Annotated in this window: 442 protein-coding genes, 5 tRNA genes, 4 rRNA genes, 1 other RNA gene, 4 pseudogenes, 1 riboswitch and 1 other annotated feature (1 of these 458 cut by a window edge); of the genes and pseudogenes, 262 read left to right on the top strand and 194 right to left on the bottom strand. The window is 51.7% G+C overall.

Annotated features, from left to right (window positions below):
* The first annotated feature begins 8 nt into the window (after nt 1-8).
* From pstC to phoU, 4 genes are all read left to right on the top strand, one after another.
* A complete protein-coding gene (pstC, locus tag GFC06_RS04490) occupies nt 9-968 on the top strand; it encodes a phosphate ABC transporter permease PstC (protein ID WP_049282852.1) in 960 nt (319 codons plus the stop codon).
* Entirely contained in the window at nt 968-1,858 is an 891-nt protein-coding gene (pstA, locus tag GFC06_RS04495) for a phosphate ABC transporter permease PstA (protein WP_016155077.1), read from the top strand. The genes pstC and pstA overlap by 1 nt, the downstream gene beginning before the upstream one ends.
* 106 nt (nt 1,859-1,964) lie before the next feature.
* Nucleotides 1,965-2,738, top strand: a complete 774-nt coding sequence (pstB, locus tag GFC06_RS04500; RefSeq protein WP_003023821.1) for a phosphate ABC transporter ATP-binding protein PstB — start codon at nt 1,965-1,967, stop codon at nt 2,736-2,738.
* 14 nt (nt 2,739-2,752) lie between these two features.
* Complete coding sequence (gene phoU, locus GFC06_RS04505; RefSeq protein ID WP_047498806.1) at nt 2,753-3,478, top strand: phosphate signaling complex protein PhoU; 726 nt, start codon at nt 2,753-2,755, stop codon at nt 3,476-3,478.
* Between the two features lie 83 nt (nt 3,479-3,561).
* Here phoU and yieH read toward each other — a convergent pair whose 3' ends face one another.
* Nucleotides 3,562-4,227, bottom strand: coding sequence for a 6-phosphogluconate phosphatase (gene yieH, locus GFC06_RS04510; protein WP_016155076.1), 666 nt, complete (start codon nt 4,225-4,227; stop codon nt 3,562-3,564).
* A 167-nt stretch (nt 4,228-4,394) separates the two neighbouring features.
* Between yieH and adeP the strand changes: the two genes are divergently transcribed.
* Complete coding sequence (gene adeP / locus GFC06_RS04515) at nt 4,395-5,732, top strand: adenine permease AdeP (RefSeq protein WP_016155075.1); 1,338 nt, start codon at nt 4,395-4,397, stop codon at nt 5,730-5,732.
* 115 nt (nt 5,733-5,847) lie between these two features.
* Here adeP and GFC06_RS04520 read toward each other — a convergent pair whose 3' ends face one another.
* From GFC06_RS04520 to GFC06_RS23585, 10 genes are all read right to left on the bottom strand, one after another.
* A complete protein-coding gene (locus GFC06_RS04520; RefSeq protein ID WP_003827046.1) occupies nt 5,848-6,414 on the bottom strand; it encodes an NADPH-dependent FMN reductase in 567 nt (188 codons plus the stop codon).
* 30 nt (nt 6,415-6,444) lie between these two features.
* Nucleotides 6,445-7,191 carry a 4'-phosphopantetheinyl transferase family protein gene (locus GFC06_RS04525; protein WP_016157819.1) on the bottom strand — a complete coding sequence of 249 codons (747 nt, stop codon included), beginning with the start codon at nt 7,189-7,191 and terminating at the stop codon, nt 6,445-6,447.
* 166 nt (nt 7,192-7,357) lie between these two features.
* On the bottom strand, nt 7,358-8,317 hold the full coding sequence (gene yidZ / locus GFC06_RS04530) for an HTH-type transcriptional regulator YidZ (RefSeq protein ID WP_016155073.1): 960 nt from the start codon (nt 8,315-8,317) through the stop codon (nt 7,358-7,360).
* Nucleotides 8,286-9,467, bottom strand: coding sequence for an MFS transporter (locus tag GFC06_RS04535; protein ID WP_019078000.1), 1,182 nt, complete (start codon nt 9,465-9,467; stop codon nt 8,286-8,288). The genes yidZ and GFC06_RS04535 overlap by 32 nt, the downstream gene beginning before the upstream one ends.
* A gap of 180 nt (nt 9,468-9,647) precedes the next feature.
* Entirely contained in the window at nt 9,648-11,012 is a 1,365-nt protein-coding gene (gene mnmE / locus GFC06_RS04540) for a tRNA uridine-5-carboxymethylaminomethyl(34) synthesis GTPase MnmE (RefSeq protein WP_049282850.1), read from the bottom strand.
* Nucleotides 11,013-11,147: 135 nt separating this feature from the next.
* Entirely contained in the window at nt 11,148-12,794 is a 1,647-nt protein-coding gene (yidC, locus tag GFC06_RS04545; RefSeq protein WP_003023844.1) for a membrane protein insertase YidC, read from the bottom strand.
* A gap of 2 nt (nt 12,795-12,796) precedes the next feature.
* Nucleotides 12,797-13,054 (bottom strand): membrane protein insertion efficiency factor YidD, encoded by a 258-nt coding sequence (gene yidD, locus GFC06_RS04550; RefSeq protein WP_003023846.1) that lies wholly within the window; start codon nt 13,052-13,054, stop codon nt 12,797-12,799.
* Nucleotides 13,018-13,377: a ribonuclease P protein component gene (gene rnpA, locus GFC06_RS04555; RefSeq protein WP_003844432.1), complete on the bottom strand. Its 360-nt coding sequence runs from the start codon at nt 13,375-13,377 to the stop codon at nt 13,018-13,020. Before rnpA ends, yidD begins: the two co-directional genes overlap by 37 nt.
* A 17-nt stretch (nt 13,378-13,394) precedes the next feature.
* Nucleotides 13,395-13,535 carry a 50S ribosomal protein L34 gene (gene rpmH, locus GFC06_RS04560; protein WP_003023858.1) on the bottom strand — a complete coding sequence of 47 codons (141 nt, stop codon included), beginning with the start codon at nt 13,533-13,535 and terminating at the stop codon, nt 13,395-13,397.
* Nucleotides 13,536-13,763: 228 nt separating this feature from the next.
* A complete protein-coding gene (locus GFC06_RS23585; protein ID WP_418135004.1) occupies nt 13,764-13,919 on the bottom strand; it encodes a hypothetical protein in 156 nt (51 codons plus the stop codon).
* Nucleotides 13,920-14,141: 222 nt separating this feature from the next.
* On the opposite strand from GFC06_RS23585, the gene dnaA reads away from it, so the two are divergent.
* The 5 genes from dnaA (at nt 14,142) to yidA (ending at nt 21,109) form a co-directional block, all read left to right on the top strand.
* Nucleotides 14,142-15,545 carry a chromosomal replication initiator protein DnaA gene (gene dnaA, locus GFC06_RS04565; RefSeq protein ID WP_047498800.1) on the top strand — a complete coding sequence of 468 codons (1,404 nt, stop codon included), beginning with the start codon at nt 14,142-14,144 and terminating at the stop codon, nt 15,543-15,545.
* Nucleotides 15,546-15,549: 4 nt separating this feature from the next.
* Nucleotides 15,550-16,650, top strand: a complete 1,101-nt coding sequence (gene dnaN, locus GFC06_RS04570; protein ID WP_016155068.1) for a DNA polymerase III subunit beta — start codon at nt 15,550-15,552, stop codon at nt 16,648-16,650.
* On the top strand, nt 16,650-17,723 hold the full coding sequence (recF, locus tag GFC06_RS04575) for a DNA replication/repair protein RecF (RefSeq protein WP_016155067.1): 1,074 nt from the start codon (nt 16,650-16,652) through the stop codon (nt 17,721-17,723). The genes dnaN and recF overlap by 1 nt, the downstream gene beginning before the upstream one ends.
* A 28-nt stretch (nt 17,724-17,751) precedes the next feature.
* Nucleotides 17,752-20,166 carry a DNA topoisomerase (ATP-hydrolyzing) subunit B gene (gene gyrB, locus GFC06_RS04580; RefSeq protein ID WP_047498797.1) on the top strand — a complete coding sequence of 805 codons (2,415 nt, stop codon included), beginning with the start codon at nt 17,752-17,754 and terminating at the stop codon, nt 20,164-20,166.
* A gap of 130 nt (nt 20,167-20,296) precedes the next feature.
* Complete coding sequence (yidA, locus tag GFC06_RS04585; RefSeq protein ID WP_016155065.1) at nt 20,297-21,109, top strand: sugar-phosphatase; 813 nt, start codon at nt 20,297-20,299, stop codon at nt 21,107-21,109.
* Nucleotides 21,110-21,113: 4 nt separating this feature from the next.
* On the opposite strand, the gene cbrA is transcribed toward yidA, so the two are convergent.
* Nucleotides 21,114-22,232 carry a colicin M resistance lipid reductase CbrA gene (gene cbrA, locus GFC06_RS04590; RefSeq protein ID WP_153689866.1) on the bottom strand — a complete coding sequence of 373 codons (1,119 nt, stop codon included), beginning with the start codon at nt 22,230-22,232 and terminating at the stop codon, nt 21,114-21,116.
* A gap of 99 nt (nt 22,233-22,331) precedes the next feature.
* Between cbrA and GFC06_RS04595 the strand changes: the two genes are divergently transcribed.
* Nucleotides 22,332-23,558: a DUF3748 domain-containing protein gene (locus tag GFC06_RS04595; protein WP_153689867.1), complete on the top strand. Its 1,227-nt coding sequence runs from the start codon at nt 22,332-22,334 to the stop codon at nt 23,556-23,558.
* Nucleotide 23,559: 1 nt separating this feature from the next.
* Here the strand turns inward: GFC06_RS04595 and GFC06_RS04600 are convergent, their stop codons facing one another.
* Nucleotides 23,560-23,895, bottom strand: a complete 336-nt coding sequence (locus tag GFC06_RS04600; protein WP_016155062.1) for a YceK/YidQ family lipoprotein — start codon at nt 23,893-23,895, stop codon at nt 23,560-23,562.
* A gap of 236 nt (nt 23,896-24,131) precedes the next feature.
* Nucleotides 24,132-24,204: a sequence feature (ROSE (Repression Of Heat Shock gene Expression) occurs in the 5'-region of heat shock genes and acts as an RNA thermometer to modulate expression.), on the top strand.
* On the opposite strand from GFC06_RS04600, the gene ibpA reads away from it, so the two are divergent.
* From ibpA to GFC06_RS04615, 3 genes are all read left to right on the top strand, one after another.
* Entirely contained in the window at nt 24,198-24,611 is a 414-nt protein-coding gene (gene ibpA, locus GFC06_RS04605) for a small heat shock chaperone IbpA (RefSeq protein WP_003023882.1), read from the top strand. Its footprint overlaps the feature before it by 7 nt.
* A 92-nt stretch (nt 24,612-24,703) precedes the next feature.
* Nucleotides 24,704-25,132 (top strand): small heat shock chaperone IbpB, encoded by a 429-nt coding sequence (gene ibpB / locus GFC06_RS04610; RefSeq protein ID WP_003827096.1) that lies wholly within the window; start codon nt 24,704-24,706, stop codon nt 25,130-25,132.
* Nucleotides 25,133-25,413: 281 nt separating this feature from the next.
* Nucleotides 25,414-27,075 (top strand): putative transporter, encoded by a 1,662-nt coding sequence (locus tag GFC06_RS04615; protein WP_153689868.1) that lies wholly within the window; start codon nt 25,414-25,416, stop codon nt 27,073-27,075.
* Here GFC06_RS04615 and GFC06_RS04620 read toward each other — a convergent pair whose 3' ends face one another.
* Nucleotides 27,076-27,792 (bottom strand): GntR family transcriptional regulator, encoded by a 717-nt coding sequence (locus GFC06_RS04620; RefSeq protein ID WP_153689869.1) that lies wholly within the window; start codon nt 27,790-27,792, stop codon nt 27,076-27,078.
* Nucleotides 27,793-28,015: 223 nt separating this feature from the next.
* Here GFC06_RS04620 and GFC06_RS04625 point away from each other — a divergent pair, with 223 nt between their 5' ends.
* Entirely contained in the window at nt 28,016-29,635 is a 1,620-nt protein-coding gene (locus tag GFC06_RS04625) for an alpha-glucoside-specific PTS transporter subunit IIBC (RefSeq protein ID WP_153689870.1), read from the top strand.
* A complete protein-coding gene (locus tag GFC06_RS04630) occupies nt 29,632-30,954 on the top strand; it encodes a 6-phospho-alpha-glucosidase (RefSeq protein ID WP_019078008.1) in 1,323 nt (440 codons plus the stop codon). The genes GFC06_RS04625 and GFC06_RS04630 overlap by 4 nt, the downstream gene beginning before the upstream one ends.
* Here GFC06_RS04630 and GFC06_RS04635 read toward each other — a convergent pair.
* Nucleotides 30,951-31,844: an AraC family transcriptional regulator gene (locus tag GFC06_RS04635; protein WP_153689871.1), complete on the bottom strand. Its 894-nt coding sequence runs from the start codon at nt 31,842-31,844 to the stop codon at nt 30,951-30,953. The genes GFC06_RS04630 and GFC06_RS04635 overlap by 4 nt on opposite strands.
* A 167-nt stretch (nt 31,845-32,011) precedes the next feature.
* Between GFC06_RS04635 and GFC06_RS04640 the strand changes: the two genes are divergently transcribed.
* From GFC06_RS04640 to GFC06_RS04660, 5 genes are all read left to right on the top strand, one after another.
* A complete protein-coding gene (locus tag GFC06_RS04640) occupies nt 32,012-33,727 on the top strand; it encodes a solute:sodium symporter family transporter (protein ID WP_029139707.1) in 1,716 nt (571 codons plus the stop codon).
* Nucleotides 33,724-35,217 (top strand): sulfatase-like hydrolase/transferase, encoded by a 1,494-nt coding sequence (locus GFC06_RS04645; protein WP_153689872.1) that lies wholly within the window; start codon nt 33,724-33,726, stop codon nt 35,215-35,217. The genes GFC06_RS04640 and GFC06_RS04645 overlap by 4 nt, the downstream gene beginning before the upstream one ends.
* Before the next feature lie 98 nt (nt 35,218-35,315).
* Nucleotides 35,316-35,663, top strand: coding sequence for a YidH family protein (locus GFC06_RS04650; protein ID WP_047415689.1), 348 nt, complete (start codon nt 35,316-35,318; stop codon nt 35,661-35,663).
* Nucleotides 35,653-36,015, top strand: a complete 363-nt coding sequence (locus GFC06_RS04655; protein WP_016155058.1) for a DUF202 domain-containing protein — start codon at nt 35,653-35,655, stop codon at nt 36,013-36,015. The genes GFC06_RS04650 and GFC06_RS04655 overlap by 11 nt, the downstream gene beginning before the upstream one ends.
* Nucleotides 36,012-37,124: an anaerobic sulfatase maturase gene (locus GFC06_RS04660; RefSeq protein WP_194831211.1), complete on the top strand. Its 1,113-nt coding sequence runs from the start codon at nt 36,012-36,014 to the stop codon at nt 37,122-37,124. Before GFC06_RS04655 ends, GFC06_RS04660 begins: the two co-directional genes overlap by 4 nt.
* A gap of 12 nt (nt 37,125-37,136) precedes the next feature.
* On the opposite strand, the gene dsdA is transcribed toward GFC06_RS04660, so the two are convergent.
* Complete coding sequence (gene dsdA / locus GFC06_RS04665; protein ID WP_153689874.1) at nt 37,137-38,459, bottom strand: D-serine ammonia-lyase; 1,323 nt, start codon at nt 38,457-38,459, stop codon at nt 37,137-37,139.
* Between the two features lie 17 nt (nt 38,460-38,476).
* Entirely contained in the window at nt 38,477-39,814 is a 1,338-nt protein-coding gene (dsdX, locus tag GFC06_RS04670; protein WP_016157809.1) for a D-serine transporter DsdX, read from the bottom strand.
* Nucleotides 39,815-40,043: 229 nt separating this feature from the next.
* On the opposite strand from dsdX, the gene dsdC reads away from it, so the two are divergent.
* Both dsdC and GFC06_RS04680 read left to right on the top strand, forming a co-directional pair.
* Complete coding sequence (dsdC, locus tag GFC06_RS04675) at nt 40,044-40,970, top strand: DNA-binding transcriptional regulator DsdC (RefSeq protein ID WP_016155054.1); 927 nt, start codon at nt 40,044-40,046, stop codon at nt 40,968-40,970.
* A gap of 78 nt (nt 40,971-41,048) precedes the next feature.
* Entirely contained in the window at nt 41,049-42,131 is a 1,083-nt protein-coding gene (locus tag GFC06_RS04680) for a cellulase family glycosylhydrolase (protein ID WP_153689875.1), read from the top strand.
* Here GFC06_RS04680 and emrD read toward each other — a convergent pair.
* The 3 genes from emrD to tisB all read right to left on the bottom strand — a co-directional run bounded on the left by emrD (nt 42,058) and on the right by tisB (nt 44,482).
* Entirely contained in the window at nt 42,058-43,242 is a 1,185-nt protein-coding gene (gene emrD / locus GFC06_RS04685; RefSeq protein ID WP_046276195.1) for a multidrug efflux MFS transporter EmrD, read from the bottom strand. The genes GFC06_RS04680 and emrD overlap by 74 nt on opposite strands.
* A gap of 193 nt (nt 43,243-43,435) precedes the next feature.
* Nucleotides 43,436-44,269, bottom strand: a complete 834-nt coding sequence (locus tag GFC06_RS04690; protein ID WP_016157806.1) for a DMT family transporter — start codon at nt 44,267-44,269, stop codon at nt 43,436-43,438.
* A gap of 123 nt (nt 44,270-44,392) precedes the next feature.
* Nucleotides 44,393-44,482: a type I toxin-antitoxin system toxin TisB gene (gene tisB, locus GFC06_RS04695; RefSeq protein ID WP_003023909.1), complete on the bottom strand. Its 90-nt coding sequence runs from the start codon at nt 44,480-44,482 to the stop codon at nt 44,393-44,395.
* A gap of 522 nt (nt 44,483-45,004) precedes the next feature.
* On the opposite strand from tisB, the gene ivbL reads away from it, so the two are divergent.
* The 3 genes from ivbL (at nt 45,005) to ilvN (ending at nt 47,193) form a co-directional block, all read left to right on the top strand.
* A complete protein-coding gene (gene ivbL / locus GFC06_RS04700) occupies nt 45,005-45,103 on the top strand; it encodes an ilvB operon leader peptide IvbL (RefSeq protein ID WP_003827118.1) in 99 nt (32 codons plus the stop codon).
* A 107-nt stretch (nt 45,104-45,210) separates the two neighbouring features.
* Nucleotides 45,211-46,899: an acetolactate synthase large subunit gene (ilvB, locus tag GFC06_RS04705; protein WP_153689876.1), complete on the top strand. Its 1,689-nt coding sequence runs from the start codon at nt 45,211-45,213 to the stop codon at nt 46,897-46,899.
* Nucleotides 46,900-46,902: 3 nt separating this feature from the next.
* The gene (gene ilvN, locus GFC06_RS04710) at nt 46,903-47,193 is read left to right on the top strand and encodes an acetolactate synthase small subunit (RefSeq protein WP_003023914.1); all 291 of its coding nucleotides are present in this window, start codon (nt 46,903-46,905) and stop codon (nt 47,191-47,193) included.
* 1 nt (nt 47,194) lies between these two features.
* On the opposite strand, the gene GFC06_RS04715 is transcribed toward ilvN, so the two are convergent.
* Nucleotides 47,195-47,980: a DeoR family transcriptional regulator gene (locus GFC06_RS04715; protein ID WP_047415709.1), complete on the bottom strand. Its 786-nt coding sequence runs from the start codon at nt 47,978-47,980 to the stop codon at nt 47,195-47,197.
* A gap of 325 nt (nt 47,981-48,305) precedes the next feature.
* Between GFC06_RS04715 and rbsK the strand changes: the two genes are divergently transcribed.
* From rbsK to nepI, 11 genes are all read left to right on the top strand, one after another.
* A complete protein-coding gene (gene rbsK, locus GFC06_RS04720; protein ID WP_003827124.1) occupies nt 48,306-49,226 on the top strand; it encodes a ribokinase in 921 nt (306 codons plus the stop codon).
* A 27-nt stretch (nt 49,227-49,253) separates the two neighbouring features.
* Nucleotides 49,254-50,570, top strand: coding sequence for an L-fucose:H+ symporter permease (fucP, locus tag GFC06_RS04725; protein WP_003023919.1), 1,317 nt, complete (start codon nt 49,254-49,256; stop codon nt 50,568-50,570).
* A gap of 11 nt (nt 50,571-50,581) precedes the next feature.
* On the top strand, nt 50,582-51,595 hold the full coding sequence (locus GFC06_RS04730; RefSeq protein ID WP_137379365.1) for an aldose 1-epimerase family protein: 1,014 nt from the start codon (nt 50,582-50,584) through the stop codon (nt 51,593-51,595).
* Nucleotides 51,596-51,790: 195 nt separating this feature from the next.
* Nucleotides 51,791-52,384: a transcriptional regulator UhpA gene (gene uhpA / locus GFC06_RS04735; protein WP_016155044.1), complete on the top strand. Its 594-nt coding sequence runs from the start codon at nt 51,791-51,793 to the stop codon at nt 52,382-52,384.
* Nucleotides 52,381-53,883, top strand: a complete 1,503-nt coding sequence (gene uhpB / locus GFC06_RS04740; RefSeq protein WP_153689877.1) for a signal transduction histidine-protein kinase/phosphatase UhpB — start codon at nt 52,381-52,383, stop codon at nt 53,881-53,883. The genes uhpA and uhpB overlap by 4 nt, the downstream gene beginning before the upstream one ends.
* Nucleotides 53,884-53,892: 9 nt before the next feature.
* A complete protein-coding gene (gene uhpC, locus GFC06_RS04745) occupies nt 53,893-55,221 on the top strand; it encodes an MFS transporter (RefSeq protein ID WP_094168875.1) in 1,329 nt (442 codons plus the stop codon).
* A gap of 142 nt (nt 55,222-55,363) precedes the next feature.
* Nucleotides 55,364-56,755 carry a hexose-6-phosphate:phosphate antiporter gene (uhpT, locus tag GFC06_RS04750; RefSeq protein WP_003023929.1) on the top strand — a complete coding sequence of 464 codons (1,392 nt, stop codon included), beginning with the start codon at nt 55,364-55,366 and terminating at the stop codon, nt 56,753-56,755.
* Nucleotides 56,756-56,903: 148 nt separating this feature from the next.
* The gene (locus GFC06_RS04755) at nt 56,904-57,356 is read left to right on the top strand and encodes a DUF1198 family protein (RefSeq protein ID WP_016157801.1); all 453 of its coding nucleotides are present in this window, start codon (nt 56,904-56,906) and stop codon (nt 57,354-57,356) included.
* 100 nt (nt 57,357-57,456) lie between these two features.
* Nucleotides 57,457-57,798 carry a type II toxin-antitoxin system RelE/ParE family toxin gene (locus GFC06_RS04760; RefSeq protein ID WP_016157800.1) on the top strand — a complete coding sequence of 114 codons (342 nt, stop codon included), beginning with the start codon at nt 57,457-57,459 and terminating at the stop codon, nt 57,796-57,798.
* A gap of 8 nt (nt 57,799-57,806) precedes the next feature.
* Nucleotides 57,807-58,106, top strand: a complete 300-nt coding sequence (locus tag GFC06_RS04765; RefSeq protein WP_153689878.1) for a helix-turn-helix domain-containing protein — start codon at nt 57,807-57,809, stop codon at nt 58,104-58,106.
* 118 nt (nt 58,107-58,224) lie between these two features.
* Nucleotides 58,225-59,409: a purine ribonucleoside efflux pump NepI gene (gene nepI, locus GFC06_RS04770; RefSeq protein ID WP_016155040.1), complete on the top strand. Its 1,185-nt coding sequence runs from the start codon at nt 58,225-58,227 to the stop codon at nt 59,407-59,409.
* A 55-nt stretch (nt 59,410-59,464) separates the two neighbouring features.
* Here nepI and GFC06_RS04775 read toward each other — a convergent pair whose 3' ends face one another.
* Nucleotides 59,465-60,847, bottom strand: coding sequence for a glycoside hydrolase family 1 protein (locus GFC06_RS04775; protein ID WP_047415720.1), 1,383 nt, complete (start codon nt 60,845-60,847; stop codon nt 59,465-59,467).
* A gap of 92 nt (nt 60,848-60,939) precedes the next feature.
* On the bottom strand, nt 60,940-61,233 hold the full coding sequence (locus tag GFC06_RS04780) for a YicS family protein (protein ID WP_019078023.1): 294 nt from the start codon (nt 61,231-61,233) through the stop codon (nt 60,940-60,942).
* A 130-nt stretch (nt 61,234-61,363) separates the two neighbouring features.
* Between GFC06_RS04780 and GFC06_RS04785 the strand changes: the two genes are divergently transcribed.
* The 3 genes and pseudogenes from GFC06_RS04785 to nlpA all read left to right on the top strand — a co-directional run bounded on the left by GFC06_RS04785 (nt 61,364) and on the right by nlpA (nt 62,874).
* A complete protein-coding gene (locus GFC06_RS04785; RefSeq protein ID WP_016155037.1) occupies nt 61,364-61,780 on the top strand; it encodes a GNAT family N-acetyltransferase in 417 nt (138 codons plus the stop codon).
* A gap of 6 nt (nt 61,781-61,786) precedes the next feature.
* Nucleotides 61,787-61,933, top strand: a pseudogene (locus GFC06_RS23330) (ISNCY family transposase); the annotation flags it as partial.
* A 122-nt stretch (nt 61,934-62,055) separates the two neighbouring features.
* Nucleotides 62,056-62,874, top strand: a complete 819-nt coding sequence (nlpA, locus tag GFC06_RS04790; RefSeq protein ID WP_016157795.1) for a lipoprotein NlpA — start codon at nt 62,056-62,058, stop codon at nt 62,872-62,874.
* A gap of 28 nt (nt 62,875-62,902) precedes the next feature.
* On the opposite strand, the gene GFC06_RS04795 is transcribed toward nlpA, so the two are convergent.
* The 3 genes from GFC06_RS04795 to GFC06_RS04805 form a co-directional block, all read right to left on the bottom strand.
* The gene (locus GFC06_RS04795; RefSeq protein WP_153689879.1) at nt 62,903-63,805 is read right to left on the bottom strand and encodes a carboxylate/amino acid/amine transporter; all 903 of its coding nucleotides are present in this window, start codon (nt 63,803-63,805) and stop codon (nt 62,903-62,905) included.
* A 118-nt stretch (nt 63,806-63,923) separates the two neighbouring features.
* Nucleotides 63,924-64,229, bottom strand: coding sequence for a putative quinol monooxygenase (locus GFC06_RS04800; RefSeq protein ID WP_016157793.1), 306 nt, complete (start codon nt 64,227-64,229; stop codon nt 63,924-63,926).
* A gap of 1 nt (nt 64,230) precedes the next feature.
* The gene (locus tag GFC06_RS04805) at nt 64,231-65,238 is read right to left on the bottom strand and encodes a zinc-binding alcohol dehydrogenase family protein (RefSeq protein WP_153689880.1); all 1,008 of its coding nucleotides are present in this window, start codon (nt 65,236-65,238) and stop codon (nt 64,231-64,233) included.
* Nucleotides 65,239-65,348: 110 nt separating this feature from the next.
* Here GFC06_RS04805 and GFC06_RS04810 point away from each other — a divergent pair, with 110 nt between their 5' ends.
* Nucleotides 65,349-66,254, top strand: a complete 906-nt coding sequence (locus GFC06_RS04810; RefSeq protein ID WP_153689881.1) for a LysR family transcriptional regulator — start codon at nt 65,349-65,351, stop codon at nt 66,252-66,254.
* A 355-nt stretch (nt 66,255-66,609) separates the two neighbouring features.
* Nucleotides 66,610-67,446, top strand: coding sequence for a helix-turn-helix domain-containing protein (locus GFC06_RS04815; RefSeq protein ID WP_046275320.1), 837 nt, complete (start codon nt 66,610-66,612; stop codon nt 67,444-67,446).
* A 60-nt stretch (nt 67,447-67,506) separates the two neighbouring features.
* On the opposite strand, the gene GFC06_RS04820 is transcribed toward GFC06_RS04815, so the two are convergent.
* The 4 genes from GFC06_RS04820 to GFC06_RS04835 are packed head-to-tail and all read right to left on the bottom strand — an operon-like array spanning nt 67,507 to nt 72,274.
* Nucleotides 67,507-68,454, bottom strand: a complete 948-nt coding sequence (locus GFC06_RS04820; protein ID WP_153689882.1) for a fimbrial protein — start codon at nt 68,452-68,454, stop codon at nt 67,507-67,509.
* A complete protein-coding gene (locus tag GFC06_RS04825) occupies nt 68,445-70,907 on the bottom strand; it encodes a fimbria/pilus outer membrane usher protein (RefSeq protein WP_153689883.1) in 2,463 nt (820 codons plus the stop codon). The genes GFC06_RS04820 and GFC06_RS04825 overlap by 10 nt, the downstream gene beginning before the upstream one ends.
* Before the next feature lie 26 nt (nt 70,908-70,933).
* The gene (locus GFC06_RS04830; protein ID WP_153689884.1) at nt 70,934-71,638 is read right to left on the bottom strand and encodes a fimbrial biogenesis chaperone; all 705 of its coding nucleotides are present in this window, start codon (nt 71,636-71,638) and stop codon (nt 70,934-70,936) included.
* Between the two features lie 54 nt (nt 71,639-71,692).
* The gene (locus GFC06_RS04835; protein ID WP_046274747.1) at nt 71,693-72,274 is read right to left on the bottom strand and encodes a fimbrial protein; all 582 of its coding nucleotides are present in this window, start codon (nt 72,272-72,274) and stop codon (nt 71,693-71,695) included.
* Between the two features lie 481 nt (nt 72,275-72,755).
* On the opposite strand from GFC06_RS04835, the gene GFC06_RS04840 reads away from it, so the two are divergent.
* Nucleotides 72,756-73,418 (top strand): LuxR C-terminal-related transcriptional regulator, encoded by a 663-nt coding sequence (locus GFC06_RS04840; protein WP_047498727.1) that lies wholly within the window; start codon nt 72,756-72,758, stop codon nt 73,416-73,418.
* A 62-nt stretch (nt 73,419-73,480) separates the two neighbouring features.
* Here the strand turns inward: GFC06_RS04840 and GFC06_RS04845 are convergent, their stop codons facing one another.
* The 3 genes from GFC06_RS04845 to GFC06_RS04855 all read right to left on the bottom strand — a co-directional run bounded on the left by GFC06_RS04845 (nt 73,481) and on the right by GFC06_RS04855 (nt 76,555).
* On the bottom strand, nt 73,481-74,977 hold the full coding sequence (locus GFC06_RS04845) for a C69 family dipeptidase (RefSeq protein ID WP_047498724.1): 1,497 nt from the start codon (nt 74,975-74,977) through the stop codon (nt 73,481-73,483).
* A 343-nt stretch (nt 74,978-75,320) separates the two neighbouring features.
* Nucleotides 75,321-75,785, bottom strand: coding sequence for a hypothetical protein (locus GFC06_RS04850; protein ID WP_016155024.1), 465 nt, complete (start codon nt 75,783-75,785; stop codon nt 75,321-75,323).
* Nucleotides 75,782-76,555 carry a winged helix-turn-helix domain-containing protein gene (locus GFC06_RS04855; RefSeq protein WP_049282829.1) on the bottom strand — a complete coding sequence of 258 codons (774 nt, stop codon included), beginning with the start codon at nt 76,553-76,555 and terminating at the stop codon, nt 75,782-75,784. The genes GFC06_RS04850 and GFC06_RS04855 overlap by 4 nt, the downstream gene beginning before the upstream one ends.
* Nucleotides 76,556-77,132: 577 nt before the next feature.
* Between GFC06_RS04855 and GFC06_RS04860 the strand changes: the two genes are divergently transcribed.
* Together GFC06_RS04860 and misL are read left to right on the top strand one after the other, a co-directional pair.
* Nucleotides 77,133-77,750 carry a helix-turn-helix transcriptional regulator gene (locus tag GFC06_RS04860; protein ID WP_046276006.1) on the top strand — a complete coding sequence of 206 codons (618 nt, stop codon included), beginning with the start codon at nt 77,133-77,135 and terminating at the stop codon, nt 77,748-77,750.
* A 75-nt stretch (nt 77,751-77,825) separates the two neighbouring features.
* Entirely contained in the window at nt 77,826-80,666 is a 2,841-nt protein-coding gene (misL, locus tag GFC06_RS04865; RefSeq protein WP_153689885.1) for an intestinal colonization autotransporter adhesin MisL, read from the top strand.
* A gap of 185 nt (nt 80,667-80,851) precedes the next feature.
* Here misL and GFC06_RS04870 read toward each other — a convergent pair whose 3' ends face one another.
* Together GFC06_RS04870 and GFC06_RS04875 are read right to left on the bottom strand one after the other, a co-directional pair.
* Entirely contained in the window at nt 80,852-81,676 is an 825-nt protein-coding gene (locus GFC06_RS04870; RefSeq protein WP_103767033.1) for an AraC family transcriptional regulator, read from the bottom strand.
* Between the two features lie 922 nt (nt 81,677-82,598).
* On the bottom strand, nt 82,599-86,435 hold the full coding sequence (locus GFC06_RS04875) for a S6 family peptidase (RefSeq protein WP_153689886.1): 3,837 nt from the start codon (nt 86,433-86,435) through the stop codon (nt 82,599-82,601).
* A 345-nt stretch (nt 86,436-86,780) separates the two neighbouring features.
* Between GFC06_RS04875 and GFC06_RS04880 the strand changes: the two genes are divergently transcribed.
* From GFC06_RS04880 to GFC06_RS04905, 6 genes are all read left to right on the top strand, one after another.
* A complete protein-coding gene (locus tag GFC06_RS04880) occupies nt 86,781-87,320 on the top strand; it encodes a fimbrial protein (RefSeq protein ID WP_153689887.1) in 540 nt (179 codons plus the stop codon).
* Nucleotides 87,321-87,388: 68 nt separating this feature from the next.
* Nucleotides 87,389-89,746, top strand: coding sequence for a PefC/AfrB family outer membrane usher protein (gene pefC / locus GFC06_RS04885; protein ID WP_153689888.1), 2,358 nt, complete (start codon nt 87,389-87,391; stop codon nt 89,744-89,746).
* Nucleotides 89,739-90,440 carry a fimbrial chaperone gene (locus GFC06_RS04890; protein ID WP_153689889.1) on the top strand — a complete coding sequence of 234 codons (702 nt, stop codon included), beginning with the start codon at nt 89,739-89,741 and terminating at the stop codon, nt 90,438-90,440. The genes pefC and GFC06_RS04890 overlap by 8 nt, the downstream gene beginning before the upstream one ends.
* Nucleotides 90,441-90,459: 19 nt before the next feature.
* Nucleotides 90,460-91,464 (top strand): fimbrial protein, encoded by a 1,005-nt coding sequence (locus tag GFC06_RS04895; RefSeq protein ID WP_153689890.1) that lies wholly within the window; start codon nt 90,460-90,462, stop codon nt 91,462-91,464.
* A 12-nt stretch (nt 91,465-91,476) separates the two neighbouring features.
* Nucleotides 91,477-91,995, top strand: a complete 519-nt coding sequence (locus tag GFC06_RS04900; protein ID WP_153689891.1) for a fimbrial protein — start codon at nt 91,477-91,479, stop codon at nt 91,993-91,995.
* Nucleotides 91,988-92,506 (top strand): fimbrial protein, encoded by a 519-nt coding sequence (locus GFC06_RS04905; RefSeq protein ID WP_049282820.1) that lies wholly within the window; start codon nt 91,988-91,990, stop codon nt 92,504-92,506. Before GFC06_RS04900 ends, GFC06_RS04905 begins: the two co-directional genes overlap by 8 nt.
* A gap of 45 nt (nt 92,507-92,551) precedes the next feature.
* Here GFC06_RS04905 and GFC06_RS04910 read toward each other — a convergent pair whose 3' ends face one another.
* The 3 genes and pseudogenes from GFC06_RS04910 to GFC06_RS04920 form a co-directional block, all read right to left on the bottom strand.
* The gene (locus tag GFC06_RS04910) at nt 92,552-93,013 is read right to left on the bottom strand and encodes an anti-virulence regulator CigR family protein (protein WP_153690725.1); all 462 of its coding nucleotides are present in this window, start codon (nt 93,011-93,013) and stop codon (nt 92,552-92,554) included.
* A gap of 7 nt (nt 93,014-93,020) precedes the next feature.
* Nucleotides 93,021-93,249: pseudogene (locus GFC06_RS23335) on the bottom strand (hypothetical protein); the annotation flags it as partial.
* A 74-nt stretch (nt 93,250-93,323) separates the two neighbouring features.
* Nucleotides 93,324-93,418: transfer RNA gene (locus tag GFC06_RS04920), tRNA-Sec, on the bottom strand.
* 290 nt (nt 93,419-93,708) lie between these two features.
* Here GFC06_RS04920 and GFC06_RS04925 point away from each other — a divergent pair.
* The 9 genes from GFC06_RS04925 (at nt 93,709) to GFC06_RS04965 (ending at nt 103,913) form a co-directional block, all read left to right on the top strand.
* A complete protein-coding gene (locus GFC06_RS04925) occupies nt 93,709-95,091 on the top strand; it encodes a glycoside-pentoside-hexuronide family transporter (RefSeq protein ID WP_153689892.1) in 1,383 nt (460 codons plus the stop codon).
* Between the two features lie 10 nt (nt 95,092-95,101).
* Nucleotides 95,102-97,420, top strand: a complete 2,319-nt coding sequence (yicI, locus tag GFC06_RS04930) for an alpha-xylosidase (protein WP_153689893.1) — start codon at nt 95,102-95,104, stop codon at nt 97,418-97,420.
* A gap of 446 nt (nt 97,421-97,866) precedes the next feature.
* Nucleotides 97,867-99,420, top strand: a complete 1,554-nt coding sequence (locus tag GFC06_RS04935; protein ID WP_153689894.1) for a BglG family transcription antiterminator — start codon at nt 97,867-97,869, stop codon at nt 99,418-99,420.
* Between the two features lie 27 nt (nt 99,421-99,447).
* Entirely contained in the window at nt 99,448-99,918 is a 471-nt protein-coding gene (locus tag GFC06_RS04940; RefSeq protein WP_003842172.1) for a PTS sugar transporter subunit IIA, read from the top strand.
* Between the two features lie 19 nt (nt 99,919-99,937).
* A complete protein-coding gene (locus GFC06_RS04945; RefSeq protein ID WP_114681584.1) occupies nt 99,938-100,258 on the top strand; it encodes a PTS fructose transporter subunit IIB in 321 nt (106 codons plus the stop codon).
* 26 nt (nt 100,259-100,284) lie between these two features.
* Nucleotides 100,285-101,376 (top strand): PTS fructose transporter subunit IIC, encoded by a 1,092-nt coding sequence (locus GFC06_RS04950; protein ID WP_016157774.1) that lies wholly within the window; start codon nt 100,285-100,287, stop codon nt 101,374-101,376.
* A gap of 11 nt (nt 101,377-101,387) precedes the next feature.
* Nucleotides 101,388-102,239, top strand: a complete 852-nt coding sequence (locus GFC06_RS04955; RefSeq protein ID WP_047415757.1) for a class II fructose-bisphosphate aldolase — start codon at nt 101,388-101,390, stop codon at nt 102,237-102,239.
* A gap of 80 nt (nt 102,240-102,319) precedes the next feature.
* Nucleotides 102,320-103,180 carry a ketose-bisphosphate aldolase gene (locus GFC06_RS04960; RefSeq protein ID WP_153689895.1) on the top strand — a complete coding sequence of 287 codons (861 nt, stop codon included), beginning with the start codon at nt 102,320-102,322 and terminating at the stop codon, nt 103,178-103,180.
* Between the two features lie 49 nt (nt 103,181-103,229).
* Entirely contained in the window at nt 103,230-103,913 is a 684-nt protein-coding gene (locus tag GFC06_RS04965; RefSeq protein ID WP_016155011.1) for a D-lyxose/D-mannose family sugar isomerase, read from the top strand.
* A 41-nt stretch (nt 103,914-103,954) separates the two neighbouring features.
* Here GFC06_RS04965 and GFC06_RS04970 read toward each other — a convergent pair whose 3' ends face one another.
* Complete coding sequence (locus GFC06_RS04970; protein ID WP_153689896.1) at nt 103,955-105,664, bottom strand: AsmA family protein; 1,710 nt, start codon at nt 105,662-105,664, stop codon at nt 103,955-103,957.
* 121 nt (nt 105,665-105,785) lie between these two features.
* On the bottom strand, nt 105,786-107,177 hold the full coding sequence (gene xanP / locus GFC06_RS04975; RefSeq protein ID WP_003024026.1) for a xanthine/proton symporter XanP: 1,392 nt from the start codon (nt 107,175-107,177) through the stop codon (nt 105,786-105,788).
* Between the two features lie 225 nt (nt 107,178-107,402).
* Here xanP and gltS point away from each other — a divergent pair, with 225 nt between their 5' ends.
* Nucleotides 107,403-108,608: a sodium/glutamate symporter gene (gene gltS / locus GFC06_RS04980; protein WP_016155009.1), complete on the top strand. Its 1,206-nt coding sequence runs from the start codon at nt 107,403-107,405 to the stop codon at nt 108,606-108,608.
* Between the two features lie 42 nt (nt 108,609-108,650).
* Here the strand turns inward: gltS and recG are convergent, their stop codons facing one another.
* Genes recG through gmk form a run of 5 tightly spaced genes read right to left on the bottom strand, consistent with a single transcriptional unit; the run spans nt 108,651 to nt 114,524 of the window.
* Nucleotides 108,651-110,732, bottom strand: a complete 2,082-nt coding sequence (gene recG / locus GFC06_RS04985) for an ATP-dependent DNA helicase RecG (protein WP_153689897.1) — start codon at nt 110,730-110,732, stop codon at nt 108,651-108,653.
* A 5-nt stretch (nt 110,733-110,737) separates the two neighbouring features.
* The gene (gene trmH, locus GFC06_RS04990; RefSeq protein WP_016155007.1) at nt 110,738-111,427 is read right to left on the bottom strand and encodes a tRNA (guanosine(18)-2'-O)-methyltransferase TrmH; all 690 of its coding nucleotides are present in this window, start codon (nt 111,425-111,427) and stop codon (nt 110,738-110,740) included.
* Between the two features lie 10 nt (nt 111,428-111,437).
* Nucleotides 111,438-113,552, bottom strand: a complete 2,115-nt coding sequence (gene spoT / locus GFC06_RS04995) for a bifunctional GTP diphosphokinase/guanosine-3',5'-bis pyrophosphate 3'-pyrophosphohydrolase (RefSeq protein WP_003024038.1) — start codon at nt 113,550-113,552, stop codon at nt 111,438-111,440.
* Nucleotides 113,553-113,570: 18 nt separating this feature from the next.
* Nucleotides 113,571-113,846 (bottom strand): DNA-directed RNA polymerase subunit omega, encoded by a 276-nt coding sequence (gene rpoZ / locus GFC06_RS05000; protein WP_000135058.1) that lies wholly within the window; start codon nt 113,844-113,846, stop codon nt 113,571-113,573.
* Between the two features lie 54 nt (nt 113,847-113,900).
* Nucleotides 113,901-114,524: a guanylate kinase gene (gene gmk / locus GFC06_RS05005; RefSeq protein WP_103767020.1), complete on the bottom strand. Its 624-nt coding sequence runs from the start codon at nt 114,522-114,524 to the stop codon at nt 113,901-113,903.
* Nucleotides 114,525-114,785: 261 nt separating this feature from the next.
* On the opposite strand from gmk, the gene ligB reads away from it, so the two are divergent.
* Complete coding sequence (gene ligB, locus GFC06_RS05010; protein WP_153689898.1) at nt 114,786-116,465, top strand: NAD-dependent DNA ligase LigB; 1,680 nt, start codon at nt 114,786-114,788, stop codon at nt 116,463-116,465.
* Here ligB and GFC06_RS05015 read toward each other — a convergent pair.
* Both GFC06_RS05015 and GFC06_RS05020 read right to left on the bottom strand, forming a co-directional pair.
* Entirely contained in the window at nt 116,462-117,079 is a 618-nt protein-coding gene (locus tag GFC06_RS05015; protein ID WP_003024049.1) for a trimeric intracellular cation channel family protein, read from the bottom strand. The two genes, ligB and GFC06_RS05015, sit on opposite strands and share 4 nt — an antisense overlap.
* Before the next feature lie 256 nt (nt 117,080-117,335).
* Nucleotides 117,336-118,199: a YicC/YloC family endoribonuclease gene (locus tag GFC06_RS05020; RefSeq protein WP_019078038.1), complete on the bottom strand. Its 864-nt coding sequence runs from the start codon at nt 118,197-118,199 to the stop codon at nt 117,336-117,338.
* Nucleotides 118,200-118,324: 125 nt separating this feature from the next.
* Here GFC06_RS05020 and rph point away from each other — a divergent pair, with 125 nt between their 5' ends.
* Both rph and pyrE read left to right on the top strand, forming a co-directional pair.
* Nucleotides 118,325-119,041: a ribonuclease PH gene (gene rph / locus GFC06_RS05025; RefSeq protein WP_016154991.1), complete on the top strand. Its 717-nt coding sequence runs from the start codon at nt 118,325-118,327 to the stop codon at nt 119,039-119,041.
* Nucleotides 119,042-119,107: 66 nt separating this feature from the next.
* A complete protein-coding gene (gene pyrE, locus GFC06_RS05030; protein ID WP_016157763.1) occupies nt 119,108-119,749 on the top strand; it encodes an orotate phosphoribosyltransferase in 642 nt (213 codons plus the stop codon).
* A gap of 87 nt (nt 119,750-119,836) precedes the next feature.
* On the opposite strand, the gene slmA is transcribed toward pyrE, so the two are convergent.
* From slmA to coaBC, 3 genes are all read right to left on the bottom strand, one after another.
* Nucleotides 119,837-120,433, bottom strand: coding sequence for a nucleoid occlusion factor SlmA (gene slmA, locus GFC06_RS05035; RefSeq protein ID WP_016154989.1), 597 nt, complete (start codon nt 120,431-120,433; stop codon nt 119,837-119,839).
* Between the two features lie 116 nt (nt 120,434-120,549).
* The gene (gene dut / locus GFC06_RS05040) at nt 120,550-121,008 is read right to left on the bottom strand and encodes a dUTP diphosphatase (RefSeq protein WP_016154988.1); all 459 of its coding nucleotides are present in this window, start codon (nt 121,006-121,008) and stop codon (nt 120,550-120,552) included.
* Entirely contained in the window at nt 120,986-122,206 is a 1,221-nt protein-coding gene (coaBC, locus tag GFC06_RS05045; RefSeq protein ID WP_153690726.1) for a bifunctional phosphopantothenoylcysteine decarboxylase/phosphopantothenate--cysteine ligase CoaBC, read from the bottom strand. Before coaBC ends, dut begins: the two co-directional genes overlap by 23 nt.
* Nucleotides 122,207-122,378: 172 nt before the next feature.
* On the opposite strand from coaBC, the gene radC reads away from it, so the two are divergent.
* The 4 genes from radC to mutM all read left to right on the top strand — a co-directional run bounded on the left by radC (nt 122,379) and on the right by mutM (nt 124,653).
* Nucleotides 122,379-123,044, top strand: a complete 666-nt coding sequence (gene radC, locus GFC06_RS05050) for a RadC family protein (protein ID WP_016154986.1) — start codon at nt 122,379-122,381, stop codon at nt 123,042-123,044.
* A 276-nt stretch (nt 123,045-123,320) separates the two neighbouring features.
* The gene (rpmB, locus tag GFC06_RS05055) at nt 123,321-123,557 is read left to right on the top strand and encodes a 50S ribosomal protein L28 (protein WP_003024071.1); all 237 of its coding nucleotides are present in this window, start codon (nt 123,321-123,323) and stop codon (nt 123,555-123,557) included.
* 20 nt (nt 123,558-123,577) lie between these two features.
* On the top strand, nt 123,578-123,745 hold the full coding sequence (gene rpmG, locus GFC06_RS05060; protein ID WP_003024094.1) for a 50S ribosomal protein L33: 168 nt from the start codon (nt 123,578-123,580) through the stop codon (nt 123,743-123,745).
* 98 nt (nt 123,746-123,843) lie between these two features.
* Nucleotides 123,844-124,653: a bifunctional DNA-formamidopyrimidine glycosylase/DNA-(apurinic or apyrimidinic site) lyase gene (mutM, locus tag GFC06_RS05065; RefSeq protein ID WP_019078041.1), complete on the top strand. Its 810-nt coding sequence runs from the start codon at nt 123,844-123,846 to the stop codon at nt 124,651-124,653.
* 47 nt (nt 124,654-124,700) lie between these two features.
* Here mutM and coaD read toward each other — a convergent pair whose 3' ends face one another.
* Nucleotides 124,701-125,180 (bottom strand): pantetheine-phosphate adenylyltransferase, encoded by a 480-nt coding sequence (gene coaD, locus GFC06_RS05070; protein ID WP_016154984.1) that lies wholly within the window; start codon nt 125,178-125,180, stop codon nt 124,701-124,703.
* An 8-nt stretch (nt 125,181-125,188) separates the two neighbouring features.
* Nucleotides 125,189-126,466, bottom strand: a complete 1,278-nt coding sequence (gene waaA, locus GFC06_RS05075) for a lipid IV(A) 3-deoxy-D-manno-octulosonic acid transferase (RefSeq protein WP_016154983.1) — start codon at nt 126,464-126,466, stop codon at nt 125,189-125,191.
* Between the two features lie 397 nt (nt 126,467-126,863).
* Between waaA and rfaQ the strand changes: the two genes are divergently transcribed.
* The 6 genes from rfaQ to GFC06_RS05105 all read left to right on the top strand — a co-directional run bounded on the left by rfaQ (nt 126,864) and on the right by GFC06_RS05105 (nt 133,188).
* The gene (gene rfaQ / locus GFC06_RS05080) at nt 126,864-127,934 is read left to right on the top strand and encodes a lipopolysaccharide core heptosyltransferase RfaQ (protein WP_016157758.1); all 1,071 of its coding nucleotides are present in this window, start codon (nt 126,864-126,866) and stop codon (nt 127,932-127,934) included.
* Nucleotides 127,931-129,055 carry a glycosyltransferase family 4 protein gene (locus GFC06_RS05085; protein WP_153689899.1) on the top strand — a complete coding sequence of 375 codons (1,125 nt, stop codon included), beginning with the start codon at nt 127,931-127,933 and terminating at the stop codon, nt 129,053-129,055. The genes rfaQ and GFC06_RS05085 overlap by 4 nt, the downstream gene beginning before the upstream one ends.
* Entirely contained in the window at nt 129,048-129,845 is a 798-nt protein-coding gene (rfaP, locus tag GFC06_RS05090) for a lipopolysaccharide core heptose(I) kinase RfaP (RefSeq protein WP_049282810.1), read from the top strand. Before GFC06_RS05085 ends, rfaP begins: the two co-directional genes overlap by 8 nt.
* 74 nt (nt 129,846-129,919) lie before the next feature.
* Entirely contained in the window at nt 129,920-130,930 is a 1,011-nt protein-coding gene (gene waaO / locus GFC06_RS05095) for a lipopolysaccharide 3-alpha-galactosyltransferase (protein ID WP_153690727.1), read from the top strand.
* Nucleotides 130,931-131,020: 90 nt separating this feature from the next.
* Nucleotides 131,021-132,034 carry a glycosyltransferase family 8 protein gene (locus GFC06_RS05100; protein WP_153689900.1) on the top strand — a complete coding sequence of 338 codons (1,014 nt, stop codon included), beginning with the start codon at nt 131,021-131,023 and terminating at the stop codon, nt 132,032-132,034.
* An 11-nt stretch (nt 132,035-132,045) separates the two neighbouring features.
* Nucleotides 132,046-133,188: a lipopolysaccharide N-acetylglucosaminyltransferase gene (locus GFC06_RS05105; RefSeq protein WP_194831212.1), complete on the top strand. Its 1,143-nt coding sequence runs from the start codon at nt 132,046-132,048 to the stop codon at nt 133,186-133,188.
* A gap of 37 nt (nt 133,189-133,225) precedes the next feature.
* Here the strand turns inward: GFC06_RS05105 and rfaL are convergent, their stop codons facing one another.
* From rfaL to rfaD, 4 genes are read right to left on the bottom strand one after another with little or no spacing between them, the layout of a single operon-like run.
* Nucleotides 133,226-134,434 carry an O-antigen ligase RfaL gene (rfaL, locus tag GFC06_RS05110; RefSeq protein WP_153690728.1) on the bottom strand — a complete coding sequence of 403 codons (1,209 nt, stop codon included), beginning with the start codon at nt 134,432-134,434 and terminating at the stop codon, nt 133,226-133,228.
* Between the two features lie 14 nt (nt 134,435-134,448).
* Nucleotides 134,449-135,426 (bottom strand): lipopolysaccharide heptosyltransferase RfaC, encoded by a 978-nt coding sequence (gene rfaC, locus GFC06_RS05115; protein ID WP_153689902.1) that lies wholly within the window; start codon nt 135,424-135,426, stop codon nt 134,449-134,451.
* A gap of 3 nt (nt 135,427-135,429) precedes the next feature.
* On the bottom strand, nt 135,430-136,476 hold the full coding sequence (gene rfaF / locus GFC06_RS05120; RefSeq protein ID WP_046275755.1) for an ADP-heptose--LPS heptosyltransferase RfaF: 1,047 nt from the start codon (nt 136,474-136,476) through the stop codon (nt 135,430-135,432).
* 2 nt (nt 136,477-136,478) lie between these two features.
* Nucleotides 136,479-137,411, bottom strand: a complete 933-nt coding sequence (rfaD, locus tag GFC06_RS05125; RefSeq protein WP_153689903.1) for an ADP-glyceromanno-heptose 6-epimerase — start codon at nt 137,409-137,411, stop codon at nt 136,479-136,481.
* A gap of 278 nt (nt 137,412-137,689) precedes the next feature.
* Between rfaD and yibB the strand changes: the two genes are divergently transcribed.
* The 3 genes from yibB (at nt 137,690) to tdh (ending at nt 141,058) form a co-directional block, all read left to right on the top strand.
* Complete coding sequence (yibB, locus tag GFC06_RS05130) at nt 137,690-138,547, top strand: protein YibB (RefSeq protein WP_049282859.1); 858 nt, start codon at nt 137,690-137,692, stop codon at nt 138,545-138,547.
* A 279-nt stretch (nt 138,548-138,826) separates the two neighbouring features.
* Entirely contained in the window at nt 138,827-140,023 is a 1,197-nt protein-coding gene (gene kbl, locus GFC06_RS05135) for a glycine C-acetyltransferase (RefSeq protein WP_046275754.1), read from the top strand.
* A 9-nt stretch (nt 140,024-140,032) separates the two neighbouring features.
* Nucleotides 140,033-141,058: an L-threonine 3-dehydrogenase gene (tdh, locus tag GFC06_RS05140; RefSeq protein ID WP_046275753.1), complete on the top strand. Its 1,026-nt coding sequence runs from the start codon at nt 140,033-140,035 to the stop codon at nt 141,056-141,058.
* Nucleotides 141,059-141,125: 67 nt separating this feature from the next.
* On the opposite strand, the gene rfaY is transcribed toward tdh, so the two are convergent.
* On the bottom strand, nt 141,126-141,812 hold the full coding sequence (rfaY, locus tag GFC06_RS05145; RefSeq protein ID WP_137352462.1) for a lipopolysaccharide core heptose(II) kinase RfaY: 687 nt from the start codon (nt 141,810-141,812) through the stop codon (nt 141,126-141,128).
* A gap of 244 nt (nt 141,813-142,056) precedes the next feature.
* Here rfaY and GFC06_RS05150 point away from each other — a divergent pair, with 244 nt between their 5' ends.
* Nucleotides 142,057-143,091 (top strand): glycosyltransferase, encoded by a 1,035-nt coding sequence (locus tag GFC06_RS05150; RefSeq protein ID WP_153689904.1) that lies wholly within the window; start codon nt 142,057-142,059, stop codon nt 143,089-143,091.
* Here the strand turns inward: GFC06_RS05150 and GFC06_RS05155 are convergent.
* Genes GFC06_RS05155 through gpmM form a run of 3 tightly spaced genes read right to left on the bottom strand, consistent with a single transcriptional unit; the run spans nt 143,078 to nt 146,890 of the window.
* Nucleotides 143,078-144,049: a divergent polysaccharide deacetylase family protein gene (locus GFC06_RS05155; RefSeq protein WP_153689905.1), complete on the bottom strand. Its 972-nt coding sequence runs from the start codon at nt 144,047-144,049 to the stop codon at nt 143,078-143,080. The two genes, GFC06_RS05150 and GFC06_RS05155, sit on opposite strands and share 14 nt — an antisense overlap.
* 3 nt (nt 144,050-144,052) lie before the next feature.
* Nucleotides 144,053-145,312 (bottom strand): murein hydrolase activator EnvC, encoded by a 1,260-nt coding sequence (gene envC / locus GFC06_RS05160; RefSeq protein ID WP_230330234.1) that lies wholly within the window; start codon nt 145,310-145,312, stop codon nt 144,053-144,055.
* A gap of 33 nt (nt 145,313-145,345) precedes the next feature.
* Nucleotides 145,346-146,890 carry a 2,3-bisphosphoglycerate-independent phosphoglycerate mutase gene (gene gpmM, locus GFC06_RS05165; RefSeq protein WP_016154967.1) on the bottom strand — a complete coding sequence of 515 codons (1,545 nt, stop codon included), beginning with the start codon at nt 146,888-146,890 and terminating at the stop codon, nt 145,346-145,348.
* A gap of 247 nt (nt 146,891-147,137) precedes the next feature.
* Here gpmM and GFC06_RS05170 point away from each other — a divergent pair, with 247 nt between their 5' ends.
* The 5 genes from GFC06_RS05170 to cysE all read left to right on the top strand — a co-directional run bounded on the left by GFC06_RS05170 (nt 147,138) and on the right by cysE (nt 150,304).
* The gene (locus GFC06_RS05170) at nt 147,138-147,569 is read left to right on the top strand and encodes a rhodanese-like domain-containing protein (protein WP_005120473.1); all 432 of its coding nucleotides are present in this window, start codon (nt 147,138-147,140) and stop codon (nt 147,567-147,569) included.
* A 51-nt stretch (nt 147,570-147,620) separates the two neighbouring features.
* Nucleotides 147,621-147,872: a glutaredoxin 3 gene (grxC, locus tag GFC06_RS05175; protein WP_003024152.1), complete on the top strand. Its 252-nt coding sequence runs from the start codon at nt 147,621-147,623 to the stop codon at nt 147,870-147,872.
* Between the two features lie 46 nt (nt 147,873-147,918).
* A complete protein-coding gene (gene secB / locus GFC06_RS05180; protein ID WP_003024155.1) occupies nt 147,919-148,386 on the top strand; it encodes a protein-export chaperone SecB in 468 nt (155 codons plus the stop codon).
* Complete coding sequence (gene gpsA, locus GFC06_RS05185; RefSeq protein ID WP_016154966.1) at nt 148,386-149,405, top strand: NAD(P)H-dependent glycerol-3-phosphate dehydrogenase; 1,020 nt, start codon at nt 148,386-148,388, stop codon at nt 149,403-149,405. The genes secB and gpsA overlap by 1 nt, the downstream gene beginning before the upstream one ends.
* A gap of 77 nt (nt 149,406-149,482) precedes the next feature.
* Entirely contained in the window at nt 149,483-150,304 is an 822-nt protein-coding gene (gene cysE / locus GFC06_RS05190; protein WP_016154965.1) for a serine O-acetyltransferase, read from the top strand.
* Nucleotides 150,305-150,485: 181 nt separating this feature from the next.
* Here the strand turns inward: cysE and trmL are convergent, their stop codons facing one another.
* The 6 genes from trmL to GFC06_RS05220 form a co-directional block, all read right to left on the bottom strand.
* Nucleotides 150,486-150,959, bottom strand: coding sequence for a tRNA (uridine(34)/cytosine(34)/5-carboxymethylaminomethyluridine(34)-2'-O)-methyltransferase TrmL (trmL, locus tag GFC06_RS05195; protein WP_016157744.1), 474 nt, complete (start codon nt 150,957-150,959; stop codon nt 150,486-150,488).
* 46 nt (nt 150,960-151,005) lie between these two features.
* Entirely contained in the window at nt 151,006-152,346 is a 1,341-nt protein-coding gene (locus GFC06_RS05200; protein ID WP_016157743.1) for an MFS transporter, read from the bottom strand.
* A 195-nt stretch (nt 152,347-152,541) separates the two neighbouring features.
* Nucleotides 152,542-153,732 carry an FMN-dependent L-lactate dehydrogenase LldD gene (gene lldD / locus GFC06_RS05205; RefSeq protein WP_103767005.1) on the bottom strand — a complete coding sequence of 397 codons (1,191 nt, stop codon included), beginning with the start codon at nt 153,730-153,732 and terminating at the stop codon, nt 152,542-152,544.
* Nucleotides 153,729-154,505 (bottom strand): transcriptional regulator LldR, encoded by a 777-nt coding sequence (gene lldR, locus GFC06_RS05210; protein WP_003024170.1) that lies wholly within the window; start codon nt 154,503-154,505, stop codon nt 153,729-153,731. The genes lldD and lldR overlap by 4 nt, the downstream gene beginning before the upstream one ends.
* Nucleotides 154,502-156,157, bottom strand: coding sequence for an L-lactate permease (lldP, locus tag GFC06_RS05215; protein WP_016154960.1), 1,656 nt, complete (start codon nt 156,155-156,157; stop codon nt 154,502-154,504). The genes lldR and lldP overlap by 4 nt, the downstream gene beginning before the upstream one ends.
* Before the next feature lie 262 nt (nt 156,158-156,419).
* Nucleotides 156,420-156,782, bottom strand: coding sequence for a YibL family ribosome-associated protein (locus GFC06_RS05220; RefSeq protein ID WP_016154959.1), 363 nt, complete (start codon nt 156,780-156,782; stop codon nt 156,420-156,422).
* Nucleotides 156,783-157,074: 292 nt separating this feature from the next.
* Here GFC06_RS05220 and GFC06_RS05225 point away from each other — a divergent pair, with 292 nt between their 5' ends.
* Nucleotides 157,075-157,281, top strand: coding sequence for a hypothetical protein (locus GFC06_RS05225; protein WP_016154958.1), 207 nt, complete (start codon nt 157,075-157,077; stop codon nt 157,279-157,281).
* Between the two features lie 12 nt (nt 157,282-157,293).
* Here the strand turns inward: GFC06_RS05225 and mtlR are convergent, their stop codons facing one another.
* The 3 genes from mtlR to mtlA form a co-directional block, all read right to left on the bottom strand.
* Nucleotides 157,294-157,884: a mannitol operon repressor MtlR gene (gene mtlR, locus GFC06_RS05230; protein WP_005120486.1), complete on the bottom strand. Its 591-nt coding sequence runs from the start codon at nt 157,882-157,884 to the stop codon at nt 157,294-157,296.
* Nucleotides 157,881-159,029 carry a mannitol-1-phosphate 5-dehydrogenase gene (gene mtlD / locus GFC06_RS05235; protein WP_153689906.1) on the bottom strand — a complete coding sequence of 383 codons (1,149 nt, stop codon included), beginning with the start codon at nt 159,027-159,029 and terminating at the stop codon, nt 157,881-157,883. Before mtlD ends, mtlR begins: the two co-directional genes overlap by 4 nt.
* Nucleotides 159,030-159,248: 219 nt before the next feature.
* Nucleotides 159,249-161,165: a PTS mannitol transporter subunit IICBA gene (gene mtlA / locus GFC06_RS05240; protein WP_047501314.1), complete on the bottom strand. Its 1,917-nt coding sequence runs from the start codon at nt 161,163-161,165 to the stop codon at nt 159,249-159,251.
* A gap of 534 nt (nt 161,166-161,699) precedes the next feature.
* Between mtlA and GFC06_RS05245 the strand changes: the two genes are divergently transcribed.
* The 9 genes from GFC06_RS05245 to GFC06_RS05285 all read left to right on the top strand — a co-directional run bounded on the left by GFC06_RS05245 (nt 161,700) and on the right by GFC06_RS05285 (nt 171,832).
* Nucleotides 161,700-162,062, top strand: coding sequence for a DUF3302 domain-containing protein (locus GFC06_RS05245; RefSeq protein WP_103767001.1), 363 nt, complete (start codon nt 161,700-161,702; stop codon nt 162,060-162,062).
* Nucleotides 162,063-162,064: 2 nt separating this feature from the next.
* The gene (locus GFC06_RS05250) at nt 162,065-163,201 is read left to right on the top strand and encodes an HlyD family secretion protein (protein WP_016157740.1); all 1,137 of its coding nucleotides are present in this window, start codon (nt 162,065-162,067) and stop codon (nt 163,199-163,201) included.
* Nucleotides 163,202-163,271: 70 nt separating this feature from the next.
* Nucleotides 163,272-163,880 (top strand): glutathione S-transferase, encoded by a 609-nt coding sequence (locus tag GFC06_RS05255; RefSeq protein WP_047501319.1) that lies wholly within the window; start codon nt 163,272-163,274, stop codon nt 163,878-163,880.
* A 98-nt stretch (nt 163,881-163,978) separates the two neighbouring features.
* A complete protein-coding gene (gene selA, locus GFC06_RS05260) occupies nt 163,979-165,370 on the top strand; it encodes an L-seryl-tRNA(Sec) selenium transferase (RefSeq protein ID WP_103767000.1) in 1,392 nt (463 codons plus the stop codon).
* Entirely contained in the window at nt 165,367-167,211 is a 1,845-nt protein-coding gene (gene selB, locus GFC06_RS05265) for a selenocysteine-specific translation elongation factor (RefSeq protein ID WP_103766999.1), read from the top strand. Before selA ends, selB begins: the two co-directional genes overlap by 4 nt.
* A 188-nt stretch (nt 167,212-167,399) precedes the next feature.
* Nucleotides 167,400-168,551, top strand: coding sequence for an L-threonine dehydrogenase (yiaY, locus tag GFC06_RS05270; RefSeq protein ID WP_049042802.1), 1,152 nt, complete (start codon nt 167,400-167,402; stop codon nt 168,549-168,551).
* Between the two features lie 92 nt (nt 168,552-168,643).
* Complete coding sequence (gene aldB, locus GFC06_RS05275; RefSeq protein ID WP_019078065.1) at nt 168,644-170,182, top strand: aldehyde dehydrogenase AldB; 1,539 nt, start codon at nt 168,644-168,646, stop codon at nt 170,180-170,182.
* Between the two features lie 184 nt (nt 170,183-170,366).
* Nucleotides 170,367-170,690: a DUF3302 domain-containing protein gene (locus tag GFC06_RS05280; RefSeq protein WP_016154947.1), complete on the top strand. Its 324-nt coding sequence runs from the start codon at nt 170,367-170,369 to the stop codon at nt 170,688-170,690.
* 5 nt (nt 170,691-170,695) lie between these two features.
* The gene (locus tag GFC06_RS05285; protein ID WP_153689907.1) at nt 170,696-171,832 is read left to right on the top strand and encodes an HlyD family secretion protein; all 1,137 of its coding nucleotides are present in this window, start codon (nt 170,696-170,698) and stop codon (nt 171,830-171,832) included.
* Nucleotides 171,833-171,880: 48 nt separating this feature from the next.
* Here GFC06_RS05285 and GFC06_RS05290 read toward each other — a convergent pair whose 3' ends face one another.
* Nucleotides 171,881-172,834 (bottom strand): LysR family transcriptional regulator, encoded by a 954-nt coding sequence (locus GFC06_RS05290; protein ID WP_153689908.1) that lies wholly within the window; start codon nt 172,832-172,834, stop codon nt 171,881-171,883.
* A 121-nt stretch (nt 172,835-172,955) separates the two neighbouring features.
* Here GFC06_RS05290 and GFC06_RS05295 point away from each other — a divergent pair, with 121 nt between their 5' ends.
* Together GFC06_RS05295 and GFC06_RS05300 are read left to right on the top strand one after the other, a co-directional pair.
* Nucleotides 172,956-173,696: a MipA/OmpV family protein gene (locus tag GFC06_RS05295; RefSeq protein WP_153689909.1), complete on the top strand. Its 741-nt coding sequence runs from the start codon at nt 172,956-172,958 to the stop codon at nt 173,694-173,696.
* A gap of 236 nt (nt 173,697-173,932) precedes the next feature.
* A complete protein-coding gene (locus GFC06_RS05300) occupies nt 173,933-174,406 on the top strand; it encodes a 4Fe-4S dicluster domain-containing protein (protein ID WP_153689910.1) in 474 nt (157 codons plus the stop codon).
* A gap of 36 nt (nt 174,407-174,442) precedes the next feature.
* Here the strand turns inward: GFC06_RS05300 and avtA are convergent, their stop codons facing one another.
* Nucleotides 174,443-175,693 carry a valine--pyruvate transaminase gene (avtA, locus tag GFC06_RS05305; RefSeq protein ID WP_032931931.1) on the bottom strand — a complete coding sequence of 417 codons (1,251 nt, stop codon included), beginning with the start codon at nt 175,691-175,693 and terminating at the stop codon, nt 174,443-174,445.
* 176 nt (nt 175,694-175,869) lie between these two features.
* Nucleotides 175,870-177,900 carry an alpha-amylase gene (gene malS / locus GFC06_RS05310; protein WP_153689911.1) on the bottom strand — a complete coding sequence of 677 codons (2,031 nt, stop codon included), beginning with the start codon at nt 177,898-177,900 and terminating at the stop codon, nt 175,870-175,872.
* Between the two features lie 316 nt (nt 177,901-178,216).
* Here malS and GFC06_RS05315 point away from each other — a divergent pair, with 316 nt between their 5' ends.
* Nucleotides 178,217-179,041, top strand: a complete 825-nt coding sequence (locus tag GFC06_RS05315; protein WP_016154930.1) for a protein bax — start codon at nt 178,217-178,219, stop codon at nt 179,039-179,041.
* 41 nt (nt 179,042-179,082) lie between these two features.
* On the opposite strand, the gene xylR is transcribed toward GFC06_RS05315, so the two are convergent.
* Nucleotides 179,083-180,261, bottom strand: a complete 1,179-nt coding sequence (gene xylR / locus GFC06_RS05320; protein WP_047501327.1) for a D-xylose utilization transcriptional activator XylR — start codon at nt 180,259-180,261, stop codon at nt 179,083-179,085.
* Between the two features lie 361 nt (nt 180,262-180,622).
* Between xylR and xylA the strand changes: the two genes are divergently transcribed.
* From xylA to yiaA, 4 genes are all read left to right on the top strand, one after another.
* Nucleotides 180,623-181,945 (top strand): xylose isomerase, encoded by a 1,323-nt coding sequence (xylA, locus tag GFC06_RS05325; RefSeq protein WP_153689912.1) that lies wholly within the window; start codon nt 180,623-180,625, stop codon nt 181,943-181,945.
* 71 nt (nt 181,946-182,016) lie between these two features.
* On the top strand, nt 182,017-183,471 hold the full coding sequence (gene xylB / locus GFC06_RS05330) for a xylulokinase (protein ID WP_153689913.1): 1,455 nt from the start codon (nt 182,017-182,019) through the stop codon (nt 183,469-183,471).
* 166 nt (nt 183,472-183,637) lie between these two features.
* On the top strand, nt 183,638-184,006 hold the full coding sequence (gene yiaB, locus GFC06_RS05335) for an inner membrane protein YiaB (RefSeq protein ID WP_153689914.1): 369 nt from the start codon (nt 183,638-183,640) through the stop codon (nt 184,004-184,006).
* Nucleotides 184,007-184,444: an inner membrane protein YiaA gene (gene yiaA, locus GFC06_RS05340; RefSeq protein ID WP_016154922.1), complete on the top strand. Its 438-nt coding sequence runs from the start codon at nt 184,007-184,009 to the stop codon at nt 184,442-184,444. It abuts the gene before it with no gap.
* A gap of 40 nt (nt 184,445-184,484) precedes the next feature.
* Here yiaA and GFC06_RS05345 read toward each other — a convergent pair whose 3' ends face one another.
* Nucleotides 184,485-185,480 carry an acyltransferase gene (locus GFC06_RS05345; RefSeq protein WP_153689915.1) on the bottom strand — a complete coding sequence of 332 codons (996 nt, stop codon included), beginning with the start codon at nt 185,478-185,480 and terminating at the stop codon, nt 184,485-184,487.
* 173 nt (nt 185,481-185,653) lie between these two features.
* Here GFC06_RS05345 and GFC06_RS05350 point away from each other — a divergent pair, with 173 nt between their 5' ends.
* The 3 genes from GFC06_RS05350 (at nt 185,654) to glyS (ending at nt 189,048) form a co-directional block, all read left to right on the top strand.
* The gene (locus GFC06_RS05350; protein WP_016154920.1) at nt 185,654-185,962 is read left to right on the top strand and encodes a YsaB family lipoprotein; all 309 of its coding nucleotides are present in this window, start codon (nt 185,654-185,656) and stop codon (nt 185,960-185,962) included.
* A 95-nt stretch (nt 185,963-186,057) separates the two neighbouring features.
* Nucleotides 186,058-186,969, top strand: coding sequence for a glycine--tRNA ligase subunit alpha (glyQ, locus tag GFC06_RS05355; protein ID WP_001168552.1), 912 nt, complete (start codon nt 186,058-186,060; stop codon nt 186,967-186,969).
* Nucleotides 186,970-186,978: 9 nt separating this feature from the next.
* Entirely contained in the window at nt 186,979-189,048 is a 2,070-nt protein-coding gene (glyS, locus tag GFC06_RS05360; RefSeq protein WP_153689916.1) for a glycine--tRNA ligase subunit beta, read from the top strand.
* A gap of 63 nt (nt 189,049-189,111) precedes the next feature.
* On the opposite strand, the gene cueP is transcribed toward glyS, so the two are convergent.
* The 3 genes from cueP to GFC06_RS05375 all read right to left on the bottom strand — a co-directional run bounded on the left by cueP (nt 189,112) and on the right by GFC06_RS05375 (nt 190,621).
* Nucleotides 189,112-189,651: a copper-binding periplasmic metallochaperone CueP gene (gene cueP / locus GFC06_RS05365; protein WP_046275781.1), complete on the bottom strand. Its 540-nt coding sequence runs from the start codon at nt 189,649-189,651 to the stop codon at nt 189,112-189,114.
* Nucleotides 189,652-189,838: 187 nt separating this feature from the next.
* Nucleotides 189,839-190,051: a transcription antiterminator/RNA stability regulator CspE gene (gene cspE, locus GFC06_RS05370; protein ID WP_000014594.1), complete on the bottom strand. Its 213-nt coding sequence runs from the start codon at nt 190,049-190,051 to the stop codon at nt 189,839-189,841.
* 279 nt (nt 190,052-190,330) lie between these two features.
* The gene (locus GFC06_RS05375; protein WP_153689917.1) at nt 190,331-190,621 is read right to left on the bottom strand and encodes an HTH-type transcriptional regulator; all 291 of its coding nucleotides are present in this window, start codon (nt 190,619-190,621) and stop codon (nt 190,331-190,333) included.
* A 380-nt stretch (nt 190,622-191,001) separates the two neighbouring features.
* Here GFC06_RS05375 and GFC06_RS05380 point away from each other — a divergent pair, with 380 nt between their 5' ends.
* Nucleotides 191,002-191,712, top strand: coding sequence for a DUF3053 domain-containing protein (locus GFC06_RS05380; protein ID WP_016154915.1), 711 nt, complete (start codon nt 191,002-191,004; stop codon nt 191,710-191,712).
* Between the two features lie 58 nt (nt 191,713-191,770).
* Here GFC06_RS05380 and ghrB read toward each other — a convergent pair whose 3' ends face one another.
* The 6 genes from ghrB to GFC06_RS05410 form a co-directional block, all read right to left on the bottom strand.
* A complete protein-coding gene (gene ghrB / locus GFC06_RS05385; RefSeq protein ID WP_016154914.1) occupies nt 191,771-192,745 on the bottom strand; it encodes a glyoxylate/hydroxypyruvate reductase GhrB in 975 nt (324 codons plus the stop codon).
* 22 nt (nt 192,746-192,767) lie between these two features.
* Nucleotides 192,768-194,048 carry an MFS transporter gene (locus GFC06_RS05390; protein ID WP_003827389.1) on the bottom strand — a complete coding sequence of 427 codons (1,281 nt, stop codon included), beginning with the start codon at nt 194,046-194,048 and terminating at the stop codon, nt 192,768-192,770.
* Nucleotides 194,049-194,118: 70 nt separating this feature from the next.
* The gene (locus GFC06_RS05395) at nt 194,119-195,057 is read right to left on the bottom strand and encodes a sugar kinase (protein ID WP_153689918.1); all 939 of its coding nucleotides are present in this window, start codon (nt 195,055-195,057) and stop codon (nt 194,119-194,121) included.
* A 3-nt stretch (nt 195,058-195,060) separates the two neighbouring features.
* The gene (locus tag GFC06_RS05400; RefSeq protein WP_016154912.1) at nt 195,061-195,810 is read right to left on the bottom strand and encodes a sugar phosphate isomerase/epimerase family protein; all 750 of its coding nucleotides are present in this window, start codon (nt 195,808-195,810) and stop codon (nt 195,061-195,063) included.
* A gap of 99 nt (nt 195,811-195,909) precedes the next feature.
* Nucleotides 195,910-196,926, bottom strand: coding sequence for a LacI family DNA-binding transcriptional regulator (locus GFC06_RS05405; RefSeq protein ID WP_005133828.1), 1,017 nt, complete (start codon nt 196,924-196,926; stop codon nt 195,910-195,912).
* 101 nt (nt 196,927-197,027) lie between these two features.
* Nucleotides 197,028-197,690, bottom strand: coding sequence for an OmpA family lipoprotein (locus GFC06_RS05410; RefSeq protein WP_016157720.1), 663 nt, complete (start codon nt 197,688-197,690; stop codon nt 197,028-197,030).
* 159 nt (nt 197,691-197,849) lie between these two features.
* Between GFC06_RS05410 and GFC06_RS05415 the strand changes: the two genes are divergently transcribed.
* A complete protein-coding gene (locus GFC06_RS05415) occupies nt 197,850-200,183 on the top strand; it encodes a molybdopterin guanine dinucleotide-containing S/N-oxide reductase (RefSeq protein WP_153689919.1) in 2,334 nt (777 codons plus the stop codon).
* Here the strand turns inward: GFC06_RS05415 and GFC06_RS05420 are convergent.
* The gene (locus GFC06_RS05420; protein ID WP_153689920.1) at nt 200,152-200,592 is read right to left on the bottom strand and encodes an N-acetyltransferase; all 441 of its coding nucleotides are present in this window, start codon (nt 200,590-200,592) and stop codon (nt 200,152-200,154) included. The two genes, GFC06_RS05415 and GFC06_RS05420, sit on opposite strands and share 32 nt — an antisense overlap.
* The gene (gene tag / locus GFC06_RS05425; protein WP_047501346.1) at nt 200,582-201,151 is read right to left on the bottom strand and encodes a DNA-3-methyladenine glycosylase I; all 570 of its coding nucleotides are present in this window, start codon (nt 201,149-201,151) and stop codon (nt 200,582-200,584) included. The genes GFC06_RS05420 and tag overlap by 11 nt, the downstream gene beginning before the upstream one ends.
* Before the next feature lie 159 nt (nt 201,152-201,310).
* Between tag and GFC06_RS05430 the strand changes: the two genes are divergently transcribed.
* The 12 genes from GFC06_RS05430 (at nt 201,311) to GFC06_RS05485 (ending at nt 213,351) form a co-directional block, all read left to right on the top strand.
* Entirely contained in the window at nt 201,311-202,012 is a 702-nt protein-coding gene (locus tag GFC06_RS05430; protein ID WP_016157717.1) for an autotransporter outer membrane beta-barrel domain-containing protein, read from the top strand.
* Nucleotides 202,013-202,263: 251 nt separating this feature from the next.
* Nucleotides 202,264-203,466, top strand: a complete 1,203-nt coding sequence (locus GFC06_RS05435) for an L-lactate MFS transporter (RefSeq protein ID WP_016154906.1) — start codon at nt 202,264-202,266, stop codon at nt 203,464-203,466.
* Between the two features lie 210 nt (nt 203,467-203,676).
* A complete protein-coding gene (gene eptB, locus GFC06_RS05440; RefSeq protein ID WP_153689921.1) occupies nt 203,677-205,371 on the top strand; it encodes a kdo(2)-lipid A phosphoethanolamine 7''-transferase in 1,695 nt (564 codons plus the stop codon).
* A 91-nt stretch (nt 205,372-205,462) separates the two neighbouring features.
* Nucleotides 205,463-205,539, top strand: a tRNA-Pro gene (locus tag GFC06_RS05445).
* A 33-nt stretch (nt 205,540-205,572) separates the two neighbouring features.
* A non-coding RNA gene (locus tag GFC06_RS05450) (RtT sRNA) lies at nt 205,573-205,706 on the top strand.
* Between the two features lie 419 nt (nt 205,707-206,125).
* Nucleotides 206,126-206,362, top strand: coding sequence for a hypothetical protein (locus GFC06_RS05455; RefSeq protein ID WP_137398959.1), 237 nt, complete (start codon nt 206,126-206,128; stop codon nt 206,360-206,362).
* On the top strand, nt 206,277-207,884 hold the full coding sequence (gene dppA / locus GFC06_RS05460; RefSeq protein ID WP_016154904.1) for a dipeptide ABC transporter periplasmic-binding protein DppA: 1,608 nt from the start codon (nt 206,277-206,279) through the stop codon (nt 207,882-207,884). The genes GFC06_RS05455 and dppA overlap by 86 nt, the downstream gene beginning before the upstream one ends.
* Before the next feature lie 161 nt (nt 207,885-208,045).
* Nucleotides 208,046-209,065 carry a dipeptide ABC transporter permease DppB gene (dppB, locus tag GFC06_RS05465; RefSeq protein WP_016154903.1) on the top strand — a complete coding sequence of 340 codons (1,020 nt, stop codon included), beginning with the start codon at nt 208,046-208,048 and terminating at the stop codon, nt 209,063-209,065.
* Nucleotides 209,066-209,074: 9 nt separating this feature from the next.
* A complete protein-coding gene (dppC, locus tag GFC06_RS05470) occupies nt 209,075-209,977 on the top strand; it encodes a dipeptide ABC transporter permease DppC (RefSeq protein ID WP_153689922.1) in 903 nt (300 codons plus the stop codon).
* 10 nt (nt 209,978-209,987) lie between these two features.
* Entirely contained in the window at nt 209,988-210,971 is a 984-nt protein-coding gene (gene dppD / locus GFC06_RS05475) for a dipeptide ABC transporter ATP-binding protein (RefSeq protein ID WP_019078085.1), read from the top strand.
* Nucleotides 210,968-211,972 (top strand): dipeptide ABC transporter ATP-binding subunit DppF, encoded by a 1,005-nt coding sequence (dppF, locus tag GFC06_RS05480; RefSeq protein ID WP_003827418.1) that lies wholly within the window; start codon nt 210,968-210,970, stop codon nt 211,970-211,972. Before dppD ends, dppF begins: the two co-directional genes overlap by 4 nt.
* A 176-nt stretch (nt 211,973-212,148) precedes the next feature.
* The gene (locus tag GFC06_RS05485) at nt 212,149-213,351 is read left to right on the top strand and encodes a sigma-54 interaction domain-containing protein (protein WP_103283338.1); all 1,203 of its coding nucleotides are present in this window, start codon (nt 212,149-212,151) and stop codon (nt 213,349-213,351) included.
* A gap of 33 nt (nt 213,352-213,384) precedes the next feature.
* On the opposite strand, the gene GFC06_RS05490 is transcribed toward GFC06_RS05485, so the two are convergent.
* On the bottom strand, nt 213,385-214,683 hold the full coding sequence (locus tag GFC06_RS05490; RefSeq protein ID WP_153689923.1) for an aromatic amino acid transport family protein: 1,299 nt from the start codon (nt 214,681-214,683) through the stop codon (nt 213,385-213,387).
* 117 nt (nt 214,684-214,800) lie between these two features.
* A complete protein-coding gene (gene megL / locus GFC06_RS05495) occupies nt 214,801-215,997 on the bottom strand; it encodes a methionine gamma-lyase (RefSeq protein ID WP_003023295.1) in 1,197 nt (398 codons plus the stop codon).
* A gap of 425 nt (nt 215,998-216,422) precedes the next feature.
* On the opposite strand from megL, the gene GFC06_RS05500 reads away from it, so the two are divergent.
* The 4 genes from GFC06_RS05500 (at nt 216,423) to GFC06_RS05515 (ending at nt 221,923) form a co-directional block, all read left to right on the top strand.
* Nucleotides 216,423-216,530 (top strand): type I toxin-antitoxin system toxin Ldr family protein, encoded by a 108-nt coding sequence (locus GFC06_RS05500; protein ID WP_016154898.1) that lies wholly within the window; start codon nt 216,423-216,425, stop codon nt 216,528-216,530.
* 226 nt (nt 216,531-216,756) lie between these two features.
* A complete protein-coding gene (hmsP, locus tag GFC06_RS05505) occupies nt 216,757-218,763 on the top strand; it encodes a biofilm formation regulator HmsP (protein WP_032931922.1) in 2,007 nt (668 codons plus the stop codon).
* 157 nt (nt 218,764-218,920) lie between these two features.
* On the top strand, nt 218,921-220,207 hold the full coding sequence (gene dctA, locus GFC06_RS05510) for a C4-dicarboxylate transporter DctC (RefSeq protein WP_003023301.1): 1,287 nt from the start codon (nt 218,921-218,923) through the stop codon (nt 220,205-220,207).
* Nucleotides 220,208-220,429: 222 nt separating this feature from the next.
* Nucleotides 220,430-221,923 carry a M16 family metallopeptidase gene (locus GFC06_RS05515; protein WP_153689924.1) on the top strand — a complete coding sequence of 498 codons (1,494 nt, stop codon included), beginning with the start codon at nt 220,430-220,432 and terminating at the stop codon, nt 221,921-221,923.
* A gap of 64 nt (nt 221,924-221,987) precedes the next feature.
* Here GFC06_RS05515 and kdgK read toward each other — a convergent pair whose 3' ends face one another.
* Entirely contained in the window at nt 221,988-222,917 is a 930-nt protein-coding gene (gene kdgK / locus GFC06_RS05520) for a 2-dehydro-3-deoxygluconokinase (protein WP_049283136.1), read from the bottom strand.
* Between the two features lie 230 nt (nt 222,918-223,147).
* Between kdgK and pdeH the strand changes: the two genes are divergently transcribed.
* Both pdeH and GFC06_RS05530 read left to right on the top strand, forming a co-directional pair.
* Nucleotides 223,148-223,915, top strand: coding sequence for a cyclic-guanylate-specific phosphodiesterase (gene pdeH, locus GFC06_RS05525; protein WP_047415877.1), 768 nt, complete (start codon nt 223,148-223,150; stop codon nt 223,913-223,915).
* A 77-nt stretch (nt 223,916-223,992) separates the two neighbouring features.
* A complete protein-coding gene (locus GFC06_RS05530) occupies nt 223,993-226,053 on the top strand; it encodes an AsmA family protein (protein ID WP_019078089.1) in 2,061 nt (686 codons plus the stop codon).
* 93 nt (nt 226,054-226,146) lie between these two features.
* Here GFC06_RS05530 and GFC06_RS05535 read toward each other — a convergent pair whose 3' ends face one another.
* The 3 genes from GFC06_RS05535 to GFC06_RS05545 form a co-directional block, all read right to left on the bottom strand.
* A complete protein-coding gene (locus tag GFC06_RS05535) occupies nt 226,147-227,469 on the bottom strand; it encodes an MFS transporter (RefSeq protein ID WP_003023312.1) in 1,323 nt (440 codons plus the stop codon).
* A gap of 294 nt (nt 227,470-227,763) precedes the next feature.
* Nucleotides 227,764-228,792 (bottom strand): inner membrane protein YhjD, encoded by a 1,029-nt coding sequence (gene yhjD, locus GFC06_RS05540; protein ID WP_016154892.1) that lies wholly within the window; start codon nt 228,790-228,792, stop codon nt 227,764-227,766.
* 47 nt (nt 228,793-228,839) lie between these two features.
* Nucleotides 228,840-229,739, bottom strand: a complete 900-nt coding sequence (locus tag GFC06_RS05545; RefSeq protein WP_049283134.1) for a LysR family transcriptional regulator — start codon at nt 229,737-229,739, stop codon at nt 228,840-228,842.
* Between the two features lie 119 nt (nt 229,740-229,858).
* Between GFC06_RS05545 and GFC06_RS05550 the strand changes: the two genes are divergently transcribed.
* Nucleotides 229,859-230,617: an SDR family NAD(P)-dependent oxidoreductase gene (locus GFC06_RS05550; RefSeq protein ID WP_016157705.1), complete on the top strand. Its 759-nt coding sequence runs from the start codon at nt 229,859-229,861 to the stop codon at nt 230,615-230,617.
* Between the two features lie 536 nt (nt 230,618-231,153).
* Nucleotides 231,154-231,756, top strand: coding sequence for a helix-turn-helix transcriptional regulator (locus GFC06_RS05555; protein WP_047501367.1), 603 nt, complete (start codon nt 231,154-231,156; stop codon nt 231,754-231,756).
* Between the two features lie 18 nt (nt 231,757-231,774).
* On the opposite strand, the gene GFC06_RS05560 is transcribed toward GFC06_RS05555, so the two are convergent.
* Nucleotides 231,775-232,125, bottom strand: a complete 351-nt coding sequence (locus tag GFC06_RS05560; RefSeq protein WP_103766978.1) for a glycoside hydrolase family protein — start codon at nt 232,123-232,125, stop codon at nt 231,775-231,777.
* A gap of 71 nt (nt 232,126-232,196) precedes the next feature.
* Nucleotides 232,197-232,751 (bottom strand): GNAT family N-acetyltransferase, encoded by a 555-nt coding sequence (locus GFC06_RS05565; protein WP_103766977.1) that lies wholly within the window; start codon nt 232,749-232,751, stop codon nt 232,197-232,199.
* A gap of 167 nt (nt 232,752-232,918) precedes the next feature.
* Between GFC06_RS05565 and GFC06_RS05570 the strand changes: the two genes are divergently transcribed.
* Complete coding sequence (locus GFC06_RS05570) at nt 232,919-234,508, top strand: STY4199 family HEPN domain-containing protein (RefSeq protein WP_103766976.1); 1,590 nt, start codon at nt 232,919-232,921, stop codon at nt 234,506-234,508.
* A gap of 27 nt (nt 234,509-234,535) precedes the next feature.
* Here the strand turns inward: GFC06_RS05570 and GFC06_RS05575 are convergent, their stop codons facing one another.
* On the bottom strand, nt 234,536-236,185 hold the full coding sequence (locus GFC06_RS05575; protein WP_049283130.1) for an alpha,alpha-trehalase: 1,650 nt from the start codon (nt 236,183-236,185) through the stop codon (nt 234,536-234,538).
* A 425-nt stretch (nt 236,186-236,610) separates the two neighbouring features.
* Here GFC06_RS05575 and GFC06_RS05580 point away from each other — a divergent pair, with 425 nt between their 5' ends.
* Complete coding sequence (locus tag GFC06_RS05580; RefSeq protein WP_016157700.1) at nt 236,611-238,005, top strand: cytochrome-c peroxidase; 1,395 nt, start codon at nt 236,611-236,613, stop codon at nt 238,003-238,005.
* Between the two features lie 381 nt (nt 238,006-238,386).
* A complete protein-coding gene (gene dinQ, locus GFC06_RS05585) occupies nt 238,387-238,470 on the top strand; it encodes a damage-inducible type I toxin DinQ (RefSeq protein ID WP_003837776.1) in 84 nt (27 codons plus the stop codon).
* A 66-nt stretch (nt 238,471-238,536) separates the two neighbouring features.
* Here dinQ and gorA read toward each other — a convergent pair whose 3' ends face one another.
* Nucleotides 238,537-239,889 carry a glutathione-disulfide reductase gene (gene gorA / locus GFC06_RS05590; protein WP_046274489.1) on the bottom strand — a complete coding sequence of 451 codons (1,353 nt, stop codon included), beginning with the start codon at nt 239,887-239,889 and terminating at the stop codon, nt 238,537-238,539.
* A gap of 104 nt (nt 239,890-239,993) precedes the next feature.
* The gene (locus GFC06_RS05595; protein ID WP_016154881.1) at nt 239,994-240,836 is read right to left on the bottom strand and encodes a 23S rRNA (adenine(2030)-N(6))-methyltransferase RlmJ; all 843 of its coding nucleotides are present in this window, start codon (nt 240,834-240,836) and stop codon (nt 239,994-239,996) included.
* A gap of 214 nt (nt 240,837-241,050) precedes the next feature.
* Here GFC06_RS05595 and prlC point away from each other — a divergent pair, with 214 nt between their 5' ends.
* Both prlC and rsmJ read left to right on the top strand, forming a co-directional pair.
* On the top strand, nt 241,051-243,093 hold the full coding sequence (prlC, locus tag GFC06_RS05600) for an oligopeptidase A (RefSeq protein ID WP_153689925.1): 2,043 nt from the start codon (nt 241,051-241,053) through the stop codon (nt 243,091-243,093).
* An 8-nt stretch (nt 243,094-243,101) separates the two neighbouring features.
* On the top strand, nt 243,102-243,854 hold the full coding sequence (gene rsmJ / locus GFC06_RS05605; RefSeq protein WP_047501380.1) for a 16S rRNA (guanine(1516)-N(2))-methyltransferase RsmJ: 753 nt from the start codon (nt 243,102-243,104) through the stop codon (nt 243,852-243,854).
* Between the two features lie 98 nt (nt 243,855-243,952).
* On the opposite strand, the gene GFC06_RS05610 is transcribed toward rsmJ, so the two are convergent.
* From GFC06_RS05610 to GFC06_RS05640, 7 genes are all read right to left on the bottom strand, one after another.
* Nucleotides 243,953-244,240, bottom strand: coding sequence for an HPr family phosphocarrier protein (locus GFC06_RS05610; protein ID WP_029139725.1), 288 nt, complete (start codon nt 244,238-244,240; stop codon nt 243,953-243,955).
* Between the two features lie 2 nt (nt 244,241-244,242).
* A complete protein-coding gene (locus GFC06_RS05615; RefSeq protein WP_019078100.1) occupies nt 244,243-245,415 on the bottom strand; it encodes a mannitol dehydrogenase family protein in 1,173 nt (390 codons plus the stop codon).
* 17 nt (nt 245,416-245,432) lie between these two features.
* A complete protein-coding gene (locus GFC06_RS05620; protein ID WP_049283126.1) occupies nt 245,433-246,131 on the bottom strand; it encodes a DeoR/GlpR family DNA-binding transcription regulator in 699 nt (232 codons plus the stop codon).
* Nucleotides 246,132-246,170: 39 nt separating this feature from the next.
* Complete coding sequence (locus GFC06_RS05625) at nt 246,171-246,599, bottom strand: PTS sugar transporter subunit IIA (protein ID WP_047501384.1); 429 nt, start codon at nt 246,597-246,599, stop codon at nt 246,171-246,173.
* Nucleotides 246,596-248,044 carry a PTS mannitol transporter subunit IICB gene (locus tag GFC06_RS05630; protein ID WP_016157692.1) on the bottom strand — a complete coding sequence of 483 codons (1,449 nt, stop codon included), beginning with the start codon at nt 248,042-248,044 and terminating at the stop codon, nt 246,596-246,598. Before GFC06_RS05630 ends, GFC06_RS05625 begins: the two co-directional genes overlap by 4 nt.
* Nucleotides 248,045-248,074: 30 nt before the next feature.
* Nucleotides 248,075-248,884 carry a sorbitol-6-phosphate dehydrogenase subunit gene (locus tag GFC06_RS05635; RefSeq protein WP_016157691.1) on the bottom strand — a complete coding sequence of 270 codons (810 nt, stop codon included), beginning with the start codon at nt 248,882-248,884 and terminating at the stop codon, nt 248,075-248,077.
* 451 nt (nt 248,885-249,335) lie between these two features.
* A complete protein-coding gene (locus tag GFC06_RS05640) occupies nt 249,336-250,535 on the bottom strand; it encodes an NAD(P)/FAD-dependent oxidoreductase (RefSeq protein WP_153689926.1) in 1,200 nt (399 codons plus the stop codon).
* A gap of 232 nt (nt 250,536-250,767) precedes the next feature.
* On the opposite strand from GFC06_RS05640, the gene GFC06_RS05645 reads away from it, so the two are divergent.
* On the top strand, nt 250,768-251,271 hold the full coding sequence (locus tag GFC06_RS05645; protein WP_016154877.1) for an RrF2 family transcriptional regulator: 504 nt from the start codon (nt 250,768-250,770) through the stop codon (nt 251,269-251,271).
* 200 nt (nt 251,272-251,471) lie between these two features.
* On the opposite strand, the gene dtpB is transcribed toward GFC06_RS05645, so the two are convergent.
* Together dtpB and uspA are read right to left on the bottom strand one after the other, a co-directional pair.
* The gene (gene dtpB, locus GFC06_RS05650; protein ID WP_016157689.1) at nt 251,472-252,944 is read right to left on the bottom strand and encodes a dipeptide/tripeptide permease DtpB; all 1,473 of its coding nucleotides are present in this window, start codon (nt 252,942-252,944) and stop codon (nt 251,472-251,474) included.
* Nucleotides 252,945-253,225: 281 nt separating this feature from the next.
* Nucleotides 253,226-253,663 (bottom strand): universal stress protein UspA, encoded by a 438-nt coding sequence (gene uspA, locus GFC06_RS05655; RefSeq protein WP_003023368.1) that lies wholly within the window; start codon nt 253,661-253,663, stop codon nt 253,226-253,228.
* A gap of 393 nt (nt 253,664-254,056) precedes the next feature.
* Between uspA and uspB the strand changes: the two genes are divergently transcribed.
* On the top strand, nt 254,057-254,392 hold the full coding sequence (uspB, locus tag GFC06_RS05660) for a universal stress protein UspB (protein WP_003023371.1): 336 nt from the start codon (nt 254,057-254,059) through the stop codon (nt 254,390-254,392).
* 64 nt (nt 254,393-254,456) lie between these two features.
* On the opposite strand, the gene pitA is transcribed toward uspB, so the two are convergent.
* The gene (gene pitA / locus GFC06_RS05665) at nt 254,457-255,956 is read right to left on the bottom strand and encodes an inorganic phosphate transporter PitA (protein ID WP_153689927.1); all 1,500 of its coding nucleotides are present in this window, start codon (nt 255,954-255,956) and stop codon (nt 254,457-254,459) included.
* A 229-nt stretch (nt 255,957-256,185) separates the two neighbouring features.
* On the opposite strand from pitA, the gene GFC06_RS05670 reads away from it, so the two are divergent.
* Nucleotides 256,186-257,379, top strand: coding sequence for a BaiN/RdsA family NAD(P)/FAD-dependent oxidoreductase (locus GFC06_RS05670; RefSeq protein WP_153689928.1), 1,194 nt, complete (start codon nt 256,186-256,188; stop codon nt 257,377-257,379).
* Nucleotides 257,380-257,417: 38 nt separating this feature from the next.
* Here the strand turns inward: GFC06_RS05670 and GFC06_RS05675 are convergent, their stop codons facing one another.
* Nucleotides 257,418-258,431: a magnesium transporter gene (locus GFC06_RS05675; RefSeq protein ID WP_016154873.1), complete on the bottom strand. Its 1,014-nt coding sequence runs from the start codon at nt 258,429-258,431 to the stop codon at nt 257,418-257,420.
* Nucleotides 258,432-258,486: 55 nt separating this feature from the next.
* Nucleotides 258,487-258,670: riboswitch (M-box (ykoK) riboswitch) on the bottom strand.
* 411 nt (nt 258,671-259,081) lie between these two features.
* Between GFC06_RS05675 and GFC06_RS05680 the strand changes: the two genes are divergently transcribed.
* From GFC06_RS05680 to GFC06_RS05690, 3 genes are read left to right on the top strand one after another with little or no spacing between them, the layout of a single operon-like run.
* A complete protein-coding gene (locus GFC06_RS05680) occupies nt 259,082-260,149 on the top strand; it encodes an HlyD family secretion protein (protein ID WP_016157686.1) in 1,068 nt (355 codons plus the stop codon).
* Entirely contained in the window at nt 260,146-262,893 is a 2,748-nt protein-coding gene (rbbA, locus tag GFC06_RS05685) for a ribosome-associated ATPase/putative transporter RbbA (protein WP_153689929.1), read from the top strand. Before GFC06_RS05680 ends, rbbA begins: the two co-directional genes overlap by 4 nt.
* On the top strand, nt 262,893-264,017 hold the full coding sequence (locus GFC06_RS05690; protein ID WP_153689930.1) for an ABC transporter permease: 1,125 nt from the start codon (nt 262,893-262,895) through the stop codon (nt 264,015-264,017). Before rbbA ends, GFC06_RS05690 begins: the two co-directional genes overlap by 1 nt.
* Before the next feature lie 79 nt (nt 264,018-264,096).
* Here the strand turns inward: GFC06_RS05690 and nikR are convergent, their stop codons facing one another.
* Nucleotides 264,097-264,498 carry a nickel-responsive transcriptional regulator NikR gene (gene nikR / locus GFC06_RS05695; protein ID WP_005121550.1) on the bottom strand — a complete coding sequence of 134 codons (402 nt, stop codon included), beginning with the start codon at nt 264,496-264,498 and terminating at the stop codon, nt 264,097-264,099.
* A 91-nt stretch (nt 264,499-264,589) separates the two neighbouring features.
* Entirely contained in the window at nt 264,590-265,450 is an 861-nt protein-coding gene (locus GFC06_RS05700; RefSeq protein ID WP_047501400.1) for a LysR family transcriptional regulator, read from the bottom strand.
* 99 nt (nt 265,451-265,549) lie between these two features.
* Here GFC06_RS05700 and GFC06_RS05705 point away from each other — a divergent pair, with 99 nt between their 5' ends.
* Entirely contained in the window at nt 265,550-266,056 is a 507-nt protein-coding gene (locus GFC06_RS05705; protein WP_016157682.1) for a phenolic acid decarboxylase, read from the top strand.
* Here GFC06_RS05705 and acpT read toward each other — a convergent pair.
* Together acpT and GFC06_RS05715 are read right to left on the bottom strand one after the other, a co-directional pair.
* Nucleotides 266,048-266,638, bottom strand: coding sequence for a 4'-phosphopantetheinyl transferase AcpT (acpT, locus tag GFC06_RS05710; RefSeq protein WP_103766963.1), 591 nt, complete (start codon nt 266,636-266,638; stop codon nt 266,048-266,050). The two genes, GFC06_RS05705 and acpT, sit on opposite strands and share 9 nt — an antisense overlap.
* A 62-nt stretch (nt 266,639-266,700) precedes the next feature.
* A complete protein-coding gene (locus tag GFC06_RS05715; protein ID WP_047501404.1) occupies nt 266,701-267,750 on the bottom strand; it encodes an AI-2E family transporter in 1,050 nt (349 codons plus the stop codon).
* A gap of 133 nt (nt 267,751-267,883) precedes the next feature.
* On the opposite strand from GFC06_RS05715, the gene GFC06_RS05720 reads away from it, so the two are divergent.
* A complete protein-coding gene (locus GFC06_RS05720) occupies nt 267,884-269,101 on the top strand; it encodes an MFS transporter (RefSeq protein WP_019078119.1) in 1,218 nt (405 codons plus the stop codon).
* 3 nt (nt 269,102-269,104) lie between these two features.
* On the opposite strand, the gene GFC06_RS05725 is transcribed toward GFC06_RS05720, so the two are convergent.
* Both GFC06_RS05725 and GFC06_RS05730 read right to left on the bottom strand, forming a co-directional pair.
* Nucleotides 269,105-269,662 (bottom strand): DcrB family lipoprotein, encoded by a 558-nt coding sequence (locus tag GFC06_RS05725; RefSeq protein ID WP_016154847.1) that lies wholly within the window; start codon nt 269,660-269,662, stop codon nt 269,105-269,107.
* Between the two features lie 72 nt (nt 269,663-269,734).
* Nucleotides 269,735-270,400, bottom strand: a complete 666-nt coding sequence (locus tag GFC06_RS05730; protein WP_019078120.1) for a 7-cyano-7-deazaguanine/7-aminomethyl-7-deazaguanine transporter — start codon at nt 270,398-270,400, stop codon at nt 269,735-269,737.
* Between the two features lie 168 nt (nt 270,401-270,568).
* Here GFC06_RS05730 and tusA point away from each other — a divergent pair, with 168 nt between their 5' ends.
* Nucleotides 270,569-270,814 carry a sulfurtransferase TusA gene (tusA, locus tag GFC06_RS05735; RefSeq protein WP_003827551.1) on the top strand — a complete coding sequence of 82 codons (246 nt, stop codon included), beginning with the start codon at nt 270,569-270,571 and terminating at the stop codon, nt 270,812-270,814.
* A 46-nt stretch (nt 270,815-270,860) separates the two neighbouring features.
* Here the strand turns inward: tusA and zntA are convergent, their stop codons facing one another.
* Both zntA and GFC06_RS05745 read right to left on the bottom strand, forming a co-directional pair.
* A complete protein-coding gene (gene zntA, locus GFC06_RS05740) occupies nt 270,861-273,059 on the bottom strand; it encodes a Zn(II)/Cd(II)/Pb(II) translocating P-type ATPase ZntA (RefSeq protein WP_153689931.1) in 2,199 nt (732 codons plus the stop codon).
* A 74-nt stretch (nt 273,060-273,133) separates the two neighbouring features.
* Entirely contained in the window at nt 273,134-273,760 is a 627-nt protein-coding gene (locus GFC06_RS05745) for a lysoplasmalogenase (RefSeq protein ID WP_016154844.1), read from the bottom strand.
* 141 nt (nt 273,761-273,901) lie between these two features.
* Here GFC06_RS05745 and GFC06_RS05750 point away from each other — a divergent pair, with 141 nt between their 5' ends.
* The 4 genes from GFC06_RS05750 (at nt 273,902) to GFC06_RS05765 (ending at nt 276,380) form a co-directional block, all read left to right on the top strand.
* The gene (locus GFC06_RS05750; protein ID WP_153689932.1) at nt 273,902-274,261 is read left to right on the top strand and encodes a DUF2500 domain-containing protein; all 360 of its coding nucleotides are present in this window, start codon (nt 273,902-273,904) and stop codon (nt 274,259-274,261) included.
* Nucleotides 274,262-274,501: 240 nt separating this feature from the next.
* The gene (locus GFC06_RS05755; protein WP_153689933.1) at nt 274,502-274,981 is read left to right on the top strand and encodes an Hcp family type VI secretion system effector; all 480 of its coding nucleotides are present in this window, start codon (nt 274,502-274,504) and stop codon (nt 274,979-274,981) included.
* A 6-nt stretch (nt 274,982-274,987) separates the two neighbouring features.
* Nucleotides 274,988-275,869: a hypothetical protein gene (locus GFC06_RS05760; RefSeq protein ID WP_228522541.1), complete on the top strand. Its 882-nt coding sequence runs from the start codon at nt 274,988-274,990 to the stop codon at nt 275,867-275,869.
* Nucleotides 275,853-276,380 (top strand): DUF1240 domain-containing protein, encoded by a 528-nt coding sequence (locus GFC06_RS05765; RefSeq protein ID WP_228522542.1) that lies wholly within the window; start codon nt 275,853-275,855, stop codon nt 276,378-276,380. The genes GFC06_RS05760 and GFC06_RS05765 overlap by 17 nt, the downstream gene beginning before the upstream one ends.
* Nucleotides 276,381-276,431: 51 nt before the next feature.
* Here the strand turns inward: GFC06_RS05765 and GFC06_RS05770 are convergent, their stop codons facing one another.
* Together GFC06_RS05770 and rsmD are read right to left on the bottom strand one after the other, a co-directional pair.
* Nucleotides 276,432-276,707 (bottom strand): DUF1145 family protein, encoded by a 276-nt coding sequence (locus tag GFC06_RS05770; RefSeq protein ID WP_016154842.1) that lies wholly within the window; start codon nt 276,705-276,707, stop codon nt 276,432-276,434.
* Nucleotides 276,697-277,293: a 16S rRNA (guanine(966)-N(2))-methyltransferase gene (rsmD, locus tag GFC06_RS05775; RefSeq protein WP_016157666.1), complete on the bottom strand. Its 597-nt coding sequence runs from the start codon at nt 277,291-277,293 to the stop codon at nt 276,697-276,699. The genes GFC06_RS05770 and rsmD overlap by 11 nt, the downstream gene beginning before the upstream one ends.
* Before the next feature lie 276 nt (nt 277,294-277,569).
* Between rsmD and ftsY the strand changes: the two genes are divergently transcribed.
* From ftsY to rpoH, 4 genes are all read left to right on the top strand, one after another.
* Nucleotides 277,570-279,096, top strand: a complete 1,527-nt coding sequence (gene ftsY / locus GFC06_RS05780; RefSeq protein WP_047501409.1) for a signal recognition particle-docking protein FtsY — start codon at nt 277,570-277,572, stop codon at nt 279,094-279,096.
* A gap of 2 nt (nt 279,097-279,098) precedes the next feature.
* Nucleotides 279,099-279,767, top strand: coding sequence for a cell division ATP-binding protein FtsE (ftsE, locus tag GFC06_RS05785; protein WP_003023420.1), 669 nt, complete (start codon nt 279,099-279,101; stop codon nt 279,765-279,767).
* On the top strand, nt 279,760-280,818 hold the full coding sequence (gene ftsX, locus GFC06_RS05790) for a permease-like cell division protein FtsX (RefSeq protein ID WP_016154839.1): 1,059 nt from the start codon (nt 279,760-279,762) through the stop codon (nt 280,816-280,818). Before ftsE ends, ftsX begins: the two co-directional genes overlap by 8 nt.
* A gap of 255 nt (nt 280,819-281,073) precedes the next feature.
* A complete protein-coding gene (gene rpoH, locus GFC06_RS05795; protein WP_003023425.1) occupies nt 281,074-281,928 on the top strand; it encodes an RNA polymerase sigma factor RpoH in 855 nt (284 codons plus the stop codon).
* Between the two features lie 235 nt (nt 281,929-282,163).
* Here the strand turns inward: rpoH and dapA are convergent, their stop codons facing one another.
* Genes dapA through GFC06_RS05825 form a run of 6 tightly spaced genes read right to left on the bottom strand, consistent with a single transcriptional unit; the run spans nt 282,164 to nt 286,478 of the window.
* The gene (gene dapA, locus GFC06_RS05800; RefSeq protein ID WP_153689934.1) at nt 282,164-283,054 is read right to left on the bottom strand and encodes a 4-hydroxy-tetrahydrodipicolinate synthase; all 891 of its coding nucleotides are present in this window, start codon (nt 283,052-283,054) and stop codon (nt 282,164-282,166) included.
* Nucleotides 283,054-283,974 carry a phosphoglycerate dehydrogenase gene (locus GFC06_RS05805; protein WP_153689935.1) on the bottom strand — a complete coding sequence of 307 codons (921 nt, stop codon included), beginning with the start codon at nt 283,972-283,974 and terminating at the stop codon, nt 283,054-283,056. The genes dapA and GFC06_RS05805 overlap by 1 nt, the downstream gene beginning before the upstream one ends.
* A 1-nt stretch (nt 283,975) precedes the next feature.
* Nucleotides 283,976-284,830, bottom strand: a complete 855-nt coding sequence (locus tag GFC06_RS05810; RefSeq protein ID WP_052138036.1) for a PTS system mannose/fructose/sorbose family transporter subunit IID — start codon at nt 284,828-284,830, stop codon at nt 283,976-283,978.
* Nucleotides 284,823-285,569 carry a PTS mannose/fructose/sorbose/N-acetylgalactosamine transporter subunit IIC gene (locus GFC06_RS05815; protein WP_047501416.1) on the bottom strand — a complete coding sequence of 249 codons (747 nt, stop codon included), beginning with the start codon at nt 285,567-285,569 and terminating at the stop codon, nt 284,823-284,825. The genes GFC06_RS05810 and GFC06_RS05815 overlap by 8 nt, the downstream gene beginning before the upstream one ends.
* Before the next feature lie 15 nt (nt 285,570-285,584).
* Nucleotides 285,585-286,070, bottom strand: a complete 486-nt coding sequence (locus GFC06_RS05820; protein ID WP_049283116.1) for a PTS system mannose/fructose/N-acetylgalactosamine-transporter subunit IIB — start codon at nt 286,068-286,070, stop codon at nt 285,585-285,587.
* Nucleotides 286,071-286,076: 6 nt separating this feature from the next.
* Nucleotides 286,077-286,478: a PTS sugar transporter subunit IIA gene (locus GFC06_RS05825; protein ID WP_153689936.1), complete on the bottom strand. Its 402-nt coding sequence runs from the start codon at nt 286,476-286,478 to the stop codon at nt 286,077-286,079.
* A gap of 528 nt (nt 286,479-287,006) precedes the next feature.
* On the opposite strand from GFC06_RS05825, the gene livJ reads away from it, so the two are divergent.
* A complete protein-coding gene (gene livJ / locus GFC06_RS05830) occupies nt 287,007-288,110 on the top strand; it encodes a branched chain amino acid ABC transporter substrate-binding protein LivJ (RefSeq protein ID WP_101700395.1) in 1,104 nt (367 codons plus the stop codon).
* 157 nt (nt 288,111-288,267) lie between these two features.
* On the opposite strand, the gene panM is transcribed toward livJ, so the two are convergent.
* Entirely contained in the window at nt 288,268-288,651 is a 384-nt protein-coding gene (panM, locus tag GFC06_RS05835; RefSeq protein WP_016154837.1) for an aspartate 1-decarboxylase autocleavage activator PanM, read from the bottom strand.
* A 424-nt stretch (nt 288,652-289,075) separates the two neighbouring features.
* Between panM and livK the strand changes: the two genes are divergently transcribed.
* The 11 genes from livK (at nt 289,076) to ugpQ (ending at nt 299,545) form a co-directional block, all read left to right on the top strand.
* On the top strand, nt 289,076-290,185 hold the full coding sequence (gene livK, locus GFC06_RS05840; protein ID WP_047415930.1) for a high-affinity branched-chain amino acid ABC transporter substrate-binding protein LivK: 1,110 nt from the start codon (nt 289,076-289,078) through the stop codon (nt 290,183-290,185).
* A 61-nt stretch (nt 290,186-290,246) separates the two neighbouring features.
* Nucleotides 290,247-291,173, top strand: a complete 927-nt coding sequence (gene livH, locus GFC06_RS05845; RefSeq protein ID WP_003023435.1) for a high-affinity branched-chain amino acid ABC transporter permease LivH — start codon at nt 290,247-290,249, stop codon at nt 291,171-291,173.
* The gene (gene livM, locus GFC06_RS05850) at nt 291,170-292,447 is read left to right on the top strand and encodes a branched chain amino acid ABC transporter permease LivM (protein WP_016154835.1); all 1,278 of its coding nucleotides are present in this window, start codon (nt 291,170-291,172) and stop codon (nt 292,445-292,447) included. Before livH ends, livM begins: the two co-directional genes overlap by 4 nt.
* A complete protein-coding gene (livG, locus tag GFC06_RS05855) occupies nt 292,444-293,211 on the top strand; it encodes a high-affinity branched-chain amino acid ABC transporter ATP-binding protein LivG (protein ID WP_003023438.1) in 768 nt (255 codons plus the stop codon). Before livM ends, livG begins: the two co-directional genes overlap by 4 nt.
* A 17-nt stretch (nt 293,212-293,228) precedes the next feature.
* Nucleotides 293,229-293,942, top strand: coding sequence for a high-affinity branched-chain amino acid ABC transporter ATP-binding protein LivF (gene livF, locus GFC06_RS05860; protein ID WP_085951092.1), 714 nt, complete (start codon nt 293,229-293,231; stop codon nt 293,940-293,942).
* 101 nt (nt 293,943-294,043) lie between these two features.
* Entirely contained in the window at nt 294,044-294,325 is a 282-nt protein-coding gene (locus tag GFC06_RS05865) for a hypothetical protein (RefSeq protein ID WP_153689937.1), read from the top strand.
* 248 nt (nt 294,326-294,573) lie between these two features.
* Nucleotides 294,574-295,890, top strand: a complete 1,317-nt coding sequence (gene ugpB, locus GFC06_RS05870) for a sn-glycerol-3-phosphate ABC transporter substrate-binding protein UgpB (RefSeq protein ID WP_053389195.1) — start codon at nt 294,574-294,576, stop codon at nt 295,888-295,890.
* Nucleotides 295,891-296,002: 112 nt separating this feature from the next.
* Nucleotides 296,003-296,890 (top strand): sn-glycerol-3-phosphate ABC transporter permease UgpA, encoded by an 888-nt coding sequence (gene ugpA / locus GFC06_RS05875; protein ID WP_016154830.1) that lies wholly within the window; start codon nt 296,003-296,005, stop codon nt 296,888-296,890.
* Nucleotides 296,887-297,732: a sn-glycerol-3-phosphate ABC transporter permease UgpE gene (ugpE, locus tag GFC06_RS05880; protein WP_003023450.1), complete on the top strand. Its 846-nt coding sequence runs from the start codon at nt 296,887-296,889 to the stop codon at nt 297,730-297,732. The genes ugpA and ugpE overlap by 4 nt, the downstream gene beginning before the upstream one ends.
* A 2-nt stretch (nt 297,733-297,734) precedes the next feature.
* The gene (locus tag GFC06_RS05885; protein WP_016154829.1) at nt 297,735-298,805 is read left to right on the top strand and encodes a sn-glycerol-3-phosphate import ATP-binding protein UgpC; all 1,071 of its coding nucleotides are present in this window, start codon (nt 297,735-297,737) and stop codon (nt 298,803-298,805) included.
* Nucleotides 298,802-299,545, top strand: coding sequence for a glycerophosphodiester phosphodiesterase (gene ugpQ / locus GFC06_RS05890; protein WP_047501430.1), 744 nt, complete (start codon nt 298,802-298,804; stop codon nt 299,543-299,545). The genes GFC06_RS05885 and ugpQ overlap by 4 nt, the downstream gene beginning before the upstream one ends.
* Here ugpQ and GFC06_RS05895 read toward each other — a convergent pair.
* Nucleotides 299,542-299,982 (bottom strand): DUF2756 family protein, encoded by a 441-nt coding sequence (locus GFC06_RS05895; RefSeq protein ID WP_016157658.1) that lies wholly within the window; start codon nt 299,980-299,982, stop codon nt 299,542-299,544. The genes ugpQ and GFC06_RS05895 overlap by 4 nt on opposite strands.
* A gap of 118 nt (nt 299,983-300,100) precedes the next feature.
* Here GFC06_RS05895 and ggt point away from each other — a divergent pair, with 118 nt between their 5' ends.
* The gene (gene ggt, locus GFC06_RS05900) at nt 300,101-301,846 is read left to right on the top strand and encodes a gamma-glutamyltransferase (protein WP_194831213.1); all 1,746 of its coding nucleotides are present in this window, start codon (nt 300,101-300,103) and stop codon (nt 301,844-301,846) included.
* Nucleotides 301,847-301,890: 44 nt separating this feature from the next.
* Here the strand turns inward: ggt and GFC06_RS05905 are convergent, their stop codons facing one another.
* From GFC06_RS05905 to yhhY, 6 genes are all read right to left on the bottom strand, one after another.
* Nucleotides 301,891-302,925: a phosphotriesterase family protein gene (locus tag GFC06_RS05905; protein ID WP_049283111.1), complete on the bottom strand. Its 1,035-nt coding sequence runs from the start codon at nt 302,923-302,925 to the stop codon at nt 301,891-301,893.
* Nucleotides 302,922-303,893: a DMT family transporter gene (locus tag GFC06_RS05910; protein WP_049283110.1), complete on the bottom strand. Its 972-nt coding sequence runs from the start codon at nt 303,891-303,893 to the stop codon at nt 302,922-302,924. The genes GFC06_RS05905 and GFC06_RS05910 overlap by 4 nt, the downstream gene beginning before the upstream one ends.
* 53 nt (nt 303,894-303,946) lie before the next feature.
* Nucleotides 303,947-304,708 (bottom strand): glutamine amidotransferase, encoded by a 762-nt coding sequence (locus tag GFC06_RS05915; protein ID WP_049283109.1) that lies wholly within the window; start codon nt 304,706-304,708, stop codon nt 303,947-303,949.
* 15 nt (nt 304,709-304,723) lie between these two features.
* A complete protein-coding gene (locus GFC06_RS05920) occupies nt 304,724-305,938 on the bottom strand; it encodes a PfkB family carbohydrate kinase (RefSeq protein WP_049283108.1) in 1,215 nt (404 codons plus the stop codon).
* Nucleotides 305,939-306,262: 324 nt separating this feature from the next.
* Nucleotides 306,263-307,147 (bottom strand): hypothetical protein, encoded by an 885-nt coding sequence (locus tag GFC06_RS05925; protein WP_153689938.1) that lies wholly within the window; start codon nt 307,145-307,147, stop codon nt 306,263-306,265.
* Between the two features lie 45 nt (nt 307,148-307,192).
* Nucleotides 307,193-307,681: an N-acetyltransferase gene (yhhY, locus tag GFC06_RS05930; protein ID WP_019078130.1), complete on the bottom strand. Its 489-nt coding sequence runs from the start codon at nt 307,679-307,681 to the stop codon at nt 307,193-307,195.
* A 456-nt stretch (nt 307,682-308,137) separates the two neighbouring features.
* Between yhhY and GFC06_RS05935 the strand changes: the two genes are divergently transcribed.
* From GFC06_RS05935 to gntU, 5 genes are all read left to right on the top strand, one after another.
* Entirely contained in the window at nt 308,138-309,175 is a 1,038-nt protein-coding gene (locus tag GFC06_RS05935; RefSeq protein WP_153689939.1) for an oxidoreductase, read from the top strand.
* A gap of 123 nt (nt 309,176-309,298) precedes the next feature.
* The gene (gene yhhW, locus GFC06_RS05940; RefSeq protein ID WP_016154822.1) at nt 309,299-309,994 is read left to right on the top strand and encodes a quercetin 2,3-dioxygenase; all 696 of its coding nucleotides are present in this window, start codon (nt 309,299-309,301) and stop codon (nt 309,992-309,994) included.
* 223 nt (nt 309,995-310,217) lie between these two features.
* The gene (gene gntR / locus GFC06_RS05945; RefSeq protein WP_016157654.1) at nt 310,218-311,213 is read left to right on the top strand and encodes a gluconate operon transcriptional repressor GntR; all 996 of its coding nucleotides are present in this window, start codon (nt 310,218-310,220) and stop codon (nt 311,211-311,213) included.
* A gap of 141 nt (nt 311,214-311,354) precedes the next feature.
* Nucleotides 311,355-311,885, top strand: coding sequence for a gluconokinase (gene gntK / locus GFC06_RS05950; RefSeq protein ID WP_003023475.1), 531 nt, complete (start codon nt 311,355-311,357; stop codon nt 311,883-311,885).
* Nucleotides 311,885-313,225 carry a gluconate transporter gene (gntU, locus tag GFC06_RS05955; RefSeq protein WP_016154820.1) on the top strand — a complete coding sequence of 447 codons (1,341 nt, stop codon included), beginning with the start codon at nt 311,885-311,887 and terminating at the stop codon, nt 313,223-313,225. The genes gntK and gntU overlap by 1 nt, the downstream gene beginning before the upstream one ends.
* Before the next feature lie 233 nt (nt 313,226-313,458).
* Here the strand turns inward: gntU and yhgN are convergent, their stop codons facing one another.
* Nucleotides 313,459-314,052 carry an NAAT family transporter YhgN gene (gene yhgN, locus GFC06_RS05960; protein ID WP_003023480.1) on the bottom strand — a complete coding sequence of 198 codons (594 nt, stop codon included), beginning with the start codon at nt 314,050-314,052 and terminating at the stop codon, nt 313,459-313,461.
* A 191-nt stretch (nt 314,053-314,243) separates the two neighbouring features.
* Here yhgN and asd point away from each other — a divergent pair, with 191 nt between their 5' ends.
* The 6 genes from asd to glgP all read left to right on the top strand — a co-directional run bounded on the left by asd (nt 314,244) and on the right by glgP (nt 325,083).
* Nucleotides 314,244-315,350: an aspartate-semialdehyde dehydrogenase gene (gene asd / locus GFC06_RS05965; RefSeq protein ID WP_016154818.1), complete on the top strand. Its 1,107-nt coding sequence runs from the start codon at nt 314,244-314,246 to the stop codon at nt 315,348-315,350.
* A 364-nt stretch (nt 315,351-315,714) separates the two neighbouring features.
* Nucleotides 315,715-317,898: a 1,4-alpha-glucan branching enzyme gene (gene glgB / locus GFC06_RS05970; RefSeq protein ID WP_016154817.1), complete on the top strand. Its 2,184-nt coding sequence runs from the start codon at nt 315,715-315,717 to the stop codon at nt 317,896-317,898.
* Nucleotides 317,898-319,874: a glycogen debranching protein GlgX gene (gene glgX, locus GFC06_RS05975; protein WP_019078135.1), complete on the top strand. Its 1,977-nt coding sequence runs from the start codon at nt 317,898-317,900 to the stop codon at nt 319,872-319,874. Before glgB ends, glgX begins: the two co-directional genes overlap by 1 nt.
* Before the next feature lie 13 nt (nt 319,875-319,887).
* Complete coding sequence (glgC, locus tag GFC06_RS05980) at nt 319,888-321,183, top strand: glucose-1-phosphate adenylyltransferase (RefSeq protein ID WP_016154815.1); 1,296 nt, start codon at nt 319,888-319,890, stop codon at nt 321,181-321,183.
* Entirely contained in the window at nt 321,183-322,616 is a 1,434-nt protein-coding gene (gene glgA / locus GFC06_RS05985; protein WP_016154814.1) for a glycogen synthase GlgA, read from the top strand. The genes glgC and glgA overlap by 1 nt, the downstream gene beginning before the upstream one ends.
* Nucleotides 322,617-322,635: 19 nt before the next feature.
* The gene (glgP, locus tag GFC06_RS05990) at nt 322,636-325,083 is read left to right on the top strand and encodes a glycogen phosphorylase (RefSeq protein WP_153689940.1); all 2,448 of its coding nucleotides are present in this window, start codon (nt 322,636-322,638) and stop codon (nt 325,081-325,083) included.
* 108 nt (nt 325,084-325,191) lie between these two features.
* Here the strand turns inward: glgP and glpD are convergent, their stop codons facing one another.
* Nucleotides 325,192-326,700 carry a glycerol-3-phosphate dehydrogenase gene (glpD, locus tag GFC06_RS05995; protein WP_016154812.1) on the bottom strand — a complete coding sequence of 503 codons (1,509 nt, stop codon included), beginning with the start codon at nt 326,698-326,700 and terminating at the stop codon, nt 325,192-325,194.
* Between the two features lie 198 nt (nt 326,701-326,898).
* On the opposite strand from glpD, the gene glpE reads away from it, so the two are divergent.
* The 3 genes from glpE to GFC06_RS06010 all read left to right on the top strand — a co-directional run bounded on the left by glpE (nt 326,899) and on the right by GFC06_RS06010 (nt 329,000).
* Nucleotides 326,899-327,225 carry a thiosulfate sulfurtransferase GlpE gene (glpE, locus tag GFC06_RS06000; protein ID WP_003023495.1) on the top strand — a complete coding sequence of 109 codons (327 nt, stop codon included), beginning with the start codon at nt 326,899-326,901 and terminating at the stop codon, nt 327,223-327,225.
* 170 nt (nt 327,226-327,395) lie between these two features.
* The gene (glpG, locus tag GFC06_RS06005; RefSeq protein ID WP_016154811.1) at nt 327,396-328,226 is read left to right on the top strand and encodes a rhomboid family intramembrane serine protease GlpG; all 831 of its coding nucleotides are present in this window, start codon (nt 327,396-327,398) and stop codon (nt 328,224-328,226) included.
* A 15-nt stretch (nt 328,227-328,241) separates the two neighbouring features.
* A complete protein-coding gene (locus GFC06_RS06010) occupies nt 328,242-329,000 on the top strand; it encodes a DeoR/GlpR family transcriptional regulator (RefSeq protein WP_003023499.1) in 759 nt (252 codons plus the stop codon).
* 41 nt (nt 329,001-329,041) lie between these two features.
* Here the strand turns inward: GFC06_RS06010 and malT are convergent, their stop codons facing one another.
* The 5 genes from malT to GFC06_RS06035 all read right to left on the bottom strand — a co-directional run bounded on the left by malT (nt 329,042) and on the right by GFC06_RS06035 (nt 335,042).
* Entirely contained in the window at nt 329,042-331,747 is a 2,706-nt protein-coding gene (malT, locus tag GFC06_RS06015) for an HTH-type transcriptional regulator MalT (RefSeq protein ID WP_047501442.1), read from the bottom strand.
* 1,009 nt (nt 331,748-332,756) lie between these two features.
* Nucleotides 332,757-333,188: a hypothetical protein gene (locus GFC06_RS06020; RefSeq protein WP_153689941.1), complete on the bottom strand. Its 432-nt coding sequence runs from the start codon at nt 333,186-333,188 to the stop codon at nt 332,757-332,759.
* Nucleotides 333,189-333,226: 38 nt separating this feature from the next.
* A complete protein-coding gene (locus GFC06_RS06025) occupies nt 333,227-333,661 on the bottom strand; it encodes a DUF1240 domain-containing protein (protein ID WP_153689942.1) in 435 nt (144 codons plus the stop codon).
* Between the two features lie 9 nt (nt 333,662-333,670).
* Nucleotides 333,671-334,534: a hypothetical protein gene (locus tag GFC06_RS06030; RefSeq protein ID WP_153689943.1), complete on the bottom strand. Its 864-nt coding sequence runs from the start codon at nt 334,532-334,534 to the stop codon at nt 333,671-333,673.
* A 28-nt stretch (nt 334,535-334,562) separates the two neighbouring features.
* Entirely contained in the window at nt 334,563-335,042 is a 480-nt protein-coding gene (locus GFC06_RS06035) for an Hcp family type VI secretion system effector (RefSeq protein ID WP_153689944.1), read from the bottom strand.
* 388 nt (nt 335,043-335,430) lie between these two features.
* Between GFC06_RS06035 and malP the strand changes: the two genes are divergently transcribed.
* Nucleotides 335,431-337,824, top strand: coding sequence for a maltodextrin phosphorylase (malP, locus tag GFC06_RS06040; protein WP_153689945.1), 2,394 nt, complete (start codon nt 335,431-335,433; stop codon nt 337,822-337,824).
* A 9-nt stretch (nt 337,825-337,833) separates the two neighbouring features.
* Nucleotides 337,834-339,921: a 4-alpha-glucanotransferase gene (gene malQ, locus GFC06_RS06045; protein ID WP_153689946.1), complete on the top strand. Its 2,088-nt coding sequence runs from the start codon at nt 337,834-337,836 to the stop codon at nt 339,919-339,921.
* 80 nt (nt 339,922-340,001) lie between these two features.
* Here malQ and gntT read toward each other — a convergent pair whose 3' ends face one another.
* The 3 genes from gntT to gntX all read right to left on the bottom strand — a co-directional run bounded on the left by gntT (nt 340,002) and on the right by gntX (nt 343,015).
* Nucleotides 340,002-341,318 (bottom strand): gluconate transporter, encoded by a 1,317-nt coding sequence (gene gntT / locus GFC06_RS06050; RefSeq protein ID WP_003023507.1) that lies wholly within the window; start codon nt 341,316-341,318, stop codon nt 340,002-340,004.
* A 379-nt stretch (nt 341,319-341,697) separates the two neighbouring features.
* Entirely contained in the window at nt 341,698-342,273 is a 576-nt protein-coding gene (gene nfuA, locus GFC06_RS06055) for a Fe-S biogenesis protein NfuA (protein WP_003023509.1), read from the bottom strand.
* A gap of 58 nt (nt 342,274-342,331) precedes the next feature.
* On the bottom strand, nt 342,332-343,015 hold the full coding sequence (gene gntX / locus GFC06_RS06060) for a DNA utilization protein GntX (RefSeq protein WP_016154807.1): 684 nt from the start codon (nt 343,013-343,015) through the stop codon (nt 342,332-342,334).
* 37 nt (nt 343,016-343,052) lie between these two features.
* Here gntX and bioH point away from each other — a divergent pair, with 37 nt between their 5' ends.
* On the top strand, nt 343,053-343,823 hold the full coding sequence (gene bioH / locus GFC06_RS06065; protein ID WP_153689947.1) for a pimeloyl-ACP methyl ester esterase BioH: 771 nt from the start codon (nt 343,053-343,055) through the stop codon (nt 343,821-343,823).
* A gap of 44 nt (nt 343,824-343,867) precedes the next feature.
* Here the strand turns inward: bioH and GFC06_RS06070 are convergent, their stop codons facing one another.
* The 6 genes from GFC06_RS06070 to greB all read right to left on the bottom strand — a co-directional run bounded on the left by GFC06_RS06070 (nt 343,868) and on the right by greB (nt 351,205).
* Complete coding sequence (locus tag GFC06_RS06070; protein ID WP_103283370.1) at nt 343,868-344,818, bottom strand: Rpn family recombination-promoting nuclease/putative transposase; 951 nt, start codon at nt 344,816-344,818, stop codon at nt 343,868-343,870.
* A gap of 236 nt (nt 344,819-345,054) precedes the next feature.
* Complete coding sequence (gene feoC, locus GFC06_RS06075) at nt 345,055-345,291, bottom strand: [Fe-S]-dependent transcriptional repressor FeoC (RefSeq protein WP_003023516.1); 237 nt, start codon at nt 345,289-345,291, stop codon at nt 345,055-345,057.
* 11 nt (nt 345,292-345,302) lie between these two features.
* Nucleotides 345,303-347,621: a Fe(2+) transporter permease subunit FeoB gene (gene feoB / locus GFC06_RS06080; RefSeq protein WP_016157644.1), complete on the bottom strand. Its 2,319-nt coding sequence runs from the start codon at nt 347,619-347,621 to the stop codon at nt 345,303-345,305.
* Nucleotides 347,622-347,639: 18 nt separating this feature from the next.
* The gene (feoA, locus tag GFC06_RS06085) at nt 347,640-347,867 is read right to left on the bottom strand and encodes a ferrous iron transporter A (RefSeq protein WP_003023519.1); all 228 of its coding nucleotides are present in this window, start codon (nt 347,865-347,867) and stop codon (nt 347,640-347,642) included.
* 432 nt (nt 347,868-348,299) lie between these two features.
* Nucleotides 348,300-350,633, bottom strand: a complete 2,334-nt coding sequence (locus GFC06_RS06090) for a Tex family protein (RefSeq protein WP_049283094.1) — start codon at nt 350,631-350,633, stop codon at nt 348,300-348,302.
* Between the two features lie 98 nt (nt 350,634-350,731).
* Nucleotides 350,732-351,205 carry a transcription elongation factor GreB gene (gene greB, locus GFC06_RS06095; RefSeq protein WP_153689948.1) on the bottom strand — a complete coding sequence of 158 codons (474 nt, stop codon included), beginning with the start codon at nt 351,203-351,205 and terminating at the stop codon, nt 350,732-350,734.
* A gap of 225 nt (nt 351,206-351,430) precedes the next feature.
* Between greB and ompR the strand changes: the two genes are divergently transcribed.
* Both ompR and envZ read left to right on the top strand, forming a co-directional pair.
* On the top strand, nt 351,431-352,150 hold the full coding sequence (gene ompR / locus GFC06_RS06100) for an osmolarity response regulator transcription factor OmpR (RefSeq protein WP_001157751.1): 720 nt from the start codon (nt 351,431-351,433) through the stop codon (nt 352,148-352,150).
* The gene (gene envZ / locus GFC06_RS06105) at nt 352,147-353,499 is read left to right on the top strand and encodes a two-component system sensor histidine kinase EnvZ (RefSeq protein ID WP_029139732.1); all 1,353 of its coding nucleotides are present in this window, start codon (nt 352,147-352,149) and stop codon (nt 353,497-353,499) included. Before ompR ends, envZ begins: the two co-directional genes overlap by 4 nt.
* Before the next feature lie 74 nt (nt 353,500-353,573).
* On the opposite strand, the gene pckA is transcribed toward envZ, so the two are convergent.
* Nucleotides 353,574-355,196 (bottom strand): phosphoenolpyruvate carboxykinase (ATP), encoded by a 1,623-nt coding sequence (gene pckA / locus GFC06_RS06110; RefSeq protein WP_016154801.1) that lies wholly within the window; start codon nt 355,194-355,196, stop codon nt 353,574-353,576.
* Between the two features lie 378 nt (nt 355,197-355,574).
* On the opposite strand from pckA, the gene GFC06_RS06115 reads away from it, so the two are divergent.
* Nucleotides 355,575-357,293, top strand: coding sequence for a DUF4153 domain-containing protein (locus GFC06_RS06115; RefSeq protein ID WP_141875801.1), 1,719 nt, complete (start codon nt 355,575-355,577; stop codon nt 357,291-357,293).
* 82 nt (nt 357,294-357,375) lie between these two features.
* Here the strand turns inward: GFC06_RS06115 and hslO are convergent, their stop codons facing one another.
* From hslO to igaA, 4 genes are all read right to left on the bottom strand, one after another.
* On the bottom strand, nt 357,376-358,254 hold the full coding sequence (hslO, locus tag GFC06_RS06120; RefSeq protein ID WP_016157640.1) for an Hsp33 family molecular chaperone HslO: 879 nt from the start codon (nt 358,252-358,254) through the stop codon (nt 357,376-357,378).
* Nucleotides 358,255-358,278: 24 nt separating this feature from the next.
* Nucleotides 358,279-358,680, bottom strand: a complete 402-nt coding sequence (gene hslR / locus GFC06_RS06125) for a ribosome-associated heat shock protein Hsp15 (protein WP_016157639.1) — start codon at nt 358,678-358,680, stop codon at nt 358,279-358,281.
* A gap of 10 nt (nt 358,681-358,690) precedes the next feature.
* The gene (gene yrfG / locus GFC06_RS06130; protein WP_016157638.1) at nt 358,691-359,359 is read right to left on the bottom strand and encodes a GMP/IMP nucleotidase; all 669 of its coding nucleotides are present in this window, start codon (nt 359,357-359,359) and stop codon (nt 358,691-358,693) included.
* Nucleotides 359,360-359,421: 62 nt separating this feature from the next.
* Nucleotides 359,422-361,557, bottom strand: coding sequence for an intracellular growth attenuator protein IgaA (gene igaA, locus GFC06_RS06135; protein ID WP_049283091.1), 2,136 nt, complete (start codon nt 361,555-361,557; stop codon nt 359,422-359,424).
* A 322-nt stretch (nt 361,558-361,879) separates the two neighbouring features.
* Here igaA and nudE point away from each other — a divergent pair, with 322 nt between their 5' ends.
* On the top strand, nt 361,880-362,440 hold the full coding sequence (gene nudE / locus GFC06_RS06140) for an ADP compounds hydrolase NudE (protein ID WP_153689949.1): 561 nt from the start codon (nt 361,880-361,882) through the stop codon (nt 362,438-362,440).
* Between the two features lie 58 nt (nt 362,441-362,498).
* Here the strand turns inward: nudE and mrcA are convergent, their stop codons facing one another.
* Nucleotides 362,499-365,051 carry a peptidoglycan glycosyltransferase/peptidoglycan DD-transpeptidase MrcA gene (mrcA, locus tag GFC06_RS06145; protein WP_016157635.1) on the bottom strand — a complete coding sequence of 851 codons (2,553 nt, stop codon included), beginning with the start codon at nt 365,049-365,051 and terminating at the stop codon, nt 362,499-362,501.
* Nucleotides 365,052-365,171: 120 nt separating this feature from the next.
* Here mrcA and GFC06_RS06150 point away from each other — a divergent pair, with 120 nt between their 5' ends.
* From GFC06_RS06150 to GFC06_RS23530, 13 genes and pseudogenes are all read left to right on the top strand, one after another.
* The gene (locus tag GFC06_RS06150; RefSeq protein ID WP_153689950.1) at nt 365,172-365,951 is read left to right on the top strand and encodes a type IV pilus biogenesis protein PilM; all 780 of its coding nucleotides are present in this window, start codon (nt 365,172-365,174) and stop codon (nt 365,949-365,951) included.
* Nucleotides 365,951-366,490: a PilN domain-containing protein gene (locus GFC06_RS06155; protein WP_153690732.1), complete on the top strand. Its 540-nt coding sequence runs from the start codon at nt 365,951-365,953 to the stop codon at nt 366,488-366,490. The genes GFC06_RS06150 and GFC06_RS06155 overlap by 1 nt, the downstream gene beginning before the upstream one ends.
* The gene (locus tag GFC06_RS06160; RefSeq protein WP_153689951.1) at nt 366,474-366,929 is read left to right on the top strand and encodes a HofO family protein; all 456 of its coding nucleotides are present in this window, start codon (nt 366,474-366,476) and stop codon (nt 366,927-366,929) included. Before GFC06_RS06155 ends, GFC06_RS06160 begins: the two co-directional genes overlap by 17 nt.
* Nucleotides 366,919-367,332 carry a HofP DNA utilization family protein gene (locus tag GFC06_RS06165; RefSeq protein ID WP_153689952.1) on the top strand — a complete coding sequence of 138 codons (414 nt, stop codon included), beginning with the start codon at nt 366,919-366,921 and terminating at the stop codon, nt 367,330-367,332. The genes GFC06_RS06160 and GFC06_RS06165 overlap by 11 nt, the downstream gene beginning before the upstream one ends.
* Nucleotides 367,235-368,482 (top strand): DNA uptake porin HofQ, encoded by a 1,248-nt coding sequence (gene hofQ, locus GFC06_RS06170; protein WP_153689953.1) that lies wholly within the window; start codon nt 367,235-367,237, stop codon nt 368,480-368,482. The genes GFC06_RS06165 and hofQ overlap by 98 nt, the downstream gene beginning before the upstream one ends.
* A 404-nt stretch (nt 368,483-368,886) precedes the next feature.
* The gene (aroK, locus tag GFC06_RS06175) at nt 368,887-369,408 is read left to right on the top strand and encodes a shikimate kinase AroK (RefSeq protein ID WP_003023552.1); all 522 of its coding nucleotides are present in this window, start codon (nt 368,887-368,889) and stop codon (nt 369,406-369,408) included.
* A 57-nt stretch (nt 369,409-369,465) separates the two neighbouring features.
* A complete protein-coding gene (gene aroB / locus GFC06_RS06180) occupies nt 369,466-370,554 on the top strand; it encodes a 3-dehydroquinate synthase (protein ID WP_047358161.1) in 1,089 nt (362 codons plus the stop codon).
* 96 nt (nt 370,555-370,650) lie between these two features.
* Nucleotides 370,651-371,937, top strand: a complete 1,287-nt coding sequence (gene damX / locus GFC06_RS06185) for a cell division protein DamX (protein WP_153689954.1) — start codon at nt 370,651-370,653, stop codon at nt 371,935-371,937.
* Nucleotides 371,938-372,054: 117 nt separating this feature from the next.
* The gene (gene dam, locus GFC06_RS06190) at nt 372,055-372,891 is read left to right on the top strand and encodes an adenine-specific DNA-methyltransferase (RefSeq protein ID WP_016154786.1); all 837 of its coding nucleotides are present in this window, start codon (nt 372,055-372,057) and stop codon (nt 372,889-372,891) included.
* 17 nt (nt 372,892-372,908) lie between these two features.
* Nucleotides 372,909-373,586 carry a ribulose-phosphate 3-epimerase gene (rpe, locus tag GFC06_RS06195; protein WP_003023561.1) on the top strand — a complete coding sequence of 226 codons (678 nt, stop codon included), beginning with the start codon at nt 372,909-372,911 and terminating at the stop codon, nt 373,584-373,586.
* Nucleotides 373,579-374,337: a phosphoglycolate phosphatase gene (gph, locus tag GFC06_RS06200; RefSeq protein WP_101700383.1), complete on the top strand. Its 759-nt coding sequence runs from the start codon at nt 373,579-373,581 to the stop codon at nt 374,335-374,337. The genes rpe and gph overlap by 8 nt, the downstream gene beginning before the upstream one ends.
* Nucleotides 374,330-375,334 carry a tryptophan--tRNA ligase gene (gene trpS / locus GFC06_RS06205; protein ID WP_016154784.1) on the top strand — a complete coding sequence of 335 codons (1,005 nt, stop codon included), beginning with the start codon at nt 374,330-374,332 and terminating at the stop codon, nt 375,332-375,334. Before gph ends, trpS begins: the two co-directional genes overlap by 8 nt.
* A 159-nt stretch (nt 375,335-375,493) precedes the next feature.
* Nucleotides 375,494-375,571, top strand: a pseudogene (locus tag GFC06_RS23530) (hypothetical protein); the annotation flags it as partial.
* Nucleotides 375,572-375,648: 77 nt separating this feature from the next.
* Here the strand turns inward: GFC06_RS23530 and GFC06_RS06210 are convergent.
* The 6 genes from GFC06_RS06210 to tsgA form a co-directional block, all read right to left on the bottom strand.
* On the bottom strand, nt 375,649-375,819 hold the full coding sequence (locus GFC06_RS06210) for a YhfL family protein (protein WP_016154783.1): 171 nt from the start codon (nt 375,817-375,819) through the stop codon (nt 375,649-375,651).
* Between the two features lie 306 nt (nt 375,820-376,125).
* A complete protein-coding gene (gene cysG / locus GFC06_RS06215; protein WP_016157628.1) occupies nt 376,126-377,499 on the bottom strand; it encodes a siroheme synthase CysG in 1,374 nt (457 codons plus the stop codon).
* Between the two features lie 11 nt (nt 377,500-377,510).
* Nucleotides 377,511-378,320, bottom strand: coding sequence for a nitrite transporter NirC (nirC, locus tag GFC06_RS06220; protein WP_047501468.1), 810 nt, complete (start codon nt 378,318-378,320; stop codon nt 377,511-377,513).
* 187 nt (nt 378,321-378,507) lie between these two features.
* A complete protein-coding gene (gene nirD / locus GFC06_RS06225) occupies nt 378,508-378,834 on the bottom strand; it encodes a nitrite reductase small subunit NirD (protein ID WP_047501470.1) in 327 nt (108 codons plus the stop codon).
* Nucleotides 378,831-381,374, bottom strand: coding sequence for an NADPH-nitrite reductase large subunit (gene nirB / locus GFC06_RS06230; protein ID WP_016154779.1), 2,544 nt, complete (start codon nt 381,372-381,374; stop codon nt 378,831-378,833). Before nirB ends, nirD begins: the two co-directional genes overlap by 4 nt.
* Before the next feature lie 327 nt (nt 381,375-381,701).
* On the bottom strand, nt 381,702-382,883 hold the full coding sequence (gene tsgA / locus GFC06_RS06235; protein ID WP_016154778.1) for an MFS transporter TsgA: 1,182 nt from the start codon (nt 382,881-382,883) through the stop codon (nt 381,702-381,704).
* Between the two features lie 264 nt (nt 382,884-383,147).
* On the opposite strand from tsgA, the gene ppiA reads away from it, so the two are divergent.
* The 5 genes from ppiA to argD all read left to right on the top strand — a co-directional run bounded on the left by ppiA (nt 383,148) and on the right by argD (nt 386,484).
* Nucleotides 383,148-383,720, top strand: a complete 573-nt coding sequence (gene ppiA / locus GFC06_RS06240) for a peptidylprolyl isomerase A (protein ID WP_003023595.1) — start codon at nt 383,148-383,150, stop codon at nt 383,718-383,720.
* 106 nt (nt 383,721-383,826) lie between these two features.
* A complete protein-coding gene (locus GFC06_RS06245) occupies nt 383,827-383,994 on the top strand; it encodes a YhfG family protein (protein WP_016157626.1) in 168 nt (55 codons plus the stop codon).
* The gene (locus tag GFC06_RS06250) at nt 383,984-384,586 is read left to right on the top strand and encodes a putative adenosine monophosphate-protein transferase Fic (protein WP_153689955.1); all 603 of its coding nucleotides are present in this window, start codon (nt 383,984-383,986) and stop codon (nt 384,584-384,586) included. The genes GFC06_RS06245 and GFC06_RS06250 overlap by 11 nt, the downstream gene beginning before the upstream one ends.
* 31 nt (nt 384,587-384,617) lie before the next feature.
* Nucleotides 384,618-385,181 (top strand): aminodeoxychorismate synthase component 2, encoded by a 564-nt coding sequence (gene pabA / locus GFC06_RS06255; RefSeq protein WP_047501474.1) that lies wholly within the window; start codon nt 384,618-384,620, stop codon nt 385,179-385,181.
* An 85-nt stretch (nt 385,182-385,266) separates the two neighbouring features.
* Nucleotides 385,267-386,484, top strand: coding sequence for a bifunctional acetylornithine/succinyldiaminopimelate transaminase (gene argD, locus GFC06_RS06260; RefSeq protein ID WP_153689956.1), 1,218 nt, complete (start codon nt 385,267-385,269; stop codon nt 386,482-386,484).
* Between the two features lie 42 nt (nt 386,485-386,526).
* Here the strand turns inward: argD and GFC06_RS06265 are convergent, their stop codons facing one another.
* Nucleotides 386,527-388,614, bottom strand: a complete 2,088-nt coding sequence (locus tag GFC06_RS06265) for a YccS/YhfK family putative transporter (RefSeq protein WP_016154774.1) — start codon at nt 388,612-388,614, stop codon at nt 386,527-386,529.
* Nucleotides 388,615-388,665: 51 nt separating this feature from the next.
* Nucleotides 388,666-389,298: a cAMP-activated global transcriptional regulator CRP gene (crp, locus tag GFC06_RS06270; RefSeq protein WP_000242758.1), complete on the bottom strand. Its 633-nt coding sequence runs from the start codon at nt 389,296-389,298 to the stop codon at nt 388,666-388,668.
* A 308-nt stretch (nt 389,299-389,606) separates the two neighbouring features.
* Here crp and GFC06_RS06275 point away from each other — a divergent pair, with 308 nt between their 5' ends.
* Nucleotides 389,607-390,014 carry an OsmC family protein gene (locus tag GFC06_RS06275; protein WP_016154773.1) on the top strand — a complete coding sequence of 136 codons (408 nt, stop codon included), beginning with the start codon at nt 389,607-389,609 and terminating at the stop codon, nt 390,012-390,014.
* Between the two features lie 93 nt (nt 390,015-390,107).
* Here GFC06_RS06275 and GFC06_RS06280 read toward each other — a convergent pair whose 3' ends face one another.
* The 4 genes and pseudogenes from GFC06_RS06280 to GFC06_RS06295 all read right to left on the bottom strand — a co-directional run bounded on the left by GFC06_RS06280 (nt 390,108) and on the right by GFC06_RS06295 (nt 394,320).
* Nucleotides 390,108-390,977, bottom strand: a complete 870-nt coding sequence (locus tag GFC06_RS06280) for a phosphoribulokinase (protein WP_003827751.1) — start codon at nt 390,975-390,977, stop codon at nt 390,108-390,110.
* 53 nt (nt 390,978-391,030) lie between these two features.
* Nucleotides 391,031-391,249, bottom strand: a complete 219-nt coding sequence (locus GFC06_RS06285; protein WP_003023615.1) for a YheU family protein — start codon at nt 391,247-391,249, stop codon at nt 391,031-391,033.
* Nucleotides 391,246-392,314, bottom strand: a pseudogene (locus GFC06_RS06290) (hydrolase). The gene GFC06_RS06285 and the pseudogene GFC06_RS06290 overlap by 4 nt, the downstream one beginning before the upstream one ends.
* Before the next feature lie 104 nt (nt 392,315-392,418).
* On the bottom strand, nt 392,419-394,320 hold the full coding sequence (locus GFC06_RS06295; protein WP_153689957.1) for an ABC transporter ATP-binding protein: 1,902 nt from the start codon (nt 394,318-394,320) through the stop codon (nt 392,419-392,421).
* 132 nt (nt 394,321-394,452) lie between these two features.
* Here GFC06_RS06295 and kefG point away from each other — a divergent pair, with 132 nt between their 5' ends.
* The 4 genes from kefG to slyD all read left to right on the top strand — a co-directional run bounded on the left by kefG (nt 394,453) and on the right by slyD (nt 397,718).
* The gene (gene kefG, locus GFC06_RS06300; protein ID WP_016154770.1) at nt 394,453-395,004 is read left to right on the top strand and encodes a glutathione-regulated potassium-efflux system ancillary protein KefG; all 552 of its coding nucleotides are present in this window, start codon (nt 394,453-394,455) and stop codon (nt 395,002-395,004) included.
* On the top strand, nt 395,004-396,809 hold the full coding sequence (gene kefB / locus GFC06_RS06305; protein ID WP_043018546.1) for a glutathione-regulated potassium-efflux system protein KefB: 1,806 nt from the start codon (nt 395,004-395,006) through the stop codon (nt 396,807-396,809). Before kefG ends, kefB begins: the two co-directional genes overlap by 1 nt.
* An 8-nt stretch (nt 396,810-396,817) precedes the next feature.
* The gene (locus GFC06_RS06310) at nt 396,818-397,018 is read left to right on the top strand and encodes a YheV family putative zinc ribbon protein (protein ID WP_016154768.1); all 201 of its coding nucleotides are present in this window, start codon (nt 396,818-396,820) and stop codon (nt 397,016-397,018) included.
* A 94-nt stretch (nt 397,019-397,112) separates the two neighbouring features.
* A complete protein-coding gene (gene slyD / locus GFC06_RS06315) occupies nt 397,113-397,718 on the top strand; it encodes a peptidylprolyl isomerase (protein ID WP_003023634.1) in 606 nt (201 codons plus the stop codon).
* A gap of 50 nt (nt 397,719-397,768) precedes the next feature.
* Here slyD and GFC06_RS06320 read toward each other — a convergent pair whose 3' ends face one another.
* Entirely contained in the window at nt 397,769-397,987 is a 219-nt protein-coding gene (locus tag GFC06_RS06320) for a protein SlyX (RefSeq protein ID WP_003023639.1), read from the bottom strand.
* A gap of 232 nt (nt 397,988-398,219) precedes the next feature.
* Here GFC06_RS06320 and fkpA point away from each other — a divergent pair, with 232 nt between their 5' ends.
* From fkpA to bfr, 11 genes are all read left to right on the top strand, one after another.
* Nucleotides 398,220-399,038: an FKBP-type peptidyl-prolyl cis-trans isomerase gene (gene fkpA / locus GFC06_RS06325; protein ID WP_016154767.1), complete on the top strand. Its 819-nt coding sequence runs from the start codon at nt 398,220-398,222 to the stop codon at nt 399,036-399,038.
* Nucleotides 399,039-399,205: 167 nt separating this feature from the next.
* A complete protein-coding gene (locus tag GFC06_RS06330) occupies nt 399,206-399,928 on the top strand; it encodes a helix-turn-helix transcriptional regulator (RefSeq protein ID WP_003023643.1) in 723 nt (240 codons plus the stop codon).
* Entirely contained in the window at nt 399,928-400,314 is a 387-nt protein-coding gene (gene tusD, locus GFC06_RS06335; RefSeq protein WP_047501481.1) for a sulfurtransferase complex subunit TusD, read from the top strand. Before GFC06_RS06330 ends, tusD begins: the two co-directional genes overlap by 1 nt.
* Nucleotides 400,314-400,673, top strand: coding sequence for a sulfurtransferase complex subunit TusC (gene tusC / locus GFC06_RS06340; protein WP_153689958.1), 360 nt, complete (start codon nt 400,314-400,316; stop codon nt 400,671-400,673). The genes tusD and tusC overlap by 1 nt, the downstream gene beginning before the upstream one ends.
* Before the next feature lie 7 nt (nt 400,674-400,680).
* Entirely contained in the window at nt 400,681-400,968 is a 288-nt protein-coding gene (gene tusB / locus GFC06_RS06345; protein ID WP_016157620.1) for a sulfurtransferase complex subunit TusB, read from the top strand.
* Between the two features lie 125 nt (nt 400,969-401,093).
* Nucleotides 401,094-401,468, top strand: a complete 375-nt coding sequence (gene rpsL / locus GFC06_RS06350; RefSeq protein WP_003023654.1) for a 30S ribosomal protein S12 — start codon at nt 401,094-401,096, stop codon at nt 401,466-401,468.
* Nucleotides 401,469-401,563: 95 nt separating this feature from the next.
* A complete protein-coding gene (rpsG, locus tag GFC06_RS06355; RefSeq protein WP_016154763.1) occupies nt 401,564-402,034 on the top strand; it encodes a 30S ribosomal protein S7 in 471 nt (156 codons plus the stop codon).
* Nucleotides 402,035-402,130: 96 nt separating this feature from the next.
* Nucleotides 402,131-404,245 carry an elongation factor G gene (fusA, locus tag GFC06_RS06360; protein WP_016154762.1) on the top strand — a complete coding sequence of 705 codons (2,115 nt, stop codon included), beginning with the start codon at nt 402,131-402,133 and terminating at the stop codon, nt 404,243-404,245.
* Nucleotides 404,246-404,314: 69 nt separating this feature from the next.
* Complete coding sequence (tuf, locus tag GFC06_RS06365) at nt 404,315-405,499, top strand: elongation factor Tu (RefSeq protein ID WP_003031109.1); 1,185 nt, start codon at nt 404,315-404,317, stop codon at nt 405,497-405,499.
* Nucleotides 405,500-405,684: 185 nt separating this feature from the next.
* Nucleotides 405,685-405,879 (top strand): bacterioferritin-associated ferredoxin, encoded by a 195-nt coding sequence (bfd, locus tag GFC06_RS06370; protein WP_003031111.1) that lies wholly within the window; start codon nt 405,685-405,687, stop codon nt 405,877-405,879.
* Between the two features lie 71 nt (nt 405,880-405,950).
* Complete coding sequence (gene bfr / locus GFC06_RS06375) at nt 405,951-406,424, top strand: bacterioferritin (protein ID WP_016154761.1); 474 nt, start codon at nt 405,951-405,953, stop codon at nt 406,422-406,424.
* A 37-nt stretch (nt 406,425-406,461) separates the two neighbouring features.
* Here the strand turns inward: bfr and GFC06_RS06380 are convergent, their stop codons facing one another.
* Genes GFC06_RS06380 through gspC form a run of 12 tightly spaced genes read right to left on the bottom strand, consistent with a single transcriptional unit; the run spans nt 406,462 to nt 417,229 of the window.
* On the bottom strand, nt 406,462-407,241 hold the full coding sequence (locus tag GFC06_RS06380) for a prepilin peptidase (protein WP_047501483.1): 780 nt from the start codon (nt 407,239-407,241) through the stop codon (nt 406,462-406,464).
* Nucleotides 407,238-407,705 carry a type II secretion system protein GspM gene (gene gspM / locus GFC06_RS06385; protein WP_153689959.1) on the bottom strand — a complete coding sequence of 156 codons (468 nt, stop codon included), beginning with the start codon at nt 407,703-407,705 and terminating at the stop codon, nt 407,238-407,240. The genes GFC06_RS06380 and gspM overlap by 4 nt, the downstream gene beginning before the upstream one ends.
* Complete coding sequence (gene gspL, locus GFC06_RS06390) at nt 407,702-408,847, bottom strand: type II secretion system protein GspL (RefSeq protein WP_153689960.1); 1,146 nt, start codon at nt 408,845-408,847, stop codon at nt 407,702-407,704. The genes gspM and gspL overlap by 4 nt, the downstream gene beginning before the upstream one ends.
* A 10-nt stretch (nt 408,848-408,857) precedes the next feature.
* Nucleotides 408,858-409,844 (bottom strand): type II secretion system minor pseudopilin GspK, encoded by a 987-nt coding sequence (gene gspK, locus GFC06_RS06395; RefSeq protein WP_153689961.1) that lies wholly within the window; start codon nt 409,842-409,844, stop codon nt 408,858-408,860.
* Nucleotides 409,841-410,413, bottom strand: a complete 573-nt coding sequence (gene gspJ, locus GFC06_RS06400) for a type II secretion system minor pseudopilin GspJ (RefSeq protein ID WP_153689962.1) — start codon at nt 410,411-410,413, stop codon at nt 409,841-409,843. The genes gspK and gspJ overlap by 4 nt, the downstream gene beginning before the upstream one ends.
* Complete coding sequence (gene gspI / locus GFC06_RS06405; protein WP_153689963.1) at nt 410,397-410,783, bottom strand: type II secretion system minor pseudopilin GspI; 387 nt, start codon at nt 410,781-410,783, stop codon at nt 410,397-410,399. Before gspI ends, gspJ begins: the two co-directional genes overlap by 17 nt.
* Nucleotides 410,780-411,271: a type II secretion system minor pseudopilin GspH gene (gene gspH, locus GFC06_RS06410; protein WP_047501496.1), complete on the bottom strand. Its 492-nt coding sequence runs from the start codon at nt 411,269-411,271 to the stop codon at nt 410,780-410,782. The genes gspI and gspH overlap by 4 nt, the downstream gene beginning before the upstream one ends.
* 5 nt (nt 411,272-411,276) lie before the next feature.
* Nucleotides 411,277-411,714 carry a type II secretion system major pseudopilin GspG gene (gspG, locus tag GFC06_RS06415; protein WP_016154753.1) on the bottom strand — a complete coding sequence of 146 codons (438 nt, stop codon included), beginning with the start codon at nt 411,712-411,714 and terminating at the stop codon, nt 411,277-411,279.
* A gap of 9 nt (nt 411,715-411,723) precedes the next feature.
* On the bottom strand, nt 411,724-412,935 hold the full coding sequence (gene gspF / locus GFC06_RS06420; protein WP_153689964.1) for a type II secretion system inner membrane protein GspF: 1,212 nt from the start codon (nt 412,933-412,935) through the stop codon (nt 411,724-411,726).
* Nucleotides 412,932-414,422, bottom strand: coding sequence for a type II secretion system ATPase GspE (gene gspE, locus GFC06_RS06425; protein ID WP_153689965.1), 1,491 nt, complete (start codon nt 414,420-414,422; stop codon nt 412,932-412,934). The genes gspF and gspE overlap by 4 nt, the downstream gene beginning before the upstream one ends.
* 6 nt (nt 414,423-414,428) lie before the next feature.
* Nucleotides 414,429-416,414 (bottom strand): type II secretion system secretin GspD, encoded by a 1,986-nt coding sequence (gene gspD, locus GFC06_RS06430; RefSeq protein ID WP_103767382.1) that lies wholly within the window; start codon nt 416,412-416,414, stop codon nt 414,429-414,431.
* Between the two features lie 17 nt (nt 416,415-416,431).
* Nucleotides 416,432-417,229 carry a type II secretion system protein GspC gene (gspC, locus tag GFC06_RS06435; protein ID WP_153689966.1) on the bottom strand — a complete coding sequence of 266 codons (798 nt, stop codon included), beginning with the start codon at nt 417,227-417,229 and terminating at the stop codon, nt 416,432-416,434.
* A 166-nt stretch (nt 417,230-417,395) separates the two neighbouring features.
* On the opposite strand from gspC, the gene GFC06_RS06440 reads away from it, so the two are divergent.
* From GFC06_RS06440 to arfA, 33 genes are all read left to right on the top strand, one after another.
* The gene (locus GFC06_RS06440; RefSeq protein ID WP_153689967.1) at nt 417,396-418,910 is read left to right on the top strand and encodes an AAA family ATPase; all 1,515 of its coding nucleotides are present in this window, start codon (nt 417,396-417,398) and stop codon (nt 418,908-418,910) included.
* A complete protein-coding gene (locus tag GFC06_RS06445; protein ID WP_047501509.1) occupies nt 418,910-419,293 on the top strand; it encodes a hypothetical protein in 384 nt (127 codons plus the stop codon). Before GFC06_RS06440 ends, GFC06_RS06445 begins: the two co-directional genes overlap by 1 nt.
* A 206-nt stretch (nt 419,294-419,499) precedes the next feature.
* Nucleotides 419,500-419,811 carry a 30S ribosomal protein S10 gene (gene rpsJ, locus GFC06_RS06450; RefSeq protein ID WP_001181005.1) on the top strand — a complete coding sequence of 104 codons (312 nt, stop codon included), beginning with the start codon at nt 419,500-419,502 and terminating at the stop codon, nt 419,809-419,811.
* A gap of 32 nt (nt 419,812-419,843) precedes the next feature.
* The gene (gene rplC / locus GFC06_RS06455) at nt 419,844-420,473 is read left to right on the top strand and encodes a 50S ribosomal protein L3 (RefSeq protein ID WP_003031117.1); all 630 of its coding nucleotides are present in this window, start codon (nt 419,844-419,846) and stop codon (nt 420,471-420,473) included.
* A 10-nt stretch (nt 420,474-420,483) separates the two neighbouring features.
* The gene (gene rplD / locus GFC06_RS06460; protein ID WP_003031119.1) at nt 420,484-421,089 is read left to right on the top strand and encodes a 50S ribosomal protein L4; all 606 of its coding nucleotides are present in this window, start codon (nt 420,484-420,486) and stop codon (nt 421,087-421,089) included.
* On the top strand, nt 421,086-421,388 hold the full coding sequence (gene rplW, locus GFC06_RS06465; RefSeq protein WP_000617546.1) for a 50S ribosomal protein L23: 303 nt from the start codon (nt 421,086-421,088) through the stop codon (nt 421,386-421,388). Before rplD ends, rplW begins: the two co-directional genes overlap by 4 nt.
* A 17-nt stretch (nt 421,389-421,405) precedes the next feature.
* Nucleotides 421,406-422,227, top strand: coding sequence for a 50S ribosomal protein L2 (rplB, locus tag GFC06_RS06470; RefSeq protein WP_016154746.1), 822 nt, complete (start codon nt 421,406-421,408; stop codon nt 422,225-422,227).
* Nucleotides 422,228-422,243: 16 nt separating this feature from the next.
* Nucleotides 422,244-422,522, top strand: coding sequence for a 30S ribosomal protein S19 (gene rpsS, locus GFC06_RS06475; RefSeq protein WP_001138115.1), 279 nt, complete (start codon nt 422,244-422,246; stop codon nt 422,520-422,522).
* 14 nt (nt 422,523-422,536) lie between these two features.
* Nucleotides 422,537-422,869, top strand: a complete 333-nt coding sequence (gene rplV, locus GFC06_RS06480; RefSeq protein ID WP_000448832.1) for a 50S ribosomal protein L22 — start codon at nt 422,537-422,539, stop codon at nt 422,867-422,869.
* A gap of 17 nt (nt 422,870-422,886) precedes the next feature.
* Nucleotides 422,887-423,588: a 30S ribosomal protein S3 gene (gene rpsC / locus GFC06_RS06485; protein WP_000529945.1), complete on the top strand. Its 702-nt coding sequence runs from the start codon at nt 422,887-422,889 to the stop codon at nt 423,586-423,588.
* A gap of 12 nt (nt 423,589-423,600) precedes the next feature.
* Entirely contained in the window at nt 423,601-424,011 is a 411-nt protein-coding gene (rplP, locus tag GFC06_RS06490) for a 50S ribosomal protein L16 (protein ID WP_000941212.1), read from the top strand.
* Nucleotides 424,011-424,202, top strand: coding sequence for a 50S ribosomal protein L29 (rpmC, locus tag GFC06_RS06495; RefSeq protein ID WP_000644742.1), 192 nt, complete (start codon nt 424,011-424,013; stop codon nt 424,200-424,202). Before rplP ends, rpmC begins: the two co-directional genes overlap by 1 nt.
* Nucleotides 424,202-424,456, top strand: coding sequence for a 30S ribosomal protein S17 (gene rpsQ / locus GFC06_RS06500; RefSeq protein WP_003031120.1), 255 nt, complete (start codon nt 424,202-424,204; stop codon nt 424,454-424,456). Before rpmC ends, rpsQ begins: the two co-directional genes overlap by 1 nt.
* A 163-nt stretch (nt 424,457-424,619) precedes the next feature.
* Nucleotides 424,620-424,991, top strand: a complete 372-nt coding sequence (gene rplN / locus GFC06_RS06505) for a 50S ribosomal protein L14 (protein WP_000613954.1) — start codon at nt 424,620-424,622, stop codon at nt 424,989-424,991.
* A 10-nt stretch (nt 424,992-425,001) separates the two neighbouring features.
* A complete protein-coding gene (gene rplX, locus GFC06_RS06510) occupies nt 425,002-425,316 on the top strand; it encodes a 50S ribosomal protein L24 (RefSeq protein WP_003031122.1) in 315 nt (104 codons plus the stop codon).
* 14 nt (nt 425,317-425,330) lie between these two features.
* The gene (rplE, locus tag GFC06_RS06515) at nt 425,331-425,870 is read left to right on the top strand and encodes a 50S ribosomal protein L5 (RefSeq protein ID WP_003031123.1); all 540 of its coding nucleotides are present in this window, start codon (nt 425,331-425,333) and stop codon (nt 425,868-425,870) included.
* 14 nt (nt 425,871-425,884) lie between these two features.
* The gene (gene rpsN / locus GFC06_RS06520) at nt 425,885-426,190 is read left to right on the top strand and encodes a 30S ribosomal protein S14 (RefSeq protein ID WP_003031125.1); all 306 of its coding nucleotides are present in this window, start codon (nt 425,885-425,887) and stop codon (nt 426,188-426,190) included.
* 30 nt (nt 426,191-426,220) lie between these two features.
* Nucleotides 426,221-426,613: a 30S ribosomal protein S8 gene (rpsH, locus tag GFC06_RS06525; RefSeq protein WP_003031127.1), complete on the top strand. Its 393-nt coding sequence runs from the start codon at nt 426,221-426,223 to the stop codon at nt 426,611-426,613.
* Nucleotides 426,614-426,625: 12 nt separating this feature from the next.
* Nucleotides 426,626-427,159: a 50S ribosomal protein L6 gene (gene rplF / locus GFC06_RS06530; protein ID WP_003031129.1), complete on the top strand. Its 534-nt coding sequence runs from the start codon at nt 426,626-426,628 to the stop codon at nt 427,157-427,159.
* Nucleotides 427,160-427,168: 9 nt separating this feature from the next.
* Nucleotides 427,169-427,522 carry a 50S ribosomal protein L18 gene (gene rplR, locus GFC06_RS06535; protein WP_000358960.1) on the top strand — a complete coding sequence of 118 codons (354 nt, stop codon included), beginning with the start codon at nt 427,169-427,171 and terminating at the stop codon, nt 427,520-427,522.
* A gap of 14 nt (nt 427,523-427,536) precedes the next feature.
* Nucleotides 427,537-428,040 (top strand): 30S ribosomal protein S5, encoded by a 504-nt coding sequence (rpsE, locus tag GFC06_RS06540; protein WP_003031131.1) that lies wholly within the window; start codon nt 427,537-427,539, stop codon nt 428,038-428,040.
* Nucleotides 428,041-428,043: 3 nt separating this feature from the next.
* On the top strand, nt 428,044-428,223 hold the full coding sequence (gene rpmD / locus GFC06_RS06545; protein ID WP_001140434.1) for a 50S ribosomal protein L30: 180 nt from the start codon (nt 428,044-428,046) through the stop codon (nt 428,221-428,223).
* 3 nt (nt 428,224-428,226) lie between these two features.
* Nucleotides 428,227-428,661 carry a 50S ribosomal protein L15 gene (gene rplO / locus GFC06_RS06550; protein ID WP_003031132.1) on the top strand — a complete coding sequence of 145 codons (435 nt, stop codon included), beginning with the start codon at nt 428,227-428,229 and terminating at the stop codon, nt 428,659-428,661.
* 7 nt (nt 428,662-428,668) lie between these two features.
* Entirely contained in the window at nt 428,669-430,000 is a 1,332-nt protein-coding gene (gene secY, locus GFC06_RS06555) for a preprotein translocase subunit SecY (protein WP_001118864.1), read from the top strand.
* 30 nt (nt 430,001-430,030) lie between these two features.
* The gene (rpmJ, locus tag GFC06_RS06560; RefSeq protein ID WP_000868187.1) at nt 430,031-430,147 is read left to right on the top strand and encodes a 50S ribosomal protein L36; all 117 of its coding nucleotides are present in this window, start codon (nt 430,031-430,033) and stop codon (nt 430,145-430,147) included.
* 146 nt (nt 430,148-430,293) lie between these two features.
* Complete coding sequence (gene rpsM / locus GFC06_RS06565; RefSeq protein WP_003031135.1) at nt 430,294-430,650, top strand: 30S ribosomal protein S13; 357 nt, start codon at nt 430,294-430,296, stop codon at nt 430,648-430,650.
* 16 nt (nt 430,651-430,666) lie between these two features.
* A complete protein-coding gene (rpsK, locus tag GFC06_RS06570) occupies nt 430,667-431,056 on the top strand; it encodes a 30S ribosomal protein S11 (RefSeq protein WP_003031137.1) in 390 nt (129 codons plus the stop codon).
* 33 nt (nt 431,057-431,089) lie between these two features.
* The gene (gene rpsD / locus GFC06_RS06575) at nt 431,090-431,710 is read left to right on the top strand and encodes a 30S ribosomal protein S4 (protein WP_003031138.1); all 621 of its coding nucleotides are present in this window, start codon (nt 431,090-431,092) and stop codon (nt 431,708-431,710) included.
* Nucleotides 431,711-431,735: 25 nt separating this feature from the next.
* The gene (locus GFC06_RS06580; RefSeq protein WP_003031139.1) at nt 431,736-432,725 is read left to right on the top strand and encodes a DNA-directed RNA polymerase subunit alpha; all 990 of its coding nucleotides are present in this window, start codon (nt 431,736-431,738) and stop codon (nt 432,723-432,725) included.
* A 40-nt stretch (nt 432,726-432,765) separates the two neighbouring features.
* The gene (gene rplQ, locus GFC06_RS06585) at nt 432,766-433,149 is read left to right on the top strand and encodes a 50S ribosomal protein L17 (RefSeq protein WP_001216370.1); all 384 of its coding nucleotides are present in this window, start codon (nt 432,766-432,768) and stop codon (nt 433,147-433,149) included.
* A 106-nt stretch (nt 433,150-433,255) separates the two neighbouring features.
* On the top strand, nt 433,256-433,624 hold the full coding sequence (locus tag GFC06_RS06590; protein WP_019078178.1) for a DnaJ family domain-containing protein: 369 nt from the start codon (nt 433,256-433,258) through the stop codon (nt 433,622-433,624).
* A gap of 10 nt (nt 433,625-433,634) precedes the next feature.
* A complete protein-coding gene (gene zntR / locus GFC06_RS06595; RefSeq protein WP_016154744.1) occupies nt 433,635-434,060 on the top strand; it encodes a Zn(2+)-responsive transcriptional regulator in 426 nt (141 codons plus the stop codon).
* Between the two features lie 56 nt (nt 434,061-434,116).
* Nucleotides 434,117-434,335: an alternative ribosome-rescue factor ArfA gene (arfA, locus tag GFC06_RS06600; protein ID WP_049281755.1), complete on the top strand. Its 219-nt coding sequence runs from the start codon at nt 434,117-434,119 to the stop codon at nt 434,333-434,335.
* Here arfA and mscL read toward each other — a convergent pair.
* The 5 genes from mscL to def form a co-directional block, all read right to left on the bottom strand.
* Entirely contained in the window at nt 434,332-434,745 is a 414-nt protein-coding gene (gene mscL / locus GFC06_RS06605) for a large-conductance mechanosensitive channel protein MscL (protein WP_016154742.1), read from the bottom strand. The two genes, arfA and mscL, sit on opposite strands and share 4 nt — an antisense overlap.
* A 141-nt stretch (nt 434,746-434,886) precedes the next feature.
* Nucleotides 434,887-436,263 carry a Trk system potassium transporter TrkA gene (trkA, locus tag GFC06_RS06610; protein WP_003031153.1) on the bottom strand — a complete coding sequence of 459 codons (1,377 nt, stop codon included), beginning with the start codon at nt 436,261-436,263 and terminating at the stop codon, nt 434,887-434,889.
* 21 nt (nt 436,264-436,284) lie between these two features.
* Nucleotides 436,285-437,574 (bottom strand): 16S rRNA (cytosine(967)-C(5))-methyltransferase RsmB, encoded by a 1,290-nt coding sequence (rsmB, locus tag GFC06_RS06615; protein ID WP_141875818.1) that lies wholly within the window; start codon nt 437,572-437,574, stop codon nt 436,285-436,287.
* Nucleotides 437,575-437,625: 51 nt separating this feature from the next.
* On the bottom strand, nt 437,626-438,573 hold the full coding sequence (fmt, locus tag GFC06_RS06620) for a methionyl-tRNA formyltransferase (RefSeq protein WP_047501513.1): 948 nt from the start codon (nt 438,571-438,573) through the stop codon (nt 437,626-437,628).
* A gap of 14 nt (nt 438,574-438,587) precedes the next feature.
* Nucleotides 438,588-439,097: a peptide deformylase gene (def, locus tag GFC06_RS06625; protein WP_049281752.1), complete on the bottom strand. Its 510-nt coding sequence runs from the start codon at nt 439,095-439,097 to the stop codon at nt 438,588-438,590.
* Nucleotides 439,098-439,226: 129 nt separating this feature from the next.
* On the opposite strand from def, the gene dprA reads away from it, so the two are divergent.
* Genes dprA through GFC06_RS06655 form a run of 6 tightly spaced genes read left to right on the top strand, consistent with a single transcriptional unit; the run spans nt 439,227 to nt 443,019 of the window.
* Nucleotides 439,227-440,351: a DNA-protecting protein DprA gene (gene dprA, locus GFC06_RS06630; protein ID WP_047358918.1), complete on the top strand. Its 1,125-nt coding sequence runs from the start codon at nt 439,227-439,229 to the stop codon at nt 440,349-440,351.
* The gene (smg, locus tag GFC06_RS06635) at nt 440,323-440,796 is read left to right on the top strand and encodes a DUF494 family protein Smg (protein WP_003031162.1); all 474 of its coding nucleotides are present in this window, start codon (nt 440,323-440,325) and stop codon (nt 440,794-440,796) included. Before dprA ends, smg begins: the two co-directional genes overlap by 29 nt.
* Before the next feature lie 26 nt (nt 440,797-440,822).
* Nucleotides 440,823-441,365 (top strand): DNA topoisomerase family protein, encoded by a 543-nt coding sequence (locus tag GFC06_RS06640; protein WP_016154737.1) that lies wholly within the window; start codon nt 440,823-440,825, stop codon nt 441,363-441,365.
* Between the two features lie 4 nt (nt 441,366-441,369).
* Entirely contained in the window at nt 441,370-441,942 is a 573-nt protein-coding gene (gene tsaC, locus GFC06_RS06645) for an L-threonylcarbamoyladenylate synthase type 1 TsaC (protein ID WP_153689968.1), read from the top strand.
* A 1-nt stretch (nt 441,943) separates the two neighbouring features.
* Nucleotides 441,944-442,765 carry a shikimate dehydrogenase gene (gene aroE / locus GFC06_RS06650; RefSeq protein WP_016154735.1) on the top strand — a complete coding sequence of 274 codons (822 nt, stop codon included), beginning with the start codon at nt 441,944-441,946 and terminating at the stop codon, nt 442,763-442,765.
* A complete protein-coding gene (locus GFC06_RS06655; RefSeq protein WP_101701259.1) occupies nt 442,762-443,019 on the top strand; it encodes a DUF1488 family protein in 258 nt (85 codons plus the stop codon). The genes aroE and GFC06_RS06655 overlap by 4 nt, the downstream gene beginning before the upstream one ends.
* On the opposite strand, the gene GFC06_RS06660 is transcribed toward GFC06_RS06655, so the two are convergent.
* Nucleotides 442,995-443,549, bottom strand: coding sequence for a gamma carbonic anhydrase family protein (locus GFC06_RS06660; protein WP_141875821.1), 555 nt, complete (start codon nt 443,547-443,549; stop codon nt 442,995-442,997). The genes GFC06_RS06655 and GFC06_RS06660 overlap by 25 nt on opposite strands.
* A gap of 469 nt (nt 443,550-444,018) precedes the next feature.
* Here GFC06_RS06660 and GFC06_RS06665 point away from each other — a divergent pair.
* The 7 genes from GFC06_RS06665 (at nt 444,019) to rrf (GFC06_RS06695) (ending at nt 449,463) form a co-directional block, all read left to right on the top strand.
* Nucleotides 444,019-445,560: ribosomal RNA gene (locus tag GFC06_RS06665) — 16S ribosomal RNA — on the top strand.
* A gap of 71 nt (nt 445,561-445,631) precedes the next feature.
* Nucleotides 445,632-445,708: transfer RNA gene (locus GFC06_RS06670), tRNA-Ile, on the top strand.
* A 108-nt stretch (nt 445,709-445,816) separates the two neighbouring features.
* A tRNA-Ala gene (locus GFC06_RS06675) sits at nt 445,817-445,892 on the top strand.
* A gap of 208 nt (nt 445,893-446,100) precedes the next feature.
* A 23S ribosomal RNA gene (locus GFC06_RS06680) occupies nt 446,101-449,007 on the top strand.
* A gap of 96 nt (nt 449,008-449,103) precedes the next feature.
* Nucleotides 449,104-449,219: ribosomal RNA gene (gene rrf, locus GFC06_RS06685) — 5S ribosomal RNA — on the top strand.
* A 14-nt stretch (nt 449,220-449,233) separates the two neighbouring features.
* Nucleotides 449,234-449,309 (top strand) — tRNA-Thr (locus GFC06_RS06690).
* 38 nt (nt 449,310-449,347) lie between these two features.
* Nucleotides 449,348-449,463: ribosomal RNA gene (rrf, locus tag GFC06_RS06695) — 5S ribosomal RNA — on the top strand.
* The 16S, 23S and 5S rRNA genes sit together here with 3 tRNA genes alongside, the layout of an rRNA operon.
* An 85-nt stretch (nt 449,464-449,548) precedes the next feature.
* Here rrf (GFC06_RS06695) and GFC06_RS06700 read toward each other — a convergent pair.
* From GFC06_RS06700 to GFC06_RS06730, 7 genes are all read right to left on the bottom strand, one after another.
* A complete protein-coding gene (locus tag GFC06_RS06700; protein WP_016154732.1) occupies nt 449,549-450,307 on the bottom strand; it encodes an amino acid ABC transporter ATP-binding protein in 759 nt (252 codons plus the stop codon).
* 7 nt (nt 450,308-450,314) lie between these two features.
* On the bottom strand, nt 450,315-451,418 hold the full coding sequence (locus tag GFC06_RS06705; RefSeq protein WP_141875726.1) for an amino acid ABC transporter permease: 1,104 nt from the start codon (nt 451,416-451,418) through the stop codon (nt 450,315-450,317).
* A 9-nt stretch (nt 451,419-451,427) separates the two neighbouring features.
* Nucleotides 451,428-452,609, bottom strand: coding sequence for an amino acid ABC transporter permease (locus tag GFC06_RS06710; protein WP_141875718.1), 1,182 nt, complete (start codon nt 452,607-452,609; stop codon nt 451,428-451,430).
* A 69-nt stretch (nt 452,610-452,678) separates the two neighbouring features.
* Nucleotides 452,679-453,704, bottom strand: coding sequence for an amino acid ABC transporter substrate-binding protein (locus GFC06_RS06715; RefSeq protein ID WP_003025295.1), 1,026 nt, complete (start codon nt 453,702-453,704; stop codon nt 452,679-452,681).
* A gap of 460 nt (nt 453,705-454,164) precedes the next feature.
* Nucleotides 454,165-454,386: a lipoprotein gene (locus tag GFC06_RS06720; RefSeq protein WP_003025292.1), complete on the bottom strand. Its 222-nt coding sequence runs from the start codon at nt 454,384-454,386 to the stop codon at nt 454,165-454,167.
* 272 nt (nt 454,387-454,658) lie between these two features.
* Nucleotides 454,659-457,772: an efflux RND transporter permease subunit gene (locus tag GFC06_RS06725; protein ID WP_153689969.1), complete on the bottom strand. Its 3,114-nt coding sequence runs from the start codon at nt 457,770-457,772 to the stop codon at nt 454,659-454,661.
* Nucleotides 457,773-457,783: 11 nt separating this feature from the next.
* Nucleotides 457,784-458,947 carry an efflux RND transporter periplasmic adaptor subunit gene (locus GFC06_RS06730; protein WP_103767055.1) on the bottom strand — a complete coding sequence of 388 codons (1,164 nt, stop codon included), beginning with the start codon at nt 458,945-458,947 and terminating at the stop codon, nt 457,784-457,786.
* A 413-nt stretch (nt 458,948-459,360) separates the two neighbouring features.
* Here GFC06_RS06730 and envR point away from each other — a divergent pair, with 413 nt between their 5' ends.
* Nucleotides 459,361-460,017, top strand: coding sequence for an acrEF/envCD operon transcriptional regulator (gene envR / locus GFC06_RS06735; RefSeq protein ID WP_047359095.1), 657 nt, complete (start codon nt 459,361-459,363; stop codon nt 460,015-460,017).
* A 46-nt stretch (nt 460,018-460,063) separates the two neighbouring features.
* On the opposite strand, the gene GFC06_RS06740 is transcribed toward envR, so the two are convergent.
* The 3 genes from GFC06_RS06740 to fis all read right to left on the bottom strand — a co-directional run.
* The gene (locus GFC06_RS06740; protein WP_141875717.1) at nt 460,064-460,228 is read right to left on the bottom strand and encodes a DUF2556 family protein; all 165 of its coding nucleotides are present in this window, start codon (nt 460,226-460,228) and stop codon (nt 460,064-460,066) included.
* A gap of 82 nt (nt 460,229-460,310) precedes the next feature.
* Nucleotides 460,311-461,195, bottom strand: a complete 885-nt coding sequence (gene yhdJ / locus GFC06_RS06745; protein ID WP_047499792.1) for an adenine-specific DNA-methyltransferase — start codon at nt 461,193-461,195, stop codon at nt 460,311-460,313.
* Between the two features lie 88 nt (nt 461,196-461,283).
* A protein-coding gene (fis, locus tag GFC06_RS06750) for a DNA-binding transcriptional regulator Fis (protein WP_000462905.1) crosses the window boundary here: on the bottom strand, nt 461,284-461,373 show its 3' portion. It continues 207 nt past the right edge of the window; 90 of the gene's 297 nt are visible here — the last part of the coding sequence; its start codon lies off the right edge, out of view — the gene reads right to left on this strand; it ends in the stop codon at nt 461,284-461,286.

Genomic DNA, 461,373 nt, shown 5'->3' on the forward strand with positions numbered 1-461,373 from the left:
AGTGATTTATGGCTGCAACCAAGCCTGCTTTGAACCCACCGGGTAAAAAAGGTGACATGATATTCAGCGCGCTGGTAAAACTGGCTGCGCTGATTGTGCTATTGATGTTGGGTGGCATTATTGTCTCTCTGATTATCTCCTCCTGGCCAAGCATTCAGAAATTTGGCTTCTCCTTTCTGTGGACTAAAGAATGGGATGCGCCAAACGATATCTACGGTGCATTAGTACCGATTTACGGTACGCTGGTCACCTCGCTTATCGCACTGCTGATCGCCGTTCCGGTGAGTTTTGGCATTGCCTTATTCCTGACTGAACTTGCTCCTGGTTGGCTGCGTCGCCCGCTGGGTATCGCTATTGAATTGCTGGCGGCAATTCCGAGTATCGTGTACGGCATGTGGGGCCTGTTTATCTTTGCCCCGCTGTTTGCGACTTACTTCCAGGAGCCGGTCGGGAACATCCTTTCCAACATTCCGTTTGTTGGCGCGCTGTTTGCGGGTCCGGCATTTGGTATCGGTATTCTGGCCGCTGGCGTGATCCTCGCCATCATGATCATCCCGTACATTGCGGCGGTTATGCGCGATGTGTTCGAACAAACGCCGGTGCTGATGAAAGAGTCAGCCTACGGCATCGGTTGTACTACCTGGGAAGTTATCTGGCGCATCGTCCTGCCGTTCACCAAAAACGGCGTGATTGGCGGCGTGATGCTCGGTCTGGGCCGCGCGCTGGGTGAAACCATGGCGGTGACGTTCATCATCGGTAACACCTACCAGCTCGATAGTGCCTCGCTGTACATGCCGGGCAACAGTATTACTTCTGCGCTGGCGAATGAATTTGCCGAAGCGGAATCAGGACTGCACGTTGCCGCGTTGATGGAACTGGGCCTGATTCTGTTTGTGATTACCTTCATCGTGCTGGCGGCGTCTAAGTTCATGATCATGCGCCTTGCGAAGAACGAGGGGGCACGCTAATGGCTACGCTTGAAATGCAAAACACCGCTGCGCTTGCGGAATCCCGCCGTAAAATGCAGGCGCGTCGTCGTCTGAAGAACCGCATCGCGCTGACGCTCTCTATGGCGACCATGGCATTCGGTCTGTTCTGGCTTATCTGGATCCTGATGTCCACGATCACCCGCGGTATTGACGGTATGTCACTGGCGCTGTTCACCGAAATGACACCTCCGCCGAATACGGCTGGTGGTGGTCTGGCGAATGCCCTGGCCGGTAGCGGACTGTTAATTCTGTGGGCGACCGTGTTTGGTACACCGCTTGGTATTATGGCGGGCATCTACCTGGCAGAGTACGGACGTAAGTCCTGGCTGGCTGAGGTGATCCGCTTTATCAACGACATCCTGCTTTCTGCGCCATCAATCGTGGTCGGTCTGTTCGTTTACACCATCGTGGTAGCAAAAATGGAGCACTTTTCCGGCTGGGCGGGCGTTATCGCGCTGGCGCTGCTGCAGGTGCCCATTGTTATTCGTACCACGGAGAACATGCTCAAGCTGGTACCGGATAGCCTGCGTGAAGCCGCCTATGCGCTGGGTACGCCGAAATGGAAGATGATTTCTGCGATCACCCTGAAGGCCTCTGTCTCAGGCATCATTACAGGCGTTTTACTGGCTATTGCACGTATCGCAGGTGAAACGGCTCCGCTGCTGTTTACGTCGCTCTCCAATCAGTTCTGGAGCACCGACATGATGCAGCCTATCGCCAACCTGCCGGTCACTATCTTTAAGTTTGCGATGAGCCCGTTTGCTGAGTGGCAGCAACTGGCCTGGGCCGGGGTACTGATTATTACCCTGTGCGTACTGCTGCTGAACATTCTGGCGCGCGTCATTTTCGCGAAGAAGAAACACGGTTAAGACGAAGTGCCGGATGGCGGCGTAAACGCCTTATCCGGCCTACGATTGAAGACATTTGTAGGCCTGAAAGCTGCGCGCCATCAGGCATGATGAGGAAAAGATTGAAATGAGTATGGTTGATACTGCCCCGGGTAAGATTCAGGTTCGTGATTTGAACTTCTACTATGGCAAGTTCCATGCCCTGAAGAACATCAACCTGGATATTGCCAAAAACCAGGTAACGGCGTTTATCGGGCCGTCAGGCTGTGGTAAATCGACGCTGCTGCGTACGTTCAATAAAATGTTTGAACTGTATCCGGAACAGCGTGCGGAAGGCGAAATCCTGCTGGATGGCGACAATATTCTCACCAACACTCAGGATATCGCTCTGCTGCGTGCCAAAGTGGGCATGGTATTCCAGAAGCCGACGCCGTTCCCGATGTCCATCTACGACAACATCGCTTTTGGCGTGCGTCTGTTTGAGAAACTCTCTCGTGCGGATATGGACGAGCGTGTGCAGTGGGCATTGACCAAGGCCGCGCTGTGGAACGAAACCAAAGATAAATTACACCAGAGCGGGTACTCTCTCTCCGGTGGTCAGCAGCAGCGTCTGTGTATTGCGCGTGGGATCGCCATTCGCCCGGAAGTGCTTCTGCTTGATGAGCCGTGTTCAGCGCTCGACCCTATTTCTACCGGGCGTATCGAAGAGCTGATCACTGAGCTGAAAGAGGATTACACCGTCGTTATCGTTACCCACAACATGCAGCAGGCTGCGCGTTGTTCCGATCACACGGCATTTATGTACCTGGGCGAGTTGATTGAGTTCAGTAACACGGACGATCTGTTCACCAAGCCCGCGAAGAAACAAACTGAAGACTACATCACCGGTCGTTACGGCTGATTCAGGAGCTTGTTGTGGATAATCTTAACCTTAATAAACATATTTCCGGCCAGTTCAATGCAGAGCTGGAAAGCATCCGTACCCAGGTGATGACCATGGGCGGCATGGTCGAGCAGCAGCTTTCTGATGCGATTACCGCCATGCACAATCAGGACAGTGAGCTGGCGAAGCGCGTCATTGAGGGCGATAAGAACGTCAATATGATGGAAGTGGCGATCGACGAGGCCTGCGTGCGTATCATTGCCAAGCGTCAGCCGACCGCCAGTGACTTGCGTCTGGTGATGGCGATTATCAAAACGATCGCTGAGCTGGAACGTATTGGCGACGTTGCGGATAAAATTTGCCGCACCGCGCTGGAGAAATTTTCTCAACAGCATCAGCCGTTGCTGGTAAGCCTGGAATCACTGGGTCGCCACACCGTACAAATGCTGCATGACGTGCTGGATGCGTTTGCGCGTATGGATCTTGACGAAGCGGTACGTATTTATCGCGAAGATAAGAAAGTCGACCAGGAGTATGAAGGTATCGTGCGTCAGCTGATGACCTACATGATGGAAGACCCGCGTACCATTCCAAGCGTGCTGACCGCGCTGCTCTGCGCGCGCTCCATCGAGCGTATCGGTGACCGTTGCCAGAATATCTGCGAATACATCTTCTACTTCGTGAAGGGACAAGACTTCCGTCACGTGGGTGGTGATGAGCTGGATAAGCTGCTGGCGGGCAAAGATCCGAAAGAGTGATGTTTGTGGCGGGTGGCGCTAACGCTTACCCGCTCTACGAGACATGCAGGCCGGATCAGCGTTAGCGCCATCCGGCCTTTCAGCTATCGCGTAATATTCCAACCCCGCGCCTTCCATAACGCTGGCAACTGTGCCAGATCGGTAAACGTCGTCACTTTTGGATGATCGATTGGTTTGTTATGCGGATCGGCGCAGAAGTAAAACACTTCCATCCCTGCAGCAATCCCCGCCTGGGCACCTGCGCTGGAGTCATCAACCAGAATGCAGTTCTCAACGTTAACGTCCATCGCTTTCGCCGCATGGAACATCAGGGCCGGATCGGGTTTCCAGCGTTGAATATCGTAGCCGCTGAACAGCAAATCAGGGAAATGGTGCAACATACCCAGCTTACCCAGCGAGTGCTGCATCTTGCTGACCGGACCGTTAGATACCACGCTCATAGGGACGGTCATGCTGTCCAGCAGCGCATTGGCTCCGGCAATCACCTCCAGTTCCGTATCGAACAGACGTGCGACCTCTGCGCGGTAAACCGGTTCTAATTCGGCTTTTGCCAGTTCGACACCGTGCTCTTCGTTGATAATGTCGATGATCTCGTACAGCTTTACCCCCTTGAAGCGTTTAAAAGTTTCTTCAAGATCGAGCGTAATGCCGAACGCCTGGAACATGCTGACATACGCGCGAGAACAAATCACTTCACTGTCGACAAGGGTACCGTCACAGTCAAAAAATACGGCTTCTATCTGGGACATGTCATTTCCGTTTTAACAAGTTTAACGTTTTCGTAATGCATTATTGGGCGACGCAATCGTTGCCGTATAAGCAAAATCAATGAAAAAAGTTGCTCATAACCCAACCCTATTGTCGCATTTTGGTATAGGATAGCGACGAATTTTCCCTCCTTGTTCGGAAATTGATAATGAGTCAACAACACACAACCCAGGCTTCTGGCCAGGGGATGCTGGAACGCGTGTTCAAACTGCGCGAACATGGCACGACGGCACGGACCGAAGTGATCGCCGGTTTAACCACCTTCCTGACGATGGTGTATATCGTTTTTGTTAACCCGCAAATTCTTGGCGTGGCTGGCATGGATACCAGCGCCGTCTTTGTGACCACCTGCCTGATTGCTGCATTTGGTAGCATCCTGATGGGCCTGTTTGCCAACCTGCCGGTCGCACTTGCGCCTGCTATGGGTCTGAATGCGTTCTTCGCCTTCGTGGTCGTTGGCGCGATGGGCCTGTCATGGCAGATCGGTATGGGCGCAATCTTCTGGGGCGCGGTAGGTCTGCTGCTGCTGACGATTTTCCGCGTACGTTACTGGATGATTGCCAACATCCCGGTTAGCTTGCGCGTGGGGATCACCAGCGGTATTGGTCTGTTCATCGGTATGATGGGGCTGAAAAACGCTGGTGTTATCGTCGCCAACCAAGACACCCTGGTGTCTATTGGCAACCTGACGTCCCACAGCGTACTGCTCGGTATTCTGGGCTTCTTTATCATCGCGATTCTGGCTTCACGTAACATCCATGCGGCGGTACTGATCTCTATCATTGTGACCACGCTGCTGGGTTGGATGCTGGGCGATGTCCATTACAACGGGATCGTCTCCGCGCCGCCGAGCGTAATGTCCGTTATCGGGCATGTTGATCTGGCTGGTTCGTTTAACATTGGTCTTGCGGGCGTAATTTTCTCGTTCATGCTGGTCAACCTGTTCGACTCCTCCGGTACGCTGATTGGCGTCACGGATAAAGCCGGTCTGGCGGATGCGAAGGGTAAGTTTCCGCGCATGAAGCAGGCGCTGTATGTGGATAGCGTGTCATCAGTTGCTGGTGCGTTTATCGGTACTTCTTCCGTTACCGCGTATATCGAGTCTTCTTCCGGGGTTTCTGTCGGTGGACGTACTGGCCTGACCGCGGTAGTTGTTGGCCTGTTGTTCCTGCTGGTTATCTTCCTGTCGCCGCTGGCGGGAATGGTACCGGGATATGCGGCCGCGGGTGCGCTGATTTACGTTGGCGTCCTGATGACATCAAGCCTGTCGCGCGTGAAGTGGGATGACCTGACTGAAGCCGTTCCGGCGTTTATTACCGCCGTGATGATGCCGTTTAGCTTCTCGATTACCGAAGGTATCGCGCTGGGCTTTATTTCCTACTGTGTGATGAAAATCGGTACCGGACGTTTCCGCGATCTCAGCCCGTGCGTCATCGTTGTCGCACTGCTGTTTGTGTTAAAGATTGTGTTTATCGACGCGCATTAATTGCCGCTGAGACGGTGCTGCGCGAGGCGTGTAGACCTGATAAGCGCAGCGCCATCAGGTAAATTTGATAACCGGATACGGCCCGCCAGGCATTGCAGCCAGCGGGCTTTTTCTTTTAGGCTTTCACACGCTGGATGTAGTCGCCAAATGCGGTCAGCTGGCCGGTTAGATGGTCCAGCGTACTTTGGTCGATCACTTCACCCGTCTGCGGGTCCACTTTGTTCTGAATCACGCCGCCCATAAATTCCGGCTTATTCATTACCATGGCGTCGAGGAACACCAGGATCTGACGCAGATGATACTGGCAGCGCGCGCCGCCAATGGCGCCCATGGAGCTGGTCTGGATCAGCACCGGCTTACCCGATAATGGCTGATCCGGCAGGCGGGACAGCCAGTCGATGGCGTTCTTCAGTCCGCCAGGCACAGAATAGTTATATTCCGGTGTCACGATGACGACACCGTCAGCCTTCCTGATTTGCTCTGCCAGCGCTTCTACGCTTGCCGGAAAACCTTCTTCCTGCTGGAGGTCGGCATCGTACAGTGGGATATCACCAATTGATGGCAACGCGTTGACTTCCATTCCTGCTGGAGCAATCTTGGGCAGCGTACGGGCAACCATTCCATTAAACGAACCTTTGCGTAGACTTCCCAGTAACGTAACAACATTCAATGTTTCTGACATGGTGACTCCTGTTTCATCATAAAGGTTAAATCAAAGCGTATGGCTCTTCGCTGCGCATAATTGAGAGAACCGGATCAGACGACCCGTAGGCTCATTGGCGCGGGTCTGGATATCAGGCAAACTTTTCCAGTCCTGTTTACCATCAAACTCCCAAACCTTGAGTTTTTCAATGGTTGGCGTAACCGCAACCGACCACACCAGTACATCTTCCGCATCGCAAATGGCTTCAACCTGCGCAACATGGGCACATTTCAGACGTCCTGCGCCGGGTAAAAGCTGGAGTTCGTGCGGATCATCATTGCTTACATCGCCGGTGAGTTTGAGTACGCTCTGGCGCAACGTAATGAGCTGCGCGCGTGCTTCGTTGGGGTCGTTTTGGTTATTGATCCACAGATTTTCGTTGCTGGAGAAGCGCCATGTTTCCGTTGAATGCGGATGGTGAAAGCTGCGGGTAGCTCGCTGCAGTTCCATATCCAGCCCGCACGTTCCTTCAGTTGTTAGCGCAACGCCAACGATATTCCCGGCATAGGAAATCGAAAATCCCGGCAGGTTCTTATCGCGAAAAACGGGCTTTCCTTTGGCCTGAGTAACAATCTCGGGCAGCGTACTGGTGCCGTAAAGCATAAACATCAGTTCAGCGAGTAAACTTCGGGAAGCCAGGAAACGTGTTCGGCGATGTGCGGGGAGATCTCTTGCTTCGATATGACATGGAGAAGGGAGGCGAGCTGAAACCAGGTGTCCCTCCGTAAGAATCCCTCTGGCAAAATGTGTCGCCATTTTTCGCTCCGTGATTAATGGTCCGTGATAATTACCAGAGTAACATTTACGCGGCATCCAGGCAGGCTTTGCTGCCCAAAAAGTAAGCTGAAATAGAATACATTACGCGATATTTACATTTCTGTTGCCAGAATAGTCGATTTGGCAACAAAGTGGCGGTGCAACGTCAGGACATATCGCGATAAAGCGCCTTGATGGTGTCTTTCAACCAGACGATCTTAGGATTATGACTGTTACGTTTGTGCCAAAGAAGGGTGAACGGTACGCGCATTTTTTCCAGTTGCGCGGCATCAAAAGGCATAGGACGCGCCACGAGCGGAAGCTGGTGGAGTTGGTTATAACGCTGGCAATAAACCGGAGCTGTGGCTATCAGCGCGTGATCCGGCTGGGCGGCCATAAACAGCGACTGCTCAAAACCGGGCAGACATAACGCAATATTGCGCGCACGCCCCATCTCTTGCAGGACTTCATCCAGTGCCCAGGTATCACTTTGCTCCCAGCTAATGCTGATGTGCGGATAGCGTAAAAATGTGTCCAGATTCCACTCTTCCTGCAATGCCGGATGATCTTCACGTAGCCAGACACAGGGGAGATCGGAAAACAGCACTTCATGGTCGATCGACAACGGCAGCAAACTCAACAGTTCACGCGAACGCGGATGGCTTTCCCGGCCAGTAAAGCCGATATCCACCTCGCCGCGAATAATTGCATCCAGCGAATCATAGTCCCAGTTGCGTATTTTGATCGTCGCCTGGGGATAACGCTGATAGATCTGTCGGGAGAGCGCGTTAAACATGATCATCACCAGCGGCGTTTCGGCCACCAGATCAAACTTCAGCCCGCGCGGCGCTTCATGGTGCGGCTTATCCAGCAACTGGTTGCTCATCTGCATCCACTCTGCCAGGTTCTGTTCCATGCTGACCATCAGCGGTGTTGGCGTTAGCCCCAGCGGGGTGTTTACAAACAGTGGATCGTCAAACCAGGCCCGCAGTTTAGACAGCGACTTGCTGACCGCCGACGGTGTGACGTTCATCCGTTTGGCAGTTTTGGTAACACTGCGTTCCTGCATCAACAGCTGTAGGCAGAGCAATAAATTAAGATCGAGACTGCTGAGGGATTTCTTCATGAGTTGGCGTGGACCGGTTAGGGGCAACAGTGATAATCAGCATGATACTCACTATGCTACAGCCAATCAGAATCCCGATCAGCATATTCAGCGCATCAAGACCGAGCACCGCCGCCAGCCATATCCACAGCGAGGAACCGCAAACCTGCGCAATACCTAACGCCGAGCTGGCAACGCCCGCACGCAGCGAGAAAGGTCCCAACGCCTGGCTCATCGCGACACCGAAGCCGACCGAGAACCCGGCACAGATTAAGGTCAGCCCAAACAGCGTCACCATGTGCGTACTGGCAAGGGTTAACACCACACCAGCAGACAGAAACAGCACTTGTGAGGTCAGCATCAGAACACGAGGTTTAAACACGCTTAGGGCGAATGGCGTAGAGAACGAGACCGCCATACTAATGCCTGCGGTCATGGCCATCGTGGTGGCGTACTCTCCACGGTCAAAGCCCATCACTTCCATCAACAGCACCGGCGAAGTATTCACGAAGGTCAGGATCACCGACACGCTGAGAGTGGTGATGGCCAGACGGCTTAAGAAAAAACGGTTCACCAGCGATTCAGATAGGTGGTTCTTCTCTGCAGATGCCGGGAGCGTCGCTGGGCGCGATTCTCGCAGGATAAACACTGACAGCAAGCAAACGGCCACCCCCATACCGATCATCGTGTAGAACAGGCTCTGCCACGGGTATTTGAGCATAATCAGATGCCCCATCACCGGTGCCAGTACCGGCACGATACAGGTGATACCGTTCAACAGCGACAGTACCTTCGCCCGGCGGCGATCGTCGAGCGTATCGCGCAGGATGGCGAACGCCACCACATAGCAGCAGCCTGCGCCTACGCCCTGAATAAAGCGGCCTGTGAGAAACGGCGTACCGCTTTCGGCGAATGAACACAGCGCAGAGGCGAAAATAAAGATGAGGGCGCCGACAATAGCGACGGGTTTGCGTCCTGACTGGTCGGCAATTTTCCCGGCAAACAGCATCGCCGTCGCCATTCCCGCCAGATAAACCGAAAACGCGATATGCAGTTGCGCCTCGCTGGCCTGTAAATCGGCAGCAATACGGGGCAGCCCCACCAGATACATATCAATACCCGCGGGATAGAGTAACACCAGGGCGAAACTGCAGATTAGAAAGCGTGTCATAGCGACCTCATGAGGAATGTGGCGCTAAGCATACGGGCAGAGAGTCAACTGCACGAGTTGCCATTTGGACAACAGTGATTTCCATATGGGAAATTACTTGTAGCCGGATAGCCGCTTTGCTTTATCCGACCTACGGGTACTGTAGGCCCGGTAGGCATCGCGCCACCGGGCAACACAACGTTATTTGCCAATACAGAAGCTGGAGAAAATCCTTCCCAGCAGATCGTCGGAGGTAAATTCCCCGGTGATCTCACTGAGGTTCTGCTGCGCCAGACGTAGTTCCTCTGCCAGCAATTCTCCGGCCCATGCTCCGAGCAGTTGGGCTTTACCCTGCTCGAGATGCTCCGCCGCTTCTGCCAGCGCCTGCAGGTGACGACGGCGCGCCAGGAAGCCGCCTTCCATATTGGTTTCAAAGCCCATGCTCTGTTTAAGATGGTTACGTAGCACGTCAACGCCTTCACCGGTACGCGCAGAGAGGCGAACCAGTGAGTGGCCATTTACTTCGCTAAGGCCCAGCGTCTCACCGGTAATATCCGCTTTGTTACGTACCACGGTAATCGGCAGTTTGGCTGGCAGACGGGCAATAAAGTCTGGCCAGATGTCAGCCGGGTCCACGGCGTTGGTGGTGGTGCCATCAACCATAAACAGAACGCGGTCGGCCTGTTCAATTTCCTGCCACGCGCGTTCGATACCAATGCGTTCAACTTCATCGCTGGCATCGCGCAGACCGGCAGTGTCGATGATGTGCAGCGGCATACCGTCGATATGAATATGCTCACGCAGTACGTCGCGAGTCGTACCCGCAATGTCGGTCACAATGGCCGCCTCACGACCTGCCAGCGCGTTCAGTAGGCTTGATTTCCCGGCATTTGGGCGACCGGCAATGACCACCTTCATCCCTTCGCGCAGCAGGCTGCCCTGACGCGCTTCGGCACGAACAGCATCGAGATCGCTGATAACGTTGTTGAGCTGCGCTTCAATCTTACCATCAGACAGGAAGTCGATTTCTTCATCCGGAAAGTCGATCGCCGCTTCCACGTAGATGCGCAGGTGAGTGAGCGCTTCCACAAGATGATTTACCCGTGCAGAAAATGCGCCCTGCAACGAGTTCAGCGCCGAGCGAGCGGCTTGCTCTGAGCTGGCATCGATCAGGTCGGCAATTGCCTCTGCCTGGGCCAGATCAAGCTTATCATTGAGAAACGCACGCTCGGAGAATTCACCCGGTCTGGCAATGCGCAGCCCGGGAATGGTCAGAATACGTTTGAGCAGCAGATCGAGAATCACCGGACCGCCGTGGCCCTGAAGCTCTAAAACATCTTCACCGGTAAAGGAGTTCGGGCCGGGGAACCACAGGGCAATTCCCTGATCCAGCGTGCTGCCATCCGCGTCTTTAAACGGCAGATAGTCGGCATAGCGCGGTTTTGGTAGTTTCCCCAGTACGGTTTCTGCAACCTCGCGTGCCTTCAGGCCGGAGATGCGCAGGATACCCACGCCACCACGTCCCGGTGGGGTGGCCTGAGCGACGATGGTGTCGTTATGGTTCATGATAGCTCTCTTGTAAATGTAAAAAAGGCGGTCTAATGACCGCCTTCTCTGGCATTAACTTTACCGTGAATACTCGAAATAATTCAAGTGCAGGAAGGCGGCAAGCAAATTCAGCCAACGCCCCTGCGACTAGTATCAGGAGTTTTTCTTCTCGCGGCTATGCAGGCCACGTTTCTCCAGACCACGGTAAATCAGCTGCTGCTGAATAATGGTTACCAGGTTGCTGACGATATAGTACAGCACCAGACCTGATGGGAACCACAGGAAGAACACGGTGAAGATGACCGGCATAAAGGTCATGATCTTCTGCTGCATCGGGTCGGTCACGGTGGTCGGAGACATCTTCTGAATGAAGAACATCGTCACGCCCATCAGGATCGGCAGGATGTAGTACGGGTCCTGTGCAGACAGGTCATGGATCCACAGAGCGAACGGCGCATGACGCAGTTCAATGGAGCCCATCAGCATATAGTACAACGCCAGGAAGATTGGCATCTGGATGATCAGCGGGAAGCAGCCGCCCAGCGGGTTAACCTTCTCAGCTTTGTACAGGGCCATCATTTCCTGGCTCTGACGCTGTTTGTCATCGCCCAGACGCTCACGCATAGCCTGAATCTTCGGCTGCAGCATACGCATCTTCGCCATGGAGGTGTACTGCGCTTTAGTCAGCGGGTACATGATGCCACGAACGATAAAGGTGATAACGATGATGGAGAAGCCCCAGTTACCCAGGAAGCTATGGATCCACTTCAGCAGTTTGAACAGCGGCTGAGAGATGAACCACAACCAGCCGTAATCCACGGTCAGATCCAGGTGCGGTGCAACTGCCGCCATTTTATCCTGAATTTCCGGGCCGACCCACAGGGTGCTGGTCATCGCGCCAGTCTGGCCAGGCTGAACCAGTACCGGCTGTGATTTATAGCCGATAGCGGCAATGCCGTTACCCAGATTAGCGGTATAGAAGTTGTTGGTGCCGTCGTTACGCGGAACCCATGCCGTTGCGAAATACTGTTGCAGCATTGCGACCCAGCCGTCTTTAGCATTGACGTTCAGGTTTTCGTTTTCAGCAATGGTGTCGAATTTGTATTTCTCATACTTCTCATCCGGCGTGGAGTACGCCGCGCCACGGAAGGTGTGCAGCGCAAAGTTGCTGCTACCGGTGTCGCGATGAGATGGCAGATTGATGGATTGCTTCAGCTGACCAAAGGTGGAGACTTCCAGCGGTTTTTCGCCGGCGTTCTGCACGCTGTAGTTAACGTTGACAGCATATTCACCGCGCTTGAGTACAAACGTTTTAGTGAATGTGTTACCCGCTGCGTCAGTATAGGTCATCGGGATCTGCAGTTCGTTCTGACCGTCAGCCAGTACAAACGCGTCTTTTTCGACGTTGTACAGCGGACGCGGGCCGTTAGCCGGGTTATCCGGGCCGTCACGACCTGTCAGGCCACTCTGTGCCTGGTAGATGAACTGTGGCGTGGTTTCCAGTAACTGGAACGGTTCGGTAGAACCGAGTTCTTTCGGGTAAGCTGGCAGTGAAGCCTGTTCCACATCACCACCACGGGTGTTGATGGTCAGATCAAGCACGTCAGTTTTAACCGTAATCAGTTTCCCCTGGCCACTGGCCGGTACGCCCTGGTCTGCGGCGCTACCCGCTGCGGTGGTCGTTGTCTGCGTGGTCTGTTGAGCCTGAGGTTGCGGGTTTTTATCCTGCTCCCAGGCTTGCCAGATCATGAAAGACACGAACAGCAAAGCGATGACTAAAAGATTGCGTTGCGAATCCATCGTTAGTGTTCTCTGGTATCAAATGGTCCGGGCGGGACGGGATCGTCACCACCAGGGTGTAAAGGGTGGCATTTTAATACGCGTTTCACCGTCAACCAACTGCCTTTTATCACTCCAAACCTGCGCAATGCCTCAATTCCGTAGCTCGAACAGGTTGGAGTGAAACGGCAATGCGGCCCAAGCAGCGGACTGATCAGGCGTTGATAGACCCGAATAAGGGCTATCAGGACCCGCGAGCCAGGCGACAATGGCGACGCCATAATTTTTCCAACGCTTCCGAGAGAGCACGGTTATCGAGGTCAGCAACCCCTTTTTTCGCCACCACCACGAAATCCATTGCTGGAAGTTCGTGCTGACGTAAACGAAAGCTTTCACGTGTCAGACGTTTAATCCGATTGCGTTCATGCGCGCGTTTAACGTTTTTCTTGGCGACGGTAAGACCGATACGGGGATGCCCCAGCGAATTCAGGCGGCCGAGGATGGTGATTTGCGGCGTGCCAGCCCGTTGTGGCTGCTGGAAGACGAATGTGAAATGAGTGGGAGTTAACAAACGTAACTCCCTGGGAAATGCGAGCTTAACCACTCAGGGGCTAGCTTTTATTACTTAGAAACGGTCAGACGAGAACGGCCTTTAGCACGACGACGTGCCAGAACCTGACGACCATTTTTATTAGCCATACGAGCACGGAAGCCGTGAGAACGGTTGCGCTTCAGTACAGACGGTTGAAAAGTGCGTTTCATGGCGATTTCTACCTAAACTTGAATAAATTCACTGACTTTTGCGTATACCCGAACGAATTTCGAACGACTTACGCCACAGTGTGGGTGATTAAAGAGGCCGGATTGTAATAATTGTACACTCCGGAGTCAATTCTCTTTCCTTATTTCCCGCTTTTTTCCGCATGGTTTCGCGTATAAAACAGGCAGCGTTGACGCCGTAAGGCGACCGTTACTCGCTGGGGGTAAGAATTATACGGGCTGGCGGATAAAGCGCAAGGATCGCTCGGGATCTTTATTAGATCGTTTAAGCAGTAAAGCATCTTTACTCATTAATTTTTTCAATATGCGCGCTAAAACCTGCAGCACTTCTCCAGGATCGTTTACACTTAGCCGATTCTGGATCATCCTGTGGATAAATCGGGAAGAATCTGTGAGAAACAGAAGATCTCTTTCTCAGTTTACGCTATGATCCGCGGTCCTGATCGTTTCAATGGATCCTGATCGGGTAAAAATTGCAGATAGCAATTCGCACGTCACCCTTTGCATAGGGTCTTGTCGATGTGCGTCAACAATCATGAATGTTTCAGCCTTTGTCATTTATCGACTTTTGTTCGAGTGGAGTCCGCCGTGTCACTTTCGCTTTGGCAGCAGTGTCTTGCCCGATTGCAGGATGAGTTACCAGCCACAGAGTTCAGTATGTGGATACGCCCGTTGCAGGCGGAACTGAGCGATAACACGCTGGCTTTGTATGCGCCAAACCGTTTCGTGCTTGATTGGGTAAGGGATAAATACCTTAATAATATTAATGGATTACTCAATAACTTCTGTGGAGCGGATGCCCCACAGCTGCGCTTTGAAGTCGGTACTAAACCCGTCACGCAAACGCTGAAAACGCCGGTAAACAACGTTGTTGCGCCCGCCTACGTGGCTCAGCAAGTGCAACCGCAACGTGCCGCTCCGTCGGCGCGCTCAGGCTGGGATAACGTCCCGGCACCGGCAGAACCTACCTATCGTTCTAACGTCAACGTCAAACACACGTTTGATAACTTCGTTGAAGGTAAATCTAACCAACTGGCGCGCGCGGCGGCACGGCAGGTGGCGGACAATCCTGGCGGCGCCTACAATCCGTTATTCCTTTATGGCGGTACGGGTCTGGGTAAAACCCACCTGCTGCACGCTGTCGGTAACGGTATTATGGCGCGTAAGCCAAACGCGAAAGTGGTGTATATGCACTCCGAACGTTTTGTGCAGGACATGGTTAAGGCCCTGCAAAACAACGCGATCGAAGAGTTTAAACGCTACTACCGTTCCGTGGATGCGCTGCTGATTGACGATATCCAATTCTTCGCGAATAAAGAACGATCGCAGGAAGAGTTTTTCCACACCTTTAACGCCCTGCTGGAAGGCAATCAGCAGATCATCCTGACTTCGGATCGCTATCCGAAAGAGATCAACGGCGTTGAAGATCGTCTGAAATCCCGCTTCGGCTGGGGACTGACTGTTGCGATCGAGCCGCCTGAGCTGGAAACGCGCGTCGCGATCCTGATGAAAAAAGCCGACGAAAACGACATTCGTCTGCCGGGTGAAGTGGCGTTCTTTATTGCCAAGCGTCTACGCTCTAACGTACGTGAGCTGGAAGGCGCACTGAACCGCGTGATCGCCAACGCTAATTTTACCGGCCGGGCGATTACCATCGATTTCGTGCGCGAAGCGTTGCGCGATCTGCTGGCTTTGCAGGAAAAGCTGGTCACCATCGACAATATTCAGAAGACGGTGGCGGAGTATTACAAAATCAAAATTGCGGATCTGCTTTCTAAGCGTCGATCTCGCTCGGTAGCTCGTCCGCGCCAGATGGCGATGGCGCTGGCAAAAGAGCTCACTAACCACAGTCTGCCGGAAATTGGCGACGCGTTTGGTGGGCGTGACCATACTACCGTGCTTCATGCCTGTCGCAAGATTGAGCAGTTGCGTGAAGAAAGCCATGATATTAAAGAAGATTTCTCCAATTTAATCAGAACATTATCTTCGTGACGCTATGAAATTTACCGTTGAACGTGAACATTTATTAAAACCGCTTCAGCAGGTCAGCGGCCCGCTGGGTGGACGTCCTACACTGCCTATTCTCGGAAATCTGCTGCTGCAGGTTGCTGACGGTGCGCTTTCTCTGACCGGTACCGATCTCGAAATGGAGATGGTGGCGCGCGTGGCGCTGATCCAGCCTCATGAACCTGGTGCGACCACCGTTCCGGCGCGTAAATTCTTCGATATTTGCCGTGGGTTGCCGGAAGGCGCGGAAATTGCCGTTCAACTGGAAGGCGATCGCATGCTGGTGCGTTCTGGCCGCAGCCGTTTCTCGCTGTCTACGCTGCCTGCCGCCGACTTCCCGAATCTGGACGACTGGCAGAGCGAAGTCGAATTCACGCTGCCGCAGGCCACGATGAAGCGCCTGATTGAAGCCACGCAGTTTTCGATGGCGCATCAGGACGTGCGTTACTACTTAAACGGCATGCTGTTTGAAACCGAAGGGGAAGAGCTGCGTACCGTGGCGACCGACGGTCACCGCCTGGCGGTCTGTTCAATGCCTGTCGGTCAGCAGTTACCCAGCCATTCGGTGATCGTTCCGCGTAAAGGCGTGATTGAACTGATGCGTATGCTCGACGGCGGCGACAACCCGCTGCGCGTGCAGATTGGCAGCAACAACATTCGTGCGCACGTGGGTGACTTCATCTTTACCTCCAAGCTGGTTGATGGCCGTTTCCCGGATTATCGCCGCGTATTGCCGAAGAATCCGGACAAACATCTGGAAGCCGGTTGCGATATCCTCAAACAGGCATTTGCTCGTGCGGCGATCCTCTCTAACGAGAAATTCCGCGGCGTGCGTCTGTATGTCAGTGAAAACCAGCTGAAAATCACCGCCAACAACCCGGAGCAGGAAGAAGCGGAAGAAATTCTGGATGTCTCCTATCCTGGTACCGAACTGGAAATCGGTTTTAACGTTAGCTACGTACTGGACGTACTGAACGCGCTGAAGTGCGAGAACGTTCGTATTCTGCTGACCGATTCCGTATCGAGCGTACAGATTGAAGATGCTGCCAGCCAGAGCGCGGCTTATGTTGTTATGCCAATGAGACTGTAATGTCGCTCACCCGTCTGTTGATCCGCGACTTTCGCAATATCGAAAGCGCGGATCTCGCTTTATCCCCTGGCTTTAACTTCCTGGTTGGCGCGAACGGCAGCGGCAAAACCAGCGTGCTGGAAGCCATCTATACGCTCGGCCACGGTCGGGCGTTTCGCAGTTTGCAGATTGGCCGCGTAATTCGCCACGAGCAGGAGTCGTTTGTTTTACACGGGCGTTTGCAGGGGGAAGAGCGTGAGACATCGATTGGCCTGACGAAAGACAAACTGGGCGACAGCAAAGTGCGCATTGACGGCACTGACGGGCACAAGGTCGCGGAACTGGCGCACCTGATGCCGATGCAGCTGATCACGCCAGAGGGGTTTACTTTACTCAATGGCGGCCCCAAATACAGAAGAGCATTCCTTGACTGGGGATGCTTTCACAATGAAGCCGGATTTTTCACCGCCTGGAGCAATCTGAAGCGACTGCTCAAGCAGCGCAACGCAGCCCTGCGCCAGGTGAGTCGTTATGAGCAACTGCGCCCGTGGGATAAAGAACTGATCCCGCTGGCGGAACAAATCAGCACCTGGCGCGCGGAGTACAGCGCCGGTATCGCGCAGGATATGGCGGATACCTGTCAGCAGTTTCTACCCGAGTTTTCTCTCTCCTTCTCATTCCAGCGCGGCTGGGAGAAAGAGACCGATTATGCCGAAGTGCTGGAACGCAGTTTTGAACGCGATCGCATGTTGACCTACACCGCGCACGGTCCGCACAAAGCGGATTTTCGCATTCGCGCTGACGGTGCGCCGGTGGAAGACACGTTGTCGCGTGGGCAGCTAAAGCTGCTGATGTGCGCCTTACGTCTGGCGCAAGGGGAGTTCCTCACCCGCGAAAGTGGGCGGCGGTGTCTCTACCTGATAGATGATTTTGCCTCTGAACTTGATGATGCCCGTCGTGGGCTGTTAGCCAGCCGCTTAAAAGCGACGCAATCTCAGGTCTTTGTCAGCGCAATCAGCGCTGAACACGTTCTGGACATGTCGGACAAAAATTCGAAGATGTTCACCGTGGAAAAGGGTAAAATAACGGATTAACCCAAGTTTAAATGAGCGAGAAACGTTGATGTCGAATTCTTATGACTCCTCCAGTATCAAAGTCCTGAAAGGACTGGATGCGGTGCGTAAGCGCCCGGGTATGTATATCGGCGACACGGATGACGGCACCGGTCTGCACCACATGGTATTCGAGGTGGTAGATAACGCTATCGACGAAGCGCTCGCGGGTCACTGTAAAGATATCGTTGTAACGATTCACGCTGACAACTCCGTGTCCGTTACCGATGATGGCCGTGGTATCCCAACCGGTATCCACCCGGAAGAGGGCGTTTCGGCGGCGGAAGTTATCATGACCGTTCTGCACGCAGGCGGTAAATTCGATGATAACTCCTATAAAGTTTCCGGTGGTCTGCACGGCGTAGGTGTGTCCGTAGTAAACGCCCTGTCACAGAAACTGGAGCTGGTGATTCGTCGTGAAGGCAAAGTGCATCAGCAAACTTACGTGCACGGTGTGCCGCAGGCGCCGCTGGCGGTAACCGGCGAAACAGAAGCGACGGGTACTCAGGTACGTTTCTGGCCAAGCCACGAAACCTTTACCAATGTCGTTGAGTTTGAATACGAAATTCTGGCTAAGCGTCTGCGCGAGCTGTCGTTCCTGAACTCCGGCGTCTCTATTCGTCTGCGCGACAAGCGCGATGGTAAAGAAGACCATTTCCACTACGAAGGCGGCATCAAGGCGTTTGTTGAATACCTCAACAAAAACAAAACGCCGATCCACCCAAATATCTTCTACTTCTCCACCGAAAAAGACGGTATCGGCGTTGAAGTTGCGCTGCAGTGGAACGATGGTTTCCAGGAAAACATCTACTGCTTCACCAACAACATTCCGCAGCGTGACGGTGGTACTCACCTTGCAGGCTTCCGTGCGGCGATGACCCGTACCCTGAACGCCTACATGGACAAAGAAGGCTACAGCAAAAAAGCCAAAGTCAGCGCCACCGGTGATGATGCCCGTGAAGGCTTGATTGCCGTTGTTTCCGTGAAAGTACCAGATCCGAAATTCTCCTCACAGACCAAAGACAAGCTGGTCTCCTCTGAGGTGAAATCGGCGGTAGAACAGCAGATGAACGAACTGCTGAGCGAATACCTGCTGGAAAACCCGTCTGACGCGAAAATCGTCGTTGGCAAAATTATCGATGCTGCACGTGCCCGTGAAGCGGCACGTCGCGCGCGTGAAATGACCCGTCGTAAAGGCGCGCTGGACTTAGCGGGTCTGCCGGGCAAGCTGGCGGACTGTCAGGAACGCGACCCGGCGCTGTCCGAACTGTACCTTGTGGAAGGGGACTCCGCGGGCGGTTCTGCGAAGCAGGGCCGTAACCGTAAAAACCAGGCGATTCTGCCGCTGAAGGGTAAAATCCTCAACGTCGAGAAAGCGCGCTTTGATAAAATGCTCTCTTCTCAGGAAGTGGCAACGCTGATCACCGCGCTCGGCTGTGGCATCGGTCGTGACGAGTACAACCCGGACAAACTGCGTTATCACAGCATCATCATCATGACCGATGCGGACGTCGACGGCTCGCATATTCGTACGCTGCTGTTGACCTTCTTCTATCGTCAGATGCCGGAAATCGTGGAGCGCGGCCACGTTTACATTGCACAGCCACCGCTGTACAAAGTGAAAAAAGGAAAGCAGGAACAGTATATTAAAGATGACGAAGCGATGGATCAGTACCAAATTTCTATCGCTCTGGATGGCGCAACGCTACACACTAATGCCAGCGCACCTGCTCTTTCAGGTGAGTCGTTAGAAAAACTGGTTTCTGAATACAACGCGACGCAGAAAATGATTGGCCGTATGGAACGTCGTTTCCCGAAAGCGCTGCTGAAAGAACTGGTTTATCAACCGACGCTGCCGGAAGCTGATTTGGCGAACGAGCAGACCGTTACCCGCTGGGTTAATACGTTGATTACCGAGCTGAACGAAAAAGAACAGCACGGCAGCCTGTGGAAGTTTGATATCCACCACAACGCAGAGCAGAACCTGTTTGAGCCGATTGTGCGCGTCCGTACTCACGGTGTGGATACCGACTATATTCTGGACCACGAGTTTGTGACCGGTGGCGAATACCGTCGTATTTGTACGCTCGGTGAGAAGCTGCGCGGGCTGATCGAAGACGATGCGTTTATCGAACGTGGCGAGCGCCGCCAGCCGGTTGCCAGCTTTGAGCAGGCGCTGGAATGGCTGCAGAAAGAGTCACGTCGCGGCCTCGCTATCCAGCGTTATAAAGGTCTGGGCGAGATGAACCCGGATCAGCTGTGGGAAACCACCATGGATCCGGAAAGCCGTCGTATGCTGCGCGTTACCGTGAAGGATGCGATTGCCGCCGACCAGCTGTTCACTACGCTGATGGGCGATGCCGTTGAACCGCGTCGCGCGTTTATCGAAGAAAACGCCCTGAAAGCGGCGAACATCGATATCTAACTTGCACCCAGGTCTACAACCGTCCTGCAAAAGGGGAATCTCGATTCCCCTTTCTATCCCCCTTTTCGTAGCTGTTTTTTGAGCGGAATCGCGTTAGCATGAGGACGGACTCATTTAATCCGGGGAACTCATGGCTATCAAACTTATTGCTATCGACATGGATGGCACACTTCTGCTGCCCGATCACACCATTTCACCCGCGGTCAAAACGGCGATTGCCGCAGCGCGCGCGCGTGGCGTAAATGTGGTGCTGACCACGGGGCGCCCGTATGCCGGCGTCCACAGCTATCTGAAAGAATTGCATATGGAAGAACCCGGTGACTACTGCATTACCTACAATGGCGCGCTAGTGCAGAAAGCAGGGGATGGCAGTACTGTCGCGCAAACCGCGTTGAGCTATGATGATTATCGTTATCTGGAGCAGCTCTCCCGGGACGTTGGCTCGCATTTCCACGCTCTCGATCGCAACACCCTGTATACCGCGAACCGTGATATCAGTTACTACACGGTACATGAATCGTTTGTTGCGACGATTCCGCTGGTGTTCTGTGAAGCCGAGAAAATGGATCCCGCAACCCAGTTCCTGAAAGTGATGATGATTGACGAGCCGGAGATCCTCGATAAAGCTATCTCGCGCATACCTGCGGAAGTAAAAGAGAAGTACACCGTGCTGAAAAGTGCGCCGTATTTCCTCGAAATCCTCGATAAACGCGTCAATAAAGGGACTGGCGTGAAATCGCTGGCCGATGCGTTGGGTATAAAAGCCGAAGAGGTGATGGCGATTGGCGATCAGGAAAACGACATCGCGATGATTGAATACGCAGGCGTGGGCGTTGCCATGGACAACGCTATTGGGTCAGTCAAAGAAATCGCCAACTTTGTGACGAAATCTAACCTTGAAGATGGCGTCGCGTATGCCATTGAGAAGTTTGCGCTGAAATAAGATGTTATGGGCAAATGCCTTGGCGCATTTGCCCTGTTTCAGCAATTATTTGTGATACTGAGTGGTCACCTTGAGGAATATGCGCCACGCCGCTGCGCATTATCCATTTACGGGAAAACGCCGACGTCAGGGCCCGACTTTTCAGAATTTTGCCAAACAGTTTGAGACGTAACTTGCGGGTGGCTTTGCGGTAAGCGTGATTCATATCTGGTGCATCCCGCAACAATACAGATTTAAGCGCCTCCGCGCTGTCCAGCGCATAGCTAATCCCCTCCAGTGAGCTGGCGCTGATAAAACCGGCCGCTTCGCCAATCAAAAATGCGTTGTCCTTGCCACAGACGAAGTCTTTCCAGCGTGAAGGAAACAGCACCGTACATTTTTCGCTTTTCACCGGTTTGCCGAACTGAAATTGGAACGCTTCCATCTTCGCTTTCAGCGCGTCAAAGCGCGCCTGGCCGTCCTTCATCGGGTAGGCACCGCCAAAGATAAAATAGCCATCTTTGCTGATACTCCAGGAATAACAGTCGGTTGCGTCGTTATCAAAAATGCAGGAATAGAACGGGACGGGATGCTTTTCCGCAAACCATTGTTGAATAGCAACATATTTACGGATCTGGTGCCGGGGATAGAGATGACGGCGTACCAGTGAGTTCGCGCCGTCGGCTCCCACCAGATAACGCGCGGTGATCTGCTGCTCCCAACCGTCGGCGCGGAAGATGACATGCCATTTATCGCCCTCGTGCCAGATTTTCCGACACAGGCTGTCGTGGTACACCTGTACATCATCAGGAATGAGAGATTTAAGCCATAAATCAAAAGCATGGCGGTTGATATTAATGTAGCTGCGCTGGTAGTTACGCGTCAAAGAGGCTGCAACATCAACCGTTTTAACGCTAAATATCTGTGGGTTAGCGATGACATCAACGGGTAAGGTTATCCCGTCGCGGATAAACGAACGCTGGGCATCCGGGGCCAACAGACCGCCGCAGGGTTTGGTGAAACCTTCGTTGCCGCACTGGTGTTTTTTATCCAACGCGATCACGCGCATTTTTCCACTCAACTGCCGCGCCAGCGCTGCGCCTGCCGGGCCTAACCCGATAATGGCTACGTCAAAATGTTCCATCTTTCTGTCCGCAAAAATGAAGATGGCGATACGCTAAAGCCTGAAAGTGAAGTGCTTGTGAAGTATGATTGCTGAAATCGTCTTGTATCAGGGCATTCCATGAAGCAAATCACCTTTACGCCGCGTAATCATCAGCTTACCAATATCAATACCTGGACACCGGACAGCCAGTGGCTGGTCTTTGATGTGCGCCCTTCCGGTGCCTCTTTTACCGGCGACACAATTGAGCGCGTCAATATTCATACTGGCGAGCTGGAGGTGATTTATCGGGCCATGCAGGGATCGCACGTTGGCGTGGTGACCGTTCATCCAAAGTTGGAAAAATATGTGTTTATTCATGGGCCTGAAAATCCTGATGAAACATGGCATTACGACTTCCATCATCGGCGTGGGGTGATAGCTACGCAGGCAAAAGTGGAGAATCTGGATGCGATGGATATTACCGCTCCATATACGCCGGGTGCGCTGCGCGGTGGTAGCCATGTGCATGTATTTAGCCCGAGCGGCGAGTTTGTCAGTTTCACCTATAACGACCATGTGCTGCATGAGCGCTCACCGGCGCTGGATCTACGCAATGTCGGTGTGGCTGCGCCCTATGGTCCGGTGACGGTCTCCGCGCAGCATCCCCGTGAGTACAGCGGGAGCCATTGGTGCGTGCTGGTAACCCAGACGACACCCACGCCTAAACCGGGTAGCGATGAGATTAACCGCGCCTATGAAGAGGGCTGGGTAGGGGAAAACAGACTGGCGTTTATCGGTGATACGTTATCAGTCACGGGCGAGAAAGTGCCGGAGTTATTTATTGTTGATTTACCACAGGATGAAAGCGGCTGGAAACAGCCGGGCGACGCTCCGCTGGAGGGCACTGAGACGACAATGCCTGCGCCGCCATTCGGTATTTATCAACGCCGGCTGACGTTTACTCATGCGCGCGCCTTTCCCGGTCTGGTAAATCAGCCGCGCCATTGGGTGCGCAGTAATCCAAAGGCATCTGATATTGCGTTTTTAATGCGTGATGACGTCGGCATTGTGCAACTGTGGCTGATTTCCCCACAAGGAGGAGAACCGCGTCAGCTTACCCGCTGCGCCACGGATATTCAGTCAGCATTCAACTGGCATCCGTCAGGGAAATGGCTGGGGTTTGTACTGGATAACAAAATTGCTTGTTGTGATGCTCAGACAGGACAGGTTGATTTTTTAACGGACCGTCACGGCAACCCACCATCGGGCGATGCGATCATCTTCTCTCCTGACGGTCGACAGGTTGCGTGGATGGAAGACGTCGAGGGTTTCCGCCAGCTGTGGGTAACAGAGACTGGGCGTTAACTTAAGGAGCAGGCATTTCAGCCGGAGGGATAACGGCGTTCGCGGCCTGCGTTCTCTCCTCGCTTTTTTCTACACGGGATCTCACCGAGTTATCTTTGCGAAAGAGATCCCACGGAAGTAATACTGTATCCAGTACTGCGGTAAACGGCATATCCAGAATAGCCAGTGACTTGGTTCCCCAGTTTGTATCACTTTCGCTAATCATTGTGGCGCTGGCGCGCGTGCCAGGATACGTCCCTTCTTTGCCCCCGGTATGCGACATAATGCTGGAACAGCCGCTCACAAACGCCATCCCGCTACACATTGTCAGTGTTACCAACATTTTTTTTATCATCATTTTTTTCATCTGTATTTATTGTGTTTGCATGGTGAGTTAAAGCGATCCGTTGCGAAAATAACATCACCATTTCGTCACACTGTGGCGGCTATCGCGATTTAACGATAACAACTGCTCCCACCAGTGTATGCAATAGACAACAAACTGCAAAAAAAGTCAGATGAATACGCTTGAAAAGTTTGTATTAAGACCCATTTTTAGAGTGTAGACAAATGAAGGGCATGCCTGATGGGTGTCCTGGCTACCTGACCTGTCCATGATGGAAGGTCTATTATTCTCGCTGATTTCAGGAGCTATTGATTATGCGTAACTTTGATTTATCCCCGCTGTACCGTTCTGCTATTGGTTTTGATCGCCTGTTTAACCTGCTGGAAAACAATCAGGGCCAGAGCAATGGCGGCTACCCTCCGTATAACGTTGAGCTGGTAGACGAAAACCATTACCGAATTGCGATTGCCGTTGCTGGTTTTGCTGAAAGCGAACTGGAAATTACTGCCCAGGACAATCTGCTGGTGGTGAAAGGCGCCCATGCGGACGATCAAAAAGAACGTACTTACCTGTATCAGGGGATTGCCGAGCGCAACTTCGAACGTAAGTTCCAGTTAGCGGAGAACATTCATGTTCGCGGCGCGAACCTGGTGAATGGTCTGCTGTATATCGATCTCGAACGCGTGATTCCCGAGGCGAATAAGCCGCGCCGCATCGAAATCAACTAATTCTGTGGGCCGCTTCAGGCGGCCCTGCTAAGCAATCGGCTTGCCGTCAGGGAGCCAAAAGGTACTTACTCGCTTCTTAGAAGGAGATTATTATGCGTAACTACGATTTATCCCCACTGCTGCGTCAATGGATCGGTTTTGACAAACTGGCCAATGCCTTGCAAAACACGGGCGAAAGCCAGAGCTTCCCGCCTTATAACATCGAAAAGAGCGATGATAACCACTACCGCATTACCCTTGCGTTAGCCGGTTTCCGCCAGGAAGATCTGGATATTCAACTGGAAGGCACGCGCCTGACCGTGAAAGGTACGCCGCAGCAGCCGGAAAAAGAGACCAAATGGTTGCATCAGGGGCTGGTCACTCAGCCGTTCAGCCTGAGCTTTACGCTGGCTGAAAATATGGAAGTCTCCGGCGCAAGCTTCACTAACGGCTTGCTGCATATCGATTTGACCCGGAATGAACCTGAAACCATCGCTCCACAACGTATCGCCATCAGCGAACGTCCCGCATTAGACAGTTAAATAGCTCCATGCCTTTGCCCCGCCAGAAATGACGGGGCTTTTTTGTGCCTCAGCCCACATGAAACTATGATCTGGGAGGGCAGGATGCCGGAAGCGCTGCCATTGCCAGAAAAAAGCATTCAGCTATTTCAAATCGACGTGAAGAAAAACAGTAAAGAACGCTCTTCTTAAGCGCTCCTGGGCGCTCTGTAGCATGATAATGTGCGCCACTCTGCATTCATGCCTGAACGGTTCAGTCATAATCTTCGTTAAATAAAATGTTATTCACAGGGAACAGGAAAATGAGTGATATAGCATTGACGGTCAGCGTTCTGGCAATGGTGGCAGTTGTCGGATTATGGATCGGCAACATAAAAATACGTGGTGTTGGTTTTGGCATCGGAGGCGTGCTGTTCGGCGGTATTATTGTCGGGCATTTTGTCGATCAGGCAGGGATGACCCTGAGCGGTGACATGCTGCATTTTATTCAGGAATTTGGCCTGATTCTTTTCGTCTACACCATCGGTATTCAGGTGGGGCCGGGCTTTTTTGCGTCACTGCGCGTTTCGGGCCTACGGCTGAATCTGTTTGCCGTGCTGATTGTTATCATGGGTGGCCTGGTCACCGCGATCCTGCATAAGATTTTTGCCATTCCCCTTCCCGTGGTGCTGGGCATTTTTTCCGGTGCGGTCACCAATACTCCGGCGTTAGGCGCGGGGCAGCAGATTCTGCGCGATCTGGGTACTCCTGTTGATGTGGTGGATCAGATGGGGATGAGCTATGCCATGGCTTATCCTTTTGGTATCTGCGGTATTTTGCTCACTATGTGGCTGATGCGCCTTATTTTTCGCGTTAACGTCGATGCCGAAGCCCATCAGCATGAATCCACGCTGACCAACGGGCACGCGCTGATTCAGACGATGAATATCCGTGTGGAAAACCCGAACCTTAACAATATGGCGATTCAGGATGTCCCAATCCTGAACAGCGACAAAATCATCTGCTCACGTTTGAAACGTGAAGAAACATTGATGGTGCCGTCGCCGGGGACGATTATCCAGATAGGCGACCTGCTACACCTGGTTGGTCAGCCTGCTGATCTGCACAACGCGCAGGTGGTGATTGGGCAGGAGGTGGACACATCGCTGTCGACGCGAGGCACCGATTTACGCGTTGAGCGCGTGGTGGTGACCAACGAACAGGTGCTGGGGAAACGAATTCGCGACCTGCATTTTAAAGAGCGTTACGACGTGGTTATCTCCCGTCTGAACCGTGCGGGGGTTGAGCTGGTAGCCAGCAGCGACGCCAGCCTGCAGTTTGGCGACATCCTCAATCTGGTTGGCCGACCTTCCTCGATTGATACTGTTGCCAATGTGGTGGGTAACGCCCAGCAAAAACTGCAGCAGGTGCAGATGCTGCCGGTATTTATCGGGATCGGGCTGGGTGTTCTGCTGGGTTCAATCCCGCTATTCATTCCGGGGTTCCCGGTGGCGCTAAAACTGGGGCTGGCCGGTGGGCCGCTGATTATGGCGTTGATCCTGGGGCGTATTGGCAGCATCGGTAAGTTGTATTGGTTTATGCCCCCCAGCGCTAACCTGGCGCTGCGAGAGTTGGGTATCGTGCTGTTTCTCGCAGTGGTTGGTCTGAAGTCAGGCGGTGATTTTGTTCATACTCTGACGCAGGGGGATGGCCTGAGCTGGGTGGGCTACGGTATTTTCATCACCGCGATTCCGCTGATTACTGTGGGGCTGCTGGCGAGGATTTTCGTCAAAATGAACTACCTCACGCTGTGCGGCATGCTGGCTGGCTCAATGACCGATCCGCCTGCACTGGCATTTGCTAACAACCTGCATGCCACCAGCGGGGCAGCGGCGCTGTCGTATGCGACCGTTTATCCGCTGGTGATGTTCCTGCGAATTATCACGCCGCAACTGCTGGCGGTGATTTTTTGGGGGATGGGTTAGTCAGGTTGAGTCTGGGTGGACGCGCCGTAAGTGGTAGTCCACCTGGTACTCGCTGGCGTTTCTGAACATCACCGAATAATTCAAAAACTCCCCGCTATCGCTGTAGGACAGTGAGGTAATCCGCAGCAATGGCGTCTGTTCAGGTACGTTCATCTGCGCGGAAAGCTGCTTATCGGCAAGAATGGGAGTCAGACTTTCATAGTTACCGCTGATAGTTATTCCGCACTCTTTCTCGATGTAATCGAATTTTGACCCTTCCAGATGCGCCAGCGATAAATTACGGAATAATTTTACCGGCATGTAGCTGTCTTCAAGCATCAGCGGCTTGCCGTCCACATAGCGAACGCGACGTGAGAAGTAGATGCGTTCATTAATCTGGATACGCAGTTGGCTGGCAATTGCTGGTGGTGCGGGCATCACTTCAAATACCAGTACTTCACTGGTGACCTCTTTCCCTTGTCGCTTCAGTACTTCCGCCAGTCCGGTCAGGTTTGTGGTTTCATGATGGACATCTTTGCGCGCCACATAAGTTCCACTCCCATGACGGCGTACGACCAATCCCCAGCCAATCAACATATCAATTGCTTTACGGATCGTCATTCGTGAAACCGCGAACTCTTGGGCAAGCTTTTTTTCACCCGGCAACGGGCTACCGATGTTGTAATCAGACGAATTCAGGCGAATTCGTAGTCGTTCCGCAATTGATTTGTAGATCACTACCAGACCTCTTTTTTCTTTTAATTACCGCACCATAAACCTTTTGATGTCTAACTTTTACGTAAAAAGTAGACCTCATTGCCGAAATTAAAACCATGAAAGCGATCACGAATCGCAGCGGCATGCCATGTCTGAAGGATCGCAACTTTCTATTCTCGTATCAGGCCAGCAATCACTACAAAAAAGGCCTCTCCCCTACTGGTTGTTATATGAGGATGTGAAAATGCTCAGTCAAATACAACGCTTTGGCGGCGCGATGTTCACCCCGGTGCTGCTGTTTCCCTTTGCCGGTATCGTCGTCGGTATCGCTATTATGCTGCGCAACCCGCTGTTTGTGGGTGAAGCGCTTACCGATCCCAACAGTTTGTTCGCACAAATCGTTCATATCATCGAAGAAGGTGGCTGGACGGTATTTCGCAATATGCCGCTGATTTTCGCCGTTGGTCTGCCGATCGGTCTGGCGAAACAGGCTCAGGGGCGCGCTTGTCTGGCGGTACTGGTCAGCTTTCTTACGTGGAATTACTTCATCAATGCCATGGGCATGACCTGGGGAGATTTCTTCGGCGTGGATTTTAGCGCAGACCCGACAGCAGGTAGCGGCTTAACGATGATGGCCGGGATTAAAACACTTGATACCAGCATTATCGGCGCCATTGTCATTTCCGGTATTGTTACTGCCTTGCATAACCGTTATTTCGACAAACCCTTGCCAGTATTTCTCGGTATTTTTCAGGGAACATCGTTTGTGGTGATCATTGCCTTCCTGGTGATGATCCCCTGTGCCTGGCTGACGCTGCTGGGTTGGCCAAAGGTGCAGATGGGGATTGAATCTCTGCAAGCTTTTCTGCGTTCTGCGGGTGCGCTGGGGGTATGGGTTTATACCTTCCTTGAGCGTATTTTGATTCCGACCGGGCTGCATCACTTCGTCTATGGTCCATTTATCTTCGGCCCTGCGGCGGTGGAAGGCGGCATCCAGGTCTACTGGGCGCAGCACTTGCAGGAATTCAGCCAAAGCACAGAGTCGCTGAAAACGCTGTTCCCGGAAGGGGGTTTTGCTCTGCACGGCAATTCGAAAATCTTTGGCTCATTAGGTATTGCTCTGGCGCTTTACTTCACTGCCTCTCCGGAAAACCGGGTGAAGGTGGCGGGATTATTGATCCCCGCTACGCTAACGGCTGTGTTGGTTGGGATTACCGAACCGCTGGAGTTCACCTTCCTGTTTATCTCACCCTTGCTGTTTGCGGTACACGCCGTGCTGGCGGCCTCCATGGCAACGGTGATGTATCTCTGTGGGGTGGTAGGCAATATGGGCGGCGGCCTGCTTGATCAGTTCTTGCCGCAAAACTGGATCCCGATGTTCCACAACCATGCCGGAATGATGTTCACCCAGATAGCGATTGGCCTGGCCTTTACTGCACTCTATTTTGCCATCTTCCGCGCGCTGATCCTGCGTTTCAACCTGAAAACGCCGGGCCGGGAAGACAGCGAAATCAAACTCTACACCAAAGCTGACTATAAAGCCGCGCGTGGGCAAACCACCGCTGCTGCGCCAGACACCAACCTGGGGCAGGCGGCCGGTTTTCTGCAAGCGTTAGGCGGCGCAGGCAATATCGAAAGTATTAATAACTGCGCCACTCGCCTGCGGATTGCGCTTCACGACATGGCGAAAACGCAAAGCGATGACGTCTTCAAAGCGCTGGGTGCACACGGTGTTGTGCGTCGCGGCAATGGTATTCAGGTCATTGTTGGTTTACACGTCCCTCAGGTACGCGACCAGCTCGAAACGCTAATGAAATCTACTTTATCAAACGAACAGATCCCCATGACGGAGGCAGTATCATGAAAAAATTCTCAGTGGTTATCGCAGGTGGTGGTAGTACCTTTACGCCGGGCATCGTGCTGATGTTGCTGGCAAATCAGGACCGTTTCCCGCTTCGTGCGCTGAAATTTTATGACAACGATGGCGCGCGTCAGGAGGTGATTGCCGAGGCGTGTAAAATCATCCTCAAAGAGCAGGCGCCGGAGATAGAGTTTAGTTACACCACCGATCCCAAAACTGCGTTTACCGATGTTGATTTCGTGATGGCACATATCCGCGTGGGTAAATACCCAATGCGTGAACAAGACGAGAAAATCCCATTACGTCACGGGGTGTTAGGCCAGGAAACCTGTGGGCCGGGCGGGATTGCCTACGGCATGCGATCTATTGGCGGTGTGCTGGAACTGGTGGATTATATGGAAAAATATTCACCAAACGCCTGGATGCTTAACTACTCTAACCCGGCGGCAATTGTGGCTGAAGCCACGCGTAGACTGCGTCCAAATGCGAAAATCCTCAATATTTGCGATATGCCCATCGGTATTGAAGGACGGATGGCGCAGATTGTCGGCCTTAAAGATCGTAAACAGATGCGCGTGCGCTACTACGGGCTGAACCACTTTGGCTGGTGGACATCAATTGAAGATCTCCAGGGTAACGATTTGATGCCGAAGCTGCGTGAATACGTGGCGAAGCATGGTTATGTGCCGCCATCGAACGACCCGCATACGGAGGCGAGCTGGAACGATACCTTCGCTAAGGCGAAGGATGTGCAGGCGCTGGATCCGGACACCATGCCAAATACCTACCTGAAATACTATCTGTTCCCGGATTACGTGGTCCAGCACTCCAATCCGCAGCGTACCCGTGCCAACGAGGTTATGGATCACCGCGAAAAACAGGTGTTCGGTTCCTGCCGGGCCATTATTGAGGCGGGCCATTCTGCGGCCGGTGAACTGGAGATTGACGAACATGCTTCCTACATTGTCGATCTGGCGGCGGCCATCGCCTTTAACACTCAGGAGCGGATGCTGCTGATTGTGCCAAATAATGGTGCGATTCATAACTTTGATGATGAAGCGATGGTCGAGATCCCATGCCTGGTGGGGCATAACGGCCCGGAGCCGCTGACGGTGGGGGATATCCCGCAGTTCCAGAAAGGGTTGATGAGCCAGCAGGTGGCGGTTGAGAAGCTGGTGGTCGATGCCTGGGAACACCGCTCTTACCAGCGTTTGTGGCAGGCTATCACCCTGTCGAAAACCGTGCCGAGTGCGTCTGTAGCTAAAGCGATTCTGGATGATTTGATCGACGCTAACAAAGAGTACTGGCCGGAACTGCGCTAACCCAGTTGACCGGCATCCTCTGGGTGCCGGTCCGCATGTTTCAATACCGCCGACGGCGCATAGCCAAATTTGTGTTTAAACGCCTTGCTGAAATGAAACGAGTCAAAGAAGTTAAGTATATCAGCGACCTGCCCGACCGTATTTCCCTCCTGCTTTAGCAGCGACAGCGCCAGTTCCAGCCGCGCATCCAGATAGTATTCTTTCGGTGTTTTTCCGGTATAGCGTAAAAAAAGACGACGTAGCCAGGCTTCGCTACAGGGGATAGTGGCTGCCATATCCGCCACGCTCCACCGTTTTTGTAGACTGGCATGTAGAGTGGCAATCAGTTTTTCAATCTGTATTCGCTGTGGGTCTTTTTTACCTTCGGCGTAAATAAGACAAATCCATTGATAAATTATTTTTGTGAGAAAGGCGACTGCCAGATTATTTTTTATTGAGTCTGGGGATGTAATTAATCGCGAAACTTCGGTCAGCTCCTGATTATAAATATCACCATTATAAATAATGCTTTGTTGTCGTAGCGGAATATCCATTACGCTGGTTGGTATGAATTCCATCCAGTATTGTTCCCATACCAATCCTTCACAGTGATAAGACTGTATATCGGTTGGTTTTAAAAAGATTATACAGTTTCCGGTAAGCGTGATTTGTTCACCGCCTTTAAGAAGGATTTTTCCACAGCCCTGGACGGTGTAGACCGCAACCCATGAATTAGCAATCAGCGGTTTTTTCTTATCACGTGGCCAAATAACCCGATAATGTTCGTCGGCATAGGTGTGCCACAGCGAGATCAATGAAATCCCGCTGGAGATCACACTTTCATGAATCAACAGGGGAATATTGTACGTAGTTTCGTTTTTTACATGCGAACTTTGCATCTTTCCATTCATTTTAATTTCCCACCGGAGAATTATGCCCACAACCTGAACTTAACAGAAAAAATCTGTTCAGGTATATGACGTTTTTATTTTAAGAAATCTGACTGCCTGACCCGGCGCACATTACCTTGCATTCCCCCTACAGCTGCCGGGACATAATGAAAAATAAGGGCTATGAGATGAATACGCTACAAATTCTGAGCTTTGTGGGCTTTACGCTGCTGGTGGCGCTAATCACCTGGTGGAAGGTACGGAAAACGGATACCGGATCGCAACAAGGGTATTTTCTTGCCGGGCGTTCATTGAAAGCGCCGGTGATTGCCGCGTCATTGATGTTAACTAACCTTTCAACCGAACAGTTGGTTGGTCTGTCTGGTCAGGCTTACAAAAGCGGAATGTCGGTTATGGGTTGGGAAGTCACCTCTGCGGTGACGCTTATCTTTCTGGCGCTGATTTTTCTACCTCGCTATCTGCAACGTGGTATCGCTACGATCCCAGATTTTCTGGAAGAGCGTTACGATAAAACCACGCGAATCATTATCGATTTTTGCTTTCTTATTGCCACTGGCGTCTGCTTCCTGCCGATTGTGCTTTATTCAGGGGCGCTGGCGCTGAATAGCCTTTTTCACATCGGTGAATCGCTGAATATTTCTCAGGGCGCAGCAATCTGGTTACTGGTTATTTTGCTGGGCCTTGCCGGGATTATTTATGCGGTGATCGGCGGTTTACGTGCGATGGCGGTGGCCGATTCTATCAATGGTATAGGGCTGGTGATTGGTGGATTGATGGTCCCCGTGTTCGGCCTGATTGCGATGGGAAAAGGCAGTTTTTTACAAGGTGTTGAGCAACTGACCACCGTACATGCGGAGAAATTAAACTCAATTGGTGGAGCGAACGATCCGCTGCCGATAGGTGCAGCCTTTACCGGTTTGATTCTGGTGAATACCTTCTACTGGTGTACTAATCAGGGCATCGTACAACGTACGCTGGCTTCCAAAAGCCTCGCCGAAGGGCAGAAAGGAGCATTGCTCACAGCGGTATTGAAAATGCTCGATCCACTGGTGCTGGTATTACCAGGTTTAATTGCTTTTCATCTATACCAGGATCTGCCAAAGGCGGATATGGCATATCCGACACTGGTAAATAACGTGCTTCCTGTCCCTTTGGTGGGGTTTTTCGGTGCCGTTTTATTCGGCGCGGTAATCAGTACATTCAATGGATTTTTAAACAGCGCCAGTACCTTATTTAGCATGGGAATATATCGGCGGATTATTAATCAACACGCCCAACCGGAACAGCTGGTTCGGGTTGGGCGTAAGTTCGGATTCTTTATCGCGGTAATTTCCGTGCTGGTAGCACCGTGGATCGCTAATGCACCGGAAGGACTCTACAGCTGGATGAAACAGCTCAACGGTATTTATAACGTGCCGTTGGTGACCATCATCATCATGGGATTCTTTTTCCCGCGCATTCCTGCGCTGGCAGCGAAAGTCGCTATGGGACTCGGTATCGTCAGCTACATCACCATTAATTATCTGGTGAAGTTCGACTTTCACTTCCTTTACGTACTGGCCTGTACCTTCTGCATCAACGTGGTGGTGATGCTGGTTATCGGCATTATCAAGCCGCGTGCGACGCCGTTTAAATTCCATGATGCTTTTGCGGTAGACATGAAGCCGTGGAAAAACGCCAAACTTGCCTCTGTCGGTATCCTGACCGCGATGCTCGGCGTCTATGCTGGACTGGCGCAGTTTGGAGGGTACAACACCCAATGGCTGACGATTCTCTGCTACTCAATTACGGCGGCAGTGATGATGTATTTAATTTACAGCACCTGGCAGACGCGTCGTTTGGCCACTGCACTTTCTGTCTCTGACGCTAAGGATAAAGCATGACCCGCCCTAATTTCCTGTTCATTATGACTGATACTCAGGCGACCAATATGGTCGGCTGTTATAGTGGTAAGTCGCTGAATACCAATAACATTGATAGCCTGGCGGCGGAAGGTATTCGCTTCAATTCTGCTTATACCTGCTCACCGGTGTGCACTCCGGCCCGCGCTGGGCTGTTTACCGGGATTTATGCCAACCAGTCCGGCCCGTGGACCAATAACGTCGCGCCGGGGAAAAATATCTCCACCATGGGACGCTATTTTAAGGATGCGGGCTATCACACCTGCTACATCGGCAAGTGGCATCTCGACGGGCACGATTACTTTGGTACCGGCGAGTGCCCGCCCGAATGGGATGCTGACTACTGGTATGACGGGGCAAATTACCTCGCGGAACTGACGGACAAAGAGATCGGTTTGTGGCGTAACGGTCTGAACAGCGTGGAGGATTTGCTGGCTAACAATATCAATGAAACCTTTACCTGGGCGCACCGCATCAGTAACCGGGCGATTGATTTCCTCCGCCACCCTGCACGTGATGAAGAACCCTTCCTGATGGTAGTTTCCTACGACGAGCCGCATCACCCGTTTACCTGTCCCGTGGAGTATCTGCAGAAATATCAGGATTTTTATTATGACCTGGGGATGAAGGCGCACGACTCTTTGAGTAACAAACCTGAACATCATCGTCTTTGGTCTGAAGCGATGCCTTCGCCGGTAGGTGATGATGGGCGCTATCACCATCCGCTCTATTTTGCCTGCAACGACTTTGTCGATGACCAGATTGGCCGGGTTATTAATACCTTAACGCCCGTGCAGCGGGACAACACCTGGGTCATTTACACCTCCGATCATGGCGAGATGATGGGGGCGCATAAGCTCATCAGTAAGGGGGCTGCGATGTATGACGACATCACGCGAATTCCGCTGATTATGCGCTCGCCTCAGGGAGAATCCATGCAGGTAGACACGCCGGTCAGCCATATCGATCTGCTGCCGACGATGATGGCGCTGGCGGGTATTGAGAAGCCACAAATCCTGCCGGGTGAAAACATCCTTACCGTTGAAAAACCACGCGGTGTGATGGTGGAGTTCAATCGTTATGAGATTGAACATGACAGTTTTGGCGGATTTATACCGGTACGTTGCTGGGTGACGGATGACTGGAAGCTGGTGCTGAACCTGTTTACCAGTGATGAGCTTTACGACAGACGAAACGATCCCGATGAGCTACACAACCAGATAGATTCTCCGCAATTAGCCGATGTTCGCTGCCAGATGCACGACGCGCTGCTGGACTATATGGATAAAATCCGCGATCCATTCCGCACCTATCATTGGAGTTTGCGTCCCTGGCGTCCTGACGCCGTACCGCGCTGGATGGGTGCTTTTCGCCCGCGCCCGCAAGACGGCTATTCTCCGGTGGTACGCGATTACGACACCGGTTTACCAACCCAGGGCGTAAAAGTGGAGGAGAAAAAGCAGAAGTTCTGACTACAATGCCAATTGGCGCAGATACTCATATTTGCACTTACCTGTCGGCCGGATAAGGCATTAGCCGCCATCCGGCAATGACAGCCAGAGGAGTTTGAATGAAAATTTCCCGCCTTGGAGAAGCCCCGGATTACCGCTTCTCACTGGCAAATGAGCGTACCTTTCTGGCGTGGATCCGTACCGCGCTGGGGTTTCTGGCGGCGGGGGTTGGTCTCGACCAACTGGCTCCGGATTTTGCCACGCCGGTAATTCGTGAGCTTTTGGCGCTGTTGCTGTGCCTGTTTGCCGGTAGCTTGGCGATTTATGGCTACCTGCGCTGGCTGCGTAATGAGAGGGCGATGCGCCTGAAAGAGGATTTGCCCTATACCCATAGCCTGTTAATCATCAGTCTGATTTTGTTTATTGTCGCGGTGATTGTCATGGGACTGGTGCTGTATGCCGGATAGCCGTAAGTCGCGACGTATCGCCGATCCGGGGTTACAACCGGAGCGAACATCGCTGGCCTGGTTTCGTACGCTTCTGGGTTATGGCGCGCTAATGGCGTTGGCGCTGAAGCACAACTGGCATCAGGCGGGCTTCCTGTTTTGGGTTTCAATTGTGGTGCTGGCGCTGGTGGCAATCGTTCTGTGGCGCTATACCCGCAGCCGTAATCTGATGGATGTTACGCATAGCGATTTTTCTGAATCTCGCGCGGTGCGTGACAAATTTATGATCTCCCTCGCGGTGTTATCCCTCGCAATACTGTTTGCTGTAACGCATGTCCGCCAACTTATTGCGTTTATCGGGAATTTAGCATGACAGGATGTCAGGTCATGGCCAAACCAGCCAGCTCTCGTTGTAACCTGGATTGTCGTTACTGTTTTTACATCGATAAACCCACTCAACCCGAAATGGATGACGCCACCTTAGAGACGTTTATTCGTCAGCATATCACCGCACAGCCGGGGGCTGACGTGATGTTCGCCTGGCAGGGCGGAGAGCCAACCCTCTGTGGCATCGACTTTTTCCGCCGCGTAGTGACGTTGCAAAAACAGTACGGGGAAGGGAAGAAAATCCATAACGCGTTCCAGACCAACGGGATTTTGCTCAACGACGAATGGTGTCAGTTTTTGCACGATAACGGCTGGCTGGTGGGGATTTCGTTGGATGGCCCCGCCGAGTTGCACGATGCTTATCGTGTTAACCGCAGCGGAAAACCGACTCACCATAAGGTGGTGGACGCCATTGCCAGGCTCCGTAAGCATCAGGTGGAGTTCAATCTGCTGGTAGTGGTTAATTCTCTGAACAGCCAGCGACCAGGACAGATGTATCGCTACCTTCGCCAGCTTGGCACGCCTTTTTTGCAGTTCATTCCGCTGGTTGAATATGATGAAGACGGCGAGCTTACCGCCGAATCCGTCCCGCCTCAGGCGTGGGGAACCTTCCTGAATACCGTCTTTGATATCTGGGTCAGAGAGGATATTGGCCGCGTATTCGTCCAGTTATTTGATTCAACTCTGGGCGTATGGTGCGGACACCCGGCGCAGATGTGTTCGCTAAGCTCCACCTGCGGACATGCTTTTGCTCTGGAAGCGAATGGCGATTTATATCAGTGCGATCACTATGTCCACCCAGATTTTCGCTTGGGTAATATTCATCGCACGTCGTTGAGTGAGCTCAACGCCAGCCCGAGGGCAGCGGCGTTTGGTCAGTCCAAGAGAACCACGCTGAGCGCGGAATGCCAGGCGTGTTCGCTATTACGCTTTTGCCATGGTGATTGTCCAAAGCATCGCGACAGCAGTGGAAAGAGTGCGATTTGCGGCGGATACAGCGCTTTCTTCAATCATACCGCGCCGCATATGCGCGTGATGCGTGACCTTCTGAAGCAACATCGCTCACCGATGGAACTGATGGCGATGCTGCGTTAAGTTCAGCGGCGTTTAACGTCCTTTGGCCAGATACTGCGCCATTTCGGCTTCCGGCACCATGCCGCCGCCGGTCGCCCACACCAGGTGGGTGGCGTTATTGAGCTGCTCCGCGCTGAAGCCGTGCATTTGCTGATAGTCAGCAGAAGCGCAAACGTGCTGCGGACCGGCCATCCCGGCCAGCGCCGACGGCTCAAGGCGAATGCCTTCTTCCTGCGCCAGCCAGCCCAGCATGTCGTACATAGTCTGATCGTCCAGGGTGTACAGACCGTCGAGCAGACGTTCCATTGCCCGGCCAACAAAGCCGGACGCGCGGCCCACCGCCAGCCCATCTGCCGCTGTCAGGTTATCGATACCAATGTCCTGCACAGAAATCGTATCGTGCAGCCCGGTATAAATCCCCAGCAGCATGCACGGTGAATGGGTCGGTTCTGCGAAGAAACAGTGCACGTTATCGCCGAATGCCAGCTTCAGGCCAAACGCTACCCCGCCAGGCCCACCGCCGACGCCGCACGGCAGGTAAACAAACAGCGGATGGTCGGCATCCACCACGCGCCCCTGCTGCGCGAACTGCGCCTTCAGACGCTGGCCGGCGACCGCATAACCTAAAAACAACGTGCGGGAATTTTCATCATCGATAAAGAAACAGTTTGGATCGGACTGTGCCGCCTTACGGCCCTGCTCAACCGCCACGCCATAATCTTCTTCATACTCCACGACCGTCACGCCGTGGCTGCGCAGTTTGGCTTTTTTCCATGCGCGAGCGTCGGCAGACATATGAACCGTCACCTTAAAGCCGATACGGGCGCTCATAATGCCGATCGACATCCCAAGGTTGCCAGTGGAGCCTACGGCGATGCTGTACTGACTGAAGAACTGTTTAAACTCAGGCGAAAGCAGAATGCTGTAATCGTCTTGTGTGGTCAGCAGACCGGCATCCAGCGCCAGTTTTTCCGCGTGGGTTAGCACTTCATAAATACCGCCACGCGCTTTAATTGAGCCGGAAATCGGTAGATGGCTGTCTTTCTTCAGCAGGATTTCGCCGTTGATGCGCTGCCCATACTCTTTTTCCAGCCGCTTTTGCATCGCCGGGATCGCGGCCAGTTCGGATTCGATAATGCCGCCGGTGGCTGCGGTTTCCGGGAATGCCTGCGCCAGATACGGCGCGAAGCGCGTCAGACGAGCGTGGGCATCCTGAACATCGTGCTCTGTCAGGCCAACATACGGTAAACCTTCCGCAAGAGAGGTAGTGCCAGGGTTAAACCAGGTCGTCTCCTTGAGAGCGACCAGATCTTCCACTAAAGGATGCTGGGCGATAAGTGTTTGAATGTTTTCCATAGTCAGTCTCTTTGCGCTTAGATAATAAAGGAAAGCAGGAATGTGCAAACCAGTGCAATAACGGACGCGATAAATGTCGCGGTCGTATAATATTTGAACGTCTCATTTAGAGTGGCGCCGCAGTACTGCTTCACCAGCCAGAAGAGGGAATCGGTGACGATCGTGCAGCCAATCGCGCCGGAACCGATGGCAATGGCGATGATCTCCGGGCTAACGTTGGGGTAGAGCGGCAGCATCGGGGCCACGATTGCCGTCGCACCCATCATCGCCACCGTGGCAGAGCCCACCGCAGCATGCAGGATTAACGCCACCAGCCATGCCAGCAGAATCGGGTGCATATGCATGTTCGAGAGGATCAGCGCGAGGGTATCCGCCAGTCCGCTGCTCTTGAGGATAGCGTTGAATGCGCCGCCTGCGCCGATAATCAGCAAAATGTTAGCAATGGAGCCAAAACCGTTTTCGGTGTGGGTCAGCAGCGCACCCATGCCAATGTGCTGACGCAGGCCGAGAATGTAATAGGCCACGAAAACGGCAATAAACATCGCGGTGATCGGGTTACCAATAAACTCCAACAGCGTATAAACCGTGCTGCCTTTCGCCATGTTCAGCTCAGCGACGGTTTTTACCAGCATCAGGCCAATCGGCAGCAGTACGGTAAACAGCGTAGCGCCCAGCGATGGCAGCGTACTTTCGTCGCGCACCTTGAGGTCGGAAAACTCAGCCGGAACCGGTTTAAACGGCAGACGGTTACCGAGGAATTTCAGATACAGCGGACCGCCGATCAGCGAGGCCATTAAGCCCACCAGTAAGCCGTAGACAATCACGGTGCCAATGTCCGCGCCCAGCTTGTTCGCCACGAACAGGGCGGCTGGATGCGGCGGCACGACGCAGTGTACCGCCATCAGCGCTGTACATAACGGAATCGCCAGCTTCAGTAGCGAGGTATTGGTTTTTTTGGCAATTGAAAAGGCCAGAGGAATCAACAGCACTACGCCGACTTCAACAAACAGTGTGATCCCGCAAATCAGCCCGACCAGTACCATAATGACGTCAGCGGAAAGCCAGCGACAGCGCTGTAGCGTCAGGCCGATACGTTCGGCCGCGCCGGACACTTCCATCATTTTGCCAAGAATGGTCCCAAGGCCGATAACCGCGGCGAGGAAGCCCAGCGTACCGCCGATGCCACTCTCAATGGCATTGACCATATCCAGCGGCCCCATACCCATCATCGTGCCCACGAAGAAGCTGGCTAACAGCAGCGCCAGAAACGGGTGGAATTTGAACTTCACGATGGTCAAAACGATTAACACGATGCTTATCAGCAGCGTGCTCACAACCCAGATTTGAGAGTGCATAACTCACCTTGCCCTGTGATTAATATAGGGTTATTGGACAAAAATAAGGCATAGTCTGACAAACGATATAAATCCCCTTTCACATGAGCCAGATTGCATCAAGTAGGTGATTTGCGTCTAATTACGCTTTGTTTATGCGATATGGTTCACCTTGATTCATCTTTGTGCTGATTTTTGCAGCGAACTTTTTTACACTCCGGCGAATGAATCAGGAGGACAGGAGGTGAACATGGATCCCTTACGCGAGGTCAGAAATCGGCTGCTCAACGGCTGGCAGTTGTCAAAGCTGTATACCTTTGAAGTGGCGGCCCGGCACCAGTCGTTTGCGCTGGCGGCAGATGAGCTGTCACTAAGCCCCAGCGCTGTCAGCCATCGCATTAATCAGCTGGAAGATGAGCTGGGTATTCAGCTGTTTGTTCGTTCGCATCGTAAAGTGGAACTCACCCACGAGGGCAAGCGGGTGTTCTGGGCGCTGAAATCATCGCTGGATACGCTGAATCAGGAAATCCTTGATATTAAAAATCAGGAGTTGTCCGGGACCCTCACCGTCTACTCACGGCCTTCTATCGCTCAGTGCTGGCTGGTTCCGGCGCTCGGCGACTTTACCCGTCGCTATCCGTCGATTTCGCTGACCATGCTGACCGGGAACGACAACGTCAATCTGCAGCGTGCCGGGGTCGATCTGGCCATCTATTTTGACGACGCACCCTCCGCGCAGCTCACGCACCACTTCCTGATGGATGAAGAGATCCTGCCGGTATGCAGCCCGGACTACGCTCGCCGCCATGACCTTACCGGTTCGCTGGTGAATTTACCGCACTGTACGTTGCTGCATGACAGACAGGCGTGGAGTAACGACTCCGGGACCGATGAATGGCACAGTTGGGCGCAGCATTTTTCGGTGAATCTGCCGACATCGTCGGGAATTGGCTTCGATCGTTCTGATTTGGCGGTGATTGCGGCGATGAATCATATCGGCGTGGCGATGGGCCGAAAGCGGCTGGTGCAAAAACGCCTCGACAGTGGAGAGCTGGTTGCGCCTTTTGGCGATATGGCGCTGAAATGCCATCAGCACTACTACATCACCACCCTGCCAGGCAGACAGTGGCCGAAAATCGAGGCGTTTATTCGCTGGCTTCAGGAACAGGTTAAATAAGCAGGCCGCGAATATTTTTTACGCTTTCTCGCTACACGCAAAGTGAAAAAGCATGCTAAATACGTGATATCACTCCTGATGATTTGCGTAAGGACGACCGTGTTAAAGCCGATTGTTTCCCTTTTACTGTTAGCCAGCGCCACCGTGTGTGCCGCGCAACCTGTGCTGACTGCGGCGCAGTATGCGCAACAGCTTGGCGTTGGGATGGACGTAGACTGGGCGCGCACCGATCGGGGTATCCGTGAATTCGATCCGCTGGTGGTGCGGGATTACAAGGCGAAAGGGTTAACCCACGTGCGCATTCGCGTGGCGGGAGAGCCTACGGAGGCGCGGCTTATACATCTGCGCAAGCTGGTGGAAGCCTGCGAGCAGTATGGCGTGATCCCGATAATTGCCTATCAGGCTGACGAATATAAAAAAGATCCCAGTACCGGTAACGAAAAAGAGGTGGTTAACTGGTGGGTGGCGGTGGCGCATTACTTTGGTCAAAGCTCGCCGTTGCTGGGTTTCGACCTGATATACGAACCCTCTGATAAGCTCAACCATAATCAGGTATCGCTCAATCGGGTGTATGACAAAACCATTCGTACTGTCCATGCCATCGACCCGCAGCGGATGATTTTTATCGCGCCGCGACTACGCGCCGCGCCGGAAGATTTGCCTGACCTGAAACTGCCGCCGCAAAGTCAGAATACCGTGCTGGCTCAATGGCATATTTTTCCGTGGGGGCCGCTGAAAAATAATGGTAAATATCCGTGGACCTCAGGCACAGCGGCAGAAAAGGCCGCTATTCGCGCCCGTATCAATACCGCCATTCACTGGCAGCAGAAAACAGGTCATGTCAGTTGGGTGGGAGGCTGGTCGCCAGGAGAAACAATCAGGAACGCGCCTTCTGCCTCGCAAATGGCGTTTGCCCGATTTATGGCATGCGAACTGAAAAAAGCGAAAATTCCCTATGCTATCAATGCGGATACGCAGTTTTATGATGGCGAGGAAGGCGCCTGGCGTCCGGCGCTGGAGCCGTTACTGACGACGATGATCGTGCCTGAATGCGAAAAGCCCGGCGATAAGCCGGGCCATCATACGCTTAAACCGCCTGCCCCTGATGCGACACGCGTGACGCCAGCGGAAGCCAGCAAACAAAAATCAACAGTCCCATAAGGGTCATCAGCAGGCCCAGACTGGCTTGCCCGGTCTGCGGCAGCATTGCAGAGAACCACGCCAGCACGCCGGAACCAATATTCTGTAATCCCCCAACCAGCGCACCGGCAGTGCCTGCCAGGAATGGGAAAGGCTCCATTGCGCCACTGGTTGCCAGCGGAAACAGCATCCCGGCACCGAAGAAAAATAGTGCGGCGGGAATCAGCAGCGTCCAGACGTTCATCACGTCAAACAGGCCCGGGATCCACATCATTAAACCGGCTACCAGACAGCAGATAACCGACTGCCACATCAGCGTCGAGAAACGCTTATTCGGGCGACCGGCGAACCAGGCGCCGAAAAATGCCGCCGGGATGGGCAGAATAAACAGGATACTGACCACCATGCTGCTTAAACCGAGCCTTGCGCCCAACAATACCCCGGAGCAGGCCTCGAAGACTGCAACGCCCGCCAGGCCGCCGATCAGCATCAGCACGTAACAGGTGAAAGAACTGTTACCAAACAGCGTTTTATAGCTGGCGATAAGGCGTGGACGCGGTGCGCCCGCTGGACGCGTTTCCGGCATCCAGCGCGCCATGCTAAACGTGACGCCCGCGCACAGAACCAGCAGGAAAATGTAACAGGCGCGCCAGTTCCACAAGGTATCCAGCATGCCGCCAATCAGCGGGGCCAGCAGCGGACTCACCAGAATCCCCATGTTTAATAAACTATTCGCGTGGCGCAGCTGCGTGCCTTCGTACAGATCGCGCGGTAAGGTTCGCGCCATTACACCGCCGACGCCTGTGCCCATGCCCTGGATTGCACTGGCGATAATCAGTACCGTCAGGCTGTGGGTGGTAATCGCGACCAGCGTGGCCAGCATAAAAATAGACATTCCGGCGAGGATCACCGGACGGCGGCCAACGCGATCGGAAAGTGGGCCGTAAAACAGTTGTGACAGGCCGTAGGTCAGCAGGTAGGCGGCCATTACGCTTTGCACCGCTCCTTCGCGAACGTTCAGTTCACGCGCCATATCAGCAATCGCGGGGATATAAATGGTTTGCGCCATCTGACCTACCGCCACCAGTAATACCAACATCAACAACAAATTGACGCTTCTATGCCTTTTCATTTCGCTGATTACTTTTAAAAAAGAGAAAAAAGAAGAATAAGGTGCTGTACTTTCCCGTAAATGCGCGTGGAATCTACCACAAAAGAAAAAGAAGGCCAGATAGTGGGCTGGAATGTTTACGCGATGAACGGCAGGAAATGTAAACAAAAAGCGGCAACAAATGTTGCCGGATTGCATCGGCTTTACGGCGCGATCATGACAAGCGAAGTAAGACAGCGCCTACGGCAATACCGGCGGCCGCGACAAGGCGTATTCCGGCAACCTTTTCTTTCAGCAGCAGCCAGGCGAGCAGAGCGCCAAACAGAATGGAGGTTTCACGCAGCGCTGCGACCACCGCCAACGGAGCCTGGGTCATGGCCCACAGCGCCAGACCGTAAGAACCCATCGTGCCAATCCCGCCCAGAATACCTTTCTTCCACTGCTGTACCAGATAGCGCGATGCTTCCCGGCGCCGGGCGATCATCGCCCAGCCCAGCAGACAGGAACCGTTCAGAAAGAAGGTCCACAGCGTATAACCGAGCGCGGTTTCTGATAAGCGTACGCCGGTGCCATCAACCAGCGTGTAACCGGCGATAAAGCAGGCGTTAATGAGCGCCAGTACGATCCCGCGTTGTGAGCTGCTGCGTCCGTTAAATGCCATGCCGAGAATGGCCAGACAGATCGTAGCAATCCCCACCCAGGCAAACACAGACAGGCTATCGCCAAGGAACAAGACGCTGATAATCGCAACCAGCAGCGGTGCTGTCCCACGCATCAGAGGATAGGTCTGACTCATATCCGAAACCTGATAGGTTTTGGCGACCAGGACCGTATACACCACTTGCAACGCGGTTGAGACGGCCAAAAACGGCAGGCTGGCGGCGGAAGGCTGAGGCGCGAAGGGTAAGCAGATCAATGCCATAATCGCCGCGGAGCCGCTGACGCCAATCGCCGAGTACAGTTTATCGTTTCCAGCTTTAACAATGGCATTCCAACTGGCATGCAGCAGCGCGGCAAACAGCAAAATGCAGAAAACAGAAAGCGTCATGGTGGCGTTCTTCCCTGAGAATGTCATAAAAACGTAACATATTGGCGCGAGACAAGCACCAGGGAGAAGGTGAAAGGGGAGCGGAGTGTTACCCGCTCCCCTTAGGTGCGACTTGAATCCGAATTACTTAACGTATTTCAGAACGGCATCAAGTAGTTGCAGTGCTGCAACAATGAGTTTGAGGATAAGAATAGCGATATCCACGAGGCTCATACGCTCTCCTTTTGGTACAAGGAGCACGGTGCTGACGTACCTCGCCGCTGCCTGTTGCCAGCACCTTTGTTGACATAACACAGTGTGCTCACACGGGGGTTAAGGCGCTGACGGCACCACCCGTTTCAGCCAGGACTTTGATGCGCCGGTTTACGATGCGGCCCCCGCATAACACATTGCGTACCGAGACATTATAGATAAGTACTGTATAAATTAACAGTATTTTATAGACATTGTGCCATTCATGTTCCATACTCAAAACCATCAAAATTCGTGCCGAAATTGCGTGTTCTTCGCAGAACGCGTATACTTTTTCCGTTGACATAACACAGTGTGTTCGGCGGCTACCAACCGCACAGCGCTGAAAAAAACCTCGCTCCGGCGGGGTTTTTTGTTTTCCGACTCTGCACAGCGAAATGTGATCGTTGACGCATTTTTATGCAGATGAAAAATTTTCCATTGTCACGCTGAAAAACCTGTGTTTGTATAAATCCAGTTAATCAACAAACAGACAGGTCCCTAATGAACCCTTCCATGCTGACTGCGACCCTACTAAAAACTGCGCCATCTCGCGCAGCGGTCGTCGTGCGTGTGGTGGTGGTCGTCGGCAATGCGCCGTAGGGTCCGGATCAACACACGATTCCAAAACCCCGCCGGCGCAAACCGGGCGGGGTTTTTCGTTTAAGAGACCTGCCCGAAGCAAAGGCCCAGAATAAAAGGACTGGAGCATGGCAAGTTCGGGCATAACATCCAAGCGTACGCGTTTTACGGGCGCAGAATTCATCGTTCATTTCATGGAACGCCAGGGGATTCAGGTGGTCACCGGTATTCCTGGCGGATCGATTCTTCCCGTCTATGACGCCTTGAGCCAAAGCACGCAAATCCGTCATATCCTGGCGCGCCACGAGCAGGGCGCGGGGTTTATCGCGCAGGGGATGGCGAGAACCGATGGTAAACCCGCCGTCTGTATGGCCTGCAGCGGACCGGGCGCGACCAACCTGGTGACCGCCATTGCCGACGCGCGGCTGGATTCCATCCCGCTGGTGTGTATCACCGGGCAGGTTCCGGCCTCAATGATCGGGACCGACGCCTTCCAGGAGGTCGATACCTACGGCATCTCTATCCCCATCACCAAGCACAACTATCTGGTCCGCCATATCAGTGAATTACCGCAGGTCATGAGCGATGCGTTCCGCATTGCGCAGTCCGGCCGTCCTGGCCCGGTGTGGATAGACATTCCTAAGGATATTCAAACCGCCGTTTTTGAGATTGAAGAGATGCCGGAGCCCGCGCAGAAAATGGCGGCACCGGCGTTCAGCCAGGACAGCATTCGCGATGCCGCAGCCATGATTAACGCCGCACAGCGTCCGGTGCTGTATCTCGGCGGCGGCGTGATTAACGCGCCTGAGCGGGTTCGTGAACTGGCAGAAAAAGCTATGCTGCCCACCACCATGACCTTAATGGCGCTCGGTATGCTGCCGAAAGCGCATCCGCTGTCGTTAGGCATGTTAGGTATGCACGGCGCGCGCAGCACTAACTTTATTCTGCAAGAAGCGGACTTATTGATTGTTCTGGGCGCGCGTTTTGATGACCGGGCGATTGGTAAAACCGAGCAGTTCTGTCCGAACGCCAAAATCATCCACGTGGACATCGACCGCGCGGAGCTGGGTAAAATCAAACAGCCACACGTGGCGATTCAGGCGGATGTCGATGAGGTTCTGGCACAACTGATCCCATTAATTGACGCGCAGCCGCGAGAGTCGTGGCATCAAATGGTGGCCGATTTACAACGCGAATTCCCCTGCAGCATTCCGCAGGAAAGCGACCCGCTCAGCCACTATGGGCTGATCAACGCTGTAGCGGCCTGCGTGGATGACAATGCCATTATCACCACCGACGTAGGCCAGCATCAGATGTGGGCCGCACAGGCTTACCCGCTGAACCGTCCGCGTCAGTGGCTGACCTCCGGCGGTCTGGGAACCATGGGCTTTGGCCTGCCGGCGGCAATTGGCGCAGCGCTGGTCAACCCGGACAAAAAGGTGCTGTGCTTCTCCGGCGACGGTAGCCTGATGATGAATATTCAGGAAATGGCAACGGCCAGCGAAAATCAGCTGGATATTAAAATCATCCTGATGAATAACGAAGCGTTGGGTCTGGTGTATCAGCAGCAGAGTTTGTTCTATAAGCAGGGCGTTTTTGCGGCGACATATCCGGGGATGATTAACTTTATGCAGATAGCCGCCGGGTTTGGCCTCGAAACCTGCGATTTGAATAACGAAGCGGATCCACAGGCTGCGTTGCAGGAGATTATTAATCGCCCTGGACCTGCGATGATCCACGTGCGCATCGATGCCGAAGAAAAAGTGTACCCGATGGTGCCGCCGGGTGCGGCAAACACAGAAATGGTGGGGGAATAAGCCATGCAACAGCAGACTCATGACAACGTAATCCTGGAACTCACCGTACGCAACCATCCGGGCGTAATGACCCACGTCTGCGGGCTGTTTGCCCGCCGCGCGTTCAACGTGGAAGGCATTCTCTGTCTACCAATTCAGGACAGCGACAAGAGCCGCATCTGGCTACTGGTCAATGACGATCAACGTCTTGAGCAGATGATAAGCCAGATCGACAAGCTGGAAGATGTGGTGAAAGTGGCCCGCAACCAGTCCGACCCGTCGATGTTTAACAAAATCACGGTTTTCTTTGAGTGAGTTAGTCGCCGTCTGAATCCGGGGTGATGACTTTGACAGAGCCGTTCCGGCAGTGGGTTGCATAATCTGCCGGCAACGGGCGATCGCTTATCAGTACGTCAAAAGTGGAGAGCGGGCCAATGCTGGCGGGAGCAACCTCATCAAACAGGGCGTGGCGGGTCAGCAGAATTTTGCGCAATCCGCGCTCCATCGCTTTGCGTTTGGTGGCCAGATCGTCCGGATTGAACCAGCTAACGCCGAAATGCTCATGGACTCCGCTGGCAGAGATAAACACTTTTCGTGGGTTGAGCGCATCCAGCGGAGAGGGATTGCTGGTGTCGTAAAAGGCATCACTTTTCGCCCGATAGGTGCCCCCGCAAAGAATCGCCGTGGCGTTGGGTTTTTCATTTAGCGCCACGAATACCCGGTGTGAGTAGCAAATTCCGGTAAAGGTAATATCGTCCGGGATCATGCTGACGACTAATGGCATTTCGGCACCATTATCAAAAAAGACCAGATCGTTTTCACTGACCAGTCCTGCGGCCAGAATGGCAACCGGTAAATCGTCGCGATGATACTGCTTTTGCACGGGGAGCGGAGCGTTAACGAGGGTGGCGGGCTTGTTCACCATCACGATGTAACCACCGAGTAGCGTAAGCGGCAATGGTTCGTCATCCTGGCTGAGATCCCGACGGATGGTCATCACGGAAACCTCCAGCATGCGCGCCGCCTCTTTCAGATGGATTCTGTCGGTCTTCTTCAACAATTCCATCAGACGTCGAATACGTTCTTTTTGCTTGGTTTCCATGCACACTCTCCACGAATCATGTTTTCATGTTCCTTCAGTAACATTTATGTGTTTCTGGGAACATGATATTGCTGCATTACTATACGTCTGACCATTGGGAAATAAAAGCGTGTTTTTACACGTTTTATTGATTATAAGCAGCGAGTTTTCAGTCAATTGTAAGCAAGTTAATCATTTTGAGTGTGATAGAGACGCAACATTTAGCATAATAAATAAACAATAAAATGATCCTCCAATCGCGATCCTAGTCACAAATGATACGGAAGTAACATGATAATGTTATTTTAATATCATTGTTGTGTGATTGTTTCTGAGAGGTAGTAAAATGGATATCGCGGTTATTGGCTCCAACATGGTGGATCTCATCACCTACATCAACCAGATGCCCAAAGAAGGGGAAACGCTGGAAGCACCCGCCTTTAAAATTGGTTGTGGCGGTAAAGGGGCAAATCAGGCCGTTGCGGCTGCTAAGCTCAATTCCAAAGTGCTGATGCTGACGAAAGTCGGTGATGATATTTTTGCGGATAACACCATTCGTAATCTCGAATCCTGGGGGATTAATACGACCTATGTCGAAAAGGTACCCTGCACCAGCAGCGGCGTTGCACCGATCTTTGTTAATGCAAACTCCAGCAACAGCATTCTGATTATTAAAGGTGCCAACAAGTTTCTCTCCCCGGAAGATATCGATCGCGCAGCGGAAGATCTGAAAAAGTGTCAACTTATTGTCCTGCAGCTGGAAGTACAGTTGGAAACGGTTTATCACGCGATTGAATTCGGTAAAAAACACGGTATTGAAGTGTTATTAAATCCCGCCCCTGCATTACGGGAATTAGATATGTCTTATGCCTGTAAATGCGATTTCTTCGTGCCAAATGAAACCGAGCTCGAAATATTAACCGGTATGCCGGTGGATACATATGACCATATTCGCGCCGCGGCACGTTCTTTGGTCGATAAAGGTCTGAACAATATTATCGTCACCATGGGGGAGAAAGGTGCTCTGTGGATGACGCGTGACCAGGAAGTCCATGTCCCGGCGTTTAAAGTGAACGCTGTCGATACCAGTGGCGCAGGTGACGCTTTCATCGGTTGTTTTGCCCACTATTACGTTCAAAGCGGTGATGTCGAAGCCGCCATGAAAAAAGCCGCTCTCTTCGCTGCATTCAGCGTTACCGGGAAAGGCACTCAATCATCTTATCCAAGCATCGAACAATTTAATGAGTTTCTTACCTTAAACGAATAATACTCCTGCATTGTAAAAGGTAGCACTATGAACGATAAAAACATCATTCAGATGCCCGACGGCTATCTGAATAAGACGCCTCTGTTCCAGTTTATTTTGTTATCCTGTTTATTCCCTTTATGGGGATGCGCAGCCGCATTAAATGATATTCTGATTACGCAATTCAAAAGCGTATTTTCACTCAGCAACTTTGCTTCGGCATTAGTTCAGAGTGCCTTTTATGGCGGTTATTTTTTAATTGCGATTCCGGCATCTTTGGTGATTAAAAAGACCAGTTATAAAATCGCCATCTTAATGGGACTGACCCTTTATATTGTTGGCTGTACGCTCTTTTTCCCGGCATCGCACATGGCCACCTACACCATGTTCCTCGCGGCAATTTTTGCGATTGCGATTGGCCTGAGCTTCCTGGAAACTGCAGCCAACACCTACAGCTCCATGATTGGCCCAAAAGCGTATGCCACCCTGCGCCTGAACATCAGCCAGACCTTTTACCCCATTGGCGCAGCCGCTGGTATTCTGCTGGGTAAATATCTGGTCTTCTCTGAAGGCGAGAGTCTGGAAAAACAGATGGCTGGGATGAACGCGGAGCAGATCCACAACTTTAAAGTGTTGATGCTGGAAAATACACTTGAGCCTTACAAGTACATGATTATGGTGCTGGTTGTGGTGATGGTGTTGTTCCTGCTGACCCGCTTCCCGACCTGTAAAGTCGCGCAAACGGCGAGTCATAAACGTCCGTCAGCGATGGATACGCTGCGTTATCTGGCCAGCAATGCCCGTTTCCGCCGTGGGATTGTGGCGCAGTTCCTGTACGTGGGGATGCAGGTCGCGGTGTGGTCATTTACCATCCGTCTGGCGCTGGAATTGGGTGATATCAACGAGCGCGACGCCTCAACCTTCATGGTCTATAGCTTTGCCTGCTTCTTTATCGGCAAGTTTATCGCCAACATCTTGATGACACGCTTCAATCCTGAAAAAGTGCTGATCCTCTACTCCATCATTGGCGCACTGTTTCTGGTCTATGTTGCGCTGGCACCGAGCTTCAGCGCCGTGTACGTTGCCGTACTGGTGAGCGTCCTGTTTGGACCCTGCTGGGCGACAATCTATGCCGGTACGCTGGATACCGTGGATAACGAACATACTGAAATGGCGGGAGCAGTCATTGTCATGGCGATTGTTGGTGCAGCGGTGGTTCCGGCAATTCAGGGCTATGTGGCCGATATGTTCCACTCGCTACAACTCTCGTTCCTGGTCTCCATGTTGTGCTTCGTGTACGTCGGTATCTACTTCTGGCGTGAAAGCAAAGTGCGCAATAACCTGGCTGAAGCGACTGTTTCCTGAGGAGAGCGATCATGACAACACGTATCACGCTGTGGCGGGAACTCTTTGCAGAGCATCCGCGAATCTTACTGAAGAATAGCGACTTCACGGTTACCGCATTTCGTTACGCCAGCGGTGTGGAAGGGCTGAAGGTAGAAAACAGTCGTGGACATCTGGTTATTCTGCCCTGGATGGGGCAGATGATCTGGGATGCTCAGTTTGACGGGCATGAACTGACCATGCGCAACATGTTCAGTCAGCCGAAACCGGCTGCGGAAGTGGTAGCAACATACGGCTGCTTTGCTTTCCACTCGGGTATATTGGCTAATGGCTGCCCTTCGCCGGAAGATTCTCACCCGTTGCATGGCGAAATGGCCTGTGCCGCGATGGATGAGGCCTGGCTGGAGCTGGAGGGAGAGAATTTGCGCGTGAGTGGACGCTACGAGTATGTGATGGGATTCGGTCATCATTATCAGGCGCATCCTGCGGTGATTATGCGCAAAGCGAGTGCGCTGTTTGATATTCAGATGGCGGTCACCAACCTCGCCTCAGTGGCAATGCCTTTACAGTATATGTGCCATATGAACTATGCCTACGTACCGGAAGCGACCTTCAGCCAGAATATCCCGGATGAAGCCATGAAGCTGCGTGAGTCGGTACCCGCGCATGTTAAGCCTACCGAGCAGTGGCTGGCGTTTAATCAGCGGATCATCCAGGGCGAGACCTCGCTGGGGCGCCTCAACGAGCCCGATTTTTACGATCCGGAAATCGTTTTCTTCGCTGACCAACTGGACCGATACACGGATAAGCCTGAATTTCGCATGATCGCACCTGATGGCACCACGTTCGTGACACGTTTCTCCAGCGCGGAGCTGAATTATGTCACCCGTTGGATCCTCTATAACGGCGATCAGCAGGTGGCAGCCTTCGCCCTACCTGCGACCTGTCGCCCAGAAGGCTTCCTGGCGGCACAGCGAAAAGGCACGTTGATTCAGCTAGAACCGCAGCACACCCGCACATTTACCGTCACAACTGGCATCGCCTGATCGCTCAAGGCTTAAACAGCAGCGCGTCGGAACACAAAATCCTTCAAGCTGCATAAGGCGGCAAGTCTGCTCACCTCAGGAGCTTACTCAAGTCAGTGACTCGGGTGAGCAGACCAAGCCAACGCAGAGGCTGCTTGAAGGATAAAGTGTATATCGTTAAGGTAAGCACGTTTTTTATCCCCCAGGACAGAACCCATGATCACCGTTGCCCTTATCGACGACCACACTATCGTTCGCTCCGGCTTTGCCCAGTTGCTGGGGCTGGAACCTGATTTGCAGGTTGTGGCTGAGTTCGGCTCAGGCAGCGAGGCGCTGGCGGGATTACCGGGACGTGGCGTGCAGGTATGTATCTGTGATATCTCGATGCCTGATATCTCCGGTCTTGAACTGTTAAGCCAGTTGCCAAAAGGGATGGCGATTATCATGCTCTCCGTCCACGACAGCCCCGCGCTGGTGGAGCAGGCGCTCAACGCGGGCGCGCGTGGTTTCCTTTCTAAACGCTGTAGTCCTGATGAGCTGATCGCGGCGGTGCATACCGTGGCGACCGGCGGCTGCTATTTGACGCCGGATATCGCCGTCAAACTGGCGGCTGGTCGTCAGGATCCGCTGACCAAACGCGAACGTCAGGTGGCGGAGAAACTGGCGCAAGGCATGGCGGTAAAAGAGATTGCCGCCGAACTGGGCCTGTCGCCGAAAACGGTGCACGTGCATCGCGCTAACCTGATGGAAAAACTGGGCGTTAGCAACGATGTCGAACTGGCCCGCCGGATGTTTGACGGCTGGCAATGAACACGCTCTGTTCCCGGTTAATCACCGTTGTTGCCTGCTTCTTTATCTTCTCTGCCGCGTGGTTCTGCTTGTGGAGTATCAGCCTGCACCTGGTTGAGCGCCCGGAGCTGGCGGTACTGCTGTTTCCGTTTGGCCTGCGTCTGGGGCTGATGCTGCAATGTCCACGCGGCTACTGGCCGGTGCTGCTGGGTGCGGAATGGCTGCTTCTTTTCTGGCTGGCGCAGGAAGTGGCGCTGGCTCACTTGCCACTTTTGATGATCGGGAGCTTCCTCACGTTACTCCCGGTGATGCTGATTTCGCGATACCGCCATCAGCGTGACTGGCGCACGCTGCTGTTACAGGGCGCGGCGCTGACGGCGGCGGCGTTGCTGCAATCGCTGCCCTGGCTTGGGCAAGGCGAAGAGGCGTGGAATGCCCTACTGCTGACGCTCACTGGTGGATTAACGCTGGCTCCGATCTGTCTGGTTTTCTGGCACTATCTTAGCAGCACCACCTGGTTGCCGCTGGGCCCGGCGGTGGTGTCTCAGCCGGTGAACTGGCGCGGGCGGCATCTGGTCTGGTATCTGCTGCTGTTTAGCGTCAGCCTGTGGTTGCAGCTTGGCCTGCCCGATGAACTGTCACGCTTCACGCCGTTTTGCCTCGCGCTGCCGATCATTGCGCTCGCCTGGCACTACGGCTGGCAGGGGGCGCTGATTGCCACGTTAATGAACGCCATTGCGCTGATTGCCAGCCAGACCTGGCACGATCATCCCGTCGACCTGTTGCTCTCCCTGCTGGTGCAAAGCCTGACCGGGCTGCTGCTCGGCGCGGGGATCCAGCGTCTGCGCGAGCTTAACCAGTCGCTGCAAAACGAATTAGCGCGCAACCACCGTCTGGCTGAACGCCTGCTGGAGACCGAAGAGAGTGTGCGCCGGGATGTGGCGCGCGAACTGCACGATGATATCGGTCAGACCATCACCGCCATTCGCACCCAGGCGGGCATTGTTCAGCGGCTGGCGCCGGAAAACGCAGGGGTGAAGCGCAGCGGGGCGCATATCGAACAACTTTCTCTTGGCGTGTACGATTCGGTGCGTCGTCTGTTGGGTCGTCTGCGTCCGCGCCAGTTGGATGATCTCACGCTGGAACAAGCCATCCGCTCATTGATGCGTGAAATGGAGCTGGAAAGCCGCGGCATCGTCAGCCACCTTGACTGGCGAATTGACGAATCTGCACTCAGCGAAAGTCAGCGGGTGACGCTGTTTCGCGTCTGTCAGGAAGGGCTGAACAACATCGTTAAGCATGCCAACGCCAGCGCGGTGACGCTTCAGGGCTGGCAGCAGGATGAACGGCTGATGCTGGTGATTGAGGACGACGGCAGCGGCCTGCCGCCGGGGTCGAATCAGCAGGGATTTGGCCTCACCGGGATGCGTGAACGTATTACCGCCCTCGGGGGATCGCTCTCGATTTCCTGTACGCACGGCACGCGGGTCAGCGTGTCGTTACCCCAGCGTTATGTGTAAGGAGCGGTCATGTTTTCGTTTTTAAAATCCCCAGTCAGCGCGCCGCTCATCACCGATAAGCGTGAAGTGGATGCCCTCTACCGCTACTGGCGGCGGCATATTCTGACCACTATCTGGCTCGGCTACGCGCTGTTCTATTTCACACGCAAGAGCTTCAACGCCGCCGTACCGGATATCCTCACCAGCGGCGTGCTGACCCGCAGCGACATTGGTCTGTTGGCGACGCTGTTTTACATCACCTACGGCCTGTCGAAGTTTGTTTCCGGTATCGTCAGTGACCGTTCCAACGCCCGTTATTTTATGGGGTTTGGGCTTATCGCCACCGGCGTGGTGAACATTCTGTTTGGCTTCTCCACCTCGCTCTGGGCTTTTGCGGTGCTCTGGGCGCTGAACGCCTTTTTCCAGGGCTGGGGGTCGCCGGTCTGCGCGCGTTTATTGACTGCGTGGTATTCGCGTACCGAACGCGGCGGCTGGTGGGCGCTGTGGAATACTGCGCACAATGTTGGCGGGGCGCTGATCCCTATCGTGATGGCGGCGACGGCGCTGCACTACGGCTGGCGTGCCGGGATGATGATCGCCGGGTTGCTGGCGATTGTGGTGGGGGTTTTTCTCTGCTGGCGGCTGCGCGACAGGCCGCAGGCAATTGGTCTGCCGCCGATTGGAGACTGGCGCCATGATGAGCTGGAAATCGCCCAGCAGCAGGAAGGCGCAGGGCTGAGCCGTAAAGAGATCCTCACCCGCTATGTATTGCTGAATCCCTATATCTGGCTGCTGTCGTTGTGTTACGTGCTGGTGTACGTCGTCCGCGCTGCGATCAACGACTGGGGCAATCTGTATATGTCGGAGACGCTCGGCGTGGATCTGGTGACCGCCAATACCGCCGTGACCATGTTCGAATTGGGCGGATTTATCGGCGCGCTGGTCGCAGGCTGGGGCTCGGACAAACTGTTTAACGGCAACCGCGGTCCAATGAACCTGATTTTTGCTGCCGGAATTTTGCTCTCCGTGGGCTCGTTGTGGCTGATGCCGTTCGCCAGTTACGTGATGCAGGCGGCGTGCTTCTTCACCACCGGATTCTTCGTCTTCGGCCCGCAAATGCTGATCGGCATGGCGGCGGCGGAGTGCTCGCACAAAGAGGCAGCGGGCGCGGCAACCGGATTTGTCGGGCTGTTTGCCTATCTGGGGGCATCGCTTTCCGGCTGGCCGCTGGCGAAGGTGATGGAGGTCTGGCACTGGACCGGATTCTTTGTGGTGATCGCCATTGCGGCGGGGATATCCGCGCTGCTGCTGCTGCCGTTTTTGAACGCCCAGGCTCCACGCGAACTCAACGAAGCGTGATGCACCTCACCTTTTTACCCTGAGTAGGGCAAAACTAAGAAATTTTCCCGGTTTCACCTGGACGCTGTCTCAGGCGCGTCCCCCGGCTGATTTTTACAATGCCTGCCATTCGCAGGTATAAAAATTAGCTCGGGAGTGTCAAATGCTGGCCTTTCTAAACCAGGTACGCAAGCCGACCCTGGATCTGCCGCTCGATGTGCGGCGCAAAATGTGGTTCAAACCGTTCATGCAGTCCTATCTGGTGGTCTTTATTGGCTACCTGACCATGTATCTGATCCGCAAAAACTTCAACATCGCGCAGAATGACATGATCTCCACCTACGGGCTGAGCATGACGCAGCTGGGGATGATTGGCCTGGGCTTCTCCATCACCTACGGCGTGGGTAAAACGCTGGTTTCCTACTACGCCGACGGCAAAAATACCAAGCAGTTCCTGCCGTTTATGCTGATCCTCTCCGCCATCTGTATGCTCGGCTTCAGCGCCAGCATGGGGGCGGGTTCAACCAGCCTGTTCCTGATGATCGCCTTCTACGCGCTGAGCGGTTTTTTCCAGAGTACCGGTGGCTCGTGTAGCTATTCCACCATCACCAAATGGACGCCGCGTCGCAAGCGGGGTTCTTACCTCGGCATGTGGAATATCTCGCATAACCTCGGTGGTGCGGGTGCGGCTGGCGTGGCGCTGTTTGGCGCCAACTATCTGTTCGACGGTCACGTCATTGGTATGTTTATCTTCCCGTCGATTATCGCCCTGATTGTCGGCTTTATCGGCCTGCGCTACGGCAGCGACTCCCCGGAGTCTTATGGCCTCGGTAAAGCTGAAGAGCTGTTCGGCGAGGAGATAAGCGAAGAGGATAAAGAGACTGAAGAAAATGAGATGACCAAATGGCAGATCTTTGTTGAGTACGTGCTGAAAAACAAAGTGATCTGGCTGCTGTGCTTCTCCAACATTTTCCTGTACGTGGTGCGCATCGGTATCGACCAGTGGTCCACTGTCTACGCTTTCCAGGAGCTGAAGCTCTCCAAAGAGGTGGCGATTCAGGGCTTTACCCTGTTTGAAGTGGGCGCGTTGGTCGGTACGTTGCTGTGGGGTTGGCTCTCTGACCTGGCTAACGGTCGTCGTGCGCTGGTAGCCTGCGTGGCGCTGGCGTTGATTATCGCAACTCTGGGCGTTTATCAGCACGCCAGCAACCAGTATGTCTATCTGGCTTCGCTGTTTGCGCTGGGCTTCCTGGTGTTCGGTCCTCAGCTGTTAATCGGCGTTGCAGCCGTCGGATTCGTACCGAAAAAAGCGATCGGCGCAGCCGATGGGATTAAAGGCACCTTCGCATATCTGATTGGTGACAGCTTCGCCAAGCTGGGTCTGGGGATGATTGCCGACGGCACGCCGATTTTCGGTCTGACCGGCTGGGCGGGCACGTTCGCCGCGCTGGATACCGCCGCCATCGGTTGTATCTGTCTGATGGCCATCGTGGCCGTGTTTGAAGAACGTAAAATTCGCCGCGAGAAAAAAATTCAACAATTGAAAGTCGCTTAAGTTAAGTGTGCATTGGTAACTTTTGCCCGCCTGGATGGCGGGCTTTTTTATGTCGCGGATCCATCCTGAATCGTGTTGATACGTTCAGTCGTCGACAGAGAGGAATTTGCCGTTATGATGGGCATCCTGTCTGGTAATGGATGTTCGCATGATTTGGATAATGCTGGCCACATTGGTCGTTGTTTTTGTAGTGGGTTTTCGGGTGTTGACGTCCGGATCTCGACGGGCAATTCGCCGTCTGAGCGAGCGACTGAATATTGATGTTGTGCCGGTAGAGTCGATGATCGATCAGATGGGAAAAGTACAGGGTGAGGCTTTTTTACAGTACCTCCACCGCCCAGATGAATCGCATCTGCAAAATGCTGCCCAGGTGTTGTTGATCTGGCAAATCGTTATTGTCGACGGCAGTGAGTCGAATCTGCTGCAATGGCACCGTTGGCTGCAAAAAGCCCGATTGGCCACGCCGATTACTGACGCACAGGTGCGTCTGGCGCTCGGTTTTCTGCGCGAGATAGAGCCGGATATGCAGGAGTTTAATGCGTTTCAGATGCGCTATAACGCCTTTTTCCAGCCCGAAGATGGCGTGCACTGGCTGCACTGACAGTCATGCCTGTTGGCGAATTAATTGTGCAAATATAAATTGATTTAATAGCTAATGGGCTATAATTTACCTATAGCTTATTAGCTATGAGGGATCGTTGATGTGGGAAGTGGAAACAACGGATGTTTTCGATAAATGGTTTGACGTACAGACCGAGGCGCTCAAGGAAGATATGCTCGCAGCGATGATGATTTTATCCGAGTATGGTCCTCAGTTAGGCAGGCCGTTTGCTGATACGGTAAATGCTTCTGCTTTTTCAAATATGAAAGAGTTGCGAGTGCAGCATCAGGGCAACCCGATTCGGGCGTTCTTCGTGTTTGATCCTTCTCGCCATGGCATCGTGTTATGCGCTGGCGATAAAACAGGGTTAAACGAGAAGAAATTCTATAAAGAGATGATCAGGCTTGCTGACGCTGAGTACCGAAATCACCTTAATAAGTAAGGAAAATTATGGCGACGCTTGAAGAATTGATGGCGAAACAAAGCCCGGAAAGCCAGGAGCGCATTGCTGAAAAAGTAGAAGTGCTACGTCAGGTGATTGCGTTAAATATGTTACGGGAAGAACTGAATCTCTCTCAGGCGGAACTTGCCTCGGCAATGGGCGTTAAGCAGCCAACAATCGCAAAAATGGAACAGGCGGATAACGATCCTCGTCTGTCGACGCTTAAGCGTTATGTCACGGCGTTAGGTGGCGAACTGAGCATTGATGTTAAGTTACCGACAGGTAAAAGAGTCGCGTTTCATCTTTAAAAATCCGTGTGGCCTGGATTTTGTGTTAGATGAAAGTAGTTGCCAAAACGTTAAATGCGTCACAAATTTAATGTTACACTGCGTAACTTTTCTGCAATAACCCCACGCAGGTAACAAAATGAGTGAAGCTGTTGAACAAAAATCCCGCGCTGAGGCAAATGCCCGACCGAACTGGTCGGCGGTATTCGCCGTGGCGTTCTGCGTTGCCTGCCTGATAACCGTTGAGTTTCTGCCCGTTAGCCTGTTAACGCCGATGGCGCAGGATCTGGGGATTTCTGAAGGTGTTGCCGGACAATCGGTGACTGTGACGGCATTTGTTGCCATGTTCGCCAGCCTGTTTGTGACGCAAATTATCCAGGCGACCGATCGTCGCTACGTGGTGATCGTGTTTTCGGTGCTGCTGACGCTCTCCTGCCTGTTGGTTTCCTTTGCCAACTCTTTTTCACTGCTGCTCATTGGCCGCGCCTGTCTCGGTCTGGCGCTTGGCGGATTCTGGGCGATGTCGGCGTCGCTGACCATGCGTCTGGTGCCCGCCCGTACGGTACCGAAAGCGCTGTCGGTGATTTTTGGCGCGGTCTCTGTCGCGCTGGTGATTGCCGCGCCGCTGGGGAGTTTTTTGGGCGGCATTATCGGCTGGCGCAACGTGTTTAATGCGGCGGCGGTAATGGGCGTGCTGTGCACGATTTGGGTGGTGAGAGCGCTGCCGTCGTTGCCAGGTGAACCTTCGCATCAGAAACAAAATATGTTCAGCCTGCTGCAGCGCCCGGGGGTGATGGCCGGGATGATTGCCATCTTTATGTCCTTTGCCGGACAGTTCGCCTTCTTTACCTATATTCGCCCGATCTATATGAATCTGGCAGGCTTTGAAGTTGATGGCCTGACGTTGGTGCTGCTGAGTTTTGGTATCGCCAGCTTTGTCGGGACATCGCTCTCCTCGGTGGTTCTGAAGCGCTCGGTCAAACTGGCCTTAGCCGGTGCGCCGCTGGTGCTGGCGCTTAGCGCGCTGGTCCTGATCCTGTGGGGTAGCGACAAAGTTGTGGCGGCAGGTATTGCGATTATCTGGGGCCTGGCGTTTGCGTTGGTTCCGGTCGGCTGGTCGACGTGGATCACCCGATCGCTTGCCGATCAGGCAGAAAAAGCCGGATCCGTCCAGGTCGCCGTGATCCAGCTTGCCAATACCTGCGGGGCTGCGGTGGGAGGCTATGCGCTCGATAACCTCGGACTGCTTTCGCCCCTGATGCTTTCCGGCAGCTTGATGCTGCTGACGGCGCTTCTGGTCACGATGAAGGTCAGAATACAGTGAGATTGTTGCCTGATGGCGCGCAGCTTTCAGGCAACACCGTTATCTGACGACTGAATCAATCAAAACCATTGTTTTCGGCGGTATGGGCAAACCATTCGCCGCTTTTCTTCACCGTACGTTTTTGCGTATCTAAATCTAACTGGACAAAACCGTAGCGGTTTTTATATCCGTTGAGCCAGGACCAGTTATCAATAAAGGTCCACATATGGTAGCCAAGACAATTACACCCTTCGCTAATGCCTTTATGTAGCCATTTAAGATGCGCGGAAACAAATTCAATACGGTAGCTGTCGTTGATTTGGTCCTGCTGAATAAAACGTTGCTCATTTTCGACTCCCATGCCGTTTTCAGAAATAAAACAGCGCGGGTTGCCGTAGTTATCACGCAGATTAGTAATAATATCGTAAATACCTGGCTCGTAAATTTCCCAGCCACGGTAAGGGTTCATTTTACGCCCCGGCATTTCGTAATAATCAAACAGCCACTCCGGCATAAACGGCGCGTCAGGATTGACGGCAGTATCACGACATTTCACGCGGCGCGGCTGATAATAATTAATACCGAGCAGGTCGATTTTGCCATCGGCGATGAGCTGACTGTCGCCTGGCTGACATGCTGGGAGTTGATCGTACTCTTTTAGCAGCGCTATCAGATCCGCCGGATATTCACCTTTTAGCACCGGGTCAAGGAAGCTGCGGTTAAACAGCAGATCCGCATGGTGCGCAGCTTTTACATCTGCCGGGTGTTGTGAGCGCGGATAAGAGGGCGTTAAATTCAGGATCACACCGATTTCACCGTCATAACTTCCGGCGTGGTACGCGCGCACCGCCGTGGAATGCGCCAGTACGGTGTGATACGCCACGGTGGCCGCGCGTTTGAAATCCACCACATTAGGGTAATGGAAGTCATACAGATAGCCGCCTTCTACCGGGACAATCGGTTCGTTAAAGGTGAACCAGTGCTTCACCCGATTGCCGAACAAGGTAAAACAGGTTTGTGCGTAGCGACCAAACGCCTCAACCACATCACGGTTTTCCCAGCCACCTTTCTCCTGCATCACCATCGGCATATCGAAGTGGAACAGGGTGATAAATGGCGTAATGCCTTGCGCCAGCAGCTCATCGATGACGTTGTTATAGAAATCAACTGCCTGCGGGTTGACGTCGCCAGTACCGTCCGGGATCAGTCGTGACCAACTGATTGAAGTGCGGAAGCTGTTGTGCTTCAGCTGTTTGAGCAGTGCGATGTCCTGTTTCCAGTGCTGATAAAAGGTCGAGGTGTTCGCCGGGCCAACCCCCTGATGGAAACGCCCAGGCTGGCGGTCGAACCACACGTCCCATGTCGTCTGGCTTTTGCCGCCGTTCAGACTATCCCCTTCGGTTTGCAGCGCCGAGCAGGCACTGCCCCACCAAAAGTTTTCGGGAAAACGGTATCGCATTATCTTGCTCCTTGATGTGTTTCATTTCCCTACACAATAGGCGATTTTGCAAAACAGAAACCGGTTACAGCACTCGTTTTTCAATGCGATAGTTACAAATCCGGGCATTCAACTTTGCCCAACGCTTCCCAGTAGTTGTTCTGATTGTTTCTTTGTATTGCCAGAATGGCTTCGCGGATGTGTTGCTGATTACGGGTATCAGCCATAATCGTTTTTTCCCACACCTCATCCGATGGCGACCCCTGCGGGGTACAAATCTTGCGTAAGTCCTTCAATACAGTGTTTTTTTCATGAACGGACTGTAGAGAGCCATAAGCCGAATCGGCCTGCGCCAAACCCGGCAGCATGAAAAGAATGGCAATAAGCGGTAAAACGGCTTGTTTCATGATAATAATCCTTGTTGTCGATGCGCATCATCTCAAGAGTAAGTGTAGACGGCATGCGCCTCACTCATCAGCCTGTGTTAATTTCTAAAAAGAAAATCAGCCAGAAGTTTTAGTTTTTCAGGAGGATAGGATGCAAATACAGATTACAGATACCATTACTGAAGACGATCAAAATGCTCTGCTTGTTGGACTGCGCGCCTACAATCGCCAGTTCCTGAGGACCACCAATTTTGGCGACCTGGCGGTGTACTGGCGCGATGAGCACAATGAAATACTGGGCGGGCTGATCGGTAAAATCAAAGGCGAATGGCTGTGTATTGATTTCCTGTGGATGCATGACTCGCTGCGTAAAGGCGGTTACGGCACAAAGTTGATGCAGGCCGCTGAACAGACGGCGCGTGAGAGAGGATGCCTGCATGCGCTGGTGGACACGATGAGTTTCCAGGCGCTGCCGTTTTATCAGAAAAACGGCTATCAGTTGCAAATGACCCTCGATAACTTTCCAGAAACCGGTTCCGCGCGCCATTATTTGTCGAAAACGTTTTGATGACCGGAAGGACTGCAAAAGGGATTACTTGAAGGCAAACAGGAAGAAGCGTTGCGGATAGCCCAAGCCATGCTTGAAAAGGGGATTGATCGTGAACTGGTGCTAATTATTACTGGGCTTTCCTTTGATGAGCTAACGGCACATTCCGATTAATTTTCCTTTTCGCATTATGCTTTTTTCTTCTTGCTGATGCTTTTTCGTTTTTTAAACCGCAGCGGCCTTCCCGCTATAGTCATTTCATTACTCATCAGGCAGTTATTGCAAAAGGATAAAACGTGAAACTGAAGATACCTTATTTTGGGGCTGGGGCGGCGTTATTACTGGCGGGATTATTGCTGGCAGGATGCGATCAGCAGAACAATGATGCAAAGCATATTAAAGTGGGCGTGATTAACGGCGCAGAGCAGGATGTGGCGGAAGTCGCGAAGAAAGTCGCTAAAGAAAAATATGGCCTGGAGGTGGAGTTGGTGGGGTTTAGCGGTTCGCTGCTGCCCAACGATGCCACTAATCATGGTGAGCTGGATGCCAACGTCTTCCAGCATCGTCCGTTCCTTGAACAAGATAATAAAGCGCACGGCTATAAGCTGGTAGCGGTGGGCAATACCTTTGTGTTCCCGATGGCGGGTTATTCGAAGAAAATCAAAACCGTTGCTGAACTAAAAGACGGTGCGACGATTGCGATACCTAACGATCCAACCAACCTTGGGCGGGCGCTGTTGCTGCTACAAAAAGAGAAGTTAATCACGCTGAAAGCGGATACCGGCCTGCTGCCAACGGCGCTGGATATTACGGATAATCCGCGGCATCTGAAAATTATGGAACTGGAAGGGGCACAGCTACCGCGTGTGCTGGACGATCAAAAAGTGGATGTGGCGATTATCAGTACCACCTACATCCAGCAAACCGGGCTTTCTCCGGTACATGACAGCGTATTTATCGAAGACAAAAATTCACCGTACGTGAACATCCTGGTGGCGCGAGAAGACAATAAAGATGCCGAGAATGTGAAAGAATTCCTGCAATCTTATCAGTCACCGGAAGTGGCGAAGGCGGCAGAAACTATCTTTAACGGCGGCGCAGTTCCGGGCTGGTAATCGTCACCCGTTGCCGCGCCGGTTGGGGTTAAACCGCTCTGGCGCGGCGACGTGAGTCCATTGAGATAAGCACGACCGATGAGAGGATCAAAAGCGTACCCAGCCAGTCTGGCAGGGTAAAGGTGATGCCTAACAGCAGCAGGGACAGCAACGCACTGCTCAACGGTTCCGCGCAGCTTAAAATGCTCGCTTTCGGTCCGCCAATCATCTGCGCGCCTTTCAGGTACAGGCTAAACGTGAGTGACGTGCCGATGACCACCAGATAGAAAAACGCCAGAACCAAACTGCCATTCACCACGAAATGAGTTCCCTGCCCGGCATAGAACGGCAGTAGGATCATTCCACCGATTAACATACTCCAGCCGACGACCGGTAATGTGCCGTAGCGCGCGATGAGCGTTGAGGGGTAGGTGGTATAGAACGCGGCGGCAAACGCCGAGGCTATTCCCCAAAACAGCGCGGCAGCTGAGATAGATAACGACGTCGGATTACCGTGGGTAACCAGTAAGAAGGTACCGATGAGTGAGGTGAAGATCGCCGTCAGCACTAAAATCCCCGGCCGCGCTTTGCGCACCACGGAGAACCACGCCACGATAATGGTCGGTGACAAAAATTGCAGCACCGTCGCGGTGGCGGCGTTGGATTTTTCGATGGTCAGCAGGAAGGTTAGCTGTACGGTGAGTGCCCCGACCACGGAAAAAATCAGCAGGCTGATGGCGTCCTTGCGGTTTTTGATAATGGAGAATACGTTGTCGCCGTGAACGAAAGAGAGCATCAGCAGAATGAGCCCCGCGAAAATCAGGCGCGTCATGGTCAGAAACTGCGACGACATCTGGCTTTGTTCCATGATGTACTGCGCGCAAACGCCTGAACTTCCCCATAATACGGCGGCAATCAGGACGTTCATCATCCCTCTTCTGGTGGAACTCATCTTTCCCTCTGCATGTTGTTTTGTTTTATTTGTGTGCAGGCATCATAGCAGAGATAGCGAAGCGAGTGAGACATGACGGGCACAGCCCCCCACACCGCAGGGGGCTTCTGCAGTTATCTTACGGCGTAATCGGCGTCAGATAATCCAGTCGTAGCGGTTCGGCCAGCAGCTCGTTCATTTGTAGAATAAACGTCTGGAAATGGGGCAGGGCGATATGCTCGTCCAGACCGGCCTGACCGCGCCAGGATTCACGAACGTAGAAGACATCCGGTGTGTCGCGCAACTGGAACAGGGCATACTCAATATTGCCCGGCTCCTGGCGCGTGGGCAGCAGCAGAGCCTGCAGCGCCTGTTTTAGTGCGTCGATTTTCCCCGGTCTGGCTTTCAGTACCGCAATAATTGAAATCACCTCTGAATCAGACATGTTAAAACCCCTCCAGCACAATCTTGCCGACTGAACGACCGGTTTCAATTTGCGCGTGCGCTTTTTGCAGATTCGCCGCGTTGATTGCGCCAAAATGCTCGCCCAGCGTGGTGCGAATGGTGTTGTCATCGATCAACTGTGCCACGCGGGTTAATAGCTGATGCTGCGCAATGATGTCGTGGGTGGTAAACATCGAACGGGTAAACATAAATTCCCAGTGCAGCGAAATGCTTTTGGCCTTCAGTGGACGTGCATCGAGGGTTTGCGGATCGTCAATCAGCGCCAGTTTGCCCTGCGGCGCCAGGGCGGCAATAATTTGCGGGTAGTGCTGCTCGGTATTGTTCAGGCTGGCAACGTGCGTCACCTCTTTAATGCCAATCCGAGCCAGCTCTTCCATCAGCGGCTTGCTGTGGTCAATCACATGATGAGCGCCTGCTTCACGTACCCATTTCTGGCTCTGTGGACGTGAAGCGGTACCGATGACAGTCATTTTGGTCAGCTTACTGGCCAGTTGCGTCAGGATAGAACCGACGCCGCCAGCAGCGCCAACAATCAATAACACATCATTTTCATTGCCATTTTCCTCAACGCCCAGGCGGTCGAACAGCATTTCCCAGGCGGTGATGGCGGTCAGCGGCAGTGCCGCAGCAGAAGCGTTGTCCAGCGATTGCGGCTTCAGCGCGGTAATACGTTCATCAACCAGCTGAAATTCACTGTTACTGCCAGCACGACCCAGCGCACCGGCATACCAGACTTCATCGCCAGGAGCGAACAGGGTGACTGCTTCACCCACGGACTTCACCACGCCAACGGCGTCCCAACCCAGCACGCGGGGCACATCAGCGTTAAAACCTTCGCGGACCTTGGTATCAACGGGGTTGACGGAAATGGACTTCACTTCAACCAGCAGATCGTGCCCGGAGGCGACGGGCATGGGCAGGTCAATCTCTTGTAAAAATTCAATGTTACTGCCGTCGGTTGCGGCGCGGGTAATAGCGATGGCTTTCATAATCTCTCCGGTTAATAAACCTTCTATCTGTTGAATAATTCGATGGTAAACCGGTAGCAGAACGGGAAAAATAGCCCTTCGGCGACAGGACTTATACTCGGGGAGTGAAAATGTTCCGGCTTGAAGATCTCACGTTGTTTGTCCGCGCCGCGGCGCTGAATAGTTTTAGCGATGCCGCACGCGAAGTCGGCGTTCAGCCTGCTCAGGTCAGTTCTGCTATTAAGCGCCTGGAATCTACGCTGGCTATCCGCTTGTTTGCCCGCTCCACGCGCAGTCTGCGCCTGACGCCGGAAGGTGAGGTCTGGCTACCCTATGCCCGCCAGATGCTGGACGTGATGCATGCCGGACTGCAAAAAATTCAGACCCCGGATGATGAAGTTTCAGGCACGCTGCAAATCGCCGTACCTTCCGATCTCGGTCGGAACCTACTGCTGCCGGTCTTTCAGTCGTTTCGACGCCGCTATCCCGCGCTGCGCCTGCGGATTTTTTTCTCCGACCAGGTGACGGATGTCTTTAAAGACCCCGTCGATGTGGCGTTTCGCTATGGCAACACCGAAGACGCATCTTACATTGCGCTGCCTGTCGCATCGGGTAACCGACGCGTGCTGGTGGCATCACCGGAATGGGTTGTGCAAAACGGCGCGCCGCAAACTCCGGATGATTTAACACAGCTCAACGCCATGACCTTCGTCTTACGCGGACGCCTGCACGATCGCTGGACGTTTACGCATAACGGCGAGGTTAGCAGTGTGCAGGTTAACGGCACCATTATGAGCGACGATGCTGAAGTAATCCGACGGCTGGCGATTGCCGGAGAAGGCATCGCGTACAAGTCGTGGCTGGATGTCAGCGAGGATGTGCGTGATGGACGATTGCAGCTACTGATGCCTGATTACCTGGGCGAGAAAGCCCCGCTAAATATGATTTGCCCACATCGTAAGCAGCTTTCAACGGCTGTCCGTCTGCTGCATGACGCCGTGAAGGCGCGGTGTGACACGTTGGGCATTTTCCCGTGAGGTGTTCAATCGCAGGAATATTATTCGATAGCCATACGCATAAATAATAGCTAATCTCTGTTGCTGGCATTAATCTGATCGGAACGCCGATCAGTTAGTGATAATTGTTTCATTGAGTATAGTTTCTTCGATAAATATTATTTCTTAAACTAATGCAGTGTTTATAATATTTATGTTAAGGATTTTGTGGTCGATGATTTAATGACTTGTATATTTATTAAAAGGTATTTGACGAGATGCCTTTCGCTACGGTATAAAACATAATAGCCTCGATACATGCCTATTTTTTTACCTGATTGTTAAACGCATTGATGCTTTTTGTTATTACGTTATTTATTGGGGTAGGAGAGGGCCATTGAAGTCAAAGACTATAAATGATGTATTGTATTATATAGAAGATAATTTTGTTTCAGGCATTGGTATTGATGACATTTCACAGTTTTCCGGATACAGTCGCAGACATATACAGAATATTTTAAAGCAGCGAATAAATATGCCTGTGGGGCTTTATATTCGTAGGCGACGGATAACCAAAGCAGCAAGCTTGTTACGCCTTACTCATATGGATATTATCGATATTTCAGTGCGGGTAGGATTCGATTCTCAGCAATCTTTCTGCCGTGAATTTAAAAAACTAACCGGTTATACCCCCACAGAATACCGTAAAAATCCCAGTTGGGATCTTTCGCCGTTAATGTCGTTTGTACTGCGCAGTGATATTGTTGTCGGCGAATTGCAACTACGTACCTTACCTGCTGATACCGTGCATGGATTTCAGTACAATTATGACACACCAATCCCGCCTGCCAGTGACTCACATCTGCATCGATTAAATCTAATATTTGAGCAACTTACCAGTTCAAAACAAAATGTGTGGGCATTAACTGATTTCTCGTCTAATCCAAACTCAATGATGCGGTTGAAAGTTAAAAGCATCATTGGTAATAAAAGTCATCATTCGCCCAATGCCTATAATCGTTATGAGTGTCCTTCGGGAACGTATGCCTGTTTTTCATTCAGATTCAAGAAAGAGGACTATCCACTCTATTCAAGATATATTTATTTTAAGATGTTGCCGGAGAGTAAATTAAAAAGAAAGGCAGGCTATGATATTGAAATATTCCATTATAACCAAGAGGATCTTAAAAATAAAATAATCACCTGTGAACATTACATTCCGATAGATGTGTAATGTAAAAAAGCTCCACTTGCGTGGAGCAAAGACCTCGCAGTACGCCTAAATTAGGATTAATTATTGGTACTCAGCATTGAAATACAAAACTGAACGTACAATGCCGGGACTGACATTGTTAGCTGTTTGATAATACTGAGCATAAAACGGGATGGAATGATTACCTTTATCTTGAGGCGCTAAATTGATATATGAAGGTGTATTGAATTTAACAGGCTGTTGTTGTTGATCTAACACCTGAATGCCGATGCCAGCAGCGCCTTTGGGGTGGATATTCTTTAGTACACCGATAATACTGCGGTGACCATTATCTGTGTCGCTCCAGCTTAGAATAACCCGGGAAGGCGTCGTAAAATCACTTTTACAGAGAAGGTCGATAGTAAATGGTTTTCTTCCCGCAGTGCTTCCATAGCCTCTGAATTGCTCAAGTGCTATATCGGGCAGTTTGACGTTGATCGAGCGGTTACCTTTGATTGCGCATGAACGGTTGAGCATCGTGATATATTTTGCCGGCACAATGATATCCACCACGGGCAACGATTGAGCCTCACTTCTGATTTGCAGGTTGATGGAACCCGCAGCGGCTCCTGCCGCAAGCTGATCATCCAGTTTGATCAGCTCAATCTTTATTTTGCTGTTCCTGAATTCATCTGCCGTCGCTCTGAAAGTTGATGGCCACTGGATCGTTTGTCCGGTTGAGGTTTCCAGGGTGACTTTAATGCCAATCCCACTCACATTGCTGCGTATAATACCGGGTTGTTTCATTGCGGACCGATCGCCAATAATCTGTGCGGAAAAAGGCTGGTTGTTAGTACAGCCTGACGCCTGAATATTCTGTAGCGAAAGCGTGCGCGTCTGAATAACTCCCCCTGACTGGATTGATTGCTTATCTTTAACGATTTCCGGCGACAAAATAAACTTTTGTGTGGTCAGGGTACATGCAGCACTGGCTGTCTGATGAATGCCCAAGGCACAGCCCAGAATTAAAGCGGTACGTATTACCGACATGTGGCCTCCTGGTTTTTTAACACGATCGTGCATTTCCCTGTTTCCAGTGAAACGAACACTTCTGGTGAGGTGGTTTCATCAATATAAAGCGCACCGCCTTGTCCGACGTAGCCGACATGATTATTGGCATTGTCGCGGATGATGGCACCGAATGGCATTCTCTGCTGACCCTGCAGGCGGGGATAAATAATGTTCTGTTTTCTGAGCGTCGTTTCAAAGGTGACTGGAATGACATTACCTTCGTAAGGCGCAATCTTGGCCTGGGTTTTAGTAAAGTTCAGACCTTCAGTTGAACCTTTTGGATCGATAGTAACGTCATTCACGCGCCACGGACGAAGCCAGGGCAGAATGGCGTAGCCATTTTTATCGAAGCGGGTTCCAGGTACGCCTTCAAGATGAGCGCCATGCGCATCAGGCGCATAGACCAGCGCGACGGTATCTGAGCGCTCTGGCGAGAAGGTTATTCCCCCCGCGTGCCCAACCAGCATGCCACTCATTCCACCGCTTACCTGGTGCCATGAGTTACTCTGACTCCACGTCCCGTTCAGCGAGGTATAAGGCGTACGCACCATGCCGTTTGCTCCCCATTCCACACTACCGCCGCGGAGATAGCCGGTATTGGCTCCCCAAACGATATTGTTTTCCTCATCAGTCGAGGTCGTGAAGCCGAGGCGTGTATTGCTGGCTTTGCCGTTATTGCTGTAGCTATCAGAGGAGATCTGCGTAAAACCGGCGTTATCCCGGGGCAGGAAATAGCTGAATGAGAGCATGATTTGGTCATCTTTGATGACCGAACCCTGTTGATCCTCATTCCAGAAACGCTGGGCGGATATACTCCAGGTCAGGTTGCCCCAGGCATTGGTGTATCCCACGGCATACTGGCGATAATTATCCTGCTGATCCCAGAACTTCTTAAGAGAGCCAGATAAATAGAATGAGCCCCAGGTATCGGATAACGGCTGATTAATACTGGCGCTAAACGACAGCTTCTCTCGTGACGAGAAATATTGGCTGACGAATGCCTGTGCATCCAGGGCATCCAGGGCATCGCGTTGACCGTAAAAGTGATGTGAACTGTATTTTGCTTCCAGCCAGAGCGCGGTTGCCGACCAGGGTAGGGTGCTATTCCATGTCAGACGATACTGTTGTCCTTGTTGACGATTGTCCTCAAGCTTCAGGCGCGATTGGGTGATATCAAGGGCGAATGCGCCGAGTTGGGTGTTCAGACCGCTACCGATGAGGGCTGACTGATAGCGCTCGAATCCAGAGGCGCCGGTATACAACGTTAAATAGTTGTTCAGGCCATACTGCCAGTAGGCCTGGGCTAAAAACGGATCTTCATCATAATTATCTTCATCGACGGTGCCGAGAGTGATGCCATAGCGCGAAATGCCGGGTTTTAGTAGCTGTGGTACCGAAGAGTATGGAACGGTAAAGCGGCGGATACGCCCGTCTGATTCCTGAATCGTGACCAGCAACTCGCCGCCAGTATTCGCGGGCAACACGGAATCAATCGAGAATGGCCCAGCCGGAACCGAGGACTGATGAATGGTTTGACCATCCTGGGTGACGGTAATACGGGCGTTGGTCTCAGCTACGCCGCGAATAATCGGCGCCCAGTTCAGCGTGCTATCCGGGCGCATTAAATCCTCAGAAGCCAATCCCACTCCGAGAATAGCCATACTGTCGAACATCTGGCTGTCAGTATAGAACTTGCCAGCGCTTAACATGGATTTCCAACGAGTGATGGGCCGTTTTAGCGTCGTGCGATTATTGGCGTAATGGCTACCTATTTTGCTGTCCCAATTTTGGCTACCAAAATGTTCAATTAGCCACCCTCCAGCAGAGCTTCGGATATCCATTCCCACCCAGGCGCTGTCCGTACTTGAACGATCGTTACCACGTTGCTGGGTGCTGTAGTAATCGGCGTTATAGCTGAAATTAATCGCCGGCGCCCCTGGTTGCCAGAGTTCAGGTTGGACATAATTGTTTTCGATATTATCAACATAAGCCTGCGGGATGGTGATGCGCAGCTCAAGCTGGCTGGTGTTGAGTCTCTCCGTTGCTTTCCCGCTGGTGTCCCAATCGGCAATGCTGCCGCAGCGTGAAGGGTGAGCGGCCAGCGTTTGATTCATTTTTTCTGGGTTAATGCCCACGCCTTTGAGAAATGCTTCTGAATAACAGCTAACTAAATCGCCGTGATTATCTTTTTTGAATAAGAGTTCACGACGTCCACGCCAGTTATCATTAATATAAATATCTACGATATATGTCCCAGGCAATAAGCCTGCGGCATTAAAGGACTGCAAATCGTTAAGTGAAGCATTGCCCATTAAGATGGCGTTATCGAACTCGTAGCGAGTGCTGTCTTCTGCGTGAGCTCCAACGGAAAATAATGAACCATGAAAAAAAATGAAACAGGGTATGGTGAGGATCCTTTTACATAAACCCATTACTAATTCCTTTTTATCCCTTTTTATTAATTAATGGTTGTTTTGTGTTCCACAATTCCGCCGTAATCGCTGATTGCTTGTAAAACAACCGATTCACCCTGGCTGACTTGTTGTTTTGTATTGATAGTCGTTCTGCTTTTCGGGGCGACCATGACCCCTTCGTTTATGAGTCCATGGCCTGATGACGTCACAATATCCGCAACCGTGATGAAGAAGGGGGTGGGGTTTACCAGCGTTATGTCTCGTTGGTTAGCAATAATTTTTACCTTATTTTCCGCGTTTTGACGGTCACCTAACCCACTGGGTCGCCAGAAAAACTTAAAGCGTGAGCGAATGGCTAAATTGAGCACAGCTGAATTGTCCGTGACGCTATTCTTATCCACGGAAGGAATATCCAGTATGTTAAGCCACCACATAGACTCACGGTCGGTGGCGACAATATTTTTATCAACGGCTTTTTTTATTCTGAGTGATTGCCCATTGCCTGCGTCAACGCGGGCAATGGGTGGAGAAATAATAAATGGAGTGGAAATTTCTTCCGGTAACTTTTCTGGATTTCCCTCATCCAACCATACCTGGGCCAACGATGGATAGTTTCCCGTATTCGTCATTTGTATCGTGATCTCTGCGGAATCTTCAGAGTAAATAAATCGGGTGCCATTGACAATGATATTATTTGCATGTGCGGTAGAGAGAGCAAATAGAGCTAATAAATAAATGAAAATTTTCATGAAGCCTCTATTAAAATAAATGCTATAGCGCAAGGCAGCTATAGCATTGTGTATTTAGAGATAAGTAATGCTATAGTTTGCCTGAGCGCTTACCGGTCCCGGTTGAACATATGATGAACCACTATTTTCACGTGGTATAATGTAACCCACGCTGAATTTATAAGTTAAAGTCGGGCTATCATTGCCATGTAGGAGATAATCTTTCTCAGGTTCAAATCGGTCATTCTTATTCCTCAGGTTAATATTTTTTTCACGATTATCCTTAAGGACTAGCGCTACGTTTTGGGCTCCACCCCTTGTCGTATTTTTGAGATATCCATCATGAGTTAGAGGGGAATTAACATTCCAGGCTAATTTGGGAACTATTTTTTCATTAATATAACAACCCTTCACTTTAATACTGAATTGCTGGAGTTGCGTTGCATGTAATTTGCTAACTAATGTATTGAGAACTGGGTTTAATTTTACCTGTTTATCTTTATCACCGGCTTCAATTATGCACGAATTGGAATAAACATGACCGGAAAAATTAACAACGCCTTTTTGATCCCTGTTGGGGCCATGTCCAAAATCTGCCATAGCGGAAGGAATTGCGATGGCACAGCTAATTAAACTTATAATGGATAGTTTACTCATAATGTACTCCTCATTTAGAGATAGATCGTCCCTATTATCAGTAACATTGTCTGGGCTCCTTTTTTCTTGCGCCCTGTAAGGCTGTCGCCCGCTATCAATTATGTTAGATAAATTATTGTTGTACATCGTAGATTGGACGTATTTCACTCATCCTATAATATTAATAATGATCATTAACTATGAGTATTAATGAATTATTATTATCTATAAGCAGATTGTGATTGAGATAGTCCTCAACTCAAAGGTGAAATAAAAACACTTGGAATACAATATGTTATGTTTGTATTGTGATACTTCTTTAAATGCTATAAAGAAAAATCGAATCCTGCGCTCGGAAAAAGCGAATGATCGAATTGCACAATTAGCTAAATTCTTATAATTCAATCAGATTATCTTTAATCTTAAGTAGTGACTTGTTATTGGCTTGGCATGCAATAACGATAAGGAATATTGTCAATCATCATTTGAATGAAGGCTAGATATGCTTAACATGGACAGTAAGATAATACTCATTAGTAACCAATCAATACAGACGCAACTCTTGCTGGATTATCTCAATAAGCAAAACGATATCTTGGTTGATTTTGTTAACATTAGCAGACCAGACATGTCATTTATCGTTGAGGGAAGTATCATCCTCTATGATATACAGGCATCAAGCCGTAAATTAAAAAATGTCTGGTCAAAATTACTCAATGACAGCGCATATAGTTTGCGCGTTTATATTATTAACTGCCTGCGGTCGCTCCCACTCTATGAGAGCATGCTATGGCCAAATTTTGAGTCGATCGTACCAAATAATTGCTCTACAGAATATTTGTTAGAACTCCTTAAAGAGGGGCTTAAAACCTCCCGTCCACCACGCTCACTGTCACCGCCGCCAGAGTATGTAAACCTCACGCCATCAGATAGTGACTACGGAATTTTAACCGAAAGAGAATATGAAATTTTAACTGAGTTGTCGAAAGGTGCGTCTAATGTAGAAATTGCTAACGCATTTTTTATTAGTGAAAATACAGTGAGAACGCATATTTATAATATATTTAAAAAGATATCTGTGAATAACCGAACACAGGCAGCCTGCTGGGCCAATTTGCATCTAAGAAGCCTGGCTGTCGATCAACTGCCGCGGAAGGAAATGTAAGCCGTACTACTGGCGCAAAGTTTTGAAGCTTACTTTGCGCCAGCATGTCATCGTGCCGTTACTCAGTCTTTTTTCGCAGCGTTTGCAAAGAAGATATCAGACTGAATGTCTTTAGTGCGGATGGTAAAGAGCTGATTAGTCAGATCTTCCGTCAGCTTCTCGGCATCGGCCATGATGCGCAAGTTGAAGTCATTGAGCATCTTATCTGCGGCAGGTTTATCGGTTTTTGCCATCTTCAGATATTTTGCTTCGACCTCTTTTTGCTCCTTCGCCACTTTATCTTCCCATGCTTTGTAGGCTTTTTTGACGATTGGCGCGAGCTTCGGATAATCGGTCATCGTCAGCGTCTGTAACTTACGGTATTTCCAGTAAATGGACTGATCGTCCGCTTTATCGGTGCCCATCGTATAGTTTGCCGGATACGCTTTCAGGCCGCTGTAGTACGGAACAAACGCGGTGAGGTCGGCCATACCCAGACCAATGTAGGTCGTTTCACCAATCTCTTTTGGCAACCACGGACGGACCTGCATCACGTGCGCTTCATAGGTGCGGAAGACGCTAACCGGACGCCATGGCTCTTTGCCGTTCAGACCGTTGGTGTACGGGTCATGGCTGGTGCCTTCGTAATGGTTACGCAGCACGGCCTTCACATCATCCAGCGTCATCTTCTTCTCTGGCGTCATGAACACCGGGAATTCGCGCCCTTTGGCCATATCCTGATTTACGGAAGGATTGAACTCTTTCTGGATGGTCCATACGCGAGGATCGTTATACGTGCGGTCACGCTCATCATCACGGGTATATGCTTTGGAGAAGTTGAATTTGCCATCTTTTGCCGGTTCGTACAGACCTTTTTCGGTCGCAAATTGAATCAGGTTTTTTGACGCCATCATGTCCGGGTTTTTAGGGTCGTAATCCTGTAAGCGGCCCTGATTACCGGTGGCAAAATACTGGTTATTCGGCAGGCGCTGCGCCATCCACTGGTGACCGCTGCCGGTTTCCAGGTACCAGATTTCGTTATCGTCGACGACGGCCACGCCAAAACCTTCCCCAGCGCCGACGGTCTCAACGATATGACCCAGTAACGCCACGGCTTCACGCGCGGTTTTGCTCTGGGACAACAGAATATCCGGGATATCATCTTCGGTGATCCCTTTATCTTCAACGTAGGGGTCGGCAGCCAGCGCTTTTGCTGAGGCAAAAATAGATTCTGTACCGCTCACGCCAACGCCCAATTCGTTAAATCCGGTCGCGCCGTGCAGTTGGGTTTTCCAGTTTGGAACGGTGGTATAACGCAGAGAGTTTTTGGGTAGCGGCCAGGTAAAGTCATTCGCGCCATTATGTGCTTTGGTGCTGTATATCCCGGTCTGATTCTGCTTGGCCGGATGAATGACAAAATGCTGCGCTTTCAGGGCATCGCTGTCAGCGCTACGGGCTACCAGCATGGAGCCGTCCGCTGATGCTTCATTACCGACCAATAGGGTCGTACAAGCAAAACCTGATGAAACAACGGCCAAATTTATAGAAAGTGCAATCAGGCACTTTTTAAAAGTAAACATTACGTATCCCTCATATGTACGCCAAAAATACACCGGAAACACACCGTTTCCTGAAATGCGATAACGCCTGAACGCTCAGACATTGCTCGCGAGAGAGATAAACGCCCCTGTCCACGTCTTCTCCAAATATCCATCCGTAGGTTGAAGTCTTCTGGGCAAAATAAAACGCCCATTTCGCTTAATTATTGCGCAATGGATATCGTGGTATTCAGGATGTTTCCTGATTCGGGATGAAGAATAGCAATGGGATATGAGTGGATTCAGTGACCCATGTCGCGTAAGTCGATGATGGCAAATATGAATTCTATTGAAGGGGGCGTGCTTTTTGTCTCCGGATATGACGTTACCTTTTGCGGCAATACAGCGAGGGGACATTTGAGCTGGCAAAAATCCATGCGCCCTTATACTCCTCCATAACCAGGCTCAGGTTTCGTCCGCTTTGACGGTAAAATCCGGGTAATGTGTTGTTAATATCAGCTTCATCGGCGCTATCAGCGAAGGTTTTGACCACCTGCATTGCCTGTAGCACTCGGGCTTCGTGCTGCCGGGTATAACTGAAATAGATGTTCCTGCTAATGTCTGAGGTATTACGTCCGTACAGTTTTCCGGTAATGGTCGCTAGCCCTGCATCTTTGTACATCCGAAATGAAACCGTACCAGCAAAGCGGTTGCTGCCAATATTCCATTCGACATTTCCAACGCAATTTAGCTGCTTTTCGGCATAGCGTGAATGCCATAGCCATCCGCCTGAGCCGAGCAATGTCGCCACGCCGATTACGATTAAAATAAGGTGGTGTATTTTTTTCATTGCCCGCGCATCCAGTAATAATGGGTAGTACAAAACGCGTGCGCATCTACCCGTGCATCTTTATCACAAACAAATGCCACGATCCTCTCCGCTTTACGGTAGCCGGAAAGGAAAACATGCTTGTTGTTTTCACAGAGAGAAGGGTGCAGTTGCATCAGATTGAAATAATTTTCCTGATCGTGATCATTCAGTGAGTAATAAATTTTACAGTTTTGCCGAGATGGGACCTGCATAGAAACAGAAATGAATTTACTAAACGGCATAACAGGACGTGTCTGATACCACACCAGCCAGATAATCAATGTGGCAATAACGATGCCAGCGCTAAATATAATATTCCACCAGGGGACCCGCGTCGTTTGTTGTGCCGCGGGAGGAATTATCTTTGGGGGCGCGTATTCCTCTATTAGCGGTGACTGGAAAACTTCACTCTGAGGATGCGTTATCGCCTCTACCTGCGTATTTTCATTTAATCTGAGTCCGCGTCGAGAAATAGTTTTCACCGTATCACGTGGCAGACCCACATCCGCCAGCGCGTTACGTAGCGTCAGAATAGCCTGGTAAAATGTGTTGGTTGTGGTCACATTATTTCTCTCACCCCAACCCACTTTTATCAATGTGTTCTGCGAAACAATGTCACTTGCGTGAGTAATTAAATAGAGAAAGCAAAGCGAAGCTGGGAGCTGAAGTTGTATTGCGCGCCCGGTCTGACGATTGACCAGACTTTTGCTGTCAGGATTAAATTCGACCAACTGATTGATAAGGTACAATTGCCCAGCCCTCAGTAACTATAACGTATCACCGCGTGTGCCTACACATACCTTAAATTTTACATCCAAATTGTGAATATGCCTCACTCTTTGTACGTGATCGAAGATAAGAATTTCACTTAAGGATTAAAAACACTTTAAATACAATGTGTTATGTGTGTAAATTCTTAGGTGAGTATTAACTAATGTTAAATAATGAGAATTCATTACAGTTTTATCTGAATTCTCATTATATTTATCAACAGCACTTCAAGGGGGATTGAGTTATCAGGATTGTGTAATTAATAAGAGCCCCTTTCATTGGTTAATTTTTATCAAATAGTGCTTTTTTAATTTTTATTCTGGGATTTGGATTTATGCATAAAATTCCTAATACCCAGACTGTTATTCTGAGATAAAGCAGAAAAAAGCTTAGCGCAATCGCATTACTTATAGCCTATACATAATAACATATCAGGAGTTTATTACATTTTTTAGGTGTCACTGTTATTAACTGACAAGGAATGTCACACGTGTCGGATTGACACATTTATTTACCAATGAAATATTTATGGAAAAATAACAGGAGTCATTTTTGATGAAGAGATCACCATCACAGAGTGTTCGTTGCATAAGCTGTGAATTATCCTGTCAATTATTTCCGGATACTGTGGTACGCGCCAGCTACTGTCACCGAGCCACTTTTGCGATCTGGCCAGAGGGAAATAGTTTTCTGCAAAAAGGAATTATTGAAAAACTTCTCCTTAATAATCAAAATCATTTGTCGCGTGGGTTTATTTTTGTGGACTTTTCCTTCCCAAACCTGCGCCTGTTCGCCGATCCGCAATGGGTTGACCGGCTGGCCTACAGCGGTATGTATATTGTGTTGATAGCGGACAGGAATCTCGCGCCGTTAGCCAACTACTGGCTGTCGAAAAGCAATAAAATACAAGGGATTATATATTCCGATGATGATGATGAAGTTCAGCATCAGAAAATTCGCCGATTATTTACCGGCCACCTTGCGAACAGTAAACGCGGACGCTCACTCAACTATACAGAAATGATATTACTGAAGCGATTTGTGTCAGGGAAAAGTATTCAGCAAATTACAAAAATAGATAATATAGATATTAAGAAAATATATGTCTACAAGCTCAGGCTTGAAGATAAATTAGGCCATAGCATTCATCAAATACTGTCGAATATTTTATAACGCATTTTTGATTTTTACTATTTTCACATCTTTGCGATGTGGTGGACGCCCTACGCCCGAAAGCAGGAGGCTATTATGAAAAAACCTAAGCATTACTCACGCATTGCGATAGCGGTATCAACCGCGTTAACGTCAATGGTATTTTCAACCCACGCGGCCTGGATTGATATTGATAGTCTTCCTGCCAGTGGATTGGTGAGCAGTCTTTCGCCGGAGTTGCAGGCTTTATTTCCTGCGCAGGCGAATGCCAGTTTCGAAAAAAAAAGCGCAACGCCGAATTATGTTTATCAGTGGAGTGCCGGTACCATTCCCGTTTTTGGTCATGGGTTAACGCTCAATGGGCCCGGGGCTGAAGCTTTTGAACACTCTGTTACCGTTATTCAGAACAGCGCAACGGGTAGCCCGGGCGTTATTTTCGGTGACGACCTGACGATTCGCACACAGTCAAAGAATGCCGCTAATAATGGTAAAGATGTTGACGGTATCCGCACGCACGGGGCTAATACGCCGGATAATCCAGTCTTTATTATCACCGGGGATCGCACCAGTATTTATGTGGACGGCCAGGATGGTGATGGTATTAACGCCGGTTACAACGCCTATAATGGTGGGCAGGGTTGGAAAGGCTCGGCCAACATTTACGTCGGCGACGATCTGTATATTCAAACCACCGGTAACCAGGGGCGTGGCATCACGGCAAACGCGATGAGAGACGAAACGCTGGCTAAAAATACGATTATCGTCGGCGACCGGGCACACATTGTGACGACCGGTAGCAGCTCAGAAGGTCTCCGCACCGGGCAGAGCGGGTCCTCAATCCGCCTTGGCAATGACGCCACCATCGAGACGTCGGGTGCTTCCTCGACGGGGATTTATGCCGCCTCATCTTCCAAAACGGAACTGGGCAATAACGCCACTATTTCGGTGAGCGGAGCCAGCGCACATGCGGTTTATTCCACTAATGCAACCGTGAATCTCGGCGAAAACGCAACGATCAACGTCAACAATTCGGCGAAAGCGGTGTCATACAGCAAAGCGCCACGCGGCCTGTATGCGATTTCACGCGGTACGATAAACCTGGCAGGTGGCGCCGCCATTACCATGGCGGGCAATCACAGCAATGAAAGTTATGCCATCAGTACAGAAACGGGCGGTATCGTCGACGGTTCTGCTGGCGGGCGTTTCCTTATCGACGGCGATCTTCACGCAGCCGGTGCTACTGCCGCAAACAACACCCAGCCGCAGCAAAACAGTACCATCAACCTCAATATGACCGACAACTCGTTGTGGAGTGGGGCGTCATACGTCACCAGCGCCACTGCCGGGACGGGGGTTATCTCGCTGCAAATGAGCGATGCGACCTGGAACATGACCAACAGCTCAACGCTCACTGACCTGACGCTGAACGGCGGGTCAGTGGTGAACTTTGGGCATGCTGACGGCGAACCGTGGCAGACGCTTACTATCAATGAAGATTTTACCGGCAACGGCGGAAAACTCGTTTTCAATACCGTCCTGAATGACGATGCCTCCGAAACCGACAAGCTGAAAGTGCTCGGCAACACCGCGGGTAACGCGTTTGTGGCGGTGAACAATATCGGCGGAACTGGGGCGCAAACCGTTGAAGGTATTGAGATCATCGAAGTGGCCGGTAATTCTGACGGTACTTTTGAGAAAGCGGGCCGTATTGTTGCCGGTGCGTACGACTATAACGTGGTGCAAAAGGGCAGCAACTGGTATCTGACCAGCTTTATTCCTGCTCCGCCGGATCCGGAAGAGCCGGACCCCGTCGATCCGGACCCGGTTGACCCTATTGACCCAGATCCCGTTGACCCGGACCCGGTTGACCCTATTGACCCAGGTCCTGTTGACCCGGACCCGGTCGATCCTGTCGACCCGATTATCCCTGAGCCGGAAGAACCTGTTGCGCCCCCTGTCACTGAGCAGCAGTACCGCCCGGAAGCAGGCAGTTATCTGGCGAACAACTACGCTGCTAACACGCTGTTCATGACCCGACTCCACGATCGTCTGGGGGAAACGCAGTACGTCGATATGCTGAGGGGCGAGAAAAAAGTCACCAGTCTGTGGATGCGTAACGTCGGGGCACATACCCGCTTCAAAGACGGTAGCGGGCAGTTGAAAACCCAAAGCAACAGCTATGTCTTGCAGTTAGGCGGTGACCTGGCGCAGTGGAGCAGCGATGGCCTCGACCGCTGGCACCTCGGTGCGATGGCTGGTTATGCCAACAGCCAGAACCGCACGCAGTCCAGTCTGACCGGCTACCATTCACGTGGTCAGGTCACCGGTTACAGCGTGGGACTGTACGGCACCTGGTATGCCAATGACGCTGACAAGACCGGCACTTACGTAGACACCTGGATGCTGTACAACTGGTTTGATAACAAGGTGATGGGTCAGGAGCAGGCGACGGAGAAATATAAATCCAGCGGGATCACCGCTTCTGTTGAAGCCGGTTACAGCTTCAAACTGGGTGAAAACGAGCGCAACAGCTATTGGCTGCAACCGAAAGCTCAGGTGGTGTGGATGGACGTGCAGGCCGACAGCCACCGTGAAGCGAACGGTACCCGCGTGAAGGACAACACCGATGGCAACATGATGACCCGTCTGGGGGTAAAAGCCTTTATCAACGGTCACAACGCCATCGACGACGGTAAATCTCGTGAGTTCCAGCCGTTTGTTGAAGCCAACTGGATCCACAACACGCAGACGACTCGCGTGAAGATGGACGATGTGAGCAACGACATGCGTGGCACCAAGAACATTGGCGAGCTGAAAGTCGGTGTTGAAGGCCAAATCACTCCGCGGCTCAACGTGTGGAGCAACGTGGCCCAACAGGTCGGCGATAAAGGCTACAGCGATACCCGCGGTATGCTGGGCGTGAAATATAACTTCTGACGTAACTGCAGGTGACAGAAAGCCGCTGATTAACCGATCGGCGGCTTTATTTTTTGTGGGGGGGAGGCCGGATAAAGATTTCAGCAATCCCCCCACCTGTTGCGCCAAAGCCGTTTTTTTCTGTGGAGTTCCTTAAAGATATAGAAGAATAATTGAAGGAAAATTGTATGTATAAATCATCAGGACTATTTTTTTACTTTCAAAGCAAACTGCTTCGGTGTAATGCCAAAGAACTCTTTAAAGTTACGAATAAAATAAGATGTACTGGTGTAGCCCACTTCATTGGCGATTCTATTAATATGCTTCTCGGTAGTGGTGATGAGTTTTGCCGCCTGATGCATGCGAATATCCAGCACTAGCGTATTAAAATTATTACTCTCTTTCTCCAGCTTTTTACGAATCGACACCTCCGACATATGTAAAATGCTCGCCAGATCTGCCAGCTTCCAAGATTTAGAGAGATCAGCTTCAATGATTGACTTCAGCCGCTCAGTAAAGGTGGTATCCGTTGATACTGACAAGGAATAAACTAACGATTCTATATCCCTCATTTTAGAAAGAAGATAAGTTATTTTATAAACTTGTCGGTGTTGTGGGACATCGCTTCCAGTTAATCGTTTGAAAATTTTTGTATCTGTTTCATCAACAGGACAAGTAAATATTTTACGCCGCATCTGGTTAACGCTTTGCGGATCCAACAGAAGCGGTTCCATCACTTTACAGATACAACTCAATACATCACTGTCAACTTGATAGAGCTCATAGGGAACACCTTTGCCTAACACTTTTAATGCAATATCAATCACGGTGTTTTTTTCGACGTAACAAAGTGATTCAGGGGGAACATTAAAGGACTGCCCATCTTTTGTTTTTATAAGCAGTTGCGCATCCCGCAGATAGATAATCGCACAGTTATAAAAACGGATTTTTTTCAGCACCAACAGATTGTTGTGTGCAAAATTTTCCTTAGCCGGAAAAATAAGGTTACTTAAAGCACTTTGGCTATTCATACAGTCACCCCCATGCTTTGTATGCATATAATTTCATGGGTTATCAGCCATGTAAACTCGGAATTTTTTAATAATAGGAAAAATGTATAATTCTAATTATTTGTTTTTTAACTATGTATTTCTTTAAAATACAAAGAGTTACCCAGTGGCTTTGGTGAGATAATTAACAATTTTAATATTTTCAATGAGAAATAGTGCGAAAATATGGCAATCACACATTCGGTGCAAGAAAAAAATTCTTAAGCAATATCGGAAGCTTTCGGCTGGATTCTGCCCCCAGTTTGCGTTTAATAGATTGTATTTTATAATAAATACTGCTCTCTTTTAGCTGCGTTAGCGTCGCGATTTCTCCGATTCTCTTCCTCTTAAAAAAATACAGATAGACTATTTTTCGTTCATCATCCGTCAAGCCATTGAACACTGAAGCAGGCGAAGGTGTTCGGCTTGAGAACACACGCAGCTGCTCATTCTGGTATGATACCTGCTTAAAGCAGAGGCAGGTTACCGGGAATTTTTCCATCAAAAAGCAGTAAGATAAGTAATCATCCCTGTCACAAACCAAATAGACTTTTTTATATTTATTCAGTATTTCATGAGCAGAATAAAAATTCCTGTACTCGTAACATTTAAAATCTGAATTGTCATTGGCGAGCAATGATAATCCGTAATTGAAAAAAGCATTTTTACTTGCCAATAAAAAAGCAGTGGACATAAGAACTATTCGCTATCAAATGTATTAGACACCTTAACTAAAAGTGACTATAAGGTATGAAAAGTACAAAAACCACCCTAAAAAATAATCCAATGCGATAAAATTATGTACCACAACTTATAGTGTAAATGGATTTAATTATCACTTGCAATTAATCCATAAAAAAGCCTGAACTATCTATTCAGGCTTTTACTTGCTCAAAATTTAAAATCAAAATGAATAACGAATATTGGCGTTAATTGCCTTATCAATATCGTAATGACCAAACGCCGAACGCTCAACATTAAGACTAATCCTGGTGTTTTCTTTTATTTCAGCATTGACACCGAAATTAAAGTTTACCCGGCTATCTTTACCATTTCTGATGGACGTTTTCCCGGCAAAATCACGAATGACCGTCTTCGCAGGATTAAACAGGTCATACTGATAATGAACGCCCGTAAGCGCGGTCAACTTCCAGTCTTTACCTGTGAAGGTTTTACCGATATCAACGCCGGTACGACCTATCAATGGATTATCCTGCTTACGCTGCATACGGATGTCTGAGCCTGCAGACTGCCAGTCAAACCGGTTTCCTGACACCGAGCCATAAACCAATTCCGTCTGCGGCTGAATAAAGGTTTCGTCAGGTAACGAGAAGCGCCAGCCGGTTTCTGCGCCCAGATACCAGGAATGTGAGCGGTAATCCTGCTCCGGCATTTTGATTTCGCTTGCCGAATAGTGGTTATCGTGGCGGACATATTTACCGATTGCATCCACATACAGCCCGGAGTCAAACATCGCGGAAGCATAGAAACCGATACCGGTTGATTTTGTCTGACCGGACCAGCCATCACCATGGCTGCTATTGTGAGTGAACGTTGCCGTCACACCGGTAAACAGATCACCGCCGTCAAACGCGTGCTTTCTGTCGGCTCCAATCTGCAGATGTGTCCAGCTGTTGGAATTGCCCGCCTCAGCGGAACCCGTACCGCTGAAGATTCGCGCCCACGCCCCGGTTTCACCGTGGGTGTTGCGCAGATCGCCCATGCGGTAGTTCAGGTTGTTCATCTCTGTCAGGAAGTTTTTAAATCCCGCATTCATAATTGATTTGCTGGCCTGCAGCGCCGCGTTGTCCTGCTGCACGTCAAATCCTTCCAGCCGCCATTGTTTACTGTTTTCGCTCTCCACGATGCCCAATTGCGGCGTGAAGGTATGAATACCCGCGCGCTGTGTCACTGGTTTGAGCGTGAACACATCGGCAGCCGTCGTTTTCGGCGCTGTGACTAACGCTACGGATGACATTCCCTGGCTCACTGAAGCCACAGACGGGACAACAACTAGCGCATTGTTTTTACCGGACAGCGACTGGTTAACCGTTACCGTATCTGCCGTTTTTCCATCAGTGTTCATGACGAATTGGCTGTTGCTTGCAGTCAGGGTGTCTACTGTCAGAGAGCCTGGTGAGCCGGCTTTGCTGAAGCGCACTTGCGAACCGTCCAGGTTGAGGGATTTCACCATGGACTGTCCGTCTGCCTGCCAGAGAGTATTCGTCATCGTCGCACCGGCGAGGGGCGCATTCAGGTTGCCACCATAAGCCGTGAACAGATTCTCACTGGCTTCCTCTGCTGTACCAAAATTCAGGCTGGCAGTATCATTCGCCTGAATATTTCCCGTTATTACGCTACCCGTGCCGACATTCAGCGTGGTGCCTTGGCCGTTAAAGCGCCAGCGCTCAGCCGAGTACTGTCCGGACAACAGCGAAAGTGTCGATCCCGCACCGGCAGCCACTTCACTGTCAGAAATCAGACCCAAGGTTGCCGTCAGCTTCGCGCCATCCGCCAGCGACAGCGATGAATGACTGAAGCTGCTTTTCTGGTTGAGAACGGCATCGGTGGACGCCACCGTCACCGAGCTGTCTGCGCTGTCAATCCCGCCGGTAAAATGCTCATTAATCTTAAGAGTAGAACCGTTATTCAGCTGTACGCGGCCGGTGAAACGGCTCCGATCGGCGTCGTTTGTCGCTTTAGACTGCCCGAATGACGACGTGGTTTTCACACCGTTACCGTCATTGAGGTCGATATAGAGATCTTCACTACCCAGCGTCACGGCAGAATGGTCTGCAAAAAGCGTTGTATTGAGGCTGGCATTCCTCGCCAGACTGAAATCAGTATTGTAAAGATTAAGCTGTTTCAGGCTGAACTGGCGGGTCTCCCAGTCACTTTGGGTAAAGGAAACCGGCTGAGTGAGGACAGAATTGTCGCCAAGCGCCTTCAGCTTATCCGCGACAGCCTGAGTACTGACGGCATGTACAACCGGATGCCCCTGAATAAACAGGCGGCCATTATGCTGGGTGAAGTTTCCCTCCGTGTTCATCCCACCATCCATGACAAAGTCGTTCTGCGTTCCGGGCGTCACGGTATTTTTAACATCAACATTACCGGTAAAATGGCCATGCCAGATGTTGGCAACCGCCGTCGTGACATCTGGCTTGTTGAAATCCAGGTTGACGGAGGCCTGACTCCCGCTGTTGGTCAGAATCGCCCCATCGTCGGCGCCGTTCAGCTGATGGAAGGTGAGGCTGTTACCGTTGATATCGAGCTTACCGCCGCGATAGCCCCATTTGATATTGTCGGGATTAACCTGTTTGTCATCGCTTAAAACAACGGTTGGGCGACCGCTTACAATACTGACATTATTAAAGGCCTGAACATTACCATCGCTATCCGGCCGTTGTGCCAGGACGACAGTTCCTTCGCCAACATTCAGCCCTCCGGGGTTGATTCCCGTGCCGTTAACTTTTAATGTCCCGACACCAAGTTTGTGCAGGTTATCGCCCTGAACACCATTAACTTGCCAGTCAACGCTATGATCGCCGTTGATAATGATCCCACCACCTTCCCAGGTCTGAGAGTCGAGCGGTTTGACCGTATAATCGTCATCAAAAGTCAGCGTTCCTGCACCCTGGTTAACGGCATGTTCTAATACAACGGTGCCACCGCCCTGGAAGGTGAGATCTTTACCGCTGTTTAATGAGGTTGGCGCAGTAGGGCCGAAATTGCCATGCATTGACCATGAGGCTGCACCCTGGGTTAATGTGCCAACGCCTGTGTTATCATCATATGACCAGCGAATATCTCCCTCATTTTGTTGTGATTTAATAGGAGCATCAGCGTCCTGTTTCATGGTATCAGCCACATCTCCGACAGGGATGATCGTATACCAGTTAGTTTTTCCATTCACACCCGCGTAAGAATTGAGCACGGCAGTGACAACCCATTTATTTTGCTTAGCATCCCAGGCAAAAAGTGGGGAACCACTGTCGCCAGGTGTGCCATAGGTGGAAAGTGGCGTATTTGTTGTATTAGTGACAAAACTCCAGTCCGAAATAAACGGATGATTTACGATCCCCCCGGTTTTATACGAGTATGCCCCTGACAGCTTAGTCAGTTTACCACTCTCATCTTTTACATATTGCGTTCCCGTACCGACCCGATAGAAAACGGGGAACCGTTCCTGATTCTGATATGTGCCTTTGGCCGTTCCCGCGTCAGTCATATCCAGAGCGCTAACCTCTGTCACAATTTTGTTTAGTCGGGGGGTATGGAAGTCTCGCTTGTGGTTATTTCTGTAAACCAGGGTGTAGGTAGTGTCGTCGTTGTAACCAAACTTCACCTTTTTATAGCCCACATTGTGCTTAACGCTGACGATATATTGTGGCGCAACTAATGTAGCAACCCCAGTCCTGTCATTAGAACTGAAATCTATCATGGGCGCTTTATTTAACGTGGTGACGACATTTCCATTTTTATCATATAGCGGGATGTTTTCTGCATCTGGTTTAAACGAGCCTTTATTTTCAGCGAAATCGCGATATGTTTGATAATTAACCCCACTGCTGACAACAGAAGCATTTGATGCAGCAGAACATAATATCCCCAACATACTCACTAGCAGTACGCTTATTGATACTCGTGGAGTGATGTTCTTCCTTATACCTTCACTGACTTCTGAAACGACAACCGCCTCACCTTTACTGTTCTTTTTTATCGCGTATATCTTATTCACGTTTCCCCCAGTCACTATCCGCTTAAATAAATGACATTTAAATGAAAATCAGATCCAGTCAATAAAAAAAAGCGTCTTTTTATTTTTTTATCCTGAAAGAGCATTGTAATGAGGAATTTACTGCCACCTTTTTCTATTTTTATCAGCTCTATTGAAAATAAAAGAGTTAGTTATAAAAATTGAAACAATACAATTAACCGAATCGCAAATAAAAAAAACCGATAAAAAAGTAACGATTGCTATTTTGGGGTTTGCCAGAGAGTTTCCAGAACAATATATTCTGTCTCGCTCATTAAGATTGTTATGAGCTTGACTTAAGAATTAAGCCTATTAATGGAGTATAAAATGAAAAAGCTGATTTTAGGTTCGGCAATTGTGGCAGTTCTGGGTGTAGCGTCTAATGCTATGGCTGCGCCAAACAGCGGTACTGTAAACTTTACGGGTAGCGTTACCACTGCAACCTGTGACTTTTCTTTAAAAGATAGTACCAACGGAGATATTGCGAATGTTGATTTAGGTCTATTATCAACGACAAGTGCAGGTAATGGCACTCCGGTTGTGTTTAAGCTTGTGCCTTCAGATAATGCTTGTGTTAGTAAAACTGCTGCTAATGTAAGTTGGACATCTCCAACGCTGGCTCCTACTGGTATTACTAATGACATAAAAACAGGCGGAACCAATGCCTATCTGAAGGTGGCTGCAACAAACGCCACCCAAAAAGGTAACGCAGCTTTCATTCAGCAAGGTCAAACCGTCTTCGATTATACAGCCACGGCAGGAAAAATCCCATCATTTGATTATTCTGCAGTACTTACAAAACCAGCTACTGGTTTAACTGCTGGTGCATTTAACGCGTCAGCAAGCTATGTTGTAGCCTATAAATAATTATCTTTTGATTAAAAGGGAGTTACCGCTCCCTTCTTAAATAAGATACATGTCGGCAAGGTTTTAAAATGAAGATAAAAGTATTATGTGTCGCTATCATTTTTCATTTATGGTCGAATGAAATTCTTGCCGACGATTTTAACTACAGTTTTATCCGTGGTGGCAGTAAAGATGTACCTGAGGTGTTGAAGAATACCGGGCAAAACATACCCGGAAATTATGTTGTCGATTTACTATTTAATGGCTCCAAGACAGCGACCTCTGTAGAATTAGCTATCAGCAATGATGATGTTGATCATATTTGCCTTTCTGATAAATGGCTACAGGAAAAAAACATTCATATCAATAAAGAATTCTATAAACTGTATCTTAATCCCGCACGCAACTGCTATCTTATCGATAAAGAAAAGAACAGTCGGGTAAAATTTGATCCTTCCTTGCAGGAGTTATCAATTGATATACCTCAGGCCGGTTTTATCGATTCAAAAAAGGAAGGCGGCACCTGGGATTATGGCAGTACCGGTTTCAAACTCGCCTATGATCTTAATACGTCAAAATCTACTGACCAGGATCGGACAACATACGGTAACATCGAAGGCCAAATCAATATCGGCGAATGGGTCCTGTTGGGTAGGGGATATGCATATCAGGGAGAAAAGTTTGAGAGCAATAACCTGCTGTTAACACATGCGATAAAATCGATTAAATCAGATATTCTTATCGGTAAAACCCAGTCCTACAATACCCTGAACGATGGCTTTACCTTTTATGGCGCGCAGTTAAAGTCTAATCAGGATATGTATCCCTGGGACTCGCAGTCTTATGCTCCAGTCATTAATGGTATTGCCAGAACACATGCCCGTGTCACTGTCGAACAAGGCGGATACACATTAAAGTCGTTCGTGGTTCCACCTGGTCCTTTTGTGATTAACGATCTGGCCGGCGTATATTCTGGCGACATTATCTTAAAAATTTATGAAGAGGATGGTTCGGTAAAAGAACAGCGATTCCCCGTCGCCGTGCTGCCAAATTTATTGAAACCCGGAAATTATAATTACAATATCGCGGTGGGGAGTAAAGTTGACCAATACAGTAACAAGCGTGATGATGACAGCTTATTCGCGCAAATCACTTATGATTACGGCTTTGAGCCCTTTACGCTCAATACCTCTGCACTGGTCGATAAAAACTATAACAACATTGGTCTGGGTCTTATCCGCTCTTTCGGCTGGTTTGGCGCCGTGGCAATGAGTGGCAACCTGTCACAGGCAAAATACCATAATGGTAAAGCCATGAACGGCTTTAGCGCATCGGTGAAATATGCCCGCGCCTTAGGGGAAAATGCAAATTTACAGTTGATTGGTTATCGTTTTAACTCAGAAAACTATATTGATTACACGGATTTTAACTATCGCTATTACAGCCTGTTAAACAACAGGCCTAAACAGCGATACGAATCGATTATCACCTATCAGCTTCCGGAAATGAATGTGTTCTTCAACATGTCGGCCTGGAAGGAAGACTATTGGGACAGTTCCAGTGAGGTAGGTGCAAACCTGAATCTCAGTAAGAGCTTTAATAATATTTCTGTCTCTCTGAATGCCGGGTATTCCCGACTGCAGGGGATGGAAAACGATTATAACACAGGTATTTCACTGAGCGTGCCCTTTAGCGTGTTTGATAAATCGCACTATAGCTTCTCTGGCATAAATTACGATCGCCGTAATGGCACGAATTTCAATACCGGTGTTTCGGGAAGCATTAATTCTCGCCTGAGTTATAACGCATCCATCAGTCAGTCACGCAACACCACGGGAAGCGCGATTTCAGCTTCTTATCTGTTTGATGAGGTTCAAACCTCGGCCAGCTATTCGCAAACGGGGAGCTCGTCCAGCTCTTCCTTCCAGGTTGGCGGAAGTGTTATCGGACTGCCAGATGCAGGTATTCTTTTTACGCCAGTGAAAAATGATGAAATTGCCGTTGTACAAATGGAAGATGTTCCAGGCGTCAGATTTAATGGTTCCATGCCTGGCGATAAAAAAGGGCGCGCTGTCATACCGTTAACCGCGTATAACAATAATACCATCACCGTCAATGCGGATAACTTGCCACAGAGCGTTGAGTTAACAGAAAACGCAATCAATGTGACGCCGACGGAAAACGCGATTATCTATAAGAAAGTGAAATACAGAAAAATTAACACGTATATCGTAAAAGTCATCAGCAGTAATGGTTTTGTTATTCCAATGGGAAGCATCGCTAAAAATGCAGAAAATCAGGAAATTGGTTACGTCAACAACGGCGGGATTCTGTTAATGAATCTTGAAGATAAAGATGAAGGGATCATTTCTGTTGGTGATTGCAAATTCGATTCACGATCGCTGCAGAAAGATATGGGTAAAGTACAGGAGATTAAGTGTGGCTAAGAACAATACACTGAGAAAGTTTTTCATTTCTGCATCACTGTTGTTATTTACAGCATCAAGTCATGCGGCGTTTGTCCTTAACAGCACACGTTATGTGTTTGATGAAAAAAGAGAGAATATCTCTGTACAGGTTGATAACCAGTCTACTCAGGAATATGGCGGACAGATATGGATTGAAAACCAGGACCAAAACGACAAGAACGTCTATTTTGTACCCAGCCCCACGTTCTTTAAAGTGGCCGATCAGCACAAACAGATCCTGCGTATCCTGAAAATTAATGATGCGCTACCAAAAGATAAAGAATCGCTTTTCTGGATCAACATCCAGGAGATACCCAAAGCACCAAAAGACGGCGTGAATGCATTATCCATTGCGCTACATACTCAGGTCAAAATGTTTTATCGGCCTGATGCCCTGAAAGAGAAAAGGGAAAACGCCGAACAGAATATTAAAATGATAAGCAGTGAGGGCAATACCGTTCTCTGGAACGATACCCCTTATTATTTTGCCATCATCAGTGTTAAACAAAACGGAACGCCCATTAAAGTTAGCGATGATATTAAAGATAAACTGTCTGTTTTTGCTCCAGGTGAAAAAGTTTCGCTGGGTAAGTTAATTTCCAGTAACAGCCTCAGTATTGTAGCATTTGATGATTATGGCGTTGACAAAGAGTATAAATTAAACAAATCCTGATTCGTGTAAGGTTTTTATTATGTGTAAATTCATATTTACTCTTTTTATCGCTTTATTATCACTATCTTCCTTACCTTCCAAAGCAGCTAACTGTAGTGGAGGTTCCATACTTTTTGATACAGATCCCAGTGATAAAAGTTACTGGAGGTATGGTTATACATCAGCAAATGATGATCCATTGTTAATAATGCGAGTAATCCTACAAGGTAAAATGACTTGTGATCCGGATTATACTGATGGTGCTGGACGATCGGTGAGTGAAATGCGCATGAATCTAACCAGTGGAACTTGTAAAAACTCTACCACCATAACGACACCCTATCCAGGTATTGAATGGAAACTGGAGGGGATGCGCTGTGAAGGCAATAACATTATCTCCAACAATGTTCAATCTAAGCCATGGGGGGATAATAATAGATACAACTGGCCCTCAGGCACTGTCTTGGGGAAAGCCAGTATTGTCGTAAATGATCAATATTGGATACAAAATAATCAAACCGGGCAATATACGGTTAATATCCAGCCGCTTTCGCAAGGAAATACACTAGTATACAGCACGGCGGTTAATGTAAGTTCTAAGTTAGGGGGACCGATTCCTTTTATTTTTAAAGATACTGCGACCTGCGCAATGTCACTTTCTACAGAAAATTTAGATTTTGGTAAATTAACACCAAGTAATGTCAATAGTAACTCTTTATATAAAGAGTTAAAAGTCTATTACTCGTGTAAAAATAAAGCACTGATAAATGGATTATATGTTCGATTCGACCCGGAGAATGTAGTTGATGCGGCAAATGGTATGTTTAGTGCCAGTGATAGTGATGGACGGAAGCTGAACTTCCAAATGACCAGGGTGTATGGAGATTTTCATACCGTCCCCCTTAATGCGAATTATAAAATATATGAGCCGTCCAAAAAAGATCTTGATGCTACTGCGACATTCAGAATCTACGTCAAGCCTTCAACCCCATTTCCCGCCGGTAAGGTTTCTACCTACCTGAATGTTTCGCTAATATACCGATAGGCTGGATTAATTATGCACAAATGGTTAATCTTTTTTTTGATAATTTTTCCATTTCACAACGCATCTGCCTCGAAATCCGTGCAGAAGAGAGTGACGATAAACGCCGAGTTAGCCTTAAACACGTGCGCATTGTCACTCTCTCCGGCAAACCTGAACTTTCAACAAATCAGCTTTAGCCAGTTTGAAAACAACGCAACTACACCCAAGACAGTTGATTTGAATATTGCTTGCAGTTGGCCCGCAACCGGGATCTCACTAAAATTCTCGCCTGCTGCTGGCGTTTCCAAGAGCAGCACTAACCTGATGAATACGGGGTTATCCGGCGTTGGGCTTGCGTTGTCATGGAAAGATCCAGCCGGCACAGATTTTAAGTCGCTAGAATTAAATAAGCCTTTTGCGCTCCCAACTGCATCAAGTAACAAAAATGAAACGCTTGGTCAGTTTCAGCTGTTGCCTAAACAAATTCCGGGTGAAACGCTCCAGGCAGGGAATATTTCCACTAGTCTGACTGTCGAGGTGACCTATGATTGACAGGAGATGTCTTTTTTTCCCATTGCTGGCGGGACTGTTAAGCACATTAACGGCGTTTAATAACCAGGCCGCACAAAAGGCAAGCGTAAGTCTCCCCATTGCAATGCAGGTCACTAATCCTCAGTGCCAAATCAATAAAGGGCTTGGCCTGCCTGAAATCGTGCAACTTCCGCTGATCACAACTTCAGGGGCCTTATTAGGTGATAGTAACGTTGAAGTTCCCATTGTGATTGACTGTGCCAGTGATATCACCAAATTTGAAGTTACCCTGGCAGGGGGCAGTAATTCGAAACTCAGCACGTCAAATAATAAGGTTGATATTACCTTGTCATGGAAGAAAGGTGGAGGAGCCGTAGAATTCGGGAAGCCGGTCGAGCTGAGTAAAGCACCGTTTCTTGTGAGCCAAAAGCAATTTGATGGCTCCTTATTGGCCAGAGTGTCTCCACATACAGGGAACATACCGGCAGGTAATTACACAGCCAGTTTACCGGTGACGTTTACTTATTATTGAGATAGCATAATAAAAGCTGGGGAAATTCCCCAGCTTGTTAATCAATTAATCAAACACGCCATTGATAATTGCGGTCACTACTGAGGTACTCAGTGCAATAAGAACGAAATCATTCCTTACTATTTTCCATTCATAGCCAGGATAATAAGGCCGTTGCCCCAACATCGATGCCGGAACCGTTTTTTTCGCAATGCCTGGTGGTAAGGAGCCACACCCCGTCAGGCCATAATTCACCGCCAAATGTCGGGCAGCCGAAAAACTGATATCAGAATCGACATGATCCGGTTTGCCATATTTTTTACGGTGATCGGATGATGCGTTATTTTTCTGACCCGCATTGCCTTTCTGCGCATTCCCTTTATTTCCGTGATTATCACTATTATTGCCATGGTTGCCACTATTACCATTGCCGTTCCCATTGCCTGGATTCGCCAGTGCCGGAGTGGCAAAGAGCGAAAGAGAAATGAGGGTTGCCAGTACAACTTTTAAACCATGCCGTGTACCTATGCCCCTGTTCATCACCCGTGCTGAGTGGCAGGTGCAGCGCTGAATCATCCAGTTTGCGGGTCGCCACCAGCAACACCCGGAATCCTTGCGCGTTGTAATCTTTCGTTTTCGCCAGCAGTAACTCACGACGGTTTCATTCAGCGCGACCACCTTGTCACCATCAGCATCTCTTCCACTGCGCCTTTGCAAATCAGACTATTATCACCGTTACGTACATCCTCTACCGACGCAGATACTAGGGTTATTTCTCTTTTTTTATCAGGTATTACAGGGGTTTTGTTGACTTCGAGGGAGCTCAGGAGAGGCATTTTGGCGGAAGATCACAGGAGTCGAACCTGCCCGGGAACGCTGGCGTCCCCAACTGGATTTGAAGTCCAGCCACCTCACCGGAGATGACGATCTTCCGCGCCTCGATTGCTACATGGAGGCGGGGCGCATTATAGCTACTTCCAAACGTTTCCACACCCCCTCACTCACTTTTTTAACTTCCGTTTCTCTATACCATGACCAGTTTCAAATAAATCCCCGCAAAATCCATTACTTACACTTAGACACATTTTTAGACGCTACGCTGATCACAGAAAACAAGAATCGTAATTTGATAACGAGATATCGGAATACCCGCGCTCACAGGGATGGTTTACAAGAACTGTAACCGGTATCAGGGCGTGTGAAAGTGCTAACAAGGATGCGTAATGAAAAGTGAGATTCTGTCTGTTAAAGAGAAGATTGGCTACGGAATGGGCGATGCGGCTAGCCACATTATCTTCGATAACGTCATGTTATATATGATGTTCTTCTATACCGATATTTTTGGTATCCCAGCCGGATTTGTCGGCACCATGTTCTTACTGGCCCGCGCGCTGGATGCCATCTCAGACCCTTGCATGGGGCTGCTGGCCGACCGTACCCGTTCGCGCTGGGGGAAATTCCGTCCGTGGGTGCTGTTCGGCGCACTGCCGTTTGGTCTGGTTTGCGTGCTGGCCTACAGCACGCCGGATCTCAGCCTGAACGGCAAAATGATTTATGCCGCAATCACCTACACGCTGCTGACCCTGCTTTATACCGTGGTCAATATTCCCTACTGCGCGCTGGGCGGCGTGATCACTAATGACCCTACGCAGCGTATCTCCCTGCAATCATGGCGCTTTGTGCTGGCGACGGCGGGCGGCATGCTCTCCACCGTGCTGATGATGCCGCTGGTGAATCTGATTGGTGGCGAGGATAAAGCGTTCGGCTTTCAAGGCGGGATTGCGGTGCTCTCCGTGGTGGCGTTCCTGATGCTGGCGCTCTGCTTCTTCACTACCAAAGAACGCGTGGAAGCGCCGCCGAGCACCACCTCTATGCGTGAAGACCTGCGCGATATCTGGCAAAACGACCAATGGCGCATCGTCGGCCTGCTGACCATCCTCAATATTCTGGCCGTCTGCGTTCGTGGCGGGGCGATGATGTATTACGTCACCTGGATTTTGGGTAAGCCGGAGGTGTTTGTCGCCTTTCTCACCGCCTATTGCGTCGGCAACCTGATCGGCTCTGCGCTGGCAAAACCGCTGACCGACTGGAAATGCAAAGTCAGCGTCTTCTGGTGGACCAACGCTGCGCTGGCGGTAGCGAGCCTGGCGATGTTCTTTGTGCCGATGCACGCCAGCATCACCATGTTTATCTTTATTTTTGTCATTGGTGTACTGCACCAGCTCGTTACGCCAATCCAGTGGGTAATGATGTCCGACACCGTTGATTACGGCGAATGGTGCAACGGTAAACGCCTGACGGGGATCAGCTTTGCGGGCACGTTGTTCGTGCTCAAGCTGGGTCTGGCGCTCGGTGGGGCGCTGATCGGCTGGATGCTGGCGGGCGGTGGCTACGACGCCGCAGCGAAAACCCAGAACAGCGCCACCATTAGCATCATCATCGCCCTGTTCACCATTGTCCCGGCGATTTGTTACCTGCTGAGTGCCGTGATTGCCAAACGCTTCTATACCCTGAAAACGCCGTATCTGACGAAAATTATGAGTCAGTTGGCTCAGGGCGCGCGCCGCAACCAGCAGGATTTCACGACGAAAGAATTACAGAACTAAGGAACTGACGATGAAAATTAGCGATGGAAACTGGCTGACCCAACCTGGCCTGAATTTAATACACCCAATTCAGGTGTTCGACGTTGAACAGCAGGGTAACGAGATGATTGTCTACGTTGCGCCGCGCGACGTGCGTGAACGTACCTGGCAACTGGATACCCCACTCTTCACCTTACGCTTTTTCTCGCCGCAGGAAGGTGTGGTGGGCGTACGTATGGAACACTTCCAGGGCGCGCTGGATACCGGCCCGCATTACCCGCTGAACGTGTTGCAGGACGTCAATGTTGAGATGCGAAACACCGCTGAATTTGCCGAACTGAAGAGCGGCAATCTGAGCGTTCGGGTGACCAAAGGTGAGTTCTGGTCGCTGGATTTCCTGCGTAATGGTGAACGTATTACCGGCAGTCAGCTAAAGAATAGCGGTTACGTGCAGGATACCCACAGCGGGCGTAACTATATGTTTGAGCGTCTGGATTTGGGCGTGGGGGAAACGGTGTACGGGCTGGGGGAGCGTTTTACCGCGTTGGTACGTAACGGCCAGACGGTAGAAACCTGGAACCGCGATGGCGGTACCAGTACCGAGCAGTCTTACAAAAACATCCCGTTTTATCTCACCAACCGCGGCTACGGCGTGCTGGTGAACCATCCGCAGTGCGTGTCGTTTGAAATCGGCTCTGAGAAAGTGTCGAAAGTGCAGTTCAGCGTTGAAAGCGAGTATCTGGAATATTTCGTCATCGACGGCCCAACGCCGAAGGCGGTGCTGGATCGCTATACCCGCTTTACCGGCCGTCCGGCGTTGCCGCCAGCCTGGTCGTTCGGTCTGTGGCTGACCACATCGTTCACCACCAATTACGACGAAGCGACGGTGAACAGCTTTATCGACGGCATGGCCGAGCGCAATCTGCCGCTGCACGTCTTTCACTTCGACTGTTTCTGGATGAAGGCCTTCCAGTGGTGCGACTTTGAGTGGGACCCGGTGACCTTCCCGGACCCGGAAGGTATGATCCGCCGCCTGAAAGAGAAAGGGCTGAAGGTGTGCGTATGGATAAACCCCTACATCGGTCAGAAATCCCCGCTGTTCAATGAACTGAAAGCGAAAGGGTATCTGCTCAAGCGCCCGGACGGTTCCCTGTGGCAATGGGATAAATGGCAGCCGGGCCTGGCGATTTATGACTTCACTAATCCACAAGCCTGCGAGTGGTATGCCAACAAGCTGAAAGGTCTGGTGGATATCGGCGTTGACTGCTTCAAAACCGACTTTGGCGAACGCATCCCCACGGATGTGCAGTGGTTTGACGGTGCCGATCCGCAGAAGATGCACAACCATTATGCGTACATCTACAACGAACTGGTGTGGAACGTGCTGAAAGAAACCGTCGGTGAAGAAGAGGCGGTGCTGTTCGCCCGTTCGGCCTCCGTGGGCGCACAGCAGTTTCCGGTGCACTGGGGCGGCGACTGCTACGCCAACTATGAATCGATGGCGGAAAGCCTGCGCGGTGGCTTGTCTATTGGCCTGTCCGGCTTTGGTTTCTGGAGCCACGATATCGGCGGCTTTGAGAATACCGCTCCGGCGCACGTCTACAAGCGCTGGTGTGCGTTTGGGCTGCTCTCCAGCCACAGCCGCCTGCATGGCAGTAAATCCTACCGTGTGCCATGGGCGTACGATGACGAATCCTGCGATGTGGTGCGCTACTTCACCGAGCAGAAATGCCGCATGATGCCGTACCTGTATCGTGAAGCAGCGCGCGCTAATGCGCAGGGCACCCCGATGATGCGCGCGATGATGCTGGAGTTCCCGGACGATCCGGCGTGTGATTATCTCGACCGCCAGTACATGCTGGGCGATAGCGTGATGGTCGCGCCGGTGTTTAGCGAGGCGGGCGATGTGCAGTTCTATCTGCCGGAAGGACGCTGGACGCATCTGTGGCGTAATGATGAGGTGGCCGGCAGCCGCTGGCATAAGCAGCAGCATGACTTCCTGAGTCTGCCGGTTTATGTGCGTGACAATACCCTGCTGGCGTTGGGTAGCAATAACCAGAAGCCGGACTACGCCTGGCACGAAGGGACAGCGTTCCAGCTGTTCCATCTGCAGGAGGGGCGGGAAGCACTCTGTGAAGTTCCGGCTGCTGACGACTCGGTTATCTTCACGCTGAAGGGGACGCGTGTAGGTAATACCATCACCGTGCAAGGTAGTGGAGATGCGCGTAACTGGACGCTGTGCCTGCGTAATATTCCACAGGTTAGCGGTGTGAAGGGCGGTTCATCTGCGGGCAGCGAGTGGGGAACGGTTGTCACGCCGGATGAAGATGTGCTGACGATAACCCTGTAAGCGAATCTGAACGTGGTGCCGGATGCGTCTTATCCGGCCCACGCCGCGAGCAGCGTTCCAGATCTGAAAATCAAAAACATCCCGACTTAAATTTTTACCTCACCATATTTGCGAGCGCTATCACTCTAATTCCCGCGAAAAATGTGATCTGCGCCGTAAATATCTCACTATTTCCTCTTTTTGTCTTATTTCTGTCCGGAATACAGGACACGATTTAGTATTGTTGGCGCATCGTAGTCCTCTTATATTTATCATCACGGATTACACGTGGAGCATAAACGCTTCTTTATAATCTAAATAATTTGAGTTGCAGGAAGGCGGCGACGCAGCGAATCCTCTGAGCGTACATAAGTACGTGACAGGGGTGAGCGAGGAAAGCCAACGCACATGCAGCTTGAAGTATGACGGGTATAGATATTTAATCTGGTATGTAATAAGGGTAAATAATGCAAATGATTACCTCGCGACAAAACAGATTATTAAAGTTTCTTCTGTCCCGGAAGGAATATGTTACGCTGCTAAAAATTGCCGAATATTTATCTGTTTCAGAGAAAACCGTCCAGCGCGATCTGCGGTTACTGGAACAATGGTTATCGGAATGGAAAATATCCATCGATAAACGTGCCGGTGCGGGCGTGATATTAAGTGCCGATAACATTACTGATCTTTTATATCTGGATCAGTTATTAGGGTCGGAGGGTGATGATGCTGACGGCATGATGAATAATTCACGGCGGGTTAAGATAGCCTCGCAATTATTAAGTGAAACGCCGCATGAAACATCGATCAATAAATTATCCGAACGTTATTTTATTAGTAGTGCATCGATTGTTAACGATCTGAAAGTGATTGAATCGTGGATTACCCCGCTGGGCCTGTCGCTGATTCGCAGCCAGAGCGGCACACACATTGAAGGCAGCGAGAGCGGGGTGCGCCAGGCGATGGCGTCGCTGATTAACGGTGTGATTAACCATAATGAACCTGGAAGCGTGATTTATTCACGACTTGATCCGGGCAGTTATAAAGCGTTAGTGCATTACTTCGGCGAAGAAGACGTTTTATTTGTCCAGACGCTGTTGCAGGAAATGGAGAACGATCTGTGCTGGTCGCTGGGCGAGCCTTATTACGTCAATATCTTTACTCATATTCTGATCATGATGTACCGCATTACGCGGGGCAATGCGCTACCGAGAAAAGAAGAAAGCATCACGTCATGTGATGAGAACATTTTTTCCATTGCCAGTCGCATGATTCAGCATATCGAAAAACGCATTGCCCACCCGCTGCCGGAAGACGAAGTCTGGTTTATTTATCAATATATTATCTCCTCCGGTATGGTGATTGAAGAGCATAACGATGTGAGCGTAATTAGCCATATGCACTCCAGCGACGAAGCACGCTTGATTACCCATCGGCTGATTGCCACCTTCGCCGAAATGGTTGACTGCGATCTTAGCCAGGACACTGCGCTGTATGACGGATTGCTGATCCATATTAAGCCGCTGATTAACCGCCTGAACTACCAGATCCGCATTCGTAATCCGCTGCTGGAGGACATTAAAGGCGAGTTGCAGGACGTCTGGCGTCTGACTCAGTGCGCGGTGAATCGGGTGTTTAGCGGCTGGGGCGAGCGGGCCGTGTCGGATGATGAGGTGGGATATTTAACCGTGCATTTTCAGGCCGCGATGGAGCGTCAGATAGCGCGTAAACGTGTGCTGCTGGTCTGCTCAACCGGTATCGGCACCTCTCATTTACTCAAAAGCCGCATTCTGCGCGCCTTTCCGGACTGGACCATCGTCGGCGTGGTGTCGGCAGGCAGCTTGCCCTCCGTCCTGACGGACGATATTGAACTGGTGGTATCGACGATCAATTTACCTGCCGTTGCCATGCCGGTCGTGTATGTCACCGCCTTCTTCAATGATGCGGATATTAAGCGGGTAACAGAAACGGTTATTACGGAAAAATTACATCGGGCGACGTCGCTGGTCGTTGAAAATTAATGTCATGAACTCCATGAGGTATGATTTATGGACATCACGAAAATACTCAATACAAATCGCGTTATTTTGGACATGAAGGCCACAAACAAAACGGAGGTTATTGAGGAACTGACGGATATTCTGCAAAAAGATGGGGCAATTAGTTGCCGGGAAACGTTTATTCAGGATGTCTGGCAGCGTGAATCAGAAGGCTCGACCGGCTTCGAAAATCATATTGCGATTCCGCACGGGAAATCCTCGGCGGTGGTCAATACCACGCTGGCGATTGGGCGTACCCGCCAGGATATTCCCTGGGAAACCCTGGACGGCAGCAACGTGCGCTGCATCATTCTGTTTGCCGTACGCCTTGAAGATCAAAACACTACCCATATTCGTCTGCTTTCGCAGGTTGCCGGCGCGTTGGCGGATGACGACATTATTGAACAACTGTTAGTCGAAAGCAGTCCACAGAAAATTATTGAGCTTTTTAGCCAATATGCTGAATCCAATGTCTGCTAAATAAAACGTGGAGCATGTTATGAATATTGTTTGTGTTGCCGCCTGTACGGCGGGTATTGCGCACACCTATATTGCCCGTGAGAAGTTAATTAAAGGTGCTAAAGCGCTTGGTCATAATATAAGAGTAGAAACCCAGGGGACTATCGGCACGGAAAACGAACTGCTGACAGAGGACATTTCTTCTGCTGATGTCGTGATTCTGGCTGTGGATGTAAAAATAAAAGGGGAGGAACGATTTTTAAATAAACGTATTGTGCGAGTGAAAACTGAAATTGTCATAAAGTCGCCCATTCAGTTTCTTGAAAAGGTCGAAAAATCATTAGTTAATAATAACCAGTAGCGATCCCCATTCTGGAGGGATTTCACATGAGTGAAAATAAAATTCCGCTATCTCAGGAAATAAAAAGACATTTATTAACGGGGATTTCGTGGATGATCCCGTTAATTGTTGCCGCCGGGATCTGTATTGCTCTCGGGCAAATACTTGGCGGCACTAACGTGGGTGAAAAAACAGGAACCATCCCCTGGATGCTCAACCAGATTGGCGGTTGGGGGATGGGGTTAATCGTACCGCTGATTAGTGCGGCGATTGCGTACTCCATTGCTGACCGCCCCGGATTCGCGCCGGGTCTGATTGTCGGCTTTGTCTGCGGTGAAATTCATACCGGTTTTATCGGCGGGATGCTGGGCGGTTTTCTGGTCGGTTATACCGTCCTGCTGCTCAAGCGCTATATCCGTTTGCCGCAGTCGATGCAGGGGTTAATGCCCATCATGGTGCTGCCGGTACTGAGTACCGTCATTGGCGGCCTGTTGATGATGACGCTCATTGGCAAACCGATAGCCTGGCTGCAGGACGCGTTGATTCATCTGCTGGAGTCCATGCAGGGCGGGTCACGCTTTTTAATGGGGGCCATCCTTGGCGCAATGGCGACATTCGACTTTGGCGGACCGGTGAATAAAACCATGTCGCTATTTGCTGACGGCATGTTAGTCAGCGGCGTGTACGGTCCGGAAGCGGTGAAGTTTGTCGGTTCGATAATCCCTCCGTTCGGCATTACGCTCTCCTTTTTGCTGACGCGTCACAAGTACACCCGTGCGGAGCGCGAGGCGCTGAAAGCGGCATTCCCGATGGGGATCTGCATGATTACCGAAGGGGTCATTCCCATTGCGGCGCGCGACCTGCTGCGCGTGGTGGGGTCCTGCGTAGTGGCCTCGGCGATAGCGGGCGGTCTGATTATGGTGTGGGGCGTCGAAAGCCCGGTACCGCACGGCGGCATGTTCGTGGTCCCGCTCTTTACGCATCCGCTGCTGTTTTGCCTGGCGCTGGGGATCGGCACGGTGATTTGCGGCGTCATGCTGTCGTTGTGGAAGAAACCGGTGACCGAACGTGACGAAGAGTTTGATGAACTTAGCGATCAAAAGCTGAAAGACGAAGAGATCACCTTCACCCTGGAATAACCGGAGGCCGTATGTTTGCCGATATGAAAAGCATGGTGACGAAAGCCTGGCGCGAGCAGTACGCGCTGCTGGCCATCAACTGTATGAATCTGGAAAGCGCCCGTGCGGCGGTGCGGGTGGCTGAGAAACACCGTGCGCCCATCATTCTGAATCTGTATCAGGGGCATCTGGGCCATTTTCCTGCACCGATAGCGGTGGCGGTCGTCAAAACGCTGGCAGAGGAAGCGTCGGTACCGGTCGCGCTGGCGCTGGATCATGGAAAGGACCCAGTACGCATTCGCCAGGCTTTTCGCGCCGGATTCAGCGGGTTAATGATCGACGCCTCCGCCTTTGCGCTGGAGGAGAACATTCGCCAGACCCGGGCGGTGGTTGAGCTCGCGACCAGCGTTTCTCTGTGCGTGGAAGGTGAGCTGGGGCATCTGGCCGACGCCCCGCGCTATGATCACGCAGCTAACGCTGATTTGATGACCCAGGCCGCCGATGTGGAGCCCTTTATCCAACAGACCGGTATCGATTTACTGGCGGTCTCGGTCGGCACGGCACATGGCATGTACGCGCCCGGTGTCATACCCGCCATTGATTTCCAGCGACTGGAGGAAATTGCCCGTTTATCAACGGTGCCGCTGGCGCTGCATGGCGGCAGCGGGACGCCGTTTGACCAGCTACAGCGCTGCCCGACGTTTGGCGTCGCCAAGATAAACGTTGGCGCGGCGGTTTTCGAAGCCGGAAAGGCTGCACTACTGCATACCCTGTGTCGCGACACATCCGGTGAACTCGTTGATGCCCTGGCCCTGATGGAGCAGGCCTGCGAGGAAGCCATTATTCCGTACCTGCAGGCCAGCGGCGCTATCGACAAAGCCTGATTCGTTTTCTGTAACGCCTTCTATGCCTCTGCGACGACGCACTGGCAGGGCTTTCTACACCCTGAAACTGGAGAATTAACATGTTAGTTTCGATGAAAGAATTACTGCAACCTACCCGTCAGCACGGTTTCGCCATCGGCGCATTCAACGTGGCGGACAGCTGCTTTGTACGTGCAGTAGTGGAAGAAGCGGAAGCAACCAATACCCCGGCGATTATCTCCATTCACCCCAGCGAACATGATTTTGTAGGCGATGCGTTTTTTAGCTACGTCCGTGATATCACTCTGCGCAGCCCGGTTCCCTTTACTCTGCATCTGGACCACGGCGCTTCGGTCGAGCATGTCCTGCGGGCGATTCAGTGTGGGTTTACCTCGGTGATGATTGATGGCTCGCTGTTGCCGTATGAAGAGAACGTGGCGCTGACCCGTGAAGTGGTCAAGCTGGCGCATGCGGTAGGCGTTTCGGTGGAAGGGGAACTGGGTACGATTGGTCAAACCGGGACGTCAGTGGAAGGCGGTGTATCGAAGGTCACTTATACCGATCCTGATCAGGCACAGGATTTTATCGCCCGTACCGGCGCGGATACGCTGGCGGTGGCGATTGGAACTGCACACGGCATCTACCCGAAAGGGATGCAGCCAGAGCTGCAAATGAACATCCTGCGCGACATCGCCGGGCGAGTGGACATTCCGCTGGTGCTGCACGGAGGTTCCGCGAACCCGGATGCGGAAATTGCCGAATCCGTTACGCTGGGCGTTGGCAAAATCAACATTTCCAGCGATATGAAATACGCTTACTTCCAGAAAGTCCGCGAAATCTTGGCGAAAGAAACCTGGTGGGACCCGAACATTATTTACCCGGAAGCCATTAGCGCCGCGCGGGATGTGATCCGTCACAAAATGAAACTGTTCGGCTCAACCGGCAAAGCGTCACTTTACTAACCGCATACAGGCGGGGTGACCCGCCTTTTTCGCAACAAGGAAAAGTGGAATGAAGCGTTCACACATTAATTATGCCGTCGATAAAGCGCATGCCATCGCCGAGACTTTTCGGGTTTGCCTGCCTGACTTTGCGTATTTTACGGCTGACGCCTGGCGGCAACAGGATCACACTCTGTGGCGTGAAGTGCTCGATCTCCAACTGGGCTGGGATATAACCGACTTTGGGCGCGGAGATTTTGCGCAAACGGGGCTGACGTTACTGACGTTGCGCAATGGTCAGTTAGGGTCAGCCAGCTACCCCAAACCGTACGCCGAAAAGATGCTGCAGATTCAGCAGGATCAGCAGACGCCATGGCATTTTCATCGCCATAAAATGGAAGATATCGTTAACCGCGGCGGCGGTGATTTATGTATGCAGTTGGCGTGGGCTACGCCTGATGACGGGTATGATGCCCGGCGTATTGTTGAGGTTAGCGTCGATGGTCAGCGGCGTTCCGTTGACGCTGGCGAGACGCTGGTATTGAAACCGGGGCAGGGGGTATGCCTGCCGCCGCGGTTGTATCATCGCTTTTGGGCGGAGAAAGCGTTCGTGCTGGGCTGGGAGATCTCGATGGTCAATGACGACCTGCATGACAATCACTTCCTTGAGCCAGGCGGTCGCTTCCCGGCGATAGAAGAGGACGAGCCGGTGAAGTGGCTGTTGTGCAGTGAATATGCGCGCTTACAGCGATAAACGGCGACCCGGCAGGCAAAGCGCCGCCGGGCCGTCAGATTTTACTGCGCAGCGGGTGGGGCGGTAACTTCACTACCGGATACCACGCCCGCCTGCATGGTTTGCGTTACCTGCTGTTTCTCCACGTTCACCGCATGCAACTGGCCGCTGACCGTTGGCTTGAGTGGCGCATCGGCTTGAATATTGCCGCTGGCGGTAAGCTGGATGTTACCGTCGCCGGAAAGCGGCAGTGCGGGCCATCCCCACTGCTGCAGAATCGTCATTGGCACGCCGCGCCCGTTCAGGCTGACCTGAGTTTGACGCTGAGGCAACTGTGAAATACTGGCAGTGGCCTCCAGCAACCCTTTTTCCGTATAGGCGCTTAGTTCGCTGATATTGATGGTGCTGCTGTTCGCCGTCAGCGCCAGCGAAGGACGACGCACGTCGGTGCGGTTAAAGGTGCCGGCAGCGGCGTTGAGGTTAGCGCTCCCGCTCCAGATCCCCCACTGATTGTTCTGCACCAGCCCGAGGTTAGCACCGTAGCCGTCCAGCGCGGTGAGCTGCCATGGGAAGCTCGGGTCGATATCAATCACCAGATTACGGCTGGCGCTGAATTTCTTCAGCGTCAGGCTGGCTAGCCAGGCTGGTAGAGGTTTCATCCACAGCAGTTTCCAGTTTTCCGGCAGCGTGTACTCCAGACCGGCAATGGCGGCATCATCGAGGACCAGCGCTTTGTTGTTGCGCTGCCAGTTTCCGGATGTTCTGACCATTCCCCCTTCCCAGCGGGTGGTGAACTGACGCAGCGCTATGCCCTGCGGCGAGAACTCGGCATTCATAATCGGATCGAAAAAGTGCAGAGAGCCGTAGATAAACTCGCTGGCGTTCATCGACAGTTTTCCTTCCTGAGTTTGCCAGTCGTCCTTGCTGAAGGTCATGTTGCGCAAGCTCAGATCGAGATCCGTCACCGCCCAGTCAGGGCCTTGCAGACGGGCATCTGTTACTTCCAGACGACCAATTTGCAGGGAAGGAATAGTGCTTAACGGAGCAAAAAACTCGGCCAGCGATTTATCGCTTTGCAGCCGAATATCGTTCAGGCGCAGATTCTCCACTACCCAACTACCGTCGGCATTGCGTTGTGCCACGCCGGTTAATGCGCCACGCGCCACGTCTGCGCCAATATTGCTCAGCGTCACACGGTCGTGGTCAATACTGCCTTCAATCAATACGTTGGTCGTGGGGACGTCGTTCAGCGTTAACGAACTGGCGCTGAGCTGAATTTGCGCTTTACTCCCGAGAATTTTACCTGCCTCAGGACTCCAGGGAATGACTCCGCCGTTAACGCGCTGCGCGCTCAGGGTCCACTCGCTACCGGGACTGTTAAGCGCCATATCTTGCAATTGCAGGCGATCGGCCTGGAACGGCAGCGGCGCAGTTTGCTGGGAAAGATTCAGCGTGCCGTTTTGCAAAAGAATGGTGTCTACGTGCAGCGGGTCGGTGATTTGGCGGCTGCTCAGTCCAATATCGACCGTTTTGGCGACCAGCGTTGCGGGCTGACCATCCCGGCCAAAGGTGACGTTTTCCAGCAGAATATGGGAAGGAGAAGAAAACCGGTGATCGATGGCATCAAATGCCAGATGGTAGCTGCTGTTCTGCGAAACCCAGGCGCTGACGTGCTCTGCGCCCCAGCGGGTTTGCAGTAGAAAATATAAGCCGAGGATCGCCACTGCAAGGGCGATCAGCACGTAAAGAAGCAGCTTTCCAATAAATTTCATGGTCTTCCATCCCGCGAAGTGCACATAGTCAAGTTATGCACGATTTAGGCGCAATGCTCAAGGCGGGAATGGTGAAAGAGCGTTACAGCGGCGTTGATTCAGAACCAATGCCGCATTTTGCTTATTGCTTCTCTGGTGGGAACACCAGATTCAGAACGATAGCGGTAATACCGCCTGCGGCAATGCCGGAAGAGAGCAGGTTTTTCACCCAGTCCGGAGCGAACTGCAGGATCAGCGGCTGCTGGGAAACGCCGAGGCCGACGGCCAGCGACAGCGCGATAATCAGAATTGCGCGGCGGTTCAGCGGTTCGCGGGATACGATACGCACGCCGGATGCCGCGATAGTACCGAACATCACCAGCGTAGCACCGCCGAGTACTGGCTCAGGAATATGCTGTACAAAACCGCTGACCGCCGGGAACAGGCCCAACGCGATCAGCATCAGCGCAACCACAAAACCAACGTAGCGGCTGGCAACGCCCGTTAACTGAATAACCCCGTTGTTTTGTCCAAAACAGGAGTTCGGGAAGGTGTTAAATACGGCTGAAACAAACGAGTTCAGACCGTTCGCCAGTACTCCGCCTTTCAGGCGTTTCATATACAGCGGACCAGAAACGGGCTGCTCGGAGACATCGGAGGTGGCCGTAATATCACCGATGGTTTCCAGCGAGGTAATCATAAACACCAGCATCAGCGGCAGCAGTAAGCTCCAGTCGATACCCAGGCCATAATACAACGGCGTTGGCACCATCAGCAGGTCCTGACTTACCGGCGCGGTATTTTGCGGCAGCATATCCATAAACCACGCCAACAGGTAACCTGCCGCCATCGCAATCACCAGTGACGCAACGCGCAGGTACGGGTTGCGCTGGCGGTTAAGCAGGATAATCAGCGCCAGCACGACGCCTGCCAGCAGTAAATTCTTTGGCGCGCCAAAGGTGTTGTCGCTCATTGCAGCATAGCCGCCGCCAATCGACGTCAGCCCCACCTGAATCAGCGACAGGCCGATAATCATCACCACCACGCCTGAGACCAGCGGGGTAATGATACGACGCGCCAGATGCAGTACGCGTGAGATAACCATCTCAGTGCAGCTTGCCAGCATCAGTGTACCGAACAGCGCCGCCATCATGGTTGGGACATCAGCACCACCGGTTTTTAGCGCTGTACCGCCCATAATCAGTGGCGCAACAAAGTTAAAGCTGGTGCCCTGAATGGATAATAGCCCTGAGCCGACCGGCCCCCAGGCTTTGATCTGAATGATAGAAGCCACGCCGGATGCGAACAGCGACATACTGATAATGTGTTGAGTATCCTGAGCCGGTAAACCGAGCGCTTGGCAAATTAACAGCGCTGGGGTGATTACCGCGACGAACATGGCCAGCAGGTGCTGACAGGCGGCAAACAGGGTCTGGGCTAGCGGGGGGCGATCTTCAAGACGGTAAATCAGTTCACTGTTGTGAGTCTGCGCAACCGGTTGCGCATTTGTTGACTCTACGGCGTTAACGGACATCAGAGGCAATCCCATGGTGGAAAAGCGGTGATTTTATCTGACCATGGCGGAAATGCAAACGTTTGCTACCAGGTGTTCTTAATATTTAAAACGGATAAACAAACATTTTTATATAACTTTTCATGATTTTCTGCTTAAAATCCACACCGAAAACTCAATAAGAGCTAAAAATCGGTCTGGAATGCATCGTGCGTGATTGTGCTAAACGCACTAATGGAGTTGTAAATGTTTTATCTCGATACGTTATCAACGCTGGTTGCGGCAACCCTTGTGTTGCTGCTGGGACGTAAGCTCGTCCAGTCTGTTTCCTTCCTGAAAAAATACACCATTCCCGAACCGGTAGCTGGCGGATTGCTGGTGGCGATTGCGCTGCTGGTGCTGAAAAAAAGCATGGGTTGGGAAGTGAACTTCGATATGACCCTGCGCGATCCGCTGATGCTGGCATTCTTCGCCACTATCGGCCTGAACGCCAATATCGCCAGCCTGCGCGCGGGTGGCCGCGTGGTGGGTATCTTTCTGATTGTGGTTGTTGGCCTGCTGCTGATGCAAAACGCCATCGGTATTGGTATGGCGACTCTGCTGGGTCTGGATCCGCTGATGGGTCTGATCGCCGGTTCGATAACCCTCTCTGGCGGGCATGGAACCGGGGCTGCATGGAGCAAACTGTTTATTGAGCGCTATGGTTTCGCTAATGCGACTGAAGTGGCGATGGCTTGCGCAACGTTTGGCCTGGTGCTGGGCGGATTGATTGGCGGCCCGGTGGCCCGCTATCTGGTCAAACACTCTACCACGCCAGACGGCATGCCGGACGATCAGGCTGTGCCTACCGCATTTGAAAAGCCAGATGTTGGACGCATAATCACTTCGCTGGTGCTGATTGAAACCATTGCGCTGATCGCTATCTGTCTGACGGTGGGTAAAATCGTTGCACAAATGTTGGTCGGAACGGTGCTGGAACTGCCGACTTTCGTCTGCGTGCTGTTTGTTGGGGTGATCCTCAGTAACGGCCTGGCGTTAATGGGTTTTTATCGGGTATTCGAGCGCGCGGTTTCGGTGTTGGGTAACGTTAGCCTGTCGCTGTTCCTGGCGATGGCGCTAATGAGTCTGAAGCTGTGGGAGCTGGCTTCTCTGGCCCTGCCGATGCTGGCAATCCTGGTTGTGCAGACCATTTTCATGGCGCTGTACGCGATATTCGTCACCTGGCGCATGATGGGTAAGAACTACGATGCCGCCGTGCTGGCAGCCGGACACTGCGGTTTTGGCCTCGGTGCGACACCCACGGCGATTGCCAACATGCAGGCAATTACAGAACGTTTTGGACCATCCCATATGGCGTTTCTGGTGGTGCCGATGGTGGGGGCGTTCTTTATCGATATCGTCAATGCGCTGGTGATTAAGCTGTATCTGCTGCTGCCGATTTTTGCGCAATAATGTCTGTGCGGCGGAGTCACATCCGCCGCTGCTATGAATCTACTATGCGTTGGAGTAGCGCTCGGTTTCCGGCATCCAGCGTTCAATCAGCGCCACAGCTTGTTGCGGGTAACGTTCGTGAATATGACGGGCAATGCGCTGAACTTCCGGGATAATCGCCTGATCGCGCAGCAAATCTGCAACTTTGAATTCTGCCGTTCCGGTCTGGCGCGTACCCAACAGCTCGCCGGGCCCGCGGATCTCCAAGTCTTTTTGCGCGATCACGAATCCGTCGTTGCTGTCTCGCAGAACCTGCAGACGTTTTTGCGCGGTTTTTGACAGCGGCGATTTGTAGAGCAGGACGCAGTGGGAGGCCACCGCGCCACGACCTACGCGACCACGTAGCTGGTGCAACTGCGCCAGGCCCAAGCGCTCCGGGTTTTCAATAATCATCAGGCTGGCGTTAGGTACGTCTACGCCCACTTCAATCACCGTGGTGGCAACCAGCAGCTGCAATTCGCCCTGCTTAAACGCCGCCATTACCGACTGCTTCTCTGCGGGCTTCATACGGCCGTGTACCAGGCCAATATTCAGCTCTGGCAGCACCAGTTTAAGCTCTTCCCACGTGGCTTCAGCGGCCTGAGCTTCTAACAAATCAGACTCCTCAATCAGCGTACAGACCCAGTACGCCTGACGCCCTTCATGGGTACAAGCGTTGCGCACGCGGTCAATAATATCGCTGCGGCGGGTATCCGGAATCGCCACCGTGGTGACCGGTGTACGCCCCGGAGGGAGTTCGTCAATGACCGATGTGTCGAGATCGGCATAGGCGGTCATCGCCAGCGTGCGCGGGATTGGGGTGGCGGTCATGATTAGCTGGTGTGGATGGAAACCCTGCTGCTGACCTTTCTCCCACAGCGCCAGGCGCTGATGTACGCCAAAACGGTGCTGTTCGTCGATGATAACCAGTGCCAGTCCGTTGAACTGCACCTGTTCCTGGAAAATTGCGTGCGTGCCGACAATCATCTGCACCTCACCGCTGGCGATAGCTTCCTGCTGTGCCAGGCGCGCTTTGCCTTTCTGTTTACCTGCCAGCCAGCCAACTTCAATGCCCAGTGGCGCGAACCAGTTGCGGAAGTTATTGGCGTGCTGTTCAGCCAATAGTTCGGTGGGGGCCATCAGCGCAACTTGCTTACCATGTGCGATGGCACGTAGGGCGGCCAGCGCCGCAACCAGCGTTTTACCTGAGCCGACATCGCCCTGTACCAGACGCATCATGGGGACATCCAGTGCCATATCGCGTTCGATCTCAGCGGTAACGCGGGCCTGGGCGCCGGTGGGTCTAAACGGTAGAGCCGCCAGCAGCTTATCTTTCAGCGCGTTGTTTGCGAGCAGCGGCTGGGCGTGGAAACGTTGCGCCCCGGCGCGTAGTGCCAGCATGCTGAGGTTATGCGCCAGCAATTCTTCCAGTATCAGACGTCGCTGTGCTGGATGCTGACCGGTTTCCAGATCGCTCAACTGCAGTGACGGCGGTGGACGGTGCAATGTGCGCAGAGCTTCCGGCAGGCTCATCATGCCCTGCAACAGCTCTGGCGGCAGCAGTTCGGCAATGGCGCAGGTATCGAGCAGGTCCAGCGCTTGATCGGTCAGTTTGCGCAGCGTGGCCTGTTTCACGCCTTCGGTGGTTGGATACACCGGTGTGAGCGTTTCCTGCAATTCCGGCGTGCTGAGATCGCCCTGCACGCGATACTCCGGGTGGATCATCTCTGCGCCGTATTTTCCGCGTTTGGCTTCGCCATAGGCCAGCACCCGGCGACCGGTGGCGAGACTGTTTTTCATTGCGGCGCTGAAGTTGAAAAAGCGCATGGTGAGAATGCCGGAGCCATCACTGATCTGACAGGTCATCATCCGGCGTCCGCCGAAGGTGATATTGCAGTTCAGCACTTCGCCTTCTACGGTGGCGTAAACGCCCGGCAGCAGTTCGCCAATCGGGTACAGGTGCGTGCGGTCTTCGTAACGCAGAGGGAGGTGGAGCAGAAGGTCCTGCACGGTGTGCAGGCCAATTTTCGCCAGTTTACTGCTTTGCGCTGCGCCAACGCCGGTCAGAGAATTGAGTGGGATGGCATCCAGTAAACGGCCTTTCATCGCGTTTATCTCGCAGATTGCATAGTGGCCCACCACGTTGCATCGGCTTCAATTTCGCCCTGCGTGTTTACGTGGGGGTAGGGAAGACCTTTGCGCTTAGCGACATTCGCCAGCACCGGATAACCGCCTTCAAACAGCAAACGCTGCTGCTCATCTTGCGCCAGCATGCTGTTTTCTCGTCGGTACATGCCGGCGTTTTGCCGCTGGCGCTGTGCTTCGTACAGAATCAGCGCGGAGGCGACCGAAACGTTCAGCGATTGCACCATGCCAGTCATGGGAATGATGATGTCCTGATCCGCCAGATCCAACGCTTCCTGAGTGATGCCGGTTTTCTCCTGGCCCATCAGGATGCAGGTGGGGCGCGTGTAATCAATCTCGCGAAAATCCACGGCTTTATCTGACAGATGTGTTGCCAGAACCTGCATACCCTGGCTTTTTAAATGTGTGACCGCATCGCCAATAGTGCGGTGAGTCTTCACCTGTACCCAACTGTTGCTGCCTGCGGCAGAAGAGGCCATGGTGCGCATACGGCTACCAGGCCAGACGGCGTGGACTTCATGCACGCCGACCGCGTCTGCAGTACGAATGATTGCAGAAACGTTATGAGGTTTGTGGACCTGCTCCATGCAGACGGTCAGATCGGGCTGACGACGTGCGAGCATCTCGCAAATACGTGCATAACGTTGAGTATTCATAAAACGTGTTCTAGTTACGGTTACGGGTGACTTTTATCACGTCCGGCATGACGCGGATTTTGCGCATGATATTCGCCAGGTGCACGCGATCGCGAGCGGTCAGGCGAATAAAGGCGCTATAGACGCGGCCATCTTTCTCTTCCGTATTCAGACTTTGAATGTTGGAGGTAGTCGTGTTGATTGCCGCCGTCAGGTTCGCCAGAGCACCCTGGTGGTTAAACATATCCACCTTAATCTCGGTGATGAACTCCTGCTCTGTCTCTTTATCCCATTCCACCGCCATAAACTTCTCTGGCTCTTTTTGATAGCCACGAATGTTACGGCAGGATTCATGGTGAATCACCAGACCTTTACCCGGACTGACGTGGGCAATGATTGGATCGCCAGGAATCGGACGACAGCATTTCGCGAAGGTGATCAGCACGCCATCTGCGCCTTTGATCGGCAGATGACCGTGGCCTGATTGCGCTGGCACGTTTGCCGTTGCTTCGCCCTGCTGGAGGTTTTTCGCTACCACCACGCTCATGGCGTTACCCAGACCGATTTCCGCGAGCAGATCGTCAAGCGTGGCGAGCTTCATGCGCTCAAGCTCACGCTGGATGCTCTCTGGCGGGATCTCAGCCAGTTTACGGCTACCGCCTAAGGCATGGTTGAGCAGTCGACGACCCAGACTGACGGAATCATCGCGCTTGAGGTTTTTCAGCAGTTGGCGAATTTTGGCGCGCGCTTTCGAACTGACGACGAAGTTGAGCCACGCTGCATTCGGACGGGCGCCCGGAGCGGTAATAATCTCAACGGTCTGTCCGCTAAAGAGCGGCTGCGAAAGCGGGTAAGGTTGTCTGTCGACGCGTGCGCCGACGCAGGCGTGACCGATATCGGTATGCACGGCGTAGGCGAAGTCGACAGGTGTTGCACCGGCAGGCAGTTCGACAATGCGCCCTTCCGGTGTGAAAACATAAATCTCATCCGGGAAGAGATCAGATTTGACGCTTTCAATAAATTCAAACGAGCTACCGGCGCTCTGCTGCAGTTCCAGCAGACTTTGCATCCAGCGTTGAGCGCGGATTTGTGCGGTGGTGCTGCTTTCGCCGCCGTGCTCTTTGTAAGCCCAGTGCGCTGCTACACCCATCTCTGCCATCTGGTCCATGTCTTCGGTACGAATCTGTACTTCAACCGGGACGCCGTGAGGGCCGATCATTGAGGTGTGCAAAGACTGATATCCGTTCGCTTTCGGAATGGCGATATAGTCTTTCACGCGACCAGGACGAGGTTTGTACAGGCTGTGCATCTGGCCGAGTACGCGATAACAGGTATCGGAATCATGAACGATAACGCGAAAAGCGTAGATATCCATGATGGAGTGAAAACGCTGCTCTTTGAGCACCATTTTGCAGTAAATAGAGTACAGGTGCTTCTCGCGGCCACTTACGCGACACGGAATACCTGCCTCCTGTAAACGCCCTTCGATTTCCGAGAGGATTTTTTGAATCATCTCTTTGCGGTTGCCACGAGCGGCTTTAACCACTTCTTTAATCACGCGATAGCGGTTCGGGTACAGCGCTTCAAAACCCAGCTCTTCCAGCTCGGTTTTAATGTGATGAATACCTAAACGGTGTGCCAGCGGACTATAGATTTCGAGGGTTTCACGGGCGATGCGGCGACGCTTGTCCGGGCGTAATGAGCCCAGCGTGCGCATGTTGTGGGTACGGTCAGCGAGTTTGATGAGAATGACGCGGATATCCTGCACCATCGCCATAATCATCTTGCGAAAGTTTTCAGCTTGCGCCTCTTTCTTATCGCGAAACTTAAGCTTATCAAGTTTCGACACCCCTTCTACCAGTTCAGCAACGCTTTTACCAAAAAGCTGTTCCATGTCCTGGTAGGTGGCTGGGGTATCTTCAATCACGTCATGCAGCAGCGCAGCCATCAGCGTTTCATAGTCGAGTTTCATCTCGGCCAGAATGCAGGCTACCGCTACCGGGTGCGTGATATAGGGTTCACCGCTTGAACGTGTCTGGCCCTCGTGAGCGTCACGTGCAACGAGATACGCCTGCCGAAGACGCTTAATCTGGTCTTCCGGCAGGTAGTTTTGAATCAGTTGATTCAGGCTTTCAAACAGATACAAGGGCGACCCGCTTTGTGATTAACGACGACCTTCAGCAATAGCGGTAACGGCTTGTAATTCAGCGGCTTCCTGCTCTTGCTGTTCCTGGCGCTCACGCACGTCGAGGATCTGGTTGTTGATCAGACCTTCTTCGATTTCGCGCAGCGCGATAACGGTAGTTTTATCGTTTTCTTCCGGTACGAGCGGATCCTTTCCGCCTACCTGCATCTGACGAGCGCGACGCGCGGCGACCAGTACCAGGTCAAAACGGTTACCAATTTTCTCTACAGCGTCCTGAACAGTTACGCGTGCCATACTTAAAATGCTCCACAGGTGAAGAAATGACTGGGCATGATACTGAATGTGGGTTCAGTCTGCCAACAGTTTGCTGATTAAAGCGTCATGACGCTGCTTTTGGCGGCTCATGCGCAGACGTTCGGCGCGAATGATAGTTTTCAAATCGCCCAGGGCGGTATCGAAATCATCATTCACAATAAGATAATCATATTCGGCGTAATGGCTCATTTCTGCAACAGCTTGCGCCATACGTTTTGCGATCACGTCTTCGCTATCCTGACCGCGGCCACGAAGACGGCGATCCAGCTCAATCTTAGATGGCGGCAAAATAAAAATACTGCGCGCATGCGGCATTTTTTGACGAATTTGCTGCGCACCTTGCCAGTCGATATCTAAAAAGACGTCTACGCCGGATGCTAACACTTGCTCAATGGTCTCACGCGAGGTGCCGTAGTAATTACCGAAAACCTCAGCGTGTTCCAGGAACGCTTCTCTGCCAATCATGGTTCTGAATTCGTCATGGTTCACAAAAAAATAGTGTTCACCGTGCACTTCCCCCGGGCGCGGTGCGCGCGTGGTGTGCGAAACAGAAACCTGGGTGTCATACAACGGTTGGGTCTTTAATAAAGCCTGAATCAGGCTGGATTTACCCGCGCCACTGGGGGCAGAAACAATATAAAGCGTGCCTTGAGCCATGAGTATCTTAATGTATGTGATTGTCGAAAGAGAGCCTACATACGGGCTTATTATACACGTAGCCGCTATGTGACGTAGCCCTTGTCACACTTTTTGCGCATGTTTATTGCGTTTTGCGTACCAGTTTCCTGTTTTATCCGCGATTTGCAGCAATTCGTGCAAATGTCAGGAACGTTGCTCGCAGGATAAGTTTTTGCCTCTCTGTTTCCATTTCAATTCGCGTTATACCTGCCGGGAAACGTACTGTTCAGCGGAGATAGCATGGGATTATGGAAATGCATAGGGCTGGTTTTGCTAATGTGGTATCTACCCTCATGGGCGGTATGCCCCGTCTGGTCGCCAGCCAGGGCACAAGAGGAAATTTCACGGCTACAGCAGCAGATAACACAGTGGAATGACAGTTACTGGAAACAAGGGGAAAGTGTCGTAGACGACGCTGTTTATGACCAGCTCAATGCGCAACTCATCCAATGGCAGCGCTGTTTTGGCGATGAAGCCCCATCAGATCTATCTGCGCCCCCAATAAGTGGAACAGTCTCGCACCCCGTTCCCCATACGGGAGTTCGAAAACTTGCCGATAAGCAAGCGCTACAGCAATGGATGCATGCTCGTAGCGATCTCTGGGTGCAGCCGAAGGTGGATGGCGTGGCGGTCACGCTGGTTTATCGCAATGGAAATCTGATACGGGCGATTAGCCGTGGTAACGGTCTGAAAGGCGAAGACTGGACGCAAAAGGTTCTTCAGATCCCTTCCGTTCCACGTACTACCAGCGGGCCGCTCTCTAACAGTACGTTGCAGGGGGAGATATTTTTGCAGCAACAAGGGCATATTCAGCAGCAGAGAGGGGGAATGAACGCCCGCTCAAAGGTTGCTGGAATGATGATGCGCCAGAGCAACCCGGAAATGTTACGCTCGCTGGCTATTTTTATCTGGGCCTGGCCTGATGGTCCAATTGCCATGTCGGAAAGACTTGAGCAACTCACTGCTGCCGGGTTCAGTTTCACGCAACGATATACTCAGGCCGTGAAGAGTGTGGATGACGTCGAGCAGGCGCGTGCCAGGTGGTGGACTTCAGCGTTACCTTTTGTGACGGATGGTGTGGTGGTGCGAACGGGAAAAGAACCGCGGGCGCAATACTGGCTACCCGGACAGGGAGACTGGCTGGCAGCGTGGAAATATCCTCCCGTGGCCAGGGTATCTGAGGTGACGGGTATTCAGTTTTCCGTTGGCAAAAGCGGGAAAATTGCGGTGGTTGCATTGCTGGTCCCCGTCATGCTGGATGATAAGCGGGTGCAGCGCGTCAATATTGGCTCAGTCCGGCGCTGGAATGAATGGGATATTGCGCCTGGCGATCAGATTCTGATAAGTCTGGCCGGACAGGGGATCCCCCGTATAGATGAGGTGGTCTGGCGCAGCATCCAGCGTAATAAGCCAGCACCACCTGAGGGGCGCTTCAATTCACTAACTTGTTTTTATGCCACAGCGGAGTGTCAGGAACAGTTTGTTGCCAGGCTCGTCTGGCTGGGGGCCAAAGATGTGTTAGGGCTGGAGGGTATGGGCGAGGCGGGATGGCGGGAGCTACATCAGACGTATCGCTTTGAACATATTTTTTCCTGGCTTGGATTAACGCAGGAGCAGCTACAGTCCACATTTGGCGTGAACAAAGGGGGGAAGCTGTGGCATCAGTTCAATCTGTCACGCCATCTTCCATTTACGCGCTGGGTGATTGCCATGGGAATACCGTTAACACAGGCAACGTTGAATGCCAGTCGGGATGGTTCGTGGCAGCAGTTACGGGAGCGCAGTGAACAAAGCTGGCGGCAGCTTCCTTTCATGGGGGAGCGACGGGCACGACAGGTTATTCAATGGCTGGAGGATAAAAAGATCATAGCGCTGAGCAACTGGTTAGCTGCTCAGCGGATCACGGGCTTTATGCCTTAATGGCCTTCATGGCGATAGTAAAATACCGGCAGCCCCAACTTCAGGCGCAGCGCCAGCAGTCGGGCGGTAAAGCCAAAGAGCAGGGTAGAGATCACCACCACATCGTGGCTGGAGACATAATGTTGCAGCACGATATACAGCACCGCAGCGGCAAATGAAACGCCGGCATACAGTTCTTTCTGGAATACTAACGGGATGCGTTTGCAGAACATGTCACGTAATACACCACCAAAGACCCCGGTAGTGACCGCAGCGACCACGGCAATAATCGGTCCATGACCCATATCCAACGCCACCTGGGCGCCAATAATAGAAAAGACCACCAGGCCCAGCGCATCCAGGACGAGGAATATTTTACGCAGATAGGGCATGACGGGGGCAATAATGGTGGTGAGTACCGCAGCGGTCGCCACGATAATAACGTATTCAGGGTGCTTTACCCAGCCGAGCGGATAATGGCCGAGAAGAATGTCGCGTACCGAGCCGCCGCCAATGGCCGTCGCGGTGGCAATGATAATGACGCCAAATGTATCCATACGACGACGCCCAGCCGCAAGCGCACCGGTCATGGCTTCGGCAGTAATACCAATTAAATATAAAACGTGTAACAGCATGTATTCCCCCTGATTTGCTGGGGCTAAGGTTAACGATTTGTGCGCATTGTCACGATTGAGATTTTCTAAGGTGAAGTGATTTTAATAACTACAGCTAATGTGATTTTGCTGTAAATGCGTTATAGCATGCGCTTTACTTTATGAATGGTGACAATAAATGATGAGAAAATATAATTCGAAATGGATGGGTTACAACCGAAGTGTTGGGAAAAACACGTAGCCCCGTCGTTTATGGGTGGGCTACGTGGAATGGAGTTTACTCGATATTCTGAATTTGCTCGCGCATTTGCTCGATCAATACCTTCAGTTCAATTGCGGAATTAGTCACCTCGGCATTGATAGACTTGGATGCAAGAGTGTTCGACTCACGGTTGAATTCCTGCATCATGAAGTCCAGACGGCGGCCAACAGCCTCTTTTTTCTTCAGAATGTTGTAGGTTTCTTTGACGTGGGCTTCCAGACGATCTAACTCTTCTGCTACATCGATGCGCTGTGCCATCAGCACCAGTTCTTGCTCAAGGCGGTTATTCTCCAGTTGCACCTGGGCGTCTTCCAGTTTGGCTACCAGACGCTCACGCTGCCATTGCAGAATTTCCGGCATATGTGCACGCACTTTAGCGACTTCAGTGCTGACGCCTTCCAGACGCTGCTCGATCAGCGCTTTCAGCGCCTGACCTTCGGTTTCACGCGCGACGATGAAGTCATCCAGCGTACCGTCAAGCGCGGCGAGGATTTCAGCGGCAATGGCGTCCAGATCTTGCTCCTGGGCAGCCATTACGCCTGGCCAGCGCAGGATATCAACTGGGTTAATTTCACCTTCATCACTCTGCATTTTGACCCAGTTAGCAGCGCTAACGAGCTGTTTAGCGAGCTTTTCATTTAGAATCAGCTCGCCCTGGGCGCTGGCATCAGGCTCAAAACGCAGCGTACACTCGACTTTACCGCGCGTCAGACGCGTGCGTATACGTTCGCGAACAACGGGTTCAAGACTACGGAACTGTTCCGGCAGGCGAAAATAAGTTTCCAGATAACGCTGGTTTACCGAGCGCATTTCCCAGGTAGCGCTACCCCATTCACCCTTGATTTCACGCCGGGCGTAGGCGGTCATGCTGCGGATCATAGACGTTCCTGTTTTTAAAGATGAGATGGGAGGATTATAGCCATCCACGTCTTGTCAGGATAGGAATAACAGTCGGAAGTCCGTATAATGCGCAGCCACATTCGTTTCAAGCCGGAGATTTTATCATGCGTCCAGCAGGTCGTAGTGCCAACCAGGTGCGTCCCGTCACCCTGACCCGTAATTATACAAAACACGCTGAAGGCTCCGTGCTGGTCGAATTTGGTGATACCAAAGTGCTGTGTACCGCCTCTATTGATGAAGGCGTACCGCGTTTTCTGAAAGGTCAGGGCCAGGGCTGGATCACCGCAGAATATGGCATGCTGCCACGCGCCACGCACACCCGTAACGCCCGTGAAGCGGCGAAAGGTAAGCAGGGCGGTCGTACCATGGAAATCCAGCGTCTGATCGCTCGTGCGCTGCGCGCCGCCGTTGATCTGAAGACGCTCGGTGAATTCACTATTACGCTGGACTGCGATGTTATTCAGGCAGATGGTGGTACGCGCACTGCATCAATTACCGGCGCATGTGTGGCGTTGGCTGATGCGCTGAACAAGCTGGTAGCGAGCGGTAAACTGAAAACTAACCCGATGAAAGGGATGGTCGCCGCGGTTTCCGTGGGCATTGTGAACGGTGAAGCGCTCTGTGACCTCGAATATGTTGAAGACTCTGCCGCAGAAACCGACATGAACGTGGTGATGACTGAAGATGGCCGCATTATAGAGGTGCAGGGCACGGCTGAAGGCGAGCCGTTCAGCCATGAAGAACTTCTCACCCTACTGGCGTTAGCCCGAGGGGGAATCGAATCCATTGTAACGACGCAGAAGGCGGCGTTAGAAAATTGATTTTAAAGGCGACTGATGAGTCGCCTTTTTTTTTGTCTGTAATAAAGTGAGATGAGGAGCGAATCCATGAAACCGTATCAGCGCCAGTTTATTGAGTTTGCGCTTAGCAAGCAGGTACTAAAGTTTGGCGAGTTTACGCTGAAATCCGGGCGTAAAAGCCCCTATTTCTTCAACGCCGGGCTGTTTAATACCGGGCGCTGCCTGGCTCTGTTAGGCCGTTTTTATGCCGAAGCGCTGATGGATTCCGGTATTGAGTTCGATTTGCTGTTTGGTCCGGCCTACAAAGGTATCCCGATTGCGACCACCACGGCTGTTGCGCTGGCGGAACACCACGATAAAGATTTGCCGTACTGCTTTAACCGTAAAGAGGCGAAGACCCACGGTGAAGGCGGTAATCTGGTAGGTAGCGCACTTGAGGGGCGTGTAATGCTGGTGGATGATGTTATCACTGCAGGTACGGCTATTCGTGAGTCGATGGAAATTATTCAGGCTAACGGCGCTACGCTGGCGGGGGTACTGATTTCTCTCGATCGTCAGGAACGCGGTCGCGGCGAGATTTCAGCGATTCAGGAAGTGGAACGCGATTATGGCTGCAAGGTGATTTCTATCATTACCCTGAAAGATCTGATTGCGTATCTGGAAGAAAAACCAGAAATGGCAGAACACCTGGCCGCAGTACGGGCGTATCGCGAAGCATACGGCGTATAAGAACTGCCGGATGGCGCTGCGCTTATCCAGCCTACGCACCGCGGAGTTCGTAGGCAAAATAGGCGAGGTCGCCATCCAACAACGGTGTTACTGCAATTGAGCGGCAACCAACGGCCAGCGGATGTCGAAATCATCCGTTGGGCGGTATTTAAATTCGCTACGTACAAACCGGGACAGCATACCTTCGCAGAAAGCCAGTAACTGGCTGGCCAGCAGCGTTTCATCCACGGTGTAGCCTTCACCTTCACGCATTCTTTTTTCTCGCAGAACCTGGCGTAACTGCGCCTCAATTCGCTCAAAAAGCTGGTTAATACGGCCTTGCAGACGGTCTTGCTCGAACATCAACGCGTGTCCGGTCAGAATTCGCGTCAGGCCAGGATTACGTTCACCGAACCCTAAAATCAGCAGTACGATCAGACGCAATCGCGCGTTAGTGTCTTTTTCATCTTTCAAAATCAGATTGATACGGGTAATCAGACTATCTTCGATAAACTCAATCAGGCTATCGAACATGCGGGTCTTGCTGGGAAAATGGCGATACAAGGCCGCTTCGGAAACGCCCACAGAGGCCGCCAGTTTAGCTGTCGTGATGCGTTGGCTACCATCGCTGGACTCAAGCATCAGTGCCAGAGACTGAAGTATTTCTTCGCGACGATTCCTTTTCGCAGTTTGCTTTTCTACCATGTTACAAAATACCCCTGAAAATAAGCTCTTGCCAGGCAGGCATCCACACAGCGACCGCAAACGGGTGTTTGCGGTGTGTTATTGCGTTATTACGCTGTGAGATACTTTTCTGCGGGTTACTTGCGCCCGGAATGGCCGAAGCCACCTTCGCCACGATCGGTGGCTTCAAACTCTTCCACCAAATTAAATTCAGCCTGGACGACCGGTACAAATACCATCTGCGCGATACGTTCGCCCGGTTCAATAGTAAAGTTGTCCTGACCACGGTTCCAGATTGAAACCATCAGCTGGCCCTGGTAGTCAGAATCAATCAAACCGACCAGATTGCCCAGTACGATCCCGTGCTTATGGCCCAGCCCGGAGCGCGGGAGCATCACTGCCGCAAGAGAAGGATCGGCAATGTGGATAGCTAACCCGGTTGGCACCAGCGTTGTTGCGCCAGGCGCCAGTTCTACGGCGTCATCAAGACAGGCACGCAGGTCAAGTCCGGCAGAACCAGAAGTGGCGTACGTCGGGAGCGGAAATTGTTGCCCTACGCGCGGGTCCAGAATCTTAACGTCGATTTTTTTCATCATAACGGGTCACGATCTCGTCGAGTAATAATTGGCCCAGGAGTTCTTTGCGCTCAAGCGGTAAGACTTTATCTCCATCCTGCCAAAAAAGGTGTAATGCGTTGCTGTCGCTGTTAAATCCTTGAGTGGACAGCGAAACGTCGTTCGCACAGATCACATCAAGGTTTTTGCGGATGCGTTTTTGCCGGGCATATTCTTCCACATTATTTGTTTCGGCGGCAAACCCAACGACAAAAGGACGGTTAGCATCCAGTGCGGCAACACCAGCGATGATGTCCGGGTTTTTGACCATTTTTACTGTTAATTCATCACCCTGCGTGGCCTGTTTTTTGATTTTTTCACTGGCGACAGTTTCAGCGCGATAATCAGCGACTGCGGCGCAGCCGATAAAAATATGCTGTTGTTGCACCGCAGATTGCACGGCGGCTTCCATTTCCAGCGCGGTCATCACATCAATGCGCTGGACAAAAGGCGGTGTAGGTAACGAAACCGGACCTGATACCAGCGTGACGTTTGCCCCGCGTTTTGCGGCAGCGGCCGCGATAGCAAATCCCATTTTCCCGGAGCTGTGGTTGGAAATATAACGCACGGGATCAAGCGGTTCACGCGTCGGGCCTGCTGTAATCATGATGTTGAGATGTTGCAGATCTTTGACAGGTGAAAAATGTTCTGCCGCCATATCCACAATTGTTAACGGATCCAGCATACGTCCAGGACCGACATCGCCACATGCCTGACTACCGCTGTCAGGGCCCCAAATGAGCAAACCGCGCGAGGCAAGAATGCTCAGATTGTGTTGGGTTGCGGCAGCGCGGTACATCTGCTGGTTCATAGCCGGCAGCACGGCAACAGGCGCTGGCGTTGCCAGACAGATCGTAGACACCAGATCGTTGGCCATACCTGCGGCAACGCGGGCAATCAGGTCTGCCGTCGCAGGGGCCAGTATAACCAAATCGGCCCATTTCCCCAGCTCAATGTGGCCCATCGCGGCTTCGGCTGCGGGGTCAAGCAGGCTGTCGGATACAGGATAGCCCGAAACCGCCTGTAAGCTCAGAGGAGTAATAAACGCTTTTGCTGCTTCGGTCATCGCCACGCGGACGTCTGCGCCGCGTTCCCGTAAACGACGCACCAGCTCAGGGGTTTTGTACGCAGCAATCCCGCCACTGACGCCAAGTACGATTTTTTTACCGGCCAGGCTCATCATGATCTTTCCTGTTGGGTTTCACCAGAAGGCGGATATTTTATCACAATCCGCAATGTGTCGTGCTTTTGCCCGCGCTCCAGTTTGCGAGGCTCTACGAAGAAGTGAAAACAGAGCGTCGATTCGCCGCTGGCGTTATGCCACTATGCGGACGCGAAAGGAGGGGAAAAGCATGGAAAATACAGGACGTATAATGCCTCGGGAAAAGCTGTTGGCGCAGGGGGCCAGTTCGCTGACCGACGTAGAGCTACTCGCTCTTTTTCTACGCACCGGGATACTGGGTAAAGATGTGCTTACGCTGGCGAAAGAGATGCTTCAGCATTTTGATTCGCTGTATGGCCTGTTGTCTGCTGATTACATGGATTTCAGCTATGTTCAGGGTATCGGTATCGCGAAGTACGCACAGTTGAAGGGAATAGTGGAGCTGGCAAGGCGCTACTACAACGTACAGGTGATAGAGGAGCGTGCGATACTAAGCCCGGAAATGGCGCGTGAATTTCTGCAAAGCCAGCTTTCGCAAGAGGAACGCGAGATCTTCTATGTGATCTTTATGGATTCTCAACATCGCGTGATTAAACACCGTAAACTTTTTTCCGGAACGCTAAGCCACGTTGAAGTGCATCCGCGAGAAATTGTCCGCGAAGCGATAAAAATGAATGCTTCTGCGGTGATCCTTGCACATAATCACCCTTCGGGGTGTGCAGAGCCGAGCAAAGCAGATAAACTCATCACCGAGCGTGTTGTGAAATGCTGTCAGTTCATGGATATCCGGGTGCTTGATCATCTGGTCATTGGGCGCGGAGAGTACGTTTCTTTTGCGGAACGCGGTTGGATTTAACGCACTTTACGCGATCCATCGGGATCTTTGTCTGTTCGGGACTTGAGCACATCGCTGACTCAGCGTATACTACGCCACCTTTGAGAATCTCGGGTTTGGCATTTGGGCCTGGCAATCGAGAGTTCGCAAATACGCAAAATCATTCTTGTTGCGTCCAATGACGAGGCAACGATGAAAGATTTAGTGTATTGAACTGCGATAACCGGGCTGAGAAGCCTGACGAGGCGCCAATACCCCATACGAAGCTCGAGCTAATTTGATTTTTGGAGAATAGACATGTCCCGAGTCTGCCAAGTTACTGGCAAGCGTCCGGTGACCGGTAACAACCGTTCCCACGCACTGAACGCGACTAAACGCCGTTTCCTGCCTAACCTGCACTCTCACCGTTTTTGGGTTGAGAGCGAGAAGCGTTTTGTCACCCTGCGTGTATCTGCTAAAGGTATGCGTGTTATTGATAAGAAAGGCATCGAAACAGTTCTGTCTGAACTGCGTGCCCGTGGCGAAAAGTACTAAGTACTAAGAGGAAATAAATCATGGCTAAAGGTATTCGTGAGAAAATCAAGCTGGTTTCTTCTGCTGGTACTGGTCACTTCTATACCACCACGAAGAACAAACGTACTAAGCCGGAAAAACTGGAGCTGAAAAAGTTCGATCCAGTTGTTCGTCAGCACGTTTTATACAAAGAAGCGAAAATCAAATAATTTCCGCTTTGATGTAAAGAAAAACCCTGCCTCGGCGGGGTTTTTTGTTTTCTGGCCGTCCCCATATTAATGAGACCTGATACACAGCCGGAGATACTATGCCTGAATTACCTGAAGTCGAAACCAGCCGCCGCGGTATTGAGCCGCATCTGGTGGGGGCAACGATTATGCACGCGACTGTGCGTAACGGTCGTTTGCGTTGGCCAGTATCAGAGGAAATCTATCGTCTGAGTGATAAACCTGTCCTGAGCGTACAGCGGCGCGCGAAATACCTGCTGCTGGAGCTATCAGATGGCTGGGTAATCATTCACCTGGGGATGTCGGGTAGTTTGCGTATCCTTTCTGAAGAGCTTCCGGCAGAAAAACATGACCACGTCGACTTAGTGATGAGTAACGGCAAAGTCCTGCGCTATACCGATCCGCGTCGTTTTGGCGCCTGGCTGTGGACTAAAGAGCTGGATGGGCATAATGTCCTCGCCCATCTTGGCCCTGAGCCGCTGAGCGACGATTTCAATGCTGGTTATCTGCAGCAGAAATGTGCGAAGAAGAAAACTGCGATTAAACCCTGGCTGATGGATAACAAGCTGGTCGTGGGGGTGGGAAACATCTATGCCAGCGAGTCGCTGTTTGCGGCTGGTATCCATCCTGACCGTCTGGCGTCATCTTTGTCGCAGGATGAGTGCGAACTGCTGGTGCGCGTTATCAAGGCGGTTTTGCTGCGTTCTATCGAGCAGGGCGGGACCACGCTGAAGGACTTTCTGCAAAGTGACGGTAAGCCGGGTTATTTTGCCCAGGAGCTGCAGGTCTATGGGAGAGAAGGTGAACCCTGTCGCGTATGCGGCGCGCCAATCATTGCGACAAAACACGCTCAGCGCACAACGTTTTATTGCCGTCGCTGTCAGAAATAACACCATTATCGGCCGGACGTAGCGTATGCCTCATCCGGCCAGACGCATTACTTCAGTTTACTCAATAATGCCTGATGAACGTTTTCCGGCAGAAAGTGCGCTACGTCACCCTGGTGGCGGGCAACTTCTTTCACCAGTGACGATGAGATAAATGACCACTCTTTAGACGGCATCAGAAAGACGCTTTCCAGTTGTGGCATCAGATGACGGTTCATATGGGCCAGCTGCATTTCATACTCAAAATCGGCTACCGCACGCAGGCCACGGATCAGAATGTTAGCCTGATTATCGCGGGCAAAGTTTGCCATCAGATCGCTGAATCCCAGAACCTCCACATTACCGAGATGCGCCGTTGCCTGCTGTGCCAGCTCAACGCGCTCTTCCAGAGTAAACATCGGTTTTTTACTGGGACTTGCGGCAATTGCCAGGATTACGTGATCGAACATGCTTGTCGCTCGTGTCACGATATCGAGGTGGCCGTTAGTAATGGGATCAAAGGTTCCTGGATAAATCGCCCGTTTTTGCATGACTTGCCTCAATGCGTTTTGGGTGGCAGATAAGGTTCCAGCAGCTGCAGCAGACGCTGAAGCGCGCCCTGATTTTGATACAGAACTTCAACTGCGTGACGGCCATAAAAATTACGATAATCTGCATCGGTCAGTAAAGAAGAGACCTCTTTCACCAGCGTAGTTGCGTCGGTGACGGTGATCAATCCGCTTGCCTGTTCGAGGCGGGCGCAAATATCTTTAAAATTAAAAGTATGTGGCCCCATCAGTACCGGAATGGCGTGCGCCGCGGCTTCCAGTGGGTTGTGTCCACCGCGTTCAACCAGCGAACCGCCAACAAAAGCAAGGTCAGCAATGCCGTAAAGCAACATCAACTCGCCCATGGTGTCGCCGATTACGACCTGGGTTCCTGATGACGGAACTTCGCCCGAAGAACGTGTCGTATAGCTTAGCCCAGCCTGGCGTACGAGGTTAATGGCATCCGGGAACCGTTCAGGATGTCTGGGTACCAGAATCAGTAAAAGATTAGGGAACTGGTTTAATAACGCCTGATGGGCGGCAATGATTATGCTTTCTTCGCCGTCGTGCGTGCTGGTTGCAATCCATACCGGGCGGTGAGGTGCCCATTGACGGCGCAATGTAATCGCTTTTGCGGCCAGCTGCGGCGTGACGGAAATATCAAACTTCAGGCTGCCGGTAACGGTGACCTGATTGCTTCTGGCACCAAGCGTGATAAAACGAGCGCCATCTTCTTCGTTCTGAGCGGCAATCAACGTAATTCGGCGCAGTAGCCTGCCAACAAATTTACCTAATTTAGCGTAGCCAGCAGCTGAGCGAGCGGAAAGACGTGCATTGGCAATGACCAGCGGAATATGGCGTTTATGCAGTGCCGCGATCAGATTCGGCCACAGCTCGGTTTCCATAATTAACACCAGCTTGGGGTCAACTTTATTCAGGAAACGATTTAGGGCATCCGGTAAATCGTATGGTAGATAAATATGCTGAACGTCAGGGCCAAAAGCGGATTGTACGCGCTCGGAACCGGTTGGCGTCATGGTGGTGACCGTGATCGGCAAGTCGGGGTAACGATGTCGCAGAGCGCGGACTAATGGGATAGCTGCCAGCGTTTCGCCCACGGAAACCGAATGAAGCATGATGCCGCCTGGTTTTAGCGGACGGCGGTAAAAGCCGTAGCGTTCACCCCAGCGTTTACGGTAGGCCGGAGCCTTACGTCCGCGCACCCAAAGCCGTACCCAGATCAAAGGCTGAATAAGGTAGAAAAGGGCGGTGTAAAGCAATTCGAGCATAATGGTAGCTGACTTATGAATGTGCTGGGGATTCTATGTATTTAGCTGTGGCTTTACCAATACTTTTCCTATTTTTAAATTAAATAGCGTCCCTCGCGGGGGATGTCCAGGGTACCAGCATCTTTTGCATCTTTACGTTTTCTGTTGATATTTTCCGGTTTAGTCGAGATAGAGGGCTAAAAATCAAAAGGTCTGAACATCTTAATTCATTGATTTACATGTTTTAAAACCATTGGCTGTGCAAGAATTATTCGAGTCGGAACATGGCGAAAGAAGTGATACACTAGCGCGTAAAAAATCAGTGCGATATCAGTAATCAGGTAGCTGTTGAGCCTGGGGCGGTAGCGTGCTTTTTTCTGCTTAACTTTACCGGACACTCACGATAAAAGAGCCGCTTGTGGATAAGCCAATTAATAGAATTCTGGTCATAAAAATGCGTTTTCACGGAGATATGTTGTTAACAACTCCGGTCATTAGTACGCTAAAGCAGAACTATCCTGATGCGAAAATCGACGTGCTTCTCTATCAGGATACCATCCCAATTTTGTCGGAAAACCCAGAAATTAATGCCCTTTATGGTATTAAAAATAAAAAGACAAAAGTAACTGATAAAATTACTAATTTTCTGCACCTGATCGGAACGTTGCGCGCAAATGGGTATGATTTAGTTGTAAACCTTACCGATCAGTGGATGGTTGCGATACTGATGCGGCTACTGAACGCGCCAATCAAAATCTCTCAAGATTATGCACATCGGCAATCTTCTTTTTGGAAAAATAGTTTTACATGTCTGGCTCCGCTTAGCGGTGAAAATGTGGTGGAAAGCAATCTGTCTGTGCTGGCCCCGTTGAAACTTAAATCGACTGTTACGCATACAACAATGAGCTATCCTCCGGATAGCTGGGAACGTATGCGCACAGAATTAAATCGGGCTGGAGTTGGTGATGAATACGTTGTAATTCAACCAACGGCACGCCAACGCTTCAAATGCTGGAATAACGAAAAGTTTTCACAGGTAATTGACGCCTTACACCAGCGTGGTTTGGAGGTAGTTATGACCTCTGGCCCTGGCGAAGACGATCTGGCTTGCGTGAATGAAATTGCACAAGGTTGCAAAGAAAAGCCCGTTACTGCGCTGGCGGGAAAGATGAGCTTCCCCGAGCTAGGAGCGGTCATCGATCATGCGCAGTTGTTTATTGGGGTGGACTCTGCTCCGGGACACATTGCTGCTGCGGTTGATACACCATTGATATGCCTGTTTGGCGCAACGGATCATAATTTTTGGCGACCATGGTCAAAGCAGATGATTCAATTTTGGGCTGGTGATTACCGTCCGATGCCTCCACGCGAACAGCGCGATCGCAATGAAATGTATCTTTCGGTGATACCCGCTGACGATGTTATTGCTGCTATCGATAAATTATTACCGGGTAGACTTGTGCCGCCACAAGCGGGGAGTCCCGTATGATTGTTGCTTTCTGTTTGTATAAATACTTCCCATTCGGTGGGTTACAGCGTGATTTTATGCGCATTGCGCAAACTGTAGCGGCACGTGGTCACCATGTTCGTGTCTATACGCAGTCCTGGGAAGGTGAGTGTCCTGACGTTTTTGAATTGGTTCTTGTACCGGTCAAGTCCCGGACAAACCATGGTCGCAATGCGGAGTATTATTCCTGGGTCCAGGCACATTTACTTCAGCACTCTGTCGATCGGGTTGTTGGTTTTAATAAAATGCCAGGGCTGGATCTCTACTATGCTGCTGACGTTTGCTATGCCGAGAAAGTGGCACAAGAAAAAGGTTTCCTCTATCGGTTAACTTCACGATATCGGCACTATGCAGCGTTTGAACGCGCGACGTTTGAGCAGGGTAAACCGACGCAGCTATTGATGCTAACTGATAAGCAGATTGCTGATTTTCAGAAGCACTATCAGACAGAAGCTCAACGATTTCATATTCTTCCTCCAGGGATTTATCCGGACAGGAAGTATAGCCAGCAGATTCCGAATAGCCGTGAAGTTTATCGCCAGAAAAACGGTATAACAGAGCAACAAAATCTATTATTGCAGGTAGGCTCTGATTTCACTCGTAAAGGTGTGGATCGTTCAATACGTGCAGTGGCCTCGTTACCAGAAACGCTTCGGACTAATACGCTACTGTATGTTGTTGGACAAGACAGACCGAGAAAATTTGAGGCGCTGGCGGAAAAACTTGGCGTACGCAGTAATGTCCATTTCTACTCTGGCCGTAATGATGTTGCAGAATTAATGGCTGCGGCTGATATATTGATGCATCCAGCTTATCAGGAGGCGGCAGGTATTGTTTTACTAGAAGCAATCACTGCCGGGCTGCCGGTGTTGACCACAGCCGTATGCGGTTACGCGCATTATATTGTTGATGCTAATTGTGGTATGGCAATTACAGAACCATTCCGGCAAGAAACGCTGAATGAAGCCTTACGTAAAGCGCTGGTAGAGCCTTCATTGTGTTCGGAATGGAGGGCAAATGCACGACACTATGCGGATACGCAAGATTTATACAGCCTACCGGAGAAAGCTGCGGATATGATTACGGGTGGTTTAGATGGTTGAATTAAAAGAACCGTTAGCCACACTATGGCGCGGGAAAGATGCATTTGAAGAAGTTAAAAATTTACAAGGTGAAGTATTCAGAGAACTGGAGACTCGCCGTACTCTACGATTTGAACTAACGGGTAAAAGCTATTTTTTAAAATGGCACAGAGGCACTTCTCTGAAAGAGATTGTTAAAAACCTACTTTCATTACGCATGCCAGTATTAGGTGCTGATAGAGAATGGAATGCCATTCATCGCCTGAGTCAGTTAGGTGTGGATACAATGACAGGCGTGGGATTTGGTGAGAAAGGGTTGAATCCACTGACTAAAACCTCGTTTATTATTACTGAGGATCTCACACCAACTATCAGCTTAGAAGATTACTGTGCTGATTGGGCCACAAATTCTCCCGATGTGAAAGTGAAGCGTATAATTATTGATCGTGTTGCCACCATGGTGCGTAAGATGCATGCTGGAGGTATCAATCATCGCGATTGCTATATTTGCCACTTTTTATTACATCTGCCTTTTTCAGGGCGTGAGGACGATCTCAAGATTTCAGTGATTGATTTGCACCGTGCTCAGATTCGGTCGACTGTTCCCCGACGCTGGCGCGATAAGGACTTGATCGGTCTCTATTTTTCGTCCATGAACATTGGATTAACCCAGCGTGATATTTATAGATTTCTACGCATCTATTGCGAGTTGCCGTTGAAAAGCATCCTAAGTCAGGAGGCTGATTTGTTCAAGGAAGCTCAGGTTAAAGCTAATAAAATACGCGAAAGAACAATCCGTAAATCTCTGTGATTAATTTATCCTGAACTATTTGAAATGCATCATGTGAGAACATGGTCTATTTCTCAAAAATTGGTAAGAGTCAAATGTCTCAATTTAGCGATAAAGAAGTTATCCTTTCTGTTTTTGAGTACGATTTTCGGGAAAATGCTTCTGCAGACTGTTTTAATATCGGTTATGGTATTGACAGGAATTTTTTATTTGGCTGCGGTGTATCAATAGCCTCTGTATTATTGTCGAATAAAAAAATCGATTTCACATTTCATATATTTACTGATTATTTCGATGAGAGTGATAAAGCCAGATTCGCCGATCTTGCTAAACAATATCAATCCTGTATCAAAGTTTACCTAATTGATTGCAATAAATTAAAAAACTTACCTAGTACAAAAAACTGGACTTATGCAACATACTTCCGTTTTGTTATTGCAGATTATTTCTATAATAAAATAGATAAATTATTATACCTGGATGCTGATATTGCTTGCCAGGGTAGTGTACGAGAACTGGTCGATTATAAGTTTTCCGTAGATGAGATCGCTGTCGTTGTAACGGAAAGAGATTCCGAATGGTGGCATAATCGTTCTGTAACGCTGGCCACTCCAGAATTAATCGCCGGATACTTTAATGCTGGATTCTTACTTATCAACATCAACGCATGGCACAGTAATAATATCTCTTCCCGAGCCATCGAAATGTTGCGAGTTCCAGAATGGGTGGAAAGAATAACTCATCTTGATCAAGATGTCCTTAATGTGTTGTTAGCCGAAAAAGTAACTTTTATCAATGGTAAATACAATACACGCTTTAGCATTAATTATGAACTGAAAGATAAAGTAGTCAATCCTGTGAATAATGAAACTGTCTTCATTCATTATGTGGGACCGACAAAACCCTGGCATGAGTGGTCCAACTATCCGGTATCGAAGAGTTTTTTAGTTGCGAAAGAGGCCTCGCCCTGGCATTCAGTAGCGCTTCTCAAACCGACCAATAGCAATCAATTCAGATATTGTGCAAAGCATAAATTTAAACAAGGGTTATACGTTCAGGGACTGTGTAACTACTTTAATTATTATCTGACCAAGTTGAAAGGTTAACTGCTGGCTAAGTACATTGTTAAAATAATCAACAGCAATGCATATCTTAGCCGCTGGAAAATATAGCTGAAATAATGAAAGGTAATTAACTTGGACTTCAAAAGATTAACTAACTTCAAAGATATTATTGAGTTAGACAGACGTGTTACACCATGTGATGATCGTGACACTTTTAATATCTCATGGGGAATCGATAAAAATTACCAAACTGGCGCGGCAATTTCTATTGCATCAATCCTTGAAAATAATAAAGAGAGTAATATTAATTTTACTTTTCATATTATTGCGGATTATTTAGATCAAGAATATATTGTACTTTTGACACAACTAGCAGAACAGTATAAAACAGTTATTAAGCTATATCATATTGATTCTGAACCGCTGGTGTCACTACCTAAAACAAACATATGGCCAGTGTCAATATACTATCGCTTGCTTTCATTTGATTATTTTTCTGAACGATTAGAACGACTGCTATATCTTGATGCTGATATTACGTGTAAAGGCTCTTTAGAGGATCTTGCCGCACTGAAATTTGATGGGGAATATGGTGCGGTTGTAGTAGATGTTGATTCAATGCAGGATAAAAGTGCAGAGCGTCTACATAACCCTGAGTTTAAAGGCAACTACTTTAACTCGGGTGTCATGTATATAAACTTGCAGCAATGGCTTAACTCTAATTTGACAAAGAAATTCTTCGAACTATTGTTAGATGAAAGTATAGTTTCCAGAGTAAAATATCCTGATCAGGATATTTTAAATATCATGTTTTTGCATCATGCGGTATTACTACCGAGGAAATATAACTCAATTTATTCATTGAAGTCTGAGTTTGAGATTAAAAATAAAAATCACTATAAATCAGTGATTAATGAAGAGACAGTATTTATTCATTATACTGGTGTAACAAAACCATGGCACGAGTGGGCTGACTATTCCTCAGCACAATTTTTCCGCACAGTATATGAGAAGTCACCATGGAAGAATCAGCCTTATCAAGTTGCAAAACAAAAGCACGAATATAGAGAAGAATATAAACACCTTCTTTATCAAAATAAAATAATTCCAGGCCTGATCGCAGCAATTAAATATAAAACAATGTAATGGTGATCTTTATGATTGATAAAATCATATTTACTGTAACACCTATTTATTCTATTCCACCACGTGGTGCCGCAGCAGTTGAGACCTGGATGTATCAGGTTGCCCAGAGAACTAAATTCCCTAATCGTATTGTCTGTATAAAGAACGAAGGATATTCTGATTATTCTTACGTAAACGAAAGATGCAGTATTCATCGTATTGGATTTAGCTCAGTATATAAGCGTATTTTCCAAAAGTGGACTCGGCTGGATCCGTTACCTTATTCAAAGCGCATACTGAAAGTTGCCGAAAAATTTGAGATAACCGATCAAAGTGTGATTGTTGTCCATAACAGTATGAAGCTATATCGACAAATTCGTTCGCAAGCTCCTCAGGCTAAAGTTGTGATTCATATGCATAATGCGTTTGAACCTAAGTTGCTTGATAAAAAAGTTAAGATGATCGTACCAAGTTTGTTTTTGAAGAACTATTATCAATCTTATCTTCCTGAAGCTGATATTGTTATTGTGCCTAATGGTATTGACCTGGATATCTATCAATCGTCATATGAATCAATATCAAAAAATAAATTAAATATTTCCCCTGAAAGCAAGGTGGTATTTTTTGCTGGACGTATAGTCCCTGATAAAGGCGTTCTCTTGCTTCTGCAGGCTTTTGAAAAGTTGCTGCATGAGAACAAAAATCTGAAGCTTGTGGTTGTTGGTGATCACATGGAAGTAAGTAAGAACGATAAAGGTGATTATCAGCGTGAAGTTCGGGAAATAGCTGAGCGCCTCAAACCACATTGTATTATGTTAGGTAGTATCTCACCCGAGAAAATGCACTATTACTATCCACTGGCAGATATAGTTGTGATTCCTTCTCAATTTCAGGAGCCATTTTGTATGGTGGCTATTGAGGCTATGGGCGCTGGAAGACCTGTATTAGTCAGTACTCGAGGCGGCATGGTTGAGTTTGTTAAAGATAAAATTACAGGCTATCACCTTACTGAGCCGATGACTGCAGAAACTATTGCTCAGGATATTACCAGGGTAATGGCGGAAAGTAGTTTAGCGGATACCGCCCAACGAGGTCAGCAATATGTCGTTGGAAACTATAGTTGGTCTGCGGTTACACAACGGTTTGAAGAGGTTATTTGTAACTGGTTCGAGTGATAAAAAGGCTACATAAAGTAGCCTTTTTTTAACTATTTTATTTATTCTTCAGCGCTAACAGAAAACCTGCAAAAATACCCAACAGATCTAACTCAATCTGCTCAACGTTGCCGCGTATAATAAAATAACCGAAAAATGAAAGTAAAATTATTATATAAGCATTGTATGGGGAATAGTAATTCTCCCTAAATGCATGCGTAACACATTCTCTCACAATGCTAGTGTACACCAGTATTAAACCCACCAGTCCAAGTAATCCTGTACCAAACCATACAAAGAGAATAAGGTTGTGTGGTCCAATTGACTCGCGGAATGTCCAGTTTGGATAATCAACAACACGCTTGTTGTATACAATTTTATAAGCGTTATTACCAAAACCATAACCAATAACTGGGTTTTCTAAGATTAGGTCAAACGCACTTCCTTGCGTACCGTTAGTATAGCGGTATGAGCTGTCAGTTTGCTGTAATTTAACGGTCAGGTTTTCTGACATATCTTTGTATGAAAATATAGCTGTCAGAGCAACAATGGCTACGAGGATTCCTACAGTAAGCAATCGCCATTGTTTGTACATGATTATCCATGTAAGAGCAATAATAAATACAGATAACCATGCGCCACGGGACAATGTTCCAAGAATTAAAAAGGTGTATATCGCCCCTAACAACAGGAATAATATACGGTATTTTGCTGATTTAATGAGCCATAGATTCAGAAGCACTGGGAATAAAAACACCATTGCATCCGAAATTCCGCGATGTTGGTAATTAGTAAAAGGCATGAACCCTTGCTGATAGTCCTGATAATAAAGGGCAAGTTCTGAAAGGCATCGCAAACTAAGAGCTGTAAGGAACGAGAAGAATATCAACTTTGAAATGGTTTCTTTGCTTTCTTCTCTTAGTAATACAGGGATCGCAATAGTGCATAATAAGACATTTTCAACAACTGAGTTGTTTATCTCTTTCAGGCTAGCTTTTAGTTCAGGAGTGAACACTAAAGAGACGAAGGTAGCGATTACAAGAAATGATACACTTGCAAAAACAAATGTTTTAAAAATTGGAATATAATGTCGAGGATTCTTACATAAATAAACAATCGTTGTGATAGTCATCAGAATGACAATCAAATGTTTATAACGCGTAATACCACCTAAGAAATAGGTGGCGACAAACAGAAATATAAGTCCTCTATTCCAGTTTATCTTCCAGTTTTTTTTCTCATCTAAAAAAAACTTTGTTAAAGCCATCATTTCTCCGACACTTACAGACAATTATTTAAAAAATCGCAATTAATTGATTTCAATACGGTCGAAGAACGTAAGTCTGAAAGATTTTCACTTTCTGAGCGACATACCACTTGATTCTTCCCATACCCACCAATCAATCCTGGGTCCGTTGGACCGTACAACGTAATATTAGGGCGATCCAGTGCAGCGGTTAAATGACTCAGGCCTGTATCAACCGACACCACAAATTTTGCCCCCGCCAGTACGCGAGCGACCTCTCCCAAAGTCATCCGTGGAAGAACATCAACATAAGAAAAACCATTTGCCAGCCTACGGGCTCGTGCTTCTTCGTGAGGAGCACCCCATGGCAGTTTAATACGTATGCCAGCGTTATTTAACAGGCCAATTAGCTCCCGCCAGTTGGCTTCTGGCCAGTGCTTATCATCACGCGTTGTGGCATGCAGAAATACGGCATACTGGTCCGCATCAGCATTACTTTCTTTCAGAAAATGCTGAGCGATAGCGTAATCACCCTGCGACTGGGGCCTGGAATATCCCAGACTTTTGGCGAACAATTCACGCGTACGTTCTACCGCGTGCTGCTGTTTGGCAATGTGATGTTTGCGATTATAAAACAGGCTCGCCAATGGTTCGCGCGCCGTGCTCCAGTCCATACCATGCTTGATGCCACGTGCCAGACGCGTAACCAACGCCGCGCTTTTTACCAGACCCTGCGCATCAATTATCGCGTCATACTGATGTAAACGCACCGCATCGTGAAAGGCTTTACGCTCGGCTTTAATCGGCGCTGAAAACCAGGCTTTACGCCAGCGGCGGATCGCCACTGGAATAACCCGGTCAACGACTGCATGCCAGGATGGGATCTGCGCGAAGCCTTCTTCCACTACCCAATCAAATTGAATATCCGGCATGACCTGCTGCGCATCGGTTAATGCCGGTAACGTATGCAGTACATCGCCCATAGACGATGTTTTAACGATCAGTACCCGCATCCGTCAGGCTTCCTCTTGTAACAACAGGTCGTTGAGTTCTTCCAGCACGCGCTGGGGTGTGATGTCAATCAGGCTCTGATGATAGCCTTCTGCTGCATCTCCCTTGCGTACTTTGTGATAGCCCGTAATCAAGCGAATTACGCGCGCCTTGTGTGAAAGCGGCGGAGTAAAATCCGGGCTGCTGGGGCCATACAACGCTACCAGAGGTCGATTCAACGCTGCGGCAACGTGCATTAATCCAGAGTCGTTGGTGACCACCGCTTTGCAGGCGGCGAGCAGAATGACGGCCTGCTCCAGCTGTGTTTCGCCTGCCAGATTACGGCACCAGGGCTGCTGATCAACGCTCAGCGTCGCCAGGATCTCATTTCCGGCTTCATGGTCTTTTGCAGAGCCAAAAAGCACAATCTGATGGCCTTCATCGATCAGTTGCTTCGCCAGGTCTGCGTAGTGGTAATGTGGCCAGCGTTTCGCTGGACCAAATTCCGCTCCAGGGCAAAAGCCGATGATGGGGCGTTCGGCAGAAAGGGAAAACTGGCGACAGGTCAGGGACTTTTCACCTTCACTTACTTGCAACTGCGGCCATAGCAGAGGCTGCGGCAAATCTTTAGCTGACAGCATTACGCCTTTATCATAGGCCAGGGCTACATAGCGTTCGACCATCAGCGGCCAGGCATCTTTATCCAGCACGCGCGCATCGTTTAGCAGGCCGTAGCGCATTTCACCACGCCAACCGGTACGATGGGGAATGCCAGCAAAGAACGGTACCAGAGCGGATTTAAACGAGTTAGGCAGCACATAGGCGCGGTCATAGCGTTTTTCACGCAGGCTATGACCGAGTTTACGCCGCTCACCGATCTCCAGCGCGCCGTGTCCAAGCGGCATGGCGATAGCTTCGTTAACTTCAGGCATGCGCGATAATAACGGACGGCACCATGCAGGTGCCATCACGTCGATTATCGCCTGGGGATAGCGCGCCTTAAGCGTGCGATAGAGACTTTGCGACATCATCATGTCGCCCACCCAGGACGGGCCTACCACCAAAATTTTCATACTTACGCGTCGCGGTTCAGCCAGGCCATATATTCCGTTACACCTTCAGCAACGGTTTTAAACGGCTTGTCATAGCCCGCAGCGCGCAGATTAGTCAGATCGGCTTGGGTAAACGCCTGGTAGCGACCTTTCAGTTTTTCCGGGAATGGGATGTACTCAATGCTGCCTTTTTTGTGGTACGCAAGCGTTGCATCGGCAACGGCCTGGAAAGATTCCGCACGACCGGTACCAAGGTTAAAGATGCCGGAAACCCCGTTTTCCAGGAACCACAGGTTCACCGCAGCCACATCGCCTACGTAAACGAAATCACGCTTGAAGTTTTCACTGCCTTCGAACAGTTTTGGTGTTTCGCCATTGTTGAGCTGGCTGTTGAGGTGGAAAGCGACGCTTGCCATGCTGCCTTTATGGCCTTCACGCGGTCCGTAGACGTTGAAATAGCGGAAGCCAACAATCTGAGAATTGGCTTCTGGCAGGATCTGACGAACGTACTCGTCGAACAGGAATTTTGAGTAGCCGTAAACGTTCAGCGGTTTCTCATATTCACGGGATTCGATGAAATCAGAAGTACGACCGCCGTAGGTGGCGGCAGAGGACGCATACAGGAACGGAATTTCACGCTCCAGGCAGTAGTGCAACAGCTCTTTGGAGTATTGATAGTTGTTATCCATCATATACTTGCCGTCCCACTCGGTAGTGGAGGAGCATGCGCCTTCGTGGAAAATCGCTTCGATATCGCCGAAATCTTCTCCGGCCATAATCTGGATCAGGAAGTCTTCCTTGTCCATGTAGTCAGCAATATTCAGATCCACCAGGTTAACAAACTTGGTGCCATCTTTCAGGTTGTCCACCACCAGGATGTCGGTGATGCCTTTATCATTCAATGACTTGACGATGTTGCTGCCGATAAAGCCCGCGCCGCCGGTAACGATGATCATAAATGTAACCTTCGAATTTTGGAGTCAGAGACAATCTCAGACACTAATGTCTGTAATCATACCATCACATCGGCATCCCTTCAGCCTCTTAAGTAAGATGGTGGGTCGGTAGAAGGCCTATAAACACCAGTATAAGAATGCTTATTTAATGGTTATTAAGTCTATTAAATTAATCTTAAATGTACTTAGTTTTTTTATATCCATCTATGTATATTATATGTACAAAAACAAAAACTATGTGATATAATATTTTTTTTATTAATGGTTTGAAAATGGTTATGAAATCGTCTACCACTATTGTGACAGCATATTTTGATATCGGTAGGGGGGAGTGGACTGTTAATAAAGGCTTCCGTGAAAAACTTTCCCGATCTTCTGATGTCTATTTTGACTACTTCAAACGGTTAGCCGCTTTAGAAAATGAGATGGTTATTTTTACCTCGTCTGAGTTTGAAGCCAGAATTGCGGAAATACGCAAAGGTAAACCTACAAAAATTATAACCATAGATTTAGATAAAAAATTTAAATATATTAAAAATAAAATAAGACAAATCCAGCAGGATGATGCCTTCAAGAATAAATTAGAGACTCGACAGTTAGCTAATCCTGAGTACTGGTCTCCAGAATATGTGTTGGTTACTAATTTAAAAGCATATTTTGTAGCTAAGGCCATAAATGCAGGCTTAGTTAATACTCCGATGGTTGCCTGGGTAGACTTCGGATATTGCCGTAAACCGCAGGTTACTCGCGGATTAAAAGTATGGGACTTCCCTTTTGACCGTAATAAAATGCATCTCTTCACGATTAAAAAGGGTCTGGTTATATCATCCAGAAAACAGGTTTTTGATTTTATGATCGGAAATCATACTTATATTATCGGCGGCGCTATTGTTGGTTCACCAGAGAAATGGAAAGAGTTTTACTCATTAGTCACTGAGTGTCAAAAAGAGACTCTCAGAAATAATATTGTTGATGATGATCAGGGTATTTTTGTCATGTGTTATTACAAGCGCCCTGAGCTATTAATGCTTAATTACCTTGGTCGTGGCAAATGGTTCGATCTGTTCCGTGTTTATCGGCGAACCGCTTTAGGTGCAAAACTCCAGGCATTGCGAATTTTTCTCACTCGAAAGTAGTGGCTTGAATGAGATTGAAGGGTTATCTAACCAGATAGAATGCTGCAAAGGCATTCTTCTGCAATTGCTGTTTTTTTTTTATGATTTTTTATAAAATCCATCCAATTCAATTGGTTGCGATTCAGTGCGTCCAATGAATCCATACGACGGCATCACTGATTAGCCATGTGGGTATACGTGATTTATGCTTCATTTTGAAGAAGTGATGATGCGTCATCTCGTATCAGCGTATAGCTTTGGGTAATATGTGCTGAAATTTGCCCAGTCTGGAGAATTGAAATGCGTGGGGATTTTTACAAACAGTTAACGAACGATCTCGAAACCGCACGTGCGGAAGGATTGTTTAAAGAAGAGCGCATTATTACGTCTGCCCAGCAGGCGGATATCACCGTGGCGGACGGAAGCCACGTTATTAACTTTTGTGCGAACAACTATCTGGGGCTGGCTAACCACCCGGAACTGATTGCAGCTGCAAAAGCAGGTATGGATTCTCACGGATTTGGTATGGCTTCGGTCCGCTTTATTTGCGGTACCCAGGACAGCCATAAGCAACTGGAGCAAAAACTGGCGGCATTCCTCGGTATGGAAGATGCCATCCTTTACTCTTCCTGCTTTGACGCCAACGGCGGCCTGTTTGAAACGCTGCTGGGCGCAGAAGATGCGATTATCTCAGATGCGCTCAACCACGCTTCTATCATTGACGGTGTTCGCTTGTGTAAAGCAAAGCGTTTCCGTTACGCCAACAACGACATGGTCGAACTGGAAGCTCGTTTGAAAGAAGCGCGTGAAGCGGGAGCTCGTCATATCCTGATCGCCACCGATGGCGTGTTCTCTATGGATGGTGTGATCGCTAACCTGAAAGGCGTTTGTGACCTGGCGGATAAATACGACGCGCTGGTCATGGTTGATGATTCCCATGCTGTCGGCTTTGTCGGCGAAAATGGTCGTGGCTCACATGAATACTGTGACGTGATGGGGCGTGTGGACATCATCACTGGTACGCTGGGTAAAGCGCTCGGCGGCGCATCTGGCGGGTACACCGCAGCGCGCAAAGAGGTTGTTGAGTGGCTGCGTCAGCGTTCCCGTCCGTATCTGTTCTCCAACTCATTGGCTCCTGCAATTGTTTCTGCCTCCATTAAAGTGCTGGAGATGGTCGAAGCAGGCAGCGAGCTGCGCGATCGCCTGTGGGCGAACGCACGTCAGTTCCGCGAGCAAATGTCTGCCGCAGGCTTTACGTTAGCGGGAGCGGATCACGCAATTATCCCAGTCATGTTGGGGGATGCGGTAGTGGCGCAAGAGTTCGCCCGCGAGCTGCAAAAAGAGGGGATTTACGTTACTGGATTCTTCTATCCGGTGGTTCCAAAAGGTCAGGCGCGTATTCGTACCCAGATGTCTGCGGCGCATACCCCTGAGCAGATTACGCGTGCTGTTGAGGCGTTCACACGCATTGGTAAACAACTGGGCGTTATTGCCTGAGGATGTGAAATGAAAGCGTTATCCAAACTGAAAGCGGAAGAGGGCATTTGGATGACCGACGTTCCTGAACCGGAAGTCGGCCATAACGATTTGCTGATTAAAATCCGTAAAACAGCCATCTGCGGGACTGACGTTCACATTTATAACTGGGATGAATGGTCGCAAAAAACCATCCCGGTACCGATGGTCGTTGGACATGAATATGTCGGCGAAGTTGTTGGCATCGGCCAGGAAGTTAAAGGCTTTAAAATCGGCGATCGCGTTTCAGGCGAAGGTCATATCACCTGCGGGCATTGCCGTAACTGCCGCGGTGGACGTACTCACCTGTGCCGCAATACGACCGGTGTTGGCGTAAACCGTCCTGGCTGCTTTGCAGAATACCTGGTGATCCCGGCATTTAACGCGTTTAAAATTCCGGACAACATCTCTGACGACCTGGCGTCTATCTTCGATCCGTTCGGTAATGCGGTGCATACGGCGCTGTCGTTCGATCTGGTTGGGGAAGATGTGCTGGTTTCCGGCGCGGGTCCAATCGGTATTATGGCGGCAGCGGTTGCCAGGCACGTTGGCGCACGCCACGTGGTGATTACCGATGTTAATGAGTATCGCCTTGAACTGGCGCGTAAAATGGGCATCACTCGCGCGGTCAACGTGTCGAAAGAGAGTCTGACCGACGTGATGGCTGAACTGGGCATGACCGAAGGGTTTGATGTCGGTCTGGAGATGTCCGGCGCGCCGCCAGCGTTTCGCACCATGCTGGACACCATGAACCACGGTGGCCGTATTGCTATGCTGGGTATTCCACCATCAGACATGTCCATCGACTGGACAAAAGTTATCTTTAAGGGATTGTTTATTAAAGGTATCTACGGTCGTGAGATGTTTGAGACCTGGTACAAGATGGCCGCATTGATTCAGTCTGGTCTGGATTTGTCGCCGATTATCACCCATCGATTCTCCATCGATGAATTCCAGCAGGGCTTTGACGCGATGCGCTCGGGCCAGTCAGGGAAAGTGATCCTGAGCTGGGATTGAATGCTCGACTTGTATTAAATGCTACCAACGGCCAGATTCTTTATTCTGGCCGTATAAATAATAAATACTATTTGCCACGAAGCTTTCTGGATAAAGATCTTATCGCTTCTTTGAGCCAGATGAGCTTATAGATTAATCCTTTTCCTTTGATGTTAATATGATATTTTCGCTGCAAAGCTAAAATATCATTAGCCTGGCAAATCTTCATATTTCCCTTACAGGATAAGTCAATTATTCTTAATTCACCGCCTGGCGTACGAATGAAATTTCCAGGGTGGATATCATTAGACGCCAACCCGGCTTTGTGAAGGCGCAGAACGCACTGCTTCACTTCATCGGCATTCTTATGGTTAATTTCTTTTAAAGGAGTGCCTTCAACATATTCATGAATAATATAAACATCATGACACTGACGAAGGCGTACTTTTTCAGCGGCATAGTAGAGATCGGCTGTACAGGCGCGCATTTCCGGGGAGAGTGTGTCCAGCTTCTTGATGAGCCTGGAATAAAAGGGGCCGGAGATAAAATTCTGCATTTTTTTCTCAAATCGAGGATCAACTTCACGGTCGTTTTTGATGATAAATTTTTGTGAGTTGTACTCGACCAGTTCTACACTGCGCATGGCGTTACCACTGCTCAATGGTTTGCCACTGATTTCTTTGTTTATATACTTATTCATCAGTGACTTAAGGTCTATTTTGGTCTCTTTGCAATAGACCGTATAACCTTTTTCATGTGTCTTACTGATGGCCATCACTTTCCTCAATATCAGTGTACATCGCGCGTTAATTTACAGGGGTATAGTATACAGGTTGTGTCCCTCAATATGTAGACGATCTGAGCTATCACAGGCCGCTGAACTCAGGCGCCGCATGGCATTTTCCCATACTGGATGCTTTCGCTGCGCCGCTTCTGAAAATTAAACGTTCTAACCTTAATAATTCCTTAATGAAACTGTAGTAAAAGTCATCAGTGTACTGACAAACTTGGGTTACCTGATGAGAAACCGCACAAATATGTTGAGTGTTATTATTCCGTTGTATAACGCGGGTGATAGTTTTCGGGATTGCATGGAATCTTTGATCGCACAGACATGGGCTGCGATAGAGATCATTATTGTGGATGACGGTTCAACGGATAACTCTGTTGATATTGCAAGATATTATGCTGATAACTATTCCCATGTCCGGTTGTTACATCAGACTAACGCCGGGGCATCTGTCGCGCGTAATCGTGGGCTGGCAGTGGCCAAAGGGGATTATGTTGCATTTGTCGATGCCGATGACCTGGTTTATCCCAATATGTATGAAACCCTGATGACCATGGCGCTTCAGGATGACCTCGATCTGGCACAGTGCAATTCTGATTGGTGCATTTTCGAAACGGGGGACACCTGGCAATCAATACCGACGGACCGTCTGCGGTCTACGGGTGTATTGACCGGCCCCGACTGGTTACGTATGGCATTGGCTTCACGCCGTTGGACGCATGTGGTCTGGATGGGGGTTTATCGCAGAGATGTTATCGAGAAAAACAAGATAGCGTTTATTCCAGGGTTGCATCATCAGGATATTGTATGGACGACGGAGTTTATGTTTAACGCCAAACGTGTGCGATATACCGAGCAATCATTGTATAAATACTTCTTACACGATCAATCAGTTAGCCGTCTTAAAAGACAAGGCTTAAAAAATCTCAATTACCAACGCCACTATATTAAAATTACACGGTTATTGGATAAGTTGAATCGTGAATATGCGGGTCGGATTACTATTTATCCGGAATTTCATCAGCAAATAACCTATGAAGCATTACGCGTTTGCCACGCAGTACGCAAAGAGCCGGATGTCCATATTCGTCAACGCATGATTGCAGAGATTTTTGTCTCTGGTATGTATAAACGCATGATTACTAACGTACGCAGCGTCAAAGTTTTGTACCAGGCGCTGCTATGGTCATTCCGTCTCTGGAAATGGCGCGATAAAACATCCTCGCCCTCTCGTATTGCCCGTAAAACGCTTAATTTACGTTAGCGTTCATAGGGCTGGGTGAGGATGTATTCCCCCAGCCCTGCCATTGCAGGCGCATGTACTGCACCAGCGTGCTTTGGGTGATGCTTTCACCGAGCACGCTGAAGAAGCGGCTGGCGTAAACCGGCTCTAACGGCTGCTTCGGTTTGCATAATCTCACCCCGCGGAAAGGATTACGTGGCGCATCAGGTTTACCATTCTTCGGCGGTGTAAGGTTTGGTCTGGAGGTATCTACCTGTGGTTCATTGAGCAGGCTGCTTGGGCGAACCAGCGTAATGTCCGCAGGCAGGTTATAAAGCATCTGCTGCAGGACGCGAACTGTCGAAGGGTGAGGATGCCCAATGGCAATTGCTGAACCGTTGCGGCGCGCAAGCTCAACGGCACGATTAAACTGACGGCGAATATCGGCTTCGTTTTGCGTGTCATCCAGGAAGACTTTGCGTTTGATAACCTTCACGCCGGTTCCTGATGCTGCGCGCATTGCCTGACTGTTGCCGATGGTCATACTGTCCAGGAAGTAGAGATCGTAGCGTTCCAGCGCCTGCATCACCTTCTGCATGCCGAACAGGCTGGAGGTCATCGCGCTGCCCATATGGTTGTTCAGCCCGACCGCATTCGGTACTTTGCTTACCGCGTCGCGAATAATCCGCTCAATCTCTTCGCTGCTCATTTCCGGGCGCAAAGTATCTTTCTCTAACGGCTGTTTGCTCAGCGGCGCCATCGGCAGATGGATTAAAACTTCATGCCCGCTGTTATGCGCTTTAATCGCCATTTCACGCGCGTGTGGGGCATTAGGCAGAACGGCAACGGAGAGGGTGGAAGGCATCGCCAGAACCTGATTTTCGGTGTGTGGACGATAGCCGAAATCATCAATAACGATGGCAAGTTTGCCAGCAAAAACAGGTGTTGCGAAGGCCAGCACGCTGGCGAGAGAGAATAATAGACGACGAAATTGAGGCAAAACTTATCTTCCCAACCACGGCTGTGGATTGACCGCCTGACCCTGGCGACGAATTTCGAAATAGAGTGCCGGCCTGCCCTGTCCGCCGCTGCTACCCACAAGTGCAATAGGCTGCCCGGCGCGAACCTGCGTACCGACGCTGACCAGCGCGCTCTGGTTATAACCGTACAGGCTCATATCGCCTTTACCGTGCTCAACGACGACCACCAGACCGTAGCCCTGCAACCAGTCCGCCAGAATGACGCGGCCATCGGCAATGGCTTTAACTTCGGTGCCTTCGGATGCGCCAATAACCATCCCCTTCCAACGTAGCTCACCTTGCAACTGTTCGCCATAACGATGTAGCGTTGGGCCACGAACGGGCCAGAATGCCTGGCCGCGTGGGGAACCTAAACCGCCGGTACGGGACATCAGTGATTTTTCGCTTTCGGTTGGCTTGTAGGTTGAGCCTTTCCGTGACGCATCCTTCTGTTTGTCACGTACGGCCTGCGCCTCGCGAGCTTCACGTTCCGCGCGTGCTTTGGCTGCGGCTTCGGCACGAGCAATGCTGTTGCGCAGGCGTGATTCGTTGGCGCGCATTTCGCCCAGTTGCTGCTGACCCTGCTGAATCGATGACTCCAGACCCGAGAGCGTCTTCTTGCGTTCATTACGCGCCTGCTCCAGCTTAGCCTGCTGAGCGCGCTGTTCGTACAGCAACGTCTGCTGTTCGCTCTGCTTATCTTCCAGCTCGGCTTTTTGCGAGTCGACTTCTTCGCGGGTTTGTTTCAACTGCGCGATGGTTTCCTGTCGCGCCTGGTTCAGATAGCCGAAATAGGCCTGCAGGCGTTGCCCGCGCTGGCTCTCTTCCCCGCTCAGAATGAGCTGAATACCGGTGTGTTCGCCCTGGCGAAACGCTGCGTCAAGTTGGGCTGCCAGGCTACGCTCTTGCGCAGCCCGCTGTTTTTCCAGCTTCGCGAGGGCGGCATTCATTTCAGTGATTTGCGCATTCAGCTGCGCCAGCGAGTTTTGCGTTTCGCGTAGTTGCCTGGCGGCAACGGCGATGGCCTGTTCCTGAGCTTTAAGTTGAGCGAGGAGAGTGGAGCGTTGTTGTTGTTGTTGGCGTACCGCGCGTTCTTTTGCCGCGATATCAGCCTGAATAGATTTGAGCTGATCGCGCTCGTCCGCGTGGGCGGAAAAGGCGCACAGCAATACGCCAGCGCTAAGCGCGCTGGCGTAGAACAAGGGCCTGACTGAAAGCTTTTGCAGTTTCACGGCCCAAGTGATGGTATTAATCGCCTTTCCCCTCATGGGGAGGGATTATTCCACGATGAACAGCGGCTTACCAGTCATCTCTTGCGGGATTTCCATACCCATCAGCGTCAGCATCGTCGGGGCGATATCAGAAAGTTTGCCGCCTTCAACTGCTTTGACGTTTTTACCACCGACATAAATCAGCGGAACGGGCAGGTTGGTGTGTGCTGTATGCGCCTGACCGGTGGACGGATCGCGCATTTGCTCTGCGTTACCGTGGTCCGCGGTGATCAGCAGTTGGCCGCCAACGGATTCAACCGCTTTAGTCACCTGCTCAACGCAGTGATCCAGCGCTTCAACCGCTTTAACCGCTGCTTCCATCACCCCGGTGTGACCAACCATGTCGCCGTTCGGGTAGTTACAAATGATGGTGTCGTATTTTCCGCTCTGAATCGCAGCAACCAGCTTCTCGGTCAGCTCAGCAGAGCTCATTTCCGGCTGTAGATCGTAGGTCGCGACTTTCGGCGAATTGATCAGGATGCGATCTTCGCCTTTGAACGGCTCTTCTACGCCGCCGTTAAAGAAGAAGGTCACGTGGGCATATTTTTCCGTTTCGGAAATACGCAGCTGCGTTTTGTCATTCTTCGCCATCCACTCGCCAAGGGTGTTGGCCAGAGACGCTGGTGGGTAAGCAACAGCCGTTTTGATGTCGGCTGCGTATTCGGTCAGCATCACAAAGTTGAGGTTAACGACTTTCTTACGGGCGAAGCCGTCGAAGTCAGCGTTAACAAACGCACGGGTGATTTCACGCGCACGGTCAGCACGGAAGTTCATGAAAATCAGCGTATCGCCGTCTTCCATGGCGGCTTCAGCCTGGCCTTCAGCACGGATCACGGTCGCTTTCACGAATTCGTCGTTTTCGTCGCGGGCATAAGCAGCCTGCAGGCCTTCAACAGCCGTAGCGAACTGGAACTCGCCTTTTGCCAGCGTCATCAGGTCATAAGCCTGTTCAACGCGATCCCAACGGTTGTCGCGGTCCATGGCGTAGTAACGACCGATGATGGACGCTACGCGGCCTTTGCCCAGCGCGGCAAATTTCTCTTCGAATTTCTGCAGCGAATGTTCAGCGCTGCGCGGCGGGGTATCACGGCCATCAAGGAAAGCGTGCAGATAGATTTTCTCAGCACCGCGTTCAGCTGCCATTTCGACCATCGCCATGATGTGATCTTCGTGGCTGTGAACGCCGCCAGCAGAGAGCAGGCCCATGATGTGAACCGCTTTGCCGCTATTTTTTGCCTGGTCGACCGCATCGGTCAGCACTGGGTTAGCGAAGAAAGTCCGTTCTTTAATTTCAACATCCAGACGGGTCAGGTCCTGATACACGATGCGGCCCGCGCCCAGGTTGACGTGACCCACTTCGGAGTTGCCCATCTGGCGATCGGGCAGGCCGACTTCCAGGCCAGAGGCATCAATCAGGGTATGCGGACGTTTTGCCCACAGAGCATCCATTACCGGGGTTTTGGCATTAAAGATGGCGTTATCCTGGCTGTCTTCACGATAGCCATAGCCATCCAGAATCACCAGTACCATAGGTTTTTTAGAAACCGACATTGCGACAACCTCACACTCAATAGACAAAAATAATTGCGTAATTTTACTACAGCTGAATCGATAAAATAGCCCCAGAAGATCAAATAATCGACCAGAGCGTGTCGCAGAGGGCGCGGATTTACGTTTTTTTTTCCGTAGCGCCCCGCAAAAATGCAATCCAATGCACGCTCTGGCTGTATTTGCGCCAACGCGCAGGTATACTCCTTTCCTGGTTTTTTAATCACTAAGTCGGGAGTTGTTACCCCCCATGCAAGAAATTATGCAATTTGTTAGTCGCCACCCTGTATTGAGTATCGCCTGGATTGCGTTACTGGCGGCTGTATTATTTACCACGTTTAAGAGCCTGACTTCGAAAGTGAAGGTAATTACGCGCGGAGAAGCCACTCGTCTTATCAACAAAGAAGATGCGGTGATTGTGGATTTACGTCAGCGCGACGACTTCCGCAAAGGCCATATCGCGGGCTCCACTAACCTGCTGCCGAGCGAAATCAAAGCCAACAATTTTGGCGAGCTGGAAAAACACAAAAACAAACCTGTTATTGTGGTTGATGGCTCTGGTATGCAGTGCCAGGATTCAGCAACTGCGCTGATTAAAGCCGGTTTTGAGCAGGTATCTGTACTGAAAGACGGCGTAGCGGGCTGGAGTGGCGAGAATCTGCCACTGGTTCGCGGCAAGTAATTTACTCGTCTTCTTTCATGCCTCAGGGTAAAAGAACACTGGAGATAAGTCATGGCCAATATTGAGATCTATACCAAAGCGACCTGCCCGTTTTGCCATCGCGCAAAGGCGCTGTTGAACAGCAAGGGTGTGAGTTTCCAGGAACTTCCGATTGACGGCGATGCCGTGAAGCGTGAAGAGATGATCAAGCGCAGTGGCCGTACAACGGTTCCGCAGATTTTTATTGATGCACAGCACATTGGTGGTTGTGACGACTTGTATGCGTTGGATGCACGTGGTGGACTGGATCCACTGCTGCGTTAAGGCGTACCGAAGTATTTAAAGGACAACACTAAAGGGTTTTCTCAACATGTCAGAACAAAATAACACTGAAATGGCTTTCCAGATCCAACGTATTTATACCAAGGATGTGTCTTTCGAAGCGCCAAATGCACCACATGTTTTCCAGAAAGATTGGCAGCCAGAGGTTAAACTGGATCTTGATACCGCATCTACCCAACTGGCAGATGATGTGTATGAAGTAGTGCTGCGTGTCACCGTAACGGCTTCTCTGGGTGAAGAAACTGCGTTCCTGTGTGAAGTTCAGCAGGGCGGTATTTTCTCCATCAGTGGTATTGAAGGGACTCAGATGGCGCATTGCCTTGGTGCATACTGCCCGAACATTCTGTTCCCGTATGCCCGCGAATGCATCACCAGCCTGGTTTCACGCGGTACATTCCCGCAACTGAACCTTGCGCCGGTCAACTTTGATGCGCTGTTCATGAACTATTTACAGCAGCAGGCTGGCGAAGGTACTGAAGAACATCAGGATGCCTGATGAACCAAAGTAATGCTTCAATGACTGTGATTGGTGCCGGCTCGTACGGCACCGCTCTTGCCATCACCCTGGCAAGAAATGGCCATCAGGTTGTCCTGTGGGGCCATGATCCGAAACATATCGCGACCCTCGAGCACGATCGCTGCAACGTCGCGTTCCTCCCTGATGTGCCTTTTCCCGAAACGCTGCGCCTGGAAAGTGATTTAGCCACTGCGCTGGCCGCCAGTCGTAATATTCTGGTGGTGGTGCCGAGCCACGTCTTTGGCGAAGTGCTGCGCAACATCAAACCGCTGATGCGTCCTGACGCTCGTCTGGTCTGGGCGACAAAGGGTCTGGAAGCGGAAACGGGACGCCTGCTGCAGGACGTCGCGCGTGAAGCGCTGGGGAATTCTATTCCACTGGCGGTTATCTCCGGTCCGACGTTCGCCAAAGAGCTGGCGGCGGGCATGCCGACGGCGATTTCTCTGGCCTCGACGGACGACACCTTTGCTGACGATCTCCAGCAGTTGCTGCACTGTGGCAAGAGCTTCCGCGTTTACAGCAATCCGGATTTCATTGGCGTGCAGCTTGGCGGCGCGGTGAAAAACGTCATTGCGATTGGCGCGGGGATGTCTGACGGCATCGGTTTCGGCGCGAATGCGCGAACCGCATTGATCACCCGTGGACTGACCGAAATGTCTCGCCTTGGCGCGGCGTTGGGTGCCGATCCTGCCACCTTTATGGGGATGGCGGGTTTAGGCGATCTGGTGCTGACCTGTACCGACAACCAGTCGCGTAACCGTCGTTTTGGCATGATGCTCGGCCAGGGGATGGACGTGCAGGGGGCGCAGGACAAGATTGGTCAGGTGGTTGAAGGCTACCGCAATACGAAAGAAGTTCGTGAATTGGCGCACCGTTTTGGTGTTGAGATGCCAATAACCGAGGAAATTTATCAAGTATTGTATTGCGGAAAAAACGCGCGCGAGGCAGCATTGACGTTATTAGGCCGTGCACGCAGGGACGAGCTGAGTCGCCACTAGCTGTAAGGAACTGTTGAATATAACGACCCGACCCGCGAAGAACGGGTCGGTCGTTTTGCTACCTTCTGGAGTACGCAATGCCGTGTGAAGAACTGGATATCGTCTGGAAAAACATTAAAGCGGAAGCCCGGGCACTGGCGGAATGTGAGCCAATGCTGGCCAGTTTTTATCACGCAACGCTGCTCAAGCATGAAAACCTCGGTAGTGCGCTGAGCTATATGCTGGCGAATAAACTCGCTTCCCCGATCATGCCCGCCATTGCCATTCGCGAAGTCGTGGAAGAGGCCTACGCGGCCGATCCTGAAATGATTGCCTCAGCGGCCTGTGATATTCAGGCGGTACGCACGCGTGATCCGGCTGTCGATAAATATTCCACCCCACTTCTGTATCTGAAGGGCTTTCATGCGCTTCAGGCCTACCGTATCGGTCACTGGCTGTGGCATCAGGGACGTCAGGCGCTGGCGATCTTCCTGCAAAATCAGGTGTCCGTTAGCTTCCAGGTAGACATTCACCCGGCGGCAAAAATTGGCCGTGGGATTATGCTCGATCACGCCACAGGTATTGTGGTCGGTGAAACTGCCGTGATTGAAAACGACGTCTCTATTTTGCAATCCGTCACGCTGGGCGGGACCGGTAAAGCCGGCGGTGACCGCCATCCGAAAATTCGTGAAGGCGTGATGATTGGCGCGGGAGCAAAAATTCTCGGTAACATTGAAGTCGGGCGCGGCGCGAAGATTGGCGCAGGTTCCGTCGTTTTACAGCCGGTACCCCCGCATACCACTGCAGCAGGCGTTCCGGCACGCATCGTCGGTAAGCCTGACAGCGATAAGCCGTCCATGGATATGGATCAGCATTTCAACGGGATACATCATACTTTTGAGTATGGAGATGGTATCTGATTTCGAGCTATCTTACCTGGCAGATTAAACCTGGGCTGTGCTCGTCATCCTCACGGACTGCGTGTACGCTCCGGTGACTGCGCGCAGTCCGTGTTCAATCTGTCTGCGCCGATAACGCTCGAAATGAATTCCATCAAATTAATGTAGGTCGGATCAGGCGCTAGCCGCCATCCAACAATCATCAGCTACGCAGTACCGCGCCCGGATACCCTAGCTGGCGCCAGGCCTCATACACCACCACCGACACCGCATTTGACAGGTTCATGCTGCGACTGTCTGGCATCATTGGAATACGAATTTTTTGTTCGGCCGGCAGCGCGTCAAGGATGCTGGCTGGCAGACCGCGTGTTTCCGGACCAAACATCAGATAATCCCCGTCCTGATAGCATACCGCGCTATGCGCTGGCGTACCTTTGGTGGTCAGAGCAAACAGGCGCTGCGGATGTTCTGCGGCGACGAAGGCGGCGTAATCAGGGTGGCGCAGCACGGCGGTAAATTCATGGTAATCCAGCCCCGCGCGACGCAGGCGCTTGTCGTCCCAGGTAAAGCCCATTGGCTCTATAATATGCAGACGAAAGCCGGTGTTGGCGCAAAGACGGATAATATTGCCGGTATTTGGCGGGATTTCTGGTTCGAATAAAACGATGTTAAGCATACTGCCCCCTTGATAACGGGGGGCAGAATAGCAGAAAGAGCGGGTACTATGCGACGGTCAGCGTGTGCGGTTTATAGCGTTGCAGCTTGTAAATTGTCGCGGCAGCAGCGACCAGGGCCGGAAGGCTGAGGAACATTAAGATACTGTCTGCCTGCCATTGCAGGGAAAGCAGTTGGGCGCTCATCATCGTACCGGCTACGCCGCCGAAGCGGCCCACGCCCTGCATCCAGGCAATGCCCGTCGCACGGCAGTGGGTTGGATAAAACGTGGCGGCCAGCGTCTGCAGCCCGGACTGCGCGCCGTTCATGGTAATCCCCATCAGGAAGATCAGTGCGCCGAACAAGATGATGTGGTTATGTTCAAACCCGAGAGCGAGGGCAAACAGCATCGTCAGAATAAAGCCAAGTGACACCACTTTATGGGCTTCCCAGCGGTCCATTAACCAACCGGCCAGCAGGATCCCCGCCGTACCGCCAAAGGTAAACAGCGATGTCAGCCAGGCGGATTCGGCCAGCGGATAGCCCATTCCCAGCATCAGCGTTGGCATCCAGCTCAGCAGCACGTAATAGATAACCAGCCCCATAAAGTAGGTCATCCAGAGCATCAGCGTACCCGGCAGCCAGGGCATACTAAATAACTGTGCCACGCTGCTTTTTTTGACCGTGATACGGTCTTCATCCAGATAAAACTGGGTAACCTGTTCCAGACTTCCCGACATAAAGCGTTGAGCAATGCGTTTGATCTGTGCAACCCCTTTACCGCGGTGAACCAGATACTTAACCGACTCCGGCAGGAACAGCACCAACAGTGCGGTGAGGACCAGCGGGGCGATCGCACCAGCAAGCAGAACACTGTGCCAGCCGTAGTTGGGGATCAGCCAGGAGGAGATCACGCCGCCGCCCGCAGCCCCTAATGGAAAGCCACAGTACATGGTGTTAATCGCCATTGAACGACAGCGTTTCGGGGCGAATTCTGACACCAGGGTGATGGCATTGGGCATTGCCGCGCCAAGCCCAAGCCCGGTGAGAAAGCGCCAAAACGTGAGCATATTCAGCGTCTGGGCATAGGCGGTTCCCAGACTGGCGAGGCCAAAGAACAGACAGGAAAAGACCAGGACGCGCTTACGACCCATACGATCGGAAATCGGTCCGGCCAGCAGGGCGCCAAATGAGAGGCCCAATAGCGCGGCGCTTAACACCGGTCCAAGATCTTGTTTCTTGATGCCCCAGTCGGCTGAAAGCGTGGGGGCAATATAGCCCATCGCCGCCGTATCGAAGCCGTCAATGGCTAAAACCAGAAAACCCAGGACAATAATGACCCAGTGGAAGCGCGAAAAAGCACTGTCATCTATCGCCTGCTGGATATTCACTTTTCCGGAATAAGCCATGTCACCCTCGCCCGTTATGATGGTTGTTATATGTATAAAATGCTGTTGTATTAGCTTGTCTATACATTTGGCAGGTGGATAAAAAGTTGTCAAATATATTGGTTTTAAATGTTAACTAGTCGTTATTTTTGGATAAAAAATGGTCGGGCTGAAAACAGACCGACCATTCAGAAAATGGGGTTTACGGGGATGTTGTTACGCTGCGCTACCCTGGACCAAAGGTGCCAGCGCGGCAGGCAGGCTCTTACCCAGTTCCTGTACCAGCGAATCACGGCTGATTTCGCTAATCGACTTCGCACCGGTCAGGGTCATCGCCACCTTCATCTCTTTCTCGATCAGGTTCAGCAGATTCGCCACACCGGCCTGGCCATGGGTCGCCAGCGCGTACAGATAAGCACGCCCCAGCAGCACGCTATCCGCGCCCAGCGCTATCATGCGTACAACGTCCAGACCATTGCGGATCCCGCTATCAGCCAGAATGGCAATATCGCCTTTCACCGCATCGGCAATGGCGGGCAGCGCACGAGCTGAAGACAGCACGCCATCTAACTGACGGCCACCGTGGTTAGAGACAACGATGCCATCTGCGCCAAAGCGTACGGCGTCGCGGGCATCTTCAGGGTCGAGGATCCCTTTGATCACCATCGGACCATCCCAGAATTCGCGGATCCACTCGAGGTCTTTCCAGGAAATCGACGGATCGAAGTTATTCGCCAGCCAGCCGATGTAATCTTCAAGGCCGGTGGGTTTTCCCAGATAAGTCGAAATATTGCCTAAATCATGCGGGCGACCGTTCAGACCAACGTCCCATGCCCACTGTGGATGAGTGACTGCTTGCCAGTAGCGGCGCAGTGCCGCATTTGGGCCGCTCATACCGGAATGGGCGTCACGGTAGCGTGCGCCAGGTGTTGGCATATCGACGGTAAAGACCAGCGTGGAGCAACCCGCCGCTTTGGCGCGCTCCAGTGCGTTACGCATAAAACCGCGATCGCGCAGAACATACAGCTGGAACCACATCGGACGCTTGATGGTCGGGGCGACTTCTTCAATCGGACATACGGACACTGTGGAAAGCGTAAACGGAATGCCTTTGGCATCAGCGGCGGCGGCGGCCTGAACCTCGCCCCGGCGTGCGTACATGCCGCACAAACCGACAGGCGCGAGGGCTACCGGCATGGAGAGTGTTTCGTTGAACAGCTTGGTTTCCAGGCTCAGGTCGGACATATTCTTCAGTACGCGCTGGCGCAGCGCCACCTCTGACAGGTCTGCCACGTTACGGCGCAAGGTGTGCTCGGCATACGCCCCGCCGTCAATATAGTGGAACAAGAAGGGGGGCAGGATGCGCTGGGCTGCGGCGCGATAGTCGCTGGCTGCTGAAATAATCATGTGTTGTTCTCCCTGCTATTCTCACCAGGATCACCGGGCAGGCGAGTAATACGCGCCTGACGGGCCTGATCTTCATCAAATCGTTTAATTGTGGTGTGGACAAAACTGAGGTGCGCCATCATGGCCTTACGCGCCCCGTCGGCATCCCCGGCAACAATGGCGTCCAGCACGGCCTGATGCTGCGCCGTCAGTTGAGAAAATACGGGCGGTACCAGGTACATACGTTGGCGGCTCTGTTTTACCGAAGACTGCAGGACGTCGAAGAAACCGCGCATGGTCTGCAACAGCACCACGTTGTGTGAGGCTTCCGCAATGGCGAGATGAAAACGAACGTCAGCCTGCGAGGCGAGATCCGGATCTTCGCTTTGCGTGGCCTCGAAACAGAGCCTGATTTTCTCTTTATCCGCGGCGGTGGCCCGCATGGCAGCGTGCCAGGCGGTACTGGCTTCGATGGCGTGGCGGGCCTCCAGAATATCGAAACTGTAATCAGGATCGTCCGCCAGCAGGGTTTTCAGCGGCTGAACGATGTTTTGTTCAGACCAGGCCTCATGCTGCCAGCGGATAAACGTCCCGCCGCCACGACGGCTAATCAGTACGCCTTCACTGACCAGCTTTGCTAACGCCTCGCGCAGCGAGTTACGCGATACGCCGAGCTGTACGGCCAGTTGGCGCTCAGCGGGCAACTTCATGCCCGCCTCCAGCTGTTGTTCTTCAATCAGCGCCCGCACACGAGATGCGACTTCGTCTGACAGGCGTCTGGGCATCACTATCATGGAATCATCCAGGTTAAGACATAGGCCTGCAGCGTGGTAATCACACCCACCATGCAGGTGAAAATCAGGCTGTGTTTCACGGTAAAGCGGAACAGGTCAGACTCTTTCCCCACTAATCCCACTGCCGCACAGGCGATAGCGATAGATTGCGGCGAGATCATCTTGCCGGTCACGCCGCCGGTGGTATTTGCCGCCACCATCAGCACATCCGAAACGCCGATTTGCTGAGCAGCCGTAGCCTGCAGGGCGGCAAACAGTGCGTTTGATGAGGTGTCGGACCCGGTCAGAAATACCCCCAGCCAGCCGAGGAACGGTGAGAAGAAGGTAAACGCGCTGCCGGTGTGTGCCAGGGCCAACGCCAGGGTTGATGAAAGCCCGGAGTAGTTTGAGATAAACGCGAATGCCAGCACCATTCCGATGGAGTAAATAGGTAATGCCAGATCTTTCAGCGTGCTGCCAAAAGTCTGCAGCGCTGCGGACGGCTTCATCTTCAACCAGACGATAGACAGCAGGGCGGCAAACAAAATCGCGGTACCGGTTGCGGAGAACCAGTCAAATTTATATACCGCCGCGTAGGCTGTGGCTTCGTGTACGACCGGCGGCATACGGGCAACCAGCTTATCGAGGTACGGAACCGGAATATTGACCACCCAGTGGTACATCGCGCCGCCTGGCGCAAACAGCGCTTTAAACGGCGGTACGCTCCACAGCGTGACGGTGGCGGTCAGGAACAGGAACGGAGACCAGGCGCGGACCACCTGTCCAGCGGTATAGTGGGTGCGAGCCAGCGTCTGATCGACCTGTGAAGCGCCCATATCGCCAAAGCGGAAGATGCGTACCGGCTGCCAGCGTTTCAGGAACAGCGTCAGGCAGACCAGCGAAACCAGAGACGAGATAATGTCCGGCAGTTCCGGCCCGATAAAGTTAGAGCTGAGGTACTGCGCGATAGCAAACGAGCCGCCAGCGACCATCACCGCAGGCCAGGTCTCTTTTACGCCACGCCAGCCATCCATAATCGCCATAATCCAGAACAACACGATAATGGTCAGGAACGGTAACTGACGGCCCACCATCTGACCAATCTCGAAGCTATCCAGCCCGGTAACCTGACCGGCAACCAGAATCGGAATACCCATTGCGCCAAAAGCGACCGGAGCGGTGTTTACGATCAGACACAAACCTGCCGCGTACAGAGGATTAAAGCCCAGACCAACCAGCAGTGCGGCGGTAATCGCTACCGGAGCGCCAAATCCTGCCGCCCCTTCGAGGAATGCGCCAAAGGAGAAACCGACAATCAGCATTTGCAGACGTTGGTCCGGGGTAATCGAGAGTATTGAGGAGCGGATGATGTCGAACTGCCCGGTTTTCACCGAGATTTTATAGACGAATACCGCGGCGATAATGATCCAGGCAATTGGCCACAAACCATAGAAGAAGCCGTACACCACGGAAGCCAGAGCGTGATCGACCGGCATTTTGTAAAACAGCAGGGCGACCGTCAGAGCGATCACCACCGTCCATGACGCCGCAACATAGCCTTTCAGCTTGAGCTTAATCAGGGCGAAGAAAAAGAACAGGATAGGGAGCGATGCGATCAGACTGGAAAGCCAGATGTTACCGGCCGGGTCGTAGTTCTGTTGCCAGAGATTCATTGCAGGTCTCCTGGGGGCCGCCGACATAATGGAATGAGTCTGTGCTCATCTCCTGGTCACATTATGTGTAAAAGTGGCCCTGCCAATATTGTTGTGTAGGGGTAATGACAATGAATGGTTAATCAAATGTTATTTATTGGCAACGGTATTGTACGCACATTTTAATGAAATGTGAGGTGCTGGTAGGATCTGGCTGAAATTGGTAGGGCCAATTGCGAGGGGAAGGGAAGGACCGGGCAAGCGAATGTTGCCCGGTGGGAGATCAGAACTCGCTCTTCGCGAAGCCCGTCATCTCTTTCAGGCCCATTTCACGGCCAAGCTCGGTCATCGGGTGAACGACGATCAGGCCGCGCACGCTCTTCTTCAGCTTGCCCATGTCGGCCTGTTCTTTTTTGGTGATAGCACGACGGAAAGGAAGTTTCGCCAGCTTTTGCGCTTCTTTGCTCAGCTTCTGGCCGTGGACGTCACGCAGACGCGCGATTTCAGTTTCCAGCGTTTCTTTCTCTTGCTCCAGCTCGGCATATTTGTCGGCGGCTTCAACCAGGGACAGGTCTGCCTGCTGGTGGCGGATAGCGTCCAGACGATCACTCAGGCGTTTAATTTCGTTTTTTTCGACTTCTTTCATAGGATAGCTTCTGATAAAAATAGGATGAATATCCTATAGTATGCGCGCAGAGCGGGATTATTCACAACTAATCGAAGATAAATAATCAAATGTTGCAAGTATTATTCAGCTAATGAAAATACTACTATTTTGATTAATAAGGAATTTTAAGTGATAAGGTCGGCCGTAGTGCTTTTTATTGGCGGGTTCATAGTGAAGCACGTTTTCCTCAATATAATCGCCCAACCGATCCTAAACTTAAATGAGCAACCGCGCAGGCTGAGCGCGGTTAATACATGGAGGAGGGAAGATTATGGCGAAAATAGGTGAGAACGTTTCGGCCCTTATTGATAAGACGGTCGATTTTATGGCTTCAAGCCAGGCTTTTCGCGAATATCTGAATAAAACACCACCGCGCAACGTTGTCCCTACTGAAATACCGCAGGAGAATGCGCAGCTGTATCTGCAACGTCTGGCGTATTATCGGCAGCTGTATCGACCGCAGCAGGAAGAGAAGTAAGCCTGCAGGGTCTTATTTTTGAAAGGCTTTTTTTAAGCTGATTTTAGAAATCAGCTCGGTCAGGGAAAGTACCATCGTGGAGCGTACCATCTGCTGGTAGCGCTGAATCTGCATTGCGTGCAAACCTGAGTCTGAGGTATCAAACTGCGGTGGCGGCGGGAGTGCCGTCACGCAGTGGAGTTCGCCAAACGGGCCAAGAATTTCGTCGTCGGTGAACGCGTATTCATTACCGTCATGGTTTAACTCTTCCCGCAGCGCCATCAGAAGCTCCGCATCTTCATACTCCGGCCGGCTGAGTACGCCCAGACCGTAAATTAGCTTCAGACGAACGGAAAGATCGCCCAGCGGACCGTCGCCGTCGAGCAGGGGTTCTACGGCATATTTTACCGCATAGTCGTCTTTGCGAAATACCTGAAGCACAAGGATATTCACCGCTTCGGTGAGCAGTTCTACGGCGGTGATGAGGAAGCTGCGTACGGTTTTGCCAGCATTCAGACGCTCAAGCACACGATTTTCAAAGGCCTGCGTTTGTTCCATTATTGCCTGCATATCTGACAATCTGTCATTTGGGCGCAGGCTGACCTGCGCCACATTCTCTATCATTTGGTTGCGTTATATGCGTTAACCGCCTCCGCCACCACATCACTGTTGGCATCCAGACCGGAAACCTGTGCCAGCGCGGCCTGTGGACCTTTTTCGTCAATCAGCGCGGCCAGTTCCTGGGCCTGCGGATCTTCTTCACTGCGATAGTGCATCGCTGCAGCAATACCGGTGACCAGATTCACGTGCGGCAGGCCATACTCCAGCGTGCCCAGCAGCGGTTTAATCAGACGGTCGCCCGCGCTCAGTTTACGCAGCGGCTGACGACCCACGCGCTCAACGTCATCTTTCAGATACGGGTTTTCAAAGCGACCGAGGATTTTCTGAATGTATGCCGCATGTTTTGCTGCATCAAAGCCATAGCGTTTGATCAGTACCGCGCCGCTCTCTTCCATCGCACCTTTTACCACTGCACGGATTTTCTCGTCGAGAATCGCGTCCCGGATGGTCTGATGACCGGTCAATTTTCCGAGGTACGCGGTTATAGCATGCCCGGTGTTCAGCGTGAAGAGTTTACGTTCGACAAATGCCATCAGGTTATCAGTTAATTCCATTCCCGGGATGTCAGGCAGTTCGCCTTTGAACTGTGTTTTGTCGACAATCCACTCACTGAAGGTTTCGACGGTGACTTCCAGCGGATCGTTGGTCGCAGAAGCCGAAGGGGGAACAATGCGGTCCACGGCGGAATCGACGAAGCCAACATGTTCTTCAACCCAAGATTTGTCTTCATCTGCCAGCGCGTTCATAACGTGGCCTTTCAACTGGGTGGTTCCGCGCACCATGTTTTCACAGGCGATAATATTCAGCGGAGTGGCGATGCCCTGCGCCTTGCGTTTAACCAGCCCTTTGGCGATGGCCGGAGCGATACGCTCAAGCACGACCGGGCCGACGGCGGTAGTGACTAAATCTACCTGGGCAATCAGATCGACAACATCATCGCCGATGCTGCTCACGGCGTTGACGCCGGAAACGGTATCAACCTGCTCGTTTTCACCCACCACATGAACCTGATAGCTATGACGGGCATTCAGGGCATCGAGCACGACCTGGTTTACATCCGCGAACGTCAGTTGTATCCCCGCGTCCGCCAGCAGTTTGCCGATAAAGCCACGACCGATATTACCTGCGCCAAAATGTAATGCTTTCATAGTATTAACCTTCATTAATGTTTTTACCCAAGAGGGCTGGGGTGAGGCGTTTCCCTCAACCTAACCCTCTCCACAAGGGAGAGGATATCGCCTTCATATTTCGAACTGCAGATGCGTTGGCTCTCCTCGCTCACCCCAGTCACGTACTTATGTACGCTCCTGGGATTCGCTGCGTTGCCGCCTTTCTGCAGCTCGAACTATTTTGGAGATACTTAATGGTTAAGCTTTTTTACCTGCCAGCAGTTCCAGAACTTCATCCACGCTGGTGGTATGGGCCAGACGTTCGATCACGGATTCGTCATCCAGAGCGTTGGTCAGGCTGGTGATCACCTGGATATGTTCATTGTTACGTGCGGCGATACCAATGACCAGGCGGGCAATGTCGTCTTCTTCTTCACCGAAGCGCACGCCTTCCGGGTACTGGCAGAACACCACGCCGGTTTTCAGCACGCGGTCTTTGGCTTCAACCGTACCGTGCGGCACTGCGATGGACTCACCGAGGTAAGTCGGGGTCAGTTTTTCGCGGTCCAGCATCGCCTCGACGTATTCTGGCTCAACGTAGCCGCCTTTCACCAGTTGCTCACCGGCAAAGCGAATCGCTTCTTCTTTGTTAGTGGCTTTACGGCCGAGGAAGATATTCTCCGCACCCAGTTTGAACAGGTGGGTATCACCCTCTTCGAAGCTGTCTTTCAGGTGATCGCGGACTTTCTCTTCGTTCACGTTGTGGCGCTGTGCAGCAACCAGACGTTCGGTCAGGCTGGAGTACAGGGCGCTGTCGAGGAAGTTGGTCAGCGAAATGTGCTGCGCCTGAGGCACCTGGCGCATCGCACGTTCGGTCAGGTCACGGTGGGTAATGACCAGATCGACATCCGGCGGCAGATTGTTAATCGCGCTGTTGGTGACGGAAATCTGAGACAGACCGGCATCCTGCACTTTCTTGCGCAGTACGCCCGCACCCATGGCGCTGGAGCCCATACCTGCATCGCAGGCAACGATGATTTTACGCACATGGCTCAGGTCGTTAGTCACGTCGCCAGCCGCCAGCGGAGATGCACCTTTGGATTCCGCTTTCATGTCGTGCATACGACGAGTTGCGGCATCAATGTCATCATCTTCTTTCACTTTGCTGGTTTTCAGCAGAATGGCTGAGACGACAAAGGAGACAGCCATTGCGGCACAGATAGCAGCGATGTTCGCGAAGTAAGCACCCTTCGGCGTCATTGCCAGTACGGCCAGGATAGAACCCGGAGAAGCCGGAGAAACCAGGCCGCCGTTCAGGATAGTCAGGGTAAATACGCCAGTCATACCGCCGAGGATAACGGCCAGGATCAGACGCGGGTTCATCAGCACGTACGGGAAGTAAATTTCGTGGATACCACCCAGGAAGTGGATGATAGCCGCGCCGCCTGCAGACTGCTTAGCGCTGCCGCGACCGAAGAACATGTATGCCAGCAGAACGCCCATACCCGGACCCGGGTTAGCTTCAATCAGGAAGAAGATGGATTTGCCCATCTCATGGGACTGCTGAATACCCAGCGGTGAGAAAATACCGTGGTTGATGGCGTTGTTGAGGAACAGGATTTTCGCCGGTTCAACGAAGATAGACGCCAGTGGCAGCATGTCATGGACAACCATGAAGTTAACGCCTGCCGCCAGGATTTTGGACAGTGCTTCAACCAATGGGCCAATACCAAGGAATGCCAGAATGGCGAGGATCATCCCGATGATGCCTGCGGAGAAGTTATTCACCAGCATCTCAAAACCGGACTTGATCTTACCGTCTACCCAGTTGTCGAAATGTTTGATAGCCCAGCCGCCCAGCGGACCTGCGATCATCGCGCCGAGGAACATTGGCATATCGGCACCGACGATAACGCCCATGGTGGTGATAGCACCCACCACGCCGCCACGCTCGCCGCCAACCAGCTTACCACCGGTATAACCGATCAGCAGCGGCAGCAGATAGGTGATCATTGGGCCGACAAGCTTCGCCAGCGTTTCGTTCGGCAACCACCCTGTCGGAATGAATAATGCGGTGATAATACCCCACGCGATAAACGCGCCGATATTTGGCATCACCATGTTACTGAGGAATCGACCAAAGCTTTGCACTTTGATCTTAATATCGGATGACATAAAAACACCCCTTCTTATTGTTTGCTGTCGCGCAGGCTAAAAGCCCGAGGTTTGTTAATGTAGCGGCAGGAGGTAGCCGGACCCTGTAGATACTGCGAAATCTGGCACTGAATCGTTCAACTGTCCAGTCGACGACTTTTTATGTGACGTTTGTCACGTAAATATAGGGTGTATGGCGTTAGTTAATGTGATTTTCATCACAAAATATCGGTACAAAAAAACATCACAGGTCAAGAATTGGCTAAAAATGGGCGTTAAGTGTGAAGTTGTTCACGTTTTTGTTTTGGCTGTTTGTTGGGTATTTGTGATCTACTTCGCAATAAATATTTGTCTGGATTTCTCCTGGTGTGATCTGGAGCGGATTCTGTTTCATCAACTATTTCTTGCAACTACCCCGCAAGCCATCAACCTGAAAATTTATACCCTGGTGGTATGGCGGAAATGACTAACTGCAATTATGTTCAAATTACCAGCCATGACTCCTTTCGGCTGCCTGCAATTGAAAGCTCTGATTAGCGTGAATACGAGGCGGGTATGTTTCTAAACTATTTCGCGTTAGGTGTGCTGATCTTCGTTTTTCTGGTTCTGTTTTACGGAATCATCGCTATCCATGATATTCCCTATAACATGGCTAAGAAGCGCAACCATCCCCATGCCGATGCCATCCATACGGCGGGTTGGGTGAGCTTATTTACGCTGCATGTTATTTGGCCCTTCCTGTGGATCTGGGCCACGCTCTATCAGCCAGAACGAGGCTGGGGAATGCAGTCACACATCACGCCGTCCGGGAAGGAACCTGACCCTGAAATTGCCGCGCTGGCCGCGCGCATCACCCAGTTGGAAAATAGACTGGATGGGGACAAAAAAAACGATAACTCCACCTTTCCGGAGATTTGATCATGGACTTGTTGATTGTCCTGACCTATGTGGCATTCGCCTGGGCCATTTTTAAAATATTCCGTATTCCGGTAAATCAATGGACGCTTGCTACCGCCGCATTAGGTGGGGTGTTTATTGTGGCGGGACTCATTTTATTAATGAACTATAACCACCCGTATACCTTTACGGCGCAAAAGGCGGTTATTTCAATTCCTGTTACCCCACAGGTCACCGGAATTGTTAGTGAGGTGACAGATAAAAATAATCAGCTGATTAAAAAAGGCGAGGTGTTATTTAAACTCGATCCCGTTCGTTATCAGGCGCGGGTCGACAGGCTGCAGGCCGACCTGGTGACCGCTACGCACAACATCGACAATATGAAAGCGCAGCTGTCTGAAGCCGTAGCCAATACCACCCGCGTTTCCGCTGAACGAGATCGCCTGTATAAAGATTATCAACGCTATTTGAAGGGTAGTCAGGCGAAGGTTAATCCATTCTCTGAAAGCGACATCGACAATGCCCGGCAAAACTACCTGGCGCAGGATGCGCTGGTCAAAGGCTCCGTTGCCGAACAGACGCAGATTCAGAGCCAGTTAGACAGTATGGTCAATGGAGAGCAATCTCAGGTTGCGTCTCTGCGCGCCCAGCTCGCTGAAGCCAAATACAATCTTGAACAGACTATCGTACGTGCGCCCAGCAACGGTTATGTAACGCAGGTGCTTATCCGGCCCGGGACCTATGCCGCCGCGCTGCCTCTGCGCCCGGTGATGGTATTTATTCCGGAACAAAAACGGCAAATCGTGGCGCAATTCCGCCAGAATTCGTTGCTGCGCCTTAAACCGGGTGATGAAGCGGAAGTGGTCTTCAACGCGCTGCCAGGCCAGGTATTCTCCGGCAAGCTCACCAGCATTCTGCCGGTTGTTCCGGGCGGTTCTTATCAGGCGCAGGGAGCATTACAGTCCTTAACGGTGGTGCCGGGTACCGATGGCGTGCTGGCCACGATTGAGCTGGCTCCCAATGCCGATGTGGATGCGCTGCCGGACGGTATCTATGCCCAGGTGGCGGTCTATTCCGACCATTTCGCTCATGTTTCAGTGATGCGTAAAGTGCTGCTGCGCATGACCAGCTGGATGCATTACCTTTATTTGGATCATTGAGACCGTCATCACCTGCCATTTGCACTGACCTGAGCCATACTGATATTTTTGTTGGCAAAAAGGACCCGGCATGAAACTCATTGGCAGCTATACCAGCCCTTTTGTGCGTAAAATTTCTATTCTGTTACTGGAAAAGGGCATCACCTTCGAATTTGTGAATGAACTCCCCTATAACGCAGATAACGGCGTGGCACGCTATAACCCGTTAGGAAAAGTGCCCGCGTTGGTTACCGATGAGGGCGAGTACTGGTTTGACTCTCCGATCATCGCGGAATACATAGAACTGCTGGATATTGCGCCAGCGATGCTGCCGCGTGAACCACTGGCGGCGCTGAAGGTACGCCAGTTGGAAGCGCTGGCCGATGGCATTATGGATGCCGGTTTAGTCTCGGTACGCGAACAGGCTCGCCCCGCCGCGCAGCAGTCAGAAACCGAACTGTTACGCCAGCGAGAAAAGATTACCCGTAGTCTGGATATGCTGGAAGGTTATCTGGCGGAGGGTACGCTGAAAACGGATACGGTTAACCTGGCAACCATTGCGATTGCCTGTGCCGTCGGTTATCTCAATTTCCGTCGGGTTGCGCCCGGCTGGTGTGTTGATCGCCCGCGTCTGGTCAAACTGGTGGAAACGCTCTTTCAACGCGAAAGTTTTGCCCGTACGGAACCGCCAAAGGCTTGATACACATTATACTCGCCTGAGCAAAGTCACGGTACAATCCTTCCTATATCGATATCCCTCTCCACGGTGGAGAGGGCCACCAACAGCCAGGCCCTTTCATGACAACCGACATGCGTTCACTCTACAGCCAGCTTCCTGCTATCGATCGTTTATTGCGCGATAGCGCCTTCCCAGCTTTACGTGAGTCTCACGGTCATACCCGGGTGGTTGACCTGCTGCGTCACATGCTCGACGAAGCCAGAGAAGCTATTCGCGACACGCACGCGCTCCCGGCATGGTGTGAGGACTGGGCGCAAGAGGCCTGCGCCCGGCTGGAACGAGAATCGCAAAGTGCGCTGCGTCCGGTGATTAACCTGACCGGAACGGTGCTGCATACCAATCTTGGTCGCGCATCGCAGGCCGAAGAAGCGATCGAGGCGGTGGTGCAGGTGATGCGCACGCCGGTGACGCTGGAATACAGCCTGGATGATGCCGGGCGTGGACATCGGGATCGGGCCCTGGCGGATTTACTCTGCCGTCTGACGGGGGCGGAAGACGCCTGTATCGTCAATAACAATGCGGCAGCGGTTTTGCTGATGCTGGCGGCCACAGCTAACGGCAAAGAGGTGGTCGTTTCACGCGGAGAGCTGGTAGAAATTGGCGGCGCGTTTCGTATTCCGGACGTGATGTGTCAGGCCGGATGTATTCTGCGCGAAGTGGGTACCACCAACCGGACCCACACGAAAGATTATCGTCAGGCGGTAAATGAAAATACCGGTCTGCTGATGAAAGTGCATACCAGTAATTACAGCATCGAAGGCTTTACGAAGTCGGTGGATGAGGCAGAGCTGGCCACTATTGGCAAGGAGCTGGATGTTCCGGTAGTGGCGGATCTCGGCAGCGGCTCGCTGGTTGATCTCAGCCAGTATGGATTACCGCAGGAGCCGATGCCGCAACAGCTGATTGCCGCTGGCGTTAGCCTGGTGAGCTTCTCTGGCGATAAATTACTGGGAGGGCCGCAGGCAGGGATTATTGTCGGTAAAAAAGAGATGATCGCGCGCTTACAGAGCCATCCGCTGAAACGTGCATTACGGGCTGATAAAATGACGCTGGCTGCGCTGGAAGCGACGCTGCGGCTCTACCTGCACCCGGAAGCGCTGGCAGCGAAGTTGCCGACGTTACGCCAGCTCACCCGCTCGCAGGAGGCTGTCCACGCGCAGGCACAACAATTACAGGCACGGCTTGCTGATCATTACGGCGACGAATTCGCCCTGAACGTTATGCCTTGTTTATCGCAGATAGGCAGCGGTTCGCTACCTGTTGATAGGCTGCCCAGCGCGGCATTAACCTTTACGCCACATGACGGGCGCGGTAGTCGCCTCGAAGCACTGGCCGCCCGTTGGCGTGCGCTGCCCGTGCCGATCATTGGGCGAATTTATGATGGTCGCTTATGGCTGGATCTGCGCTGCCTTGAGGACGAGACCCGGTTTATGGAGATGATGCTGAAATGATTATTGCAACCGCCGGACACGTTGACCACGGAAAAACAACGTTATTACAGGCGATTACTGGCGTGAATGCCGACCGTTTGCCGGAAGAAAAAAAGCGCGGCATGACCATCGATCTCGGTTATGCCTACTGGCCGCAGCCGGACGGAAGGATTCTGGGATTTATCGATGTTCCCGGACACGAAAAGTTTTTGTCCAACATGCTGGCGGGTGTCGGCGGGATCGACCATGCGCTGCTGGTGGTGGCGTGTGATGACGGCGTGATGGCGCAAACGCGTGAGCATTTGCAAATTCTGCAACTGACGGGCAACCCGCAGATCACCGTGGCGCTCACGAAAGCCGATCGCGTGGATGACGATCGCATCAACGCGGTACGTACTGAGGTGCATACTGCGCTTGAAAACTATGGATTCGCCGATGCGGTTCTGTTCGTGACGGCGGCCAGTGAAGGTCGTGGAATCGAAGAACTGCGCGATCATTTACAGCAATTAACGTCGCGCGAGCATGCCCGCGATTGCAGCTTTCGCCTGGCGATTGACCGTGCCTTTACGGTCAAAGGCGCGGGTCTGGTGGTGACCGGGACGGCGCTTAGCGGTGAAGTGACTGTTGGTGACACGCTGTGGCTCACGGGCGTCAACAAACCGATGCGCGTACGTAGCTTGCATGCGCAAAATCAGGCCACCGATCGCGCGCAGGCGGGGCAACGTATTGCGCTGAATATTGCTGGTGATGCACAAAAAGAAGAGCTTAACCGCGGCGACTGGCTGCTCTCCGATGCACCGCCAGAGGCGTTTACCCGCGTGATTGTCTCTTTAGAGCATGCCGCGCCGCTGATGCAGTGGCAACCGCTGCATATTCACCACGCGGCCAGCCACGTCACCGGCAGAATCTCCCTGCTTGAAGGGACGCTGGCGGAACTGGTGTTTGATACACCGCTCTGGCTCGCCGATAACGACCGTCTGGTGCTACGCGATATTTCGGCCCGCACGACGCTGGCTGGCGCGCGCGTGGTAACGCTCAATCCGCCGCGTCGCGGGAAGCGTAAGCCGGAATATTTGCAGTGGCTGGCAGCGCTGGAGAAGGTACAGAGTGACGGCGAAGCTCTGGCGCTGCATCTGACGCGCGGGGCGGTGAATATTCCTGACTTCGCCTGGGCGCGTCAGCTCAACGGCAACGGTATGCGTCCGTTGATTGAGCTGCATGGCTTTATTCAGGCGGGATACAGTCTGTTGAATGCTGCCGTTGCAGCGCGCTGGCAGCGGAAAGTCCTTGATACGCTGGCGACGTACCACGAGCAGCACCGTGATGAACCAGGACCTGGGCGAGAACGCCTGCGCCGTATGGCTTTGCCGATGGAAGACGAAGCGTTGGTCCTGCTGCTGATTGAAAAGATGCGTGAGAGCGGCGCCATCCATAGCCATCATGGCTGGCTGCATTTGCCGGATCATAAGGCCGGTTTCAACGAAGAGCAGCAGGCTATCTGGCAAAAAGCAGAACCGCTTTTTGGCGATGAGCCGTGGTGGGTGCGCGATTTGGCAAAACAGACGGGCACAGATGAGCAGATGATGCGTGTGGCGTTACGACAAGCAGCGCAGCAAGGCATCATCACCGCGATCGTCAAAGATCGCTATTACCGTAACGATCGGATTGTGGCCTTTGCCAATATGATCCGCGAACTGGATCAGGAGAAAGGATCGACCTGTGCTGCCGATTTCCGCGACAGGCTTAACGTTGGACGCAAATTGGCTATCCAGATTCTGGAATATTTTGACCGCATTGGTTTTACGCGTCGCCGGGGAAATGATCATTTATTACGCGATGCTTTGCTGTTTCCCGAAAAGTAATGAAACAATTAATTCAGGAATTAAATGAATTAATACAAAATAGATATTGATTGAAATAAGCACATTAGATTATGAACCTAATGTGCTTTTTAATTGTGGGTGTTATTAAAATAACAACCACGATCATATTTTGTTGGATATTTCACTCGTATGCTTCCTGACTCTTTAGAGTAATTAAGGATCGTACAATGGCTGCTTCAACATTTTTTATTCCTTCCGTGAATGTAATTGGCGCTGATTCATTAAAAGACGCAATGAATACAATGGCGGAATATGGTTTTCGTCGTACGCTGATTGTCACGGATGCCATGCTGACAAAATTAGGTATGGCAGGCGAGATTCAAAAAGCATTACAGGAACGTGATATTTTCAGCGTAATTTTCGACGGTACGCATCCTAATCCCACGACCAGCAACGTCGCTGCTGGCCTGCATATACTGAAAGAAAATGAATGTGATAGCGTTATTTCCCTCGGCGGCGGTTCTCCGCACGATTGTGCGAAGGGCATTGCGCTGGTGGCGGCTAACGGCGGCGATATTCGCGATTACGAAGGTGTGGACCGTTCTGCAAAACCACAGCTGCCGATGATCGCCATTAACACCACCGCGGGCACGGCATCTGAAATGACCCGTTTCTGCATCATTACCGATGAAGTACGCCACATTAAAATGGCGATTGTGGATAAGCACGTTACGCCGCTGCTGTCCGTTAATGACTCCTCGCTGATGGTCGGCATGCCGAAGTCCCTGACAGCGGCAACCGGTATGGATGCGCTGACCCACGCCATTGAAGCCTACGTGTCTATTGCTGCAACGCCGATTACCGATGCGTGCGCGTTGAAAGCGGTCACCATGATTGCGGAAAACCTTCCGGTCGCCGTTGCAGATGGCAGCAATGCTCAGGCGCGCGAAGCCATGGCTTACGCGCAGTTCCTCGCGGGCATGGCTTTTAACAACGCTTCTCTTGGTTATGTGCACGCAATGGCGCACCAGTTGGGTGGCTTCTACGATCTGCCGCACGGTGTATGTAACGCAGTGCTGCTGCCGCATGTGCAGGTCTTCAATAGCAAAGTGGCTGCCGCTCGCCTGCGTGATTGCGCTGCGGCAATGGGCGTGGACGTTGCTGGCTTGAGCACAGAGCAAGGGGCGGAAGCCTGCATCGCGGCGATCCGCGAACTGGCGCAGAAAGTGAATATCCCGGCCGGTCTGCGTGAGTTGAACGTGAAGGAAGAGGATATTGCCGTACTGGCGACCAATGCTCTGAAAGATGCCTGCGGTTTCACTAACCCGATTCAGGCGACTCATGAAGAAATCATGGCGATTTATCGCGCTGCTATGTAATTCGTGATACCTGTCGTAAAGCAGTAAATGGCTGGCGAATAATTCGCCAGCCCCGTCTACCCTTGTAGTACCCCTACAGCAAGGAGACGGTCATGACCAATAACCCCCCTTCAACGCGTATTTATCCCGGCGAGTATGGTTACCCTCTGAAGTTAAAAGCCCGATACGATAACTTTATCGGCGGTGACTGGGTTGCCCCGGTGGACGGCGAGTATTACCAAAACCTGACGCCGGTAACCGGGCAATTACTGTGCGAAGTGGCCTCTTCCGGCAAAAAGGATATCGATCTGGCACTGGATGCCGCGCACAAAGTAAAAGACAAGTGGGCACAGACATCCGTGCAGGACAGGGCAGCGATACTGTTCAAAATCGCCGATCGTATGGAGCAAAACCTGGAACTGCTGGCGACGGCAGAAACCTGGGATAACGGTAAGCCCATCCGCGAAACCAGCGCGGCAGATGTTCCGCTGGCGATTGACCATTTCCGCTATTTCGCTTCCTGTATTCGTGCGCAGGAAGGGGGAATAAGCGAGGTTGATAGCGAGACCGTGGCTTATCACTTCCATGAACCTCTTGGCGTGGTAGGGCAAATTATCCCGTGGAACTTCCCGCTGCTGATGGCCAGCTGGAAGATGGCGCCCGCGCTGGCGGCGGGTAACTGCGTCGTGCTTAAACCCGCGCGCCTCACGCCGCTGTCCGTGCTGTTGCTGATGGAAGTCATCGGCGATCTGCTCCCGCCAGGCGTGGTGAACGTGGTAAACGGTGCGGGTGGGGAAATCGGTGAGTATCTGGCGACGTCTAAGCGCATTGCGAAAGTGGCGTTTACCGGCTCAACGGAAGTTGGGCAGCAGATCATGCAATACGCCACGCAGAACATTATTCCCGTCACGCTGGAGCTGGGTGGGAAATCGCCCAATATCTTCTTCGCTGATGTGATGGATGAAGAGGATGCGTTTTTTGACAAAGCGCTGGAAGGTTTCGCGCTGTTTGCCTTCAATCAGGGTGAAGTGTGTACCTGTCCGAGCCGTGCGTTAGTACAGGAATCTATTTACGAACGTTTTATGGAAAGAGCTATTCGCCGGGTGGAGAGTATTCGCAGCGGCAACCCGTTAGACAGCGTGACGCAAATGGGTGCGCAGGTCTCGCATGGTCAACTGGAAACCATTTTGAATTACATCGATATTGGTAAGAAAGAAGGGGCTGATGTTCTCACCGGCGGGCGGCGCAAGCAACTGGATGGCGACTTAAAAGAAGGTTATTACCTCGAACCAACCATTCTGTTTGGCAAGAACAACATGCGGGTTTTCCAGGAAGAGATCTTCGGGCCCGTGCTGGCCGTCACGACCTTTAAAACTATGGAAGAGGCGCTGGAAATCGCCAATGACACCCAATATGGGCTTGGCGCTGGCGTCTGGAGCCGTAACGGAAATCTGGCGTACAAGATGGGCCGTGGGATTCAGGCGGGGCGTGTTTGGACCAACTGTTACCATGCTTACCCCGCCCATGCGGCATTCGGTGGCTATAAGCAGTCAGGCATCGGGCGCGAGACGCATAAGATGATGCTCGAGCATTATCAGCAAACCAAATGTCTGCTGGTGAGCTACTCGGATAAACCGCTGGGACTATTTTAATTTCTCATCACTTATTGCCCGGTTTTGCGCCGGGCATATCTTTATTCTGCAGTTATATATAAACCCATATATCGTTATATAAATAAGACGATTGCATCCAATCTGGTCATTCCACTACTATTATCAACTCTATTGTGTAAATCAAATTGCAGCCGAATTTTCAATTTAAATCCCTGAGGCAAATATGTTCCTTAATTATTTTGCATTAGGAGTGCTTATTTTTGTATTCCTGGTCATTTTTTACGGGATTATTATTCTGCATGATATTCCCTATCTCATTGCAAAGAAACGTAACCATCCTCATGCTGACGCAATACATGTCGCAGGATGGGTGAGTTTGTTTACCTTACATGTCATGTGGCCCTTTTTATGGATCTGGGCAACGCTTTATCGCCCGGAACGCGGGTGGGGCATGCAAAGCGCGGATTCTTCCCTGATCCAGTTGCAGGCCAGGGTTGCCGATCTGGAAAAGAAACTGGGTGAGGCGAAGACCTCTCCGGCGGAGTAATATCGATGGATTTATTGATCGTTCTGACCTATGTGGCGTGCGCATGGTCAATATTTAAGATTTTTAAAATTCCTGCCAATAAATGGACAGTACCCACTGCAGCATTGGGCGGTATATTCATTGTTTGCGGGCTTATATTACTGATGAATTATAACCATCCGTATACATTTAAGGCGCAAAAGGCGGTAATTTCTATTCCCGTAGTACCGCAGGTCACGGGGGTCGTGACGGAAGTGACGGATAAGAAGAATACGCTGATCAAAAAAGGTGAGGTGCTGTTTAAACTTAATCCGGGACGTTATCAGGCACGAGTGGATCGCCTGAAAGCTGATATTGTCACCGCACAACATAAAGAGCAGGTGCTGGTGGCGCAGTTAGACGAAATGCAAGCCAACACGCAGCGGGTAAAGGCTACCCGTGACAAGCTAGCTAAAGATTACCAGCGCTATGCGCAGGGGAGTCAGGCGAAGGTCAATCCTTTTTCTGAACGCGATATCGATGCGGCGCGGCAAAATTATCTGGCGCAGGAAGCAGCGGTGAAATCCTCCGTTGCGGAACAACAGCAAATCCAGAGTCAGTTAGACAGCCTGGTGCAGGGTGAGAATTCGCAAATTGCCAGCCTGAAAGCGCAGTTAGCCGAAGCGGAGTTCAACCTGGACCAGACAGTGGTTCGTGCGCCCAGCGATGGTTACGTTACGCAGGTGTTGATGCGACCGGGAACCTATGCCGCCGCGCTGCCTATGCGTCCGGTGATGGTGTTTATCCCGGATCAAAAACGGCAAATTATCGCCCAGTTCCGGCAAAACTCGTTGCTGCGATTGGAGCCAGGCGATGAAGCTGAAGTGGTGTTTAACGCCCTGCCGGGTAAGGTTTTCAGCGGCAAACTGGCTGCCATCAGTCCGGCCGTACCGGGGGGGACATACCAGTCGAATGGGGCGCTGCAATCCTTAAATTCTACGCCCGGATCGGAAGGGGTGATCGCCACGATTGAGCTGAATGATAATGTGGATGTGAACGCTCTGCCTGATGGGATTTATGCGCAGGTCGCGGTTTATTCTGATCACTTCACCCATGTGTCAGTGATGCGTAAGGTTCTGCTGCGTATGACCAGTTGGGTGCATTATCTGTATCTCGATCACTAGGCACAGGCTATTTTGCTTACCATTTTGAACCTGGTACCCTAATTTCGCTTACTCAGGCTGCTGTTCCAGCGCCTGAGTAAGTTGCTGGCGGAGCTCTGTCAACATCTCATCAAGAATAAACTGTACCCGCCATGGCTGATATTCACGTTTGCGGAAAATCACCACCAAATCCAGCCACCATTCATGTTGTTCTGAGAAACATGGAACCAGCGACCCGGATTCAATATCTTTTTGGATACTCGCATTTGGCGCAAAAACAATGCCCAGATGGTTACGTGCCAGCGCCAGTGCAGACTGTGTATTGTCGCAGACATAATTTCCGGTTACCCGATAATCGTGCATCTCCTTGCCTCCGGCAGAAGTGAAACGCCAGATATTAGCCTCATCTATCATCATGGAATCAATCAGGATACAGGAATGTTCTTCCAGTTCATCAGGGCTACTAATAGGATGTGCTTTGATATACTCAGGGCTGGCAAAAGCCGTCACCGCATATTTAGTAATGAAACTGGCAACCAGAGATTCATCTTTAGGATGGGCATAGGTGATTAAAATATCACAGTCTTCAGGGAAGTCGACACCTTCAAAAAATGCCTTTCGTTCCAGGTTACATGTTTTAAGTGAGAGACTAATTCCACCGATATCCTGAATTTTTGCGATCACATGTTGCGATAAATAAGCAATTATGCCCGTCGGAGCATATACGGTTACCCGGCCACGTTTTTCGTGCTTATAATCAGCAATGAAATTATTGAGCTGATCGTTTCTGTCCAACATGTCATTGATGTAAGGAAGCAGCGCTGTACCAAACGGTGTGAGGGTGAGCTGTCGAGTGGTGCGATCAAATACCTTTAGTCCAACTTTGGATTCAAAATCAGCAAGATACTTACTAACGTTGGCTTGTGCGATGCCGAGAACCGTAGCGGCATGACTGATGTTTTCACTGGCAGCAATTACCGAAATAATCTTCAGTTCCCGGTGTTTGAGTTGTAATTTGTTCATCGCCAAACCCAATATATATATGTTTGTATATATTACTATATAAATATGAATCTTGCACCGATGAAATTGTAAGCATTATTATGCACGCGTTTTGTATCTTATTTTAAAATGGAATGTGGGCATGTTAATTAAACGCAATATTGTGGCGCTATTCGCCTTTTCATTTATGGCGAGCGCAACTGCCGCAGAATTTTCTATTGGCGGCGGCGCTGTATATAACGAATCTCCTTATCGTGGATATAGTGATAACGTTCACGCAGTACCGCTTGTCAGTTATGAAAGTGAATCATTTTATTTTAGGCAAACAACGTTAGGTTATATTCTTTCAAAAAATGAAAGTAATGAATTTAGCATTACTGCCTCGTACATGCCGCTTGAGTTTGATCCGGGTGATAACGACGATCAAGCGATGAAGCAACTGAACAAGCGTGACGCAACCGCGATGGCGGGTGCTGCATGGTATCACCATGAGAAATGGGGCAGCGTGAAAGTCTCCGCAGCAGCGGATGTGCTGGACAACAGCAACGGTTGGGTTGGGGAAATGTCTCTGTTTCGCCAAATGCCGATGGGCAAGCTGACGCTGACGCCGGCGATTGGCGTGCTCTACTATGACGAAAACTTCAACGAATATTACTACGGCATCTCTGGCAATGAATCCCGCCGTAGTGGGTTATCAAGCTACTCCCCTGGCGATAGCTGGACACCGTATGTTGGCCTGTCCGCTAAATACGCATTGACCAGCAATCTGACGCTGCTGGCCAGCGCCAACTATAGTGCGCTGCCAGATGATATTAAAAATAGCCCGATGGTTGACCGTGATGACAGCTTTACCTTTATGTCCGGTCTGACCTGGCGTTTCTGATTCTCACCCGTTTGTCCTCAGGGAGGAGGGCAATCTTTTCAATGTGATAGACCGGATAAGACCCGAAGCATCGTCATCCGGCCATTTCCAATGAGCTGGGTTTTACCGTTCGCGATTAGGCGGATCGCCATAGTTGTTCAGGCACCTGACAATATTTAACCGTTTCCCCTGTCCGATCAAGGCGTCAGGGGCAACCTCTCTGGCACTCTGTGGTTTTCACGCAGACGGAGGGTGCAATGAACGAGTTTATTATGGCGGATGCGGCAAAATGTATTGGGTGTCGTACCTGTGAAGTTGCCTGCGTCGTCGCGCACCAGCAAAACCAGGACTGCGCGTCGGTCTCTTCCACTGCGTTTACCCCGCGCATCCGCGTGATCAAAGACGACGCCTTTACGACGGCAGTCGCCTGCCATCAATGCGAGGACGCTCCCTGTGCAAATGTCTGCCCGACGCACGCAATTCGTCGTGAACATGGGCATATCTTCGTTGAACAGACGCGTTGTATTGGCTGTAAAAGTTGTATGCTGGCCTGCCCGTTTGGGGCAATGAATATCGTCGCCCGCTCGTCACGGGTGCAGGCGATAAAGTGCGATTTATGCTGGCACCGTGATGCGGGACCCGCGTGTGTCGAAGCCTGTCCGACCAGCGCGTTGCAGTGTATAGATGCCGTCAGTATTCAGCGCCAGCGCCTGGGTTCACTACCACAGTAATGTGAGTCCCGACCTGTGGTTAGGTCGGGACTTGCGTTAGCCTTCCTGCCAGGCGCGTTCGATCTCTTCAGCCAGAATCTTCACTCCAGCTTCTATTTTCTCTGGTTCTGGCACGTAGTTCATCCGCATACACTGATGCGTATGCGGCCAGGGTTTATCCAGACCAGGGAAGAAGTAGTCACCAGGAACCATCAGCACGCCGCGCGCTTTCAGACGCTGATACAACAGTTCGGTGCTGATAGGCAAATCTTTGAACCATAACCACAGGAAAATCGCGCCCTCCGGTTTATGAATAAGGCACCGATCTTCAGATAAATAGCGGCGAATGATCGCAATCGTCTCCTGAACGCGCTGATAATAAAACGGCTTTATCACCGTCTCGGACAGGCGCAGAAGGTCGTTGCGCTTAATCATTTCGCACATGATTGCCGGACCCATTCCGCCAGGCGCGAGACTGATAATGCCGTTCATGTTGGTGATGGCGGTGATGATTTTTTCATTCGCGATAATGATGCCGCAGCGGGAGCCTGGCAGACCCAGCTTGGAAAGGCTCATGCACAGCACAATGTTGGGATTCCACAGCGGGCGCGCTTCGCTAAAGATGATGCCGGGGAACGGTACGCCATAGGCGTTATCAATCACCAGCGGGATCCCATGCTGGTTAGCCAGCCGGTCCAGCTTCATCAGCTCTTCATCGGTGATCACGTTGCCTGTCGGATTTGTCGGACGTGACACGCAGATCATGCCCGTCTCTTCACCGATGTGCAGGTGTTCAAAATCAACGTGATACTTAAACTGACCTTCTGGTAACAGTTCGATATTTGGACGCGCGGAGACAAAGAGATCCTCTTCCAGCCCGGAATCGGCATAGCCAATGTATTCCGGAGCTAACGGGAACAACACTTTTTGCGTTGTTCCGTCGGCGCGGCGTCCGGCGAACAGATTGAATAAGTAGAAAAATGCGCTCTGACTGCCATTTGTCAGTGCAATATTTTGTGGCTCGATATCCCAACCCTGCTTCTCACGTAGCAGTTTCGCCAGCTCAGTCAGCAGCTCGGTTTTACCTTGTGGACCATCGTAATTGCAAAGCGCATCAGTGGCTTTGCCGTTTTCCAGCATATCTGCCAGCAGAGACTGAAAGTAATTTTGCATCTCTGGAATTTGCGCCGGATTGCCGCCACCGAGCATGATGGCGCCTGGGGTGCGTAAACCGTCGTTAAGGTCCTCCATCAGGCGTGTGATGCCTGAATGGCGGGTAAATTTGTCGCCAAAAAGTGAGAATGTCATAGCAGGTGGTCTGTCGAACTGAGTAGTAAAGTGGCTAACCATAGCGCTACCCATGGCAGGGTGCAAATCAGGGGTATGAGGCTGGATTGAGATTTTGTGCTACTGATTTTTATTTGGCTGGTTTTTAATGTTGAGTAAGGCTTCCCGCTGCGTGGACAGCGAGAAGCCTGCCGGGATCAGGGCTGACCGGCCCACACCACCATCACCTTATCGTCGCCATGCTCACGAATAAATCCGTATCCCTGCTTCAGCGGCAGCGTGATTTGTTTACCGGCGCCAATGGCGGGATGTCTGGCCCTGAACTGACTGATTCGCTGCCAGTGGGCGACGCTGGCGGCAGATTTCCCGGTCACATCCTGCCAGTTCATTTCTGAGCGCGTACCCTGTAATGGGTCTGAGCCGGTTGGGCCAAAGGGGCGGGCCGACTCGTCGCCATAAAAGAGTTGAACCGCGCCAGGTGCCAGCAGCAATAGCTCGGCGGCGTTGTCTCCACCTTCGCGGAACAGACGTGTATCGTGCGAGGAGAGATAGCTCAGGACGTTGAAGTCCTGCAATTTATCCGCCATCTGCTGCCAGGTGGGGTCCATATTTGCCAGACAATCAACGGCCTTTGCCGCCTGCTCCTGGTAGTCGAAATTGATCATCGCATCGAAGCCGTGACGGTAATAGTCGCTTTGCATCACACCGTGACCCCAGGCCTCGCCAGTCATCCAGAAGGGGTTATCATCCAGCGCTTTTTCCGGATTGGCTTTCTTCCATTCGACCAGCGCCGCGCTGGCTTGTGTTTTTAGCTGCTGCCAGGCGGGAAGCTCGACGTGTTTAGCGGTGTCGACCCGAAAGCCGTCAATCCCATAATCACGCACCCACTGACTGAGCCAGTGCGTCAGATAATCCCGGGGCGTGTAACCGGCGATGGCTTTGGCGTGCGTATCCGGCTTGTGCTGATAAAAGTTTGGCAGCCCGGAAGGCGTGGTGGATTCGGTTTTCAGATCGGGCAGGAAAGCCAGCGACATCGTCAGGTCGTCAAAGCCAGGATTGTCGTAATCGCCAATATCGGTGCGGATCCAGTTTTTTCCCCACCATTTTTCCCAGCCAGCTTTATCGCTAAAGTTGATGTAATCATTGAAACTGTGCCAGCTTTGCCCGGCGGATGGCTGCCAGTCCGTCCAGCGTTCCCCGAGCGTTTTTTTCAGTTCATCGCCCGATAGGTACAGTGCCCCAAACTGATACTCCTGCATATCCGCCAGCGTGGCGTAGCCGGTATGGTTCATCACCACATCAAACAAGACACGGATGCCGCGCTGGTGTGCGCCATCAACCAGCGCGCGCAGGTCCGCTTCGTTTCCCATATTGGCGTCAAGCGTGGTCCAGTCCTGGGTGTAGTAGCCGTGGTAAGCGTAGTGGGGGAAGTCCCCTTTGGCGCCACCGCCGACCCAGCCGTGGATTTGCTCAAACGGCGCGCTGATCCACAGGGCGTTGACGCCTAACTGTTGCAGGTAGTCGAGTTTGCTGGCGAGCCCGCGCAAATCGCCACCGTGGAACGTGCCAATTTCCTGCATGCCGTCGTTGCGACGCCCATAGCTGTGATCGTTACTCGGATCGCCATTCACAAAGCGGTCCGTCAGGACGAAATACACCGTGGCGTTATGCCAGTCGAAAGCGGCGGGGGCATCGGTTTCTGCCCGTTCCAGTAGCAACAGCCCGTTACTTGTTGCGGCGGGTTGTAGGGTAATCGACCCGTTTTTTACCGTTGCCGTTTGCTGGCTGTAGAAATCACGCACCACGGCACCTTCCGGGAAGGTCTGGCTCACGTCCAGCGTTAATGGTGAACCGTCCCATTTCGGGCATTGGCGAATCTGGGTGGTGACGGTGTCCTTAGCACTTTTTACCAACAGCATCAGCGTTGGCGTACCGGAGCGGGTATCGATTTCCAGCGTGTAATCGCCGTCTTTGAATAAACGCCACTGTGGCGGCGTGCCTTCACAAGGTTTTAGCGACAGCATCTGGTTGAGTTTTATCGCATCAGCAGGCTGCCAGCACTGTTGGTCAAAATTTAGGGTTAAAGGACGGGTACCCTTCGTCAACGCTGCATGGCTGACGAATTTTCCCGTACCTTCCGCTTCGAAGGTGGGAAGTCCTTGAGACGTCCATGATGAGGCGATGGCAATGCCGGGCATTAGCGCCAGCGCAACGGCGGCAAGTTTCATAGTGCTGTCCTTGATGCTGCGATTTTCGCCAGTTTGCCAGTGAAATCAGGCCGGAAACTCCTCCTTTGAGTTGATTCCGCCAGGAGGAGAAGGGAGGGTGAGCGATCGCGCGCAAAAAATGAACTGATTTTGCGATAACCTCCACATTTTCTTCGAATTAATGGCACCCAGAACCGTTAATACGTGACATAGTTTCAGAATTGGACTATTCCTGTGGGTGCTCTTGACGGCTATTTTTGATATGATTTGAGATTCATCTCTCATTTTTGTGAAAAATATAAGGTGTTGGAATGTATAAATCCGACCAGGAGACCTAATGATATTGACTCCCATTCGACGATATGGGGCAATGATTCTTATGTTACTCACCGTTGCATTTTCGGGTGAGGTGCTGGCAAAGACACACACGGCGACAACGAGTCACAAGCCCCAGATAACCAAGGCAAGTAATAAACAGGTTAGCAGTAAACAAGAGTATTCTCGCAATAGTGCAAAGAGTAGTTCACTTCCTGATTTGCGAAAATACCCTTCCGGAACACCAAGGAAAAAAGCGTTTCTCCGGACGGTTATGCCTTATATTACCAGTCAAAATGCTGCCATTACGGCGGACCGTAACTGGCTGATTTCAAAACAGTACCAGAACCGCTGGTCACCGACTGAGCGTACGCGTATGAAAGACATCGCGAAGCGCTACAAGGTGAACTGGTCTGGTAACACGCGTAAAATTCCGTGGAATACGCTGCTTGAACGTGTAGACATTATCCCGACCAGTATGGTGGCAACCATGGCTGCGGCAGAAAGCGGCTGGGGTACGTCGAAGCTGGCGCGTAGCAACAACAACCTGTTTGGCATGAAATGTGGCAAGGGTCGTTGTAACAATGCACCGGGTAAGGTGAAAGGCTACTCACAGTTTGAATCAGTGAAAGAGTCGGTGAATGCTTACGTCATTAATTTGAATACGCATCCGGCCTACTCTTCCTTCCGTAAGTCACGTGCGCAGTTGCGTAAAGCCGATCAGGAAGTCACCGCCACCGCGATGATCCATAAGCTGAAGGGTTATTCCACTAAGGGACAGAGTTATAACAACTATCTGTTCGCAATGTATCAGGACAACCAGCGTTTAATCGCCGCGCATATGTAATTTCGAGTGCCGGATGGCGACTTCGCCCTCCGGCTATCATCCTATAGCAACACTTCACTGTTCACATCGCGATACTCTTTTGGCGTCGTGTCGTACTCTTTCTTAAATACCGAATAGAAATACTGCAGAGATGGGTAGCCGCACATTTGTGAAATTTCGTTGATTGAAAGCGTGGTAGAAATCAACAGGCTGCGCGCCTTTTCCAGCTTTTCGGCATGAATCACGGCGTGAATGGTCTCTCCGACCTCTTCTTTAAAGCGTTTCTCCAGATTCGAACGTGAAATCCCTACTGAATCCAGCACTTGTTCAACCTTAATGCCTTTACAGGCATGATTACGAATAAAGTGCATCGCCTGAATTACCGCTGGATCGGTCAAGGAGCGGTAATCGGTTGAACGACGTTCTACAACACGCACCGGTGGAACCAGAATGCGTTGCAGCGGCAGTTCTTCATTCGCCAGCATACGATGCAGGAGTTTTGCGGCCTGATATCCCATCTGTCTGGCTCCCTGAGCCACGGATGACAGCGCTACCCGTGACAGGTAACGGGTCAATTCTTCGTTGTCTATCCCTATCACGCACAGTTTTTCCGGTACGGGAATATGCAGGTGTTCACAGACTTGCAGGACGTGTCGTGCCCGCGCGTCGGTGACCGCGATAATGCCGGTTTGCGGCGGCAGAGTTTGCAGCCAGTCCGCCAGCCTATTTTGCGCGTGCTGCCAGTTCTCCGGTGCGGTTTCCAGCCCCTGATAGACGACGCCGCGGTACTTCTCTTTGGCAACCAACTGGCAAAACGCATATTCACGTTCTGCGGCCCAGCGTTTACCGCTTGAGGAAGGCAGGCCGTAAAACGCAAAGCGGTTAATCCCTTTCTCTTTCAGATGCAGGAAAGCGCTTTCTACCAGCGCGTGGTTGTCGGTGGCAATGTAATGTACTGATGGATAATCTTGCTGCAGATGGTAGGAACCCCCAACGCCGATGATCGGAACATCGACATCGACAAGTAATTGCGCAATATCATCATCGTCATAATCAGCAATAACGCCATCGCCCAACCAGTCTTTAATATTATCGATACGGGCGCGGAAATCTTCCTCAATGAATATATCCCACTCGGATTGCGATGCCTGTAAATATTCACCCACTCCTTCTACCACCTGGCGGTCATAGGCTTTATTGGCATTAAATAACAGAGTGATGCGGTGACGTTTATCAAACATAAGAACCTGTCCTGGAAAGGTTAACGTGGGCCTGTCGATACTAGCAAAACCGCAGGTACGACTGCTTGATGAAGCGTGACAAATTTCCTGATTGCCTGAGGCTACGCAAAATTTACATACTGCTAGCGGGATGACAATTGTCATTTTTTATCTGCGCATTACGGTTTTTTGTTTAATGGCTAACCTTCGATCGTGATCGCCTTTTTATTTCTTTTTTCAGCGCGTTTTTTTGGGAGCCAGCGCACGTTTGGGTATTCTCTTAATCGCGGTGTGAAATAACGTAATTGAGCAATAAATCAGGAAATTCCAGTATAGCCATATCGCAGTTTACTTGCCGTATTACCTGATTATGGAGCTTATTATGCCGGCTTATTTTGACCAACTCGATCGTGTACGTTTTGAAGGAACTCAGTCCACCAACCCGCTCGCATTTCGTCATTACAACCCAGACGAAATCGTGTTAGGCAAGCGTATGGAAGATCACCTGCGGTTTGCTGCCTGCTACTGGCACACTTTCTGCTGGAATGGTGCAGATATGTTTGGTGTTGGTGCATTTAATCGCCCGTGGCAGCAGCCCGGTGAAGCGCTGGAATTAGCGAAGCGCAAGGCGGACGTGGCGTTCGAGTTTTTCCACAAACTGAACGTGCCCTACTACTGCTTCCATGACGTGGATGTCTCGCCGGAAGGTGCGTCGCTGAAAGAGTACAAAAACAATTTTGCGCAGATGGTTGATGTACTGGCGGCAAAACAGGAACAGAGCGGCGTGAAGCTGCTGTGGGGAACGGCAAACTGCTTCACCAACCCACGTTACGGCGCGGGCGCGGCCACGAACCCGGATCCAGAAGTGTTCAGCTGGGCCGCCACGCAGGTGGTTACGGCTATGGATGCCACGCATAAATTAGGCGGTGAAAACTACGTTCTGTGGGGCGGTCGTGAAGGCTATGAAACGCTACTGAATACCGATCTGCGGCAGGAACGTGAGCAAATTGGCCGCTTCATGCAACTGGTCGTGGAACACAAACACAAAACTGGTTTCCAGGGCACTTTGCTTATCGAACCGAAGCCGCAGGAACCGACCAAGCACCAGTACGATTACGATGCGGCGACCGTATACGGATTCCTCAAGCAGTTCGGTCTGGAAAAAGAGATCAAACTGAATATCGAAGCCAACCACGCCACGTTGGCGGGTCACTCGTTCCATCACGAAATCGCCACCGCTATCGCACTGGGCCTGTTTGGCTCTGTCGATGCCAACCGTGGGGACGCGCAACTGGGCTGGGACACTGACCAGTTCCCGAATAGCGTAGAAGAGAATGCGTTGGTGATGTACGAAATCCTGAAAGCCGGCGGCTTCACCACCGGTGGTCTGAACTTCGATGCCAAGGTTCGTCGTCAGAGTACCGATAAATACGATCTGTTCTATGGTCATATTGGCGCGATGGATACCATGGCGCTGTCGCTGAAAATTGCGGCGCGTATGATTGAAGACGGTGGTCTGGATCAGCGCGTGGCTAAACGTTATGCCGGTTGGAATGGTGAGCTGGGCCAGCAAATTCTGAAAGGGCAGATGACGCTGACGGAAATTGCGCAGTACGCTGAACAACACAACCTGGCGCCAGTGCACCAGAGCGGTCATCAGGAATTGCTGGAAAATCTGGTGAACCATTATTTGTTCGACAAATAACGGGTCTCTGAGCATGTCCGTAAGCCCGGTCAGCTCGCGCGACCGGGCCTTTCTTTAAGGAACGATGCCCTATGTATATCGGGATAGATCTTGGCACATCAGGCGTAAAGGCCATTCTGCTCAATGAGCAGGGCGATGTGGTCGCTTCGCAAACAGAGAAACTCACCGTCTCGCGCCCGCACCCGTTATGGTCAGAACAAGACCCAGAGCAGTGGTGGCTGGCAACGGATCGCGCTGTGAAAGCTCTGGGTCGGCAGCATTCACTTCGCGAGGTGAAAGCGTTGGGAATTGCCGGACAGATGCACGGCGCGACGCTACTGGATGAACAACAGAAGGTATTGCGCCCGGCTATCCTGTGGAACGATGGTCGCTGCGCCGAAGAGTGCGTCATGCTGGAGAGCCTGGTTCCGCAGTCTCGTGCCATCACCGGCAACCTGATGATGCCTGGCTTTACCGCGCCAAAGCTGCTGTGGGTACAGCGCCACGAACCGGAGATTTTTAGCCGGGTTGATAAAGTCCTGCTGCCGAAAGACTACCTGCGCCTGCGTATGACCGGCGATTTCGCCAGCGATATGTCTGATGCGGCTGGTACCCTGTGGCTGGATGTTGCGAAGCGTGACTGGAGTGATGTCATGCTGGAAGCCTGTAAGCTGACTCGTGCGCATATGCCTGCGCTCTATGAAGGCAGTGAGATTACCGGAACATTGTTGCCAGCAGTCGCCAGGGCCTGGGGAATGCAGGAGGTTGCGGTGGTCGCCGGAGGTGGGGATAACGCAGCGGGGGCGGTTGGCGTGGGCATGATGAATGCCGGTCAGGCGATGCTATCGCTGGGTACTTCCGGGGTCTATTTTGCGGTCAGCGACGGCTTTCTCTGCAAACCGGAAAGCGCGGTCCATAGCTTTTGCCATGCATTGCCTGAACGATGGCACCTGATGTCCGTGATGTTAAGTGCGGCATCCTGCCTGGACTGGGCGGCAAAATTAACCGGACTGGCGAGCGTTCCTGCGTTGATTGCCGCAGCGCAACAGGCGGATGAACACGCTGAGCCGGTCTGGTTTTTACCCTATCTGTCCGGTGAACGTACGCCGCACAACAACCCGCAGGCGAAGGGCGTATTTTTCGGTCTGACGCATCAGCATGGTCCGGCGGAGCTGGCACAGGCGGTGCTGGAAGGCGTTGGTTTTGCATTGGCTGAGGGTATGGACGTGGTACACGCCTGCGGCGTGCAGCCCTCCAGCATTACGCTGATTGGCGGCGGGGCGCGCAGCGAATACTGGCGTCAGATGCTGTCTGACATCAGCGGATTGCAGTTGGATTACCGTACCGGCGGCGATGTTGGTCCTGCTCTCGGTGCGGCACGTCTGGCGCAAATTGCCATTAATCCGCAGCAGCCAATATCAGACCTTCTACCTCAGCTTACGCTGGAGCAGGCGCATTATCCTGATGTCGAGCGCCATGCCCTTTACCAACAGCGTCGGGAAACCTTCCGCCGAATCTATCAGCAATTACACCCGCTGATGTCCTGACCCTAAATCCCCTCTGGTAAACAGAGGGGATTTATCAAATATATATTTCAATCTAATTAATAATTAGCGCGCATGAATTTATTCTGAAAGTCCGGCGTAGTGACCTTTTCTGTGTTGTCTTTAGCGGGTTATTCATATTGTATCCATGATGGATAAGGAGGTCCCAATGAAGACGACAAGGCTGTTGCCATGGATATTATTCTTCTCTGGTGCATTGATTTACGTTATTGGCTTATGGCGGGCATGCCCGTTATTGAGTAGCAAAGGCTATTTTTTCGCCGTGCTGATGACGGGAATGTTTGTGACGTACGTTTATCAGCGTGCAGAAAATCTCAATCAGAACGATGAACACTTCGCCTCTGTATGTCAGATGGTGGCGCTCATCACGGTAGGGGTGCTGTTGGTGGGCGTATTGAATGTCCCATTATCATCCCTCGAAAAGGGGCTGTTCCCGGTGGCATTCATCGTATGTTTACTGGGGCAAGTTTTACTCATGCGTTCAGCAGAATATTTATCTAAAGGACCGGAACTCTAAATGGAAAACAGGACATCAACTTATTCACCGGCATTTAGTATTGTGTCATGGGTCGCGCTTCTCGGCGGCATTGTGGTTTATCTGCTGGGGTTGTGGAATGCCGATATGCAGTTGAACGAAAAGGGGTATTACTTTGCTGTTTTGGTGCTTGGTTTGTTTTCTGCTGCGTCGTATCAAAAGACGGTACGGGATAAATATGAGGGGATCCCGACTACGCCGATTTACTACATAACCTGTCTTGCCGCGTTTATTATTGCGGTTGCATTGTTGGTTATCGGTTTGTGGAATGCCACGCTGCTGCTAAACGAGAAAGGGTTTTACGGCCTGGCCTTCTTTTTGAGCCTGTTTGGTACCGTTGCGGTGCAGAAAAATATCCGTGATAGTGGCTTTGAGCATCCAAAAGAAACGCTGGCAGTCGCAGACGATTTTACGGAGTGATCGTATGCCCTCGATGGTTACCGATCGAGGGCTTTTATTGTTAGCTCACCAGTCTGCGCGTATCGATGCGCTGCAACATTACAGACAACAGTAAACTTCCCGCCAGCGTGGCGCTAAAAATCCATAGCATATCCAGCGGCGGCCAGTTTTTGAGTTCTACACCGTTGGTGCGTAGCGCGTGAATGATCAGCGCATGAAAGCCATAAATGCCCAGGGAGTGGCGGGAAATAAGGCCCAGTACCGGCAGAGTGCGCGTACTGAGCGTATTTTTGACCAGCGTCAGGAGGGAGGCGGCACAAATAAACACCGCCGGGCCGCAATAGAGATACCAGGTATCGGCAAAATTGCCTCGCCAACGCAGTTCATGCAACGTGCCTCGAGAAATAATAAACACTGCGGTGATAAACAACGCCGCACAGAGCCAGGTAAGTGCGCGCTTGTGCGTATCCATCATACCAATCGCTCGGCCTAGCATACCGTACACGATGTAGTAGAACGTGTCGCCACTGATGTACAGGTTGATGGGAAGCCACTCAAAACCGCCAATTTTTTGTGAGACGGTATTGGGATTGGCAATCACCCCAATCACCACCATAAGCGCCAGCAGCATCTTGCCGCTGATATTTTTTACCTGTATCAGCGGGGAAACCAGGTAGATTACGGCGATCGCGAAGAAAAACCACAGGTGATAGAACACCGGCTTTTGCAGCAGGTTTTTCAGCGACAGCTCAGCGTTGATCGAGGTAAACAGCAGGATGTAGGCCAGCGCCACGCTGCTGTAAAACAGGATGCAGAGCGCAATGCGCATGCAATGGCGCGGTTTGGCGCTGCGCTCGCCAAAAAACAGATAGCCCGAAATCATAAAGAACAACGGGACGCTGACGCGAGAAGCTGAATTGAGCACATTGGCCAGATCCCAATTCAATGGGCTGACGCTTTGCGCATTGGTGATGTACCAGGTCGTGGTGTGGATCATCACAACCATGAGACAGGCTATCCCGCGCAGGTTATCAATCCAGAATATTTTGGGCTGCATCAGTTCCTCTGTATCCATTAAAAAAAGTCTGACCGAAATTTTGCGAGCGTAGCTCACTGGAAAAATCCGAGTTCTTACGCTAAAGCTTGAGATGGTCTGATGAGATTCTCAAAATAGCATCCGTTTCCAGACACTTAATAATAAGACTGACCAGCAAACCAGGCGGTAATAAAATGATGATGAAGTATTTCTTTTCCGCGATCGTTACCCTTTTACTGGTTGCGTGCGCCGACACCCAGCCGCCTGCACCCGCGCAGAAGGCGCAAAAGATCAAAGTCAGTGCAACACGTTCGCTGGATATGGAGTCACTGTGTAAAAATGAGGCGGCACAAATCTACAACACTGGTGTGCAGAAAATTGATATCTCCGGTCTGGAACAATTTCAGGGCAGCTATGAGATGCGTGGTTCTACCTTCCGTAAAGAGAGTTTTGTCTGCTCTTTTGATGCAGACGGGCAGTTTTTACACCTTTCCATGCGCTAAGTTCCCCCTTTTTCCCGTTTCGTACTGTATATCTTGCAGCCAGCGGGTATACTGACCGCTTCCTTTAAATCCACACGTATCCAGCACGAAATAATATGCAAAAGTTTGATACCAGGACCTTCCAGGGCTTGATCCTGACCTTACAGGATTACTGGGCTCGCCAGGGCTGCACCATCGTTCAACCATTGGACATGGAAGTCGGCGCGGGGACATCTCACCCAATGACCTGCCTGCGGGCGCTGGGGCCGGAACCGATGGCGACTGCTTATGTGCAGCCTTCTCGTCGTCCGACCGACGGCCGCTATGGCGAAAACCCGAACCGCTTACAGCACTACTATCAGTTCCAGGTAGTGATTAAGCCGTCTCCGGACAACATTCAGGAGCTGTACCTGGGTTCTCTGAAAGAGCTGGGTATGGACCCGACCATTCACGATATCCGTTTCGTAGAAGATAACTGGGAAAACCCAACGCTGGGTGCCTGGGGTCTGGGTTGGGAAGTGTGGCTGAACGGTATGGAAGTCACGCAGTTCACCTACTTCCAGCAAGTTGGTGGTCTGGAATGTAAACCAGTGACCGGGGAAATTACCTACGGTCTGGAACGTCTGGCCATGTACATTCAGGGCGTAGACAGCGTTTACGACCTGGTCTGGAGCGACGGCCCGCTGGGTAAAACCACTTACGGCGACGTGTTCCATCAGAACGAAGTGGAGCAATCCACCTACAACTTCGAATACGCCGACGTGGACTTCCTGTTCACCTGCTTCGAGCAGTACGAGAAAGAAGCGCAGCAGTTGCTGGCGCTGGAAAATCCGCTGCCGCTGCCTGCGTATGAACGTATTCTGAAAGCCGCCCATAGCTTCAACCTGCTGGATGCGCGTAAAGCCATCTCCGTCACCGAGCGTCAGCGCTATATCCTGCGTATTCGCACCCTGACCAAAGCAGTGGCAGAAGCTTACTACGCTTCCCGTGAAGCCCTTGGCTTCCCGATGTGCAACAAAGAGAAATAAGAGGCGGCCATGTCTGAGAAAACTTTTCTGGTGGAAATCGGCACTGAAGAGCTGCCACCAAAAGCACTGCGCAGCCTGGCTGAGTCCTTTGCTGCGAACTTTACCGCGGAGCTGGATAATGCTGGCATCGCGCACAGCAACGTGGAGTGGTTCGCCGCGCCGCGTCGTCTGGCGTTGAAAGTCGCTGCCCTGGCTGAAGCACAACCCGACCGTGAAGTAGAAAAACGCGGCCCGGCTATCGCCCAGGCGTTTGACGCCGAAGGTAAACCGAGCAAAGCGGCCGAAGGTTGGGCGCGTGGCTGTGGCATCACGGTTGATCAGGCTGAGCGTCTGACCACCGACAAAGGCGAGTGGCTGCTGTATCGCGCGCATGTGAAAGGCGAAAGCGCTGAAGCGTTGCTGCCGAACATGATCGCCACCTCACTGGCGAAGCTGCCGATCCCGAAACTGATGCGCTGGGGCGCGTCTGACGTTCACTTCGTGCGTCCGGTTCACACCGTGACGTTGCTGCTGGGCGATAAAGTTATTCCGGCAACTATTCTGGGTATTCAGTCCGATCGCGTGATCCGCGGGCATCGCTTTATGGGCGAGCCGGAGTTCACCATCGATAATGCCGATCAGTACCCAGAAATTCTGCGTGAGCGCGGCAAAGTGATTGCGGATTACGCTGAGCGTAAAGCCAAAATCAAAGCCGATGCCGAAGACGCGGCGCGTAAAATTGGCGGCAACGCCGATCTGAGTGAAAGCCTGCTGGAAGAAGTCACCTCGCTGGTGGAATGGCCGGTCGTGCTGACCGCGAAGTTCGAAGAAAAATTCCTCGCTGTTCCGTCCGAAGCGCTGGTACACACCATGAAAGGTGACCAGAAGTACTTCCCGGTATACGCGAACGACGGCAAACTGCTGCCGAATTTTATCTTCGTTGCCAACATCGAATCCAAAGACCCGCAGCAAATCATCTCCGGTAACGAGAAGGTGGTTCGTCCGCGTCTGGCGGATGCCGAATTCTTCTTCAATACTGACCGTAAAAAACGTCTGGAAGACCATCTGCCGCGTCTGCAAACCGTGCTGTTCCAACAGCAACTGGGTACGCTGCGCGACAAGACTGACCGTATCCAGGCGCTGGCGGGCTGGATTGCTGGTCAGATTGGCGCTGACGTTAACCACGCAACGCGTGCTGGCCTGCTGTCCAAGTGTGACCTGATGACCAACATGGTCTTCGAGTTCACCGATACCCAGGGCGTGATGGGCATGCACTACGCGCGTCACGATGGTGAAGCGGAAGATGTCGCTGTGGCGCTGAACGAGCAGTATCAGCCGCGTTTTGCTGGTGATGACCTGCCATCTAACCCGGTTGCCTGTGCCGTGGCGATTGCCGATAAGATGGACACACTGGCAGGTATCTTCGGTATCGGTCAGCATCCGAAAGGCGACAAAGACCCGTTTGCGCTGCGTCGTGCCGCGCTGGGCGTACTGCGTATCATCGTTGAGAAGAACCTGAATCTGGATCTACAAACGTTGACCGAAGAAGCTGTTCGTCTGTATGGCGACAAGCTGACTAACGCCAACGTGGTGGATGATGTGATCGACTTTATGCTTGGTCGCTTCCGCGCCTGGTATCAGGATGAAGGTTACACCGTCGATACCATTCAGGCAGTACTGGCGCGTCGTCCGACTCGTCCGGCTGATTTCGACGCACGTATGAAGGCGGTTTCGCACTTCCGTACGCTGGAGGCCGCGTCCGCGCTGGCTGCAGCGAACAAGCGTGTATCGAACATCCTGGCGAAGTCTGAAGAGACGCTGAATGACCGCGTAAATTCGGCAACGCTGAAAGAGCCGGAAGAAATTGCGCTGGCGCTGCAGGTTGTGGTGCTGCGCGATAAGCTGGAGCCTGTCTTTGCAGCTGGTCGTTACCAGGAGGCGCTGGTTGAGTTGGCGGAACTGCGTGAACCGGTTGATGCGTTCTTCGAGAAAGTGATGGTCAACGTGGAAGATAAAGATCTGCGTATTAACCGTCTGTCTATGCTCGCAAAACTGCGCGAACTGTTCCTGCGCGTAGCGGATATTTCTTTGCTGCAGTAACGCTCCTGAGCTGACTTAGAAAAGCCGGATAAGCATTGTGCCATCCGGCTTTTTTGTATGTAGTTAGCGCAGCTGTAATTTTGTCAGACAGGTCTGGCTGTCTTCCATCGTCTTGATGGGATACTCCGCCGTTTTACCGTTGTAACTTACCGCGATTGTGCCTGCCATATTGCGCGGTAGCCATACCCCGACGAAGCCATTTCGACCACTCTTCATCACTTTTTGTACCACCACCTCACCCTTGTTATCCGTCACTTTGACATTGAATGCCTTCTCCGGCATTTCGCCCTGGCAGCCAGAAAGGCTGTGGTTGAAGCAAGGATGTGTTTGCCATTCATAGGGGGCAAATGACAGATAGAACTTGTCACCGAGCGGTAGGGTATAAATCTGATCGCCCGAAGAGAGCTTCAGTTCGGTACTGGTGATTGATGCTGAGTACGGCAGCGGGCGGTTCTGTGGCGACTGGTCAATGGTCTCGACGATTTGCTCGACGGATTTACCGCTGAGCCCGTGTTCCGCCAGAAAAGCAGCTTCCGGAGTTGCTGCGAACGCGCTACCGGTTGTGAGCAAACCTAAAACCAGCAGCAGTGAGGATTTCGACATAGCTTCAATTCCTTGTGAATATTGTGGAATACAGACTGGCTCACTATAAAGCTTGCCCTTAGGGAAAGGTCAAAGGGAGGACGGGTAAAGTAATGCAAAGAAGCGTTTGGGCGGGGAGTGTTGCGAAGTACAGATAAAAAAAATCCCCGCCGTTTGGCAGGGATTCAGAATTTTGAGCTTTTTAAGCTTACAGGCTGGTTACGTTGCCAGCTGCCGGGCCTTTAGCGCCGCTTTCGATGGTGAAGGAAACTTTCTGACCTTCGTCCAGAGATTTGTAGCCATCGTTCTGGATAGCAGAGAAGTGTACGAACACGTCTTTAGAGCCATCGTCAGGAGTGATGAAGCCGAAACCTTTGTCAGCGTTGAACCATTTTACGATACCAGTCATTTTACCGGACATAGTGTATTACCTTTTAAAAAATAAGTGTGCCTTTCGGCGATATGGCGTGCTTTACAGATTTTTTAACAGTAAAGGAAATGCTCACTACGAAGGGTATCAACGATAACTCTTGAAGGGACTTGCCTTACTAACTGCTGTAATGGTCTGTACGTCAAACCGTTGAGGGCATTAACTCATTTTACGCATGTGGATGCAACTACTATTTTCTTTTTTGTGGATAACCCCCTTAAGGGAACGGCCCTTTTACAGGACCGTTCATAAGTAAAATTAAAAAATAGTTCAATCCATCAGTTGCTTACTTAATCTTGGGTCTGCCTGAATCAGGCGCATTAACTTCAATTCGGTATTGGAAGGCTTTACGCGTTTAGACTCCCATTCATGAACCGTCGCGACCGTCACGCCCATCACTCGGGCAAAATCATCTGTTTTTAAACCTGTCCCTCGTCGTAGCTGTTCAAATTCGGTGAAAGGGTTGGTTTTTTGCGTCAGAGTAACCATCTGCGATACATCTTTAAAAACAATCTGCTCCAGACTGCTCAGCAGTTCAAACATAGGATCTTTGTATTCCATTGAGAACTCCTACAAATCACACAGCGGGATCGTGAATTTCATCGAAGCTCATTAAGAGTAGTCGGAAAAAATGAAGCCGGATTTTAGGTTTGTGTGATGGATTCGTTTCAGCGGATCGGGGTCGACAATCTTTTGCAGGCTAACGAACTGATTAAGGTCGTGATCTGCGAACGATCGATCCCGATTGTAAAGATGACTAAAATATGACGTCGTGTGGTAAATGGCGCATTGTTTAGCAAAACGATGGGTGGCGGGAGCGGTTATTTTCCCCCACAAGATTACGCGGAAAGGGTATCTTGCGGGGCTGACCTGGACTATCCTTGTCAACGTCAGGCACGCGGGTGTCGTTGTGCGCATTTTTGGGTGAAAGGAGTATTAAAATGGCGACAGGTAAGTCCTGCTCTCGCTGGTTTGCGCCTGTTTTGGCGCTCTTAATGGTAGTTGGCCTGAGTGGGTGTTTTGATAAAGAAGGCGATCAACGCAAAGCGTTTATCGATTTTCTGCAGAATACTGCAATGCGTAGCGGAGAGCGTTTACCAACGCTGACCGCCGATCAGAAAAAACAGTTTGGCCCGTTTGTGTCCGATTACGCGATTCTGTATGGCTATTCGCAGCAGGTTAATCAGGCAATGGACTCCGGTCTGCGCCCGGTGGTTGATAGCGTAAATGCGATTCGTGTTCCTCAGGATTATGTGACTCAGCGTGAACCGCTGCGTCAGGCAAATGGTGCGCTGGGCGTGTTAGGGCAACAGTTGCAGAATGCGAAACTGCAGGCAGATGCTGCGCATGGCGCGCTGAAGCAGGGCGAGGATCTGAAGCCGGTCTTTGACCAGGTCTACAATAAAGTCGTCACTGTACCTTCAGAGGCGCTACAGCCGCTGATCCCTGCCGCGCAAATCTTCACGCAGCAGTTAGTGCAGGTCGGTGATTTTGTGGCACAGCAGGATACGCAGGTGAGCTTTGTCGCTAACGGTATCCAGTTCCCAACTTCACAGCAGGCAAGTCAGTACAACACGCTGATTGGCCCGTTGGCCTCTCAGCATCAGGCATTTAATCAGGCCTGGACTGCTGCGGTGAATGCCGCTCAGTAATGAAGGCGCTGTAATACATAAAAGGCCGGGTAAGCGTAAGCGCTACCCGGCCTTTTGTTTATGGCGCGACCTGCGGGTTCACGCAATTCTTCTCAACGCGTCCTTGCAGCGCATCGATTAAGTTATCCACCGCACAGGCCGCCATGTTATAGCGCGTTTCATGCGTCGCTGAACCTATGTGCGGTACGGCTACCACGTTTGGCAGCGCCAATAGCGGTGAGTCTGCTGGTAATGGCTCCTGCTCAAACACATCAAGGCCTGCGGCATGAATTTCCCCGCTTTGCAGGGCGGCAATCAGCGCTTTTTCATCGACCACTGGCCCACGCCCGGCGTTAATGAAAATGGCGGAGGACTTCATTTTGGCAAACTGTTCGGTACTAAACAGATGATGCGTTTCTGCGGTTAACGGCAGGATCAGGCAGACAAAATCGGACTCCTGCAACAGCGTATCGAGGTCGCAGTAACGCGCGTTGAAGCGTTCTTCCGCCTCCTGGTGATGACGGCGCGCGTTATAAAGAATCGGCATGCTAAAACCAAAATGCGCGCGTTGCGCCAGCGCCAGACCAATACGGCCCATGCCGACAATCCCCAGCGTTTTGTGGTGTACATCCGTACCAAACCAGTCCGGCCCGATACTTTTGGTCCACTCGCCAATTTTCACCCGTTCAGCAACTTCTACCACGCGGCGAGCGGTGCTTAACACCAGCGCCATTACCGTATCGGCGACAGTTTCCGTCAGCACGGTTGGCGTGTGCATCAACAGCACCTTGCGCGCGTTGAGGGCATCGACGTCGAAGTTGTCATAACCTACGGAAATCGTGGATGTCGCACGAAGCCTGGGCATTCTCTCCAGTAGGGCGGTATTGACGGCTTCACTGGAACCCAGCAGACCTTCCGCGTTGGCAAAAGCCTCGGCGTGCTGTGCGACCGTTTCCGGGCGCAGGTTAGGCACATGAGTCACAGTAAAATGCTCTTCCAGGCGATGCAGTAAATCGTCAGGTAACGCTTTATAGAGAATAATGGACGGCTTCATGCGAATCTCCGTAAGTTAAAATTTAAGCGTGGCGTGCGCCAATAGGTAATTGCTGATTATTAGCAGGCTTAACAATTAAAGTTAGCCATACTGAGACAAAAAGCGCTACCCCCATAAAAATGTACGAGGCGGATGGGCTGCCGGTTGCGCCATTGAGGTAGCCGACAAACCATGAACCAAAGAATGAGCCTAGCGCGCCCATGCTGTTAATCAGCGCCATTGCACCCCCGGCGACGTTGCGCGGCAGCATTTCCGGGATGATGGCGAAGAAAGGGCCATATGGGGCGTACATTGCCGCACCCGCAATAACTAACAGCGTGTAAGAAATCCAGAAGTGGTCTGCACCCACGGCCCAGGAGCCGATAAAAGCGAAAGCGGCTATCAATAACAGCGGCCAGACAAACAGTTTACGGTTTTGCAGCTTATCGGAGGCCCAGGAGACGAGGATCATCGCCGCCGTCGCCGCCAGATAAGGTACGGATGACAGCCAGCCAACCTCTACCATGCCCAGATTTGCGCCGCCGTTGCGGATAATCGACGGTAGCCACAGGACAAAACCATAGACGCCAATACTCCAGGCGAAATACTGCATGCACAGCAGGATGACGTTACGTGAGCGGAAGGCCTCGCTATAGTTACGCACGGCTTTGATGCCTTGCTGCTCTTTTTCCAGTTGCGCCTGAAGGGCGGCTTTTTCAGATTCTGACAGCCAGCCGACCTGAGACGGTTTGTCTTTTACCAATACCCACCAGCAGAACGCCCAGATGATGGCTGGGAAGCCCTCGATGATAAACATTTCCCGCCAGCCCAGCGCCTGGATCAGATAACCGGAAACCACAGACATCCACAGGACGGTAACCGGGTTTCCGAGGATCAGGAAAGTGTTAGCGCGCGAGCGCTCGGATTTCGTAAACCAGTTGCTGATATAAATCAGCATTGCGGGCATCACCGCGGCTTCAACGACGCCAAGAATAAAGCGGATGGCGGCAAGCATTGGAATATTGCTGACCATACCGGTTAACGACGCGCATGCGCCCCAGAGGATCAGACAGACAAAAATCAGTTTTCGTACGCTGCGCCGTTCTGCGTAAATCGCGCCTGGGATCTGAAAGAAGAAATAGCCGAGGAAAAACAGAGCGCCCAGCAGGGAAGAGATCCCTTTGGTAATGCCGAGGTCCTCGTTGATACCGGCGGCGGAGGCGAAGCTGAAGTTCGCACGGTCAAGGTACGCCAGGCTATACGTGATAAACACGATTGGCATAATGTACCACCAGCGTTTTGCTGCATTAGTTGAGCTATTCATAGACTGCCCTCTGGTTATGCTGATACGCCGCCTCTGTATGTAGGGTACAGAGACAGAGTTGGCCGGGAGTTTATTCCCCTAATTGTTCACGTGTGGGTAATCCTTCGCTGTCGCCCTGAACCTGAATGGCCAGTGCGCCGATTTTATTGCCGCGGGTCACCGCCTGATGCAGCGAACGGCCTTCCAGCAGGGCGCTGATAACGCCCACGGCAAAGCCATCGCCTGCGCCGACCGTATCGACCACGTTGTCGACTTTTACCGGTGCAACGCAACCTTGTTCACCGCTGGCTGTTTTGTACCAGGCGCCATCAGCCCCGGTTTTGATGATCACGGCCTTCACTCCGTGACGCAGATAAAAGTCGGCGATGGCTTCAGGCGTCTGTTGGCCGGTTAAAATCATCCCCTCTTTTAATCCAGGTAAAACCCAGTCAGCCTGGAATGCCAGCCGGTTCAGTTTTTCCACCATCTCGGCTTCGCTTTTCCACAGCACCGGACGCAAATTTGGGTCGAACGAGATGGTCTTCCCCTGGGCTTTCAGCGTGCGGGCGGTGTGCGCCAGTAGTTCATAGGAGCTGGCAGAAAGCGCTGCCGCCACGCCGCTCAGGTGCAAGTGGCGCGCGCTGGCGAAATAGTCCTCATGATAATCCTCAACGCTGAGGTGGCTGGCGGCGGAACCTTTGCGGAAATACTCCACAATGGGATCGGTTCCATTTTCGACCTTAGATTTAAGCTGAAAGCCGGTAGCGTAACGCCCATCCAGGGTAACTCCCTGCGCATCTATCCCTTCTTTTTCCAGCGACTTAATGATAAAACGACCAAAACTGTCGTTGCCTAAGCGGCTCACCCAGCCGACCTTCAGGCCCAGACGAGCAAGACCGGTCGCCACGTTGAGTTCAGCGCCTGCAACGCGCTTGATAAACTGCTCTACATCCGTGAGTTCGCCGATTTGCGTGGCGACAAACATCGCCATCGCTTCACCAATAGTGACCGCATCCAGTGAATTTTTCATGTGTTACTCCTCGCGTAACAGCTCGACGTAGTGGCGGGTAACCGCCGTCAAATCCTGCCCTTCCAGGGGGAACTCAATACCGCGCGGAACATCGTTGGGCAGCGTTTTTAACAGCGCCAGCCAGCGTGAATCTGCTTCATCAGGCGGTACGGCACGGTAGCTATCGCGATGCGTAACTGCGGCTTTGACATGGATATATCCGACGGTTGGCGCCAGATTCTGCGCGGCCTGTTCCGGGGAGTCGCCAACCCACAGCCAGTTGCCCATATCGAAAGTCAGAGATATCGGCAGGTTTTGCGTCTGACAGGCTTCATTAAAACGTTGCATCGGCTGCAGGCGTCCGCAGGCGGTCTGATCGTTTTCCACAACCAGCTCCATGCCGCTGTTGTCCAGCCATTCACGTAAATCGTCGAACTGTTCGGTATGGGAAAAATGACCGAGAGAGACTTTTAACCACAGCGCCTGTAGGGCCTGCGCTTCTTCGAGGAGCTGCGGAAGTCGGGGATTCAGGTTCCCATCCTCAAGGAATAACGGTTCAGGCGCTGAATAACAGGCCAGCAGGCCGAAGAGTTCGATTGCAGAGGCCATTGTGGACAGCGTTTTCAGCTCGGCGTCGGTTAATAACTCGCGGCGGATTTCGACGCCGTCAGCACCGGCTTCGGCAATGATGGGCAACATTGCCGTTTGCCCGCCTGCTGCCCGCACCTGGTCGTAGCCGTAGGCGGCGGTAACCACCATAATTTTTCTTTTCATGGAAACTCCAGACTAGCATTCTTGTTATAACGCTAGATGGAACCGGTTCCAAAGAAAAGCTCATGATGTCGAATTTATGATCACCATCACGAAGGAAATTTAACGGGCGGTTGAGCCGCGCACGATCAGCTCGCCGGAGAATACCTGTTCCTGAATGGCAGCAGAGCCGCCATCAATTCGGCGTACAACCTGCTCAACGGCGGTGTAGCCAATCTGCCATGTGGGTTGTTTCAACGTGGTGATACCGACGCCCGCCAGCTCCGCCCATTCCAGTTCGTCAAAACCGAGCAGGCCGATATCGCTGCCCCAGTTAAGGCCAATGCGTTTCAGGGCGCGGGCAACCTGCAGCGTGAGAGCGCCGTTGGCAGAGATAACGGCTTTGCGCATCCCCCGATGCTGCTGGTGAAACTGGCGCAGCGTGTCATCCAGTTGCGTATTGTCCGTTAGCGGGACTTCGGCATTTTGCGCGATAACGCCGGGGTACTGTGCGAGCGTGGCGCGAAAAGCGCTCAGGCGTTCGCGGCGGGTATTCACCATGCCCAGCGGTTCGCTGAGGAACAGGATGGCTTCAAAACCTTGCTCGACCAGATGTTCAGTGGCAACCGTTGCCGCCTGGGTGTTATCCAGCCCGACCATATCACAGGCAAAATCGGGAATTTTACGGTCAATCAGTACCATCGGCAGCGCAGACTGTTGCAGGCGGTTCAGCCCCTCTTCGCGCATTCCAACGGCGTTGACCACAATCCCTTCGACCTGGTAGCTGCGCAGCAGGTCGAGATAATGCAGCTCCTGATCCACTTCGTTGTTGGTGTTACACACCAGCGGGGTAAAGCCCTTATCGCGACAGGCGGCTTCAATCCCGCTTAACACGTTGACGGAGTAGGGATTAGTAATATCGGCGATGATCAGACCAATCAGACGGGTACGACCGTGTTTCAGGCCTCTTGCCATCAGGCTGGGACGGTAGTCGAGATCGGCAATGGCTTGTTCAATGCGGGCCAGTAGCGCGTCGGAAAGCAGGTGCTTTTCACCGTTGAGGTAGCGTGAAATGCTGGTCTTGCCGGTTTTTGCGGCTTTCGCCACATCGCTGATGGTTGCCCGTGTTGATTTGCTCATCGCTGATTTCCCTAAATTTGGTGACAACACCTTAACGCGAAAATCAACGATGGCAAGTGCTTCATGCCGGATAAGACGCTGCCATTATCCGGCACAAAACGTTACTGGAGCGGGCTTAAGGTGATCTCTACGCGGCGGTTTTGCGCTTTACCTTCCGCCGTGCTGTTGCTGGCGATCGGATTTGCCGGGCCCATACCCTGAGTGCGGATACGGTTAGCGGCGACGCCTTGAGTGATTAAGGCGCTGGCCACGGAGTCCGCGCGCTGCTGCGACAGGCGCATATTCAGATCCTGACTGCCGGTGCTGTCGGTGAAGCCGAGCACGTTGACGGCGGTTTTATTGTACTCTTTCAGTACCATTGCCACGCCGGTCAGGGTGTTGGCACCCGCAGGTTTCAGGTTGCTGCTGTTGCTGTCGAAGGTGACGTTATTTGGCATATTCAGGATGATGTTATCGCCACTGCGCGTCACGCTGACGCCCGTTCCCTGCATTTTGTCGCGCAGTTTTGCTTCCTGCACGTCCATGTAATAGCCGACACCGCCGCCAACGGCCGCGCCAGCCGCCGCACCAATCAGCGCGCCTTTGCCGCGATCTTTCTTCGAAGAAGAGAGTGCGCCAATACCCGCGCCGACCAGAGAGCCAATACCCGCGCCAATGCCGGATTTACCCGCTTCGCGTTCGCCGGTGTAAGGGTTTGTTGTGCAGCCAGAAACCGCCAGGGCGCCGCTCACGATGGCAGCAATAACAAAAACACGTTTCTTCATCTTAATTCCTTAATGACTTTTTCTTCTTTGCCACAGCGACCGTGGCGGTTGATTATGACGTGTGAACATGAAGAAAATTCCAGGGAAGACTCTGAAATTTGTAAGTAACATTGAACGGCATAATAAATAAGCCGTCACATCGCATTCAGGAGCGCCATCTTGGCTAATTCACCCGCACATTACTCGGTGTTAACCGCCGCCCACTGGGGACCTATTCTCGTCGAAACCGATGGCGAGACGGTTTTCTCCTCTCGCGGCGCGCTGCCCACCGCCCATCCCAACTCTTTGCAAACCGTGGTGCGCGACCAGGTACACAGTAAAACGCGGGTACGTTTTCCCATGGTGCGTAAAGGCTTTCTCGCCTCGCCGGAGAATCCGCAGGGGGTGCGCGGGCAAGATGAATTTGTTCGTGTCAGTTGGGACGACGCGCTGAATCTTATCCATACGCAGCATAAACGCATCCGTGACAGCTACGGGCCGGCCTCGATTTTTGCCGGTTCCTACGGCTGGCGTTCCAACGGCGTGTTACACAAAGCCGCAACCCTGTTACAGCGTTATATGGCGCTGGCGGGTGGTTATACCGGGCATCTGGGGGATTACTCGACGGGCGCTGCGCAGGCCATCATGCCGTACGTGGTGGGCGGTAACGAAGTTTACCAGCAGCAGACCAGTTGGCCGGTGGTGCTGGAGAACAGTGAAGTGGTGGTGTTATGGAGCGCCAATCCGCTGAATACCCTGAAAATTGCCTGGAACGCCTCCGACGAGCAGGGCCTCGCTTACTTTGAAGCACTGCGTGGCAGCGGGAAGCGGTTGATCTGTATCGATCCGATGCGATCGGAAAGCGTCGATTTCTTTGGCGAGAAGATGGAATGGATCGCTCCGCATATGGGGACCGACGTGGCGCTGATGCTGGGTATCGCGCATACGCTGGTGGAAAACGGCTGGCACGACGCGGACTTTCTCGCCCGGTGTACGACCGGATATGACCGTTTTGCCGACTATCTGCTGGGCAAATCTGACGATGTTGCAAAAACGGCAGAATGGGCCGCTGAAATTTGTGGTGTTCCGGCGGCGAAAATACGTGAACTTGCGGCGATATTTCACCAAAATACCACCATGCTGATGGCGGGATGGGGTATGCAACGCCAGCAGTATGGCGAGCAGAAACACTGGATGATTGTCACGCTGGCCGCCATGCTCGGGCAAATCGGGACGCCTGGCGGCGGCTTTGGGCTGTCGTATCATTTTGCCAACGGCGGCAACCCAACGCGCCGTGCTGCGGTGCTGGCTTCAATGCAGGGCAGCGTTAAAAACGGCACCGACGCGGTGGATAAAATCCCGGTGGCGCGAATTGTTGAAGCGCTGGAGAACCCGGGTGGTTTTTATCAGCACAACGGTATGGACCGCCATTTCCCGGACATCCGTATGCTTTGGTGGGCAGGCGGCGCTAACTTCACCCATCATCAGGACACCAACCGCCTGATCCGCGCCTGGCAAAAACCGGAGCTGGTGGTTATCTCGGAGTGTTTCTGGACAGCCGCAGCGAAGCATGCCGATATCGTGCTGCCGGCGACGACGTCTTTTGAACGTAATGATTTGACCATGACCGGCGATTACAGCAACCAGCATCTGGTGCCGATGAAGCAGGTTGTATCGCCGCAGGATGAAGCGCGAAATGATTTTGATGTCTTTGCCGAGCTGAGTGAACGCTGGGAGAAGGGCGGATATGAGCGATTTACCGAAGGCAAAAGCGAGCTGGAATGGCTGGAGACTTTTTACAACATTGCCGGGCAGCGTGGGGCTAGCCAGCAGGTGACGTTGCCGCCATTCACCGAGTTTTGGCAGCGGAATGCGCTGATCGAAATGCCAGAAAACGCCGCCAGCGCGCAGTTTATCCGTTTCGCGGATTTTCGCCGCAACCCACAGGCGCATCCGCTGAAAACGGACAGCGGTAAAATTGAAATCTACTCCGCGAGGATTGCCGGTTACGGTTACGCGGACTGTGCGGGGCATCCGATGTGGCTGGAGCCGGATGAGTGGTTCGGTAACGCCGAGCCGGGCCAGTTACAGCTGCTTTCCGCCCATCCGGCGCACCGTTTGCACAGTCAGCTAAATTACAGCGCGTTGCGCGAACAGTATGCGGTAGCGGATCGTGAGCCCGTCACGATTCATCCGCAGGATGCCAAAGCGCGCGGTATTGCGGATGGCGACACGGTCAGGGTGTGGAACCAGCGTGGGCACGTTCTGGCGGGAGCGGTCGTGACGACGGGAATTAAACCCGGTGTCATCTGTATTCATGAGGGCGCCTGGCCTGATTTGGATCTCGCCGCCAACGGTATTTGTAAAAATGGCGCCGTCAACGTGCTGACCAAAGATCTCCCCAGCTCGAAGCTGGGGAATGGCTGCGCGGGCAACACTGCGCTGGCGTGGCTCGAAAAATACAGCGGACCAACGTTGACGCTTACGGCGTTTGATCCGCCTGCCAACCCATAATCCACGTGGGATGGTGAGTCTCTTCCTGCCATGCGCCATCTTCAATGCGAAAACCCAGCGCATGGTAGAAGTTCACCGCTGATTGATTCTTCTGGTAGACCTCGAGGCTGAGTAACGAAAAGCGCTGCTGCACATGCTGCACCAGCGCTTTGCCGATCCCGCTTCTGATGGCGGCAGGCGCGACGAACAGCGCGCCGAGAAAGCGGTCGTCAATGACGCTGGCAAAGCCTTTGAGCCCCCCTTCTTCTTCCCATACCCAGGTTTGTGCGGCTGGCAGATAAACATCCCGCACGATGGATTCACTTTCGCGCCAGTAGCGTTCTTCGATAAACGGATGGGCATGGATCGTGCTTTCCATCCACAGCGCCAGAATCGACGGTAGATCGCCAGCCTTTGATTCACGAATCATGTTGTTCTCCCGGGTAACAGATACAGGTGGTGACATGGTCGTTGACCAGGCCGCATGCCTGCATAAAGGAGTAACAGATGGTGGTGCCGACAAACTTAAATCCGCGTTTTTTTAACGCTTTAGACAGTGCATCTGACGCAGGTGTAGAGGTGGGGATATCACTCAGGTTGGCAGCGCGGGTCAGTTGCGGTTGGTTATCAACAAATGACCAGACGAACTCGCTAAACGATTCTCCGTTTTGCGCCATGGTCAGAAAGGCGCGAGCGTTGCCGATAATGGCCTGAATTTTTCCTCGATGGCGAATAATGCCAGCATCCAGTACCAGTCTTTCCACATCCTCTTCGGTCATGGCCGCCACTTTTTCCGGGTCAAAATAGTGGAAGGCGTGGCGATAATTTTCTCGTTTCTTTAGCACGGTGATCCATGATAAACCGGCCTGTTGGCCTTCCAGACAGATCATTTCGAACAGCTTGTTGCCATCTGTTTCGGGGACGCCCCATTCCTTGTCGTGGTAGGCAATGTAAAGTGGGTCCTGGCTGACCCATCCGCAACGCTGCATATTCTTCCTCGCTGTTTTTACTGGCGTAAAAATTTCATTCGGCCCGCCTTGACGCGCCAGCTAAAAAGACAATATTTAATACAGGGCCTGATGGGCCCGATATCCTTCATACAATGACAATAATATCGCCGAATTCGGCTCTTTTCTGGAGTCGCGTTGATGATTATAAGAAACAGTAGTGGTCGCCAAAGGTTAACTCTGGCGAGCGTCGTAGTTTGTGCGCTGTTCATCAATACAGCATATGGCTGGCAACAAGAATATATCGTTGATGCGATGTCAGGGCATACGGCTGAACGTTATACATGGGACAGCGATCACCAACCACGTTATAACGACATTCTGGAAGAACGTATTCGCTCCACTCAAAACGTGGCGGGTCCCGTGGTGAATCTGGCGGATGAAACGCCTATGGATGCGACCAGCGGCATGAGTATGGGCTGGAACTTTCCGCTTTCAAGGCAGGTGATGACCGGTCCGGTGGCCGCGCTGCATTATGACGGTTCGACCACGTCTACTTACAACGAATTTGGCGATAGCGTGACGTCGGTAACGCAGAACGATCCGCTGTGGCATGCCAGCGTCAGCACGTTAGGCTGGCGAGTCAATTCTCAGTTCGGTGATGTGCGACCGTGGGCGCAAATCAGCTATAACCAGCAGTTTGGCGAGAATATCTGGAAAGCGCAGTCGGGCCTCAGTCGCATGACGGCGGCGGGTCAAGACGGTAACTGGCTGGATGTTACCGTTGGCGCAGATATGCTGTTGAACCGGCACATGGCGGCTTACGCGGCGCTTTCGCAGGCGGAAAATAGCGCCAATAACAGCGACTATATGTACACCATGGGAGTGAGTGCCAAATTTTAACGCAAAAAATCATCAGCTAAACATCTCCGTTACATATTGAGAACAGCAATCACACGCCCCTCAGCGATAGCGTGTACTAACTCTTACGATAAAATTCAGTAACCCGACTTTTTGTCTCGTCATTCATTCCGCATTCCAGGCATTTCATTCCGTCCTGGTGGCATTTCATGCCGTTTTCTCCTGGCCATAAAAGCGCTTCGGTATGGTTGTTGGCAGAGAATTTCCCATTTTGCTTATGCAGGAAGACTGCCATGAAAACTTCTGATTATCAGCGCACACGCTGGCTAACACTGATCGGCACGATTATTACCCAATTTGCTTTAGGTTCTGTTTATACCTGGAGCCTGTTTAATGGCGCGCTCTCTTCTAAGCTCGATGCGCCGGTCAGTCAGGTGGCATTTTCTTTTGGCTTGCTGAGCCTCGGGCTGGCGATTTCCTCTTCCGTTGCCGGCAAGCTGCAGGAACGTTTTGGCGTGAAACGCGTCACCATGGCTTCCGGTATTTTACTCGGCGTCGGTTTCTTCTTAACCGCCCATTCCAACAGCCTGATTATGCTGTGGCTGAGCGCTGGTGTGCTGGTTGGTCTGGCGGATGGTGCAGGTTACCTGTTAACGCTTTCCAACTGCGTAAAATGGTTCCCTGAGCGTAAAGGGCTGATTTCCGCCTTTGCCATCGGTTCTTATGGCCTTGGCAGCCTCGGTTTTAAATTTATCGACAGCCAACTGCTGAGCACCGTGGGCCTGGAAAAAACCTTCATGATTTGGGGCGCGATCGTACTGGTGATGATCGTCTTTGGCTCCACGCTGATGAAAGATGCGCCGAATCAGGAAGTGAAAGCGAAGAATGGCGTGGTTGAGAACGACTACACCCTGGCGCAGTCCATGCGCAAACCGCAGTACTGGATGCTGGCAGTCATGTTCCTGACGGCGTGTATGAGCGGTCTGTACGTCATTGGCGTGGCGAAAGATATCGCACAAAGCCTGGCGCATATGGATGTGGCGACGGCGGCGAATGCGGTTACCGTCATTTCTATCGCGAACCTGTCGGGTCGTCTGGTGCTGGGGATTCTGTCCGATAAAATCTCCCGTATTCGCGTGATCACCATTGGTCAGGTCGTTTCGCTGGTCGGTATGGCTGCACTGTTGTTCGCGCCGCTGAATGACGTAACCTTCTTTATGGCAATTGCCTGTGTCGCGTTTAACTTTGGCGGCACCATCACCGTATTCCCGTCACTGGTCAGCGAGTTCTTCGGTCTGAATAACCTGGCTAAAAACTACGGTGTTATTTACCTGGGCTTCGGTATCGGTAGCATTTGCGGTTCCATTATCGCCTCGCTGTTTGGCGGGTTCTATGTGACCTTCTGCGTTATCTTTGCGCTGTTAATCATTTCGCTGGCGCTTTCTACCACTATTCGTCAGCCACAACGTAGCGTCTATACCGAGGCGCACGCCTAAATCTATTAGTAGTATGATTAATACCTGGCGCATATATTTACAAAAATTTATGCGCCATTTTCATTCTCTATAAGCACTTTTGCTCCCTCCTGTGGTCTACTTACCCGCGCCCGTAGACATTTCACCTCTGCTGTTGTCGCATTTTTCCTCTGTCAGGTCTGATTGATCGCTGCTCAGGGTTTTTTATCCCGATTTCCAGGGTTTGTTTGCATGAGATACATTAAGTCGATGACGCAGCAGAAACTCAGTTTCTTGCTGGCAATCTATATCGGTTTGTTTATGAACTGTGCTGTATTTTTCCGTCGCTTTAGCGGATATGCGCACGATTTTACCGTCTGGAAAGGACTCTCCGCGGTTGTTGAATTGGCCGGCACTGTGCTGGTGACCTTCTTTTTACTACGCCTTCTCTCTTTGTTTGGCCGCCGCGCCTGGCGTGTCCTGGCAACCTGTTTGGTGCTGTGTTCTGCCGGCGCCAGTTATTATATGACCTTCCTGAACGTGGTAATTGGTTACGGTATTATCGCCTCCGTAATGACCACGGATATTGATTTATCGAAAGAAGTCGTCGGCTGGCATTTCATCGTGTGGCTGGTTTCGGTCAGTATTATTCCCTTGGTGCTGATTTGGAGTAACCGCTGCCGCTACACGTTGATGAGACAAATTCGTACGCCGGGCATGAGGTGGCGTAGCGTAGCGGTAGTTTTACTGGCCGGCCTGATGGTATGGGCGCCGATTCGCCTGCTGAGCATGCAACAGAGAAGCGTAGAGCGAGAAACAGGTATCGATTTACCCAGCTATGGCGGGGTTGTGGCAAACTCTTACTTGCCGTCAAACTGGCTCTCTGCGCTGGGTCTGTACGCCTGGGCACAGGTGGATGAATCCTCAGACACCAAATCGCTGATGAACCCGGCGAAGAAATTTACCTATGTTGAGCCTAAGAACCTCGACGACACCTATGTGGTCTTTATTATCGGCGAAACCACCCGCTGGGACCATATGGGGATTTTTGGCTATGAGCGAAATACCACGCCAAGGCTCGCCCAGGAGAAAAACCTGGCCGCGTTCCGTGGATATTCCTGTGACACGGCGACCAAACTTTCGCTGCGCTGTATGTTTGTGCGTGAAGGTGGGGCGGAAGAAAACCCGCAGCGTACCCTGAAAGAACAAAACGTCTTTTCCGTGCTCGGTCAGTTAGGGTTCAAGACAGACCTCTACGCGATGCAAAGCGAGATGTGGTTCTACAGCAATACCATGGCGGAGAACATCGCTTACCGAGAGCAGATTGGCGCAGAGCCGCGTAACCGTGGCAAGAACGTTGACGATATGCTGTTGATTACCGAAATGCAGCAGTCTCTGCAACCGACGGATGATGATGGCAAACGTCTGATTATTCTGCATACCAAAGGTTCGCATTTTAACTACACGCAGCGCTACACCCGCGAATATGCGCAGTGGAAGCCGGAGTGTGTCAATGTGGATAGCGGTTGCTCGAAAGCCGAGATGATTAACTCTTTTGATAACTCGGTAACCTATGTTGATCACTTTATTACCAAAGTGTTTGATCAACTGCGGGATAAGAAAGCGATAGTGTTCTACGCCGCCGATCACGGTGAGTCGATTAACGAGCGTGAGCACCTGCACGGTACGCCGCGTAAAATGGCTCCGCCAGAGCAGTTCCGCGTGCCAATGCTGGTGTGGATGTCAGACAAATATCTGGAAGACCCAGACCATGCGAAGGCGTTTGCACACCTGAAGCAAGAAGCTGATATGAAGGTGCCGCGTCGTCATGTGGAACTGTACGACACTATTTTGGGTTGCCTCGGTTATACCTCGCCAAATGGCGGTATTAACGAGAATAACAACTGGTGCCGTATCCCGGACGCGAAGAAGGTTACGGCTCAGTAATCGGGCTGCTGACTTTCTCGCCGATCAAATGGCATTTTGATACTAAGGGATTGACGGGGGCGCGGCTGAGCAGTAAGATGCGCCCCGCATTCGGTGATTGGCGCAGCCTGGTAGCGCACTTCGTTCGGGACGAAGGGGTCGGAGGTTCGAATCCTCTATCACCGACCAAATTCAAAACCCTGCTCAACGAGCAGGGTTTTTTGCATTTGAAACCCACGAGGATGAGAACCTCCGGGGGGAAGAGGTTCGACTCGAGCGCAGCGAGAGAACGTTGCGTTAGCAACGGCCCGTAGGGCGAGCCACGTCAGTGGCGAGTAATCCTCTCTCACCGACCAAAATTGACCTTCCTTTTATCTGTAAAAATTGTGCACCACTTCCCACTGACTGTTAACGATTCTGTGACATATTCCATTGCCTTTTTTTATATTTGCTTGAAACTTTTTTTGCGCTACTTATGGCTGAACCTGGCATTTTCCGCTGTGCGCTTTAGCGTTCATGGCATTAATCGCTCAGATATGCAGCATTAATTTAGAAAGTTTTAATAATTTGCATAAATGTTAATCACCAAATGTTGCGAAATATTAAGATGTTTATTCTGGCATAGTGCGCGTAGCACAAATTTCCCTGCTGAAAATGTCCTTCTGCACTTTTTTTAATCTTTGTTTGCGAATTCTCACCGTTGGTGTAAATCACGGTTACCTGTATTGACGTTTTCACATTCTGTTGACAGATTGTAGGGCATGAGGGGCATTTCATGGAGAATCCGCACTGCAACTCAGTCGCTTATGTGAACGGAATCCCTATCCTCTTAACGCCGACCCGGCCGGGTAAAAAACAAAAAAGGCCAGGCGGTGCAAACCCACTGCAAAGGGTAAAACAACAAACATCACATTTGGAGCAGAAGAATGAGTATTTCCTTGAAGAAGTCAGGGATGCTGAAGCTTGGTCTGAGCCTGGTGGCTATGACCTGCGCCGCAAGCGTACAGGCTAAAACTCTGGTTTATTGTTCAGAAGGATCTCCTGAAGGCTTTAACCCACAGCTTTTCACCTCTGGCACGACCTATGATGCCAGCTCCGTACCGATCTATAACCGCCTGGTCGAGTTCAAAACCGGTACAACTGAAGTGATCCCGGGCCTTGCTGAGAAGTGGGAAATCAGCGAAGACGGTAAAACCTATACCTTCCACCTGCGCCAGGGCGTGAAGTGGCAGGACAACAAAGATTTCAAACCGACGCGCGATTTAAACGCCGATGACGTGGTGTTCTCTTTCGATCGTCAGAAAAATGCCCAGAACCCGTACCACAAAGTCTCTGGCGGTAGCTATGAATACTTCGAAGGGATGGGCCTGCCAGATCTGATCTCCGAAGTGAAAAAAGTGGACGATAAAACCGTTCAGTTCGTGCTGACTCGCCCGGAAGCGCCTTTCCTGGCTGATCTGGCGATGGACTTCGCTTCTATTCTTTCCAAAGAATATGCAGACAACATGCTGAAAGCCGGCTCCCCGGAGAAAGTGGATCTGAACCCAATTGGGACCGGTCCGTTCCAGCTGCAGCAGTACCAGAAAGACTCCCGTATTCTGTATAAAGCATTCGAAGGTTACTGGGGCACCAAGCCACAGATTGACCGTCTGGTCTTCTCGATTACGCCTGACGCTTCCGTGCGTTACGCCAAACTGCAGAAGAACGAGTGCCAGGTGATGCCGTACCCGAACCCGGCAGATATCGCGCGCATGAAGCAGGATAAAAACATTAACCTGATGGAGCAGGCCGGTCTGAACGTTGGCTACCTCTCTTTCAACACCGAGAAGAAACCGTTTGATGACGTGAAAGTCCGTCAGGCGCTGACCTACGCGGTGAACAAAGAAGCCATCATTAAAGCGGTATATCAGGGCGCTGGCGTTGCCGCGAAAAACCTGATCCCACCGACCATGTGGGGCTATAACGACGACGTTAAAGACTACACCTACGATCCTGAAAAGGCTAAAGCGCTGCTGAAGGAAGCGGGTCAGGATAAAGGCTTCACCGTTGAGCTGTGGGCCATGCCGGTACAGCGTCCTTACAACCCGAACGCCCGCCGTATGGCGGAAATGGTTCAGGCTGACTGGGCGAAAATTGGCGTTCAGGCCAAGATTGTGACCTACGAGTGGGGCGAATATCTGAAACGCGCCAAAGCGGGTGAGCATCAGGCGGTGATGATGGGTTGGACCGGTGACAACGGGGATCCGGACAACTTCTTCGCCACCCTGTTCAGCTGTGCGGCAGCGAAAGACGGTTCCAACTACTCTCGCTGGTGCTACAAGCCGTTTGAAGATCTGATCCAGCCGGCGCGTGCGACCGACGATCACAACAAACGTATTGAACTGTACAAGCAAGCTCAGGTTGTTATGCACGATCAGGCCCCGGCTCTGATTGTTGCTCACTCCACCGTGTATGAACCAGTGCGTAAAGAAGTGAAAGGCTATGTGGTTGATCCATTGGGCAAACATCACTTCGAAAACGTCTCTGTCGAATAATTAAAAGCAAGCCAGGCAGCGCTACGGACCGTTAAGTCGGGTCACCGTAGCGCCACCTGACAGTAATGCTTTATCTCCCTCTCGCTGGAGGGGGAGATAAGATTTGTGAGCAATACAGATTCACGGTTCCAGGCCGTGCGTCATTAGAGAGAATCCGGGTTATGTTGCAGTTCATTCTCCGACGTTTGGGACTCGTCATCCCCACGTTTATCGGTATCACTCTTCTCACCTTTGCTTTCGTTCATATGATCCCCGGCGATCCGGTAATGATCATGGCGGGTGAGCGTGGAATTTCCCCTGAGCGTCATGCTCAACTGTTGGCTGAACTCGGTCTGGATAAACCGATGTGGCAGCAGTACCTCCATTATATCTGGGGGGTTATGCATGGTGATTTAGGTATCTCGCTGAAAAGCCGATTACCGGTGTGGGAAGAGTTCGTTCCTCGCTTTAAAGCAACGCTGGAACTTGGCGTCTGCGCGATGATTTTCGCCGTTGCGGTGGGTATTCCGGTGGGAGTACTTGCTGCCGTTAAGCGCGGCTCCATTTTCGACCACACTGCCGTTGGCCTGGCGCTGACCGGTTACTCCATGCCGATTTTCTGGTGGGGCATGATGCTGATCATGCTGGTTTCCGTGCAGTGGAACCTGACGCCGGTTTCCGGTCGGGTGAGCGACATGGTGTTCCTTGATGATTCCAATCCCCTGACCGGTTTTATGCTGATTGACACCGCCATTTGGGGTGAAGAGGGCAACTTTATCGATGCGCTGGCGCATATGATCCTGCCGGCAATGGTGCTTGGCACCATTCCTCTGGCGGTAATTGTGCGTATGACTCGTTCATCGATGCTGGAAGTACTGGGTGAAGATTACATTCGTACCGCACGCGCCAAAGGCCTGACCCGTATGCGCGTCATCATCATTCACGCTCTGCGTAACGCGATGCTGCCCGTTGTGACCGTTATCGGCCTGCAGGTCGGTACGTTATTGGCTGGGGCGATCCTGACCGAGACTATTTTCTCGTGGCCGGGACTGGGACGCTGGTTGATCGATGCGCTACAACGCCGTGATTATCCAGTGGTACAGGGCGGGGTACTGCTGGTCGCGACGATGATTATCCTCGTCAACCTGCTGGTAGACCTGCTGTACGGCGTGGTGAACCCGCGTATTCGGCATAGGAAGTAAGGGGCCATCATGTCACAGGTTACTGAAAATAAAGTTATTGCTGCACCGGTGCCCATGACCCCGCTGCAGGAGTTCTGGCACTATTTTAAACGCAACAAAGGTGCGGTTGTTGGGCTGGTGTACGTTGTCGTGATGATCCTGATTGCGGTCTTTGCCAACCTCCTCGCGCCGTACAACCCGGCAGAGCAGTTCCGCGATACGCTGCTGGCTCCTCCTGCGTGGCAGGAAGGCGGTACCATGGCGCATCTGTTTGGTACTGATGATGTGGGCCGCGATGTGCTGTCCCGCCTGATGTACGGTGCGCGTTTGTCTCTGTTGGTCGGCTGTCTGGTGGTGGTGCTCTCCCTGCTGATGGGCGTGATTCTCGGGCTGATTGCCGGTTACTTTGGTGGGATTGTCGATAACGTCATCATGCGTGTGGTCGATATCATGCTGGCACTGCCGAGCCTGTTACTGGCGCTGGTGCTGGTGGCGGTATTTGGGCCCTCGATTGGCAACGCCGCGCTGGCGCTGACGTTCGTGGCATTGCCGCACTATGTGCGTTTGACGCGCGCCGCCGTCCTGGTGGAGGTTAACCGCGACTACGTTACCGCATCCCGCGTGGCCGGAGCCGGTGCGATGCGCCAGATGTTCGTCAATATTCTTCCTAACTGTCTTGCGCCGCTGATTGTTCAGGCGTCGCTTGGCTTCTCTAACGCCATTCTCGATATGGCTGCCCTCGGCTTCCTGGGGATGGGCGCACAGCCGCCTACGCCGGAATGGGGCACCATGCTCTCTGACGTGTTGCAATTTGCCCAAAGCGCCTGGTGGGTCGTGACCTTCCCGGGGCTGGCAATCCTGCTGACGGTGCTGGCATTTAACCTGATGGGTGACGGTCTGCGTGACGCGCTCGATCCCAAACTGAAGCAGTAAGAGGTTCGAGATGGCGTTATTAAATGTAGATAAATTATCGGTGCACTTCGGCGATGTGGGGTCCGAATTCCGTGCCGTAGACCGCATTAGTTACAGCGTGAACCAGGGTGAAGTGGTTGGCATTGTAGGGGAGTCCGGCTCTGGTAAGTCCGTCAGCTCGCTGGCGATCATGGGATTGATTGACTACCCAGGCCGCGTTATGGCCGAAAATCTGGAGTTTAATGGTCGTGACCTGAAGCGCATCTCTGAGAAAGAGCGTCGCCAGTTAGTGGGCGCGGAAGTGGCGATGATCTTCCAGGACCCGATGACCAGCCTTAACCCGTGCTACACCGTCGGCTACCAAATTATGGAAGCCATTAAGGTGCACCAGGGCGGCAACAAAAAAACGCGTATTCAGCGGGCGATTGACCTGCTGACGCTGGTGGGGATCCCCGATCCGGCCTCGCGTCTGGATGTCTATCCGCACCAGTTGTCTGGTGGGATGAGCCAGCGCGTGATGATCGCGATGGCGATTGCCTGTCGTCCAAAGCTGTTGATTGCCGACGAACCGACAACGGCGCTGGATGTGACCATTCAGGCGCAGATCATCGAGCTACTGCTGGAATTGCAGCAAAAAGAGAACATGGCGCTGGTCTTAATCACGCACGACCTGGCGCTGGTGGCCGAAGCGGCGCACAAGATCATTGTGATGTACGCCGGGCAGGTAGTGGAAACCGGGGCCGCGCAGGATATTTTTCGCGCGCCGCGTCATCCGTATACCCAAGCGTTGCTGCGCGCGTTGCCGGAGTTCGCTCAGGATAAAGCGCGTCTGGCTTCGTTGCCGGGCGTGGTGCCAGGTAAATATGACCGCCCGACCGGTTGTTTACTGAACCCGCGCTGCCCCTATGCGACTGACAAATGCCGCGCTGAAGAACCTGAACTGAACCTGCTGGAAGGCGGTCGTCAGTCGAAATGCCACTACCCACTTGATGATGCCGGGAGGCCTGGGCTATGAGTACGCAAAAGGCCGCTTTGCCACAGCCGCTGTTGCAGGCAATTGACCTGAAAAAACACTACCCGGTGAAGAAGGGGATGTTCGCCCCGGAACGCCTGGTGAAAGCGCTGGACGGCGTCTCCTTTACCCTGGAACGCGGCAAAACGCTGGCGGTGGTAGGCGAGTCGGGCTGTGGGAAATCCACCCTTGGTCGCCTGCTGACGATGATTGAAGTCCCGACCGGCGGCGAGCTGTATTACCAGGGGCAGGATCTGCTTAAGCACGACCCGCAGGCGCAGAAGCTGCGCCGGCAGAAAATCCAGATTGTGTTCCAGAACCCTTACGGTTCCCTGAACCCGCGCAAGAAAGTAGGGCAGATTCTGGAAGAGCCGCTGCTGATCAACTCCACGCTAAGTAAAGAGGAGCGTCGTGAAAAAGCGCTGGCGATGATGGCGAAAGTGGGGCTGAAAACCGAGCACTATGACCGCTATCCGCACATGTTCTCCGGCGGTCAGCGTCAGCGTATTGCCATCGCTCGCGGGCTGATGCTTGATCCAGACGTGGTGATCGCCGACGAACCGGTCTCGGCGCTGGACGTTTCTGTTCGTGCGCAGGTGCTGAACCTGATGATGGACTTGCAGCAGGAACTGGGGCTGTCATACGTCTTTATCTCGCATGACCTGTCGGTGGTAGAGCACATTGCCGATGAAGTGATGGTGATGTATTTAGGCCGCTGCGTGGAAAAAGGAACGAAGGATCAGATCTTCAATAATCCGCGTCATCCGTATACGCAGGCGCTGCTATCCGCGACGCCACGCCTGAACCCGGACGATCGCCGCGAGCGTATCAAGCTGACCGGTGAGCTGCCAAGCCCGCTGAATCCACCGCCGGGCTGTGCGTTCAATGCCCGCTGCCGTCGGCGTTTTGGTCCGTGTACCCAGCTTCAGCCGCAGCTGAAGGATTACGGTGGACAACTCGTGGCCTGTTTCGCTGTTGACCAGGATGAAAATCCACAGCAATAAACGTGGGTTATGACCTGATAACCGGAGCCTTGTGCTCCGGTTTTTTTATATTTTGTTTTTACGTCCACAATGTGAGTCCTCTGGCAGAACATTATTCCACAGCGTCTAAAATGTAGTCAGATTTCCTCTCGTCACAGAAATATCTATTTCGCAGTTGCTAACTGTCAGGAGCAAATGTGGTCACGATACGCTGGGATATTAAAACAATTGATCGTCTGTCGATGGTTGAGGATGTCCTGAAGGAATTTTCCTGCTGCGATATCAATATCATCTCCATGAAAGTCACACCTGGACGGATCCTGATTAAATCCTGGTGCCGCCAGTTACAGGATATTTCCTGCGTGCAATCCTGTTTAGGTCGGCGCGCCGATATTATTAACGTCGCTTACCTGTGTGAAGAGATAAGCGAACTGTCAACGCCTGAGCCAGAACGCCCGCGCTATTTCTCTGACATTATTTGTAGCAGCCAGAGCATGCACTCGCTTATCGAAAAGGCGATAAAAATTGCCGACAGCAAATATACCGTTTTGATCCGCGGCGATACGGGTACTGGCAAAGAACTGCTGGCCCGGGCTATCCATAATTCCGGGCAGCGACGTTTTTATCCGTTTATTCCGATCAACTGCTCTGCGCTACCTGAGTCGTTGATGGAGAGTGAATTCTTTGGCTATGAGAAAGGGGCTTTTAGCGGTGCGGATTGTAAAGGCAAAAAAGGGCTGTTTGAAATGGCCGATAAAGGCACCCTTTTTCTCGATGAATTTGGTGAAATGTCGCTGAGCTTACAGGCTAAATTACTGCGCGTACTTCAGGATGGCGGGATCCGTCGCGTTGGCGGGGCGCAAATTATTCCGGTCAATGTGCGCATTATTGTGGCAACTAACGCCAATCTGGAAGAGATGGTGGAACAACGTCTGCTGCGCGCCGATCTCTATTACCGCATCAATGTACTTTCACTGACCATTCCGCCTCTGCGGGAGCGCCCGCAGGATATCAGCCTATTGATTCGCCACTTTGTGCAGAAATATGCGAAGGAATTCCAGCGACGGATCATTCTGGATAAAGCCTGCTTTGATGCCCTGCATCATCACACCTGGCCGGGAAACGTTCGTGAACTGGAAAATACCATCATTCGCCTGATGCTGATGGCGGAATCTGATGTCATTACGCGGGAAGAATTAGGGATGGTGAATTTGCCTGCTGTTGAGCTGACGCCGACAGAGCGTCCTTTTAAAGAACAGGTTTTGTGTGCTGAACGCCAGCTTATTGAACAGATGGTGGAAGAGAATGTGTCGTCGCGGCATATCGCTAAAGCGCTGGGGGTGTCACATACCACGGTACTGAATAAAATTCGCAGCTATCAACTGGAGAGCGTGAGTTAAGCGCCGTCAGTGACTGACGGCGCTGTAAACGGATTAGTCAATCAGCTTCAATAATGGCGACAGGCACAGCAGGATCCCGTACAACAGGATTAGCCAGGTTTTCAGCCCGCGCAGTTTTTCCAGTTGCGTTACTTTATAGATCAGGAAAAACGGAATAATACAGGACACAATCCCGTAAAGTGGGCTACCCAACTGGAAGAACACCAGTACCGATACACGAAATGACACCCAGATCACCAGGGTGATAACAATAAAGGTGCAAATACCCAGCGTAAGCACCAGGGGATTAATTTTCTCCACATCAATAACGCGGCTCAGAACATTAAGAATAATACCCTTAATCGCCTCGTGGAACCCCAGATAAATACCAAAGAATGCAGTTAATACGGCGAAGATATTTAGCACCGTTGAGGTGATATGAATAATTTGCCCAGGAATGACTTGCGCTGCCAGCGCCAGTGCGGAAATATTTTGTTCGAAGGCCGAAACGGCCTCTTCATGACTAATAGAAAAGGTAAAAGAGAATGAGAAAAACAGAATGACCGCAATCAGCGTAATGTAACTGATGCGATGCGTGCGTATTGCCATGCGGGTGGCCAGAACCCGGTCCGCTACCCGCTTGCGGTAGGCGATGTTCATTGGGTTCAACACCTGAATAAACACCGCCGAGAAGAAGCAGAACGGGATGGTCAGCAGTACGTCGCGAAAGAAGACCGATGCTTCAGGGAATGCGCTGATATTAGAGAAGTTCCAGTGCGGAACCATCGCAAAACCAAACACGATGATGATCCCCACTTTGACTACCACCATCGGGCCGGAGATTTTAAACAGCAGCTTTTCTCCCCCGGAAGCAATGGCCACCAGCACGGCAAAAATGGCCACTTTATAGATTATCGATAGTGAAAGATCGGCATCGGTTAAGCCGAATGTTTTGATATATGAGGCACTGTCAAAAACCACGGATAAGGAATAGATAAATATGCCGTGAATAATCATCAAAAAATAGATGACGCCAAGAAATACACCCCAGTTTTTTCCCAGGTAATGACTGATAATATCGGTATAGTCATTACAAGTTTCACTTTCTGATAATGTTTTTAAATAAATATCCTGCACAATATAGGTTGCTGGATAGGCAATAATAAAGGCGACGATAAATACCCAAATGCCTGTTAAGCCTATTTGTACTGGCATCAGTACCGTTCCGGCACCAATTGCCATACCGATACACAGTAATACCCAGCCAAAGTCGTATTTCGTAAACGGTATTTTCTTTGAGAATGGTACGGTGGTTGCTGTATTGTTGCTTAGTTGTAATGTGTCGTCCTGCATAGAACCCCCTGCCCAAAATACGCGCTCTCCCCGAAACAGGATTGCGCGTATTACCAGACTGTTGTGCCTTGATTCTCAACAACCTGAACCGATCGGCGTCGGTTCAGGTCATAATGGTCAGAATGTTGCCTTTCTGATGGCGTGTTCAAGGTCGTTAATAATATCTTCTGGATCTTCAAGACCCACAGAAAGACGGATAAGCCCGTCGGTAATACCTGCTTTAAGCCGTTCCTCTGGCGCAACGGGCGAATGTGTCATAGACGCTGGGTGCTGAATGAGGGTTTCGGTATCACCGAGACTGACCGCGAGGAGGCACAATTCTACAGAATTGATCATCCGTCTGCCAGCCTCGAGGCCGCCGGCTATTTCGAAGCTGATAATTCCTCCTGGCAGGCTCATCTGTCGCTGGCCCAGCTCATACTGCGGGTGTGAAGACAAGCCAGGATAATAAACGCGGGTAATGGATGGATGCCCCTCGAGGAAGCGGGCGATTTTCAATGCGTTTTCACAGTGGCGTTCCATACGAATCCCCAGTGTTTTAACGCCGCGTAGCGTCAACCACGCGTTGAAAGGACTCATGCAGCCGCCGGTGATATCTTTCAGACCAACAAACCGCGCCTGGTCAATAAACTCCTGCTTACCAACAATGATGCCGCCAATCACGTCTCCGTGACCGTTGATATATTTAGTGACGCTGTGCACCACAATATCCGCGCCTAACTGTAAAGGCTGCTGGCAGTACGGTGACATAAAGGTGTTATCCACCACCAGCAATGCGCCTTGTTGATGGGCGATACCGGCTACCGTTTCAATGTCGACCAGCGACAGCGTCGGGTTAGCGGGCGTTTCGATATACACTACTTTGGTTTCCGGGCGCATGGCGGCGCGGATTTCTTCAGGCTTTGCCGCATCGACGAAGCTGACGTTAATCCCAAACTTCGGCATGCTGTGCGACAAAAATGCGTGGGTGCAGCCGTAAATCGCGCTGGCGGAAACGATATGGTCGCCCTGTTGGCACAACGTCAGCAGCGTGGTGGTGATGGCAGAAATACCCGATGCGGTTGCCAGCCCGGCTTCACCTCTTTCCAGTACCGCCAGCTTTTTCTCCAGCGCATCGGTGGTGGGGTTACCCAAACGGGTGTAAATGTACCCGGACTCCTCGAGCGCAAAGCGGGCGGCACCTTGTTCGGCGCTGTCAAAAACAAACGTTGAAGTCTGGAAAATAGGCGTACTGAGCGCGCCAGTAGAAGGGTCGGGTTGTTGCCCCGCGTGAACGATCTGGGTGTTGAATCCGTAAGTACGACAGTCAGACATGATATCTCCTTTGATTCGGAACAGAACAGCTCACAGTCAAATAGCAATCACTGTGCCAGAAAATTAAGGTATAGATATCAATGAGATATGTCTTTTTCTGTATTGAAGAGTGGCAGGAATGTTGCCAACTGGCAAGAATCTTTCCAGCGTAATGGTGCGAAAACAGGTGAAATGCGAGGCGCTACGCAGAGCCGTATATTGCGCAGTGATATGGCAAGTAGGCTACCGTAGAATCAGCGGCAAGCCGGGAATTCCCGGTGAGGCGCAATGTTGCGGGGGCTTGATCCCCGGCGGCATCGGTTGCTGGAAAGAGAAAACCCCCGCACGTTGTTAGGTATAAACCAGGCAACAAGACGGGGGCTAACTTGACTCCAGACAAGTTAAGAATAGCCGCGAACAGTTGCCATTGCAACACAGGCGGCTATATGACGCTCGCACAGTTAGGCGTGGCCTTCTGGCACGATTTAGCGGCTCCGATCATCGCTGGCATTATTGCCAGCCTGATTGTGAGCTGGCTGCGTAACAGGAAGTAATGCACCTTGCGGGCGTCTGTCTGCCGTGATGGCAACATGCGCCCGAACCAGGCCGCAGGGGGTAACTTTGCGGCCTTTTTCGGCTTAAATGCAGATAAATCTCGTCGCCAGGTGCCTATTCTGTCGGGATAATGCATGCTGGGAAGTTTTCAGATACCGCCTCTCTTAATACCGCTACGATCGGGTATACTCTGACGGCAGTTTCGTCTATCCGTGGAGAGTCAGTTTGCGTGTCAGTCGCTCGTTAACAATTAAGCAGATGGCAATGGTTGCGGCCGTTGTCATGGTGTTTGTGTTTATTTTTTGCACCGTTTTGTTGTTCCATCTGGTCCAGCAGAATCGCTACAACACGGCTACGCAACTGGAAAGTATCGCTCGCTCCGTCCGTGAGCCTCTGTCGGGCACGATCCTGAAAGGGGATATTCCCGAAGCAGAAGCTATTTTAAGAAGTATTCGACCAGCAGGCGTGGTCAGCCGCGCCGATGTGGTGCTTCCCAATCAGTTTCAGGCGCTGCGGATGAGCTTTATTCCTGAACGCCCGGTTCCGGTTACGGTGACTCGCCTGTTTGAACTTCCGGTACAAATTTCGCTGCCGGTCTATTCTCTTGAGCGTTCAGCGAATCCGCAACCGCTGGCGTATCTGGTGCTGCAGGCGGATTCGTACCGTATGTACAAGTTCGTGATGAGTACGCTCTCCACGTTAGTGACCATTTACTTACTTCTCTCGTTAATACTCACGGTAGCCATCTCATGGTGTATTAACAGATTGATTTTGCATCCATTACGTAAAATAGCGCGTGAGCTGAACGACATTCCCCAGCAGGATCTGATTGGCTATCAGCTGGCATTGCCGCGTCTGCATCAGGACGACGAGATTGGCCTGCTGGTGCGTAGCTATAACCTCAATCAGCAACTGATTCAGCGCCGCAGTGAAGAGCAAAGCGACCATTCAATGCGGTTCCCGGTTTCTGAGCTGCCCAACAAGTCGTTTCTGATGGCGCTGCTGGAGCAGGTTGTGAACCGCCAGCAGACAACGGCGTTGATGATTGTCACCTGCGAAACCCTGCGTGATACCGCGGGTGTGTTATCCGAGACCCAGCGGGAAATCCTGCTGCTTACGCTGGTTGAAAAGCTGAAGTCAGTATTGGCCCCCAGAATGGTGCTTACCCAGGTGAGCGGCTATGACTTTGCCATCATCGCACATGGTGTGAAAGAACCCTGGCACGCTATTACGCTAGGTCAGCAAGTACTCACTATCGTTAACGAGCGATTACCGATTCAGGGCATTCAACTCCGTCCAACCTGCAACATTGGGGTGGCGATGTTTAATGGCGATTTGACCGCAGAACAGCTTTACCACCGCGCACTCTCAGCCGTGTTAACGTCGCGTCACAAGGGTAAAAACCGGATTCAGTTCTTTGACCCGTTGCAGATGGAAGAGGCGCAACAGCGTTTGACGGAAGAGAACGATATTCTTACCGCGCTGGATAACCATCAGTTTGCGCTCTGGATGCAGCCGCAGGTGGAGATGTCCAGCGGTAAGGTATTGAGCGCAGAAGCATTATTGCGAATGCAGCAGCCAGACGGAAGCTGGGAACTGCCAGAAGGGTTAATCGACAGGATTGAGTCCTGTGGCCTGATGGTGACGGTCGGTTACTGGGTGCTGGAGGAGACATGCCGCCAGCTGTCAGCCTGGCAGGAACGCGGCCTGATGCTGCCGCTCTCGGTGAACCTGTCTGCGCTACAGCTGATGCATCCGAGTATGGTGTCGGATCTGCTGGAGTTGCTAAACCGCTATCGCATCAAGCCTGGGACGTTGATTCTGGAAGTGACCGAAAGCCGGCATATTGATGATCCTAACGCCGCTGTGGCTATTTTACGCCCGCTGCGCAACGCGGGTGTGCGTATCGCGCTGGACGATTTTGGTATGGGCTATGCGGGTCTGCGGCAGCTGCAGCACATGAAGTCGCTCCCGGTGGATGTACTCAAAATCGATAAGATGTTTGTCGATGGCGTCCCTGAAGATTGCAGCATGATCTCCGCCATCATTCAGTTAGCACATAGCCTCAATTTGCAGATGATCGCTGAGGGCGTCGAAACCGAAGCGCAACGCGAATGGTTATCACAAGCGGGGGTAGAAGTGGCACAAGGGTTCCTGTTTGCCCGGCCGGTTCCGGCGAATATCTTCGAAGAACGTTATCTGACGCCGAAAAACGCTGATTACAAAAGTTAAAAAAGGTCTCGCTTGTGCGAGCCAGCTCAAAATTTTTAACATTTCTGTATCAATTATGATCCAGGCGCATTTCTGTCATGTTGTGTGGGTGTTACTTTAAGGCCGCAGGTTAAACAAAACCTTACAAGACCTGTGGTTTTTACTTTAAGGACACCCTATGAAAACCTCTATATTCAAAAGCCTTTACTTTCAGGTCCTGACAGCAATTGCCATAGGTATTCTCCTTGGCCATTACTACCCTGAATTAGGCGCCCAAATGAAGCCACTTGGTGATGCTTTCGTTAAGCTCATCAAAATGGTCATCGCACCTGTCATCTTCTGTACTGTCGTGACCGGCATTGCAGGCATGGAAAGTATGAAAGCCGTAGGCCGCACCGGTGCGGTTGCACTGCTTTATTTTGAAATTGTCAGTACGATTGCGCTGATCATCGGCCTTATCATCGTCAACGTGGTGCAACCCGGTGCCGGTATGAACGTCGATCCGGCGACGCTGGATGCCAAAGCGGTTGCGATTTACGCCGAACAGGCAAAAGACCAGGGGATCGTAGGCTTCCTGATGGATATTATCCCGGGTAGCGTCATTGGCGCGTTCGCCAGTGGCAACATCCTGCAGGTATTGCTGTTTGCGGTTATGTTTGGTTTTGCGCTGCATCGTTTAGGTAGCAAAGGCCAGATGATTTTCAACGTGATTGAAAGCTTCTCGCAGGTTATTTTTGGCATCATCAACATGATCATGCGCCTGGCGCCGATCGGTGCTTTCGGTGCCATGGCCTTTACCATCGGTAAATATGGCGTCGGGACGCTGGTGCAGTTGGGTCAGTTGATTATCTGTTTCTACATCACCTGTATTCTGTTTGTGGTTGTGGTGTTGGGCTCGATTGCGCGCGCAACCGGCTTCAGCATTTTCAAATTCATCCGCTATATCCGTGAAGAACTGCTGATCGTTCTGGGTACCTCTTCTTCCGAGTCCGCGCTGCCGCGTATGCTCGATAAGATGGAAAAACTGGGCTGTCGCAAGTCGGTTGTCGGGTTGGTTATACCCACGGGCTACTCGTTTAACCTTGATGGGACATCAATCTATCTGACGATGGCGGCGGTGTTTATCGCTCAGGCCACCAACAGCCATATGGATATCTTCCATCAGATAACCCTGCTGGTGGTGCTCCTGCTCTCTTCAAAAGGTGCTGCGGGTGTGACCGGGAGTGGCTTCATTGTTCTGGCCGCGACTATCTCCGCTGTGGGCCATTTACCGGTTGCTGGCCTGGCGCTGATTCTCGGTATTGACCGCTTTATGTCTGAAGCCCGTGCGCTGACTAACCTGGTCGGTAACGGTGTGGCAACTGTTGTAGTAGCGAAATGGGTGAAAGAACTGGACCATAAAAAGCTGGATGATGTGCTGAATAATCGTGCGCCGGATGGCAAAACGCACGAAATATCCTCTTAATCTCTCCACTTATGCCCGTAGTCCCTTCCAGGACTGCGGGCGTTTGCGCATAATTAACCCCTATGCCTGAAACCGCCGATTCGGCGGCGTCGGGATTTTTTCACTTCCTCCGTGACATTTTTATGTTCTTGCGGTCTAACACGAAGTGTTTTTAACGTCATATTCAGAGAGTCCTCTCGCGGGCTGTCTTTTTATTTCCAGGATAGTTGATCAGGGGTTCACATGCAGGGCACAAAAATTCGACTTTTAGCGGGCGGCTTGCTGATGATGGCCACTGCCGGCTATGTGCAGGCAGATGCGCTCCAGCCTGACCCGGCGTGGCAACAGGGCACGCTGGCAAATGGGTTACAGTGGCAAGTCTTAGCCACTCCCCAGCGCCCCAGCGACCGTATTGAGGTTCGCCTGCTGGTCAATACCGGTTCACTCACCGAAAGTACACAACAGAGTGGTTTCAGCCATGCGATCCCGCGTATCGCGCTGACGCAAAGCGGTGGCCTCGATGCTACGCAAGCCCGTTCTCTGTGGCAGCAGGGGTTCGATCCCAGTCGTCCCATGCCGCCCGTTATCGTTTCCTATGATTCCACGCTGTATAACCTCAGTCTGCCTAACAGCCGCAACGATCTGCTGAAAGAGTCACTTTCTTATCTGGCGAATATTTCCGGTAATCTGAGCATCTCCCCTGAATCGGTCAATCATGCGCTGAGTAGCGAAGATATGGTTGCAACCTGGCCGTCAGATACCAAAGAGGGATGGTGGCGCTATCGTCTGAAGGGATCGACGCTGCTGGGTCACGATCCTGCCGATCCGCTGAAAACGCCTGTTGATGCGACGAAAATCCAGTCCTTCTACCAGAAATGGTATACCCCGGATGCGATGACGCTGATTATCGTCGGTAACGTAGATGCGCGCAGCGTGGCTGATCAAATCAATAAAACCTTTGGCGAATTAAAAGGTAAACGTGAAACGCCTGCGCCGGTACCCACGCTCTCTCCGCTGCGTGCAGAGGCCGTAAGCATAATGACCGATGCGGTACATCAGGATCGCCTGTCTATTATGTGGGATACGCCGTGGCAGCCGATCCGTGAATCTGCCGCGCTGTTACGTTACTGGCGCGCTGATTTAGCCCGTGAAGCGTTGTTCTGGCACATTCAGCAGGAACTCACCAAAAACAATGCCAAAGACATTGGCCTTGGCTTTGACTGTCGGGTGCTGTTCCTGCGCGCGCAATGTGCCATTAACGTTGAATCACCGAACGGTAAGCTGAACGCGAACCTCAGCACGGTTGCGCGTGAGCTGGCCAAAGTGCGCGATAAGGGGCTGCCGGAAGAAGAGTTTAATGCGCTGGTGGCGCAAAAGAATCTGGAACTGCAGAAGCTGTTTGCCACCTATGGTCGCACCGATACCGATATTTTGATCAGCCAGCGTTTGCGCTCGTTGCAAAACCAGGTCGTGGATATTGCGCCTGAACAGTATCAGCGTTTACGTCAGAGCTTCCTGAACAACCTGAGTGTTGAGATGCTGAATCAGGACCTGCGTCAGCAACTGTCGCAAGATATGGCGTTAATTCTGTTGCAGCCGAAGGGTGAACCTGAATTCAATATGAAGGATCTGCAGGCGACGTGGGATAGCATTATGGCGCCGGTTACCGCCGCGGCAACGTCGGTAGAAACGGATGAATCACATTCTGAAGTGACGGACATCCCGCCGGTGCAATAAGGGAATCGTGACCTGCAGGCCGGACGCGACGTTAACGTCTAATCCGGCCTGCCAGAACGCCAGATTATTGCGGCATGGCGTCGCGAGGAATAATCGCCCCGCGATGCTGAATAACGGTGCTTGCCGTCAGGTGCCCGCGTTTTGCGGCATCAGCGGCATCGCCACCGGTCAGACGTACCGCCAGATACCCGGCGCTGAAGGAGTCACCCGCAGCGGTCGTATCGATAACCTTCTCTTTCGGTAGTTTTACGGCCGGGACGTCGATGAGTTCTTCGCCTGCGATGGAAACCAGGCAAGAGTCTGCACCGCGTTTCACAACCACTTCCTGTACGCCAGCCGCGTGAGTACGGGCAATCACCTCGGCAACCGGTTTTTCACCCCACAGCGCGTCTTCATCATCCAGCGTCAGAAACGCGATATCGGTGCATTCCAGCATTTGCTGATACACCTGCTGGGTCTCTTCTTTACTGCTCCACAGACGTGGGCGGTAGTTATTGTCAAAAATGACCTTTCCACCGTTGGCGCGGCATTCTTGCAGCAGCGACAGCAGCTTGTCACGACTTGCCGGGCTTAAAATAGCCAGGCTGATTCCGCTCAGATACAGATAGTCAAATGTCGCCAGTTCTTCGCAAATAGCGGCGGACTGTTCGTTCTCAAGCCAGAATTTTGCGGCGGCTTCATTACGCCAGTAATAGAAGGTGCGCTCGCCGGTGCTATCGGTTTCAATGTAATAGAGGCCCGGCAGGCGGTTTTCCATGCGTTGGGTTAATGAGGTATCCACATTTTCGCTCTGCCAGGATTCCAGCATTTGTTGGCTAAAACTGTCGGTACCCAGCGCAGTCACATAGTGTACGGAAAGTGCCGCAGCATCGACCTGACGGGCGATATAAACGGATGTATTCAACGTGTCGCCACCGAATCCGCGCTGAACGTCAGCGCCTTTCTGTGACAGCTCAATCATGCATTCGCCAATCACGGCAATCTTTCTGGACATAGTCGTAACCTGCTCTGAAAAAAATTAGCGTTAGTGTGCGCTGTGGGTGTTAAGTGGTCAACTATATTAAAACATCGTTCCATTATTTTTTTGAGCCAGCACGTATTCTGCGTCGTTTTTTGCCGCTTAGTTTCTATTTTGCGTAGGGCTGAACGTAAAGTTCTTCGCCTGAGCGCCGATAACCTTTGACGAGTCCGGTCAGTCACACTCTTATTTACAGGACATCTCAGATGATAAAGCAGGTTACCCAGCAGCTAATTACGCTCGATGCGAGTATTGAAAACTTGCAGGAGAGACGCTATTGGCTGCAGTGCGAGCGTGCTTACACCTACCAGCCGATTTATCAGACCAACGGACGGCTGATGGCCGTTGAGCTGCTGACCGTCGTGAGCCATCCTGAAAACCCCTCCCAACGTATCGCGCCGGACCGCTATTTCGCCGAAGTGGCCGTACGACATCGTGTAGATGTGGTGAAAGAGCAGCTTGTACAGCTTGAACAAAAAGGGGCGTTTTTCAAAGCCAACGATCTGCTGGCATCCGTGAATGTCGACGGGCCAACGCTGATTGCAATGCGCCAGGATCCCGAAATCCTGAAAATCATCGAATGTTTGCCGTGGCTGCGCTTTGAACTGGTGGAACATATCCGCTTGCCGAAGGGGTCGTCGTTCGCCTCAATGTGCGAGTTTGGCCCGCTCTGGCTGGATGATTTTGGTACCGGAATGGCAAACTTCTCGGCTCTGAGCGAAGTGAGTTACGACTATATCAAAGTGGCGCGGGATCTGTTTGTCATGCTGCGCCAGACGCCGGAGGGCCGCAATCTCTTTACGCTGCTGTTACAGCTGATGAACCGCTATTGCCGCGGTGTGATTGTCGAAGGCGTTGAAACGCTGGAAGAGTGGCGTGATGTACAAAACTCACCGGCTTTCGCTGCGCAAGGCTATTTTCTCTCTCGTCCAGTGCCTCTGGATACCCTTGAAGACGTAATTCTGTCGCTTTGATAAGGATGTAGAACGCCTCCTTTTCCTCTGCTGGACTATCTTTAGGACAGGCAAGGAAGAAAGTAAGGAGGTTAAACATGACGAGAACAGGCAAAATAACCACTTCAGTAATAGGGGTTTTCTTGTTGTTGATCGTCGTACTCATCATCGTGATTGCGACATTTGACTGGAACCGGCTGAAACCGACCATCAACCAGAAAGTCTCTACAGAACTCAACCGGCCCTTCGCCATACGGGGTGACCTGGGTGTGGTTTGGGAACGCCAAAAACAGGAAACCGGCTGGCGTAGCTGGGTTCCGTGGCCGCATGTTCATGCTGAGGATATCATCCTCGGCAACCCGCCGGACATTCCTGACGTCACCATGGTGCATCTCCCGCGCGTTGAAGCCACGCTCGCCCCACTGGCATTGCTGACAAAAACCGTCTGGCTCCCGTGGATCAAGCTGGTAAAACCCGATGCACGGCTTATCCGCCTGTCGGAGAAAAATAATAACTGGACCTTTAACCTGGCAGGGGATGAAAACCGCGATCCCAATGCGCCGCCATCAGCCTGGTCCTTCCGGCTGGATAACATTCTGTTCGACCAAGGGCGCATCGCCATTAACGATAAGGTGACGAAGTCAGAGATTGAGATCCTGGTCGATCCGCTGGGTAAGCCGTTGCCCTTTAGCGAAGTGACTGGCGCAAAAAGTAAAGAGAGCAACGCCCACATTGAGGACTACGTGTTTGGTCTGAAAGCGCAAGGCCGATATAACGGCGAACCGCTAAGCGGTAGCGGGAAAATAGGCGGAATGCTGGCGCTGCGCGGTGAAGGAACTCCTTTCCCGATTCAGGCTGATTTCCGTTCGGGTAATACGCGTGTGGCGTTTATGGGTACGATAAACGATCCGATGAATATGGGCGGGGCGGATCTGCGGCTTAAATTCTCGGGAGATTCGCTAGGGGATTTGTACGATTTGACCGGCGTGCTGCTCCCGGATACGCCGCCGTTTGAAACCGACGGACATCTGGTCGCGAAAATTGACCCGGAAAAATCCTCTGTTTTTGATTACCGCGATTTTAATGGCCGAATTGGCGACAGCGATATTCACGGAACGCTGGCCTATACCACCGGTAAGCCGCGCCCAATGCTGAAAGGGGATGTTGAGTCACGCCAACTGAGGTTGGCTGATTTGGGGCCGCTGATCGGTGTGGATTCAGGCAAAGGGGCGGAGCGGGCCAAACAATCTGAACAGCGCAAAGGTGAGAAGAGCGTCCAGCCCGCGGACAAGGTCTTGCCGTATGACCGTTTTGAAACCGACAAATGGAACGTGATGGACGCTGACGTACGTTTCAAAGGACGGCGTATTGAGCACGGCAGCAGTCTGCCGATCAGCGATCTCTCCACCCATATCATCCTGAAAAATGCCGACCTGCGCCTGCAGCCGCTGAAATTTGGCCTCGCGGGAGGCAGCATTGTCTCCAGCATCCATCTGGAAGGAGATAAAAAGCCGATGCGGGGGCAGGCGGACATCCAGGCTCGCCGCCTGAAGCTAAAAGCGCTGATGCCGGATGTGGAGCTGATGCAGAAAACGCTCGGTGAAATGAACGGTGACGCCAGGTTTAGCGGGAGCGGAAACTCGGTAGCGGCGCTGCTTGGTAACAGCAACGGCAACCTGAAGCTGCTGATGAACGACGGTTTGATCAGCCGGAATCTGATGGAAATTGTTGGCTTGAATCTGGGCAACTATCTTGTTGGACAGATATTTGGTGATGACGAGGTGCGGGTGAACTGCGCGGCGGCGAATCTGGATATTGTTAACGGCGTAGCCCGCCCGCAGATTTTTGCCTTCGACACGGAAAACGCGGTCATTAATGTCACTGGTACGGCGAGTTTTGCGTCGGAGCAACTGGATTTAACCATCGATCCGGAGAGCAAAGGCATTCGTATTATTACCCTGCGTTCGCCGCTGTATGTTCGCGGCACCTTTAAGAATCCGCAGGCCGGCGTGAAGGCCGGGCCGCTGATTGCGCGCGGTGCGGTTGCTGCCGCGCTGGCAACGTTGGTGACGCCCGCGGCGGCCTTGCTGGCGCTGATTTCACCTTCTGAAGGGGACGCTAATCAATGCCGGACCATTTTGTCGCAAATGAAGAAGTGATTTTTGCCGTTGTCGGATGGCGCTAACGCTTCACTTCTGCGGCCTACATTTCATGCTCAACGTAGGCCGCAGACGGTGGTTACAGCCAAAAAATCACAATGACTGATGGCGGGTTTCGTGGGTTAACAGCAGCGCAATCAGCGTTAACGCCGCCATTGATGCCAGATACGTACCGACCGCCGCCAGGCCGTAATTCGCCTGCAGCCATGCGGCAATGTAAGGGGCAACGGAAGCACCAAGAATCGATGAAACGTTGTACGAGAACGACGCCCCCGTGTAGCGCACTTCGGTCGGGAACAGCTCCGGCAATAGCGCGCCCATCGGACCAAATGTCAAACCCATCAGGCTCAAACCAAGCAACAGGAAGGCGAACACCAGCACCGGATTGCCAGAGCCGAGCAGCGGTTTAAAGGCAAACAGCGCAAACAGAATAATAAGCGTGGTGATGATGAGCATGCTCTTGCGACGACCAAACGCATCGGCCAGCAGGCCTGCCACCGGCACCATGACGCCAAAGCCAATAACCGCCATCATCAGCATCCACAACACTTCATTACGCGGCAGGCCAAGCCCTACAGGCGCCGCGGCGGTGCTGAACGTCATGGAATAGACGGTCATGATATAGAACAGCGTATAGGTCGCCAGCATGATGAACGTGCCGAGGATCGTCACGCGGACATGTTTTGTCAGCAGGGTACCCAGCGGGATTTTCACCTGTTTTTTCGCCGCAGCCACTTTGGCAAAGACCGGGGATTCATGCAGCGAAACGCGAACGTACAGACCGATAATCACCAGCACCGCAGAGAAGATGAACGGTACGCGCCAGCCCCAGCTCATAAACTGCTCGTCGGTCAGCAGCCAGGAGAGCAGCAGGAAAGTGCCGTTGGCGAAGAAGAAGCCGATAGGTGCGCCCAACTGCGGGAATGATCCGTACAGCGCGCGTTTACGCGGCGGTGCGTTTTCCGTCGCCAGTAACGCCGCGCCGCCCCATTCACCGCCCAGTCCTAAACCCTGACCAAAACGCGCCAGCGCCAGCAGCAGCGGGGCGAAAATACCGATAGTTTCATAACCCGGCAGCAGGCCAATGACAACCGTCGAGATCCCCATGGTGAGCAGTGAGGCAACCAGCGTGACTTTACGCCCTACGCGATCGCCAAAATGCCCGAACACAGCAGAACCGATAGGCCGTGCCACAAAGGCGATAGCAAAGGTGGCAAGGGACTGCAGCGTTGCCGCGGTCGGATCCCCCTGCGGGAAGAAGATATGGGGGAACACGATCACCGCGGCGGTGGCGTAGATATAGAAGTCGAAGAACTCAATGGCAGTGCCAATGAGTGAGGCGACGACGACTTTATTGCGCGAGTTGACCGGGGTGTGTTCCTGTTCGTTGTCGAGCGTTGTGGCTGTTGCTTGCATAATATTTTCTTATTTTTGGTCGAACGAAAGGTCATATTACGCACAGCAAAAGAGACATTTCAATCTGTAACAAACCTTGCGATTGGTCAAAAACAGAGCAAAAAGGGGATAATTTTTAGGCTGGAGATTTCACTTCCATGAAATGCTTCACATAATTTAAAACTTGGATGATAAAACTGGTTTTTGGTTAAACAAAAGTTACGGGCTGGATTTTAATTCTGATAATGCGCAGGATTTCGACGTAAGCATTGGGTTGGCCGGATAAGCGCAGCGTTATCCGGCAGTTAACAAAGATTAGCGGTGGGTTTTCCCCGGCATACGCGGGTCGTCTTTGTACTCCGCTGTGGCAATCCAGGCAGCGCAAAACAGAGTCAGACGGGCGAAGAAGTAGAAGAACGCCATCAGTCCAAGTACGGAACCAAACGCCGCGCCTGACGGCGATTGCACCAGTGATGGCAGCGTGTACGTCATGATCATTTTGATGACTTCAAACCCCAGTGCCGCGATAAACGTGCCGCGAATGAGCGCTTTTTTGCGCGGTCGGTGACGCGGTAGCCGCCAGAAAATCCAGAAGAACAGCAAGTAGTTGGCGAAAATAGAGATGGTCAGGCCGATCAGCCGCCAGGCGGGCTTCAGCCATTCGATGCCGTCGAGATACAGCGCAGAGATAATCATCTGCTGGGCGGAACCGGCGATGGAGGTAATGGACAGCGTAACAATCAGCGCAATCAGTAAGCCAATCAATGAGACAAAATCACGCAGATATTTGACCCAAATTTTTTCCTGATCCTGTGGGGTCCGCTCCCAGACATCCCGCGACTGGGCACGAATAGCTTCGCGCAGGTTTCCCATCCAGTTAATTCCGGAATAGAGCGCGATGGCAAGACCCACCAGACCGACGGTGGTGCGTTGCTGAACGGCGGTATTGATGGTGTTTTTCAGCGTGGAGGCGAGCGTCGGATCGCTGACGTTGAGCAGGATTTTGCTGAAGATATCCTGTAACAGCGTAGGGTGCGAAGCGAGAATAAAACCCGCGGCGGCAAACGACACCATCAGGATAGGGATCATCGACAGAAACGAGAAGTAGGTAATGGCGGCGCCAAACTGATTTCCCATACGATCGTTAAATCTCTCCGCGGCGCGAATCAGATGGGCAATCATGGGCTGGCGTTGAATTTTATCGGCGAAGGTCAGGGCGGTTTTCAGCGCCTGGTTGGTCTTACCGTTGGTTTCTGTATTCTTACGCTCCAGGGTCTCAATTTTTGGGATTGGTGCGTGCTCAAGTTCCTGAATGGGGCGTTTAATCTCTTTTTCCTGCGTCATCAGGGCAGTAATCCTTGTTCTGTTCATTCTCAGGACAGTATAGCTTGTCAGTCCACATAGTCTTTCATCACGCCGGTCAGCCATTCCATAAACAGATGTACGCGGCGGGAGAGGTTACGGCGATGCGGATAGAGCAATGAAACCGGTAATGGTTCGGCGCGATATTGCGGCAATACTTCAATCAGCGTACCGGCGCGCAGGGCATCACGCACGCCCACGCGCGGTACCTGAATAATGCCCAGACCGGCAAGACATGCCGCATGATACGTTTCGGTACTGTTCACCGTCAGCATGCCGCCGGTTTTAACCCATTTAGCACCGTTGTCTGTCGCCACTTCAAAGCCTTGCGCACGCGTTCCCAAATTGACTGAGTAGTGCACCACCGCATGCGAGGCTAAATCCTCCAGGCTTTCCGGATAACCAAAGCGGGCGAGGTATTGCGGGCTGGCGCAGTTAATCTGCGTGAGTTTCCCCAGCGGGCGCGCAATCAGCCCTGAATCTTTCAGCGTTCCCACGCGTACCACACAGTCGAAGCCTTCGCGGATCAAGTCCACCAGGCGGTCGCTGCTGCTAAGTTCGAGCTCAAGCCCCGGATACTGATGCAAGAAGGCCGGTAAACGGGGCATCACCAGATTTCTCGCCACACCAACCGGCATATCGACGCGCAGCTTGCCGCTGATGCTGGTCGGGTCGTGATGGAATAGCCCATCCAGTTCATCGAGATTGCTCAACAAATCTTTCGCTCGTTCGTAATAGATCATGCCGTCTTGCGTCAGCTGAACGCGGCGGGTTGTGCGGTGCAACAACTGTGTGCCCAGGTGATTTTCCAGGGCCTGAATTTGACGCGATACGCTACCTTTAGGAAGTCCGAGGGTGTCTGCCGCGCGCGAAAAGCTCTCCAGTTCTGCGACGCGGATGAACAACTGCATTGCGTGAATTTTATCCATTCTCATGCCCTATTGTTGTTCTAAATGAAACAGTAATGCGCAGTAAGCGGTATTTATTGTTTTTCTACCACCTAATAAGCTTTGTCTCAATCTTCACAACACCTGAAATGAGGTTTCTTATGACGCAACGTATCGCATTGGTGACCGGCGGCGGTCGTGGACTCGGTAAAAACGCGGCGCTAAAGCTGGCGAGTAAAGGCATTGGTGTCATCCTGACGTGGAACAGCAATGAAAAAGAAGCGCAGCAGGTTGTGGATGAAATTCGCCAATCTGGCGGTAAAGCTGCAGCATTACCGTTGAACGTCGGAAATATTTCCACTTTCCCTCAGTTTGTCAAACAGGTGCAGGAAACCCTACAAACGCACTGGCAAAGCGACACCTTTGATTATTTATTGAACAATGCCGGAGTTGGCATTAACGCGCCTTATCCGGCGTTCACTGAGGCGCAATTTGACCAGCTTTTGGACATCCATTTTAAAGGACCTTTTTTCCTGACACAGAACCTGCTGGCGCTGATCAACAACGGCGGACGAATTCTTAATGTCTCGACCGGATTGTCGCGCTTTGCGCTACCGGGTTACAGCGCTTACGCTGCCATGAAAGGGGCGATGGAGGTGTTAACCCGTTACCAGGCGAAGGAGCTGGGAGAGCGCGGCATTACGGCGAATATTATTGCGCCTGGGGCAATCGAGACGGATTTTAGCGGCGGAAACGTGCGGGATAATGCGCAATTGAATGCCTACATTGCATCGCAGACGGCGCTGGGGCGTGTTGGGTTACCGGACGATATTGGCGACGCCATTGCTGCGTTGCTCAGCGATGAGCTGGCCTGGATGACGGCACAGCGTATCGAAGTCTCTGGCGGGATGTTCCTGTAATCGACCGCTTCTTACTTAGCCTTTTGAGCAAGAGAAAACTGGCGCGCTATCAGAGGTCAAAATATAGCTGATGGCGTTTGCCGGTATTATTTGGAATCTGATACCGCGGAAAGAGAGCGGGGATAAACGTTCTGAAGAGTTCATTCTTCTTCGAGAGTGGATTTGTTGTATCAGAAACCATGATCACCTCCCCATTCTCATGCCCGAATGATCATTTAATGCGATATTTTGTTTTGTAACATATTTGTCTGTTATCGTGAGTTCCTTATTTTTAGCTAAGAATATAAACTCCGGATTATTAATATTAGTAGTCCAGGTTTGAACATCAAATATTAAGGATTTTCTGAATATTTGACCCCGATTTTGATCCTTTGTGTGATTCTTTGGTTTCAGCTGTAACTATTTATAACGTCTGCTTCTTTCTTCTCCGTCTATCGGTAAAATAGCCTCCGCCAAATGGTGACTTCATATTTTGCCCCTCGGATAATACCCTTCCGCGTGTTAAGGCTAATATCTTATTCAGACGGAGATAAATAATGCAGTTAATAATGTTTGACAGGCAGTCAATATTTATTCATGGAATGAATGTAATTTTGCAAGAGCGTATTCCAGGAGTGAATGTTCAGGGTGTCAGTCAGGCAGATGATCTTTGGCGGACGCTGGAAGACAATCCTGATGCACTGGTAATGCTGGATGGAGATTTTGACGCTGAGTTCTGCCGTAGCTTGCTGCAACAGATAGCAGCACGCTTTGCGAAGGTAAAAGTGCTGGTAACCGCAACGGACTGCCGTAAAAAATGGCTACAGGAAGTCACGCAATTAAACGTGCTGGCCATTGTTCCGCGCGATTCTGATGCGGAAACCTTCACGCTGGCACTCAATAGCGTCGCGATAGGTATGATGTTTATCCCCAGAGATTGCATCACAGCGACCGAATGTGGCGGGCAAAATATCAGATTGCTCAGCGCGCGTCAGCGGGAGATTCTGACGATGCTGGCCGCCGGAGAATCTAATAAACAAATTGGTCGATTATTAAATATCAGCACTGGAACGGTAAAAGCCCATCTTGAATCGCTGTATCAGCGCCTGGAGGTAAAAAACCGTACGCAGGCGGCAATGATGCTAAACGACACCCTATAATGGGAAAATATTTCACAGTCAGACTGTTTCTGGCTGTGAAATAGCCCACGGCCAGAATTCAGCAGTGCAAAACCGGCTAATCCCCACGCTGAGCATCCATGCAATTAACGCTTCCTGTTGAAACCGATCTTGTATTTGCGGCATTTCCTTATGGATGAATGCCTCGCAGATATTTATATCCGCGAGCAGCAATGTTTCGGCTTGCATCAGCATAATTGGGGCATCAAAGGATTCATCTGCGGTGATTTCGTGCCCGTAGCCAATGACCCAGATCCCCTTTTTGTCCTGATACTTTTCCAGCGACAGGCCCTGCCATTGCTTAATAAATGCGATACAGGCGGGCGTGAAATGCGTCGAATGCAGCGGCATAATAATCTCTGTACAAAGAGACCTATTTTAAGAAACACACCCCGTTACGCCAGCCGCCATCCAGCCATTTTTTACAGCAAAACGCCTGATGGCGCGGGCGGCTGATATTCCTGTTTTAACAGGCCGAAAATCCAGTCATCATGCCAAGTTTGATGTAGCCAGTAGCTTTCTCGCAGCGTGCCTTCGAGAATGAACCCGACCTTTTCCAGTAGACGCCGTGAGGCATCGTTTCCTGCGGTGACGCAGGCCGTCAGTCGGCGTAGTCCTCCGGCGGTAAACGCATACTCGCAAACGGCATGCAGGGATTCAGCGCCATAACCTTTGCCCTGCGCCTCGGGAGTGAGCAGAAAGCCGACCTCGGCACATTCATTTTTATCCTGAATATATCCGGTTACCCCAAGCGGTACGCCCGATGCCTTATCGCACAGGACCAGGCACAGCCAGTGTGGACTGCCGGGAGACCATTCAGGCAAGCGGGAGTCAAAGACTGTCCGTATCTCCTCTTCGGTACGCGAGTCAGCGACAAAGCGCATCACATCTGCGTTCTGCTGTAACGTTAAGAAAAACGCCCAGTCGTCATGTGTGAGCGGGCGGCAGATCAAACGCGAGGTTTTCAGTACAGGCACAGGCTTATCTCCAGAATAATTTTCAATGATTGTGTGGAAGTCACTGTAAAACATATTTATTTGCTATATGAATGTGTTTTAGTCTGTGGCGGCACAGCGCTGCATTTAAAAAAGATAACTACACACCATTGTGAGGCCGCACTTTTTGGGTCCTTTTAGGGAAGATAATGACCAATAGCGCGTTACAGGCGACATGTACACCCTTCGAACATTGTTTGGGGATAATCCGCCAGGCCTCGGTAGAAATTTTGCTGATGCTTGGCGTGCGCGTCGCAGAGGGTAAAGATCCACGCTGGTTTCTCGAGCAGCTTGACCAGGCGCGATTGAATCTGGGAGGTTGGGGCGTTGTCGCCAGGCGGTTGCAGATGAATGACGCGCAATTGAGTCAGTTCACGTTGCGGCTACGCCATCTTCAGCAGAGCGTGCCGCAATATGAAAATGGCCAGGACGTCAGTGAAAACCAGCTGATTTCTGCGCTGCGCTTTGTCGCTTCTCTGGAACAGTTGCGCCAGCAACAGCCCCTCCTGAAGTATCCAACCGAAATTGAACGTGCAGAGCCGGATGCGCAGATGCGGGCGCAGCGTCAGCTTCGCGCAATAGAATTAACCCTCAAATCCCTGATTGCGCGGGTATGGCCGGATCAACATCCGCTCAACAGCTTCCTGAAACAGCACTTTGGCGGTGAACGTCTGCGTCGCTGGTTAAAGCTGGGGGAAAGTCGGGATGCGCTGGACGGCATGATGTTTAGCGAACTGGCGCTGATGGTTGTCGATAAGAAGTTATTCGTTCGGCATTTTAGCGAGATTTTTAACGATACCTCGGTGCTCATGTCGTTTGTTGAGCCACGTATCACGCTGAGGATGTTCCTGGATGACTGCCGCCTGGCCCGTAACTGCGTTATCGCGCAGCAGCCGCTAACCTCAGTACAACTGCTGTTGCTGGATTGCCAGTACCGACAGATTACTCACCCTGTGCAGCGGGCATTTGAAGAACGGCGTACGCGCATTAATCCTGCGTCGTATCTGGCGTCCGATGAGGCGACGGTTCGCCAGTTTTGGGAAAACGCAAAGCAAAAAGACGAGCAGGCAGGGGGCGATAAACAGGAAATCGCAGACAGTATCGATCCGCCGGAGAAGCGGGCCAGGCGCACGGCGGAAGAACGTGAACAGCTGATTTCCGGCATGTTGTGGGTAGCGGTCGGTGTGATGGTGCTGGTGATTTCGCTGGGCGCGTTCTGGTTATTCACTTCGCCAGCGCCACAAGCGTCTTCCGGGCAATCTGTTGAAATCGTGCAGGAGGAGCCACGGCGTGATGCCCCTGGTGCGCGGGAGTCGGTGACCCGAATGGGCATCACCTGGGATGCCTTTAACATGCGCGCGGCTATCGAGCGCAACGACACCCGTGTGACGTCACTTTTCCTGCAGGGCGGGATGGACTGGAAGCTGGCGTGGACGGAGCAGGCATTCTCGGCAGGCAATACCGAGGTGTTGAGGCTGCTGCTGCGTTACCCTTCGCAGATGAGTGAGAGTAAGCCATGTCGGCAGTTTATGACTACGGTCAGCCATGCGATGGCGAATGGGGCGTCACTCACATCGCTGCATAAAAGCTATCTGCTAAGTTTTTGCTCGGTGCCGGCGGTTGTCGCGCGTCAGCAGTATGACCTTGAACAGGCCGAGCTACGCGTTCGCGCGCAGCCAAGCCCAGAGAACAAGAAATGGCAGAAAATTCACGCCGAACTGTACGATGCGATTAACTGACGGTCTGATAATTCAGACCGTCAGTTGCTAGGGTTCGCCATACAGACCGATGAGTCGGCGCACCACGCCATTGGTCCAGCCAAAGCCGTCCTGCAACGGATATTCCCCGCCGCCGCCTTCGCGCGGCGCGGCGTCGGCGATGTGGTATTTTTCGATAAGCTTGTGGTGTTCCTGATAAAAGAGATTCACCGTTTTTAACCAGTTACGGGCGATTTCATCCCCAAGATGGTCGTCGCCGTAAAGTTTGAAACCCTGGATTGCCATCCACTGCAGCGGCGCCCAGCCGTTGGGTTTATCCCATTGTTCACCCGTTTCATGCTCCGTGGCTAAAATCCCTCCGGGGGTTAGCAGGCGACTGCGTACCGCATTAGCAAGTCGGTCGGCTTGTTCATGCGTTGCCATGCCGACATACAGCGGCACAATACTGGCGGCAGAGAACAGAGCCATTTGTTCGCGCCGCCAGTCGTAATCGCGATAGCAGCCGTTTTCATCGTCCCAGAGATAGCGATTCACCGCATCGCGGCGGTCATTGGCTTTCTGGCGAAACTGCGCTTCAGTGCCTTTGTCGCCTTTCAGTGCGGAAATATTGGCGATAGTGCTTTCCAGCTTGTAGAGGAACGCGTTCAGGTCAATAGGGATGAACTGAGTGGTGCGTATGCTGGCAAGACGGCCTGCATCGCGTAGCCAGCGCGAGGAGTAATCCCAGCCGGAGGCCGCGCCCGCGCGCAAATCCCGATACACTTCATTGGGTGGGCGACCCGAATGCTTGGCGGTCTCGACGTCTTCAAGCCACGACTCATCGCGTGGCGTATCACGATCGTCCCAATAGCGGTTGAGCAGGGAGCCGTCCGACATTCTGATCACGTGACGGTAGGCCTGGTTGAGTACCAGGGAATCTGCGCCATCCATCCAGAACGCGTACTCCATTTTTAGATGATCAAGGTAACGACGTGCGCCGCGTACGCCATCCTCTTCAAACAGTTCGACCATTAGCGCAAAGACCGGCGGCTGCGAGCGACTCAGGTAGTAAGTACGGTTACCGTTCGGGATGTGACCATAGTTTTCAATCATCCAGGCAAAGTTATCCGCCATACATTTCAGCAGATCTTCGCGACCGCTCTCCGCCAGACCCAGCATGGTGAAGTAGGAATCCCAGTAGTAGGTTTCACTAAAACGCCCGCCGGGCACAATATATGACTGCGGTAACGCCAGCAGCGAGGACCAGGGAATGTGATCCTGTGGTTCGCGCGTCAGCACCGGCCACAGTTGATCGATATGCTCTTTCAGCGAATTTGCCGGGTCAGAAACATATTCACTGGAGGGCGTTTCCGGGAGCCAGAAGTGGTTCTCGACGAAGCGTCGCAGATCAAAGTCGCGGTGGCGTTTAACCTTGCGATAGCGGATCAAAATATCCAGCGGATCCATTTTCGGCGCACAGTCGGGGAAGGTTTTGCTATCGGCAAACAGTTTCGACGACTGAACGTGTTCGAACAGCTCGAGGTAACGATCGGCGGGAGTTAACGCATCTGAGGCGGGTAACCCTTCAATCATCTCTGGTTCAGGCTCCGCCTCAATCATTTCATCCAGCTTTAACTCGCACGGATCCATTTCATAAAGCAGATCGATGTCGATCGTCATTTCTTCAGAAGGGGCGTGGGGTAGTTTCTGGTTGAGCATAATGCGAAAGACCTCCGATGGACGTTGAAAGATTAAGGCTATTGCCCGCTCGTCAATTAAGCGTAGACATTCGCTTCGGTATCTGGTGAGTAAAGCGTGCGGTCGATCACATTTTAGTGCTGCGCAATATCCAAAAAGTAAATCTATCCCAATGAAAATAATGCAGAATTCCGAATTCTGCACAACCTGAGGATATTCCATTTTCAGAACATTCGATTGCAACGAGGTGTGAACACAACCTGGTAACGTTTAACTCTATAATAGGCACAGGCTATTCTATCGATAGTTCTCCTCCATGTAATTGCTTGATACTTATCAAAATAGTAATCCCCTCATTTCCTATGATGGTCAGGTCTGACAAAGACTGTCTATTAATTATTCTAATTTTCTGGGTCACAATAACTCACAACGGTGAGGGTAAAATAATGAAAATCATTACCCGTCTTACCGTGATTGCCATAGCTGGCGTCGCGATTTGTTATTTTGGATTATCCGGTTATGTGTGGTATCACGATAATCAACGGAGTAAACAGGCTGATGTTCAGGCCTCTACGCTGGAAGAAAATAATAAAGTACTAGGGTTCTTACGTGAAAAAGGATGCGATTATTGTCACACTCCTTCGGCTGAATTACCTTTCTATTCTTCTTTTCCCGTCGCTAAGCAGTTGATGAATTACGATATTCAACTGGGATACAAATCATTCAATCTGGAGGCCGTTCGTGCGGCGCTGGTCGCGGATAAACCCGTTTCGCAAAGCGATCTGAATAAAATTGAGTGGGTGATGCAGTACGAGACCATGCCGCCGACGCGTTATACCGCACTGCACTGGGCTGGCAAAGTAAGCGATACGGAGCGAGCAGAGATCCTGGGCTGGATTGCGAAACAGCGTGAGCAGTACTACGCCAGTAACGATACTGCCACGCAGCATCGTAATGAACCTGTACAGCCGATACCGGAAAGCATCCCGACCGATGCCCGCAAAGTAGCGCTTGGTTTTACGCTTTACCATGACCCGCGTATTTCCGGCGACAGCACGATTTCTTGTGCGCACTGTCACGCCCTGAATGCGGGCGGCGTGGATGGCCGGAAAACGTCAATCGGTGTCGGCGGCGCGGTTGGCCCTATCAATGCGCCAACGGTATTTAACTCGGTCTTTAACGTCGAGCAATTCTGGGATGGCCGTGCGCCAACACTGCAGGCGCAGGCCGGTGGCCCACCGTTGAACCCTATCGAAATGGCGTCTAAATCCTGGGATGAAATTATCCAGAAACTGGACAAGGATCCGCAACTTAAGCAAGAGTTCATTGCCGTTTATCCGCAGGGATTCAGTGGGGATAATATTACCGATGCGATTGCTGAGTTTGAGAAAACGCTGATTACGCCAAATTCGCCGTTTGATAAATGGCTGCGTGGTGATGAAGCGGCCTTAACCGCTCAGCAAAAACATGGCTATCAGTTGTTTAAAGATAATAAGTGCGCGACCTGTCATGGCGGAATTATTTTAGGCGGACGTTCATTTGAGCCATTGGGTCTGAAAAAGGACTTTAATTTCGGCGAGGTCACTGCTGCAGATATTGGCCGCATGAACGTCACCAATGAATTACGTGACAAGCTGCGTCAGAAAGTCCCTGGATTGCGTAACGTTGCGCTGACTGCGCCTTATTTCCATCGCGGTGATGTGCCTACGCTCGACGGTGCGGTAAAACTGATGCTGCGTTATCAGGTGGGTAAAGAACTACCGCAGGAAGATATCGACGATATCGTGGCATTCCTCGAAAGCCTTAATGGGGTATATACACCGTATATGCAGGGTAAATAATTTCTCTGTGGTCCAGATTCGGACGTAAAAAAACCGACTTCACGTCGGTTTTTTTACGCTTCAGCCCGAGTTGGTGGTTCTGGCCGAAGTGAGAGTTCCATCATCTAACGCTTCAATCGTATTACCTTACCGGTAGTATTGCAAGAATACGCTGGTTGTTTTGATTAAAACAACTGTATACTTATCCAGTTAGCTCTGAAGCATTTTCATTCCGGACGCGCGCTAAACGCTTTCTAAGTCCTGATCGGCTGTACGGGTGGTGCCGTTGGCCGATGCTCTGGCCGGAGTGAGAGTTCCATCATCTAACACTGGGACATGCGCCGTGACAGGCAATGGATGAGTAAGCGGATGCATTCTCACTCCATCTGATGGAGAAGACGGGTGATTGATAAAGCAATCATCGTTCTGGGAGCGTTAATCGCGTTGCTGGAGCTGATCCGCTATCTGCTGCAACTGCTGAACTGATAGCGGAAACGTAACTAAGGGCAAAGAGCTAACCCCTCTTTGCCCTTTAACATTCCTGAAGCGCGATTAACGCATGGTCACGAACTCTTCAGATGCCGTTGGGTGAATGGCAACGGTGTTATCAAAGTCTTTCTTGGTTGCGCCCATTTTCAGAGCGACCGCGAAGCCTTGCAGCATTTCATCCATCCCAAAACCAATGCCATGAATACCGACAATCTTCTCTTCCGGACCGACGCAAACCAGCTTCATGCGGCACGGCTGACGGTGGGTGGTGACAGCGGTATACATCGCGGTAAACGATGATTTATACACTTTCACCTGATCATCGCCGTGCTGTTCGCGAGCCTGCTGCTCGGTCAGGCCCACGGTACCAATAGGCGGATGGCTGAAGACCACGGTCGGGATGTTGCTGTAGTCCAGATGCTCGTCCGGCTTGTTGTTAAACAGACGCTCGGACAGACGGCGGCCCGCGGCAACGGCAACCGGCGTCAGCTCAACGGCCCCGGTGTTATCGCCGACGGCATAAATACCCGGCACGCTGGTGTTCTGGAATTTATCAACGACGATGTAGCCTTTTTCGTTGGTTTTCACGCCAGTAACCGCCAGGTTGAAGTTGTCGGTGGCAGGTTCACGACCGATCGCCCAAATCAGGCAATCTACCGTTTCGCTACGACCATCTTCCAGTTGCAGGGTCAGGCTGCCATCAGCGTTTTTAACGACCGCTTTTGGTATCGCGTGAGTATGCAGAGTCGGGCCTTCGGCGTTCATCACCTCAACCAGCGTGTCGACGATCATTGGGTCGAAGCTGCGCAGCGGCGCGTGTTTACGCACGAACAGATGCGTTTGTGCACCCAGACCGTTAATTACGCCCGCCAGTTCAACGGCGATGTAGCCTGCACCAACAACGGCCACGCGTTTTGGCAGCGCGGGCAGCTCAAAGAAACCGTCGGAGTCGATACCGTATTCCACACCCGGAATGCTTGGATGGCTCGGGCGACCACCGGTAGCAATCAAAATATGATCGGCAGTAATGGTTTCACCGTTCACTTCAATGGTTTTGGCATCCACAAAGCGGGCAAAGCCTTTAATCACATCGACATTATTTTTGCCCAGCACGTTGTCGTACGAGGTATGAATGCGATCAATATAAGCGGTACGCGTGGCGATCAGTTTATCCCAATCGAACTTATTGATGGTGGTGTCGAAACCGTAATCCGGCCCGTACATGTGGATTGCTTCGCGGACCTGTGCGGCATGCCACATCACTTTTTTCGGTACGCAGCCAACGTTAACGCAGGTGCCGCCTAGCTCTTTGGCTTCAATCAGCGCGCATTTCTGGCCGTACATTGCTGCACGGTTAATGGAGGCAATACCGCCGCTGCCGCCGCCAATAGCGATGTAATCATAGTGCTTGGTCATGACCGCTCCTTCATGTTCATTGTAGGGCGGAGAAGCGTTACGCCATCCGCCAAAATATTCGCGATTGTATACCTGAAATTAAAAGGTTCCACCGATGACTGCGATTACTCCGGCACGATCCAGCTTACCGACGTATGACCGGTTCCTGCCGGAACCAGTTTGCTGTGCAACCACGGCAGGACACTGTTCATCTGCTGCTCCAGCTTCCACGGCGGGTTTATTACAATCATACCGGACGCCGTCATGCCGCGCTGATCGCTGTCCGGACGCACCGCCAGCTCAATCTGCAGAATTTTGCGGATACCGGTGTCTTCCAGGTCGTGGATCATGCGTTTGATTTGCTGGCGCAGAACTACCGGATACCACAGCGCATAGGTGCCGGTTGCGAAACGCTTATAGCCTTCGTTAATACCGGTCACCACCGCCTGGTAGTCGCTTTTGATTTCGTAGGGGGGATCGATAAGGATCAGCCCGCGACGGGAAACCGGCGGTAATTTTGCTTTTAGCTGCTGATAACCATCGGCTTTGGCCACGCGTGCGCGCTCATCTTTCTGGAATTCGCCGCGCAGCAAAGGAAAGTCGCTCGGGTGCAGTTCCGTTAATTGCAGGCTATCCTGTTCTCGCAGCAGCTGGCGAGCAATTAATGGAGAGCCGGGGTAGTAGCGCAGTTGGCCGCTACGGTTGAAGTGCTTCACCACGCCAATGTAGGGTTCCAGTTCGGCAGGCAAATCGTCCTGCTGCCAGATACGGGCGATCCCTTCCAGATATTCACCGGTACGTTCGGCATGCTCACTGCTCAGCTGATAACGGCCTGCGCCAGCATGGGTATCCAGATAGAGAAACGGTTTTTCTTTCTCTTTAAGCGATTCGATGATCAGGCTCTGGACGGTGTGTTTAAGGACGTCGGCGTGGTTGCCAGCGTGATAACTGTGGCGATAACTCAGCATGGGTAAACGTGTTCCAGGTTATAAACGTAGGCCCGAAAACAGCGCAATATCGGGCGAAAATAAAGCGTATCGCCACAGTATACAGAAAAGTCGTCACTGCCGCGAAAGCGCAACGCCTGGCATTGAAATCCTCTACACTTAACCCCATTGTACAAATTAATATGCACAGCGCCGGATACGCGCTTCATTCACTCTTTTCAACAGGACCGCGCTAATGACCAATCCATTGCTGACCCCCTTCGAACTGCCGCCATTTTCTAAAATTCAGCCTGAGCACGTCGTGCCTGCCGTGACTAAGGCGCTGAACGATTGCCGCGAAAACGTTGAGCGAGTGGTTGCGCAGGGCGCGCCGTACACCTGGGAAAATCTTTGCCAGCCGTTGGCGGAAGTTGACGATGTGCTGGGGCGTATTTTCTCTCCGGTTAGCCACCTGAACTCGGTGAAAAACAGCCCGGAATTGCGCGAAGCCTACGAACAAACGCTGCCGCTGCTGTCTGAATACAGCACCTGGGTTGGACAACATGAAGGTCTGTACAAAGCGTACCGCGACCTGCGTGACGGCGATCATTACGCCACCCTGAACACCGCACAGAAAAAAGCGGTCGATAACGCGCTGCGCGATTTCGAGCTTTCTGGTATTGGTCTGCCGAAGGAAAAACAGCTGCGCTATGGTGAGATTGCCACCCGCCTGTCTGAGCTGGGCAATCTCTACAGCAATAACGTCCTCGATGCCACGATGGGCTGGACTAAGCTGGTGACTGATGAAGCGGAACTCTCCGGCATGCCGGAAAGCGCACTGGCGGCTGCAAAAGCCCAGGCTGATGCTAAACAGCAGGAAGGCTACCTGTTAACGCTGGATATCCCAAGCTACCTGCCGGTGATGACCTACTGTGATAACCAGGGGCTGCGTGAGGAGCTGTATCGCGCTTACTCCACTCGCGCGTCTGACCAGGGGCCAAACGCTGGTAAATGGGACAACAGCCCGATAATGGAAGAGATCCTCGCGCTGCGCCACGAGCTGGCACAGCTGCTGGGCTTTGAAAGCTACGCTTTTAAATCTCTGTCCACCAAAATGGCGGAAAACCCGCAGCAGGTACTCGACTTCCTTACCGACCTGGCGAAACGTGCCCGTCCTCAGGGTGAGAAAGAGCTGGCTCAACTGCGCGCCTTCGCGAAAGCAGAATTTGGTGTCGATGAGCTGCAGCCGTGGGATATCGCTTACTACAGCGAGAAACAAAAACAGCACCTCTATAGCATCAGCGACGAGCAGCTGCGTCCATACTTCCCGGAAAACAAAGCCGTTAACGGCCTGTTTGAAGTGGTTAAACGTATTTACGGCATTACCGCTAAAGAGCGCACTGATGTTGACGTCTGGCACCCGGAAGTACGTTTCTTCGAACTGTATGACGAAAACAACGAACTGCGCGGCAGTTTCTATCTTGACCTGTATGCCCGTGAACATAAACGTGGCGGGGCGTGGATGGACGACTGCGTCGGCCAGATGCGTAAAGCCGACGGTACGCTGCAAAAGCCTGTTGCCTACCTGACCTGTAACTTTAACCGCCCGGTGAACGGCAAACCCGCGCTGTTTACCCACGATGAAGTGATCACCCTGTTCCACGAGTTCGGCCACGGTCTGCACCATATGCTGACCCGTATCGAAACCGCCGGTGTTTCAGGTATCAACGGCGTGCCGTGGGATGCGGTCGAACTGCCGAGCCAGTTTATGGAGAACTGGTGCTGGGAGCCCGAAGCGCTGGCATTTATCTCTGGTCACTTTGAGACCGGTGAGCCGCTGCCCAAGGAGCTGCTGGATAAAATGCTGGCGGCGAAAAACTATCAGGCGGCGCTGTTTATTCTGCGTCAACTAGAGTTTGGCCTGTTTGATTTCCGTCTGCACGCGGAGTTTAACCCACAGCAAGGGGCGAAAATCCTCGAAACGCTGGCGGAAATTAAAAAGCAGGTCGCCGTGGTGCCGGGCCCAACGTGGGGCCGCTTCCCGCATGCCTTCAGCCACATTTTTGCTGGTGGCTATGCGGCGGGTTACTACAGCTACCTGTGGGCCGACGTGCTGGCGGCGGATGCATTCTCTCGCTTTGAAGATGAAGGGATTTTCAACCGTCAAACCGGACAATCGTTCCTCGATAACATTCTCACCCGTGGTGGTTCTGAAGAGCCGATGGAACTGTTCAAGCGCTTCCGTGGCCGTGAGCCGCAACTGGATGCAATGCTGGAGCATTACGGGATTAAAGGCTGATTATTCACGTGAAAATCTGCTTAGTAGATGAAACAGGCGCCGGAGACGGCGCCTTATCTGTTCTTGCCGCCCGCTGGAATCTTACGCACGATGAAGATAACCTGATGGCGCTGGTGATGACACCGGAACATCTGGAACTGCGTAAACGTGATGAGCCCAAACTCGGCGGTATCTTCGTGGACTTCGTTGGCGGTGCGATGGCCCATCGGCGCAAATTTGGCGGTGGTCGCGGCGAAGCGGTGGCGAAGGCGGTTGGCATTAAAGGCGATTACCTGCCGGATGTGGTTGATGCGACTGCAGGGCTGGGGCGCGATGCGTTTGTGCTGGCCTCAGTAGGCTGCCGCGTGCGAATGCTGGAACGTAACCCGGTCGTGGCGGCGCTGTTGGATGATGGCCTGGCGCGAGGGTATGCTGACCCGGAAATCGGTCCGTGGCTGCAGGAACGTTTACAACTGATCCACGCCTCAAGCCTGACGGCGTTAACCGATATCACCCCGCGTCCGCAGGTGGTGTACCTCGACCCGATGTTCCCGCATAAGCAGAAAAGCGCGCTGGTGAAAAAAGAGATGCGCGTGTTTCAGTCGTTGGTGGGGCCGGACCTGGATGCGGATGGGCTGCTGGAGCCTGCGCGTCAGCTAGCCACTAAACGTGTGGTAGTGAAGCGCCCGGATTACGCACCGCCGCTGGCGGATATCGCCACGCCGAACGCGGTAGTTACGAAAGGGCATCGGTTTGATATTTACGCGGGGACTCCTGAATAGCCTTTCCACTTAACTCGATCATGGGTGGTGGTCATCATAATGCTCCCAAATCTTCGGATGTTGGCGCTTATTTAAAAATAAGCGCCAATGATATTAGCTTATTCACCTAAACCATTTTCGATTTCGGCGCTAAGTTTTTGTAATGCAATTTGGGCATCTTCACCCAGGAATACGATATTGACTTCATGGCCTTTTTTTATACCCAGGGACATGAGAGCCATTAGACTCTTTGCATTTACGTATTTATCACTTCTTGCAAGATTTGCGATCTTAACTTCACATTTAAAGGGTTTTAATGTCGCAACCAGGTTTGCTCCTGGACGAGCATGTAGACCATGCTCATTTTTTATGATGAAACGAGCATTGCAATTGGCATCAGGCATCATAATTAACACTGTGTCGTTGGAATTAAATTTTCAGCATCCAGCGCTAAATATTGCTGTGCAACATTAAGCGTCACAGGGTGATTTTTAGGTAAGCCAATGATTTCGGCAGCGGTAGTCAGCAATCCCATTCGTTGCATTTTCTGTTGCAGTTTGACAGAGGCTTGATCGTCTTCGGCATAATAAGCAAGGCCGCAAGCGATCGCTTTTGTGAGGGGGGTGTAATCGAGGTCGTGTTTAAGACAAAGTTGCACTACACCCATTAAGCGATCCTGATAAGCCAATTTCCGAATAGGATCATAGGCGACACGATGAATCGAATCCGGGAGTTCGTTTTTAGCTTTAGGTAAGTACTCCAGATCTTTTAATGCTTCACGCGTGATTTGTGGGTATTCGGTCATTACCGCAGTAATTGTGACATCGTGTACCGCATTGGCCAAATCTGAAACCTGAGGATCGGCTGAGGCATCAGGAATGGTTTTGTAACCTTTCAGATGTCCATACCAGGCGGTAGTAGCGTGAGGGCCATTAATGGTAAATACTTTGATGTCTTTGAGCATTTCCAGATGTTCGCGTGGCTCTAGCCATTCCACACCACTGATGTCGTTATAAAGAGGAGTTTGAATGATCAATGAGGCAACGGCGGTGCTGTCTATCTGGGTTGCGTAGTGCGTTTTGGCATCGGTGGAGCGTCTGACAATTGAATCGCGGATCGCTACGTGGGTGTCGAACCATTGACGCGCTTCAGCAGATGGGATTGCGTCACGGTACCAGCCTTCAATATCTTTAATAATATGATTTTTATTTGTCAGGCAAATTAATGACATTTTTTTGTTTGGATCAATATGATATTGATGCTCAAAACATTTGCCAAGATACTGAGCGGATTCTGCAAAATCCTCTGGATAAAGTGGACACATAATGACAGACGACTCAAGAAAGTCATTCATGACAGAATAGTTGTCATCGGTCAAAAAAGCATTAAAGTTGGTGATCTCGTGTAAAATGATGTCATCAGTACGAAAAACCTGAACGGTATATTTGTTTTCACGGTTCAGTTCATCAATAACTCTTTGGTCTTTATCCAGAAATGTTATATCCCAGCCAGCATTGTCAAATGTTTCGCCCACAAAGCCTTTACCAAGGCGGCCAGCGCCTATAATTAATACGCGTTTCATTATAACTCCTCATATTATTAGATATCCTTGCTCGTGAATATATGATTTATATCCTTGAGTGAGGACACCACGAAATTAGATCTGGTCTCAAGTTTTTCTTCGGTTACAAGAATGGCAACTTCATTTGAGACTTCAGCCATTTTTTGTTTGGTATAACACTCATCCAGATCGGGAATAGTTACACCGACTTCACTGTCAACATGCGCAACACCCATAAAGTATATATCCGGGCGAATAGCATTTAATTCACGAATAGTTTCAGCACCAATTAAAACCAAAGAGTTTTTATAAAGCCTGCCCCCTAATCCTATAACCTCTACATTCTTGTAATCACTTAATAAATGCAGAATAGGGATGTTATTAGAAACAACAGTGCATTTTAAATCTTTGGGTATTAGCTTTATGAGTTCGTAGTTAGTTGTTCCTCCGTCAATTAAAATGACGCTATTTTCTTTAATTAAATGTACGGCTTTCTTTGCCAGCTTTACTTTCTCACTGGTGTTCAGATCCTGCCGGATATTAAACTCAGTGATGGCAGGCCCGACGCGTATTGCGCCACTATGAACACGATGAATTACTCCTTGATTCGCAAGCTCATTTAAGTCGCGTCTTATGGTGTCCTCAGAAACCTTAAGACGCTCACTTAATTTACTGACAACAATCTTTTTCTCTTTCTCAAGTATTTGAAGAATAATATCTTGTCTTGCCGCTTTCATCGTAATGACTCATTTTATTCAGAGAATAATGAGTATATCTTAGATGTTTAGCACTTGTAAAATATATTCTATGGAATTAGCGGTTCGTAATGCCTGAACATTCTTTTCTTCAATGCAAATTAAGGCGATTTTATTTAACAAGTCCATATGTTCGCCTTCTTTACCCGCGATACCTATGGTTATATAGGCAGTATTTCCATCACCAAAGTCTATACCGTCAGGAAACTGTACTAAAGAAATGCCTGACTTAATGATTTCGCAATCTGAACCATCCGTACCATGTGGTATTGCTAAACCATTGCCTAAATAAGTTGAAACAATCTCCTCTCTGAGTTTCATTCTCTGAACGTATTTATCTGTCACATAGCCATTCATTCTCAGAATATTTCCAGTAAGGGTTATAGCTTCAAATTTATCGTTGGCATGTGCATTAAGAATAATGTTCTCGGGGATAAAGATGTCACTCATGCTGGCACCTCTTCATGGTTTTCATGATTATGCGATTTTATAAACGCAACTGTTTCGTCATAATCACTCAACTTAATAAAGTTATTAACGGTCATAAACACAGTATCGGTGTTTTCACAGCTTAATTTTGCGCGCTCAAGGAGCCCAGATAAAGTAATTACCATATCGTAGTCTCTACCCACTCGGTTTGCTGAATCGTTAATAACCTTAATATAGCCGAGCCCTTCTTCTTGTAGTCGTTTACGTAGAACAGAAGCGCCCATTGCGCTAGAACCCATCCCGGAATCACATGCGACTAATATACGTTGCACCTTTTTTACACTGGTATTGGATAAGCCCGGGACAAAATCAGCCACAGATTTAACCTGACGCCCGCCGACAGTCACTGGGCTTTCATCATCATCTTCTGAACCGGGGCTGATTTTAAGTATTAACCAGCCCAGCGCGCATGACACGATAAACCCTGCGCTGATGGACACCAGATTGGCAACGATGGCGCTTTTCGGCGTCATCATGGCGATAGCGATTAAACTGCCTGGAGATGCAACGCCGATCAACCCGCCTTCCATGATGACTTGTAAGAATAAGGAGACGGCAAGTCCTCCCATTGTGGCGAATACCAGTAATGGATTTGCCAGCACAAACGGAAAATAGACTTCACCGATTCCCGCTATACCTGCAATAAACATCGCCATCGGTGCTGTTTTCTTCGCGCGTCCACGTCCAAACAGGGCTATCGCCATTAATGTTCCGAGCAGTGGGCCATTATTGGTATCCACCAGGAACATGATTGATTTACCCAGTTCGGGAACCTGGGCGAAACCAATTGGTGCGAGAATGCCGTGGTTAACCACATTATTCAGGAACAGAACCTGAGCGGGCGCCATAAACACGGACAGTAAAGGGAGTAAATTATTGCTGGTACACCAGTTTACCCCTGACGTGATAATGACAATCAGCAGGCGGATAACCGGCCCAACGGTCATATAGGCGAAAATAGCGCATATCAGGCCAATAATTCCGAGACTGAAATTATTGACGAACATTTCAAATCCCGGCTTAATTTTGTCCTGCACTTTTTGGTCAAATTTCTTCAACAGCCAGGAAGAGAGTGGCCCCATGACCATCGCCCCACTGATCATCGTGATTTCGGACCCGACAATAACGCCCATTGTCGCGAATGCAGCAATGACCCCTCCACGTTGACCGTGGATGTTATATCCTGCGGTATAGCCAATCAGTAATGGAAAAAGGTAATTCAGGATTGGGCCAACCATTTCACCTAATTTTTCATTAGGGAACCAGCCATTAGGGATAAAGATGGCGGCCATTAACCCCCATCCCACAAACGCTCCCAGATTCGGCATAACCATGCCGCTCATAACTCCACCAAACTTTCTAATTTTTGCTAACGCAGGGCTATTGGCAATTCGACTGTTCCCCATGGTCGGCTCCATTCTTATATTGATGAGTGATTAATGATGCGATTTACCGCCGGTAATATTGATTACGGACCCGGTGATATAAGAAGAATGATCGGAAACCAGGAAAGAGATCAGGTCGGCAATCTCTTCAAGTTTCCCCGGACGACCAAGAGGAATAATGCCTTTATAGTCTTTATGAACATGATTTGGATCGGTTCCTCGTGTGTAAGCCAGCGCCCGGAAATTGGCTTCGCTGTTCATTGGCGTTGGTACATTGATGGCTGGCTCAACGCTAACAACGCGCACATTGTGGGGGCCCAACTCTTTCGCCCATGAAAATGTGAAGGCGTTAACGGCGGCTTTCGTTGCGGAATAGCAGCTCTGCCCGCGTGAACCCTGAACACCAGCTTCAGAAGTCATATTGATAATGACGCCTGATTCTTGTTCGACCATCTGGCGCCCAATGGACTGCGATACCAGAAAAACAGCTTTCTGGTTAACATTGACCATAAAGTCGAAATCATCTTCGCTCAGTTCATATTCTGGTTTTTCCTTAAATACATCGACTAACAGGCGTGGACGGCTGACACCAGCATTGTTGACTAAACCGTCTATATGACCAAACCTCTTTACCACTGAGGCCGTGAGCTGCTCAACTTCTGTTTTTTTGGTCACATCGCATTTGATAAAGATGATGTCGTCGAACTGGCTGAAGTTTTTATTGGGTGATAAATCGGCATAAACCACGGTTGCACCGTTGGCGTAGAGATTCTCAACCATTTTTTCACCCAGGCCCATACTGCCACCCGTCACGACCACGACTTTACCGGAAAGATCCAACCACTTTGTTGCTTGATCCATTTACGTTCTCCCACTTTTCACGATTGACTGACAGCAGCTGCCTGGGTATTTGACATTCGATGCCCGCAGCATATTGTTTACATGTTGATGCGGTTTTTTGCGTGTTTATAATCTATGCGCAGAAAAACGCATTGCCTACGAAGATCGTTGATTTTTGCGATGCTAATCACAGGATACATTTTAAATTCTTTTAATTCAGTTGGTTGCTTTGGTTTCTGGTGTTTTGCGTAAAGGATCGCATTTCTGGCGTGTACGATTGTTAATCGATTCATTAATGCGTTTATTTGCGCGTTTGCTTTTTTAATGCGTCTTTATGCGTGATTAAAATTGAGGGGAATAATTGATAAAGAAGCATGTATATAACTGATGGGGCATTGCTGGGGAGGTTGTATGGCACTGGCGACTTCCTGACAGAGTGATTGTCCGTCAGGAAGACTATGTTTACTGGAGGTTAGACAAACGGTGCGTATGGGTCAGCCATCTCAAATGCGACGGCTCTTTCCGCTTTCGGCGGATAAATCAGTTCACTGACAATCGATACTTTCAGTTTCTTCGCTTCTGCGCGAGTGAGTTTGACCTGCTGATCCCATCCTTCGGTATACACCGCGCCCCACACGCCGAGATCCAGACAGGTGACGTACATCTCCTGACGGTACGGTGAAGGTTCTACTCCTAGCAGGCTTGCAGCGGCGTTATTACCGGCAAATTTACCCAACAAAATAGCGTGCTGGCAGGTCATTAACGCATGGTTGCCTTTGTCATCGGTGGCGGCGTAGGCCACATCGCCAGTGGCGTAGATATTATCATGACCCACGACCTGCAGATTGGCATTCACATGCAGGCGGCCCTGTCGATCGCGCGGGGCGTTAATCTGTGCTGTCAGGCTATTGGCCTGCACGCCGACGGTCCAGATAACTGTTTGAGAGGCAATAACCTGCCCATCTTTCAGCGTTACGCCGCCGGCGTCCACGCTTTCTACTTCTGCATTTACCAACCATTCGATGCCCAGTTCAGCGGAGGCTTCGATTATCACGTCGCGTAATTCCTGGCTCCAGCGCCCGGCAGGCTGAGCACCGCGCTCAACTACGACCACTCTGGTCTTAGCATCGGCACCCAGAATCTCACGCAGACGACCAGGTAATTCCAGCGCCATCTCAATCCCGGTAAAGCCGCCGCCACAGACCACCACCGTATTGCGAGCCTCACTTTCCGGCTGTAATGCCAGGTCTGTAATGTGCTGCTCCAGTGCGGTGGCGCTCTCGAGCTGGTCGAGGTCAAACGCATGCTCGGCTGCACCGACAACGGCGTCGCGGTTAACGTGACTCCCGCTGGCGAGTACCAGGCGGTCGTAGCGGCGCAGATGAATTTCTCCGTTGGCATCTTTCCAGCTCACCTCTTTAGAGTCCGGTATGATCTGTTCGACGTGACCTTGCAGGAAGTTGACGCCGGTAACGTCAAACAAGGGTTGCAGTGGGGCGACCAGGGTTTGTACGGCGCGTTCATAAAAGCGTGGGCGGACACGCAGCTCTGGCTGTGGTGCAATTACTGTAATATCAATGGCCTGCTGATGTTTATCCGCCAGTCGTGCGGCGCTTAATGCTGCCCACATACCGGCAAAGCCGGCGCCCACGATCAGAATTCGTTTACGCATTGGGGGGTTCTCTCTGGTGACTACGAATAATTTACTCGGATTTTATTTGTCGTAGTTAAGAATTGCAATGCGATCAGGATCCTTTTTGTCCTGATGTCGTAGGGTGTTTGATTATCTATTTGATAAATATATGATTAAAGTTTTTATATAAATATGGGTTGTGCTGCTGTCTGGAATGAATGAGACGAAAAAGCTACAATTAACTCAGATTCATTTTGGCTGAGATAAGAGAATGGCATTTTACAGTTCCGGGGTTGAGTACGGCATTCATAGCCTGATGTGTATGGTCGACAGCAAGGGCGACGCGCGGGATATGAGCGTGCGGGAAATTGCCGAGCTGCAAAGCGTGCCGTACGACTACCTGGCGAAAATTTTCACCCGTTTATCGAAAGCGGGCCTGGTGCGCAGTATTGAGGGAAAGGGCGGCGGTTTCCAGTTGGCTAAACCTGCTGAACACATTACGGTGCTGGACGTGGTGAATGCCATTGATGGCGATAAGCGCATCTTTGAGTGTCGTGAGATTCGCCAGCGGCTGGCGGTATTTGAGGAGCATCCGCCGGAGTGGGCCTGTGAAGGCATTTGTGGTGTGCGCTCGGTAATGGATATGGCTCAGCAGCGAATGGAAGAAGCGCTCGGTCAGCATACGATTCTGGATTTGGCGCGCAAAATGTACCGCAAAGCGCCGGACACTTTTGTGGTCGAAGTTCAGGAGTGGATTAACGCGCGCAAAGGGTAGCGATTGAAAATGCCCGGTGCTCATCCTCGGTGAGAAGCGTTTTCCGCTGGCGTGATAAAACTGAAGTCTTAATCAACGCAATATCGTTCATGGTCATGTCCATTCATGATGACCTGTTTGTATAAACTACACTCTTACAATGCAGGACTTAAAAGGCAAAAAAAACCGCGATGTGACTCGCGGTTAATGTTAAAAAAAGCTTATTTACTGCTATCTGGCGTATTAATCATTCGGTTCAGCCAGGGCACCATAATCGCCATCACCACCGTGACAGCCAGGGTGACCAGGCCTATCTTACTGAAGACGTTGGTGTAAATAGGCAGCGTTTGCAGCGGGTCGGTGATGTTCTCCGGTACGGCAGTAAACGTGGCGACATACCCGCCCATCAGGAAGGCGGCGGCTTGCGTCAGGAACCACATCCCGAGAATAAAGCCCATCAGGTGCTGCGGCACGAGAGCGGCGACCATCGCCAGTCCCAGGGCACTAATCAGCAGTTCACCCAGGCTCTGGAACAGATATACCAGCACGATAAACCACGGCGACGTCAGCCCCTGCGCATCCGCAAACCACATCCCGGCAGCTGCGGCCGTCAGGAAGCCCAACGAGCACAGGAACATACCGAGCGTAAATTTCATCGGCATAGTCAGGTCTTTGCCTTTGTTTCCCAGACGGGTATAGATCGCGGCCAATACCGGACTTGCCAGCACCACCCAGAACGGGTTCAGCGCCTGGAAGCTCACTGGGTTAATGGCGAAACCGAGAATTTCATGGTGCACGTTATTGATAGCAAAGAAGTTCAGCGATGTCGGCATCTGCGCGTACAGCACGTAGAACACAACCGCTTCCAGCATCAGGATGAAGGCCACGAACATCTTGTTGCGCCCGGTTTTATCCAGTTTGAATGCCTGACGGAAGAAGATGATAGTCACGGCAATCGACAAGACGATCAGCACCAGGTTGGCAATCTGCACGTTGTGCATCAGCCAGGCGCAGACAAATACCATCACTACCGTACCGGCCAGCACGTACAGCAGATTACGGAAATTCAGCGGCTTATGGTCTGGCTCAGAACCGATATTTTTTACCATTCCACGGCAGGCAAAGTAGACCAGCAGCGCGACGATAAGCCCGGCCCCGCACAGGTTGTAGGTCACCGCGTAGCCAAACTTATCGGCAATCACCGGCGCCAGCGACAGCGACAGCAACGAACCGATGTTAATCGACATATAAAACAGGGTGAAAGCACCGTCCAGACGGGCGTCTTTTGGTGGATAGCATTTTGACAACAGGCTTGCCGGGTTGGCTTTAAACAGCCCGTTACCGACGGCAATGGTACCCAAAGCAATAAAGATCAGATCGGGCTTGAGCAGCGACATCCCGGTCATGAAGTAGCCGATTGCCAGCACAATGGCACCGAGAACCAGCGTGCGCTTGGTGCCTAACAGGTGGTCGCCGACGTAGCCGCCGATCGAGATCAGGCCGTAGACCAGCGCAGCAAAGGCACCAAAGGTGACAAATGCCTGTTCCTGTGAAAATCCTAGCTGCTTAACAAAGAATACCGCCAGGATGCCCTGAACGCCGTAATAGCCAAATCGTTCCCATAATTCTACAAAGAAGATCATGAAGAACGGACGAGGTTGCTGCAGCAAGCCCGTAGGTGCAGTTTTATTCATATTCCATCGCCTTTCAAAGCCATCCCGAAAAGTATGAACGCGTATGCTTAAACGCGCCGAAAAAGTCTTATTTTGTTATAGACTGCGGCTATTGGCCGCGAGAGTAGAGTATTATAGAGATGGTTTTCGATCCAATTAGTTGATCACACTAATTATGATTTGTTTGTTGGATTGATGTACTAATTGTGTCCGAATGATAAAAACAAAAACGCCCGCACAGGCGGGCGTTTACAGGCTTAACTACTTGCAGCAGGCCGGGCTATATCCCGGCGGCAAGCATTTTATGCTTCTTCGTCGTCACGCAGCGGAACAATCAACATGTCGACGTGGACGGTGTTGATCAGTTGGCGCGCGGAGGACATCAGTTTGCTCCAGAAATCCTGGTGGTGACCACAAACGACCAGGTCCATGTCGTATTTTTTGATGGCATCAACCAGAACCTGACCCAGGTCGCCGCTACCGCTCAGGGTTTCGGTGATAGGGTAGCCTGCGTTGGTGGACAGCTCAGTTAACGCGTGGTGGGTTTCTTCAGAAATGCGTTTCTGCATGTCGCCCAGATTCACGTCGATAAGGCCGGTGTACAGGTCGGAATAGTTTACGTCAACGTGGATAAGGGAAACTTTAGCATTGTAAGGCCGCGCCATAGAGACCGCTTTTTCAACCAGAACTTTGCTTTCCGGAGAAAGATCAACCGCGATAAGAATGTGTTTATAAGCCATAGTGTTACTCCTTCCATAAGTTGTCGATGACTAGCCTGCTGGCGTTTCTCTGCCGCCGCGTCATCCGCGTCCTGCGAACCTTGTGCGCGGGGCTAGCCCAGTCGTAAAAACGTACCATATAAGGACTATCCTTACATTATAGCGACCAGAATAATCCGTCAATCCGCCTTGCTTGCCAAGCAGTTAAACAAATTTTTTAGTTAATTGCATTGATAGCGATTAACCTTCTGGCAAAAAAATTAACTAATCTCCTACACTATCTAGAGGGGCGTTCGAATGCGTGATACTAATACGAACGGTTTCTTCAGTACTCTTCACTGAATGGTTTGGCAGGGTATCGGGGAGCGGTAGTCCCGGAAAGGAGTTCCGTGGGCGGGTCGCCGGGGAGGGGGTATGATAAGCACCATTGCATTGTTCTGGGCTTTATGTGTCGTTTGCATTGTTAATATGGCGCGCTATTTTTCTTCGCTACGCGCACTGCTAGTAGTACTTCGTGGTTGCGATCCATTGCTTTACCAGTATGTAGATGGAGGGGGCTTTTTTACCTCGCATGGGCAACCGAACAAGCAGATGCGTCTGGTGTGGTATATCTACGCTCAGCGTTACCGCGATCATCATGATGATGAATTTATTCGCCGCTGTGAGCGGGTTCGCGGTCAGTTCATTCTCACCAGCGCGCTATGCGGCCTGGTGCTAATCAGCATGGTTGCGCTGATTATCTGGCACTGATTTCAACGACAGATACAAAAAAAGCGGGCCAGTTTTCTGACCCGCTTTTTTACCGCGCATTCGCTTAGATAAGCTTCAGGGAGAGCCAGTACAGCCCGCCGGAAAGAAGAATTGCTGCTGGCAGGGTGAAGACCCAGGCCATCAGAATGCTGGTCACCGTTTTACGCTGCAAACCGCCGCCATCAACAACCATCGTTCCCGCAACGGAAGAGGAGAGAACGTGTGTGGTGGAAACGGGCATACCGGTGTAGCTGGCAAGACCGATAGAGACTGCGGCGGTCATCTGCGCCGACATCCCCTGGGCATAGGTCATGCCTTTCTTACCGATTTTCTCACCGATAGTGGTTGCCACGCGACGCCAGCCAATCATCGTACCAATACCCAGCGCCAGTGCGACGGCCATAATGATCCAGATAGGCGCGTACTCAATGGTGCTCAGCATGTCAGATTTCAGTTTCTTCAGCAGACGCTGATCGTCAGCGCTTACGCCAGGCAGCTTAACCACTTTATCGGTGGTATCAGAGATGCACAGCATAATACGGCGCAACTGACCACGCTGTTCGACGCTTAACCTGTCGTAGGTTTCCAGGTTCGCCAGCATACCTTTCGCACGTTCCAGCGCGTTGATGGTATTCGCCGGGTGGCAATGGAACTCGGTCGGCGTCGCTGGTGCCGCGTCCGTCGGGGACGGAATCAGCTGGTCTACGCCTGTGGCCTGTTTAAGCAGGTCAGGGCGCTGCTGGAAGAAGACTTCGACGTTATTGATTGCATCGCGGGTACGGGTAATTTCGTAACCGGAAGCATTCATATTCACCACGAAACCTGCTGGCGCTACGCCAATCAGCACTAGCATCACCAGACCAATGCCTTTCTGACCATCGTTCGCGCCGTGGGAGAACGCCACGCCGATAGCGGAGAGGATCAGTGCAATACGCGTCCAGAACGGCGGCTTTTTCTTTCCGTCTTTCTTTTCACGTTCTGCCGGCGTCAGGTGGATACGGGCACGTTTTTTCGTACCGCTCCAGTAGCGACGCAGAATGAAAATAAGACCACCTGCAACCACCAGACCGACAATGGGTGAGATGATAAGCGAGGCAAAAATACCGATAACTTTCGGGATGTTAAGTGCATCCACCACCGAGGTGCCGTTCATCAGCGCATTGGTTAAACCAATACCGATAATGGCGCCAATCAGCGTATGGGAGCTGGATGCAGGCAGACCAAAGTACCAGGTACCCAGGTTCCAGATAATTGCCGCCAACAACATGGAGAACACCATGGCGAGGCCATGTGACGATCCCATATTAAGCAGCAGATCCGTTGGTAACATATGCACGATGGCATACGCCACGCTGAGACCGCCCAGCAAAACACCAAAGAAGTTGAACACCGCAGCCATGACTACCGCCAATTGCGAACGCATTGCACGGGTATAGATCACAGTTGCGACAGCATTGGCTGTATCATGGAAGCCATTAATTGCTTCGTAGAACAGCACGAAAGCCAGAGCAAGCAATAGTAAAAGCCCGGTATGTAAATCCAGGCCAGCAAACAAATGTAGCATAGGACGTTACGCCATTTTGAGGACATGAACGCGGCGCATTATCAGTGACTTTGGCGGCGCGGGCAAAGTGAAATATAGAGTTTTTTTGATTTGTCTCCTGCTTTGTTTTACACCACTAAAGAATTATCCTATATATTTCAGATAAATACCCTTTATCGGTAGTTTGGTGCTGGTGCGACCACTGAGGAATCTTTACAATTCACTCCCGCTTTTTAGAGAGGATCGCAACGTGGAAAGGTTTGATACCGTTATTATAGGCGCTGGCGCAGCGGGTATGTTTTGTGCCGCGCAGGCAGGACAGGCAGGTAGTCGCGTACTGCTGATTGATAATGGTAAAAAGCCCGGGCGCAAGATTCTCATGTCTGGCGGGGGCCGCTGCAACTTTACCAACCTTTATGTCGAGCCGGCTGCGTATTTGAGTCAAAACCCGCATTTTTGCAAATCGGCGCTGGCGCGTTATACACAGTGGGATTTTATCGATCTGGTGGGTAAGCACGGTATTGCCTGGCATGAAAAAACGCTAGGCCAGCTTTTCTGCGATGATTCCGCCCAGCAAATAGTCGATATGCTGGTGGATGAGTGTGAAAAAGGTAACGTAACTATGCGGTTACGTAGCGAAATCCTGAGCGTTGAGCGAGATGGTGACGATTTTGTCCTGGAATTGAATGGGATGAGTGTCGGCACGAAAAAGCTGGTTATTGCCTCCGGTGGTCTCTCTATGCCGGGTCTGGGCGCGACGCCGTTTGGTTATAAAATTGCGGAACAGTTCGGCCTGAACGTTTTGCCTACGCGCGCAGGTCTGGTGCCTTTCACCTTACATAAGCCGCTACTGGAGCAGCTTCAGGTGCTCTCTGGCGTATCCGTCTCTTCCGTTATCACCGCCGAGGACGGCACCGTATTTCGTGAAAACCTGCTCTTTACGCACCGCGGGCTTTCTGGTCCGGCCGTGCTGCAAATTTCCAGTTTTTGGCAGCCAGGTGAATTTGTCAGCATTAATTTGTTGCCGGATGTTGACCTCGCAAGCTTCCTCGATGACCAACGTAGCGCACACCCTAATCAAAGCTTAAAGAACACCCTGGCAATGCAGTTGCCAAAGCGTCTGGTGGAATGTTTACAGCAGTTAGGGCAAATCCCGGATGTCTCGCTGAAGCAGCTTAATGTGCGCGATCAGCAAACGCTGGTTGAGACGCTGACCGAGTGGCGGGTGCAGCCGAACGGTACGGAAGGGTATCGTACCGCTGAAGTCACGTTGGGCGGCGTCGATACCAACGAGCTGTCATCGCGTACGATGGAAGCGCGCAAAGTGCCGGGACTCTACTTTATCGGCGAAGTCATGGACGTCACCGGTTGGCTGGGCGGCTATAACTTCCAGTGGGCGTGGTCGAGCGCCTGGGCATGCGCGCAGGATTTGGCGCCTGCCTGACCGTGGTGCCCGACAACCTGGGCTGCCGGGCGTTATCATTAGTTCAGACCAAGAAAATACTGGGCGATTTTAAAGTAGATAATCAACCCGGTACCGTCGATAAGCGTGGCGATAAACGGGGCAGAAACCACGGCGGGATCAATGCCGATACGCTTGAGTACCATGGGGATCACTGATGACACCACGGCGCTCCACAGCGTAATGCAAACCAGCGTCAGGCTGACGATTAGCGTGATTTCCACTCCGATACCCATCATCCACGCGCGCAAGCAGCCTGCCAGACCCAGCGTCAGGGCGATCAGCAGCGAAGTTGAAACTTCTTTGCGGATCACCCGACCCATATCGCGCAGCCGTACTTCTCCCAGCGCCATTGAACGTACCAGCGTTGAGGTGATCTGCGTACCGCTGTTGCCGCCAGTACCAATTAATAGTGGAATAAAAAAGGCCAGTGCAATAGCAGATTCCAGCGCCTCTTCAAAATGTTGAAGAACGCTGCTGGTATAGGCTTCTGCGACAAAAAGTAGCAGGAGCCAGACAGAACGTTTTTTCCACAATGTCCACGGGCTAATCTCCAGGTAGGGTTTTTCCAGCGGCAACGTTGCCCCCTGAAGCTGAACATCTTCGGTAACATCATCTTCCTGTAGATGAGCGATCTCTTTTTCCATCAGACAACCGACCAGCTCACCTTTCTCAACGACAGCCACCAGATCGAGTTCGCGTTCGGCTAACTCGGCAACGACCTGTGCCCGTTCATCATCTGGCTTTACATGAAATAAACAACTGTCCGTAAGATGGTTGATGTTCAGCGATGTATCTTTTTCCTGCAATAAGCGCTTGATGGATAACACCCCGCGCAGCGCTTTTCCAGCTACAACAAAGACCTGGCCTGGAATATCATCCGTTGTGAGCTGGGAGACAAAGTATTCACGAGCGCCGTTCACGCTGAGATGATCCGGCAGGGTAATAAAATCGGTGCGCATATATTGCGCGATAGCATCGCCATTGAAATCCGGCATAGGATGATGGGCGGCGCAGAGTGGCATAGATGACATGGTGTAATTCCCTATAAAAATCTCTCATAGGGGCGAACAAGACAGGGTTAGCGCAGGCGGATCCCTACGTCCTGGTTTTAGCACTGAACAACGTATCTGCCCGATGGTGAAATCGTCAGAAGTTACCTTGGCAACACCTTGATTCGATGGATGCCTGTATTTCCCTGAGTGGCCTCTCTCGATACCAGCAGGGCGGTAACTTGTATTTGTACAGGAGCCTCGCCATAACGAGATCGGTAAATGAGCCACTATTATAGCGATGTCTAATTATTGATTATGTTTATAGTTGTGAATGTTTATCAATCGTTGATATACGAAATATTCCCTGTGCCAGAGCGCGATAGGGCTGAAGTGGAAACTACAACCGAATAGACATATTGAATCCAGGTGTTAGTATTCAATAGACAGCAGTTATGAGTATGCGTGTTTCATTTCCGGCCAGGAACGCTGATGATGACAACATTACTACCCGATTTCACAGCATTTTCGTCATTCACTTCCTGCGCGGCGCAGGTTGCCTTAGCGCCTGTCCGCTCTCTGGCCATAGTTTCTTATTCCTTCTCATCCCGGATGGAATCTCCCGCTGAATAGCTATTCAGTGGGCTTTGTGACACGCATCGTTTGATAACAGGGATTACGGCGGGTCGAATATGGATAAGTTTAAGCGTCATGTGATGTGGTGGGGGGCGGGCATCCTGGTCGTGGTGGCTGCGATAGCATGGTGGATGCTCCGTCCTGCCGGAATACCGGAGGGGTTCGCAGCCAGCAACGGCAGAATTGAAGCCACCGAAGTGGATATTGCTACCAAGATTGCCGGGCGAATTGACACGATCCTTGTGTCGGAAGGGCAGTTCGTTCGTCAGGGCGAGGTGTTGGCGAAAATGGATACTCGCGTGCTGCAGGAGCAGCGGCTGGAAGCGATCGCGCAAATCAAAGAGGCCGAAAGCGCGGTGGCGGCGGCGCGAGCGCTGCTGGAACAGCGGCAAAGTGAAATGCGCGCCGCGCAGTCGGTAGTAAAACAGCGCGAGGCGGAGCTGCAGTCGGTTTCTAAACGCCACGTGCGTTCCCGTTCGCTATCCCAGCGTGGGGCCGTGTCTGAGCAACAACTGGATGACGATCGGGCCGCGGCAGAAAGCGCACGTGCGGCGCTGGAATCCGCAAAGGCGCAGGTCTCAGCGGCAAAAGCCGCAATTGAAGCCGCTCGCACCAGCATCATTCAGGCGCAAACCCGCGTAGAAGCCGCGCAGGCCACCGAACGTCGTATTGCGGCTGATATTGATGACAGCGAGCTGAAAGCCCCGCGCGATGGTCGCGTGCAGTACCGCGTAGCTGAACCGGGTGAGGTGCTTTCTGCGGGCGGGCGCGTCCTGAATATGGTCGATCTCAGCGATGTCTACATGACGTTCTTCTTGCCTACCGAACAGGCTGGCTTACTGAAGATTGGCGGCGAAGCGCGCCTGGTGCTGGATGCCGCACCGGATCTGCGTGTTCCGGCGACCATCAGCTTTGTGGCAAGCGTCGCGCAGTTCACACCGAAAACGGTCGAAACCAGCGATGAGCGGCTGAAGCTGATGTTCCGCGTTAAAGCGCGTATTCCGCCAGAGCTATTGCAGCAGCATCTCGAGTACGTGAAAACCGGTCTGCCGGGCATGGCGTGGGTGCGTATCGATGAAAATCGAGCCTGGCCTGACGACCTGATGGTGAGGTTGCCGCAATGACGCATCTGGCGCTGGTTCCCGTTCCTCCCGTGGCGCACCTTGACGGCGTGAGTCAGCATTACGGGAAAACGGTAGCGCTGAACAATATCACGCTGGATATCCCCGCCCGCTGTATGGTGGGGCTGATTGGCCCGGATGGCGTCGGAAAATCAAGCCTGCTGTCGCTCATCTCCGGCGCGCGTGTCATTGAACACGGTAACGTGATGGTGCTGGGCGGCGATATGCGCGACCCGAAACATCGCCGGGATGTCTGCCCGCGCATTGCCTGGATGCCGCAGGGGCTGGGGAAAAACCTGTACCACACGCTGTCGGTGTATGAGAACGTCGATTTCTTTGCCCGGCTGTTTGGCCATGACAAAGCGGAGCGCGAAGCGCGGATTACCGAGCTGCTGAACAGCACCGGACTGGCGCCGTTTCGCGATCGTCCGGCCGGGAAACTCTCGGGTGGGATGAAGCAAAAGCTGGGGCTGTGCTGCGCGTTAATCCATGACCCGGAACTGTTAATTCTCGATGAACCTACCACCGGGGTCGACCCGCTGTCCCGCGCCCAGTTCTGGGATCTGATTAACAGCATTCGCCAGCGGCAGACCAACATGAGCGTGCTGGTTGCGACCGCCTACATGGAAGAAGCCGAGCGCTTTGACTGGCTGGTGGCGATGAACGCCGGGGAGGTGCTGGCCACCGGGAGCGCGCAGCAGCTACGCGAAAAAACCAACACCGACACGCTTGAGCAGGCGTTTATCGCGCTGTTACCCGAAGCCCAGCGTCAGGCGCATAAGCCAGTGGTGATCCCGCCGTATCACGCTGAGCAGGAAGAGATTGCCATCGAGGCGAAAGATCTGACCATGCGCTTCGGCAAGTTCGTGGCCGTTGACCACGTTAACTTTCGTATTCCGCGCGGGGAAATCTTCGGTTTTCTCGGCTCCAACGGCTGCGGTAAATCCACTACCATGAAAATGCTCACCGGGCTGCTACCCGCAAGTGAAGGTGAGGCGTGGCTGTTTGGGCAAGCGGTTGACCCGAAGAATATCGATACCCGTCGCCGGGTAGGCTATATGTCGCAGGCGTTTTCGCTCTACAGCGAGCTGACCGTACGGCAAAACCTCGAGCTACACGCGCGGTTGTTCCATATCCCCGAAGCAGAAATCCCGGGGCGGGTACAAGAGATGAGTCAGCGCTTTTCGCTGACCGATGTCGAAGACGCGTTGCCTGGCGCGCTGCCGTTGGGGATCCGTCAACGCCTGTCGCTGGCGGTGGCGGTGATCCATCGCCCGGAGATGCTCATTCTCGATGAACCAACCTCCGGGGTCGATCCGGTGGCGAGAGACATGTTCTGGCAACTGATGGTCGATCTGTCGCGTCAGGATAAAGTGACCATTTTTATCTCCACCCATTTTATGAACGAAGCGGAGCGCTGCGACCGTATGTCGCTGATGCACGCCGGAAAAGTCCTGGCCAGCGGTACGCCGCAGGAGCTGGTGAAACAGCGTGGTGCCGCCAGTCTGGAAGAGGCGTTTATCTCCTGGTTACAGGAAGCGGCTGGTCCGGCGCCGGAGGCTCAGTTACCGCCAGCCAATGTCCCGGCAGTGCATGAAAACAGTCAGCCGCCGCACCAGGGATTTAGCCTGCGGCGCTTGTTCAGCTACAGCCGCCGCGAAGCGCTGGAGCTGCGACGTGACCCGGTACGTTCAACGTTGGCGCTGATGGGCACGGTGATCCTGATGCTGATCATGGGCTACGGCATCAGCATGGATGTGGAAAACCTGCGTTTTTCGGTGCTCGATCGTGACCAGACAGTCAGCAGCCAGGCGTGGACGCTGAATCTGGCGGGATCGCGCTATTTTATCGAGCAGCCGCCGCTCACCAGTTATGACGAGCTGGACAAACGGATGCGCTCGGGCGAAGTCGCGGTAGCCATAGAGATCCCGCCAAATTTTGGCCGCGATATCGCGCGTGGAACGCCGGTGAAGATTGGCGTCTGGGTCGATGGCGCAATGCCGAGCCGTGCGGAAACGGTCAGAGGTTACGTGCAGGCGATGCACCAGACCTGGCTGCAGGATGTGATGGCGCGTCAGCCAAATACCAGCGGGCAAAACGGACTGATGACCATTGAAACTCGCTATCGTTACAACCCGGATGTGAAAAGCCTGCCAGCGATTGTTCCGGCGGTGATCCCGCTGCTGTTGATGATGATCCCCTCCATGCTCAGCGCTCTGAGCGTGGTGCGTGAGAAAGAGCTGGGGTCGATTATCAACCTGTACGTGACGCCCACTACCCGCAGCGAGTTTTTACTCGGCAAACAGTTGCCTTACATCGTGCTGGGCATGCTGAACTTCCTGCTGCTGTGCGCGCTGTCGGTGTTTGTATTCGGCGTCCCGCATAAGGGGAGTTTTGTGACCCTGACGCTGGCCGCGCTGCTGTACGTCACCATTGCCACCGGGCTGGGATTGTTAATTTCCACGTTTATGAAAAGTCAGATCGCCGCCATTTTTGGTACGGCGATTATTACGCTGATCCCGGCGACGCAGTTTTCCGGGATGATCGACCCGGTCGCCTCGCTGGAAGGGCCGGGACGGTGGATTGGCGAAATTTACCCGACCAGCCATTTTCTGACCATCGCGCGCGGGACGTTCTCTAAAGCGCTGGATCTGACCGATCTCTGGCCGCTGTTTATTCCACTGGCGGTAGCCATTCCAGTGGTCATTGGTCTGAGCGTATTGCTGCTGAAAAAACAGGAGGGGTGATGCGCCGATTACGGAATATTTATAACCTCGGCATCAAAGAGTTACGCAGCCTGCTGGGTGACAAAGCGATGCTGACGCTGATCGTCTTCGCCTTCACGGTCTCGGTTTACTCTTCTGCGACCGTTCTGCCAGGGTCGCTGCACCTGGCGCCGATTGCCATTGCCGATATGGACCAGTCGCAGTTGTCGAATCGCATTGTGAACAGTTTTTATCGTCCGTGGTTTTTACCGCCGGAGATGATTACCGCCGATGAGATGGATGCCGGGCTGGATGCCGGGCGCTATACCTTCGCTGTGAACATTCCGCCTGATTTTCAGCGCGATGTACTGGCTGGGCGGCAGCCGGATATTCAGGTTAACGTCGATGCCACGCGGATGAGCCAGGCCTTTACCGGCAACAGCTATATCCAGAATATCATCAGTGGCGAGGTGAACAGCTTTGTGTCGCGTTTCCGCGATAACAGCGAGCTGCCGGTGGCGCTGGAAATGCGTATGCGCTTTAACCCTAATCTGGAACCTGCCCGCTTTGGCGCGGTGATGGCGATTATCAACAACATCACCATGCTGGCGATTGTGCTTACCGGGTCGGCGCTGATTCGCGAGCGTGAGCACGGGACCATTGAGCACCTGCTGGTGATGCCGGTGACGCCGTTTGAAATCATGATGGCAAAAATCTGGTCGATGGGGCTGGTGGTGCTGGTGGTTTCCGGTCTATCGCTGATGCTGATGGTAAAAGGGGTGCTTGGCGTACCGATTGAAGGCTCGATACCGCTGTTTATGCTGGGAGTGGCGCTGAGCCTGTTCGCCACCACGTCAATCGGCATTTTTATGGGCACGCTGGCGCGCTCCATGCCACAACTGGGATTGCTGATGATTCTGGTACTGCTGCCGTTACAGATGCTCTCCGGCGGCTCTACACCGCGTGAAAGCATGCCACAGGCGGTGCAGGACATTATGCTGACGATGCCGACTACCCATTTTGTTAGCCTTGCGCAGGCGATTCTTTACCGCGGCGCAGGGTTTAACATTGTCTGGCCGCAGTTCCTGACGCTGCTGGCGATTGGTAGTACGTTCTTCCTGATAGCGCTGCTGCGTTTCAGAAAGACGATTGGCACGATGGCGTAAATACTATTGCCGGATGGCGGCTGCGCCTTATCCGGCCTACAAACGGGAATGAATGTAGGCCGGGCAACATAACAGGCAATTACTCTTCTTTCGGCAGGCACTGCAGATGACCGTGGCGCACGCCGCGCTGGGAAATCACGTCATCGGCAAAATGCTGCACATCGCCCATGTCACCTTTTAGCACAGCGATTTCCAGACAGTCGTCATGGTTGATGTGCACGTGCAGCGTGGCGACTGATAAATCGTGGTGGTGATGTTGGGTGGAAACAATACGGCTCGCCAGGTCACGCTTCTCATGCTCATAAACATACGAGAGCACTGCGAATCCCTGAGTGCCGTGCTCCTGGGTGGTTTCCTGCGCCAGTGCGCCGCGCAGAATATCGCGGATCGCTTCGGAACGGTTGTTATAGCCACGGCGCTGGCTCAGGCTGTCGAGCGTTTCCAGTAAATCGTCATCGAGGGTAATGGTGACTCGTTGCATCTGCAATTAACCTTTCATGTGGCGCGTGGGCGCACAGGGAGTAAGGGGAATAGCGTATTTTGTAACACACGTCCGGCATCCGGGGAAAAGGTTAATGCTCTCGCAATAAACGCAGCAGAGTTCTTACCTGTTCATCCAGCGGCGCGAGCGTGTCTTTGACGATCAGATGCAGCGGGGTGGCACGGCGAGCGCCATGGCTTAACGGCAGCGGTCGTAATAGCCCCTGCTCAAGCTGCTGCTGAATTCGCTCCTCAGGCAACCAGCCGTAACCGACTTGATACATCACCGCCTCAATCGCGGCATCAATGGTCGAGAAGGTCCAGGCATCGCGCACCGCTTGCTGCGGGTTGTCGCGATCGGCAATGCGAATCAGCGGCCACGCGCGTAACGCGTCTTCATCCAGCGGCGCATCCAACATGCAGAGCGGGTGATCGCGGTGGGCAACGGCCACGAAGTCAATATTCATCAGCCATTCGCCGCGGCCGGTGATATCCTGGCGTCGGGTCAGGACCATCACGTCCGCATCGGCATGCGCCGCCAGTCGATCGTCAGCATTCTCCAGCACTTCGGTCAAACGTACCTGCGTCTGCGGCCACGCTTGCTGAAACTGCTTGAGGATCGCGAACAGGCGTTTGCGTGGGAAGATGCTATCTACCATGAAATCCAGCCTCGTTCGCGTGCCGTTTTGCAATGTTGCTGCCCGGGTTTCCACCCATAAAAAGGCCTTCAGTAACGGTTTGACCTGTCCCAACAGTAGCTCTCCCGCAGGGGTTAATACCGCCCTGCGACCTTCCGGCGTCAGCAGCGTCACGCCAAGCCGCTCCTGCAGTAGCGCCAGATTGTAACTCACCGAAGACTGGCTACGGTTGGTCTCTTCCGCAGCTTTAGCAAAGCTGCCCAGCTCCACGACTTTCTCCAGTAAGGCCCATTGCTCCAGCGTTGTCTTGTGCATAACTCATCTAAAAATTGAATGAATATGATGTAAAAATAGCGTTATTCATCCAATTTTTGAAGCGGTAAGATCCTCGCATCAAGTAAGAGGAGAAAGAATATGAGCACTTTTGATAAACATGATTTGAGCGGCTTTGTCGGCAAACATCTGGTCTATACCTACGATAATGGCTGGAATTACGAGATCTACGTGAAAAACGACACCACTCTGGATTACCGTATTCACAGCGGCATTGTGGGGAATCGTTGGGTGAAGGATCAGCGGGCGTACATTGTGCGGGTTGGCGAGAGTGTTTATAAAATTTCATGGACCGAACCGACCGGGACCGACGTCAGCCTGATCGTAAATCTGGGCGACAAACTCTTTCACGGCACCATCTTTTTCCCACGCTGGGTGATTAACAATCCGCAAAAAACGGTCTGTTTCCAGAATGACCATATTCCGCTGATGATGTCATATCGCGATGCGGGTCCGGCATATCCAACTGAGGTGATTGACGAGTTTGCGACCATCACTTTCGTGCGTGACTGTGGGGCGAATAATGACAGCGTTATTGCCTGTGCGGCCAGTGAATTGCCGGAAAACTTCCCGGAAAATTTACGCTAAGGCTTCCAGACGCTGCACGGCGTCGGCGGTCAGAGTAAACGGCGTGGGCGTACACACCGCCAGGCTCAGGGTATCGAGCTGGCACTGGCTGACCGAGAGTGAGGAGGTTAGCACGGTGCTGTCGACGCTGACAATTTGCCAGGCGCTGCCGCCACGCTGTTTCACGATAGCTTCTTTACGCGTCCAGATGCGCCAGAACGCCGCCAGCTGTTGCTCCGGGCGTTCGGCCTCAACTTCGGCATGTTCCCTGAGACTGAACACCGTATTTGCCAGCGTCTGCCAGTTATCGCGCGGGCGAACGACTTCAATATCACAGCCGACTTCCCCTTCGTCGCTGAGCAGCAGGGCAATATCATCACCGCTGTGGCTGAGATTGAACCACAGCGGTGTGTCGGCGGAAAAGGTCGGTTTTCCTTGCTCGCTGTAGACGATGTCCGGTAATGGCGAAAGAGTATGGGAAAGCAGCACGCGACCAGCCAGCCAGCGCGCACGACGAGCGCCTTGCGGGGCCTGCTCACGCAGTGCGGCAGGCAGTGTGCCAGCGCTTAAAACAGAAACTTTCCCAAGAACGATCCGGTACATATCAGGGCTAACCTTTAGTAATAATGGGGTTGTTTACCATTCTATACATGCTGTTTGCAAGTTTATCCAGGTAATCGGGTTTTGGGCCTGCCGGGTCCCAGCAAAATTGCCAGTTTGCTACCGCCTGTGGTGGTTTCCATCCAGATTTTACACACGCTGGTTAACGGCACGGAGAGCAGCATACCTACCGGACCAAGCAGCCATCCCCACACCAACAGAGAGAGAAAGACGATTAGCGTCGATAATCCCAGCCGGTGCCCCATCATGCGGGGCTCGAGGATGTTGCCAATTACCATATGCACCACCAGAAACAGCGCCCCAACCAGCACGCATTCGTAAACGCCGTTGAACAGCAGCGCCTGGATCATGGGTGGAACGGCGGAAATGACCGAGCCAATGTTGGGCACGTAGTTTAGCAGGAATGCCAGCACACCCCACATCAGAGCAAACTGAATACCCATTAGCGCCAGTCCGAGCCAGACGATGGCACCGGTCCATAAGCTGAGCAACGTTTTCAGCGCCAGATAGTGAGAAACACCTTTCAGCGCCCGATGCAGCCCCGCAATATGGATTTGTGGGTTGTTCAGCGCAAAGCGCAGCTTATAGGGGACATGACGCACCTCAAACAACATAAAGACCACCGTCATCACCAGCAGAACGACGCTGGCCATGGCACCGGAAAGACTTGTCATCAGCGTGGTTGTGAAGGTCATCAGCTTGTCGGAGTCCATACGTTGCAGCATGCGCTCCGGGGACATATGCAGATTTAGAAAAGGCACCATCTCTTGCAGATACAGAACCTTGCGCGTCAGCTCCTTATTGTATTTTGGCAGCATGGCCATGAATTCAGTGATGGATGACGCCAGAACGCCGATTAACGCCGTAAGAACGATCAGCATCACCACCACGACTAACGTTATCGCGACCGGCCGACGTACACCCCGGCGAATAAACCAGATGACCAGCGGATTCAATACAATGGCAAAAAAAAGGGCCAGCAGAAGCTGTACGATGATATCCGCCGCGGCATGAATACCCGCGAGGATCACCACCAGAGCGGCCAGTTTGAGCAGAATGTGCAAACCCGTTTTATCGGGCTGGGCGGTTGTCATGTCGTCTTCCTGTTTGCGTTTTTGCATTAAGTGTAGCGGCTGGCTTGCGACTGATATTCCGAAACTGACTACTGATTTCTGCCCGGCAACATGGTAGAAATGAAACACTGTTGTGAAAACGTGGTGATCCTCCATGCCCGAACCCGTCGCTGAACCGACGCTTAGCGGTTTACGCCTTAATCTGCGTATTGTCTCTGTGGTGATGTTTAACTTCGCCAGCTACCTGACCATTGGTCTGCCGCTCGCTGTATTGCCAGGCTATGTCCATGATGTGATGGGATTTAGCGCTTTTTGGGCAGGGCTGGTCATCAGCCTGCAATATTTCGCTACGCTGCTGAGCCGTCCACATGCTGGTCGCTATGCCGACCTGCTGGGGCCAAAGAAGATTGTGGTATTCGGACTGTGTGGCTGTTTTTTAAGTGGTCTGGGCTACTTCCTGGCGGGCTTCACGAATGGCTGGCCGCTGGCCAGCCTGCTGCTGTTATGTCTGGGGCGCGTGATTCTAGGGATCGGGCAAAGCTTTGCCGGGACTGGCTCTACGCTGTGGGGGGTTGGGGTCGTTGGTTCAATGCATATCGGACGGGTGATTTCGTGGAACGGCATCGTGACCTATGGCGCGATGGCGATAGGCGCTCCGCTGGGTGTACTGTTTTATGCCTGGGGTGGCTTACAGGGACTGGCGCTGACCGTGATGGGCGTGGCGCTGTTGGCAATACTGCTGGCGCTCCCTCGTCCGGCGGTGAAGGCCAGCAAAGGCAAACCATTGCCGTTTCGCGCGGTGCTTGGGCGTGTCTGGTTGTACGGCATGGCGCTGGCCCTGGCCTCAGCCGGATTTGGCGTGATCGCCACTTTCATTACCCTGTTTTATGATGCCAAAGGCTGGGACGGTGCCGCTTTCGCGCTAACGCTTTTTAGCTGCACGTTTGTGGGGACCCGCCTGTTATTCCCAAATGGTATCAACCGTTTAGGTGGACTAAATGTGGCGATGATCTGCTTTACCGTCGAGATTGTTGGGCTGCTGCTGGTCGGGATGGCTTCCATGCCGTGGATGGCGAAAAGCGGCGTCCTGCTGGCCGGTGCAGGGTTTTCGCTGGTGTTCCCGGCGCTGGGCGTGGTGGCGGTAAAAGCCGTCCCGCAGCAAAATCAGGGCGCTGCGCTGGCGACGTATACGGTGTTTATGGATTTATCACTGGGAGTTACGGGGCCGCTGGCCGGGCTGGTCATGACCTGGGCGGGCGTGCCGGTTATCTATCTGGCGGCGGCAGGGCTGGTGGCGGTGGCATTATTGCTGACCTGGCGATTAAAAAAACGGCCTCAGGTGGTGTCACCGGAGGCCGAGTCATCGTCTTAACCGTTACTGGATAACCAGCGTGTTAATGATGTTTTCTGCGGTAGTCTGCGCTTTTTGCTGATCGTCAGCAGGCAGCGTGATTTGCAGAGTCAGCAGTTGGTTATCGACTTTACCCAACACCACGGAAGAGTAAGCGGTCTGGCCTTTGGCCGAGATGATGCTGTCTAACTGCTGCAGCGTGTGGCCTTTCAGCTCAATAGATTTATTGGTGACGACCTGCAACTGCGGGTCGCGGCTACGCTGCTGATCTTCCAGGCGTTTTGCCAGCACAGCCAGGTCTTCGTTGGTATTGTCGCCAACAATCACAATCACCGCTTTCTGGCCGGTTGCGTCAGAATAAACGTGCATATTGTTCGCCTGGGTGCCCAGTTTGCCGCTCTGATCGGTCATATCCGCTGGCAGGGAAAAACTGAGTTTACCGTCCAACAGGCTGACCGGTTGTCCGGTGGCGCTACTTTCTGCGGCAGCACCCTCTGCTGGCGCTTTTGTATCGCTATTATCACAGGCCGCAAGCCCCATAACCAGCAGGCCAATACCGACATATTTAACCAGATTGCGCATTGACTTCTTCCTTTCGATAAACGGCCATAACGGCTCATTCGTCCATCTTATCACAACTCGGAAAATGAACCTTTAACTCGTCTGCAATGCAGAGATTTCGGATTTATCTGCCAGCCTTTTCAGTAACATATTCAGCAGCACGCCGTACATCGGCAGGAAGAAAATAATGCTGATCAGCACTTTGAAGCAGTAGTCGACCAGCGCGATTTCCATCCAGTGCTCGGCCATAAAGGCATCCGGGCTGCGCCAGAAAGCGATAAAGAAGAAGGCTAACGTATCGCTGATGTTGCCAAACAGTGTGGAAGCCGTTGGCGCCAGCCACCAGCGACGGTTCTGACGCAGGCGGTTAAAGACATGCACATCCAGAATTTGACCCAGCGCGTAAGCCATAAAGCTGGCGGCGGCGATACGGGCGACAAACAGATTAAAGTGCAGCAGTGCGCCGAATCCCTGCCACGATCCCATATAGAACAGTGATGAAACGACATAGGAGATCAGCAGCGCGGGGATCATTACCGCAAAGATGATACGTCGTGCCAACGGAGCGCCAAAAATACGCACGGTCAGATCGGTCGCGAGGAAAATAAACGGAAAGCTGAAAGCGCCCCATGTGGTATGGAAACCAAAAATGGAGATCGGTAGCTGCACCAGATAGTTGCTGGAGGTGATCACCAGCAGATGAAATAGCGATAGCCAAAACAACGCTTTTACGCGTTGAGATTGTGTAAACGGAGTCATATTGTGACCTTTTTGTTGGATGGGGTGAGGGAACCCAATAAAAAACCGTCGCATGATACTGCTTTAAGAGCACATTGCAATGGTTGTTTTTCACGCAATCGTTAACCTGATTGGCTTACGCCACAACAGAGCGTAAAATAACGCCGTTTTTGAATGAACGAGACTACGATGAGCGATCTGTTTACCTCTCCCGACCATACTCTTGATGCCCAAGGGCTGCGCTGCCCGGAACCCGTAATGATGGTGCGTAAAACCGTGCGCGGCATGCAAGCGGGTGAAACGCTGCTGATTGTCGCCGACGATCCGGCGACAACCCGTGACATTCCCGGCTTCTGTACCTTTATGGAGCATGAGCTGGTAGCAAAAGAGACCGACTCTCTGCCGTACCGCTATCTGGTGCGCAAAGGCCAGTAATCTTAGCCGGATGGCGCTAATGCAACTGCCGTCCGGCACAGACGCATTATCCTTTACGTAGTAACCGCAGCGCGTTAGCGGTCACCAGTACCGTCGCCCCCGTATCTGCCAGCACCGCCAGCCACAGTCCGGTTATCCCGAGCAGCGTGGTGACGAGGAAAATCCCCTTCAGGCCTAGCGCAATCGCAATGTTCTGGCGAATATTGGCGTGGGTGGCGCGGGCTAACTGAATCATTTGCACCAGACCACGCAGGCGGTTGTGGGTCAGGGCGGCATCGGCGGTTTCCAGCGCGACATCGGTCCCGCTTCCCATCGCAATGCCAATGGTGGCTGCTTTCATTGCCGGAGCGTCGTTGATGCCGTCGCCGATCATCGCCAGCGGCGACTGTTGGTTGAGATGGGTAACGGCCTGTACTTTATCTTCCGGTAATAGACCCGCTTTGAACTCGAGACCCAATTCACTGGCAATAGCTGCCGCCGCTCGCGGGTTATCACCCGTCAGGATCACCCCTTTCACGCCAATCTGATTAAGCTCGCTGATGGCGCTACGGGCGTCGTCGCGCAGCGTGTCCTGTAGGGCCAGCACGCCGAGAACGGCATCGTTACGCAGCACCAGCACCACCGTTTGACCCGCGCTTTCCAGCTCGCTTATCTGCCCGGCAAAAGCATCGGCAGGCTGCTTACCGGCGGCGCAAATCAGCACGCGTTCGCCGTTGACCAGTGCTTCAATGCCAGAGCCAACCAGCGCCCGCTGATCTTTTGCGACAGGGATAGTCAGCTCGCGCGTTTGGGCTTCCCGAACAATCGCCTGCGCCAGCGGGTGCGTCGCGCCTTGCTCTACTGCTGCCGCCAGCGCCAGCAGTTCTGCCTCGCCAATACCGCTTGCCGGGTGAATCGCCGTGACGCGCGGTTTACCGACGGTCAGGGTGCCGGTTTTATCAAACGCGACCTGCGTTACCCTACCCAACTGCTCCAGCGCGGCCCCGCCTTTGATTAACGCGCCACGACGCGCCGCGGCGGCAAGGCCAGAGGTAATGGCTGCGGGTGTGGAAATCACCAGCGCACATGGGCAGCCAATCAGCAGCAGCGTCAGCCCTTTATAAATCCACTCCTGCCAGGATGCGGCAAACAGCAGCGGTGGTACAAGGGTGACCAACAACGCAACCGCCATAATGGCTGGGGTGTAAATCCGGCTGAAACGGTCAATAAAGCGCTCAATGGGGGCGCGGCGTTCTTCCGCTTCTTCAATCAATTTCAGAATACGGTCAATGGCGCTGGCACCCGGTTCGGAGAGTACTTCCAGCGTTACCAGACGGTCCACGCTGGTGGCACCCGCCGGGACTTTCTCGCCGGTGGCGCGCTCAACCGGTATCGATTCGCCGGTCAGGGCGCTTTCATCAAAGCTGGCAAATCCGGAGACCAGCTTGCCATCGGCAGGTAAACGCCCACCCGCGGCAACCTCGATAACATCGCCTGGCTGGAGAGTATTGATAGCAACCTCTTCGCGCTCGCCGTTATGCAGGCGCGTGGCGGTTTCCGGCTTGAGCGCCATCAGTGCGCTGACCCCTTTACGGGCGCGGCTGGCGGCCCATCCTTCCAGGCGTTCGCCAATTAAAAACAGCAGCAGCACCATGGCGGCTTCGGCCGTCGCGCCGATAAACAGTGCGCCAATGGCGGCCACGCTCATCAACGTTTCAATGGCAAAGTAGCTGCCGGTTTTCATCAGACGCAGGGCCTGACGGGCAATGGGATACAGACCTACCAGCGTGGTGGCGATAAATGCTATCTGGCCAAAGGGGTGATTGAACTGCTCCAGCCCCCAGCTAATCGCCATCATGATAATCAGCGAAATCAGCGGCAGGTTCTCTTTAAACCGCGACTCGGGGGCGGCGTCTGGCGCTTGCTCATCGCGCAGGGTATAGCCTGCCTTTTGCACTGCGCTTTCAACTTGCAGGCGGATATCGGAACCCGCGTCGACTACCAGTTTTTCGGTGGCGAACAGAACCTGGACCTGGTTGACGCCGTTGACCTGGCGGACCGCATTCTCCACTTTTCGGGCGCAGGCAGCACAGTCCATGCCTGCCACTTTCCAGGAGTAGCGGGTACCCATTACGGTACCGGATACGGGTGGTGGGGTGGAGCAACTTCCTTCGCAGCAGCAGTCGTCAGCCTTTTGTGGCGCAGGCGCTAGCTTGAAAGAAGAAAATTGTGGGGCTTTTTTGCCACTGGAATCGGGTGTCGACATGGCATCCTCCGGTTGATAATCATTTCATATTAACCGGAGGATACACTCTGGAGTCGACTCCAGAGTCAAGCGTTTTAAAGATACAACGAACGAACAATCAGGAAATGTCCGGCGAAGTAGCAGGCGGCAGCAATTGCGTTATCGGCGCGGAAGCGGCGACGGTAATGGCTACCCAGCCAGACAATGTTGCCGATGAACAGGAGTGATGCGCCCATAAAAGCCGACAGCGCCGGAGCGGTCGGGCGGAAGAACCACAGCTCACCAGCCATCCAGACCATCATCAGCGTGATACCAATAAAGGTACAGATAGCGATGCGTAGCTCTTCCAGACGCGTCCAGATCACGGCAATCAGCAACGCCCCCAGCACCACCAGCACCAACGGCAAAGGCCAGAAGAACGACAGCGTCATTTGGCTGGCGAAGTAAATGGTATACAGCAGATGCGACAGGAAGAATGCCCCCACGGCATACAAAAGGCGTTGGCGCGGTAACAGCGTCAGCGCATCGCCCAGCAGCGAGGCAAGCAGGCCAGCCAGCACCAGATAGCTGACAGCATTAAACATTGGCGCCTGCCAGGCCAGCAGCGCCAGCAGGAGTAACGTTAGGGGTTTAAAGACCCAGCGTTGCCAGGCGGGCCCACGATAGGAAGCATCCACGAACAACCATGCGGAAAGGCAGACAGCGATAAACGACCAAAGCATCTTAGTTCCTTGAATTCGTTATTTTTTCGTAAGCGGGGTGCTCACGGCTCTACTGTTCAGTGTAGAGGTCGACACTGCCAGATGACAACACCATAACAGGCAATGTATGCTTATTTCCGCATTTTCTGATGGGTTAATAATATGAGCAAACCACCACTTTTCTTCATTGTTATCATTGTATTAATCGTTGTTGCTGCGTCGTTTCGCTTCGTTCAGCAGCGGCGTGAAAAAGCCGATAATGATACTGCGCCGTTAGTGCAAAAGCAGGTGGTGGTGAGTAACAAACGGGAAAAACCGCTTAACGATCGGCGATCCCGCCAGCAGGAAGTGAGCCCGGCGGGGACCAGCATGCGCTATGAAGTCAGTTTTAAGCCACAAAGTGGCGGCTTCGAGCAGACGTTTCGTCTGGATGCCCAGCAGTACCATGCGTTAACGGTCGGGGATAAGGGAACGCTGAGTTATAAAGGTTCGCGTTTTGTTGATTTTAAGCATGGGCAATAAAGCCGATCGGCACTGTATTTATCTTGCCAGTGCCGATAATAAATTCAACTGAAATATATAACACTATTCAAATATAGTTGTTATTTATTCTTCTGTGAAAATAACGTTATTATTATATTTTTTTTGTGTGGCTAAAATATCGAGTGTATCACTATTCTGCTATCCATCTTTCACTATCCTATTATTCCAACGTTGTCGCATGAATATAAACATGTAATTTAAAATGGCTAAGGAATTGAAATGGCGAATACAATGTGGTTGACCTTGAATGGGCAGGCGCAGGGATTGATTTCTGCTGGGTGTGCATCGGTAAATTCGATAGGAAATAAATCACAATCGGCCCACCGTGATCAGATAATGGTCATGACAGTGAATCATGGCATGAGTCGGGTACAAAATGTGAACCATCAATGTTTGACGTTTATAAAGCCAGTAGATAAATCCTCGCCGTTATTAGGGAGAGCCATAACTGACAATGAAACATTGAACTGTGAATTTAGCTTCTATCGCACGAGTCCAGCGGGTTTAAATGAGTGTTATTACGCGATAAAACTTATCAATGCCAGAATATCCAGCATCCATTTACAGGTGCCTCATACTATCGATGACAGTGCGGGTCAGCCAGAAGAAGTCATTGAGCTTTCCTATGAGTCAATTACCTGGGATCACATTATGGCGGGAACCAGTGCATACAGCCTTTGGGATGAGCGAATTTATTAAGGAGTAATGATGGAAAGGTATTATGACTGGATAGGGAATCACCGTGAAGATATTATTAGAGGAAATAACTGGCAACGTAATCAGCGTGTAGAGAACGAAATCAGAACGCTGAAAAATAATCTGAATAGCAATACACAACACATTATGCTGCTAACGCTTGAAGAGGCGCAGGGCGTGATTGATGATTTGCTGGGCAGCAAACCCGTCAGTTTTTCGACCAATTATGCCGATAATATCAAAGATACGGCTGATGCGACTAAAAAGCTGTCGAAGCTTTTTTCTTATCAGCAGGCCGGAAAGATTGTCTTCACCTTAAAAGGCCTTGGGATTAAAGCAACGCAATATACTTATCAGGGAAAGCTGTATGTGAAGATTACGGGCTACCCTTCTCTGCGGCGCATTCTTAACGGCACCCGTTACCGGATTAACCATCCTAATGTACTTGAGGTGGGCATAGGCAGCGCAGGGTTTCGAAATGGTATAATGTCAGGGGCCAGATTCTGCATCTGGTTTTCCGCATGCTGGCGGTTCATTGAGGTGGTGTTTAAATCCGAGCATGACGTCGCTGCATTGCTGGGAAACGTGACGATGGATGTGGCGAAGGTGATTGTGAGTATTTTTGTCTCGCAATCAGCGGGCAGTGCTCTTAGGTTAGCTGTACCTCTATTGTTCTCTAGCGGAGCTATTCCTGTTTGGGGAGAAATTGTCGGTGTCGTAGTATTAGGTTTTATTATTGCGTGCACTCTGAATGAAGTGGACAAAAAATATGAGCTATCAGATAAACTTATAGCGTGTATTCGTGAGGGGATGAAAGAACGGCAAAGAATAGAAGAGTGGAACGCCCAACACTTGGGGTACAGAAGCTCCCTTTATGGCAGAATTTATTGATATGAATTTCAATATTAATCTGGAGAATCTTAAGAAAAGATGCAACTTGTTTCTTTGTATATTCATTTTGGGGGGGATGACCTGGGGAGGGTATATTTTCAGTGTGCCGGATCTCACCGATCTTATTGAATCCAGAAGCATCGTCTATTTTTTCTGGGGGTCATTTTGCATGTTATTCATGTTTCCGGTGACGGGGTGCTTTACTTTGGGCATTGCCTACCTGGCCTGTGCGAAAAGCATGCAGCCGCCCAAATTCTTCGACAGGGCATTTACCATTGTTTTCCACGTCGCGGGGGTAGGATTTGTTATTGGTAATATTCTCTCTTTTATTGTCATTTTTTATCCTCTTGGTACTAACTATTTTTTATGCGAGCGTACAGGTCCGACGTCTGGCACCTATTACACCCGGACCGAAGAGATTTGCGAGCAGGTGAAACACCTGCGGAAAACAAGAGCCAGTAAAGATATTCCAAAACTGAAGGATCAACTGGACGGTATATTACCACCGTGATGATGTTTTCAGGCCCGGCCTGCTAAGCGCCGCCGGGCGAAAAGATCACAGTTACTTTTTCAACTGATCTTTAATCTTCTTCTGCCAAACCAGTAACTCAAAGACGCCGAACAGAAAAATACGGATTTTCTCTCCGCGGGTCATCTGCGGGCCATCTTTAGGCATGGTGCTTTTTAACAGCGCCAGTTGCATGCCATGCATCAGCACCATAAAAATCAGTGCGACGTTAACGAAGATGTTAAGCGGGCGTGGAAAGGGTTGGAAAATATTGAGTAGTAAAAATGCCCAGACGCACAACATCAGCAGGCGTCCCAGGTTAATCAGCATCGTGTTCTCCTCGTGCTTCACGTTGGTAAAGGCGATAGGCGACCTGTCCGGCGACTTTTTCGCGGTACAGCGACCAGTTCACCGGAACCGGCGGCAAACCGTTTTCTACTTCGCTTTCAACGTAAATATACGCTTCATTTGCCAGCCAGCCATGAGTTTCCAGAAGAGTTAATGTTTCTTCCAGTAATCCTTTGCGAAACGGCGGGTCAACAAACACCACGTTATGCGGCGTACCCGTCTGGGCCAAAAATGTCAGGGTATTGGTGTTGACGACCCGGGCATGGGGAGCTTTCAGCGTGGCGAGATTGTTTTGTAGCTGCTGTGATACCGCGCGATCCATTTCCAGAAGCGTCGCATTTGCCGCATAGCGAGAGAGGGCTTCCAGCCCCAGCGCGCCGCTGCCGGCGAAGCAGTCCAGGCAGTGAGCATCGACCATTACCGGGGCCAGCCAGTTAAATAAGGTTTCGCGTACGCGGTCGGTGGTTGGGCGCAGACCGGGACTATCCGGAACCGGGAGTTTACGGCCACGCCATTGACCGCCAATAATGCGGATCTGGCCGCTACCAGAGTGATTCGGTTTTTTCATTTCAATTATTGCTCAATCCGCTGCTGACGTGTCATTCCAGGCGGTGATGTGAGTTAAGTTAACCCGTCGCCTTTCAAGTTACCTCTTCGTTGGCTGCACTTACTCACCCGAATCACTTACTAAAAGTAAGCTCATCGGGATTCGTGCGCTTGCCGCCTTGACGTAACTCGAAATTCATCGGGTATAAGTGATAGACTATTTCATCATTTTTTTAGCTGCTATGTACATAGCGTTGACGCTGTGCCATGAAGCAACAGCGGGGGAGTGTAGTCGCAAATGGCGAAAGAGAAAAAACGTGGCTTTTTTTCCTGGCTGGGCTTTGGTCAAAAAGAGCAGGCACCGGAAAACGAGACAGAATTAAAAAACGAAGAACAACAACCGGTTGCTGAAGAAACTACCGTCGTTGACGAACAGCCGCGCGCCGAGGAAACCCGTAGCGAGGCGGAAACGGAAGCTTTTGCAGCTGAAGTTGTTGAAGTGACTGAACAGGTTGCGGAAATCGAAAAACTGCAGCCGGAAGCAGAACCTGTTGCCGAACAATCGCAGCCGGAGATTGAGCGGGTTGCTGAACCTGCAGCTGAACCCGTTGTGGAAACGCCAGCAGCGACGGTTATCGAACGCGAAGAATTGCCGCTGCCGGAAGAGGTGAAAACCGAAGAGGTTTCTGCCGAAGAGTGGCAGGCCGAAGCGGAAACCGTGGAAATCGTTGAGGCGGTTGAAGAGGAAGCCGAAAACGAACCGCACCTGACTGATGAAGAGCTGGAAGCGCAGGCGCTGGCGGCTGAGGCAGCTGAAGAAGCCGTGATGGTGGTGCCGGTAGAAGAACCTGCCGTAGAAGCACCGACAGAAGAAGAGGGAGTCCAGGAGCAGGAAAAACCAACAAAAGAAGGTTTCTTTGCGCGTCTGAAACGCAGCCTCCTGAAAACAAAAGAAAACCTTGGTTCCGGATTTATCAGTCTGTTCCGTGGTAAAAAGATCGACGATGATCTGTTTGAAGAGCTGGAAGAGCAACTGCTGATCGCCGACGTGGGCGTAGAAACGACCCGCAAGATTATTGCGAATCTGACGGAAGGTGCCAGCCGTAAGCAGCTCAAAGACGCGGAAGCGCTGTACGGCCTGCTGAAAGAAGAGATGGGCGAGATTCTGGCGAAGGTGGAAGAACCGCTGAATGTTGATGGCAAGACGCCGTTTGTTATCTTAATGGTTGGCGTCAACGGCGTGGGTAAAACCACCACTATCGGAAAGCTGGCGCGTCAGTTTGAGCAGCAGGGTAAATCGGTGATGCTGGCGGCGGGCGATACCTTCCGTGCGGCGGCGGTAGAGCAGCTGCAGGTCTGGGGTCAGCGTAACAACATCCCGGTGATTGCTCAGCATACCGGCGCGGATTCCGCGTCCGTCATCTTTGATGCCATCCAGGCGGCGAAGGCGCGTAATGTAGATGTGCTGATCGCTGATACCGCAGGGCGTTTGCAGAACAAATCGCACCTGATGGAAGAATTGAAAAAAATCGTTCGCGTCATGAAGAAGCTCGACGAAGATGCGCCGCATGAAGTTATGCTGACTATCGACGCCAGCACCGGGCAGAATGCGATAAGCCAGGCCAAACTGTTCCATGAAGCGGTGGGCTTAACCGGTATCACCCTGACTAAGCTGGACGGTACAGCGAAGGGCGGGGTCATCTTTTCGGTTGCCGATCAGTTTGGCATCCCTATCCGCTATATCGGTGTAGGCGAACGTATCGAGGATTTACGTCCGTTTAAAGCGGACGATTTTATAGAGGCACTTTTTGCCCGAGAGGATTAACAATGATTCGCTTTGAACATGTCAGCAAGGCCTATCTCGGTGGGAGACAAGCGCTGCAGGGAGTTACCTTCCATATGCAGCCTGGCGAGATGGCATTTCTGACCGGCCACTCCGGCGCGGGGAAAAGTACCCTGCTGAAGCTGATTTGTGGAATTGAACGGCCCAGCGCCGGGAAAATCTACTTCAGCGGGCATGACATCAGCCGTTTGAAAAACCGTGAAGTGCCGTTTCTGCGTCGTCAGATTGGCATGATTTTTCAGGATCACCACCTGTTGATGGACAGAACCGTGTTTGACAACGTGGCAATCCCGCTGATCATCGCGGGCGCCAGCGGGGACGATATTCGTCGTCGCGTGTCAGCGGCGCTGGATAAGGTCGGACTGTTGGACAAAGCGAAAAACTTCCCTATTCAGCTCTCCGGCGGTGAACAACAGCGCGTGGGCATCGCCCGTGCGGTGGTGAACAAACCGGCGGTATTGCTGGCGGATGAACCAACAGGGAACCTGGATGACGCGTTGTCGGAAGGGATCCTTCGCCTGTTTGAAGAGTTTAACCGCGTCGGGGTCACGGTATTAATGGCCACGCACGATATTGGCCTGATCTCCCGTCGCTCCTATCGCCAAATGGTTCTGAGCGATGGACATCTGCATGGAGGCCTGGCGCATGAATAGACGTGACGCTATTAATCAAATCAAACAGTTCGGTGGCCGACTGGATCGCTTCCGTAAATCGGGCGGCGCGCCGGGAGATGGCGGTCGTAACGCGCCAAAGCGGGCGAAAGCCGCGCCAAAGCCGAACTCGCGTAAAACCAATGTCTTTAACGAGCAGGTACGCTACGCGTTCCAGGGCGCGTTACAGGACCTGAAAAGCAAGCCGCTGGCGACGTTCCTGACGGTGATGGTTATTGCCATCTCCCTGACGCTGCCAAGCGTATGCTACATGGTTTATAAGAACGTCGACCATGCGGCAAGCCAGTATTATCCTTCTCCGCAGATCACCGTTTACCTGCAAAAAACGCTGGATGATGATGCAGCGGCGCGGGTAGTTGGTCAGTTGCAGGCCGAGCAGGGCGTGGAGAAAGTGAATTATCTTTCCCGCGATGACGCGCTGGGCGAATTCCGTAACTGGTCCGGCTTTGGCGGCGCGCTGGATATGCTGGAAGAGAACCCGCTACCGGCCGTGGCGGTAGTTATCCCGAAACTGGACTTCCAGGGCACGGAGTCGCTGAACACGCTGCGCGACCGTATCGCACAAATCAACGGTATTGATGAAGTGCGCATGGATGACAGCTGGTTTGCCCGTCTGGCGGCGCTGACTGGCCTTGTCGGACGCGTCTCCGCGATGATTGGCGTGCTGATGGTAGCGGCGGTCTTCCTCGTCATCGGTAACAGTGTGCGCCTGAGTATTTTTGCGCGTCGCGATACCATTAACGTGCAGAAACTGATTGGCGCGACGGATGGGTTTATCCTGCGTCCGTTCCTCTACGGCGGTGCGCTGCTCGGTTTTTCCGGCGCATTTCTTTCACTGATTTTGTCAGAAATTTTGGTGATGCGCCTGTCGTCAGCGGTTACTGAGGTGGCGCAGGTTTTTGGAACTAAGTTTGATATCAACGGCTTATCATTCGATGAATGCCTGTTATTGCTGCTGGTGTGCTCGATGATTGGCTGGGTGGCAGCCTGGCTTGCCACGGTTCAACATTTACGCCACTTTACCCCCGATTAAAAAATCTCTGGTATAATCTTTCCCTGCACTGAGTAGTTCGCTCTGCAGGGAAAGAGTCCCTGTTATCTCTTCCCAGCGTATTCATTGTGATGTCACATTTTGTGCGTAATCTATACACATTACGACATGGAACTTGTGGATAAAATCACTGTCTGATAAAAGATTGAATGATATTCTCGTTGCTCATAAGCTCTGGCATGGTTGTTGCTATTGGTTTTAGCCAACGCGTCAGATGAAAAGATTGAGAGGATTTGAATGACCAAAGAAATGCAAAATTTAGCTTTAGCCCCTGTTGGTAACCTGGAATCTTACATCCGGGCTGCGAACGCGTGGCCGATGTTGTCGGCTGACGAGGAGCGGGCACTTGCTGAAAAGCTGCATTACCAGGGCGATCTGGAAGCAGCTAAAACGCTGATCCTGTCTCACCTGCGCTTTGTTGTTCATGTTGCTCGTAATTATGCGGGCTATGGCCTGCCGCAGGCGGATCTGATTCAGGAAGGTAATATTGGCCTGATGAAAGCCGTGCGCCGTTTCAACCCGGAAGTGGGTGTGCGCCTGGTTTCTTTCGCCGTGCACTGGATCAAAGCTGAGATCCACGAATACGTTCTGCGTAACTGGCGTATCGTAAAAGTCGCGACCACCAAAGCGCAGCGTAAGCTGTTCTTTAACCTGCGTAAAACCAAGCAGCGTCTGGGTTGGTTCAATCAGGATGAAGTTGAAATGGTTGCTCGCGAGCTGGGTGTTTCCAGCAAAGACGTGCGCGAAATGGAATCCCGTATGGCGGCGCAGGACATGACGTTTGACATGTCTTCAGACGACGAGTCTGACAGCCAGCCGATGGCGCCGGTTCTGTATCTGCAGGATAAATCATCTAACTTTGCCGACGGCATTGAAGAAGATAACTGGGAAGATCAGGCCGCGAATAAACTGACCCACGCAATGGAGGGTCTGGACGAGCGTAGCCAGGACATCATTCGCGCCCGTTGGCTGGACGAAGACAACAAGTCGACGTTGCAAGAACTGGCCGATCGCTACGGCGTCTCTGCTGAACGTGTTCGTCAGCTTGAAAAGAACGCCATGAAAAAACTGCGTGCGGCGATCGAAGCGTAATCACGCCGTTTAACGCATTGCCCCTATAACCCCTGGATGCCCATTCGGGGGTTTTTTATGTCTGATTGATACTCCAAACTGCTATCACGCTTTCCTCTGCCAGGTTTGCTTTTGCCTCTCTGGTGTTGTGGGGGAGCCGAAGTGATTGATGCCCCTGCGCCTGACAAGGTGACATGTTTGCCCGGTTTCTGGGCAAACATGTCACCTTAATGCAGCCGAATACTGTCGGTATAACTTATTGTGGCAGGAGATTATAGGCTGCCAGCATCTCTTTGATATCCTGAGTGATGATTTCATTGGGCATATGTATTGGTCTTCTGGTAATGCCTGCGGTGATCCCCATTAAGTTAAGAGCCTCTTTCATTACTGCAGGTGCGGTCATTTTCTTAATGTTCATACGCAGCGCATCGATCTTATTACGCTCTTCCTGTGCTTTATCCAACTGCCCCGCGATAAAGTAGTTATACAAATCCACTTCAATCTTCGGTAAAACATTTGATGTGGCTGCGACGCTGGCAACTGAACCTTCTTTAAATGCATCAAGCATCAGCGAATCTGAACCGTTCAATACTTTAAAATTTTTGTGTTTTGAAATCTCAAGGTACTGTTTTTGTACTTCAAATTTTCCACTGCTATCTTTGATTGCCACGATATTATCGATATCAGCCAGGCGATTCGCTGTTTCGTATTCAATACTTAGGCCCGTTTGCCCTGGGAGATTGTATAGAATAATAGGTGCTGCTGTGCTGGCCGCAATATCATAGTAATGTTTATATAAATCTTCCTGATTAGGCACCAGATAGTAGGGGGTTACAACTGAAATGTAATCTGCGCCAGCATCAACAAGTCGTTGAGTCAGAGCAATAGTTTGCTGTGTGCTACAGCAACCGGCACCGGCGCAAATAGTTACGTCATTACCCACTTCATCAACAACTGCTTTGGTGAGTTCTACTTTTTCATCATCTGATAACAGATGAAATTCACCGTTGGTGCCACAAATAAATAATCCATGAACACCATTATTGACTAACCAGCGAGCCATCTTTCTTGCTGCCGGGATATCCATTTTTTCCGTTTCATCAAATGGTGTCACCATCGCAGTAATAATTCCCTTAAGTTCTTTCATTATCTTTTCTCCAGTTCGTTGGTAACATTTTTAATCGAGATTTGAATTGTGTTAAGATCTGCTTCCTGAGTAAACGAAGCCGCATGTGGCGTGATCGAGTAATTCATGAGTTGTTTTGTTTCTTCTTTTCGTTCTTTAAGTTCAATATCTTCACTAGCAAAAGAAATTTTATGAGTAATTAAAGCATTGTATAAACTATCTTCATCAATCAAACCGCCTCGTGCAGTATTTATTAATATTGCGGAAGGTTTCATTTTTTCGAATGCGTGCTGATCAATCATGTGCCTGGTGCTATCTAGTAAAGGCAAATGAAGCGAGATAACATCACTGAGCTGATACACCTCATCTAACTCTTTAAAGTTTATATACGGAAAAACCTGACTCTGATTGATATAAGGGTCGTATGCAATGATCTCCATACCCATAGCGTTAGCGATGTGGGCTACATGTTTGCCAATAGCACCAAGGCCAATCAGCCCTAATGTCTTTTTATGTAACTCAGTACCCACCAATCTTACATCATTACTGCATTTAGCCTGTTGTTCGATTTCAACATACTTTCTGGCACTGGATAGCATCATTAGAATAGCCATTTCTGCTACCGATACAGAATTGGCGTTGAGTGCTTTATGCACCACAATATTTCTGCTGTTCGCATACTCAACGTTTATATTATCTAAACCAACACCATATTTTGAGATTACTTTTAGTTTTTTCGCACAATCTATAACGTCTTGATCTAAAGGGTCGTTGCCTGTAATAATAGCATCGGCATCTTTAATTTTTACCATCAACTCTTCTTTACTAAAACGTTCTCCGCTCGTATTACATTCGACGATATAACCTGCTGCCTGTAATTCATCCAGATATTTTTGCCCCTTACTAAGAAAGGGCCTTGGCGTTATAAGTATTTTTTTCATATTACAATAAACCGAAGAATGAAAAAATAAGGCTTAAAGAGAGGATTGCTACCAGTATTCGTAGGAAATGCGGTCCACACTTCTGGATGTATATATAAATACCGAGAACCGCAACCAGGGGGAGTAAGTTAGGCACAATTTTGTCTAACATGTCCTGCAGGACAATAGTATTCCCCCCACCAGTAGTAATATGTAGCGGTGTCTTAATCTTTACATAAGTGGCAGAAAGCGCCCCCATCATCAACAGGCCGAACATACCTGCGCCTTCAATAATTTTATGGATACTGCCAGAGTGGAGTATCTCTAAAATTGACTCTTTCCCCTTTTTATAACCAATATTAAGTGCAAATCGGCTAGCGAAGAACATATAAACAACTTGATAGATCAATGGCAGTAATGCGGCTAATACGTACCCTTGCAATACAAAAGGAATACATACCCCAATAACAATAGGTCGCAATGTGCCAAAATCTAGCGTATCCCCGATACCTGAGACTGGACCCATTAGCCCCGTTTTTAAACTGGTCACTAATTGGGTTGTGGCTGTCCGCTGTTCTTCAGGTTCCTGGGATGCTTTTTCTTCTAGTGCGATAGTGATGCCGTTTACCACTGAGCCCCAGTTAGCTTGTGTGTTAAACATCGTCAAATGGCGCTGTAACGCTTTTGAAAGATCCCTCTTATTCGGGTATAGCTTAGCTAAAATCCCTGTCATTGAATTACAAAAGGCTAGAGCCTGTAACCGTTCAAAATTTAATGATGTTTCCGAGAAAGCATGCCATTTTAACCAGACAATCTGCACATCTCTATTCGTAATTGGTGAGCTTTCGGCTTCCTTTAAGTCGATATTATTAGCCATTTTGTGTTCCTTTCGCAGTTTTTGATTGCATGTATAAGAGAACAGCACATAAACCAAAAATGGATATCCCTATGGTGTTTAACCCTGAATATGTGACCAAGAAGAAACCAATGATGAATAACGGGATGTATTGTTTTTTACCGATCACAATGATAGTGATAGCAAAACCTAATGCTGGAAGAATATTACCAGCGATAGCTAAGCCGTTGGTGGTCCAGGAGGGTAACAGTTTGACAAATGAGGAAATAGCATCTGGGCCATACAAACAGGCAACGAAAACAGGAACGAAGCGCATAGGGAAGGCCAACAGAATAGGATAGATAGTTGCTACCCGCTGAATCCCTTTGATATCTGCTTTTTCGGCATAGCGATCGGCCATATGAACAAATGTGGTATTAACCGTTTTACGAACGTTTTCGAGGACAACCCCTAATAAACCTATTGGGATTGCCAACGAAATAGCTATTTCAGGTTTTATCCCCGCAGTAAGAGCAATAGGTATAGCGATGCAGGAGGCCAATCCCTCATCTGCTGGCGGGTTCCCACCAGGAGCAATACTACCTATATAGATCATCTGTAATGTCGCACCGACTGATAATGCAGTCGGCATATCATCAAAGATAATTCCCATAATGGGGGCAATAGATAACGGCATGCGCATGATTGAAAAGCCATACCATACCTTCGCTTGTGATATCCAATAAACTAAACCAATCAATATTGCTGTAGAAACGCCCATAAGTTCCTCTCCTTTTTAAGGTAACTTATTCTTTATTTTTTGCAGACTGGCTGGTTCTTCTTCTGGGATAGTCTGGAAATAAACTTTAATATTCCTGTCTTCTATGACTTGTAGTTTTTCTGCATCTTCTTTATTTATTGATATCTGATTAAAGACGATTTTTCTACCAGGGATGTTTTCTATGCCGCCTACTTGCAACTCTTCAAGTTCTAATCCGCCCTGAATAGTCTTTAATGCTGAATCAATAGATTTGAAAAGGATTAAAAGTTTGCCAGTATAAAAATTTTTCTCATTCCAGCGGGTTGTCGTTTCCTCAATGGATGTCATGATTACTTCGATGCCGCTGGGGGCCGCCATTTTATAAACTTCGGCTAAAAAAGGATCATTATATAATTCGTCATCAATAACAATTATTTTATCGGCGTTACTCCTTTTCAGCCATTTGGTGATAACCTGTCCATGAATTAGGCGATAATCAATGCGGGCATGTACTATACTCATACTCTATTATCCTTTATTAAATTGATAACTTTGAACCATATCTTTACCGGCATCATGAATACATTGAACATATTCTTCGATGGTGATTTCTTTATCGGAGTCTTGTAACATATTCGCTTCAAGCAGCATGGCAAGGTTTACGCCGCTAATACAATGAATAGGGTATTCTCTGGAGAGAACCGTCGCTACATTTGATGGTGTTCCACCATATATATCGGTAAGAATAACGGTTTTAATATTGGGTCTGAGTATTTTCCTTGTTTGCTCCATTAACGTTTCTGGTGACATCCCGATGATCAGAGAAATAGCCGTTGTATTTTTCGTTTTGCCAACAATCATTTTACTACTGTTTAATAACTCTTTACCTGCGTCACCATGTGTTAATATGATGATATCATAGAGATTCAATGGTTATCTTCCTTATATATATAATCCATATGTTTGATTTATATTTTGTATGTAACAGATTCCATTCTTGAGAGTGGTTTCTGTTCTTTGAATATATATTGTTTTATGGATTTTTAAACGTTACCAAGATCACATATTGAATGTATTGACTAATATGGCTATTTCTAGCGGATGCATATAACGCATAACAAAATAATATAATATTTGGTTTTTATAATTAATACTGTCATTTATATATATTCAACAATGCATCTTAATTAAAATTATATTTTATATCGATGATATAAGGTCATATTATGGAGATGAATTGATATTTATAGTTTTGTCACCTATATGTTATGTCATCGCAAAAATTCACGTTTCAAATCCATAAAAATGGGGTATGTTTTAGCAGAGTATGCTGAAAATGCACGGTCAGCATGCCTAAATATCAATGTCTTATACTTGGTGTGACGCCAATATCAGAATAATGTGCTAAATAACAACATCACAACAAATGCAACAACCATAACAATGAGGAACCTCAGGATGAAAATGAAGGGTAAAGCGTTACTGGCAGGATGTATTGCACTCGCATTCAGCAACATGGCATTAGCAGAAGATATTAAAATTGCTGTTGTGGGGGCGATGTCTGGCCCGGTAGCGCAGTATGGCGATCAGGAATTTACCGGCGCAGAGCAGGCAATTGCGGATATCAATGCCAAGGGCGGCGTGAAAGGTGACAAACTGGTCATGGTGAAATATGACGATGCCTGTGACCCGAAACAAGCGGTAGCGGTTGCGAACAAAGTGGTCAACGACGGGATTAAATACGTAATCGGTCACCTGTGCTCTTCTTCCACTCAGCCTGCGTCAGACATCTATGAAGACGAAGGCATTCTGATGATCACCCCAGCGGCAACGGCGCCGGAGCTGACCGCGCGCGGCTATAGCCTGGTGATGCGTACCACGGGTCTGGATTCCGATCAGGGCCCAACGGCCGCCAAATATATCGTTGAAAAAGTGAAGCCGCAGCGCATCGCGATTATTCATGATAAGCAGCAGTACGGTGAAGGCCTGGCCCGCGCGGTGCAGGATGGCCTGAAAAAGGGTAACGCCAACGTGGTGTTCTTTGACGGGATCACCGCCGGGGAAAAAGATTTTTCTACGCTGGTAGCGCGTTTGAAGAAAGAGAACATCGATTTCGTTTACTACGGCGGTTACCACCCGGAAATGGGGCAAATCCTGCGCCAGGCACGCGCCGCGGGTCTGAAAACCCAGTTTATGGGGCCAGAAGGTGTAGCGAACGTGTCGCTGTCTAACATCGCCGGTGAATCTGCAGAAGGCTTACTGGTAACGAAACCGAAGAACTACGACCAGGTTCCGGCGAACAAACCCATCGTAGATGCTATCAAAGCCAAGAAACAGGATCCGAGCGGCGCATTCGTATGGACCACCTACGCCGCGCTGCAATCTTTGCAGGCCGGTCTGAACCAGTCTGACGATCCGGCTGAAATTGCCAAGTATCTGAAAGCAAACTCAGTGGAAACTGTGATGGGGCCGCTGTCATGGGATGCGAAGGGCGACCTGAAAGGCTTCGAATTCGGCGTGTTTGACTGGCATGCAAACGGGACGGCGACAGACGCCAAGTGATTTTCCCGGCGCCTTTCGTGCCGCAGGTGTGTTGGCTGCGTTATTCAACCCCGGTCACTTACTTATGTAAGCTCCGGGGATTTTATAACTTGCCGCCTGCCTGCAACACAAAATTCTTGGGAAAATACTCGTAATACAATTGGTTGGGGGCGGTTTTCTACCGTTTCTCCCAGCCATTCTCCTGGGCCGTAAACCCTAACACCTGCATAAATGCGGCCATCACGCTGCGGTCTTCAACGCCGACGTCGGCCATCCACCACGAACTCACGTCAGGGTTTTCCCGGATCACTTCTTCGATCAAATACTGCCCGACGCCGCGACGGCGGGTGATATCGCGCACGCGCAATGAATCCAGTGCGCCTTGTGTGCCGCTCAGGGTTACTCGCACGGCACCTAACAGACGCTCGTTAAAGCGTGCGGCGTAGATCCGGTGCGTTTCATCTACGCTTAATGATGAGGCGGAATATTCCGGCCAGATTTTGCCCAGATCAATCAGGTCCTGGTCGCTAAAGTTATCTAAACGAACGATGGTCAGCTTCATTAACAGCATGTCCAAATCACAAAAGATGGAATCAGTGTACCGAAATAATTCGCCCGGATGCTTTCTCTTTTTAATGCGATTAACCAGGTTAATAGTTTTGTAACAACGACAATGACAGATTGAAACAGTAGAGTTTGAAAAACAGGCAGGATAATACCCTGGAATGCAGCATTTTATTCCGCTCTTTGTGCCGTTATTTTATGCTGACAAATGCACTTTTTTTTGTTTATCTATAGTGAAAAGCAGAATATTATCTTTTCTTAATCGACTGAAAAATAGAGATTTTAGCCGTAATTTGCTTAAAAAACTGCGCTAAACCATTAACGAGACTGGTAAAAATAGTACAGTTCAAAAAAAGCACAGTCTGCTTTTTAACCACATAAATACAAAATATATACATCATCACGAATGGGGATTCAGGAAAATGAAACGGAATGCGAAAACAATCATCGCAGGGGTGATAGCACTGGCAATGTCACACGCGGTCATGGCGGAGGATATCAAGGTCGCTGTTGTCGGGGCGATGTCAGGTCCGGTCGCGCAGTGGGGTGATATGGAATTTAATGGCGCACGTCAGGCCATTAAAGATATCAATGCCAAAGGCGGGGTCAAAGGCGACAAACTGGTTGCCGTCGAATATGACGATGCCTGCGATCCGAAACAGGCCGTTGCGGTAGCGAACAAAATCGTCAATGACGGCATTCAGTACGTCATTGGTCATCTGTGCTCATCTTCCACGCAGCCCGCATCAGATATCTATGAAGACGAAGGCATTCTGATGATTTCCCCGGGCGCGACCAACCCGGAACTGACCCAGCGCGGTTACGCACACATTATGCGTACAGCGGGCCTGGACTCCTCTCAGGGGCCGACCGCCGCGAAATACATTCTGGAGAAGGTGAAGCCGCAACGCATCGCCATCATTCACGATAAACAGCAATACGGTGAAGGCCTGGCGCGTTCAGTGCAGGAGAGCCTGAAAGCGGGCAAAGCCAATATCGTCTTCTTTGACGGGATCACTGCCGGGGAAAAAGATTTTTCTGCGCTGATCGCCCGCCTGAAAAAAGAAAATATCGATTTTGTTTATTACGGCGGCTACTACCCGGAAATGGGACAAATGCTGCGCCAGGCTCGCTCCGTCGGGCTGAATACCCAGTTTATGGGACCTGAGGGCGTGGGCAATGCGTCGCTGTCTAACATTGCCGGTGATGCCGCTGAAGGCATGCTGGTGACCATGCCAAAACGCTATGACCAGGATCCGGCGAATAAAGCTATCGTCGATGCGCTCAAAGCTGACAAGAAAGATCCAACCGGGCCGTACGTGTGGATCACTTATGCAGCCGTCCAGTCATTGGCGACCGCAATGGATCGCAGCGGTAGCAAAGAGCCGTTGGATCTGGTGAAAGATCTGAAAGCACACGGGGCTGACACCGTGATTGGGCCGCTGAAATGGGACGAAAAAGGCGATTTGAAGGGATTTGAGTTTGGTGTCTTCCAGTGGCACGCGGACGGATCATCGACCGTCGCGAAGTAATAGCTGAAGACGAGTTATCCCACCGCCCGTGCAAAACGGGCGGGTTAAGAAAGGTTACCTTATGTCCGAGCAGTTCCTCTATTTCTTGCAGCAGATGTTTAACGGCGTCACGCTGGGAAGCACCTACGCGCTGATCGCTATCGGTTACACGATGGTGTACGGCATTATCGGCATGATCAACTTCGCCCACGGCGAGGTGTATATGATCGGCAGCTATGTCTCCTTTATGATCATCGCTGCGCTAATGATGATGGGTATTGATTCCAGCTGGCTACTGGTCGCGGCGGGCTTTGTCGGCGCGATTGTGATTGCCAGCGCCTACGGCTGGAGCATTGAACGCGTAGCGTATCGGCCCGTGCGCAGCTCTAAGCGCCTGATCGCGCTGATTTCCGCTATCGGGATGTCCATCTTCCTGCAAAACTACGTCAGCCTGACGGAAGGTTCGCGCGATGTGGCGCTGCCCAGCCTGTTTAACGGCCAGTGGACCGTCGGCAGTAGCGAAAACTTCTCTGCTTCCATCACCACCATGCAGTTGGTTATCTGGATTGTAACCTTCCTGGCGATGCTGGCGCTGACGCTGTTTATCCGTTACTCCCGTATGGGCCGTGCCTGCCGTGCCTGCGCGGAAGACCTGAAAATGGCCAGCCTGCTCGGCATAAATACCGATCGCGTGATTGCACTGACCTTTGTGATTGGCGCGGCAATGGCGGCGGTAGCGGGCGTACTGCTCGGCCAGTTCTACGGCGTAATTAACCCCTATATCGGCTTTATGGCCGGGATGAAAGCCTTTACCGCGGCGGTACTGGGCGGCATCGGCAGCATTCCTGGGGCGATGATCGGCGGTCTGATTCTGGGGGTCGCGGAAGCGCTCTCCTCTGCTTATCTGAGTACCGAATACAAAGACGTGGTTTCATTCGCGCTGCTGATTCTGGTGCTGCTGGTGATGCCGACCGGTATTCTGGGTCGCCCGGAGGTAGAGAAAGTATGAAACCGATGCATTTTGCAATGGCGCTGCTCTCTGCCGCTATGTTCTTCATCCTGGCGGGCGTCTTTATGGGCGTCCAGTTGGAGCTTGACGGCACCAAACTGGTGGTGGATACCGCCGCGGATATCCGCTGGCAGTGGGTGTTTATCGGCACTGGCGTGGTCTTTCTCTTCCAACTGTTGCGTCCAGCTTTCCAGAAGGGCCTGAAGAGCGTCTCCGGACCGAAGTTTATTCTGCCGGCGATTGATGGCTCCACCGTTAAACAGAAGCTATTCCTGGTCGCGCTGCTGGTGATTGCCGTGGCGTGGCCGTTTATGGTGTCGCGCGGTACGGTTGATATTGCCACGCTGACGATGATTTATATCATCCTCGGCCTCGGCTTAAACGTGGTGGTAGGGCTTTCCGGTCTGCTGGTGCTGGGTTACGGCGGCTTCTATGCCATCGGTGCTTACACCTTCGCGCTGCTGAACCACTATTACGGACTCGGCTTCTGGACCTGTCTGCCGCTGGCGGGGCTGGTTTCCGCTGCTGCGGGCTTTATGCTCGGCTTCCCGGTACTGCGCCTGCGCGGTGACTATCTGGCGATTGTGACTTTAGGCTTCGGCGAAATCGTCCGTATCCTGCTGCTCAACAACACCGAAGTGACCGGTGGTCCGAACGGTATCAGCCAGATCCCGAAACCGACCTTTTTCGGTCTGGAGTTCAGCCGTACTGCCCGTGAAGGTGGCTGGGATACCTTCAGCAACTTCTTTAACGTGAAGTACGATCCCTCTGACCGCGTGATTTTCCTTTATCTGGTGGCGCTGCTGCTGGTGGTCTTCTCGCTGTTTGTCATCAACCGTCTGCTGCGTATGCCGTTGGGTCGTGCGTGGGAAGCGCTGCGCGAAGATGAAATTGCCTGTCGCTCGCTGGGCTTAAACCCTACGCGTATCAAGCTGACCGCTTTTACCATCAGCGCCGCGTTTGCCGGTTTTGCCGGTACGTTGTTTGCCGCTCGTCAGGGTTTTGTCAGCCCGGAATCCTTCACCTTTGCCGAGTCGGCCTTTGTGCTGGCGATTGTAGTACTGGGCGGAATGGGCTCACAGTTTGCAGTGATCCTCGCGGCCATCCTGCTGGTGGTGTCACGCGAGCTGATGCGTGATTTCAATGAATACAGCATGTTAATGCTGGGTGGTTTAATGGTACTGATGATGATCTGGCGTCCGCAAGGCTTGTTGCCGATGACCCGTCCGCAGTTGAAGCTGAAAAACGGGGAAGCAAAAGGAGAGCAGGCATGAGTCAGCCATTATTATCCGTCAACGGCCTGATGATGCGCTTCGGCGGTCTGCTGGCGGTAAACAACGTTGAACTGGAGCTGAGACCACAGGAGATCGTCTCGTTAATCGGGCCAAACGGCGCGGGAAAAACCACGGTCTTTAACTGCCTGACCGGTTTTTATAAGCCGACGGGTGGGACGATTAAGCTGCGCGACCAGCATCTGGAAGGGCTGCCGGGTCAGCAAATTGCGCGGATGGGTGTGGTGCGTACTTTCCAGCACGTGCGTCTGTTTCGCGAAATGACGGTGATTGAAAACCTGCTGGTGGCGCAACATCAGCAGCTGAAAACCGGCGTCTTCTCCGGACTGTTGAAAACCCCGTCGTTCCGTCGCGCGCAGAGTGAAGCGTTGGATCGCGCTGCCACCTGGCTGGAGCGTATTGGTTTGCTGGAGCACGCCAACCGTCAGGCCAGTAACCTGGCCTACGGCGACCAGCGCCGTCTGGAGATTGCACGTTGCATGGTGACCCAGCCGGAAATCCTGATGCTCGACGAACCCGCCGCAGGCCTCAACCCGAAAGAGACCAAAGAGCTGGACGAGCTGATTGCTGAACTGCGTAACCATCACAACACCACTATTTTGTTGATTGAGCACGACATGAAGCTGGTGATGGGTATTTCCGACCGTATTTACGTAGTGAATCAAGGCACGCCGCTGGCGAACGGGACGCCGGAACAGATTCGTAACAACCCGGACGTGATCCGCGCCTATTTAGGTGAAGCATAATGGTGGTGACGCATAATATGGAAAAAGTCATGTTGTCCTTTGACAAAGTCAGCGCCCACTACGGCAAGATACAGGCGCTGCACGACGTCAGCTTGTATATCAATCAGGGTGAAATCGTGACGCTTATCGGTGCCAACGGCGCGGGAAAAACCACGCTGCTTGGTACGCTGTGCGGCGATCCGCGAGCGACAAGTGGGCGAATTGTCTTTGATGGTAAAGACATTACCGACTGGCAGACGGCGAAAATCATGCGCGAAGCGGTAGCGATTGTTCCGGAAGGGCGTCGCGTGTTTTCCCGCATGACGGTGGAAGAGAACCTGGCGATGGGCGGTTTCTTTGCCGAAAAGGACCAGTTTCAGGAACGCATCAAGTGGGTGTATGACCTGTTTCCCCGCCTGCATGAACGTCGAATTCAGCGTGCGGGCACGATGTCCGGCGGTGAACAGCAGATGCTGGCGATAGGCCGTGCGCTGATGAGTCAGCCGCGACTACTGCTGCTTGATGAACCGTCGCTGGGTCTGGCGCCGATTATCATCCAGCAGATCTTCAACACCATCGAACAACTGCGCGAGCAGGGGATGACAATCTTCCTCGTCGAACAGAACGCTAACCAGGCGCTGAAGCTCGCCGATCGCGGCTACGTGCTGGAAAACGGTCATGTGGTGCTGGAAGACACCGGTGATGCGTTACTGGCTAACGAAGCAGTGCGCAGCGCGTATCTGGGCGGTTAACATTCTCTGAATGGACAAGGGGGCCTGATATGGCCCCTTTTTATTGCTCTATGTTATTATTGAGAATAGTTATCAATAATAAAAGTGAACATGGAGAAAGGATGATACGTTCCGGTATCTGCATGATGATTGGCGGTTTGTTTTTGCCGCTTTCATCAAATACCCTGGCCTTAACACCGCCAGCGTTCGACCCGCGCGACCCTTCAATCTGGGAAGAGAAACCGGACAACTCGTTAGCCCAGTCCAGCTCGCCCTGTGAAGTGTTCACCTCCTCTGTCTGCCCGGGCTGGGAAGATGAGAAATCTGATATTCAGCGCGAACGTGAGCGGCGGGAACAGCAGCGTTTACAGAATGAATATGAACGACGCTGGCGTAAAGATTAATGTTCCTTGCTGGCTGCAACAGATAACGTCATCCTGGCCGGGTAAGACATAGCGTTACCCGGCTTTGTTGTGCACCACCCCGCATTTTCCTGTCACTACGCTTTCACCGCCTTGCCATCTGTTTGTCGCCTTACTATCTTTTTTTTGTAATAAAAAAGTTATTTTTCTGTCATTCGAGCATGTCATGTTACCCCCGCGAGCATAAAACGCGTGATATCGCGCATCCGGCACAACAAGAGAGATAACCGATGATATCGTTACGACATACAGCTTTAGGACTGGCACTTAGCCTGGCGTTTGCAGGTCAGGCTCTGGCCGTCACCACTATCCCGTTCTGGCACTCAATGGAAGGTGAACTGGGTAAAGAAGTTGATTCACTGGCGCAACGTTTTAATGCCGCCAATCCCGACTACAAAATTGTTCCGCAGTACAAAGGCAACTACGAGCAGAGCCTGAGCGCAGGTATTGCGGCTTTCCGTACCGGAAACGCACCTGCGCTACTGCAGGTTTATGAAGTGGGCACGGCAACGATGATGGCCTCGAAAGCCATTAAACCGGTCTATGAAGTATTCAAAGAGGCTGGTATTAACTTCGATGAGTCTCAGTTCGTACCAACGGTTTCCGGTTATTACACCGACTCTAAAAGCGGACACTTACTCTCCCAGCCGTTTAACAGCTCCACGCCGGTGCTGTACTACAACAAAGATGCCTTCAAAAAAGCCGGTTTAGACCCTGAGCAGCCGCCAAAAACCTGGCAGGATCTGGCGGAATACACCGCGAAGCTGAAAGCAGCAGGCATGAAGTGCGGTTACGCCAGCGGCTGGCAGGGATGGATTCAGATTGAAAACTTCAGCGCCTGGAATGGTCTGCCGGTGGCTACCAAAAACAACGGCTTTGACGGTACTGACGCGGTGCTGGAATTCAATAAACCGGAACAGGTGAAACATATCGCCCTGCTGGAAGAGTTGAACAAAAAAGGGGATTTCAGCTACTTCGGGCGTAAAGACGAGTCTACCGAGAAGTTCTATAACGGGGATTGTGCCATTACCACCGCCTCTTCCGGTTCTCTGGCTGACATCCGCCACTACGCCAAATTCAACTATGGCGTCGGCATGATGCCGTACGATGCCGATGTGAAGGGCGCGCCGCAGAACGCGATTATCGGGGGAGCCAGCCTGTGGGTGATGCAGGGTAAAGACAAAGCAACCTACGAAGGCGTGGCGCAGTTCCTCAACTTCCTGGCGAAGCCTGAAATTGCTGCCGAATGGCACCAGAAGACCGGCTACCTGCCCATTACCACCGCCGCGTACGACTTGACCCGCGAGCAGGGCTTCTATGATAAGAACCCTGGGGCTGATATCGCCACCCGCCAGATGCTGAACAAGCCACCGTTGCCGTTCACCAAAGGGCTGCGTCTGGGCAACATGCCGCAGATCCGCACCATCGTAGATGAAGAACTGGAAAGCGTCTGGACCGGGAAGAAAAACCCGCAGCAGGCGCTGGATGCTGCCGTTGAGCGTGGCAATCAGTTACTGCGCCGCTTTGAGCAATCGACTAAATCGTAATGTGAAATGCCGGGTGGCGGCTGCGACTTACCCGGCCTACAAATGCGTGTAGTTTGTAGGCCGGATACGGTGTGTGCACCGCAATCTGGCACCTTCCAGGAAAAGAACCTACATGTCTTCATCCCGTCCGGTGTTCCGCTCGCGCTGGCTTCCCTATTTGCTGGTGGCCCCGCAGTTGGTTATCACCGTTATTTTCTTTATCTGGCCCGCCGGTGAAGCGCTGTGGTACTCACTACAATCCGTTGATCCGTTTGGTCTTTCTAGCCAGTTTGTCGGACTGGAAAACTTTATCGCGCTGTTTCATGACCCGTACTACCTTGATTCATTCTGGACCACCATTAAGTTCAGTACGTTAGTCACGGTAAGCGGTTTGCTGGTGTCGTTATTTTTTGCGGCGCTGGTGAATTACGTGGTACGCGGTAGCCGTTTTTACCAGACGCTGATGCTGTTGCCTTACGCCGTCGCGCCCGCCGTCGCCGCCGTATTGTGGATCTTCCTGTTTAACCCAGGGCGCGGGCTGATTACCCATTTTCTCGGTGAGTTTGGCTATGACTGGAACCATGCGCAAAACAGCGGTCAGGCGATGTTTCTGGTGGTGTTTGCGTCGGTCTGGAAGCAGATTAGTTACAACTTCCTGTTCTTCTTTGCCGCACTACAGTCTATTCCGCGGTCGCTGATTGAAGCCGCCGCGATTGATGGTGCGGGACCGGTTCGCCGCTTCTTTAAGCTGGCGCTGCCGCTGATTGCACCGGTCAGCTTCTTTCTGCTGGTGGTGAATCTGGTTTATGCCTTCTTTGATACCTTTCCGGTGATCGATGCCGCTACGGCGGGTGGGCCGGTACAGGCGACCACTACGTTGATTTATAAGATCTATCGCGAAGGCTTTGTCGGGCTGGATCTCTCCGCCTCGGCCGCCCAATCGGTAGTGCTGATGTTCCTGGTCATTATTTTGACGGTGGTGCAGTTCCGCTATGTGGAAAGTAAGGTACGTTACCAATGATTGAGAATCGTCGTGGGCTGACAATATTCAGCCATGCCATGTTGATTATGGGGATCATGGTGATCCTGTTTCCGCTGTACGTCGCGTTTGTCGCGGCGACGCTGGATAACAAAGCAGTCTTTGAAACGCCGATGACGCTGGTTCCCGGCACACAACTGCTGGAAAACATGAAATACATCTGGGTCAACGGCGTGGGCGTTAACAGCGCGCCGTTCTGGCTGATGATGCTCAACAGTTTCATCATGGCGTTCAGTATTACGGTAGGGAAAATCACCGTCTCTATGCTCTCCGCATTCGCCATCGTTTGGTTCCGCTTTCCACTGCGTAACCTGTTCTTCTGGATGATTTTTATCACGCTGATGCTGCCGGTCGAGGTGCGTATTTTCCCGACGGTGGAAGTGATCGCCAACCTGAAAATGCTCGACAGCTATGCGGGTCTGACGCTGCCGTTAATGGCATCGGCGACTGCGACGTTCCTGTTCCGGCAGTTTTTTATGACCCTGCCGGATGAACTGGTTGAGGCGGCGCGTATTGACGGCGCGTCACCGATGCGTTTTTTCCGCGATATTGTACTACCGCTGTCAAAAACCAATCTGGCGGCGCTGTTTGTGATCACCTTTATCTACGGCTGGAACCAGTATTTGTGGCCGTTGTTAATTATTACCGATGTCAATTTGGGCACTGCGGTGGCAGGTATCAAAGGCATGATTGCTACTGGTGAAGGCACCACGCAGTGGAATCAGGTAATGGCAGCCATGCTGCTGACGCTCATCCCTCCGGTAATCATCGTGTTAGCCATGCAGCGTGCCTTCGTACGTGGCCTGGTCGATAGTGAGAAATAAAAATGGCTGGTTTAAAACTACAGGCAGTAACCAAAAGCTGGGACGGCAAAACCCAGGTGATTAAACCGCTGACGCTGGATGTCGCGGACGGAGAATTTATCGTGATGGTTGGCCCATCCGGCTGCGGTAAGTCAACGCTGCTACGGATGGTGGCCGGGCTTGAACGGGTGAGCGGCGGCGATATCTGGATTGATAATAAACGCGTCACCGAAATGGAGCCTAAGGATCGCGGCATTGCGATGGTCTTTCAGAACTACGCGCTCTACCCACATATGAGCGTGGAAGAAAATATGGCCTGGGGGCTGAAAATCCGTGGGATGGGCAAGGAGCATATTGCCGAACGGGTGAAAGAGGCGGCGCGTATTCTCGAGCTGGGTGAACTGCTCAAGCGTCGTCCGCGCGAGCTTTCCGGCGGTCAGCGCCAGCGTGTGGCGATGGGGCGGGCGATTGTCCGTGACCCAGCGGTATTCCTGTTTGATGAGCCGCTGTCTAACCTCGATGCCAAGCTGCGCGTACAGATGCGTCTGGAGTTACAACATCTGCATCGCCGACTGAAAACCACCTCACTGTATGTGACGCACGATCAGGTTGAAGCGATGACCCTCGCCCAGCGGGTGATGGTGATGAACAAAGGCATTGCCGAGCAGATCGGCACGCCGGTTGAGGTATATGAAAAGCCTGCCAGCCGCTTTGTGGCGAGTTTTATCGGCAGCCCGGCGATGAATCTGCTGGACGGGCGCATCAGCGCCTCGGGCACCCATTTTGAGCTGGATGACGGCATGACGTTGCCCCTCGGCAGAAGCGCGAGGGAGTCTGGTGGGCGTAACATGACGTTGGGTATCCGCCCGGAGCATATTGCGCTAAGCTCGCAGGCCGAAGGCGGCGTGCCGTTGGTCGTCGACACGCTGGAAATGCTGGGAGCGGATAACCTGGCACACGGACGTTGGGGTGAGCAAAAGCTGGTGGTGCGACTGGCGCATCAGCATCGCCCGACGGCAGGCAGCACGCTGTGGCTGCATCTGCCAGAAAATCATCTGCATCTTTTTGATGGCGAAACAGGACAACGCGTATGAGTAACTGGCCTTACCCCCATATCGTCGCCCATCGCGGCGGCGGTAAGCTGGCACCGGAAAACACCCTGGCGGCGATCGACATGGGGGCGCGATACGGGCATACCATGATTGAGTTTGACGCTAAATTGTCGAAAGACGGTGAGATCTTCTTGCTGCATGACGACAACCTGGAACGCACCAGCAATGGTTGGGGCGTGGCAGGCGAGCTGAACTGGCAGGATTTATTGCGCGTGGACGCCGGCGGCTGGTTTAGCGGTGAGTTTAAAGGCGAACCGCTACCGCTGCTCTCGCAAGTGGCCGAGCGCTGCCGTCAGCACGGTATGATGGCGAATATTGAAATTAAACCCACCACCGGCACCGGAACGTTAACCGGCAAAGCCGTAGCGCTGGCCGCTCGGGAACTGTGGGCGGGAATGACACCACCGCTGTTGTCATCCTTTGAAATTGACGCGCTTGAAGCGGCGCAGCAGGCGGCGCCTGAACTGCCGAGAGGCTTACTGCTTGATGAGTGGCGCGAGGACTGGCGTGAGCTGACAACGCGGCTGGGTTGCGTCTCTATTCATCTTAATCACAAGCTGCTGGATGAAGCGCGCGTAGATGCGCTGCGCGACGCAGGACTGCGTATTCTGGTGTATACCGTCAACCGACCCCAGCGCGCGGCGGAACTGCTGCGCTGGGGAGTGGACTGCATCTGTACCGATGCCATTGATACGATTGGTCCGGATTTCCAGCCCTGTTAAGGCCCAATTGTTTTTAACGGAACGTTAGGCTGCGGCGTGCTGGAGGGCTTCAGCATGTCGCCGTTCTTTTTCTCCGACAGCATATGTTGCTTATTCAGCGAGCTGTCCGGGTTACGGGTTCCACTTAACATCCCACCGTTGCTGTTGGGCAGCATTTGCTGCTGGCTGGAATTAAACTCGCCAGGCTGAGACTGAAGGACGCGCTGGGAGTTGGAATTGATTTGGTTTTCCATATGCTGTTGTTGCATACGCGTCTGCGTTTGCAACTGCTGATTGAGCATCCCTTTCTGCTGAATCTGCTGCGATTGCATTTGGGTTTGCATACGCTGCTGGCTCGGGATCTGATAACCGGGTTGATTCGGGTTATTCATGGTGTTGATGGGCTGTGCAAAGCCTGCAAACGGCAACAGCATGGCTAAAAGTAAGAGTCGTTTCATCGCTTTTCTCCTCTCGGGGATCTCTTAAGTTTACTCCTTTCTCGCCGTTACGATGATTATTTCAGAGTTATGCACCAGGCTTAGTGGGGGCTGACCCCCATACATCTGGAGAATAACGATGATAAAACCGACGTTTTTACGCCGGGTAGCCATTGCTGCTCTGCTCTCAGGAAGTTGTTTTAGCGTTGCTGCCGCTCCGGCTGCACCGCCGCCGGTATCATACGGTGTTGAGGAGGATGTGTTCCATCCCGTGCGTGCGCAGCAGGGGATGGTGGCCTCCGTGGATGCGCTTGCCACTCAGGTGGGGGTGGATATTCTTAAACAGGGTGGGAATGCCGTCGATGCCGCCGTGGCCGTTGGCTACGCGCTGGCGGTGACGCATCCCCAGGCGGGCAATCTGGGCGGTGGCGGTTTTATGCTGCTGCGTACCAAAGACGGTAACACCACGGCGATTGATTTTCGCGAAATGGCCCCTGCTGGCGCGACCCGCGACATGTTCCTTGATGAGCAGGGCAACCCCGATGCGAAAAAGTCGCTGACGTCGCATCTGGCATCCGGTACGCCGGGTACCGTCGCGGGTTTCTCGCTGGCGCTGGAGAAATACGGCACGATGCCGCTGAACAAAGTGGTACGTCCGGCGATGAAGCTGGCGGAAGAGGGTTTTGTGGTTAATGACGCACTGGCCGACGATCTGAAAACCTATGGCAGTGAAGTGCTCCCTAATCACGAGAACAGCAAAGCCATTTTCTGGAAAGACGGTGAGCCGCTGAAAAAAGGCGATAAGCTGGTACAAAAGAACCTGGCGAAAAGCCTGGAAATGATTGCCGAAAGCGGCCCGGATGCGTTTTATAAAGGCGCTATTGCCGATCAGATCGCCGGGGAAATGCAGAAGAACGGCGGGCTGATGACCAAAGAGGACTTAGCCAGCTATAAAGCCGTGGAGCGTACGCCGATTAGCGGTGACTATCGCGGGTATCAGGTCTTCTCCATGCCGCCGCCCTCCTCTGGCGGTATTCACATCGTGCAGATCCTCAATATTCTTGAAAACTTTGATATGAAGAAATACGGATTTGGCAGCGCCGACGCCATGCAGGTCATGGCTGAAGCGGAGAAGTATGCCTACGCTGACCGCTCGGAGTATCTGGGCGATCCCGATTTTGTGAAAGTGCCGTGGCAGGCATTGACCAACAAAGCCTATGCTAAAACGCTTGCCGATCAGATTGATATCAACAAGGCTAAGCCTTCCAGCCAGATTAAACCTGGCAAGCTCGCTCCGTATGAAAGCAATCAGACCACTCACTTCTCGGTGGTGGATAAAGACGGCAATGCCGTGGCGGTGACCTATACCCTGAATACCACCTTCGGGACCGGTATTGTGGCGGGTAACACTGGCATTCTGCTCAATAATGAAATGGACGACTTCTCTGCCAAGCCGGGCGTACCGAACGTATACGGTCTGGTAGGCGGCGATGCCAACGCGGTCGGACCGAAGAAGCGTCCGCTGTCATCTATGTCGCCGACTATCGTGGTAAAAGATGGGAAAACCTGGCTGGTTACCGGCAGCCCAGGCGGGAGTCGAATTATCACTACTGTGCTGCAAATGGTGGTCAACAGCATTGATTTCGGGATGAACGTCGCCGAAGCGACCAACGCACCGCGCTTCCATCATCAGTGGTTGCCGGATGAGCTTCGTATTGAGAAGGGCTTCAGCCCGGATACAATTAAGCTGCTGGAGCAAAAAGGACAGAAAGTGGCGCTGAAAGAAGCGATGGGCAGCACGCAGAGCATTATGGTTGGACCGGATGGCGCACTGTATGGCGCGTCCGACCCGCGTTCCGTGGATGATTTAACGGCGGGTTACTGATTGTTGATTAATAGCCCGGCATCAGGCGCCGGGCTATATGTTAGTTACGCCGTGAGTAACCGCGCCGGATTATCAATACAGAGCTTGCGAAGAGTATCGTTATCCACGCCACGGGCAGCCAGATAGGCGAGGAAAACATTTGGGACAAATCCCCAACCATTCCCCCCATTTTTTGCCCACATCTGTTTGAGAAAAACATCATGGCTTAATACGATCTGGTCGGCGTAACCCAGTTCAATCAGATGTGCTACCGCATCTGCGGTGTCCTGAACACCTGGGGCGATACCTTCTTTGGGGAAAGTAATGTCCAGACCAATCATGTCAAATTCAAGCCATACGCCGCGGTCAAGCATTTTACGTTGATAAGCAACATCCTTTCCTGAAGGGTCTGAGTGCGCCAGCGAAACTTTTGCCGGAGAGACGTTCATCTCTTCAAGGACAATATCTAGTACCTCATCACCCAGCCGCAGCCACCCTGGCATATGGATATTCATTGCCGTATGGGGATTATTACGTTGTGCCAGAGACGCCGCGCGCAGGCTGTTGCGCTCAGCTTGGGTAAAAGCGGGTGATACGCCAATTTCACCGATCATACCGGCGCGAATATCCGTCTCGCCAATCCCCTGATTCAGTTCCTTATCAATAAGTGAGGCTAATAACTCGACAGGTTTGTGGATCCTGGCGCTTTCAAACTTTTCCAGATAAGGTCCTGATGAAGCAACGATATTCAAACCAGTTTTTAATGCCACTTCCCGCAATGAAGTGGCGTCCCGACCAATAGATTCAGAACCCGTCGCGTCGACAATCGTCCTGCCTCCCAGTGACATGAAGTTATTGATTTCAAAGATGACATCATCAATCTCTTTTCTGTCCATGTTATCGGCGCAGCAGTACGGGTCGTGTTTCAGTCCCCACTGCAGGTCAGCACTGACTTTCTTTCCCACCAACTGCTGTGAAAAAGCATACTGTGGCTCGTCAACAACGGATGACAAATCGTTAAACAGGTGCTCATGCGGTAGCGTTAGACCCATTTCTGAGTGTGCCACCGGGCCCGTTACGGTTTGCAGGAAGCCTTTCATCCTGACACCTCCATTTTTTTCGCCATTTTGGATGCTCTGTATTCGGGGATGGTGGTAACAATTGCACCTACTAACGCGAATAATGTACCGATGATGGTGACCAGATAGACCGTATTGCCTAATGATGGGATTAACTCATCAATCAACACCGATCCCAGTAACTGACCCGCGGTAGAGGCGACACCCAGCATTAATAGTCCTAAGCCTCTGACCAGAATCGCCATCAGCCCGATGGACAGCAGACCCAGCGGGCCACCGAGATACATCCACCACGTATCGGGTAACTGGACGGTGACATGCCCTAATGCGACACGTATCGCCAGCGCTGCACCCAGGACACAAAAGCCGACGATGAAGTTCCAGGTAATGGAAACCAGCATGGATCCCGTTGCTTCGGCGACTTTGGCATTCCCCGCAGGCTGCCAGCCAGCGAGTAATCCTGCCAAAAATGGAAGGATAGCCAGCAGGATAAACGAGGTTGAGTGCCACTGTGGCGACACGACAAAAATCGTGGCAATAACAGCGAACAATGCGCCAGTAACGCGCCATGGCGTGAAATATTTCTTCTCATCCACACCGACGCCAAAACGGTCGCACAGCAGGCCGGAAAGGAGCAGGGCGGAAATTAATGCAGTTTGAAAAGTGGCAACGCCTAACGCGCTGGCTGATGCGCCTTCAGAAAATACGACCATCGCCCCGCATAACCCGGCAAACCAATTCCACAAGGGGATTTTCCGCTTTTTAATCAGCGTAGGGATCGACGCGAATTGATGGCGTGTTTCTTTACGCGCAATAATAATAAAAAACATGACGACCAGACCGCTGGCGAAAGAGATTACTGCGCAAGCATTACCATCCTGCAACCAGTGTCCCAATTGCCCATTAACGGCAGACTGCATTGGGGAAAGCATACCGGCTAAGATCGTTGCAAGCATCAGTAAGGGGGTTGAGTACTTATTCTTGTTCATACATCAATCCTTATATTTTATAAAAGGAGTAACTTTCGTTACTCCATTGTTTTTTATTTTCTGGCGATGAATTGAAGCGTGTTAACCCACAGGTCGGTATAAAACGGCCAGGACATGAATTGCTGAGTTCCCCAGTGCGGCGAACAGTCACTCATAAAACAGGCGGTTTTACCCTGTTGGTATTTACCGAACACTAACAGTGGGTCATTATTTATTGTTAATACGACATCAGCATCTTCTCTGGCGACAACCTGGTTATATCCAAGAAATATCGGGTAGTCTGAGAATCCGTCTACAACAGGATGTTCAGGCGAGACAGCCTCAGCGTAGATACCCTCTGGTTTTTCTACTCGGTCATCGCCGTCAAGCATAATAACTGGCAAGACCTCGGCAAGAATGGTGTTCTTGTAATTGGCCTTTGCCTCAATACCCATAAATGATAGATAGCCGCCAATCATAAGCAGACCACCACCATTTTTGACGTACTCTTTAATTGATTCCAGAGCATTTGGCTTTATTTTGAGCTGATAGAATGTCTCGTTTTGCAACAGGAATGTATTGCTGCCGATATCGCTAATGACAATGACATCATAACGGTTTAGTTCATCAATGCTTTCTGGAAATGCGATTTGTACGGTGTGAGCAGGCATGTAATCAATTTCCACACCACCTTTCTTTAAGCATTCCAGTAACCATGTAGCGCCTTCTTCATATTTACTGGAGGTAAAGCTGTCATAACCTTTTGAATGAATCATGTGAATATGCCAGGATTCTCCAATAAAGAGCACCTTTAGTTTTTTCTGCGTATTGTTCATAGTCTGCTCCTTGATTTAGTGAGTTGAGATAGTTTGTTTGTAATGTGAACTCTGAATGCGATGTAGAACGGATTCGTTTTCTGGCATGTCAGAGGCATTGGGTGTTTCAACAGCAAGCGAGGCGAATGCGCTGGCGTAGCATAATGCGGATGCCAGTGATTTTCCTTTAGCAAGGCCAGATGCGAGTGCGCCATTGAAGGCGTCGCCAGCTCCTGCGGTATTTTTTACAACTGCCGGGAATGCCGGAGAATAGATGAATTGCGTTCCGTCATAAGCGAGAGATCCTTTGCTACCTAAAGTAATAATGGTATTTTTTACACCTTTCTGATGAATAATCTTCGCTGCACATTTGGCTGACTCAATGTCATTGACGGACATGTTTGCCAGGAGACCAGCTTCGGTTTCATTTGGCGTAATGTAATCGATGTCATCAATGATGGTATTGACCATTTCATTGTATGGCGCTGGATTGATAATTACCGGTATGTCATTTTTTTGTGCGAGACGAATTGTTTGCTGAAGCGCCTCGTAATTTGTCTCCAGTTGTACAAGAACAATATCTGAATGAATAATGGCTTCTTTTTGTATGGTGATTTCATCAGGTGAAATTGTCATATTAGCACCGGGATAGATAGCGATGACGTTATCCCCGGTATCTCCATTCACCATGATGGTAGCTGTACCAGTTTGTGTTTCTTTGGTCTGGTAGATTACACTTTTATGGATTTTTGATGAGTTTATAAAATTAATGGCGTAATCGCTAAAATGGTCTGACCCTACTTTAGTAATAAAATGCACATCAGAATCGGCATAGCTTGCCGCTAATGCTTGATTACATCCTTTACCGCCTGGCGAAAAAATAAATTTATCGGCAAGTAATGATTCTCCTGTCGAGGGTAGCCTCGGTAGGTAACTGATAATATCAACATTGAACGAGCCAATAACACATACATTATTTTTCATGGCAGAGAGACCTTTTTTTATTTTCTGCGCTGATTCATATTTTTCCAGCACATAAGCAATTTCGTTTTTTGCAACGTTATCAAGAGAATCAAGGGTAATAAATGCACCACCATGACAGCGAGTGAGATATCCCTGTCCGGCAAGTTCATTGAGATCTGAGCGAATGGTTTCTTTTGTTACCTTGAGACTTTTCGCCAGATTTGAAACTTTTACAACTCCCGAAATACTGATTTCTTTCAATATTCTATGATGGCGTTCAAATTTCATTTTTTACCTCACCGTGGTTAAGTTAGTCCCAGGAGAAGTATATTGTTGTGATTGTCACCATAAAGTGATGGCAGAAACCAAAAAAAAACAAAAATGTAATATTAATATTATTAACGTTACGAAAAATAGCGATGAAGATAAAAAGGTGAATAACCATATAATTCAGGTGGTTGTTAGGCCTGAACATGACGGCGGGGGAAACGATGGACTGCAATCAAAAACTCTATGCCAGGGTCGGATAGCGCTTCTGCTCCTGAATTTAACGGCGAGATATAACGGATAATGGCCTACAGCGTTCAGAACGATGTCGGCCTTATTGGTTGGTTATGGCGCATATCGCTGCAGCGATTCAGACCAGCGGAATATTTGGCTGCTTTTATCCTGCAGGTTTACGCGCTCTAAATCATAAAACCCGTGCGTTTTTGCCGAACGCATTTTGAGGATATATTTACTTTCGCTGATGTCGTGCTGTCTTGTACCGTCTTTATTCCACTCTCCGGCGATGTCCGTATATTGATAAACAAGGTCGGAATATACGTTGATTATCCTGTTGTCTTTGATCGCATAGAGCTCCAGCACTTCATAAAATGCGCCGCCGCCGGAATACGCCTCAGAGTATCCACCGCGCACCCCAAACGCCAGCGTATCGGGTGCGATCCGGTACGGTGCCAGATCCAGTTTTGTATAATAGGCCAGCGGTCTGACGGACTCATCATCGCTCTCTTTTTCGGCGGTTTTATTCCACTCAGAGAGTTGGTTTAATGGTTTTTCCGAGCGTGCAATCGGCGTTAGCTGTTGGTTCTGCCAGGAAAAAACGCCGAGATATAATTTATTGGCGCGCCCGTTGCTGTAGTTTTCCGGACAGTTGTTATCCGCGTATTTCTTTGCCTGCCCGGCGTCGGCCGGATTGTCGGTGAAACAGGCGACACCGATATATTTGCCGTCTTTGCCCCAGGCTTTGGCACCCGTGAGGATCAGGTTGTCAGGATCTTCATTCGGCGCAACCCAGGCAATCCACGCGTTCTCAGATAATCCCTGTGGAAGCTCGCCAAATCCTTTGGCAGGGGTTGCTCCCGCCATTTGCTCAGCAAAAATCTGTTTACCTTCCGGGTGTTGAATGGCGCTGGGCACGGAATCGAGATTTTGTACGGTAGTGGCGAAAGCAGGGGAGAGTGCTGCCAGCAACACCAGGGGAAGGTACTTTTTCACTCTGCGTCCTTTCAATAAGAAGGGCGATAAGACTCGCCCTTAATTTTATTTCACGCGCGCCATAAAGTAGGCATCAACGTATTCACCGTTGCGCAGGCCGTATTTCTTACCTGTGCCTTCGATTTCAAAGCCGTATTTCTTATACACCGCCACGGCCGGCTCATTATCAACAAATACCGTTAGCTCAATACGCTCGACGCGCAGCCAGTTGTCGCACATGTCGATCATCGTGCGAATCAACGCGCTGGCAACGCCGCGATTGTGCCACCGTGCATCCACGCAGATACCAAAATCAGCCACGTGGCTGCGGCGCGGGCGTTGCGCGACCTCAATACAGAGATGCCCCACGACGATATCGTCAATGCAGGCAACCAGTTGTTTGACCCCGGCTTGCTCGGTTAGCCTCGCTTGCCACATCTCGAGGGAAGGATGAGGAACCTGTAGCGTGTTGTGGTACACCTCCGGCTGGGCGTGGATCTGACGAATTGCGTCGTAATCTTTCGGTTCAGCGTGGCGTATCACTATCTCACTCATTCCTTATCTCCAGCAGGGTTAATTGTGTATTTACACTCGCTGAGAAAGAAAATTCCGTCAACTGCATTTTTTTGCAAAAAGAAGTAGACAAGTGCGAATGAGAATGATTATTATTGCTCTGCATTCAGGGGAACCCCTACGGAGAACCTGAAAGCACGACATTGCTCACATTGCTTCCAGTATTACTTTAGCCAGCTTTTGCTGGCTTTTTTTTTGAGGTTTTGTGTCTGCCTGGCTTACTTGCCATTTCGTCCCCGGGAAGTGCTCGTGCTCCTCACGTACATTTAGTACGCTCCGGGCCCTGCGCGCTTGCCGTGAACAAACTGCCTGCGACGCCGACGGTCGATCCTGTCGCCCTGTGGTGCAGTTCAAGCGCCATCCGGCAAAGAATCCAACATTCAGTCTCCAGCCGCTTTGCGCTATGGTGTAGACAATCACCTTCGAAAGGATCGTCTCATGACCTTACACTGCGCATTTATTGGTTTTGGTAAAAGCACCACTCGCTACCATTTGCCGTACGTCCTCAACCGCAAAAATAGCTGGCATGTCGCGCACATTTTTCGCCGCCACGCCAAGCCGGAAGAGCAGGCGCCACAATATTCACATATTCACTTCACCAGTGACCTTGACGAGATCTTAAACGATCCGCAGGTGAAGCTGGTGATCGTCTGTACCCATGCTGACAGCCATTTTGAATACGCCAAACGCGCGCTGGAAGCGGGTAAAAACGTGCTGGTTGAGAAACCCTTCACGCCGACGCTTGCGCAAGCAAAAGCACTGTTCGAACTGGCGCAAAGCAAAGGACTGACCGTTACGCCATATCAGAACCGTCGTTTTGATTCCTGCTTCCTCACCGCTAAAAAAGCGATTGAGAGCGGCAAGCTCGGCGAAATTGTTGAGGTTGAAAGCCATTTCGATTACTACCGCCCCGAGGCGGAAACCAAGCCGGGACTGCCGCAGGACGGCGCATTCTATGGTCTGGGCGTACACACCATGGATCAGATTATCTCGCTGTTCGGTCGTCCCGATTGCGTGGCCTATGACATCCGCAGCCTGCGCAACAAAGCGAATCCGGACGATACCTTTGAAGCGCAGCTGTTCTACGGCTCTCTGAAAGCCATTGTTAAAACCAGTCACTTGGTGAAAATCGACTATCCGAAGTTTATCGTTCACGGTACCAAAGGCTCGTTTGTGAAGTACGGCATCGACCAGCAGGAAACCAGCCTGAAGGCCAATATCATGCCAGGTGAGCCAGGTTTCGCTGCTGACGATTCCATTGGGATGCTGGAGTACGTCAACGATGACGGCCTGACGGTAAAAGAAGAGGTGCAGCCGGAAGTGGGGGACTATGGTCGCGTCTATGATTCGCTTTACCAGACGCTGACAGCCGGTACGCCTAATTACGTCAAGGAATCTGAAGTTCTTACCAACCTGGAACTCCTCGAACGCGCCTTTGAACAGGCTTCTCCGGCGACGATAACTCTCGCCAAATAGCCTGCGCAGACTCCTCTGGGCTTGTTCATTTTTTTTGAACAGAGGAGTCAATTTTCACCCTCTATGATCCCCGGCGGATTGAGTCCACACTTACTCCATCGAAAACATCTGGGGGTGAACACAATGATCTACTTACGCAAAGCTAATGACCGTGGCCACGCTAATCATGGCTGGCTCGATTCCTGGCATACCTTCTCTTTTGCCAACTACTATGACCCAAATTTTATGGGGTTCTCGGCACTGCGCGTGATTAACGATGACGTGATCGACGCAGGTCAGGGCTTTGGTACTCATCCCCATAAAGACATGGAAATCCTGACTTACGTGCTGGAAGGCGCGGTGGAACATCAGGACAGCATGGGGAACAAAGAGCAGGTTCCGGCCGGTGAGTTCCAGATAATGAGCGCCGGGACGGGGATCCGTCACTCGGAGTACAACCCGAGCAATACTGAGAAGCTGCATCTGTATCAGATTTGGATCATGCCGCAGGAAAACGGTATTACCCCACGCTATGAGCAGCGCCGTTTTGATGCCGCTCAGGGTAAACAACTGGTGCTGTCGCCGGATGCCCGTGATGGCTCGCTGAAAGTGTACCAGGATATGGAGCTTTACCGTTGGGCACTGATCAAAGATGAGCAGTCGGTGCATCAGATTGCCGCTGAACGCCGCGTCTGGATCCAGGTAGTAAAAGGTAACGTGACAATTAACGGGACCAAAGCGACCACCAGCGATGGTCTGGCAATCTGGGATGAACAGGCCATTTCTATTCATGCCGACAGCGACAGCGAAGTGTTACTGTTTGACCTGCCGCCTGTATAAAAATACACGGCATCCTTCAAGCTGCATCTGTGTTGGCTTTCCTCGCTCACCCCGGTCGCGTACTTAATGTACGCTCCCGGGGATTTACTGCGTCGCCGCCTTGATGCAACTCGAATGATTTTGTGTATTTCTCACAATAAAAAACTCCTTTTTTTCTCTGCGAAGGTTCACGCACGTCCGTGGTAAACTGGGGGAATCTATCCCTTTTTAACGCTTCAGGACGATGAAAAAGAAAAGACCCGTACTTCAGGATGTAGCCGACCGCGTGGGCGTGACCAAAATGACGGTCAGCCGCTTTTTGCGTAACCCGGAGCAGGTCTCCGTGGCGCTGCGGGGCAAAATTGCCGCTGCACTTGATGAGCTGGGTTATATTCCCAATCGCGCTCCTGATATCCTTTCTAACGCCACCAGCCGCGCTATCGGCGTGCTGTTACCGTCTCTCACCAACCAGGTTTTTGCTGAAGTGCTTCGCGGCATTGAGGCTGTCACTGACGCTCATGGTTATCAAACCATGCTGGCGCACTACGGCTATAAGCCTGAGATGGAACAAGAGCGTCTGGAATCGATGCTGTCGTGGAATATTGATGGCCTGATCCTCACCGAACGTAGCCATACGCCCCGTACGCTGAAAATGATTGAGGTTGCCGGTATCCCGGTGGTTGAGCTGATGGACAGCCAGTCCCCATGCCTTGATATTGCCGTGGGCTTCGACAACTTCGAAGCCGCGCGTCAGATGACAGCCGCTATCATCGCCCGCGGGCACCGTCATGTTGCCTATCTTGGCGCACGCCTTGATGAACGTACTATCATCAAACAGAGAGGCTACGAGCAGGCAATGCGTGATGCCGACCTGGTGCCGTACAGCGTGATGGTGGAGCAGTCCTCTTCCTACTCCTCCGGTATTGAACTTATCCGTCAGGCGCGGCGTGAATACCCGCAGCTTGATGGTGTCTTTTGTACCAACGATGACCTGGCGGTAGGGGCGGCCTTCGAATGCCAGCGTTTAGGGCTGAAAATCCCTGATGACATGGCGATTGCCGGATTCCACGGTCACGACATCGGGCAGGTGATGGAGCCGCGTCTGGCGAGCGTGCTCACGCCGCGTGAACGCATGGGCAGCATTGGCGCAGAACGTCTGCTGGCGCGCATCCGCGGTGAAGCCGTCACACCTAAAATGTTAGATTTAGGTTTCACCTTGTCACCGGGCGGATCTATTTAAGCCAACAAGTTTGAAGTAGCTCACACTTATACACTTCGAGCACGAATGGATATTGCTTCTCTATTTATCCGGCTGGACAATGTTACCGATAACAGTTACCCGTAACAATTTCCTGATTCTTGTACCAGTGGGGGCAACGCTTTGAGCACGACTAATCATGATCACCACGTTTACGTTCTGATGGGCGTATCGGGCAGCGGTAAATCTGCTGTCGCCAGCGAAGTGGCGCATCAACTGCAGGCCGCGTTTCTTGATGGCGATTTTCTCCATCCGCGCAGCAACATCATGAAAATGGCTTCCGGTGAGCCACTCAACGATGACGACCGCAAACCGTGGTTACAGGCGTTGAATGACGCCGCCTTTGCGATGCAGCGTACCAACAAGGTTTCGCTGATCGTCTGTTCCGCCCTGAAAAAAGTCTATCGCGACCAGCTACGCGACGGTAACCCGAACCTCTCTTTCATCTATCTGAAAGGGGATTTTGACGTTATCGAAAGCCGCCTGAAAGCGCGTAAAGGCCACTTCTTCAAAACGCAGATGCTGGTGACCCAGTTTGAAGCGCTGGAAGAACCGGGTGCGAATGAAAACGATGTACTGGTGGTCGATATCGATCAACCACTGGACGGTGTGGTCGCCAGCACCATTGAGGTTATTAACCAGGGCAGTAAGTAGTGAGTACATTAACGCTTGTTTTAACAGCAGTAGGGTCCGTTTTATTACTGCTGTTTTTAGTGATGAAGGCGCGTATGCACGCCTTCGTTGCTTTGATGGTGGTATCCATTGGTGCAGGTCTCTTTTCCGGTATGCCGCTCGATAAAATCGCGGCGACCATGGAAAAAGGGATGGGAGGCACGCTCGGTTTCCTGGCGATTGTTGTGGCGCTGGGGGCGATGTTCGGCAAGATTTTGCATGAGACCGGAGCTGTCGATCAGATTGCCGTCAAAATGCTGAAATCCTTCGGTCACAGCCGCGCACATTATGCGATTGGCCTGGCCGGTCTGATTTGCGCGCTGCCGCTATTCTTTGAGGTGGCGATTGTGCTGCTGATTAGCGTGGCATTCTCAATGGCGCGCCATACGGGGACAAACCTGGTTAAGCTTGTGATCCCGCTGTTTGCGGGCGTAGCGGCTGCTGCGGCATTTCTGCTGCCTGGGCCTGCGCCGATGCTGCTGGCCTCTCAGATGCACGCCGACTTTGGCTGGATGATCCTGATTGGCCTGTGTGCCGCGATTCCGGGCATGATTATCGCCGGGCCGCTGTGGGGGAATTTCATCAGCCGTTACGTCGAGCTGCACGTACCGGAAGATATTTCCGAGCCGCATCTGGGCGAAGGCAAAATGCCATCCTTTGGCTTCAGCTTATCGCTTATCCTGCTGCCGCTGGTGCTGGTGGGACTGAAAACTATCGCCGCACGCTTTGTTCCGGTCGGTTCTACAACCTATGAATGGTTCGAGTTTATCGGTCACCCGTTTACCGCGATTCTGGTTGCCTGTCTGGTGGCGATTTACGGTCTGGCGGTGCGCCAGGGCATGCCAAAAGACCGCGTGATGGAGATCTGTGGTCATGCGCTGCAGCCGGCGGGGATTATTCTGCTGGTGATTGGTGCGGGCGGTGTGTTCAAACAGGTTCTGGTTGATTCTGGCGTCGGTCCGGCGCTGGGCGAAGCGTTAACCGGTATGGGTCTGCCGATTGCCATCACCTGCTTCGTGCTGGCGGCGGCTGTGCGTATCATTCAGGGTTCCGCGACTGTAGCCTGCTTAACGGCGGTTGGTCTGGTGATGCCGGTGATTGAGCAGTTGAACTACTCCGGTGCCCAGATGGCGGCACTGTCTATCTGTATCGCGGGCGGCTCTATCGTGGTCAGCCACGTTAACGACGCTGGTTTCTGGTTGTTCGGTAAATTTACCGGTGCGACCGAAGCGCAAACGCTGAAGACCTGGACGATGATGGAAACCATCCTCGGCACGGTCGGTGCGATTGTCGGTATGATTGCCTTTCAGCTGTTGAGCTGATGGCATTGCCCGGTGGCGCTTGCGCTTACCGGGCCTGGAAACGAGCACACATCCACACCGTAGGCCGGGTAAGCGCAAGGATGCGCGGCGATTTTCCTGCCGGAGAGCCTGGATTGTTAAGGGGGCTGCGTAGCCCCCTTAACACGTTCACTGGTGACGTCAGAGAAGTAATGAGCATAACGTGAACGGAACTGTTCTCCGGGTAACATGCTATCTGAGCCAAAAAGGAGAGATTACCCCTTCATCCACATCCTTACGCCGTCGAGGAACATCTGGGTAGCCATCATCACCAGAATCAGCCCCATCAGGCGCTCCAGTGCGTTAACCCCTTTCTCGCCCAGCAGGCGTAAAAACAGCGAAGACTGCAGCAAAATCACAAAAGTACCACCCCAGGCGATCAGCAGAGCAATCACCAGATGCCCCATCTGGTTCGGATACTGATGTGATAACAGCATTAATGAAGCCAGGATTGTTGGACCCGCTACCAGCGGAATCGCCAGTGGCACGATAAACGGCTCTTCGCCTGCCGGAAGCCCGGTGCTATTCCCGGTGGCGCTGGGGAAAATCATCTTAATGGCGATCAGGAACAAAATGATGCCCCCGGAGATCGATACGGTTTCCGCGCGCAGGTTAAGAAATGCCAGTATTTTCTCGCCAGCAAACAGGAATATCAGCATCACCAACAGCGCAATGAACAGCTCGCGAATCATAATCGCGCGGCGGCGTTTTGGTTCGGTATGTTTCAATACGGACATGAAAATGGGCAGATTTCCGAGCGGGTCCATAATAAGGATCAATAAAACTGCCGCTGAAATGATTTCATTCATAACTCAAATTCCCTTACTATTACCGCGGACTTTCTGCTTGCTTGCGCAGCGAGATAAGTCGCATTACTGATGGCTTCGCTATCATTGATTAATTTCACTTGCGACTTTGGCTGCTTTTTGTATGGTGAAGGATAGGCCAGTAGGATACTGGTTAGCATACACAGCACACATCTCTGCAGGAAAAAAACGCTATGAAAAATGTTGGTTTTATCGGCTGGCGCGGTATGGTCGGCTCTGTTCTCATGCAACGCATGGTTGAGGAGCGTGACTTCGACGCCATTCGCCCTGTTTTCTTTTCTACTTCCCAGCTCGGGCAGGCGGCACCGACATTCGGTGGAACCACGACCGGCACGCTTCAGGACGCTTTTGATCTGGATGCGCTGAAGGCGCTCGATATCATCGTGACCTGTCAGGGCGGCGATTATACCAACGAAATCTATCCAAAGCTTCGTGAAAGCGGTTGGCAGGGTTACTGGATTGACGCGGCCTCTTCGCTGCGTATGAAAGACGATGCCATCATCATTCTCGATCCGGTTAACCAGGATGTCATCACTGACGGCCTGAACAAAGGTATTAAGACCTTTGTCGGCGGTAACTGTACCGTTAGCCTGATGCTGATGTCCCTCGGTGGCCTGTTTGCCAATGACCTGGTTGACTGGGTTTCTGTGGCGACCTATCAGGCGGCCTCCGGCGGCGGCGCGCGCCATATGCGCGAACTGCTGTCCCAGATGGGTCATCTGTATGGCCATGTGGCCGATGAACTGGCAACCCCTTCCTCTGCTATTCTCGATATCGAACGTAAAGTGACGACCCTGTCCCGCAGCGGTGAACTGCCGGTTGATAACTTTGGCGTACCGTTGGCCGGTAGCCTGATTCCGTGGATCGACAAACAACTTGATAACGGTCAGAGCCGCGAAGAGTGGAAGGGACAGGCTGAAACCAACAAAATTCTTAACACCTCTTCCGTGATCCCGGTTGATGGTCTGTGCGTGCGCGTCGGTGCGCTGCGCTGCCACAGCCAGGCGTTCACCATTAAACTGAAAAAAGATGTGTCTATTCCGACCGTGGAAGAACTGCTGGCAGCGCACAATCCGTGGGCCAAAGTCGTGCCAAACGATCGGGATATCACCATGCGTGAGTTAACCCCGGCGGCCGTTACCGGCACGCTGACCACGCCAGTAGGCCGTCTGCGTAAGCTGAATATGGGACCGGAGTTCCTGTCAGCCTTTACCGTGGGCGACCAGTTGCTGTGGGGTGCTGCGGAGCCATTGCGCCGTATGCTGCGTCAGTTGGCGTAATGTGGGACGGCCTGATGACGCCACGTTTATCAGGCCTACAAACGACGCGAACCACCTGGCCGGATCAGTCAATACGGCTCTCCGGCAGAGTGATTGCGTGTTTTAACAATGGGTGCTGAGTCACCCATTTTTTTGCGTAATACAGGAGTAAGCGCAGATGTTTCATTTTTTACCAGGAGTAAGATAAAGCATTGGCTATTCTTTAAGGGTGACTTAGTACCGGAGGTATTAAGTTGTTGCCTGAAGGTGGGACGACGCAGAGAGGATGCACAATTGTGCTGCGCCGTTCAGGTCAAAAAAAGTGTCACTACCTGATGTCGAAGATCAGTTGGAAGGCGTGACACCATAAAACAGGATGACAACCATGTCCGTTCGTATCGATAGAGACGTGATTAATGCGCTAATTGCAGGCCATTTTGCGGATCCTTTTTCCGTACTCGGTATGCACCAAACTGACGCTGGACTTGAAGTCCGCGCCCTATTACCTGACGCCACCGAAGTGTGGGTGATCGAACCCAAAACCGGACGCAAAGTCGGCAAGCTGGACTGCCTCGACTCTCGCGGTTTTTTCTGTGCTGTACTTCCCCGCCGTAAAAATTTCTTTCGCTATCAGTTAGCTGTTGTCTGGCATGGACAGGAGAATCTGATTGATGACCCTTATCGTTTTGGCCCGCTGATCCAGGATATGGATGCCTGGCTGTTATCTGAAGGTACGCACCTGCGACCTTACGAAACGCTGGGCGCGCATGCGGATACCATGGATGGCGTAACCGGTACGCGCTTCTCCGTCTGGGCGCCTAACGCTCAACGCGTTTCAGTGGTTGGGCAGTTCAACTACTGGGATGGACGTCGCCACCCGATGCGCCTGCGCAAAGAAAGCGGTATCTGGGAGCTGTTTATCCCCGGCGCGCAGCATGGTCAACTGTATAAATACGAGATGATCGATGCGAACGGTAAGCTGCGAATCAAAGCGGACCCTTACGCCTTCGAAGCGCAAATGCGCCCGGAAACCGCGTCGCTTATCTGCGGTCTGCCGGAAAAAGTGGTGCAAAGCGAGGAGCGAAAAAAAGCCAACCAGTTTGATGCGCCGATCTCTATCTATGAAGTGCACCTGGGCTCATGGCGTCGTCATACCGATAACAACTTCTGGCTGAGCTACCGCGAACTGGCGGATCAGCTGGTGCCTTACGTCAAGTGGATGGGCTTTACCCATCTCGAACTGTTGCCGATTAATGAGCATCCGTTCGACGGTAGCTGGGGCTACCAACCTACCGGTATGTATGCGCCGACCCGTCGTTTCGGGACGCGTGATGATTTCCGCTATTTTGTGAATGCCGCGCATCAGGCCGGACTGAACGTCATTCTCGACTGGGTGCCGGGCCATTTCCCGTCGGACGACTTTGGTCTGGCAGAGTTTGATGGCACCAATCTGTATGAGCACAGCGACCCGCGCGAAGGGTATCACCAGGACTGGAACACGCTGATCTACAACTACGGTCGCCGTGAAGTCAGTAACTATCTGGTGGGCAATGCCCTGTACTGGATTGAACGTTTTGGTATTGATGCGCTGCGTGTAGATGCCGTGGCGTCGATGATTTATCGCGACTACAGCCGTAAAGAAGGGGAGTGGGTCCCGAACGAATTTGGCGGTCGTGAAAACCTCGAAGCCATTGAGTTTTTACGTAATACCAACCGTATTCTTGGCGAGCAGGTGCCGGGGGCCGTGAGCATGGCGGAAGAGTCCACCGACTTTGCCGGCGTTTCAAGGCCACAGGATATGGGCGGTTTAGGGTTCTGGTATAAGTGGAACCTCGGCTGGATGCACGACACGCTGGACTACATGAAGTTGGATCCGGTTCATCGTCAGTTCCATCACGATAAGCTGACTTTCGGCATGCTGTACAACTACACCGAAAACTTTGTCCTGCCGCTGTCGCACGATGAAGTGGTACACGGTAAAAAATCAATTCTCGATCGCATGCCGGGGGACGCATGGCAGAAGTTTGCCAACCTGCGCGCCTACTACGGCTGGATGTGGGCCTTCCCAGGCAAGAAACTGCTGTTTATGGGCAACGAGTTTGCTCAGGGGCGTGAGTGGAATCACGACGCTAGCCTCGACTGGCATTTGCTGGAAGGCGGCGATAACTGGCACCACGGCGTACAACGTTTGGTGCGCGATCTGAACCTTACCTATCGTCATCACAAAGCGCTGCACGAGCTTGATTTTGACGCCTATGGCTTCGAGTGGCTGGTGGTAGATGACAAAGAACGTTCGGTGCTGGCTTTCGTTCGTCGTGACAAAGTCGGTAATGAAATCATCGTTATCAGCAACTTTACGCCAGTGCCTCGCCACGGCTATCGCTTCGGTATCAATCAGCCGGGCAAATGGCGCGAGATCCTCAATACCGATTCGATGCATTATCACGGTAGCAATACCGGTAACGGCGGCGCGGTGCACAGCGATGAAATCGCCAGTCATGGTCGTCAGCACTCACTGAGCCTGACGTTGCCACCGCTGGCAACGATCTGGCTGGTGCGGGAGGGATAATGACGCAACTGGCAACCGGCAACGCCACCCCCCATGGTGCAACGTATGACGGCCATGGCGTCAATTTCACCCTCTTTTCGGCCCACGCTGAACGCGTTGAATTATGCGTATTCGATGAGCAAGGCTGCGAACTCCGCTACGACCTGCCGGGGCGTAGCGGCGATGTCTGGCACGGCTATCTGGCCAACGCCCGTCCCGGTCTACGCTATGGCTATCGCGTACATGGTCCGTGGCAACCGCAGCAGGGCCACCGGTTTAATCCGGCGAAACTGCTGCTTGACCCTTGCGCGCGTCGGGTGGATGGCGAGTTAAAAGATAACCCACTGCTGCACGGTGGGCTGAATGAACCGGATCATCATGATAATGCCGCCATCGCGCTGAAGGGCGTGGTGGTGTCCGACCATTATGACTGGGAGGATGATGCCCCGCCGCGCACGCCGTGGGGCAATACCGTAATTTACGAAGCGCATGTCAAAGGGCTGACGTATTTGCATCCTGACCTGCCGGAAGAAATTCGCGGGACCTACAAAGCGCTGGGTCATCCGGTGATGATCGACTATTTCAAGCGCCTCGGCATTACCGCACTGGAGCTGTTACCGGTGGCGCATTTCGCCAGCGAACCGCGGCTTCAGCGACTGGGCCTGTCAAACTACTGGGGCTACAACCCGGTGGCGATGTACGCGCTGCATCCGGCCTATGCCAGCTCGCCGGAGAGTGCGCTTGATGAGTTTCGCGACGCGGTAAAAGCGCTGCATAAAGCGGGTATTGAGGTCATTCTCGACATCGTTTTAAACCACAGCGCCGAGCTGGATCTCGAAGGACCTGTCTTCTCGCTGCGCGGAATTGATAACCGTAGCTATTATTGGATCAGAGATGATGGCGATTACTACAACTGGACCGGTTGTGGGAACACCATCAATCTGAGCCATCCTGGCGTTGTGGAATACGCATGCGAGTGCCTGCGCTACTGGGTTGAAACCTGCCATGTGGATGGTTTTCGTTTTGATTTGGCTTCCGTCATGGGGCGTACGCCTGAGTTTCGTCAGGATGCTCCGCTGTTTACCGCGATCCAAAACTGTCCGCTGCTCTCACGCGCCAAGCTGATTGCGGAACCGTGGGATATTGGTGAAGGCGGGTATCAGGTGGGGAATTTCCCCCCGCCGTTTGCCGAGTGGAACGACCATTTCCGCGATGCAACGCGACGTTTTTGGCTCCAGCGTAATCTCTCGTTGGGCGAGTTTGCCGGACGTTTTGCTGCATCCAGCGACGTGTTTAAACGCCCGGGCCGCAATCCCAGCGCCACGGTCAATCTGGTGACCGCGCATGACGGTTTTACGCTACGCGACTGCGTTTGCTTCACAAATAAGCACAATGAAGCGAATGGTGAGGAAAATCGCGACGGCACTAGCAATAACTACAGTGACAATCATGGTAAAGAAGGATTAGGCGGCTCGCTGGACCTGATTGAGCGGCGGCGCGACAGCATTCATGCGCTGTTAACCACGCTGTTGCTCTCCCAGGGGACGCCGATGCTGCTGGCGGGTGATGAGCATGGTCATAGCCAGCACGGTAATAATAACGCTTACTGCCAGGATAACGCCTTAACCTGGCTGGACTGGCAGCAGGCAAACAGTGGGCTAACCACATTTACCGCCGCGTTGATTCATCTGCGTAGGCAAATACCTGCATTAACAGGTGATTGCTGGTGGGAAGAGGGCGATGGCAATGTTCGTTGGCTGAATAAGTACGCACAACCCTTAAGTGCGGATGAGTGGCATAACGGCCCGAGGCAGATGCAAATCCTGCTTTCAGATCGTTTCCTGATTGCAATAAACGCCACGCTTGAGGTGACAGATATCGTTTTACCTGAAGGGGAATGGCACGCCATTCCCCCATTTGCCGGAGAGGATAATCCGGTGCTTACGGCGGTCTGGCAGGGACCTGCGCACGGACTGTGTGTGTTCCAGAGAAGATAAAAAGGAGTTAGTCATGGTAAGTTTAGAGAAGAACGATCGTGTAATGTTGGCGCGCCAGCTGCCATTAAAATCTGTTGCCCTGATCCTGGCCGGTGGCCGCGGTACTCGCCTGAAAGATTTAACCAATAAGCGTGCCAAGCCTGCCGTGCACTTTGGCGGTAAGTTCCGCATTATCGATTTTGCCTTATCCAACTGTCTTAATTCCGGGATCCGCCGTATCGGCGTGATCACTCAGTACCAGTCACACACGCTGGTGCAGCATATTCAGCGCGGCTGGTCGTTCTTTAGCGAAGAGATGAACGAGTTCGTCGATCTGCTGCCTGCCCAGCAGAGGATGCAGGGTGAAAACTGGTATCGCGGTACGGCGGATGCGGTGACCCAAAACCTGGACATCATTCGACGCTATAAAGCGGAATATGTGGTGATCCTCGCGGGCGATCATATTTATAAGCAGGACTACTCACGCATGCTGATCGACCACGTTGAGAAAGGCGCGCGTTGCACAGTGGCCTGTATGCCAGTGCCTATTGAAGAGGCCAGCGCGTTTGGCGTAATGGACGTGGACGACACCGATAAAATTATCGAGTTCGTTGAAAAACCCGCCAACCCGCCAGCGATGCCTAATGATCCAACCAAATCGCTTGCCAGTATGGGGATCTACATCTTCGACGCCGATTATCTGTATGAACTGCTGGCGGAAGATGATCTCGATGAAAAATCCAGTCACGATTTTGGCAAAGACATCATCCCGAAAATCACCGAAGCTGGCATGGCATATGCACATCCATTCCCATTGTCCTGCGTACAGTCTGACCCGGAATCCGAGCCGTACTGGCGCGATGTGGGAACGCTGGAAGCCTACTGGAAAGCAAACCTCGATCTGGCTTCGGTGACGCCTGAACTGGATATGTACGACCAGGACTGGCCAATCCGTACGCATATGGAATCACTGCCGCCGGCGAAATTTGTTCAGGACCGTTCCGGTAGCCACGGAATGACGCTGAACTCGCTGGTTTCCGGCGGCTGTATTATTTCTGGTTCGGTGGTAGTGCAGTCCGTTTTGTTCCCGCGAGTGCGGGTGAATTCATTCTGTAACATTGATTCGGCAGTGTTGTTACCTGAAGTGTGGGTGGGACGTTCGTGCCGCTTACGTCGTTGCATTATCGACCGCGCCTGCGTTATTCCTGAAGGCATGGTGATTGGTGAAAACGCGGAAGAAGATGCACGTCGTTTCTACCGTTCAGAGGAAGGTATTGTACTGGTCACGCGTGAAATGCTGCGCAAACTGCAGATCAAACAGGAGCGATAATGCAGGTTTTACACGTTTGTTCAGAGATGTTCCCTTTGTTAAAAACCGGGGGACTGGCGGATGTTATTGGGGCGTTACCCGCAGCGCAAATCGCGGACGGTGTGGATGCCCGCGTGCTGCTCCCGGCGTTTCCTGATATCCGTCGCGGCATTCCCGATGCGCAGGTAGTGACGCGTCGCGATACCTTCGCCGGACGTATTACGCTGTTGTTCGGGCATTTCAACGGTGTGGGCATTTACCTGATTGACGCGCCGCATCTCTATGACCGTCCCGGTAGCCCGTATCACGACACTAACCTGTTTGCATATACCGATAACGTGCTGCGTTTTGCGCTGCTGGGTTGGGTCGGCAGTGAAATGGCCTGTGGCTTTGACCCATTCTGGCGCCCGGATGTGGTGCATGCGCACGACTGGCATGCCGGTCTGGCCCCGGCGTATCTGGCGGCGCGCGGCCATCCGGCGAAATCGGTGTTCACCGTGCACAACCTGGCGTATCAAGGCATGTTTTATGCAAAGCATATGGATGACATCCAATTGCCATGGTCGTTCTTTAACGTGCACGGACTGGAGTTTAACGGGCAGATTTCTTTCCTGAAGGCCGGGTTGTACTACGCCGACCACATTACGGCGGTCAGTCCGACCTACGCGCGGGAAATTACCGAGCCGCAGTTTGCCTACGGCATGGAAGGTCTGTTGCAGCAGCGTCATCGTGAAGGACGTCTTTCCGGTGTGCTGAACGGCGTTGATGAAAAAATCTGGAGCCCGGAAACCGATCTGCTGCTGGCGTCGCGGTATACGCGTGAAACGCTGGAAGAGAAGGCGGAGAACAAACGCCAGCTACAGATCGCGATGGGACTTAAGGTTAACGACAAAGTGCCGTTATTTGCCGTAGTCAGCCGCCTGACCAGTCAGAAAGGGCTGGATCTGGTGCTGGAAGCGCTACCGGGGTTGTTAGAGCAGGGTGGACAACTGGCATTGCTCGGCGCGGGCGATCCGGTTTTACAGGAAGGTTTCCTCGCCGCGGCGGCGGAACATCCAGGACAGGTGGGCGTACAGATTGGCTATCACGAAGCCTTCTCGCACCGCATCATGGGTGGGGCCGACGTTATATTGGTCCCCAGCCGTTTTGAGCCGTGTGGCTTAACGCAGTTGTATGGACTGAAGTACGGCACGCTGCCGCTGGTGCGGCGCACCGGTGGGCTGGCTGATACGGTCTCTGACAGTTCGCTGGAAAACCTGGCGGATGGTATCGCCAGTGGGTTTGTATTTGAAGATAGTAATGCCTGGTCGCTGCTACGCGCGATCCGGCGTGCTTTCGTATTGTGGTCCCGGCCTTCGTTGTGGCGGTTTGTACAACGTCAGGCCATGACCATGGATTTTAGCTGGCAAGTCGCGGCGAAGTCATACCGTGAGCTTTACTATCGTTTGAAATAGATATCCAGGAATCACCTATATGAATGCTCCATTTACTTATGCATCGCCCACACTCAGCGTAGAGGCACTTAAGCATTCTATCGCCTACAAGCTGATGTTCACGATTGGTAAAGACCCGGTCATTGCCAATAAACATGAGTGGCTGAACGCCACGTTGTTCGCGGTGCGCGATCGTCTCGTGGAGCGCTGGCTGCGTTCTAACCGTGCGCAATTATCCCAGGAAACTCGACAGGTTTATTATCTGTCAATGGAGTTTCTGATTGGCCGCACACTTTCCAATGCACTGTTATCGTTGGGTATTTATGACGATGTCAAAAATGCGCTGGAAGGTATGGGGTTGGATCTTGAAGATCTGATCGATGAAGAAAACGACCCTGGTCTTGGCAACGGTGGCCTCGGGCGCCTGGCGGCCTGCTTCCTGGACTCACTGGCAACGTTGGGTCTGCCGGGACGCGGCTACGGTATTCGTTATGACTACGGCATGTTCAAACAGAACATTGTTGATGGCCGACAGAAAGAGTCACCGGACTACTGGCTGGAATACGGTAACCCGTGGGAATTCAAACGCCACAATACGCGCTACAAAGTGCGCTTTGGCGGGCGTATTCAGCAGGAAGGTAAGAAAACGCGCTGGATAGAAACTGAAGAGATCCTCGCGGTAGCCTACGACCAAATTATTCCCGGTTATGACACAGACGCCACCAATACGCTTCGCTTGTGGAATGCCCAGGCCAGTAGCGAAATCAACCTCGGTAAATTTAACCAGGGCGACTACTTTGCGGCGGTGGAAGATAAAAACCACTCCGAGAACGTCTCCCGTGTGCTGTATCCGGATGACTCCACCTATTCAGGACGCGAGCTGCGTTTGCGCCAGGAGTATTTTCTGGTCTCCTCCACGGTGCAGGACATCCTGAACCGTCATTATCAACTGCACAAAACCTACGACAACCTGGCAGATAAGATCGCCATTCACCTCAACGACACCCATCCGGTACTGTCGATTCCTGAGCTGATGCGTCTGCTGATCGATGAGCACAAATTCAGTTGGGATAATGCGTTTGAGGTCTGCTGCCAGGTCTTCTCGTATACCAACCACACCTTGATGAGCGAAGCGCTGGAGACCTGGCCTGTCGATATGCTGGGCAAAATTCTGCCGCGCCATCTGCAAATCATCTTTGAGATTAACGACTACTTCCTGAAGACGTTGCAGGAACAGTATCCGAACGATACCAGTCTGCTGGGACGGACGTCGATTATCGATGAATCCAATGGCCGCCGGGTGCGTATGGCATGGCTCGCAGTGGTGGTGAGCCACAAGGTTAACGGCGTTTCTGAGCTGCACTCCAACCTGATGGTGCAGTCGCTGTTTGCTGACTTTGCGAAGATTTTCCCGACTCGCTTCTGTAACGTCACCAACGGCGTAACGCCGCGCCGCTGGCTGGCGCTGGCTAACCCATCGCTGTCTGAGGTACTGGATGAGAACATTGGCCGCACCTGGCGAACCGATCTCAGCCAGCTAAGCGAGCTTGAACAGCACTGCGATTACCCGCTGGTAAATCAGGCGGTGCGCCGTGCGAAACTGGAGAATAAAAAACGTCTGGCAACGCTCATTGCCCAGCAGCTTAACGTGGTGGTGAACCCGAAATCGCTGTTTGATGTGCAGATCAAGCGTATTCACGAATACAAACGCCAGTTGATGAACGTGCTGCATGTGATCACCCGCTACAACCGCATTAAGGCCGATCCTGAGGCCGAGTGGGTGCCGCGCGTGAATATCTTCGCCGGTAAAGCGGCTTCGGCCTATTACATGGCGAAGCATATCATTCACCTGATCAACGACGTCGCGAAAGTGATCAACAACGATCCGCAAATTGGTGACAAGCTGAAAGTGGTGTTTATTCCTAACTACAGCGTCAGCCTGGCGCAGGTGATTATTCCTGCTGCCGACCTGTCTGAGCAGATTTCGCTGGCCGGGACCGAAGCCTCTGGTACCAGTAATATGAAGTTTGCCCTCAACGGCGCGCTGACCATTGGGACGCTGGACGGTGCCAACGTCGAGATGCTGGAGCATGTGGGCGCAGAAAATATCTTTATCTTTGGTAATACGGCGGAAGAGGTCGAAGCCTTACGCAGCCAGGGCTACAAGCCGCGTGAGTATTACGAGAAAGACGAAGAGCTGCACCAGGTGCTGACGCAGATTGGCAGCGGTGTATTCAGTCCTGAGGAGCCGGGGCGCTATCGTGACCTGGTTGACTCGCTGATCAACTTTGGCGACCACTATCAGGTTCTGGCGGATTATCGCAGCTACGTTGATTGCCAGGATAAGGTTGACGAACTGTATCGCCACCCGGAAGAGTGGACCACCAAGTCGATGATTAATATCGCCAACATGGGCTACTTCTCGTCGGACAGGACGATCAAAGAGTACGCCGAAAACATCTGGCATATCGACTCGGTGCGGTTGTAACAAGGGCAGGACGATCTGTAGGCCGGATGGATAAGGCGTTAGCCGCCATCCGGCAAAAGGCCCGGTAGCGCTGACGCTTACCGGGCCTACAGTTTTATATCGAGTGTCTTAAGACGCCAGCGACAGCTGCTGTTTCTCAATGTACTCTGCCAGCCACTGGGTCATGCGCGACTGCTGTTCAGCGTTCAGCCACATACCTTCTTTCGTGCGACGCCACAGCGCATCTTCCGCACGGCGCACCCATTCGTGATCGACCAGATATTTCAGCTCGGCCTCATAGAACTCATGGCCGAAGTCTTCACCTAACTCGGCAAGCGAGGTGGCTTCCCCGATAATCCATTCGGTGTTACTGCCGTAGGTGCGCGAATAATGGCGCGCCAGCGACTCGGTCAGGAACGGGTAGCGACGGCGCAGTTTGGCCGCGTAATCTTCACGATCGCCGCCGATGTCACCGCCTGGCAGAATGCACTCTTTTGTCCACGCCGGACCGATTCCCTGATAGTACGACGCCAGTTTTTCCATCGCGTGTTCGGCCAGCTTACGGTAGGTCGTCAGCTTACCGCCAAAGACCGACAGCAGGGGCGCTTTGCCGTTTTCATCGTGGATATCCAACGTGTAATCACGGGTGATAGCCTGCGGCGAGTCGGACTCGTCATCGCACAGCGGACGTACGCCCGAGTAGGTCCAGACGATATCGTCACGGCCCAGTTGTTTCTTAAAGTGCGCGTTGTAGACCTTCAGCAGGTAATTGATTTCACTCTCATCAATTTTTACCGCTTTCGGATCGCCTTTGTATTCGACGTCAGTCGTCCCGATGATCGAGAATTCGTCCATCCATGGGATGACAAACACAATACGTTTATCTTCGTTTTGCAGTATATAAGCTTGCTTCTGGGTATGGACGCGCGGCACTACGATGTGGCTGCCTTTAATCAGACGAATACCGTACGGCGATGGCAGATGCATGCCGTCGTCGAAGAACTCTTTCACCCATGGGCCGGTGGCATTGACCAGACCACGCGCCTGCCAGGTGTGCTTTTTACCGGTATCGATATCTTCAGCTTCAACAATCCACAATCCGTTTTCACGGCGAGCGGAGGTAGCGCGAGTGCGGGTTAACACCTCTCCGCCTTTGCGTACGACCATTTGGGCGTTTGCCAAAACCAGTCGCGCATCGTCTACCCAGCAGTCAGAATATTCGAAACCGCGCACAATCTCAGGTTTCATTACGGAATCTGCGCCAAAACGCAAACCGGTCGAACTCGGCAAACTGGTGCGTTTGCCCAGATGATCGTACATAAACAGACCAATGCGGATCATCCACGCTGGACGCAGGTGCGGGCGATGGGGCAGACGAAAGCGCATCGGGAAGGCGATATGCGGTGCCATTTTCAACAACACCTCACGTTCGGCCAGCGCTTCGCTCACCAGGCGAAATTCGTAGTGTTCCAGGTAGCGCAGGCCACCGTGGATGAGTTTGGAGCTAGCGGAAGAGGTGGCACAGGCTAAATCCTGCGCTTCCAGCATCAGCACGGATAAACCGCGTCCAGCGGCATCTGCCGCGATACCGGCACCGTTGATGCCTCCACCTATCACAATCAGATCTTTGGTTTCCATGCTGGCCTCTCGCACTTTCGTTATAGCTCATTAATGTTCGTTATCGAGCATAATAGCAAAGAATCGCGCCATTGGTAACATCGGATAAACAATTTACAGTGATACATATAACATTATGGCGTTTAACTGCCGTCGGGACGTACACTAAGAAGTAACATGTCTGAAAAGCGTCACCTGCAATATAAAGAAGAGAGAGCAATGGATCAGTTTGAATGTATTAATGTCGAAGAAGCGCATCAGAAGCTGCACCAGGGGGCCGCGGTGTTAGTGGATATCCGCGACCCGCAAAGCTATGCGATGGGTCACGCCCCACAGGCGTTTCATCTGACGAACGACACGCTGGGGTCATTTATGCGCGAGCATGATTTCGACACCGCCGTGTTAGTAATGTGTTATCACGGCAACAGCAGTAAAGGCGCGGCGCAATATCTTCTTCAGCAGGGCTATGACGCGGTTTACAGTGTTGACGGCGGCTTCGACGCCTGGCATCGACATTTTCCGGCAGAAGTGGCATACGGTTCGTAAGACTATACCCAAATTAATTCGAGTTGCATCGCGACGGCGACGCAGCAAATCTCCGGGAGCGTACGAACAGTATGTGACCGGAGTGAGTGAGGAAAGCCAACAAAGATGCAGCTCGAAGTAAGAAGGGTATATATACTGTCCTCTTTTGTGTGGAATAAGCGACAGCAACCATGTTGATGATTACCTCTTTTGCTAACCCCCGCGTGGCGCAGGCATTTGTTGATTATATGGCGACACAGGGCGTTATCCTGACGATTCAACAACATCAGCAAACGGATGTCTGGCTGGCGGATGAGTCCCAGGCTGAGCGCGTGCATGCTGAGCTGGCGCGATTTCTGGAGAATCCAGGCGATCCGCGTTACCTCGCGGCAAGCTGGCAGTCGGGTCATACCGACAGCGGTCTGCGCTATCAGCGTTATCCGTTCCTGGCCACATTGCGCGAACGCGCAGGCCCGGTAACCTGGGTGGTGATGGCCGCGTGTGTGCTGGTGTTTATCGCGATGAACACGCTGGGCGACCAGACCGTGATGCTCTGGCTGGCATGGCCGTTTGACCCTTCGCTGAAATTTGAATTCTGGCGTTATTTCACCCACGCTTTTATGCACTTCTCGCTGATGCATATTCTGTTCAACCTGCTGTGGTGGTGGTATCTCGGCGGTGCGGTAGAAAAGCGTCTGGGCAGCGGAAAACTGATTGTAATTACCGTGATCAGCGCCCTGCTAAGCGGCTACGTTCAGCAGAAATTTAGCGGCCCGTGGTTTGGTGGGCTGTCTGGCGTGGTATATGCGCTGATGGGTTATGTGTGGTTGCGCGGTGAGCGCGATCCACAAAGTGGTATTTTCCTGCAGCGTGGTTTGATTATCTTTGCTTTGATCTGGATTGTTGCCGGCTGGTTTGATGTGTTCGGCATGTCGATGGCGAACGGCGCACATATCGCCGGGCTGGCCGTGGGTCTGGCAATGGCGTTTGCCGATACTATGAATGTACGAAAACGAACGTAATTTCAGGGAACAATAATGAAGCAAACACAACGACATGACGCGATCATCGAGCTGGTAAAGAAACAGGGATACGTCAGTACTGAGGAGCTGGTGGAGCATTTCTCCGTCAGCCCGCAGACGATTCGCCGCGATCTTAACGATCTGGCCGATCAGAACATGATTTTGCGCCATCACGGTGGCGCGGCGCTGCCCTCCAGCTCGGTCAACACCCCGTGGCATGACCGTAAAGCGACACAGACGGCGGAAAAAGAGCGCATTGCCCGCAAAGTTGCCACGCAGATCCCGAACGGTTCTACGTTGTTCATTGATATCGGCACCACGCCGGAAGCGGTGGCTCACGCGCTGCTCAATCACAGCAATTTACGCATTGTGACCAACAACCTCAATGTGGCGAATACGCTGATGGCGAAAGAGGATTTCCGCATCATACTCGCCGGTGGCGAACTGCGTAGCCGCGACGGCGGTATTATGGGTGAAGCGACCCTCGACTTTATTTCTCAGTTCCGCCTGGACTTCGGCATCTTAGGGATTAGCGGTATCGATAGCGATGGCTCCCTGCTGGAGTTTGATTATCACGAAGTTCGCACCAAGCGCGCGATTATTGAGAATTCACGGCATGTGATGCTGGTGGTGGATCACTCGAAGTTTGGGCGTAACGCGATGGTGAATATGGGCAGTATCAGCATGGTGGATGCGGTGTATACCGACACGCTGCCGCCAGCTGGCGTGATGCAGGTTATTGCGGACCATCATATTCAGTTAGAGCTGTGCTAAGTTAATTCCAGGCCTGATAAGCGTAGCGTATCAGGCATTAACTAAACCCCATACCCCATCATTTTCAGCAGTTTCTGCGCATGTTGCACCGCATCCTGGCGGTGTGCGACGCCGAGCTTTTGATACAAATTGCGGATGTGCGTCTTGATGGTCGTTGCCGCGACGGCCAATTCTCCGGCGATCTGCTCGTTGCTGTAGCCCGAATAAATCAGTCCCAGAACCTGCCATTCGCGCTGGGTCAGCGGGCTGGTGCGGATAAGCTCCGGTACTTCCGGGTGAGTAAGCAGACGCTCAACGAACCCTTCATCGAAGTGGGCGAATTTATGGCGGTGATGCTGGTTAATCTCACGCAAAATACGCTGGGCGCGGTGCTGATCGAGTTCCGGTAAGGTATTGAGCTGAATCAGCTGACGCAGTTGCTGCGCCATGGCCTCACCTTCAATGACAAAGTGACTGATAAATCCGGTGCGGTTCGCCAGCTGCAGCGCGTCGAGTAACACGCGCTGTGCGTCATTTTTGCGCCCTGCCTGCCAGTAGAGCTGATTAAGCAGCAGCAGGTTACGGTTCAGATCGCTCATCAGGCGCAGATTGCGCGCATTTTCATTTAACTCTTCCAGCACAATCTCAGCCGGTTCAAACTCGCCCAGCAGGATCTGCGCGCGGGCGATGTTGCGCCACTGGCTTTGCAGAAAGTGGTTATTGGCGAATTCCGGTTTCGGCGTGTGGCGCAGCCAGTTGGCGGCCGAATTTTTGTCGCCCACCATTTGCCAGTAAATCACCCGTACCTTATCGGCGTTCGAGATCCAGTCACTGTGATAGTGACCGTTACCCAGCAGGTTTTCCAGGCGGTTAAGCAGGCTACGCGCATTATCCAGATCCCCCCGGGCCAGCGAACATTGAATCAGCAGCGCCAGGCACTGTAGCTGTTGCTGCGGCTGGAATGTGGAAAGCAGTTCAATACCCGCGCGGGCAGACGCTTCCGATTCGTCCAGGCGCGCCCATGCCCACAGCAGCTGCGCGCGAATACGCACCAGGAACTCGTGCATCGGCAACTGTTCCAGATGCTGCTCTTTGATCAACTGAAACGCTTTTTCCTGAGTCTCCCAGGCGGCCTGTAAAAAGCCCTGGGCAAACAAAATTTCACTTTGCTGAATTAAACTCCACAGCGCGTAATGCCAGACGTCATGGTGGCGCGCCATTTGCTCGGTTTGCTGCATCAACGCCAGAGAACGCGTGAGATCGCCCTTACAGTGCAGGACTTCACCGTGTACCGAGGTGGCGACGATACGGCTATAGAACCAGGCGATGGGTAACTCATCCAGCGCCAGCTTTGCCAGGCGCTCGGCTTCGTCAGGATTGCCGTCGTTAATCGCGACCTGCGCACGCAGGGCGTTAAATTCGGCGTGCAGCGTCGGTTCCATGTCGCCTTTCATTTCCTGCTCAGCGCGTGCCAGCAGGGTATTAACCTCGCCGTAGCGGTGCTGGCTTTGCATCAGCCAGGCTTGCAGCAGAACCAGACGCGGATTTTCCAGCAGACTTTCCCACGGCAGGGCTTTCAGCGACTCTTCCAGTAACGTCAGCTCACTGTGGTTAAACAGTCCCCACGCATGGTTAAGCAGGATATCGCGTAGCATATGGGCGTCGCCTGCCGCCAGCGCGTGGTGGATAGCTTCGCTGGGGAAACCTTGCGCCATCCAGCTTTCAGCGGCGGCGCGGTGTATTTCGGGCAGTTCGCTTGCCAGCTCCCACTGACAGCGCTGGCGTAAAAAGCTGCCAAACAGCGGGTGGTAGCTGAACCACTCACCGACGTCATCCATCCGCTGCAAGAATAATCCCTGGCGCTCAATCTCCTCCAGCCGCATCTGGCCGTTTTCTTCCCCGGTGACCCGGACGATCAGTGCGTCGTTCATTGAGCGCAGAATGGCACTTTTTAGCAGGAAGTGACGGGTGCCGAGGTCGACGCTGTCCAGCACTTCATCAACCAGATAATCGGACAGATGGCTGGCGTTGATCCCGGCGAGGCGGCGTGCGGACTGGTGTGCAGAGTGGTTGTTCTGGCGGGCGGAGAGGGCAATCAGCTGTAACGCCGTGGCCCAGCCAGCAACGTCATCGCACATCCGGCTGCTTTCTGCCGCTTCGATAGGCGAGGACAAACGTCGATCGAAAAATTGTTTGGCTTCCTGGTGGTTAAACGCCAGCTGTTGGCTGCCTATCTCCAGCAACTGATCGCGTACTCGCAGGTTGGCAATACCCAACTGCGGCAGGTTGCGCGACAGCACGACCAGCGTGAGGTTCTCAGGCTGATGACGCAGGAAGAAACGCATCGCTTCGTGAATTGCCGGATTGGAGATGAGATGATAATCATCCACTACCAGGTAGAGCGGGCGGTGCCACTCGGCCAGTTCAATAAATAGCTGCGCAAACAGTGACGTCAGGCTGGCGTATTGGCGCTTTTGCACCATCGCTTCGCTGGTGGTGCAGTGTCCACCGGTTGCCTGCTGGATAGCGGCGATCAGATAGCTGGCAAAGCGCTCTTGTTGATTATCGCCTTCATCCAGAGAGTACCAGCCTAATTCGTTCTTCCCCGCTGCCCATTGTGAAACCAACGTCGTTTTTCCATAACCAGCAGGACTTGTTATCAGGGCAAGCCTGAAATTGTTCGCGCCGGAAAGTTTAGCCAACAGGCGCTCACGAACCACCGTATGGTCGAGTCGAACCGGACGACTTAATTTAGACGGAATCAACATAAGTTAGTCACTTCACTGTGTGAAAATGGGGAAAAATGATTTTTTTTGCGCTTCGTAATTAATAGATATAAGGTCGGCCAGATTAAGATTTATTGCAAGTTATGTCCGGGATTGGACTGTCTTATTTTGCGCTTGGTCACAAATTCTTAAGATGATGAACACTTACTGAAACCGGTGTCAGGATGCGCGGCTGTTGAGGTGTTTGGTCAAAAGCTGTGATTGAAAACTCTCTGACGAAGCATGATTTGCTTATATAGAATTATCTTATTTGTTACTGTTGGTGATTATTTTTAATGAAAATTATTGTCGACCATGGCTTTTGCAGTATTCTTTACCCATTTTTAGTCGAGATAACTGTCGTTCATTACCAAACCAGGTAACGGGGTGTTTGAATATAAAGGGATAGGCTTGAGAGAAGAGAGTCCATCAAGCGCATATATTTTTTCATATCACTTCCTCAAAAAGAATAAAACTATGATAAATCCGTTACCACAAACCACGATTATTTACGATAGTTTTGCACAGTTCGATATCTGTAACGTAGAAATCTTGAAGCTTCTTCTGGGGGCAGGATGTGTATGATAATCCAAGAAATAAAAAAGGAACAAGACAGTTCGCAATAAGACCAATGATAAAGGAAAAAATGATGGCAGTGAGAACTAAACTTTCAAAAGGAGCGGGAAGTGAACGGTACTGTACATCTTGACTAAACAAAACTCTGACGAGAGCAATTATTGTATAACCGAATAATGGTATTGAACTTATCAGTGCGCATGTCTTGTCATAAGAGATAATATCACCTGTTTTTATTAACGATAAAAACTCAGTCATCGTCCGGCCGAATAATAAACTGTAAAGGACAGCGATTAAGAAAATAATCATAATAAAAGCCCATGCTCGTAAGTATATTTTATTCATTTTATCCTTTTTAGAATGAGTAAAAATATTGAGAATGTCAGATTTAAATATCTATATTGTTGCCCACAGAGGAAGCATCTGCATGGGGCTATTACCAAAATCTACGGTTATCTATGATGGTCTCGCAAAGTGAGATATCAACGACATGATAATCATCAAATTTTTCTTGAGGACAACGGGTGTATGATGATGCCAGAAAGAAAAAGGGTACAATACAGTCTGCAATCAAACCGATGGCAAATGATAAAATGATGGTCAATAATGCCAAGCTTTCTATCGGTTCGGGAAAGCTTTGATATTTAAATTTTTTACTTAACACTATTCTAACAAAACTGATAGTCATCAAAATCATGGTAGGTATTCCGCCTATCAGTACAAATGTATGATTATAGGAAACAATATCACCCATTTTTATGATAGATAAAAAATCAGTCATTACGTACCCAAAGAGTTGTGTGTCAAGAATCCAAAGGAGGAAAACAATGATAAGAAAAGCCATCAAGCGCATATAGATTTTATTCATATCACTTCCTTAAAAAGAATAAAACTATGATAAATCCGTTACCACAAACCACGGTTATCTACGATAGTTTTGCACAGCTCGATATCTGTAACGTAGAAATCATAAAGCTCCTGCTGGGGGCAGGATGTGTATGAAAATGCCATCAATAAAAAAGGGAGTAGGCAGTCCGCAATAATGCCAATGAGAAAGGGAATTACTACAATCGTTATCATCCATAACTCTACTGCAGCGGACAGTTTTTTCAACCGCCCCTCCTTACTAAATAAGGCAAAAAAAGAAAGGATCGAAAATATCAATATTGTTGGTATTCCTCCTACTATAGCGCATGTATTGTTGTTATAGGAAATAATTTCACCCATTCTAATTAGTGAAAGAAAATTTTTCATTATACTCCCAGTAAATATCATATAAAGGAGACTAAAGAAGAAAATGGTAAGAGAGAAAGATATCAGGCGCAGATGGATCTTAGTCATTCGCTTTCCTTAAAAAGAGTGAAAATAAGGGCTATTAAAACCATAATTTTCATGTTTACTATGGTGAAGATAGTCGCGAAGTTTGTTTTTTAATGAAACTGATAGCTCTATTGTATCGTCCAAGTAATTTAATTCATAGTTGAAAAATAATCCTACGATAATAATTCCAAGAGTCATGAATACTACCGGAACACTAAATATTGCCAATAGTCCAGTAGCCAGCACCCCAATCACTACCCCTGACACCACCGCCTTTGCAGCATCCATTGAGATATCTACCAAAAAATCCACCAGATCATAATCAGACTTAAAAATCAGTTCAATTGCCCGCCAGGCAAGTGAGAAGTAAATGCAATATTTGACGCCATTTCTAAGGCTGTTATAAAGCCCACGCCTACCAATCGCCATTTCCAACATCTGTGGATGGCTGGCGCCATAGCGGGTTCCGTTAAGAATCCGACGCAGGGCGGGATACCCGGTTATTTTGATATAGGTTTTACCGCCGACCTTGTATTCAATGGCTTTAATCCGGATCGCCTTGAAATTAAAGACCAGCTCCTGTGCGGAATTGTAATAGGTGGTGAGCTTAGAGAGACTGCGGAAGGTATCCAGACCATCTTTGATATTACCAGGCGCGGCCCGGTAGGAAAAAAACTTATCCACTCCGCCCATTAAATCGTCCGCCACCTGCTGTGCTTCTTCGAGAGTGAGCAGAAAGATGTGATGACTTTGCGTGATAAATGAGCCATCCATAAAGGCCATATCGCGCTGCACAGGGTTCATGGTATGCCAGCTATCGAAATCACTTGCCTGCGGCCATTCGCCTCGCAACCCGAGTGAGGTGCCATTTAATCCGTTGTTACGTTTGCGCATGATATTTCCTTATCAAGAGACTCTGGCATCAGAAAGTACGTTCACTCCATAAGCTATAAGCGCTGGTACTTGCCATGCAATGTTCCCAACTAATCGATTCATAAATAAAAGAAACGCGTTCTTGTGCTTCGTTACCGTTTTCAATTATATTGTGAGGGACTATTAATTTAATGTTTGATATGTGTGCTTTGAATAATTTAATTTTATAATAGATTTCTTGCATTCCTGTAGGTGTGGTTCGATAGAGGGATATTTCGCACTCCAGCGTTTCGTTATCGTTGATCGCTTTGTTCAGCAAAGGGGACGAACGATCAATGGGTTTGACGATTTGAAGCTCGTGATGATTAACGTTCTGCTGACGCGTTGTTTCATGTTCAAGAGCATAAACCATTATTTCATTGAGATGACTGGTTTGAGATTTGTTTCCTATTGAATACCTTGAGCCACAGTTTTCTGAAATATTCCCCTGTAACTCACCTTTCAGTGTAATCCAAGATAAGTTCGACATATATTTCCTTTGATAGCATTTATCTGATTTGTTTTTTTGTCTGAATATTTATCTCAGTGTGCTCTTGAGTTATTTTAATTTCAACCGTCTTATGATTTAAAAAAGGCTGAAATGCTTTTTATAATAAATATAACTAATACTTAGTTATCTCTTCTTGTATGCATTATGCCGACTCTTGTCAAACCAGGCGGAATGTCTCAGGTAGATACACTGCGAAGTCGGTCGATTTATTGGTGTAGTTAGTAATAATAAAGTGGCAGCGATCACACTTTTATGCTCATCCCCGCTCCTCCTCCCTGCCTAATCCGTGCCAGGATGAGGAAGGTCAACAACGAGCCTGGCAAACTAGCGATAACGTTGTTTTATTACCTAAGGATCTGGAACCCCTATGTCACAGCCTACTTTCAACAAAGATCAATTTCAGGCTGCCCTGACGCGTCAGTGGCAGCGCTTCGGTTTACTGTCGGCTCAAGAAATGACGTCGCGCCAGTGGTGGCAGGCAGTGAGTGGGGCGTTGGCTGAGTTACTCAGCGCCCAGCCTGCGGCGAAACCGGCAAAAAATCAGCGCCATGTTAATTACATCTCGATGGAGTTTTTGATTGGCCGTCTGACTGGCAACAACTTACTCAATCTCGGCTGGTATCAGGCGGTGAGCGATGAGCTGAAAGCGCATGACGTCAACCTGACCGATCTGCTGGAAGAAGAGATCGACCCGGCGCTGGGTAACGGTGGATTGGGGCGCCTGGCGGCCTGCTTCCTTGATTCGATGGCGACAGTCGGTCAATCGGCGACGGGCTATGGTCTCAACTACCAGTACGGCCTGTTCCGTCAGTCGTTTGCCGATGGGCAGCAGATGGAAGCCCCGGATGACTGGCATCGCGGCAGCTATCCGTGGTTCCGTCACAACGAAGCACTGGATGTGCAAGTAGGGATTGGCGGCAAGGTCACCAAAGAAGGGCGCTGGGAGCCGGGGTTTGTTATTACCGGCCAGGCCTGGGATCTACCGGTTCTCGGCTACCGTAACGGCGTGGCGCAACCGCTGCGTCTGTGGCAGGCCAGTCACGCGCATCCGTTTAACCTGACCAAATTTAATGACGGCGATTTCCTGCGTGCAGAGCAGCAGGGCATCGACGCTGAAAAACTCACCAAAGTGCTGTACCCGAACGACAACCACACCGCGGGTAAAAAGCTGCGCCTGATGCAGCAATACTTCCAGTGCGCTTGCTCCGTAGCTGACATTCTGCGCCGCCATCATCTGGCAGGGCGTAAACTGCATGAGCTGGCTGATTTTGAGGTGATTCAGCTCAACGATACTCACCCGACCATCGCCATCCCTGAGCTACTGCGTGTGCTGATTGATGAGCACCAGATGAGCTGGGACGATGCGTGGGCTATTACCAGTAAGACCTTTGCTTATACCAACCACACTTTGATGCCAGAGGCGCTGGAGTGCTGGGACGAGAAGCTGGTGAAAGCACTACTGCCGCGCCATATGCAAATCATCAAAGAGATTAACGACCGCTTTAAGAAGCTGGTCGATAAAACCTGGCCGGGTGACGCTGAAGTTTGGGCGAAGCTGGCGGTGGTGCACAACAAACAGGTGCGTATGGCCAACATGTGCGTGGTCAGCGGCTTTGCGGTTAACGGCGTGGCGGCGCTGCATTCCGATTTGGTGGTGAAGGATCTGTTCCCGGAATATCATCAGCTCTGGCCGAACAAATTCCATAACGTCACTAACGGGATTACTCCGCGTCGCTGGATTAAGCAGTGCAACCCGGCACTTGCCGCGCTGCTGGATAAATCGCTGAAAAAAGAGTGGGCCAACGACCTCGATCAGTTGATTAACCTGGAAAAATACGCCGACGACGCGAAGTTTCGTCAGCAGTATCGTGACATCAAGCTGGCGAACAAAGTGCGTCTGGTGAAGTTTATTAAAGCGCGTACCGGTATTGAGATAACGACTAACGCTCTCTTTGATATTCAGATTAAACGCCTGCATGAGTACAAGCGTCAGCACCTCAACTTGCTGCATATTCTGGCGTTATACAAAGAAATCCGTGAGAACCCGCAGGCCGATCGCGTGCCGCGCGTATTCCTGTTTGGCGCGAAAGCCGCTCCGGGTTACTACCTGGCGAAAAATATCATCTTCGCCATTAACAAGGTTGCAGAAACCATCAATAACGACCCGCAGGTGGGCGACAAGCTGAAGGTCGTATTCCTGCCGGATTATTGTGTCTCGGCGGCGGAAATGTTGATCCCAGCGGCGGATATCTCTGAGCAAATCTCCACCGCAGGGAAAGAGGCTTCCGGCACCGGTAACATGAAGCTGGCGCTGAACGGTGCGTTAACCGTCGGTACGCTGGATGGCGCAAACGTCGAAATCGCCGAGAAGGTAGGTGATGAGAATATCTTTATCTTTGGTCATACCGTGGAAGAGGTGAAGGCGCTCAAGGCCAAAGGGTACGACCCGGTGAAATGGCGTAAGAAAGATAAAGTGCTGGATGCTGTTCTGAAAGAGCTGGAAAGCGGGAAGTATAGCGACGGCGATAAACATGCCTTCGACCAGATGCTGCACAGTATCGGCAAGCAGGGCGGTGACCCGTATCTGGTAATGGCGGACTTCGCGGCCTATGTTGAAGCCCAGAAGCAGGTTGACGTGTTGTATCGTGACCAGGAAGCCTGGACCCGGGCGGCGATTCTGAATACCGCGCGTTGCGGCATGTTCAGTTCGGATCGCTCCATCCGCGATTATCAGACTCGTATCTGGCAGGCGAAACGTTAAGGAATCGCGATGGAAAGCAAACGTCTGGATAATGCCGCGTTGGCGGCGGGGATCAGCCCCAATTACATTAATGCCCACGGTAAACCGCAGTCTATTGGCATCGAAACCAAGCGGCGTTTGCTTGACGCTATGCATCGCTCCACCGCCACCGCTCAGGTGGCGGTGACCCCGGTGCCGAATGTCATGGTTTATACCGCTGGTAAGAAAATGCCGCTGGCAGTTGAGGGGCGCGGAGAGTTTAACTGGCTGCTGACCACCGAAGAGGGCGTGCAGCACAAAGGACATGCCGTCGGCGGTAAATCGTTCAACCTTCCGGCGAAGCTGCCGGAAGGGTATCACACGCTTACCCTCACCCTGGGGGAGTTGCGTACCCATTGCCGCATCATCGTCGCGCCGAAACGCTGCTATGAGCCGCAGGCTCTATTAGCCGGGCAGAAGCTGTGGGGCGCATGCGTTCAGCTCTATACCCTGCGTTCAGAAAAAAACTGGGGGATTGGCGACTTTGGCGATCTCCGTGCCATGCTGGTGGAGGTGGCGCAACGCGGCGGCGCTTTTATTGGCCTGAATCCGATTCACGCGCTGTATCCGGCGAACCCGGAGAGTGCCAGTCCGTACAGCCCGTCGTCACGCCGCTGGTTGAACGTTATTTATATTGATGTGAACGCAGTAGACGATTTTCGCCTGAGTAAAGAGGCGCAGGCCTGGTGGCAGAAACCCGCGACTCAGCAAGCTCTGCAACGCGCGCGTGATACCGAGTGGGTTGATTATTCTGCCGTTACCGCATTGAAGATGACAGCGCTGCGTATGGCGTGGAAAAGCTTCTCTGCACGTGACGATGAGCAGATGGCGGCATTTCGCCAGTTTGTGACTCAGGAAGGGGATAGCCTGTACTGGCAGGCGGCCTTTGACGCGCTGCATGCGCATCAGGTGAAAGAGGACGCACTGCGCTGGGGCTGGCCGGTGTGGCCGCAAGCTTTCCAGTCGGTGGATTCGCCAGAGGTAAAACGCTTTTGCGAAGAGCATCGTGATGAAGTGGATTTCTACCTGTGGTTGCAGTGGCTGGCGTATACCCAGTTTGCTGATTGCTGGAAAACCAGCCAGGGCTTTGCGATGCCGATTGGATTATATCGCGATCTGGCTGTCGGCGTGGCCGAAGGCGGGGCGGAAACCTGGTGCGACCGCGAGTTGTATTGCCTGAAAGCCTCGGTTGGCGCACCGCCGGATATTCTCGGTCCGCTCGGGCAAAACTGGGGATTGCCGCCGATGGATCCGCATATCATCACGGCACGCGCTTACGAACCGTTTATCGAACTGCTGCGCGCCAATATGCAGAACTGCGGTGCGTTGCGTATCGACCATGTTATGTCGATGCTGCGTCTGTGGTGGATCCCTTACGGTGAAACTGCCGATCACGGCGCCTACGTGCATTATCCGGTCGACGATCTGCTTTCAATTCTGGCGCTGGAAAGTAAACGTCATCACTGCATGGTAATTGGTGAAGATCTGGGGACTGTGCCGGTAGAGATCGTCAGCAAGCTGCGTGACAGCGGCGTGTACTCATACAAAGTGCTTTATTTTGAGAATGACCATGAGAAAAACTTCCGCGCGCCGAAAGCGTACCCGGAACAATCAATGGCAGTCGCGGCGACGCATGACCTTCCTACGCTTAAAGGTTATTGGGATAGCGGCGATCTGACGCTGGGTAAGGCGCTGGGTCTGTACCCGGATGAAGTCGTGCTGCGTGGGCTGTATCAGGACAGAGAACTGGCGAAACAGGGGCTGCTGGACGCGCTGCACAAATACGGGTGCCTGCCAAAACGTGCTGGTCACAAGGCGTCGCTGATGTCGATGACGCCGATTCTTAATCGCGGCATGCAACGCTACATCGCTGACAGCAACAGTGCGCTGTTGGGCCTGCAACCGGAAGACTGGCTGGATATGGCTGAGCCCGTCAATATTCCGGGGACCAGCGACCAGTACAAAAACTGGCGGCGTAAGCTCACCGCCACGCTGGAGCAGATGTTTGCCGATGACGGTGTGAACAAGCTGATTAAGGATTTGGATAAGCGCCGAAAAGCGGCCGCGAAGAAGAAGTAAAAAAGCCGGGGATTTCCCCGGCTTTTTTAGGGTGATAGCAGGTAGGCCGGGTAAGCGAAGCGCCACCCGGCACAGTTTTATCAGACCACCATACCCAGCAGCAGACACCCTACCAGACCGCAGACGGAGATAATGGTTTCCAGCATTGACCATGACTTGATGGTTTCACCGATGGTCAAGTTGAAGTACTCCTTGAACAGCCAGAAGCCCGGATCGTTCACGTGGGAGAAAATGACGGAACCGGAACCAACCGCAATAACCATTAGCTCAGGGCTTACGCCGGTCGTTGCAATCAGCGGTGCCACAATCCCACCAGCGGTGATCGCTGCAACAGTTGCGGAGCCCAGTGCGATACGCAGTACCGCAGCGATAGACCATGCCATCAGCAGCGGAGAAACGTTTGAACCGTGCATCATTGACGCGATGTACTTGTCCACGCCGCTATCCACCAGGACCTGTTTGAAGGCACCGCCACCACCGATGATCAACAGCATCATCGCGATGATTTTGATTGAGGACACCAGCGTGTCGTTGATCTGATCCATCGAACGTCCGCGGTTCAGACCAAAAGTGAACATCGCAATCAGCACCGCGATCAGCGTTGCCATTACCGGGTCACCCAGGAATTCTGCCACCGTCAGGAAAGCGTGGCCTTTTGGCAGAATCATCTCCGCCACGGCGCGCATCGCCATCAGGATAACCGGTACCAGGGAGGTCCAGACGCTGACCCCAAAGCCAGGCATCTCTTCTTCAGTAAACGTTTTCGCGCTGTACAGACCTTCCGGGATTGGCTTATCGATGCCTTTCAGGAAGCGAGCGTACACCGGACCGGCGAGAATAACGGTCGGGATTGCCAGAATCGTACCAAACAGCAGGGTTTTACCCATATCTGCGTGGAAAATGGTGGCAATAGCGGTCGGACCTGGGTGCGGCGGCAGGAAGCCGTGAGTTACGGACAGCGCTGCAGCCATCGGCACACCAACATACAGCAGCGGGATGTTGGCAGCTGCGGCGATGGTGAACACCAGCGGCAGCATCAGCACGAAGCCGACTTCGTAGAACAGGGCAAAACCGACGGTGAAGCCGGTTAATACCACCGCCCATTGAATATGTTTTTTGCCGAATTTAGCAATCAGGGTGGTTGCGATGCGCTGTGCGCCGCCGCAGTCCGCCAGCATTTTGCCCAGCATGGCGCCAAAACCCATAATCAGGGCGAGGCTGCCAAGGGTTCCGCCGACGCCGGCTTTAATCGAACCGATGACTTTATCCAGTGGCATCCCTTGCATCAATCCGACAGCAAGCGCCACCAGGACGAGAGCGATGAAGCCGTTCATTTTGAAACGGATCATCAGGAGGAGTAACAAGATTACACCGATAGCAACGATGACTAATGGCATGATTTACCTGGCCTTTACTTTGTTATGGGTAACGTCAGTGTTTAGATGACAAATTCCGATTGTCCCGACCGGGAACAGAGCATTCTCAGCACCAATGCTGGTTGCCTTCAAAACTAATCAGTCTAGCTGGCTGTTATGTGTGTGTTAGGTGCTGATGCGAATGATACGGGTAACATACGGCGCTTGAAAATCACCTGGGCAGGCAAAATTTAAATTATGAGAGGCTGGTCAAATTATGAGGGGGATTGTTGCAGGAAATATGCGGAGAAATGCAAGGTTGTAGGCCGGATAACGCGATTATGCTGCCATCCGGCATCAATGCCCGATGGCGGCGCGGATGCGTCTTAACGGGCCTACGGAAATTCTACAGGTTGAGGCGTTAGTAGTAAGAGTGCTCGCCGCGCTGGTGTTCGGTTAAATCGCGAACGCCTTTCAGTTCAGGGAATTCAGCCAGCAGCTGCTTCTCGATACCTTCTTTCAGCGTTACATCCACCATTGAACAGCCGTTACATCCGCCGCCAAACTGCAGAATAGCGTAGCCTTCATCGGTGATTTCCATCAGAGAGACGCGACCACCGTGACCTGCCAGCTGTGGGTTGATCTGCGATTGCAGCATGTACTCCACGCGTTCCATCAGCGGTGCATCATCGGCAACTTTACGCATTTTGGCGTTTGGTGCTTTCAGGGTCAGCTGGGAGCCTAACTGGTCGGTAACGAAATCGATTTCTGCATCTTCCAGATACGGTGCGCTCAGTTCATCAACATATGCGGTCAGCAGGTCAAATTTAATGGCGGTGTCGGTTGCTTCCACGGCGTCCGGCGGACAATAAGAAACGCCGCATTCAGCGTTAGGCGTGCCGGGATTAATCACAAATACGCGGATTTGTGTCCCTTCTTCCTGATTTGCCAGCAGTTTGGCAAAGTGCGCTTGTGCAGCATCGGAAATATGGATCATAGTAATGGCCTAATAGTTGACTATTTTACTTGGTTATAATACGCCCATCATCGAGGCTCTACAAGGTTCGACACAGGCACCATACCTGGACAGTCGCCGCGCCGTTGCGTAAAAGCAGCTGCGCGATTTCCGCGACGGTACTTCCGGTAGTGACGACATCATCCACAATGACCATATGGAGTCCCTGCACTGGCAATTCAAGGCGAAAGGCGTTTTTCAGGTTACGTTTACGTAATCGGGCGCTGAGATGGTGCTGTGTGGCGGTTGCCCGAACCCGCGTGATAGCCCGGCTGTCCCAGTCGCAGCCCAGCCAGCGGGCCAGGGGACGACACAGTAAGTCGCTCTGATTAAACCCTCTGCGCCAGTGCCGGCGTTGCCAGAGCGGGACGCTGACGAGCCTGTCCGGCAGAGGAAGACCGCTGACGCGCCGGGCCTGTAATACCTCCAGCAACAACAAGCGTGAAAGAGCGGGGGCCATTTCGCCACGTCGGGAAAACTTGAGCTGGTGGATAAGCCCGCTCAATGGCGGAGCATAGTCGCTGACGGTAACCAGTCGCTGCCACGGCGGTGGTTTTTGCAGACAGCGCCCGCAGGGAACGACGGTATGCGCGGCAGGGAGTCCACATTGAGGGCACCGGCTGACGTGCTGATGCGTTGCCCTTGTGCAGACTGAACAGATCCCCCAATGCCCTAACGTCAGGGGCATTCGGCATAGCCAGCACAATCCCGGTACTGTTAGCATAGAAGCATCCTTTCAGGCTAAAAGAGAACAATAACTGATGAATGACATCTGGTGGCAGACCCAGGGTTCGGGAAATTGCCATCTTGTGCTGCTGCACGGATGGGGACTGAATGCGCAAGTGTGGCATTGCATAAGCGAGGAACTGAGTTCGCATTTCACGCTGCATCTTGTCGACTTACCGGGATTTGGTCGCAGCCAGGGGTTCGGCGCAATGTCGCTGGAAGAGATGGCTGAGCGGGTAGTAAAACAGGCGCCGGAGAAAGCCATCTGGCTCGGCTGGAGTCTGGGCGGGCTGGTCGCAAGCCAGGTGGCGTTAACCCATCCTGAACGTGTTCAGGCGCTGGTGACCGTGGCGTCTTCCCCTTGCTTTAGCGCGCGTGACGAGTGGCCGGGTATCAAGCCAGAAGTGCTGGCAGGTTTCCAGCAGCAGTTGAGCGAAGATTTCCAGCGTACGGTGGAACGTTTTCTGGCGTTGCAGACGATGGGCACGGACACCGCGCGTCAGGATGCGCGAGCACTGAAGAAAACAGTGCTGGCGTTACCCATGCCGAAGGTCGAGGAGCTCAATGGCGGACTGGAGATTCTGAAAACGGTCGATCTGCGTGAGCCTCTGTGCGCTGTGGACATGCCTTTTCTGCGGTTGTACGGCTATCTCGATGGACTGGTTCCGCGCAAAGTGGTCCCAATGCTCGATGCCCTGTGGCCGCATAGCGAGTCGTTGATATTTGCTAAAGCGGCGCATGCACCGTTTATCTCGCATCCTGCAGAGTTCTGCGCAGCGCTGGTGGCGTTAAAAAAACGCCTATAAATCTGTTGTGTTGCCCGGTAGAGCCGCGCTTACCGGGCTTGAGATTAATGGCTGCGCGTAGCCAGATCCTCAGCGGTCAGTCCGGTAATTCTGAAGATGGTCAGCGGGTCGATACCATCAGCCTGCAGGGTTGATGCAATACGTAAAGCTTCCTCTCGTTTACCTTGTTGCAAGCCCGTTTGTAACCCCTCTTGTAACCCTTTCATATGGCCTTCCTGAAGACCATTAAGATGCCCTTCTTGTCGTAATCTTTCGGCGATAGTCATCAACTTTTCCTTATGTTGGGGTAAACGTTCGGCGACCTCATGAAGAAACTCGGTAAAATGTGCGGTGTCCCCGACCTGCATTAGATAATTAAACAAGGCTTTCAACTGGCTGTCATTAGCGTGTCCTTTAATAATCAGGATGGCCAGTTTTTCTACCAGCCCCATCAAATCGCGTTTACGAATATGTTTTTGGATGAGTTCCAACAGCGCCATCCGGCGATGCTGCATGATCTCGTCATCGGGAACCACGGTGATATCGATCAGTGGAAACGCTGCGGTATAAAGTTGTCTGGCGGCCTTTGGGTCGTCAAATTCGTCCAGCCAGCAGAGTGAGTAGGGGTATGGGCTTGCCGCGCCATGATAAAAAAGCATGGGTATCACTAGCGGGAGTTTTTTGTGACCTGCAGCCAAATGACGATGCATGACCGCAATGGCATAACGCATCAGCCGAAATGCCATATGGGCATCGGCGGTGCTCTGATGCTCAATGATGGTGTAAATATAGCCATCGCCTTCGCGGGTTTTTAATGACCACAGCACATCGGAATAGTACGCGCGCAAATCGTCCTCAATAAAGCTGCCCGATTCCAGTTGTAGCGTTTTCAGATCGCACAGTTTTTGCAAAGAGGCTGGAAGATGGAGCCGAAGAAAGTCGCGTGCGGTAGCAGGGTGGTTTAAGAACGTTTTAAAAATCGCGTCATGCGGCGTAGCAGTCGTGTCAGTATTCATGGCGATCCGTCACCTGAGAAACAAGATGACGAGACTCTACTTCCCTGGTCGCCAGTAATCATCCACGAGTTGATAACGATGCGCGCCAGGCTGGAGGATAGATCTGCTTTGCTGAAACAGAGACATCTTTGTGGAATCCATTACGCAAAAAGCCGGATATCAGCATAAACGCTTTATCCGGCCAGGACGTTTGCAGTCATTTTTAGACCGGAAGCGTAGCGCCATCCGGCATCGAACTAGCGCAAAGCCCACCACTCGCGCAGGCAGGCTTTACCTTCCGGGCAACTCTTGCAGCTTCCGGAAAGACACCCGTCGGCATCTTCCTGAATCCGCACCGCTTTGCCCATCTTTTCTAACTGATTCAGCATGGCGTCAATCATGGGTTGCGGGGTGTGCAGCGTGTGGCTAATTTGAGTTGCCTCCATGCGTCCCCGCAAAGCCAATAAATCACGAACCTGAATAAGCGATGCCATTGTCGATAACCTTAGTGGCAGTCGCCAGTGGTGCTGGAACAGCAGGAGCTTGCCGTCCTGTTGGTCGCCAGCAGTGCGAGATCCACGCGACTGCGAGCTCGACGCAGCAGGCCCAGCAACACAATGTTAAACAGGATGACAGCTAAAATGCACACCAGGCTGTAGGTCGGGTGCTCTTTGTAGCTGACCGCCTGATAAAACAGCGTCGACAGAGAGTAGGCGATGTTCAGGCCCCACAGAATCGAGAAGCTCATCCAGCCACGGCTGGATTCACGTGCAATAGCGCCCATTACCGAAATACACGGCACATACAGCAGCACGAAAATCAGGTAGCTGTAAGCGGCGGCAGCGCTGCCAAATTTTTCGCCCATCACGCCCATTGCACCCGTAGCCATTTCACCGTCGCCCTTGCTGGCTTCAATAGGGTTAGCTAGTACGCTCAGGCTGAAGGTGTCTTTCAGGCTTTGCCAGGTCTCATCTACCGCGCCGAGCAGCTCGTCACCGAGGTGGAAATCTGCCGGGTTGAACTCTTCTTCCTGAATGTTTTCTGCGGTATAGAGCGTGTTCAGCGTACCGACAACCACTTCTTTCGCCATCGCGCCGGTGAACAGACCTACGGTTGCCTGCCAGTTATCTTCGTGAACGCCAATCGGCTTGAAGACCGGCGTGATTACGCGGCTGACGGAAGCCAGAGCAGAGTCGTTGATGTTGTCGACGATTTTTCCGCTCAGCGAGAAACTGTTAAACGCGCTGAGGAAAATGCTGACGATGATGATGACTTTACCCGCACGCAGAACGAAGCCTTTCAGGCGTTGCCAGGTCTGAATAATCAGACTCTTAATGTGCGGCACGTGGTACACCGGCAGCTCCATCACGAACGGCGTTGCTTCGCCACGCATGATGGTGTGTTTGAGCATCAGGCCAGTCAATACCGCCATAACGATGCCCAGTACGTACAGTGAGAAGACCGCCAGCGCACCGTTCTGACCAAAGAACGCTGCGGCAAAGACGGCGAAAATCGCCAGGCGAGCGCCACAGGACATAAACGGCGCCATCATGATGGTCATCAGACGTTCACGCGGGGCGTCCAGCGTACGTGCGCCCATCACTGACGGTACGTTACAGCCAAAGCCGACGATCAGCGGGACAAACGATTTGCCCGGCAGTCCCAGCGCCTGCATCAGACGGTCCATTACAAACGCGGCACGCGCCATGTAACCGGAGTCTTCAAGGAAGGAGAGGAACAGGTACATCATGCCGATTTGCGGTACCAGTGGCAGCACGGTGTTAATCCCGCCGCCAAGACCTTGCGCCAAAAAGATAGTGAGCCAGTCCGGGAAGTGCAGCGTGTAGCCAATCCACTGAATACCATGGATAAAGAGCGCTACGGAGCCGACGTCAAACAACGGTTGCAGCGCGCCGCCAATGTTGATGGCGAGCAGGAACATCAGGTACATCACGAACAGGAAAATCGGCAGCCCGAGGAAGCGGTTGAGGACGATTTTATCTACTGCGGTGGTGAAGCGGCTCGGCTCTGCCGTCAGGGTGTTGCTGACGGTATCGCAGATAGCGGCAATGCACTGATAGCGCGCATCGGCGATATGCAGTGCCGGATCGTCCATTGTCTCGCTCAGACGTGCAATGGCGGCATCAAGGTTTTGCGCGGCATCACCCGCGTAGGCCCGACTGTAGATATCGCCTTCCAGCATCTGCAGGCCCAGCCAGCGGCGCTGTTTTAACGGCATATCTTTGGCCATCGCATCGGCGAGGGAATCCGCTTCCTGCAGCAGCGGCTGGGCATAATGAACCAGCTCGACGGTGTCGTTTTCTTTGTAGCGATCGATCGCCAGCTTTAGCGCTTCAATGCCGCGGGCGCGGGTGGATACCAGCGGAACCACCGGGCAGCCAAGGCGAGCGGAGAGGGCATCGATATCGATACGGATTTGCTGCTTCTCGGCAATATCCAGCATATTCAACGCGACGATGCAGGGGATGCCCAGCTCAAGCAGTTGCAATGTCAGGTAGAGGTTGCGTTCAAGGTTTGAAGCATCGACCACGTTGATCAAGAGATCCGCGTCGCCGCTTAAAATATAGTGACAGGCGATCTGCTCATCGAGAGAGGTCTGGGATGAGATTGTCGTCAGAGAATAGGTGCCGGGTAAATCAACCAGCGTGACCTGGTGGTCCGTCGTTGCGAAATGACCTTCTTTACGCTCAACGGTAACGCCAGCCCAGTTGCCTACACGCTGGCGTGCGCCGGTAAGCTGGTTGAATAAAGTTGTCTTGCCGGAATTAGGATTGCCAATTAAACCAATGGTTAGTTTTTTCATTTTTATAGACTCACTGTATTAACAGGAAACCGCTTCCACTTCTAATAACGCCAGATCTTTCTTACGCAATACCAGACTTACGCGACGCGTTTCGATATGGATAGGATCGCCGAGTGGGGCGACGCGCACCACGTTGAAAGAGGAGCCGGGTAGCATGCCAAGTGACAACAGTTTCTGACGATAAGCCGGGCTGATTTCACGGGCAAAACCGGTAATTTTCCACGCACTGTCAGGAGTGAATTGCATAGGGGCCTACTTATATCTCGCTAACTGGATGATTACCTCATGGGGCGGCAAGGCGGCATGAGGCCAGATGATTAGCCAACGTAAGGAAAGAGTAAATAATCAACAGATCAATGATAATGAGAATGGTTTCTATCATCAATAGAATAAATGTGACGGAATGTACAATTGGATAATAATTTGCGCCAATTTTGATATTCCTCAATATTTATTCTGGTTGGGAACGAATGATTCACGGAAATAATTAGTGAGGATCTTAATGTTTAATTAAGGTTTCATCTGTTAATGAAGTGATAAATATATGGCGGTAAAAAGCGGGAAATAGACTAAATATGTCGGATGGCGACGCATACGCGTGTTATCCGGCTTACAAATTAATTGCGACAAGTCAGCCGGATAAGGAGGTTACACCCCCCATCCGGCACAAAAGTCACACTAGCGTTTTTTACCCATTGCCGCCGCCAGCGCATCCATCATGGCGCTGTTACCCGCAGGCTGTGCGTCACGACCACGAGGTTTCGCGGCTTTTGGCGCCGGGCGATTGCTTTGAGTGCGATCGTTATTCCCGCCGCCGCGACGCGCATTGGTTTCACCCGGCTGCTCGTCCAGACGCATGGTCAGTGCGATACGCTTACGTTGCAGGTCAACTTCCAGCACTTTCACTTTCACAATGTCGCCCGCTTTCACCACGGTGTGTGGATCTTCGACGAACTTATTCGACAATGAAGAGATATGCACCAGACCATCCTGATGAACGCCAATATCAACAAACGCGCCGAAGTTCGTGACGTTAGTGACTGCCCCTTCCAGAATCATTCCCGGCAGCAGATCGTTCATGGTTTCTACGCCATCAGCAAACTGCGCGGTTTTAAATTCAGGACGCGGGTCGCGGCCCGGTTTTTCCAGCTCTTTGATGATGTCGGTGACGGTCGGCACCCCGAAGCGTTCGTCGGTAAAATCGGCTGCTTTCAGATTGCGTAGTTCGTTGCTGTTGCCCATCAGGTCACGCAGCGATTGCTCGGTTGCGGCCAGAATGCGTTCCACAATCGGATAAGCTTCCGGGTGAACGGTAGAAGCATCCAGTGGGTTATCACCATGGTTGATACGCAGGAAGCCCGCGCACTGTTCAAAGGCTTTTGGCCCCAGGCGGCTAACTTTTAGCAGTTGCTGACGGTTCTGAAACTGACCGTTCTCATCGCGCCAGGCGACGATGTTTTGCGCCATCATGCGCGTCAGGCCAGCAACGCGGGTCAGCAGCGGCACGGAAGCGGTATTCAGATCGACGCCGACGGCGTTCACGCAGTCTTCCACCACCGCATCCAACTTGCGCGCCAGCTGCGTCTGGCTTACATCGTGCTGATACTGGCCCACGCCGATAGATTTCGGATCGATTTTCACCAGCTCCGCCAACGGATCCTGCAAACGACGGGCGATAGACACCGCGCCACGCAGCGAAACATCGAGATCCGGGAACTCCAGCGCCGCCAGCTCGGAAGCAGAGTAAACCGATGCCCCGGCTTCGCTGACGATCACCTTCTGCGCGGTCACTTTCGGGAATTGTTTCTGCACGTCGAGGAAGAAACGCTCGGTTTCGCGCGACGCCGTACCGTTACCAATCGCGACCAGCTCAACGTTGTATTTTTCACATAACGCCGCCACGGCAACGGCGGCTTTGGCTGCCTGGCCGGTATGCGGATAAATAGTGTCGGTCGCGACCAGCTTGCCGGTACCGTCAACCACCGCCACTTTTACGCCGGTACGCAGTCCCGGATCGAGACCCATTGTGGCGCGCAGCCCGGCCGGGGCGGCCATCAGCAGGTCATGCAGGTTACGGGCAAAGACGTTGATCGCTTCATCTTCCGCACGTTCACGCACGGTACCCATCAGCTCAGTTTCAAGGTGCATCAGCACTTTGATGCGCCACGTCCAGCTAACAACGCCTTTACGCCAGCTGTCAGCGGGGGCGTTGTTCAGGCGCAGTCCCAGGTGATCCTGGATAATCTGCTCGCCGTGGCTCTCTTTTGGCGGCTCATCGAATTGCGGATCGGCATTTAGTGAAAGCTGCAACACGCCTTCGTTACGACCACGGAACATGGCCAGCGCACGGTGGGATGGAACGGTAGAAATAGGTTCGTGGTGATCGAAGTAGTCGCGGAACTTAGCGCCTTCCTCTTCTTTACCATTAACCACGGCGGCAACCAGATGGGCGTTTTTCCACAAATAATCACGCACTTTTGCCAGCAGCGCAGCGTCTTCGGCGAAGCGCTCCATCAGAATGTAGCGTGCGCCATCGAGGGCTGCTTTGGTATCGGCCACGCCGTTTTCAGCGTTGAGATATTTTGCAGCTTCTGTTTCCGGGTCATGGGACGGTTCGTTCCACAGCAGATCTGCCAGCGGCTCCAGTCCGGCCTCAATGGCTATCTGCCCACGGGTGCGGCGCTTAGGTTTGTACGGCAGATAGAGATCTTCGAGTTCGGTCTTACTTAACGTGCCGTTGATCGCGTTCGCCAGATCGTCGGTCAGTTTGCCTTGCTCGCCGATAGATTTCAGGATTGCCTGACGGCGGTCTTCCAGTTCACGCAGATATCCCAGACGGGTCTCCAGATTACGCAGTTGCGTATCGTCCAGACCGCCGGTGATTTCCTTACGATAACGTGCGATAAACGGCACGGTGTTCCCTTCGTCAAGCAGGCGAACGGCAGCTTCTACCTGTTCAGCACGAGCCTGAATTTCACCTGCGATAATGCGGCAGAAAGAATCATTCATCATGGATAGCTTCGTCTATAGGATAAAAAATCAGGGGATAGTTATACGGATTGACTGGCAAAAATGCCAGTCATCTACCGGGGCTTCGGATTGTTCCGGTCTCACTTAACGTATTTAATTTCGTTCACGTACCAGCTGGCTTCACCACCAGGGGTGTTGACTATCGCGAGATCGCCGACCTCTTTTTTCAGCAGCGCCCGCGCCATCGGTGAGTCGATAGAAATGTAATCTTTACGACCGAAGATCTCATCGTAGCCGACAATACGGAATTTACGGATGTCGCCATCGTCATTTTCAACCTCGACCCACGCGCCAAAGAAGACTTTGCCCTCTTGCTGCGGGGAGTAATCGACGATTTTCAAATTCTCCATGCACTTGGTCAAATAACGGACACGGCGGTCGATCTCACGCAGACGCTTTTTATTATACTGGTAGTCGGCATTTTCGCTGCGGTCACCTAGACTTGCGGCCCAGGTAACCTTTTTGGTGACTTCCGGGCGCTCTTCACGCCAGAGGTAATTCAGCTCTTGTTTGAGTTTTTCATACCCTTCGCGGGTTATCAGGGGCGTTTTCATCTTATTGTTTTACCTTCGACTCTGTGATGATGCGCACAATTAGTATTACGCGAGCATATCAACAGAATAAATAATGTATTGCGAGAAACATTGTATACTTAAGCTGCTGTTTAATATGCTTTGTAACAATTTAGCCTGGAATTCATACCAGAATTCGCTGGTGACTCACGTTAGCTTTCTTAAGAATATACACTTAATTGTTGCGAACCTTTGGGAGTAATAACAATGCAAGAGAACTATAAGATTCTGGTGGTCGATGACGACATGCGCTTGCGTGCGCTTCTGGAGCGTTATCTGACCGAGCAGGGCTTCCAGGTTCGAAGCGTCGCTAACGCTGAGCAGATGGATCGTCTGCTGACCCGTGAGTCCTTTCACCTGATGGTGCTGGATTTAATGCTGCCGGGAGAAGATGGCCTGTCTATTTGCCGTCGCCTGCGCAGTCAAAGCAACCCGATGCCGATCATTATGGTCACGGCGAAGGGTGAAGAAGTCGATCGTATCGTTGGGCTGGAAATCGGCGCTGACGATTACATTCCGAAACCGTTTAACCCGCGAGAACTGCTGGCGCGTATTCGCGCTGTACTGCGTCGTCAGGCGAACGAACTGCCGGGCGCGCCTTCTCAGGAAGAAGCGGTCATTGCTTTTGGTAAGTTTAAACTGAACCTCGGTACGCGTGAAATGTTCCGTGAAGATGAGCCAATGCCGCTCACCAGCGGGGAATTTGCGGTACTGAAAGCGCTGGTAAGCCACCCGCGCGAGCCGCTGTCCCGCGATAAGCTGATGAACCTGGCCCGTGGTCGTGAATATTCGGCGATGGAGCGGTCTATCGACGTCCAGATTTCTCGCCTGCGCCGTATGGTGGAAGAGGACCCGGCGCATCCGCGCTACATTCAGACCGTGTGGGGTCTCGGCTACGTCTTTGTTCCGGACGGTTCTAAAGCATGAGGCGAATGCGCTTCTCGCCACGAAGTTCGTTTGCCCGCACGTTATTGCTCATCGTCACCTTGCTGTTTGCCAGCCTGGTGACGACTTACCTGGTAGTGCTGAACTTCGCGATACTGCCGAGCCTCCAGCAGTTTAATAAGGTCCTGGCCTACGAAGTTCGTATGCTGATGACCGATAAACTGCAGTTGGAGGACGGTACGCAACTGGTGGTGCCGCCCGCATTCCGCCGGGAAATTTATCGTGAGCTGGGTATTTCCCTCTATTCCAACGAGGCCGCTGAAGAAGCTGGACTGCGTTGGGCGCAACACTATGAATTCTTAAGCCATCAGATGGCGCAGCAGCTGGGCGGTCCGACGGAAGTCCGCGTTGAGGTGAACAAAAGCTCGCCGGTCGTATGGCTGAAAACCTGGCTGTCGCCCAATATCTGGGTACGCGTGCCGCTGACGGAGATCCATCAGGGCGATTTCTCACCGCTGTTCCGCTACACGCTGGCGATTATGCTGTTGGCTATCGGTGGCGCGTGGCTGTTTATCCGTATCCAGAACCGACCGCTGGTGGATCTTGAACATGCGGCGCTGCAGGTGGGGAAAGGTATCATTCCGCCGCCGCTGCGTGAGTATGGCGCTTCAGAGGTGCGCTCCGTTACCCGAGCCTTTAACCATATGGCTGCGGGTGTGAAGCAACTGGCAGATGACCGTACGCTGTTAATGGCGGGCGTGAGCCACGATTTACGTACTCCGCTGACGCGTATTCGTCTGGCGACCGAAATGATGGGCGAAGAGGATGGTTATCTCGCGGAGTCCATCAATAAGGATATCGAAGAGTGCAATGCCATTATCGAGCAGTTTATCGATTATCTGCGTACCGGTCAGGAGATGCCGATGGAGATGGCGGATCTGAACTCGGTGTTAGGCGAAGTGGTCGCAGCGGAAAGCGGCTATGAACGTGAAATCGAAACTGCGCTGCTGCCGGGCAGCATTCAGGTGAAAATGCACCCGCTGTCGATCAAGCGTGCGGTTGCCAATATGGTGGTTAACGCCGCCCGTTACGGCAACGGCTGGATTAAGGTCAGCAGCGGTACGGAGACGCATCGCGCCTGGTTCCAGGTAGAAGATGATGGTCCGGGCATCAAGCCGGAGCAGCGTAAACACCTGTTCCAGCCGTTTGTCCGCGGCGACAGCGCGCGTAGTACCAGCGGCACGGGCCTGGGTCTGGCGATTGTGCAGCGTATTATCGATAACCATAACGGTATGCTGGAAATTGGCACCAGTGAACGAGGAGGGTTGTCGATCCGCGCCTGGCTTCCGGTTCCCTTCACTCGCGCGCAGGGCATCACGAAAGACGCATAAGAAAGGGAGGCGAAATGCCTCCCTTTTTGTTGCTGTAGGCCGGATAAGGCGAAACCGCCATCCGGCACTCTTCGTTACAGCTTCGGTCCGGCGCTAACCAGCGCTTCACCCGCAGGGGTATCGGTGTATTTCTCGAAGTTCTCGATAAACAGTTTCGCCAGTGCGTTGGCTTTTTCCTGCCACTGCTCCGGAGAAGCATAGGTATTACGCGGATCGAGAATGCGAGTATCTACGCCCGGCAGCTCGGTTGGGATAGCCAGGTCAAACATCGGCAGACGGAACGTTTCTGCGTCATCCAGCGAACCGTTCAGGATAGCGTCGATAATCGCGCGGGTATCTTTGATAGAGATACGCTTGCCGGTACCGTTCCAGCCGGTGTTAACCAGATATGCCTGCGCACCTGCCGCCTGCATACGTTTCACCAGTACTTCTGCGTACTGCGTTGGGTGCAGTGACAGGAATGCTGCGCCAAAGCAGGCTGAGAAGGTTGGGGTTGGTTCGGTGACGCCACGTTCGGTACCGGCCAGTTTGGCGGTGAAGCCAGACAGGAAGTGGTACTGGGTTTGGTCTGCCGTCAGACGAGAGACCGGCGGCAGCACGCCAAACGCGTCGGCGGTCAGGAAGATCACTTTGGTGGCGTGACCCGCTTTTGACACCGGCTTAACGATGTTATCGATGTGATAAATCGGGTAGGACACGCGGGTGTTTTCGGTTTTGGAACCGTCGTCGAAGTCGATGGAACCATCTGCGCGCACGGTGACGTTTTCCAGCAGCGCGTCACGACGGATTGCGTTGTAGATTTCCGGCTCGGCATCTTTAGACAGTTTGATGGTCTTCGCGTAGCAACCGCCTTCAAAGTTAAACACGCCGTCGTCATCCCAGCCGTGTTCGTCATCGCCAATCAGGCGGCGTTTCGGATCGGTGGACAGCGTTGTTTTACCCGTACCGGACAGGCCAAAGAAGACTGCCACATCACCTTTTTCCCCGACGTTTGCCGAGCAGTGCATGGAGGCAATGCCTTTCAGCGGCAGCAGGTAGTTCATTACGGAGAACATACCTTTCTTCATTTCGCCGCCGTACCAGGTGCCACCAATCAACTGGATACGCTCAGTCAGGTTGAAAGCCACGAAGTTTTCGGAGTTCAGACCCTGCTCTTTCCACTGCGGGTTAGTGCATTTAGCGCCGTTCATCACGATGAAATCAGGTTTGAAATCAACCAGCTCTTCGTCGCTTGGGCGGATGAACATGTTTTTAACAAAATGCGCCTGCCAGGCTACTTCGGTAATGAAGCGTACGGAAAGGCGGGTATCGGCGTTAGCGCCGCAGAATGCATCAATGATAAACAGACGCTTACCGGAAAGCTGCTGGGTGACTAATCCTTTCAGATGCTGCCAGGTTTCCGGGGAGAGCGGTTTGTTGTCGTTCTTACCTTTACCTTTGTCGGACCACCAGAGCGTGTCGCGCGTGGTGTCGTCACGGACAATATACTTATCCTTTGGCGAACGTCCGGTAAAGATACCGGTATCAACGGCAACGGCGCCCAGGTTTGTTAACACGCCACGCTCATAACCTTCCAGGTTTGGATCAAGTTCCTCCTGGAAAAGCGTGTCGTAGTCTGGATTGTAAACGATATCCTGAACGTCATTGATACCATAAGCCTTGAGATCTTGCGGGGTTAAACTGTTGTTCACACGCATTTCACTGCTCCTTAGCCAATATGTATTACCTGGAATAGTAAGGTTTTTTAGGGATTGCTAACCGCGACAAGGCTCATAGATTTACGCATCCGGGAAAATCACGGATAACCGAATGCGCTGCGACTCCTGTCACAAAGAGGCGGATATTATGGCAGGAAACCCTTTTTTGTTGTGGAAAATGTTCTTAAAACGTTAATAGAGAGTGTTTTTGGCGGGAAACTTGTGAGTGTAATCGCATTCACGTAAGAAAATAACGTAACTCATACATAAACAATATCGATTCACTTCCCGCCGCAGTGGTCCGGGATCGGCCTATCAATGCTCAAAATTGTGAAGTTGATGCGATAATTACCTTTTCTCTTCATTCTGGGTGACGACATGGATAGTGTTGAGCTTTCACGTACTACTCGCTGGGGCATGATATCTATCGGCCTGTTACAGGGGATATTGTGCTACCTGCTGATGACATATCTGGTGCCGCATAATGACGGCTGGCTGTTCTATGGCATGCCCGCGACAATTGCTCTCTCCTCGGCGCTTTTACTCACCGTTGTCTCTTTCAAACAACGTGCGCTGTGGTACTGGATGGCGCTGATCTTTGTTGTCGTGCTGGCGATGAGCGTCTGGCTAAAGTGGCAAGTCGAGGGCAGCGATAAGTGGCGGCAAAATGATATTTTTATGTTGTACGGCTGGCGCTTACTACTGATGGCGATGCTGGCATTGCCATGGATTCAGTACTCGCTCCACGCATCCCGCCAGCAGGCCCGTTATGCGCAGTTTTATACGAGTTTGTGGCTTAATGCGCTGACGTTACTGATTGTCTTTGTCGCCAACGGTCTGTTCTGGATGGTGCTCCTGCTATGGAGCGAGATGTTTAAGCTCGTTGGTATTACCTTCTTCGACACGCTTTTCTTTGATACCGACTGGTTTGGCTACGTGGCCTTTGGCCTGGTTACCGCACTGGCGGTGGTACTGACCCGCACGCAGTCGCGTCTGGTTGCGGCGGTCCAAAAGTTACTGACTTTGATCGCCACCGGTCTGTTACCCCTGGTCGCGCTGCTGGCGCTGATGTTTGTGCTGACCTTGCCCTTCACCGGCCTGGAGGCTATCTCGCAGCGGGTGTCTGCGGCCGGGTTGATGTCAACGCTGGCGCTGCTCCTGTTGCTGTTGATGGCTATCGTTCGCGAGCCGCAGAAAGAGGCGCTTCCCTATCCGGTCGCGTTACGCTACCTGATCAAATGCGCCCTGGTTGTCGCGCCCATCTATATGCTGATTGCCGGTTGGTCACTGTGGGTGCGAATTCAACAGTACGGTTGGACGCCCGAGCGCTTATATGGCGTGCTGGTGGTCTGCGTGCTGCTGCTCTGGTCGTTTGGCTATCTGGCGAGTATTTTACGCCGTGGGCGCAATCCGCTTGAGCTTCAGGGGAAGGTGATTCTTAGCGTTTCGTTGCTGGCGTTGGGGCTGTTGATTTTGCTGTCGTCGCCGGTTATTGATGCCTGGCGCATCAGCGTCAACAGCCATATGGGGCGGTATCACAGCGGGAAAATTAAGCCGGATCAGGTCAGCCTGTATATGTTGAGTAATAGCGGAAAACCGGGACGTGCGGCGTTGGAGGCATTACAAAAAGATGCGGCGTTTAACCAAGACAGTAAGCGCCGGCGCGACTTAAATTCTCTGCTGCAAGGACGTCGCGATCCCATTCAGAACCTGACTACCACTCAACTAGCGCCGAAAGTGATGATTGCTCCAGGTAGCAGGCAACCCGATGAGACCTTCTGGGCGTTTGTCAAAGGGCAGAGCTACCGCATTACATCCTGCGTTGAGCAGGATGCATGCGTCCTGGTCGATCAGGACCTCAATGCTGATGGTAAGCCTGAGCAGGTGCTGTATGCTTTTGGCGATGGTGAGAGTCTGGTCTTTGCCAGGAAAGAGGATAAATGGGAACTCATCGCATCAGGTCAGCTACCTGCAGGATTCAATAAGGATAAACTGCTGCAGGCGGTGGCGAATCATCAACTGGATTCAGCCCCCAGAGTTTGGCGTGATATCACCATTGATGGCACCCGATTGCCGATGAATTATTACAACGAGTGAGCGTGTTGCGGATAGCGTTTTGATGGATGGCGGTGCGAACGCCTATCCGGTCGATGATAGTGGGCCGGATAGGCAGTGGTGATTAATGTACCTGCGGGTCCGCCGGGGAAGCGTTGCTGCGGATCTCAGCAATGTCCATGGCGTTAAACAGATAGTGGCTCCCGCAGTAATCGCAGTGCATATCGATCTCGCCTTCTTCCGCCAGAATGCTGTCCACTTCTTCGTCCGGCAGCGTTTTCAGTGCGCCAGCGCAGCGTTCGCGTGAACAGGTGCATTTGAACTCAACGTCCTGCGGATCGTAGAGAGTAACCTCTTCTTCGTGGTACAAGCGCCACAGCACTTCGTTGGCCGGGAGCGTTAACAGCTCTTCAGTTTTGATGGTTTCGGTCAGGGCTGTCAGGTGATCGAAATCATCTGCCTGCGCGTTTTGCGCCGGCATTACCTGCAGAAGCATCCCGCCAGCAGCGGGTTTGCCATCGACGTCGCCAGTACGGATAAACAGACGTGTCGGCAGCTGTTCAGAACGCATGAAGTAATCTTCCAGACAGGCGGCCAGCGTGTCGCCTTCCAGACCAACCACGCCCTGATAGCGCTCGCCTTCTTCTGGGGTAATGGTGATCACCAGGTAGCCGTTGCCTACCAGCGTTTTGAGATCAGCGCCTTCAGGGATATCGCCCTGCATACGGGCCACGCCGCGCATCTGCTGATTGTTGTTGCCGTTAATGACGGCCAGGCTCAGCGGACCATCGCCCTGCAGCTGTACGGTGATATCACCGGCAAACTTCAGCGTGGCGGTGAGCAGGCTGGTGGCGACCAGCAGTTCAGCCAGTACGTTCTTGACCGGCTGCGGGTAAGTATGATTTTCGAGGATCTGTTGCAGGGTTTCCGAAACGGTCACCAGCTCGCCGCGCACGGCAAAGTTTTCAAACAGATAACGATGTAATTGGTCATGTTGCGGCATAATCATCTCTCTTGCAGGTGACAGTCACTCGCTGTCGCCATGTTTAAATCGTAACAGGTCGCGGCGCTCTTTCTTGTCCGGTCGCCTGTCCGGGTGCGGCATGGTTAACGCGTTAAGTTTACGCGCCAGCGCCACTTTTTCGCGTTTTTCTACGCTTTCCGCGGTTTCTTCATACAGCGTAACGGCTTCCGTGGCCGGGCGACGCTGCTCGGTAATAGCCTTGATAATGACCGTTCGCTCGTCATTTCCCTGGCGCAGGGTGAGAGTGGCGTTCAGCTCGACAATCTTGCTCGGTTTGCTGCGCTGGCCGTTGTAATGCACCTTACCGCCTTCAACCATTTCGCGGGCTAGCGCACGCGTTTTGTAAAAGCGCGCAGCCCACAGCCATTTATCCAGCCTGACTTCAGCAGAGGGCTTTTCTTTCATGGCGTCTCCTTCACATCAGTGAGGGGATCAGTCGGCGGTAGTCATTCAGTGACGGATGGCGTGCGTACTGTTTTTCCGCGATGCCTGAGTCGGGATTGGTCACGCCGAGGCAGTAACGAATACCGTACAGAGCAGCGGCGTCGAGAATGGGTTCGCTGTCATCAATAAACAGCGTCTTCTCTGCACTCATTCCCGTTTCTTCAGCCACAGCGTGCCATAACCGCTGATCCTCTTTGGGATAACCAAATGTGTGGGTGGAAAGTAATAAATCAAGGTGTGAGGCCAGACCGGTATGCTCCAGCTTCACCGCCAGGTTATGGGGATGCGCGTTGGTGAGCAAAATACGGCGCTTGCCGCTGGCTTTTAAGGCATCAAGAAACGGTACAGTATCTTCACGCAAAACGGCGCGCGGTCCCTGTTCCGTTGTCATGGCGCAAATATCAAGATCCAGGCATTCGCTCCAGTAATCCAGGCAGTACCAGTTTAGCGTATGCTGCACGGCATGATACTGCTGACGAATATAGTCCTGGGCTTCCTGGGGAGAGATACCCTGTTTCGCGCCATAGGTTTCCGGCACCAGTTTTTGCCAGAAATAGTTATCGAATGCCAGGTCGAGCAGCGTGCCGTCCATATCTAACAACACGGTATCGACATCCTGCCAGGCAATATTGATCTGCATGGAAACTCCCCAGAAGAAAACATGATGCGCGACAGGGTAGCATATCCTGTCGCGCGAGCGTGTTATCGAATCAGGCTTTCCGGGTTGTCGATCAGCGTTGGATTCAGGCAACTTTCGTAGTAGCTCTGAATTTCCGTGATGCGGGAGCGGTGACGCTGGTAGCGTCTGAAGGCCTGTATGCTGTTGTAGACAGCGCATCCGAGCATAGAGAACATCAGCAGCGTTGTGCCAAGGTAACGCCATAATCCTGAACGATCCGGGATACGGTGCAGGCCAATGTGCTGGGTGCCATTGGCGTCGGTTGAAATATTGGTGACGATCCCCTCCGCGCGAAACGGCGTCTGCATCAGCATCTGCGCCAGGCGCTGGAAGGCGTTCCACTGTTCCTGTGGGGGATAGTCATATAGCGAGGTTGTCGGCCACGGCTGATCGACCAGATCGCTGCCTTCGTCGCTGATAATCAGGAAACCGCCAGGGGCTGGGCTATTCAGCGTCTGGGCCGCTCGCGCAGTCTCGCGTGAAATAAACGGCGCCGTAGAGGTATTCACCAGATTATCCAACGACTCCGCGCTTACCGGACGCAGCAGCACGTTCACGCCATCCAGTTTGCCTGCGTTTGCCCGTTTCACCAGCGCCGTCCAGTCTTTACTGTTACCAAGGTTAACCAGTGCATTTTTTAAACGTACACATTCATCTTTGGCCGCGCACAGATCAGCCGTTTTCAGGACGATCTCGCCAAAATCGTCCAGTAACACCATTCCGGACTTTTGGATTGCCGAGCGTAACGATGCGCTGACGCGAGAGTCATCATCCGCTTTGGGGTGCAGTTGGCGGTTCACCGCCTGCGTGAGCGCGGTGGCTTTATTCACCAGGTCGGACTCAGGCAGCGGTAATGCGCGTGCGTCATTCCAGATAATTTGCGTGCAATCGAAAGGCATAAACGGCGCGGAAGGCTGCGCATTCCAGCTCCCCTGGGTATGAATGTTACACATACCCGTACCGCTCAGATGCAGCGTGTCACCCACGCGAACGCCCGCGTTTTCAAGCTGTTTAACGCTGGTGGCTTCGATAGTTTGTGCGCCCTTCATCCAGGAAAGCGTAAGCTTAATCGGCATATCCAGCGGGATCCAAAACAGCAGCATCAGCAGCACCAGCAACGAGCCGCCCGCGATGACGGCGTTGCGCAGCCAGTGCTGTAACGGGAAGTTTTTGACTTCATCATGCAGCGATAAAAAACGCCCCTGGCGTACAACGTGGCGATCGAGATAAATATCAATATCCGTTTGCTGGCCAAGATCTTGTGCGATGTAAGGCTGCCAGTGCGGTGGATAAATCAGATCAATAATACCTAGCGAGATATTATTAATTTGCTCCTGGTCGTTTTCGCCAAACAGCCCCCAGCGACGCGGCGTACCGCGCAGACAATGAATTTCCCGCAGGGCGGTTTTAGACGGTGGGGCAAACAGCCCCCACAGACCCGCAGCCAGTAGCAGCACCGCGCCACCAAATGTCCACGGAACAAACGTATCCGGGATTATCAAACAGAAAAAGAACAGCAGGAACGATGCGGCAATCAGTAACGCCTCGCGCAATCCCGATGGGCGGCTAAGCGCATATTCTTCATGGGTTTCCTGGCGAATATTCAGCAGTTCAATCTGCTCGCTTTCTTCACCGCGAATGGACGCCTGGGTAGAAGCGGTGTGCTGTAACGCATAGCCACGCGCTTCCTGCATATATTCCTGCAGCGTATGGCCGTTCAGGGAGATAACCAGCGGTATCGTATTGGTGTGGATTAGCTCAACGCTGTTTTCGTCATTGATGTATTGTTCCCAGAAAGGGGGAAGATGTACCTCAACGGAATCAAGATAGTAACGCCATTTGTTAGGATCGTCGGTAGTAATGCCGTAACGTGTAATCGCGTGCGTAAGTACGATGACGCTATTACTTTGGGCATTCAGCGTTAATGACACCGGCGCGGAGCTGGCGCCCGTTGGACCAGGTACCTGCTGAATTTGACTAAGGCTTTCGAGATAGTTTTCGACTGCACTGCGCTCTTCAGGCGTGAGTTTACGCTTCGAGGCGTCTGAGAAGACGTTGCTCAAGGGTAAATTTTTCCGTCTGGATTTCGTTCTGAGTAGCCATCCTGCAAGCAATGAGCAGGCCAGCAAAGCAGCTAAAAAAATCAGAATGGTGCTCATGCTTTCCCCATCTTACTTAGTCTGTCAGGCGTGGTCAGTCGCACCCTGTTCAATATTCGTGATTCTGTGGTTGGCTATCGGCAAGTGTGGAGTCGAACTTGAGCATCTTTAAGTACAGCCCAGTAAATGCGAATCATAGCAAAATCACTAAAAATGGAATATCAGCAAATTCCTGGAGTTATTTCAACCTATTGACTTTTAATTTGAAATAGGGATTAACTTTTAGTACGTTACATAAATGTAAATAAACGGCAATTCACATTGCCGAAACCGTGCGGTATATCGCACAATAACCCCAGATTTCACAGCAAAGATCCTCACAATGAGCAAATCATTACAGAAACCCACGATTTTGAAAGTGGAAACCGTCGCCCAATCCCGGCTGTTTAAAGTCGAAAGCGTGGACCTTGAGTTCAGCAATGGCGTACGCCGCGTTTATGAACGTATGCGCCCGTCCACGCGTGAAGCGGTAATGATTGTGCCGATTGTGGACGACCACCTGATCCTCATTCGCGAATACGCGGTCGGGACCGAATCTTACGAACTGGGTTTTTCCAAGGGGTTAATCGATCCTGGCGAAAGCGTGTATGAAGCGGCGAATCGGGAGCTGAAAGAAGAGGTGGGGTTTGGCGCAAAAGATCTGACGTTTTTAAAGAAACTCAGCATGGCGCCGTCCTATTTCTCCAGCACGATGAACATCGTGGTGGCGGAGGACTTATATCCTGAATCGCTGGAAGGTGATGAGCCTGAACCATTACCGCAGGTGCGCTGGCCGCTGGCGCATTTGATGGATCTGCTGGAAGATCCTGATTTTCACGAAGCGCGTAATGTGAGTGCGCTGTTCCTCGTGCGCGAATGGCTGAAAGGACAAGGGCGGCTTTAATTTCTCTTCGCAAATAATAAAAAAGGCGCCGAAGCGCCTTTTTTTGATCGGTCAGGAATCAGAACAGTTCGTGCGTCTCACCATTATCGATAATGGTCGTCCCCACCTCATGCACCGCCTGTTGCGTCGGCTGAGTGCCTTCAATGAAGTATTCTGCGCGGCTGTTGCCACCGCTTGCTAGTTGACCGGTGCTGCGATCGATATTGACCGTCACGATACCCGGCGGCGGCGTCAGCGGCTGCTCAGGCACGCCTTCCAGCACGGACTTCATATAGGCATCCCAGGCAGGCTGTGCGCTCTTTGCGCCGCCTTCGTAGCCGGAGATCTGGTCTTTGATCGCCCCAGAAGCCGTCGTGTGTCCGAGATTGCGGCGATGGTCATCAAACCCGATCCATACCGACGTCACCACGCCTGGCCCGTAGCCGGAGAACCATGCATCTTTAGAGCTGTTGGTGGTCCCGGTTTTCCCGCCGATATCATGGCGCTGTAAATCGCGACCTGCACGCCAACCGGTTCCCATCCAGCCCGGCTCACCAAAGATATTGGTGTTCAGGGCGCTTTTAATCAGGAAGGCCAGCGGCGTGTTGATCACGTGTGGAGCGTACTCCTGCGTTCCGCTTTGCGCGACCAGCGCCTGGTTTGCCTGCTCAAGCTGAGGCATAGGCACGGCGGCATTCTGCTGTTCCTGCGAGACGGCGACATCTTCGACGTTACTGTTTTCCAGCACGTTAGATTTCTGGGTATCACCATAAATCACCGGAATATCGCATTCCGGACAGGCAATTTTCGGCTTCGCCTCGAAGATAACGCCGCCCATATCGCTTTCGATTTTACTGATGAAATACGGATCGACCAGGAAGCCGCCGTTAGACATCACTGCATAACCGCGCGCCACCTGCAACGGCGTGAACGAGGCAGAACCCAGTGCCAGCGACTCGGTGTGCACAATGTTCTGTGCCGGGAAGCCGAAACGTTGCAGATACTCTGCCGCGTAATCCACGCCCATCGCGCGCATGGCGCGTACCATCACCACGTTTTTCGACTGACCCAGCCCCTGACGTAAGCGGATAGGACCGGCGTATTGCGGTGGTGAGTTCTTCGGCTGCCAGTCGGAACCCGCGCCGGCATCCCAACGGGAGATCGGCACGTCGTTAAGCATGCTCGCCAGCGTCAGACCTTTATCCATCGCGGCGGTATACAGGAATGGTTTGATGTTGGAACCCACCTGGCGTAACGCCTGGGTTGCACGGTTAAACTTGCTCTGGTTGAAGTCAAAACCACCGACCAGCGCCAGCACCGCGCCGTTTTGCGGATTGATGGAGACCAGTGCGGAGTTGACGTCCGGTACTTGCGCCAGCCACCAGGCATCGCCAACCTGGCGTACCCAGATTTGCTGCCCGGTTTGCACCACATCAGTCACTTTGCGCGGCGTCGGGCCTTGCTGGGTATCCGAGCGGTAAGGACGCGCCCAGCGCATGCCATCCATCCGTAATGACACTGACGTACCATCCGCCAGCGCGGCAATGGCTTCCTGCGGATTGGCGCTGGTAACAACCGCCGGTAGCAGGGGACCATAAGTCGGTAGCGCTTTCAGCGTATCGGTGATTTTCTTGCTGTCCCAACTGCTTTCGCCCACTTTCCACAGCACGTTCGACGGGCCGCGGTAACCGTGGCGCATGTCGTAATCCATCACGTTGTTACGTACTGCCTGCTGAGCAGCCTGCTGTACTTTGCGCGTAATGGTGGTGGTGATGCGATACCCGTCCTCATAGGCTTTCTCGCCATAACGGTTATACATCTCCTGGCGCACCATCTCAGAGAGATACGGCGCGGAGAAGGCGATTTCCGGCGCGTGGTAGTTGGCGTCAATGGCTTCGCCGCGCGCCTGATCGTACTGGGCCTGCGTGATGTAGTTTTCGCTCAACATACGCGACAGTACGACGTTACGTCGCGCGGTTGCCCTTTCCATCGAATAGAGGGGGTTGAAGGTTGACGGCGCTTTTGGCAGACCGGCAATCACCGCAATTTCACTTAAGCTGAGCTGATCAACCGTCTTACCGAAATAGACCTGCGCGGCAGCACCTACGCCATAAGCGCGATACCCCAGGTAAATCTTGTTCAGATACAGTTCGAGGATCTCATCTTTACTCAGCAGTTGTTCAATGCGGATCGCCAGGAACACTTCTTTGATCTTACGCATCAGCGTACGTTCCGGGCTCAGGAAGAAGTTTCTCGCCAACTGTTGGGTGATGGTGCTGGCCCCTTGTGATGCATGACCGGAGAACAGCGCGACGCTGGCAGCACGGAAGATCCCCACCGGGTCTACCCCGTGGTGCTCATAAAAACGACTGTCTTCGGTAGCGATAAAGGCTTTAACCATTACCGGCGGCATCTGATCCAGGGTGACCGGGATTCGACGTTTCTCGCCATATTGCGCGATAAGCTCGCCATCAGCGCTGTAAACCTGCATCGGGATCTGTAAACGCACATCTTTGAGCGTCGCGACGTCAGGTAATTGCGGCTCAATATAGCGATAGAGGCCATAAATCGAGCCTGCTCCCAGCAGGATGCAACATACTGCAAGGATTAATAAATACTTTACGAACTTCACTGGAGATTTCCCATTTAGTGGCATTTGGGCAGTTTATAAACAAACGCGCGGTAGTATAAAGGCAAGCCAGACGCATTGATATACCCGTTAAAGCAACGGGTGATAAGGAGATCATCAGCAATGGCTTTCAATATCTGGAAAATTGGTCTGCATATTCAGCAACATGAAGCGCTGGCTGTCGCCGTAGTTCACGACGCATCCGGTCGGTTTCTCCAGCGCTGGTGGCGTATACCGCTGACGCCTCAGGTTATCGTCGATGGCCACATTCGCGAGCCTGAACAGCTTGTCGCAGCGCTACTGCCGTGGAGCCGGGAGCTTCCTCGCCGACACCATATTCATCTCTCTTTTCCTGCCAACAGGACGTTACAAAAAAAGTACCCTCGTCCGGAAATGATGCTGGGCGAGCCGGAGCAAGCCGCATGGTTATCCGGTTCGATGGCGCGTGAGCTGGATATGGCGCCGGATGCGCTGCATTTTGATTATAGCGAAGACACGTTAAGCCCGGCGTTTAACGTCACTGCCGCGCAAAGCAAAGAGGTTTCAGCGCTTCTGACGCTTATCCAAACGTTGAAGGTTCAGGTTACGGCGATTACGCCGGATGCCAGCGCGTTACAGCGATTTATACCTTACCTGCCAGAACGTCATCAGTGTCTGGTATGGCGTGATGACACCCAGTGGCTATGGGCGACCCGTTCGGCATGGGGGCGTAAATCAACGGGCGATATTGGCTGTATCGACGAGCTTGCCGCGACATTATCGCTTTCCACGACAGCCATTGCGCTATGCGATCCCAGCGGCTTCGATCCTTTAAGCGTGGTGTCTGTACGCCAGCCGCCAATTCCAACGCAAAGCCATCGCTTCACCATTGCACTGGGACTCGCTATGGGAGGCACATGTTGATGATAGCGACCATCAATCTTCTGCCCTGGCGCCAGACGCGACGTCGCGCCTGCCTACGCTTCTGGAGTGTTTTATTTGGCGCTTCGCTACTGCTTAGTAGCGGCGTGTTGTTGCGCTATTACAGCGTTTTGAGCGTAGAAAACCAGGTCGAATTGTTGTTAGCGGATGCCGAAAAGACGCGGGCCGAGGCTTTAATGGCGCTAAAGCCGCGTGTGCAGCAGCGCCAGCAACGATGGCAACAGGTTCAAGCGCGGAACAAACAGCGTGAGCAGACCCGAAGCTGGCAGCGGGTTTTGCAAGGGCTGGCGGAATTACTGCCAGAGCAGGCGTGGTTAACAAAAATAACCTGGCAGCAGGATACGCTGGAACTGACGGGAAACACGCTGAGCTTTGCCGCGCTGAAGGCGCTGGAAGCGCAATTACGCCAGCTGCCGCTATTTAAATTGGGTAGCCCTGGCGAAACGCAGCAGGATGCGCAGGGACGCTGGCAATTCCACTATCGACTGATGCGGAGCGGTGCGCATGAAAACGCTTTGTGATAGCTGGTTAGCGCAGTCGCCGCGCTTTCGGCTCATCTGCGGCTGTGGCTGGATGCTGGGACTGCTCATCGTCGTCATGTTATGCCTCAGCTCCACCGCGCAGAAACGGGTTATGCAACAAGAGGCGCTAAACCAGCAACGAGCGGCCACTCAGGCACAATGGCGAAATTTATATCTGCTGGCGGCATCGCCAGAAGAGCCTGAAGAGACGCTGATTCCGTTCTCCCCACTGCTGTTTCAGACTCCTCTTGCACATCTTATCCACTGGCAACCCTCCGCACAGGGCGGAGAAATGACGCTGAAGCCAGAGTGGGATGCCATCCCGCCGATGTTTGACCAATTAGCGGAGCAAGGGATGAACGTCCGCCGGTTTTCTCTTTACGCAGAAGGTGCGGAGCTGCTGTTAACACTACAACTGGAGCGCCTGAATGATGGTTGAACGCTGGCTGTTGGCGTGCGTAAGCGTACTGATACTCACCGGTATGCGTAATCCCTTCCTGCCGCCGGAGGACCGTTGCCAAATTGCTGAGCTGTCGGCATGGCGCTATCAGGGAATATTGAGCCAGGGCGCGCGACCCATTGGCATTGTTCAGGATAGCCAGAAAAAATGGCAGCGGGTTGAGCGAAATGATGTCCTGAAAAACGGTTGGACGGTTACGCAGATAACGGCCCAGAGCGTAATCCTCGACACAGGGAAAAACTGCGAGCCGTCGCAGTGGCAGTGGCAACGACAAGGAGCGATAAATGAAGCGATGGATGGCATGGATAGTACTCGTACTGGTGGTCGGGATTCAGAGCGTACTGGCGGCGAAATCACAAAACGTGACGCTGGTGGTCGATGATGTGCCGGTTGTGCAGGTATTGCAGGCGCTGGCCGAACAGGAAAAGAAAAACCTGGTAGTTTCACCAGATGTCAGCGGTGTGCTGTCACTGCATTTGACGGATGTGCCCTGGAAGCAGGCATTGCAAACGGTGGTGAAAAGCGCCGGGCTGGTATTACGCCAGGAAGGCAACATTCTGCATGTGCATTCTGTTCAATGGCAGAGTGAAAATGCGGCTCGTCAGGACAATGAGCAGGCACGGCTTCAGGCCAGCCTGCCGTTGGAACATCGCAGTATCATTTTGCAATATGCTGATGCCTCCGAGCTGGCAAAAGCCGGAGAAAAGCTGCTCAGCGCCAAAGGAAGCATGACGGTGGATAAACGCACCAACCGCTTACTGCTGCGTGATAATAGCGTTGCGCTTAACGCACTGGAAACGTGGGTGGCGCAAATGGATCTGCCGGTTGCACAAGTCGAACTGGCGGCGCATATCGTGACGATTAATGAAAAAAGCTTGCGTGAGCTGGGGGTAAAGTGGTCGCTGACTGACGCACAGCAATCGGGGGCGGTGGGGAACGTCACAACGCTTGCCAGCGATCTTTCTGTATCCACAGCCACATCCCGTGTGGGATTTAACATTGGCCGTATTAACGGTCGTTTACTCGAGCTGGAGCTGTCTGCGCTGGAGCAAAAACAGCAGTTGGACATCATCGCCAGTCCACGCTTACTGGCTTCTCACCTGCAACCTGCCAGTATTAAGCAGGGTAGTGAGATCCCTTATCAGGTCTCCAGCGGTGAAAGCGGCGCGACATCCGTCGAGTTCAAGGAAGCTGTATTAGGGATGGAAGTCACGCCCACCGTATTGCAGAAAGGACGAATCAGACTAAAACTGCATATCAGCCAGAATGTTCCCGGGCAGGTGCTACAGCAGGCGGATGGCGAAGTTCTGGCTATTGATAAGCAGGAGATTGAAACTCAGGTCGAGGTAAAAAGCGGCGAGACGATTGCGCTGGGCGGGATTTTTTCACATAAGAATAAATCCGCAGCCGACAGCGTGCCGCTGTTGGGCGACATCCCCTGGCTTGGCTCTCTCTTTCGTCATGATGGTAAAGAAGACGAACGGCGTGAATTAGTGGTTTTTATTACGCCCAGACTGGTTTCAACGCAATAACTTATGCATGAAAAGCCGTTGTTTTTGCACTGAACACGTTTCAGAGATTTGACGTGCGGGTGTATTTAGCATACAAGGAGTACCGATTTGAGTGTCGGTACTTTTCTTTACTTATGCGGCAGTAAATACGCTTTGCCTTTCTGGTGGTGTGTCATAGGCTTATTTGGTGTCATTTGGCTGCGCAATACGTCGCCAGGTCTGATGTTTGCAGGGTAGCATGCCTGCCACGACCAGAAATGCGTAAGGTTTGGTGATTTATTCAGTTGCCAAACCCGCTTGAGTATTGAGATAATTTTCAGTCTGACTCTCGCAATATCTTATGAGGTTTCAGTTCATGTCCTGCTGCGCTGAGTGTCTGCGAAGCGGGTTTACCATTAACGAATAGTCTTAGTAGTACCGAAAAAATGGCAGAGAAACGCAATATCTTTCTGGTTGGGCCTATGGGTGCCGGAAAAAGCACTATTGGGCGCCAGTTAGCTCAACAACTCAATATGGAATTTTACGATTCTGATCAAGAGATTGAGAAACGAACCGGAGCTGATGTGGGCTGGGTCTTCGATGTAGAAGGTGAAGACGGCTTCCGTGATCGCGAAGAAAAAGTCATCAACGAGTTGACGGAAAAACAGGGTATTGTGCTGGCAACTGGCGGTGGCTCTGTTAAATCACGTGAAACACGTAACCGTCTTTCCGCGCGTGGCGTCGTGGTCTATCTTGAAACGACAATTGAAAAACAACTTGCGCGAACTCAACGTGACAAGAAACGCCCGCTGCTGCAGGTAGAATCGCCGCCTCGTGAAGTTCTGGAAGCGTTGGCTGACGAACGCAATCCTCTGTACGAAGAGATTGCTGACGTGACCATTCGCACCGACGATCAGAGCGCAAAAGTCGTAGCAAACCAGATTATTCATATGTTGGAAAGCAACTAACTCTGGCTGAATACACACTCGTCTGCGGGTACAAGTAACTAAGGTGGATGTCGCGTAATGGAGAGGATCACAGTCACTCTCGGGGAACGTAGTTACCCTATCACCATCGCGGCTGGTTTGTTTAATGAGCCAGCTTCATTCTTACCGCTGAAATCGGGCGATCAGGTTATGTTGGTAACCAACGAAACCCTGGCTCCCCTTTATCTCGATAAGGTTCGCGGCGTACTTGAACAGGCGGGTGTTAACGTTGATAGCGTTATCCTTCCCGATGGCGAGCAGTATAAAAGCCTGACGGTTCTGGATACGGTTTTCACTGCGTTACTGCAAAAACCGCACGGTCGTGATACCACGTTAGTCGCACTTGGCGGCGGCGTGATAGGCGATCTGACCGGTTTTGCGGCAGCCAGCTATCAGCGTGGTGTTCGTTTTATTCAAGTCCCGACAACTCTGTTGTCGCAGGTCGACTCCTCCGTTGGCGGCAAAACCGCCGTAAACCATCCCCTCGGTAAAAACATGATTGGCGCGTTTTACCAACCGGCGTCCGTGGTGGTGGATCTCGATTGTCTGAAAACGCTTCCTGCGCGTGAGCTGGCATCGGGGCTGGCGGAAGTGATCAAATACGGCATCATCCTTGACGGTGAATTTTTCAGTTGGCTGGAAGAAAATCTGGATGCGTTATTGCGTCTGGATGGTCCGGCGATGGCGTACTGTATTCGTCGTTGTTGTGAGCTGAAAGCAGAAGTTGTCGCAGCGGACGAGCGTGAAATGGGCTTACGTGCTTTACTGAATCTGGGACACACATTTGGCCATGCGATCGAAGCTGAAATGGGTTATGGCAATTGGTTACATGGTGAAGCCGTTGCAGCAGGTATGGTAATGGCTGCTCGTACGTCAGAACGTCTTGGACAGTTTACCTCCGCTGATACGCAGCGCATCATTACGCTGCTGCAGCGAGCGGGCTTGCCGGTCAATGGACCGCGTGAAATGTCCAGCGAGGCTTATCTGCCGCACATGCTGCGAGATAAAAAAGTGTTAGCGGGAGAGATTCGTTTAGTGCTTCCGCGGGCTATAGGGAAGAGTGAAGTGCGCGGCGGAGTGTCGCACGAGGTGGTTCTTAACGCTATTGCTGATTGCCAGCCGGCGTAACAACAAGAAAGGTCTGGCTTGCGTTGCGAAACGTAGGTCTTTTAGCTTCAGGTTATGTGCAAAGTCGTAAGCATTAACCTTTGAGTGGGGTGTTAAATGGATGAATTCAAACCAGAAGACGAGCTGAAACCCGATCCCAGCGATCGTCGTACTGGTCGTTCTCGTCAATCGTCTGAACGCGATAATGAGCCGCAAATCAATTTTGATAATGTTGATCTGGATGCTGACGATCGCCGTCCTGCGCGCGCACGTAAAGAGCGTGAAGAAGAACGGGACATTGAAGAAGAGTATGAATCTGAGGACGATGACGTGGATGAAGAGCGTGTAGAACGCCGTCCGCGCAAGCGTAAGAAACCCGCCAGCAAGCCTGCCTCTCGTCAGTATATGATGATGGGTGTCGGTGTCCTGGTGCTGTTGCTGCTGATCATCGGTATCGGTTCTGCGCTGAAAGCCCCCTCATCATCTCCCAGTGAGCAGGCTGGATCTGGCGAGAAGAGCATTGATCTTTCTGGCAACAACGCGACGGATCAGGCGAGCACGACTACGCCTGCAGCAGGCGCTGAGCAGACCGCTGGCAATACCCAGCAGGATGTTTCCCTACCGCCGATTTCCTCTACCCCAACTCAAGGTCAGACACCTGCGGCAACTGAAGGCCAGCAGCGTGTTGAAGTGCAGGGCGATCTGAACAACGCTCTGACGCAACCGCAAGGCCAGGAGCAGGTTAACAATGTAGTGGTTAACTCTACGCTGCCGACCGAACCTGCGACCGTTGCGCCAGTTCGTAATGGTAATGCTGTGCGCCAGACTGCGAAAACGGAAACGGCTGAACGCCCTGCTGCGACACACCAGGAACGTAAACAGGCTGTTATTGAGCCGAAGAGCAAACCGCAAACTACGGTGAAAGCGACGCAGACAGAGCCGAAACCTGTTGCTCAGGCAAAACCAACTGCAACTGCGCCGACGACCACAACCAAAGCACCTGTGGTTACCGCTACACCGAAGGCGACCGTTGAGCCGAAAGCAACCGCGACTACAACGCCTGCGCCAACTGCGACGGCAACAACGTCAACGCCTGTTGCTGGTGGAGCGAAAAGTGCAGGAAATGTCGGAGCGTTAAAATCTGCGCCGTCCAGCCATTACACGCTGCAGCTCAGCAGTTCTTCTAACTACGACAACCTTAACGGTTGGGCGAAGAAAGAAAACCTGAAGAACTACGTGGTGTATCAGACGACGCGTAACGGTCAACCGTGGTATGTTCTGGTAACAGGCGTGTATGCGTCTAAAGAAGATGCGAAACGTGCAGTGTCTACGCTCCCCGCCGATATTCAGGCGAAAAATCCGTGGGCAAAACCGCTGCACCAGGTTCAGGCCGATTTGAAGTAAGATAGGATATGTTCTGCAATGGTTTGCTGTTTCGCCCAATTGCGGGACAAAGACTAAAGCGCAGGATGCTGTCGGAGCTTTCTCCACAGCCGGAGAAGGTGTAATTAGTTAGTCAGCATGAAAAAAAATCGCGCTTTTTTGAAATGGGCAGGGGGAAAATACCCCCTGCTTGATGATATCAAACGGCATTTACCTCAGGGTGAATGCCTGATTGAACCTTTCGTGGGTGCCGGGTCGGTGTTTCTCAACACCGACTTTTCTCGTTATATTCTTGCCGATATCAACAGCGACCTCATCAGTCTCTATAACATCGTGAAGACACGTACCGATGAGTATGTGCAGGCTTCACGTGAGCTGTTTATGCCTGAAACTAATCAGGCTGAGGTGTACTATCGGTTCAGAGAAGAATTTAATGCCAGTCAGGATCCGTTCCGCCGTGCAGTACTGTTCTTGTATCTGAACCGCTTTGGTTACAACGGATTGTGCCGTTATAACCTGCGCGGCGAGTTTAATGTACCGTTTGGTCGTTATAAAAAACCTTACTTCCCGGAAGCCGAGTTGTACCATTTTGCTGAAAAAGCGCAGAATGCGGAGTTCCATTGTCTCTCCTATGAAGAGTGCATGGACCGTGCGGATAGCAACTCTGTGGTCTATTGTGACCCGCCTTATGCACCGCTTTCGGCGACGGCAAATTTCACCGCGTATCATACCAACAGCTTTAGCCCAAAAGAGCAGGCGCATCTGGCCGAGATGGCAGAAAAGCTGGTCAGTAAGCAGATCCCGGTGTTAATTTCGAACCATGACACGCCCGATACCCGCGAATGGTACCGATCGGCGAAACATTTTCAGGTCAAAGTGCGGCGCAGCATTAGCAGCAATGGCGGCACGCGTAAAAAGGTGAACGAACTGCTGGCACTGTATAAACCAGGAGTTGTAACGCCTGCGAAGAAATAATTCTCAAGGAGAAGCGGATGAAACAGTATTTGATCGCCCCCTCAATTCTGTCGGCTGATTTTGCCCGCCTGGGTGAGGACACCGCGAGAGCGCTGACTGCCGGTGCCGACGTCGTACACTTCGATGTCATGGACAATCACTACGTACCGAACCTGACCATCGGCCCGATGGTACTGAAATCGCTGCGTAAATATGGCATTACTGCCCCGATTGACGTTCATCTGATGGTGAAACCGGTCGATCGTATTGTCCCGGACTTCGCCGCCGCCGGCGCGAGCATCATTACTTTTCACCCGGAAGCCTCCGAGCATGTCGATCGCACTTTACAGCTGATCAAAGAGCATGGCTGTAAAGCGGGCCTGGTGTTTAACCCGGCAACACCGCTGAGCTATCTGGACTACGTCATGGATAAGCTCGATGTGATCCTGCTGATGTCCGTTAACCCAGGTTTTGGCGGGCAGTCCTTTATCCCACAAACGCTGGATAAGCTGCGCGAAGTGCGTCGTCGTATTGATGAATCTGGCTACGATATCCGCCTTGAAGTGGACGGCGGCGTCAAGGTGAACAACATTGGTGAAATCGCGGCGGCGGGTGCAGATATGTTTGTCGCAGGCTCTGCTATTTTCGACCAACCAGACTACAAAAAAGTCATTGATGAAATGCGCAATGAACTGGCGAAGGTAAGTCATGGATAAGTTTCAGGATATTCGGGGCGTTGCATTTGACCTCGACGGTACGCTGGTCGACAGCGCGCCGGGATTAACCGCAGCGGTGGATATGGCGCTGTATGCGCTGGAACTGCCGATTGCCGGTGAAGAACGCGTTATCACCTGGATTGGCAACGGTGCAGATGTACTGATGGAGCGCGCGCTGGCGTGGTCGCGTCAGGAGCGCGCCACACTACGTAAGACAATGGGTAAACCGCCCGTTGATGATGATATCCCAGCCGAAGAACAGGTGCGTATTTTGCGTAAGCTGTTCGACAGATACTACGGCGATGTCGCAGAGGAAGGGACATTCCTGTTCCCTGATGTTGCCGACACGCTGGGCGCGCTGCATGCGAAAGGATTGCCGCTGGGTCTGGTGACCAACAAACCGACCCCGTTTGTCGCGCCATTGCTTGAGGCGTTAGATATCGCCAAATACTTTAGCGTGGTCATCGGTGGTGACGACGTGCAGAATAAAAAACCGCATCCGGATCCGCTACTGCTGGTAGCAAGCAAGCTTGGCATCAAGCCTGAGCAATTGCTCTTCGTAGGGGATTCACGTAATGATATTCAGGCGGCAAAAGCTGCTGGCTGTCCGTCCGTTGGCCTGACTTATGGCTACAACTACGGCGAGTCGATCGCGCTGAGCCAACCCGACGTTATTTACGACCGTATTAATGAACTACTGCCCGTTCTCGGGCTTCCGCATAGCGAAAATCAGGAATCAAAAAATGACTAAGCCCATCGTTTTTAGTGGCGCACAGCCCTCAGGTGAATTGACCATTGGCAACTATATGGGTGCGCTGCGTCAGTGGGTGAGCATGCAGGATGACTACCATTGCATCTACTGCATCGTTGACCAACATGCCATCACCGTTCGTCAGGATGCTCAGCAGTTGCGTAAAGCAACGCTCGATACGCTGGCGCTGTATCTGGCATGCGGTATCGATCCTGAAAAAAGCACCATTTTCGTCCAGTCTCATGTACCGGAACACGCACAGTTAGGTTGGGCGCTGAACTGCTACACCTATTTCGGCGAGCTGAGCCGTATGACCCAGTTCAAAGACAAATCCGCACGCTATGCGGAGAACATCAACGCCGGTCTGTTTGATTATCCGGTGCTGATGGCGGCAGACATCCTGCTGTATCAGACCAACCAGGTACCGGTTGGCGAAGATCAGAAACAGCATCTGGAACTAAGCCGCGATATCGCCCAGCGCTTCAACGCCCTGTATGGCGACATCTTCAAAGTGCCTGAGCCGTTCATTCCTAAATCCGGTGCGCGCGTGATGTCGCTGCTGGAGCCGACGAAGAAAATGTCCAAGTCGGATGACAACCGCAACAACGTGATCGGCCTGCTGGAAGATCCGAAATCCGTGGTTAAGAAAATCAAACGTGCGATGACCGACTCCGAAGAGCCGCCTGTTGTACGCTACGACGTGCAGAATAAAGCGGGTGTTTCCAACCTGCTGGATATCCTCTCTGCCGTTACCGGCCAGAGCATTCCGGAGCTGGAACAACACTTTGAAGGCAAGATGTATGGTCATCTGAAAGGTGAAGTCGCAGAGGCCGTTTCCGGCATGCTGACCGAGCTTCAGGAGCGTTATCACCGTTTCCGTAACGATGAAGCTTTCCTGCAGCAGGTGATGAAAGATGGCGCTGAAAAAGCCAGCGCACGCGCGTCTGTTACGCTGAAAGCGGTTTACGAAGCGATTGGTTTTGTCGCCAAGCCGTAATGCGCTCTGCGTTGCTGAAGAAACCGGGTTCTACCCGGTTTTTTTTCGCCTGTTCGCTGGCGAATCTCAAAAAAATATGAAGCGCCTCGCCGTTTGCATATTTCCTTATATCAATCAATTTAATGAAGATATAAATATTCAATTTACTGAAGATATAAAATGCGTCGGATATTTATCAAGAGAGAGGAGGGACTGACAACCCTGGCCCGCTACCTGCTCGGCGAGAAGTGCGGTAGCGTGTGAATGAGCATCAAACCAATAAATAAAAAAACCGGGGATTTCCCGGTTTTTTTGTATCTGCGCAATCGCTTCTGTTACAGATCTGCAGCCGGGCCACAGCCACCAATAATTTTAGAAATAGAAATTGCCGGATGCAGGAAGTAATCGTAGGTGCAGTTATCTTTTTTGTTATCAACATGACCAGTACACGCGGTCAGCGTAGCCAGAACACCAGCAACGATAGTGATTTTTGCAAATTTCAGCATGTTAAAATCCTTGTAAGATATCTATTTTTAAATGGATGAAATCCATTTCTCGGCGGTTAAGATATCAACTAAAATAAACTTAAAGTAGTCCGGATTAGGACATAACAAGTTTTATATAAAATATGCTTTCAATGAATTTAAATGTTTTAAAAATACATTTAATTAATGATTAACGGTTGGGCTACTGAGGCGAGTATATAGCGTATATCGGTTATTTATTTCTATCGGAAGATAAATAAATGCCCTGAATACGAACTGTCCGACTTTATGGGGCAGTCCAATATCAGGGCATTTTTAAGCATTCAATTAATGGTTCGAGAACCAGTTCAGCTTATCGCGTAGTCCAACCACGCGGCCGACGATAATCAGCGCCGGGCTTTCAACCTGCTGCGCCAGTTCTCCGAGTTGCGAAAGCACCCCGTTAACAACGCGTTGCTTCACGGAGGTACCGTTTTCTACCAGCGCGACAGACATATCGGGTTGCATGCCGAATTCGATCAGTTTTTCCTGGATAGTCGCCGCCTGATTGAGGCCCATGTAGAACACCAGCGTCTGTTTCTCTGCTGCCAGGTTTTCCCAGTCCAGCTCACCGCCGGTTTTCAGATGCCCGGTGACCAGACGTACACTCTGGGCGTAATCACGATGGGTCAGTGGAATGCCGGAATAGGCGGAACAACCGGATGCTGCGGTAATACCTGGCACAACGGAGAATGGAATACCGGCATGGCACAGGGTTTCCAGCTCTTCGCCACCACGGCCAAAGATGAACGGGTCGCCACCTTTCAGGCGCACGACGCGTTTGCCCTGTTGCGCTTCACGCAGCAGGATCTGGTTAATTTCTTCCTGCGGTACACAGTGGTAGCCCGCGCGTTTACCGACGAACACCCGGTCGGCATCGCGGCGTACAAGGTTCATGATGTCGTCGGATACCAGACGGTCATAAACCACGACATCCGCTTGCTGGATCTGCTGTAGACCTTTCAGCGTCAGCAGCCCGGCATCGCCAGGACCGGCGCCAACCAGCACTACTTCGCCTCGATGGTCCAACGGTTCGCTGAGCAACTGCTCGGTGGTTTCCTCGACTGCTTTCTGGTCACTGTTCGCCAGCGATTGCGCCAGGCGGTCATTCACGAACAATTTTTCCCAGAAGCGGCGACGTTCACCCATGCTGGCAAACTGTTCTTTCACTCGGGCGCGTAACTTGCCTGCATATTGCGCGACCTGGCCCAGATGCTGAGGCAGCACAGATTCAAGTCTTTCACGTAGCAGACGGGCAAGCACCGGCGATGTACCGCCGGAGGAGACCGCCACCATCAGCGGCGAGCGGTCGATAATGGAGGGCATGATAAAACTGGCTGCTTTTGGCGCATCGACCACGTTGCAGAAAATACGACGTGATTCTGCGGCGGTGCTGACGCTTTGGTTGACGGCATCGTCATCGGTGGCGGCAATAGCCAGCCAGCAGGTGTCGAGCAGGGACTCGTCGAACGGTCCCTCAACCAGCGTCAGCATGCCTTCATCTGCCCATACGGTGAACTGCGGAATAAACGCCAGCGCATTAACCGTTATACGGGCGCCCGCTTCCAGCAGTAACCGCGCTTTGCGTTCTGCGACATCACCACCGCCGACGATCAAGCAGTCGCGGTCACGTAGTTGACAAAATATAGGCAAATGATCCACGACATTACCCCTTAATTATTGGCAGTAGCCTCTGGCTGGTTGATTTTTGCCGGAGCAGGACGCTCCGATTTTGGCGTAGCATACCAATAACCCAATCCCATGAATACGACACCGGACAAAGTATTACCGAGTGTCACCCACAACAGGTTATGACCAATTCCTGACAGGGTATAGGCTTCGCTGTGGTGGCCGAACCAGGAGAGGGCAAACAGCGTCATGTTGGCAACCGAGTGCTCGTAACCGGAAGCGATAAACGCCAGCAGACACCACCAGATAGCGAGGAATTTTGCTGCGCCCTCGGTACGAATTGCCATCCAGATTGCCAGACAAACCAACCAGTTACACAGTGCGCCTTTAAAGAACAGCACCGTTGCTGGCGCGGTGGTTTTCGCCAACGCCACCGAATGGACGATGCTGGTATCGACCGGCAGCAGGCTACCGCCGCCCCAACTGTAAAGCAGAGCGACAAACACGGATCCGACCAGATTACCCAGCCAGGTTTGCGGCAGAATAGCCCACATCTGACCGTGACTGATGGTGCCCGCTTTGACGCCGAGCGTCAGGAACATGGTGTGACCGGTAAACAGTTCCGAACCGGCAATAATGACCAGCGTTAAAGCGATACCAAAGGTTGCACCCATTACCAGAGGACGAACGGACGGGTCGAGCAGATTACCGAGGGTGAAAATAAGAATGATGCCGAGACCGACGTAGGCCCCCGCCATTGCCGAACTGACCCAGAATCCGAGCGGGTTATTAGCCGACAGGCGTGCGATGCGCGCAGCGTTAGCCGCACACTTATTGATAGTGTCTGTGAACATGTGTTGATTATCCTTGAAGTACAAACAATAAAAAGAAATCGTAACCGTAGGCCGGATAAGGCATTTATGCCGCCATCCGGCAATGTGCTTGTGCAATTGCCTGATGGCGCTACGCTTATCAGGCCTACAAATAAAAGACCTACAAATACGTCAAAAAAGGGGAGGCGATGCGCCTCCCAAAAAGTTATTAACCGCGCAGTTGCACCATGCCGTCTTTCACTCGGGCTTCGTAATGTTTCACGGAGAACTGTTCGTCTTCCATGCACAGACCGTCGCTTAAGCGAAAGCGCTGTTTTTTCAGCGGGCTGGCGACCCACAATTCGCCCTGATGTTCAGCAATCAGCCCACGAGAAAGCACGCTGGACTCAAAGAACGGGTCGATGTTGCTGATCGCAAACACCTGGTCGCTGTGATACGGGCGGAAAATCGCAACTTGCTCGCTACCTAACAGGGCGCAGACGCCTGTTGCAGGCAGAATGTCATCGATTTTGCAGATGTTTTTCCACTGGCTCATGCGTTTTCCTCCACCAGAGTCACCGGGATACGCTCATAGGGCGTGGCCGGACGATGTTGTTCACGTTCAGGCACAACCTGGACATTCGGATCGCGTTGATCGCTGTTGATAAAGTGTTTGAAGCGAACCTGTGCGGATGGGGTGTTAACCGTCTCTGTCCACTCGCAGACCACCGCTTCACGCAGACGGGCCATCTCTTCTTCCAGGTGCTGGTTTAGCCCCAGTTTGTCGTCGATGATGACCGATTTCAGATATTCGATACCGCCTTCCAGGTTGTCTAACCATGGTGCGGTTCGGGTCAGTTTGTCAGCGGTACGGATGTAGAACATCATGAAACGATCAAGGTATTTGAGCAGCGTTTCGCGGTCGATATCCGCTGCCAGCAGGTCTGCATGACGAGGTTTCATCCCGCCGTTACCGCAAACGTACAAGTTCCAGCCTTTCTCAGTGGCGATGATACCCACGTCTTTGCCTTGAGCTTCCGCACATTCACGGGTACAGCCGGAGACGCCGAATTTCATTTTGTGCGGGGTACGAATGCCCTTGTAGCGGTTTTCCAGCTCCACGCCGAATCCGACGCTATCGCCGACGCCATAACGGCACCAGGTACTGCCTACGCAGGTTTTCGCCATACGCAGGGCTTTGGCGTATGCGTGACCGGTTTCAAAGCCCGCTTCAATCAGCTGACGCCAGATTTCCGGCAGGTCATCTTTTTGCGCGCCGAACAGGCCGATACGCTGAGAACCGGTGATTTTGGTATACAGGTTAAATTCACGCGCGATACGGCCCACGGCCACGAGGCCTTCAGGAGTAATTTCTCCGCCCGCGGAGCGCGGGATCACGGAGTAGGTACCGTCTTTCTGGATGTTCGCCAGGAAGTTGTCGTTAGTGTCCTGCAGCGGCGTGTGCTGTGGTTTGAGGATGTACTCATTCCAGCAGGAGGCCAGCAGGGAACCTACGGTTGGTTTACACACTTCACAGCCGTAGCCTTTCCCGTGTTTTGCCAGCAGCTCTTCGAAGGTTTTAATTCCTTCTACACGGATCAGATGGAACAGTTCCTGACGCGAGTACGGGAAGTGTTCACACAGGTTGTTGTTAACTTCGATCCCCTGTTTCGCCAGTTCAGCGTTCAGGACCTGCGTTACCAACGGGATACACCCGCCGCAGCCGGTACCAGCTTTGGTTTCAGCTTTCAGCGCTGCAACGGTGTGGCAGCCTTTGTTGATAGCGGCGATCAGCATGCCTTTGGTGACGTCGAAGCAGGAGCAAATCTGCGCGCTGTCCGGCAGTTTATCGACACCGATAGACGGCTTACCGCTGCCCGCGTGAGCTGGCAGAATCAGTGAGTCTGGGTTTTCCGGCAGTTCGATGGCGTTCAGTACCAGCTGCAGCAGGTTGCCGTAATCGCTGGTGTCACCGACTAAAACCGCCCCGAGCAGGGTTTTGTTATCTTCGCTAACGATGAGGCGTTTGTAGACTTCTTTGCTTTCGTCGAGATAGACGTAGCTACGGGCGCCCGGCGTGCGCGCATGCGCGTCGCCAATCCCGCCGACGTCAACACCAAGCAGCTTCAGCTTGGCGCTCAGATCCGCGCCTTCAAAGGCGTTTTCGGTTTCGAGAATATGGTCAACGGCAACCTGCGCCATTTTGTAGCCTGGAGCGACCAGACCATACACGCGGTTGTTCCAGCTGGCGCATTCGCCGATGGCATAGATGTCCGGATCAGAAGTCTGGCAGGTATCGTTAATCACAATACCACCGCGCGGCGCAACGTCGAGGCCGCATTGGGTGGCCAGTTTGTCGCGTGGGCGAATACCGGTAGAAAAGACGATGAAATCGACTTCCAGTTCGCTACCGTCGGCAAAACGCATGGTTTTGCGCGCTTCGGTGCCTTCCTGGACGATCTCTTTAGTGTTTTTGCTGGTGTGGACACGCACGCCCATGCTTTCAATTTTGCGACGTAACTGCTCGCCACCCATGTGATCCAGCTGTTCGGCCATCAGCATCGGGGCAAATTCAATCACGTGGGTTTCAACGCCGAGGCTTTTCAGCGCACCAGCGGCTTCCAGACCCAGCAGGCCACCGCCGACGACGGCACCGCGTTTGCTACGGCGCGCGCAAGACTCAATGGCGTTGAGGTCTTCGATGGTGCGGTAAACGAAGCAGTCTTGGGTTTCCGAACCTTTAATCGGTGGGATCCACGGATAAGAGCCTGTCGCCATGATCAGCTTATCGTAATAGACCGTACGACCCGCGCTGGAGTGGATCACCTTCTCCTGGCGGTTGATGGTGATTGCGCGCTCGCCCACTAACACCTTAACGCCATGCTTCTCGTAGAATCCTTCACGCACCAGAGAAAGTTCTTCGGCGGTGTGGTGGGAGAAGTAGGACGACAGGTGGACACGGTCGTACGCTTTGCGGGGTTCTTCACAGAAGACGGTAATATCAAAATTGGCAGCGTCGGATTTATCAAGAAGATCCTCAATAAAGCGATGGCCGACCATACCATTACCGATAATAGCGAGTCTGACTTTGCTCATTTTTGCCTCGATTTCTTTTCTATTACTGCCTACCTTAACGATTCAGCAACCCCGCTTATTGATGCAAATCAAATTCGCCTTTATATACTCCTTAAGAGGTATATGGCTGATTTAACTGCATTTTTATAAGTTACGGAATTAACAGGCTTTTCGTGTTTGTATAAATAGCGTACAAATTAAGGGGTTTTTGTAAGAATCGGCCTACAGCACCAGAGAAAGAAGAGGGCGCGGGAATAGGCCGGAGGGCGTCTGCGCCTTATCCGGCCTACGAACAGCTTGTCTTGTAGGCCGGATAAGATGCGTTAGCATCGCCATCCGGCACTCAGATTAATGCGTTGCGGGTGCGTTATGCTGGCGATGACGCGTGACGAACCCAAGAATAAAGCACATCACGAATACGACCGCATACAAGCCGTTAGCCGTCTGCAATGCCGCCAGCGGACCGCTGTGCGCCACGATAGGGCCAGTGACCACGAAAGTGAGCATAGTACCGATGGTGCCACAGGTCAGAACGAAGTTAACCAGTTTAGGTGATGCGACCTTCGTCTGCTGGGATCCGAGGGTAATGATGGTGGTATAAATCGCGCTGGAGAAGAAGCCCAACGTCAGAATGAACCACGGCATATGCTCCGGCGTACCGGTGATAAACAGATACATCAGGACGGTAGCCACACCCGCCAGTACGGTCAGGATGCGCTGCAAATCGAAGAAACGCAGGATAAAGCTAAATGCCCACATGCCAACCATGTAAGACATCCAGAAGTCGCTGACCAGTTTACCTGCGTCGTTCAGGCTCATGCCCAGACTTTTGGCGTATTCCGGCACCCAGGAGATAAAGCCCAACTGACCGAGGATGTAGCACAGCGCGGCGATCGCCAGGAACAGCACGCCAATGCCCCATTTTTCTTTTACCACTGGCGCGTCCGGTTGCTGCGCGTGTTTACCCAGCGCCGGGAATTCGCAGCCGAAGGTCAGCAGGAAAATGGCGACGTATACCAGGCCGATGCAGGCATAAACCCAATACCATTCGATGCTGCGCGCTAACAGGAATGCTGCCACCATCGGGAAAATCATGCCGGCCATGCTGAAGAAGGAGTCAGTAAACAGCAGGCGGGAACCGCGCTGGCGACCTTCGTACATCTGAGTCACCAAGAACGTACCAATCGACATGGTGATACCGCTCACCAGACCCAGTACAAACATGGCGGCTGAGAACAAGGCCAGGCTATGGCTGAGCATCAGTCCGGCGACCGCCAGAACCATCAGGATAAAGCCAAAGCGCAACTGGGTTTTCAGTGGCACAATTTCCATCAGCCATGCATTCAGAAAAATAGAGATCAGAATGCCGGCATTCAGAAAGGTGAAGGTGTTACTCATACTGGAAACGGGCAAATGGAAGTAATCTGCGATGTTTCCCATCACCATCCCGGTGACAATTACCAACGCGCCTGTCAGGGCGTAGGAGAGAAAGCTAATCCATGTGAGCTTGATGCGATTGCTGTTAGTCATGACTGGCCTGTATAGAAGTGTTAGGTGCATTGACTGCACCGTGAGCGGGCAGATTTTAGGCGCTTTAGTGATGCATTTAAATGTTTATTGGTAATTACTTGCTTCGTTACATTTTTTTATGTGATCTAGATCGCATTGAATCTTGAGGCTATAAGGTTACATTTGTTTCAAGTACGTAAAATTAAGTAAAGGGATGGCCTTGTTCTTGAAGGCTCTTTAGAATCAATTCACTTGCTTCATTTCTGCTCTTGTTAAGGAATTCTCATGCTCAAATCGACTCTGGCGGCTGTTGCAGCTGTTCTCGCTCTTTCTGCTCTTTCTCCCGCAGCACTGGCAGCAAAAGGTGACCCGCATGTCCTGCTGACAACCTCTGCCGGTAACATTGAGCTGGAGCTGAACAGTCAGAAAGCCCCGGTTTCAGTGCAAAACTTTGTCGATTATGTCAACAGCGGTTTCTATAACAACACCACGTTCCACCGCGTGATCCCTGGCTTCATGGTGCAGGGCGGCGGTTTTACCGAGCAGATGCAGCAGAAGAAACCTAACCCGCCAATCAAGAATGAAGCCGATAACGGATTGCGTAATACCCGCGGCACGATTGCCATGGCGCGTACAGCAGATAAAGACAGCGCGACCAGCCAGTTCTTTATCAATATTGCAGACAATGCGTTCCTCGATCACGGCCAGCGCGACTTTGGGTACGCGGTCTTCGGTAAAGTTGTGAAAGGTATGGATGTCGCGGATAAGATCTCTCAGGTGCAGACCCATGATGTTGGTCCTTACCAGAATGTCCCGTCAAAACCGATTGTTATCCTGTCTGCCAAAGTCCTGCCGTAAACGTCTTTTGCGCGGGCAGTTCCTGTCCGCGTTCTTTCCCTTCTCTGCGTAACCTGAAATTGCCGCTTATACTTGTGGCAAGTGTCGGCTCATTCAGGGAGGTCACGTGAAAAAACTCACCGATAAACAAAAGTCCAGACTCTGGGAACAACGGCGAAATGCCAATTTCCAGGCCAGTCGGCGGCTGGAAGGCGTGGATATTCCACGGGTGACTCTGAGCACGGAAGACGCCCTGGCGCGTCTTGAAGAGTTGAGGGGGCACTATGAGCGATAAATTCGGTGATGGACGCGATCCCTATTTGTATCCGGGCCTGAATGTCATGCGTAACCGTCTGGGGATTCATCAGGCACAGCGCCTGGCGCAGGCGGCGTATGAACTGACGGCGCTGCGTGCGGCCACTATCGAATTAGGCCCGCTTAAACGGGGCTTGCCGCATCTGTGCGCCATTCATCGCCAACTGTATCGGGATATTTTTGACTGGGCGGGACATCTGCGAGAAGTGGATATTTACCAGGGCGAGACCCGCTTTTGCCATTTCGCTTATATCGAGAAAGAGGGCAATGTGTTGATGCAGGACCTGGAAGACGAGTCCTGGTTGGTGGGGTTACCGGAAGATAAGTTTGTGGATCGTCTTGCGCACTATTATTGCGAAATCAACGTGCTGCATCCGTTTCGTATTGGCAGCGGTCTGGCGCAGCGAATTTTCTTCGAACAGTTAGCGATTCATGCTGGGTATATATTGAGCTGGGATGACATTCCGGTTGAGGAGTGGAACCTGGCTAATCAGAGTGGGGCGATGGGTGACCTGTCTACGCTTCGGGCGATATTTCGTAAAGTGGTAAGCGAAGCCCCGGAAACTGAGTAGAATAGCGCGGTTCTTATGTACCGGAGCCGCCATGATCCTGCTTATCGATAACTATGATTCTTTTACCTGGAACCTGTACCAATACTTCTGCGAACTGGGCGCTGATGTCCTTGTCAGGCGCAACGACGAACTGACGCTGGCGCAAATCGACGCGCTAAGCCCGCAAAAAATCGTAATATCCCCAGGCCCCTGCACGCCGGATGACGCTGGGATCTCATTGGATGTTATTCGTCATTTCGCGGGCAAGACACCCCTGCTGGGTGTTTGTCTGGGACATCAGGCTATGGCGCAGGCCTTTGGCGCGACAGTGGTTCGGGCAGCTCAAGTGATGCACGGTAAAACCTCGCCAATTACGCATAACGGGCAGGGTGTTTTTCAGGGGCTCGCCAACCCATTAACGGTGACGCGCTACCATTCTCTGGTGGTTGCCCCCGCGACGCTTCCTGACTGCTTTGAGGTGACGGCCTGGAGTGAAACGCAGGAGATTATGGGCATTCGTCACCGCGAGTGGGATATGGAAGGGGTGCAGTTTCACCCGGAGAGTATTCTCAGCGAACAGGGGCATCAACTGCTGGCTAATTTCCTCAACCGGTGATTTGTGGTTGCTATTCAGTGATTTTTTATTCATATTTTGTGATTATAATTTCACTAACATTTCTGCTTAACAGGGTGGCAATGACATGGCAACTGAACAAACTGCAATTACGCGCGCGACATTCGATGAAGTGATTCTGCCGATTTATGCACCGGCTGAGTTTATCCCGGTAAAAGGAAAAGGGAGTCGAGTCTGGGATCAACAGGGCAAAGAGTATGTTGATTTCGCGGGCGGCATTGCAGTTACTGCACTAGGGCATTGCCATCCGGCCCTGGTGGAGGCGTTAAAAACCCAGGGTGAAACCCTGTGGCATACCAGCAACGTTTTCACCAATGAACCGGCGTTGCGCCTGGGCCGTAAAATCATTGATGCGACCTTCGCCGAGCGCGTGCTGTTCATGAACTCGGGTACCGAAGCTAACGAAACCGCCTTTAAGCTGGCGCGCCACTATGCCTGCGTGCGCCATAGCCCGTTCAAAACCAAAATCATTGCCTTCCACAATGCGTTTCACGGTCGTTCGCTGTTTACCGTGTCCGTCGGCGGGCAGCCGAAATACTCTGACGGCTTTGGACCAAAACCAGCGGATATCATCCATGTACCGTTTAACGATCTGCATGCGGTCAAAGCGGTGATGGACGATCACACCTGTGCGGTGGTGGTTGAGCCTATTCAGGGGGAAGGTGGCGTCACCGCGGCAACGCCGGAATTCCTGCAAGGTTTGCGTGAACTTTGCGACCAACACCAGGCGCTATTGGTATTGGATGAAGTGCAGAGCGGGATGGGCCGTACCGGCGATCTGTTTGCCTATATGCACTACGGCGTGACGCCGGATATCCTCACCAGCGCGAAGGCCCTCGGCGGAGGCTTCCCGGTGAGCGCGGTGCTGACCACCCAAGAGATTGCCTCCGCATTTCATGTGGGTTCGCACGGTTCCACTTACGGTGGCAATCCGCTGGCCTGCGCAGTTGCGGGGGCCGCGTTTGATATCATCAACACGCCGGAAGTGTTGGAAGGTATTCAGGCCAAACGTCAGACGTTTGTCCAGCATTTGCACAAGATTGATCAACAGTTCGACATTTTCAGCGAGATTCGCGGGATGGGGCTGCTGATTGGCGCCGAGCTGAAGCCGCAGTTTAAAGGCCGGGCGCGCGATTTCCTGTATGCCGCCGCGTACGAAGGGGTGATGGTACTCAACGCCGGACCGGACGTGATGCGTTTCGCGCCGTCGCTGGTAGTTGAGCAGGCGGATATCGATGAAGGGATGCAGCGTTTCGCACAAGCGGTAGCGAAAGTCGTTGCCTGATTACCTGTTGCCGGATAAGCACAGCGCATCCGGCAGTCGATCTTAACCTTTCATGTCCCGCAGACGGCGGCTCAGCCAGATTCCGTGGTGCGGTCGCTGACGCCATGCTACCGACGAAATGGTGTGCATGGTGTTCAGATGCCCCAGTATCCGTTGCAGATGCTGCTCAAGGGTGCTTAACGGACCGTGGGATAGCATCTCTGGCGCTTCGAGAATATTCACATCGCCTGAGCTTCCCGGTCCGTCATATTCCAGCCGCTGCTGACAGCGCTGGAGCGCAATTTCACAGGATTCCAGATACCGCTGCGCTAAATCCGGCGTCAGCATTGTGTGTTCCCTTGCCAGTGTGGTCATCGCGTTGATGTGCTCGACGATGAACTGGCTGTGCGTGACCCACAGTTTCATGTCCGCCAGGTAGTGCGAGTTGAATCCTGGCTCCTGCATCGCCTGGTTCAGTGAGTTGAACAACGTGTTATGCGCCTGATTGACCCGCATGCGTTGGTACGCCAGCGGCGTGGCCTGCGGATCGTTGCTGAGGATCAGGCGAATGGCCTCCTGATCGGCTTCTAACGCATCATGGGCGTTCTTACGCAGCAGGCCGCTCTGCCACTGCGGCCACAGCCAGAGTGTACCGCCAAAGGCGATTAAGCAGCCAATAACCGTATCGACAAACCGCGGCACGATAAACTGTTCTCCGTTCAGCGTCAGCAGTTGCAGGGTGTATACCGCCGTGACCGTAAAACCGACGGTAGCCCAGCCGTAGTTTTTGCGCATGATCAGATAGCTACCCAGGGTAATCAGCAGCATGCCTGCCAGCGTGTAACCTTCCTGAATATGGAAGTGCAGGGTGACCCCGGCAATGACCAGTCCAACGAGCGTTCCTGCTGAACGGTGTAAAATACGTACCCGGGTTGCTCCGTAGCCATTTTGCGTGACGAACAGGATCGTCATCAAAATCCAGTAAGGCTTTGGCAGGTGTAAAGCGCTGCCCATCAGGCTGGCGATACTCAGCATGACGCTGATGCGTCCGGCATTACGCAGCGCCGGCGATTTCAACGACAGATAGTTTTTCAGGGCCGGGATCAGCGGCAACCGACGCTGCTTGTCTGCCATTAAATCTCGGGCGTACAGCGGTCGCTGGGTGCGTAGCACGCGGGCAATACGGCTGAAGTGCCAGTAGCAAAATTGTCCCACCGGATTGTCCGGATGCTGGTTGGCGATTTTCTCCAGCGTGCCAATCTGCTTGTCCATCGAGAAACGGGTCGGCAAGCGGTGATACAAAATATCATCGGCCAGTACCCGAAGGCGTTCGGCGACGGTGCGCGCATTCCAGCGAATCACCTGTTCGGCGTGGCTACGTTCGACCAGCTTTTGCACCTCTTCCGGCTGGTGGAGGCTGACGGAAATATGCTCCTGCAAGTCCAGTGCCTCCTGAAAGGCACGCAGCAGGCGCTTGTAATCGTTGTTGCGATGCGCCGACAGCATATGCATTTGCTGGTAGCACTGGGTAATCAGATCCACCGCTTTCTGCTGGCGAACCAGCAGGGGAGGTAGCGCTTTTTCCGGATCGGCATGCTGGGTCAGCAGGCTGTACTTGGCCTCACAGTAATCGGCTAATTCACGGTACAACAAGCTGAGCGATTCACGGAGCGGCTGCTCGCGCCACATCCAGAACCAGAACCAGTTGAACAGGCCGTACCATAACGTGCCCAGCGCATAGATCAGCAACGGTTCCCAGACGGGCATGTTCCCGACCAGGCTTAGCGTGAAAATCGCGGCGATAAGTGAGGCCGGTAACAGTCGGGCATGCAGAGGGCTTAGCTCGGCGGTTACGCCAAGAATCAGCGTCAGTCCGGTGAGGATAAGCGGCAGCGGTATGGCCTGTGCCAGCAGCAACTGCATGATCAGACTGCAACCGGCAAACAAAGACGCGCCAATAGCTAAACGTTTGAAAAAGCGCTTATGCGGGGTATCAAGACCAGCAATGTTGCAGCAGGCAGGGACCAGGGAGAAGAGGAGTCCCAGATGAAGCTGACCGATGATCAGACCAACAGCCACAGGTAAACATAGCACCAGCGTCTGCCGTAGTGCGTAGTTGATCTCTGGGTGGTATATCAGTCTTCGCCACATCGGTGTAAACAAAAGTGGCGCATCACTGAGTAACGCGCCACTTCGATGGGGTTAACGGGTGCCGTAGACGACGATGGTCTTACCGTGTGCGGAGATCAGGTTTTGATCTTCCAGCATCTTCAGAATACGACCAACGGTCTCACGGGAGCAGCCAACGATCTGGCCGATTTCCTGACGGGTGATTTTAATCTGCATGCCGTCCGGGTGGGTCATCGCATCAGGCTGTTTCGCCAGATTCAGCAGAGTCTGCGCGATACGACCCGTTACGTCGAGGAAGGCAAGGTTGCCGACTTTTTCAGACGTGACCTGCAGGCGACGAGCCATCTGTGAAGACAGGCGCATCAGAATATCCGGGTTGACCTGGATTAATTGGCGAAATTTTTTGTAGGAAATTTCAGCGACTTCACATGCGGTTTTGGCACGTACCCAAGCGCTACGTTCCTGACCTTCTTCGAAGAGGCCTAATTCACCAATAAAATCGCCCTGATTCAGATAAGAAAGGATCATTTCTTTCCCTTCTTCATCTTTGATCAGCACTGCCACTGAGCCTTTAACGATGTAATACAACGTTTCCGCTTTTTCACCCTGGTGAATCAGCGTGCTCTTCGATGGGTACTTATGAATATGGCAATGAGACAAGAACCATTCGAGAGTCGGGTCTGTTTGCGGTTTGCCAAGCACCATGCGCGGTTATCCTCTGTTATAAGCTGTCTCCAGAGCCAGAAAACGACGCTGCCTCTGGGTTTGCAAAAATATGCTTCCCGCTACCTGGGAAAGGGGCTGTCAAAAATTAACTGCAGCCTGTAATGTGATGTCCTCTGCATACATGCAGTACGTCAATGTATTACTGTAGCATCCTGACTGTTTTAGCATAGCTTTCGCCGTGTGTCTCCTGGTGTCTCGCTTCAGCATGACGCAGGTCGCCTTCCGTTGCGAGAATTGTTATGTACGCGTAATCTGTCAGGAAAATTGAAACATTGGAGTTACGAAATATGCAAGCGCGTGTAAAGTGGGTTGAGGGGTTAACCTTCCTCGGTGAGTCCGCCTCTGGTCACCAAATTTTGATGGACGGTAACTCCGGTGATAAAGCGCCGAGCCCGATGGAAATGGTATTAATGGCTGCGGGCGGTTGCAGCGCAATTGATGTGGTTTCGATCCTGCAAAAAGGTCGTCAGGATGTGACCAACTGCGAAGTGAAACTGACCTCAGAGCGTCGTGATGAAGCGCCGCGCCTGTTTACCCACATCAACCTGCATTTCATCGTAACGGGTAACGATCTGAAAGATGCGTCCGTTTCGCGCGCAGTCGATCTCTCTGCGGAAAAATATTGCTCCGTGGCGCTGATGCTGGAAAAGGCGGTGAACATTACCCACTCCTATGAAGTGGTTGCTGCTTCGTGATGTCATGCCTGATGGCGTTTCACTTATCAGGCCTACAGGATATAAACGCGTAGGCCGGATAAGGCATCAGCCGCCATCCGGCAAAATAACACCTTACTCTATCTTTTTGCCTTCCATCAGTCGCTGGACCAGCGGCAGCATAATCAATTCCATCGCCAGACCCATTTTCCCGCCCGGAACAACCAACGTATTGATATGGGAAATGAATGATCCCTGCAGCATGGCCAGTAGCCACGGGAAGTCGATCCCTTCCAGGTTCCGAAAATGAATCACGACAAAGCTTTCATCCAGGGATGGAATACTTTTGGCGGCAAAGGGGTTGGAGGTATCAACGGTCGGTACGCGCTGGAAGTTAATATGCGTACGGGAAAACTGCGGCGTAATGTAATTGATGTAATCGTCCATTGAGCGCACCACTGAGTCCATCACCGCTTCGCGCGAGTGTCCCCGCTCGCTGGTATCGCGGGTCAGCTTCTGAATCCATTCCAGGTTCACGATCGGCACTACGCCAACCAGCAGATCGACATGCCGGGCCACGTTTTGCTGTGGGGTTACGACGCCGCCGTGCAGTCCTTCATAGAACAGTACATCCGTCGGTTCAGGCAGCGGCTGCCAGGGCGTAAATGTACCCGGAACCTGATTCCACGGTACGGCCTCATCGTAGGTGTGCAGATATTTTCGCGACTGACCTTTGCCCGTCTGGCCGTATTCGATGAAGGTTTGCTCCAGCAAACCGAAGTCATTAGCTTCGGGGCCGAAATAGCTGATATGCCGCCCGGCATCGCGCGCTTTGCGAATCGCCATGTCCATTTCCGGACGGGTATAACGATGAAAACTGTCACCTTCCACCTCGGCGGCGCGCAGATTTAACTGCGCGAAAATTTTACGAAACGCGAGGCTGGTGGTGGTGGTCCCCGCGCCGCTGGACCCTGTTACCGCAATCACCGGATGTTTGGCAGACATAACAACTCCATGAATAGGTTGAATTTTTATTATAGTCGGCCGTCGGCTACGGATTACTCGTGAATCTGCTTCCTCGGCATAATGTTGACCGTTTCATGCAGTTCGGACCATACCAGCACGGCTTCACCAGATTGGAGTTGGCGTTTGACGTCGGCGACTTTTTGTTCGAGCGAGCGTTCATGTTCACCATAATCGGTGCCTTCGCGCAAGACAAAGCTTTCAATCAGATTGTCCAGCGCGTCCGGGGAGATGTCTTGCCAGGGGATGATCATGATGATGCCTCCAGATACGTTGTCAGCCAGTCCGGGATTCTGGATTCCAGCCACATCTCAGGACGGCGCACCGTACCGCCAATGAATCCGACGTGGCCGCCGTGTTCCGTCAGTTGATACTCTACCTGTGAGGGCAGATTTTCCGGTTTAGGGATCACGTGATGATCCATAAACGGATCGTCCTTGGCATGGATAATCAGCGTGGGTTTGGCGATCTGGTTGAGCAACGGCATAGCGCTACACTGACGGTAATAGTCTATAGCATCGGCGAAACCGTGGATTTTTGCGGTGATCAGATCGTCAAAATCGCGAATGCGACGCAGAGATTTCAACTGGCCCAGACTCACCGGCAGCGAGCCTGGATATGCCTCTAGCTTGCGCGAGGCATTGGCTTTCAACAGGTTTAGCAGGTAGCGCTGATAGACCCGGGAGAATCCCTTGTCCATATGGTAACTACAGGCTTCCAGCACGAAAGGCGCGGAAACGATAACCGCGGCATCAATTGGAATCTCAGTACCTTCTTTTGCCAGCAGGCAGGCCAGCATGTTTCCACCGAGCGAATAGCCTACCGCCGCGGTCGGCACGCGACCGAACTCACGTGCCAGCCAGTGTAAAAACCAGGTGCCATCTTCTGTTTCACCGGAGTGATAAATACGGTTCAGACGATTGGGTTCGCCGCTGCAGCCGCGAAAATGCATCACCACGCCCAGCCAGCCGCGCTTTTGCGCTGCTTCAATCAGGCCATGTGCGTACGGGCTGTTCAGACTGCCTTCCAGACCGTGAAAAACCACCAGGCGCGGTTTGTGTTTCGCCTGTTGCGGATCTTCACTCCATGCCAGATCGACAAAATCACCGTCGGGCAATTCCAGACGCTGCCAGTGGGCGTCGAACTTCACCTTGCGGCGAATTAAACGCGGCAGCATCGTCTGCAGATGGCGGTTACTGATACCGCGCATCGGGCGGAATTCTCGCGAATCGTCGGTAGGTGGAGTTATTTCTGTGGACGTGATTTCAACCATAACACCAGAGCAATTAATAATCGGAAAGAATAACTATACCGCGCACAGCGCGTGCGGGTTAGCCAATATGTGATTTTGTCGCGAGTCAGTCAGCAGGCAATCATCGGCTATAGTGCCGGATGGCGGCTTCGCCTTATCCGGCACTCATGATTACTCGGCCAGCATCTGCTCAAGCTGTTCCTGAGCCTCCAGCCAGGCCATTTCGCACTCTTCCAGTCCGGATTTCGCACTGGCCTGCTGCTGCAAGCATGCCGTGAGTTCGGCTTTGCGGCTTTGGTCGTACAGCTCGCTATCGCCGAGTTTTTCTTCCGCCTGTGCCAGCTGTGCGTGCAGTTTCTCCATCTCTTTTTCCAGACGGGTAATCTCTTTACGTAGCGGTTGCGTCAGGGTGCGTAGTTCAGCTTCGCGACGCTTCTGGTCTTTACGTGCCTGGGCGCTGTTAACGCTCTCTTTTGCCGGTTCGTCGCTCTGGTTTTCCTGTTTTTGCACATCGCTCAGCCACTGCTGATAATCCTCAAGATCGCCATCAAACGGCTCGACTTTCTTGTCGTGCACCAGATAGAGGTCATCGGTAGTGGAGCGAATCAGGTGACGGTCGTGCGAGACCACAACCAGCGCGCCTTCGAAATCGATCAGCGCTTCGGTCAGCGCCTGACGCATATCCAAATCCAGGTGGTTGGTCGGTTCATCAAGCAGCAGCAGGTTCGGGCGCTGCCAGACGATCAATGCCAGCACCAGACGCGCTTTTTCACCACCGGAGAAGCGGCGAGTCTCTTCGCTGACTTTATCGCCCTGGAAGCCGAATCCGCCGAGGTAGTCTCGCAGTTTCTGCTCCAGCTCCTGCGGCGCCATGCGCGCCAGGTGCTGAATAGGTGATTCATTGGCGCGTAAAAACTCCAGCTGGTGCTGTGCGAAGTAACCCAGCTTGATGCCTTTTGCCAGGCCAATCTCGCCGCTGATGGGGGCCAGTTCGCCGGCCAGCAGCTTAATCAACGTAGATTTACCCGCGCCGTTGCGTCCGAGCAGGCCGATGCGAGACCCCGGTACCAGATTCAGTTTGATCGAATCGAGAATGACGCGATCGCCGTAGCCGGCGCTGACCTTTTCCATCTTTAACAGTGGGTTCGGCAGGCTTTCCGGCTCGCGGAAGCTGAAGTGGAACGGGTTGTCCACGTGCGCAGGGGCAATCAGCTCCATGCGTTCCAGCATTTTGATACGGCTCTGCGCCTGCTTTGCTTTGGTGGCTTTAGCGCGGAAACGATCGATATAGCTTTGCAGATGCGCCACGCGCTCCTGCTGGCTTTCGTACATTGCCTGTTGCTGTGCGAGGCGGGTCGCACGCTGGATTTCAAACGCGCTGTAGTTACCGGTGTACTCGAACATCGTTTGCTGTTCGATATGAATAATTTTATCCACCACCGGATCGAGGAAGTCGCGGTCGTGGGAGATCAAAATCAGCGTGCCCTGATAGCTTTTCAGCCATCTTTCCAGCCAGATCACCGCGTCGAGATCGAGGTGGTTGGTCGGTTCATCGAGCAGCAGCAGGTCTGAACGGCAAATCAGCGCCTGAGCCAGGTTGAGACGCATACGCCAGCCACCGGAGAAATCGCTGACGGGACGTTTAAGCTGTTCGTTGGAGAAACCGAGGCCATGCAGCAGGCTGGCGGCGCGTGAGCGCACAGTCCAGGCGTCGATGGCATCCAGCTTGCCATGGACGGTGGCAATGGCATGTCCATCGTTACGTTCGTTGGCATCGTTCAACTGTGCTTCCAGTTGACGATACTCGCGGTCGCCGTCAATCACATACTCCAACGCCGGCTGTGGCAACGCAGGCGTTTCCTGATTAACCCACGCGAGCTGCCAGTTTCCCGGATAGGTAAATCCTCCGGCGTCGGCGCTGAGTTCATTTTTCAGCAATGCCAGCAGGGTAGATTTACCGCAGCCATTTTTACCTACCAGGCCAACTTTCTGCCCTGGATTAATGGTGGCCGTGGCATTTTCCAGCAAGACGCGCACGCCGCGACGAATTTGTAACGATGAGAAAACAATCATAAGGCGCCGTATGTTCAGACTATGTTAATTTATCATTATGATAATGTAATGTGTGGGCCATTTGCCGCACCGAGGCGCAATGGTAGCCCAAAACGTCGAAAATAGACAAAAGACAAAACCGGGAGGGGGATGATGTTCCAGCCAGCGAAAGTCTTGCTGCTGTATGCCCATCCGGAATCTCAGGACTCGGTCGCGAACCGGGTACTGCTTAAACCGGCCATGCAGCTCAGCAATGTTACCGTGCGCGACCTGTACGCGCACTATCCTGACTTTTTTATCGACATTCCGCATGAGCAGGCGCTGCTGCGCGAGCATGATGTGATTGTTTTTCAGCATCCGCTCTACACCTATAGCTGCCCGGCGTTGTTAAAGGAGTGGCTTGACCGTGTACTGAGCCGAGGATTTGCCAGCGGCCCCGGGGGGAATCAACTGGCGGGAAAGTACTGGCGGAGCGTTATCACTACCGGCGAGCCGGAAAGCGCCTACCGCTATGACGCGCTAAACCGTTATCCAATGAGCGATGTACTGCGCCCTTTTGAGCTAACGGCCGGTATGTGCCGCATGCACTGGATGAGCCCTATCATTGTCTACTGGGCCAGACGGCAAACGAAACAGGAGCTGGACAGCCATGCGAAAGCGTATGGTGACTGGCTGGCGAATCCGATCCCTGTGGGAGGCCGCTGATGGAAGGTTCTGATTTATTGACTGCCGGCGTGTTGTTCCTCTTCGCGGCGGTGGCTGCCGTTCCGCTGGCCTCAAAGCTGGGTATCGGTCCGGTGCTGGGTTACTTGCTGGCGGGGATTGCTATTGGCCCATGGGGATTAGGGTTCATCAGCGATGTGGATGAAATCTTACACTTTTCCGAACTGGGCGTAGTTTTTCTGATGTTCATCATTGGGCTGGAACTTAATCCAGCCAAATTGTGGCAATTGCGGCGTTCAATTTTTGGCGTCGGCGCCGCGCAGGTGATGCTAAGTGCGGTCGTGCTGGCAGGGCTACTGATGCTTACAGCGTTCTCCTGGCAGGCGGCAGTGGTTGGCGGCATTGGTCTGGCGATGTCATCCACCGCTATGGCGCTACAGTTGATGCGCGAAAAAGGCATGAATCGCAGTGAATCCGGACAACTGGGCTTTTCGGTGCTGCTATTTCAGGATCTGGCGGTGATCCCCGCGTTGGCGCTGGTTCCGCTGCTGGCGGGGTCTGCTGACGAACATTTTGACTGGATCAAAGTGGGGATGAAGGTGCTGGCCTTTGCCGGCATGCTGATAGGTGGACGTTATTTGCTGCGTCCGGTTTTCCGCTTTATTGCGGATTCTGGCGTGCGGGAAGTGTTCACCGCCGCCACGCTGCTGTTAGTGTTGGGTTCTGCTTTATTTATGGATGCGCTGGGTCTGTCGATGGCGCTGGGGACCTTTATCGCGGGCGTTCTGCTGGCGGAAAGCGAATACCGACATGAGCTGGAAACGGCAATCGATCCGTTTAAAGGCTTGTTGCTTGGCCTGTTTTTTATCTCCGTAGGTATGTCGCTTAACCTTGGCGTGCTCTATACCCATATTTTGTGGGTGGCGGCGAGCGTGATAGTGCTGGTGGTAGTAAAAATGCTGGTGCTGTATGTACTGGCGCGTCTTAACGGCATGAGAAGCTCAGAACGGATGCAGTTTGCCGGGGTTTTAAGCCAGGGCGGTGAATTCGCTTTCGTGCTGTTTTCAACGGCCTCTTCCCAACGGCTGTTTCAGGGTGACCAAATGGCGCTGTTGTTGGTGACCGTCACGCTGTCGATGATGACCACACCGCTGGTGATGAAGTTGATTGATAAATGGCTCTCCCGCCAGTTTAACGGCACGGATGAAGAAGATGAAAAACCCTGGGTGGAAGATGATAAACCGCAGGTGATTGTGGTGGGTTTCGGGCGCTTTGGTCAGGTTATTGGTCGTCTGTTGATGGCCAATAAAATGCGTATTACCGTCCTGGAAAGAGATATCAGCGCAGTGAATTTAATGCGCAAATATGGCTATAAGGTCTATTACGGTGATGCCACGCAGGTGGATCTGTTGCGTTCCGCGGGTGCAGAAGCCGCACAGTCTATTGTTATTACCTGTAATGAACCTGAAGACACTATGAAGCTGGTGGAGCTGTGCCAACAGTATTTTCCGCATTTGCATATTCTTGCGCGTGCGCGCGGACGTGTAGAGGCGCATGAGTTATTACAGGCTGGTGTGACGCAGTTTTCCCGCGAAACATTTTCCAGTGCGCTGGAGTTAGGGCGAAAAACGCTGGTTACGCTAGGGATGCATCCGCACCAGGCTCAGCGCGCTCAGCTGCATTTTCGGCGGCTGGATATGCGCATGTTGCGGGAACTGATCCCCATGCACACGGATACGGTACAAATCTCCCGAGCCAGGGAAGCCCGGCGCGAGCTTGAGGAGATTTTCCAACGAGAGATGCAGCAAGAGCGACGTCAGCTGGATGGCTGGGATGAATTTGAGTAGAGGTAACCATGGCAATTCGTAAACGTTTTATCGCAGGCGCAAAATGTCCGTCCTGCCAGGCGCAGGATACGCTGGCGATGTGGCGCGAAAATAATATCGATATTGTTGAGTGTGTTAAGTGCGGTCATCAGATGCGGGAAGCGGATAAAGAGGCGCGCGAGCACGTTCGCAAAGAAGAGCAAGTGATCGGGATTTTTCATCCGGACTAGCGATATGGCGCAGCTTTTTTTAAGCTAGAGGGTACACGGGTGCAGAATTCCGCTACAATCTGCGCCACTATTCTTTCCATGCTCAGGAGATATCATGAAAGTAGCAAAGGACCTGGTGGTCAGCCTGGCCTATCAGGTACGTACAGAAGACGGTGTGTTGGTTGATGAGTCTCCGGTGAGTGCACCGCTGGACTACCTGCATGGTCACGGTTCCCTGATTTCTGGCCTGGAAACAGCGCTGGACGGTCATGAAGTTGGCGACAAATTCGATGTTGCTGTTGGCGCAAACGACGCATACGGTCAGTACGACGAAAACCTGGTGCAGCGCGTTCCTAAAGACGTCTTCATGGGCGTTGATGAACTGCAGGTTGGCATGCGTTTCCTGGCCGAAACTGACCAGGGTCCAGTACCGGTAGAAATTACCGAAGTGGAAGACGACCACGTTGTGGTTGACGGTAACCACATGCTGGCTGGCCAGAATCTGAAATTCAACGTAGAAGTTGTCGCTATCCGCGAAGCGACCGAAGAAGAGCTGGCTCACGGCCACGTTCACGGTGCGCACGGTCACGACCACGATCATGACCACGGTCATGACGGTTGCTGCGGTGGTCACGGTCACGACCATGGTCACGAGCACGGTGGCGAAGGCTGCTGCGGCGGTGGCGGTAAAGGTAACGGCGGCGGTTGCGGTTGCCACTAATCGTTATACGGCATAAAAAAAAAGCGGGAATATCCCGCTTTTTTTATGTCTCAATAATGTGGCGGCGGGGTCTCTTCAGACTGCGACGCGATGTGGGACGGCTGCGTTGCCTTGAGCTTCTCCGTCAATAAACGCAGATGGTCGCGGAGTTTTGCCATTTCCAGTTCATGCGCGGTCACCGTCACGTTGAGCTCTTCAATGGTTATCTCCTGAAATGCCAGGCGACTTTCCAGTTCAGCCAGGCGAGTTTCCATTGTTGTATCCTGCATGATTCACCTCTTTCTTTTTTCTCCGGCAGATCGCGGACTGCGGCGAATTCTACTTAACTTTGCCTGTTTGCACAGCACTCAATCTTCGGTCACGAAACTAATTTAAACAAAAAGAGTCTGAAAAGTGGTGATAATAGGGCGTGCCCGTATGTTGATTTGTTCTGCAACGCTTTATAGTACATTTTTATGTTAGCTAACCTTGGGGTGAGATGCCCCGGCCCTGGAGATATGGATGAAATCACTGTTTAAAGTAACGCTGCTGGCGACCACAATGGCTGTTGCTCTGCATGCCCCGATCACCTTCGCTGCTGACGCTGCGAAACCAGCCGCTACTGCTGACAGCAAAGCAGCATTCAAGAATGACGACCAAAAAGCCGCTTACGCGCTGGGCGCGTCCCTGGGTCGTTATATGGAAAACTCTCTGAAAGAGCAGGAAAAACTGGGCATCAAACTGGATAAAGATCAGCTGATCGCTGGCGTTCAGGATGCGTTTGCAGACAAGAGCAAACTGTCTGACCAGGAAATCGAACAAACTCTGCAGGCGTTTGAAGCACGCGTGAAGAGCTCCGCTCAGGCGAAAATGGAAAAAGACGCGGCTGACAATGAAGCCAAAGGTAAAGTTTACCGCGAGAAATTTGCTAAAGAGAAGGGCGTTAAAACCTCTTCTACTGGCCTGGTCTATAAAGTAGAGAAAGAAGGTACCGGCGCTGCACCGAAAGATAGCGATACCGTGGTAGTCAACTACAAAGGTACGCTGATTGACGGTAAAGAGTTTGATAACTCTTATACCCGCGGTGAGCCGCTCTCTTTCCGTCTTGACGGTGTTATCCCGGGCTGGACCGAAGGCCTGAAAAACATCAAGAAAGGCGGCAAAATCCAGCTGGTTATCCCGCCGGATCTGGCTTACGGCAAAACCGGCGTACCGGGCATTCCGGCTAACTCTACGCTGGTCTTTGATGTTGAACTGTTAGACATCAAACCGGCACCGAAAGCCGATGCGCAGCCAGATGCTGCACCGGCAGCTAAAGCTGCGGACAGCAGCAAAAAGTAAGTAACCAGATACCGCCGCCCACAGGGCGGCGGTTTTTTATTATCGACAGGATATAATTAATACTGGAAAGCGCCTTGTGCGCTGTATTACTTTAGATGCCCCTATAATAGTGATGAGCCTGCCCTGACAACATAACGACAGGCTCCTGAAAAGGAGTGCTTTTTTTCATGTCCAGGTCGCTTTTAACCAACGAAACCAGTGAGCTAGATTTACTGGATCAACGTCCTTTCGATCAAACCGATTTCGATATCCTCAAATCCTACGAAGCGGTTGTGGACGGGTTGGCGATGCTCATTGGTTCCCATTGTGAAATCGTATTGCACTCTTTGCAGGATTTGAAATGCTCGGCCATCCGCATTGCTAACGGTGAACACACGGGCCGCAAAATTGGCTCGCCGATTACTGACCTTGCGTTGCGTATGCTGCATGATATGACGGGTGCGGATAGCAGCGTGTCGAAGTGTTACTTCACACGTGCGAAAAGCGGTGTCTTGATGAAGTCGGTGACGATTGCCATTCGCAACCGTGAGCATCGCGTGATTGGTCTGCTGTGCATCAACATGAACCTTGATGTTCCATTCTCGCAGATAATGAATACCTTTATCCCACCGGAAACCCCGGAAGTGGGTTCTGCCGTTAACTTCGCTTCTTCGGTGGAAGACCTGGTTACCCAAACGTTGGAATTCACGATTGAAGAAGTGAATGCCGATCGTAATGTTTCCAACAATGCCAAGAATCGCCAGATTGTCCTGAATCTGTATGAGAAAGGTATCTTCGATATTAAAGATGCCATTAACCAGGTCGCCGATCGGCTGAACATCTCCAAGCACACGGTTTACCTCTATATTCGTCAGTTCAAAAGCGGCGATTTCCAGGGGCAAGACAAGTAATGCGTTTTGCCATTATGGTGACGGGGCCAGCTTATGGCACGCAGCAGGCGAGCAGCGCGTTGCAATTTGCTCATGCGTTACTCAAAGAAGGGCATGACCTATGCAGCGTCTTTTTCTATCGTGAAGGTGTGTATAACGCCAACTTCCTGACTTCACCTGCCAGTGATGAATATGATCTGGTGCGGGCCTGGCAACAGCTGAACCAGCAGCATGGCGTGACGCTGAATATCTGCGTAGCTGCGGCGCTGCGTCGCGGCGTCGTTGATGAAACAGAAGCGAAGCGACTGGGACTGGCAGGGGCTAATTTACAATCAGGTTTTAACCTCAGCGGGCTGGGTTCGCTGGCTGAGGCATCCCTGACCTGCGATCGCGTGGTGCAGTTTTAATGAAACGTGTTGCTTTTGTCTTTTCTACCGTGCCGCATGGCAGTTCGTCTGGCCGCGAAGGGTTAGATGCCTTACTGGCGACATCGGCGTTAACGGAAGACCTCGGCGTATTTTTTATCGGCGATGGCGTTTTTCAAATCCTCCAGGGACAACAGCCGGATGTCGTGCTGGCTCGCGACTATATCGCAACCTTCAAGCTGTTAGGGTTGTACGATATCGATCAATGTTGGCTTTGTGCCGCCTCATTACGCGAGCGGGGCCTCCAGCAGGGGGGGGATTTTGTGGTCGATGCGACAGCGTTAGAACCGGAAGATTTACGCCGTGAGCTAGGCAACTATGACGTCATTTTAAGGTTTTGAGATACTCATGCTGCACACATTACATCGTTCCGCGTGGCTTACCGATTTCTCCTCTCTTCTTCGCCTGATTGATAAAGACGATGAACTTTTATTGCTTCAGGATGGCGTGACCGCGGCAATAGAAGGAAGCCGTTTCCTTGAAAGTCTGCAAAATGCCTCCATTAAGGTCTATGTACTGGAAGAAGACATTAAAGCTCGCGGCTTAGGTGGTCAAATTTCAGACAGTGTCGTCAGGGTTAGCTATACTGACTTCGTCAGACTTACGGTGAAGCATCCCAGCCAGATGTCCTGGTAATTGTGGGATCGTTGTATATTTCTTGACACCTTTTCGACACCGACCTAAAATTCTGCGTCCTCATATTGTATGAGGTCGTTTTATTACGTGTTTACGAAGCGAAAGCTACAACCAGGAGCTATTTAATGGCAACAGTTAACCAGCTGGTACGCAAACCACGCGCACGCAAAGTTGCAAAGAGCAACGTGCCTGCACTGGAAGCATGCCCGCAGAAACGTGGCGTATGTACTCGTGTATATACTACCACTCCTAAAAAACCAAACTCCGCACTGCGTAAAGTATGCCGTGTGCGTTTGACTAACGGTTTTGAAGTGACTTCCTACATCGGTGGTGAAGGTCACAACCTGCAGGAGCACTCCGTGATCCTGATCCGTGGCGGTCGTGTAAAAGACCTCCCGGGTGTTCGTTACCACACCGTTCGCGGTGCGCTTGACTGCTCCGGCGTTAAAGACCGTAAGCAATCACGCTCCAAGTATGGCGTGAAACGTCCTAAGGCTTAATGGTTCTCCGTTAAGTAAGGCCAAACGTTTTATATTAATGTCAAACTAAACTCGTAGAGTTTTGGACAATCCTGAATTAACAACGGAGTATTCCCATGCCACGTCGTCGCGTCATTGGTCAGCGTAAAATTCTGCCGGATCCTAAGTTCGGATCAGAGCTGCTGGCTAAATTTGTAAATATCCTGATGGTAGATGGTAAAAAATCTACTGCAGAAACCATCGTATACAGCGCGCTGGAGACCCTGGCTCAGCGTTCTGGTAAAGATGGCCTGGAAGCTTTTGAAGTAGCCCTTGAAAACGTGCGTCCGACTGTCGAAGTTAAGTCTCGCCGCGTTGGTGGTTCTACTTATCAGGTTCCAGTTGAAGTCCGTCCGGTTCGCCGTAATGCCCTGGCAATGCGTTGGATCGTTGAAGCTGCTCGTAAACGCGGTGATAAATCCATGGCTCTGCGCCTGGCGAACGAACTTTCTGATGCTGCAGAAAACAAAGGTACTGCAGTTAAGAAACGTGAAGACGTTCACCGTATGGCAGAAGCCAACAAGGCGTTCGCACACTACCGTTGGTAATCCCTTCGGAGTTTTAGTCACCAGGCGGGCGCTTCTAGTAAGCAGCCCGCTTTGGGCTACTTAAATTGAACGCCTAAAAGATAAACGAGGAATCAAATGGCTCGTACAACACCCATCGCGCGCTACCGTAACATCGGTATCAGTGCGCACATCGACGCCGGTAAAACCACTACTACCGAACGTATTCTGTTCTACACCGGTGTAAACCATAAAATCGGTGAAGTTCATGACGGCGCAGCCACCATGGACTGGATGGAACAGGAGCAGGAGCGTGGTATTACTATCACCTCCGCAGCGACTACTGCATTCTGGTCTGGTATGGCTAAGCAGTATGAACCGCATCGCGTAAACATCATCGACACCCCGGGGCACGTTGACTTCACTATCGAAGTAGAACGTTCCATGCGTGTGCTTGATGGTGCAGTAATGGTTTACTGCGCAGTTGGTGGTGTTCAGCCTCAGTCTGAAACCGTATGGCGTCAGGCAAACAAATATAAAGTTCCACGCATTGCGTTCGTTAACAAAATGGACCGTATGGGTGCGAACTTCCTGAAAGTTGTTGGTCAGATCAAAACCCGTCTGGGCGCGAACCCTGTTCCGCTGCAGTTGGCGATTGGCGCTGAAGAAGCGTTCACCGGTGTTGTTGACCTGGTGAAAATGAAAGCCATCAACTGGAACGAAGAAGATGCAGGCGTAACCTTCACTTATGAAGATATCCCGGCTGACATGCAGGAACTGGCTGAAGAATGGCACCAGAACCTGATCGAGTCCGCTGCGGAAGCTTCAGAAGAGCTGATGGAGAAATACTTGGGTGGTGAAGAACTGACTGAAGAAGAGATCAAAAAAGCTCTGCGTCAGCGCGTTCTGAACAACGAAATCATCCTGGTAACCTGTGGTTCTGCGTTCAAGAACAAAGGTGTTCAGGCGATGCTGGATGCGGTAATTGATTACCTGCCATCCCCAGTCGACGTACCTGCGATCAACGGTATTCTGGACGACGGTAAAGATACTCCGGCTGAGCGTCATGCTAGCGATGAAGAGCCGTTTGCTGCTCTGGCATTCAAAATCGCTACCGACCCGTTCGTGGGTAACCTGACCTTCTTCCGCGTGTACTCTGGTGTGGTTAACTCCGGTGACACCATCCTGAACTCAGTGAAAACTGCACGCGAGCGTTTTGGCCGTATCGTACAGATGCACGCTAACAAACGTGAAGAGATCAAAGAAGTTCGCGCGGGCGATATCGCTGCTGCTATCGGTCTGAAAGACGTGACCACTGGTGACACTCTGTGTGACCCGGATCACCCGATCATTCTGGAGCGTATGGAATTCCCTGAGCCGGTAATCTCCATCGCGGTAGAACCGAAAACCAAAGCTGACCAGGAAAAAATGGGTCTGGCTCTGGGCCGTCTGGCTAAAGAAGATCCGTCATTCCGCGTTTGGACTGACGAAGAATCTAACCAGACCATTATCGCCGGTATGGGTGAGCTGCACCTCGACATCATCGTTGACCGTATGAAGCGTGAATTCAACGTTGAAGCGAACGTCGGTAAACCTCAGGTTGCTTACCGTGAAGCGATTCGCGCGAAAGTTACCGATATCGAAGGTAAACACGCTAAGCAGTCTGGTGGTCGCGGTCAGTACGGTCATGTTGTTATCGACATGTACCCGCTGGAGCCGGGTTCAAACCCGAAAGGCTACGAGTTCATCAACGACATCAAAGGTGGTGTAATTCCTGGCGAATACATCCCGGCCGTTGATAAAGGCATCCAGGAACAGCTGAAATCTGGCCCGCTGGCTGGTTACCCGGTTGTTGATCTGGGCGTGCGTCTGCACTTCGGTTCTTACCATGACGTTGACTCCTCTGAGCTGGCGTTTAAACTGGCCGCTTCTATCGCCTTCAAAGATGGCTTTAAGAAAGCGAAACCAGTTCTGCTTGAGCCTATCATGAAGGTTGAAGTAGAGACTCCGGAAGAGAACACCGGTGACGTAATCGGTGACTTGAGCCGCCGTCGTGGTATGCTTCGTGGTCAGGAATCCAACGTCACTGGCGTTGTTATCCATGCTGAAGTTCCGCTGTCTGAAATGTTCGGATATGCAACCCAGCTGCGTTCTCTGACCAAAGGCCGTGCTTCTTACTCCATGGAGTTCCTGAAGTACGACGATGCGCCGAACAACGTTGCTCAGGCCGTTATTGAAGCCCGTGGTAAATAAGCCACAGGATTAAAACCTAAGTCCCGTGCTCTCTCCCCAGGGGAGAGCACTATAGTAAGGAATATAGCCGTGTCTAAAGAAAAATTTGAACGTACAAAACCGCACGTTAACGTCGGCACCATCGGCCACGTTGACCACGGTAAAACTACCCTGACCGCTGCAATCACCACCGTACTGGCTAAAACCTACGGCGGTGCTGCTCGTGCATTCGACCAGATCGATAACGCGCCGGAAGAAAAAGCTCGTGGTATCACCATCAACACTTCTCACGTTGAATATGACACCCCGACTCGCCACTACGCACACGTAGACTGCCCGGGCCACGCCGACTATGTTAAAAACATGATCACCGGTGCTGCGCAGATGGACGGCGCGATCCTGGTTGTTGCTGCGACTGACGGCCCGATGCCGCAGACTCGTGAGCACATCCTGCTGGGTCGTCAGGTAGGCGTTCCGTACATCATCGTGTTCCTGAACAAATGCGACATGGTTGATGACGAAGAGCTGCTGGAACTGGTAGAAATGGAAGTTCGTGAACTTCTGTCTCAGTACGATTTCCCGGGCGACGACACTCCGATCGTTCGTGGTTCTGCTCTGAAAGCGCTGGAAGGCGAAGCAGAGTGGGAAGCGAAAATCATCGAACTGGCTGGCTTCCTGGATTCTTACATCCCAGAACCAGAGCGTGCGATTGACAAGCCGTTCCTGCTGCCTATCGAAGACGTATTCTCCATCTCCGGTCGTGGTACCGTTGTTACCGGTCGTGTAGAGCGCGGTATCATCAAAGTTGGTGAAGAAGTTGAAATCGTTGGTATCAAAGAGACTGCTAAGTCTACCTGTACTGGCGTTGAAATGTTCCGCAAACTGCTGGACGAAGGCCGTGCTGGTGAGAACGTTGGTGTTCTGCTGCGTGGTATCAAACGTGAAGAAATCGAACGTGGTCAGGTCCTGGCTAAGCCGGGCTCTATCAAGCCGCACACCAAGTTCGAATCTGAAGTGTACATTCTGTCCAAAGACGAAGGCGGCCGTCATACTCCGTTCTTCAAAGGCTACCGTCCGCAGTTCTACTTCCGTACTACTGACGTGACTGGTACCATCGAACTGCCGGAAGGCGTTGAGATGGTAATGCCGGGCGACAACATCAAAATGGTTGTTACCCTGATCCACCCAATCGCGATGGACGACGGTCTGCGTTTCGCAATCCGTGAAGGCGGCCGTACTGTTGGTGCGGGCGTTGTTGCTAAAGTAATGAGCTAATTATTGATTAATTAGCTTTGAGCTTAAAAAGGGCGCTTCGGCGCCCTTTTTGCTGTCCGCGATTTAGCTGTTGTCATATTTATTCGCATTTTTCATTCATTCTCCCGCTGCGTAAATAGCGTTGTGCTATTGTAATCATAACTATTCTCATTTACACTTTGCGCAGAAATTGAACGGGAGCGATCATGTACGTTTGTTTGTGTAATGCGATAAGTGATAAAAAAATACGTCAGGCTGTTCGCCAGTTTCATCCTCAGTCCTTTCAGCAATTACGTAAATTTATTCCTGTTGGAAATCAATGCGGTAAGTGCATTCGTGCTGCCCGCGAAGTCATGCAGGATGAATTAACGCAAATGCCAGAATTTAAAGAGATCGCCTAAGTCACACTCTTTTTTTTGACATCCCTGTAGCCCCATCTACGCTCTAAGAGTGGAAGCGGAGGGACTATAAAATGAAAGGTGATGTTAAAATCATAAATTATCTCAATAAACTATTGGGAAATGAGCTTGTCGCAATCAACCAGTATTTTCTCCATGCTCGTATGTTCAAAAACTGGGGGCTGACTCGCCTCAATGATGTTGAGTACCATGAATCTATCGATGAGATGAAACACGCTGATAAATATATCGAGCGTATTTTATTCTTAGAAGGGCTCCCAAACTTACAGGATCTTGGTAAGTTGGGTATAGGCGAAGATGTTGAAGAGATGCTGCAATCCGATCTTCGACTCGAACTCGATGGGGCTAAAGATTTACGTGAAGCCATTGCCTATGCCGACAGCGTCCATGACTACGTTAGCCGGGATATGATGATCGAAATCCTTGCTGATGAAGAAGGTCACATTGACTGGCTGGAAACGGAGCTGGATCTGCTCCAGAAGATGGGACTTCAGAACTATCTTCAGGCACAGATTCGCGAAGCGTAGACGCACACTTTGCAGAGCGGCAGGCCTGCCGCTCATTTCAGTACCCGATAACACCTGAGCTTTGCGCGCTGAAAATCAACCAGCCTGCCAGTCCAAGCCACGGACCGAATGCGATAAGCGGTATCGACGTCCTTCGGGTAAGGCGTAGGATCAGCCACCAGACAATGCCCAGCAATGATGCAGCGAGTAAAATGGGCGGTAGCGCTGGCCATCCACACCAGGCACCCATCGCCGCCAGTAGCTTGGCGTCACCCAGGCCGATGCCCTCTTTTCCCGCGAGTATTTTGCATCCCCACCAGACCAGCCATAGCGTCAGATAGCCAGCGACAGCGCCGTACAGCGCGTCGGGTAACATCTCTCTGTCGTAAACGCTGTGATATAGCAGACCGAGCCAGAGCAGCGGCTGCGTCAGCACATCCGGCAGCAGGTACGTCCGGAGATCAATTTGCGCCAGGGCGAAAATAAACCAGAACAGCGTCATGATGGCAATTGCATCTGATATTGAAGAGACAAACGCGGCGCTAAGCGCAAAAACACAAGAACACGCCAGTTCAGTCAGTGGGTAACGCCATGAAATGGGCTGAGCGCAGGCCTGGCAACGCCCCCGCTGCCACAGCCAACTGAATAGTGGAATAGTGTTACGCACCGATAGCCTGTGCTGGCAGTGTGGACAGTGCGACGGAGGCCAGGCGATATTCCATGTTTCGCTGTGCCGATGCTCAATCATGATCGGCAGTCGATAAACCACTACATTCATAAAGCTGCCGACTATCAGCCCGACAAGCGCCATTGCTGCAATGTTAATGAGTTCCGTCATTTCCCCACCGGATAGAGTTCAAGGGCTTCCACCGCAATCTCCCCGGCGACCGGGCGGGCGCTAAACGTGAGTTGCGAAACCTGTATTCCCTCATTTTGTAGGGTATTAAGCCACGCAAATAATGGTTCGGTTTTGACAACGGGAAGCGAGATCGCAAAATGATCGGGAGTGGATGTCACAACGCTGATATTCAAACCTGCCTGCTGCGCGCTATGTTGTATCAGCGCCGGATCGGTCTTTGTGCCCGGTCTGCTGGCAACTAATCCGCGACGCTGAATCGCCTCATTTACCCACTGGATCTCACTCCTGAGACGATCATTTTCCTGTCCCTGCTGTGCAATAGCGTTATCCAGGGGCTGAACCACGCCGTACCAGAATCCCGCCAGCAGACAGAAAACGGCGAGGAATATCAGACTGCGTTGCTCTCTGCCGTTTTTTTCGCTCCACCAGCTATTCATATTCATTTGCGCTCCTTCAGGGTCAGCCGGACGCTACCTGTCGTCCCTTCTGGCGGTTGAGTCAGGATAAATTCGTCGTTTGTCTGCACCATAAAGCGGCGAAGATGTTCCGGATCGCGAACGTTGAGCGTCAGGGTAAAAAGGCGTTGTTCGAGCCGGTAGTTGACCTCGCGGATGGTAAGCCCCGGCAATGTGCTTAATCGGGTCTGAAGCTGAGTCAGTAACGTCAGCACATCCGGATAGCGATCCCTCGCGGACGATTCGAAGAAATATTTAAAATTGTTGTTGCGGTTATCACCTGGGAAATAGCGGTTCCACAGGGTGGCACCTTCCGCTGAGAGCACCTGTTTCTGTTGATGAACCTGCCAGAGCATCACCCCTTTCAGCCCTGAGAAGAGCGCTATCGCCAGGGCAAATGTTGCTATGGCGGCATATTTCAGCAGACGCGGGGTCGGTTGTGTCGGGGGCAAAGGGCGGAAGCTGCCGTGTAATACGTTAATGTCCTGAATATTATCGCCATTGCAGGCGCACGCCAGCGGCGGCTGCCAGTCAAGGTATTCGACATAAGCGTGAGGCACAGGAAGTGGGCTGGCGCTGATGATTTTTTGCTCTGTATGGCTGGCGAGTAAATGAGTGAGCAGTGCCTCACTCAGCACGCCTGTTTTCCACGCGTCGTAACGGATTAACCATCGCTCATCTTGTTGTAGCAGACTCCAGCTATCCGTGACATACGGCAGCCAGAAACCATCCGGAACGATATGCGTCAACGTCACGCCAGCTGTGCGGAAAGTCGTCAATAGATCGTTCAGCGTGGTCCTGGCGATCCCGGCGAGATGGAGCGTGTTTTCTTCTCTGGCGAGAACCGTCCAGTGCAGGCTGTCTGTATCACCGACAACGGCGTCCTCCACCAGCCAGCCCAGCGTTTGTTCACTGATTTTGTAGTTTTCCGTCGGTAATTCGACGCGGCGAAAACAGAAATAATCAGGCGACAGGAACAGGCGGGCGTTACCGGCATCCGGCAGGTCGGCCAGCGCGTTCGGCTGGAGGTAATCCGCTTGTTCAACAATAACCGGAAGTTGTGCCTCGTTGGGGCAGCACCATTCCAGTTTTCCCGGCAGCGGACGTAGCAGTAAAGTGTCTGGCGTCATTTAGTTCCCTTTAATGGTCGCGCGCCACGCTTTTGCGGGCTGTAATAAACAGAGCCTTTCTTTTGGGATCGTATTCCAGCTGGCTGATGGTGCTCCCGGCGCTATCGCCCTGTTCGATAGTCGTTTCAAGGCGGAAGTAACGACTGGTCGCCACCGCAATGCTTTTGAATGTGGTCTGCGACAGCTTATGAGCCGGATTATCCTTATCGAATGTCTTTAACAACGTCTCAATGCTGATTTTGCGTCCTTTGCGTGGGGTATCAAAAAAGCGCTCAATCTCGCGTGGCGGGACAGCATTATTGAGTATCGCCGCAAGCAACGGTGCATCCCGGCGCGTCAGGGTGTTGATGTTGATTTTTAGCTCATCATCAGGCAGCGCGCAGAGTAGCGGGGAGATTTGCTGGTAAAGAGAAAGCGTCATCCCTTTGATTTGTTTGAGCTCACTGATTGACCAGATACGTCGTCCGCCAATGGTGTGGGGGTCGTTACTTGTTTGGTAATACTCATTTTCGGCACCGGAGGCGCGTGGAATATCGTCGTTATCGATGTAGTCGGCGATAGCATCAACCAGCGCCTCAGCTTGGGCATTGGTGACGCCAATGTTGTCCAGCAGTGCCAGAAAGACGCTCACGCTGGCGGGCGGCTCTTTCATTCGGTCGGTCGGGGCGTTAATCAGCGCATTAATGTTGTAACAGGCCTGCTCGTCAGATAGCTGCCAACTGACAACGTCGCCGCTGGCGAGCTGAATACGCTGCGGCTGCGCCCAGAGCTGCTCGTGAGTGAGGTATTTCTCATTATCCCGCAGGTCCTGTTCAAGAATACGCATGGCCTGGCTTTCAGCCAGCTCTGCCAGCCAGTTTTGCTGTAGCCGCATCCGGGTGTAGCTGGTGCGTTTGAGGTTGATCTGGTAGCGCACGGTCATTTCGCTGGCCAGCGCCGCCATAATTGCCAGGATCATCAGCACTACCAGCAGCGCCACGCCCTTTTGCCGGGTCATTGCTGTTCTCCTGGCTGGCGGTTCTCTGGCCACAGCGTCAGACGAGTTATCGTGCCGGAATCAGCAAGTTTAAGAGTGACTTCCATCGCGCCAGGAGATGGAATTTTCGCCGTGTCCGTCCACGCTTTCTCTTTACTGTTGTAATAACGCAACGTGAAGGCGTTCACACCATTGAGCATCGGCTGAGTGATGGCCGGAGTTGCATCTTCCGGGTAGCGCCAGAGCGTGCGGTATAAGGTATGATCCTGCAGATACCACTGAACTCGCTGGATATCGGGCGCGCAGCAGGCGCCAGGATAACTGTTACTGCTGGCTGTCGTCAGCATCAGCGTCTCTTTTTCGCCCTGCAATTCGGTTACCGGCACCCGCTGTCGGATATCTTTATCCAGCAAATTGACGGTACGCACGATAGCGGAAAAACGCTGCTGATGCTTTTTGGTCTGCTCGTTACTGTCAATTGTCGTTGTCAGCATCTGCGCCGTCAGCAGGCTGAGCATGGCGAACAGAGCAATAGCCAGTAAAACTTCCAGCAGGGTAAAGCCGCGCTGTTTCTCAGGGCCGGGAGACATTTTGCGGTCCTCCTTGCGGCGAGGGAATAAAGCGCTGCAGGCGGATCTGCTGTTTGTCCTCAAGAGCGACGTCTGCTGTCCAGGTGCTGAGGCCAGAAGCATCGGCGGGTGAGACTGTTAACGACCAGTCCCAGCGGCGTTTACCCATTATGCTGCTGCCTGTGGCGGTTTTAGCGGGGCTCTGCCCGGCCAGTTGATAGGTTTTGAGCGTATTATCCGCTACCCAACCGGCAAGCACCTGTTCTTCCATTTTTGCGGTGGCGCTAACCTGGCCATGCAGGCTGTTGAGTAGCGCGAGAGAGCAGGTGGCGAAAATGAATATAGCCAGGAGCACTTCCAGAAGCGTCATTCCTGATTGCCTTTGGCTCATCGGCTGTCGCCTCGGGTGAGCACCAGCGGCAGCCCGCCGGTACTGGCGAGCGTGAACAGCAGCGTATTATTTTTACGGCTGCGGATGTGTAGCGTAAACGGCGTAATTTCACCGTCCGGGTGAATCAGAATTTGCGGCGTGCCGACGGATTGCCTGGCGAGCGACGCTGGGAACAGAGCCACCTGCCAGTCATTTTCCCACTTGCCCTCGGTCGCCAGGCGATAGAACTGGGTTGGCGTCTGCCAGCGATTGCCAATCGGTGTGACGATGCGCCAGCCTTGTTCGCGGATCTCAATACCGGTACTGCGGTCCTCCATGGTTGACCAGTCGGCGGCATATTCAGTCAGTGCCGCCAGCTGTTCGGCTGCAGTAATAGCTTTCGCGGTATCATTTTGTCGCCCGTAGGTCATCATCACCAGCGAGGCGCCAAGCGCGATAATCGTCAGCACCAGAATGACTTCCAGTAGCGTGAATCCCTTCTGCCTCATTCCGATTATTTCGCTTTACCCAGTTCCCAGTTAGTAATGTCGTCAGCGGTGCCGGGTTCACCGTCCTGACCTGCGGAGAGAATATCGTAATCGCCGTGTTCACCGGGGCTTACCAGCAGATACTCATTACCCCAGGGATCCTGTGGCAGACGCTTGATATAGCCCTTCGCGTTATAATTTTCCGGGATTGGGCTGGCGGTCGGTTTTTCGACCAGCGCCTTTAGCCCCTGCGCCGTCAGCGGATAGCGATAGTTATCCAGTTTGTACATATCCAGCGCATTCTCCAGTGCCACGATGTCGCTGACGGCTTTCTGGTGATCGGCTTTGTCTTTATTGCCCATTAAACTGGGGACGACCAGGCTTGCGAGGATGCCCAAAATAACCAGCACCACCATCATCTCCAGCAGCGTAAATCCTCGCTGCTTATGTGCATCACTATTCACGTTTTATCCTTAACTTACCAATGAGTTGAGTTGCAAAATGGGTTGCAGAACCGAGACGATGATGAACAGCACAATCATCGCCATCGTAATAATCAGCGCGGGTTCAAACAGCGCCAGCGTCAGCGCAATGCGGTTTTGTAGCAGTGTTTCCTGCTGGTCGGCGGCGCGCGCCATTAGCTCGCTGAGCTGGCCGCTTTTTTCCCCGGAGGCAATCATGTAGAGCATCATCGGCGGGAAGAGATCGCATTTTTCCAGGGCGAGATGAAAGCCTGAACCCTGGCGCACGCGCTCCGCAGCCTGACCCAGCCGCTGACTAATTTCTTGGTTACCGATGCCTTCGGTTGCCAGCGTCATCCCTTCCAGCAGCGGAACGCCGCTGATATTGAGAATGCTCAGGGTGCGCAGATAACGGGCGCAGTGGATAGCGCGCAGCAGGGCGCGACTGGGTTTGAAATCAAGAAGCCAGCGGTCAAGCAGATGCCGTTTGCCGGGACGGGTGAGCCAGTGGCGAAACAGGAAAAAGGCAATCAGCAGCGATGCGATTACCCACAATCCGTAGTCGCGCATGGCACCACTGATTGCCAGTAACACGCGCGTGGACATCGGCAGCGCTTCTTTCATATGCAGAAACTGCTCCACGATTTTGGGCACTACGGTGGTGAGCAGGATAGCGACGACGGCGATCGCCACGCTGGTCAGCAGGGAAGGATAAATCAGTGACTGGATGAGTTTACTGCGCGTTGCCTGGCGTAACTCATTGTAGTCAGCCAGCTTTTCCAGCACACAGCCGAGCTGTCCGCTTTTTTCACCGGCTTTCACCAGCGTGCGGTAAATGGAATCGAAGATCCGCGGCCAGGCGGCCAGCGATTCGGAAAGCGTATGTCCGGCGAGGATCCGTTCGCGCAGGTCGTGTAGCACCAGCCCCAGTTTATTATTTTTGTTCTGCCGGCCAATAACAAACAGCGCCTCTTCAAGCGGTAGCGAAGCGTTGGCCAGTGTGGCGAGCTGGCGGGTGAACAGCGCCAGTTCACTGCCGCTAAGCCGTAAACGAGGCGTTTTTTTTACCGTCCGTAACAGCGAAATGACCTTTTTCTCATTTAACACCAGCGGGTGCAGCCCCTGGGCGCGCAGCGCCTCGCGCGCCTCTTTGCTGCTGGCGGCATCCAGCGTTCCACGGTGAGTCGTGCCGCTGTCATCCATTGCCTGCCATTGATATTTCATCGTGTATCCTCTTGCGCAGAGGTGACGCGCATGACTTCCTCAAGCGTGGTCTCGCCTGCCAGCACGCGCAGCAGGCCGTTCTCCCGCAGGCTCCGGCTTTGCTGGCGCAGGCACTGCTCCAGGGCGTGTTCATCGGCGTCGCGATGGATGATGCTGCGCATAGTTTTATCCACCAGCATAATTTCATGAATCGCCAGTCGCCCCTGGTAGCCAGTTCCCCGACATTCGCCGCATCCGCAAGCCAGCCAGATTGTCTGAGCGGTGGGATCGAGCGCGTGCAGGAGGGATTTCTGAGAGTCAGGAATGGGAGCATGCACGCGGCAGGCCGGACAGAGGCGACGCACCAGGCGTTGGGCGATAACGCCGCTTAGCGATGATGAGAGCAGGAAAGGTTCAACGCCCATGTCCCGTAATCGGGTGATCGCACCGCAGGCGCTGTTAGTGTGCAGGGTGGAAAGCACCAGATGTCCGGTGAGCGATGCCTGAACCGCTATCTGCGCGGTTTCGGCGTCACGAATTTCGCCGACCATGACGATGTCCGGATCCTGGCGCAGGATGGCACGCAGTCCCCTGGCGAAAGACATATCCACCCGGCTGTTTACCTGGGTTTGTCCGACGCCTTCCAGCTCGTACTCGATGGGATCTTCGACGGTCAGGATATTACGCTGGGGGGAATTCAGCTCGGCGAGAATCGCATACAGCGTGGTGCTTTTTCCCGAACCTGTCGGGCCGGTGACGAGAATGATGCCGTGCGGCTGCTGTACTAAACCCTTCAGCCGCAGGCTATCCACCGCCGATAGCCCCATATTCTCCAGCGTCAGGCGCAGACTGTTTTTATCCAGCAGACGCAATACAGCTCTTTCGCCGTACTGCGAGGGCAACGTCGAAACGCGGACGTCAATATTTTTGCGTCCGAGGCGCAGGGAAATACGCCCATCCTGCGGCAGTCGTTTTTCGGCAATATCCAGCCGCGCCATGACTTTGATACGTGAAATCAGCAGCGGCGCCAGTTTTTTAGCGGGCTGAAGGACTGGCTTGAGGACACCATCGATACGAAAACGCACCACCAGCGATTTTTCGAAGGTTTCGATATGCACATCCGACGCGCCTTCCCTCACGGCTTCATGAAGAACCGCGTTGATCAGGCGGATAACCGGTGCGTCGTTTTCATCACTGAGTAGATCGGCATTGTCGGGTAACTCCTCGCTCAGCGCCGTCAGGTCGATCTCCTGATCGATATCCTGGGCAATCTGCCGGGACTCTCCGGCGCCGTGCTGGAAAAGTTGCTCCAGGTGGTCGTCAAATTGCGTTGGCGTCAGGCGGCTGAAGCGCTGACAGGCAACGCTGGCCTCGAGCACGTTTTCCTGTGGCGTGTCGGTGCGGTAGAACAATTCATCCACCGCGACCGCGATACCAAATTTTTGCCCCTGTGCGTAATTAAGCGGCAGAGGATGCTGGGGAGGAATGCGCGTCCATAAGTCAGTCATGTTGGATCACTCCCGGAAGGGGTTGCGCGATGGCTGGCTGTTGGGCTCATCGGACGACACATCGAAATTCAGCTCTTTAAGCATCGGGCGTTCTTCGTCCTTCACGCCAAGCAATCCACTGGATTGCTTATCAATACGCTGCTGCTGTAAATCACGAAATCGGGTGTACTTATCCTTTGAGAGCGAACGATAAACCTCGTCGTCGCGAATAATGGTCGGCCTGATAAAGACCATCAAATTACGCTTCGCATTTTCCGTTGAGGTGTAGCGGAATAGCTGTCCGAGAACAGGGATATCGCCCAGCAGCGGTACTTTGGAAACCTGCTCTTTGCTTGAATCATCCAGCAGGCCACCCAGCACCACGGTTTCGCCGCTTTTGACCAGCACGGCATTCTGGATAGTGCGGGTGTTGAACGTTGGGCCGAGATCGCTGGCGTTACCGGAAGCGGTATCGACGCTCGACACTTCCTGCTCGATCTCCATCAGCACCGCGTCGCCTTCGTTGATTTGCGGTGTGACCTTCAGTTTGGTGCCGACGGTTTTACGTTCGACCGTATTAAAAACGTTGTCGCCGGAGGTCGTTTGCGAGCCGGAAAGCACCGGCACATCCTGGCCGACATTAAACGACGCTTCTTTGTTATCCAGCGTCACAATGCTGGGGGTGGCGAGGATATCGTTTTTGTTGTCGGAGGAGATCGCGGTGAGCAGGACGCTCCAGTCCCCCTCAAAGAAGCCCGTCGCCAGGCCGTTAAAACTGCTTAACGCGCTGGCAATAGGGTTGTCGCTGGTCATCGAACCATTTTTATCAAACTGGCGCGCGCCTCTTGATGCGTCGAAAATCGGCAGCCCCGTTTTGGTAAACTGCTGACCGCCGACGTTGCTGTTGGCCCACTGCACGCCAAGATTCAGGCCGTTGCCATCCTGGACTTCCACAATGATGGCTTCAACCAGTACCTGTGCGCGGCGAATATCCAGACGAGCGATGACTTTTTCCAGCTCCTGCATGGTGCTCTGGTCTGCGGTAATGACCACCGAGTTGGTTTGTTCATCGGCGTTAATCGAGACATCCCGGGAAGGGGTAGCCACGCTCTGCGAAGACGACTGCTTGTCTTCCGTCAGTTTGGTTGACACGCCGGTCAGCACTTCAACGATTTTAGTGGCTTTGGCGTATTTCAGATAGAACACGCGAGTATTGCCCTGCGTGGTCTGTTCGATATCCAGTTTAGCGATTAAAGATTTCATCCGCTGGCGCACATTGTCCGGCCCGCTGATAAGAAGGGCGTTGGTGCGCTTGTCGGCGACAATTTTAGGCAGCAGGATCTGCGTTGGGTTTTCCTTTGACTCTTCGCGAATCAGGCTGTTAATTACATCAGATAAATCAACTGCCGAGGCGTAGCGCAGTTTGATAAGCTCACGTTCCTGAGTACCGATAACATCGACCCGTTTCACAACCTCAAGGATGCGATTGACTATATTGGCTTTGCCGGTGATCAACAGCGCATTAGAAGGATCATAATGTACGACGTTGCCGATGCCGCCGCTGTCCATCATCTGGCGTAATAGCGGAGCCAGATCGCGTACCGGGACATTTTTCAGCGCCACGACGCGGGTGATAAATTCATCGCCGACCGCTGGTTGCGACTGTGCCAATACTTTCCCCGGCGCGGTCTTAAGCGTTGCGGAGCGAACAACCTTCAGCAGGCCGTTATCCAGGGTGATAACCGAGTAGCCGTAGATATCGAGAACGCTGAGAAAAAACTGGTAGTATTCCTCCTCGTTGAAACTGTCAAAGCTGCGAACGGAGATTTTTCCCTGGACGGACGGATCGATCAGAATGGTTTTGCCCATTTGCTTACTGACCGAGGTAATAAACTCCCGGAGATCCGCATCCTGGAAGTTTGCCGAATATTGCGCTGACATGGTTTGAAATGGAAAGGCGCAAAACTGGAGCGCCAATATCCATGCAGCCGTTTTTTTAATTCCTTTGCGCAATTTTGTCGTCCTTAAGGTTAATCATTCTCAGTAACGGATACATTCACCAACGCTTCCTGACCGTTTCGTATCACGGTAAACTGGGCAGAGTTTAAGGTTACAAATTCCTGTAGTGCCGCTTTTGCTGACGTTTCCTGAGTTAGCGGGTGGTTGTTCATTTTGATCGCAATATCGCCTGGCCTGAGTCCGGTTGCTATAAAACGTTCAACCGGACCACGGGCGTTTAATCTGACGCCCTGTAGCGCTTCCTGCTGATAGATAAAGTTGGTAATAATGATGTCGCTGAGGGAATGTGGCGCGCTGTCATGTGGCAGCGATGGTGCCGGCACCCTGGAGGATATATCAGGCTCATCAATAAAAGCGATGCGTTGCCGGGAGCCATTGTTATCAATCGTCACGCTATTATTATCAATGTCCGTAATTTTTACGTCAGGGAGATCGTCAAGTTTATCTCCGGTACTGTAAAATTTTGCTTTCTCATTAATGGTGATAATAGCCTGTGAACGTGTTTTTAGCGTGCTCGCAATAATGCCATTTAGCTGGAGATTGAGCATCGAATTTTTAATTGAAACATCTTCTTTATTATCAGTCGCGTTTTCCCTACTGTTTTTCGGTAAATTCATTGGCAGCCTGAGGACAACGGACGTTATTGAGTGACTGGTTTTGTTTTTCGTATTGATAGAATCAATAAATAATCTATAGGCATATAACGAATGAATAATAACAATGACACCGACAAAAAACATAACGCAGTACAGCACATCGTTACGCTTTCTCTTAAATATAAAGGTAAATTGCTTCGCGATAACATCCATTGTTAATAGCATGCCTGTTCTTTTCGGGAGAAGCATGATATAGGCTTACTTTCAGGTTTTCAATTTAATCGTCGGAACATGTCGTTTAATTCAAATATAAAAAATTGATAATATTTACCTGACATATAATAAGTTAAATGCCCGCATCAATTACTGGAACTTATCGATGACTGAACGCGCATTACCGTATGCAATTTACTCTTTTTCGCAACATACCCTTATCAAGAATATCTTTATTCATGAGCTGGGCGCTGGCGATGTGGGCGTATTATGCGGCAAACCGGGGTGTGGTAAATCGACGCTTATTTATCAGTTAGGTAAGGATTTTCCCGGCAGGGTAGTGGTGTTTACCGCCACCGGTTTATCTGGTTTCTGTCAATTGACACACACGGCGTGTACGCAGGGAAAACTCCAGCCAGACTGGCGAGATGTGAGAATTAGCCGTTTCTGGTCAACGCTGATGCCTGCCCTTAGTCCGGCAGCGCAACCAATAATAATTGTCATTGATAATGCTGACGCACTCGCCAGACATCTTCCGGCATTTGTCGATAATTTCCGTCATCTGGCGGCTTCATTTGACGCTGGCGCCAGCTTGCTACTGGTGGGGGGCGAAGAGCTCAGGCGGAACCGACGACTTAAACGGCGTGTTACGCTGTCGGCGAGTATCGCTGCGCCGACGGACGATGAATATCTTGATTTTATGCATCAACAGCAACTGCGTGAGGCGGATGGCGAGCCTGTGCGGATGCGTCATGAATTTGTGCGCAAAGCGGTTCGGGCAGTGCAGGGAAACCTGGCGTTGCTGGGGCGCATCGCCCGGGCGGCGAGAAAAATAGCAACGGACAGGCAAGCGGATGTGTTAACCGCTCAACAGGAAAGATTGTTGCTGGAAACATTTACTCTCCGTTCTTGCGTATTGCGCAAGGGAATACTGCCCGGACTTTACGCTGCGCTGGCTTTGACGTTCGGCTGGCTGGCGGTTGATGTTTTTCCCCTTCAACTTCCTGTGCCCGCCGGATTAACGGTGGCGATGACGCAAAAAAAGGAAAACCTGCCGGATATTGGCGACGCACGGGGAGGATTACGCGATGCCATGCAGCAATTATTCAGCGTCTGGGGATTCGACACAGCGCATGACGAGGCATGGTGTGACCAGGCCGATCGCGCTGAGTTGGTGTGCGAAAGCGGCAAGGAACGTTTAGATAACCTCATCAGGCGCGGGTTGCCGTGGATCGCGCATTTGAATATCGATAAACAACCGGTCTACGGTGTTGTGATGCGTGTATCAGGAAACGAGCTGGATCTTATCATTGATAATAAAACCTGGATCGTCAGTCAGGAGTGGCTGGCGAAGCACTGGCAGGGAAATTATACCCTGATGCTCAATTTAACGCCTGACAGGAAAATGCAGATCGGTGAAAAGAGTCCGGCGGAAACCATCATCTGGTTTGATACGATGCTGAGCCGCGCGCTGGGCGTTCCCGGCGATAAATCAGGCTCATGGACGCCATGGTTAATCGAAAAGGTCAAAGCATTCCAGCAGCGGGAGAATTTGCCTGTGGATGGTAAGCCGGGAAAAGAGACGCTGATAAGGCTGCGTCAGAGTCTTGGAGACGCGCCGGTATTAATCAATGAGTCGGCACCCGTGCCAACACATGTGTCATCTAAGGAGCGTATGTGATGATGCACATCTATCAACCCATTGATGCGAAAACAGTGTCGAGTTGCCGCTGGCGGCAGGCGCTGCGTTCCTGTTGCTGGCTGTTGTGGGTCAGCCTGATGCTAATGTGCGGCTACTACGGACATTATGTCTGGTTGGTGCGCCATCCGACAACCGCCACGCAGGGAGTGCCCGATTCTCAGGCGTATCGACTCTCGGATGTGCATTACATTTTTAAGCGGAAGCCTCTGCCGATACGCATCGATTTACCCACCCAAAACGAAGAGGGTGACAGTATGTTGGAAGAGATACCCTATGATGAAGCATCCGGGCAGGAAGCGCCGGATGGCGAAGTATTGCGCTCACGTGTGCAACAAGCGCTGAGAGAAATCGATGGCAAATAGCCATAATCACTTGCATCCGTACTGGCTATACGTATAATACGCCAGCCTGTCAAATCTGACGGGTAGTTCGATATGAACTGTGGCGGTTTACCGTCAACAACGCTCCCAATCAGGGGGCTACGTAAGAACGGTTACACTCTCCCATCAATCGTAATGGGTTTGAGGAGTAACTATTTCGTCTATAAAATAATTGGAGCTCTGGTCTCATGCAGAACCAAAGAATCCGTATCCGTTTGAAAGCGTTTGATCATCGTCTGATCGATCAATCAACCGCGGAAATCGTCGAGACTGCCAAGCGCACTGGTGCGCAGGTTCGTGGTCCGATCCCGCTGCCGACCCGCAAAGAGCGTTTCACCGTTCTGATCTCCCCGCACGTCAACAAAGACGCGCGTGATCAGTACGAGATCCGTACTCACAAGCGTCTGGTTGACATCGTTGAGCCAACTGAAAAAACCGTTGATGCTCTGATGCGTCTGGACCTGGCTGCCGGTGTAGACGTGCAGATCAGCCTGGGTTAATCAGGTCATCGAGCGATTGAGAGGTTGATACAATGATTGGTTTAGTCGGTAAAAAAGTGGGTATGACCCGCATCTTCACTGAAGATGGCGTATCTATCCCAGTAACCGTTATCGAAGTTGAAGCAAACCGCGTTACTCAGGTTAAAGATCTGGCTAACGATGGCTATCGCGCTGTTCAGGTTACCACCGGTGCTAAAAAAGCTAACCGCGTAACTAAGCCGGAAGCTGGCCACTTTGCTAAAGCTGGCGTAGAAGCTGGCCGCGGCCTGTGGGAGTTCCGTCTGGCAGATGGTGAAGAATACACCGTTGGTCAGAACATTAGCGTTGAACTGTTTGCTGACGTTAAAAAAGTTGACGTAACCGGTACCTCTAAAGGTAAAGGTTTCGCTGGTACCGTTAAGCGCTGGAACTTCCGTACCCAGGACGCTACTCACGGTAACTCCTTGTCCCACCGCGTTCCGGGTTCTATCGGTCAGAACCAGACTCCGGGCAAAGTGTTTAAAGGCAAGAAAATGGCAGGTCAGCTGGGCAACGAACGTGTAACCGTTCAGAGCCTGGACGTAGTACGTGTTGACGCTGAGCGCAACCTGCTGCTGGTTAAAGGTGGTGTTCCGGGTGCGACCGGTTGCGACCTGATCGTTAAACCAGCTGTGAAGGCGTAAGGGGATAGCAATGGAATTAGTATTGAAAGACGCGCAGAGCGCGCTGACTGTTTCCGAAACTACCTTCGGTCGTGATTTCAACGAAGCGCTGGTTCACCAGGTTGTTGTTGCTTATGCAGCTGGTGCTCGTCAGGGTACTCGTGCTCAGAAGACTCGTGCTGAAGTAACTGGTTCAGGCAAAAAGCCGTGGCGCCAGAAAGGTACCGGCCGTGCGCGTTCAGGTTCTATCAAGAGCCCGATCTGGCGTTCAGGTGGCGTGACCTTCGCTGCTCGTCCACAGGACCACAGTCAAAAAGTTAACAAAAAGATGTACCGCGGCGCGCTGAAAAGCATTCTGTCCGAACTGGTACGTCAGGATCGTCTGATCGTTGTCGAATCATTCTCTGTAGAAGCGCCTAAAACTAAGCTGCTGGCACAGAAACTGAAAGACATGGCTCTGGAAGATGTGCTGATCATCACCGGTGAGCTGGACGAAAACCTGTTCCTGGCTGCGCGCAACCTGCACAAGGTTGACGTACGCGATGCAACTGGTATCGACCCGGTTAGCCTGATCGCCTTCGACAAAGTCGTAATGACTGCTGATGCTGTTAAGCAAGTTGAGGAGATGCTGGCATGATTCGTGAAGAACGTCTGCTGAAAGTGCTGCGCGCGCCGCACGTTTCTGAAAAAGCGTCTACTGCGATGGAAAAAACTAACACCATCGTTCTCAAAGTTGCTAAAGACGCGACCAAAGCAGAAATCAAAGCTGCTGTGCAGAAACTGTTTGAAGTCGAAGTCGAAGTCGTTAACACCCTGGTAGTTAAAGGGAAAGTTAAACGTCACGGACAGCGTATCGGTCGTCGTAGCGACTGGAAAAAAGCTTACGTCACCCTGAAGGAAGGCCAGAATCTGGACTTCGTCGGCGGCGCTGAGTAAGTCGGAGGAGTAATACAATGGCAGTTGTTAAATGTAAACCGACATCTCCGGGTCGTCGCCACGTTGTTAAAGTGGTCAACCCAGAGCTGCACAAGGGCAAACCTTTTGCTCCGCTGGTTGAAAAAAACAGCAAATCCGGTGGTCGTAACAACAATGGCCGCATCACCACTCGTCACATCGGTGGTGGTCACAAGCAGGCTTATCGTATTGTTGACTTCAAACGCAACAAAGACGGTATCCCGGCAGTTGTTGAACGTCTTGAGTACGATCCGAACCGCTCCGCGAACATCGCGCTGGTTCTGTACAAAGACGGTGAACGCCGTTACATCCTGGCCCCTAAAGGCCTGAAAGCTGGCGACCAGGTTCAATCTGGCGTTGATGCTGCAATCAAAGCAGGTAACACCCTGCCGATGCGCAATATCCCGGTTGGTTCTACTGTTCATAACGTAGAAATGAAACCAGGTAAAGGCGGTCAGCTGGCACGTTCCGCTGGTACTTACGTTCAGATCGTTGCTCGCGATGGTGCTTATGTCACCCTGCGTCTGCGTTCTGGTGAAATGCGTAAAGTCGAAGCAGACTGCCGTGCAACTCTGGGCGAAGTTGGCAATGCTGAGCATATGCTGCGCGTTCTGGGTAAAGCAGGTGCTGCACGCTGGCGTGGTGTTCGTCCTACCGTTCGCGGTACTGCGATGAACCCAGTCGACCACCCACATGGTGGTGGTGAAGGTCGTAACTTTGGTAAGCACCCGGTAACTCCGTGGGGCGTTCAGACTAAAGGTAAGAAGACCCGCAGCAACAAGCGTACTGATAAATTCATCGTACGTCGCCGTAGCAAATAATTTTAGAGGATAAGCCATGCCACGTTCTCTCAAGAAAGGTCCTTTTATTGACCTGCACTTGCTGAAGAAGGTAGAGAAAGCGGTGGAAAGCGGAGACAAGAAGCCCCTGCGCACTTGGTCCCGTCGTTCAACGATCTTTCCTAACATGATCGGTTTGACCATCGCTGTCCATAATGGTCGTCAGCACGTTCCGGTATTTGTTTCCGACGAAATGGTCGGTCACAAACTGGGTGAATTCGCACCGACTCGTACTTATCGCGGCCATGCTGCTGATAAAAAAGCGAAGAAGAAATAAGGTAGGAGGAAGAGATGGAAACTTTAGCTCAACATCGCCATGCTCGTTCTTCTGCTCAGAAGGTTCGCCTTGTTGCAGACCTGATTCGCGGTAAGAAAGTGTCGCAGGCTCTGGATATTCTGACCTACACCAATAAGAAAGCGGCTGTACTGGTCAAGAAAGTCCTGGAATCTGCCATTGCTAACGCTGAACACAACGATGGCGCTGACATTGACGATCTGAAAGTTACGAAAATTTTCGTAGACGAAGGCCCGAGCATGAAGCGCATTATGCCGCGTGCAAAAGGTCGTGCAGATCGCATCCTGAAGCGCACCAGCCACATTACTGTGGTTGTGTCCGATCGCTGAGACTCTGGAGACTAGCAATGGGTCAGAAAGTACATCCTAATGGTATTCGCCTGGGTATTGTAAAACCATGGAACTCAACCTGGTTTGCGAACACCAAAGAATTCGCTGACAACCTGGACAGCGATTTTAAAGTACGTCAGTACCTGACTAAGGAACTGGCTAAAGCGTCTGTATCTCGTATTGTTATCGAGCGTCCGGCTAAGAGCATCCGTGTGACCATTCACACCGCTCGCCCGGGTATCGTTATCGGTAAGAAAGGTGAAGACGTAGAAAAACTGCGCAAAGTCGTAGCGGATATTGCTGGCGTTCCTGCTCAGATCAATATCGCCGAAGTGCGTAAACCTGAACTGGATGCAAAATTGGTTGCTGACAGCATCACTTCTCAGCTGGAACGTCGTGTTATGTTCCGTCGTGCTATGAAGCGTGCTGTACAGAACGCAATGCGTCTGGGCGCTAAAGGTATTAAAGTTGAAGTTAGCGGCCGTCTGGGCGGCGCGGAAATCGCACGTACCGAATGGTACCGCGAAGGTCGCGTACCTCTGCACACTCTGCGTGCTGACATCGACTACAACACCTCTGAAGCGCACACCACTTACGGTGTAATCGGCGTTAAAGTGTGGATCTTCAAAGGCGAGATCCTGGGTGGTATGGCTGCTGTTGAACAACCGGAAAAACCGGCTGCGCAACCTAAAAAGCAGCAGCGTAAAGGCCGTAAATAAGGAGCGTCGCTGATGTTACAACCAAAGCGTACAAAATTCCGTAAAATGCACAAAGGCCGTAACCGCGGTCTGGCGCAGGGTACGGATGTTAGCTTCGGCAGCTTCGGTCTGAAAGCTGTTGGCCGTGGTCGTCTGACTGCCCGTCAGATCGAAGCAGCACGTCGTGCTATGACCCGTGCAGTTAAGCGTCAAGGTAAGATCTGGATCCGTGTATTCCCGGACAAACCGATCACTGAAAAGCCGCTGGCAGTGCGTATGGGTAAAGGTAAAGGTAACGTGGAGTATTGGGTTGCCTTGATTCAGCCGGGTAAAGTCCTGTATGAAATGGACGGCGTACCGGAAGAGCTGGCCCGTGAAGCATTCAAGCTGGCAGCAGCGAAACTGCCGATTAAAACCACCTTTGTAACTAAGACGGTGATGTAATGAAAGCAAAAGAGCTGCGTGAGAAGAGTGTTGAAGAGCTGAACACCGAGCTGCTGAATCTGCTGCGTGAGCAGTTCAACCTGCGTATGCAGGCTGCAAGTGGCCAGCTGCAACAGTCTCACCTGTTGAAGCAAGTGCGTCGTGATGTCGCACGCGTTAAGACTTTACTGACTGAGAAGGCGGGTGCGTAATGACCGATAAAATCCGTACTCTGCAAGGTCGCGTTGTTAGCGATAAAATGGAGAAATCCATCGTTGTTGCTATCGAACGTTTTGTGAAACACCCGATCTACGGTAAATTCATTAAGCGTACGACCAAACTGCACGTACATGACGAGAACAACGAATGCGGTACTGGTGACGTGGTTGAAATCCGCGAATGCCGTCCGCTGTCCAAGACTAAGTCCTGGACGCTGGTTCGCGTTGTAGAGAAAGCCGTTCTGTAATACAGTAGGCATTCTCAACGAATAAACGGCTCAGCGATGAGCCGTTTATTTTTTCTACCCATATCGTTGAAGCGGTGTTATAATGCCGCGCCCCCGATATGGGGCTTTTTTAACGACCTGATTTTCGGGTCTCAGTAGTAGTTGACATTAGCGGAGCACTAAAATGATCCAAGAACAGACTATGCTGAACGTCGCCGACAACTCCGGTGCACGTCGCGTAATGTGTATCAAGGTTCTGGGTGGCTCGCACCGTCGCTACGCAGGCGTCGGCGATATCATCAAGATCACCATCAAGGAAGCAATTCCGCGTGGTAAGGTCAAAAAAGGTGATGTGCTGAAGGCGGTAGTGGTGCGCACCAAGAAGGGTGTTCGTCGCCCGGACGGTTCTGTCATTCGCTTCGATGGTAATGCATGCGTTATTTTAAACAATAACAGCGAGCAACCTATCGGTACGCGTATTTTTGGGCCGGTAACTCGTGAACTTCGTAACGAGAAGTTCATGAAAATTATCTCTCTGGCACCAGAAGTACTCTAAGGAGCGAATCATGGCAGCGAAGATCCGTCGTGATGACGAAGTTATCGTGTTAACCGGTAAAGATAAAGGTAAACGCGGTAAAGTTAAGAATGTCCTGTCTTCCGGCAAGGTCATTGTTGAAGGTATCAACCTGGTTAAGAAACATCAGAAGCCGGTTCCGGCCCTGAACCAACCAGGCGGCATTGTAGAGAAAGAAGCAGCTATTCAGATCTCTAACCTTGCTATCTTCAACGCGGCAACCGGCAAGGCTGACCGTGTAGGCTTTAGATTCGAAGACGGCAAAAAAGTCCGTTTCTTTAAATCTAACAGCGAAACTATCAAGTAATTTGGAGTAGTACGATGGCGAAACTGCATGATTACTACAAAGACGAAGTAGTCGCTAAACTCATGACTGAGTTTAACTACAATTCTGTCATGCAAGTCCCTCGGGTCGAGAAGATCACCCTGAACATGGGTGTTGGTGAAGCGATCGCTGACAAGAAACTGCTGGATAACGCAGCAGCTGACCTGACAGCAATCTCCGGTCAAAAACCGCTGATCACCAAAGCACGCAAATCAGTTGCAGGCTTCAAAATCCGTCAGGGCTATCCGATCGGCTGTAAAGTAACTCTGCGTGGCGAACGCATGTGGGAGTTCTTTGAGCGCCTGATCACTATTGCTGTTCCACGTATCCGTGACTTCCGTGGCTTGTCCGCTAAGTCTTTCGACGGTCGTGGTAACTACAGCATGGGTGTCCGTGAGCAGATCATCTTCCCAGAAATCGACTACGATAAAGTCGACCGCGTGCGTGGTTTGGATATTACCATTACCACTACTGCGAAATCTGATGAAGAAGGCCGTGCTCTGCTGGCTGCCTTTGACTTCCCGTTCCGCAAGTAAGGTAGGGTTACTGAATGGCTAAGCAATCAATGAAAGCACGCGAAGTAAAGCGCGTAGCTTTAGCTGATAAGTACTTCGCAAAACGCGCTGAACTGAAAGCTATTATCTCTGATGTGAACGCGACCGACGAAGATCGTTGGAACGCAGTTCTCAAGCTGCAGTCTCTGCCGCGTGATTCCAGCCCGTCCCGTCAGCGTAACCGCTGCCGTCAAACAGGTCGTCCGCATGGCTATGTGGGCAAGTTCGGGTTGAGCCGTATCAAACTGCGTGAAGCCGCTATGCGCGGTGAAGTACCAGGCTTGAAAAAGGCTAGCTGGTAATTACCAATTGAATCACGGGAGTAAAGACAGATGAGCATGCAAGATCCGATCGCGGATATGCTGACCCGTATCCGTAACGGTCAGGCCGCGAATAAAGCTGCGGTCACCATGCCTTCCTCCAAGCTGAAAGTGGCAATTGCCAACGTGCTGAAGGAAGAAGGTTTTATTGAAGATTTTAAAGTTGAAGGCGACACCAAGCCGGAACTGGAACTTACTCTTAAGTATTTCCAGGGTAAAGCTGTTGTAGAAAGCATTCAGCGTGTCAGTCGCCCAGGTCTGCGCATTTATAAGCGTAAAGACGAGCTGCCGAAAGTTATGGCTGGCATGGGTATCGCAGTTGTTTCTACCTCTAAAGGTGTTATGACTGATCGTGCAGCGCGCCAGGCTGGTCTTGGTGGCGAAATTATCTGCTACGTAGCCTAATCGGAGGAAAAAATGTCTCGTGTTGCTAAAGCACCGGTCGTTATTCCTGCCGGCGTTGATGTAAAAATCAACGGTCAGGTTATTACGATCAAAGGTAAAAACGGCGAGCTGACTCGTACTCTCAACGATGCTGTTGCAGTAAATCATGCAGATAATGCACTGACCTTCGGTCCGCGTGATGGTTACGCAGATGGATGGGCTCAGGCTGGTACCGCGCGTGCCCTGCTGAATGCAATGGTTGTCGGTGTTACCGAAGGCTTCACTAAGAAGCTACAGCTGGTTGGTGTAGGTTATCGTGCAGCGGTTAAAGGGAATGTAGTAAACCTGGCTTTAGGTTTCTCTCACCCTGTTGACCATCAGCTGCCTGCGGGTATTACTGCAGAATGTCCGTCTCAGACTGAAATCGTGCTGAAAGGCGCTGATAAACAGCTGATCGGTCAGGTTGCAGCAGATCTGCGCGCCTACCGTCGTCCTGAGCCTTATAAAGGCAAGGGTGTTCGTTACGCCGACGAAGTCGTGCGTACCAAAGAGGCTAAGAAGAAGTAAGGTAACACTATGGATAAGAAATCTGCTCGTATCCGTCGTGCGACCCGCGCACGCCGCAAGCTCCAGGAGCTGGGCGCAACTCGCCTGGTGGTACATCGTACCCCGCGTCATATTTACGCACAGGTAATTGCACCGAACGGTTCTGAAGTTCTGGTAGCTGCTTCTACTGTAGAAAAAGCTATCGCTGAACAATTGAAGTACACCGGTAACAAAGACGCTGCTGCAGCTGTAGGTAAAGCTGTTGCTGAACGCGCTCTGGAAAAAGGCATCAAAGATGTTTCTTTTGACCGTTCCGGGTTCCAATATCATGGTCGTGTCCAGGCACTGGCAGATGCTGCCCGTGAAGCTGGCCTTCAGTTCTAAGGTAGAGGTGTAAGATGGCTCACATCGAAAAACAAGCTGGCGAACTGCAGGAAAAGCTGATCGCGGTTAACCGCGTATCTAAAACCGTTAAAGGTGGTCGTATTTTCTCCTTCACAGCTCTGACTGTAGTTGGTGATGGTAACGGTCGCGTTGGTTTTGGTTACGGTAAAGCGCGTGAAGTTCCAGCAGCGATCCAGAAAGCGATGGAAAAAGCCCGTCGCAATATGATTAACGTCGCGCTGAACCACGGCACCCTGCAGCACCCGGTTAAGGGTACTCACACGGGTTCTCGTGTATTCATGCAGCCGGCTTCCGAAGGTACCGGTATCATCGCCGGTGGTGCAATGCGCGCCGTTCTGGAAGTCGCTGGAGTTCGTAACGTTCTGGCTAAAGCGTATGGTTCTACTAACCCGATTAACGTGGTTCGTGCAACTATCGATGGCCTGGAAAATATGAAATCTCCGGAAATGGTCGCTGCCAAGCGTGGTAAATCCGTTGAAGAAATTCTGGGGAAATAAACCATGGCAAAGACTATTAAAATTACTCAAACCCGCAGTGCAATCGGTCGTCTGCCGAAACATAAGGCAACGCTGCTTGGCCTGGGTCTGCGTCGTATTGGTCACACCGTAGAGCGCGAGGATACTCCTGCTGTTCGTGGTATGGTCAACGCGGTTTCCTTCATGGTTAAAGTTGAGGAGTAAGAGATGCGTTTAAATACTCTGTCTCCGGCCGAAGGCTCTAAAAAAGCGGCTCGCCGCCTGGGTCGTGGTATCGGTTCTGGCCTCGGTAAAACCGGTGGTCGTGGTCACAAAGGTCAGAAGTCTCGTTCTGGCGGTGGCGTACGTCGCGGTTTCGAGGGTGGTCAGATGCCTCTGTACCGTCGTCTGCCGAAATTCGGCTTCACTTCACGTAAAGCAGCGATTACAGCCGAAGTTCGTCTGTCTGACCTGGCTAAAGTTGAAGGCGGTGTTGTAGACCTGAACACGCTGAAAGCAGCTAACATTATCGGTATCCAGATCGAGTTCGCGAAAGTGATTCTGGCTGGTGAAGTCACTACTCCGGTAACTGTTCGTGGCCTGCGTGTTACTAAAGGCGCTCGTGCTGCTATCGAAGCTGCTGGCGGTAAAATCGAGGAATAAGTAGCAGATGGCTAAACAACCGGGATTAGATTTTCAAAGTGCCAAAGGTGGCTTAGGCGAGCTGAAACGCAGACTGCTGTTTGTAATCGGCGCGCTGATTGTGTTCCGTATTGGCTCTTTCATTCCGATCCCTGGTATTGATGCCGCTGTACTTGCCAAACTGCTTGAGCAACAGCGAGGCACCATCATTGAAATGTTTAACATGTTCTCTGGTGGTGCCCTCAGCCGTGCTTCTATCTTTGCTCTGGGGATCATGCCGTATATTTCGGCGTCGATTATTATCCAGCTGCTGACGGTGGTTCATCCAACGCTGGCAGAAATTAAGAAAGAAGGGGAGTCTGGTCGTCGTAAGATCAGCCAGTACACCCGCTACGGTACTCTGGTGCTGGCAATATTCCAGTCGATCGGTATTGCTACCGGTCTGCCGAATATGCCTGGTATGCAGGGCCTGGTAATGAATCCAGGCTTTGCATTCTATTTCACCGCTGTTGTAAGTCTGGTTACAGGGACGATGTTCCTGATGTGGTTGGGCGAACAGATTACTGAACGTGGTATCGGCAACGGTATCTCAATCATTATCTTCGCCGGTATTGTCGCGGGACTCCCGCCAGCCATTGCCCATACTATCGAGCAAGCGCGTCAAGGCGACCTGCACTTCCTCGTGTTGCTGTTGGTTGCAGTATTAGTATTTGCAGTGACGTTCTTTGTTGTATTTGTTGAGCGTGGTCAACGCCGCATTGTGGTAAACTACGCGAAACGTCAGCAAGGTCGTCGTGTCTATGCTGCACAGAGCACACATTTACCGCTGAAAGTGAATATGGCGGGGGTAATCCCGGCAATCTTCGCTTCCAGTATTATTCTGTTCCCAGCGACCATCGCGTCATGGTTCGGGGGCGGGACTGGTTGGAACTGGCTGACAACAATTTCGCTGTATTTGCAGCCTGGGCAACCGCTTTATGTGTTACTCTATGCGTCTGCAATCATATTCTTCTGTTTCTTCTACACGGCGTTGGTTTTCAACCCGCGTGAAACAGCAGATAACCTGAAGAAGTCCGGTGCATTTGTACCAGGAATTCGTCCGGGAGAGCAAACGGCGAAGTATATCGATAAAGTAATGACCCGCCTGACTCTGGTTGGTGCGCTCTACATTACCTTTATCTGCCTGATCCCGGAGTTCATGCGTGATGCAATGAAAGTACCGTTCTACTTCGGTGGGACCTCACTGCTTATCGTTGTTGTCGTGATTATGGACTTTATGGCTCAAGTGCAAACTCTGATGATGTCAAGTCAGTACGAGTCTGCATTGAAGAAGGCGAATCTGAAAGGCTACGGCCGTTAACAGTCGCCCGAGAAGTTACGGAGAGTAAAAATGAAAGTTCGTGCTTCCGTCAAGAAATTATGCCGTAACTGCAAAATCGTTAAGCGTGATGGTGTCATCCGTGTGATTTGCAGTGCCGAGCCGAAGCATAAACAGCGCCAAGGCTGATTTATTCGCATATTTTTCTTGCAAAGTTGGGTTGAGCTGGCTAGATTAGCCAGCCAATCTTTTGTATGTCTGTGCGTTTCCATTTGAGTATCCTGAAAACGGGCTTTTCAGCATGGTGCGTACATATTAAATAGTAGGAGTGCATAGTGGCCCGTATAGCAGGCATTAACATTCCTGATCAGAAACATGCTGTGATCGCATTAACTTCGATCTACGGCGTCGGCAAGACCCGTTCTAAAGCCATTCTGGCTGCCGCGGGTATCGCTGAAGATGTTAAGATCAGTGAGCTGTCTGAAGAACAAATCGACACGCTGCGTGACGAAGTTGCCAAATTTGTCGTTGAAGGTGATCTGCGCCGTGAAGTTAGCATGAGCATCAAGCGCCTTATGGACCTTGGTTGCTATCGCGGTTTGCGTCATCGTCGTGGTCTCCCGGTTCGCGGTCAGCGTACCAAGACCAACGCACGTACCCGTAAGGGTCCGCGCAAACCGATCAAGAAATAATCGGGGTGATTGAATAATGGCAAAGGCACCAATTCGTGCACGTAAACGTGTAAGAAAACAAGTCTCTGACGGCGTGGCTCATATCCATGCTTCTTTTAACAACACCATCGTTACCATTACTGATCGTCAGGGTAACGCACTGGGTTGGGCAACAGCCGGTGGTTCCGGTTTCCGTGGTTCTCGCAAATCCACTCCGTTTGCAGCTCAGGTTGCAGCAGAGCGTTGCGCTGAAGCCGTAAAAGAATACGGTATCAAGAATCTGGAAGTTATGGTCAAAGGACCGGGTCCAGGTCGCGAATCTACTGTTCGTGCTCTGAACGCCGCTGGTTTCCGCATCACTAATATTACTGATGTGACTCCGATCCCTCATAACGGTTGTCGTCCGCCGAAAAAACGTCGCGTATAACGCTGTCGTTTCTAGGATTGTTGGAGAAAGAAAATGGCAAGATATTTGGGTCCTAAGCTCAAGCTGAGCCGTCGTGAGGGCACTGACTTATTCCTTAAGTCTGGCGTTCGCGCGATCGATACCAAGTGTAAAATTGAACAAGCTCCTGGCCAGCACGGTGCGCGTAAACCGCGTCTGTCTGACTATGGTGTGCAGTTGCGTGAAAAGCAAAAAGTTCGCCGTATCTACGGTGTGCTGGAGCGTCAGTTCCGTAACTACTACAAAGAAGCAGCACGTCTGAAAGGCAACACCGGTGAAAACCTGTTGGGTCTGCTGGAAGGTCGTCTGGACAACGTTGTATACCGTATGGGCTTCGGTGCCACTCGTGCAGAAGCACGTCAGCTGGTCAGCCATAAAGCAATTATGGTAAACGGTCGTGTTGTTAACATCGCTTCTTATCAGGTTAGTCCGAATGACGTTGTTAGCATTCGTGAGAAAGCGAAGAAGCAGTCTCGCGTGAAAGCCGCTCTGGAGCTGGCTGAGCAGCGTGAAAAGCCAACCTGGCTGGAAGTTGATGCTGGCAAGATGGAAGGTACGTTCAAGCGTAAGCCGGAGCGTTCTGATCTGTCTGCGGACATTAACGAACACCTGATCGTCGAGCTTTACTCCAAGTAAAGCTTAGTACCAAAGAGAGGACACAATGCAGGGTTCTGTGACAGAGTTTCTAAAACCGCGCCTGGTAGATATCGAGCAAGTGAGTTCGACGCACGCCAAGGTGACCCTTGAGCCTTTAGAGCGTGGCTTTGGCCATACTTTGGGTAACGCACTGCGCCGTATTCTGCTCTCATCGATGCCGGGTTGCGCGGTGACCGAGGTTGAGATTGATGGTGTACTACATGAGTACAGCACCAAAGAAGGCGTTCAGGAAGATATCCTGGAAATCCTGCTCAACCTGAAAGGGCTGGCGGTGAGAGTTCAGGGTAAAGATGACGTTATTCTTACCTTGAATAAATCTGGCATTGGCCCTGTGACTGCAGCCGACATTACCCATGATGGTGATGTCGAAATCGTCAAGCCACAGCACGTGATCTGCCACCTGACCGATGAGAATGCATCTATTAGCATGCGTATCAAAGTTCAGCGCGGTCGTGGTTATGTGCCGGCTTCTACCCGAATTCATTCGGAAGAAGATGAGCGCCCAATCGGCCGTCTGCTGGTCGACGCATGCTACAGCCCTGTAGAGCGTATTGCCTACAATGTTGAAGCAGCGCGTGTAGAACAGCGTACCGACCTGGACAAGCTGGTCATCGAAATGGAAACCAACGGCACAATCGATCCTGAAGAGGCGATTCGTCGTGCGGCAACCATTCTGGCTGAACAACTTGAAGCTTTCGTTGACTTACGTGATGTACGTCAGCCGGAAGTTAAAGAAGAGAAACCAGAATTCGATCCGATCCTGCTGCGCCCTGTTGACGATCTGGAATTGACTGTCCGCTCTGCTAACTGCCTCAAAGCAGAAGCTATCCACTATATCGGTGATCTGGTACAGCGTACTGAGGTTGAGCTTCTTAAGACGCCTAACCTTGGTAAAAAATCTCTTACTGAGATTAAAGACGTGCTGGCTTCCCGTGGACTGTCTCTGGGCATGCGCCTGGAAAACTGGCCACCGGCAAGCATCGCTGACGAGTAACTGGATCACAGGTTAAGGTTTTACTGAGAAGGATAAGGTCATGCGCCATCGTAAGAGTGGTCGTCAACTGAACCGCAACAGCAGCCATCGCCAGGCTATGTTCCGCAATATGGCAGGTTCACTGGTTCGTCATGAAATCATCAAGACGACTCTGCCGAAAGCGAAAGAGCTGCGTCGCGTAGTTGAGCCGCTGATTACTCTTGCCAAGACTGATAGCGTAGCTAATCGTCGTCTGGCATTCGCCCGTACTCGTGATAACGAGATCGTGGCAAAACTGTTTAACGAACTGGGCCCGCGTTTCGCGAGCCGCGCCGGTGGTTACACTCGCATTCTGAAGTGTGGCTTCCGTGCAGGCGACAACGCGCCGATGGCATACATCGAGCTGGTTGATCGTTCAGAGAAAACAGAAGCTGCTGCAGAGTAATCTGTAGTAACGTAAAAAAACCCGCCTCGGCGGGTTTTTTTATATCCGTCATATCCCCACTTACCTACAATATCTGTACTCTTTTTGTTCATCACTGGAGTGTTGTATGTGGTTACTGGACCAGTGGGCAGAGCGCCATATTACTGATGCGCAGTCTAAAGGTGAGTTTGATGGTTTGCCTGGTACAGGAGAACCGTTGGTTCTTGACGATGATTCCCACATTCCGCCTGAACTTCGAGCCGGATTCCGTTTATTAAAAAATGCGGGATGTCTTCCTCCTGAGCTAGAGCAGCGCAGAGAGGCAATACAGCTGCTTGAAATACTTGCAGGGATCCGCAAAGATGATCCCCATTATCAGGAAGTGAGTCGAAGACTGTCACTACTGGAACTGAAACTTCGGCAGGCTGGACTCAGCACCGAGTTTTTACACGGTGAATACGCAGATAAGTTGCTGCAGAAGATCAACGACGAATAGCGGAGATAGCATGTACCGTATTGGTGAATTAGCGAAACTGGCTGACGTGACGCCTGATACTATCCGCTACTATGAAAAGCAGCAGATGATGGAACATGAAATACGTACAGAAGGCGGGTTTCGTCTCTATACGGAAAGCGATCTTCAGCGTCTAAAGTTTATTCGCTATGCCCGTCAGCTTGGCTTCACTCTGGAATCGATCCGCGAACTGCTTTCGATCCGCATCGATCCCGAACACCATACCTGCCAGGAATCAAAAGGGATCGTCCAGGAAAGATTGCAGGAAGTGGAAGCGAGAATAGCTGAGCTTCAGGCGATGCAACGGTCGCTGCAGCGATTGAATGACGCGTGTTGTGGCAAGGCACACAGCAGCGTGTACTGCTCTATCCTTGAAGCACTTGAGCAAGGCGCCAGTGGATCACCATCAGGCTGTTGATTTATTGCACGGTCAGATCTACACTCGCGGCGTAAATTACGACAACCGGAGGTATCATGAGTCGTTATCAGCACACTAAAGGGCAGATAAAAGATAACGCCATTGAGGCGCTTCTACATGACCCACTGTTCAGGCAGCGCATTGAGAAAAATAAGAAAGGGAAAGGAAGTTATCTACGTAAAGGTAAACATGGTAATCGGGGTAACTGGGAGGCCAGTGGCAAGAAAGTCATTCACTTTTTTACCACTGGCCTTCTTGTTTCAGTGAGTGCTTAAGAGCGGTTATTCTGTTCTTTCAGCAGGTCACGAATTTCACTCAGCAATACTTCTTCTTTCGATGGCGCCGGCGGTGCTGCTGGCTCTTCCGCTTTTTTACGGTTCAGTTTGTTGATCAGCTTGATTGCCATAAAGATAGCAAACGCAACAATAACGAAATCAAAGATATTCTGAATAAATACACCGTAATGCATAACGACTGCAGGGATATCTCCCTGTGCATCACGTAGTGTTAAAGCAAACTGTTTAAAATCAATTCCACCAATTAACAACCCCAGCGGCGGCATGATGATATCGGCAACCAGTGATGAAACTATCTTCCCAAATGCTGCACCAATAATGACACCCACTGCCAAATCGACAACATTCCCGCGCATCGCGAATTCGCGAAATTCTTTAATAATGCTCATCTTATTCTCCCTATGCAGCTGACGTTTATAAGTTTAACAAATGTTTAGGCAATTTCCATTTATGTATTGCCTAAATAAAAATTTATTAAACCATGAAAAATAAAGGGAAATAATTTAGGCGCAGTTTCAGCGCCCAAATTATTACAGGAAGAACGGACTTGGCTGGAATAGTCGCTCGACGTCGGTAATAAACTTTTTATCTGTCAGGAACATAATTACGTGATCGCCCTGTTCAATACGCAGGTTATCATTGGCAATCATCACATCGTTACCACGCACAACGGCGCCAATAATGGTTCCTGGTGGAAGTTTAATTTCATCAATTGAGCGACCCACAACCCGTGACGTCGTTTCATCACCGTGTGCAACGGCTTCAATGGCTTCCGCGACGCCACGGCGCAGTGAAGATACACCAACAATATCCGCTTTACGCACATGACTGAGCAGCGCAGAGATGGTTGCCTGCTGCGGTGAAATCGCAATATCGATCACGCTGCCTTGCACCAGATCGACGTATGCTCTGCGTTGGATCAACACCATCACTTTCTTGGCGCCCATCCGTTTGGCAAGCATCGCCGACATGATATTCGCTTCATCATCGTTGGTTACCGCAATGAACAGATCAACCTGATCGATATGTTCTTCCGCCAGCAGCTCTTGATCCGAGGCATCACCAAAAAAGACGATCGTATTTTGCAGTTTCTCTGCAAGCTCGGATGCGCGCTGTTGATTACGTTCAATCAGTTTGACGCTGTAATCTTTTTCTAGTCGCCGTGCCAGCCCGGCGCCAATATTACCACCGCCCACTAACATAATGCGTTTGTAAGGCTTTTCCAGACGCTGTAATTCGCTCATTACGGCGCGAATATGCTGCGAGGCCGCGATGAAGAAAACTTCATCACCCGCTTCAACAATGGTAGAACCTTGCGGACGGATCGGTCGGTCATGACGGAAAATCGCCGCAACGCGGGTATCGATGTGCGGCATATGCTCACGCATTGTCGACAGCGCATTACCAATCAGCGGCCCACCGTAATAGGCTTTCACCACGGCCAGGCTGACTTTTCCTTCGGCAAAATTCACTACCTGCAATGCGCCCGGATATTCAATCAGGCGATAAATGCTATCGATAACCAGTTGCTCAGGCGCAATCAGGTGATCGATAGGCACCGCATCAGATTGAAATAGCTTGTCCGCATCACGAACGTAATCCGGTGAACGAATACGAGCGATACGATTAGGCGTGTTAAACAGTGAATAAGCTACCTGACAGGCAACCATATTTGTTTCATCTGAGCTGGTTACGGCAACCAGCATATCGGCATCGTCGGCACCGGCTTCACGTAGAACTCGGGGATGCGAACCATGCCCTTGCACGACACGGAGATCAAACTTGTCCTGCAGGCTACGCAGGCGCTCACCATTGGTATCGACTACCGTGATATCGTTGTTCTCTCCGACCAGGTTTTCAGCCAGCGTACCGCCAACTTGCCCTGCGCCCAGAATGATAATTTTCATCAGTCGCGACCTGTTATCTCATCACTTTTTGATTAGCTTAGCGTAAAAGAAGCCATCACCATCTTCCGCACTCGGTAAATTCTGACGTCCAGGTTTTTCCGGCGTACCAGTGACGCTTAATACCGCATCTGGCGTGTGCGCAAGGAAGGCGGCAATTTGCTGTTGGTTTTCTTCTGGCAGGATAGAGCAGGTTGCATAAACCAGCGTGCCGCCAGGTTTAAGATGTGGCCAGGTTGCATTCAGGATTTCAGCCTGCAATTGGGCAAGTTCAGCAATATCCCGGTCGCGACGCAGCCATTTGATATCCGGATGGCGACGGATCACTCCGGTGGCAGAACACGGAGCGTCCAGCAAAATACGGTCAAACTGTTGTTCACCGCACCACTGCTGTGGATAGCGGCCATCACCCTGTTTTACGGTTGCCTTCATACCCAGACGTTTTAGATTGTCGAAAACGCGCGATAAGCGTTTTTCATCAACATCGACAGCCATTACGTTAGCGTGCGGAGCAACTTCCAGAATGTGAGTGGTTTTGCCCCCCGGCGCACAGCATAGGTCGAGGATCTGTTCACCGTCCTCCGGCAACAGATAGTTTATGCATCCTTGAGCGGAAGCATCCTGGACGGTTACCCAGCCTTCATCAAAACCTGGGAGGGCGTGCACAGGAGCTGGCGTTTCCAGACGCACTGCATCCGGGTAATCTGGATGCGGGATACCGGTTAATCCCGCTTCGGTCAGCAGGTCCAGCCAGGCATCGCGCGTATGATGGTTACGATTGACACGTAACCACATCGGCGGTCGCTGGTTATTGGCTTCAAGAATGGCTTCCCACTGCTGCGGATAAGCGGCCTTAATACGTTTCACCAGCCAGGAGGGGTGTAAGAAACGTAAATCGCTTTGAGAGAATTCAGCCAGTAGCTCTTCTTGACGGCGCTGAAACTGGCGCAGCACGCCGTTGATCAGCCCTTTAAGCTGCGGACGCTTAATAACGACTGCGCCTTCTACGGTCTCTGCCAAAGCAGCATGCGGTGGAATACGAGTATGCAGCAGTTGGTAGAAGCCCACCATGATCAGATAGTGAACGGTGCGCTGTTTGCCCGTCATTGGACGTTCCATCAACTGCTGGATCATCCACTCCAGTTGGGAGAGTGTGCGCAACACACCGAAGCAAAGCTCCTGCAACAGTGCTTTGTCTTTATCGGCAACTTTTTGCTGCATGGCGGGCAGCACGTTGCTTAATGATTGTCCCTTTTCGACAACCTGTTCGACGGCCTGGGCCGCCATACTGCGTAAATTAAGATGTTTTTTCATAAGCGCAAAAATAAAAATGCCCGGAGATACCGGGCTTAAAGAGATGAACCGTCATACCAGACGGTTACCGGGTACAAACCATTCCCGGCGCGAATTAAGCAGATCCTGCGCGCTCATGGCTTTTTTACCGGCAGGTTGCAAAGAGACGAGATTCAGGATGCCATCGCCCGTTGCGACCTGGATACCCTGTTTTGTCGCCTCAAGAATAGTGCCTGGCGCGGCCTGTGTGTTCGCTGTAATAACCGTAGCTTGCCAGACTTTCACTGGCTGGCCGTCGATTTCAAGCCAGCTCATTGGCCACGGGTTAAAGGCGCGGATGCAGCGTTCCAACTGAGCGGCTGAAAGCGACCAGTCGATACGGGCCTCTTCTTTGCTGAGTTTTTCTGCATGCGTAACCAGTGATTCATCTTGAACAACAGGTTTTATCGTGCCAGCAGCCAGCTGTTTTAGCGTTTCAATCAGCCCCTGAGGTCCTAAATCTGCCAGCTTATCGTATAACGAACCGCTGGTATCTTCTGCAGTTATCGGGCAGGACAGCTTAAGCAACATATCACCGGTGTCGAGGCCAACATCCATCTGCATGATGGTCACACCAGTTTCGGCGTCGCCTGCCCACAGTGAGCGCTGGATTGGGGCTGCGCCACGCCAGCGTGGAAGCAGGGAACCGTGAACGTTGATACAACCCAGACGCGGCATTTCCAGTACGGCTTTTGGCAGTATCAGGCCATATGCTACCACTACCATCACGTCTGCGCGTAAATCAGCAACCAGCTGCTGGTTTTCCTGAGGACGAAGAGAGACGGGTTGGAAAACCGGTATCCCTTTTTCTTCCGCCAGCACTTTTACCGGGCTGGGCATCAGCTTTTTACCGCGTCCCGCCGGGCGGTCCGGTTGGGTAAACACGCCAACGACGTTATGTCCAGAAGACAACAGCGCGTCGAGATGACGCGCTGCAAAGTCAGGTGTACCCGCAAAAATAATACGTAGTGAGTCTGACACGTTGATTCTTGTCCTTAAGCTCGGGCGTTCAGGCGGTCGAGTTTTTCAACTTTCTGACGAATGCGTTGTTGCTTCAACGGAGACAGATAATCGATAAACAGTTTACCGACCAGGTGATCCATTTCATGTTGAATGCAGATAGCCAGCAAGCCATCGGCTTCCAGTTCAAAAGCTTTGCCGTTGCGATCGAGCGCACGAATTTTTACTTTCTCTGCGCGCGGTACTAACGCACGCTGTTCGGGAATAGACAGGCAGCCTTCTTCAATACCTGTTTCGCCGTCTTTTTCCAGCAGCTCTGGGTTAATGAGTACCAACTGCTCGTCGCGATTTTCAGAGACATCAATAACAATGATGCGCTGATGAATATCGACCTGAGTTGCTGCCAGACCGATACCTTCTTCGGCGTACATCGTTTCGAACATATCATCAACGATACGCTGAATTTCTGCATTCACTTCTTCGACCGGTTTTGCGACTTTGCGAAGGCGCTCGTCCGGAATATGTAACACTTGCAAAACTGACATAGTTATCCAGAGTTGTGTTCAGGAGTTGAAAAGATTATTACCTCTATTCTAGACAAAACCCCCTCTGATTGACAGCATCAGTGACCAATCGCAAAGATTGCCAGGACTGCTTGTGGCAGGGGAACAGGGATGACCAAAATCGAAATTTGGCTACGTTTAGCACAAGTGAATGAACTGTATGGTGATGAGATGGTGCGCGTTGCCCACTGGCTCAATACTCAGCCGTGTATTAACAACGTGGTACTTCATCATGCTGGGCTCTCCCCCCGCCAGGCCCGGCGCTTTTTAACCTTTCCAGATCAGACGCTGGAAAAAACGCTGCGCTGGCTTGAACAGCCCAACCATCATTTTGTGGTTGCCGACAGCGAGCATTATCCGGCACAGCTCCGTGCAATTGAGGATTATCCTGGGGTGCTTTTTGTGGCAGGAAATCCCATATGCCTTAGCTCGTTTCAGGTTGCCGTCGTCGGTAGCCGACAGCACTCCTGGTATGGCGAACGCTGGGGGCGGCTGTTTTGTGAAAAGCTTGCAGCATGCGGCGTGACGATCACTAGCGGCCTGGCCCGGGGGATTGATGGTGTGGCGCACAATGCTGCGATAAACCGAGAGGGCACGAGTATTGCGGTGCTGGGAAATGGGCTTGAGACCATTCATCCACGACAGCATGTCAGTCTGGCTAAACGACTGATTGAGGCTGGAGGCGCACTGGTGTCTGAGTTCCCATTAGATACGCTTCCTTTGCCGCGCAATTTTCCCCGACGAAATCGCATTATTAGTGGTCTAAGTAAAGGAGTCCTGGTCGTAGAAGCTGCTCAGCGTAGCGGGTCACTGGTCACTGCGCGTTGTGCACTGGAACAAGGGCGGGAGGTTTTTGCGTTGCCTGGACCGATTGGAAGTCCGGGAAGTGAAGGTCCACATTGGCTTATTCAGCAGGGAGCCACGCTTGTGACGGCCCCAGAAGAAATTCTGGAAAATTTGCAATATGGGCTGCAATGGTTGCCAGATGAACCTGAAAAATCAATTTATTCGCCAGATCACGAAGAGGTGGCATTGCCATTTCCGGAGCTCCTGGCTAACGTAGGAGATGAGGTAACACCTGTTGACGTCGTCGCTGAACGTGCCGGCCAACCTGTGCCAGAGGTAGTGGCTCAACTGCTCGAACTGGAGTTAGCAGGATGGATCGCAGCTGTACCCGGCGGCTATGTCCGATTGAGGAGGGCATGCCATGTTCGACGTACTAATGTATTTGTTTGAGACATATATCCATAACGAAGCTGAGCTGCGTGTGGATCAGGACAAACTGGAACGGGATCTTACCGACGCTGGTTTTGATCGTGAAGACATCTACAACGCGTTACTTTGGCTGGAAAAGCTTGCTGATTATCAGGATGGTCTTGCCGAACCTATGCAGCTGGCATCTGATCCTCTTTCTATACGTATTTATACCGCAGAAGAGTGCGATCGACTGGATGCAAGCTGTAGAGGGTTCCTGCTATTCCTGGAACAGATTCAGGTGCTAAACCTCGAAACACGAGAAATGGTCATTGAGCGCGTACTCGCGCTGGATACGGCAGAGTTCGATCTGGAAGACCTGAAGTGGGTGATCCTGATGGTGCTTTTCAATATTCCTGGTTGTGAAAATGCCTATCAGCAAATGGAAGAATTACTCTTTGAAGTGAATGAAGGTATGCTGCATTAATCAATCTTCATTCAGTATGAGTTGTTATGGCTAAATCAGCACTGTTTACGGTGCGTAAAAACGAGCCCTGTCCACAATGCGGGGCTGAACTGGTTATTCGTTCCGGGAAACACGGTCCGTTTCTCGGTTGTTCACACTATCCAGAATGCGATTACATCCGTCCGCTGAAATCTTCCGCGGACGGACATATTGTCAAAGTTCTGGAGGGTAAGCTTTGTCCTGCATGTGGCGCCGAGCTGGTGCTGAGACAGGGAAGATTCGGGATGTTTATTGGATGCAGCGATTATCCAACGTGTGAACACACCGAACTTATCGACAAGCCAGATGAAACAGCAATAGTCTGTCCTCAATGCCAGACTGGCCACCTGGTCCAGCGGCGTTCCCGTTATGGCAAAACGTTTTACTCCTGCGATCGCTATCCGGAGTGCCAGTTTGTCATTAACTTCAAACCGTTAGCCGGAGAGTGTCCTGAGTGCCATTATCCGCTACTCATCGAAAAGAAAACCGCGCAGGGTGTGAAGCATTTCTGTGCCAGTAAACAATGTGGAAAGCCGTTCTCGGCGGAATAAAAAAGTGAATAATAACCTGCCCACAGGCCCTATCGCTGCTGCGATAGCGGTTCTGAAACAAGAAAAAGTCATCGCCTATCCAACAGAAGCTGTATTTGGTGTCGGCTGCGATCCCGACAGTGAAACGGCTGTTACCCGTCTGTTGGAGCTAAAACAACGCCCAGTCGATAAAGGCTTAATTTTGATTGCGGCAAATTTTGACCAGCTCAAGCCCTATATTGACGATAGCACGCTTACTGATGCTCAACGTGAGGCTGTGTTCGCTCGCTGGCCTGGTCCTGTCACCTTCGTTTTCCCTGCGCCTGCGACTACGCCTCGTTGGTTGACCGGTCGTTTTGACTCGCTGGCCGTGCGAGTCACCGATCATCCGCTGGTGGTTGCATTGTGCCAGGCTTATGGCAAACCGTTAGTCTCCACCAGTGCTAATTTGAGTGGCTTACCGCCTTGCAGAACGGTAGACGAAGTCCGCGCGCAGTTTGGTACAGACTTTCCTGTAGTTGAAGGGGAGACTGGAGGGCGTTTGAATCCTTCGGAGATCCGTGATGCTCTGACCGGTGAACAGTTTCGACAGGGGTAATATGAAAGAAGCCTATGCTGTTTTTGGTAATCCGATAGCGCACAGTAAATCGCCCTTTATTCATCAGCAATTTGCAGAGCAGTTGAAAATTGATCATTCCTATGGACGTGTACTGGCACCTATCAATGATTTTGTGAATACGCTGAATGCCTTTTTTGCTGAGGGTGGGAAGGGGGCAAATGTCACTGTGCCTTTTAAAGAAGAGGCGTTTGCGCGTGCCGATGAATTAACGGAGCGGGCATCGCTTGCTGGAGCGGTCAACACTCTTAAACGACTTGAGGATGGGCGTTTACTGGGAGATAACACGGATGGTATCGGCTTATTAAGCGATCTTGAACGTTTATCTTTCATTCGCCCCGGATCACGAGTTCTGTTGATTGGTGCCGGTGGCGCATCCCGTGGGGTTTTATTACCTCTTCTTTCTCTGGATTGTGCGGTAACCATCGTTAACCGTACTGCTTCGCGCGCAGAAGAACTGGCACAAATCTTCTCCCATACCGGCAGCGTGCAGGCGGTGGGTATGGACGAGCTTGATAATTACAGTTTTGATTTAATTATTAATGCGACATCCAGCGGAATTAGCGGTGAGGTACCAGCCATTCCGACATCGCTTATTCACTCATCTGTCTATTGCTATGACATGTTTTATCAGCAAGGGAATACACCGTTCCTTTCCTGGTGTGCTGAACATGGGGCGAAACAGTATGCCGATGGTCTGGGGATGCTGGTGGGACAAGCAGCGCACGCCGTTTTACTCTGGCATGGTGTATTGCCACAGATTGAGCCCGTCATCAAAAGCATGCAACAGGAAATGTCGGCATGAATCAGGCGATCCAGTTTCCCGATCGAGAAGAATGGCGGACGGATATTAGCGCCGTTGTTTTCCCGGCGTTGGTCCATGGTATGCAGTTAACATGCGCTATATCAGGGGAGACGTTGGCGTCCCGCTTTGGCGGCTGCACGCCTGAACAATGGCTGGAAACCTTTCAACAGCATCGCTGGGACCTGGAAGAAGAGGCCGAAGCATTGATCCAGGACCAGCAGGAAAACTCTCAGGGTTGGGTTTGGTTACTCTGATTTAAATACTCATCTTTCCATTTAACGTAGTTGTTAGCAGAGTATTTTAAGCCAGCTTTCTCTTCGTCACTTAATGGCCGGATCTGTTTAACCGGACTACCCAGGTACAGATATCCACTCTCCAGGCGTTTGTTTTGCGGCACCAGGCTTCCTGCCCCAATCATAACGTCGTCTTCTACCACTACGCCGTCCAGTAAAATTGATCCCATACCGACCAATACGCGGTTGCCAATGATGCAGCCGTGTAGCATGACTTTATGACCGACCGTCACATCCTCACCCACGATCAATGGATTACCTTGCGGATTAGATGTGGATTTATGTGTGACATGGAGAACGCTGCCGTCCTGAATGTTTGTACGGGCGCCGATTTGTACATAGTTGACGTCGCCACGAATCGCAACCAACGGCCAAATCCCGACGTCATCAGCCAAACGAGTATCACCAATGACGACGCTACTGGTATCGATCATCACGCGTCTTCCGATCTGTGGGAAAAGATCCTTATAAGGACGTAATACATCAGACATGTTTACCTCAATGAAAATAGAGCAGTAATGAAGACTTTGGTTGGATTATTGAGACTGTGCAAGTGATTTAGCTATCAAAAATCAGCCAAATTGCGCAGGAATATAGCGAAAGGGGTGAAAAACAAGCACTCAGCAAAAAAGATCCAAAAAATACTTGTGCTAAAAAATGGGATCCCTATAATGCGCCTCCATCGACACGGCGGATGTGAATCACTTCACGCAAACAGCCGGTTCGGTTGAAGAGAAAAACCTGAAAATGAGGGTTGACTCTGAAAGAGGAAAGCGTAATATACGCCACCTCGCGACAGAGCGCTAAAGCGCGTCGCAACTGCTCTTTAACAATTTATCAGACAATCTGTGTGGGCACTCGAAGATACGGATTCTTAACGTCGCAAGACGAAAAATGAATACCAAGTCTCTGAGTGAACACGTAATTCATTACGAAGTTTAATTCACGAGCATCAAACTTAAATTGAAGAGTTTGATCATGGCTCAGATTGAACGCTGGCGGCAGGCCTAACACATGCAAGTCGAACGGTAGCACAGAGGAGCTTGCTCCTTGGGTGACGAGTGGCGGACGGGTGAGTAATGTCTGGGAAACTGCCCGATGGAGGGGGATAACTACTGGAAACGGTAGCTAATACCGCATAACGTCGCAAGACCAAAGAGGGGGACCTTCGGGCCTCTTGCCATCGGATGTGCCCAGATGGGATTAGCTAGTAGGTGGGGTAACGGCTGACCTAGGCGACGATCCCTAGCGGGTCTGAGAGGATGACCAGCCAAACTGGAACTGAGACACGGTGCAGACTCCTACGGGAGGCAGCAGTGGGGAATATTGCACAATGGGCGCAAGCCTGATGCAGCCATGCCGCGTGTATGAAGAAGGCCTTCGGGTTGTAAAGTACTTTCAGCGAGGAGGAAGGTGTTGTGGTTAATAACTACAGCAATTGACGTTACTCGCAGAAGAAGCACCGGCTAACTCCGTGCCAGCAGCCGCGGTAATACGGAGGGTGCAAGCGTTAATCGGAATTACTGGGCGTAAAGCGCACGCAGGCGGTCTGTCAAGTCGGATGTGAAATCCCCGGGCTCAACCTGGGAACTGCATCCGAAACTGGCAGGCTAGAGTCTTGTAGAGGGGGGTAGAATTCCAGGTGTAGCGGTGAAATGCGTAGAGATCTGGAGGAATACCGGTGGCGAAGGCGGCCCCCTGGACAAAGACTGACGCTCAGGTGCGAAAGCGTGGGGAGCAAACAGGATTAGATACCCTGGTAGTCCACGCCGTAAACGATGTCGACTTGGAGGTTGTGCCCTTGAGGCGTGGCTTCCGGAGCTAACGCGTTAAGTCGACCGCCTGGGGAGTACGGCCGCAAGGTTAAAACTCAAATGAATTGACGGGGGCCCGCACAAGCGGTGGAGCATGTGGTTTAATTCGATGCAACGCGAAGAACCTTACCTACTCTTGACATCCAGAGAACTTAGCAGAGATGCTTTGGTGCCTTCGGGAACTCTGAGACAGGTGCTGCATGGCTGTCGTCAGCTCGTGTTGTGAAATGTTGGGTTAAGTCCCGCAACGAGCGCAACCCTTATCCTTTGTTGCCAGCGGTTCGGCCGGGAACTCAAAGGAGACTGCCAGTGATAAACTGGAGGAAGGTGGGGATGACGTCAAGTCATCATGGCCCTTACGAGTAGGGCTACACACGTGCTACAATGGCATATACAAAGAGAAGCGACCTCGCGAGAGCAAGCGGACCTCATAAAGTATGTCGTAGTCCGGATTGGAGTCTGCAACTCGACTCCATGAAGTCGGAATCGCTAGTAATCGTGGATCAGAATGCCACGGTGAATACGTTCCCGGGCCTTGTACACACCGCCCGTCACACCATGGGAGTGGGTTGCAAAAGAAGTAGGTAGCTTAACCTTCGGGAGGGCGCTTACCACTTTGTGATTCATGACTGGGGTGAAGTCGTAACAAGGTAACCGTAGGGGAACCTGCGGTTGGATCACCTCCTTACCTTAAAGAAACGTTCTTTGTAGTGCTCACACAGATTGTCTGATGAAAATTAGCAGTAAGAAAATCTCTGCAGGCTTGTAGCTCAGGTGGTTAGAGCGCACCCCTGATAAGGGTGAGGTCGGTGGTTCAAGTCCACTCAGGCCTACCAAATTTCTGCTGATGCTGCGTTGCGGCGACGCTCACATACTTCAGTATGCTTCGCGTCACCACGTCTTGCCTCAACAGAAATTAAGGTTAAACGAGATTTAATTACGATGGGGCTATAGCTCAGCTGGGAGAGCGCCTGCTTTGCACGCAGGAGGTCTGCGGTTCGATCCCGCATAGCTCCACCATCCTTTACTGCAAAAACACAAGAAAACTTCAGAGTGTACCTGAAAAGGTTCACTGCGAAGTTTTGCTCTTTAAAAATCTGGATCAAGCTGAAAATTGAAACGACACACTGTTTCATTTCTCCGTAAACAAGAAATGAAAAGCGGTGTGTTCGAGTCTCTCAAATTTTTGCAACACTGAAGTGTTTTACGAAACATCTTCGGGTTGTGAGGTTAAGCGACTAAGCGTACACGGTGGATGCCCTGGCAGTCAGAGGCGATGAAGGACGTGCTAATCTGCGATAAGCGTCGGTAAGGTGATATGAACCGTTATAACCGGCGATTTCCGAATGGGGAAACCCAGTGTGATTCGTCACACTATCATTGCGTGAATACATAGCGTAATGAAGCGAACCGGGGGAACTGAAACATCTAAGTACCCCGAGGAAAAGAAATCAACCGAGATTCCCCCAGTAGCGGCGAGCGAACGGGGAGCAGCCCAGAGTCTGAATCAGCATGTGTGGTAGTGGAACGGTCTGGAAAGTCCGGCGATACAGGGTGATAGCCCCGTACACAAAAGTGCATGTGTTGTGAACTCGAAGAGTAGGGCGGGACACGTGGTATCCTGTCTGAATATGGGGGGACCATCCTCCAAGGCTAAATACTCCTGACTGACCGATAGTGAACCAGTACCGTGAGGGAAAGGCGAAAAGAACCCCGGCGAGGGGAGTGAAAAAGAACCTGAAACCGTGTACGTACAAGCAGTGGGAGCCTCTTTATGGGGTGACTGCGTACCTTTTGTATAATGGGTCAGCGACTTATATTCTGTAGCAAGGTTAACCGAATAGGGGAGCCGAAGGGAAACCGAGTCTTAACTGGGCGTTAAGTTGCAGGGTATAGACCCGAAACCCGGTGATCTAGCCATGGGCAGGTTGAAGGTTGGGTAACACTAACTGGAGGACCGAACCGACTAATGTTGAAAAATTAGCGGATGACTTGTGGCTGGGGGTGAAAGGCCAATCAAACCGGGAGATAGCTGGTTCTCCCCGAAAGCTATTTAGGTAGCGCCTCGTGAACTCATCTTCGGGGGTAGAGCACTGTTTCGGCTAGGGGGTCATCCCGACTTACCAACCCGATGCAAACTGCGAATACCGAAGAATGTTATCACGGGAGACACACGGCGGGTGCTAACGTCCGTCGTGAAGAGGGAAACAACCCAGACCGCCAGCTAAGGTCCCAAAGTCATGGTTAAGTGGGAAACGATGTGGGAAGGCACAGACAGCCAGGATGTTGGCTTAGAAGCAGCCATCATTTAAAGAAAGCGTAATAGCTCACTGGTCGAGTCGGCCTGCGCGGAAGATGTAACGGGGCTAAACCATGCACCGAAGCTGCGGCAGCGACACTATGTGTTGTTGGGTAGGGGAGCGTTCTGTAAGCCGTTGAAGGTGGCCTGTGAGGGTTGCTGGAGGTATCAGAAGTGCGAATGCTGACATAAGTAACGATAATGCGGGTGAAAAACCCGCACGCCGGAAGACCAAGGGTTCCTGTCCAACGTTAATCGGGGCAGGGTGAGTCGACCCCTAAGGCGAGGCCGAAAGGCGTAGTCGATGGGAAACAGGTTAATATTCCTGTACTTGGTGTTACTGCGAGGGGGGGACGGAGAAGGCTATGTTAGCCGGGCGACGGTTGTCCCGGTTTAAGCATGTAGGCGGAGATTCCAGGTAAATCCGGAGTCTTGTTAACGCTGAGGTGTGATGACGAGGCACTACGGTGCTGAAGTAACAAATGCCCTGCTTCCAGGAAAAGCCTCTAAGCATCAGGTAACACAAAATCGTACCCCAAACCGACACAGGTGGTCAGGTAGAGAATACCAAGGCGCTTGAGAGAACTCGGGTGAAGGAACTAGGCAAAATGGTGCCGTAACTTCGGGAGAAGGCACGCTGATATGTAGGTGAAGTGATTTACTCATGGAGCTGAAATCAGTCGAAGATACCAGCTGGCTGCAACTGTTTATTAAAAACACAGCACTGTGCAAACACGAAAGTGGACGTATACGGTGTGACGCCTGCCCGGTGCCGGAAGGTTAATTGATGGGGTTATCCGTAAGGAGAAGCTCTTGATCGAAGCCCCGGTAAACGGCGGCCGTAACTATAACGGTCCTAAGGTAGCGAAATTCCTTGTCGGGTAAGTTCCGACCTGCACGAATGGCGTAATGATGGCCAGGCTGTCTCCACCCGAGACTCAGTGAAATTGAACTCGCTGTGAAGATGCAGTGTACCCGCGGCAAGACGGAAAGACCCCGTGAACCTTTACTATAGCTTGACACTGAACACTGGTCCTTGATGTGTAGGATAGGTGGGAGGCTTTGAAGTGTGGACGCCAGTCTGCATGGAGCCAACCTTGAAATACCACCCTTTAATGGCTGGTGTTCTAACGTAGACCCGTAATCCGGGTTGCGGACAGTGTCTGGTGGGTAGTTTGACTGGGGCGGTCTCCTCCTAAAGAGTAACGGAGGAGCACGAAGGTTAGCTAATCCTGGTCGGACATCAGGAGGTTAGTGCAAAGGCATAAGCTAGCTTGACTGCGAGAGTGACGGCTCGAGCAGGTGCGAAAGCAGGTCTTAGTGATCCGGTGGTTCTGAATGGAAGGGCCATCGCTCAACGGATAAAAGGTACTCCGGGGATAACAGGCTGATACCGCCCAAGAGTTCATATCGACGGCGGTGTTTGGCACCTCGATGTCGGCTCATCACATCCTGGGGCTGAAGTAGGTCCCAAGGGTATGGCTGTTCGCCATTTAAAGTGGTACGCGAGCTGGGTTTAGAACGTCGTGAGACAGTTCGGTCCCTATCTGCCGTGGGCGCTGGAGAATTGAGGGGGGCTGCTCCTAGTACGAGAGGACCGGAGTGGACGCATCACTGGTGTTCGGGTTGTCATGCCAATGGCATTGCCCGGTAGCTAAATGCGGAAGAGATAAGTGCTGAAAGCATCTAAGCACGAAACTTGCCCCGAGATGAGTTCTCCCTGACCCTTTAAGGGTCCTGAAGGAACGTTGAAGACGACGACGTTGATAGGTCGGGTGTGTAAGCGTAGCGATACGTTGAGCTAACCGATACTAATGAACCGTGAGGCTTAACCTTACAACGCCGAAGATGTTTTGGCGGATGAGACATCGAAATTCAGCTTGATTACAGATTACATCGACATGCGAAAAGTGTGTTGATAAACAGAATTTGCCTGGCGGCTGTAGCGCGGTGGTCCCACCTGACCCCATGCCGAACTCAGAAGTGAAACGCCGTAGCGCCGATGGTAGTGTGGGGTCTCCCCATGCGAGAGTAGGGAACTGCCAGGCATCAAATTTAGTGTGCTGATATGGCTCAGTTGGTAGAGCGCACCCTTGGTAAGGGTGAGGTCCCCAGTTCGACTCTGGGTATCAGCACCAGTTTTTCGGTTAAAGTTTGGCACTTAGAAAAGAATTTGTCTGGCGGCTGTAGCGCGGTGGTCCCACCTGACCCCATGCCGAACTCAGAAGTGAAACGCCGTAGCGCCGATGGTAGTGTGGGGTCTCCCCATGCGAGAGTAGGGAACTGCCAGACATCAAATAAAAACAAAAGGCCCAGTCTTTCGACTGGGCCTTTTGTTTTATCTGTTAAACGCCAGTGCTGTATCCGGCGCATGGCTTTAATGGATAACCTGCGACAAAAACGCACGCGTGCGTTCAGATTTGGGGTGAGCAAAAAACTCATCCGGTGCTGCCTGTTCAACAATCTCGCCAAGATCCATAAAGATCACCCGGTCGGCCACTGTGCGGGCAAAGCCCATTTCATGGGTAACACACAGCATGGTCATGCCTGATTGCGCCAGACCTATCATGGTATCAAGCACTTCTTTTACCATTTCAGGATCCAACGCTGATGTGGGTTCATCGAATAACATAATTTTAGGTTTCATGCACAGCGAGCGTGCAATGGCTACACGCTGTTGCTGCCCACCAGAGATTTGCCCAGGATATTTATGCGCATGTTCAGCAATGCGAACTCGCTCAAGGTAGTGCATTGCCAGAGCTTCAGCCTCTTTTTTTGGCATCTTTTGCACCCAGATCGGTGCCAGCGTGCAGTTTTGCAGGACCGTCAAATGAGGAAAGAGATTAAAGTGCTGAAAGACCATGCCAACTTCTTGTCTGACGCGCTCAATATTGCGGATATCTTCATTGAGTTCGATCCCATCCACCACAATACGTCCTTGCTGATGCTCTTCCAGGTGGTTGATACAGCGGATAGTTGTCGATTTACCCGAACCGGAAGGTCCGCATAATACGATGCGTTCTCCCTGCTTTACCTTCAGGTTGATGTTTTTCAGGACGTGAAACTGTCCGTACCATTTGTTGACGTTTTCCAGCGTAATCATCGCGTCGGTAGACGGCATTAATAATTGGCTCATAAATTCCTCAGTGCGGTGTACGCCCGGTGTTAAAACGTTTTTCCAGATGTTGGCTGTAACGCGACATGCTAAAACAGAAGATCCAGTAAATCAGTGCAGCGAAAACATATCCTTCCGTCGACATCCCCAACCATGCAGGGTCCACAGTTGCCTGCTGCACGCTACTGAAGAGATCAAACAGGCCGATGATGATGACCAGACTGGTATCCTTAAACAGGGCGATAATCGTGTTAACCAGACCCGGAATAACCAGCTTGAGGGCTTGCGGAAGAATGACCAGCCCTTGCGTTTTCCAGTACCCTAACGCCAGTGATTCAGCGGCTTCATACTGACCTTTTGGTAGGGCCTGTAACCCTCCGCGAACCACTTCTGCGACATACGCCGACTGGAAAAGAATCACGCCGACCAGCGCCCGGATAAGTTTGTCGATACTGGTCCCTTCGGACATAAACAGAGGAAGCATGACCGAGGACATAAAAAGGACGGTAATCAACGGCACACCGCGCCAGAACTCAATGAAAATGACGGATAAAATCCGCACGACTGGCATATGAGACCGACGTCCAAGCGCCAGTAAAATACCCCACGGAAGCGCGCCCGCAATCCCCACGGATGCAATGATAAGCGTCAGTGTTAATCCGCCCCACTGTCGGGTTTCTACGCGCTCAAGTCCGAAAAAACCACCGTACATCAACCACCAGACCACCACGGGATAAACGACGGCCCAGACGGCGATATAGCGGCCACGGTGAGGAATAGATTTCCAGAACATAGGGACGATAGAGGCCAGGCCAATGATCAGGGCCAGATTTACGCGCCAGCGCTGATCGTGGGGATAAAGTCCATACATGAATTGCCCAAAGCGTTCATGAATGAACACCCAGCAAGCCCCTGCTTTGGTGCAGTCTGCGCGGGTTGAACCGACCCAATTGGCCTGAAAGAATACCCAGTTCATCAGTGGCGGAAGAAATGACCAAATCAGCCAAACGCACAGCAGCGTGAGCAGGCTATTTGACCAACTGGAGAACAGGTTTTTACGCATCCAGAGTAGACTGCGGCTTGCCGGGTTACTGTTCTGACGCGAGGGGTGAGACAGCAGTGCTTTTGTCATCATGGCTCCTTAGCGCTCAATCAGTGCAATACGGCGGTTATAAATATTCATCAGCAGAGAAATGCTCAGGCTGATGATCAGGTACACCGACATCGTGATAGCAATAGTTTCAATGGCTTGACCTGTTTGATTGAGTACCGTGCCGGCAAACAGTGAAACCATATCCGGATAGCCAATGGCAGCCGCAAGTGAGGAGTTTTTGACGATATTCAGATACTGGCTGGTTAATGGGGGAATGATGACGCGCAGCGCCTGTGGGATGATCACCTGGCGCAGTGTCACCGGATTTGGTAGACCCAGCGAGCATGCTGCTTCATGTTGGCCATAAGGAACGGCCTGGATTCCCGCTCGAATAATTTCTGCAATAAACGCCGAGGTATACACTGAAAGCGCCAGCGTCAGGGCAGCCAATTCGGGAATAAGCACCATACCGCCACGGAAGTTAAAACCGTGAAGGGCGGGGATATCCCAGTGAAGCGCTGCGCCAAACAGCCATTGTGAGATCATCGGTAAAAGCACGATCAGCGCCAGAGCCGTGGGCCAGGTCCGGCGTAGCTGACCGGTTTTAGTCTGGTGCATTCTGTTGTAGCGAAATAGCCCGATAGTGACGACGATAATGATAATTACAGCGCAGCAAAAGGCAAAAAATCCTTCTCCTATTTGCGGTGCCGGAATATAGAGTCCCCGGTTACTCAGAAACATCAAGTCCAGCGCGTTAACGGCCTGACGTGGGCCGGGCAGGTTACGTAATACGGCGAAATACCAAAAGAAGATCTGCAGCAGCGGCGGTATATTGCGGAACGTTTCGATGTAGATCGTCGAGAGCTTTCGTAATAACCAGTTATCTGACAGGCGTGCCAGTCCGAGAAAGAAACCGAGAATTGATGCGAAAACAATGCACAGTGCAGAAACTAATAGCGTATTGAGCAGGCCAACGATAAAGACACGGCCATACGTATCGCCTTGCTCGTAATCGATCAGATGCTGGACAATACCAAATCCGGCGCTGCGATCGAGAAAAGAGAATCCCGAGGTAATACCGCTATTATTCAGGTTATTTATCGTGTTATGGATGAGATAGACCGCAATGCTGATGACTGCAATGACGGCAAGTATTTGAAATAACCAGGCGCGGACCGCAGGGTTAGAAAAGGATAACGATCCTTTTACGATTGAGCGGCGATGGAACATAAGAAAACCTCGGTAACTATGGCTCTGGACTGAGCGCCGCAGTCGCGGCGCCCGTTACATCACTACGCATTAGCGCACCGGTGGCGCATATTGAATGCCACCGTTATTCCAGAGGTTGTTCTGTCCACGTTTGATCTTCAGTGGGCTTTCCGATCCCACGTTACGCTCAAAGATCTCCGAGTAGTTACCTACCTGCTTGATAATGTTGTAAGCCCATTTGTTATCAAGCTTCAGATCCTTGCCATAATCCCCTTCTTTGCCTAACAGGTGTGCCATATCCGGCGTTGCAGGATTAGCCGCTTTTTCATCGACGTTTTTCGAGTTAACGCCCATTTCTTCCGCATTCAGCATGGCGAACAGCGTCCAGCGAACAATGGAGAACCACTCATCGTCTCCACGACGTACAACAGGTCCCAGCGGTTCTTTAGAAATAACTTCTGGCAGGACAATCCACTCCGCAGGATTACTCAGCTTGATTCGCAGGGCGTACAACTGAGACTGGTCGGAAGCCAGCGTGTCGCAGCGTCCAGATTCCAGAGCTTTAGCTGATTCATCCGAGCGGTCAAAGGTGACAGGGGTGTACTTCATGTTGTTGGCTTTAAAGTAGTCAGCCACGTTCAGTTCGGTATCTGTTCCTGCCTGGATACAAACCGTTGCGCCATCCAGCTCTTTAGCACTCTTAAGACCCGCTTTATTGTGGGTAAGAAAACCAATGCCGTCGTAATACGTTACGCCAGTGAAAGACATTCCCATTCCTGCGTCACGAGAGGAGGTCCAGGTGGTATTACGAGAGAGCATGTCGACTTCACCAGATTGTAGTGCGGTAAAGCGTTCCTTGGCGGTGAGCGGGGTATATTTTACTTTGCTATCATCGCCAAATACGGCGGAGGCAACGCCACGACATACGTCGACATCAATACCTGAGAACTTACCGCTTGCATCGGCATAAGAAAAGCCAGGCAACCCGTCACTGATCCCACACTGCACAAAACCTTTTTTCTTTACGGCATCAAGTGTTGCGCCGGCATGTGCCTGATTTGCAACCGCAAGCAGCACGCCGGCCGCAGCCAGGCTGGCTATTATCATCTTTTTCATAGAGCATCCTGTGTGGAGGAATTATTGTTATGGAAACGTTCTGAAAACGTCTTTTACCTGTCTGTGGCTATGGCCATACTCTTTTAAGCAAAGGTAGTGCCAGGTTTTTGCGCACGATTATTCGACGCAATATCCAGAGTGTAGACAGGAAAAAATAAATGCAGCGCCCTGAAGTGGTGCAAAATTGAAACGTAAGCCACATTTCGGCGCAAAAAATTTAAAAATCAAACCGGACGCGTGATAACGATTTCGTACGTTAATATTGATGACGTGAGAATAATGAAAAGAAAGCGCGCTGTTACGAAGAACTGAAAAAATGCTAATTTCAAATCGTGGATATGTGAGGAAAATCTATAATAATTTTATTATACGTTGAGTGCTATATACCAACGTTTTGTCTTATATGAAGATTTAATTCTTATTGCAAAAAGCGCGGTACCCACCGCGCTTTTAAGAAGATTTATTTGGTCAGGGCGACTATCCCAAGCGTCAGCCCGGCAACGGCTGCTGCGCCACCGGCGATGGCACCGGCTGTTTCCCAGTTATCCTGCGTGGTGCCTTTCATACAGGTATTGGTATGAACCAGGCGTCCCTGATCGTCGTATACAGGTACGCAAGGAGAATCGTGTGCACAGCCGGCCAGGAATGCGGTAAGCAATGCAACGGATATTAATCTTTTCATGGTGTTACCTCAAAAATAAGCGTTTCGCTAATTGAGCAAAGACAAACGCTAAGCCATCTGCGAACTCGGCGATTATTTTACCACTTCTTAAAAAAAGACTGACATGAGGAATAATCTCAATTCATGTGGATTGTAAAAATAATGGATAAAAAGAAAGGTGACTGGCGAGTTTTTCAGGAAGGGTTTATTAGAAATAAATGGCTATCTTATTAATAAATAAAGAGGGCCATCTTAGGTGAAAAAGGCGTCCGAAGACGCCTTTATTTTACAAATTAAACGTTGCGTCGACTAAAACGCCGTCTGACGACAACGAAGAAGACGGGGACGAAGAAGATTGCTAACAATGTCGCGGTCAGCATGCCTCCCATTACGCCTGTTCCGACCGCATTCTGCGCCCCGCTACCTGCTCCGCGGCTGATAACCAGAGGCATAACCCCCAGAATAAACGCCAGGGATGTCATCAGGATTGGACGAAGACGCATGCGTGACGCCTCCAGTGTGGCTTCAATCAACCCTTTACCTTCTTTATCCATCAGGTCTTTGGCAAACTCCACGATAAGGATAGCGTTTTTGGCGGAAAGACCGATGGTAGTCAGCAGACCTACCTGGAAGTAAACGTCGTTATTCAGACCGCGTATGGACGCCGCCAGAAGCGCACCGACCACGCCAAGCGGTACAACCAACATGACTGAAAATGGAATAGACCAGCTCTCATACAATGCGGCGAGACACAGGAAGACGACGATTAACGAAATAGCGTATAACGCAGGTGCCTGATTGCCGGAGAGCCGTTCCTGATATGACATCCCCGTCCAGTCATAGCCGATACCGGTTGGCAACTGTGCTGCCAGGTTTTCCATGAGCGCCATGGCTTCACCGGTGCTTCGACCCGGCGCGGCCTCTCCCAGTATTTCCATTGATGGCATACCGTTGTAACGCTCCAGGCGGGGTGAACCATAAATCCAATGCGACGAACTGAACGCAGAGAATGGCACCATTTCACCATTCCCACTACGTACGTAGAGATTGTTGATGTCGTTGGGTAACATACGGAACGGCGCGTCAGCCTGAACGTATACCTTTTTCACTCGGCCATGATCGATAAAATCGTTCACATAGGTGCCGCCAAGGGCCGTGGAAATCGTTTGGTTTATATCCGACAGACTTACGCCTAACGCCTGGGCTTTTTCCTGATCAATATCCAGCTTAAATTGCGGGGTATCTTCCAGACCGTTAGGGCGCACGCGCACCAGCAAATCTGGATGTTCTCTCACCATACCCAGCAACTGGTTCCGGGCTTTCGTCAGTTCTGTATGACCGAGGTTAGCCTGATCAATTAACTGAAAATCAAAGCCGGTCGCGGTACCCAGTTCAAGAATGGCAGGCATGTTGAACGGGAACACCAGTCCATCTTTAATCTGGCTGAACGCCCTGGTCGCACGTTCGACGATAGCCGTCACGCCGTTTTCATCGCCCGAACGCTCTTCCCATGGTTTGAGGCTAATAAAGACGATACCGGAGTTCTGTCCCTGGCCGCTAAAGCTGAAGCCATTAACGGTGAACACCGATTTTACGTTCGCTTTTTCCTGGTTCAGGTAGTAATTCTGAATCTGATCCAGCACCTGCTGTGTGCGCGTCTGTGTCGCACCGGCAGGAAGTTGCACCATTGTCATAAAGACCCCCTGATCCTCTTCGGGCAAGAAGGAGGTAGGGAGGCGTAAAAACAGAACAGCCATTCCGCCGACGATAAGAACATATAGCAACAAGTAGCGTCCGGTTTTGCGCAGAATACCGCTGATACTATTGCTGTAATGCCCGACGCTTTTATCGAACAGGGCGTTAAACCATCCGAAAAAACCGCCTTTCTTTTCAACATGTCCGGCGGAAACGGGTTTTAGCAGCGTTGCGCAAAGCGCTGGCGTAAGAATGAGGGCGACCAGAACAGAAAGCGCCATCGCTGAAACAATGGTCAGAGAGAACTGGCGGTAAATGGCGCCGGTCGAGCCGCCAAAGAACGCCATGGGGATAAATACCGCCGAGAGCACCATCGCGATCCCGACCAGTGCGCCCTGGATCTGGACCATGGATTTCTGCGTCGCCTCTTTGGGCGGCAGTTTCTCTTCCGCCATGACGCGTTCGACGTTTTCTACTACCACGATGGCGTCATCGACCAGCAGGCCGATGGCCAGCACCATTCCGAACATCGTTAGCGTGTTGATGGAGAATCCGAATGCTGCGAGGATCGCGAATGTTCCCAACAGCACGACAGGCACTGCGATAGTTGGAATCAGTGTGGCGCGCAGATTTTGCAGGAACAGGTACATCACCAGGAAGACGAGGATGATGGCTTCAAACAGCGTTTTCACCACCTCGTTAATCGAGATTTTTACAAATGGTGTAGTGTCATAGGGGTAAACCACTTGCAAACCTTGCGGGAAGAAAGGTTGTAACTCAGCCAGCTTTGCTTTGACGCCTGCGGCAGTATCCAGCGCGTTTGCACCGGTCGCCAGCTTAATGCCCAGACCTGTTGCGGGCTGACCATTAATTTTCGTCACCATGTTATAGTTTTCGCCGCCGAGTTCGATGCGGGCTACATCTCTGAGGTGAACCATTGAGCCATCCTGGCCCACCTTCAGCGTTATGCGGCCAAACTCTTCCGGCGTTTTCAGGCGTGTCTGAGCAATAATGGAGGCATTAAGTTGTTGACCCTGGACGGATGGTGCGCCTCCCAGTTGGCCTGCGGCAATCTGATTGTTCTGCGTTCTCAGTTGATTGATAACGTCCAGAGGAGTCAACTGATATTTGTTCATTGCGTTGCTGTCGAGCCAGATGCGCATTGCATACTGTGCACCAAACATCTGGACATCGCCGACACCTGCTGTTCGGCTTATTGCGTCTTTAACGTTAGACGCCACATAGTCGGAAATATCATCCTGCGTCAGATTGTTATTATCGGAGACAAAACCCGCCACCATCAGGAAACCGCTGCTGGATTTCTCGACGCTGATTCCCTGCTGCTGTACTTCCTGAGGCAGTAAGGGCATCGCTAACTGTAATTTGTTTTGCACCTGGACCTGTGCGATATCCGGGTCAGTACCCGACTCGAAAGTCAGAGTAATGGTGACGCTCCCGGAGGAATCGCTGGTGGAGGACATATACATCAGGTTATCGATACCGTTCATATTCTGTTCGATAACCTGCGTAACCGTGTCTTGTACTGTCTGCGCATCCGCACCTGGGTAGGTGGCAGAAATAGCGACCGCAGGAGGTGCAATGGTCGGATACTGTGCAACGGGCAGTTGCATGATTGCCAGAGCCCCTGCCATCATCAGAATGATGGCCAGAACCCAGGCAAAAATAGGGCGATTGATAAAAAAGTTAGCCATGTCCGGTTACCTTATTGCGCAGTTTTTGCGGCTGGAGTTTCGGTATCGGTGGTTGCTTTAACCTTTACGCCGGGACGCGCTTTCTGCAATCCGCTGACGATAACCTTATCGCCAGGCTGTAAGCCCTCGCTGATTAACCACTTATCACCTATCGCCTGTGTAGCAACGACGGTGCGAGCCTCGACCTGACTCTTGTCATTGACAACCATCACCGTTGCATCGCCGCGTGGCGTACGCGTTACCCCTTGTTGGGGAACGAGAATGGCATTCGGCTGGACGCCTTCATCAATACGAGCACGCACAAACATGCCCGGCAGCAGCGTGTGCTGTGGGTTAGGGAATACGGCCCTGAGGGTGATGGATCCGGTACTTTCATCAACGGTGACATCAGAGAACTGCAAAGCACCTTTCAGCGGGTACGACTGACCATTTTCCATCACCAGTTCGACGGTACTGCTGGCGCTGTCTTTATGCAGGCTCCCTTGCTCAACGGACTGTTTGAGGCGCATAAAGTCATTACTGGACTGTGTTACGTCGACGTAAATAGGATCAAGTTGTTGCACGGTAGCAAGCTCAGTTGCCTGGCCATTCGTGACTAATGCGCCTTCGGTGACGTTAGATTTACCGATACGTCCGCTAATGGGCGATGTCACTTTGGTGTAGGCCAGGTTGATACGAGCGCTTTCGACCGCCGCTTTTGCCGCGATAACGGAGGCATTGGCCTGGCGAGCATCAGCAATGGCCTGATCGTACTCTTGCTGGCTGATGTACTTAGTGCCAACCAGCGGGACATAACGTTTTACCGTTAAATGTGCGATAGCTGCTGCCGCTTCACTCTTTGCCAGTTCGCCTTTGGCGCTGTCGTAGTCGGCCTGGTAAGTCGCGGGATCGATCTGATAAAGCGACTGACCGGCTTCAACATCGCTTCCCTCGGTGAAATTCCGTTTAAGTACAATCCCGCTGACCTGAGGACGGACTTCAGCAATACGAAATGCTGTTGTGCGCCCTGGTAATTCGGTCGTCACGGCTAAAGGCGCCTTTTCGACGACATGGACAGTCACCTGCGGCTCTGCGGGGTGAGCTTGTGTTTCTCCCTGATCGTTACAACCGGCGAGTAATACAGCGGACATGATGATGAATGAGGGCAGGAGTGAAAACCTGGCATTTTTCGTCATTTCTATTCCTTAAAAAACCGAACGCTCGTTATTAACCGGGTAACGCAGAGGCGATAACGCGCACAAGTGAAAATAATGGTTGGCTATCCTACAAATTATTAGCTTGCGATGTAAGCAATACTTATTTATGGGCGCGATACACGGCACGTAAAAACAAAAAAGGATTAATCTTCGGTTGTTTCATTATGGTTTTAATAGTAATGCTATGATGCGCATAAACACATATTGAAATAAGTATTTGGTTGGTGAATATATTGGTGGTTGTTATTTGTTTTGTTTATTCGTGTGCAATGTCCATAATTAACTGTTTTAGAACTCGTCTAAATAAACGCTAAGTGATACATTTGTTCCGTTTAGCAAATATTAGATAAGAAAGTTAATCATTCTCTACCTTACCTCAGACAGTCGAAACCATGGCCAGAAAAACGAAAGCTGATGCCCTCAAAACACGACAGCACCTGATAGAAACAGCGATTATGCAGTTTGCCGTGCGTGGTGTTAGCAATACGACGTTAAACGATATTGCGGATGCCGCCAGCGTGACGCGGGGGGCGCTCTATTGGCATTTTGAAAATAAGACGCAATTGTTCAATGCGCTATGGTTACAACAACCTTCATTACGCGATCTTATTCAGGATAAGCTTATTGGTCGTTGGGGTGATAATCCTTTACAGCGACTGCGTGAAAAGTTTGTGGTGGGATTGCAATATATTGCACAGAATCCTCGCCAGCAGGCATTAATGCAAATTTTATATCATAAATGTGAATTTCATAACGATATGATATCAGAACAGACCATTCGCGATAAAATAGGTCTCAGTCATCAAAGCATTCGTGATTCACTGCAAAAGTGCGTGGATGAAAATCTGATTGCTACCAGTCTGGATTTAGATGTCATCATCATTATTCTGCACGGTAGCTTTAGCGGAATAATAAAAAACTGGTTAATGAATCCAGTGAGTTATGATTTGTATGGGCAAGCGCCAGTATTAGTTGATAACGTATTAAAAATGTTAAGCCCAGACGGCTGTGTAATGCAATTAATGCAGAGTGAAAATCAGCCAGGATAGTTTTAGCCGCCAGGGCCTGACGGCTGTCGATGTATTTTTCGTCGTGCTATTCGAGGTCGACGCAGTTGACCAGCTTGAGGGGGTTCACTGAATTCATATTCCGGCACTTATCGTGCTCCGTTGTCATCAGCTCTATCCACTGAATGAGCAGCGCATCAAAGAGAAAAACGAAGATCGCAAAAACAACCAGCCACCAATACTTGCGAATCATTACCAAACCCTGTGTATTCATGCCCAAGCGTGCAGGGAATATACACGAAATCTGCAAGCTGAAAAGCAGACTTACAATGCCTTTACTTTGCTGAAAGATCGCCGCTCTTTGCTGTTAATCGACTCTTTTTAGACAGATTTTTTGTCTTCCGCTTTTTCACCTTTGCAAGTTCATTCTCTGAAAAATGCGAACCAATGCTCATTCTTCTGAGCCCCATTTTTACGTACTCGGCATTGATTTCAATCCCGACAAACTTGCGACCTAATTCCACGGCAGTGGCACCGGTCGTGAAGCTACCGGCAAACGGATCCAGCACGCTGTCATCTGGACTGGAGGAAGCCAGAATGATGCGTTCAAGGAGGGCTTTGGGTTTTTGAGTGGGGTGATTTTCGTATTCGTCCATCAGATAACGAACGCGTGGAAACTCCCAGACATTGCCAGGAACTTTTTTCTGGTTGTAAGGTTGGGGCGGGTTCTTTCTGTAGTCTATCAGTGCACGTTTAGCGCCCGTTTTGGCTTCAACCAAAATATCATCACGATTAAACGTGTAGTTTTTCTGATCTTTTACCATCATCAGAAGCGGTTCATACATCGAACCAAAGTAATTTTTGGCCTGCACCCCGGAGCTATCGTATGACCACACGATACGGCTCTTGATGGTAAAGAGCTGGCGGCATTTGAGATCGATGTACGGCATGTTCTCCGTACTGTTCATGATGTACATGGTGCCGTGTGATTTGAGAATGCGATGGCACTCGTCAATGCACTCAAACAGCCATGCCAAAAAGGCCTCTTCGTCCCAGGATTCCACCATCCCGTCAAAGTCTTTACCGATGTTATAAGGTGGGTCGGCGAAAATGAGATCGACGCTTTCAGACGGCAGCTTTTTCAGTTCGGTCAGAGCATCACCCAGGATTATCTTTTTAGATTCATCGCCAAAATAGACAGGTTCACATCTTGCGTTCATCGCCAAAGCCTCCCGTGTGACGTTAATAAAAAAGGCGCTTCCCCATGCCGAGTAGCGCCTTTTAAAACAAACATTTCGCTGATTAGTATCAGTTCATGCCGTATTTTTTCAGTTTTTTACGCAGCGTACCACGGTTGATGCCCATCATCAGGGCAGCACGGGTCTGGTTACCGCGGGT

This window comes from Citrobacter braakii, assembly GCF_009648935.1.
Taxonomy (GTDB): Bacteria; Pseudomonadota; Gammaproteobacteria; order Enterobacterales; family Enterobacteriaceae; genus Citrobacter; species Citrobacter braakii.

Coding starts and splice junctions, on each gene's coding strand:
- GFC06_RS06295 (WP_153689957.1), bottom strand. CDS start 394,320: ATGATTGTTTTCTCATCGTTACAAATTCGTCGCGGCGTGCGCGTCTTG.
- GFC06_RS04690 (WP_016157806.1), bottom strand. CDS start 44,269: ATGACGCTTTCTGTTTTCTGCATTTTGCTGTTTGCCGCGCTGCTGCAT.
- GFC06_RS05815 (WP_047501416.1), bottom strand. CDS start 285,569: ATGGGCGTTTCTACAGCAATATTGATTGGTTTAGTTTATTGGATATCA.
- tusB (WP_016157620.1), top strand. CDS start 400,681: ATGCTGCACACATTACATCGTTCCGCGTGGCTTACCGATTTCTCCTCT.
- GFC06_RS04880 (WP_153689887.1), top strand. CDS start 86,781: ATGAAAAAGCTGATTTTAGGTTCGGCAATTGTGGCAGTTCTGGGTGTA.
- bfr (WP_016154761.1), top strand. CDS start 405,951: ATGAAAGGTGATGTTAAAATCATAAATTATCTCAATAAACTATTGGGA.
- GFC06_RS04845 (WP_047498724.1), bottom strand. CDS start 74,977: ATGTTTACTTTTAAAAAGTGCCTGATTGCACTTTCTATAAATTTGGCC.
- cspE (WP_000014594.1), bottom strand. CDS start 190,051: ATGTCCGGTAAAATGACTGGTATCGTAAAATGGTTCAACGCTGACAAA.
- GFC06_RS05285 (WP_153689907.1), top strand. CDS start 170,696: ATGGATTTATTGATCGTTCTGACCTATGTGGCGTGCGCATGGTCAATA.
- greB (WP_153689948.1), bottom strand. CDS start 351,205: ATGAAAACGCCCCTGATAACCCGCGAAGGGTATGAAAAACTCAAACAA.
- fusA (WP_016154762.1), top strand. CDS start 402,131: ATGGCTCGTACAACACCCATCGCGCGCTACCGTAACATCGGTATCAGT.
- avtA (WP_032931931.1), bottom strand. CDS start 175,693: ATGACATTCTCACTTTTTGGCGACAAATTTACCCGCCATTCAGGCATC.
- argD (WP_153689956.1), top strand. CDS start 385,267: ATGGCAACTGAACAAACTGCAATTACGCGCGCGACATTCGATGAAGTG.
- GFC06_RS05395 (WP_153689918.1), bottom strand. CDS start 195,057: ATGAAAAATTCACTGGATGCGGTCACTATTGGTGAAGCGATGGCGATG.
- GFC06_RS05435 (WP_016154906.1), top strand. CDS start 202,264: ATGAAAACTTCTGATTATCAGCGCACACGCTGGCTAACACTGATCGGC.
- radC (WP_016154986.1), top strand. CDS start 122,379: ATGGAAAATACAGGACGTATAATGCCTCGGGAAAAGCTGTTGGCGCAG.
- GFC06_RS04615 (WP_153689868.1), top strand. CDS start 25,414: ATGAGTGATATAGCATTGACGGTCAGCGTTCTGGCAATGGTGGCAGTT.
- yidC (WP_003023844.1), bottom strand. CDS start 12,794: ATGGATTCGCAACGCAATCTTTTAGTCATCGCTTTGCTGTTCGTGTCT.
- GFC06_RS05770 (WP_016154842.1), bottom strand. CDS start 276,707: ATGCTGATTAACCTGGGACGCCTGCTGATGTTGTGCGTCTGGGCATTT.
- uhpC (WP_094168875.1), top strand. CDS start 53,893: ATGTTTTCGTTTTTAAAATCCCCAGTCAGCGCGCCGCTCATCACCGAT.
- rpsD (WP_003031138.1), top strand. CDS start 431,090: ATGGCAAGATATTTGGGTCCTAAGCTCAAGCTGAGCCGTCGTGAGGGC.
- gntR (WP_016157654.1), top strand. CDS start 310,218: ATGAAAAAGAAAAGACCCGTACTTCAGGATGTAGCCGACCGCGTGGGC.
- GFC06_RS05895 (WP_016157658.1), bottom strand. CDS start 299,982: ATGAAACGACTCTTACTTTTAGCCATGCTGTTGCCGTTTGCAGGCTTT.
- pyrE (WP_016157763.1), top strand. CDS start 119,108: ATGAAACCGTATCAGCGCCAGTTTATTGAGTTTGCGCTTAGCAAGCAG.
- GFC06_RS05345 (WP_153689915.1), bottom strand. CDS start 185,480: ATGCAGCCCAAAATATTCTGGATTGATAACCTGCGCGGGATAGCCTGT.
- nudE (WP_153689949.1), top strand. CDS start 361,880: ATGAGCAAATCATTACAGAAACCCACGATTTTGAAAGTGGAAACCGTC.
- nirC (WP_047501468.1), bottom strand. CDS start 378,320: ATGTTCACAGACACTATCAATAAGTGTGCGGCTAACGCTGCGCGCATC.
- gspL (WP_153689960.1), bottom strand. CDS start 408,847: ATGACGCCAGACACTTTACTGCTACGTCCGCTGCCGGGAAAACTGGAA.
- glyS (WP_153689916.1), top strand. CDS start 186,979: ATGTCTGAGAAAACTTTTCTGGTGGAAATCGGCACTGAAGAGCTGCCA.
- aroK (WP_003023552.1), top strand. CDS start 368,887: ATGGCAGAGAAACGCAATATCTTTCTGGTTGGGCCTATGGGTGCCGGA.
- rpsH (WP_003031127.1), top strand. CDS start 426,221: ATGAGCATGCAAGATCCGATCGCGGATATGCTGACCCGTATCCGTAAC.
- GFC06_RS06030 (WP_153689943.1), bottom strand. CDS start 334,534: ATGCGCAAACGTAACAACGGATTAAATGGCACCTCACTCGGGTTGCGA.
- GFC06_RS04955 (WP_047415757.1), top strand. CDS start 101,388: ATGTTTGCCGATATGAAAAGCATGGTGACGAAAGCCTGGCGCGAGCAG.
- ugpA (WP_016154830.1), top strand. CDS start 296,003: ATGTCTTCATCCCGTCCGGTGTTCCGCTCGCGCTGGCTTCCCTATTTG.
- dppD (WP_019078085.1), top strand. CDS start 209,988: ATGGCGTTATTAAATGTAGATAAATTATCGGTGCACTTCGGCGATGTG.
- rplD (WP_003031119.1), top strand. CDS start 420,484: ATGGAATTAGTATTGAAAGACGCGCAGAGCGCGCTGACTGTTTCCGAA.
- gspC (WP_153689966.1), bottom strand. CDS start 417,229: ATGGATGTTATCGCGAAGCAATTTACCTTTATATTTAAGAGAAAGCGT.
- rplO (WP_003031132.1), top strand. CDS start 428,227: ATGCGTTTAAATACTCTGTCTCCGGCCGAAGGCTCTAAAAAAGCGGCT.
- gspM (WP_153689959.1), bottom strand. CDS start 407,705: ATGAATATGAATAGCTGGTGGAGCGAAAAAAACGGCAGAGAGCAACGC.
- selB (WP_103766999.1), top strand. CDS start 165,367: ATGATTATTGCAACCGCCGGACACGTTGACCACGGAAAAACAACGTTA.
- GFC06_RS05555 (WP_047501367.1), top strand. CDS start 231,154: ATGCAGTTAATAATGTTTGACAGGCAGTCAATATTTATTCATGGAATG.
- xylR (WP_047501327.1), bottom strand. CDS start 180,261: ATGTTTGATAAACGTCACCGCATCACTCTGTTATTTAATGCCAATAAA.
- GFC06_RS05380 (WP_016154915.1), top strand. CDS start 191,002: ATGGCGACAGGTAAGTCCTGCTCTCGCTGGTTTGCGCCTGTTTTGGCG.
- rpmG (WP_003024094.1), top strand. CDS start 123,578: ATGGCTAAAGGTATTCGTGAGAAAATCAAGCTGGTTTCTTCTGCTGGT.
- GFC06_RS06150 (WP_153689950.1), top strand. CDS start 365,172: ATGGCTTTCAATATCTGGAAAATTGGTCTGCATATTCAGCAACATGAA.
- GFC06_RS05530 (WP_019078089.1), top strand. CDS start 223,993: ATGACGAGAACAGGCAAAATAACCACTTCAGTAATAGGGGTTTTCTTG.
- malP (WP_153689945.1), top strand. CDS start 335,431: ATGTCACAGCCTACTTTCAACAAAGATCAATTTCAGGCTGCCCTGACG.
- GFC06_RS04970 (WP_153689896.1), bottom strand. CDS start 105,664: ATGAAATTTATTGGAAAGCTGCTTCTTTACGTGCTGATCGCCCTTGCA.
- GFC06_RS06020 (WP_153689941.1), bottom strand. CDS start 333,188: ATGAATAAAATCTATATGCGCTTGATGGCTTTTCTTATCATTGTTTTC.
- yidD (WP_003023846.1), bottom strand. CDS start 13,054: ATGGCGTCGCCATTGTCGCCTGGCTCGCGGGTCCTGATAGCCCTTATT.
- GFC06_RS06285 (WP_003023615.1), bottom strand. CDS start 391,249: ATGATCATCCCCTGGCAAGACATCTCCCCGGACGCGCTGGACAATCTG.
- grxC (WP_003024152.1), top strand. CDS start 147,621: ATGGCCAATATTGAGATCTATACCAAAGCGACCTGCCCGTTTTGCCAT.
- GFC06_RS04775 (WP_047415720.1), bottom strand. CDS start 60,847: ATGCGATACCGTTTTCCCGAAAACTTTTGGTGGGGCAGTGCCTGCTCG.
- livJ (WP_101700395.1), top strand. CDS start 287,007: ATGAAAATGAAGGGTAAAGCGTTACTGGCAGGATGTATTGCACTCGCA.
- eptB (WP_153689921.1), top strand. CDS start 203,677: ATGAGATACATTAAGTCGATGACGCAGCAGAAACTCAGTTTCTTGCTG.
- GFC06_RS06265 (WP_016154774.1), bottom strand. CDS start 388,614: ATGTGGCGAAGACTGATATACCACCCAGAGATCAACTACGCACTACGG.
- GFC06_RS05680 (WP_016157686.1), top strand. CDS start 259,082: ATGGATAAGTTTAAGCGTCATGTGATGTGGTGGGGGGCGGGCATCCTG.
- GFC06_RS05550 (WP_016157705.1), top strand. CDS start 229,859: ATGACGCAACGTATCGCATTGGTGACCGGCGGCGGTCGTGGACTCGGT.
- envR (WP_047359095.1), top strand. CDS start 459,361: ATGGCCAGAAAAACGAAAGCTGATGCCCTCAAAACACGACAGCACCTG.
- rpsQ (WP_003031120.1), top strand. CDS start 424,202: ATGACCGATAAAATCCGTACTCTGCAAGGTCGCGTTGTTAGCGATAAA.
- GFC06_RS04895 (WP_153689890.1), top strand. CDS start 90,460: ATGTGTAAATTCATATTTACTCTTTTTATCGCTTTATTATCACTATCT.
- dppA (WP_016154904.1), top strand. CDS start 206,277: ATGAGTATTTCCTTGAAGAAGTCAGGGATGCTGAAGCTTGGTCTGAGC.
- GFC06_RS05625 (WP_047501384.1), bottom strand. CDS start 246,599: ATGAGTGACATCTTTATCCCCGAGAACATTATTCTTAATGCACATGCC.
- GFC06_RS05225 (WP_016154958.1), top strand. CDS start 157,075: ATGGCGAAAATAGGTGAGAACGTTTCGGCCCTTATTGATAAGACGGTC.
- rpmD (WP_001140434.1), top strand. CDS start 428,044: ATGGCAAAGACTATTAAAATTACTCAAACCCGCAGTGCAATCGGTCGT.
- kefB (WP_043018546.1), top strand. CDS start 395,004: ATGGAAGGTTCTGATTTATTGACTGCCGGCGTGTTGTTCCTCTTCGCG.
- dctA (WP_003023301.1), top strand. CDS start 218,921: ATGAAAACCTCTATATTCAAAAGCCTTTACTTTCAGGTCCTGACAGCA.
- GFC06_RS04635 (WP_153689871.1), bottom strand. CDS start 31,844: ATGAATGGAAAGATGCAAAGTTCGCATGTAAAAAACGAAACTACGTAC.
- dut (WP_016154988.1), bottom strand. CDS start 121,008: ATGATGAAAAAAATCGACGTTAAGATTCTGGACCCGCGCGTAGGGCAA.
- prlC (WP_153689925.1), top strand. CDS start 241,051: ATGACCAATCCATTGCTGACCCCCTTCGAACTGCCGCCATTTTCTAAA.
- GFC06_RS05810 (WP_052138036.1), bottom strand. CDS start 284,830: ATGGCTAATAATATCGACTTAAAGGAAGCCGAAAGCTCACCAATTACG.
- GFC06_RS05400 (WP_016154912.1), bottom strand. CDS start 195,810: ATGAAAAGAAAAATTATGGTGGTTACCGCCGCCTACGGCTACGACCAG.
- GFC06_RS05430 (WP_016157717.1), top strand. CDS start 201,311: ATGATTATAAGAAACAGTAGTGGTCGCCAAAGGTTAACTCTGGCGAGC.
- GFC06_RS04905 (WP_049282820.1), top strand. CDS start 91,988: ATGATTGACAGGAGATGTCTTTTTTTCCCATTGCTGGCGGGACTGTTA.
- GFC06_RS06590 (WP_019078178.1), top strand. CDS start 433,256: ATGTGGTTACTGGACCAGTGGGCAGAGCGCCATATTACTGATGCGCAG.
- GFC06_RS06740 (WP_141875717.1), bottom strand. CDS start 460,228: ATGATTCGCAAGTATTGGTGGCTGGTTGTTTTTGCGATCTTCGTTTTT.
- tusA (WP_003827551.1), top strand. CDS start 270,569: ATGAGCGATCTGTTTACCTCTCCCGACCATACTCTTGATGCCCAAGGG.
- GFC06_RS06070 (WP_103283370.1), bottom strand. CDS start 344,818: ATGAATACTGACACGACTGCTACGCCGCATGACGCGATTTTTAAAACG.
- GFC06_RS04950 (WP_016157774.1), top strand. CDS start 100,285: ATGAGTGAAAATAAAATTCCGCTATCTCAGGAAATAAAAAGACATTTA.
- GFC06_RS05580 (WP_016157700.1), top strand. CDS start 236,611: ATGAAAATCATTACCCGTCTTACCGTGATTGCCATAGCTGGCGTCGCG.
- rplQ (WP_001216370.1), top strand. CDS start 432,766: ATGCGCCATCGTAAGAGTGGTCGTCAACTGAACCGCAACAGCAGCCAT.
- GFC06_RS04850 (WP_016155024.1), bottom strand. CDS start 75,785: ATGAAAAAAATACACCACCTTATTTTAATCGTAATCGGCGTGGCGACA.
- rpmJ (WP_000868187.1), top strand. CDS start 430,031: ATGAAAGTTCGTGCTTCCGTCAAGAAATTATGCCGTAACTGCAAAATC.
- fucP (WP_003023919.1), top strand. CDS start 49,254: ATGAACGATAAAAACATCATTCAGATGCCCGACGGCTATCTGAATAAG.
- yibB (WP_049282859.1), top strand. CDS start 137,690: ATGAAATCGTCTACCACTATTGTGACAGCATATTTTGATATCGGTAGG.
- GFC06_RS05515 (WP_153689924.1), top strand. CDS start 220,430: ATGCAGGGCACAAAAATTCGACTTTTAGCGGGCGGCTTGCTGATGATG.
- livK (WP_047415930.1), top strand. CDS start 289,076: ATGAAACGGAATGCGAAAACAATCATCGCAGGGGTGATAGCACTGGCA.
- GFC06_RS04625 (WP_153689870.1), top strand. CDS start 28,016: ATGCTCAGTCAAATACAACGCTTTGGCGGCGCGATGTTCACCCCGGTG.
- gyrB (WP_047498797.1), top strand. CDS start 17,752: ATGTCGAATTCTTATGACTCCTCCAGTATCAAAGTCCTGAAAGGACTG.
- GFC06_RS05570 (WP_103766976.1), top strand. CDS start 232,919: ATGACCAATAGCGCGTTACAGGCGACATGTACACCCTTCGAACATTGT.
- tusD (WP_047501481.1), top strand. CDS start 399,928: ATGCGTTTTGCCATTATGGTGACGGGGCCAGCTTATGGCACGCAGCAG.
- GFC06_RS06330 (WP_003023643.1), top strand. CDS start 399,206: ATGTCCAGGTCGCTTTTAACCAACGAAACCAGTGAGCTAGATTTACTG.
- GFC06_RS05015 (WP_003024049.1), bottom strand. CDS start 117,079: ATGCTGTTACACGTTTTATATTTAATTGGTATTACTGCCGAAGCCATG.
- GFC06_RS04760 (WP_016157800.1), top strand. CDS start 57,457: ATGTGGGAAGTGGAAACAACGGATGTTTTCGATAAATGGTTTGACGTA.
- trmL (WP_016157744.1), bottom strand. CDS start 150,959: ATGCTTAACATCGTTTTATTCGAACCAGAAATCCCGCCAAATACCGGC.
- mscL (WP_016154742.1), bottom strand. CDS start 434,745: ATGAGCATTATTAAAGAATTTCGCGAATTCGCGATGCGCGGGAATGTT.
- GFC06_RS04810 (WP_153689881.1), top strand. CDS start 65,349: ATGTTCCGGCTTGAAGATCTCACGTTGTTTGTCCGCGCCGCGGCGCTG.
- GFC06_RS05455 (WP_137398959.1), top strand. CDS start 206,126: ATGGAGAATCCGCACTGCAACTCAGTCGCTTATGTGAACGGAATCCCT.
- pckA (WP_016154801.1), bottom strand. CDS start 355,196: ATGCGTGTGAACAACAGTTTAACCCCGCAAGATCTCAAGGCTTATGGT.
- pstC (WP_049282852.1), top strand. CDS start 9: ATGGCTGCAACCAAGCCTGCTTTGAACCCACCGGGTAAAAAAGGTGAC.
- rpsG (WP_016154763.1), top strand. CDS start 401,564: ATGCCACGTCGTCGCGTCATTGGTCAGCGTAAAATTCTGCCGGATCCT.
- GFC06_RS06280 (WP_003827751.1), bottom strand. CDS start 390,977: ATGTCTGCCAAACATCCGGTGATTGCGGTAACAGGGTCCAGCGGCGCG.
- GFC06_RS04630 (WP_019078008.1), top strand. CDS start 29,632: ATGAAAAAATTCTCAGTGGTTATCGCAGGTGGTGGTAGTACCTTTACG.
- rbbA (WP_153689929.1), top strand. CDS start 260,146: ATGACGCATCTGGCGCTGGTTCCCGTTCCTCCCGTGGCGCACCTTGAC.
- malQ (WP_153689946.1), top strand. CDS start 337,834: ATGGAAAGCAAACGTCTGGATAATGCCGCGTTGGCGGCGGGGATCAGC.
- aroE (WP_016154735.1), top strand. CDS start 441,944: ATGAAAGAAGCCTATGCTGTTTTTGGTAATCCGATAGCGCACAGTAAA.
- GFC06_RS04650 (WP_047415689.1), top strand. CDS start 35,316: ATGAAAATTTCCCGCCTTGGAGAAGCCCCGGATTACCGCTTCTCACTG.
- trmH (WP_016155007.1), bottom strand. CDS start 111,427: ATGAATACTCAACGTTATGCACGTATTTGCGAGATGCTCGCACGTCGT.
- lldR (WP_003024170.1), bottom strand. CDS start 154,505: ATGATAGTGATGCCCAGACGCCTGTCAGACGAAGTCGCATCTCGTGTG.
- igaA (WP_049283091.1), bottom strand. CDS start 361,557: ATGAGCACCATTCTGATTTTTTTAGCTGCTTTGCTGGCCTGCTCATTG.
- livM (WP_016154835.1), top strand. CDS start 291,170: ATGAAACCGATGCATTTTGCAATGGCGCTGCTCTCTGCCGCTATGTTC.
- acpT (WP_103766963.1), bottom strand. CDS start 266,638: ATGTACCGGATCGTTCTTGGGAAAGTTTCTGTTTTAAGCGCTGGCACA.
- GFC06_RS06115 (WP_141875801.1), top strand. CDS start 355,575: ATGGATAGTGTTGAGCTTTCACGTACTACTCGCTGGGGCATGATATCT.
- slyD (WP_003023634.1), top strand. CDS start 397,113: ATGAAAGTAGCAAAGGACCTGGTGGTCAGCCTGGCCTATCAGGTACGT.
- rplR (WP_000358960.1), top strand. CDS start 427,169: ATGGATAAGAAATCTGCTCGTATCCGTCGTGCGACCCGCGCACGCCGC.
- GFC06_RS05630 (WP_016157692.1), bottom strand. CDS start 248,044: ATGGGGAACAGTCGAATTGCCAATAGCCCTGCGTTAGCAAAAATTAGA.
- ftsX (WP_016154839.1), top strand. CDS start 279,760: ATGAATAGACGTGACGCTATTAATCAAATCAAACAGTTCGGTGGCCGA.
- ompR (WP_001157751.1), top strand. CDS start 351,431: ATGCAAGAGAACTATAAGATTCTGGTGGTCGATGACGACATGCGCTTG.
- recF (WP_016155067.1), top strand. CDS start 16,650: ATGTCGCTCACCCGTCTGTTGATCCGCGACTTTCGCAATATCGAAAGC.
- mtlR (WP_005120486.1), bottom strand. CDS start 157,884: ATGATAGAGAATGTGGCGCAGGTCAGCCTGCGCCCAAATGACAGATTG.
- GFC06_RS06640 (WP_016154737.1), top strand. CDS start 440,823: ATGGCTAAATCAGCACTGTTTACGGTGCGTAAAAACGAGCCCTGTCCA.
- GFC06_RS05290 (WP_153689908.1), bottom strand. CDS start 172,834: ATGAACAAATTACAACTCAAACACCGGGAACTGAAGATTATTTCGGTA.
- GFC06_RS04900 (WP_153689891.1), top strand. CDS start 91,477: ATGCACAAATGGTTAATCTTTTTTTTGATAATTTTTCCATTTCACAAC.
- GFC06_RS05150 (WP_153689904.1), top strand. CDS start 142,057: ATGAGAAACCGCACAAATATGTTGAGTGTTATTATTCCGTTGTATAAC.
- zntR (WP_016154744.1), top strand. CDS start 433,635: ATGTACCGTATTGGTGAATTAGCGAAACTGGCTGACGTGACGCCTGAT.
- feoC (WP_003023516.1), bottom strand. CDS start 345,291: ATGGCATCGCTTATTCAGGTTCGTGATTTATTGGCTTTGCGGGGACGC.
- GFC06_RS06035 (WP_153689944.1), bottom strand. CDS start 335,042: ATGTCGAACTTATCTTGGATTACACTGAAAGGTGAGTTACAGGGGAAT.
- aroB (WP_047358161.1), top strand. CDS start 369,466: ATGGAGAGGATCACAGTCACTCTCGGGGAACGTAGTTACCCTATCACC.
- yiaB (WP_153689914.1), top strand. CDS start 183,638: ATGAAGACGACAAGGCTGTTGCCATGGATATTATTCTTCTCTGGTGCA.
- GFC06_RS06010 (WP_003023499.1), top strand. CDS start 328,242: ATGAAGCAAACACAACGACATGACGCGATCATCGAGCTGGTAAAGAAA.
- GFC06_RS05910 (WP_049283110.1), bottom strand. CDS start 303,893: ATGAACAAGAATAAGTACTCAACCCCCTTACTGATGCTTGCAACGATC.
- emrD (WP_046276195.1), bottom strand. CDS start 43,242: ATGAAAAGGCATAGAAGCGTCAATTTGTTGTTGATGTTGGTATTACTG.
- dppF (WP_003827418.1), top strand. CDS start 210,968: ATGAGTACGCAAAAGGCCGCTTTGCCACAGCCGCTGTTGCAGGCAATT.
- GFC06_RS06320 (WP_003023639.1), bottom strand. CDS start 397,987: ATGCAGGATACAACAATGGAAACTCGCCTGGCTGAACTGGAAAGTCGC.
- GFC06_RS04805 (WP_153689880.1), bottom strand. CDS start 65,238: ATGAAAGCCATCGCTATTACCCGCGCCGCAACCGACGGCAGTAACATT.
- feoB (WP_016157644.1), bottom strand. CDS start 347,621: ATGAAAAAACTAACCATTGGTTTAATTGGCAATCCTAATTCCGGCAAG.
- cueP (WP_046275781.1), bottom strand. CDS start 189,651: ATGTCGAAATCCTCACTGCTGCTGGTTTTAGGTTTGCTCACAACCGGT.
- GFC06_RS06700 (WP_016154732.1), bottom strand. CDS start 450,307: ATGAGCCAATTATTAATGCCGTCTACCGACGCGATGATTACGCTGGAA.
- tag (WP_047501346.1), bottom strand. CDS start 201,151: ATGCAGCGTTGCGGATGGGTCAGCCAGGACCCACTTTACATTGCCTAC.
- rplX (WP_003031122.1), top strand. CDS start 425,002: ATGGCAGCGAAGATCCGTCGTGATGACGAAGTTATCGTGTTAACCGGT.
- coaBC (WP_153690726.1), bottom strand. CDS start 122,206: ATGAGCCTGGCCGGTAAAAAAATCGTACTTGGCGTCAGTGGCGGGATT.
- yhhW (WP_016154822.1), top strand. CDS start 309,299: ATGATCTACTTACGCAAAGCTAATGACCGTGGCCACGCTAATCATGGC.
- rfaF (WP_046275755.1), bottom strand. CDS start 136,476: ATGAAAATTTTGGTGGTAGGCCCGTCCTGGGTGGGCGACATGATGATG.
- xylB (WP_153689913.1), top strand. CDS start 182,017: ATGTATATCGGGATAGATCTTGGCACATCAGGCGTAAAGGCCATTCTG.
- GFC06_RS06710 (WP_141875718.1), bottom strand. CDS start 452,609: ATGTTCCATCGCCGCTCAATCGTAAAAGGATCGTTATCCTTTTCTAAC.
- rplV (WP_000448832.1), top strand. CDS start 422,537: ATGGAAACTTTAGCTCAACATCGCCATGCTCGTTCTTCTGCTCAGAAG.
- GFC06_RS05805 (WP_153689935.1), bottom strand. CDS start 283,974: ATGAAAAAAATACTTATAACGCCAAGGCCCTTTCTTAGTAAGGGGCAA.
- GFC06_RS05420 (WP_153689920.1), bottom strand. CDS start 200,592: ATGATTCGTGAATCAAAGGCTGGCGATCTACCGTCGATTCTGGCGCTG.
- uhpA (WP_016155044.1), top strand. CDS start 51,791: ATGATCACCGTTGCCCTTATCGACGACCACACTATCGTTCGCTCCGGC.
- rpsE (WP_003031131.1), top strand. CDS start 427,537: ATGGCTCACATCGAAAAACAAGCTGGCGAACTGCAGGAAAAGCTGATC.
- gpmM (WP_016154967.1), bottom strand. CDS start 146,890: ATGTCGGTTTCTAAAAAACCTATGGTACTGGTGATTCTGGATGGCTAT.
- rplE (WP_003031123.1), top strand. CDS start 425,331: ATGGCGAAACTGCATGATTACTACAAAGACGAAGTAGTCGCTAAACTC.
- recG (WP_153689897.1), bottom strand. CDS start 110,732: ATGAAAGGCCGTTTACTGGATGCCATCCCACTCAATTCTCTGACCGGC.
- secY (WP_001118864.1), top strand. CDS start 428,669: ATGGCTAAACAACCGGGATTAGATTTTCAAAGTGCCAAAGGTGGCTTA.
- yicI (WP_153689893.1), top strand. CDS start 95,102: ATGAAAATTAGCGATGGAAACTGGCTGACCCAACCTGGCCTGAATTTA.
- dsdC (WP_016155054.1), top strand. CDS start 40,044: ATGGATCCCTTACGCGAGGTCAGAAATCGGCTGCTCAACGGCTGGCAG.
- rplF (WP_003031129.1), top strand. CDS start 426,626: ATGTCTCGTGTTGCTAAAGCACCGGTCGTTATTCCTGCCGGCGTTGAT.
- GFC06_RS06160 (WP_153689951.1), top strand. CDS start 366,474: ATGAAAACGCTTTGTGATAGCTGGTTAGCGCAGTCGCCGCGCTTTCGG.
- GFC06_RS04640 (WP_029139707.1), top strand. CDS start 32,012: ATGAATACGCTACAAATTCTGAGCTTTGTGGGCTTTACGCTGCTGGTG.
- glpD (WP_016154812.1), bottom strand. CDS start 326,700: ATGGAAACCAAAGATCTGATTGTGATAGGTGGAGGCATCAACGGTGCC.
- GFC06_RS05635 (WP_016157691.1), bottom strand. CDS start 248,884: ATGGATCAAGCAACAAAGTGGTTGGATCTTTCCGGTAAAGTCGTGGTC.
- trkA (WP_003031153.1), bottom strand. CDS start 436,263: ATGAAAATTATCATTCTGGGCGCAGGGCAAGTTGGCGGTACGCTGGCT.
- GFC06_RS06715 (WP_003025295.1), bottom strand. CDS start 453,704: ATGAAAAAGATGATAATAGCCAGCCTGGCTGCGGCCGGCGTGCTGCTT.
- slmA (WP_016154989.1), bottom strand. CDS start 120,433: ATGGTAGAAAAGCAAACTGCGAAAAGGAATCGTCGCGAAGAAATACTT.
- GFC06_RS05885 (WP_016154829.1), top strand. CDS start 297,735: ATGGCTGGTTTAAAACTACAGGCAGTAACCAAAAGCTGGGACGGCAAA.
- GFC06_RS05255 (WP_047501319.1), top strand. CDS start 163,272: ATGAAACTCATTGGCAGCTATACCAGCCCTTTTGTGCGTAAAATTTCT.
- megL (WP_003023295.1), bottom strand. CDS start 215,997: ATGTCTGACTGTCGTACTTACGGATTCAACACCCAGATCGTTCACGCG.
- ugpQ (WP_047501430.1), top strand. CDS start 298,802: ATGAGTAACTGGCCTTACCCCCATATCGTCGCCCATCGCGGCGGCGGT.
- GFC06_RS04935 (WP_153689894.1), top strand. CDS start 97,867: ATGCAAATGATTACCTCGCGACAAAACAGATTATTAAAGTTTCTTCTG.
- GFC06_RS04765 (WP_153689878.1), top strand. CDS start 57,807: ATGGCGACGCTTGAAGAATTGATGGCGAAACAAAGCCCGGAAAGCCAG.
- bioH (WP_153689947.1), top strand. CDS start 343,053: ATGAATGACATCTGGTGGCAGACCCAGGGTTCGGGAAATTGCCATCTT.
- gspH (WP_047501496.1), bottom strand. CDS start 411,271: ATGAGGCAGAAGGGATTCACGCTACTGGAAGTCATTCTGGTGCTGACG.
- GFC06_RS05575 (WP_049283130.1), bottom strand. CDS start 236,185: ATGCTCAACCAGAAACTACCCCACGCCCCTTCTGAAGAAATGACGATC.
- envZ (WP_029139732.1), top strand. CDS start 352,147: ATGAGGCGAATGCGCTTCTCGCCACGAAGTTCGTTTGCCCGCACGTTA.
- dapA (WP_153689934.1), bottom strand. CDS start 283,054: ATGAAAGAACTTAAGGGAATTATTACTGCGATGGTGACACCATTTGAT.
- GFC06_RS06210 (WP_016154783.1), bottom strand. CDS start 375,819: ATGCTGAAATTTGCAAAAATCACTATCGTTGCTGGTGTTCTGGCTACG.
- glgX (WP_019078135.1), top strand. CDS start 317,898: ATGACGCAACTGGCAACCGGCAACGCCACCCCCCATGGTGCAACGTAT.
- GFC06_RS05725 (WP_016154847.1), bottom strand. CDS start 269,662: ATGCGCAATCTGGTTAAATATGTCGGTATTGGCCTGCTGGTTATGGGG.
- rpmH (WP_003023858.1), bottom strand. CDS start 13,535: ATGAAACGCACTTTTCAACCGTCTGTACTGAAGCGCAACCGTTCTCAC.
- mtlA (WP_047501314.1), bottom strand. CDS start 161,165: ATGTCATCCGATATTAAGATCAAAGTGCAAAGCTTTGGTCGATTCCTC.
- GFC06_RS04600 (WP_016155062.1), bottom strand. CDS start 23,895: ATGATGATAAAAAAAATGTTGGTAACACTGACAATGTGTAGCGGGATG.
- waaO (WP_153690727.1), top strand. CDS start 129,920: ATGTCTCAATTTAGCGATAAAGAAGTTATCCTTTCTGTTTTTGAGTAC.
- pitA (WP_153689927.1), bottom strand. CDS start 255,956: ATGCTACATTTGTTTGCTGGCCTGGATTTACATACCGGGCTTTTACTA.
- cysE (WP_016154965.1), top strand. CDS start 149,483: ATGCCGTGTGAAGAACTGGATATCGTCTGGAAAAACATTAAAGCGGAA.
- nikR (WP_005121550.1), bottom strand. CDS start 264,498: ATGCAACGAGTCACCATTACCCTCGATGACGATTTACTGGAAACGCTC.
- GFC06_RS06440 (WP_153689967.1), top strand. CDS start 417,396: ATGACTGAACGCGCATTACCGTATGCAATTTACTCTTTTTCGCAACAT.
- yhjD (WP_016154892.1), bottom strand. CDS start 228,792: ATGACGCAGGAAAAAGAGATTAAACGCCCCATTCAGGAACTTGAGCAC.
- GFC06_RS05920 (WP_049283108.1), bottom strand. CDS start 305,938: ATGAAATTTGAACGCCATCATAGAATATTGAAAGAAATCAGTATTTCG.
- gorA (WP_046274489.1), bottom strand. CDS start 239,889: ATGACCAAGCACTATGATTACATCGCTATTGGCGGCGGCAGCGGCGGT.
- gph (WP_101700383.1), top strand. CDS start 373,579: ATGGATAAGTTTCAGGATATTCGGGGCGTTGCATTTGACCTCGACGGT.
- ligB (WP_153689898.1), top strand. CDS start 114,786: ATGGGATTATGGAAATGCATAGGGCTGGTTTTGCTAATGTGGTATCTA.
- GFC06_RS06660 (WP_141875821.1), bottom strand. CDS start 443,549: ATGTCTGATGTATTACGTCCTTATAAGGATCTTTTCCCACAGATCGGA.
- GFC06_RS04800 (WP_016157793.1), bottom strand. CDS start 64,229: ATGTCTGATTCAGAGGTGATTTCAATTATTGCGGTACTGAAAGCCAGA.
- GFC06_RS06165 (WP_153689952.1), top strand. CDS start 366,919: ATGATGGTTGAACGCTGGCTGTTGGCGTGCGTAAGCGTACTGATACTC.
- gltS (WP_016155009.1), top strand. CDS start 107,403: ATGTTTTATCTCGATACGTTATCAACGCTGGTTGCGGCAACCCTTGTG.
- GFC06_RS04660 (WP_194831211.1), top strand. CDS start 36,012: ATGACAGGATGTCAGGTCATGGCCAAACCAGCCAGCTCTCGTTGTAAC.
- glyQ (WP_001168552.1), top strand. CDS start 186,058: ATGCAAAAGTTTGATACCAGGACCTTCCAGGGCTTGATCCTGACCTTA.
- dtpB (WP_016157689.1), bottom strand. CDS start 252,944: ATGAATAAAACTGCACCTACGGGCTTGCTGCAGCAACCTCGTCCGTTC.
- GFC06_RS04840 (WP_047498727.1), top strand. CDS start 72,756: ATGCTTAACATGGACAGTAAGATAATACTCATTAGTAACCAATCAATA.
- kdgK (WP_049283136.1), bottom strand. CDS start 222,917: ATGTCCAGAAAGATTGCCGTGATTGGCGAATGCATGATTGAGCTGTCA.
- yidA (WP_016155065.1), top strand. CDS start 20,297: ATGGCTATCAAACTTATTGCTATCGACATGGATGGCACACTTCTGCTG.
- GFC06_RS06025 (WP_153689942.1), bottom strand. CDS start 333,661: ATGACTAAGATCCATCTGCGCCTGATATCTTTCTCTCTTACCATTTTC.
- GFC06_RS04780 (WP_019078023.1), bottom strand. CDS start 61,233: ATGAAACAAGCCGTTTTACCGCTTATTGCCATTCTTTTCATGCTGCCG.
- GFC06_RS06655 (WP_101701259.1), top strand. CDS start 442,762: ATGAATCAGGCGATCCAGTTTCCCGATCGAGAAGAATGGCGGACGGAT.
- GFC06_RS05675 (WP_016154873.1), bottom strand. CDS start 258,431: ATGTCATCTATGCCACTCTGCGCCGCCCATCATCCTATGCCGGATTTC.
- kbl (WP_046275754.1), top strand. CDS start 138,827: ATGCGTGGGGATTTTTACAAACAGTTAACGAACGATCTCGAAACCGCA.
- rpe (WP_003023561.1), top strand. CDS start 372,909: ATGAAACAGTATTTGATCGCCCCCTCAATTCTGTCGGCTGATTTTGCC.
- GFC06_RS05545 (WP_049283134.1), bottom strand. CDS start 229,739: ATGGATAAAATTCACGCAATGCAGTTGTTCATCCGCGTCGCAGAACTG.
- rpmC (WP_000644742.1), top strand. CDS start 424,011: ATGAAAGCAAAAGAGCTGCGTGAGAAGAGTGTTGAAGAGCTGAACACC.
- smg (WP_003031162.1), top strand. CDS start 440,323: ATGTTCGACGTACTAATGTATTTGTTTGAGACATATATCCATAACGAA.
- GFC06_RS06275 (WP_016154773.1), top strand. CDS start 389,607: ATGCAAGCGCGTGTAAAGTGGGTTGAGGGGTTAACCTTCCTCGGTGAG.
- nfuA (WP_003023509.1), bottom strand. CDS start 342,273: ATGATCCATATTTCCGATGCTGCACAAGCGCACTTTGCCAAACTGCTG.
- dsdA (WP_153689874.1), bottom strand. CDS start 38,459: ATGGAAAACATTCAAACACTTATCGCCCAGCATCCTTTAGTGGAAGAT.
- crp (WP_000242758.1), bottom strand. CDS start 389,298: ATGGTGCTTGGCAAACCGCAAACAGACCCGACTCTCGAATGGTTCTTG.
- ilvN (WP_003023914.1), top strand. CDS start 46,903: ATGCAACAGCAGACTCATGACAACGTAATCCTGGAACTCACCGTACGC.
- GFC06_RS04525 (WP_016157819.1), bottom strand. CDS start 7,191: ATGGCGACACATTTTGCCAGAGGGATTCTTACGGAGGGACACCTGGTT.
- yhdJ (WP_047499792.1), bottom strand. CDS start 461,195: ATGAACGCAAGATGTGAACCTGTCTATTTTGGCGATGAATCTAAAAAG.
- GFC06_RS05245 (WP_103767001.1), top strand. CDS start 161,700: ATGTTTCTAAACTATTTCGCGTTAGGTGTGCTGATCTTCGTTTTTCTG.
- GFC06_RS05615 (WP_019078100.1), bottom strand. CDS start 245,415: ATGAAACGCGTATTAATTATAGGCGCTGGCCGCCTTGGTAAAGGCTTT.
- yiaA (WP_016154922.1), top strand. CDS start 184,007: ATGGAAAACAGGACATCAACTTATTCACCGGCATTTAGTATTGTGTCA.
- GFC06_RS05765 (WP_228522542.1), top strand. CDS start 275,853: ATGGCAGAATTTATTGATATGAATTTCAATATTAATCTGGAGAATCTT.
- livF (WP_085951092.1), top strand. CDS start 293,229: ATGGAAAAAGTCATGTTGTCCTTTGACAAAGTCAGCGCCCACTACGGC.
- asd (WP_016154818.1), top strand. CDS start 314,244: ATGAAAAATGTTGGTTTTATCGGCTGGCGCGGTATGGTCGGCTCTGTT.
- GFC06_RS04655 (WP_016155058.1), top strand. CDS start 35,653: ATGCCGGATAGCCGTAAGTCGCGACGTATCGCCGATCCGGGGTTACAA.
- GFC06_RS05705 (WP_016157682.1), top strand. CDS start 265,550: ATGAGCACTTTTGATAAACATGATTTGAGCGGCTTTGTCGGCAAACAT.
- GFC06_RS06580 (WP_003031139.1), top strand. CDS start 431,736: ATGCAGGGTTCTGTGACAGAGTTTCTAAAACCGCGCCTGGTAGATATC.
- yiaY (WP_049042802.1), top strand. CDS start 167,400: ATGGCTGCTTCAACATTTTTTATTCCTTCCGTGAATGTAATTGGCGCT.
- GFC06_RS05560 (WP_103766978.1), bottom strand. CDS start 232,125: ATGCCGCTGCATTCGACGCATTTCACGCCCGCCTGTATCGCATTTATT.
- GFC06_RS04925 (WP_153689892.1), top strand. CDS start 93,709: ATGAAAAGTGAGATTCTGTCTGTTAAAGAGAAGATTGGCTACGGAATG.
- gspK (WP_153689961.1), bottom strand. CDS start 409,844: ATGACCCGGCAAAAGGGCGTGGCGCTGCTGGTAGTGCTGATGATCCTG.
- waaA (WP_016154983.1), bottom strand. CDS start 126,466: ATGCTCGAATTGCTTTACACCGCCCTTTTCTACCTTATTCAGCCTTTG.
- yidZ (WP_016155073.1), bottom strand. CDS start 8,317: ATGAAGAAATCCCTCAGCAGTCTCGATCTTAATTTATTGCTCTGCCTA.
- secB (WP_003024155.1), top strand. CDS start 147,919: ATGTCAGAACAAAATAACACTGAAATGGCTTTCCAGATCCAACGTATT.
- glpG (WP_016154811.1), top strand. CDS start 327,396: ATGTTGATGATTACCTCTTTTGCTAACCCCCGCGTGGCGCAGGCATTT.
- mutM (WP_019078041.1), top strand. CDS start 123,844: ATGCCTGAATTACCTGAAGTCGAAACCAGCCGCCGCGGTATTGAGCCG.
- GFC06_RS06310 (WP_016154768.1), top strand. CDS start 396,818: ATGGCAATTCGTAAACGTTTTATCGCAGGCGCAAAATGTCCGTCCTGC.
- gpsA (WP_016154966.1), top strand. CDS start 148,386: ATGAACCAAAGTAATGCTTCAATGACTGTGATTGGTGCCGGCTCGTAC.
- rplN (WP_000613954.1), top strand. CDS start 424,620: ATGATCCAAGAACAGACTATGCTGAACGTCGCCGACAACTCCGGTGCA.
- rfaL (WP_153690728.1), bottom strand. CDS start 134,434: ATGGCTTTAACAAAGTTTTTTTTAGATGAGAAAAAAAACTGGAAGATA.
- rpsL (WP_003023654.1), top strand. CDS start 401,094: ATGGCAACAGTTAACCAGCTGGTACGCAAACCACGCGCACGCAAAGTT.
- GFC06_RS05105 (WP_194831212.1), top strand. CDS start 132,046: ATGATTGATAAAATCATATTTACTGTAACACCTATTTATTCTATTCCA.
- GFC06_RS05295 (WP_153689909.1), top strand. CDS start 172,956: ATGTTAATTAAACGCAATATTGTGGCGCTATTCGCCTTTTCATTTATG.
- rplW (WP_000617546.1), top strand. CDS start 421,086: ATGATTCGTGAAGAACGTCTGCTGAAAGTGCTGCGCGCGCCGCACGTT.
- GFC06_RS05535 (WP_003023312.1), bottom strand. CDS start 227,469: ATGCAAGCAACAGCCACAACGCTCGACAACGAACAGGAACACACCCCG.
- xylA (WP_153689912.1), top strand. CDS start 180,623: ATGCCGGCTTATTTTGACCAACTCGATCGTGTACGTTTTGAAGGAACT.
- GFC06_RS04830 (WP_153689884.1), bottom strand. CDS start 71,638: ATGAAAATTTTCATTTATTTATTAGCTCTATTTGCTCTCTCTACCGCA.
- GFC06_RS05755 (WP_153689933.1), top strand. CDS start 274,502: ATGGCGAATACAATGTGGTTGACCTTGAATGGGCAGGCGCAGGGATTG.
- GFC06_RS05170 (WP_005120473.1), top strand. CDS start 147,138: ATGCAAGAAATTATGCAATTTGTTAGTCGCCACCCTGTATTGAGTATC.
- pefC (WP_153689888.1), top strand. CDS start 87,389: ATGAAGATAAAAGTATTATGTGTCGCTATCATTTTTCATTTATGGTCG.
- gspJ (WP_153689962.1), bottom strand. CDS start 410,413: ATGTCTCCCGGCCCTGAGAAACAGCGCGGCTTTACCCTGCTGGAAGTT.
- rpoZ (WP_000135058.1), bottom strand. CDS start 113,846: ATGGCACGCGTAACTGTTCAGGACGCTGTAGAGAAAATTGGTAACCGT.
- tisB (WP_003023909.1), bottom strand. CDS start 44,482: ATGAGCCTCGTGGATATCGCTATTCTTATCCTCAAACTCATTGTTGCA.
- rfaC (WP_153689902.1), bottom strand. CDS start 135,426: ATGCGGGTACTGATCGTTAAAACATCGTCTATGGGCGATGTACTGCAT.
- GFC06_RS05865 (WP_153689937.1), top strand. CDS start 294,044: ATGATACGTTCCGGTATCTGCATGATGATTGGCGGTTTGTTTTTGCCG.
- feoA (WP_003023519.1), bottom strand. CDS start 347,867: ATGCAATTCACTCCTGACAGTGCGTGGAAAATTACCGGTTTTGCCCGT.
- ibpB (WP_003827096.1), top strand. CDS start 24,704: ATGCGTAACTACGATTTATCCCCACTGCTGCGTCAATGGATCGGTTTT.
- dppB (WP_016154903.1), top strand. CDS start 208,046: ATGTTGCAGTTCATTCTCCGACGTTTGGGACTCGTCATCCCCACGTTT.
- GFC06_RS05315 (WP_016154930.1), top strand. CDS start 178,217: ATGATATTGACTCCCATTCGACGATATGGGGCAATGATTCTTATGTTA.
- adeP (WP_016155075.1), top strand. CDS start 4,395: ATGAGTCAACAACACACAACCCAGGCTTCTGGCCAGGGGATGCTGGAA.
- GFC06_RS05300 (WP_153689910.1), top strand. CDS start 173,933: ATGAACGAGTTTATTATGGCGGATGCGGCAAAATGTATTGGGTGTCGT.
- GFC06_RS04595 (WP_153689867.1), top strand. CDS start 22,332: ATGAAGCAAATCACCTTTACGCCGCGTAATCATCAGCTTACCAATATC.
- aldB (WP_019078065.1), top strand. CDS start 168,644: ATGACCAATAACCCCCCTTCAACGCGTATTTATCCCGGCGAGTATGGT.
- ugpE (WP_003023450.1), top strand. CDS start 296,887: ATGATTGAGAATCGTCGTGGGCTGACAATATTCAGCCATGCCATGTTG.
- rsmB (WP_141875818.1), bottom strand. CDS start 437,574: ATGAAAAAACATCTTAATTTACGCAGTATGGCGGCCCAGGCCGTCGAA.
- GFC06_RS04960 (WP_153689895.1), top strand. CDS start 102,320: ATGTTAGTTTCGATGAAAGAATTACTGCAACCTACCCGTCAGCACGGT.
- malT (WP_047501442.1), bottom strand. CDS start 331,747: ATGTTGATTCCGTCTAAATTAAGTCGTCCGGTTCGACTCGACCATACG.
- nirD (WP_047501470.1), bottom strand. CDS start 378,834: ATGAGCCAGTGGAAAAACATCTGCAAAATCGATGACATTCTGCCTGCA.
- GFC06_RS05405 (WP_005133828.1), bottom strand. CDS start 196,926: ATGAGCAAATCAACACGGGCAACCATCAGCGATGTGGCGAAAGCCGCA.
- uspA (WP_003023368.1), bottom strand. CDS start 253,663: ATGGCTTATAAACACATTCTTATCGCGGTTGATCTTTCTCCGGAAAGC.
- pabA (WP_047501474.1), top strand. CDS start 384,618: ATGATCCTGCTTATCGATAACTATGATTCTTTTACCTGGAACCTGTAC.
- GFC06_RS04715 (WP_047415709.1), bottom strand. CDS start 47,980: ATGGAAACCAAGCAAAAAGAACGTATTCGACGTCTGATGGAATTGTTG.
- ibpA (WP_003023882.1), top strand. CDS start 24,198: ATGCGTAACTTTGATTTATCCCCGCTGTACCGTTCTGCTATTGGTTTT.
- rplB (WP_016154746.1), top strand. CDS start 421,406: ATGGCAGTTGTTAAATGTAAACCGACATCTCCGGGTCGTCGCCACGTT.
- GFC06_RS05905 (WP_049283111.1), bottom strand. CDS start 302,925: ATGAAAGGCTTCCTGCAAACCGTAACGGGCCCGGTGGCACACTCAGAA.
- xanP (WP_003024026.1), bottom strand. CDS start 107,177: ATGTCCGTTAACGCCGTAGAGTCAACAAATGCGCAACCGGTTGCGCAG.
- gntX (WP_016154807.1), bottom strand. CDS start 343,015: ATGCTAACAGTACCGGGATTGTGCTGGCTATGCCGAATGCCCCTGACG.
- GFC06_RS05410 (WP_016157720.1), bottom strand. CDS start 197,690: ATGAAGAAACGTGTTTTTGTTATTGCTGCCATCGTGAGCGGCGCCCTG.
- pdeH (WP_047415877.1), top strand. CDS start 223,148: ATGATAAAGCAGGTTACCCAGCAGCTAATTACGCTCGATGCGAGTATT.
- livH (WP_003023435.1), top strand. CDS start 290,247: ATGTCCGAGCAGTTCCTCTATTTCTTGCAGCAGATGTTTAACGGCGTC.
- GFC06_RS05715 (WP_047501404.1), bottom strand. CDS start 267,750: ATGACAACCGCCCAGCCCGATAAAACGGGTTTGCACATTCTGCTCAAA.
- glgC (WP_016154815.1), top strand. CDS start 319,888: ATGGTAAGTTTAGAGAAGAACGATCGTGTAATGTTGGCGCGCCAGCTG.
- GFC06_RS23585 (WP_418135004.1), bottom strand. CDS start 13,919: ATGATCCAGAATCGGCTAAGTGTAAACGATCCTGGAGAAGTGCTGCAG.
- uhpT (WP_003023929.1), top strand. CDS start 55,364: ATGCTGGCCTTTCTAAACCAGGTACGCAAGCCGACCCTGGATCTGCCG.
- yhhY (WP_019078130.1), bottom strand. CDS start 307,681: ATGAGTGAGATAGTGATACGCCACGCTGAACCGAAAGATTACGACGCA.
- rpsJ (WP_001181005.1), top strand. CDS start 419,500: ATGCAGAACCAAAGAATCCGTATCCGTTTGAAAGCGTTTGATCATCGT.
- dppC (WP_153689922.1), top strand. CDS start 209,075: ATGTCACAGGTTACTGAAAATAAAGTTATTGCTGCACCGGTGCCCATG.
- fkpA (WP_016154767.1), top strand. CDS start 398,220: ATGAAATCACTGTTTAAAGTAACGCTGCTGGCGACCACAATGGCTGTT.
- rpsC (WP_000529945.1), top strand. CDS start 422,887: ATGGGTCAGAAAGTACATCCTAATGGTATTCGCCTGGGTATTGTAAAA.
- GFC06_RS05700 (WP_047501400.1), bottom strand. CDS start 265,450: ATGCACAAGACAACGCTGGAGCAATGGGCCTTACTGGAGAAAGTCGTG.
- rpsK (WP_003031137.1), top strand. CDS start 430,667: ATGGCAAAGGCACCAATTCGTGCACGTAAACGTGTAAGAAAACAAGTC.
- dnaN (WP_016155068.1), top strand. CDS start 15,550: ATGAAATTTACCGTTGAACGTGAACATTTATTAAAACCGCTTCAGCAG.
- glgP (WP_153689940.1), top strand. CDS start 322,636: ATGAATGCTCCATTTACTTATGCATCGCCCACACTCAGCGTAGAGGCA.
- GFC06_RS04795 (WP_153689879.1), bottom strand. CDS start 63,805: ATGAGTTCCACCAGAAGAGGGATGATGAACGTCCTGATTGCCGCCGTA.
- GFC06_RS05280 (WP_016154947.1), top strand. CDS start 170,367: ATGTTCCTTAATTATTTTGCATTAGGAGTGCTTATTTTTGTATTCCTG.
- ugpB (WP_053389195.1), top strand. CDS start 294,574: ATGATATCGTTACGACATACAGCTTTAGGACTGGCACTTAGCCTGGCG.
- misL (WP_153689885.1), top strand. CDS start 77,826: ATGAAAAAACCTAAGCATTACTCACGCATTGCGATAGCGGTATCAACC.
- dsdX (WP_016157809.1), bottom strand. CDS start 39,814: ATGCACTCTCAAATCTGGGTTGTGAGCACGCTGCTGATAAGCATCGTG.
- yrfG (WP_016157638.1), bottom strand. CDS start 359,359: ATGCAGATCAATATTGCCTGGCAGGATGTCGATACCGTGTTGTTAGAT.
- malS (WP_153689911.1), bottom strand. CDS start 177,900: ATGAAACTTGCCGCCGTTGCGCTGGCGCTAATGCCCGGCATTGCCATC.
- rbsK (WP_003827124.1), top strand. CDS start 48,306: ATGGATATCGCGGTTATTGGCTCCAACATGGTGGATCTCATCACCTAC.
- gspE (WP_153689965.1), bottom strand. CDS start 414,422: ATGACTGACTTATGGACGCGCATTCCTCCCCAGCATCCTCTGCCGCTT.
- rfaP (WP_049282810.1), top strand. CDS start 129,048: ATGGTTGAATTAAAAGAACCGTTAGCCACACTATGGCGCGGGAAAGAT.
- GFC06_RS05375 (WP_153689917.1), bottom strand. CDS start 190,621: ATGGAATACAAAGATCCTATGTTTGAACTGCTGAGCAGTCTGGAGCAG.
- GFC06_RS06090 (WP_049283094.1), bottom strand. CDS start 350,633: ATGATGAATGATTCTTTCTGCCGCATTATCGCAGGTGAAATTCAGGCT.
- GFC06_RS05350 (WP_016154920.1), top strand. CDS start 185,654: ATGATGATGAAGTATTTCTTTTCCGCGATCGTTACCCTTTTACTGGTT.
- panM (WP_016154837.1), bottom strand. CDS start 288,651: ATGAAGCTGACCATCGTTCGTTTAGATAACTTTAGCGACCAGGACCTG.
- GFC06_RS06250 (WP_153689955.1), top strand. CDS start 383,984: ATGAGCGATAAATTCGGTGATGGACGCGATCCCTATTTGTATCCGGGC.
- nepI (WP_016155040.1), top strand. CDS start 58,225: ATGAGTGAAGCTGTTGAACAAAAATCCCGCGCTGAGGCAAATGCCCGA.
- GFC06_RS05935 (WP_153689939.1), top strand. CDS start 308,138: ATGACCTTACACTGCGCATTTATTGGTTTTGGTAAAAGCACCACTCGC.
- kefG (WP_016154770.1), top strand. CDS start 394,453: ATGTTCCAGCCAGCGAAAGTCTTGCTGCTGTATGCCCATCCGGAATCT.
- GFC06_RS04965 (WP_016155011.1), top strand. CDS start 103,230: ATGAAGCGTTCACACATTAATTATGCCGTCGATAAAGCGCATGCCATC.
- zntA (WP_153689931.1), bottom strand. CDS start 273,059: ATGTCGACACCCGATTCCAGTGGCAAAAAAGCCCCACAATTTTCTTCT.
- GFC06_RS05915 (WP_049283109.1), bottom strand. CDS start 304,708: ATGAACAATACGCAGAAAAAACTAAAGGTGCTCTTTATTGGAGAATCC.
- GFC06_RS06380 (WP_047501483.1), bottom strand. CDS start 407,241: ATGACGGAACTCATTAACATTGCAGCAATGGCGCTTGTCGGGCTGATA.
- GFC06_RS04520 (WP_003827046.1), bottom strand. CDS start 6,414: ATGTCAGAAACATTGAATGTTGTTACGTTACTGGGAAGTCTACGCAAA.
- livG (WP_003023438.1), top strand. CDS start 292,444: ATGAGTCAGCCATTATTATCCGTCAACGGCCTGATGATGCGCTTCGGC.
- hslO (WP_016157640.1), bottom strand. CDS start 358,254: ATGCCGCAACATGACCAATTACATCGTTATCTGTTTGAAAACTTTGCC.
- ggt (WP_194831213.1), top strand. CDS start 300,101: ATGATAAAACCGACGTTTTTACGCCGGGTAGCCATTGCTGCTCTGCTC.
- tsgA (WP_016154778.1), bottom strand. CDS start 382,883: ATGACTAACAGCAATCGCATCAAGCTCACATGGATTAGCTTTCTCTCC.
- gspI (WP_153689963.1), bottom strand. CDS start 410,783: ATGAGCCAAAGGCAATCAGGAATGACGCTTCTGGAAGTGCTCCTGGCT.
- glpE (WP_003023495.1), top strand. CDS start 326,899: ATGGATCAGTTTGAATGTATTAATGTCGAAGAAGCGCATCAGAAGCTG.
- def (WP_049281752.1), bottom strand. CDS start 439,097: ATGTCAGTTTTGCAAGTGTTACATATTCCGGACGAGCGCCTTCGCAAA.
- rfaY (WP_137352462.1), bottom strand. CDS start 141,812: ATGGCCATCAGTAAGACACATGAAAAAGGTTATACGGTCTATTGCAAA.
- ppiA (WP_003023595.1), top strand. CDS start 383,148: ATGCTCAAATCGACTCTGGCGGCTGTTGCAGCTGTTCTCGCTCTTTCT.
- mtlD (WP_153689906.1), bottom strand. CDS start 159,029: ATGAAAGCATTACATTTTGGCGCAGGTAATATCGGTCGTGGCTTTATC.
- rplC (WP_003031117.1), top strand. CDS start 419,844: ATGATTGGTTTAGTCGGTAAAAAAGTGGGTATGACCCGCATCTTCACT.
- mnmE (WP_049282850.1), bottom strand. CDS start 11,012: ATGAACCATAACGACACCATCGTCGCTCAGGCCACCCCACCGGGACGT.
- GFC06_RS06725 (WP_153689969.1), bottom strand. CDS start 457,772: ATGGCTAACTTTTTTATCAATCGCCCTATTTTTGCCTGGGTTCTGGCC.
- selA (WP_103767000.1), top strand. CDS start 163,979: ATGACAACCGACATGCGTTCACTCTACAGCCAGCTTCCTGCTATCGAT.
- glgA (WP_016154814.1), top strand. CDS start 321,183: ATGCAGGTTTTACACGTTTGTTCAGAGATGTTCCCTTTGTTAAAAACC.
- uspB (WP_003023371.1), top strand. CDS start 254,057: ATGATAAGCACCATTGCATTGTTCTGGGCTTTATGTGTCGTTTGCATT.
- rph (WP_016154991.1), top strand. CDS start 118,325: ATGCGTCCAGCAGGTCGTAGTGCCAACCAGGTGCGTCCCGTCACCCTG.
- coaD (WP_016154984.1), bottom strand. CDS start 125,180: ATGCAAAAACGGGCGATTTATCCAGGAACCTTTGATCCCATTACTAAC.
- GFC06_RS04835 (WP_046274747.1), bottom strand. CDS start 72,274: ATGAGTAAACTATCCATTATAAGTTTAATTAGCTGTGCCATCGCAATT.
- GFC06_RS05020 (WP_019078038.1), bottom strand. CDS start 118,199: ATGATCCGCAGCATGACCGCCTACGCCCGGCGTGAAATCAAGGGTGAA.
- GFC06_RS05620 (WP_049283126.1), bottom strand. CDS start 246,131: ATGAAAGCGGCAAGACAAGATATTATTCTTCAAATACTTGAGAAAGAG.
- ftsY (WP_047501409.1), top strand. CDS start 277,570: ATGGCGAAAGAGAAAAAACGTGGCTTTTTTTCCTGGCTGGGCTTTGGT.
- tusC (WP_153689958.1), top strand. CDS start 400,314: ATGAAACGTGTTGCTTTTGTCTTTTCTACCGTGCCGCATGGCAGTTCG.
- rpsN (WP_003031125.1), top strand. CDS start 425,885: ATGGCTAAGCAATCAATGAAAGCACGCGAAGTAAAGCGCGTAGCTTTA.
- rfaD (WP_153689903.1), bottom strand. CDS start 137,411: ATGATCATCGTTACCGGCGGCGCGGGCTTTATCGGCAGCAACATCGTC.
- GFC06_RS05690 (WP_153689930.1), top strand. CDS start 262,893: ATGCGCCGATTACGGAATATTTATAACCTCGGCATCAAAGAGTTACGC.
- cbrA (WP_153689866.1), bottom strand. CDS start 22,232: ATGGAACATTTTGACGTAGCCATTATCGGGTTAGGCCCGGCAGGCGCA.
- GFC06_RS05720 (WP_019078119.1), top strand. CDS start 267,884: ATGCCCGAACCCGTCGCTGAACCGACGCTTAGCGGTTTACGCCTTAAT.
- GFC06_RS05595 (WP_016154881.1), bottom strand. CDS start 240,836: ATGCTGAGTTATCGCCACAGTTATCACGCTGGCAACCACGCCGACGTC.
- tdh (WP_046275753.1), top strand. CDS start 140,033: ATGAAAGCGTTATCCAAACTGAAAGCGGAAGAGGGCATTTGGATGACC.
- GFC06_RS05820 (WP_049283116.1), bottom strand. CDS start 286,070: ATGAGTATAGTACATGCCCGCATTGATTATCGCCTAATTCATGGACAG.
- rplP (WP_000941212.1), top strand. CDS start 423,601: ATGTTACAACCAAAGCGTACAAAATTCCGTAAAATGCACAAAGGCCGT.
- GFC06_RS05220 (WP_016154959.1), bottom strand. CDS start 156,782: ATGAAAGAAGTCGAAAAAAACGAAATTAAACGCCTGAGTGATCGTCTG.
- GFC06_RS05200 (WP_016157743.1), bottom strand. CDS start 152,346: ATGGCTTATTCCGGAAAAGTGAATATCCAGCAGGCGATAGATGACAGT.
- ghrB (WP_016154914.1), bottom strand. CDS start 192,745: ATGAAGCCGTCCATTATTCTCTATAAAGCGTTACCTGACGATTTACTG.
- rpmB (WP_003024071.1), top strand. CDS start 123,321: ATGTCCCGAGTCTGCCAAGTTACTGGCAAGCGTCCGGTGACCGGTAAC.
- ilvB (WP_153689876.1), top strand. CDS start 45,211: ATGGCAAGTTCGGGCATAACATCCAAGCGTACGCGTTTTACGGGCGCA.
- GFC06_RS04870 (WP_103767033.1), bottom strand. CDS start 81,676: ATGAATAGCCAAAGTGCTTTAAGTAACCTTATTTTTCCGGCTAAGGAA.
- ivbL (WP_003827118.1), top strand. CDS start 45,005: ATGAACCCTTCCATGCTGACTGCGACCCTACTAAAAACTGCGCCATCT.
- gmk (WP_103767020.1), bottom strand. CDS start 114,524: ATGGCTCAAGGCACGCTTTATATTGTTTCTGCCCCCAGTGGCGCGGGT.
- GFC06_RS04535 (WP_019078000.1), bottom strand. CDS start 9,467: ATGACACGCTTTCTAATCTGCAGTTTCGCCCTGGTGTTACTCTATCCC.
- GFC06_RS04755 (WP_016157801.1), top strand. CDS start 56,904: ATGATTTGGATAATGCTGGCCACATTGGTCGTTGTTTTTGTAGTGGGT.
- GFC06_RS06720 (WP_003025292.1), bottom strand. CDS start 454,386: ATGAAAAGATTAATATCCGTTGCATTGCTTACCGCATTCCTGGCCGGC.
- GFC06_RS06705 (WP_141875726.1), bottom strand. CDS start 451,418: ATGACAAAAGCACTGCTGTCTCACCCCTCGCGTCAGAACAGTAACCCG.
- yieH (WP_016155076.1), bottom strand. CDS start 4,227: ATGTCCCAGATAGAAGCCGTATTTTTTGACTGTGACGGTACCCTTGTC.
- GFC06_RS05730 (WP_019078120.1), bottom strand. CDS start 270,400: ATGACTCCGTTTACACAATCTCAACGCGTAAAAGCGTTGTTTTGGCTA.
- GFC06_RS04825 (WP_153689883.1), bottom strand. CDS start 70,907: ATGGGTTTATGTAAAAGGATCCTCACCATACCCTGTTTCATTTTTTTT.
- GFC06_RS04730 (WP_137379365.1), top strand. CDS start 50,582: ATGACAACACGTATCACGCTGTGGCGGGAACTCTTTGCAGAGCATCCG.
- GFC06_RS05640 (WP_153689926.1), bottom strand. CDS start 250,535: ATGCGTAAACGAATTCTGATCGTGGGCGCCGGCTTTGCCGGTATGTGG.
- lldP (WP_016154960.1), bottom strand. CDS start 156,157: ATGAATCTCTGGCAACAGAACTACGACCCGGCCGGTAACATCTGGCTT.
- rpoH (WP_003023425.1), top strand. CDS start 281,074: ATGACCAAAGAAATGCAAAATTTAGCTTTAGCCCCTGTTGGTAACCTG.
- GFC06_RS05250 (WP_016157740.1), top strand. CDS start 162,065: ATGGACTTGTTGATTGTCCTGACCTATGTGGCATTCGCCTGGGCCATT.
- GFC06_RS06155 (WP_153690732.1), top strand. CDS start 365,951: ATGATAGCGACCATCAATCTTCTGCCCTGGCGCCAGACGCGACGTCGC.
- dprA (WP_047358918.1), top strand. CDS start 439,227: ATGACCAAAATCGAAATTTGGCTACGTTTAGCACAAGTGAATGAACTG.
- GFC06_RS04860 (WP_046276006.1), top strand. CDS start 77,133: ATGAAGAGATCACCATCACAGAGTGTTCGTTGCATAAGCTGTGAATTA.
- hofQ (WP_153689953.1), top strand. CDS start 367,235: ATGAAGCGATGGATGGCATGGATAGTACTCGTACTGGTGGTCGGGATT.
- glgB (WP_016154817.1), top strand. CDS start 315,715: ATGTCCGTTCGTATCGATAGAGACGTGATTAATGCGCTAATTGCAGGC.
- uhpB (WP_153689877.1), top strand. CDS start 52,381: ATGAACACGCTCTGTTCCCGGTTAATCACCGTTGTTGCCTGCTTCTTT.
- GFC06_RS05645 (WP_016154877.1), top strand. CDS start 250,768: ATGGCATTTTACAGTTCCGGGGTTGAGTACGGCATTCATAGCCTGATG.
- GFC06_RS04820 (WP_153689882.1), bottom strand. CDS start 68,454: ATGTCGGTAATACGTACCGCTTTAATTCTGGGCTGTGCCTTGGGCATT.
- lldD (WP_103767005.1), bottom strand. CDS start 153,732: ATGATTATTTCAGCAGCCAGCGACTATCGCGCCGCAGCCCAGCGCATC.
- gspF (WP_153689964.1), bottom strand. CDS start 412,935: ATGAAATATCAATGGCAGGCAATGGATGACAGCGGCACGACTCACCGT.
- gntT (WP_003023507.1), bottom strand. CDS start 341,318: ATGCCATTAGTCATCGTTGCTATCGGTGTAATCTTGTTACTCCTCCTG.
- GFC06_RS05490 (WP_153689923.1), bottom strand. CDS start 214,683: ATGCAGGACGACACATTACAACTAAGCAACAATACAGCAACCACCGTA.
- GFC06_RS04940 (WP_003842172.1), top strand. CDS start 99,448: ATGGACATCACGAAAATACTCAATACAAATCGCGTTATTTTGGACATG.
- GFC06_RS05760 (WP_228522541.1), top strand. CDS start 274,988: ATGATGGAAAGGTATTATGACTGGATAGGGAATCACCGTGAAGATATT.
- GFC06_RS04785 (WP_016155037.1), top strand. CDS start 61,364: ATGCAAATACAGATTACAGATACCATTACTGAAGACGATCAAAATGCT.
- GFC06_RS04945 (WP_114681584.1), top strand. CDS start 99,938: ATGAATATTGTTTGTGTTGCCGCCTGTACGGCGGGTATTGCGCACACC.
- pstA (WP_016155077.1), top strand. CDS start 968: ATGGCTACGCTTGAAATGCAAAACACCGCTGCGCTTGCGGAATCCCGC.
- GFC06_RS05610 (WP_029139725.1), bottom strand. CDS start 244,240: ATGATGCCTGATGCCAATTGCAATGCTCGTTTCATCATAAAAAATGAG.
- ftsE (WP_003023420.1), top strand. CDS start 279,099: ATGATTCGCTTTGAACATGTCAGCAAGGCCTATCTCGGTGGGAGACAA.
- rpsS (WP_001138115.1), top strand. CDS start 422,244: ATGCCACGTTCTCTCAAGAAAGGTCCTTTTATTGACCTGCACTTGCTG.
- GFC06_RS06445 (WP_047501509.1), top strand. CDS start 418,910: ATGATGCACATCTATCAACCCATTGATGCGAAAACAGTGTCGAGTTGC.
- rsmD (WP_016157666.1), bottom strand. CDS start 277,293: ATGAAAAAACCGAATCACTCTGGTAGCGGCCAGATCCGCATTATTGGC.
- trpS (WP_016154784.1), top strand. CDS start 374,330: ATGACTAAGCCCATCGTTTTTAGTGGCGCACAGCCCTCAGGTGAATTG.
- GFC06_RS05500 (WP_016154898.1), top strand. CDS start 216,423: ATGACGCTCGCACAGTTAGGCGTGGCCTTCTGGCACGATTTAGCGGCT.
- dam (WP_016154786.1), top strand. CDS start 372,055: ATGAAAAAAAATCGCGCTTTTTTGAAATGGGCAGGGGGAAAATACCCC.
- arfA (WP_049281755.1), top strand. CDS start 434,117: ATGAGTCGTTATCAGCACACTAAAGGGCAGATAAAAGATAACGCCATT.
- GFC06_RS05750 (WP_153689932.1), top strand. CDS start 273,902: ATGAGCAAACCACCACTTTTCTTCATTGTTATCATTGTATTAATCGTT.
- bfd (WP_003031111.1), top strand. CDS start 405,685: ATGTACGTTTGTTTGTGTAATGCGATAAGTGATAAAAAAATACGTCAG.
- GFC06_RS04680 (WP_153689875.1), top strand. CDS start 41,049: ATGATTTGCGTAAGGACGACCGTGTTAAAGCCGATTGTTTCCCTTTTA.
- nirB (WP_016154779.1), bottom strand. CDS start 381,374: ATGAGCAAAGTCAGACTCGCTATTATCGGTAATGGTATGGTCGGCCAT.
- GFC06_RS05390 (WP_003827389.1), bottom strand. CDS start 194,048: ATGAATAGCTCAACTAATGCAGCAAAACGCTGGTGGTACATTATGCCA.
- GFC06_RS06730 (WP_103767055.1), bottom strand. CDS start 458,947: ATGACGAAAAATGCCAGGTTTTCACTCCTGCCCTCATTCATCATCATG.
- hslR (WP_016157639.1), bottom strand. CDS start 358,680: ATGAAAGAAAAGCCCTCTGCTGAAGTCAGGCTGGATAAATGGCTGTGG.
- pstB (WP_003023821.1), top strand. CDS start 1,965: ATGAGTATGGTTGATACTGCCCCGGGTAAGATTCAGGTTCGTGATTTG.
- GFC06_RS05085 (WP_153689899.1), top strand. CDS start 127,931: ATGATTGTTGCTTTCTGTTTGTATAAATACTTCCCATTCGGTGGGTTA.
- GFC06_RS04645 (WP_153689872.1), top strand. CDS start 33,724: ATGACCCGCCCTAATTTCCTGTTCATTATGACTGATACTCAGGCGACC.
- damX (WP_153689954.1), top strand. CDS start 370,651: ATGGATGAATTCAAACCAGAAGACGAGCTGAAACCCGATCCCAGCGAT.
- GFC06_RS05745 (WP_016154844.1), bottom strand. CDS start 273,760: ATGCTTTGGTCGTTTATCGCTGTCTGCCTTTCCGCATGGTTGTTCGTG.
- yhgN (WP_003023480.1), bottom strand. CDS start 314,052: ATGAATGAAATCATTTCAGCGGCAGTTTTATTGATCCTTATTATGGAC.